381 protein-coding genes, 5 tRNA genes, 2 pseudogenes and 2 riboswitches (1 of these 390 only partly in view) are annotated in these 415,431 nt (G+C 42.0%); of the genes and pseudogenes, 185 read left to right on the top strand and 203 right to left on the bottom strand.

Going from position 1 to position 415,431, the window contains the following annotated elements:
• The first annotated feature begins 223 nt into the window (after nt 1–223).
• The 6 genes from CQ839_RS02470 (at nt 224) to CQ839_RS02445 (ending at nt 4,883) form a co-directional block, all read left to right on the top strand.
• Nucleotides 224–520, top strand: coding sequence for a DUF433 domain-containing protein (locus tag CQ839_RS02470; RefSeq protein WP_103666672.1), 297 nt, complete (start codon nt 224–226; stop codon nt 518–520).
• Nucleotides 521–522: 2 nt separating this feature from the next.
• The gene (locus CQ839_RS02465; RefSeq protein WP_103666671.1) at nt 523–864 is read left to right on the top strand and encodes a DUF5615 family PIN-like protein; all 342 of its coding nucleotides are present in this window, start codon (nt 523–525) and stop codon (nt 862–864) included.
• A 72-nt stretch (nt 865–936) separates the two neighbouring features.
• Nucleotides 937–1,347, top strand: coding sequence for a leucine-rich repeat domain-containing protein (locus CQ839_RS25430; protein WP_103666670.1), 411 nt, complete (start codon nt 937–939; stop codon nt 1,345–1,347).
• A complete protein-coding gene (locus CQ839_RS25425) occupies nt 1,257–1,844 on the top strand; it encodes a DUF4926 domain-containing protein (RefSeq protein WP_219817711.1) in 588 nt (195 codons plus the stop codon). The genes CQ839_RS25430 and CQ839_RS25425 overlap by 91 nt, the downstream gene beginning before the upstream one ends.
• Nucleotides 1,845–1,976: 132 nt before the next feature.
• Nucleotides 1,977–3,602: a hypothetical protein gene (locus tag CQ839_RS02450; RefSeq protein WP_146048679.1), complete on the top strand. Its 1,626-nt coding sequence runs from the start codon at nt 1,977–1,979 to the stop codon at nt 3,600–3,602.
• 345 nt (nt 3,603–3,947) lie between these two features.
• Nucleotides 3,948–4,883: an NAD(P)-dependent oxidoreductase gene (locus CQ839_RS02445; protein WP_103666668.1), complete on the top strand. Its 936-nt coding sequence runs from the start codon at nt 3,948–3,950 to the stop codon at nt 4,881–4,883.
• Between the two features lie 257 nt (nt 4,884–5,140).
• Here CQ839_RS02445 and CQ839_RS02440 read toward each other — a convergent pair whose 3' ends face one another.
• The gene (locus tag CQ839_RS02440; protein ID WP_181016057.1) at nt 5,141–7,264 is read right to left on the bottom strand and encodes an NB-ARC domain-containing protein; all 2,124 of its coding nucleotides are present in this window, start codon (nt 7,262–7,264) and stop codon (nt 5,141–5,143) included.
• A 904-nt stretch (nt 7,265–8,168) separates the two neighbouring features.
• Between CQ839_RS02440 and CQ839_RS02435 the strand changes: the two genes are divergently transcribed.
• The 4 genes and pseudogenes from CQ839_RS02435 (at nt 8,169) to CQ839_RS02420 (ending at nt 10,661) form a co-directional block, all read left to right on the top strand.
• Nucleotides 8,169–8,564 carry a hypothetical protein gene (locus tag CQ839_RS02435; protein ID WP_103666666.1) on the top strand — a complete coding sequence of 132 codons (396 nt, stop codon included), beginning with the start codon at nt 8,169–8,171 and terminating at the stop codon, nt 8,562–8,564.
• Nucleotides 8,565–8,574: 10 nt separating this feature from the next.
• Complete coding sequence (locus tag CQ839_RS02430; RefSeq protein WP_103666665.1) at nt 8,575–8,958, top strand: hypothetical protein; 384 nt, start codon at nt 8,575–8,577, stop codon at nt 8,956–8,958.
• Between the two features lie 411 nt (nt 8,959–9,369).
• Nucleotides 9,370–9,870, top strand: a pseudogene (locus tag CQ839_RS02425) (glucosaminidase domain-containing protein); the annotation flags it as partial.
• Nucleotides 9,871–10,043: 173 nt separating this feature from the next.
• Nucleotides 10,044–10,661, top strand: coding sequence for a bifunctional 2-polyprenyl-6-hydroxyphenol methylase/3-demethylubiquinol 3-O-methyltransferase UbiG (locus tag CQ839_RS02420; protein ID WP_103666710.1), 618 nt, complete (start codon nt 10,044–10,046; stop codon nt 10,659–10,661).
• Nucleotides 10,662–10,700: 39 nt separating this feature from the next.
• On the opposite strand, the gene CQ839_RS02415 is transcribed toward CQ839_RS02420, so the two are convergent.
• Genes CQ839_RS02415 through CQ839_RS02405 form a run of 3 tightly spaced genes read right to left on the bottom strand, consistent with a single transcriptional unit; the run spans nt 10,701 to nt 14,256 of the window.
• Nucleotides 10,701–12,023: a pentapeptide repeat-containing protein gene (locus CQ839_RS02415; protein WP_103666663.1), complete on the bottom strand. Its 1,323-nt coding sequence runs from the start codon at nt 12,021–12,023 to the stop codon at nt 10,701–10,703.
• On the bottom strand, nt 12,014–14,029 hold the full coding sequence (locus CQ839_RS02410; protein WP_103666662.1) for an ATP-binding protein: 2,016 nt from the start codon (nt 14,027–14,029) through the stop codon (nt 12,014–12,016). The genes CQ839_RS02415 and CQ839_RS02410 overlap by 10 nt, the downstream gene beginning before the upstream one ends.
• Nucleotides 14,026–14,256, bottom strand: coding sequence for a hypothetical protein (locus CQ839_RS02405; protein ID WP_103666661.1), 231 nt, complete (start codon nt 14,254–14,256; stop codon nt 14,026–14,028). Before CQ839_RS02405 ends, CQ839_RS02410 begins: the two co-directional genes overlap by 4 nt.
• Nucleotides 14,257–14,486: 230 nt before the next feature.
• Here CQ839_RS02405 and CQ839_RS02400 point away from each other — a divergent pair, with 230 nt between their 5' ends.
• The 3 genes from CQ839_RS02400 (at nt 14,487) to CQ839_RS25870 (ending at nt 17,936) form a co-directional block, all read left to right on the top strand.
• Nucleotides 14,487–17,423 (top strand): hypothetical protein, encoded by a 2,937-nt coding sequence (locus tag CQ839_RS02400; RefSeq protein WP_103666660.1) that lies wholly within the window; start codon nt 14,487–14,489, stop codon nt 17,421–17,423.
• Nucleotides 17,424–17,493: 70 nt separating this feature from the next.
• A complete protein-coding gene (locus tag CQ839_RS02395; RefSeq protein ID WP_103666659.1) occupies nt 17,494–17,802 on the top strand; it encodes a hypothetical protein in 309 nt (102 codons plus the stop codon).
• Nucleotides 17,787–17,936 carry a DUF6760 family protein gene (locus CQ839_RS25870; protein WP_308455506.1) on the top strand — a complete coding sequence of 50 codons (150 nt, stop codon included), beginning with the start codon at nt 17,787–17,789 and terminating at the stop codon, nt 17,934–17,936. The genes CQ839_RS02395 and CQ839_RS25870 overlap by 16 nt, the downstream gene beginning before the upstream one ends.
• A gap of 40 nt (nt 17,937–17,976) precedes the next feature.
• On the opposite strand, the gene CQ839_RS02390 is transcribed toward CQ839_RS25870, so the two are convergent.
• Both CQ839_RS02390 and CQ839_RS02385 read right to left on the bottom strand, forming a co-directional pair.
• Nucleotides 17,977–18,435: a pentapeptide repeat-containing protein gene (locus CQ839_RS02390; protein WP_103666658.1), complete on the bottom strand. Its 459-nt coding sequence runs from the start codon at nt 18,433–18,435 to the stop codon at nt 17,977–17,979.
• Between the two features lie 192 nt (nt 18,436–18,627).
• Nucleotides 18,628–18,701: transfer RNA gene (locus tag CQ839_RS02385), tRNA-Val, on the bottom strand.
• 48 nt (nt 18,702–18,749) lie between these two features.
• On the opposite strand from CQ839_RS02385, the gene CQ839_RS02380 reads away from it, so the two are divergent.
• Nucleotides 18,750–19,007, top strand: a complete 258-nt coding sequence (locus CQ839_RS02380; protein WP_103666657.1) for a glutaredoxin family protein — start codon at nt 18,750–18,752, stop codon at nt 19,005–19,007.
• A gap of 204 nt (nt 19,008–19,211) precedes the next feature.
• On the top strand, nt 19,212–19,862 hold the full coding sequence (locus CQ839_RS02375; RefSeq protein WP_103666656.1) for a hypothetical protein: 651 nt from the start codon (nt 19,212–19,214) through the stop codon (nt 19,860–19,862).
• Between the two features lie 44 nt (nt 19,863–19,906).
• Here CQ839_RS02375 and CQ839_RS02370 read toward each other — a convergent pair whose 3' ends face one another.
• Both CQ839_RS02370 and CQ839_RS02365 read right to left on the bottom strand, forming a co-directional pair.
• Nucleotides 19,907–21,223 carry an aldehyde dehydrogenase family protein gene (locus CQ839_RS02370; RefSeq protein ID WP_103666655.1) on the bottom strand — a complete coding sequence of 439 codons (1,317 nt, stop codon included), beginning with the start codon at nt 21,221–21,223 and terminating at the stop codon, nt 19,907–19,909.
• Nucleotides 21,224–21,242: 19 nt separating this feature from the next.
• The gene (locus tag CQ839_RS02365; protein WP_103666654.1) at nt 21,243–21,659 is read right to left on the bottom strand and encodes a hypothetical protein; all 417 of its coding nucleotides are present in this window, start codon (nt 21,657–21,659) and stop codon (nt 21,243–21,245) included.
• Nucleotides 21,660–21,868: 209 nt separating this feature from the next.
• On the opposite strand from CQ839_RS02365, the gene CQ839_RS02360 reads away from it, so the two are divergent.
• Nucleotides 21,869–21,949: transfer RNA gene (locus tag CQ839_RS02360), tRNA-Leu, on the top strand.
• Between the two features lie 44 nt (nt 21,950–21,993).
• Here the strand turns inward: CQ839_RS02360 and CQ839_RS02355 are convergent.
• From CQ839_RS02355 to ndhO, 4 genes are all read right to left on the bottom strand, one after another.
• The gene (locus CQ839_RS02355) at nt 21,994–22,476 is read right to left on the bottom strand and encodes a 2TM domain-containing protein (RefSeq protein ID WP_258040602.1); all 483 of its coding nucleotides are present in this window, start codon (nt 22,474–22,476) and stop codon (nt 21,994–21,996) included.
• Between the two features lie 90 nt (nt 22,477–22,566).
• The gene (gene idi / locus CQ839_RS02350) at nt 22,567–23,109 is read right to left on the bottom strand and encodes an isopentenyl-diphosphate Delta-isomerase (protein WP_103666652.1); all 543 of its coding nucleotides are present in this window, start codon (nt 23,107–23,109) and stop codon (nt 22,567–22,569) included.
• A 262-nt stretch (nt 23,110–23,371) separates the two neighbouring features.
• A complete protein-coding gene (gene surE, locus CQ839_RS02345; protein WP_103666651.1) occupies nt 23,372–24,067 on the bottom strand; it encodes a 5'/3'-nucleotidase SurE in 696 nt (231 codons plus the stop codon).
• 161 nt (nt 24,068–24,228) lie between these two features.
• Complete coding sequence (gene ndhO, locus CQ839_RS02340) at nt 24,229–24,447, bottom strand: NAD(P)H-quinone oxidoreductase subunit O (RefSeq protein ID WP_103666650.1); 219 nt, start codon at nt 24,445–24,447, stop codon at nt 24,229–24,231.
• A gap of 153 nt (nt 24,448–24,600) precedes the next feature.
• Here ndhO and CQ839_RS02335 point away from each other — a divergent pair, with 153 nt between their 5' ends.
• Both CQ839_RS02335 and CQ839_RS02330 read left to right on the top strand, forming a co-directional pair.
• The gene (locus tag CQ839_RS02335) at nt 24,601–24,849 is read left to right on the top strand and encodes a Ycf34 family protein (protein ID WP_103666649.1); all 249 of its coding nucleotides are present in this window, start codon (nt 24,601–24,603) and stop codon (nt 24,847–24,849) included.
• 91 nt (nt 24,850–24,940) lie between these two features.
• Nucleotides 24,941–25,909 (top strand): N-acetylmuramoyl-L-alanine amidase-like domain-containing protein, encoded by a 969-nt coding sequence (locus tag CQ839_RS02330; protein ID WP_103666648.1) that lies wholly within the window; start codon nt 24,941–24,943, stop codon nt 25,907–25,909.
• Between the two features lie 105 nt (nt 25,910–26,014).
• On the opposite strand, the gene prmA is transcribed toward CQ839_RS02330, so the two are convergent.
• Both prmA and CQ839_RS02320 read right to left on the bottom strand, forming a co-directional pair.
• Nucleotides 26,015–26,938 carry a 50S ribosomal protein L11 methyltransferase gene (gene prmA / locus CQ839_RS02325; RefSeq protein ID WP_103666647.1) on the bottom strand — a complete coding sequence of 308 codons (924 nt, stop codon included), beginning with the start codon at nt 26,936–26,938 and terminating at the stop codon, nt 26,015–26,017.
• A gap of 88 nt (nt 26,939–27,026) precedes the next feature.
• Nucleotides 27,027–27,428 (bottom strand): DUF4346 domain-containing protein, encoded by a 402-nt coding sequence (locus tag CQ839_RS02320; protein ID WP_103666646.1) that lies wholly within the window; start codon nt 27,426–27,428, stop codon nt 27,027–27,029.
• A gap of 227 nt (nt 27,429–27,655) precedes the next feature.
• Here CQ839_RS02320 and CQ839_RS24950 point away from each other — a divergent pair, with 227 nt between their 5' ends.
• Together CQ839_RS24950 and CQ839_RS02305 are read left to right on the top strand one after the other, a co-directional pair.
• Nucleotides 27,656–29,380, top strand: coding sequence for a serine/threonine-protein kinase (locus CQ839_RS24950; RefSeq protein ID WP_181016056.1), 1,725 nt, complete (start codon nt 27,656–27,658; stop codon nt 29,378–29,380).
• A 438-nt stretch (nt 29,381–29,818) separates the two neighbouring features.
• On the top strand, nt 29,819–30,625 hold the full coding sequence (locus CQ839_RS02305; protein WP_103666644.1) for a DUF429 domain-containing protein: 807 nt from the start codon (nt 29,819–29,821) through the stop codon (nt 30,623–30,625).
• 172 nt (nt 30,626–30,797) lie between these two features.
• Here the strand turns inward: CQ839_RS02305 and CQ839_RS02300 are convergent, their stop codons facing one another.
• Both CQ839_RS02300 and CQ839_RS02295 read right to left on the bottom strand, forming a co-directional pair.
• Nucleotides 30,798–31,010, bottom strand: a complete 213-nt coding sequence (locus CQ839_RS02300) for a hypothetical protein (protein ID WP_103666643.1) — start codon at nt 31,008–31,010, stop codon at nt 30,798–30,800.
• 245 nt (nt 31,011–31,255) lie between these two features.
• Nucleotides 31,256–31,678: a hypothetical protein gene (locus CQ839_RS02295; protein WP_103666642.1), complete on the bottom strand. Its 423-nt coding sequence runs from the start codon at nt 31,676–31,678 to the stop codon at nt 31,256–31,258.
• A 145-nt stretch (nt 31,679–31,823) separates the two neighbouring features.
• Here CQ839_RS02295 and CQ839_RS02290 point away from each other — a divergent pair, with 145 nt between their 5' ends.
• From CQ839_RS02290 to CQ839_RS02280, 3 genes are all read left to right on the top strand, one after another.
• Nucleotides 31,824–32,624 carry a WecB/TagA/CpsF family glycosyltransferase gene (locus CQ839_RS02290; RefSeq protein WP_103666641.1) on the top strand — a complete coding sequence of 267 codons (801 nt, stop codon included), beginning with the start codon at nt 31,824–31,826 and terminating at the stop codon, nt 32,622–32,624.
• Between the two features lie 183 nt (nt 32,625–32,807).
• The gene (locus CQ839_RS02285; RefSeq protein WP_103666709.1) at nt 32,808–34,274 is read left to right on the top strand and encodes a sugar transferase; all 1,467 of its coding nucleotides are present in this window, start codon (nt 32,808–32,810) and stop codon (nt 34,272–34,274) included.
• Between the two features lie 236 nt (nt 34,275–34,510).
• On the top strand, nt 34,511–34,771 hold the full coding sequence (locus CQ839_RS02280; protein WP_103666640.1) for a hypothetical protein: 261 nt from the start codon (nt 34,511–34,513) through the stop codon (nt 34,769–34,771).
• Between the two features lie 114 nt (nt 34,772–34,885).
• Here the strand turns inward: CQ839_RS02280 and CQ839_RS02275 are convergent, their stop codons facing one another.
• Nucleotides 34,886–35,890, bottom strand: coding sequence for a pentapeptide repeat-containing protein (locus tag CQ839_RS02275; protein ID WP_103666639.1), 1,005 nt, complete (start codon nt 35,888–35,890; stop codon nt 34,886–34,888).
• Between the two features lie 395 nt (nt 35,891–36,285).
• Here CQ839_RS02275 and CQ839_RS02270 point away from each other — a divergent pair, with 395 nt between their 5' ends.
• Nucleotides 36,286–38,472, top strand: coding sequence for a sigma 54-interacting transcriptional regulator (locus tag CQ839_RS02270; RefSeq protein ID WP_103666638.1), 2,187 nt, complete (start codon nt 36,286–36,288; stop codon nt 38,470–38,472).
• 51 nt (nt 38,473–38,523) lie between these two features.
• Here CQ839_RS02270 and CQ839_RS02265 read toward each other — a convergent pair whose 3' ends face one another.
• Nucleotides 38,524–39,624: a glycosyltransferase family 4 protein gene (locus CQ839_RS02265; RefSeq protein WP_103666637.1), complete on the bottom strand. Its 1,101-nt coding sequence runs from the start codon at nt 39,622–39,624 to the stop codon at nt 38,524–38,526.
• A 101-nt stretch (nt 39,625–39,725) separates the two neighbouring features.
• On the opposite strand from CQ839_RS02265, the gene CQ839_RS02260 reads away from it, so the two are divergent.
• Nucleotides 39,726–40,355, top strand: coding sequence for a Uma2 family endonuclease (locus CQ839_RS02260; RefSeq protein WP_103666708.1), 630 nt, complete (start codon nt 39,726–39,728; stop codon nt 40,353–40,355).
• 21 nt (nt 40,356–40,376) lie between these two features.
• Here the strand turns inward: CQ839_RS02260 and CQ839_RS02255 are convergent, their stop codons facing one another.
• The 7 genes from CQ839_RS02255 to CQ839_RS02225 all read right to left on the bottom strand — a co-directional run bounded on the left by CQ839_RS02255 (nt 40,377) and on the right by CQ839_RS02225 (nt 45,835).
• Nucleotides 40,377–41,111: an energy-coupling factor ABC transporter ATP-binding protein gene (locus CQ839_RS02255; RefSeq protein WP_103666636.1), complete on the bottom strand. Its 735-nt coding sequence runs from the start codon at nt 41,109–41,111 to the stop codon at nt 40,377–40,379.
• 6 nt (nt 41,112–41,117) lie between these two features.
• Nucleotides 41,118–41,930 carry a cobalt ECF transporter T component CbiQ gene (cbiQ, locus tag CQ839_RS02250; RefSeq protein ID WP_103666635.1) on the bottom strand — a complete coding sequence of 271 codons (813 nt, stop codon included), beginning with the start codon at nt 41,928–41,930 and terminating at the stop codon, nt 41,118–41,120.
• An 84-nt stretch (nt 41,931–42,014) separates the two neighbouring features.
• Entirely contained in the window at nt 42,015–42,338 is a 324-nt protein-coding gene (locus CQ839_RS02245; protein WP_103666634.1) for a PDGLE domain-containing protein, read from the bottom strand.
• A gap of 23 nt (nt 42,339–42,361) precedes the next feature.
• Nucleotides 42,362–43,063 carry an energy-coupling factor ABC transporter permease gene (locus CQ839_RS02240; protein WP_103666707.1) on the bottom strand — a complete coding sequence of 234 codons (702 nt, stop codon included), beginning with the start codon at nt 43,061–43,063 and terminating at the stop codon, nt 42,362–42,364.
• Nucleotides 43,064–43,226: 163 nt separating this feature from the next.
• Complete coding sequence (locus CQ839_RS02235; RefSeq protein ID WP_103666633.1) at nt 43,227–44,918, bottom strand: TrkA family potassium uptake protein; 1,692 nt, start codon at nt 44,916–44,918, stop codon at nt 43,227–43,229.
• Nucleotides 44,919–45,068: 150 nt separating this feature from the next.
• A complete protein-coding gene (locus CQ839_RS02230) occupies nt 45,069–45,464 on the bottom strand; it encodes an ACP S-malonyltransferase (protein WP_103666632.1) in 396 nt (131 codons plus the stop codon).
• On the bottom strand, nt 45,461–45,835 hold the full coding sequence (locus CQ839_RS02225) for a DUF433 domain-containing protein (protein WP_103666631.1): 375 nt from the start codon (nt 45,833–45,835) through the stop codon (nt 45,461–45,463). Before CQ839_RS02225 ends, CQ839_RS02230 begins: the two co-directional genes overlap by 4 nt.
• Nucleotides 45,836–46,081: 246 nt before the next feature.
• Between CQ839_RS02225 and CQ839_RS02220 the strand changes: the two genes are divergently transcribed.
• Complete coding sequence (locus tag CQ839_RS02220; protein WP_103666630.1) at nt 46,082–47,065, top strand: saccharopine dehydrogenase-like oxidoreductase; 984 nt, start codon at nt 46,082–46,084, stop codon at nt 47,063–47,065.
• Between the two features lie 186 nt (nt 47,066–47,251).
• Here CQ839_RS02220 and CQ839_RS02215 read toward each other — a convergent pair whose 3' ends face one another.
• The gene (locus CQ839_RS02215; RefSeq protein WP_103666629.1) at nt 47,252–50,746 is read right to left on the bottom strand and encodes a COR domain-containing protein; all 3,495 of its coding nucleotides are present in this window, start codon (nt 50,744–50,746) and stop codon (nt 47,252–47,254) included.
• A gap of 490 nt (nt 50,747–51,236) precedes the next feature.
• Here CQ839_RS02215 and CQ839_RS24730 point away from each other — a divergent pair, with 490 nt between their 5' ends.
• Nucleotides 51,237–51,428 carry a hypothetical protein gene (locus tag CQ839_RS24730; protein ID WP_146048678.1) on the top strand — a complete coding sequence of 64 codons (192 nt, stop codon included), beginning with the start codon at nt 51,237–51,239 and terminating at the stop codon, nt 51,426–51,428.
• A 98-nt stretch (nt 51,429–51,526) separates the two neighbouring features.
• On the opposite strand, the gene CQ839_RS02210 is transcribed toward CQ839_RS24730, so the two are convergent.
• Nucleotides 51,527–53,851, bottom strand: a complete 2,325-nt coding sequence (locus tag CQ839_RS02210; protein WP_103666628.1) for an NACHT domain-containing NTPase — start codon at nt 53,849–53,851, stop codon at nt 51,527–51,529.
• 110 nt (nt 53,852–53,961) lie between these two features.
• Between CQ839_RS02210 and CQ839_RS02205 the strand changes: the two genes are divergently transcribed.
• From CQ839_RS02205 to CQ839_RS02180, 6 genes are all read left to right on the top strand, one after another.
• Nucleotides 53,962–54,207: a hypothetical protein gene (locus CQ839_RS02205; RefSeq protein WP_103666627.1), complete on the top strand. Its 246-nt coding sequence runs from the start codon at nt 53,962–53,964 to the stop codon at nt 54,205–54,207.
• 108 nt (nt 54,208–54,315) lie between these two features.
• Nucleotides 54,316–55,599: a sugar ABC transporter substrate-binding protein gene (locus tag CQ839_RS02200; RefSeq protein ID WP_103666626.1), complete on the top strand. Its 1,284-nt coding sequence runs from the start codon at nt 54,316–54,318 to the stop codon at nt 55,597–55,599.
• Nucleotides 55,600–55,834: 235 nt separating this feature from the next.
• A complete protein-coding gene (locus CQ839_RS02195) occupies nt 55,835–57,748 on the top strand; it encodes an SPFH domain-containing protein (protein ID WP_103666706.1) in 1,914 nt (637 codons plus the stop codon).
• A 136-nt stretch (nt 57,749–57,884) separates the two neighbouring features.
• Nucleotides 57,885–58,802: an NAD(+) kinase gene (locus tag CQ839_RS02190; protein ID WP_103666625.1), complete on the top strand. Its 918-nt coding sequence runs from the start codon at nt 57,885–57,887 to the stop codon at nt 58,800–58,802.
• Between the two features lie 170 nt (nt 58,803–58,972).
• Nucleotides 58,973–59,731, top strand: a complete 759-nt coding sequence (locus tag CQ839_RS02185) for a pentapeptide repeat-containing protein (protein WP_103666624.1) — start codon at nt 58,973–58,975, stop codon at nt 59,729–59,731.
• Nucleotides 59,732–59,819: 88 nt separating this feature from the next.
• Nucleotides 59,820–60,140, top strand: a complete 321-nt coding sequence (locus tag CQ839_RS02180; RefSeq protein ID WP_103666623.1) for a hypothetical protein — start codon at nt 59,820–59,822, stop codon at nt 60,138–60,140.
• A 130-nt stretch (nt 60,141–60,270) separates the two neighbouring features.
• On the opposite strand, the gene pdhA is transcribed toward CQ839_RS02180, so the two are convergent.
• Nucleotides 60,271–61,299: a pyruvate dehydrogenase (acetyl-transferring) E1 component subunit alpha gene (gene pdhA, locus CQ839_RS02175; protein ID WP_103666622.1), complete on the bottom strand. Its 1,029-nt coding sequence runs from the start codon at nt 61,297–61,299 to the stop codon at nt 60,271–60,273.
• Between the two features lie 364 nt (nt 61,300–61,663).
• Here pdhA and CQ839_RS02170 point away from each other — a divergent pair, with 364 nt between their 5' ends.
• Complete coding sequence (locus CQ839_RS02170) at nt 61,664–61,861, top strand: hypothetical protein (protein ID WP_103666621.1); 198 nt, start codon at nt 61,664–61,666, stop codon at nt 61,859–61,861.
• Between the two features lie 38 nt (nt 61,862–61,899).
• On the opposite strand, the gene CQ839_RS02165 is transcribed toward CQ839_RS02170, so the two are convergent.
• Entirely contained in the window at nt 61,900–63,075 is a 1,176-nt protein-coding gene (locus tag CQ839_RS02165; RefSeq protein ID WP_103666620.1) for a GAF domain-containing protein, read from the bottom strand.
• 274 nt (nt 63,076–63,349) lie between these two features.
• Between CQ839_RS02165 and CQ839_RS02160 the strand changes: the two genes are divergently transcribed.
• Complete coding sequence (locus CQ839_RS02160) at nt 63,350–65,899, top strand: O-antigen ligase family protein (RefSeq protein WP_103666619.1); 2,550 nt, start codon at nt 63,350–63,352, stop codon at nt 65,897–65,899.
• A 51-nt stretch (nt 65,900–65,950) separates the two neighbouring features.
• Here CQ839_RS02160 and CQ839_RS02155 read toward each other — a convergent pair whose 3' ends face one another.
• Entirely contained in the window at nt 65,951–67,162 is a 1,212-nt protein-coding gene (locus tag CQ839_RS02155; RefSeq protein ID WP_103666618.1) for a lipid-A-disaccharide synthase-related protein, read from the bottom strand.
• 223 nt (nt 67,163–67,385) lie between these two features.
• Complete coding sequence (gene speA / locus CQ839_RS02150; RefSeq protein WP_103666617.1) at nt 67,386–69,311, bottom strand: biosynthetic arginine decarboxylase; 1,926 nt, start codon at nt 69,309–69,311, stop codon at nt 67,386–67,388.
• A 237-nt stretch (nt 69,312–69,548) separates the two neighbouring features.
• On the opposite strand from speA, the gene CQ839_RS02145 reads away from it, so the two are divergent.
• The gene (locus tag CQ839_RS02145; RefSeq protein WP_103666616.1) at nt 69,549–71,054 is read left to right on the top strand and encodes an AAA family ATPase; all 1,506 of its coding nucleotides are present in this window, start codon (nt 69,549–69,551) and stop codon (nt 71,052–71,054) included.
• Nucleotides 71,055–71,101: 47 nt separating this feature from the next.
• Here CQ839_RS02145 and CQ839_RS02140 read toward each other — a convergent pair whose 3' ends face one another.
• The 4 genes from CQ839_RS02140 to CQ839_RS02125 all read right to left on the bottom strand — a co-directional run bounded on the left by CQ839_RS02140 (nt 71,102) and on the right by CQ839_RS02125 (nt 74,332).
• The gene (locus tag CQ839_RS02140; RefSeq protein WP_103666705.1) at nt 71,102–71,881 is read right to left on the bottom strand and encodes an MOSC domain-containing protein; all 780 of its coding nucleotides are present in this window, start codon (nt 71,879–71,881) and stop codon (nt 71,102–71,104) included.
• Nucleotides 71,882–71,913: 32 nt separating this feature from the next.
• Complete coding sequence (locus tag CQ839_RS02135; RefSeq protein ID WP_103666615.1) at nt 71,914–72,225, bottom strand: element excision factor XisI family protein; 312 nt, start codon at nt 72,223–72,225, stop codon at nt 71,914–71,916.
• Nucleotides 72,210–72,629: a XisH family protein gene (locus CQ839_RS02130; protein WP_103666614.1), complete on the bottom strand. Its 420-nt coding sequence runs from the start codon at nt 72,627–72,629 to the stop codon at nt 72,210–72,212. The genes CQ839_RS02135 and CQ839_RS02130 overlap by 16 nt, the downstream gene beginning before the upstream one ends.
• Before the next feature lie 281 nt (nt 72,630–72,910).
• A complete protein-coding gene (locus CQ839_RS02125; protein WP_103666613.1) occupies nt 72,911–74,332 on the bottom strand; it encodes a GTP-binding protein in 1,422 nt (473 codons plus the stop codon).
• A 413-nt stretch (nt 74,333–74,745) separates the two neighbouring features.
• Between CQ839_RS02125 and CQ839_RS02120 the strand changes: the two genes are divergently transcribed.
• Nucleotides 74,746–75,558 carry a Tic22 family protein gene (locus tag CQ839_RS02120; RefSeq protein WP_103666612.1) on the top strand — a complete coding sequence of 271 codons (813 nt, stop codon included), beginning with the start codon at nt 74,746–74,748 and terminating at the stop codon, nt 75,556–75,558.
• A gap of 61 nt (nt 75,559–75,619) precedes the next feature.
• Here the strand turns inward: CQ839_RS02120 and CQ839_RS02115 are convergent, their stop codons facing one another.
• Entirely contained in the window at nt 75,620–77,143 is a 1,524-nt protein-coding gene (locus CQ839_RS02115; RefSeq protein WP_103666611.1) for a DUF3086 domain-containing protein, read from the bottom strand.
• A 325-nt stretch (nt 77,144–77,468) separates the two neighbouring features.
• Between CQ839_RS02115 and CQ839_RS02110 the strand changes: the two genes are divergently transcribed.
• Nucleotides 77,469–78,737 (top strand): EAL domain-containing protein, encoded by a 1,269-nt coding sequence (locus tag CQ839_RS02110; RefSeq protein ID WP_103666610.1) that lies wholly within the window; start codon nt 77,469–77,471, stop codon nt 78,735–78,737.
• 138 nt (nt 78,738–78,875) lie between these two features.
• Here CQ839_RS02110 and CQ839_RS02105 read toward each other — a convergent pair whose 3' ends face one another.
• Nucleotides 78,876–80,132, bottom strand: a complete 1,257-nt coding sequence (locus CQ839_RS02105; RefSeq protein WP_219817705.1) for an aminotransferase class I/II-fold pyridoxal phosphate-dependent enzyme — start codon at nt 80,130–80,132, stop codon at nt 78,876–78,878.
• Nucleotides 80,133–80,459: 327 nt separating this feature from the next.
• Between CQ839_RS02105 and CQ839_RS02100 the strand changes: the two genes are divergently transcribed.
• A complete protein-coding gene (locus tag CQ839_RS02100; protein WP_103666609.1) occupies nt 80,460–81,176 on the top strand; it encodes a pyridoxine 5'-phosphate synthase in 717 nt (238 codons plus the stop codon).
• 27 nt (nt 81,177–81,203) lie between these two features.
• Here the strand turns inward: CQ839_RS02100 and CQ839_RS02095 are convergent, their stop codons facing one another.
• The 4 genes from CQ839_RS02095 to CQ839_RS02080 all read right to left on the bottom strand — a co-directional run bounded on the left by CQ839_RS02095 (nt 81,204) and on the right by CQ839_RS02080 (nt 86,117).
• Entirely contained in the window at nt 81,204–84,389 is a 3,186-nt protein-coding gene (locus tag CQ839_RS02095; protein ID WP_103666608.1) for an efflux RND transporter permease subunit, read from the bottom strand.
• A gap of 77 nt (nt 84,390–84,466) precedes the next feature.
• Nucleotides 84,467–84,958, bottom strand: a complete 492-nt coding sequence (locus CQ839_RS02090) for a diacylglycerol kinase family protein (RefSeq protein ID WP_103666607.1) — start codon at nt 84,956–84,958, stop codon at nt 84,467–84,469.
• Between the two features lie 169 nt (nt 84,959–85,127).
• A complete protein-coding gene (ybeY, locus tag CQ839_RS02085) occupies nt 85,128–85,619 on the bottom strand; it encodes an rRNA maturation RNase YbeY (protein WP_103666606.1) in 492 nt (163 codons plus the stop codon).
• A 270-nt stretch (nt 85,620–85,889) separates the two neighbouring features.
• A complete protein-coding gene (locus tag CQ839_RS02080) occupies nt 85,890–86,117 on the bottom strand; it encodes a DUF3285 domain-containing protein (protein WP_146048677.1) in 228 nt (75 codons plus the stop codon).
• A 378-nt stretch (nt 86,118–86,495) separates the two neighbouring features.
• On the opposite strand from CQ839_RS02080, the gene gvpA reads away from it, so the two are divergent.
• From gvpA to CQ839_RS02060, 4 genes are all read left to right on the top strand, one after another.
• Nucleotides 86,496–86,714: a gas vesicle structural protein GvpA gene (gvpA, locus tag CQ839_RS02075; RefSeq protein ID WP_009626980.1), complete on the top strand. Its 219-nt coding sequence runs from the start codon at nt 86,496–86,498 to the stop codon at nt 86,712–86,714.
• 239 nt (nt 86,715–86,953) lie between these two features.
• A complete protein-coding gene (locus CQ839_RS02070; RefSeq protein ID WP_103666605.1) occupies nt 86,954–87,997 on the top strand; it encodes a hypothetical protein in 1,044 nt (347 codons plus the stop codon).
• Complete coding sequence (gene gvpN / locus CQ839_RS02065; protein ID WP_103666604.1) at nt 87,994–88,875, top strand: gas vesicle protein GvpN; 882 nt, start codon at nt 87,994–87,996, stop codon at nt 88,873–88,875. The genes CQ839_RS02070 and gvpN overlap by 4 nt, the downstream gene beginning before the upstream one ends.
• Nucleotides 88,875–89,204 carry a gas vesicle protein gene (locus CQ839_RS02060; RefSeq protein ID WP_103666603.1) on the top strand — a complete coding sequence of 110 codons (330 nt, stop codon included), beginning with the start codon at nt 88,875–88,877 and terminating at the stop codon, nt 89,202–89,204. The genes gvpN and CQ839_RS02060 overlap by 1 nt, the downstream gene beginning before the upstream one ends.
• 88 nt (nt 89,205–89,292) lie before the next feature.
• On the opposite strand, the gene CQ839_RS02055 is transcribed toward CQ839_RS02060, so the two are convergent.
• Both CQ839_RS02055 and CQ839_RS02050 read right to left on the bottom strand, forming a co-directional pair.
• Nucleotides 89,293–90,513, bottom strand: a complete 1,221-nt coding sequence (locus CQ839_RS02055; RefSeq protein WP_181016055.1) for an MFS transporter — start codon at nt 90,511–90,513, stop codon at nt 89,293–89,295.
• A 78-nt stretch (nt 90,514–90,591) separates the two neighbouring features.
• Nucleotides 90,592–91,239, bottom strand: a complete 648-nt coding sequence (locus tag CQ839_RS02050) for a ferritin-like domain-containing protein (protein WP_103666601.1) — start codon at nt 91,237–91,239, stop codon at nt 90,592–90,594.
• Between the two features lie 122 nt (nt 91,240–91,361).
• Here CQ839_RS02050 and CQ839_RS02045 point away from each other — a divergent pair, with 122 nt between their 5' ends.
• Entirely contained in the window at nt 91,362–91,964 is a 603-nt protein-coding gene (locus CQ839_RS02045) for a sigma-70 family RNA polymerase sigma factor (RefSeq protein WP_103666600.1), read from the top strand.
• A gap of 101 nt (nt 91,965–92,065) precedes the next feature.
• Nucleotides 92,066–92,620: a cupin domain-containing protein gene (locus CQ839_RS02040; RefSeq protein WP_103666599.1), complete on the top strand. Its 555-nt coding sequence runs from the start codon at nt 92,066–92,068 to the stop codon at nt 92,618–92,620.
• Nucleotides 92,621–92,759: 139 nt separating this feature from the next.
• Here CQ839_RS02040 and nusB read toward each other — a convergent pair whose 3' ends face one another.
• A complete protein-coding gene (nusB, locus tag CQ839_RS02035) occupies nt 92,760–93,401 on the bottom strand; it encodes a transcription antitermination factor NusB (protein WP_103666702.1) in 642 nt (213 codons plus the stop codon).
• 126 nt (nt 93,402–93,527) lie between these two features.
• Between nusB and CQ839_RS02030 the strand changes: the two genes are divergently transcribed.
• From CQ839_RS02030 to CQ839_RS25600, 3 genes are all read left to right on the top strand, one after another.
• Nucleotides 93,528–93,857 carry a 2Fe-2S iron-sulfur cluster-binding protein gene (locus CQ839_RS02030; RefSeq protein ID WP_103666598.1) on the top strand — a complete coding sequence of 110 codons (330 nt, stop codon included), beginning with the start codon at nt 93,528–93,530 and terminating at the stop codon, nt 93,855–93,857.
• Between the two features lie 102 nt (nt 93,858–93,959).
• Nucleotides 93,960–94,190, top strand: coding sequence for a hypothetical protein (locus CQ839_RS02025; protein WP_103666597.1), 231 nt, complete (start codon nt 93,960–93,962; stop codon nt 94,188–94,190).
• A complete protein-coding gene (locus CQ839_RS25600) occupies nt 94,187–94,321 on the top strand; it encodes a hypothetical protein (RefSeq protein WP_258040598.1) in 135 nt (44 codons plus the stop codon). The genes CQ839_RS02025 and CQ839_RS25600 overlap by 4 nt, the downstream gene beginning before the upstream one ends.
• Nucleotides 94,322–94,379: 58 nt before the next feature.
• Here the strand turns inward: CQ839_RS25600 and CQ839_RS02020 are convergent, their stop codons facing one another.
• Nucleotides 94,380–94,784 carry an MAPEG family protein gene (locus CQ839_RS02020; protein ID WP_103666596.1) on the bottom strand — a complete coding sequence of 135 codons (405 nt, stop codon included), beginning with the start codon at nt 94,782–94,784 and terminating at the stop codon, nt 94,380–94,382.
• Nucleotides 94,785–94,953: 169 nt separating this feature from the next.
• On the opposite strand from CQ839_RS02020, the gene CQ839_RS02015 reads away from it, so the two are divergent.
• Together CQ839_RS02015 and CQ839_RS02010 are read left to right on the top strand one after the other, a co-directional pair.
• A complete protein-coding gene (locus tag CQ839_RS02015; protein WP_103666595.1) occupies nt 94,954–95,778 on the top strand; it encodes a hypothetical protein in 825 nt (274 codons plus the stop codon).
• A gap of 67 nt (nt 95,779–95,845) precedes the next feature.
• Nucleotides 95,846–96,340 (top strand): GNAT family N-acetyltransferase, encoded by a 495-nt coding sequence (locus CQ839_RS02010; RefSeq protein ID WP_103666594.1) that lies wholly within the window; start codon nt 95,846–95,848, stop codon nt 96,338–96,340.
• A gap of 25 nt (nt 96,341–96,365) precedes the next feature.
• On the opposite strand, the gene CQ839_RS02005 is transcribed toward CQ839_RS02010, so the two are convergent.
• Together CQ839_RS02005 and xth are read right to left on the bottom strand one after the other, a co-directional pair.
• Nucleotides 96,366–96,812 (bottom strand): pentapeptide repeat-containing protein, encoded by a 447-nt coding sequence (locus CQ839_RS02005; RefSeq protein ID WP_103666593.1) that lies wholly within the window; start codon nt 96,810–96,812, stop codon nt 96,366–96,368.
• 63 nt (nt 96,813–96,875) lie between these two features.
• Nucleotides 96,876–97,667 carry an exodeoxyribonuclease III gene (gene xth / locus CQ839_RS02000; protein ID WP_103666592.1) on the bottom strand — a complete coding sequence of 264 codons (792 nt, stop codon included), beginning with the start codon at nt 97,665–97,667 and terminating at the stop codon, nt 96,876–96,878.
• A 225-nt stretch (nt 97,668–97,892) separates the two neighbouring features.
• Between xth and CQ839_RS01995 the strand changes: the two genes are divergently transcribed.
• Nucleotides 97,893–98,156 (top strand): BolA family protein, encoded by a 264-nt coding sequence (locus CQ839_RS01995; RefSeq protein ID WP_103666591.1) that lies wholly within the window; start codon nt 97,893–97,895, stop codon nt 98,154–98,156.
• A gap of 175 nt (nt 98,157–98,331) precedes the next feature.
• Here the strand turns inward: CQ839_RS01995 and CQ839_RS01990 are convergent, their stop codons facing one another.
• Nucleotides 98,332–98,856, bottom strand: a complete 525-nt coding sequence (locus CQ839_RS01990; RefSeq protein WP_103666590.1) for a Ycf51 family protein — start codon at nt 98,854–98,856, stop codon at nt 98,332–98,334.
• 204 nt (nt 98,857–99,060) lie between these two features.
• Between CQ839_RS01990 and CQ839_RS01985 the strand changes: the two genes are divergently transcribed.
• The gene (locus tag CQ839_RS01985) at nt 99,061–99,840 is read left to right on the top strand and encodes a carbonic anhydrase (RefSeq protein WP_258040597.1); all 780 of its coding nucleotides are present in this window, start codon (nt 99,061–99,063) and stop codon (nt 99,838–99,840) included.
• Nucleotides 99,841–99,944: 104 nt separating this feature from the next.
• Nucleotides 99,945–100,691, top strand: a complete 747-nt coding sequence (gene pgeF / locus CQ839_RS01980) for a peptidoglycan editing factor PgeF (RefSeq protein ID WP_103666588.1) — start codon at nt 99,945–99,947, stop codon at nt 100,689–100,691.
• Here pgeF and CQ839_RS01975 read toward each other — a convergent pair.
• From CQ839_RS01975 to CQ839_RS01955, 5 genes are all read right to left on the bottom strand, one after another.
• Nucleotides 100,671–103,415 carry a low-complexity tail membrane protein gene (locus CQ839_RS01975; RefSeq protein WP_103666587.1) on the bottom strand — a complete coding sequence of 915 codons (2,745 nt, stop codon included), beginning with the start codon at nt 103,413–103,415 and terminating at the stop codon, nt 100,671–100,673. The two genes, pgeF and CQ839_RS01975, sit on opposite strands and share 21 nt — an antisense overlap.
• A gap of 4 nt (nt 103,416–103,419) precedes the next feature.
• Nucleotides 103,420–104,568, bottom strand: coding sequence for a PotD/PotF family extracellular solute-binding protein (locus CQ839_RS01970; protein WP_103666586.1), 1,149 nt, complete (start codon nt 104,566–104,568; stop codon nt 103,420–103,422).
• Nucleotides 104,569–104,587: 19 nt separating this feature from the next.
• Nucleotides 104,588–105,739: an ABC transporter ATP-binding protein gene (locus CQ839_RS01965; protein WP_103666585.1), complete on the bottom strand. Its 1,152-nt coding sequence runs from the start codon at nt 105,737–105,739 to the stop codon at nt 104,588–104,590.
• A 90-nt stretch (nt 105,740–105,829) separates the two neighbouring features.
• Nucleotides 105,830–107,434, bottom strand: coding sequence for a hypothetical protein (locus CQ839_RS01960; RefSeq protein WP_103666584.1), 1,605 nt, complete (start codon nt 107,432–107,434; stop codon nt 105,830–105,832).
• Nucleotides 107,435–107,505: 71 nt separating this feature from the next.
• Nucleotides 107,506–108,711: an NAD(P)/FAD-dependent oxidoreductase gene (locus CQ839_RS01955; RefSeq protein WP_103666583.1), complete on the bottom strand. Its 1,206-nt coding sequence runs from the start codon at nt 108,709–108,711 to the stop codon at nt 107,506–107,508.
• A 384-nt stretch (nt 108,712–109,095) separates the two neighbouring features.
• Between CQ839_RS01955 and CQ839_RS01950 the strand changes: the two genes are divergently transcribed.
• The 3 genes from CQ839_RS01950 (at nt 109,096) to CQ839_RS01940 (ending at nt 113,305) form a co-directional block, all read left to right on the top strand.
• Nucleotides 109,096–111,081: a sensor histidine kinase gene (locus tag CQ839_RS01950; RefSeq protein WP_146048676.1), complete on the top strand. Its 1,986-nt coding sequence runs from the start codon at nt 109,096–109,098 to the stop codon at nt 111,079–111,081.
• A gap of 306 nt (nt 111,082–111,387) precedes the next feature.
• Entirely contained in the window at nt 111,388–112,659 is a 1,272-nt protein-coding gene (locus CQ839_RS01945; RefSeq protein ID WP_103666581.1) for an AAA family ATPase, read from the top strand.
• Between the two features lies 1 nt (nt 112,660).
• Nucleotides 112,661–113,305, top strand: a complete 645-nt coding sequence (locus CQ839_RS01940) for a phage tail protein (protein ID WP_103666580.1) — start codon at nt 112,661–112,663, stop codon at nt 113,303–113,305.
• Nucleotides 113,306–113,316: 11 nt separating this feature from the next.
• On the opposite strand, the gene CQ839_RS01935 is transcribed toward CQ839_RS01940, so the two are convergent.
• Entirely contained in the window at nt 113,317–113,610 is a 294-nt protein-coding gene (locus CQ839_RS01935; protein ID WP_103666579.1) for a hypothetical protein, read from the bottom strand.
• Between the two features lie 64 nt (nt 113,611–113,674).
• A pseudogene (locus CQ839_RS01930) lies at nt 113,675–115,093 on the bottom strand (IS66 family transposase).
• A gap of 240 nt (nt 115,094–115,333) precedes the next feature.
• Here CQ839_RS01930 and CQ839_RS01925 point away from each other — a divergent pair.
• On the top strand, nt 115,334–115,684 hold the full coding sequence (locus CQ839_RS01925; RefSeq protein WP_103666578.1) for a hypothetical protein: 351 nt from the start codon (nt 115,334–115,336) through the stop codon (nt 115,682–115,684).
• 116 nt (nt 115,685–115,800) lie between these two features.
• Here the strand turns inward: CQ839_RS01925 and CQ839_RS01920 are convergent, their stop codons facing one another.
• Nucleotides 115,801–117,513, bottom strand: a complete 1,713-nt coding sequence (locus CQ839_RS01920) for a diflavin flavoprotein (RefSeq protein WP_103666577.1) — start codon at nt 117,511–117,513, stop codon at nt 115,801–115,803.
• Between the two features lie 363 nt (nt 117,514–117,876).
• Here CQ839_RS01920 and ppsA point away from each other — a divergent pair, with 363 nt between their 5' ends.
• Nucleotides 117,877–120,309: a phosphoenolpyruvate synthase gene (ppsA, locus tag CQ839_RS01915; protein ID WP_103666576.1), complete on the top strand. Its 2,433-nt coding sequence runs from the start codon at nt 117,877–117,879 to the stop codon at nt 120,307–120,309.
• Nucleotides 120,310–120,458: 149 nt separating this feature from the next.
• On the opposite strand, the gene rpsN is transcribed toward ppsA, so the two are convergent.
• Together rpsN and CQ839_RS01905 are read right to left on the bottom strand one after the other, a co-directional pair.
• The gene (gene rpsN, locus CQ839_RS01910) at nt 120,459–120,764 is read right to left on the bottom strand and encodes a 30S ribosomal protein S14 (RefSeq protein WP_103666575.1); all 306 of its coding nucleotides are present in this window, start codon (nt 120,762–120,764) and stop codon (nt 120,459–120,461) included.
• A 175-nt stretch (nt 120,765–120,939) separates the two neighbouring features.
• Nucleotides 120,940–121,170 (bottom strand): type II toxin-antitoxin system HicB family antitoxin, encoded by a 231-nt coding sequence (locus CQ839_RS01905; protein WP_103666701.1) that lies wholly within the window; start codon nt 121,168–121,170, stop codon nt 120,940–120,942.
• Nucleotides 121,171–121,396: 226 nt separating this feature from the next.
• Here CQ839_RS01905 and CQ839_RS01900 point away from each other — a divergent pair, with 226 nt between their 5' ends.
• From CQ839_RS01900 to CQ839_RS01865, 8 genes are all read left to right on the top strand, one after another.
• The gene (locus CQ839_RS01900; protein WP_103666574.1) at nt 121,397–122,689 is read left to right on the top strand and encodes an McrC family protein; all 1,293 of its coding nucleotides are present in this window, start codon (nt 121,397–121,399) and stop codon (nt 122,687–122,689) included.
• Nucleotide 122,690: 1 nt separating this feature from the next.
• Complete coding sequence (locus tag CQ839_RS01895) at nt 122,691–123,095, top strand: hypothetical protein (RefSeq protein ID WP_103666573.1); 405 nt, start codon at nt 122,691–122,693, stop codon at nt 123,093–123,095.
• Nucleotides 123,085–123,510 carry an HNH endonuclease gene (locus tag CQ839_RS01890; protein WP_103666572.1) on the top strand — a complete coding sequence of 142 codons (426 nt, stop codon included), beginning with the start codon at nt 123,085–123,087 and terminating at the stop codon, nt 123,508–123,510. Before CQ839_RS01895 ends, CQ839_RS01890 begins: the two co-directional genes overlap by 11 nt.
• A 35-nt stretch (nt 123,511–123,545) precedes the next feature.
• Complete coding sequence (locus CQ839_RS01885) at nt 123,546–125,036, top strand: AAA family ATPase (RefSeq protein WP_103666571.1); 1,491 nt, start codon at nt 123,546–123,548, stop codon at nt 125,034–125,036.
• 141 nt (nt 125,037–125,177) lie between these two features.
• Nucleotides 125,178–125,459 (top strand): hypothetical protein, encoded by a 282-nt coding sequence (locus tag CQ839_RS01880; RefSeq protein WP_219817704.1) that lies wholly within the window; start codon nt 125,178–125,180, stop codon nt 125,457–125,459.
• Nucleotides 125,450–125,872, top strand: a complete 423-nt coding sequence (locus CQ839_RS01875) for a putative toxin-antitoxin system toxin component, PIN family (protein WP_103666570.1) — start codon at nt 125,450–125,452, stop codon at nt 125,870–125,872. Before CQ839_RS01880 ends, CQ839_RS01875 begins: the two co-directional genes overlap by 10 nt.
• Before the next feature lie 70 nt (nt 125,873–125,942).
• On the top strand, nt 125,943–128,396 hold the full coding sequence (gene recG, locus CQ839_RS01870) for an ATP-dependent DNA helicase RecG (RefSeq protein ID WP_103666569.1): 2,454 nt from the start codon (nt 125,943–125,945) through the stop codon (nt 128,394–128,396).
• 129 nt (nt 128,397–128,525) lie between these two features.
• Nucleotides 128,526–129,590 carry an aromatic ring-hydroxylating dioxygenase subunit alpha gene (locus CQ839_RS01865; RefSeq protein WP_103666568.1) on the top strand — a complete coding sequence of 355 codons (1,065 nt, stop codon included), beginning with the start codon at nt 128,526–128,528 and terminating at the stop codon, nt 129,588–129,590.
• A gap of 156 nt (nt 129,591–129,746) precedes the next feature.
• Here CQ839_RS01865 and CQ839_RS01860 read toward each other — a convergent pair whose 3' ends face one another.
• Nucleotides 129,747–130,667 (bottom strand): branched-chain amino acid transaminase, encoded by a 921-nt coding sequence (locus tag CQ839_RS01860; protein ID WP_103666567.1) that lies wholly within the window; start codon nt 130,665–130,667, stop codon nt 129,747–129,749.
• A gap of 167 nt (nt 130,668–130,834) precedes the next feature.
• Between CQ839_RS01860 and moaA the strand changes: the two genes are divergently transcribed.
• A complete protein-coding gene (gene moaA / locus CQ839_RS01855; protein ID WP_103666566.1) occupies nt 130,835–131,818 on the top strand; it encodes a GTP 3',8-cyclase MoaA in 984 nt (327 codons plus the stop codon).
• A 97-nt stretch (nt 131,819–131,915) separates the two neighbouring features.
• A riboswitch (cyclic di-GMP riboswitch) is annotated at nt 131,916–132,012 on the bottom strand.
• A 396-nt stretch (nt 132,013–132,408) separates the two neighbouring features.
• Nucleotides 132,409–134,517, top strand: coding sequence for a TIGR00300 family protein (locus CQ839_RS01845; protein ID WP_103666564.1), 2,109 nt, complete (start codon nt 132,409–132,411; stop codon nt 134,515–134,517).
• Nucleotides 134,518–134,579: 62 nt separating this feature from the next.
• Here CQ839_RS01845 and CQ839_RS01840 read toward each other — a convergent pair whose 3' ends face one another.
• Nucleotides 134,580–135,104 carry a hypothetical protein gene (locus tag CQ839_RS01840; RefSeq protein WP_103666563.1) on the bottom strand — a complete coding sequence of 175 codons (525 nt, stop codon included), beginning with the start codon at nt 135,102–135,104 and terminating at the stop codon, nt 134,580–134,582.
• Here CQ839_RS01840 and CQ839_RS01835 point away from each other — a divergent pair.
• Complete coding sequence (locus CQ839_RS01835; protein ID WP_103666562.1) at nt 135,099–135,929, top strand: peroxiredoxin-like family protein; 831 nt, start codon at nt 135,099–135,101, stop codon at nt 135,927–135,929. The genes CQ839_RS01840 and CQ839_RS01835 overlap by 6 nt on opposite strands.
• On the opposite strand, the gene CQ839_RS01830 is transcribed toward CQ839_RS01835, so the two are convergent.
• Together CQ839_RS01830 and CQ839_RS01825 are read right to left on the bottom strand one after the other, a co-directional pair.
• The gene (locus tag CQ839_RS01830; protein ID WP_103666561.1) at nt 135,926–136,483 is read right to left on the bottom strand and encodes a late competence development ComFB family protein; all 558 of its coding nucleotides are present in this window, start codon (nt 136,481–136,483) and stop codon (nt 135,926–135,928) included. The genes CQ839_RS01835 and CQ839_RS01830 overlap by 4 nt on opposite strands.
• Before the next feature lie 24 nt (nt 136,484–136,507).
• A complete protein-coding gene (locus CQ839_RS01825; RefSeq protein ID WP_103666560.1) occupies nt 136,508–138,727 on the bottom strand; it encodes a glycoside hydrolase in 2,220 nt (739 codons plus the stop codon).
• A gap of 3 nt (nt 138,728–138,730) precedes the next feature.
• On the opposite strand from CQ839_RS01825, the gene CQ839_RS01820 reads away from it, so the two are divergent.
• From CQ839_RS01820 to CQ839_RS01795, 6 genes are all read left to right on the top strand, one after another.
• Entirely contained in the window at nt 138,731–139,360 is a 630-nt protein-coding gene (locus tag CQ839_RS01820; protein WP_258040595.1) for a DUF192 domain-containing protein, read from the top strand.
• 173 nt (nt 139,361–139,533) lie between these two features.
• Nucleotides 139,534–140,034, top strand: a complete 501-nt coding sequence (locus tag CQ839_RS01815) for a hypothetical protein (protein ID WP_103666559.1) — start codon at nt 139,534–139,536, stop codon at nt 140,032–140,034.
• A gap of 171 nt (nt 140,035–140,205) precedes the next feature.
• The gene (gene glmS, locus CQ839_RS01810; protein ID WP_103666558.1) at nt 140,206–142,101 is read left to right on the top strand and encodes a glutamine--fructose-6-phosphate transaminase (isomerizing); all 1,896 of its coding nucleotides are present in this window, start codon (nt 140,206–140,208) and stop codon (nt 142,099–142,101) included.
• 129 nt (nt 142,102–142,230) lie between these two features.
• Nucleotides 142,231–143,691 carry an NAD(P)/FAD-dependent oxidoreductase gene (locus CQ839_RS01805; RefSeq protein ID WP_103666557.1) on the top strand — a complete coding sequence of 487 codons (1,461 nt, stop codon included), beginning with the start codon at nt 142,231–142,233 and terminating at the stop codon, nt 143,689–143,691.
• Nucleotides 143,692–143,762: 71 nt separating this feature from the next.
• Nucleotides 143,763–144,083 (top strand): DUF433 domain-containing protein, encoded by a 321-nt coding sequence (locus CQ839_RS01800; RefSeq protein WP_103666556.1) that lies wholly within the window; start codon nt 143,763–143,765, stop codon nt 144,081–144,083.
• Nucleotides 144,073–144,408 (top strand): DUF5615 family PIN-like protein, encoded by a 336-nt coding sequence (locus tag CQ839_RS01795; RefSeq protein WP_103666555.1) that lies wholly within the window; start codon nt 144,073–144,075, stop codon nt 144,406–144,408. The genes CQ839_RS01800 and CQ839_RS01795 overlap by 11 nt, the downstream gene beginning before the upstream one ends.
• 167 nt (nt 144,409–144,575) lie before the next feature.
• Here CQ839_RS01795 and CQ839_RS01790 read toward each other — a convergent pair whose 3' ends face one another.
• The 4 genes from CQ839_RS01790 to CQ839_RS01770 form a co-directional block, all read right to left on the bottom strand.
• Nucleotides 144,576–145,016, bottom strand: coding sequence for a hypothetical protein (locus tag CQ839_RS01790; protein WP_103666554.1), 441 nt, complete (start codon nt 145,014–145,016; stop codon nt 144,576–144,578).
• A gap of 1 nt (nt 145,017) precedes the next feature.
• Nucleotides 145,018–145,242 (bottom strand): hypothetical protein, encoded by a 225-nt coding sequence (locus CQ839_RS01785; RefSeq protein WP_103666553.1) that lies wholly within the window; start codon nt 145,240–145,242, stop codon nt 145,018–145,020.
• Nucleotides 145,243–145,685: 443 nt separating this feature from the next.
• On the bottom strand, nt 145,686–147,866 hold the full coding sequence (locus CQ839_RS01775; RefSeq protein ID WP_103666551.1) for an SUMF1/EgtB/PvdO family nonheme iron enzyme: 2,181 nt from the start codon (nt 147,864–147,866) through the stop codon (nt 145,686–145,688).
• Between the two features lie 5 nt (nt 147,867–147,871).
• The gene (locus CQ839_RS01770) at nt 147,872–148,267 is read right to left on the bottom strand and encodes a hypothetical protein (protein WP_103666550.1); all 396 of its coding nucleotides are present in this window, start codon (nt 148,265–148,267) and stop codon (nt 147,872–147,874) included.
• Between the two features lie 65 nt (nt 148,268–148,332).
• On the opposite strand from CQ839_RS01770, the gene CQ839_RS01765 reads away from it, so the two are divergent.
• The gene (locus tag CQ839_RS01765) at nt 148,333–149,025 is read left to right on the top strand and encodes a ComF family protein (RefSeq protein ID WP_103666549.1); all 693 of its coding nucleotides are present in this window, start codon (nt 148,333–148,335) and stop codon (nt 149,023–149,025) included.
• 32 nt (nt 149,026–149,057) lie between these two features.
• Here CQ839_RS01765 and CQ839_RS01760 read toward each other — a convergent pair whose 3' ends face one another.
• Both CQ839_RS01760 and CQ839_RS01755 read right to left on the bottom strand, forming a co-directional pair.
• Nucleotides 149,058–149,381, bottom strand: a complete 324-nt coding sequence (locus CQ839_RS01760; RefSeq protein WP_103666548.1) for a DUF1825 family protein — start codon at nt 149,379–149,381, stop codon at nt 149,058–149,060.
• A 127-nt stretch (nt 149,382–149,508) separates the two neighbouring features.
• The gene (locus CQ839_RS01755; protein WP_181016054.1) at nt 149,509–149,763 is read right to left on the bottom strand and encodes a hypothetical protein; all 255 of its coding nucleotides are present in this window, start codon (nt 149,761–149,763) and stop codon (nt 149,509–149,511) included.
• A gap of 323 nt (nt 149,764–150,086) precedes the next feature.
• Between CQ839_RS01755 and moeB the strand changes: the two genes are divergently transcribed.
• Entirely contained in the window at nt 150,087–151,259 is a 1,173-nt protein-coding gene (moeB, locus tag CQ839_RS01750) for a molybdopterin-synthase adenylyltransferase MoeB (protein ID WP_103666698.1), read from the top strand.
• Between the two features lie 155 nt (nt 151,260–151,414).
• Here moeB and CQ839_RS01745 read toward each other — a convergent pair whose 3' ends face one another.
• A complete protein-coding gene (locus CQ839_RS01745; RefSeq protein ID WP_103666546.1) occupies nt 151,415–152,311 on the bottom strand; it encodes a branched-chain amino acid ABC transporter permease in 897 nt (298 codons plus the stop codon).
• A gap of 120 nt (nt 152,312–152,431) precedes the next feature.
• Here CQ839_RS01745 and CQ839_RS01740 point away from each other — a divergent pair, with 120 nt between their 5' ends.
• The 4 genes from CQ839_RS01740 to CQ839_RS01725 all read left to right on the top strand — a co-directional run bounded on the left by CQ839_RS01740 (nt 152,432) and on the right by CQ839_RS01725 (nt 159,509).
• Entirely contained in the window at nt 152,432–154,447 is a 2,016-nt protein-coding gene (locus tag CQ839_RS01740) for a serine/threonine-protein kinase (RefSeq protein WP_181016053.1), read from the top strand.
• 761 nt (nt 154,448–155,208) lie between these two features.
• Nucleotides 155,209–156,093, top strand: a complete 885-nt coding sequence (locus CQ839_RS01735; protein ID WP_103666544.1) for a FecR domain-containing protein — start codon at nt 155,209–155,211, stop codon at nt 156,091–156,093.
• A 64-nt stretch (nt 156,094–156,157) separates the two neighbouring features.
• Nucleotides 156,158–156,994 (top strand): FecR domain-containing protein, encoded by an 837-nt coding sequence (locus CQ839_RS01730; RefSeq protein WP_181016052.1) that lies wholly within the window; start codon nt 156,158–156,160, stop codon nt 156,992–156,994.
• Nucleotides 156,975–159,509 (top strand): EAL domain-containing protein, encoded by a 2,535-nt coding sequence (locus CQ839_RS01725; RefSeq protein ID WP_103666542.1) that lies wholly within the window; start codon nt 156,975–156,977, stop codon nt 159,507–159,509. The genes CQ839_RS01730 and CQ839_RS01725 overlap by 20 nt, the downstream gene beginning before the upstream one ends.
• Before the next feature lie 35 nt (nt 159,510–159,544).
• On the opposite strand, the gene CQ839_RS01720 is transcribed toward CQ839_RS01725, so the two are convergent.
• The 6 genes from CQ839_RS01720 to CQ839_RS01695 all read right to left on the bottom strand — a co-directional run bounded on the left by CQ839_RS01720 (nt 159,545) and on the right by CQ839_RS01695 (nt 165,053).
• Nucleotides 159,545–161,299, bottom strand: coding sequence for an ABC transporter ATP-binding protein (locus CQ839_RS01720; protein ID WP_103666541.1), 1,755 nt, complete (start codon nt 161,297–161,299; stop codon nt 159,545–159,547).
• A gap of 268 nt (nt 161,300–161,567) precedes the next feature.
• The gene (locus tag CQ839_RS01715) at nt 161,568–162,290 is read right to left on the bottom strand and encodes a rhomboid family intramembrane serine protease (RefSeq protein WP_103666540.1); all 723 of its coding nucleotides are present in this window, start codon (nt 162,288–162,290) and stop codon (nt 161,568–161,570) included.
• A gap of 20 nt (nt 162,291–162,310) precedes the next feature.
• On the bottom strand, nt 162,311–163,198 hold the full coding sequence (locus CQ839_RS01710; protein WP_103666539.1) for a hypothetical protein: 888 nt from the start codon (nt 163,196–163,198) through the stop codon (nt 162,311–162,313).
• Nucleotides 163,199–163,507: 309 nt separating this feature from the next.
• Complete coding sequence (locus CQ839_RS01705) at nt 163,508–163,825, bottom strand: RNA-binding protein (protein WP_103666538.1); 318 nt, start codon at nt 163,823–163,825, stop codon at nt 163,508–163,510.
• A gap of 5 nt (nt 163,826–163,830) precedes the next feature.
• Nucleotides 163,831–164,196 carry a hypothetical protein gene (locus tag CQ839_RS01700; protein ID WP_103666537.1) on the bottom strand — a complete coding sequence of 122 codons (366 nt, stop codon included), beginning with the start codon at nt 164,194–164,196 and terminating at the stop codon, nt 163,831–163,833.
• Between the two features lie 185 nt (nt 164,197–164,381).
• The gene (locus tag CQ839_RS01695; RefSeq protein WP_103666536.1) at nt 164,382–165,053 is read right to left on the bottom strand and encodes a GIY-YIG nuclease family protein; all 672 of its coding nucleotides are present in this window, start codon (nt 165,051–165,053) and stop codon (nt 164,382–164,384) included.
• Nucleotides 165,054–165,437: 384 nt separating this feature from the next.
• On the opposite strand from CQ839_RS01695, the gene CQ839_RS24725 reads away from it, so the two are divergent.
• The 4 genes from CQ839_RS24725 to CQ839_RS01675 all read left to right on the top strand — a co-directional run bounded on the left by CQ839_RS24725 (nt 165,438) and on the right by CQ839_RS01675 (nt 168,748).
• Nucleotides 165,438–165,653, top strand: coding sequence for a hypothetical protein (locus CQ839_RS24725; RefSeq protein ID WP_146048674.1), 216 nt, complete (start codon nt 165,438–165,440; stop codon nt 165,651–165,653).
• 166 nt (nt 165,654–165,819) lie between these two features.
• Nucleotides 165,820–167,172, top strand: a complete 1,353-nt coding sequence (gene miaB, locus CQ839_RS01690) for a tRNA (N6-isopentenyl adenosine(37)-C2)-methylthiotransferase MiaB (protein WP_103666535.1) — start codon at nt 165,820–165,822, stop codon at nt 167,170–167,172.
• A gap of 77 nt (nt 167,173–167,249) precedes the next feature.
• Nucleotides 167,250–167,321: transfer RNA gene (locus CQ839_RS01685), tRNA-Lys, on the top strand.
• A 266-nt stretch (nt 167,322–167,587) separates the two neighbouring features.
• The gene (locus tag CQ839_RS01675) at nt 167,588–168,748 is read left to right on the top strand and encodes a glycosyltransferase family 4 protein (protein WP_103666533.1); all 1,161 of its coding nucleotides are present in this window, start codon (nt 167,588–167,590) and stop codon (nt 168,746–168,748) included.
• A 74-nt stretch (nt 168,749–168,822) separates the two neighbouring features.
• On the opposite strand, the gene CQ839_RS01670 is transcribed toward CQ839_RS01675, so the two are convergent.
• Nucleotides 168,823–171,834 (bottom strand): AAA family ATPase, encoded by a 3,012-nt coding sequence (locus CQ839_RS01670; RefSeq protein WP_103666532.1) that lies wholly within the window; start codon nt 171,832–171,834, stop codon nt 168,823–168,825.
• 145 nt (nt 171,835–171,979) lie between these two features.
• Here CQ839_RS01670 and CQ839_RS01665 point away from each other — a divergent pair, with 145 nt between their 5' ends.
• The 3 genes from CQ839_RS01665 (at nt 171,980) to CQ839_RS24720 (ending at nt 173,205) form a co-directional block, all read left to right on the top strand.
• Nucleotides 171,980–172,342, top strand: coding sequence for a hypothetical protein (locus CQ839_RS01665; RefSeq protein WP_103666531.1), 363 nt, complete (start codon nt 171,980–171,982; stop codon nt 172,340–172,342).
• 90 nt (nt 172,343–172,432) lie between these two features.
• Nucleotides 172,433–172,783 carry a HicB family protein gene (locus tag CQ839_RS01660; RefSeq protein ID WP_103666530.1) on the top strand — a complete coding sequence of 117 codons (351 nt, stop codon included), beginning with the start codon at nt 172,433–172,435 and terminating at the stop codon, nt 172,781–172,783.
• The gene (locus CQ839_RS24720; protein ID WP_146048673.1) at nt 172,780–173,205 is read left to right on the top strand and encodes a type II toxin-antitoxin system VapC family toxin; all 426 of its coding nucleotides are present in this window, start codon (nt 172,780–172,782) and stop codon (nt 173,203–173,205) included. The genes CQ839_RS01660 and CQ839_RS24720 overlap by 4 nt, the downstream gene beginning before the upstream one ends.
• Here the strand turns inward: CQ839_RS24720 and CQ839_RS01655 are convergent.
• From CQ839_RS01655 to CQ839_RS01615, 9 genes are all read right to left on the bottom strand, one after another.
• On the bottom strand, nt 173,202–173,378 hold the full coding sequence (locus CQ839_RS01655) for a hypothetical protein (RefSeq protein ID WP_219817703.1): 177 nt from the start codon (nt 173,376–173,378) through the stop codon (nt 173,202–173,204). The two genes, CQ839_RS24720 and CQ839_RS01655, sit on opposite strands and share 4 nt — an antisense overlap.
• A gap of 154 nt (nt 173,379–173,532) precedes the next feature.
• The gene (locus tag CQ839_RS01650; RefSeq protein WP_103666529.1) at nt 173,533–173,874 is read right to left on the bottom strand and encodes a DUF5615 family PIN-like protein; all 342 of its coding nucleotides are present in this window, start codon (nt 173,872–173,874) and stop codon (nt 173,533–173,535) included.
• Nucleotide 173,875: 1 nt separating this feature from the next.
• Entirely contained in the window at nt 173,876–174,202 is a 327-nt protein-coding gene (locus CQ839_RS01645; RefSeq protein ID WP_103666528.1) for a DUF433 domain-containing protein, read from the bottom strand.
• A gap of 116 nt (nt 174,203–174,318) precedes the next feature.
• The gene (locus tag CQ839_RS01640; protein WP_103666527.1) at nt 174,319–174,540 is read right to left on the bottom strand and encodes a YgiT-type zinc finger protein; all 222 of its coding nucleotides are present in this window, start codon (nt 174,538–174,540) and stop codon (nt 174,319–174,321) included.
• 154 nt (nt 174,541–174,694) lie between these two features.
• Nucleotides 174,695–175,132: a DUF6036 family nucleotidyltransferase gene (locus CQ839_RS01635; RefSeq protein ID WP_103666526.1), complete on the bottom strand. Its 438-nt coding sequence runs from the start codon at nt 175,130–175,132 to the stop codon at nt 174,695–174,697.
• The gene (locus CQ839_RS01630) at nt 175,077–175,265 is read right to left on the bottom strand and encodes a hypothetical protein (RefSeq protein ID WP_103666525.1); all 189 of its coding nucleotides are present in this window, start codon (nt 175,263–175,265) and stop codon (nt 175,077–175,079) included. The genes CQ839_RS01635 and CQ839_RS01630 overlap by 56 nt, the downstream gene beginning before the upstream one ends.
• Nucleotides 175,266–175,290: 25 nt before the next feature.
• Complete coding sequence (locus CQ839_RS01625) at nt 175,291–176,697, bottom strand: DUF1802 family protein (RefSeq protein ID WP_103666524.1); 1,407 nt, start codon at nt 176,695–176,697, stop codon at nt 175,291–175,293.
• A gap of 28 nt (nt 176,698–176,725) precedes the next feature.
• Nucleotides 176,726–178,639 (bottom strand): AAA family ATPase, encoded by a 1,914-nt coding sequence (locus CQ839_RS01620; RefSeq protein ID WP_103666523.1) that lies wholly within the window; start codon nt 178,637–178,639, stop codon nt 176,726–176,728.
• Nucleotides 178,640–178,693: 54 nt separating this feature from the next.
• A complete protein-coding gene (locus tag CQ839_RS01615) occupies nt 178,694–179,332 on the bottom strand; it encodes a hypothetical protein (protein WP_103666522.1) in 639 nt (212 codons plus the stop codon).
• A gap of 210 nt (nt 179,333–179,542) precedes the next feature.
• On the opposite strand from CQ839_RS01615, the gene CQ839_RS01610 reads away from it, so the two are divergent.
• From CQ839_RS01610 to CQ839_RS01595, 4 genes are all read left to right on the top strand, one after another.
• Nucleotides 179,543–180,556, top strand: coding sequence for an agmatine deiminase family protein (locus CQ839_RS01610; protein ID WP_103666521.1), 1,014 nt, complete (start codon nt 179,543–179,545; stop codon nt 180,554–180,556).
• 53 nt (nt 180,557–180,609) lie between these two features.
• The gene (locus tag CQ839_RS01605) at nt 180,610–181,557 is read left to right on the top strand and encodes a 50S ribosomal protein L11 methyltransferase (protein ID WP_103666520.1); all 948 of its coding nucleotides are present in this window, start codon (nt 180,610–180,612) and stop codon (nt 181,555–181,557) included.
• A gap of 99 nt (nt 181,558–181,656) precedes the next feature.
• On the top strand, nt 181,657–181,980 hold the full coding sequence (locus tag CQ839_RS01600; RefSeq protein ID WP_103666519.1) for a hypothetical protein: 324 nt from the start codon (nt 181,657–181,659) through the stop codon (nt 181,978–181,980).
• Between the two features lie 441 nt (nt 181,981–182,421).
• A complete protein-coding gene (locus CQ839_RS01595) occupies nt 182,422–182,649 on the top strand; it encodes a hypothetical protein (RefSeq protein WP_103666518.1) in 228 nt (75 codons plus the stop codon).
• 144 nt (nt 182,650–182,793) lie between these two features.
• On the opposite strand, the gene CQ839_RS01590 is transcribed toward CQ839_RS01595, so the two are convergent.
• From CQ839_RS01590 to CQ839_RS01580, 3 genes are all read right to left on the bottom strand, one after another.
• Complete coding sequence (locus CQ839_RS01590; protein ID WP_103666517.1) at nt 182,794–183,144, bottom strand: hypothetical protein; 351 nt, start codon at nt 183,142–183,144, stop codon at nt 182,794–182,796.
• 76 nt (nt 183,145–183,220) lie between these two features.
• A complete protein-coding gene (locus CQ839_RS01585; RefSeq protein WP_103666516.1) occupies nt 183,221–184,789 on the bottom strand; it encodes an SPOR domain-containing protein in 1,569 nt (522 codons plus the stop codon).
• Nucleotides 184,790–184,799: 10 nt separating this feature from the next.
• A complete protein-coding gene (locus tag CQ839_RS01580; protein WP_103666697.1) occupies nt 184,800–185,420 on the bottom strand; it encodes an RNA polymerase subunit sigma-70 in 621 nt (206 codons plus the stop codon).
• Nucleotides 185,421–185,632: 212 nt separating this feature from the next.
• Between CQ839_RS01580 and CQ839_RS01575 the strand changes: the two genes are divergently transcribed.
• From CQ839_RS01575 to CQ839_RS01560, 4 genes are all read left to right on the top strand, one after another.
• Nucleotides 185,633–185,881: a hypothetical protein gene (locus tag CQ839_RS01575; protein WP_103666515.1), complete on the top strand. Its 249-nt coding sequence runs from the start codon at nt 185,633–185,635 to the stop codon at nt 185,879–185,881.
• Nucleotides 185,862–186,215 (top strand): type II toxin-antitoxin system PemK/MazF family toxin, encoded by a 354-nt coding sequence (locus CQ839_RS01570; protein WP_103666514.1) that lies wholly within the window; start codon nt 185,862–185,864, stop codon nt 186,213–186,215. The genes CQ839_RS01575 and CQ839_RS01570 overlap by 20 nt, the downstream gene beginning before the upstream one ends.
• A 152-nt stretch (nt 186,216–186,367) precedes the next feature.
• Nucleotides 186,368–187,018 (top strand): C40 family peptidase, encoded by a 651-nt coding sequence (locus CQ839_RS01565; protein ID WP_103666513.1) that lies wholly within the window; start codon nt 186,368–186,370, stop codon nt 187,016–187,018.
• Between the two features lie 16 nt (nt 187,019–187,034).
• On the top strand, nt 187,035–188,234 hold the full coding sequence (locus CQ839_RS01560) for a DUF1176 domain-containing protein (RefSeq protein WP_146048672.1): 1,200 nt from the start codon (nt 187,035–187,037) through the stop codon (nt 188,232–188,234).
• A 67-nt stretch (nt 188,235–188,301) separates the two neighbouring features.
• Here CQ839_RS01560 and CQ839_RS01555 read toward each other — a convergent pair whose 3' ends face one another.
• The 4 genes from CQ839_RS01555 to hpf form a co-directional block, all read right to left on the bottom strand.
• Nucleotides 188,302–189,414 (bottom strand): TonB family protein, encoded by a 1,113-nt coding sequence (locus tag CQ839_RS01555; RefSeq protein ID WP_103666511.1) that lies wholly within the window; start codon nt 189,412–189,414, stop codon nt 188,302–188,304.
• Between the two features lie 66 nt (nt 189,415–189,480).
• Nucleotides 189,481–189,915, bottom strand: a complete 435-nt coding sequence (locus CQ839_RS01550) for a biopolymer transporter ExbD (RefSeq protein WP_103666510.1) — start codon at nt 189,913–189,915, stop codon at nt 189,481–189,483.
• 38 nt (nt 189,916–189,953) lie between these two features.
• Nucleotides 189,954–190,340 carry a preQ(1) synthase gene (gene queF, locus CQ839_RS01545; RefSeq protein ID WP_103666509.1) on the bottom strand — a complete coding sequence of 129 codons (387 nt, stop codon included), beginning with the start codon at nt 190,338–190,340 and terminating at the stop codon, nt 189,954–189,956.
• 157 nt (nt 190,341–190,497) lie between these two features.
• Nucleotides 190,498–191,073, bottom strand: coding sequence for a ribosome hibernation-promoting factor, HPF/YfiA family (gene hpf / locus CQ839_RS01540; protein WP_103666508.1), 576 nt, complete (start codon nt 191,071–191,073; stop codon nt 190,498–190,500).
• Nucleotides 191,074–191,405: 332 nt separating this feature from the next.
• On the opposite strand from hpf, the gene CQ839_RS01535 reads away from it, so the two are divergent.
• Complete coding sequence (locus CQ839_RS01535; RefSeq protein ID WP_103666507.1) at nt 191,406–192,995, top strand: glucose-6-phosphate isomerase; 1,590 nt, start codon at nt 191,406–191,408, stop codon at nt 192,993–192,995.
• Nucleotides 192,996–193,268: 273 nt separating this feature from the next.
• Nucleotides 193,269–193,805: a cyclic nucleotide-binding domain-containing protein gene (locus tag CQ839_RS01530; RefSeq protein ID WP_103666506.1), complete on the top strand. Its 537-nt coding sequence runs from the start codon at nt 193,269–193,271 to the stop codon at nt 193,803–193,805.
• 70 nt (nt 193,806–193,875) lie between these two features.
• Here CQ839_RS01530 and CQ839_RS01525 read toward each other — a convergent pair whose 3' ends face one another.
• The 3 genes from CQ839_RS01525 to efp form a co-directional block, all read right to left on the bottom strand.
• Nucleotides 193,876–194,112 (bottom strand): hypothetical protein, encoded by a 237-nt coding sequence (locus tag CQ839_RS01525; protein ID WP_103666505.1) that lies wholly within the window; start codon nt 194,110–194,112, stop codon nt 193,876–193,878.
• Between the two features lie 158 nt (nt 194,113–194,270).
• Nucleotides 194,271–194,759, bottom strand: a complete 489-nt coding sequence (gene accB / locus CQ839_RS01520; protein WP_103666504.1) for an acetyl-CoA carboxylase biotin carboxyl carrier protein — start codon at nt 194,757–194,759, stop codon at nt 194,271–194,273.
• Nucleotides 194,760–195,320 (bottom strand): elongation factor P, encoded by a 561-nt coding sequence (gene efp, locus CQ839_RS01515; RefSeq protein ID WP_103666696.1) that lies wholly within the window; start codon nt 195,318–195,320, stop codon nt 194,760–194,762. It abuts the gene before it with no gap.
• 303 nt (nt 195,321–195,623) lie between these two features.
• On the opposite strand from efp, the gene trxA reads away from it, so the two are divergent.
• Nucleotides 195,624–195,941 carry a thioredoxin gene (gene trxA / locus CQ839_RS01510; RefSeq protein ID WP_103666503.1) on the top strand — a complete coding sequence of 106 codons (318 nt, stop codon included), beginning with the start codon at nt 195,624–195,626 and terminating at the stop codon, nt 195,939–195,941.
• Nucleotides 195,942–196,015: 74 nt separating this feature from the next.
• Here trxA and CQ839_RS01505 read toward each other — a convergent pair whose 3' ends face one another.
• Nucleotides 196,016–197,131 (bottom strand): GTP-binding protein, encoded by a 1,116-nt coding sequence (locus tag CQ839_RS01505; RefSeq protein WP_103666502.1) that lies wholly within the window; start codon nt 197,129–197,131, stop codon nt 196,016–196,018.
• A gap of 318 nt (nt 197,132–197,449) precedes the next feature.
• On the opposite strand from CQ839_RS01505, the gene CQ839_RS01500 reads away from it, so the two are divergent.
• Nucleotides 197,450–197,938 carry a hypothetical protein gene (locus tag CQ839_RS01500; RefSeq protein WP_146048671.1) on the top strand — a complete coding sequence of 163 codons (489 nt, stop codon included), beginning with the start codon at nt 197,450–197,452 and terminating at the stop codon, nt 197,936–197,938.
• Between the two features lie 2 nt (nt 197,939–197,940).
• On the opposite strand, the gene CQ839_RS01495 is transcribed toward CQ839_RS01500, so the two are convergent.
• Entirely contained in the window at nt 197,941–198,285 is a 345-nt protein-coding gene (locus CQ839_RS01495; protein ID WP_103666500.1) for a hypothetical protein, read from the bottom strand.
• A gap of 86 nt (nt 198,286–198,371) precedes the next feature.
• On the bottom strand, nt 198,372–198,944 hold the full coding sequence (locus tag CQ839_RS01490; RefSeq protein WP_103666499.1) for a DUF6272 family protein: 573 nt from the start codon (nt 198,942–198,944) through the stop codon (nt 198,372–198,374).
• A gap of 197 nt (nt 198,945–199,141) precedes the next feature.
• On the opposite strand from CQ839_RS01490, the gene CQ839_RS01485 reads away from it, so the two are divergent.
• The 3 genes from CQ839_RS01485 to CQ839_RS01475 all read left to right on the top strand — a co-directional run bounded on the left by CQ839_RS01485 (nt 199,142) and on the right by CQ839_RS01475 (nt 201,626).
• Nucleotides 199,142–199,363: a DDE transposase family protein gene (locus CQ839_RS01485; RefSeq protein WP_181016051.1), complete on the top strand. Its 222-nt coding sequence runs from the start codon at nt 199,142–199,144 to the stop codon at nt 199,361–199,363.
• A 235-nt stretch (nt 199,364–199,598) separates the two neighbouring features.
• Nucleotides 199,599–200,393: a tryptophan synthase subunit alpha gene (gene trpA, locus CQ839_RS01480; protein ID WP_103666497.1), complete on the top strand. Its 795-nt coding sequence runs from the start codon at nt 199,599–199,601 to the stop codon at nt 200,391–200,393.
• 48 nt (nt 200,394–200,441) lie between these two features.
• Entirely contained in the window at nt 200,442–201,626 is a 1,185-nt protein-coding gene (locus CQ839_RS01475; protein ID WP_103666496.1) for a coenzyme F420-0:L-glutamate ligase, read from the top strand.
• A 118-nt stretch (nt 201,627–201,744) separates the two neighbouring features.
• Here the strand turns inward: CQ839_RS01475 and CQ839_RS01470 are convergent, their stop codons facing one another.
• Nucleotides 201,745–203,388, bottom strand: coding sequence for a ShlB/FhaC/HecB family hemolysin secretion/activation protein (locus tag CQ839_RS01470; protein ID WP_258040592.1), 1,644 nt, complete (start codon nt 203,386–203,388; stop codon nt 201,745–201,747).
• 404 nt (nt 203,389–203,792) lie between these two features.
• Between CQ839_RS01470 and CQ839_RS01465 the strand changes: the two genes are divergently transcribed.
• On the top strand, nt 203,793–206,333 hold the full coding sequence (locus CQ839_RS01465; RefSeq protein WP_103666495.1) for a filamentous hemagglutinin N-terminal domain-containing protein: 2,541 nt from the start codon (nt 203,793–203,795) through the stop codon (nt 206,331–206,333).
• 65 nt (nt 206,334–206,398) lie between these two features.
• Nucleotides 206,399–208,819 (top strand): CHAT domain-containing tetratricopeptide repeat protein, encoded by a 2,421-nt coding sequence (locus CQ839_RS01460; RefSeq protein ID WP_103666494.1) that lies wholly within the window; start codon nt 206,399–206,401, stop codon nt 208,817–208,819.
• Nucleotides 208,820–208,855: 36 nt separating this feature from the next.
• Here CQ839_RS01460 and CQ839_RS01455 read toward each other — a convergent pair whose 3' ends face one another.
• The gene (locus tag CQ839_RS01455; RefSeq protein ID WP_094535177.1) at nt 208,856–208,945 is read right to left on the bottom strand and encodes a cytochrome b6-f complex subunit PetN; all 90 of its coding nucleotides are present in this window, start codon (nt 208,943–208,945) and stop codon (nt 208,856–208,858) included.
• A gap of 260 nt (nt 208,946–209,205) precedes the next feature.
• Between CQ839_RS01455 and CQ839_RS01450 the strand changes: the two genes are divergently transcribed.
• The 3 genes from CQ839_RS01450 (at nt 209,206) to CQ839_RS01440 (ending at nt 214,719) form a co-directional block, all read left to right on the top strand.
• Entirely contained in the window at nt 209,206–210,015 is an 810-nt protein-coding gene (locus CQ839_RS01450; RefSeq protein WP_103666493.1) for a DUF928 domain-containing protein, read from the top strand.
• Between the two features lie 63 nt (nt 210,016–210,078).
• Nucleotides 210,079–212,352, top strand: coding sequence for a CHASE2 domain-containing protein (locus CQ839_RS01445; protein ID WP_103666492.1), 2,274 nt, complete (start codon nt 210,079–210,081; stop codon nt 212,350–212,352).
• Nucleotides 212,353–212,670: 318 nt separating this feature from the next.
• On the top strand, nt 212,671–214,719 hold the full coding sequence (locus tag CQ839_RS01440) for a thioredoxin domain-containing protein (RefSeq protein WP_103666491.1): 2,049 nt from the start codon (nt 212,671–212,673) through the stop codon (nt 214,717–214,719).
• A gap of 31 nt (nt 214,720–214,750) precedes the next feature.
• Here CQ839_RS01440 and CQ839_RS01435 read toward each other — a convergent pair whose 3' ends face one another.
• A complete protein-coding gene (locus CQ839_RS01435) occupies nt 214,751–216,136 on the bottom strand; it encodes a cation:proton antiporter (RefSeq protein WP_103666490.1) in 1,386 nt (461 codons plus the stop codon).
• A gap of 544 nt (nt 216,137–216,680) precedes the next feature.
• Here CQ839_RS01435 and CQ839_RS01430 point away from each other — a divergent pair.
• The 3 genes from CQ839_RS01430 (at nt 216,681) to CQ839_RS01420 (ending at nt 220,975) form a co-directional block, all read left to right on the top strand.
• Nucleotides 216,681–217,793 (top strand): sodium-dependent bicarbonate transport family permease, encoded by a 1,113-nt coding sequence (locus CQ839_RS01430; RefSeq protein WP_103666489.1) that lies wholly within the window; start codon nt 216,681–216,683, stop codon nt 217,791–217,793.
• Nucleotides 217,794–217,874: 81 nt separating this feature from the next.
• Nucleotides 217,875–218,207 (top strand): P-II family nitrogen regulator, encoded by a 333-nt coding sequence (locus CQ839_RS01425; protein WP_094536034.1) that lies wholly within the window; start codon nt 217,875–217,877, stop codon nt 218,205–218,207.
• A 287-nt stretch (nt 218,208–218,494) separates the two neighbouring features.
• Nucleotides 218,495–220,975, top strand: coding sequence for an ATP-binding protein (locus CQ839_RS01420; RefSeq protein WP_103666488.1), 2,481 nt, complete (start codon nt 218,495–218,497; stop codon nt 220,973–220,975).
• Here the strand turns inward: CQ839_RS01420 and CQ839_RS01415 are convergent.
• From CQ839_RS01415 to CQ839_RS01370, 10 genes are all read right to left on the bottom strand, one after another.
• A complete protein-coding gene (locus CQ839_RS01415; protein ID WP_258040591.1) occupies nt 220,972–221,895 on the bottom strand; it encodes an ABC transporter substrate-binding protein in 924 nt (307 codons plus the stop codon). The genes CQ839_RS01420 and CQ839_RS01415 overlap by 4 nt on opposite strands.
• Nucleotides 221,896–222,006: 111 nt before the next feature.
• The gene (locus CQ839_RS01410) at nt 222,007–222,501 is read right to left on the bottom strand and encodes a hypothetical protein (protein WP_103666487.1); all 495 of its coding nucleotides are present in this window, start codon (nt 222,499–222,501) and stop codon (nt 222,007–222,009) included.
• A 372-nt stretch (nt 222,502–222,873) separates the two neighbouring features.
• Nucleotides 222,874–223,227 carry a VOC family protein gene (locus tag CQ839_RS01405; RefSeq protein WP_103666486.1) on the bottom strand — a complete coding sequence of 118 codons (354 nt, stop codon included), beginning with the start codon at nt 223,225–223,227 and terminating at the stop codon, nt 222,874–222,876.
• A 93-nt stretch (nt 223,228–223,320) separates the two neighbouring features.
• Nucleotides 223,321–225,987 carry a TonB-dependent hemoglobin/transferrin/lactoferrin family receptor gene (locus CQ839_RS01400; protein ID WP_103666693.1) on the bottom strand — a complete coding sequence of 889 codons (2,667 nt, stop codon included), beginning with the start codon at nt 225,985–225,987 and terminating at the stop codon, nt 223,321–223,323.
• Between the two features lie 77 nt (nt 225,988–226,064).
• Nucleotides 226,065–226,898 (bottom strand): ABC transporter ATP-binding protein, encoded by an 834-nt coding sequence (locus CQ839_RS01395; protein WP_103666485.1) that lies wholly within the window; start codon nt 226,896–226,898, stop codon nt 226,065–226,067.
• 2 nt (nt 226,899–226,900) lie between these two features.
• On the bottom strand, nt 226,901–227,842 hold the full coding sequence (locus tag CQ839_RS01390) for an iron ABC transporter permease (protein WP_103666692.1): 942 nt from the start codon (nt 227,840–227,842) through the stop codon (nt 226,901–226,903).
• A gap of 260 nt (nt 227,843–228,102) precedes the next feature.
• Nucleotides 228,103–228,477 carry a VOC family protein gene (locus CQ839_RS01385; RefSeq protein WP_103666484.1) on the bottom strand — a complete coding sequence of 125 codons (375 nt, stop codon included), beginning with the start codon at nt 228,475–228,477 and terminating at the stop codon, nt 228,103–228,105.
• Nucleotides 228,470–228,979 carry a flavodoxin FldA gene (gene fldA, locus CQ839_RS01380; RefSeq protein ID WP_103666483.1) on the bottom strand — a complete coding sequence of 170 codons (510 nt, stop codon included), beginning with the start codon at nt 228,977–228,979 and terminating at the stop codon, nt 228,470–228,472. The genes CQ839_RS01385 and fldA overlap by 8 nt, the downstream gene beginning before the upstream one ends.
• Before the next feature lie 45 nt (nt 228,980–229,024).
• Complete coding sequence (locus CQ839_RS01375) at nt 229,025–229,678, bottom strand: Crp/Fnr family transcriptional regulator (RefSeq protein WP_103666482.1); 654 nt, start codon at nt 229,676–229,678, stop codon at nt 229,025–229,027.
• Between the two features lie 331 nt (nt 229,679–230,009).
• The gene (locus tag CQ839_RS01370) at nt 230,010–231,041 is read right to left on the bottom strand and encodes a chlorophyll a/b binding light-harvesting protein (RefSeq protein WP_103666481.1); all 1,032 of its coding nucleotides are present in this window, start codon (nt 231,039–231,041) and stop codon (nt 230,010–230,012) included.
• A gap of 256 nt (nt 231,042–231,297) precedes the next feature.
• On the opposite strand from CQ839_RS01370, the gene CQ839_RS01365 reads away from it, so the two are divergent.
• On the top strand, nt 231,298–231,951 hold the full coding sequence (locus CQ839_RS01365) for a class I SAM-dependent methyltransferase (protein WP_103666480.1): 654 nt from the start codon (nt 231,298–231,300) through the stop codon (nt 231,949–231,951).
• A 139-nt stretch (nt 231,952–232,090) separates the two neighbouring features.
• Nucleotides 232,091–233,140 (top strand): glycine oxidase ThiO, encoded by a 1,050-nt coding sequence (thiO, locus tag CQ839_RS01360; RefSeq protein ID WP_103666479.1) that lies wholly within the window; start codon nt 232,091–232,093, stop codon nt 233,138–233,140.
• Between the two features lie 133 nt (nt 233,141–233,273).
• Here the strand turns inward: thiO and CQ839_RS01355 are convergent, their stop codons facing one another.
• Both CQ839_RS01355 and CQ839_RS01350 read right to left on the bottom strand, forming a co-directional pair.
• The gene (locus CQ839_RS01355) at nt 233,274–233,780 is read right to left on the bottom strand and encodes a hypothetical protein (RefSeq protein WP_103666478.1); all 507 of its coding nucleotides are present in this window, start codon (nt 233,778–233,780) and stop codon (nt 233,274–233,276) included.
• A gap of 28 nt (nt 233,781–233,808) precedes the next feature.
• Nucleotides 233,809–234,306 (bottom strand): hypothetical protein, encoded by a 498-nt coding sequence (locus CQ839_RS01350; protein WP_103666477.1) that lies wholly within the window; start codon nt 234,304–234,306, stop codon nt 233,809–233,811.
• A 134-nt stretch (nt 234,307–234,440) separates the two neighbouring features.
• On the opposite strand from CQ839_RS01350, the gene CQ839_RS01345 reads away from it, so the two are divergent.
• The 5 genes from CQ839_RS01345 to CQ839_RS01325 all read left to right on the top strand — a co-directional run bounded on the left by CQ839_RS01345 (nt 234,441) and on the right by CQ839_RS01325 (nt 236,165).
• Nucleotides 234,441–234,650, top strand: coding sequence for an AbrB/MazE/SpoVT family DNA-binding domain-containing protein (locus CQ839_RS01345; protein ID WP_103666476.1), 210 nt, complete (start codon nt 234,441–234,443; stop codon nt 234,648–234,650).
• 64 nt (nt 234,651–234,714) lie between these two features.
• The gene (locus tag CQ839_RS01340; protein ID WP_103666475.1) at nt 234,715–234,918 is read left to right on the top strand and encodes a hypothetical protein; all 204 of its coding nucleotides are present in this window, start codon (nt 234,715–234,717) and stop codon (nt 234,916–234,918) included.
• 8 nt (nt 234,919–234,926) lie between these two features.
• The gene (locus tag CQ839_RS01335) at nt 234,927–235,322 is read left to right on the top strand and encodes a type II toxin-antitoxin system VapC family toxin (RefSeq protein WP_103666474.1); all 396 of its coding nucleotides are present in this window, start codon (nt 234,927–234,929) and stop codon (nt 235,320–235,322) included.
• 212 nt (nt 235,323–235,534) lie between these two features.
• Complete coding sequence (locus tag CQ839_RS01330; RefSeq protein ID WP_103666473.1) at nt 235,535–235,822, top strand: hypothetical protein; 288 nt, start codon at nt 235,535–235,537, stop codon at nt 235,820–235,822.
• Nucleotides 235,815–236,165 carry a type II toxin-antitoxin system RelE/ParE family toxin gene (locus CQ839_RS01325; protein WP_103666691.1) on the top strand — a complete coding sequence of 117 codons (351 nt, stop codon included), beginning with the start codon at nt 235,815–235,817 and terminating at the stop codon, nt 236,163–236,165. Before CQ839_RS01330 ends, CQ839_RS01325 begins: the two co-directional genes overlap by 8 nt.
• A gap of 261 nt (nt 236,166–236,426) precedes the next feature.
• On the opposite strand, the gene CQ839_RS01320 is transcribed toward CQ839_RS01325, so the two are convergent.
• From CQ839_RS01320 to CQ839_RS01310, 3 genes are all read right to left on the bottom strand, one after another.
• Nucleotides 236,427–237,425 (bottom strand): hypothetical protein, encoded by a 999-nt coding sequence (locus CQ839_RS01320; RefSeq protein ID WP_103666472.1) that lies wholly within the window; start codon nt 237,423–237,425, stop codon nt 236,427–236,429.
• 114 nt (nt 237,426–237,539) lie between these two features.
• Nucleotides 237,540–237,797, bottom strand: a complete 258-nt coding sequence (locus tag CQ839_RS01315; RefSeq protein WP_103666471.1) for a type II toxin-antitoxin system RelE/ParE family toxin — start codon at nt 237,795–237,797, stop codon at nt 237,540–237,542.
• On the bottom strand, nt 237,794–238,066 hold the full coding sequence (locus CQ839_RS01310; RefSeq protein ID WP_103666470.1) for a hypothetical protein: 273 nt from the start codon (nt 238,064–238,066) through the stop codon (nt 237,794–237,796). Before CQ839_RS01310 ends, CQ839_RS01315 begins: the two co-directional genes overlap by 4 nt.
• A gap of 172 nt (nt 238,067–238,238) precedes the next feature.
• Here CQ839_RS01310 and carB point away from each other — a divergent pair, with 172 nt between their 5' ends.
• Nucleotides 238,239–241,490, top strand: a complete 3,252-nt coding sequence (gene carB / locus CQ839_RS01305; RefSeq protein ID WP_103666469.1) for a carbamoyl-phosphate synthase large subunit — start codon at nt 238,239–238,241, stop codon at nt 241,488–241,490.
• 311 nt (nt 241,491–241,801) lie between these two features.
• Here the strand turns inward: carB and CQ839_RS01300 are convergent, their stop codons facing one another.
• Together CQ839_RS01300 and CQ839_RS01295 are read right to left on the bottom strand one after the other, a co-directional pair.
• The gene (locus CQ839_RS01300) at nt 241,802–242,665 is read right to left on the bottom strand and encodes an alpha/beta fold hydrolase (RefSeq protein WP_103666468.1); all 864 of its coding nucleotides are present in this window, start codon (nt 242,663–242,665) and stop codon (nt 241,802–241,804) included.
• 141 nt (nt 242,666–242,806) lie between these two features.
• Nucleotides 242,807–243,574, bottom strand: a complete 768-nt coding sequence (locus CQ839_RS01295) for a sulfite exporter TauE/SafE family protein (protein ID WP_103666467.1) — start codon at nt 243,572–243,574, stop codon at nt 242,807–242,809.
• A 214-nt stretch (nt 243,575–243,788) separates the two neighbouring features.
• Here CQ839_RS01295 and CQ839_RS01290 point away from each other — a divergent pair, with 214 nt between their 5' ends.
• The 3 genes from CQ839_RS01290 to CQ839_RS01280 all read left to right on the top strand — a co-directional run bounded on the left by CQ839_RS01290 (nt 243,789) and on the right by CQ839_RS01280 (nt 249,412).
• Nucleotides 243,789–244,433 (top strand): CHRD domain-containing protein, encoded by a 645-nt coding sequence (locus CQ839_RS01290; protein WP_103666466.1) that lies wholly within the window; start codon nt 243,789–243,791, stop codon nt 244,431–244,433.
• Between the two features lie 383 nt (nt 244,434–244,816).
• On the top strand, nt 244,817–247,504 hold the full coding sequence (locus tag CQ839_RS01285) for a GUN4 domain-containing protein (protein WP_103666465.1): 2,688 nt from the start codon (nt 244,817–244,819) through the stop codon (nt 247,502–247,504).
• Nucleotides 247,505–247,549: 45 nt separating this feature from the next.
• A complete protein-coding gene (locus CQ839_RS01280) occupies nt 247,550–249,412 on the top strand; it encodes a dynamin family protein (RefSeq protein ID WP_103666464.1) in 1,863 nt (620 codons plus the stop codon).
• Nucleotides 249,413–249,420: 8 nt separating this feature from the next.
• On the opposite strand, the gene CQ839_RS01275 is transcribed toward CQ839_RS01280, so the two are convergent.
• Nucleotides 249,421–249,957, bottom strand: coding sequence for a zinc ribbon domain-containing protein (locus tag CQ839_RS01275; protein ID WP_103666463.1), 537 nt, complete (start codon nt 249,955–249,957; stop codon nt 249,421–249,423).
• A gap of 209 nt (nt 249,958–250,166) precedes the next feature.
• Between CQ839_RS01275 and CQ839_RS01270 the strand changes: the two genes are divergently transcribed.
• The 4 genes from CQ839_RS01270 (at nt 250,167) to prmC (ending at nt 255,351) form a co-directional block, all read left to right on the top strand.
• Complete coding sequence (locus CQ839_RS01270; protein WP_103666462.1) at nt 250,167–252,230, top strand: dynamin family protein; 2,064 nt, start codon at nt 250,167–250,169, stop codon at nt 252,228–252,230.
• 398 nt (nt 252,231–252,628) lie between these two features.
• Nucleotides 252,629–254,212 carry a phosphoglycerate dehydrogenase gene (gene serA / locus CQ839_RS01265; RefSeq protein ID WP_103666461.1) on the top strand — a complete coding sequence of 528 codons (1,584 nt, stop codon included), beginning with the start codon at nt 252,629–252,631 and terminating at the stop codon, nt 254,210–254,212.
• Between the two features lie 55 nt (nt 254,213–254,267).
• Nucleotides 254,268–254,417, top strand: coding sequence for a hypothetical protein (locus tag CQ839_RS24945; RefSeq protein WP_181016050.1), 150 nt, complete (start codon nt 254,268–254,270; stop codon nt 254,415–254,417).
• Nucleotides 254,418–254,460: 43 nt separating this feature from the next.
• Complete coding sequence (gene prmC, locus CQ839_RS01260) at nt 254,461–255,351, top strand: peptide chain release factor N(5)-glutamine methyltransferase (protein ID WP_181016049.1); 891 nt, start codon at nt 254,461–254,463, stop codon at nt 255,349–255,351.
• A 132-nt stretch (nt 255,352–255,483) separates the two neighbouring features.
• On the opposite strand, the gene CQ839_RS01255 is transcribed toward prmC, so the two are convergent.
• Together CQ839_RS01255 and CQ839_RS01250 are read right to left on the bottom strand one after the other, a co-directional pair.
• Nucleotides 255,484–255,987, bottom strand: a complete 504-nt coding sequence (locus tag CQ839_RS01255; RefSeq protein ID WP_103666459.1) for a Tic20 family protein — start codon at nt 255,985–255,987, stop codon at nt 255,484–255,486.
• A 75-nt stretch (nt 255,988–256,062) separates the two neighbouring features.
• Nucleotides 256,063–256,572: a Tic20 family protein gene (locus CQ839_RS01250; protein WP_103666458.1), complete on the bottom strand. Its 510-nt coding sequence runs from the start codon at nt 256,570–256,572 to the stop codon at nt 256,063–256,065.
• A gap of 323 nt (nt 256,573–256,895) precedes the next feature.
• On the opposite strand from CQ839_RS01250, the gene CQ839_RS01245 reads away from it, so the two are divergent.
• From CQ839_RS01245 to CQ839_RS01220, 6 genes are all read left to right on the top strand, one after another.
• The gene (locus CQ839_RS01245; RefSeq protein ID WP_103666457.1) at nt 256,896–260,900 is read left to right on the top strand and encodes a magnesium chelatase subunit H; all 4,005 of its coding nucleotides are present in this window, start codon (nt 256,896–256,898) and stop codon (nt 260,898–260,900) included.
• Nucleotides 260,901–260,948: 48 nt separating this feature from the next.
• On the top strand, nt 260,949–261,179 hold the full coding sequence (locus CQ839_RS01240; RefSeq protein WP_103666456.1) for a DUF433 domain-containing protein: 231 nt from the start codon (nt 260,949–260,951) through the stop codon (nt 261,177–261,179).
• Nucleotides 261,176–261,508 carry a DUF5615 family PIN-like protein gene (locus CQ839_RS01235; RefSeq protein ID WP_103666455.1) on the top strand — a complete coding sequence of 111 codons (333 nt, stop codon included), beginning with the start codon at nt 261,176–261,178 and terminating at the stop codon, nt 261,506–261,508. The genes CQ839_RS01240 and CQ839_RS01235 overlap by 4 nt, the downstream gene beginning before the upstream one ends.
• 53 nt (nt 261,509–261,561) lie before the next feature.
• Nucleotides 261,562–262,380 (top strand): hypothetical protein, encoded by an 819-nt coding sequence (locus CQ839_RS01230; protein WP_103666454.1) that lies wholly within the window; start codon nt 261,562–261,564, stop codon nt 262,378–262,380.
• A gap of 354 nt (nt 262,381–262,734) precedes the next feature.
• Entirely contained in the window at nt 262,735–262,941 is a 207-nt protein-coding gene (locus tag CQ839_RS01225) for a prevent-host-death protein (RefSeq protein ID WP_103666453.1), read from the top strand.
• Entirely contained in the window at nt 262,898–263,179 is a 282-nt protein-coding gene (locus tag CQ839_RS01220) for a Txe/YoeB family addiction module toxin (protein WP_181016048.1), read from the top strand. Before CQ839_RS01225 ends, CQ839_RS01220 begins: the two co-directional genes overlap by 44 nt.
• Before the next feature lie 38 nt (nt 263,180–263,217).
• Here the strand turns inward: CQ839_RS01220 and CQ839_RS24940 are convergent, their stop codons facing one another.
• From CQ839_RS24940 to CQ839_RS01205, 4 genes are all read right to left on the bottom strand, one after another.
• On the bottom strand, nt 263,218–263,367 hold the full coding sequence (locus CQ839_RS24940; RefSeq protein ID WP_181016047.1) for a hypothetical protein: 150 nt from the start codon (nt 263,365–263,367) through the stop codon (nt 263,218–263,220).
• Entirely contained in the window at nt 263,360–263,638 is a 279-nt protein-coding gene (locus tag CQ839_RS01215) for a hypothetical protein (RefSeq protein ID WP_103666451.1), read from the bottom strand. Before CQ839_RS01215 ends, CQ839_RS24940 begins: the two co-directional genes overlap by 8 nt.
• Nucleotides 263,628–263,924: a BrnT family toxin gene (locus tag CQ839_RS01210; protein WP_103666450.1), complete on the bottom strand. Its 297-nt coding sequence runs from the start codon at nt 263,922–263,924 to the stop codon at nt 263,628–263,630. The genes CQ839_RS01215 and CQ839_RS01210 overlap by 11 nt, the downstream gene beginning before the upstream one ends.
• Before the next feature lie 155 nt (nt 263,925–264,079).
• Nucleotides 264,080–265,966 (bottom strand): DUF4157 domain-containing protein, encoded by a 1,887-nt coding sequence (locus tag CQ839_RS01205; RefSeq protein WP_258040588.1) that lies wholly within the window; start codon nt 265,964–265,966, stop codon nt 264,080–264,082.
• Nucleotides 265,967–266,365: 399 nt separating this feature from the next.
• On the opposite strand from CQ839_RS01205, the gene CQ839_RS24935 reads away from it, so the two are divergent.
• Nucleotides 266,366–266,515 carry a hypothetical protein gene (locus tag CQ839_RS24935; RefSeq protein WP_181016046.1) on the top strand — a complete coding sequence of 50 codons (150 nt, stop codon included), beginning with the start codon at nt 266,366–266,368 and terminating at the stop codon, nt 266,513–266,515.
• Between the two features lie 58 nt (nt 266,516–266,573).
• Here the strand turns inward: CQ839_RS24935 and CQ839_RS01200 are convergent, their stop codons facing one another.
• From CQ839_RS01200 to CQ839_RS01190, 3 genes are all read right to left on the bottom strand, one after another.
• Entirely contained in the window at nt 266,574–267,383 is an 810-nt protein-coding gene (locus CQ839_RS01200; RefSeq protein ID WP_103666449.1) for an ABC transporter permease, read from the bottom strand.
• Nucleotides 267,384–267,451: 68 nt separating this feature from the next.
• The gene (locus CQ839_RS01195; RefSeq protein WP_103666448.1) at nt 267,452–268,276 is read right to left on the bottom strand and encodes an ABC transporter ATP-binding protein; all 825 of its coding nucleotides are present in this window, start codon (nt 268,274–268,276) and stop codon (nt 267,452–267,454) included.
• Between the two features lie 101 nt (nt 268,277–268,377).
• Nucleotides 268,378–269,529, bottom strand: coding sequence for an ABC transporter substrate-binding protein (locus CQ839_RS01190; protein WP_103666447.1), 1,152 nt, complete (start codon nt 269,527–269,529; stop codon nt 268,378–268,380).
• A 310-nt stretch (nt 269,530–269,839) separates the two neighbouring features.
• Here CQ839_RS01190 and CQ839_RS01185 point away from each other — a divergent pair, with 310 nt between their 5' ends.
• Both CQ839_RS01185 and CQ839_RS01180 read left to right on the top strand, forming a co-directional pair.
• Entirely contained in the window at nt 269,840–270,907 is a 1,068-nt protein-coding gene (locus tag CQ839_RS01185; protein WP_103666446.1) for a D-alanine--D-alanine ligase family protein, read from the top strand.
• Nucleotides 270,900–271,286 (top strand): type II toxin-antitoxin system HigA family antitoxin, encoded by a 387-nt coding sequence (locus CQ839_RS01180; RefSeq protein WP_103666445.1) that lies wholly within the window; start codon nt 270,900–270,902, stop codon nt 271,284–271,286. The genes CQ839_RS01185 and CQ839_RS01180 overlap by 8 nt, the downstream gene beginning before the upstream one ends.
• A gap of 56 nt (nt 271,287–271,342) precedes the next feature.
• Here the strand turns inward: CQ839_RS01180 and CQ839_RS01175 are convergent, their stop codons facing one another.
• Both CQ839_RS01175 and CQ839_RS01170 read right to left on the bottom strand, forming a co-directional pair.
• Nucleotides 271,343–272,467 carry a class I SAM-dependent RNA methyltransferase gene (locus CQ839_RS01175; protein ID WP_103666444.1) on the bottom strand — a complete coding sequence of 375 codons (1,125 nt, stop codon included), beginning with the start codon at nt 272,465–272,467 and terminating at the stop codon, nt 271,343–271,345.
• Between the two features lie 58 nt (nt 272,468–272,525).
• A tRNA-Arg gene (locus tag CQ839_RS01170) sits at nt 272,526–272,599 on the bottom strand.
• A gap of 204 nt (nt 272,600–272,803) precedes the next feature.
• On the opposite strand from CQ839_RS01170, the gene CQ839_RS01165 reads away from it, so the two are divergent.
• The gene (locus CQ839_RS01165; RefSeq protein ID WP_103666443.1) at nt 272,804–273,322 is read left to right on the top strand and encodes a tetratricopeptide repeat protein; all 519 of its coding nucleotides are present in this window, start codon (nt 272,804–272,806) and stop codon (nt 273,320–273,322) included.
• A 94-nt stretch (nt 273,323–273,416) separates the two neighbouring features.
• Here CQ839_RS01165 and mnmA read toward each other — a convergent pair whose 3' ends face one another.
• The 6 genes from mnmA to CQ839_RS24930 form a co-directional block, all read right to left on the bottom strand.
• The gene (mnmA, locus tag CQ839_RS01160) at nt 273,417–274,523 is read right to left on the bottom strand and encodes a tRNA 2-thiouridine(34) synthase MnmA (RefSeq protein WP_103666442.1); all 1,107 of its coding nucleotides are present in this window, start codon (nt 274,521–274,523) and stop codon (nt 273,417–273,419) included.
• 172 nt (nt 274,524–274,695) lie between these two features.
• Nucleotides 274,696–276,078, bottom strand: coding sequence for a cobyrinate a,c-diamide synthase (locus tag CQ839_RS01155; protein WP_103666441.1), 1,383 nt, complete (start codon nt 276,076–276,078; stop codon nt 274,696–274,698).
• Nucleotides 276,079–276,130: 52 nt separating this feature from the next.
• A complete protein-coding gene (locus CQ839_RS01150) occupies nt 276,131–276,508 on the bottom strand; it encodes a hypothetical protein (RefSeq protein ID WP_103666440.1) in 378 nt (125 codons plus the stop codon).
• A gap of 129 nt (nt 276,509–276,637) precedes the next feature.
• Entirely contained in the window at nt 276,638–277,033 is a 396-nt protein-coding gene (locus CQ839_RS01145) for a hypothetical protein (RefSeq protein WP_258040587.1), read from the bottom strand.
• A complete protein-coding gene (locus tag CQ839_RS01140; RefSeq protein ID WP_103666688.1) occupies nt 277,008–278,030 on the bottom strand; it encodes a pentapeptide repeat-containing protein in 1,023 nt (340 codons plus the stop codon). The genes CQ839_RS01145 and CQ839_RS01140 overlap by 26 nt, the downstream gene beginning before the upstream one ends.
• A 247-nt stretch (nt 278,031–278,277) precedes the next feature.
• Nucleotides 278,278–278,436: a hypothetical protein gene (locus CQ839_RS24930; protein ID WP_181016045.1), complete on the bottom strand. Its 159-nt coding sequence runs from the start codon at nt 278,434–278,436 to the stop codon at nt 278,278–278,280.
• A gap of 32 nt (nt 278,437–278,468) precedes the next feature.
• Between CQ839_RS24930 and CQ839_RS01135 the strand changes: the two genes are divergently transcribed.
• Nucleotides 278,469–279,656, top strand: coding sequence for a DNA double-strand break repair nuclease NurA (locus CQ839_RS01135; protein WP_103666439.1), 1,188 nt, complete (start codon nt 278,469–278,471; stop codon nt 279,654–279,656).
• A gap of 271 nt (nt 279,657–279,927) precedes the next feature.
• Here the strand turns inward: CQ839_RS01135 and CQ839_RS01130 are convergent, their stop codons facing one another.
• The 12 genes from CQ839_RS01130 to CQ839_RS01080 form a co-directional block, all read right to left on the bottom strand.
• The gene (locus CQ839_RS01130) at nt 279,928–280,113 is read right to left on the bottom strand and encodes a hypothetical protein (protein ID WP_103666438.1); all 186 of its coding nucleotides are present in this window, start codon (nt 280,111–280,113) and stop codon (nt 279,928–279,930) included.
• Nucleotides 280,110–282,821 (bottom strand): DUF3854 domain-containing protein, encoded by a 2,712-nt coding sequence (locus CQ839_RS01125; protein WP_103666437.1) that lies wholly within the window; start codon nt 282,819–282,821, stop codon nt 280,110–280,112. The genes CQ839_RS01130 and CQ839_RS01125 overlap by 4 nt, the downstream gene beginning before the upstream one ends.
• A 4-nt stretch (nt 282,822–282,825) precedes the next feature.
• Nucleotides 282,826–283,227: an HNH endonuclease gene (locus tag CQ839_RS01120; RefSeq protein WP_103666436.1), complete on the bottom strand. Its 402-nt coding sequence runs from the start codon at nt 283,225–283,227 to the stop codon at nt 282,826–282,828.
• Nucleotides 283,218–283,457, bottom strand: coding sequence for a hypothetical protein (locus tag CQ839_RS01115; protein ID WP_103666435.1), 240 nt, complete (start codon nt 283,455–283,457; stop codon nt 283,218–283,220). Before CQ839_RS01115 ends, CQ839_RS01120 begins: the two co-directional genes overlap by 10 nt.
• A gap of 33 nt (nt 283,458–283,490) precedes the next feature.
• Entirely contained in the window at nt 283,491–283,868 is a 378-nt protein-coding gene (locus tag CQ839_RS01110; RefSeq protein WP_146048670.1) for a hypothetical protein, read from the bottom strand.
• A gap of 6 nt (nt 283,869–283,874) precedes the next feature.
• Nucleotides 283,875–284,069 carry a hypothetical protein gene (locus tag CQ839_RS01105; RefSeq protein WP_103666433.1) on the bottom strand — a complete coding sequence of 65 codons (195 nt, stop codon included), beginning with the start codon at nt 284,067–284,069 and terminating at the stop codon, nt 283,875–283,877.
• Nucleotides 284,059–284,259 carry a hypothetical protein gene (locus CQ839_RS01100; RefSeq protein WP_103666432.1) on the bottom strand — a complete coding sequence of 67 codons (201 nt, stop codon included), beginning with the start codon at nt 284,257–284,259 and terminating at the stop codon, nt 284,059–284,061. Before CQ839_RS01100 ends, CQ839_RS01105 begins: the two co-directional genes overlap by 11 nt.
• Complete coding sequence (locus CQ839_RS01095; RefSeq protein WP_103666431.1) at nt 284,259–285,095, bottom strand: hypothetical protein; 837 nt, start codon at nt 285,093–285,095, stop codon at nt 284,259–284,261. Before CQ839_RS01095 ends, CQ839_RS01100 begins: the two co-directional genes overlap by 1 nt.
• A gap of 115 nt (nt 285,096–285,210) precedes the next feature.
• The gene (locus tag CQ839_RS01090; protein WP_103666430.1) at nt 285,211–285,459 is read right to left on the bottom strand and encodes a hypothetical protein; all 249 of its coding nucleotides are present in this window, start codon (nt 285,457–285,459) and stop codon (nt 285,211–285,213) included.
• Complete coding sequence (locus tag CQ839_RS01085; protein ID WP_146048669.1) at nt 285,456–285,725, bottom strand: hypothetical protein; 270 nt, start codon at nt 285,723–285,725, stop codon at nt 285,456–285,458. The genes CQ839_RS01090 and CQ839_RS01085 overlap by 4 nt, the downstream gene beginning before the upstream one ends.
• Nucleotides 285,726–285,729: 4 nt before the next feature.
• On the bottom strand, nt 285,730–285,927 hold the full coding sequence (locus CQ839_RS24715; protein ID WP_146048668.1) for a hypothetical protein: 198 nt from the start codon (nt 285,925–285,927) through the stop codon (nt 285,730–285,732).
• Nucleotides 285,928–285,995: 68 nt separating this feature from the next.
• Nucleotides 285,996–286,190, bottom strand: a complete 195-nt coding sequence (locus CQ839_RS01080) for a hypothetical protein (RefSeq protein WP_103666428.1) — start codon at nt 286,188–286,190, stop codon at nt 285,996–285,998.
• Between the two features lie 117 nt (nt 286,191–286,307).
• On the opposite strand from CQ839_RS01080, the gene CQ839_RS01075 reads away from it, so the two are divergent.
• Nucleotides 286,308–286,658, top strand: coding sequence for a helix-turn-helix domain-containing protein (locus CQ839_RS01075; protein WP_103666427.1), 351 nt, complete (start codon nt 286,308–286,310; stop codon nt 286,656–286,658).
• 3 nt (nt 286,659–286,661) lie between these two features.
• Nucleotides 286,662–286,958, top strand: a complete 297-nt coding sequence (locus tag CQ839_RS01070) for a KGK domain-containing protein (protein WP_103666426.1) — start codon at nt 286,662–286,664, stop codon at nt 286,956–286,958.
• 101 nt (nt 286,959–287,059) lie between these two features.
• On the opposite strand, the gene CQ839_RS01065 is transcribed toward CQ839_RS01070, so the two are convergent.
• Nucleotides 287,060–288,256, bottom strand: a complete 1,197-nt coding sequence (locus CQ839_RS01065) for a hypothetical protein (RefSeq protein ID WP_103666425.1) — start codon at nt 288,254–288,256, stop codon at nt 287,060–287,062.
• An 89-nt stretch (nt 288,257–288,345) separates the two neighbouring features.
• On the opposite strand from CQ839_RS01065, the gene CQ839_RS01060 reads away from it, so the two are divergent.
• The 3 genes from CQ839_RS01060 to CQ839_RS01050 all read left to right on the top strand — a co-directional run bounded on the left by CQ839_RS01060 (nt 288,346) and on the right by CQ839_RS01050 (nt 289,320).
• The gene (locus CQ839_RS01060; protein WP_103666424.1) at nt 288,346–288,531 is read left to right on the top strand and encodes a hypothetical protein; all 186 of its coding nucleotides are present in this window, start codon (nt 288,346–288,348) and stop codon (nt 288,529–288,531) included.
• Between the two features lie 8 nt (nt 288,532–288,539).
• Nucleotides 288,540–288,755, top strand: a complete 216-nt coding sequence (locus CQ839_RS01055) for a hypothetical protein (protein WP_146048667.1) — start codon at nt 288,540–288,542, stop codon at nt 288,753–288,755.
• 274 nt (nt 288,756–289,029) lie between these two features.
• Entirely contained in the window at nt 289,030–289,320 is a 291-nt protein-coding gene (locus CQ839_RS01050) for a hypothetical protein (protein WP_103666422.1), read from the top strand.
• Between the two features lie 129 nt (nt 289,321–289,449).
• Here the strand turns inward: CQ839_RS01050 and CQ839_RS01045 are convergent, their stop codons facing one another.
• From CQ839_RS01045 to CQ839_RS24925, 4 genes are all read right to left on the bottom strand, one after another.
• Nucleotides 289,450–291,090: an IS1634 family transposase gene (locus CQ839_RS01045; protein WP_103666421.1), complete on the bottom strand. Its 1,641-nt coding sequence runs from the start codon at nt 291,088–291,090 to the stop codon at nt 289,450–289,452.
• A gap of 280 nt (nt 291,091–291,370) precedes the next feature.
• Nucleotides 291,371–291,973, bottom strand: coding sequence for a hypothetical protein (locus tag CQ839_RS01040; protein ID WP_103666420.1), 603 nt, complete (start codon nt 291,971–291,973; stop codon nt 291,371–291,373).
• On the bottom strand, nt 291,957–294,626 hold the full coding sequence (locus CQ839_RS01035) for an Eco57I restriction-modification methylase domain-containing protein (protein ID WP_103666419.1): 2,670 nt from the start codon (nt 294,624–294,626) through the stop codon (nt 291,957–291,959). Before CQ839_RS01035 ends, CQ839_RS01040 begins: the two co-directional genes overlap by 17 nt.
• Nucleotides 294,627–294,876: 250 nt before the next feature.
• Entirely contained in the window at nt 294,877–295,026 is a 150-nt protein-coding gene (locus CQ839_RS24925; RefSeq protein ID WP_181016044.1) for a hypothetical protein, read from the bottom strand.
• 144 nt (nt 295,027–295,170) lie between these two features.
• On the opposite strand from CQ839_RS24925, the gene CQ839_RS01030 reads away from it, so the two are divergent.
• Nucleotides 295,171–295,593 carry a hypothetical protein gene (locus CQ839_RS01030; RefSeq protein ID WP_103666418.1) on the top strand — a complete coding sequence of 141 codons (423 nt, stop codon included), beginning with the start codon at nt 295,171–295,173 and terminating at the stop codon, nt 295,591–295,593.
• A gap of 234 nt (nt 295,594–295,827) precedes the next feature.
• Here the strand turns inward: CQ839_RS01030 and CQ839_RS01025 are convergent, their stop codons facing one another.
• The 6 genes from CQ839_RS01025 to CQ839_RS01000 are packed head-to-tail and all read right to left on the bottom strand — an operon-like array spanning nt 295,828 to nt 301,481.
• The gene (locus tag CQ839_RS01025) at nt 295,828–296,784 is read right to left on the bottom strand and encodes a hypothetical protein (RefSeq protein ID WP_103666417.1); all 957 of its coding nucleotides are present in this window, start codon (nt 296,782–296,784) and stop codon (nt 295,828–295,830) included.
• 6 nt (nt 296,785–296,790) lie between these two features.
• Nucleotides 296,791–297,057 (bottom strand): hypothetical protein, encoded by a 267-nt coding sequence (locus CQ839_RS01020; RefSeq protein ID WP_103666416.1) that lies wholly within the window; start codon nt 297,055–297,057, stop codon nt 296,791–296,793.
• Nucleotides 297,058–297,059: 2 nt separating this feature from the next.
• Nucleotides 297,060–298,601 (bottom strand): hypothetical protein, encoded by a 1,542-nt coding sequence (locus CQ839_RS01015; RefSeq protein WP_103666415.1) that lies wholly within the window; start codon nt 298,599–298,601, stop codon nt 297,060–297,062.
• A complete protein-coding gene (locus CQ839_RS01010; protein WP_103666414.1) occupies nt 298,598–300,493 on the bottom strand; it encodes a hypothetical protein in 1,896 nt (631 codons plus the stop codon). The genes CQ839_RS01015 and CQ839_RS01010 overlap by 4 nt, the downstream gene beginning before the upstream one ends.
• Nucleotides 300,490–300,675 carry a hypothetical protein gene (locus CQ839_RS01005; RefSeq protein WP_103666413.1) on the bottom strand — a complete coding sequence of 62 codons (186 nt, stop codon included), beginning with the start codon at nt 300,673–300,675 and terminating at the stop codon, nt 300,490–300,492. Before CQ839_RS01005 ends, CQ839_RS01010 begins: the two co-directional genes overlap by 4 nt.
• Nucleotides 300,675–301,481 (bottom strand): hypothetical protein, encoded by an 807-nt coding sequence (locus CQ839_RS01000; RefSeq protein WP_103666412.1) that lies wholly within the window; start codon nt 301,479–301,481, stop codon nt 300,675–300,677. Before CQ839_RS01000 ends, CQ839_RS01005 begins: the two co-directional genes overlap by 1 nt.
• Nucleotides 301,482–301,882: 401 nt before the next feature.
• Between CQ839_RS01000 and CQ839_RS00990 the strand changes: the two genes are divergently transcribed.
• Genes CQ839_RS00990 through CQ839_RS00970 form a run of 5 tightly spaced genes read left to right on the top strand, consistent with a single transcriptional unit; the run spans nt 301,883 to nt 303,896 of the window.
• Nucleotides 301,883–302,233, top strand: coding sequence for a hypothetical protein (locus CQ839_RS00990; RefSeq protein WP_103666410.1), 351 nt, complete (start codon nt 301,883–301,885; stop codon nt 302,231–302,233).
• A 58-nt stretch (nt 302,234–302,291) separates the two neighbouring features.
• Nucleotides 302,292–302,903 (top strand): hypothetical protein, encoded by a 612-nt coding sequence (locus CQ839_RS00985; RefSeq protein ID WP_103666409.1) that lies wholly within the window; start codon nt 302,292–302,294, stop codon nt 302,901–302,903.
• Nucleotides 302,900–303,115 carry a hypothetical protein gene (locus CQ839_RS00980; protein ID WP_103666408.1) on the top strand — a complete coding sequence of 72 codons (216 nt, stop codon included), beginning with the start codon at nt 302,900–302,902 and terminating at the stop codon, nt 303,113–303,115. Before CQ839_RS00985 ends, CQ839_RS00980 begins: the two co-directional genes overlap by 4 nt.
• Entirely contained in the window at nt 303,112–303,483 is a 372-nt protein-coding gene (locus tag CQ839_RS00975) for a hypothetical protein (RefSeq protein ID WP_103666407.1), read from the top strand. Before CQ839_RS00980 ends, CQ839_RS00975 begins: the two co-directional genes overlap by 4 nt.
• Nucleotides 303,484–303,521: 38 nt before the next feature.
• Nucleotides 303,522–303,896, top strand: coding sequence for a hypothetical protein (locus tag CQ839_RS00970; RefSeq protein ID WP_103666406.1), 375 nt, complete (start codon nt 303,522–303,524; stop codon nt 303,894–303,896).
• 83 nt (nt 303,897–303,979) lie between these two features.
• Here the strand turns inward: CQ839_RS00970 and CQ839_RS00965 are convergent, their stop codons facing one another.
• Both CQ839_RS00965 and CQ839_RS00960 read right to left on the bottom strand, forming a co-directional pair.
• Nucleotides 303,980–305,080 (bottom strand): integrase, encoded by a 1,101-nt coding sequence (locus CQ839_RS00965; protein ID WP_103666405.1) that lies wholly within the window; start codon nt 305,078–305,080, stop codon nt 303,980–303,982.
• Nucleotides 305,081–305,212: 132 nt separating this feature from the next.
• Nucleotides 305,213–305,285, bottom strand: a tRNA-Thr gene (locus CQ839_RS00960).
• Between the two features lie 472 nt (nt 305,286–305,757).
• On the opposite strand from CQ839_RS00960, the gene CQ839_RS00955 reads away from it, so the two are divergent.
• Nucleotides 305,758–306,471, top strand: a complete 714-nt coding sequence (locus CQ839_RS00955; RefSeq protein ID WP_103666404.1) for a J domain-containing protein — start codon at nt 305,758–305,760, stop codon at nt 306,469–306,471.
• Nucleotides 306,472–306,576: 105 nt separating this feature from the next.
• Here the strand turns inward: CQ839_RS00955 and arsS are convergent, their stop codons facing one another.
• The 3 genes from arsS to CQ839_RS00940 all read right to left on the bottom strand — a co-directional run bounded on the left by arsS (nt 306,577) and on the right by CQ839_RS00940 (nt 309,342).
• Complete coding sequence (arsS, locus tag CQ839_RS00950; protein WP_103666403.1) at nt 306,577–307,569, bottom strand: arsenosugar biosynthesis radical SAM (seleno)protein ArsS; 993 nt, start codon at nt 307,567–307,569, stop codon at nt 306,577–306,579.
• Nucleotides 307,570–307,595: 26 nt separating this feature from the next.
• The gene (locus tag CQ839_RS00945; RefSeq protein ID WP_103666402.1) at nt 307,596–308,027 is read right to left on the bottom strand and encodes an Hpt domain-containing protein; all 432 of its coding nucleotides are present in this window, start codon (nt 308,025–308,027) and stop codon (nt 307,596–307,598) included.
• Between the two features lie 157 nt (nt 308,028–308,184).
• The gene (locus CQ839_RS00940) at nt 308,185–309,342 is read right to left on the bottom strand and encodes a pyridoxal phosphate-dependent aminotransferase (protein WP_103666687.1); all 1,158 of its coding nucleotides are present in this window, start codon (nt 309,340–309,342) and stop codon (nt 308,185–308,187) included.
• Nucleotides 309,343–309,562: 220 nt separating this feature from the next.
• Between CQ839_RS00940 and CQ839_RS00935 the strand changes: the two genes are divergently transcribed.
• The 6 genes from CQ839_RS00935 (at nt 309,563) to CQ839_RS00910 (ending at nt 330,284) form a co-directional block, all read left to right on the top strand.
• Nucleotides 309,563–311,575 (top strand): NAD(P)H-quinone oxidoreductase subunit 5, encoded by a 2,013-nt coding sequence (locus CQ839_RS00935; RefSeq protein WP_103666401.1) that lies wholly within the window; start codon nt 309,563–309,565, stop codon nt 311,573–311,575.
• A 563-nt stretch (nt 311,576–312,138) separates the two neighbouring features.
• Nucleotides 312,139–319,788 carry a non-ribosomal peptide synthetase/type I polyketide synthase gene (locus CQ839_RS00930; protein ID WP_181016043.1) on the top strand — a complete coding sequence of 2,550 codons (7,650 nt, stop codon included), beginning with the start codon at nt 312,139–312,141 and terminating at the stop codon, nt 319,786–319,788.
• Between the two features lie 157 nt (nt 319,789–319,945).
• Nucleotides 319,946–320,725, top strand: coding sequence for a class I SAM-dependent methyltransferase (locus tag CQ839_RS00925; RefSeq protein ID WP_103666400.1), 780 nt, complete (start codon nt 319,946–319,948; stop codon nt 320,723–320,725).
• Between the two features lie 74 nt (nt 320,726–320,799).
• Nucleotides 320,800–322,323 carry a hypothetical protein gene (locus tag CQ839_RS00920; protein ID WP_103666399.1) on the top strand — a complete coding sequence of 508 codons (1,524 nt, stop codon included), beginning with the start codon at nt 320,800–320,802 and terminating at the stop codon, nt 322,321–322,323.
• 348 nt (nt 322,324–322,671) lie between these two features.
• Nucleotides 322,672–325,941 (top strand): non-ribosomal peptide synthetase, encoded by a 3,270-nt coding sequence (locus CQ839_RS00915; protein ID WP_103666398.1) that lies wholly within the window; start codon nt 322,672–322,674, stop codon nt 325,939–325,941.
• Nucleotides 325,938–330,284, top strand: a complete 4,347-nt coding sequence (locus CQ839_RS00910; RefSeq protein ID WP_103666397.1) for a non-ribosomal peptide synthetase — start codon at nt 325,938–325,940, stop codon at nt 330,282–330,284. Before CQ839_RS00915 ends, CQ839_RS00910 begins: the two co-directional genes overlap by 4 nt.
• 157 nt (nt 330,285–330,441) lie before the next feature.
• Here CQ839_RS00910 and CQ839_RS00905 read toward each other — a convergent pair whose 3' ends face one another.
• Nucleotides 330,442–330,759: a hypothetical protein gene (locus CQ839_RS00905; RefSeq protein ID WP_219817702.1), complete on the bottom strand. Its 318-nt coding sequence runs from the start codon at nt 330,757–330,759 to the stop codon at nt 330,442–330,444.
• A 220-nt stretch (nt 330,760–330,979) separates the two neighbouring features.
• Between CQ839_RS00905 and CQ839_RS00900 the strand changes: the two genes are divergently transcribed.
• From CQ839_RS00900 to CQ839_RS00825, 16 genes are all read left to right on the top strand, one after another.
• On the top strand, nt 330,980–331,468 hold the full coding sequence (locus CQ839_RS00900; protein ID WP_258040586.1) for a YggT family protein: 489 nt from the start codon (nt 330,980–330,982) through the stop codon (nt 331,466–331,468).
• A gap of 235 nt (nt 331,469–331,703) precedes the next feature.
• Complete coding sequence (locus CQ839_RS00895) at nt 331,704–332,465, top strand: sterol desaturase family protein (RefSeq protein WP_103666684.1); 762 nt, start codon at nt 331,704–331,706, stop codon at nt 332,463–332,465.
• A 341-nt stretch (nt 332,466–332,806) separates the two neighbouring features.
• Complete coding sequence (locus CQ839_RS00890) at nt 332,807–332,989, top strand: CsbD family protein (RefSeq protein WP_103666396.1); 183 nt, start codon at nt 332,807–332,809, stop codon at nt 332,987–332,989.
• A gap of 237 nt (nt 332,990–333,226) precedes the next feature.
• Nucleotides 333,227–333,952, top strand: coding sequence for a ferritin-like domain-containing protein (locus CQ839_RS00885; RefSeq protein ID WP_103666395.1), 726 nt, complete (start codon nt 333,227–333,229; stop codon nt 333,950–333,952).
• Nucleotides 333,953–334,064: 112 nt separating this feature from the next.
• The gene (locus tag CQ839_RS00880) at nt 334,065–334,883 is read left to right on the top strand and encodes a ferritin-like domain-containing protein (protein ID WP_258040584.1); all 819 of its coding nucleotides are present in this window, start codon (nt 334,065–334,067) and stop codon (nt 334,881–334,883) included.
• Nucleotides 334,884–334,955: 72 nt separating this feature from the next.
• Nucleotides 334,956–335,723 carry a histidine kinase gene (locus CQ839_RS00875; RefSeq protein ID WP_103666393.1) on the top strand — a complete coding sequence of 256 codons (768 nt, stop codon included), beginning with the start codon at nt 334,956–334,958 and terminating at the stop codon, nt 335,721–335,723.
• 177 nt (nt 335,724–335,900) lie between these two features.
• Nucleotides 335,901–336,068, top strand: a complete 168-nt coding sequence (locus CQ839_RS00870) for a YqaE/Pmp3 family membrane protein (protein WP_103666683.1) — start codon at nt 335,901–335,903, stop codon at nt 336,066–336,068.
• Between the two features lie 70 nt (nt 336,069–336,138).
• The gene (locus CQ839_RS00865) at nt 336,139–336,492 is read left to right on the top strand and encodes a phage holin family protein (protein WP_103666392.1); all 354 of its coding nucleotides are present in this window, start codon (nt 336,139–336,141) and stop codon (nt 336,490–336,492) included.
• A 1-nt stretch (nt 336,493) separates the two neighbouring features.
• The gene (locus CQ839_RS00860) at nt 336,494–336,931 is read left to right on the top strand and encodes a hypothetical protein (RefSeq protein WP_103666391.1); all 438 of its coding nucleotides are present in this window, start codon (nt 336,494–336,496) and stop codon (nt 336,929–336,931) included.
• 70 nt (nt 336,932–337,001) lie between these two features.
• Entirely contained in the window at nt 337,002–337,301 is a 300-nt protein-coding gene (locus tag CQ839_RS00855; RefSeq protein ID WP_103666682.1) for a hypothetical protein, read from the top strand.
• A gap of 220 nt (nt 337,302–337,521) precedes the next feature.
• Nucleotides 337,522–338,031, top strand: a complete 510-nt coding sequence (locus CQ839_RS00850; protein WP_103666390.1) for a hypothetical protein — start codon at nt 337,522–337,524, stop codon at nt 338,029–338,031.
• A 120-nt stretch (nt 338,032–338,151) separates the two neighbouring features.
• Nucleotides 338,152–338,856: a TMEM175 family protein gene (locus CQ839_RS00845; RefSeq protein ID WP_103666389.1), complete on the top strand. Its 705-nt coding sequence runs from the start codon at nt 338,152–338,154 to the stop codon at nt 338,854–338,856.
• A 348-nt stretch (nt 338,857–339,204) separates the two neighbouring features.
• Nucleotides 339,205–341,103, top strand: coding sequence for a molecular chaperone DnaK (dnaK, locus tag CQ839_RS00840; RefSeq protein WP_103666388.1), 1,899 nt, complete (start codon nt 339,205–339,207; stop codon nt 341,101–341,103).
• A gap of 253 nt (nt 341,104–341,356) precedes the next feature.
• Nucleotides 341,357–341,977 (top strand): phospholipid scramblase-related protein, encoded by a 621-nt coding sequence (locus tag CQ839_RS00835; RefSeq protein ID WP_181016042.1) that lies wholly within the window; start codon nt 341,357–341,359, stop codon nt 341,975–341,977.
• Between the two features lie 15 nt (nt 341,978–341,992).
• Nucleotides 341,993–342,709, top strand: a complete 717-nt coding sequence (locus CQ839_RS00830; protein WP_181016041.1) for a biotin--[acetyl-CoA-carboxylase] ligase — start codon at nt 341,993–341,995, stop codon at nt 342,707–342,709.
• A gap of 9 nt (nt 342,710–342,718) precedes the next feature.
• A complete protein-coding gene (locus CQ839_RS00825) occupies nt 342,719–343,765 on the top strand; it encodes a M23 family metallopeptidase (RefSeq protein ID WP_103666385.1) in 1,047 nt (348 codons plus the stop codon).
• Nucleotides 343,766–344,028: 263 nt separating this feature from the next.
• On the opposite strand, the gene CQ839_RS00820 is transcribed toward CQ839_RS00825, so the two are convergent.
• The 11 genes from CQ839_RS00820 to CQ839_RS00775 all read right to left on the bottom strand — a co-directional run bounded on the left by CQ839_RS00820 (nt 344,029) and on the right by CQ839_RS00775 (nt 360,383).
• The gene (locus CQ839_RS00820) at nt 344,029–346,971 is read right to left on the bottom strand and encodes an ATP-binding protein (protein WP_103666384.1); all 2,943 of its coding nucleotides are present in this window, start codon (nt 346,969–346,971) and stop codon (nt 344,029–344,031) included.
• A gap of 489 nt (nt 346,972–347,460) precedes the next feature.
• The gene (locus tag CQ839_RS00815) at nt 347,461–348,519 is read right to left on the bottom strand and encodes a pentapeptide repeat-containing protein (protein ID WP_103666383.1); all 1,059 of its coding nucleotides are present in this window, start codon (nt 348,517–348,519) and stop codon (nt 347,461–347,463) included.
• Between the two features lie 84 nt (nt 348,520–348,603).
• The gene (locus CQ839_RS00810) at nt 348,604–350,298 is read right to left on the bottom strand and encodes a CTP synthase (RefSeq protein ID WP_103666382.1); all 1,695 of its coding nucleotides are present in this window, start codon (nt 350,296–350,298) and stop codon (nt 348,604–348,606) included.
• A gap of 245 nt (nt 350,299–350,543) precedes the next feature.
• A complete protein-coding gene (locus tag CQ839_RS00805) occupies nt 350,544–351,521 on the bottom strand; it encodes a methyltransferase domain-containing protein (RefSeq protein ID WP_103666381.1) in 978 nt (325 codons plus the stop codon).
• Between the two features lie 5 nt (nt 351,522–351,526).
• Nucleotides 351,527–352,693 (bottom strand): fatty acid desaturase, encoded by a 1,167-nt coding sequence (locus tag CQ839_RS00800; RefSeq protein ID WP_103666380.1) that lies wholly within the window; start codon nt 352,691–352,693, stop codon nt 351,527–351,529.
• Between the two features lie 69 nt (nt 352,694–352,762).
• The gene (locus CQ839_RS00795) at nt 352,763–353,230 is read right to left on the bottom strand and encodes a hypothetical protein (RefSeq protein WP_103666379.1); all 468 of its coding nucleotides are present in this window, start codon (nt 353,228–353,230) and stop codon (nt 352,763–352,765) included.
• A gap of 11 nt (nt 353,231–353,241) precedes the next feature.
• On the bottom strand, nt 353,242–353,400 hold the full coding sequence (locus tag CQ839_RS24920; protein WP_181016040.1) for a hypothetical protein: 159 nt from the start codon (nt 353,398–353,400) through the stop codon (nt 353,242–353,244).
• Nucleotides 353,374–353,519: riboswitch (cobalamin riboswitch) on the bottom strand. It overlaps the preceding gene by 27 nt.
• Before the next feature lie 75 nt (nt 353,520–353,594).
• Nucleotides 353,595–355,016, bottom strand: coding sequence for an aminotransferase class I/II-fold pyridoxal phosphate-dependent enzyme (locus tag CQ839_RS00790; RefSeq protein ID WP_103666378.1), 1,422 nt, complete (start codon nt 355,014–355,016; stop codon nt 353,595–353,597).
• Nucleotides 355,017–355,147: 131 nt separating this feature from the next.
• On the bottom strand, nt 355,148–357,073 hold the full coding sequence (gene sir, locus CQ839_RS00785; RefSeq protein ID WP_103666377.1) for a sulfite reductase, ferredoxin dependent: 1,926 nt from the start codon (nt 357,071–357,073) through the stop codon (nt 355,148–355,150).
• Between the two features lie 195 nt (nt 357,074–357,268).
• Nucleotides 357,269–358,771, bottom strand: a complete 1,503-nt coding sequence (locus tag CQ839_RS00780; RefSeq protein WP_103666376.1) for an ammonium transporter — start codon at nt 358,769–358,771, stop codon at nt 357,269–357,271.
• Between the two features lie 313 nt (nt 358,772–359,084).
• Nucleotides 359,085–360,383 carry an ammonium transporter gene (locus tag CQ839_RS00775; protein ID WP_219817708.1) on the bottom strand — a complete coding sequence of 433 codons (1,299 nt, stop codon included), beginning with the start codon at nt 360,381–360,383 and terminating at the stop codon, nt 359,085–359,087.
• 722 nt (nt 360,384–361,105) lie between these two features.
• On the opposite strand from CQ839_RS00775, the gene ctpC reads away from it, so the two are divergent.
• Nucleotides 361,106–362,371 (top strand): carboxyl-terminal processing protease CtpC, encoded by a 1,266-nt coding sequence (gene ctpC, locus CQ839_RS00770; RefSeq protein ID WP_103666375.1) that lies wholly within the window; start codon nt 361,106–361,108, stop codon nt 362,369–362,371.
• A 68-nt stretch (nt 362,372–362,439) separates the two neighbouring features.
• Here ctpC and CQ839_RS00765 read toward each other — a convergent pair whose 3' ends face one another.
• Both CQ839_RS00765 and CQ839_RS00760 read right to left on the bottom strand, forming a co-directional pair.
• Entirely contained in the window at nt 362,440–362,892 is a 453-nt protein-coding gene (locus tag CQ839_RS00765) for a hypothetical protein (protein ID WP_103666374.1), read from the bottom strand.
• Nucleotides 362,893–363,005: 113 nt separating this feature from the next.
• On the bottom strand, nt 363,006–363,662 hold the full coding sequence (locus CQ839_RS00760) for a response regulator transcription factor (RefSeq protein WP_103666373.1): 657 nt from the start codon (nt 363,660–363,662) through the stop codon (nt 363,006–363,008).
• A gap of 248 nt (nt 363,663–363,910) precedes the next feature.
• Between CQ839_RS00760 and CQ839_RS00755 the strand changes: the two genes are divergently transcribed.
• Nucleotides 363,911–364,963, top strand: a complete 1,053-nt coding sequence (locus tag CQ839_RS00755) for an RNA ligase (protein WP_103666372.1) — start codon at nt 363,911–363,913, stop codon at nt 364,961–364,963.
• Between the two features lie 37 nt (nt 364,964–365,000).
• Here the strand turns inward: CQ839_RS00755 and CQ839_RS00750 are convergent, their stop codons facing one another.
• The 4 genes from CQ839_RS00750 to CQ839_RS00735 form a co-directional block, all read right to left on the bottom strand.
• The gene (locus CQ839_RS00750; protein ID WP_258040581.1) at nt 365,001–365,570 is read right to left on the bottom strand and encodes a PPC domain-containing protein; all 570 of its coding nucleotides are present in this window, start codon (nt 365,568–365,570) and stop codon (nt 365,001–365,003) included.
• Nucleotides 365,567–366,388: a segregation/condensation protein A gene (locus CQ839_RS00745; protein WP_103666371.1), complete on the bottom strand. Its 822-nt coding sequence runs from the start codon at nt 366,386–366,388 to the stop codon at nt 365,567–365,569. Before CQ839_RS00745 ends, CQ839_RS00750 begins: the two co-directional genes overlap by 4 nt.
• A 102-nt stretch (nt 366,389–366,490) precedes the next feature.
• Nucleotides 366,491–366,838 (bottom strand): LapA family protein, encoded by a 348-nt coding sequence (locus tag CQ839_RS00740; RefSeq protein ID WP_103666370.1) that lies wholly within the window; start codon nt 366,836–366,838, stop codon nt 366,491–366,493.
• 235 nt (nt 366,839–367,073) lie between these two features.
• Entirely contained in the window at nt 367,074–367,376 is a 303-nt protein-coding gene (locus tag CQ839_RS00735) for a hypothetical protein (RefSeq protein WP_181016061.1), read from the bottom strand.
• A gap of 282 nt (nt 367,377–367,658) precedes the next feature.
• On the opposite strand from CQ839_RS00735, the gene CQ839_RS00730 reads away from it, so the two are divergent.
• Nucleotides 367,659–368,516: a fructosamine kinase family protein gene (locus CQ839_RS00730; RefSeq protein ID WP_103666368.1), complete on the top strand. Its 858-nt coding sequence runs from the start codon at nt 367,659–367,661 to the stop codon at nt 368,514–368,516.
• Between the two features lie 129 nt (nt 368,517–368,645).
• Here CQ839_RS00730 and CQ839_RS00725 read toward each other — a convergent pair whose 3' ends face one another.
• Nucleotides 368,646–369,302: a DUF2834 domain-containing protein gene (locus tag CQ839_RS00725; RefSeq protein ID WP_103666367.1), complete on the bottom strand. Its 657-nt coding sequence runs from the start codon at nt 369,300–369,302 to the stop codon at nt 368,646–368,648.
• Nucleotides 369,303–369,408: 106 nt separating this feature from the next.
• Here CQ839_RS00725 and grpE point away from each other — a divergent pair, with 106 nt between their 5' ends.
• From grpE to CQ839_RS00710, 3 genes are all read left to right on the top strand, one after another.
• Entirely contained in the window at nt 369,409–370,044 is a 636-nt protein-coding gene (gene grpE, locus CQ839_RS00720; protein ID WP_103666366.1) for a helix-turn-helix transcriptional regulator, read from the top strand.
• A gap of 89 nt (nt 370,045–370,133) precedes the next feature.
• Complete coding sequence (locus CQ839_RS00715) at nt 370,134–371,486, top strand: methylglyoxal synthase (protein ID WP_103666365.1); 1,353 nt, start codon at nt 370,134–370,136, stop codon at nt 371,484–371,486.
• A 249-nt stretch (nt 371,487–371,735) separates the two neighbouring features.
• Nucleotides 371,736–374,063: a serine/threonine-protein kinase gene (locus tag CQ839_RS00710; protein ID WP_219817701.1), complete on the top strand. Its 2,328-nt coding sequence runs from the start codon at nt 371,736–371,738 to the stop codon at nt 374,061–374,063.
• A gap of 315 nt (nt 374,064–374,378) precedes the next feature.
• On the opposite strand, the gene CQ839_RS00705 is transcribed toward CQ839_RS00710, so the two are convergent.
• The 4 genes from CQ839_RS00705 to CQ839_RS00695 form a co-directional block, all read right to left on the bottom strand.
• Nucleotides 374,379–375,560: an amino acid ABC transporter permease gene (locus CQ839_RS00705; protein ID WP_103666364.1), complete on the bottom strand. Its 1,182-nt coding sequence runs from the start codon at nt 375,558–375,560 to the stop codon at nt 374,379–374,381.
• Nucleotides 375,561–375,680: 120 nt separating this feature from the next.
• Complete coding sequence (locus tag CQ839_RS24915) at nt 375,681–375,827, bottom strand: hypothetical protein (RefSeq protein WP_181016039.1); 147 nt, start codon at nt 375,825–375,827, stop codon at nt 375,681–375,683.
• A gap of 299 nt (nt 375,828–376,126) precedes the next feature.
• Entirely contained in the window at nt 376,127–377,197 is a 1,071-nt protein-coding gene (locus tag CQ839_RS00700) for a hypothetical protein (protein ID WP_103666363.1), read from the bottom strand.
• Between the two features lie 50 nt (nt 377,198–377,247).
• On the bottom strand, nt 377,248–378,369 hold the full coding sequence (locus CQ839_RS00695) for a hypothetical protein (RefSeq protein ID WP_146048665.1): 1,122 nt from the start codon (nt 378,367–378,369) through the stop codon (nt 377,248–377,250).
• A 324-nt stretch (nt 378,370–378,693) separates the two neighbouring features.
• Between CQ839_RS00695 and tkt the strand changes: the two genes are divergently transcribed.
• Complete coding sequence (gene tkt, locus CQ839_RS00690) at nt 378,694–380,697, top strand: transketolase (protein ID WP_103666361.1); 2,004 nt, start codon at nt 378,694–378,696, stop codon at nt 380,695–380,697.
• A gap of 269 nt (nt 380,698–380,966) precedes the next feature.
• Here the strand turns inward: tkt and CQ839_RS00685 are convergent, their stop codons facing one another.
• The 5 genes from CQ839_RS00685 to rodA form a co-directional block, all read right to left on the bottom strand.
• Nucleotides 380,967–384,422, bottom strand: a complete 3,456-nt coding sequence (locus CQ839_RS00685; protein WP_103666360.1) for an AAA-like domain-containing protein — start codon at nt 384,420–384,422, stop codon at nt 380,967–380,969.
• A 50-nt stretch (nt 384,423–384,472) separates the two neighbouring features.
• A complete protein-coding gene (locus CQ839_RS00680) occupies nt 384,473–386,410 on the bottom strand; it encodes an AAA-like domain-containing protein (RefSeq protein ID WP_103666359.1) in 1,938 nt (645 codons plus the stop codon).
• A 445-nt stretch (nt 386,411–386,855) separates the two neighbouring features.
• Nucleotides 386,856–387,800: a malate dehydrogenase gene (gene mdh, locus CQ839_RS00675; protein ID WP_103666358.1), complete on the bottom strand. Its 945-nt coding sequence runs from the start codon at nt 387,798–387,800 to the stop codon at nt 386,856–386,858.
• Between the two features lie 8 nt (nt 387,801–387,808).
• Entirely contained in the window at nt 387,809–388,342 is a 534-nt protein-coding gene (locus CQ839_RS00670) for a hypothetical protein (protein ID WP_103666357.1), read from the bottom strand.
• 223 nt (nt 388,343–388,565) lie between these two features.
• Nucleotides 388,566–389,822 (bottom strand): rod shape-determining protein RodA, encoded by a 1,257-nt coding sequence (gene rodA, locus CQ839_RS00665; protein ID WP_103666356.1) that lies wholly within the window; start codon nt 389,820–389,822, stop codon nt 388,566–388,568.
• A 390-nt stretch (nt 389,823–390,212) separates the two neighbouring features.
• Between rodA and CQ839_RS00660 the strand changes: the two genes are divergently transcribed.
• The 4 genes from CQ839_RS00660 (at nt 390,213) to CQ839_RS00645 (ending at nt 392,623) form a co-directional block, all read left to right on the top strand.
• The gene (locus tag CQ839_RS00660; RefSeq protein WP_103666355.1) at nt 390,213–390,470 is read left to right on the top strand and encodes a hypothetical protein; all 258 of its coding nucleotides are present in this window, start codon (nt 390,213–390,215) and stop codon (nt 390,468–390,470) included.
• Between the two features lie 75 nt (nt 390,471–390,545).
• Nucleotides 390,546–391,226 (top strand): ABC transporter ATP-binding protein, encoded by a 681-nt coding sequence (locus CQ839_RS00655; protein WP_103666354.1) that lies wholly within the window; start codon nt 390,546–390,548, stop codon nt 391,224–391,226.
• Between the two features lie 72 nt (nt 391,227–391,298).
• Complete coding sequence (locus tag CQ839_RS00650) at nt 391,299–391,793, top strand: hypothetical protein (RefSeq protein WP_103666353.1); 495 nt, start codon at nt 391,299–391,301, stop codon at nt 391,791–391,793.
• 263 nt (nt 391,794–392,056) lie between these two features.
• Entirely contained in the window at nt 392,057–392,623 is a 567-nt protein-coding gene (locus CQ839_RS00645) for a pentapeptide repeat-containing protein (protein ID WP_258040579.1), read from the top strand.
• On the opposite strand, the gene CQ839_RS00640 is transcribed toward CQ839_RS00645, so the two are convergent.
• The 9 genes from CQ839_RS00640 to CQ839_RS00600 form a co-directional block, all read right to left on the bottom strand.
• On the bottom strand, nt 392,620–393,474 hold the full coding sequence (locus tag CQ839_RS00640) for a metal ABC transporter permease (protein WP_103666352.1): 855 nt from the start codon (nt 393,472–393,474) through the stop codon (nt 392,620–392,622). The genes CQ839_RS00645 and CQ839_RS00640 overlap by 4 nt on opposite strands.
• A gap of 53 nt (nt 393,475–393,527) precedes the next feature.
• The gene (locus tag CQ839_RS00635; RefSeq protein ID WP_103666351.1) at nt 393,528–394,292 is read right to left on the bottom strand and encodes a metal ABC transporter ATP-binding protein; all 765 of its coding nucleotides are present in this window, start codon (nt 394,290–394,292) and stop codon (nt 393,528–393,530) included.
• Nucleotides 394,293–394,414: 122 nt separating this feature from the next.
• Entirely contained in the window at nt 394,415–395,395 is a 981-nt protein-coding gene (locus CQ839_RS00630; protein WP_103666350.1) for a metal ABC transporter substrate-binding protein, read from the bottom strand.
• A gap of 260 nt (nt 395,396–395,655) precedes the next feature.
• Nucleotides 395,656–397,245, bottom strand: a complete 1,590-nt coding sequence (locus CQ839_RS00625) for an FAD-dependent oxidoreductase (RefSeq protein ID WP_103666349.1) — start codon at nt 397,243–397,245, stop codon at nt 395,656–395,658.
• A gap of 45 nt (nt 397,246–397,290) precedes the next feature.
• A complete protein-coding gene (locus tag CQ839_RS00620; protein ID WP_258040578.1) occupies nt 397,291–397,806 on the bottom strand; it encodes a hypothetical protein in 516 nt (171 codons plus the stop codon).
• Nucleotides 397,807–397,901: 95 nt separating this feature from the next.
• The gene (locus CQ839_RS00615) at nt 397,902–402,104 is read right to left on the bottom strand and encodes a chemotaxis protein CheB (protein ID WP_103666348.1); all 4,203 of its coding nucleotides are present in this window, start codon (nt 402,102–402,104) and stop codon (nt 397,902–397,904) included.
• Nucleotides 402,105–402,502: 398 nt separating this feature from the next.
• The gene (hemH, locus tag CQ839_RS00610; protein WP_103666347.1) at nt 402,503–403,516 is read right to left on the bottom strand and encodes a ferrochelatase; all 1,014 of its coding nucleotides are present in this window, start codon (nt 403,514–403,516) and stop codon (nt 402,503–402,505) included.
• Between the two features lie 405 nt (nt 403,517–403,921).
• The gene (locus tag CQ839_RS00605) at nt 403,922–404,314 is read right to left on the bottom strand and encodes a response regulator (protein ID WP_103666346.1); all 393 of its coding nucleotides are present in this window, start codon (nt 404,312–404,314) and stop codon (nt 403,922–403,924) included.
• The gene (locus CQ839_RS00600; RefSeq protein WP_103666345.1) at nt 404,301–405,266 is read right to left on the bottom strand and encodes a DUF362 domain-containing protein; all 966 of its coding nucleotides are present in this window, start codon (nt 405,264–405,266) and stop codon (nt 404,301–404,303) included. Before CQ839_RS00600 ends, CQ839_RS00605 begins: the two co-directional genes overlap by 14 nt.
• Before the next feature lie 384 nt (nt 405,267–405,650).
• Here CQ839_RS00600 and ychF point away from each other — a divergent pair, with 384 nt between their 5' ends.
• Entirely contained in the window at nt 405,651–406,742 is a 1,092-nt protein-coding gene (gene ychF, locus CQ839_RS00595; RefSeq protein WP_103666344.1) for a redox-regulated ATPase YchF, read from the top strand.
• A 581-nt stretch (nt 406,743–407,323) separates the two neighbouring features.
• Here the strand turns inward: ychF and CQ839_RS00590 are convergent.
• Nucleotides 407,324–409,927, bottom strand: a complete 2,604-nt coding sequence (locus CQ839_RS00590) for a chloride channel protein (RefSeq protein WP_103666343.1) — start codon at nt 409,925–409,927, stop codon at nt 407,324–407,326.
• Between the two features lie 131 nt (nt 409,928–410,058).
• A complete protein-coding gene (locus CQ839_RS00585; RefSeq protein ID WP_103666342.1) occupies nt 410,059–410,421 on the bottom strand; it encodes a VOC family protein in 363 nt (120 codons plus the stop codon).
• A gap of 285 nt (nt 410,422–410,706) precedes the next feature.
• Here CQ839_RS00585 and CQ839_RS00580 point away from each other — a divergent pair, with 285 nt between their 5' ends.
• Both CQ839_RS00580 and cobN read left to right on the top strand, forming a co-directional pair.
• A complete protein-coding gene (locus CQ839_RS00580) occupies nt 410,707–412,314 on the top strand; it encodes an NAD(P)/FAD-dependent oxidoreductase (protein WP_103666341.1) in 1,608 nt (535 codons plus the stop codon).
• 96 nt (nt 412,315–412,410) lie between these two features.
• Nucleotides 412,411–415,431 carry the 5' portion of a cobaltochelatase subunit CobN gene (gene cobN, locus CQ839_RS00575; protein ID WP_103666340.1) on the top strand. 798 nt of this gene lie beyond the right edge of the window, so only the first 3,021 of its 3,819 coding nucleotides appear in the window; it begins with the start codon at nt 412,411–412,413; the stop codon falls past the right edge of the window.

Raw genomic sequence — 415,431 nt, 5'->3', positions numbered from 1 at the left:
TAAACCTGTCTCCTGTTCTGTTGTTCGTTAATTGTCTATCCTAAGATCCTCCATCTTTTGGCTTCTTTTTATTCATGCAACAACGCCCATTTACATCGCCATCCTCAGTCTTGGCAAAAGAACTTGAAAGAGTAGTGCGATCTGTCGAGGAACGATCTGGAAAATTACAATCGCCTGCCTAAAAATCTTGTAAAATACAATTAGTTCGCTATTATCTGAAAGTATGAGTATTACCGCAACAATTTATCCTTATATTGCCGCTAGTTCTGAGATTGCGGGTGGTGCGCCAATTATTGAGGGTACGAGAGTAACGGTGCGGCGGATTGCTGGATATTATCAGATGGGGATGAATGTGGATGAAATTTTAAGTGTGCTTTCCCATTTACGACCTTCTCAGGTACATTCGGCACTTGCCTATTATTTCGATCATCAGGAGGAAGTTGAGAAGGATTTGGAAGAGTCTTCTAATATTGAGTATTGGAAGAGTCAAGCGTTAGTTCATCCTAAAGCGGGTCGTTAAAGATGGCTAAGGTAAAGTTGTTGCTAGATGAAGATGTGCAGCTTGACTTGGCTTCGGCTTTACGCAAGAGGGGATATGAAGCTATTCATGTGCAGGAGTTGGGACGAAAAGGGAGAAACGATCGCGAACAGATTGAGTATGCGATCGAGCAGGGTGTTTGTATGTTTACTTTCAATGTGAAGGATTTTGTGTTGATACACAATGACTATGTGATTTCAGAAAAGGAACATTTTGGAATTATTGTATCGCCTCAGTTGCCAATTGGGGAAGCTTTACGAAGGTTGTTAGCTTTGCTGCAAAGAAGTTCCCATGAATCGATAAAAAACGTGTTGGAATTTCTATGAATAATATTTAGAGTAAATTGCAATCTAAAAAATAATTTTTTCCTTTTTCCTTTCTACTTTTTCCTTGAATTTATGACAGATGCAGAGTTATTGGCAATAATCGCACAAGCAGAACGTGAGGGCTGGACAGAACTCGATCTGTGGGGGAATGATCTGGAAGGATTATCCAGCGAAATTGGACGGTTGCAAAGTCTGGAAAAGTTTATTTTAGGTAAGTTTGACTATAAGGAAGGAAAGAGTAAAGGAAATCGTTTAACTTCTATTCCCCAAGAGATTTTTCAATTAATCAATCTCAAAGAACTTTCCATTGCATTCAACAAAATCACGGTGATACCAGACGCGATCTCCAACTTAGCAAATCTGACTACGCTTGACCTCAATAGCAACCAAAAATCCTTGCACCTGAAATCTACGAAGTCGAATTCAGCGATGATGACGGACAAACCTACGCTACACAAGCCTTACCAGCAAATCAACTCCTAAAACTCCATTACAAACCTATGCCAAACTCCATATCAAACAACATTCATCAATACGGCTCAGGAGATAACATTGCAGGGGATAAAGTCCTTGGTGACAAAGTAATGCGCGATAAAATTGGCACACAAATTAACGGCAACGCCAACATCGGAAACCTTGCTAACGAAGTCAAAGACAACGCCCGTCAACAAGCGTCAAACTTCACCCAAACCAGCGGCGCAAGCGTAGCAGAACTCCTGCAAATCATCAGCAACCTGCGCCAAACCGCCGCCCAATTTCCACAGGAAATCCGCGAAGATGTCACCATCGACATCGATGACGTAGAAATCGAAATACAAAAACCAGAACCAGAACGCAACTTACCCAAACTCAAAAAACGCCTACTAGCCCTACTAGCCGCTGTTACCTTTGTCGCCTCCCCGATCGCAGGCATGACCGACTTCGCCAACAACGTCATGGACATAGGCAATAAATTAGGCATAGGACTTGTATTGAAATAAAAGATGAGAGGCGGCGTGAGAAGCCTTGACTCTAATCTTTTGGGCTAGCCGAACAACAAAAAACTCAAGGTTTTCCAGCTTTACCAAAAAAAGAAAAGCGCGATCGCACCTTTCTTTTTTATGATGGTAGTCATGCCAAGATTTCAAAGCCGACTTTTTAATTGGATTGATACCTCCTTACCCGCCCAAATCGGACGCAGCGTAAGGCGATCGCTCGATCAAAAAATTCGCCAACTCTCAGGACTACCCCTCCAAGAATTGCCGCGCTTGCTAGCCTATCAAGTAGCCAAAGCTGCGCTATATCCCGTATATCTGCTCACCTCGACCACCAAACGTATTTTCCCCAGCCTCGATCGCAGCAAAATTGATCCCAAAGAAAAACTGCGATCGCAACCAGAAACAACAGGGCTATTACCAAAATCTACAAACCAAGAACTAGATCAAACAACAGCTCAAAAAGTAGAGCCAACTAATGACCTACCTAAGTCAGAAATCCCATTATTTTTTCGTCCATTAGCCAAATTTTTAGACTGGATCGATCGCACCAAAACACAACTAGATCGCAAAATATCTGCGATCGTCAAGCGTCCGTCCGAGAACCTCTCAACCACCGAAACCTCAGAACTAGAACCCAAACTAATCGCCAATCGCCTCTTTGCCGAAATCTGGCGGCAACAGATAGACCAAGCCCAAGCAGAACAAAACTCATTAAAAGAAAACAACGGACTATCTGAAAATGTCGCTCTAGGCAAAAACAAAAGACTAGAGCAATTACGCCGCTTAATCGAAGCTGCGATCGCCTACTTCTTTGGCAATCAAACTCAGCCTCAAGATCAGAGCTTAGAAAGCAACGAAGAAGTTGCAGAAATATTCGGGACAGAATCTCCTGATGCAGAAGCATTACCAGATAGTCCTAAGCTAAGGCGGCGGCGAGTCACTGCGGCAAAATCTGGAAGACTCAAAGAAAATGCACCTCTAGCCGAAACTAACAATCTAGATCGACTGCGAGATCTCATCGCCGCCGCAATTGATTATTTCATTGGCAAGCGATCGCTAGATGGCAATCCAGATGGCAATCCAAATGGTATCAGCGGGACACAGCCCGACCTGCTGACAGAAAAAATAATTGATAAGCTTCAGTCCAGATTCGGCAGTTATCCCAATCGAGATCCAAATCCTGAGTCAGAATTTGATGATGCTCTCAAACTCGACAATCAACTCGAACGCCTCCAAAAGTTAATCGAAGATGCGATCGCCTATTTCTTTAATAAACAGCGATCGCAACCAACTCTAGATGAGACCTCGGATATTACGCCTAGCGCTGAAGCTTGGTTAACGATGGAGGATCTATTTGGCGATGATAACGGGCCTTGGCCACTTCCATTGGAATATGAATCCATTTCGTTTAGTAAATCACCCGATCGGACAGCAATCCATTCATCCAGTGAGTTACAGAATTTTGAAACCACAACCACCCAAATCTCCCAAGATCAGCTTGAAAGTAGCCTAGTTTTTGAAGAAGAATTGCAGATGTATCAATCGCAAAGTTCCGACAGAGACAGCGATCGACCTTTACGGGCATGGATTGAAACAAAAGCAAATCTTTGGGGCTACTCCAACAATCCTGTGATGATATTTCTCCTTTGGATTGATGCGATCGTTGTGAAGATCGAGAATTCGATTATTAAACTATGGAAAGGATTGATCAGTTTTCCAAAACGCTTAATTTATTTCATCCGTTATGGAAAATCTAGATAGAAGATGCAACGCTTTGTGTTTTGATATAACTCCTATGGTTTTCACGTTTGTTGTTTATATCTGAAAGCGTAAAATTATTTGGCAAGTACAGGTCTTTATATATACTTAGTACTTATGCAATATACTCCCCCTAAAAACACATCACATCGCTCGCTTAGCAAGTTAACCATCACCCTCGCGATCGCGATCGGAAGAAAAATTTGGGGTAGGGGAAATCCCCCCGTGCTTGCCCTGCTACGCTAGCAGTAAGAGATTCATTATCTGCTTTCCACGTAATATCAGTTACTTGTTTGTAACTGATATTACGTGGAAGGAATTATTAAAATCTAAGAGCTATTTAAGAGAATGCCGAAAAAAGTCTTTATTACAGGTGCGAGTGGTTGTGTTGGTCATTATTTGACCGAGATGCTTCTAGCCAAAACTGATTACGACCTATATCTGTTGGTGCGCGATCGCAATAAATTACAAATTGATATTAGCGATCGCCCTAACGTGCATATTATCGAAGATCCGATGCAGAATATCGGAAATCACAAGGACTTGCTTCGCACGATGGAATTCGTCGTCAGTACAGCCGCCGCTTGGGGGGGAGAAGAGGCATTTGTGGTTAACCGCGATAAAACCATTGAGCTATTTTCGATGCTCGACCCTCAGGTGTGCGAACGCGCCATCTATTTCTCTACAGCCAGTATTCTTGATTCCCATAATCAGATTATTCCTGAAGCAGGACAAATTGGCACACCATACATTGCCTCAAAACATGCCTGTCTTGAAGCTGTAGAAAATTCGATCATTCGCGATCGCCTAATTACTGTTTTCCCCACCCTCGTATTTGGTGGTGCTTCTGACAAGCCTTATTCACATCTTTCTAAGGGACTCAAGGATATTCTCAAATATGTCCCTTATGCGAGGTTCTTAAAAGCTGAAGGTAGCTTCCATTTTGTCCATGCGATCGATATTGCTCAAGTTGTTACGCATCTTCTTACTTCGCCTTCAGTTCCACAGTCTCCTGCTCGTCTAGTCTTAGGAATGCAGAAATTAACTGCTGAGGATTTAATCGCTCAATTCTGTGAATATTTGAACTTAAAAGTTGGCTGGCAATTTGCACTAAATCCATTCCTGATCGATGCCGTAATCAAATTATTCCGCATCGAAGTCGCTGCATGGGATCGCTTTTGCATTACCCAGCGCCATTTCACCTATGATATCGTCTCTCCAGAAACCTTCGATTTGGTATCCAAATATCCGCGTCTAGCAAATTTGCTTGCAGAGGTTAAATAACCGAACATCAGTTACGGTTAATGTCATGAATTATTCGCGTCCTTAGGCAATTTCCAAGAGAAAATATACCTATGCGTAGGGGCAGGTTTTGGAATAAACCTATTGGTAAATCATTGACTTGTAGCTAAACCTGCCCCTACAAGGATGCTGTAAACAAATAAAAAAGCTTCCCAAAGGGAAGCTTTCTTTCTTTATTAGGAATTACGCAAAAGAAGTAGGGGCAATTCATGAATTGCCCCTACTTCTTTTGCGTACATTTAACCAAGCTTTTTAGAACGATTGGCTCGCATCTCTTGCTTTCTCTTTCTAGCTTGGGCGCGACGATCGCTTGGTGTTGGCAAATTTGCGGGTGGCTCGACAATCTTCACCTCATTGATAAAGACTAATCTTGCATCAACGGGTTGATTGAGAGTATCTGTGATTTTTACAGCTTCAAAATCAGCATCGATCGCTGCAAATTCAGTCTCGTTCAGCCAAGCATGATACTTCTTACGGAATTTAGGTTGTTGCTTCAGTTCCTGTTGCAACTGTTCGAGGGAGCCTTCTGTCCATTGATAGTAAAGATTTTTACTGCGGATTTGGGTTTTTGATTCAGAAGTTTGTTGAGCAAGAGGATTATTTGCCCAAGGAATGCGATGATCCCATGTGGCAAGCCCACCAGCGCGATCGCTCTCAAGCAGTCTCTCTAAAATTTGGAGATCAGAATGCTCAGTTACCCGTTCTGGGAATCGGCAAAAGCTTTTGGTTAGGTCAGTCTGAGATGCGCGTAGGAGATTCATGATATTGCCTTGGGCATAGCCGATCGCTGTTTGCCGATCGCGTAAAGTCTCAAGCAAGCTATGCAATTCGCGCTGCAAAGAATCGACAGTACCATAGTACGCCAAGAGGCGATTGGTAAGTGGTTGTAAAATATGACGAATCTGGGTTTCGCGAATGTAGTCTTCGGCGCGGTGTTGGACAAGAGCATAACTCATCAAGAATTCGGGACTACGCTCAATCGCCGCATTGTAAGCCATATCGACCAATCGATCGGTCATATATTCCATAACTACGGGCTGTTGCGTGAAGCTGTTGGCATTCTTCTCAATCAGCGATCGCCAGCGTAGAGAAATCACCGATTCCAGAATTTGCGACTTGGAAATCATTGGCACGATATCTTGACGCAGATTGTCAGTGGTAATTGCTTCACGTTCGATCGCTAGCCAATACATCACCTGTTGCTCACGTTCAGAAAGACGACCATATTGCTGATCAAGGAGATAACGGATATCGCCGAACACATTGGCATCCTGATCGAGAAATTCTTGAATGTCCCCATCGAACATGCTGTTGATCGAACGCGACACAACTGTTAGCGCGAGTGGATTGCCACAATAGAAGTCGATCAATTTCCGAGTTGCCGAAGCGATCGCCAATTCAGGTTGAAACATTTGCCGCGCTTCTTCTTTTAAGCCAGACAATTGTAAAGAACGTACCATGCGATCGCTGCTGTCGGGTGGTAACACATCATGGGGTTTTTCGCGGCTGGTTAGAATTAAACAGCTTTGATGGCGCACTTCCCCAATTTGACGGAATAACTCACCATAGCCTTCATAACCTTCATTATACTGCCCCGCGATTTCGCCACTACGGAGAATTGATTCCACATTATCTAACACAATCAAACAACGCGATTGCTTTAGAGCAGGAATGAACATCCCCAAGAGACTGTTTAAATCATGAGGCAAAGTTGCGATCGCTTGATTTGTTAAAAAGCTGACCAATTCCGCAAGCATCATTTCTACGGTTGGCGCATTGCGAAGGGATTTCCAAGCGATCAGCGTAAATTCTGACTGTACTTGTTCAGCAAGCTTGGTTGCAAAGGCTGTTTTACCAATACCTCCCATCCCAAATACTCCCAAAAGGCGGCAGCGATCGCTAATTACCCAATCTTTGACCGTGGCAAGTTCTTCGGTACGACCATAAAAAATTGATGTATCGATCGCATTGCCCCAATCACAGCGCTTAGCATTTACATCAATCGCGATCGGTTCAGCCGCGATCGGTTCAGCATTGTGAGGATTGACGAGACTCAAAGGATTGTGAGGATTGTGAGCGATCGGTTGCTGTTGAGTAGATTGAGACTGAAAATTTTTAGATTGAGTCCGCACTACTACTTGCAGATTGTGCTTCGTTACCCGCTCATCAAAAGCATCTGACAAGATTTTCCATAGACGATAACCAACATCACGAATATATGAAGAATCATATCCGCAAGCCTCAGCAATCTCAGAGTAAGTCCTGCCATCCCATGTTTGGCGAAATACTTGCTCCTGAATGTTGCTTAGGCGCTTGTTTTGTAAAGCCATATCAACAATTGCGATCGCGTCTTCAATAGTCATCGTCATCATGCTCATAACTCCTCTCAATTAATGTCTCAGTGAATGTCTCGGTATCGGATTAGTAATGGCGAAAGCAGGGCTGAACTTTAGAGTTTAAATTTCAGAACTCAAACAAATAATCTAAATAATGATCACTTGTTTGAAATTGTCTTAATGCCTAACGTTATCTAGTAATTAAATTAATTATCTATATGTGATGACTAATTACAGCAATTTCATATGAATTGATAAACATATTCTTGTTTTTTCACGCTAGATAAATAACATATTTTTTTGTGTTTACAATAGATTTATCTAACTTTTTACCAGATCCTGATTTAGTCTGACATTGGTCTAGAGCTGTACCAATTTTTTCTTGTCTTTTCTGATATATCTACATAAATAAGGCTTTACAGATGTCAGACAGGCAACAAGTGCAGCTAATCTAATCATAAATTATTGTTTTTGCAAACAAAATATTTAATTATCTTGTTTTGACTTCCTGCAAAATACTAGCGACTTGAATAAAAGTTTTCTAAATGAGAAGTATTTTTGAATTAATGCAATTGCAATTTATAAATTAGTCAATAAATAGTGAACTATTTCTACTTTTTATAAATGCAAAAGTTTAATCATGCTCTTAATCAGTATTTTTGATTTTATTCATGTATTTACTGACAAAAAATACTATTTTTTCTGGTGTGCAAATTGAGATTTGGATCATATGCTGTTTGCCAACAAAGGTTATGTAGTTGATTTATTCAGCTTCAAGTCCTTTGCGAGACTCGTTAAACTCACTTACCCTCACATAAAGAAATATTTAACTCTTGTATCACTGGTAAGTGCATATAGCAATAGGAAATTCTTGTTTTCCGACAAAAAACGACTTTTCCTCATATAACCTCACAAGTAGAGGCATTGAAACATGAGCGCCCCCCATCATTTGCCCCAACGTCATCTAAATTTAATATCAAGTCATCCACGCCAAACTGTGATGTTTGGCGTTCGACCTAGTATTGCCGATCGCTTTTCGCATTTACTATCCGAGATCGAGTCATTTTTATTGGCTTGCACCCATGAGGAGATGTGTAGCTTTTGGAATGCGATCGCCAATCTGCGCCAATACTTACAAAAAGACGTTAATTCTTCAGAAGTGCCGCAATTTCTCAATGGAAGACGTAAACAGCGAGACTTTTGCCGCATTTTAGAGGTGTTAGCAGACTTGCCTTATCCCCATTTGCACCTATCTACGCAATTATCTAAAAGCGCAAGCGATCGCTATCAGCATTGTGCCTATCCTCACTTAGTAACACAGCGATAAGGGAGGATATATGCAAAGTGATGCTTTCCCCACGCCGCCAATCTATGTGCATCAGTTTCAGCCTCGGTTGGTACAAATTGATTCCGAGCCGCAGCAAGATAGCGATAGCGCTTTGAGCTATTTACTAGATGAGATTGAGCTACTGATTACAGACTGCTCGCTAGAGGAATCTCGATCTTTCTGGTCAGCAACTGATCGGATCAAGATCAAACATCGCGTCATTGAATCAATGCAAATGATTGAAAGCCTGTTTCTTGACTTAGCCAAAGCCTCAACTCAAGATCCAGATTTGATTTCTGCTGTTTCCGAAAGTCTTCGCTACACAAGCAATTCACAAGTCATTCATCCAGCGCAGCATGACATGCCAAATTTCCTCAAGCAACAGGCTTGTTGATCTCCTCAAATATTTAGGCGCTATCCAAATTAAATCACTTACAACAAAGGTTAAAGTTATGAAGTTTTTACTATCTGTTCTTTCTGCTGCCGCTTTGCTAACTCCATTTGCTGGTAGTGCATCTGCATACTCTCAAGACCCCCGCAGCTGTAGTGACCCTCGCACCCAATATCCGTCAAATCCCCCTTGTCAAAAACAGCAAAATTTACTTAACGTTTATTACAACAGGGTCAACTATTAGTCAGACAGAGCAAAACAGTTATGAGAAGGAAGCAGTTTCTTCAATTTGGAGCTGGGGCGATCGCGTTGTTCACATTGGATCGTCTCGGTAATAATGCTGTTCAAGCTCAAGATTTTGCTGATTTTGCCAAAACATCTAATCGCGAAAAATTATGTGCTCACGCCCTCTCTGGAAGGCTTGATCGAATCATGGGTGATGGTGCTACCTCTGAAGTCCAACTCTTACGACTCTTACGACTAAATAAAGCACCTTTAAATCTCTATGGCGACTTGCCAGCTATCTATCGTGAAGAAGCGGTGATTGAGGGCGTTAACTATGACATCGCTTTTTGTCAGATGTGCTTAGAAACAGGGTTTTTACAATTTGATGGGGATGTTCAACCTGAACAAAATAATTTTGGTGGTATTGGTGCGATCGGCAATGGGGTGAGGGGCGATAGCTTTAGCGATCGGCGCATTGGCATAAGAGCACAGATCCAACATCTCAAGGCATACGCCACTACCAAGCCTTTAGTACAGCCATTAGTTGACCCAAGGTTTAGTTTAGTGAAGCGGGGGACTGCGCCATTGGTAGGGCAGCTTGCAGGGCGATGGGCTGAAGATAGCAACTATGACAAAAAAATTATGGCAATTCTCCGTCGGCTCTACGAGTTGGCTGGTTTTTTTGCCTAAAACCACAAAAGGATGAGGCGGCGCAAAGCGCCGCCTCATCCTTTTGTGGTTTTAGGACAGATCGCTAACAATAGAATCGAGATATCAAATTTGAAATGCTGAACATTAAGCATTTATTGATTCCTCCGCTAAAATCTGTTCGCCACCTTCACTATAAAACTTTTATTTTTAGCATGGAAAAACACGAACAAATCACGATCGCAGAATATCAACTTACCGCCGAGTCATATCGCGTTGGCACATGGGATCATGATGTATCGCAAAATCGTGAAGCTCTCATCGCAGCAATGCCCAGAGTCCCAGGTAAGATTTTGGATCTGGGTTGTGGTCCTGGACGAGATCTAGTTGCATTTCAGGCTATGGGGCACGAAGTAACGGGACTAGATGCCACTCCCTCATTTGTGGAAATGGCAAAACAGGCGGCTGGTTGTCCTGTATGGGAGCAGAGTTTTTTAAGCCTCGATCTACCCAGTAATAGCTTTGATGGGATCTTTGCCAACGCTTCATTAATCCATGTACCCAGAGCAGATATGCTGCGGGTGCTAAAGAATTTACATGAGGCTTTGTGCGATCGCGGAGCCTTAGTGATGTCGATGGTGCGCGGAAATCAGGAAGGTTTTTCCGAAAGACCTACTGGTTATCGCTATGTGAGTGGCTGGGAATATGAAACCCTAGCTCCAAAACTTTTAGAAGCCCAATTTCAGATTCTGAGACATTATTACCGACCAACTGGAGTTGCGATCGAAAATCAATCATGGTTAGTCCTCGTTGCCCAAAAAGTTCTCAATTAGAGAATGTCGGCGCGAAGCGCCGACATTCTCTAATTGGGTTTATTTGCATTTGCCAATGGTTCCATCGGTCAAGGTTGCACCGCAAAAATTTGCACCTTGTAAAACTGCACCCCGTAGATTTGCACCCGTAAGATTTGCGCCTGATAGATTAGCGCGTTGTAAATTTGCACCAACAAAATCTGCACCACGTAGGTCAGACTGACTCAGATCTGCGTCAACTAGTCTCGCACCGCGTAAGCGTGCTAAGCGTAGATTTGCACCTGATAAATCGAATTTAGTAAAATTCCGCTCTTCCCCGCCACGATTGACGATTTCCCAGACTGTACGCCACTTGCGATCGAGAATAGTTTCTTCATTGATGATGCTTTCTCGTAGATTAGCAAGGCGAAGATTCGCTCCTTCGAGATTTGCGTCTGACAATTGTGCTCCTGTAAAATCTGCTTCCGTGAGATTTGCTTTTGTTAAGTCTGCATAGCGTAAATTAGCAGCATTAAACTTGACACGGACAAGATTGCTCCGCCGTAAATTCGTGATGAATAGATAAGCCTCCGTGAAGTTCGCATCCTCTAAATTCACGCCAGCAAGATTGGCTTTCTCAAAATTCCCACCTGACAAATCCGCCGCCACCAGAGTTTGTCCTTCCACGCGCTGATTGACGATTTTCCAGACTAGAAACCACTTAGGATCAAAGAATGTGTCGCTATCAATTTTGCTCGATCGCAGATCGGTATGAAATAAATTCGCTCCCGCAAAGGTAGTTCCCTCTAAACTTGCTCCTTCTAGATTTGCCCTTGTCAGATTCGCCTCGCTAAAATTAGCTCTACGAAGATTGGCGCGTTTAAGTCGTGAATTGGAGAGATCGGCTTTTTCGAGATCGGCTAAGGATAAATTGGCGCTTTCGAGATTAGCACCATCGATTTTTGAGCCGATTAGTTTCGCGAACTGTAAATCAGCATTTTTTAAGGAAGCTTGATTGAGAATTGCCCGTTCAAGGATAGCGTATTTGAAATTAGCTCGAAATAGATTTGCCCCTTCGAGTTTCGCTTCCAGCAAATTTGCTTTCAAAAAATCAGCGCCAGACAACAAGGCAAAGCGCAGATCTGCCCCCAACATATTCGATCGCATAAACTTTGCGCCATCTAGCTTAGCCCCGCGCATATCGGCTTTGCGAAGATCGGCATCCCGAATATTAGCATTGATCAAGTCGGCTCCCGCTAGTCTTGCATCGGGCAGGTCACACTCTGAACATTCTTTAGTTTTGATCAGTTGATCGACATGGCTTTGATTGGCGGCAATTACTGATGTCGCGGTAGTGATGGCGATGAGCGTAGAAATAGCGATCGCAGTTTTGCCTATACCCATCCTTTTGTCTCCGCATCCATCATTGGTTTTTCGAGTTTAATATACTCAATTTTTGCAGCTTGCAAGATATGTTTCATCTGCACAGGTTCATTGTGATCCGCCGCAATAAAAGCTGAATTAAGGGCAATATTACGAATGTTACCACCCGCAACACTGAGCTTACCAAGTTTTAGGTAGTCTAGTTCAAGAATGGGAGTTTGCTTTGGGAAAGCTCGCCGCCAGATTTCAGCGCGTTGCTCTGCATCAGGGAAAGGAAACTGAATCACAAAACGTAACCTTCTTAAAAATGCTTGATCGAGAGAATTTTTAAGATTAGTAGTTAGTACAGCTAATCCGCGATAAGCCTCCATTCTTTGTAGCAAATAGCTAACTCCAACATTGGCATGGCGATCGTGACTGTCTTTAACTTCGGTGCGCTTACCAAAGAGGGCATCAGCTTCATCAAAGAGTAGAATCACACCACCACCTTCCGCAGCATCAAAAATGCGTTTGAGGTTTTTTTCGGTTTCGCCAATATATTTGTCAATTACAGAGCTAAGATCAATGCGATAGACATCAAGCTGTAACTCATTCCCCAATACTTCCGCTGCCATCGTCTTGCCAGTGCCGCTTGAGCCCGCAAACAGAGCACTAATACCTAAGCCCCGCCGACTTCTACCTGCAAATCCCCATTTTTCATAAACAGTTAAGCGTTGGCGTACATGGGCGGCAATATCATGCAGCACAAATTTTTCTTTAGATGGCAAAATCAGATCTTCCCAAGTTGCCGTTGTTTCTACACTTTGAGCAAGTTCGTCAAGGCGCGGACGAGATTGAGCGCGACAGGCATTCCAAAGTGATTGATGGAAGGTGTGATTTAATTCGGGGTTGTGTGTGCTTTTGGCTTTAAGAGAAGCATTGTAGATATGCGTAGGGGAGAGGTTGAAATAAGAGACAAGTTCATGAATGGAGCCATTAAGAGAATCTTTGCTCTCACTATCAAGATCGCTAAGAGATTCTTCCCATAATGTCTTTTGCTCATCGATAGAAGGCGATCGCACCTCAAAAGTGATGATTGTCCGCTGATGTTGGCGACGGCGAGTTTGACTACTAATGATCATTGGACATTCGAGAATCTCGATCAGATAGCCAATCGCCATATCTTGATTTTGATTGGGAACTTCATCGCGATCGCAGTCTATCAATAGAGCAATATCGCTTAATGAATATTCGCGATCGCATAGTTGCGCAATTAACTGGAGATTGATTAAATCATGGGGTAAAAGGTTAGCTGGTATTTTATAAAGCTTTAATTCCAGATCATTGCAGATATCAGATGCGATCGCCATTTTGCTAGCTACATCTTCGCCGCATAGTTGCAAAACAGGTAAATGCTTTAATTGATTTTCATTGGAAGCACTTGCCCAAGTAGCGATCGCTTGATTGACAACTTGTTTATGGGAATCAATCTGGACAGAATTGGCAATTATCGGTTCTAAAAGTTGGAGTAAGCGTTGATCAAGATGCTGATCTCCCATTAGATAATGCAAAATCCGTTCGTCAACTCGCAGTGGGCTAGCCGTAAGCGCATTCCCTGCTCCCAGCTCTACTAAATGCCATCGCCGTAAATTTGAAGCTGGTGAGAAGGCTGACCAATTGGCATGATCTAGTATTGACATCGCTAGACTAAATGTGGCATAGGTTTGCTTGGGATCGTTTGTAATTTCTGCACAAAGATCTCCCCAGCTTGGATTCAATTCTAAACCTACACATAACAGCAAAATATCTCTTTCAAATTCAGAAAGACTTAAGCTTTTGCATAGTTTGGTAAGATAGCTATTGACCTGCTGTTTTTGTGGAGAAGATTCAACTTGCGCTTCAAAAGGGGAGCCTTTTTTTAATGCAATTTTTTTCTCTAGAACAAGGCCAATCCTAGCAAGTGCTGCAAATAGATCATCTTGGCTGCGCTTTAACCAAGTTTCAGTAGTGATCAAAGTATCTGTCAAAGTGTTTAGCGATGCAGTCATGCTTCTTCGGTTACTGCTTTGATTAAATTTTCCAGATAGGGGCCTGCTTCGTTAACTGATAGCAAGATCACTTCGCCTTGTTGCAAGATCTCATATTTCCCTCCGTGAAATCCATGCCCAGCGATTAACCCCATTGATACAGCGAGGTTACCTGTTTCTGTGAGTTTGTTGACGCTCATTGTCTCCATTTCCAGATTCAGGCGTTTACTAAGTTCATCTTCATTCATAGTTATCCCTGTTCCTTGACATCACATCTTAAGACAAATTATGGCTTTGTTGAATTGTAAATTGCGGTATCATTTTATGAAACCAATTTTGAGGTTTTGATGCAAGCTTGCCGTTGGCGAGCTTTAATCAATAGAGGTTTCATTATTATAACTACTTATACTTTTCAGAATCCATTGGGTTGTATCCTTAAGTATAACCTTTGTCCTATTCATTAAAAAAACTGCAAAATATGAGGAGTGAACCAACCATATTTGCCTCAAATGCCGCTAAAAGCAATACCGAGCAAGATGTAGGAATGAATATGGTGGATATCTTGACCCTATCCACGCGGCAGCAGCAAATTATCAATTGGATTATGCGCCAACAGCAGTCTACCTTGGAGGTAATCGCTGTATATATTGAGGCTGAGCTAGAAGAGACAAGTGCCGAGATTGCAGATTTAATCAGTCAAGGATTTATTGAAGAGCGACAAGAGCAGGGGGTGACATATTACGAGATTGACTTTCGTCGTCAGCAAAGTGCTGAAACTTTAGACTCGATGTCTTCGGCATCAGTGTCCCTGCGACCGTTATCGATCATTCTCAATCCTTCGGGGACAGTCTCAACATCAACGGGCGAGAGTTTTGAGTTATGCGTCACAGTCACCAACCAGGGCGATCGCAGTGCATTGATCAGTGTAGCACTCGACAAAGACTCTAGCTCGATTTATCCTTGGTGCGCTTTTCCGTCAGAGAGCTTGGCTTTGAGTGTTGGGCAAAGCTGCGAAGTTGTGTTCCTAATCCAAGTCCCACCAACTACTCCCCCTGATGAATACAACTACACCTTAATCATTGATGCGCCCAAGCATTATCCAGAACATACGCCGATTCAATATAAAGGTCGCGTAATTGTTCTTCCTTCGATTCAAGAGGTGGTCAGAGTCAATGACCCCACCTTTGTCACATTACCGCGCACCTCGTCTGACAATCCGCATCCGATGCGATTGGGTGAAATTTGGCAAGTTCTCGTATCTGTTTCCAATCGCTCCGATCGAGTCGATCGCTTTCGGGTCACTGTGCCCGACCTAGATCCTAAATGGGTTTCGATTTACTATCCAGAGGGCTTGGCACTAGCTGGTATTGTCGAAGCCGTCGATGGGTTGCCGCTTAATCCTGATACCCAAGGCCATGTTACCGTAATTTTTAAGCCGCCCATAGATGTATGGGCAGGGATTTATGCGCCGACTATTCGCATCCATTCCGAGAATAACTCAGAGCTTTCATTATTAGATATTGCCTATTTTGAGATTCTTCCCACCTATCAACTTGATATTCAATTAGTGACATTGCGGACAAGAGTTGTCCGTGAGCCATCCCTGTATGAAATGCGCTTTAAAAGTAATGGCAATATTGCCCGTGAGCTAATCCTCAGAACTAATAGCCCTGAACAAGATGGATTGTTAATCTATACCTTGTCCATGGAAGAACTTAAAATAGCTCCCTTTGGAATGGCAAGGGTCAATATTGAAATTGAGCCGACGAAAAAATGTAAGCCAAGGTTTTTAAGCGATCGCTACTTAAATTTCATTATCGAAGTTGAAGATAAACAGGGAGCTCTACTGCCTAATGATCGCTACACAGGTAGTTTATTATTGCCTGCTCGTCCTTGGTGGCAGTTTGTTTTGTTGATTATTGGTATTTTGGGGTTAGTTGGGACAATTATCTTTTTAATTTGGTGGTTCTTTTTTAGACCACCTGATGTGCCGCAGGTAGTTGAGTTTTCTTCTGAATCACCTACCTATCAAGAAGCTGCCAATGAAGCGATTCGCTTACGCTGGCGGGTTACCTATCCAGAGATATTAAGTGAAATGAGGATTGAGGGGCTCTCAAACGATGAGAAGGCGATCAGTCAACCTGTAGTCTATAACTTTAGTAAGGGAATTCCGCCCGAACTAAAGGAATATTGTGTAATTGATCGCGACTTGTTTTGCCAAAACGTGCCAACCGATGCGCGTAAGCCAAGTCAGTATATTTTCCAGATGAATCTATCATCGAAGAATCCTAAAATCAAAACGATTCCATTAGCAAAAACCGCGAAGATTTTAGTGGAGCCGATTCCCCAAGCTGAGATTTTGGAGTTAGCATCGACTAAGCCTCTTTATACCGAGTCTAAGCCAGTTTTGCCAACGGTTGTATCTGCGCCCATTGCTCAAGCTAGACCTTCAGAAAATGCTCCTGCTCTTGAGACAAGTAATTCCAGCAATTCTTCTGCTCCTCAGTCTTCAAGCCCTGCGAATATTGCTTCAATAACCAACTTTACTGAGCCAAACTCGATCGCAATCATCTTGGAAAAGCAGGTATTTTTCACAGCAATTGGGATTTCCAAAGGCGGGATCAAACCAAGAATCATCAAGCCTAAGCCTGATCTGGATAACGAAGTAAGACTGAACTGGACTATATCTAATGCTAGTCAGGTTAAGGAATTAACCATCGTAGGTCGTTCACCTGAAGGAGAAATCAAGAGTCCGCCGTTACGATTCTTAGTCACTGAAGGTTTACCGCGATCGCTGCGCCCATACTGTACAATTTCTAACGATCAGATGATTTGCAAAAATGTCCCTACCGAGGTTACGGCTTCAAGTAGCTATATTTTTGAGTTAGCGATCGTACCTAGAAAGCCCCCAGTCGATCCCAAAGCCGTTCCTGTTACGAAAAAAACTGAAGTCACTAAAATTGCGCCTTTTCCTGCCAAAATTCTTGAGCTAAAGGTAAATGGACAGGATGCACTACCACAATATTCTTTCAATCTTAATCCCGATATTCCCGCAATTCTCACCCTATCTTGGAAAGTCGAAGCTTCGGCATCTGCCAAAATCGAACTACTCCCCGCCCCTGGAAATATCGCTGCTGTTGGGCAATTAGCTTTGCCATTAAGTCCGAAGTCCGCAGAAGTAACCTATGTCTTAAAAGTAACGAATCCCGATGGACAAATAATCATGCGCTCTTTCATTGTCCAAACGATCGCACCACCGCCTGCGCCCAAATCGGAGCAGACTCCACCGATCGCGTTACCACCTGAGCTGCAAGTTCCTGAGATTGACTCGCCACTAATTTCTCCTAACACGGGGATAAATCAGCGATCGGGTGGCACACTTACACCCTCAGAAGTTCCACCCAGTCAAAAATAAAGAACCTCATCCCTTCTCTCTCCTTTGCAAGGAGAGGGAGAAAAGAAAAAATTAGAAAAGCTAATTGATTATGATGACAGAAGAATTTGATTTTGAATTGCCCAAAGGATTAATCGATGCTAATGGGGAATTGCACGCTCAGGGCAAGATGAGACTATTGACCGCCAAAGATGAACTGATTGTGCAGGACTTGTCCAGCCGCGATCGCAATATAGATATCGTATTTTTATTACTAGCTCAGGCGATCGCCAAATTAGGAAGTCTACATCAAGTCACCGCGCAACAACTTGAGCAACTCTTTTTACCAGACTTTGTCTATTTCCAAGATCTATTTAGTCAACTACAACCGCAAAACGTAACTACATCGGGGGAATCATAGGCTACCCCTCGGAGAGGTTGTATGAAGAGGTAGCCTTCATTGCTTTTTACTTCCATTGGTCAAGAGAAGATATTCTAAACCTCACCCATGCCGAACGCTTACGTTGGGTCAATGAAATCATGCGATTACGTTAGAGCAAATCGTGGTGCGGCGGCGAAGCCGCCGCACCACGATTTAATCGCCAGATAATCCACAATCGCGGTTATTTAGCTTGCCGTCGGACATGATCGTGCGACAAAAAATACTTTTTTGCGAATTACTATCCTTTAATAAAGCCGCGTTAAACTTTGCCCCTCTCAAGTCCGCACCTCGAAAATCAACATTTTCTAAGTCGGCATTTGTAAAGTTTGCCCAGCGTAAATTTGCATCCTGAAAATTTGCATCTTTTAAGTATGCACCGATCAGATTTGCACCGATCAAGTTAGCCTTACGCAAATCTGCCGCCCGCATTTTTGCCAAGCTCAGATTTGCGCCATTGAGTTTTGCCTCAGTGAGATTGGCGTTGCTTAATTCGCATTCTAGGCAAGCTCTAGTTTCCAGCAATTGCCCAACAGGATCAGCGATCGCAGTTTGGACAAACGAAAAATATATAGGTAATGCGATCGCGCCAGATAAAAAGTAATTATGCAACATTGGCAATCCTAAAAGAATTGTTAGTGATAAGACTGAAGGTTCAGCGTAAAATTCGGGGTAAATTTACTACCTAAAACCCCCCTTAAATGCCAACATAGATTTTCTTATTGATATTAGAATACATTTTCAGGAGTTGATTGGCACTCCCCAAATATTATCCCAAAAGACTAATGTTATTAGCTTTACAACTTATGAACGCAAATGGACTCGAACCATCGACCCCCACGATGTCAACGTGGTGCTCTAACCAACTGAGCTATGCGTTCTGACGGATTAATAATATAACATAGTAGAAGTATATTTAACAAAAATCTATGAAATTAATTTTGTATAGCAAGCAAGATTGCTGTCTATGTGAAGGGTTGCTAACAAAATTACAGCAGGTTAAAAATGTGGATTTTGAGTTAGAGGTTAGAGAAATCACGACTAACTCTGACTGGTTTGATCGCTATCAATATGAAATACCTGTGCTCTGCCTATTTAACGATCGCCAACAGGAGCAAGAACTGCCCAGATTTCCGCCGCGATCGCCAGTTACAAAACTTGAAGATTTATTGCAACGCTATGTATAAAAAGTTAATGCGCTTTGTGTCCAAACCCGATCCAATCAATATTTTAAAAGTTTTGCAAGTTTTTTAAATTCTCAAAATGGCATTGTCATTGTGAGAATATGCATAAAAGCCTAAAAGAGAGCTGTTGCACTTTGTGCAACAGCTCTCTTTTAGGCTTTTATGTCCTGATACACTTGGCGGCAGCTATATTCAGTTGAGAGCAAAATGCGTAATAAAATTTGTCGGTTAATTCGGGAAAGCCCATTAGTATTGAAATTTACAGTTGTCAGCAATTTCTTGTTTCTGCTGATATATTTACGCGATATAGGTTTTTATTTCTTTCCCAATGCGGCATTTGCATTGTTGCTATTGAGCGCTTATCCAATTGGAATCCTCTATCTGATTACTCTGATTTGGTCAATCTTTTATGCTCTTTTCCAATTTAAAAAGTTTAAATACAAAGCTCTCATATCGTTCTTAATTCATACCGCAATGATTTTGCTAGTAGTCAATGTAAACTTTACTAAGGTTTGGATTAAGTTCAATTTTGAGATATTTTTGCGCGATCGCGAAGAAGTCGTTACTCTAGCCAAGTCAGATCAGCTCCAAACAAACTCCCGTAATAGAACCGTATTACCATCAAAATATGTAATGACATCTTGCGATGGCACAGTTGATATCGTTCATAATCCAAACATTACCATTCTCTTTTGTACTTTTAAGGGAATTGATAGTGTTGCTGGCTTTATTTATAGCGATATTAATATTGATGGTAAGCAAGGCTCTCAGTCACCAAATTTAGATCAGTTTTCGCAAGGCAAAATTGTAGATGTTGAGAAGTTACGCGATCGCTGGTTCTGGTTTTCCTCAACTTAATGGATTCAAGTCAGTAATTTGGAACCTGCAAGGTGTATCTAAAATTATGGCGATTGAAAAGAACTTGTCAGCACTTGTTTCGTAGTGGTAAGAGCATAGATATCAATTACTCCTGGATATCTGGATGCACCTCGTGTTTTTAAACTGGACATACCCAATGCAATTTTTGCATTGCCACTATCACCAATTTTAGAACAGCGACTAAAGCGGCTATGGGCATTGACAAAAATCGTGCTGCTATTAATACGGCTAACAAAGCGATCGCGCTCGGACAAGGAGTCCGTCAGTAATACATCGGCGTGACCACTGCTGTATTGATTAATCCATGCGATCGCCTCTTCCGTATCATTGACGATTTTGATCGCGATCGTCTCGTCTAAATAAGCCTGTCCCCAGATATCCTCGGACTCGATCGATTGGTCAATGAGGACTTGACTTGGTTTGTCGGTTTCGTCGCTATGGGATTCTTCTAGAAATTGCCGAAAATAAGCAGTTGTCTCCGCACATCCACGCACTGCCAAACCTTGCTTTTTGAGACTGCTGATCCACTCACCTAACTTATGATCGATTAAAGAGCGATCGAGCCATGACCGATGTACAACGACTTTTTCGATCGCATTAACCGCATCAGGATCGCCTTTCCGACTATTGAGGATAATTTCTTTGGCGAAGTCCAACTGACCTGAAGCTGATAAATAGAGGTAGCAATTACCCATTGAAATTGGTAAAGCGGAAACCGTCGCTTGTTTGCTCACCTGCTGTACAAAGCTAGGACGACCATAAGGAATAACCAAACGTAAATATTTTTCTTGGACAATTAATTCTTTGAGTGCCACACCTTTGGGGACACAGGTCATACATGCCTCAGGAAAATCTCTAGCAATAAGGATATCTTTGGCGATCGCAGCGATCACTTCTTGTGTATTTGTACCTTCATTTCCCCCTTTGAGAATAATCGTATTGCCAACCTTTAGGCACATCCCTGCCGCGATTAAGCCTAGTTGAGGAAAACCCTCATATATAAAGGCTACTACTCCTAACGGTACGCGCTGATAGCCATTGATGCCCACATGTAGGGTTAGGGGATCGGGTAGATTCGCAAGTTGGATCAGACAGTCGATCGTATTGTTGAGCCGTTCGGGAGTCAGTTTTAGCCACTCTAGTACCAAATCTGGTACAGCCATATCTCGACTTGCTTCTAAATCCAACGTATTAGCTTCTAAAATCGCATTTTTATGCTTTTTAACGCCATTAGCAATTTCTAGCAGCAAACTATCCCGTTCTCTGGTAGAAACTTGCATGAGTTGCAGCGCTGCCGCATGGGATTTATAAATGAAGCCTGTAAGGTCTTCTGGTGACATATTCTGTAATAAATAATTGTTAAATATCGCGCTGACGAATCACAAGCAATCGCCATATTAGCAAACCCAAAAGGGCAAACAACAAAATGGCTAAAGGAATACCTAAAGTTGATTTTAGATTTAGCGCCCAGACAATGATTAACGCAAAAAATAATCCCGAAGCCATGTACATCAGAGCTGTTTCTACCCGAGCCTGTTGACTATTTCCTAGAATAGGCTGCCATTTGCCAATCCATTGCCATGTATGTTGTTGAGATTCAATGCCACCTAATTGCAAAAGACTATAGCCGTCATTCTCTAGCTGAAATAGCAAAGAGCAGCGATCGCAACCAAAAGCGTCAGTCAGTGCGATCGGCTTTAGCTTTCCACGTTTGCGGGGGCAAGGACAGGGATAAATTTGTTCTAGATCAATTTTTTGAGGCTTATGGATATGCACTAGATAGACATACTCAACAAGGTTGCTAAAGGTAGGCTAATGGCAGAAATATAGATCGAGCACTAAATCAGAATGATTGTATATTACTAAAACCGAGAAGGTAAAGGCAGCGTTTTAGATCTTTCTTATCACTTACTTAAAAAATTTGTGTCGCAATTCACCCATATTGATGTATTATTTGATTCGGTGTAAAAAAACACCTTAAACAAGCGGATGTGGCGGAATTGGTAGACGCGCTAGATTTAGGTTCTAGTATCTTTGATGTGAGAGTTCGAGTCTCTCCATCCGCATTCTCAAATAAAACAAGATGCTGTGCAAAGCACAGCATCTTGTTTTATTTGAGCCATTCTTCAAGACTAGTGGTTAATTTATAAGTGATTTGGGCAGTCAGTTGATCTCGCTTTTGTTTGCGAAGCCATTTTTGAAATTGTTTTTCGTATTCTTCGCTTTCTGGCTGGTAAGCAACCCATGTATCCAGCGCTACACCGAGTCCCCAAAACAATAGAGGATAGATAGCCCAGCCAATATTGCCAGAGGTAAACAAGTTGAGTGTGACTAAAAAAGAATTAACGATCGCATATTTCAACACATTTGCTTGCAAAGATTTCTTTTTGTATTTATCAAACTCTACTTGCTCTTTGCGAACAGCTCGCGTAGATTGCCACTCTTGCACAGACGCTAAGAAATCAGCTTCACTGACTCCCATATCTGAGGCGATCTCATATATCTGCTGTTTGGTCAGGTTTTGACCGTTAGTTCTCTTTGCAAGTGCATAGCGGAGAATCTGATCGACTTGTTCTTCTGAATAAGTTTCCATATTTTCCTTCATGAAGATCAATTCAAGTATAGCTATAGCCATCAATTTTAGAGAGTGGCGGCGCTTCGCGCCGCCACTCTCTATTTGGTTTTATCCTAGCTCAGTAATGAAGCGATCGCAGCAATCGCGTAGCCAATAGGTATAAGATTCTGGATTTTTTTGAATATCTGCTTGTAAAATTTTTAAATCTATCCATTTCCAATCTTCTGCTTCTTCAGGATTGAGAACTGGACTGCGACCGCTATATCCTACAAATACATGATCAAATTCATATTCTGTTAGTTCATTATCTAGTTTTGCCTGATATATAAAACTAAAAACTTCGCGCAATTCACAATCAAAACCCATTTCTTCTTGAAGTCGGCGATGGGCGGCTAGTAAGGTTTGCTCTTCATGGCGTGGATGACTACAACAGGTATTTGTCCAGAGTCCACCCGAATGATATTTATGTTTGGCTCGTTTTTGAAGTAATAGTTGATTATGTGAGTTGAGCACAAAAATTGAAAAAGCTCGATGTAGTAGACCTTCACGATGTGCTTGTAATTTTTCAGCAACACCTATTTGGCGATCGCTTGTATCTACTAAAATAACTTTTTCTTCTAAATGCTGAGTTAGTTGCAATGTTGCATTCATGATATTTACAAAAATAATATTTTAAAAGCCTTGTAAAGCAAGGCTTTTAAAATATTATCTGGTTTTGCTCAGAGGAAAACCATGTATAGCAATGAAAGTTTTGCTTAGGACATAAAACCCAAATAAATGAAGGCGGCGCGAAGCGCCGCCTTCATTTATTTGGGTTTTGATTTGTCCTAGCTATCTCTTTAAACCCGAAGAATTGAAGAATGGCGCTTTGCGCCGTTCTTCAATTCTTCGGGTTTATAATGATGTTTTAGAATCAAATGCTCATTTGTGTGACAGCTATTTTGCCAGAGAAGCAAACATCAACATCAGTATTTGGAGTGCGATCGCGAAGATTATAACGACCTGTATAGATGACGCGATCGCCATCGGATTTAAACTCTAGGGGCAATGGTTGGCTCGACTTTTCACAAAATATTATTTCAGGAGTTTCCTTACTCTCTTTTGGATCAATATGTGGCAAATTGACATTCCAATAGGACTGTGGTGGGAGTTTAATTTCTAAAAGTTGCTTAATGACTACAGCCGTTGTATGTGCTGCCCAATCCCAATCAAAAGCTTTGCGACGATCTTGATAATGGGAAATAGCGATCGCAGGAATATTATGAAAAGCTGCTTCGCGCACTGCTGCTACTGTCCCCGACATATAGACATCCACGCCCATGTTGCCACCATGATTAATGCCTGACAGCACCAATTTCACATCACTATACAAATGCGCGATCGCCACCCTTACACAGTCAGCAGGTGAACCAGCGATCGCATAGATATGCTCGTTACGTTTAGCAATTGCGATCGGTTCATTGGTAGTTACTTGATGTCCACAACCCGAATATTGGCGGGATGGTGCTGCGATCGCGCCTTTAGTCCCAAATACTAGTTCAGTAGCTTTTTGCAAAGACCAAATCCCCTCAGCATCAATGCCATCGTCATTGGTCAAAATAATTGTCATATAGCAATCCTAAATGGTTTGTGAGAGAGTGCTCCAAAGGGGTACTCTCTCACAAACCATTTAATCTCACAAATGAATTAGGGTTTCCATAGATTTGCCTTTAAAAGGAAAAATAAATTTTAAAAGCATTGCTTTGCAATGCTTTTAAAATTTATTGGTGTTTAAGCTGCCTGTTCTTCTAATTGATCTTTATGCAGCCAAATTACAGGGGTTGATACTTTTCCAAATTTAATCTGGACATAATCACCACGAAACTCTAACACTTCGCCCCAAGTCTCAAATAGATACGATGACCAGCGTGTATCATTTGCCGTTGCTTCAGGGCTATTTTCTAATTTTTCGCGAATAGCGCGAACAAGTGTGCCTTTTTTCAGTGCCATAGTGTTTAATGCAACAAATTATTAAGGATTTAAAACTACTAGTAGGTATTGTATAGCAAACCGATATTTTGTTCTCAGCGCCTACAGCAGTAAAAATAAATCGACTTAAGGATTTTTTTGTTAGCATAGCCCTATGAATTAGGTATAACTGCCATGTGCATCTGCATCAACTGCACCTATGTCGATCGCTGCATCACCTATCACGCTATTGAAGCACAACATTTGCAGCCGCATCTAACTGATTCCCCAGATTTTGAGGCAAACTCACCAACGGTTAATGTCAATATTAAAACGACATCTGGCGATATTCAAATGGAATGGGATGTTGTTGGTTGCGAAAGTTTCTCGGCAGAGATGGGGAAATGGATAAAATTACGCCCTGGGGATCTTGTTCCCACTTGACTCCAGAGATGTGAAATCGGAGATGTAGTATTTTGTCCTACATCTCTATTTCTCGTCAAAGAGTTTTGAAGAAGTCATAAATTAGGAATTCATGTCACAAATCATCAAACCATTATTACTATGTACCTTGCTAGGACTATCCTTTAGCGATTACTTCCTTCCTAATATTAAAGATATTGACCACAAAGATTCAGTTCTTGTAACTGCTAAAAGTAACCCATCAACCCATCAAAATTCACCTCAAAATAATTCTGAGAATATATCGAGTATAGATATTTCTGAAACTAAAGCCGAATATCAACGATTTATGCAGACGTTAAGCGATCGCAAAATCACCATCCTTCCCATAGACGAAGTTCTGCAAACTGTTTCTACTAAATTTCTTGGTGCAGCCTATCGCGAAGGTTTATTAGATCAAGATACAACTGAAAAGCTATTCGTATCACTTACAGATTTTGACTGTGTGCTATTTGTGGAGACAGTTTTAGCATTCTCTCGCAACTTGCGATCGCCAAGTCCCAGCTACGAGAACTTTGTAGAAAAGATCCAAGAAGTTCGTTATGCAGATGGCAAGCTAGATGGCTATTGCAGTCGTTTACATTATTTTTCAGAATGGATACGCGACAATCAGAAACGCAATATTGTGCGTGACCTCACATCTGAATTGGGAGGTGTTCCTCTCAATAAGAAATTAGACTTTATGAGTAGTAATTGGCAGAAATATCCACGCCTGAAAAATAATGAAGCTAATCATCAGTGTATTTTAGCAATGGAGCAGAAGATGGAGCAAGAGATGCGATCGCAACCATTACGATATATTCCATCTCGTAAGATTCGCTCTATCTATTCATTACTCAAAGCTGGCGACATTATTGCTGTGACTACGGATCTGAAAGGGCTAGATGCTACACATACAGGTTTTGTCTATCCTACTGCCAATGGAATAGGGTTCATCCATGCGTCACCATCAGGCAAGGTCAAAGTCTCTCCCGATTTACAACGTTACGTTGAAGGCGTTGATCATGCGATCGGAATTATGGTAGCGCGTCCCGTTAATTAACCAAAAATTGCAAAGCAAAACCCAAAAGATGAGTGTTGGCGCGAAGCACCACCACTCATCTTTTGGGTTTTATGTCTTAAGCAAAACTTACATTGATATATTTTGTTAATATTCTGACCGTCTAATCGTTAAACATGCCCATTCTTGACGCTTCCAGAATGTGGCGATCACCCATTTATGAGCATCAAGAGCTTCGGCAACTTTCTGTACTTGCTCAACCAAAATTCCACTTAAAATTCCCCAGCCATTCTCGTCAACAAGCTGATCGAAATAGGGAACCATATCAACGATGATGTCCGCAAGAATATTGCAAGTAAAGCCATTCGCTGGTGTAGGCATATTCGCAATCAAATCCTGAATACTACCCACTTGTACCCAGATTTTATCTTCAGGGATATCATTAAGTTGGCGATTGTGGTTAGTTGCCTTGATCGCCAGAATATCATTATCGATCGCATAGGTTTGACTTGCACCAATCAGCAAAGCCCCGATACTGAGAATACCCGAGCCACAACCAACATCGGCAACCACGATATTATCTTCGGGCTTTACACCCCATAAGCGCATTTCTAAGGCTTCTAAACAAAGTTGAGTGGTGGCATGAGCGCCCGTACCAAAGGCGCTACCAGGATCGAGACGCAAGATTTTGCGATCGCCATCAGTCGGCGGTTCAATCCAAGCAGGATAAACCACCAACATATCGCCAATTTCCTGTGGACTCCAATGTTGTTTCCAGCTAGATGACCAATCCTCATCGTTAATTACTGTCCATTGAGTAGCTGGGGCTTCGTAAGCAACTGCGATCGCATCTTGCTTTAGCCATAGAGCAAGCGCCGCTAGATCCAAAACACTACCCTTCTCAACTGGCAAATAGCTACTAACGCGAATCTGCCCATCTTTTTTTTGGCTTGCCATTCCTTGACAGCCAAAATTTTGTAACCGCCAAAAAATCTGCTCTTCTAGAGATTGCTCGGCTATAACTTGGATTTCCCACCAACTGTTGTTTGGTGCGATTAGCGAAGGTGACATCTGGCGCTTATGACTATGGTATGAATAATTATATTTTGAGGTATATGAGCGCGCAAAGCGCTGAATATCGTAACAATCTCTAACCTCTCTAATCTTGGATATATTCCTGTTGCTGTAACAGCGCTAATTCTGCTCGCTGTGCTTCGCGTCCTAGATATGCAGCATGGTCAAACAGTGTAACAGGACAAGGTTGAGTTTGTTCAAAGATTTCTACGCAGAGTTCCTTAGCAGTTCGCCCCGTAAATAACTGCATTGCTTGACGATCAACTTTGCCTCTAGCAGGAATTGGTTTACCTGTTTCAGGATCAACTGCTAAGCCTTGCTCATTAATGATGTTGCTGTAGTATTTAGCGCAAATCAAATTTTGTTGGCGATCGACATAAATAATAAAGTAACCGCTGGGATCAAGAGCTAGCGATCGCTTTGATAATTGATCATCAATGGCATGGAGTTGTTGTGCAAGTGAGTTCGTTTCAGCAGTCAAATTCATTAACTTTGAGGCAAGAGAATATTATTTATTAATCTTATGATACGACTTACAGCGCTGAAGTTTTGCAGAACCAACTAATCCTATACAATGAGACATAAGTACCTCAGCATAATTAAAAATCCAGAAATAAAATGCGTACCGCCTGCTACACGGACAGCACGCATTTTTTGGGTTTTAGATTTAGTTGTGCCTAGCTACATAGACTATGAAATAAAGGGGTGATCGCCATGCCAGCCAAAGTACTAGATGGACGCTACAAACTGATTAAACAAATTGGTGCAGGTGGATTTGGGCATACATTTATTGCTAGGGATATGCGTCGTCCTGGTTCGCCACCCTGCGTAGTTAAGCAACTAAAACCCGCTAGTGATGATCCCAATTTTATTCGTGAGGCGAGACGGCTATTTAACACTGAAGCTGAAACCCTAGAGAAACTTGGTAGCCACGATCAAATCCCACAATTGCTTGCCTATTTTGAGGAAGATAAGCAGTTCTTTTTAGTGCAAGAATTTGTGGAAGGGCGATCGCTCCATGATGAACTAAAAGCCTCACTACCTGATGTATCAGATTTAGATAATGCAGCTCAAGATCGTCTTTTTGCTGAGTTGGAAAATATTGATGCGCCAACCAGAGACAAACAACTAGGCGAAGTTGAAGTACTCAAGATTTTAAAAGATGTTCTTGATGTCTTGGACTTTGTTCATTCTGAAGGAGTGATTCATCGCGATATTAAGCCAGATAACTTAATTCGCCGTAAGAAAGATCAAAAGATAGTGCTGATCGATTTTGGTGCTGTCAAGGCAGTGCAAGATGCTAACACGCAACTTGTGGCTAACGAAAAAGGGGAATCGCGGTTTACAGTTACCATCGGTACACCTGGCTATATGCCCAGTGAGCAATGTGCAGGCAGACCGACTTATAACAGTGATATTTACGCTTTGGGCATGGTGGCAATTAAAGCTCTCACAGGGTATAGTCCTACCGATTTGCCAACCGATCCCGCTACAGGTGAGCTAGTCTGGCGGGATAAAGCACAGGTTAGCAACGGATTAGCAATGGTATTAACTCGTATGGTTCGCTATCACTATACGCAGCGCTACCAGTCAGTACGCGAGGTCAATCAAGGTATAACCACTTTTGCAACGATGACAGAAGTGGAACGTAAAGCAACTACAAGCAAGATCGTTAGGTCAACAATTCTAACTGGGACGGAGAATTCAAGTCTCTCCAATGTTCCTACTTCTTACAAATCTAGTTCTCAAACTCGTCGCTCAGTTCCAGCACCATCAGCTAGCTCTAATTCAGGGGTTCTCTTTCTATTTGGTGGGCTTTTGGCAGTAGTAGCAGTAATCGCGGCTTTTACTTTACCAGCGATGATGCGAAGTAATCAGCCACCAATTATTGTCAATAATCCATCAATTCCTGCCACTAAACCGCTCTCTACTGACCCTAGTCCTATAACAACGCCTACGAATACAGCAGTAAATCAAGCCCTAAATTTGGAAGCCAATAAAGAGTCTTTGGTTGTCCCTAACAAAATAGTAGGAGATGCTACTCACACTTATACAATTCAGGCTAAATCTGGGCAATTGCTGAGTACTTCGATTACTGGTACTGGACTATTACTTACTGTCCTGAATGCTCAGGGCATACCTCTCTCCAATGCTGTTAATGTTGTAAATGCTGATGTGCCAATTCCATCTGATGGAGCCTATGTAGTTCAATTAAAGGGAATTGGAGGCACTACTGAAATACCCTATCAATTAAAATTTAGTCTTAAGGATGCTGCGATCGCACAACCAACTGCTATTCCAACAACTCCTCCCTTAACTTCTCCATTAGTAACACCAACTCCAACATTGGGGACACCTGTTCCGAATCCTCCTACACCTGTGGCAACGCCAACACAAGCCCCACCACCACAGATAGAAATCAAAATTAGAAATAGATAAATTAAAGATGGTGCTTTGCACTATCTTGATAGCTGTTGCTAGTCTAGGGCAAAAGCAAACTCTAAGAAACCATTTAAGAATTATAGGACTTACGCAAATCAACCAAGAACTAAAGTTCTTGGCTCAAAGCTCAAGTCAGTTAAAACTGACTAAAGAAAGCCTCAAACCAACCTATTTCAACAGGTTTAAGCTTTTAGCCCGCAATTAATTGCAGGGTAGATGCGTAAGTCCTAAATTACTTTCTGCGGTCAAAAGCCCTAAGAGATCCCCCTCAATCCCCCTTAAAAAGGGGGAAGAATTTAATTCTCCCCCCTTTTTAAGGGGGGCTGGGGGGGATCTAGACAATTCTTAAATGGTTTCTAAAAGAGAGTTGCGGCGCTATGAGTCGCAACTCTCTTTTGGAGTTTGCTTAGCGGAAGCTATAAATTTGAGAACATTATGAAAATATATGGAATTGACTTTACTAGCGCACCTAGCAAAAACAAAGTAATCGCTTGTGCAGAAGCTTGGCTAGAATCAGATATTTTACATATTCAGAAGTTCCATCGTTTTATAGATTTTCCTTCTTTTATGGAATTTCTAATGCGATCGCCTGTCTGGATTGCAGGAGTAGATTTCCCATTGGGGCAACCTCGGAAATTAATCCAAAACTTACAATGGGGGAAAACTTGGGCGGAATATGTCGATCGCATAGGACAGATGAGTAAACAGGAGTTTGTGGAAACCTTAAATCAATATCGTCAAGATCGACCTGCGGGCGATCGCGAACATTTACGCCAAACTGATCGGGACGCAGGGGCAATTAGTCCGATGAAAGTCTATGGTGTGCCTGTAGGTAAAATGTTTTTTGAAGGTGCGCCAAGAATGTTGGCAGCAGGATTTAGTGTTTTGCCTTGTCATCCCACTAACGATCCACGAATTGTGATTGAGATTTATCCTGCGCTAATGTCAAGGAGCATAATCGGTAAACAGAGCTATAAATCTGATGATAAGCGCAAACAAACTACAGAAATGCAGTTTTTGCGTCAAGAAATAATTAATCAGGTGCGATCGCCTATATACAATACAAAGTATGGCTTTGTTGTCGAAATTGATAAACAGGTTACTTGTGAATGTGTGAGTGATGCTTCGGGCGATACGCTTGATGCTGTACTTTCCACAATCCAAGCAGCATTGGCTTTCCGACTACCCAATTATGGAATTCCTAAAAATTGCGATCACCTTGAAGGATGGATTTGTTCATAAAGCCCAAAATAGAGTTGCAGCGCGAAGCGGTGCAACTCTATTTTAAATAAAAAAGATAAATAAAAAAGAGCAAACTTGAGTTTGCTCTTTTTTATTTGAAATTTGATTTATCTAATTTAAGAGTTGATGGACTTTTAGTTCCAATCATAGAAGAAACTCCAAAAGCCAATCTCTAAGCGTGCACAACTTCGTTACTAGTTGTTTTTTTCCAGCCTCTAGGCAACTTCAAATCATCAGGATCGACGTAATGACAAGCATAGTCATCTAAACAGATTAAAGCCCAACCATTGCCATCAATATTGACGAGTTTATAAGAAGCTTCCAACACAAAAAAACCTTTGTGGTTGCGGGTGTCGGGCTTTACTCTGACATTTTCTAAAATCATTTTATTAACTTCCTTCTAAATAAAAAATTGTCACTTAGCTGTAATTAAAAAGTTATCAGCTTCAGTTATTTATATTTATGTAGCCTAGCACTCTTGACAAAAATCCTGTGTTAAGATTTTCTGACAAAAGAGCTACTCTTATGAAGTTCTATGACGTTAGATAAAGTTATTTATTGAATTTCAACAATTACAATTCATAAATGTTGACAGCAACCCGAAATTATTAAGAATACAAAGGCTGGATTTTAGCTCAGCACCCAGTCTCTAACCTTTTCAAGGGCTTTCCAATCTGGACGACGGCGCAATCCTTCTTCAAAATTCTCAACAATTTCTGGCTTAATATCTTTCAAAATCATTAGCCAATTTTGAGCAGCCTCAACTTGCTCGCGAACCCCTTTTTGAGATAGCTCTAACATGGCGATCGCTAGATTAATGTGTCCTTGGGGATCTTCAGGAGAAATTTTGACTGCTTTCTGTCCTGCCTTGATCGCGAGCTTGGCATTGTTATCTAGTAAGTACAACCAAGATAGACAAATCCAGCCGCTAGCAACTTTAGGCTGGCGTTCGCATACTTTTTCAAACACAGGAATTAATTCCGCCGCAGATTCACCTTGTTTGTAGCGTTCTAAACCTTGAGTGAATAAATCTTCTGCAATTTCTGTATTCATTGAGCGAATCAAAACTCCAAAGCCGTATTTTTTGCCTTAATGATATTAGCATCAAATTAGAGCACAACTTATCAACTAAAAAGTCTCACTGATTTTTAGTGGCGCGGCGAAGCCGCGCCACTAAAAATTTAAATCCCAGAACATTATGAGTCAGCGTATATCCATTATTAATGTTGGCATTGACACAACTAGTTATGTAGATACTTGCGATCGCATTGCCACTCTCGTCCAGCAAGCGACATTTTGCTACATTATTGCCGCGAATGTGCATGTGGTAATGACAGCCTATTGGGATCGTAACTATCGCCAAGTATTAGAAAATGCCGAAATTGTTACCCCTGATGGGATGCCGCTTGTATGGGGGCTACGATCGCTAGGGGTAAAAAACCAGCAGAGAGTTTATGGGCCAGATCTAATGCTTGCTTGGTGTGATCGCGCAGCTCAAGAAAATCTACCTATTTATCTTTTTGGCTCAACGGACGAAACGCTTAATAAATTAGAGCAGAAATTAAAATTGCGCTTTCCAGATTTAGCGATCGCAGGCAAACATGCCCCACCTTATTTCGAGCTTGAAAATCCCAACTTTGAGATGCTGTTAGCTGAAGATATTGAACTTATTTCTAAATCAGGTGCAAAAGTTGTATTTGTTGCCCTTGGTTGTCCTAAGCAAGAATTTTGGATGAGCCACGCCCAACATCGATTGGCGGCAGTGATGATCGGGGTGGGTGCTGCCTTTGATTTTCATAGTGGACAGGTTTCACAAGCTCCACAATGGATGATGGCGATTGGGCTTGAATGGTTATATCGCTTTAGTCAAGAGCCAATTCGTCTGTGGCAGCGCTATTTGATAAATAATCCCTGTTTTGTAATTTTATTTGGGATGCAACATTTGCGGCGAATTTTTCAAAGCCCAAAAGCTAGAGGCGACGCTTCGCGTCGCCTCTAGCTTTTGAGAGTTGCGGTGCGAAGCGTCGCCTCTAACTCAAAACCCAAATGAGAGTTGCGGCGCGAAGCGCCGCAACTCTCATTTGGGTTTTGATTGGAGACAGCATTTGGGCAAGATAATGAACAGGGACTTAAACAAAGCAAATTTTGTGATGCACAATCAGATCAAGAGCAAAAGAGGAATATGAGAGTGAGTAGCGATCGCAAACCAACCAAGAAGCACACCGAGCAATGTGCAAAAAAATACGACATTCGAGCTGGTAACCAGATCAAACAATGGTCAATGGTCGAGTGCAACTGGTTGCGATCGCTATTCCTAATTGCTAGCGACACCTTGGGATTGGGCATAGCATGGCAAGTTTCTCGGAGACTCAATCAAGACTTTTCACCCCTACCGCCAGAACTTAATTGGGGCGAATTTGCAGGATTTACGGGTTTGTTTTGGGCTTTTGCAGCTGCGATCGTCACAGGATTTGCTTATCACAACTTTTATCGAGGAGAGTCACAATGGCGTAACTATGTAAAGCAAGCTCAAGTCATTAGCAGCGTTTACATGGCATCTTTGGTGGTCAGCTATTTTTATAGCCCTACAGTTGATGCCCCGCGATCGCTGTTTTTTCCAGCATGGATTGGCAGCATAGTCATGATTATCGGATTACGCTTGCTATTAACTTTGCTCTTTGATCAGTTTCCGATCGCCAGAATCCATACGCCAGTTTTTATCATTGCGCCTAGCGATCGCTTATCATACTTAGCCAAAATTGTCGAAAAAAGAACTGGCTATAAAGTTGTCGGGGTACTTACTTCTTCTCTCGCTAATACTTCACACGCAATACAATCTATTATTAGTTCTGGGGCAAAAGAGGTGATTGCGGAAGGCTTGCCAGAAACACAACTTGCTTCTCAATTATATTGGCAGCTTCGCAATGCGGGAATTGGACTAAGGCTAGTTCCATCTAGCTTAATGCTACTTCATCGGCGCGGTACTCCAGAGATTTTTGCATCAATGCCCATGATTCGGATTGAGTCATCGCTGTTAGCGAATTGGGAATATATTTTTAAGCGCTGTTTGGATTTGGTCGCTGCCTTTCTTGGGTTAATAGTTTTATCGCCAGTATTTATTGGAGTTGCGATCGCGATTAAAACTAGCTCTAAAGGGAGTGTGTTTTATACTCAAGATCGCATTGGCTTACAGGGGCAATCTTTCCGTATGTGGAAGTTTCGCAGCATGTTTATGGATGCCGATCGCCGCCAATCAGAACTAGAACACCTAAACAAAAGTTCCGATGGTGTCATGTTCAAAATCGAACAAGATCCACGCATAATTCCGATTGGACATTTTTTGCGTTCTACAAGTCTGGATGAACTTCCACAACTATTCAATGTGCTAATTGGACAGATGAGTCTGGTTGGCCCACGTCCTTTGCCCGTCAGGGATGTGGCAAGATTTACCAGTTGGCATCATACAAGGCATTTAGTTATGCCAGGGATTACAGGTTTATGGCAAATTTCAGGGCGATCGGATTTAGATACAATTGATGATGTGGCAAAATTAGATCTTTTCTATATAGATCGCTGGTCACTAAATTTTGATTTGGAAATTCTCATTGAGACTCTAAGGCTAGTTTTATTTGGTAAGGGTGCATATTAAGGCAAATTTCCACATAAAAACTAAAGCCAGAAAAGATAAATCGCCCGCTGCGCGGGCGATTTATCTTTTCTGGCTTTAAGGTTTCTTTTGCTTAGCAACTTAATGCCAAGTGTCATTTTTTATCTTTTTTTCATCAAAACCCTTTGCCGAGTATTGCAAAAGACAAAATTTTTTGAACCTATCCGACTATAATTCAATAGCATTCATCCTTAAAACTCTTTACGAAGGTAATTAAAATGAGCGAAGAACAAAAGTCAGGGATTGGTGGATTTGTAAGTGGCTTACAGCAGAAAGCTGGGGAAGTGGCTGAAGGACTCAAAGACAAGGCTGAAGGAGTTATCGGCGAAGAAAACGTCAAGAAAGTTTCTGATGTTCTAAACACAGATGTTGGTGTCATGGCTAAAGATTCTGCTGGTAAAGCAGTTGATGCGCTAGAGAATCTTACTGGTCGTGACATTGATGGTGATGGCGATATTGGTGGTAAGCCACAAGCTTAGTAAAACCCAAAAAGATAAATAGCCCGCTGCGCGGGCTATTTATCTTTTCGGGTTTTAAGGTTTCTTTTATTTAACGACAAATCATTAATAAAGACGGCATTTATGCCGTCTTTATTAATGATTATGGATCGAACCATCGGGCATAATCGTTCCAAATAGATTTGCTTCAGATAAACTAACTCCATTCAGATTGGCAAGTCGTAAATTAGCTTTAACTAAATTAGTACCAATCAAAAATGCAGCATCTAGTTTTGCTGAAACCAGTTGTGCTCCTGTCAAAATTGCCCCGTTTAAATTTGCATTACTTAAAATTGCATCACTTAAGATTGTATCTTCCAAATTACTATCACTCAGATCAGCATTGCTCAGAATTGCATTGCTCAGAACCGCATTTTTTAAATTTGCGTGCCTTAAATTAGCATTACTTAAATTGGCATTACTGAGAATTGCATCAGCTAAGTTAGCATGACAAAGATTAGCCTGATTAATAGCAGCATTACTCAAATCACATTCTTGCAAATTGGCATTGCTCAGATTTGCGTTGTAAAGCTTTGAGTCTGACAGATTGCTATTACTAAGATCAGCAAATTCTAGATTTGCGTTAGTTAAATCACTGCGGTGGAGATCAGCATTTGTGAGATTAACATTGCTCAAAATGGCATTGCTTAAGTTTGTCTCACTTAAATTGGCATTGCTCAAATCACTTTCGTCTAAGTCTGCACCACTCAAATTAGCACCATTAAAATGAGCTTTAGTAAGATCGGCTCCTTGTAAGTTTGCCATACTCAGATCGCATCTTTCTAAACAAGCTTCTCTTAGATGAGCTTTGCTCAAATAGGCTCCACTCACCTCAGCATCTTTAAGATTTACTTTATACAAATCTGCTTCTCGCAAATTTGCTTTTACGAGATCAGAACCACTGAGATTCGCACCTAATAAATTAGCATTACTCAAATTTGTCCAGCGCAAGTTTACTCCACTCAAATCTGCTTCGCGGAGATTGGCACGTCTTAAGTTAGTACCACTCAAATTAGGGATAATCTCAGGATTTTCTAGTCGCCATCTATTCCAACTGGCTGCTCCTTGTTTCAGTATCGCAAGATGTTCTGAGTTTCCCATATGTCTCTTCCTTTTACACCATGATCTCGTTTAGATGTAGTGTTTATTTAGAGGGTTATACTCGCATTGATTATCACTTGGCGAAACAAGAAAAAGTCAGTAATTAAGGTGTTGCTGTCGCCAGTTTTATTACAATGCTTTTCGCTCAATCTAGAACAAAAAGAAGTTTAGGACTTACGCATCTGCCCTGCAATAAATTGCGGGCTAAAAGCTTAAACCTGTTGAAACAGGTTGGTTTGAGGCTTTCTTTAGTCAGTTTTAACTGACTTGAGCTTTGAGCCAAGAACTTTAGTTCTTGGTTGATTTGCGTAAGTCCTAAAGTTATTTGTTTACATGTATAGCAATGCAAACGGAGTATACTCTAACTAGCAATAGCTATAAACCTGTGAAGAATTATGTCTTCCAATTATTCTGAAATTTCTTTAGAGTGGATACAAGATCGATCGCAGGTTTTGCAGCCCTATCTAATTACCAAGGCTGAGCGAGGAATTATTGGAAAGAGTCGCTATGCGATGAGGCTTCGTCAAGAGATTAAAAGTGCCAGTGAAGATCGGCAGCCAGTATTGATTCTTGGCGAACCTGGACTGGATAAAGATAATATTGCGGCTTTGATTCATTTTAATTCGGCATATAGACGGGAAGCGATCGCAAAAGTAAATTGCAGCCTTGTCCAAACCAGTGGTGCAGATTTATTTGGACGTGCAGATGGCAATCATGGACTATTAACATATTTGGGAAAAGGAACTCTAGTTTTAAATAACATCCAAGAGCTACCCAATGAATTGCGCCCCCAGATTGTGCAGCTTCTAAAAAACGGAACTTTTAGACGAGTCGGAAGTAATGCAACCGATGCGCCTTTAACCTGTGAATCGCGGATCATTATGGTCTCTGAAAAACGTCAATCTACCTGTGAGTCATATGTTAAACATTCGATCAAGGTTCCATCGCTGAGAGTGCGAAAAGCCGATATTAAACCACATGTGGAATATTACATAAGTTTGTTCTGTCGCGATCGCGGTATTCCTAAACCAACTATTACTGCTGAAGCTCTACGTGGCCTCCAAAGCTATGATTTCACAGGAAATTTAAAAGAACTACAATTATTGGTAGAACGAGCAATATTACAGTCACAGGGTGCGCCATCGCTAAACGAATCAGTGTTTTGGTCAACCCAACCTAAGGGTAAAAAGTTTCGCTTTAATCTACTCAATGTCTATCCTAATCTGCGTCGGTTTCTACGTAGTGACTGGTTTCCTGATCGCCTTAACTATGGATTTACGTTCGCTTTTTTTGCGATCGTAGTTGCCATGCTGTTTTTAGCTCCTCAAACTCGCGAGCAAAATATTGCGCTTAACTTTTTTTGGGCATGGTGGTGGCCATTAATTTTAATTAGCTTTCCCTTTGTGGGAAGACTATGGTGTTCTATCTGTCCGTTTATGATTTATGGAGAGGTAGTGCAGAGGCTCTCTCTATGGCTATTTCCACGCCAGCTTAAACATTGGAATCGAGATGTTTCTGAACGTTGGGGTGGATGGTTTTTATTCGGTCTATTTGTGCTGATCTACTTATGGGAAGAGCTTTGGGATTTACAAAATACTGCCTATCTTTCTGCATATTTATTGCTATTGATTACGGCAGGAGCGATGATCTGTTCGCTGATTTTTGAACGCAGGTACTGGTGTCGCTATCTCTGTCCCATTGGAGGGATGAATGGACTATTTGCAAAACTCTCAATGACGGAATTACGCGCTCAACAAGGAACTTGTTCGGCTGAATGTACGACCTATCAATGCTATAAAGGCGGCGTAAAAAAAGGCGAAGGTCTAGAGACAAATGGATGTCCGCTTTATTCTCATCCTGCTCAACTACAAGACAATCGAGACTGTGTGCTATGTATGACTTGCCTCAAGGCTTGCCCCCATAGGTCTGTGGAGTTTAATCTTCGTCCTCCCGCAATTGAATTATGGACAACCCATGTACCACGCACCTATGAAGTTGCTTTGCTCTTGTTACTGCTTGGTGGTGCATTTTTGCATCGCTTACCAGAAATCACCTCGTTTTTTGGTCTGCCGACTATTACAGCAGCATTCTTTCCCCATTTGGCAGTATCTCTACTCATTCTGATTGTCGCTGCGGCAATTCCCTTAATTACTTATGGGATCATGCGATCGCTCTACTTTCTCACAATTATCTGGAGAAAGAATTGCGAAGACAATCAGCTTCCTTTTAGTATTACAGCCTGTAAACCCAGATCGTTTATCCAGCTCGCCTATGGATATTTACCTTTAGTTCTAGGTGCAAATCTAGCGCATTATTTACGTCTATTTCTCCAAGAGGCGGGTCGGGTGTTACCAGTTACTTGGGCGACTTTTGGGCTGGATGGTTCGACATTGCCGATTTTTATTGCTCATCCTGCGGTAATTTCCTTTTTGCAAGGAACCACATTAATTTTCTCTGTGCTTTTGACATGGGTGCTAACGCAAAAGATTGCCAAGCAGCCTTGGCGATCGCTGATACCTCAACATTTGAGTGCGGTCATTTTAGCGATCGCTTTGTGGATAGTTATTGTTGCCCCTACGTAAAACACAACATAAAAAGATGAGAGATGGTGCAAAGCACCATCTCTCATCTTTTTATGTTGCAATCATCTGATCGTATAGTTGAGCCGTTTTTTCAAGCATGATTTCGCTTGAAAAAAGTTGACGATAGCGACTATAACCATCTTTTGCAAAGCGATCGCGTAGATCTTGATCAGCAATTAGTTCGGCAAGCTTAGCCGCCAAACTGTCAGGATCGCGAGGCATGACGATAAAACCTGTTTGGCAATCGCTTACTTGTTCAGCAATACCACCCACACGAGTTCCGACTACTGGCTTTCCTTGAGACATTGCTTCTGCACAAGCAAGACTGCAAGCTTCTTGGAGCGAAGGCAATACAAAAATGTCAAACAGTTGCATCAAGTTCGGTAAACCATCAAGATAGCCCGTGAAAATCACGCGATCGCCTATATCTAAATCTTGAGCTTCTTGTTTAAGAGAAGCTTCTAAATCACCGTTTCCTGCAATTACTAAACGCAGGTTTTCTCCTTGCAATTTTGCAAAAGCCTGAAGTAAATAGGTTAGCCCTTTTGCCTCATCTAGTCGAGCTGCTGTCCCAAGGATGATTTGATTTGCTGGGTCTAGTTGAAATTTCTTGGTGAGTTCTAATGATTTATCAGAATCGAGAATTGGCTCTTTGACTCCGTTGTAAATCAAATGGAGCTTTTTTTCACTTAATCCCAATTCCCGTAAAAGATTATATTCAGCTTCACAAACACAAATTACGCGATCGGCAAACCAATTGCTAAACCAGCATGACATTTGATAACTAAATCTTGCTCCTAGTCCATGAAAGCCATGTACAGTATAGAGAATAGGAACTTTTTTTAATACTAAATATACAGCTAGCATTAATTCGTGAGCGCCGTGAACATGCACAAGATCGATCGCCTGTTCTCTTTGGATTTCCTTGATTCTTGCGATCAGTTCTGGAAAGCCTTTAAATACATTAATCTCCCACTTTGTATATTCACGCTGCGAAATTGGTAAAGCTCGAAATTTGGGTGCACCTTTGCCATCTGGGGCTAATAGCGATATTTTGTAGCGATCTCGTAGTCCTTCAATGAGGCTAAGGGCTTGCTTTTCTGTGCCACCTTGATTGAGGTAGGGAAGAATGAATAAAATGTGTTTTTTCACTGTATATGACAATTACTTTTTGCTATGCTGTCAGCAAATTGAACATAGTTATAGCAGTTATAATTGAGGCAAGTCAAAACCCCAAAGATAGAGGTGTGGCAATGGTGCAAGCATTAGTTAACTGCGATCGCATGACTTTTGAAGAGTTTATCGATTGGTATCCCGAAGATGGTAGACGCTATGAGCTATATAGAGGAGCAGTTAGAGAAATTATGACCACGGGTACACATGAAGATACTAGCGGTTTTTTTGTTGCCGAATTAAATTTTGAAATTCGGAGATGTAGCTTGCCATTCTCAATTCCTAGAGCCTGTCTATTAAAACCAGAAATGGCTGAGACAGGTTTTATTCCTGATGTGGTGGTCCTCGATCGGCGGGAATTGGTAAATGAACCTCTTTGGCAGAAGTCTTCAGTAATTCAAAGTGGAAAGACTGTGCCTCTGGTTATTGAGGTGGTGAGTACAAATTGGCGCAATGACTATGCGGTGAAGTTGACAGAATATGAGGCAATGGGAATTGCCGAATATTGGATTGTGGACTATTTAGCTTTAGGAGCAGTGCGTCATATTGGTAAACCGAAGCAGCCAACGGTGACAGTTTGCAAATTAATCGAAGGAGAGTATCAGCTATTTCTATTTACTGCTGGTCAAAGGATTGAATCGGATATTTTCCCCGAACTAAATTTGATGACTGATGCAATTTTTCAAGCTGCTATTGAGGTTGCAGGATAAGCCTTGCCGAAGGTTTTCACACTATCCTAGACTTAATGGCATTTCGAGAGAATGCTCCAACAAAAATTCCCGATCGCATAACACCTTCTTTGTCGCACCATCATAGACAATTTTACCCTCACTCAAGACGACAGTGCGATCGCATAGCTCTAGAACTAAGTCCAAATCGTGAGTAGCAATTAATTGAGTTTCGGGCAAAGTATGCAAAAGCTGGATTAACTGACGGCGCGATCGCGGATCGAGCTGGGCAGATGGCTCATCAAATACTAAGACCTGCGGCTGCATCGCTAAAACCCCTGCGATCGCAACTCTCTTCTTTTCACCACCAGAAAGATTATGAGATAGCCTCTCTCGATATTTTGCAACATCTAGCCCGACTGCCACCAAAGCCTCTGCTACCCTTGTTTTTAGCTCATCTCCTCGGAGTCCTTGATTCATTAAACCAAAGGCAACATCTTCCCAAACCGTTGGCATAAATAATTGATCATCTGGATTTTGAAACACTAGCCCAACAAAATTCCGAATTGCGGCGAAATTGCTGGGCTTGACGACCATCTCACCGACCACGATTTCGCCCTGTTGTGGCATGAGAATACCGTTCAGATGCAAAAGTAATGTTGACTTTCCAGAACCATTGGCTCCAATGAGTCCCACCCTCTCGGTTGCAGCGATCTGGAGATTAATCCCTTTTAGCGCCTGAATACCATCAGGATAGCAATAACTGAGGTTTTCAATAGAAATAGGATTGTGATGCAAAGCGCTTTAACTAATAAAAACTTGACCGACTATAATCAAAATCATAACGCAACCAATTGCCATGCGATCGCTCCATGTGCTCGTAACTGATTCGAGCATGATTGGAGTACCTTGATAGCCGCGTGCTAACATCGCCTGATAAATGCGATCGCCGCGATCGTAAGTGCGGATAAACAGAACTCCTAACATATTGCCTAGTACCTGTCGTTGCCACGGTCGATCATGTCGTTGGGGATTATAGAGGTTTTGTGGCGCAAAATTGCGGGCAGTTGCCGCACGATGCATAGCATTAAATTCGTTAGTTAAGACTCCAATGTAGCGATACATTGAGGCGAGAATGCTAACTAACAGTGGAGGCATTTTGAGAGTAACTAGAGCTTGGAGTAATAATGGAATGGAAGTACTGAGGGTGAGAATATTTAATAGTAGTAAAGATAAAAATGCTTTGATACTTACACTTCCTAAAATTATTAATCCATTGGTAGTTATTTGTAACCATCCCCATTGCCAAAGTATCTGTCCACCACCACGGAAGAGCGTTCCTAATAGAATCACGCTAATAAAGGCTAATTCGATCGCCATACGTTTGGCGAGAATTCCTAAACTAACTTTACTCCAGTAGAGAATTGGCAAAACAGTAACTCCATATACTGCCCAAGTCCACCATCGACCCATTGGAGTTAGGGCGATCGCAAACACCAATAGAAATATGCAGATCAAGCGTGTATGTACAGCTAAGCGATTCCATAAATTTAAGCGATCGCTCTTTGGTTGAGATAGATGATTACTTGACTCGATGAGGTGAATATGTAATAGCATAGATTTAGTTTCATAACAGTAAGTAGCTAGGTTGGGGATACGCGCAGCGTGCCCCCAACCTAGCTACTTACTGTGTTTCGTCCTCTATTTCTGTTTTGGTTCAGATTTTCGTACTGCGAGTTTGCCAACTCCCCAAGCCAAGCCAAATACAACTAATGTCCCTGTAATACCTGCGATCGCTGTGGATACTTTCTGATCGGGAACTGTCTTGACAGAATATTCATCAAAAATATTAGCAAAGGGAAGTTGTTTTGTTGGTGGGTTCTCAATAGCTTTTTCTTCAAATTTTAGATCTTGAGAAACTCGATCTAATCCATCTGGATCTTTGCTAGCAAAAGGTGAGATGAATGCAGCAATACTTAGAGCTAGAGCTAATCCTGAGAATAGAAAAATACGATTTTTATGCATTTGTTTATGGCTTTTATGGCAACCTAAAAATGATCTGATTCGGTTTGTTTAATTGCGGATAGAGGTGCATCATAAATTAGTTCAGGACGAGTCTTCCAGATAAAACTAGTTACAGAGAGAGTGATAAATGCTTCGCCAATGCCGATCATGAAATGCCAAGAGAGCATAGCTGTCATTCCTAGAGCCAAGGGAACGGTATCTGAAAGAGCCAACAGCAACGCACAAACTGCCGCCGCCACAACTACACTTGTCCATGAAGCGATCGCAGTGCCAACACTCATGCCTAACCAAGTATTGCGTCCAATCAAAAATCTAATCACTCGATATAAATAATAACCGCCAAAGGTTCCAATTAATCCCATGATCGTGATGTTTGCGCCTAGAGCCGTCAGTCCCCCATCCTGAAACATTACGGACTGCACGATGAAGACCACTGACATTACTAACGAACCTGCCCAAGGGCCAAGCAAGATCCCAGCTAGAGTTCCACCCATCAAATGTCCAGATGTACCACCCACAATTGGGAAATTAATCATCTGCGCAGCAAATATAAAAGCAGCACTCACGCCCATAAGTGGAACGGTGCGTTCCTTATATTCTGACTGAACTCGATTAAGAGAGAGGGCAATTAGGGCGATCGCAATGCCCCCTGTGACTAAACTTACAGGTAAACTCAGATACCCATCGGGAATATGCATCGCCAAATAAACTGGGAAAGAAAGCATCAATGCCTCGTAAGTATTTGGATAGTAATCTAGAGGATATGAGGGGCGGCGCAAAGCGCCGCCCCTCATATCCTCTAGATTATGATAAAGATATTTCGCCAGTTTGGCATCCAAAATAACAGAAGATTAATAAGGTTAATGAGGCGATGACAATATGGGTTGTCTAGCTAACCGCTACTTGAAAAGGAGCAACACGCCAGAGTTGTTCTAACTTTGCCGCAGGCATCGTCAAATAAAGAATATCACCTGCGCTTAGTGAAGCCTCTAATAAATTCCATCCATGAATTGTTTGGCAAGAAGTCTCGATATAAAGCGGGACAAAATCTGCTGTCATTGAAGCTTCACACACGGGTTTTCCGCAGAATGGATGATTGGGGGTAATCATCGTTGCGATCGCGACCCAGAGACTATCAGCGACAATACCATTGCCGAGAATACGTCCACCTAATGCCGAGGATGCAAAGGCAGGAGCCGCAATTTCGGGAGGACTGAGAACTGACTCGAAATCAAATACTTCTTGCGCCATGCTGGCATAGTAAGGATCGTCATAGCGCACCACCACCCGACATCGGGGCGCAATGCCCTTAGCATTGAGAGCGATTTCCAGATTGGATGTGTCATTACTAGTAACGGCAAGGATACTTTCAGCTTTTTCGAGATTAGCGGCTTTGAGCGTAGTTGGTAGGCTCGCATCACCATGAATAACAGGAATACCATTTGATCGCACGGTATCTAAAAAGCGATTATTGAGGTCGCGTTCTATCACCAAAACTTCGTAGCCATAGCTGACTAGTTGCAATGCTGTTTGCACGCCGACACTTCCTAAACCGCAAACCACAATATGATTTCGCTGTGGGACTCGCGCCGCATCCCAAAAGTTTCTCAGTCTGGAGCCGAGAATAAAATCATTTAAGATTGCGTAAAAAATCCCAACTACCGCCGTACCAACCAGCATCATTACAATCGTAAAAACTTTGATGCTATCAGCAGAATGTTCCACAACCTGCTCGTTGCCACCTGCTCCTGTAATCATCCCTACCGAGAAATACAGCGCATCTACTAACGAAACTTTCATCTGGAAACTGGTATATACCACCGTTGCCGAAAAAATTGTTAGTAATAGAGCGATCGCTGTAAATAACACGGCTCTTCCATGCACATGAAAGTGTCGAATGCTCATGAAGAGCTTCGATATTTTCTGTAAAATCGGGCGTGATGCAGTGCGCACACTGGGCTGTGTACCAAGTAATAGGCGATCGCCTCTTTGTAATGTTCGACCATTGAGAACAGCACTTACCAGATCGACTTTGCTCTCGTCATAGGGCAAGTAATAGATCAACATGCGAGTGCGATCTTCCCAAAATTCTGATAGTGGCTTACCTAACCAAGGATGGCGATCGTCGATATATTCTTCATGGATCGGCCAAGTCTGATTAAATAGGCGCAATTGCCCGATCGCTTCACTACCCATCGCACTAAAGGCAAATACTGGTGCAGCTAGGGCTGCCACACTCATGGTCAAGTGGTTGGGCAGAGTTAAGTCGAGACGCACGCCCAAGCTGGAGTTAAACAAGCGATTAATAATCCTGACATGGGGATTAAGTACTCGCGCTTGCATCAAAATTGTGAGGTTGCGGGTTTCATCGGCTCCCGCCAAAATCAAGGTTTGCGCGTCTCTAATTCCTGCGGCAATCAAAGTATCCGCCGCCGCCAGATCGCCAATCACAATTTCGGCATCGGGATGGTGTATTGGGCGATCGTGAATACCGACCACAAGACAGCCTTGCTGCTTCAGCAGGCTCAAAATCTTATAACCTGTTCGGTCTAAACCACAGATGATAATGCGGGGTTTCATTGCTTATGCGCGATCGCGATCGCTACCCATAGAACTATCGTAATTATTGTGAGCTATAGATGACATTGTGACTGTAGCTGATAGCACGAATCAATCCCAAATTTGTAAGGTTGCGTCCCTGCGAGCCGCAACCTTACAAATTTGGGTAATTTATGGTAAAAAGATTCGCTTTGCGCCTCGATAATTATCAACATCAAGCGCAATTTCAATCAGCTTTTCAACACAGCGATTTCGATATTCAGACTCATTTAGTAGCCGATCAGCATTGCTAATTGTGATTACAGGCAATGATTCTGAAGTGTTTTCATCACGCATGACTTGCTCTAAAGAATCCTTACCTTTCATACTGCGATTTGCAGTAAGTAGAATCATCTGATTCTTTTGAGCTAATCGCCACACAACCCTATCATCGCTATCAATTGGTAAATTGATTTCTGTAAATGTGAAAAATTGGATCGGAATAATATCAAGCCAACCTTGACTAGCGATCGCGCCAAAGAACACTAGAGCATGACCTTTGAGGTTGTGATCAATCAAGAAAATCATACTTTGGCTTCACGACTTGCTTTTAAAGCATGTAGTTTTGCCCAAGCTGCTTCAGTTCCAGTCTTGGGTGGTAATTTTGCAATTCGATTAATTAGTTCGCGATTTTGCTCTTCGTAATATTGTCGCAGTTCTTCTGTTTCTCTAAGAACTCTTTGATACTCTAATTCAACTTCTGCGCGATTTTTGTCAATATAATCTAAGGCAATTTTAATTTGCTCTTCTGTTAGATCGAATAATCCTTGAATAAATTTACGCGGGTATTGAGCCGTTACATAGTCCATCACATCGTAAAGAGTGATGCGCGTACCAGAGATCGTCAGTCCACGCTCTGTGCGGATGATTTCTGGCTGTTGAATGGGTGATGCAACCATATTGAAACCTCATGGCTTTTATCTTTACTTGATACCTATCCTGAATTATAACTTAAGTCCCAAACCCAAACCCGTAAGGTTGTGACGCTGCGGGGCTCAACCTTGCGGGTTTAGGTAATTATTATAAAAAGTCAAGTTTTCGCCCAATCATCACTTTAATCCTATGTAGCAATGAGTCCAAAAATATGTCAAATTAGAGGATCGCAGCATAGTTAAAAATTACCTCGATAAACGAAGTTTAAATTAATGACATTAAAAGTTGGAATTTTAGGATTTGGCGGATTAGGTCAGGCGGCGGCAAAGTTGCTCAGCGCCAAGCAAGAAATGCAGTTGGTCGTAGCCGCTGATAAGGAAGGCTTTGCTTACGATCGCAATGGACTCAACGCCGCAGATGCGATCGCTGCCTATCAAAGTAAAGGTTCGCTCGGTTATCTCGAACCATCGGGCATTTTGACCCAAGATAGTATTGCTGAGGCGATCGCTACAGCCAAAGATGTTGATGGCTATTTCTTGGCATTACCAAATCTACCCAATACTTTCATGGCAAGTGTTGCCAAGCAATTTATTGCTTCAGGTTGGAAGGGTGTGCTAGTTGATGCGATCAAGCGCACTAGTGCCGTTGAGCAGATGATTGCTCTTGCTCCTGAACTTTCGGCAGCAGGAATTACTTATATGTCTGGTTGTGGCGCAACCCCAGGGTTGTTGACTGCGGCGGCGGCGATCGCAGCTCAGAGCTTTGCGGAAGTTCACAAGGTCGAGATTACTTTTGGGGTAGGCATTGCGAACTGGAATGCCTATCGCGCTACGATTCGTGAAGATATTGCGCATATGTCGGGCTATACGGTGGATATGGCTCAGGCGATGACTGATGCGGAAGTGGAAGCTCTGCTTGAAAAGACCAATGGTTTAATCGCGTTGGAAAATATGGAACATGCTGATGACATCATGCTAGAGCGTGTGGGTATTTGCGATCGCGATCGGGTGACTGTGGGTGGTGTAGTCGATACGCGCAATCCGAAGAAGCCTCTGAGCACGAATATGAAGCTGACAGGTCGTACTTTTGAGGGCAAGATCTCGACGCATACTTTCACGCTTGGCGATGAGACGAGTATGGCGGCGAATGTGTGTGGGCCAGCGTTTGGCTATCTTAAGGCTGGGAAGCAGTTCCATCAACGCGGTATTTATGGGTTGATGACTGCGGCTGAGGTGATGCCTGCGTTTGTCCGCTAAGTTTCTATTTGGAACTTAGAATCTGTAGGGTGTGTTAGCGAAAGCGTAACGCACCCTATGCAAGGATTTTTGACTTCTTTAAAATGCCCAGATCCGCGATTTTTTTTGTGATTATGTAGAAGTGATCTGCGATCGCAAAGAAAAAATCGGGGATCTTAATCTCTGCGTTTTCAAGGTTTTTAAGCCCTACTTGTCATCATTGTTCTTCATAAATGGCTTAAAGATATTGCCAATTAATGGGAGTTGCGCAATTACAAGCTTGATTAATTCCATAAAGTTTTTCTCGGAGAGACGATCGTCTTGCCTTAGTTGAAGTGCTCCCACGAGGGGGATAAAGACTATGCCAGCAACAATTACAGCAATTAGGTTAAGAAGTTTAAGTGTGCCTGCTAAATATCCTATGCCACCGACGACAACGACAAAGAGAAAGAGATAAAAAGATCCGTTTGCCCATGCGCTTTTGATGTATTTTGGTTGACTGAATTGTTGCTGTTGTTGGGCGTTGTCTGAATTGATTTGCCGTTGCTGTTGGTTATCCATTGTGCTGCCTTGCTGCTGTTGTTGGTTTTTTATGTAAATCTTGTTAACGAAGTTAGGCTTATTAGTTGGATCGTTATCTATTGAGTATTCTAAATCGAGATTTCTTCTTGAATCTTGAAGTTGCGATCTTTCACCTACATCATCGATTAAGCCTAATACATCGACATTTTCATAGCTAATTTCACATTGAACTGTAGGCACACGCTTTTCGTAGCGGCGTTTTAGATCGGAGAATTTGTAAAAATGTGGGGATTGACTACCTTTGCATGTCGAGCAGTTGCATGGAATGAGCTTTTGATATTTTTCTTTAAGTCGGGGATAAAGATCGTGGATTTTGTCGAGTTCGTGGAGGACTATGGCTAAGAGTTCCTTTTTGTTTTTACCTGAGATTCGTATTTTGATTTCGCGCTTATCGTAATTTTCGATGACTTCTGCTCTGGTGTTATTAATGGCTTGAGATCGGATAGTTACCCCACTACGCCAGACGTGCCAGACATTTTCTTTAAATTCGATATCTTGATGCATAGCGACGATAAATTGTCTAACTATGCCTTTAGGCATGAAGTCGTAATTGTATCGGAGAATAAGGTTTTCAGATTCATTCCAATCATATGTTGGTTGGTTTTCGGTGAGGAGTTGAGGAGCGATATAGCTGCCTTTATTCCGTGGGATTTCGTAGCATAGCTGGAATTTCATCATGAGTTGCAGTAGTTCATCGTGCATTCCTGCGTATTCTTTGTCACTCCAGATATTGGTTAGGTCTTGATGACTGAAGCACCCATGGTTGTCAATAACTCTCTTATTATCCAAAACAGCGTAGGCAGCATCTGTGCCCCATTTTGGGTTTAGGATTACAGTTTTGGAGAGGAGAGGATCATCTTGAAAGTGTAGACATATGCCTAAATCGTGGAGGTATCCACTGAGTTGAAGTGCGTCTTTGCGTTGTTTGAAACCATTTTTTGCACAGAGATTTATGTATGTGTCAAGGCTTATATAATTTATTGGACTATTTTCGAGGGTTTGGCGAACCTTTATCCATGTTTTAGGAAGAACCGTACCAATGTGAGGAAGTTCCGTGAGGTAGTATTGGAAAGCTCTAATGAGTTTCCTGAAACCTCGACCAGTTTTAAGATTAACTGCAATGATTCCTTCAAGATTGTCAAATTCTACTTTTAGTTGGTTAATGTTGATTTCGCGCTTGCGGTCTTGCTTCTCATTATTGACAATTAAGATAGGGCTTTTGTCACTAAGTAGTTCAACAACATTCAGCCAATAGTAAAAGGGGGTATCTTCGTTGCGAGTGTCAGCAACGAGAGCATAAACGGAGCGCTTGGTCAGAAAATATTGATGAGTGGCATGATATATTTCCTGTCCACCAAAGTCCCAAATATTTACTGAAAAGCTCTTTTTCCCATCTTCAAAGCTAAATGAACAGCGTATTACATCAATGCCTTTGGTTGTTTCTTCTTCTTCACGAAGTTTGTAGTTTGGATCAATCATCTTATTCGCAAGGGTAGTTTTCCCTGCGCCCCCTTCCCCTACAATCAATAGTTTTGCCTCATAGAGATAGTCTTTCCCTTCAACCTCTAGTTGTTGAAAATACTCTCTAATAGCTACAATGCCTTTTTCAGCAACTTCTAATGGTGGGCTAGAGAGAGGATTATTCCTTAAATCTAGATCGGAAAGATTGGGTATTTTTACGATTGCATCTGATATTTTCGTTATATCATTTCTTTCTAAGCCAAGGAATTGGAGATTTGTTAACTGGGTAATTGATTCTGGTATCTCGCTTATGTTGTTCTTGCTTAAGTCTAGAGTTTGGAGATTTGTTAACTGGGTAATCGCTTCTGGTATCTCGCTTATGTTGTTCCTACTTAAGTCTAGAGTTTGGAGATTTGTTAATTGGGTAATCGCTTCCGGTATCTCGCTCAAATCAATTTTACTTATTGCAAGACACTTAAGACTGATCAATCGGGTTATTACTTCTGTTATCTCATATAGACTATTTCTACTTAAGTCAAGAGATATAAGATTGGTTAACTGTATAATCGATTTGGGTATCTTCGTTAAGTTGTTCCCGCTAAGGTCAAGAACCTTAAGATTTGTCAAACGCATGATCCCTTCTGGTATATCACTTAGTTTGTTTTCGCTGAGTTTAAGAGCTTGAAGAGCTGTCAAACGCACGATATTTTCAGGTATCTTCGTTATATTATTTCCACTCAGATCAAGAGATTGAAGATTTATTAATCGAGTTATTGCTACTGCTATCTCATATATATTATTTGCACTTAGATAAAAATACTCAAGCTTGGTTAATCTCCCAATACCTTCTGGTATCTTTGATATATTATTTCCGCTTAGATTAAGGTACTCAAGCTTAGTCAAATAATTGATGCTTTCTGGTATCTTTGATATATTATTTGCACTTAGATTAAGGTATTCAAGCTTGGTCAACTGATTGATCTCTTCTAGTATCTTTGATATGTTGTTCCCACTTAGATCAAGAGATTGAAGATTCGCCAAACATCCTATCGATTGTGGGATCTCTTTTATCTGATTATCTCTTAGACTAATCGACATAATTCGCCGCGAAATTGCATCAGGAATATCTTGTATTTGGTTGTTGCTTAAATCAAGGGTTTCAAGATTTGTCAATCTAGCAATTGCTGAATTTATCTGACTGATCAGGTTGTCACTTAAGTCAAGCGACTGGAGTCTAGTTAATCGCCAGATATCATTTGGTATCTCAGTTATTTGATTGTTCCGTAAATGAAGAAACTGAAGACTACTCAGACGCAAAATCGAATTTTGAATTAGGCTTATTTGATTGTTGCTCATGTCAAGAAACTGAAGTCTAGTCAATCGCTCGAATGCGTTTGGAAAAGACTTTATTTTATTGCCAGCAAATCCCAGACTTTTTAGATTAGTCAATTCCGATATCTCTAAAGGAAGTGTAGTTAGATTATTACCAATATATTTACGTTGTGCAGAGTCCCATTTACCCAAAATTAATCTTTTAAGGTTTTTTAGTTTTCCAATCGAAGACGGTAAATCTGTTAGGTCCCTCCCAGAAAGATCGAGCTCTTCCCATTGCTCTCTTGTAGCCCGCGAAATAATTTCTTCAATTTCCGAAGGGGTCATGATTTTCAAAGAAATGATAAAAAGTGGGTTGGGGATTGGACGATTAACAGTTTTTACTCAGAGCTAGACCTAATCAATTTCAGATTGTGAATTTGGCACTTTAGCCTCTAAGGTAGGCATCTTGTGAGAAACTACAATCCAAATAATATCTAAAATCAATCTTAAAACAAATATGCGCCAAAATATTCTGTATCCCGATAATTTCTTTTTGGGTTGCATTTGGGGGATCTTTTCAATCATCATTGCTTAGTGTTAAGCACTTCGTCATAGTGTTTTGATCGTATAGAGATCGCACTTTTGCCATTTATTCCAGAAAACGCAAAATTATTGGGCAAGCACTGTTCTCATATATTCTTAGTAGTTATGAAAAATACTCCAAAAAAACACCTCACATCGCTGGCTCCGTAAATTAACCATCGCCCTCGCGATCTCTTATTATTATCAATATCTTCAAGATCAAAGGCGCGACCTGATTTCCTGTTAAAGCAAAGTGGTTTTATCGTTTGTGGTGATGGCGATCGCAATTTATCTACAGAGAAGTATCGTCAAAATTCCAAAATTTCGTAGGGGCATAGCATTCCCGCAGAAATTAATGATTTCACCGATTCCCTTCATTTGGGAATGCTATGCCCTAAACCTCGCAACGCAGGGACAAGCGATCGGTGAAAGCAAAGATGGTTAAGCATTTGCGGAAGGATGTCTCTGCGATCGCTTTAAAAATTGTGGCGCAAATGCTTAACCCCTACGGGAAAATATGGCGATAATTTTCCTTTTTCCTTTCTACTTTTTCCTTGGCAACAGCATCGTTGCTTCGATTTCTTCGCGGACTTGTTTGCTGACGTAGCTGCGGTTCATGATCTCGACAAGGAAGAGATTGGCTGTGTAATATTGATTGAGAAGTTCTACTTGATCATCAGTAAATTTCCAATTGTAACCAATATTGCGATGATTAATACATATCTGACGCAATTCATTACTTAATTTCTCTCCATGATTTCTCCACCATTGATCGATATCTATATCTGCTTGTTTACTGGGTATCTGAGCTTGCAGTGATTGCAATGCTTGACGTAATACATCAGCTCCAAGCTCAGATGAGCGAGCTAGCCTTCGGGCTCGGGCGAGGGAGAGAACGAGATCGAGGGCGATTTCGATGAAGCGGTCTCGTTCTCTCCCTCGGTTGAGAGCGAGACTACGGGCATGGGCGAGTTCTCTGTCGAGGGCAAGTTCTCGGGCGAGTTCTCGGTCTCGGAATTGAGTATGTGGATGATCTCGTATAAGTGTGCGGTCTCGGTCGAGGGCAAAAGAGCGGTCAATATCGATGCTGATGTCGATGTCGAGGGATTGGGCGAGCGAGAGGGCTCGGGCAGAGGCTTCAACATATGAGTAAAATGCTCTAACAGAAACACTTTTATAGCTGAATTCCACAGAATTTGTTTTTTGATTTACCCATTCCAGAAATGCTTGTAACTTCTCATCATTTGCCAACATTTCATCAATGCTATCTTTCATCATTTTTAAAAAGTCGTCCGATCGCCTCAATATTTCCGCTGTTAGATAAAAAACTTCCTTCCATCTTGGATTAGAAATATTTTCGATCAATCTTTCAAAATATCTTTCTCTCTCAATTTCCCGCGCTGTAAAATATTCTTGAAAAGTCAAATGGGAAAAAGAATAAATATTTCTTGCTCTTTCCACTAATAATCCATGATGATGCTCGATCGCCTTTAGTACAACCTCACTATCGAGACGCAATACATCAGGATCGGCGGAAGCTTCAGGGAGATTGCAGATATAGTCCTTAATTTGTCTTTGCAAATCCTCTTTTCTAAAGAAATATTCACCATTTACAAAGGTATTAAAGGCAATTAGCCCTAGCATGTCTTCCTTATTTTGTGGTGAAAGCAGTTTATAAATTTGTTCTCGTTCGATGTTTCGCTTCGCATCCCACTTTTTCATTAATACTTCCAAACCTTCCTTATACAGTTCTGAGCGCTTTGGTGGTAAATCGTTGCGCTCTCCAAACACCAAGCACAACAACGTCAGTAACAAAGGGCTTTTTGCTAATTCCTTAACAGGTTTCTTACCTTTCAACCTTTCTAACAAACGGTTCGCTTTTGACGAATCTTTCTCCCGAAACCAATTGTTGACAAAGGTTTCAATCTGTTGCTGATCAAAATCCGCAACCTCCACTTCGGTAAACCTCTCAAACTGATATTCTCTCGCCGCAATTCGACAGGTGATCGCAAAGCGATTCTGAAGCCAATATCTCGAGAATTTATCAATGTCTCTCTTGATACGTTGATCATCTTCTTTCTTTACCTCATCCAACCCATCTAGCAAGATTAATGCTTTACCTTCTTCTAACAATCTTACTAGAGTCATTGGACTAGTCTTGCGTTTTCGGAATTCCCCAAAAATATAATCTTGTAAAGATGGTTGCCCATCTTCTTCTGCATAAGCTTTTAGGGTCACAAATATCGGAACAAGTTCGCCATAAAACTTACCACTAAGACAAGACATTGCCAAATATTTCATAAATGTCGTTTTCCCTGCCCCCGGTTTGCCTAACACCACCAGTTTTTGATGCTTCTCGATCGCCTTTAAGCCAGTAATACGATGCTGAATCTTGCCCATCATCCAATGTTCAAAGTTTTCCCTACTTCCAATTTGTAAAACATCGTCACAATCTATACGATCCTCGCCAGAAATTTTTTCAAGAATATTCACATCGGTATAAATCCGATCCAGATCCACAGGTTGCGTCATATCCAACACCCGCATCGTTCCACAGCGCTCGGTCACATCCGCCGCTATTTTTTGCTTCACCTCTTGGACTAAAAGCTCTAGCTTTTTTCGATTGCTATCGTCTGTAACCTCAACTTCATCTAATTCAGCAATTTCCTGCCATCTCAGTTCTAGAGCTTCACAGATAGCAATGAATTTGGGCTGCTCAACACTAAGCCCCTTTAAAAAATTGCCAACTAATTGTCGCGTTGTACCAGAAGTACCAGCAATAAATTCTTGTGTTTTGCCTGAGCGTTTAAAAGCTGCATTTGCTTTTTCTTTGCCCTCAATCGAAGCAGTATATGTTGGCTTTGCCATGTAATCGCATTCCTAACATGAAGCTAACATGAGTTTAACATCATACTCTGACTTGCTTTTAAAAATTTCGAGGGACGATAGCTTTATTCAAATCACAGAGGTTTTTAATTATGTCAGCCCCAAATCAAGCCCAAGTTCAAAAGCAAGTTGCAACTCAAGCGATCGCACAAGTCCCCCAAGCAAATAACTCACCAGCAAACAACAAACAAACTGCGATCGCATCCACACCATCAACAACACCCATTGACGCATCCAACACCATTCCTGCGATCGTCAGCAACCCAACAGTCAGCATAATTCTCGCCTTTGCAGTTTTGGTGCGCGTCATCATCAGCCCCTCATCAGGGAAAAAGTAGCAACTCAACCTGCGATCGCCCTTTTTGCGAATATCAATTACAGGCGATCGCAAATCAGACAGCCATTCTACTTTGATATATAATCAAGCTCAAGTTAGAAACCTTGATATGACACCTAATCTCTTCTCAAACCTCAATCGCCGCAAATTTATCGGACTCTCCACTCTGTTTCTGCTCGGAGCCTGTGGAGCGCAAACCACACAAACCACAGCTTCAGGCAAAACCAAAATTGTCTTCTGGACAATGCAATTAAAACCGCAGTTTGACAAATACATGACGGATTTGATTGCGGGATTTGTGAAAGAGAATCCGACTGCGGAAGTAGAATGGGTAGATATTCCTTGGGGAGAGATGGAAACCAAGATTTTGAGTTCAGTAGCAGCAAAAACTGCCCCTGATGTCGTGAATCTAAATCCCCAATTCGCATCAAAACTAGCCGAGAAAAAAGCACTAGTAGATATGGGCAAAGCCATATCTGATGCTGACAAGGCAAGCTATTTCCCGAACATTTGGAAAGCCAACCAACTTGATAACGTTACATTCGGGCTGCCTTGGTATGTGGCAACTGATATTACAATTTACAACCGATCGCTATTTGAAAAAGCTGGATTAGATCCCGCCAAACCACCGAAAACATTTGAAGAACTCACCAAGGTTTCGGAACAGATTAAAGCAAAGACTGGTAAATATGCTTTTATGCTGACGATGGATGGTGGACAAGTCCTAGAGGCGATGGTACAGATGGGCATGAAGCTGCTGGATGCTAATGGCAAAGCGGCTTTTAATGATGCGGCTGGCAAAGCAGCCTTTGACTATTGGGTAAATCTATTTGAGAAACAATTGATTCCTCGCGAAATCTTAACAGAAGGACATCGCAAGGCAGTAGAACTTTATCAAGCAGGTGAATTGGCGATTTTATTGACTGGCCCACAATTTCTACAAACGGTGGCTCAGAATGCACCCGAAACCGCCAAAGTAACCGATATTGGCTCACAAATCACTGGTTCAACTGGTAAAAAGAGCGCCGCCGTGATGAATGTCGCCGTACCGACCACATCCACAAATCAAGCTCTCGCCGTAAAATTCGCATTGTATTTAACCAATGCTGAAAATCAATTAGTCTTTACGAAAGTAGAGAATCTTCTGCCTTCCACCGTCAAGAGTTCTAGCGATCGCTATTTCACTGAAGCCGCCAAAGATGCCTCAATCCTTGATCGCGCTAGATTAATCAGTGCTTCGCAATTGCCTCAATCCGAAGTCTTGATTCCTCCTGCTAAAGATATCGAGAAACTGCGCAAGATTATTTACGAAGAATTACAACTTGCAATGCTCAAAGAGAAACCCAGCGACAAAGCGATCGCTTCAGCTGCTGAACGGTGGAACTCGCTTTAGAACAAAGGTAAAGAACCAAATTTTTATGGCACAGCTTAGCTGTGCCATAAAAATTTGGTTCGCGTGTTAATTTTCTTGGTGGATTTAGAGGATTTCCTGAGAACTGCGCTAGATTAGCAGCAGTTCTGAAAGAGGGGTTTTACCTGTGAAGAAATTAATTAATATTCAGGATATTAGTCAAAACTTTAGCAAGAAATTTTGGCAGCGATCGCTTGTCTCAGGCGCAGCGATCGCGATGCTTGGTGCTGTCACATTGCCTGCTGTCACGGGTAATGGATCGGCGATCGCTCAGCAAATTTCGCAGAAAGTAGCTCAGCAAGATCAAACTCAAACGCGATCGCAACCTGTACAAATGATGCAAGCTGGCGATTTCAACTTTCCATTGTGGGTATGGGTGATTGGCGGCGTAGTGGTTGTATTTATCTTTTTGCCACAGATGGGTTGGATTTTAGGACTGATCGTTGTCGGAGAGAGGGAAGTTGGCATTGTCGTCAAGAAATTCTCACTGAAAGGCGACTTACCTCCTGGGCAATTAGTAGCTCTCAATGGTGAAGCTGGCTATCAAGCGGATACTCTCGCTCCAGGGTGGCACTTTGGCTTTTATCCTTGGCAATATGGGATTCGTAAGGAATCGGTAATCGTGGTTCCTCAAGGTGAAATCGGGTTGATTATTGCTAACGATGGTAAGTCAATTCCACCAGATCGCATTCTGGGTAAAACTGTACCCTGTGATAACTTCCAGAACTCTAGAGAGTTCCTTTTAGCTGGAGGCGAAAAAGGGAGGCAGCTTGGTATCCTTACTGCTGGAACCTATCGAATTAATACGGCGCTATTTACGATCATCACTTCTGCTACTGCCGCCGCAAATGGCATGTCTCCTTCAGAATTAAGACTCTATTCCGTAGCGACTGAAAAAGTTGGTATCGTTACAGCTCTGGATGGAATTCCCATTGAGGCTGGTGCGATCGCAGGTGCGATTATTCCTGAGCATGATAATTTCCAAAATGCACAGCTATTCATCAACGGTGGCGGTCGTCGTGGCTTGCAAGAGCAGGTAATTCTATCAGGATCATGGAATATCAATCCTTGGTTTGCCCAAATTGAACAGGTAAAAATGACTGAGATTCCCATCGGCTATGTCGGTGTGGTTATCTCCTTTGTGGGTGGCGCTCAAGATGATGTCAGTGGTGCTTTGTTCACGCACGGACACTTGGTGAACGTCGGCGATAAAGGTGTCTGGATCGAGCCACTTTATCCTGGAAAGCATCCATTAAATACACATATTATGAAAGTAGAACTAGTTCCCACTACTAATATTGTATTGAACTTTAGCGATCGCACTGAAGAACATGGCTATGATTCCAAACTCAGGGCTTTAAATGTGCGTTCTATCGACGGATTTGCCTTTAATCTAGAAGTAGCCCAAATCATCCATGTTGGTTCTCTGGATGCACCAAGAGTGATTTCGCGAGTCGGCTCAATGCAAAATCTGGTCGATCATGTGTTGCGTCCTACCGTCGGTAATTACTTCCGTAACTCAGCGCAGGCTTATACAGTTCTAGATTTCTTGATTGCTCGTAGCGATCGCCAAGCTGAAGCGGCTGATTTTATTCGTAACGCGATGCACTCCTATGATGTTCAAGCTGTCGATACATTACTTGGTCAGATTGAACCACCTGAAACCCTGATGCAAACCCTCACCGATCGCAAGATTGCTGAAGAACAACGCAAAACCTACGAAGTGCAGCGTATTTCCCAAACACAACGGCAAGAACTCGTCCGCGAGACATCTCTTGCCGATATCCAAAGAGATGTGGTCACGGCTGAACAAGGTGTGCGAATTGCTGAATTGCAAGCCAATGCCAAAGTTAAAGAAGCAAGTGGTGAAGCCGAAGCGATCAGAGTTACTGGTGAAGCCAAGGCTGATGCTTATCGGGCTGGGGTCGATGCCCTTGGTGGTAACTCCTATGTGGCGTTGCAATTGATGCAAACCATCGGCGATCGCAATGTACGGGTTGTGCCAGATGTGGCGGTCAATGGTGGCGATCGTGGTGGCGGTTTGCTCGATGGTGTATTAGGAATGTTGCTTTGGAATCAAAATAAAGAAGCCAAAGAAGCTAAAGCTGATAGTCTGCCAAAGCTTCCGTAAAAAACCAAATAACAGAAAGGCGGCGCGAAGCGCCGCCTTTCTGTTATTTAGGTTTTATGTACCAAGCAAAACTTGGATTGCTATATAATTACAAAACTGACAAATTTTTTTTGAATAGTCTAGGTAGTCATTGAGCGTGCCAAAGGTCGGGATTATATATAACGACGCAAAACCTGTCGCTGAGCGCGTAGCGTTGGATATGAAGTTATGGCTAGAAAAACGTGGCATCCAGACTGTTATGGCGACGGGAAATGGCGGAATTTTGGGCTACGGCAAGCCAGACGCTCCTGTATGTCACACCTTGATCGAAAGCTTAGTACCCTTAGGGTTTGATCACGATGTCATGTTTGCAGTAGCTTTGGGCGGCGATGGCACTGTACTATCCGCTTGTCGTCAAATCGCCCCTCTCAGTTTGCCAGTGCTAAATGTGAATACAGGGCATATGGGCTTTTTAACTGAAACTTACCTGACTGATTGGGAAGAAGCGATCGCCCAAGTCGTCGAAGGCAACTATGTAGTTGAGCAGCGATCGATGATGACGGTGCGTGTCTACGATAACCAAGGCTTGCTCTGGGAAGCCTTATCACTCAACGAAATGGTACTTCATCGTGAACCATTGACCAGTATGTGTCATTTTGAAGTCCAGATTGGTCGTCATATGCCCGTAGATATTGCGGCGGATGGTGTGATTATTTCCACACCCACAGGCTCAACGGCTTATGCCCTCTCCGCAGGCGGCCCTGTGATCGAGCCAGGAATTCCTGTATTTCAGCTGATTCCTATTTGCGCTCACTCGATGGCATCACGAGCTTTAGTATTTGCCAATACTGAGAAAACTGTCGTCACCCCCGCTAATAGTCATCGTTTGGTGTTAGTTGTCGATGGCAATGCTGGATGTTATGTCTATCCTGACTATCGCGTTGAAGTTGAGCGATCGCAATACCCTGCAAGGTTTATCCGCTTACAGAAAGGCGAGTTCTTTAAGGTCTTGCGTGAAAAGTTAGGTTGGGGACTGCCACATATTTCTAAGCCAACCTCGGGCGAATTGACTTAAAATTCATAAAGGTTTAGATGAATGCATGGTATTTAAGTACCTACGAACAATTAAATATAAAGCCCCAAAATCTGTACCGTTTGCTAAGCGGGCGGTACAGATTTTAGACATGGGATTTTAATTATGTTGATGTACTTATCTAGACTTTATATAAGTTTATCAATGGCGCTATGAGTCAAAGCCTCAACTTTGCAAATCAAGATTTGCGCGATCGCTCATTTAAAGGTAAAAATTTGGTCGGTGCTGACTTTAGCGGCGCAGATATTCGTGGATGCAATTTTTGTCGTTCTCAACTTAAAGCTGCTAATTTTGCGAACGTACGAGCGGGGGCAAGCCAACGTCAAAATGTAATCGCCAGTATGGCATCGTTTGTAATGGCGCTAATGTTTGCTGGTACGGCTATGATTGCCACAATCTTGCTGATTACCTTTGTGATTACTTTCATTTTTGGGGCAGCAAAAATTGATCGGACAACAGTATATTGGGTCGCGATCATCGCGATCGTTGTATTTTCTGTTTGTTTTGCGATCGCTTTCACAGCTAGCTTTACCTTCACTGGCAGAAGAGGAACTTTGATTGCGACTGGCATCTCCTTGCTTATTGCCTTTGGATTTGGTTTTTTTGGCTCATCATTCACAAAAATATTAGTTGCTGGTGCATTTAATGCGATTATTGGCTTATTAAGGTTTAATAGCTTTACAGCACTGCTGACATTTTTAGCGATCGAGCCATTACAAATTTTTGGCAGTCTTTATTTATTTCGCCTCACAATTAATGCATCGCGAACAATGATCGGTACTAGATTTCAGTATGCAAACCTAACTAAAGCCTCTTTTCACAAAGCAAACTTAGTTAATTGCGATTTTTCCCATGCAATTACTAATGAGGTTGATTGGGAACAAGCTCAAATATCGCGCTGCAAGTTATAACAAAGGAGATAGGGCGCAAAGTGCCCCATCTCCTTTTGAAGTTTTATGTTTTAATGAAAAATGAAAGTGAATAAAAAGAGAGAAATAAATGCCAGAAACATGGACTGATGAAAGATTAGATCGCTTAGCTACTACAGTTGAAAGCACTAGCGCTAAGTTAGATAGCTTCATCTTTGAATCATCACGCCTATTCGCTAAACTTGGTGAAAGCCAATCTCGTAATGATGCAGCTACAGAAACTTTGCTTCAAGCAGTTACAAGGCTAACTCAAAGTCAAGAAACTCAATGGCAAGCAATTAGAGAGATGCAATCAGATGTTAGAGAGATGCAAACTGAAGTGAGGGGGCTACAAGTTGAAAATCGCCGTATCTTGCAAAGGGTATTTGGACTAGCCGACGATGAATTTTAAAATGAATCACCCCGCCGCAAGCGGACGGGGTATCAAATTCTTTTTTATTAGAATATACTCACACCGCAGAGCGGTGGGGTATTTACCCTCTTAGTTCAAATAAAAAAAGGAGCGCTCAGCGCTCCTTTTTTTATTCGTCTTCGGCAAACTGATAGCGGAATAGATCCTTAGGATCGGGCTCAGGGGAAGTTTCTGCAAAGCGAACACATTCTTCGACCACATCACGGATCTTCTTGTCGATCGCTTTTAATTGACTCTCTTCCACCAAGCCATGCTCCAGAAGACGGCTCGCAAAGATTTTGATCGGATCGCGTCCAAACCATTTGTCCTTGTCTTCCTTGCTGCGCAGCTCATCGGGGTCAGCCAGAGAGTGACCTCTAAAGCGATAGGTCATACATTCTAAAACTGTAGGGCCCTCACCAGCACGACCACGACGGATTGCCTCTTGAGCATGTTCACGGACTGCCATGACATCCATCCCATCCACTTCAAACCCAGGGATTCCAAATGCTTCAGCTTTCTTGTGAATCCTGACATCAGAGGTAGCACGATGATGTTTCATGCCGATCGCCCAATCATTATTTTCAATTACAAAAATAATTGGCAACTTCCACAAAGCCGCCATGTTCAAGGTCTCAAAAAATTGACCATTGTTGCTTGCACCATCACCAAAGAAGCAAGCCGTTACTTGGTCAGCGTTAGGATCGCCCATCACTTCGCGACGATATTTTGACTGAAATGCTGCACCAGATGCGACGGGAATTCCTTCAGCAACAAAGGCATATCCACCCAAAAAGTTATTCTTGGCCGAGAAAATATGCATCGAGCCGCCACGACCCTTACTACATCCTGTTTCTTTACCAAATAGCTCTGCCATGACTTCGTTTGCTGTGACACCTGCACTCAAAGCATGAACATGGTCGCGGTAAGTGCTGCATACATAGTCATCGGGGCGCATCGCCTTAATTATGCCGCTAGCAACGGCTTCTTGACCGTTATACAAATGCACAAACCCAAACATTTTTCCGCGATAATACATTTCAGCGCACTTATCTTCAAAAGTACGCCCCAGTACCATGTCTTCGTAGACAATTAGGGCTTCGTCTGTGGTGATATTGGGTGCAGAAGTCGAAACAGTCGCAACAGTGTCTTGAGGCATCGATTCAATAGGTGTACTAATCGTTAAATTTTTCTTTTATTTAGTCTAGCAGTGAATGTCGATAGCTTGGTTTCATAAGTAGACAAGCAAAATTAAATATAAAGCCCCAAAATCTGTACCTCCCGCGTAGCGGACAGTACAGATTTTGGCTCTAGGTTTTTAATTTGGGTTGCAGCAATTCTCATTATGAAACCAATTTTGGTGTTTCCAGCGCCTTCGGCGCTGGAAACACCAAAATTGGTTGTTTGAAAGCCCGCCAACGGCGGGCTTTCAAACAACCAATTTTTATAATGAGAACTGCTGTTTGGGTTGCCTTTACTTGTAAAATTCTATCCATCAAATTAAATTAAAAAAAGTAAACAGAATGACTACCCATTTTATTACTGCGGAAATTGAGATTAATGAAAATCAAGATCAGATCGTCAAAAATGTCGAGCAAGAGCTAGCTAAACATGGCGAACCATTGCGTTGGGCGATCGCATCTGTTGAAAGCAAAGTTGATGCAGCGACAAACATCAAAACTCAGACTGCCAATATTGAGGCAGTTGTAACTCACAATTAACCAGAAGAGACGGCGCTTTGAGCCGTCTCTTCTGGTTTTTATGAAAGCGATCGATACATTTCGATAACCGTATCTCTTATACTTTGAGTTAAATTTTCTGATTGTAAATCCAGTAGTATCTGTCGAAATTCTTGTTGGGATGCAGTTAACTCTTGAACTTGCTGCTGAAGTACTGCAATTTCATCTAGTTTTTCTTGCATATTTTCTATTAGTTCACCAACTCTTTGTTGTAAATAATCTGCTTTTGACCATGATTGATCTGGGCTTGCATCTTGTGCACAACTTTCTAGTACATCTTCTAGGGTAATGGATTCTAAATCAACGCCATAGATATCTTGTGGTACATCTATTTGCAAGAAATCACGAGGATAAGAATCAGTGCTATTTTGGATTCTTTGATCTAGTCTTTGCATGGCAATATTAATGGCTCGATTGATCGAGGTTTCACCATTTTTGATAAGACTTCTATCCAGAACTTCATTTTCTTCAATATCGGACAAAATGAAGTCTTTGAATACTGCAATCCCATCTGTAATTGGATTCTGTAGATCTGGTTTAACTTTTAGGTCTTTAGATAGTTTCACTCTTCTAACGACAAATTCTTCTTTATCATGTGATTTATCCCAAGGCTGTACATCTGCAAGTACTGGTTGAGGGAATATAGCCGATCGCAACCTTAATTCCCAAGACTGTAAACACTGACCTAAAAATTGAGATAGCTCATACAAGAAATAAGCTTCTTGAGGTTGCCATTGTCTTGGGCAATCGCATTGTTGAACAAATGCTAATCCCCAGATTGTGTCAAATGATGTAATGGAATTGAACAAAATCGGGACAGACATCATTGCCGTAACCTGAGTCTTTTGCCAACATTGATGTAAGTTTATGGCTCCAGATATTTGAACGATATCTGACAATGCTAAAGCGTGACTTCGACGGTAGTTTTGGAGAGAATCCACTCCAAAACAAGAAATTGGATATATTTGCTTTTTAATGCTCTGGATATTAGGTGAAATTGCTTCTACTAATACAATTCCTTCATCCTGATTGATGAATTGATAAATTGCGACTCTGCTAACAGCTAGGCGATTGCCTAAGTTAGTTAAAAAAATTTTTAATAATTCTTCAGGACTATTGCTGGAAAACATTTCTGTAGCAATTGATCCACTCTCTATCTTGTCACTAGGATCAAAAAATGTGGAAGCCCCGTTCATAAGTTGTAAAGTAACAGCAATCTACATAATGCCACCATTTTAGGATTTTCTGTACCTGTAAAATCTTAAATTCGATTTCATAATAAGAATTGCTGACATAGCTGACATAATTTAAGTCTATCTTGCTGACTTACAGAACTTTGCGCTTAACCCAGAACCAATAAATGTTTTAAAAGTGTTGCTTAGTAACACTTTTAAAACATTTATTGAGGTGCTTTATGCCATTTACTCGGTCAAATACTAATTATTTTACGAAATTGTTCTACCAAATTTTATGAGTACAGGTCGGTTAATCGTCCAGTTAGGCATCGCCGCCTATATTTTATTCACCTTACTGCCTGATAGTAGTACGCAGATGGTGGCTTTTCCTTGGGTGTTGTTATGGCAAGTGGGATTGTTATGCTTTGCGATCGCGGGCTTGCTAAATTTATGGCGGCGTGAGAACCCATTTTATTTATTAGGTAGTGGCTTTGACTGGGCGATCGGTTCTGGTTTGGTAACACTGTGCTTATCGACAATGTTTTCACGGTTCCCCAATCAAGGTATGTGGTATAGCCTGACTGCTTTTGGCTATTTCATTGCGTTGTATGTAACTAACAACTTCTTGCATAGAGATCCCCCTGATCTCCATCAAGGCAAATATCAAGAGAAAAAAAGTCTTGATTCAAAAATTTTACCCATTTTGCGCTTTCAAGGCTTATTAGGATTGGTGGTGATTCTTGAAAGTTTATTTTTGTGGATCACTCAGACATGGTTGCCACAATTAAATAATTTTGCCAAGCTGAATCAATGGGGTCTAAATCTTAATTACGATTTTTCGGATTTGCAATCTCGCAATTGGGCTCCAATGGGACATCAAAATTATGTGGCGGGATTTCTGATGTTGGTTGTACCGATTTTTGCAAGTTTGGCGATCGCCCAAAAGGGAATGTGGCGATCCCTATGGCTAATGGCGATCGGTTTAGGCTTAATTGATTTGTACACTACCAGTTCACGGGGCGGTTTTTTGGGGCTGGGGGCAATTGTTGCGTATGGAATTATTGTGGCTTTATTCTATAGCAGGGGAAATCGTTGGTTAGTTACTTTTGCTGGTGGTGGCGCGATCGCTTTGTTAGCATTTTTAATTTCTACAAACAATCGCTTGCGATCGCTAATTTCAGGATTAATTACTAGTTCTGCAAATCCTACTCAAGGATCAGGTGAATTGCTATTTAGAGTGATCGCGGCGGATGTGGGCTGGAGGATTGGCCTAGATCATTGGCTGTTTGGGGCAGGAGCAGGCTCAGCGATTATGCTCTATCAGCAATATCGTCCGCAATGGGCAGGGCGGGAAGCTGAGCTTTTATTTCAGTTACATAGTACACCCATACATCTTTGGGCAGAACTGGGGATCGGCGCAGTAATTACCTTTGTATTTTTATTAGTGGCGCTCATTACCCTATTTATCAAATTACACAAATCCTCAACTTGGCAAGCTAATTCACAGGATCAGGTGATCACCTATGGATTGTTTGGCAGTTTGATTGGTTATGGGATGTTAGCGATTACTGACTATCAGCTTGATGTTCCTGCGATAAGTGGCAGCTTAGTAATTGTATTTGCATGTTTAGCCTATTTAGGGCAAAGGCATACGGGGGAATTGATTAGCCTCGGTCATCAAAAACAGCCGCGCCTCTGGTTAGCATCTATTGCCACGGTCTATTTAGTAGCCGCGATCGCATGGCTCGTTCCTGTAAATATGGCTTGGCAGGCTTCAAGTGTAGGCTTTATCTATTTATCAAGAGCAAGAGAAGATTTGGCGACTGCAAAACAGGAAGTTTTACCTGAAGCGATCGCCGCGATCGAAAAATTTCAAGATAGACTCAAATTCGCCCATCAATTTGCACCTTGGGAACCATACTATCCCTATCAATTGGGTTGGAATTTAGCCGATCTCGCGCTTAACTATCCTAATTTTCCGCAGTCACAAGCTTGGCAAAAAGATGGTTTGGCATGGATTAAAACGGCGATCGCAGTCAATCCTAATAATGAAGCAGGATACAACGCTGCCGCATGGCTGAGTATCCGAGAATCCTCGCCCAGTTCTGCTCAAGAAGCTGAGATTTATTTCCGTCGGGGTTTAGAACTAGTTCCCAATAAGCGATCGCTTTTCTTTGGCTTGGGATTGAGTTTATTGCGTCAAGGTAAGACCAATGAAGCCATCAATTCGATGACTACGGAAGTAATTAACGATCCTATTTTCATTACGAGTCCAATTTGGAAAGATGCTCCTTTTCAGAGTCTTTACCCACAAGTATTAGCTAATCTGGAAAGTAGCTATCGCAATAATCCTAGTAAAGCGATAAGTCTTGCTGCCTTAAGATGGTGGAATGGCAATCCTAATGCAGTTGCTGAACTCAAGCAAACAGGCAATTCCACGGCAGTTTTACTAGCCAATGCGATCGCTAATGATGCTAGCGCCTTGCAATCAGTCAAGCAAAATCCCCAAACCCCTCTAGAGATGGTGATTTCCGCATGGCTAAATCCTAATTTGCGTGATAAGTTACTGGAACGCGCCTATGTATTTGCTACGAGTAGTTTGCCCGATGAACGCTCGGCAGCAACTGTAAAAGCAATGAGCGATCTCATGGCGCAAGCCCCTAATTTTGATGCTTGGTTTCGTTTACCTTTACCAGCAAATAGTCCTTTAGTGGTTAACTATCGCAGGGCTAGATTGGGCTTTAGTGTAGTCAGTCGGCACTTAGATGGAGTGGTTCCTCTTGATTTCTTTAATGTCAGCGATCGGTTAGAGATATCTCTCTTTCTCAAAGATTTGTTTTCATAACATTTTTGCGATCAATCTAACAAAAAAGGTTCGCTAAGCGAACCTTTTTTGTTAGATTTTCTCAGCGATATATTTAGCAATTCGGGCAGATGCTCCTGCTTTTCCCATGCGCTCCTCACCATTGCGGCTTACTTCTTGAAAGTAATCAGGATCTTGCAAAATCTCATTTAGCACATCCGCAACTTGAGCAGGTTTTTCGATTAAATTAATTGAACATCCTAATAAATCTGCCTGTTCTTCAGCAAACTTGCGCGTAAATTGTGGGCCATTTCCTGCGATCGTAATTACAGGTTTGCCTAAACCTACCATCTGTTCCGTCGCCGTGCCTGCCATCGCCAATCCTAAATGACATTGATGCAGACAATCACCAAAGCCATCTTGCAACAAAATTAGCCGCGCATTCTGCACCTTAAAAGTAGTTTCATCAATACGTTGCCAACCTTTTTGAATAATGCTCTGTCCAATAATTTCTAGATCTAGATCGGGAGCGATCGCTACTAAAAAATGGACATTATGGGGAATCGCACGGGAAACAACTTGGGCGCAAAGCATTAATGTCATCCAGTTTTCATAGGCTTCAGGCGATCTCGAACCAGGCAGAATTGCCACTGCCCATTCATCTTCGCCAATACCAAAATTCATGCCCTTTGTTTCTAGCCCATCCATCATCGAGTTGCCCAGATAGATCGCAGGCAGTTTAAAATCTCGATTCAAGATCTCTGCGGTCAAAAGATCGCGGACAAATATCGCCTTGCAGCGATCGCTATTCATCAAAGCGCGTTCCCAAGGAAAAAAAATGGAGCCGCCAAAAGGTTTTTTGACATGGGGCAAACTACTTTTGCGATCGCGCCAATAATATTCTGATTTAGCCGTGGCAACAAATGCAAAATTACAACCGCCAAACTGAGACGGTAGCCATGCAAACAGTAATGGCACAATATCACCTACCGCTAAAATCAGCCTTTTAGTCCTGCGGTTTTCGCGTGACCAATTCCATGCAAAGCCCAATTGTTTACGAGTTAGCCCCACCAATCCACCTTTGACATCACGCGCTAATTGGCGGCTATCCATGCGGACAAATCCTCCCGATGGCATCGACTGAGCAAACTTTTCGACAATCGGTATATTTGCTTTAGTATAGGCATGTCCCACCCCCACAAGTGGCAAGGCGATCGCAGAAAATCCTAATTTTTCTAGTTCAATGCAGATACGGGCAGCGATGATATCTTCACCATGTCCGTTACTGATACATAAAATTTCCACGTTTTACCAAAAAATCAAATGTGCAATTCTAAATTAATGATTTGCTCTACTCTTGGCACAGCAAATCATTATTGTGAGCTAATGTAACTTTAGTAGAAACTGCGACATTATGCTTACAGCAATTTTCGATCGAACGAAACACAATAAATTTTTTAAAATTGTTGCAAAGCAACAATTTTAAAAAATTTATTGGTTCTGGTTTGGGCACAAAGCACTGTAAAACTCAGCTTAAGTAGGTATAACCATTCAAGCAATGTTCATATTTTTGTAAAAACAACCTTGCTTCATCCAGAGTAATTTGCTTCTCTTGGAGAGAGCGTTCTGTCTCTTGACGAATATTTTCCAGCATCGCATCACGATTGTACTGCACATATTCGAGAACTTCGGTCATCGAATCACCCTTGATTACATGCTCAACCTTATAACCATTAGGAGTTGCATGAATATGAACTGCATCAGTGTCACCAAAGAGATTATGCAAATCGCCAAGAATCTCTTGATAGGCTCCACCTAGAAACAAAGCTAGAAAGTAAGGCTCTTCAGAAATAAAAGGATGTAACTCAAGTACAGACTTGACATCGCGTAAATCGATGAAACGATCAATTTTGCCATCGCTGTCACAGGTAAGATCAGCGATCGTGCCGCGACAGTTTGGTTCTTCATTCAGGCGATGGATTGGCATAATTGGGAACAATTGGTCGATCGCCCAACTATCGGGAGCAGACTGAAATACTGAGAAATTACAGTAATAAGTTAGCGCCATAGCCCGTTCCAGATCTTCAAGATCGTCAGGTACATAATTCAGTTTGCGGGTTACCTTGAGAATGCGATCGCAACATTCCCAAAATAGACGTTCAACTCTGGCGCGTTGCTTGAGGCTGAGATATCCAAAGGTAAAGAGGCTAACTGCTTCTTGATTGAACTGGACGGCATCGTGATAAATCTCTTGGTAATTATTCTCGTTGATGTTTTCCAATGCTTCAAAAAGATTACGGACGATTAGATGCTCATCCTCTTTTAGCGGCTCGATCGCCTGATTAGGAATACCGCTAATGCCAACTACATCGAAGACTAGAACCGATTGATGGGATGCGATCGCGCGACCGCTTTCACTGGTCAAAGTTGGCACAGGTACGCCTTTTTCCGCGCAGGCATCCTTAATTGCCGCTACGATATCGTAGGCATAGTTCTGCATACTATAGTTTTTAGAGGCATAGAAATTGGTTTTGGAACCATCGTAGTCAACGCCTAAACCACCACCAACATCGAGATGTCCCATCGGTGCACCCATTTCCGCAAGCTGCACGTAGATTTGTCCTGCTTCGCGTAAGGCATCTTTGATCGTGCTGATATTGCTAATTTGGGAACCGATATGGAAATGCAACAATTTCAGGGAATCCAGCATATTTGCCGCTTCCAATTGTTCAAAGGTTTCTAGGATTTCCCACATACTCAACCCAAACTTTGCGCGATCGCCTGTCGAGTCTTCCCAATGACCTAGACCTTTGGCACTCAGTTTTGCTCTTACGCCAACCACGGGGGCAATTCCCAACTTAGTCGCAGCGCGGATGATCATTTCCACTTCTTCCAGTTGCTCGATCACAATGATCGTATTTTGCCCCAGCTTTCGCGCTAGTAAAGCCGTTTCAATATATTCAGCATCCTTGTAGCCATTGCAGATTAGTAACGAGCCAGGGGTGCGTAAAGTAGCAAGAGCAATCAATAATTCGGGCTTAGAACCTGCTTCTAGACCAAACTGAAACGGTTTACCATATTTGGCAATTTCTTCAACCAATTGACGTTGTTGATTGACTTTGACAGGGAAAACGCCACGATAAACGCCATTGTAGTTATAGCGTGCGATCGCCTTGGCAAAGGTAGAATTAATCCGCTCAATGCGATCGGCCAAGATATCCGAAAATCTCACTAATATGGGCAGACGTAACCCTCTCTGCTTCAGATCGTTCACCAAATCAAAGAGGTCAATGCAACCACCGCGATCGCCTTTGGGGGATACGGTCACATGTCCTGCTTCGTTAATACTGAAATAAGGTTCTCCCCAGCCATTGATACGATAAAGTGATTCGCTGTCTTGAATAGTCCACTTTTTTGCATCTGCAACAACAGGTAATTGAATCTCTTGCAACATTGTTAATAAACCTTTGATAAACCTTACAAACCTTGATCTACATAGTGGAGAATGGTTAGCACTTTACGATGCTCGTATCAACTGTAACACTACCAAATCACTACCAAATAAATCTAGACGCTTAGCCAGAAAACAGTCTAGATCTTTTTGAACCATCACTGTTGCAATTATTGCTATAGTTTGCTGTAGATTATAGTTTCTAGACATTTTAGCGTTTTATTCACGGCTTGCTGATCAATGAATTTTGAAGCTGACTTAAATCTGACACTCCGTGCCCGATATCCTTTGATTTATATACCTTCAGCGGAGGAAGAGCGAGTTGAAGCTGTAATTACCAACGTGGCAAAATCTCTTGGTCGCAGCATATTTGTCTGGGATTTTGTCGATGGTTATCAGTCCAATCCCACTGATGCAGGGATGGGTAAGCGTAATCCTTTGCAGGCTCTAGAATTTGTAGATAAAATCCCCAAAGGTGCAGTGTTTGTATTGCGAGATTTCGATCGCTTTCTTGACGATGTTGCGATCGCACGCAAGCTCAAAAATCTTGCCCGTAGGCTCAAAAGTGAAGCTCAAAATATTATTGTGCTTGCCTCACAGATTAATATTCCCGATAGCCTCAGTGAATTTTTCTCGATTTTAGAATTTCCACTTCCGAATCCTCGTGAATTAAGAACAGAAATCGAACAAATTGCCTGTTCTGTTAGTTATTCTAATCCGACTTGCGATATTCAACTAGATAAACAAGCGATCGATGATTTAGTTCGGGCTGGACAAGGCTTATCTTTGGAGAAAATGCGGCGTGTGCTAGCAAAGGCGATCGCTGAAAATGGTCGCTTACGTCCTGATGATGTGGATCTAATTCTCGAAGAAAAACGCCAAAGTATTCGTCAAACTCAGATTTTAGAATTCTATCCATCGACAACAGAAATCAACGATATCGGTGGTTTAGATAATCTTAAAGAATGGTTGCTGCGTCGAGGTAGTGCCTTTAGCGATCGCGCCAGAAAGTATGGACTTCCCCATCCACGCGGATTACTTCTTGCAGGAATTCAAGGTACTGGCAAATCCCTCACGGCTAAGGCGATTTCCCATCATTGGCATTTACCATTATTGCGCCTAGATGTTGGTCGTCTCTTCGCTGGTCTAGTCGGTGAGAGCGAATCCCGCACCCGTCAAATGATTCAGTTGGCTGAAGCTCTTTCTCCTTGCGTATTATGGATTGATGAAATCGATAAGGCGTTTGCGGGAACTGATGGCAGAGGTGATTCAGGGACAACTAATCGTGTATTCGGCACGTTCCTCACATGGATGGCAGAAAAGACTTCACCTGTATTCGTGGTAGCGACTGCAAATAATATTCGCACCTTGCCGCCCGAATTATTGCGAAAGGGCAGATTTGATGAGGTGTTTTTTGTGGGTTTACCCAATCAAGAAGAGCGATCGCAGATTTTCTCGGTGCATGTAAGCAAATATCGCCCTCACAATACTCGCGCCTACGATATCGATCGCCTCGCCTACGAAACGCCAGATTTCTCAGGTGCAGAAATCGAGCAGGGCATTATCGAAGCAATGCATATCGGCTTCAGTCAAAATCGCGACTTTACCACCGATGACATTCTCGAAGCTGCTAGTCAAATTGTGCCCTTAGCGCAAACTGCCCAGCAGGAAATTCAAGTTCTCCAAGAATGGGCTGCGTCAGGTAAAGCAAGGCTTGCTTCTCGACAGAATGTATTCAATAAGTGAAACTTAAAAGTGAGTGGCGGCGTTTCGCGCCACCACTCACTTTTAAGTTAGAGAGCTATATCACCTATTTTAAGAACTTTGCCAGCCTCTATTATGGGAATGCGTGTATTTAGAGCAAGACGATAAAAATGATTGAAACGCGATCGCACTATGTTTGCTGGTAAAGATGCTTCTCTTTGGCGAGTGAAAATTTTTTGAAATTCGGGATAAACTTCGCCAGTTAATGTATCACGGGTGGGCACAGGACAACGTTGACAGGGATTTGTGCCGAAAAACTGAACATCGCCAATTTTAAAGGGAACTGTTTCACCAGCTTTAGCAAATAAATGATCTTCCCAAAACGGTTCGGTATCAGCAATTTCTAAGTTAGTGCGGAAGCGATCGCGAATTTGCTCAAGACTGATTTGGGGGCTTGCATACCAACTCTGTACACTGCTAAGAGTTGCCTCTGAGATTACAGTTGCACCCCATGCTTCAGGATCATCAGGGAATCCATTACTAACATTTTGACGAAGTTCTACAGGTTGCTCAAAAAATTTGCTTAGCCAGTTAGTAAGCGCAATGCGATCGCGATCTAAATGAAAAGTGGATACTTCTTGCTGCTCTTGGATTTGCAAATGCACTAGTCGATTGCTTAATTCGTACTTTGCTCTAATTAAATGAATCTTAGAATAGCGCTTGGCATTGATGTATTTTCCGTTTTTATCAAACATGGCAAATTCGCGATCGCCTTTTAATGCCCCACCGTCAGATATCTCGACTGCATCTAAAGCGATTGGATCGAGGGATTTAATTGGGAAAATAAGGATTTTACTGAGCTTTGCCATAAAAATGATGAAGTGATTTTTTGATCTTAAAATCAAACGGCGATCGCTGCTTCCAGACTGTTAATAATATCTTCTTTTCTAATCCCTGCGGCAATCAGAGCAGTGGTTAAGCCTTCTTCAAAGTTATCTTCTTCGATGATGATTTTATCTTCGACTAAACGGGCGTGAAATAAAATTGTGTCCATCCAGCGCTGTTTGTCCCAGCCAGTAGCGAGAACGAGAAAATGACCAGATTCGATATCGCAGACAGGATAAAGTTTAATTGCTTGTAAGCGGGGTTGAGCGATCGTTGCTTCTTGTAGAGTCTTTTTAAGAATATCTACATGGCTTAATAGGTTATCCATTGCAGAATTGCCTCCTGATCGGGTTCGTAAACTAGTAAATTGATTTTATTGCGTTGGATGGCTAGCTGAAAAATGGGCTTTTGAAAGTGCTTAATATAAACGGATTGGCTCACGGCTAGGAATAATTCCCGTTCTGGCTCTTGTACATCTAAAGCCCATTGATAAAGTTGAATCTGTCCCATCGTTTTTTCGAGCTCGCTAATCACCGAAACAGCATCAAAGTCTTTGACCTCTACCGCAATTTTACGATTTTCTTTTTCCGCAGTTAAAAACTTTTCGGCTCCTAGATCGGCCTTCAAAAGTGTTTGTTCCAAAACTAAAATCAAGGGATCATCCGTAATTGTCCACCCGTCTTTTTCGAGTGTGTGACGTAATGCAAAATGCAAACTATCTCTTCTAGACATTTGGAATTTCAATATAGTATTAGTCACACAAGTCGGCACTGGTTCCGCCATATGAGGAAGTAAAAGCCAAGCATAGTAAGGGTTATGGTTTTAATTAAAAGAATCTTGTATGGCAGTAACCTAACACAAAAACAGGGTGTACACGCACTTTTGCTCAAAAACCACGTTAACCAGCTTTGACAACAGATTCCTACATTCCTTGCTTAATAAGACTTTCTGCTCCTCACTGGGCGGAACCAGCGCCTTAGAGGGGCAGAGATTGAGAATAATTTATTACAAATCTAAGTTTTTCTCAGTCTACGTAGATCGATTTTGGCGCGGAGTTCATCTTTGATTCTGGCTAGGATTGAGTCTTCATCGATGGTGTCCAATATCCTTTTAACAACTGCTTTTGGCCCATCTGCTCCCCATGATGCACCGTTAGCGAGATATTCCTTGGTGACTAGTCCAAGGGCGTAGGTGGAGAATCCTGCCACACCTGCTTGGGCGATCGCAACTGACACATACCCACCCAAAGTTAAACCACCAGTCACAGGCGCAGCAATGCCCAGTAAGCCTTTGAGAGAACTCAATCCGAATGTGGCAAGAAATTCACTGGCACTAATGCCGCCCATGCCGATCGCAATTTTTTGCATCAGTGAAATTGCGCCACGATTGCTCATGTTGATGCCATAAAGCTTAGATAGCGCCACGATCATTGAAATATCGATAATTGCGGCACTGATGACATCAATTACAGTGAATGGGTTAACGGCGATCGCCACAGCTTGGGTAATTACACAATTCCAGATGATGCGATTGGCTTGGCGATCGCGCACAAACATTTTGCGCTGTACCACTCGCTCCTGCACCATATCCGCAAACATCATTGTGTTTAAAGCGATCAGAGATTTGCCTTCGCGATCGAGCACCTCCAAAATTTTTAGCTTTAAATCTTCGATTTGGGGCTTCCCATTGACCAGTTCGGCTTCAAAGGAGCCATCGGGCTGACGGATCGCTTTGGCGACCAATGGTGAAGCAGCAGTCATCACAATTTCATCTTCAGTTAATAACTCACGCACCCGCTCATCGCGAATTTTCGCGTATATAGCGATGCGGTCTTCAGGCGGATATTGGTCGATTTTGTTGAAGACTAGCAAAATCGGTTTACTCGCCCCTCTCAGTTCCGACAGCGCATCATATTCAACTTTAGTGATATCGCCCGCGACGATAAATAAAATTAAATCTGCTTGTTGAGCAATCCGTTTCGCTAGTTCTGCCCTGCCTTCGCCATCCACCTCATCGATCCCAGGGGTATCAATCAACTCGATTCTTGCCTCACCTCGTCCCTGAAATGATGCTTTGAGAATCGTGCGATCGCCATTAGTTTGCATCGCCTCTCGTGATATTTGCCACTCTGCGGCTTGCCGACTTGTAGTCACACCATGCAAGGGGCCAGTCTCAAAAACTTGACCACCCATTAGCGCATTAAGTACCGACGATTTGCCACGCCCCACCATGCCAAATACTGCTATTTGCAAAACTTGGCGCTCTAGCTTATCTAGCATTTGTTGCAGCTCTTCTAGCGGTTCCTCTAGTCCACGTCGCTCTCGTTCTGACAAGTCTAGATTTGCGACAATATCTCGTAATGTGCGCTGTGCTTGGCGATAATTTAGCTCCTCAAAAATCTCATCAAAGCTAAGAAAGTTTTCGTCTTGTGGCATAACATCGCTAGTTAAGTAAGAAGGCTTAATTATTTGTAGGATGCGTTAGTGCAACGTAACGCATCTATTAATCAAAAATGATGGGTTACGCGATCGCTAACTCATCCTACGTTAATTGCACTAACGCAAAACCGAAAGATGAAGTTGCGGCGCGAAGCGCCGCAACTTCATCTCTGGGGTTTAGGAACTATACTTATGATATTCGAGTCTTAGAAGGTAACAATATACGCACAAACTAGTTTGAAGCTGGTATAAAAAGGTTGTCTTTTTGCGTGAAATATTGTTAAAGTTGCCAGAAAGTTACTTTCGGACAATGATTATCTTTGACTTTTAACTTTTCAAGGCTCATTCACACTGTTGTGTATCCCAAATTCCCAATAAACCTCATAAATAGTATTGTAGCTAGGAGAAATATGTCCGTATTCAAGTCGTTGGTTAGTCTAGCAGCCACCGCAGGTGTCGCAGGGGCGATCGCTGTTAGTCCCATATTTACTCTCAAAGCTGAAGCCCTCACCGAAGCTCAAGTTTTGGAGAGATTGGGCAGTATTCCCATTTTCACGATTACTGATGATAAAGGCTCGCCTCTTCTAGGTGCAGTTCCTCAGCAACCAAATGCTAAGCCTGATGATAGCCAGCTTTTGTTTTTCTTCCTTGGTCCCGACGAAGCCCAAATGATGCTCAGTCAAGTCCAAAAGTCGAATCCTGAAGTTGGTAAAAAGGCGCAGATCATTGTGCGATCGATGAATGATGCCTATAAAGTAATTCGTGAAAACAAAGACAAAAAAGTCGTATTCCAGTTTATCCCTGCTAAGGCAAGTATTGACTCAGCAAGGACAATCTTGACTTCGCAAGGAGTTGCGGCTGACAAAATCCCTAATGTGCCTGTTTTCTTTGCGATCGGTGGTCAAGCCAATAACCAAGGCTTACTAACTATGAGCATTGATCAAAATGGCAAGAAGGAACAAGTTGTGCCTTTCTTCCTTGATAAAACTGATCTACAAAATTTGCTCGATCGCGCTAGCAAAGATCAACCCGATGTGACTAAGGCAACTAAGATTCAAGTTGCTTCACTCTTCCAAGTTCTAGACTCGATGGTGTCCAAGGATAATAAGCCTAACCCTGAAGTCGAACGCTTCCAGTTTGTACCCTCGCGTTCTTCGTTTGAGTACATTCTCAAGAACACAAAGCAATCCGCTACACCTCAGGTAGCACCTGCTAAGAAATAAAAAAGGGCGCGATGCGCCCTTTTATTTAAAAAAATAGGAGCGCATTGCGCTCCTATTTTTTTTACCAGTCCCAATCAGAATCTTGATTATTCCGTCCGCGATTATTTCCGTAGCTAGTATCACGAGAGTCGCGATCGCCATAATTACGACTCGGATATTCCCTTGCACCATAATCACGATTATCACGTTCTTTGGGCGGTGTATAATCGCGACTCGTGTCTCTTGGATTATCGCGGGGAGCCTCACGAATGTAGTCACGAGTGTTGGAGCTTTCGCGGCTGTTATCCCGATTTATGTCGCGATTCATATAAGCCGATGGAGCCGCAGGTTTAACGTCAGGTGCACCGCCAAAAGCAATTAAAAGTGGAAATCGCAGCAAATCTACAGCGATTAGTTCTTCAGACTCGTCGATAACTACTAAAGGGCTGAGACCTTCCTTGACAAGGCGATCGCCTTTAGTGGCGAGAGGCTCAGGATCTTCAAATAGGGCAATACCTTTATCAGAGCCAAAATGCTCTCTGGTCAAGCCCAGACAATCTTGAAAACCTCGCCGCCATTCGCCAAGACGTTCGGGCGAGGTCGCGAGGACTAGTACCCGCAATTTTTCACCATAAACTGCTTTTAAAACTGAGATTGCTGCCGAAGTGACCAGAATATTTTGCAAGCGCGTTCCCATAGTGCGGATAGCGCCACGTCCAGACTGCTCAAAAAACCACTTAGATACGCGATCGGCATGGACTTGCTCAAAGGTTCGTCTGAGCTTCCATGCTGGGCCATAGTAATCAGGCAAGGTGCGGTAACGCTCTAAAAGCTGATCAACTCTTTGTTTATACTCAGAAAAGGTCTGCTCTGATATGCGTAATGGCTCAGCTTCTTTCGTTGGTGGCTTTTCTGTAGGTGCTACAGTTTCGGCTACAGACTGAGTAGAGGGCGCTACAAGGTTTAGTTTTTCAGCGCTAGCCACTAAGTCTTGTAAGCTGCCAACCAGATAGTCTTTAAAACCTTGAACACGGATCGCAATGTCTTGAGATGTACCTGCGTAGGTGCTAGTCATTTCTTTGTCAAGACGCTCTTTTCGCTTTTCAAGAACTGCGATCGCTGCCTGTAGTTCTTGCTTTTGATATTCGAGACGAGCCACATCAGCTTGAGCTAACCGAATAATGCCTGCCTGTAAGTCGTCTAACTGGTCTTGTAGGATTTTAGACTTAATGTTTCTAAGTGTCTCTAGCTCTCCCCTGAGATCGGATTCTTCTTGCTTAAGTTGATTAATGCTTGTTAATATTGCTGAGGTGTTGAGACTATCTTGTAGCTGCGGCTCTAGTTCAGGTTCTGCGATAGTTTCTGGGATAAATGACTCAGTTTCTAAGTTTTTAGATTCAATGTCATCATCATTATGATCCGTCGATAGTTCGACACGATTGTCAAATAGAGGTCGATCTATCTGGATATTTTCATTTATTGACTCATCAGAAGCTTCGACGTTCTCCTTGTCTAATTCATTTTCTAATGTTACGATCACCTCGGGGGCAGCGTCTTGGTAGGATTTCTCTAAATTTTCTTCTACAGGCAATTGATCGGACTCCATAAAGCTCTCATCGCATCGGTCTTTCCTATTTTATACCAATTTCAAATTAAGAATTTTACTAAGTAGGTAGGCTCTGCTAAACATAAAACCAAGAATTATAATCCATGATCCCCGCTGCATGGTGACGATCTATGGATTATGACTCTGGGTTTTAGTTTCGCGGAGATCACTATCTAAATTTTTAATGACCTATTCTTGGATAAGCTTAGTACATCGAGCTTATTTAAATTAATAACTTAACCCTCTAAATCTGTATATAACAGATCAGAGAGATGCTATAAACGCTATATAATCGCTAATTGACTCGCTAAATTTCCTGCTCCTAATGAGTAAAAGTAAGATCACCATTCTTGTTGTTGATGACACTCGATATAACCTGCAAATTCTATCAATTATGCTAGCCAACCAAGGCTATGCTGTTTTAGAAGCTGCAAATGGAATCGATGCTATTGATCTTGCCAAAGCCCATATGCCAAGCTTGATTTTACTAGATATTAAAATGCCTGAGATGGATGGATACCAAGTTTGTGGTAATCTCAAAAATAATCCAGCAACTCAGCAGATCCCCATAATCTTTATTAGCGCAATTGAAAATGTAGAAGAGAAGGTTGAAGCGTTTGCAGTTGGTGGCATAGATTTTATTAATAAGCCTTTTCATTTAATCGAAGTACTAGCAAGAGTAGAGACTCACTTACGGGTAAACTCATTGCAAGCACAACTTTTAGAACAAACTAAACTTTTAGAAATTCAAAATATTAGCTTACAAAAAGAAATTTCTTCGCTAACAGGATTTAATTGGGATCTATACGCGGAGGTAAAAGAGGCTATAGAGATTCAATCGTTGAGATTGTTCTATCAACCAATTGTCAATTTACAGACCGATGTAATCACTGGCTTTGAAGCGCTAATTCGCTGGCAACATCCAATGCAAGGCTTACTTGCTCCTATTGATTTTATTGATATTATCGAAAAAACAGATTTGATTTATTCAGTTGGGCGGTGGGTGTTGAGAACTGCTTGTCAACAGTTAAAAATTTGGCAAGAAACTTTCCCTGATTATACTGATTTGACGATGAGTGTAAATGTATCTACAAAGCAACTCTCAGAGTTTAACTTGGTAGAATATATTCGCGGAATTTTAAGCGAATATCAAATCAATCCACATTGTCTTAAGCTAGAAATAACTGAAAGTACAGTCATGGGCGATCGCGATCGCACTTTACAGATTCTCGATCATTTAAAAGATTTAGGAATTCAGTTTTGTATTGATGACTTCGGTACAGGCTATTCATCACTAAGAAGACTAACTGACTTTCCCATAGACATTCTAAAAATAGACCGATCTTTTATTAATAATGAAGAATGGATAATTGTAAAAGCTATTGGTACATTAGCTTTTACATTAGGAAAGAGTGTTGTAGTTGAAGGGATAGAGACACCTCGGCAACTAGAAATGCTCAAATCCCTATTTTGCTCTTATCTAGGAAGATGCTACGGTCAAGGATATTTATTTGCAAAGCCACTTGATACTGAACCTGCTTCCCAATTTCTTGCAGATAATACAACTTTTATAATTGAAGCATTTGACAAGTAATTTGTTAATTTAAAATCAAACCCATCAAGGGTTTTAAAAGCACAAAATGGCTACGCCATTTTGTGCTTTGTATAAAAGTGTTGTAAAGCAACACTTTTAATGATTTTTTTGGTTCGAGTTTGAGCGCAAAGCGTTGTATTACGATAAATCTTCAATCTGGAAATTTTCGAGAGCGATCGCTAGATGCGTCCAATGAGTTCCACCTTGTAAAAATACCGTGTAAGGTTCACGCAATGGCCCATCGGCTGAGAGTTCTAAGGTGCTGCCATCGATAAAAGTTCCGCCTGCCATAACTAACTGACTGACATATCCTGGCATTTCTCCTGGGATAGGATCGACATAGGAATCTATGGGAGAGAAACGTTGGAGATTACGGCAGAATTCAATCAACTTTTTGGAATCACCAAGTTGAATCGCTTGAATAATATCGCGACGTGTCTCAAAGGGAAGTGGTTTGACTTTGTAGCCTAGTTGATCAAACACATAGGCAGCAAGGTGGCTACTTTTCATCGCTTCGCCAACCATTTGTGGCGCAAGAAATAGACCTTGAAAGAGTAAACGATTGAGATCAAAAGTTGCACCGCCTTCACGCCCAATCCCAGGTGCGGTAAGTCGTTGGGCTGCTAGCTCTACATATTCAGCTTTACCAGCTATATATCCGCCAGCAGTAGCGATCGTGCCACCAGGATTTTTAATTAGAGAACCTGCGATAATATCCGCTCCGATCGCAGTTGGTTCGCGATCGCTAATAAATTCACCATAACAGTTATCCACAAAGCAGACCGTATTTGGATTTTGCTGTTTTACCAATTTAATGATGCGTTCAATATCGGCAATGGATAAACTCTCTCTCCATGCATAGCCACATGATCGCTGAATCAAGACCATGCGAGTCTGTGGTTTGACGGCTGTTGCCAAGGCTTCCCAATTCATACCTCCTGCGGGAGTTAGTTCCACCTGTCGATAGGTGATTCCAAAATCCTTGAGTGAGCCTGCATAAGCTGTTCCTTGACTATCAGATGTGAGAGGATAGCCGATTACTTCTTCGAGAGTGTCGTAGGGTGCACCCGCAACTGATAAAAGTTCGTCAAGGGGTCGTAAAATCCCAAATAAACAACAGGCGATCGCGTGGGTTCCTGAGACAAATTGTACGCGCACGGCAGCAGATTCTGCGCCCATTATTTGCGCGAAGACCTGATCTAAAACATCGCGTCCCATATCACCATGCCCGTATCCTGACACGCTGGCGAAATGATGCGCCCCCACACGGCGATCGCGAAAAGCCTGCAAAACCCGTTCGAGGTTTTTCTTTACATGGAGATCGATTTGGGTAAATGTTGGTGCAAGGGCGGTAACGGCTTCTGCAACCAGCAACTTCATTTTGTCAGAGGTCATTTATGCTTAGGATTTTTTTGGCGGTTCATGATCGTATGCGAATATGAGTGATTTTGTCTAGCAAAGTTAAATAGTAAAAAGAGACAAAAACCGCCATTTTTGCTTTCTAGGCTTGAATTTATTCTAGTATCATATAAGTAGAAATACATAGCAGTCCTATTTGATTTCAGTAGAAAAAAGCTTCTCACAGATAGCAATCCTAATTTCTGAGATTAAATGTTTGGTAAGAAATTGCACCGAAGGGTACTCACTTATAAAACATATGGGATTGCTATAGATGATTTAGGATTGCTATAGATAATTTTTAAATATTGTGAGGAAAAAGTTTTGCCTACACTCGGAGTAAATATCGATCATATTGCCACCATTCGCCAAGCTCGTCGAGGGACTGAACCAGATCCCGTGGCAGCTGCCGTGATTGCCGAGTTAGCTGGCGCTGATGGGATCACAGTACATTTACGCGAAGATCGTCGTCATATCCAAGAGCGTGATGTACGTCTGTTGAGGCAAACTGTTCGGACTCGTCTAAATCTAGAAATGGCAGCAACTCCTGAAATGGTGGCGATCGCTCTTGATGTTAAACCCGACTATATTACGCTCGTACCTGAACGCCGCGAAGAAGTTACGACTGAAGGCGGCTTGAATGTTAAGGCTCAATGCGATCGCTTAGGTAAATTTGTGCATCAATTACAGGGCGCAGGTATTCCTGTAAGTTTATTTGTCGATGCAGAAACGGAGCAAATTCAGGCTTCAGCGCGAACGGGTGCAAAATTTGTGGAGTTACATACAGGAACTTATGCCAATGCCAAAAATGACGAAGAGCTTAAACGTGAGTTGGCAGCCTTAACTAAAAACGGAGCTTTAGCGATCGAGTTAGGATTAAGGCTTAATTCAGGACATGGCTTAACCTATTGGAATACCCGTGCAGTTTCTCAAATTGCAGGAATGGAGGAGCTAAATATTGGACATAGCATTATCAGCCGTGCGGTATTAGTTGGCTTAGAAAGAGCGATTCGTGAAATGAAAGAATTGATAAATCCATAAAAGAAGGGGCGCTTTGCGCCCCTTCTTTTATTTTTGTAAACTAATCTTCATCCGCTCTTCGATATTCTTGATAACGATGTAAAGAATAGGAACGATGAACAGACTCAGAAATGTAGCTACACACATACCACCCATTACCGCAGTACCAATCGACTGACGCGCTGACGCTCCTGCTCCTGTGGCAATCACAAGCGGGAAGATCCCGATAATTGTCGAGAAGGCAGTCATCAGAATTGGACGCAACCTTTGCTGTGAAGCCTCGATTACGGCTTTAGTAATGCTTAAGCCCTGTTCTCTCAATTGATTGGCAAATTCCACAATCAAAATAGCATTTTTACTTGCCATCCCAATTAACATCACTAAACCAATTTGAGTATAGACATCATTGGCAAAACTAGGATTTAATAGCCCTCGAAACATTACTGCCAAAAGAGCGCCCAATACTGCTAACGGTACGGTCAGCATAATGATAATCGGATCGATATAATTCTCGTACTGAGCCGCGAGAACTAGGAATACAAATACTACTCCTAGTCCGAAGATAAAGAAGGCACTATTACCAGAGCCAATTTCTTCGAGGGATAATCCCGCCCACTCATAACCAAAGCTCTTAGGCAGAACTTCGCTGGCAATCTTACTAATCGCATCGATCGCTTGTCCAGAACTGACCCCAGGGGCAGTGTTACCTGTGATTTGGACAGAGCGGAAAAGATTATAATGATTGATGATCGAGGGCCCAACGGTTTGGGTAACTTTTACCAAATTACTGAGTGGAATGCTCTGTCCTGTTTGCGATCGCACATAGAGTTTATTGATATCGTCAGGATTGGAACGGAACTGAGCATCGGCTTGGACATAAACTCGATAAGTTCGCCCAAAGGTATTGAAATCATTGACATACTGCGAACCGAGAAGGGTCTGCAAAGTACTATAAATATCTTGTAAAGAGACTTGCAAAGCATTGGCTCTGACGCGATCGACTTCCACGGTCAACTGTGGAGTATTGCCATTGAAGTTAGGGCGCAATCCTGACAAAATCGGACGACTGGGATCAGGATAGGTACTTGCTTTACCTAGTAAGGCTCCCATTGTCTGTTCGATCACGGGGAAACCTTGATTTGCTTTGTCCTGCAATTGGAACTCAAAACCACCATAGTTGCTTAATCCTTGAATCGCTGGTGGTGGAAACGGAATCACAAACGCATCCTTAATGGAGAGCAATTCAGGCATCAACCCAAAAGGTTTAGGAGCCATCCCACCGATAATCCCGTCAGCCGATCGCGATCTTTCTTTCCAAGGCTTTAACGTCGCAAAGACAATCCCGTTGTTGGGAGTGTTGCCACTAAAGCTAAATCCACCAATTGCAAAAATATTGGCAATTTCAGGATAAACGGGTTCACCTTTTTCATCCTTACGTCGCATAATTCCTTCAATATTCTCTAGCACCTTTTCTGTGTAATTAAGAGAAACACCTTCAGGAGCCTGAACAATAGTAATAAAATAGCCTTGATCTTCCTGCGGTAGGAAGCCTCTAGGTACGATTGTATACACCCAATAAGTCATGAAGAGTGAAATTGCAAATAGGATGATCAAAAATCCTTTGAAGTTAGTTGACTTAGCAACTAACCGCTGATAGTTGTTCCTTGTCCCATCAATTACCCAATTCACCCGATTAAAAAACCAATTGTTACTTGGCTGTTCTTGCTTGAGCAACAATGCGGCTAGGGTTGGCGAAAGTGTTAACGCATTAAAAGTGGAAACTACAATCGAAAAGGCGATCGTCAACGCAAATTGTTTATACAATTGCCCAGTCGTCCCAGGGAAAAAAGCAACAGGGACAAATACAGCAATCAGTACCAAAGAGCTAGCGATTACTGCACCCTGCAATTCATTCATGGCTGCGATCGCAGCTTCCAAAGGATTCTCACCGTTTTCTTGAATACGGCGGCTAATATCTTCAACCACAACGATCGCATCATCAACCACTAGTCCTGTAGCCAGCGTCAAACCGAACAGAGTCAGAGTATTGATATTAAAATTGAGCAGCTTGATAAAAATGAATGTACCAACTAGGGCAACTGGAATTGCGATCGCAGGAATTAAGGTCGAACGCCAATTTTGCAGAAACAAAAAGATAATTACGATGACTAAGACGATCGCAATCAAAAGTGAAATAATTACCTCTTCAGTGCCAGATTCAATGAAAGTAGTGGTATCAAAGGCAACCTCATAATTTAACCCAGGAGGAAAGCTAGGCTTCAATTCTTGCAATACCTTTTTAACCGCATGAGCCACATCCAAGGCATTAGCATCAGGCAACTGGGAAATCCCTAAGCCAATGCCTCTAGTTCCGTTAAATCTTAGCGATGAGCCATAATTCTCAGCACCTAATTCCACACGTCCGACATCACGCAGCTTTATCGGCGATCCGTCACTTGCCGTTCTAATTACTATTTCAGCAAACTCTTCTGTACTTTTTAATCTTCCACTTGCCGAAATCGAAAGTTGATATTGTTGATTAGGTAGGTTGGGCTGTTGCCCAATTTGCCCCACCCCAACCTGCAAGTTTTGCTGCTGAATTGCAGATACAACATCTTGAGCCGTTAATCCTCTAGATGACAAGCGATTAGGATCTAGCCAAACACGCATAGCATATTTGCGTTCGCCAAAAATAACAACGTTGCCAACACCCTTGACCTTCTTAATCGAGTCAACAATATACAAATCGGCATAGTTACTCAAATACAGATCGTCATATTCTCCCTTTTCAGAATATACACCGATCGCAAAAAGAAATCCTGAAGATTCTTTACTAACACGTACGCCCGTTTGCTGCACTGGTCCCGGCAACTGTGACTCTACCGAAGAGACTCGATTTTGGACATCAACGGCGGCAATATCTTTGTCTTTGCCTAAATCAAAAACTAAATCAACTGTACTATTTCCATTATTAGAACTAGTTGAAGTAATATATCGAACCCCTTCAATTCCATTGAGTTCTCTTTCAAGAATATTTGTAACTGTGGACTCTACAACTTCTGCATTCGCACCAACATAGTTAGCGGTAACAGTGACTTTAGGTGGAGTAATTTCAGGATATTGGGCAACGGGCAACAGGAAGATACAAGCCGTTCCCAATAGGGTGATCACAACAGAACAAACTGTGGCAAATACAGGTCGTCTGATGAAAAAGTCAGAGATTGATAGCAGCATGGGCAGAGATATAAGAATTAAGAGTTTCGGAAGTAAGCCTAGCTACTGACTGCTGTAATCATCTTACAAAAATAATTTCAAAATAACGCTTTCAAGATATTGGGCAATAATAGCACGCTAGCAATTAGCAAAGCGGCAATCGCTGCAATTAGTACTGCTCCAGCAGCGCAATCCTTGGCAATTTTAGCTAACTGATGAAACTCTCGCCCCACAGTCAAATCAACCACTGCTTCCAGAGCTGTATTCAATAATTCCAACACTAGTACTAGGGCGATCGTCAAGCTAATAATCGAGCAGGCGACGGCTGATAGGTGGAAATAAAGACTTAGAGACAATGCAGTCACGCCAATGATCAGATGAATCCGAAAATTGCGCTGTGTCCGAAAAGCATAGCCAACACCCTGACCAGCATATTTGAAACTAAGCAGCAAATTTGTGGCAATTTGAAAAGAATCGTTGCGTTGGGCTGCATCCTGTTCAGATGTTTCTAAGTTATCAGTCTTTGTCATTGGCTGGGATAAAGTCGATTTAAACAAAAATAGTCTTGATAGCGATAAATCATTGTTCATGGTTATTATTTCCCAAGAGACTTTGCTACGCAATTGCCAAAAACTTTAAAGATTTTAACGCTAGGAAATCAGTTTACTCAAATTACGCACACAAATACTTAAGGATCGCAAATTAAATAAACCCCAAGAATATTGCGGCGGGCTACGCCCGTCGCAATATTCTTGGGGTTTATAGTGAAACTAGCTGCAACATTAGGTCTTGCTGTTTTAGCATCGCCTCTAGGCTTTCATCGTCAGGGTGATCCCATCCTAATAAATGCAACAAACCGTGAGCCGCTAGCCAAGCTAATTCATAGGTTAGTGAATGACTACGTTCCTCCGCTTGCCTAATTGCCGTAGTCTGAGAAATGATGATATCTCCCAAATAAATGGGTTCAATATAGTCAGAGTCATCACTGGGAATCTCTGGCACATCTGACTCTAAAGCAGCAAAAGACAAAACATCAGTGGGGCGATCCAGTTGCCGATATTGCAAATTTAATTTTTGAATTGTTAAATCATCGGTAATTGCTAGTGATAGCTCGTATTCTCCATCTGCGATCGCCTGCTCAGATTGGAGATATACCTCCCACTTTTCAAACCATTCTTGCCATTGCTTCAGTGAGATCGGATGGCGATCGGCAACTTCAGGATAGATTTCACAGTACAAATCAATACTCAATGCTTTGTAACCCCATAGGCTAAAGAGACAAATTTTTTTTGTAGCAGTGTTCGTTCTAACCCACCAAAAGAAGGTTCGCAAGGCGAAGCCCCGCAATTGGTTTTATATCTTTGTTTGTGGCGAGTTTGAAAGCAAATTGCTGGATCTGCTGTATGGACATAAGAACAATTAAAAATAGGCGATGCTTTGCGCAGCTTATCCTTAACATATAAATCCTTTCAATTTTAGGACTACCAATTAATTAGCATTGCTATAGTAGTTGTAAATAATCTAATGAAAGATGATCGCTAATCCTATCAATGATCCAATCACTCCACAAATTGTAAGCGCAAAATGGAATAGAGATGTGCTTCCTTTTTTTACCATATTTCGCATTGCAAGTTTTACAAAACCATCTTGCTCTTTTAGATTTTTGGCGGTTGTGTTTTGGTTGTTGTCATCAATACTATTACTGCTATTTAAATCGGAATTGGATGGGATATTAGGATCGCTATTCATGGGTTTCTAGGTGATCGACGTATATTCAACAGTAATTTCAAAACAGACCAAAAAATCTTGAATTCTAGCAAGATGTAGTCTTCATATACATAAATCAATCAATTGATTGATTTATGTTGGTCAACTAATTTCAACCGTCAACCATCATCTTAGGTAATTAATAGAAAAACAGTCTTAGTATTTTAATTTCTTAAAGAAAGTTTATCATCAATATCCCTGACACCTTATAGAATTAAAAAGGTAGTTTTTAAACTAAAAGATTATCAAATGCAAAATAACTAATGTAGAATAATTATAAGTAATTTTGCTGTTGTATAGTACAGTTTGAAAAGGCAGAATTTACATGCCTAACATAGTTAACTCAAGGAGAATATTACTATGGCAGTCGAAAAAGTCAACTCTTCCTCTAGTCTAGCGGAAGTCATTGATCGCATTTTGGATAAGGGCATTGTCATTGATGCATGGGTAAGAGTCTCTCTTGTGGGAATCGAACTATTGTCAATCGAAGCTCGTGTTGTTATCGCCTCGGTAGAAACATATCTTAAGTATGCTGAAGCAGTTGGTCTAACAGCATCGGCGGCAGTACCTGCTGCTTAGTCATTTATTTCTAGCATATCGCTAGCAGTGAGTCACTAAACAATAGATTATTGTCCTACCGATTTCTTTTCTACCCCCTTTCTCACTAAAAACTATCTTGTCGGTATCTTGCTGACAAGGCGATAGATTTTCGGCAGGGTAGTAATACGGTGGGAAGGGGGGATTACTTTATGAAACTTGCGGCGTTTTGAAAAGTTTTATTGATTTTGATTTGAATGAGTTAATTTGAGGTTAACGTTATGGCTTCTTTGATGCAAGAGTTTGCAGAAGCAAGACAGAGACGATTACAAGACAGGGCAGATTTTTTGGCTGAACAACAGCTAGCACGGGAACAAAGGGAAAGAGATTTACAAGCCCAATCAGAGGAAACTGCCAAGTATTTGGCTCATTCTGAGCAAACTCGTCTTGCATGGGAACAAGGGAGACAGGCGATCGCTGAAAATGCTTTGGAAGCTCGTAAGGAAGAAATTCAAAATCGTGCTGAGCAGGTAGCCGAGTACTTACAAGATTTAAATACTACGCGCACTGAGCAAGCCATTGAAGCCAGTGATCAACGCGCTCAAGAAGTAAGAACCCGTACTTTTAAAACGCGATCGCAGCTTAAACATATTCATAAAGCACGTATTCGAGCAGGTCAAGCTGATCAAGTGCAACGCCAACAACTTGTGCAGGAGAGAGCTGCTTTGACGCAAATGCAGCTCGAAGAGATCAATACAGCTCGTCTTGCCAATGCTACTGTTGATGCTCAGCAAAGAGCGCAAGAATTTAGCGATCGCGCTGCTAATGTCAAAACATCGTTAGAGCAAATTGAGGCCATTCGGATTGCTGAAGCTGAAGCCCAAGCTCTGAAATTAAAAGCTTTTCGTGCTGAGTTAAGTGACTCAGTTTGGTCAGGTTCTCGGTCTGTCGCTGCTGGTACTCCACCCGCTCCACAACCAGATCTTGCTACAAAGTCCACCGAAGTCTCTAGCAGTTTTAGCTCTAAGCAAAAAAAGAAAACCACTAAAGTAGAAAGTGTAGCTGCTCCAGCACCCGAACCTGCGATCGCTAAGTCCGTTGAAGTAAAAGAGGCTCCGAAAGAAACTCCCAAACCTTCAGGCAAAATCGAGCAATTTGTGATTGACTATGTTTCCCAATTGTCTACAAACTCTAGTTTGTTAGCAGTAGTCAATGATCGCGATACGGTTAGAGATTTACTAGCTCAAGGGGCAAACACTTTAAAAGTTGATCCCTCGGATATTCTTAATACCCTGCTGCAAATGGCAGAAGGCTCCTCAACATGACCACTGTTCTCCATGCCAATGCACGTCAGTTTGTTAGTACTGACTTCACGAAGCAAATAGTCCGTAGGGCACTTCGCTATTTACAATCAGGCTTTGCGATCCATTTGCGTGGGCCTGCGGGTACTGGCAAAACCACTTTAGCGATGCATCTTGCTGGGTTAGTCGGGCGACCAATGGTGTTGATTTATGGTGACGAAGATCTGCGATCGTCACAATTGATTGGTTCTAACTCTGGTTATACGCGCAAAAAAGTTGTTGATAACTATATACATTCAGTTTTAAAGGTTGAAGATGACCTTCGCCAAAGCTGGACTGATTCACGCCTTACATTGGCTGCGAAAGAAGGGTTTACGCTGATTTATGATGAGTTCAACCGATCGCGTCCTGAAGTAAATAATGTTTTGCTTAGTGCTCTCGAAGAAAAGCTGATTGTGCTACCGCCAGATAGCTCACAAACAGAATATGTGCGCGTACATCCTATGTTTCGGGCGATCTTTACATCTAATCCTGATGAATATGCAGGAGTACATGCTACTCAAGATGCACTACTTGATCGGATGATCACAATTAACATTGGCGAAGCCGATGTAGAAACCGAAAAGCAAATTTTGGTAAATCGAGTTGGGCTAGAGCGTACTGAGGCTCTAAAACTCATCAATTTGATCCGTGGATTCCGCCGTCAAGTGCAATCTAGTAAAGCTTCTAGCTTAAGAGCTTGTCTTCTGATTGGTAAAATTTGTCATGAGCATGAGATTCCCGTCTCTGGCAAAGATGATGATTTTCGGGATCTTTGCTTTGATGTGCTTATTTCTCGCTATGGTGATGGAAAGCCTGAGTCAGAACTTGGACTCGCTAAATTATTGGATCAGATACCTTAATGTCTCAAGCGCTTAGACCTCAAGCAATAAAAACCAGCACAACTGGCTCTTCCCTTGCAGATATTCTCGAAAGAGTTTTGGACAAGGGAATTGTCATTGCAGGTGATATCACGGTTTCCGTAGGTAGTGTGGAGTTACTGAGCATCAGAATTCGCTTGCTAGTTGCGTCTGTGGATAAAGCCAAGGAAATTGGAATTAACTGGTGGGAGTCCGATCCCTATTTGTCATCGAGGACTCAAGAGTTACTTGCTTCTAATCAGCAGTTACTGGAGCGTGTAAATCTTTTAGAAAGAGAACTAGCTGCGACAAAGCAACTAACCGAGAATTAACTAGTGAGAGCGCTACGCGCTTCCACTAGCTCTTAAAAGCCGCAAAAAATGTATCGCCACGAAGCTGGCGATACATTTTTTTGCGGCTTTAATTATGCTGAGTTACATATGCAAATTTTTTGAGACTGATAATGGCGATCGCTAAAGCTAATAAGCTTAATAGTGCTCCATTCATTGCTGAGATTTCGCCTTGAGTTACGACTAATGCGGCAAACATGGCAGTCGCCATGCCATTACCACCAAAATATAAGCCTGTCCCAAATCCTGCTTGATTAGGTGGAACCATTGCTAAAGCTAGGGGAATAGTATTTGTCAAAACTAAGCCTAGAGCCATAGCCGCGATCGCACTAATTAATATCAAATAAACGCCATTTTGGCTTAACACTGTCAATGTGAGACAAACTGCGATCGACGCTAAACCTAATCCCATGCCAAAGGTTACTTTTTGTCTGGGAAATAGCGATCGCAAAGGTAATGTCGTGACCCCTGCAATTAATAGGATTCCTGACTGGATATATTCAACTGAGAGACTGCCTAATTCTTGGGAAAGATGCCGAGGGAGAATATGAAGCAGCAAATTAATTTCTAAGCCAGATCCTAAGCCTACGAAAAATGGCAAAGCGTACTTGACTACTGATTTTGCGGTTAATTTTGTGGCTGAGACTTCGGGGCTCGTTGCTGTGACTAGATGGCGTGGCATCGAGACCCATAATAGTACTGAACCAATTAATAAGGCGATCGCTCCCAAGATAAAAGTCATGGATGCGCCAATCTGTTTAAGTATTAAGCCTAATATTGGGCTAGTAGCGCTAGTGATTGCTAAGACCAGAGCCAAAATTGCATTTGCTTGAGGTAACTGATTAGTTGGCGCAAAGCCTTGGAGTAAAGCGATCGCTGGCCCTCGAAAAATAATCATCGCAATTACCCACATTGTCATCATCACTGGGACAATCCAGCGCATTCCCTCTGATAGCTGCGTTTCGACCAGCCACGAAGCAATCACAAAAATTAGTCCTGCAAGAGTCACGCCCACGACTACCTGTGGCAAGCGGCTACCGAATCGACCAAGAATGCGATCAGAAAACCAACCGACAATCGGCTCCACGATCGCGCCGAGTAGCCCCTGAAAAATCCCTAGCCATATTGCTAAATCAACAAACCCAATCCGCGCCAAAATTCTTGGCTGGTAAAATCCATAAGCGATCCAACTAAAGGTAATCGCAGCTAATAATGCTGCCAATCCCCAAACCTGTTGCCACATAATTTTCGTAGGGGCATTTGGGAAAGAATTAGTTTGAACATTAGTCACGACATTCATTGCTTTATAAAGAGCGAAGAAAAAACAATATGCAAAAAGCCTTGCAAAGCAAGGCTTTTTGCATATTAATTAGACCTTGAGAATCCAAGCATCGCGGGTGTCTTTGCTGACAAAAGCAGCAGGAACCACATTCAGAGCAACGCCCAAGGATTGGAATGCAGCCCGAATTACGGTGGCATGGGAAGCCTCAGTGGAACCAATACTTGCCCCTGCGGTAATCAGCTCAGGGCTTTTGAGAGTGGCGACCTCACGTCCATAGGCGATCGCAGCATCTACCTCTAACGCAAGGGCAAGCTTCGCAATATTCACATCTGATTCGAGATTGCCTTCTCCCTTTTCGATATAAGGTGTGACCGTCTTTAGATACTCAGCCTTCGCCATTACAGGGCTACCACCGAGTTTCTTTACTACCGCAGTCAGCAAGTCACGATGCGCTTTGTGATCAGCTTGGTTGGCTAAGGCGATCGCTAATACGGCTTTACCAACATTGCTTCCAGTGAGTTTACCTGCCGCAAACCCATAAGCCCAGATTGCTTGATGCTCATAGAACAAAGCGTTATTAAGAACCTTGATGTCATTCATAACATCGTTTTTCTTGGGCATTGCCATGACTTCAGGGACAACTGCGACACTTGCAATTCCCATAGCCCCAAATAAGCCTGCTTTGATTAATTCGCGGCGCGAAGCGGAACGAGAAAATCTTTCTGTTCTAGACATGGTTTTTACCAGATGATATATAGTTAAAAATCAGTTGTGGCTAGTCAGCGATCGCAAATACAAATGATCTTAGAGATTATTGAAATCGCTGATTCAAATAGAAATACGAAGAGGATCTGATTTTGGATTCATGCGATCGCAAATTTCTTAAAATTGACAGTGACAGCAAGGTTGACGAAATTTCACTAATTAGCCGAATTGCTGAAATGGATCAAACTGCCCTGTCGTTGCTGTACGATCGCTACTCCAGAGTGATTTATACAATCGCCTATAAAATTCTTAATTCGTCAGAAGAATCCGAAGAGATCGTTTTAGACGTATTTACTCAAGTATGGAGAATTGCTAAAAATTACAATTTCCAAAAAGGTAGAGTAGATACATGGCTGTTTATGCTCACCCGCAGTCGCGCCTTAGATCGCTTACGCAGTCATACAAGGTTTGGCAAAGCTGTTGCTGCTTCAGAAGATCTGTTAAAGATGCATTCGTATGTTGATAGTCCAGAAGCAGATGTCCTAATGCAAGAGCGAAGTTCTTATATTAAGGCTTGTCTTGCTGAACTTCCTAACGAGCAACGTTTAGCTTTAGAACTTGCCTATTTCGGTGGACTTAGCCATAGTGAAATTGCTGCCAAAACAGGGCTTTCCCTTGGCACTGTCAAAACTCGCATTCGGCTTGGATTAAAAAAATTACGGGAAGCGATCGGCGATGAGTGGTTTAGTTTTTAGGGAATGCTAGTAACATCCATCAAAAAAATAAAAAGCCAAAGTTAAATTAATAGAAGCGACGGGCTAAAAGCCAAAAGCTAAAAAATCAGGATCTAAACTGCATGAACCAAGAAGAAATTAATAATCTATTAGCATTAACAGCCATCACAGCGATCGCTCCTGAAGAGAGCCAATCCGTAGAAGAAATGGCAGGTTCCTCTCCAGAAATAGAGAAAGAATTACGATCGCTACGCGAGACTGCTGCCACTCTTGCCTATACTGAAACACCTTTAGATGTTCCTGCTCGTCTCAAACAGAGACTCTTTAACCGCATTCAACAGGAAACAGAAGTTGTGGATTTTGTCGCTTTGCGATCGGGCGAGCTAAAGTGGAAGCCTCATCCTGTGAAAGGACTGATGATGGCAGTGTTGCAAATTAATCAAGAACGAAGAGAGATATCAGCATTAATTCGCGCTGAGGTGACTGTTGATTATCCATCTCATCAACATGCTACGGGGGAAGAAATTTTTATGCTTGAAGGTGAGTTAATCGATCGCGGGGTTACTTATAAAGCAGGGGACTATCTCTACTCCAAGGCTGGATCTGTTCATACACCCATTGCGATCGCAGGCTGTATGTTTTTTGTAAAAACATCTCTAGATGACAAGTTTCTATAAAAGCCAATAAACCAAGAACTCAAGTTCTTGGCTAAAAGCTCAAGTCCACTGAAGTGGACTACAGAATACTCTTAGCCCGCTTTTTGGGGGTGAGCTTTTAGTCCGCGCTTGAGTGTAGGGCTGTTTGATTGCAAGAGCCTCATTGTGATTTGCGTAATTCTTTAAGTTGATCGTCAATGCGTCGCAAAACACCATTGATAAATCTATATCCGTCTTCACTGCTGTAACGTTTGGCTAATTCAACCGCCTCATCGATCGCAACTTTGCTAGCCACACTCATAAACATCATCTCCGCCGTGGCAATCCGCAAAATATCTTTATCTACTTGAGCAAGGCGATCGATTTGCCAATTAACTAAAGCGCTGCTAATCATCTCATCGATTTCAGTGCGCTTACCGTTGACAGTTTTAAGGATATCGATCGCATAGTTACGCACCTCAGCACGTTGAGCCAACACCAACGTAACAGGATATTCTAAAGCTGCACCAATATTGTTAATCGCGTTTTTTGTTAATTCGATCGCTTCGCGCACCATGCCCTCGACAGCTTGGATATCTTGCCGAATGTCACCAGTGCGAGTTTCGCTAGAAGATACACGCTCTTGACCGCGTTGCAACTCAGCGCTAGCAGTTTGCAATAATTCTTTGGTCTCATCGTGCAGCGATCGCACAACTGCCGTCACAATGTCATCTAGGGTTTTCGTTTCTAGCTTTTGAGGTTGACTGGGTAATTGGTTGATACTAAAGAGTGCGAGTTCGCGGGCGATGTGACGAGGTTGCATAGGAGGAGATAAAATTAAGCCAATTGAACATCGTATCATTCTCTTTGCACAATCATTAAATAAGTAAAGTGTGGCGCAAAGCTCAACACCTTACCCATCAACAACAACCAACTAATTTTTAGAAAAATGACTCAGACTTTTACAGCCACACTTCATCATCAAGGACAAACATTTACGGTGTCTGTCCCTGAAAATCAATCGATCCTTGATGCTGCGATCGAGCAAGGGCTAGATTTGCCATGTTCTTGCTATGCAGGTGTATGTACGACTTGTGCAGCTCAAATTGTCAAAGGTGAAGTAGATCAAAGCCAAGGTATGGGCATTGGCGGCATGGGTGAAGAGCTAGATGCTAAAGGCTATATTCTCCTATGTGTATCGCATCCTAAGTCCGATGTCGAAATCTACACCGACAAAGAACAGGACGTATACTCGATTCGATTTGGATCTAGCGCCTAAAATTTTTCAAGCAAGAGTGCGCATAGCGCACTCTTGCTTCAGCGAATCGATTAGCAATATCTTGTTTTGCTTGTTCTCGAAAATCGATGAGGTAATTGCCACATGTCAGTAAACACTCGCACACAACTCCATCAACAAATTGACAGTTTGCCAGATCACATCATCGAACAAATCGCTAAATTTACTCAAAGATTGACGAGTAAGCAAGAAATTTCAGAATATAGTGATTGGGAAAGTGGTCAATGGCAGGAGTTTTCACTTGCCCAATTTTTTAGTGAAGATGACGAAATCGAGTACTTCTTAGAAGATGCTAAGGAAGTCTATAAATCATGAAATCGGGAGATATTGTTCTAGTTCGGTTTCCTCAAGCTGAATCATCGGTTATTAGCGCTCGTCTTGGGAATATTTCACTGGATAGATTGAAACGTATCACAGTTAGGTTGATTGATTGGCTAAACACATAGCAATAGCACAATGGTAAATTCACCTAAGAAAAAAGCGGCGCTTTGCGCCGCTTTTTTCTTAGGTGAGGCTGGCAATAAAGAGGCTGCCTATACATGCCATACTGACCCCCCACATTGGCGATCGCAACCAAGGTAAATCGAGAATATAAAACAAGCTAAATAAAAATCTTGCTGCTAAAAAGACTAGTACATAAAGAGAAGTTTTATCGGAAGCAACATTGCTAACATAGGCTGTAAGTGCCGCTGCTGCAAAGAGTGCAAATACTTCAAAAGAATTTTGATGCGCCCATGTTGCCCGTTTTGCATAGTCAGGCAAGCGATCGAACATCGCTCTTGGCGAATTCATGTCGTAGCCAATACTCACCCGCCCAAATGCGACAAATATATATGGAAAATATATAAGCCCTGCTGCGATCGCAATACCATAAAGCAATATCTGTGAAGGAGAAAAAGTCAAATTCATTGTGCGTTTGATCAACCAATCTAAAACCTTTTCTATTTTAGAGCTATAGCAATGCAAGATCCCAAAAGATAAGTGATAGCGCTTTGCGCTATCACTTATCTTTTGGGATATAAGCTAAAGCTTATGATATAAAACAGCTAGGAAATAAAGGCTTTGCAAGGAGTATTCCATGATTGTTACAGAGCGATCGCTGTTGGCTAGTCTTCAAGCTTATGTAAATCGCTTTGAAACACCTAATTCTCGCGAAGATCTCCTTGCGATCGCGAGTTCGATTTTGACATTTCAGCAAAAACAAGCAAGCATTGCGATCGCGCCCAATCAAGCTGAAGCTTTAATCCAGCAGGTTGTCGATCAGTTCAAAGCAGAAACTGGATCTTCTGTTATTGCAGCAAATACTGATACATTGGTTCAAGAAGTAAATCAATGGCGGCAGTCATTAGAAAATCAGGTTCTCAATACGCTCAATGGCTACGCTCAGAAGGTACAGCCAGAGAAATTGTTGAATTTATTGCCAGATACGATTTTATCTATTCTCCCTTTAGTGGAGAGCGCTCAACTGCGCAAAGCAGAAGCTGAGTCTTTAATTCAGCAGGTAAAATCAAAATTTAATTTGACTAATGCGTTAGCGCAGGTCATTGATCCCAAATCTCTGGCGAATGCAGAAAAATTAGTGCAATTATTAAAGTTTGAGAACCTAGAGAAGTTATTACAAGATTCGCTTTTGGGAAATCAGGACTTAATCAATCACACCCTTGAGAATGTAACCGAATCTCTGGTAGAAAATGAACTCGCTAAAATCCTCGGCAGTGATGCAGTAAATCTAGATATCGACGTTGATGCTCAACAGTTAATGATCAAACAGGTAACGCTCAAGCTCAATATGATGCAGTCTTCTGCTCCACCTTCAAAAAGCAATGAGGAAATCTCTGCGCAAATAGATGATGAAATCGAGCGTTTTAAATCCTCTCGACCACTTCCAGTCCGTCTGTTTTAGCTGAATAATTATATGTGCGCGGCAAAGCCGCGCACATATAATTATTCAAAGAGAGTATTTACAATCTATGACTCAAGTTCAATTTACGATTCGCCATGCGACAATTGCTGATACTGATGCCGTTTTTTCGTTGATTTTGGCACTTGCCGACTATGAAAATCTCACAAATAAAGTTACAGGCAATATTGAATCCCTACAAGAAGATTTGTTTGGCGCAAAGCCTTGTATCGAAGCGATCGTCGCAGAGATAGAACCGAATCAACAAATTGTTGGATTTGCGCTATTTTTTACGAGCTATTCCACCTTCTTAACTCGGCGTGGCATCTATTTAGAAGATCTGTTTGTACTATCGGAATATCGCGGTATGGGTATTGGCAAAGCCCTAATCACCAATCTTGCTCAAATTGCTGTATCGCGAGAATATGGACGTTTTGAATGGTCGGTTTTAGATTGGAATGAACCTGCGATCGCATTTTATACTCGTATTGGTGCAGAAATCCTTCCAGATTGGCGAATCTGTCGAGTTAATGGTGACGCATTAGAAAGACTGGCTAACCAGTAAAGGCGGCGCGAAGCGCCGCCTTTATTTAACAATCACGATTTGAGGTTAATCCGTTTGATAAAACTGTCTTACAGAGCTTTGCATTAACTAACTGTGCATCTGAAATATTTGCACTAGTGAGATCCGCTTCAGTAAGGTCTGCTTTATCTAAGATAGCGTTGGTAAAGTTGGCTAGCAACATCTTGGTGCGTTTAAAGTTGACATGGCTGAGATTTGCGCCAGTAAGATTGGCTCGGCTCAGATTTGAGAAACTAATACTCGCACCAACTAAGTTAGCCCGACTCAGGTCTGAGGCTAGTAAATAGGTATAGTCTAAGTTGCTAACTGGAAGGTAGGCTCCTGTCAAATCACAGACTTGACAGCTTTTTGTGGTTTGCAATTGGACAATTTGGCTAGGATTTGCTGCCCAAACTGGTAAAGGAAACAAAAATAATATAAGTAGCACGATCGCTAAAAAAATACGGTATTTCATAGTTCAGGATTTTTTACCTATTGAAAAATGATCTGAGTTTGATTAAAGCGTCAAGCACTAAAACTAATCAATGGTCACAATCACAGGTGTGTGATCGCTAGGTTGAGTGAGCTTCCGAGGTTCGGGATCAATCACACAGGCTGTAGCTCTCTCGTAGAGTGCATCTGTGAGAAAATGATAATCAATCCGCCAACCACGATTGCGTTGAAAACCTCCAGAACGATAGTCCCACCAACTATAGTACCCGCCGTCAGATTCAAACTTCCGAAATATATCTTTAAACCCAAGATTTAAGACTTCGGCGAGAGCTTCGCGCTCGATATCGGTTGACATTACTTTGTTTTCGCGACCCTTGGGATCGTAAATATCCAAGTCTGCGATCGCGACATTAAAGTCCCCACAAATCAACACATTGGCATTTTTAGCTAATAATGCTTGCAAATATGCTTTTAATAATTTCAGCCAGCGCAACTTGTATTCATATTTCTCGCTGCCTACTTCTGAGCCATTTGGCACATACATATTCACGATTTGGGTATCGCCAAATCTACAGGTAATCAAGCGTTTTTGGTCATCTAAGCTAGGTTCTGAGATTTCGCCTAATACTGAGGCAAACCCTGTTTGAATATCCTCAACAGGCGATCGCGCAATAATTGCTACGCCGTTATAGGATTTCTGACCATAGATGTGAGTCTGATAGCCTAAATCTGTAAATGGTGTATGGGGAAAGTCAGCATCTACTACTTTTGTTTCTTGTAAACACAACAGATCGACTTCAGGATTTGCTTGTAGCCAATCACAAACATGGGTAATCCTTGTACGAACTGAGTTTACATTCCAAGTTGCGATTTTCATTAAATCAGTATTTCAAAAATGAGTAAGATAGTCGGCGCTTTGCGCCATCCATACTATCATTTTCGGCATATTTTGCTGTGAAAAGCTTAAGGTCTAAAACGCTCCCAGTGAGTGTTTTTTAATTCACAGAAGTGTGCCGACACTTTTGTGAATTGGTATAACCTCTTGCATATGGCACAATGTGAAAAGCCGAATTAGATTTAGTACACTTTGAGTTTGTCCAGCATGATTTCCCACAATAATATTGCTCAATTAATTAGCGCTGCTTTGCCTAACGCCAAAGTTCAAGTTGAAGATCCTAATCAGGATGGACAACACTTTTCTGCGATCGTTGTTGCGGAGCAGTTTGAAGGCTTATCGATGATTAAGCAACACAAATTGGTGTATGGTGCAATTCAGGAGCATCTCGATACTGGGGCAATCCATGCATTGCAACTAAAAACTTACAGCCTTTCTCAATGGCAAAGTATGCAGGTTCAAGTTCTCTAGAAAAAAGCAGTTTGTATTTTGCCGTATGTAGCAATTTAAGAAATAAAGCCTAAAAGAGTAATGGCGGCGCTCTGCACCGCCATTACTCTTTTAGGCTGGCAAAATATCTGGTTTGAGTTTGCAATTTTTATCAAACTCCATAATTCAACAAGTCTGTGACATTTCCTGATTTAGGCTATAAAGTTGTATCTTTTGGTAATTCAGCAAATTTATCTGTAAAAATATCTACTTCTATATTGGGATCATTGCGCAGGTTTAACGATCGCTTTACGCGCCCTAGATACAGCGGCTTAGATACGCCTTCCCGAATATGAACAACTGTGCGGGCATAAATAGTCAACTGCGATTCGCCTTGAGCATTACGACCAGACGAAAATAGGTTGCTACTAGCTTGTTTTAAAGTTGCCTCAAGTTGTTCAGGAGTAATTGTCGGAGCGACAGCGATCGTGGCATTTGGACCAAAGCGATCGTAAACAAGCTTAAATGGGACAGAGCCTTCAATGGATGAGCGCGTAATTGGCTCAAAGCTAAGAGAGAAAAGCCCGACAACCAAAACAACCGAAAACAGGGTTGCGCCCACCATCCGATAGCGCCAACTCCACTTAAATGTTATGGCTAGCCCTGTAATTAAGGCACAGACCAATACAAATATGCCCATTGCTTGTGCGAGTTGACCAAATAAAGCAGGCGTTAGCGACATAAATTAATTTATTGTGAATTTTTAAATAACTACTGAGATCATTTTATAGTGACTTGCACTACAAACCAAATAAAGCCTACAAAGTAAAGGTCACCTTTACTTTGTAGGCTTTATTTGATTTGTAAAAAAATTGTAGAAAGTTAGGAGGCTTCAATCTGCATCAGCTATATTTACCTTATCTTTCAGAAAAGAGCTGGCATTTTCATGAACTCACGAAACAAGAATTATGGTAAGAAGATAATGTTGCTATTAGCAATTATCTTAGTGACATTATCGCTATTATCAATACCTGTTTTGGCGGGAGAAGACGCTCCTCATTGGCGTTACGGGGGAGTAGAAAATCCAACTCAATGGGGTAACCTCAGTAAAGATTTTGTACTGTGTGAGTCAGGTCGCGATCAATCTCCCATCAAAATCAAAAATGCTGTAGAAAGCACTCCTTCAAAAATCAGCTTTGACTATAAAGCTTCTCCCTTAGTGGTTATCAATAATGGTCACACGATTCAGGTGAACTATGCTGAAGGTAGCACTGTTACTATTGATGGAGAGAAGTATGCACTTGTTCAGTTCCATTTTCATACACCAAGTGAACATGAAATCAATGACAAGGCTGCTGCAATGGAATTACATTTAGTGCATCGCAATGAAGCTGGGAAACATGCCGTAGTAGGAGTTATGCTCACTAAAGGTAAGGAAAATTCTTTGATTGAAGAAGTCTGGAAGAATATTCCTGCTACTGGCGAAACCAATACAGTTAGTAATAGCACGATCAATGCTGCGAAGCTCTTGCCAAGTAGTAAAGCTTACTATAGTTATTCTGGTTCTCTAACCACTCCACCATGTAGCGAAGGAGTTAAATGGAATGTTTTTGTGGAGCCTGTGACTATCTCTGAAGAGCAAATCGAAGCTTTTGAAAAGCTTTATCAAGTTGATGCCCGTCCAATCCAACCTATCAATGGTAGATCTGTGCAATTACACCGTTAACATCGTTAGTTCAAAAAGCAGAAGAAGTTGCCCATCGGGCAACTTCTTCTGCTTTTTGGGCTAGGATCGTACTGACATTTGATTATTTTTAAGGCTCTAAATCAATGAACGCAAATCAATGGCAATGGCGAGACGGCGTACTAACTTGCGACTTACTGGCTGACTGGCAACATGGATTTTTTACGCGATCGCACGCTCCTAAATCACCGACTGAATTGCATAATCATCTCCTAGCATCGGGTAAAGCCTATCGCGCCAAGCAAGTACATGGAAATCGCTTAATTCATGCCGATGAAATCGAAGTTAATCCAAATGCGAACTTACCTGAAGCGGATGGAGTTTGGGCAACGCGCAACGGGAATAATCGGTCAGTATGGGTTTGTACTGCTGACTGTGTGCCTGTGTTAATTGGCGATCGCAAGTTAGGTTCAGTGGCGGCTGTCCATGCTGGTTGGCGAGGGACGGCTGCGGGGATTGTGACAAAAGCGATCGCGACATTATGCGATCAGGGCAGTGAGTTAAAAGATTTACGAGTGGCGCTTGGACCTGCGATTTCGGGCAGTGTTTATCAAGTATCGCAAGATGTGGCACAACAGGTGACAGCAACGATTAATCAATCGGTTGGGTTGCAGCCTGATGAGCATCCTGAACGAGTTAAACTTGATTTGCGTCAAGTGCAATTACAACAGCTTCAAGAGTTAGGGATGCCATTAGTAAATGTAGCGATCGCACCCTACTGCACGCTACAACATGAGGAAATATTCTTTTCCTATCGACGTTATTTTCTGAACAATCCTAATCCACATCCCAGAGCGCCACAAGTGCAATGGTCAGGAATTGCGATCGCTTAAATCATCAGTATCATGATTTTCAGGTTTTCCATCTAATAGCGCCTCAAGGTCAGCAAACTCATCAATCTCAGGGTTTGGCTTTGAGATGTTTTCTGGAGTTTGCTCAATAGCAGCTTTGTTAGACTTGCCTGCAATATTCAGCTCTTCTATTCTTGCTAAAAACTTATCAACCAGAAGTTCTTGAACCAAATATTCAGGATCTTGAGGTGAGTTCTCATTAATAGAAATTTCCTCAGTAATGTTGGCAGGATCTTGAGTTTCTAGATCTGGGAGGTTTTCATTAAAAGCTTCCACACTTTCTTTGGAAATCGCGAGAGCTTCTATAGCGGGATCAAAAACTATTGATGGATCAATTACTTCAGGGGCTTCTTCATTTAAAGCTTCTTCATTTAAAGCTTCTTCGTCATTGTCTTCTAGATATTCTTTCAGAATATTCTCGACATAAGCATTAAAAGCAATAAGCTCATCTAGTTCATCGTCAAAATCTTGAGTTCTGATTTCTGTTTCTTCTAAATCTTGCTCAATGGGTGTAGCGATCGCCTCAAGTTTAGGCTCTTCATCAAGTTCTTGATTTATCTCTGGCTCTGAGGTGGGATCAGTAAATGCCAAATCCGACTCAATTTCGATTATGGGATCAGCGATCTCAACTTGCATCACATCTGGCTCTGTTGCTTTTAGAGACTCAGTATCTATAGGATCTGAGCTTGAGAAAACATTGTGATCACGTTTTATAGATTTACCAAACCCTTGTCTCTTTTGTGCTCCTCCTGTCTTACGAGACTTTTTCAAAAAGTCAAAATTCCTCTTGTCATTACTTTTTATCGCTGTATTTAAAGACTCATCAATGTCAGAATCTTCAGTAGTCTCAGGAGATTCTAATTCTTCAGAATCTTCAGTCAATTGATCTTCTACAACATCGGCAGAAAGTTCTAAGTTCCCTTCAGCTAGTTCATTCTCTTCAATTTGTGACTCTAGACTATCATCTGGAATTTCTAAAAATGTCAACTCAGGATCTTTAGGTGTTTCAAAAGCCTCTGGTTCATCAGCTTCCTTCGCAATCTCTTCATCCAGATCTAGATTAGACACATCTTCAGTAGAGCCTAAATTTTCTTCAATATCAGACTGCTCATCTTCGACAAGTTCAAACGGATTTAATTCTTCATTTTCTTGAAAAATTTCTTGATTTAAAATTACCTCGATCTTAGATTCTTCAAAAAATTGCTCAATTTCAGGCTCAGAAGTTGCCTCTATTACTGATTCCTCAGAAACAATCTTACTGATCTGTAGTTCTTCATGTTCATCAACAAACTGTTCATCAAGGATAACATCAGCTAATTCTAAGACCGTCGCGTTATAAGATGTTGCAGATTCATCAATCTCACGTTCTGAGGTGAGATCTATAATATTCCCAAAAAAATCAACATTTGTTTCCTCAACAATCTCAATAGGTTCTAATTCCTCAGTCTGAGAAGCTTCGATATCTATACTTGGTTCGGTCTGAATTTCTTCGATAAACTGTTCAGAATCAGTTTCAGAAATCGTTTCATTTATAGATTCTTCAGCAACGATCTCACTAACCTCTAATTCTTCAACTTCTTCAACAAAATCATTGCCTAGACTAATATCAGTAACCTCTGTATTAGTCTCAGGTTCAAGCTCTGGCTCTAAAGAAGTATCTGTAATATCTAAAGCATCAATTTCTGGAGCAGCAAGAAATTCAATCGGCTCTAATTCTTCGGGCTCTTGAATGATCTCTTCCTGTGGAATAGTTTCAATCTTGGGTTCTGAAATAATTTCTATAGATTTCAAAGAGTCCAAGGATTCTTCAGCTTCAGAATCTTCAACAAACTCGATCGGATCTGTAATCAGATTTTCTGGGGTATCTGCGATCGCTTCAGGCTCAGACACCATATCTTCAACAAGTGTAATGATTTCTGGGAAAGCCTCAGGCTCTGCCTCAGCAATAAAATTGCTAGGCTCAATTGCTTCAGCATCTGGAGCTTCTTGCGATTCACTTACCTCTGGAGACTGCTCAGCAGATTCGACTTTGATTACATCATCTGATACTTGAGCGATCGCAGCAGTTTCTTCAAAAAACTTTAATATCTGAGGCGATTGCCAACCGATACTTGTAAAGCTATTTTTGATTTTTTCAGGAGCAAAGGGCTTCAATCCGTTTAACTCTGACTCCGCTGTTAACTTAATCCGCAAAGCTGAAACCCCAGCTTGCAACAAAATATTACTTAAAAAAAAGAAAATCTCCGCCCATAAGATGCCGAACAAACGCAACCCAGCAGGAAATGGCGCGATCGCCTGAGCTAATGGTGCAGATATATAAATCTTGCAAAAGATCGCGCTCATGGCTATGGCAACAGCGGTAGCAATCCAGCCAGTCACATACCAACCATTACTATGTTGTTTAACGAGAGTCAAAATCTGACGTTCGCGATCGCTTAGGCTCTCACTTGGCTTCGAGACAATCCATAAACTAAATGGCGAGATTGGCTGTTGCCACTGTACCCAAGCCACCAATGCGATCGCAGGAAATCCCAATAGGAAAATCTCAAACCACTCAGGAAAGACAGGATCACCCACCGCTAAGCCAGACATACTCAGCACCAATAACCAAGGCAAGCTTGCTATTAGGGCAATATTTCCCCATACAAATGGATTATTGCTTAAAGATAAATTGCCCTTTGGGGCATTAGGGTTTTGTGATGTCATAGAATTACCCGAAACCAGTGATTAAGCGTGTCCAGAAACCCTCATATATTTGGAGAACTTCAGCATCGAGTTTGGCAATGCGACCGCTTTTAGAAATCATATCCTCCGATGGCTCTAAAGATTTAATTGCCTTAAGGTCATCAGGAATCATTGATATAGCTAATTTATTTGTCGTGCCAAAACTATTTGCATCACTAATTTTGGCAGCAATGTCTGGTCTCATTACATAATTGATCCATGCATGAGCACCTTTTACATTTGAGGCTCCCCTAGGTATGGCAATGGTATCCGTCCAGATCGAGGTCCCACTACTCGGCAAAATATATTTAATGTTTGGATCTTGTCTTGCCAGACTGATGGCATCACCAGAAAATGCCATACATATCATCAAGTCACCTGAAGATAATGAGTCTTTCCATGCGTCAGTGGTAAAATTAGTGATAGCGGGCATTAGTTCCCGTAATTTTTGAAATGCGCTTTCAATTTTTACTGGCTCTTTTGTATTGTAGGAGTTACCAAGAGTATGTAACCCCATCCCCATTACTTCACGCACATCATCGAGAAGGGTAATCAACAATTTACTCTTATGTTCCCATAGGTAATTCCAATCAGTTGGTTCTTCTCCAATAACCGATTTGATCGCCTTGACATTATAGGCAAGTCCAGTTGTCCCCAGACTCACGGGAATGCTAAATACCGCACCACGATCATGGGGCAATTCTAAATATTTGCCAGCAATATTATTAAGATTTGGCAATAATTTTTTATCAAGAGGGGCAAGCAGCTTTTGCTCTCGCATCTGCGCCACCATGTAATCGCTTGGATAAATTATGCTATAGCCTGATCTTCCCCCCGAAGACTCCAATTTTGACAACATTACTTCATTAGAAGCATAAGCATCACCCTCAACTTTAATCCCAGTCTCTTTAGTGAATCCCTCTAAAATTTCTTTATTGTTAACGTAAGTAGCCCAACCATAGATATATAAAGTGCTTTTGTCTTGAGTAACTGGTCGATCTACTTCATCTCCGCCAACCTTTGCTTCTTTGGGACTCTTCTCGAAAATACCACAGGCAGCAAGAGTTGATGCACTAGCCATCGCCGATGTGACATAGGCAGTTTGTCTAAGAAATTTGCGCCGAGAGATATCCATAATAGAAGTTTAGGAGGATTTAGGTTGCAACTGTAGTTTTGGGGAGAGCCACACAATCTTCAGGCATCCATGAAACATAGACCTGACTATCAAAGGGAGGAGTCTTTTCGCCTTGGTGGTTGGAACGTACTAGCATGACTCTTACAGGTGGGACATTCTCGCTAGCATGGATATCCACCACAAACTGCGAGTGATCGCCTAGATATAGGACATTATTAAGAATACCGCGATAGGTATTGTAGGGCTGGTTTGGATATTCGGTGGAGAGCTTGATCTTTTCTGGACGCACACTGACTACAGCCTCAGGAATCGGGAGCCAATGTCTAGGCTTTGCTGCGACGATCGCTAAACCAGTGGACGATCGCAACTCCACAAAAGCCCCATCTTGCTCAATCACCCGACATTCAAACAAGTTTGTTTCGCCCACAAAATCGGCAACAAAGGCTGAAGATGGACGATCGTAAACTTCTGATGGTGTGCCGATCTGCTCGATGCGTCCTTGATTCATCACCGCAATTCTTGAAGAAATCGCCAGAGCCTCACTTTGATCGTGGGTAACCATAATGAAGGAAATACCCAGCTCGTACTGTAAGTTGGACAATTCTACTTGCAGTTCTTTGCGGAGTTTGAAATCAAGTGCTGCTAATGGCTCATCTAGCAAAATCACTTTAGGGCGATTAACAAGGGCACGAGCGAGGGCAACCCGTTGCTGCTGACCACCAGATATTTGACTAGGATAGCGATTGCTCATGTGGTCAAGCCTTACTAGCTTGAGAGCATCCTTCGCCCGTTGCTGAATTTCAGGCTTGGCAACTCCTTTCACTGATAAGCCAAAGGCAACATTATCAAAAATGGTCATATGACCAAAAAGAGCATAGCTTTGAAAAACTGTATTTACAGGTCTCTGATAGGCGGGGATATAGGTCATCGGGTTGCCTTGGATCAGTACTTCGCCTGCTGATGGCTCCTCGAAACCTGCAACCAGTCTTAGTAAGGTCGTTTTGCCACAACCCGATGGGCCCAAGATACTAAAAAGCTCACCTCTCTGCACTTGCAGATCCACACCTTGGACAACGGTATTTGCCCCGAACATTTTAAATACTCGCTGTAGTTCTACATCGGGAACTGTTCCCGTTGTGGTTGTCTGTTTAGCAGTGGTTGACTGTGCCATGTTGTGATGCTCAAACGTCTACTAATCTTTTGAAACCAGAAATTTTAGCTTTTATATAACTGCGCCGCAGTAAAACCAAAATTAGAGTCATTAAGTCTCTCGCATTTTAGCGCGTTGCAGCTGATAAATTAGTTGCAATGTCAGCGCAATTATTACAGAAATTTGCCCAGTGAATGCCAAGATAATATCGGAAAGTTGGATATTTGACACAACTAACCAAGGATATCCAAAAAACAGCCACAAACCAGCATAGCGATCAGGGCTAATCGAGAGGCTCAGCATAATCAAAACTGGTAAAAATATTAACGCAGAAATTATTCCTGTCACCCATGCTGATGGGTTTCTTGTCTTCAGAAATAAAACTAGTTGGGCAATTAGGGCAACTAAAAGTATCGAAATTGTAAAGGAAGCTAACACAATCATTGCTTTGCCGCGCATACTCGAATCAACCCACGAGTTTACCCAAATCAAGATTGGTAGTTGCGTAAAGACAAGATTAAGGACGATCGCGATCGGGGCAGGGCTTTTGTCTGACCAAATTAGATCACGCAGAATATACCTAAAACTCGATGGATGCTCTTCTGTGGTCGATAATGCGCCAAATCTTACCCAGTCCAATAGTGCTTGTCTTTGCGGGGTTAAAGCCGCGATCGCAGTTAAAAACAAGAACAAATTAGCAATGTAAATCATTAGCAACAAAATTAATTGTATTTCTAAAGAGTTTGTAGATTTTGCAGCCGTGAAACTAGACTGCATACAAAATCCCAACATCACGATCTGCAAATATGTAGTTACGACATAGCTTTGACCTTTGCTTACTAAAGTGGCATTGGGATTATGAAAGCGCCTTTCTAAAATGCGCCAGATCGCCAAGCTCAAAATCACTAAGTTCACAATTGTAAAAACATGTGAAGTCCAAACATTGGATGTGATTGATAAATACCACCATTCCGCTTGAATAGGATTGATCCGTCCACCGACCAAGAATTTACTGAACGGACTCCATGTGGTGAAAATATTCCACCACATGAAAGCAGGGGCGAACCAGATAAAGGTAACGAATGAAAATAACAAAGCGCCAGCGGATACCTGTCCACCAAATTTAGCTTGCCAGCCACTCAGTAAAGCTAGTAATAGGGCGGCGCTAAATAATAGAAAGGCAGTCCCAATCATCAATACATAAAAACTGCATAGAAAGGCGATCGGTACACCTGCACCGATCGCCGCCGTCAAGTGATAAGGAATCGATAGTCCCATACAGATGTAAGCCAGCAAAGGCACACCCATAATCTTCCCCATCAGAATATTGATGCTCGATCGCGGACTAATGCGAATAAAGTTGAGAGTGCCTTTATAGTCTTCTAGTGAAAGATCGGCAACTAGACTATAGACACCCGATAAGAATAAAATAAATGGCTCAGTCCAAGTAATAATCCGAAACTGCTCTAACCACCAAACTTGCCAAGAGGCGGCGCAGCCAAACCCACGTAGTTGGGCATAGCAATCTTCATTGGGTATGCGTTGACTGTAAAACAAAAGTAGCAAAATCTGGAATAGCAAAGATAATCCGATCGCTACGATAAGATTACGCAATTTCAGCTTGCCTCGAATCTCCCGCAGTAGTTGTGGATTCCAGTTTCCTATATGATCAAGCCAAGATATTGCTTGTGGGGAATTCGATGGAGAATTATTCATAAGTTATTTTATTGCGATCGCCAGTGGATACACCCAAACCCGTAAAGTTGCGCCCCCGCAGGGGCGCAACTTTACGGGTTTGGATGATTTACAGATTCTCTGAACATCTCAATCAAAGGTTTAGTCAACCAATGTGTACCAATCTTCCATTGCTGCTGGGAAGTTGGCATCCTTAATAAATAGGCCAATCGCCTTATCACATGGGCTGGGAATCCATCAATACTGAACTTACCAAAAATCGAAGCAGTTGCGCCATCAATGCCTAAGCTAATAAACTCGCCGAGGGGAATATAGCTAAAGGGAACCAGTGCTTTTTGATTAAGGCTTGCCCAAATATTCCAAGCACAATACTGGGACTGCTGGAAGGCAACCTGTGCAGTGGCGGGGACAAGACTAGAATTTGAGTCAAAACAACGTGCTAAGTCACCGATCGCAAATAAATCGGCATATCCCTTAACTTGTAAGGTTGGCTCCGTGGCAATCGATCCTTGCCGACCATGCTCAACTGGTAGATTTTGGAGCATTTTGGAGAAGGTGCTACCTACTGTCCATAGTATGATGTCAACGGGTAAGGTGTCACTTCCATCGGTATAGTCAAGAGTAACTTCACCATCATTTACTTGCGAGACTCTGGTATTTAAGTCAGTCCAGACACCACGTTTTGAAAGGGCAAGTTCAGCGATTTTGCGATTTGCATCTGTGGAATTGCTTAAAATCTTGTCATTGCGATCGACTAGGCGGACTCGGCCGCGATCCTTGAGGCGATCGGCGGTTTTGCAAGCAAGTTCTACGCCGCTGCTGCCACCACCTGCGATACAGACTCGAATCTTGTCACGATTGGATGCTTCTAATAGTTCTAATTTGCTATTAAGGCGATAGAAGTCATGCAGATTCCGAAATGGAATTGCATATTCCAAGGCTCCATCGACAAGATTCATCGGCGTTTCACCACCGATCGCTAACACAAGGCGATCGTATGGCAATATAGTCCTTTGTCCAATATTTACTTCTACTTCTTTTGACTCAAGATCGATGTTGGTGATTAGACCTTGGATAAACTGAATGCCAGTACCATCAAGTAATTCAGTAAATGTTGGCGCAATTTCCCATTCTTGCATTTCTCCCGTGACTAGTTCGTAGAGAAATGGCGTAAATAAGAAGCGATCGCTTTTATCAATCAGGATAATTTCAGGCATGACCGCCCAAGGTAGACGCGAGAGATTAAGGGCAGTATACAAACCGCCAAAACCACCGCCAAGGATACAAATTCGTGTCATGTGAAACCCCAATTCATTTTTTCCATCTTATACTAATTCTCAAAATGGCGTTGCTATTTAGGGATTTAAAACCCTTACTGGGTTTGGTTTTTAATTTACAGAAGTGTTGTCACACTTTTGTGAATTGGTATTACAAATCCAAACCCGTACAGTTTCGCCCCGCAGGGGCACAACGCTATTACAGCGCTTTGCGCTCAAACCCGAACCACAAAAAATTTGGCTGTAATCAGTACAAGCGGCAGTGCTTTGCGTTGGCTCTTGATTTTTTGGGCTTTTGTATTAACTTTTGGTTAAAGCTAGGTTATCTATTGTCTGTTGCATACACTTATCGCCATCCGATAAGGTTTAATTGTTACTATTTCTATTTCTATTTCTGGGGGTTGTGTGGTCAAATCTGTGTTGCTGGCTCAGCTATCAGCAGAGCAATCCCTGATGTGGCATAACGCCTTGTCATCACATCATTTAGAAGTGTGGGCTGCTTCTGAATCTGAAGATTTACTTAAAATGCTTGATCAAAAGCTTCAGTCAAAGCAAAGCTTACCGCAACTGATTATTTCTGATATAGGCATCCGATATGGTGGCGGCACTTCACTACTTGCCACTGAACTTTGTAAATGGTGCGCCGATCATGCATCTGAGTTGAAAGTTTTATTGGTTAATCCTCGCCAAACGCAAATCAAAGAAGTAGAGAAACGCTGGGCAATCCGTCGTGGTGCGATCGATTTATTACCAAAGATATCGCTAGAAAATTTAAATTCTGCATTTAGTGTTGCGGCTCAAGCATTAGCGATAGAGGTTAAGCCAGAGGCATTAAACGCTGCGATTAGCAATCTCAAGTTACAACAGTATCAACCAGACAAAGGCGCAGTTAAGGGGAAGAACATCAGACAAACAGCTACTCAAGAATTAGCTCGCAAGATGGCAATGATTCCTTTAATGGTGATGGCAAGTGAGCCTGTAAATGATACTAGCAATGATCTATCACCAAAAAGTACAAAGCGTCAATTAGCTCTAGACTCTACGATTTCTGAATTGAATTTGTCCAATACCAAAGTTGATTTATCCCAAACAGGTGAATTTACTCGTCAGATTTTTAAAGATGATCCCTTGCTGCCTGCAATCATTGTTTTTGAGCAAGACAAATATGTGGGTATGTTGTCTCGTCGCAGGTTCTTAGAATGCCTGAGTCGCCCCTATGCTCTTGAGTTGTTTACCAAAAGACCATTGAGAGTTCTCTATGAGCAAGTTCCTGTAGAAACCTTAGAATTACATGGCAATACCTCGATTGTGATGGCATCTCAGTTAGCTCTGGGACGACCTAACGATGAAATTTATGAGCCTGTGATTGTTCGTCTAGATGCTGATACTTACTCTGTGCTTGATGTTCACGATTTACTACTAGAGCAGTCTCACATTCATGAACTAGCCACCAAGCTACTGCGTGAGCAGACGCAAACGACTATGTTCCAAACTGAGAAAATGGCAAGTCTGGGGCAAATCGTGGCTGAGGTGTCTCACGATATTCGGAATCCTGTATCAGCGATTTATGGCAATACAGAATGTCTCTTAACTTACATTGAAGGGGTGATGAAGATTTTGAGAGCATATGAGAAAGAATATGGAACCTCATCAACAATAATTAGTGAAATCCTTGAAGAAGTTAACTGGGATTTTGTGCGCTCTGATTTGCCGCAAGTTGTGAAGAGCATCCAATCAGGTTCAAGGTATCTGCGCCGACTAGTTGATACTTTGCAATCTCTATCCCATATGGAAGATCATGCGAATCCAGAGGCGATTAGTTTGATTGAGTGTGTGGATAGTAGTTTAACGATTCTCAGTGGCAGGATTAGAAATGTCCAAATTGTCAAAAATTATATCGAATTGCCCAAAATCAATGGCTATAGCGATCGCATAATTCAAGTATTTATGAATCTGATCAGCAATGCTCTTGATGCTCTGGTGGATTTAAAGGCTCATCCAGATTTAATCGAGCAACGTAATCATCTTATTCCTAAAGATGCTCCTCGCACTGAGCATAGTAATGTCCAGACTGATATGGAAATTACATGGCAGCCATTGATAATGATCACATCAGCGATCACAGAAATTGATAATCGCAATTGGGTATCGGTGAAGATTGCGGATAACGGAATGGGAATTCCCAAAGAAATCCAAGACCGTATTTTTGATAATTTCTTTACTACCAAAGGGCAAGGATACGGAACTGGTTTGGGTTTAGCGATTTGCCATCAGATCATCACTCAGCAGCATCAAGGCAAAATTGTATTGCGATCGCCTTATCTAAATAACAATGGCGATGTCACGATTGGAACTGAGTTTGAAGTGTTGTTACCAATAAATTACTTTTAAATGTATTTGGACTTACGCATCTGCCCTGCAATAAATTGCGGGCTAAAAGCTTAAACCTGTTGAAACAGGTTATTTTGAGGTTTTCTTTAGTCAGTTTTAACTGACTTGAGCAAATCAACCAAGAACTTTAGTTCTTGGTTGATTTGCGTAAGTCCTATGTATTTTGAATTTTCGCTGGGTGCATAACTAACCCATTAAGATTTTCTGATTCTCAAAATGGCTTTGCCATTTTGAGAATTGGTGTTAGCCTGTTGAGCAAGCAGAGTGCTAAGCTATAGCTAAAGTCGCGCCTGCTGCCATAAACCTATGTTTACTGAAGTTCAAATCGAGAACTATAAGTCCATCCAAAGTCTCAAGATCGGTTTGGGTCGGGTTAATGTGTTTATTGGTGAAAATGGCTGTGGGAAAAGCAATATTTTAGAAGCGATCGCTTTAGCTGGTGCGGCGGCAGGTAACAAATTAGACAACGAGTTTTTGGCTCCTAGAGGAATTAGGGTTACTGAACCCGAATTTATGCGATCGGCTTTTGAAAAAGAAAATGTGACAAAAGAGGTCAAAATAAATTTAAAAGTGAACCCAGAAATCTCTTTTAACTTTATATTACAACACGATAATCAAGCTTATTCTAGCTGGATCAATACTAGTATACTTAATCCACTCGAAAAATTTGCTGGTTTTTTAAAAGATACAGAATTAAATGATCCTGAAAACAAAATCTTTGCGCGTAAAATCGGCGAAAAAAAAATATTGAATATTTTAGATTCCATAACAAAAATCACAAAAGAATCGATTCAAAATGCAATCAATGAAGAAGCTTGGCAAATTGACAACAATTCGTATGAGTTTGATGAATTATTACATAAGGCTAGGGATCATGTTTTTAATCTAATTATTAATGATGAAAAAAAAGAAATCTCATTAGTCAAAGAGTTTCTAATATACTCGCCAGAGAACTCCTCGTTGCGAACTTTTGAGGAAGAAGGGCAAGTTCAACCTCTAGGAATTAAGGGACAAGGTTTACTTAAACTTTTAAGGATTTTAAGTAGTAGTTCAGATAAAATTAATGAGATCAAAGAAAGACTTGAATTAATTGATTGGTTTGATGATTTTAAAATACATCAAGATTCTGATATAGAGAGAACTATTCAAATTAAAGATCGTTACTTAACTAAAGAATTACCTTACTTTAATCAAAGAAGCTCTAATGAAGGCTTTTTGTTTTTGATGTTTTACTTTGCTTTGTTTATTAGTGATGATACACCAAAGTTTTTTGCGATTGATAACATCGAAAATGCACTTAATCCCAAGTTATGTACAAGGCTAATTCAAGAATTAGTAAAACTAGCAAAAAAGGATAATAAGAAACAAGTTATATTTACAACTCACAATCCTGCTGTCTTAGACGGATTAGATTTAAGTGACGACGACCAAAGGCTTTTTGTTATTTATCGCAACATAGATGGACATACTAAAGCTAAACGAGTTTTTCAACCTGAGCCATTAGATGATGACGATCCTGTACCATTATCTGAAGCATTTATGAATGGTTACATTGGAGGACTGCCTAATAACTTTTAATATGAATAATCCAAAGAATCCATTTGCAGGAATTGCAGAAGGCATAACCGATCAGAAAGTAATTGATAATATCCTAGTGGGATATTTCAATGATCGTGATATTAGTATTAACTGGCTTCAGCCAGCTAGAGTTGGTAAGAATGGAGGACATGGAGAAGTAACTAACTATTGTCGCTCAAGAAAATTTAAAGCTGTATTTGATAGCAATGAATATGTGATTATTCATATAGATACTGATATTTCTCTAGAATTAGGTGTACCTCACAATGATGAAAATGGTCAACCATTTTCACCTGAGCATCTAATTGAAGGGGTTATAGCTAAGTTTAGAGAAAAAATCGGTGAAGATATCTATAACCAGTTTGCTAACAATATTATTTTTGCGATCGCAGTTCACTCGATAGAATGCTGGCTACTTCCTTTACATTCTAAAGAAGCAAAATCAGAAACTACTGGCTGTTTAAGCACTTTAAGTAAAGTCTTTCCTGAAATGAAGAAAGAAAAAGACTATAAGCATTATCAGAAAATCTCAATGGAATATTCTAAAAATGAATCTTTATTAAAACTTTATGCAGAAAATCCTAGCTTGAAAATCTTTATTGAAGAACTTGCAAAGCGAAATATTGAAATTACTGAAGAATCATGATTTAAAGATTGTTATTCAGTCAGTTCATTAACAACAGATCCTGCTTGTGAAAACAGCGAAGAAACTGCATCTACTAACTGTCCAATTGTGGCAATAACAATTTGCCCAAAATCTACAAGGCTTTGCCAAATATCCACCCCAACATAAACCTTTAAGTAAATCGCTACTAATACAAGTGATATAGTTGCGATCGCAAATTTACCGACCAACTTAGCCAAAAGTTCTAAAATTGCCGAAGTTGCCCAGATAGCTGCACCAAGTGCGATCGCCCCAAGGATTAAGCTAAGAGTTTGGTTTGTTTCCATGTAAAAAAATGATCTCCAGTTTAGACAAGTATAGCGTTCTTGAATTTATCTTAAACGTAAGAATTCAGGCAAGAATAGGGATGAGAGAGATGGAAGAAGGATCAATTAAAGCTTGACGGAAAAAATCAATGACAGATTTACCTTGAACTTTACAAGTTTGAATAACCGTCAATAAAGCGGCGGTATTGCGTAAACCATCCATAGAACGGGAGCCACCACAAACTTTGCGTTTGGTAACAGCAAGTCTGAGATTACGCTCGGCACGATTATTGTCAGGAGGGACATGAGGGTTTTCAAGGAAATACCACCATTGAGCCGATTTCTTCTTGAGGGACTTTAATAAATTACCTGCGGCATAGCCAACTTTGGGCATCCAATCCGAGATAGCTTGGCTGACTCGTTTTTTAAAATCAATCGCCCAATTAAAATATGGTCGAGTATCACGATTTTTTTGCCAAGTCGCATGATGTTCAAAGGCTTCATCAATCAACCTAATGAATATATGCCCAATTTCTTGTTGAGATTTAAGGGTTAATTTAAGTAGTGCTTTAAAGTGTCGTCTTAGGTGAGCCAGACATTTCTGTTGTCGCTCAACGGCGTAACCGTTGTACACACTATAGTCGTCACTACACAATACGCCATCATAGCTTTCTCCCAACACTGACTCTAGTTCGGCACGACTACGAGTATCTGCACCACGATATAGCGCATAACCTTCACCACTGAATGACCATAGCCATTCTTTTACGCCTTTGACGAGCCACGGTGTTTCATCGACTTGAACTTGGGGTTGGTCTTTAATCCAATCTGCTAGTTCTTCCACTTTTGCTTCAATACTGTCTGCTACTCGCTCATTGGTGGCGGCGATGGTTCCTAGTCCGATTTCGCCTAGTCCCATCTCTTTTAGCCATTCTTGCTGTTTTTTATAACTCATATGTCCATAATTCCCTAACCATACCAACATCCCTTGTAGGCTTGCTTCTAGGTCTTGTTCGCCAATCACATCTTTAGGTGATTCTCCCCACACCACTGCGCCACAGTGCTTACATTGACATTCCTGTTGCTGATATTCAACGATTTCAATTGGTTGTTCTACCAATCTTGCTGTTTGTCTGATGCTGACTCCTATCTCTGTCCATGCTTGTCCTCCGCAATTTGGACAGCCTTCGGGCGAGAGCGTCTCAAAGCGATCTACTCGATTAAATCCTTTTCTCGTTTTTCCTTTATGTCCGAATTGTCCTCCTACTTTTTTCTTACCCTCCTCTTCTGCTATTTCTTCGACTTTTTTCTCTGACCGTTTTAATAGGTCACTTGATGGCGGTTTTGATGAGTCTTTGCTACTCCTGTTGTTGACTGCTTTTAGGTTCTCTATTTCTTCATATATTTGCTATGCCCATTCTTGTTGGCGCACGATTACTTCTACCAGTTCTCCTACTGGCATATTTTCTAGTGCTTCTCGTTCATATTGCGGTGGTTCTTTCATCCCTTTACTTTAACCACTTTGACTCTTTTGTCAATTTCTTACCTGATTCTTTACTCTTAAACATAGGCAAAAAAGCCGTATCTAAAGAAACATAGAAAATAAATAAACTGTTCTGTTCCCATGTAAAAATTTGTATAGATATTGAATCTTTGTTCAGTATAAATAGAATTGCATTCCAGCTATGTCGATATAATTATGTCGCTGAAATTGGCGAGACATAACAAGTGTGAGGTAAAAATTATGCAAATTTTCTGGACAATCAATCAAATCCCAGAGTTACAAGGTCTATCACCAGAACAGACAAAAGAGGCATGGCAATTTTGCTACAAAAAATATGCTTTCAAACATTGGCAAAGTTGGGTAAGTCTATTTGCGTTAGGAATTCTGGCTGCTGCGGGTTCAAAATTTGGAATAATTGGTGCAGCAATTGGTGGTGGTCTAGGAGGTGGGATTTTTGGTCTCACCGCCACAAATGTACTTCGCCCACATTTACAAGATTATGTAAGTGCTCACTTCAAAAGTACTAGCTCTTCAACAGACTCATCTTCTGATAATCCATCAAATCCCGATCAATCAAGCAATGATTTCTAGTTCGCTTTTCAGGCAGAAGTTTGTTTCCTCGCCTTCGGCGAGGAAACAAACCCACTAGTAACATCGCAAAGTTTCACCCAGAGAAAGAGAAGAAACCGCAATGCGCTTTCTTCTCTTTAATAATTACTAGCCGTTTTGCGGTGGTGAATTGCCGTTAAGCCATTAGATTGCAATAGCTTGCCATTCTCCACGATCGCATAGACAATCCAGTGATCGCCACATTCCATCCGTTGTGCAACACAACATTGCAAATATGCCAATCCATCTGGCAAAATTAGACCACCTTCTGTTTCTTCAATTTGTACATCTGTAAAACGATCTTCCCCAGGTGCAAATTTTTTCATAAAGTGTTTGCGAAGTTGTTTGCCTTGTTCAAGAATATTCAAAACAAAGCGATCGCCTTCAAATAAATAAGTCTCGATCGCACGATCCTTGGCAACTGCGATCGTTAAGCCTGGAGGATTAAACGAAGCTTGCGATACCCAAGATGCAAGCATCGCCGTTGAGATTTCACCATGTTTGACTGTTAGTACACATAGAGAACCAACAATTCGCCCTACAGCTTGCTCCACAGTACTTCCGGGATTGAGAGTTGTCCGAACTTTTTTGGCTTTCTTCAGCGCTTGAGCAAAATCAGTTCCTGTCTCTTCACAAACTTGTAAAGTTGCTTCGGTAGGCGTGAACTTAATCCGAATCGGCTCAAAGGCAAGAGTATAGCCAGCATCCTTTAGCTTTCCAGAAATAATATCTACAGCTTCGCCACTCCATCCATAGGAGCCAAATACACCTGCTTGATAGCTCTTAGTCGCTGTAGACAAAACTATGCCCAAAGCCGTTTGCACCTGTGTTGGTAAATGTCCACCCAAGGTTGGCGAACCAATTAAGAAACCAGACGATTTTTCGATCGCAATTTTGATCTCTTCAGGTTCGGCAGTTTCACAATTAATTAACTCGACAGCAACTCCTGCCTTGGTGATGCCTCGTGCCAAAGCATTAGCGATCGTCGTCGTATTGCCATAGGCCGAAGCAAACAGCAATGCTACAGAAATATTTTGCTGTTTCTGCGCTTCACTCCATTGACGATAGAGATTGACCAACTCATGCAACCCATAGCGCAACATTGGCCCATGTCCAGGAGCATAAAACACCGCAGGCAGATCGGTTAGCTTATCGAGGGCTGCCTCAACTTGGCGGACTTGGTTTGCCATCGTGCTATCGAAATAATAACGGCGATCGCCTAATAGATGACTCCAACCCTCGTCAAAGACCTGATCTCCACAGATATGTGCCCCAAAAAATTTATCTGTATATAAAATCTGTGTTTTCGAGTCGTATGTGCAAAGCTCGTCAGGATGACGCGGTGTAGAAGTGGGAATAAATTTGAGAATGTGACCTTTACCAAGATCGAGGGTTTCCTCACCCCGTACAACTTGAATTTTGAGATTTTTCCCGAAGGTTTCCTCTAGGCTTTGACGTAAAGCGATCGCCCCCGGATTAGTACAAATAAAGGTGATGCGACTATTAATTGCGAGCAAAGCCTTTAATGTCTCAATGCGGTTCTGGTTAACATGACCAAGAATCACATAGCTGATATCGCCAATGTTAATGCGCTTGCGCAGTTCGTTTAGATAAATCTCTGTAAACGTCTCTCCAGGAGGATCAATCAGCGCTAGCAAGTTGCCTTGAATTAAGAAGGAGTTGGCAGTTGTCCCTTTTTCGAGAGCATATTCAATTTCAAATCGCAAGCGATTCCAACTACGCGATCGCAGAGCAAAGGTTTCGTCAGCAATATAAATTGCTTGTACATCACGGGGCTTAGTGTTAGTCACAATCGCATTCTCTCAACTGTTACAAAAGGCTCATTTTTAATCATAGCGACCAAGCGATCACTGCTACTACATAATTTGATTCACAGTTCTTATCAGGCAAATGAGAAATATTGAACAATGTCAATCTTTGCGAAGCTTGATGAACAAATGTATTACCGATCAAGTTTGGTGCTTTCATAATAGATATAATTAGGACATGTCAGGGGTCTCAAGGTATTTATACCAATGCATAAAGCCTTGATCTTAGGCGTTAACCCATGAGTCAGTTGTTAGTTTCTTAATTGGTATTTCAGGCTTCACCCTTGACCCATCTTGATTCTTGAATTGATCTAATCACTAATGTGGTTAGGGAGTTAAATCATTATGACTAGCTCAACTTTTGCCTCAGAACTATCGAGAACTGTTTCTAAAGAACAAGCATTAATACTTTGGTTTGAAGAAGTGGGAATTGCTGACATTCCCTTTGTGGGTGGGAAAAATGCTTCGCTGGGGGAAATGATTCGCCAGCTTCAACCCAAGGGAGTGAATGTTCCTAATGGATTTGCCACCACTGCCTATGCTTTCCGTTATTTCATTGAGAAGGCTGGCTTGGAAACAAAATTGCGCGAACTCTTTGCCGATCTTGATATTGAGGATATGAATAACCTGCGCGATCGCGGTCGTATGGCTCGTGCTTTGGTTCTCAGTACGCCATTTCCTGAGGATTTGCAAATAGCGATCGCTATGTCCTACCAAAAACTATGCGACTGCGAATTGTCCTGTGGTAAAGAAGCCGATGTTGCCGTGCGTTCTAGCGCCACAGCCGAAGATTTGCCCGATGCCAGTTTCGCTGGACAACAGGAAACCTATCTCAATGTCTATGGCGCTAACGAAGTCGTGGATGCTTGCCATCGCTGCTTTGCCTCACTATTCACCGATCGCGCGATTTCCTATCGCACCATCAATGGCTTTGACCATTTCGATATCGCTCTCTCCGTCGGTGTGCAAAAAATGGTGCGTTCTGATCTCGCCTCCTCTGGCGTAATGTTCTCCATTGACACCGAAACAGGCTTTAAAAATGCAGCACTGATTACTGCCGCCTATGGTTTAGGTGAAAACGTGGTGCAGGGTGCTGTCAATCCCGATGAGTATTTTGTATTCAAACCCACACTCAAACAAGGCTTCCGTCCGATTCTCGAAAAACGCCTTGGCACAAAGGAAATCAAGATGGTCTATGACATTGGCGGCGGTAAGCTGACCAAAAATATTCCTGTTCCAGTTTCCGAGCGCGTCAAGTTTGCAATTACCGACGATGAGATTCTCAAACTCGCAGAATGGGCTTGTATCATCGAAGATCACTATTCGGAAGTACGTGGCAAGCTTTCACCAATGGATATTGAATGGGCAAAAGATGGCAGAACTGGCGAATTATTCATCGTCCAAGCTCGTCCTGAAACAGTGCAATCACAGAAGGTTGGCAACATTCTCAAGAATTACAAACTGAATGGTTCCAGTGATGTCCTGATTACAGGTCGTGCTGTCGGTGAGATGATTGGTCAAGGCAAGGCGAATGTGATTCTAGAAGTGCATCACATTGAAGATTTCCAAGCGGGGCAAGTGCTAGTCACTAACAAGACCGACCCTGACTGGGAACCAATCATGAAAAAGGCTAGTGCGATCGTCACCAACCAAGGTGGACGTACCTGCCATGCGGCGATTATTGCGCGAGAAATGGGTATTCCTGCGATCGTTGGTTGTGGCAATGCTACAGGCGTGATCAAGACAGGGCAAGAAGTGACGATTTCCTGCGCTGGAGGCGAAGAAGGCAAGGTTTACGAAGGTCTAGTTCCCTTTGAAGTTGTCGAGACTTCTCTTGATAATTTGCCCAAGCTTTCCACCAAGATTTTGATGAATGTTGGCAATCCTGAAGAAGCTTTTGGCTTGTCTTCGATTCCCTGCGATGGCGTGGGCTTGGCGAGAATGGAATTTATCATCGCCAATCACATCAAGGCGCATCCCCTTGCATTGATGAACTTTGACACCCTTGAAGACAAGGCTGCGAAATGGGAAATTTCGCAATTGACAGCAAGGTATGAAAACAAGTCAGATTTCTTTGTCGATAAACTTGCCCACGGTGTTGGCACGATCGCAGCCGCATTTTATCCCAAACCTGTCGTAGTGAGGATGTCTGACTTCAAGAGCAATGAATATGCCAATCTGCTCGGCGGTCGAGCCTTTGAACCTGTAGAAGAAAATCCGATGATCGGCTGGCGTGGTGCATCGCGCTACTACGATCCGAAATATCGCGAAGCCTATGGCTTGGAATGCCAAGCCCTGAAGCGTGTCCGTGATGATATGGGCTTGACCAATGTGATTCCGATGATTCCTTTCTGTCGCACGCCTGAGGAAGGTCGCAAGGTGCTTGCCGAGATGGCAAAGCATGGCTTGAAGCGTGGCGAGAATGGGCTCGAAGTCTATGTGATGTGCGAAATCCCCAGTAATGTCATCTTGGCGGATGAGTTCTCGCAGGTATTCGATGGCTTCTCGATTGGCTCTAATGATCTCACGCAGTTGACGCTCGGCTTAGATCGTGACTCGTCTCTAGTCGCGCATATCTTCGACGAGCGCAACGAAGCTGTGAAATCAATGATTCGCACGATCATTCAACGAGCCAAGGCAAACGGTCGCAAGATCGGCATCTGTGGTCAAGCGCCCAGTGATTATCCTGAATTTGCGAAGTTCCTTGTCGAGCAAGGCATTGACTCAATCAGTCTTAATCCTGATTCTGTACTGAAAACGATGCTAGCGATCGCATAATTACAGCGCTTTGCGCTCAAACCCGAACCAATAAATTTGTTAAAAGTGTTGCAAAGCAACACTTTTAACAAATTTATTGTGGTTCGTTTGAGCGCAAAGCGCAATAAAAAAGCCGTCACCAGTTGGTGACGGCTTTTTTGTTGGCAAAATTACCAGCTAGATTTAACTACGCCTGGCAATAAGCCTTGGTGAGCCATCTCACGCAAAACGTTACGGCATAAGCCGAAATCTTTGTAATAGCCACGGGGTCTACCAGTTGCCCAGCAGCGATTGCGGTGGCGAGTAGGGTTGGCATTACGAGGAATTTGTTGGATTTCACGGTGGACAGCAACTTTTTGTTGTTGTGTCAGTTCAGGACTGGCAAACTTTTCTTTAAGTGCTTCGAGTTTAGCTGCATACTTTTCAGCTAATTTGGTGCGCTTTTTCTCGCGCTCGATCATGCTTTTCTTAGCCATTGCTGTTCTATCAGGTGATGTAGAGGTAAAAGTCTAAAAATTTAATACAATTCGCGACAGTTACCGATCATAACCTAAATAGCCAATTAATTGAGCATAATTTTTAATTTTGTAAATTTCTTTTAGCCGATCGCCCTGACATGAGCCAGATCGCGATCACGCGATCGTTCTAAATTTATGCAGCTTGTAAAACTGGAATTGCTTGAAACTTTTGGCGTTTGGGCAATGATTCGCCTTTTTCTATGGCAGTTTCTACTAGCAGTTCAATCACTTCTTGAGCATTTTGAACTGCTTCTAGGTAAGTATTCCCATGGGTACAAGGTTGCATCACATTCGTAAATTCGGGTAAAAAGACAACAAAGCAATTATCTTCATCAGACCATTGAATGAGAATTGTGTATTGTATAGTTTTTATTCCTCTTGCCGATTCGCTGGTAAATCCTGCCTTCAGCAACATACTTTTTAGTTCTCGAATCTTTTTTGGCATAAATGCTTATTTTTTAGTCTAGGAATATTTTAGGCGATCGCCCTGACATGAGCCAGATCGCGATCGCGAAGTTTTTAGATCAGTTACAGATATTTCAACTATTTACTACTAGGCTGTATTACAGAAACACTCAGTCTGAAAATTTGTGAAATTAGCATTGTTTGAGTATGAGTTAAGCTGTGGCTTTGATTGGACTGATCAAGAGCAAGAGGCGATCGCCTATTTGGGGACAGTGATCGGAGATTGCCCACTGGAAACTGTGATCAACAATGGCAAACGGGAGCTAAAGGCGAGGCAATATGTGGGAGTATTTCGTTTAGGCGATCGCACAGTACAAGTTCTGCCAAAAATGTATCGATCAACCGATCCTGAAGTCCAGAATCAGGAAGCGGTGCAAAATTTGCTGTATATGCTGGAATATACCAACCAGTTAAATGTCAAGCAATATTCATTGGCTTCTTTATTACAGCAGGATCTAGATTGGTTTGAGATTTTGACTAGATTATTCGCGATTAGTCTCTTGGAGGAGTGGCAAAGAGGCGCATTTCGGAATTATCAATCAGTGAGCGATACTTTGCCTGTGTTAAAGGGAAAATGGAACTTAACCGAACAGTTTCGTCGTCCTGAACGCAAGCATTTATTCTCGGTCACATTTGATGAATTTACGGCAGACAATCAACTCAATCGGGCTTTGCGCTATGTGGTAGAGCGGCTGTATCAGTTAACTCGCAATTTCCATAATCGGCAAATGTTGCATGAGTTGCAGCAATGGATGGAAGAGGTGACTTTGTTGCCAAAGGTGAATGTTGAAGATTTGCAATTAATTCCAATTACGCGCTTAAATCAACGCTTTGAGCCGCTTTTAAATCTGGCGCGTTTATTTCTAGAAAATGAGAGCTTGCAATTATCCAGTGGCAATTTCCAGACTTTTGCCTTTGCTTTGGATATGAATAAGCTGTTTGAGGAGTTTGTGATCAGCTTTATCGATCGCCATCGCCATGAAATTTTGCCCACAGAGTTACAGGATTGTGAATTGCTGTCACAGTCAATGGGCGCAGTGCGCTATTTGGCTAAGACAAGTAATCAACATCCAGTATTTCAACTGAAGCCCGATTTGGTGATTCGTCAAAAGGTCAAATTCCCTTTGATTATCGATACGAAATATAAGCGGCTGAAGGAAGGCGATCGCAAGTTGGGTGTTTCACAGGCAGATTTTTATCAAATGTATGCATATGCTCAACGCTACGATTGTTCGCATGTGTTGCTGATTTATCCGCAAGTTGTGGGGATGTCGGAACTGGAAGCTGAGTTTGCGATCGATGGTGGAAAGATTACGGCAGCAACGATTGATCTTTGTGGTGATTTGAGCAAGCAGGAGGAGCGTGATAAGCTAGTAGAAAGATTGAAACGGCTTTTTGCTGATAGTCAAGGAGTATGAAATGCCAATATCAAAAGGCGATCGCCAAAGAGTTATGCAGTTAGTTGAGCAACTTCCCGAAGAGTCGCTTCGTGAAGTGATTGATTTGTTGAATTCTTTGCTTAGGGAAACTAGCCAAGCTCAAACGCTACCAGCATCTAAGTCTGAAGAGGCGTTATTGCGAGTTATTGATCGGCGACTTTTGCCAAATGAGCAAACTAGGCTTGATTATTTACGCGAACAAAATGAGAGTGGTGATATCACTGAGTCAGAGCACCAAGAGTTGTTGGATTTTGTCTCGCGTGTAGAAAATGAAGATGCTGAAAGGGCATCGGCGATTTTGCAATTAGCGCAAATCCGAAAAGTTGAGCCATTGAGCCTAATCAAAGAATTTTCTTCTCCAATGAGAATCAGTCATGCCGTCTGAAAGAATTCCAACGGCGATACGGCGATTTGTCGCAATCCGAGCAAATAACTATTGTGAATATTGTCGATGCCCTGAAAATATTGGCACACAGAGTTTTACGGTTGAACATATTAAGCCACGACAGGCTGGTGGCGAAACTATTTTAGAAAATCTTGCTTGGAGTTGTTTTGGTTGTAATAGTCACAAGCATACGAAAACTATGGCAATCGATCCTCAGTCTGGAATGCAAGTCAGTTTATTTCATCCTCGTCAGCAAGTTTGGGCAGAGCATTTTGGCTGGAATGAGGACTTAACGTTGATGATTGGCAAGACTTCTGTCGGACGTGCAACGATAGAGGCTTTAATTCTAAACAGACAAAGCGTTGTCAATCTGAGACGTGTTTTAGTTTTTGCGAATCTACATCCTCCCAATTAAAAAACGACAAAAAGATATTTAGGAAGTTAGTAATTATGCAAAATTTAGATTTTGATAGTATGGCTACAGAAAAAAGTAATACCGTCATGAATTTAGATAAAGATGAGCAGGAATTGTTAGACAGTATCGAAAATGATGATTGGATGAGTATTCCTGATTCTAAATTGGAAACCAAACGTTTTCAAGATATAGCTAAACGTCAGGCTTCAATACAAAAAACTTTAACTATCAAAAAATTATTAGATCTCACTAATAGAACTAACAACACTATAATTTATGGATCACCAGGCACGGGCAAAACCTATACAGTTAGTCGATTCGCAAAATTGTTTTTATCCAAACAATTACAATCTCCCATAACTCCAGAGCAACGAAGACAAGATTCAGTAAAAGGTTTAACATGGCATGAAGCGATCGCATTTGCAATGTATGTCAATTATAAAAAAGGTAAATTATTCAAAGTTACTGAACTCGTTAAAGATGATCTGATCGATACTTTTTGGAAGACAACTAAGACTCAGAAATTGAGTAATATGATCCATGCAATGCTGCAAATACATACAGATATTTCTGTTGAAACAGTAAAGTATGGAATCTCAAAAAGGCAGCTTCCATATTTATTTGAGAAGACAAAAGATGGAGATTGGTTCTTAACTGATTTGGGTAGAGAGTATATTGAAGAAAATTTATCTGAACAACTCCAAAACCTCAAGGAATCTACAGGAATTGTTGCAGATATATTAAAATATATAAGGTTTGTTACATTTCACCAATCATTTGCTTATGAAGAATTTGTGGAGGGAATTAAACCTATAACTGATGAGTTAGGAGAAGTTAGTTATAGGGTTGTTGATGGAGTATTTAAACGAATTTGTAGACAAGCAGAATTAGATCCAGATAATAAGTATCTGATTATTATTGACGAAATCAACAGAGCAAATATTTCTAAAGTTTTTGGTGAATTAATTACGCTGATTGAAGATGATAAAAGGATAGGAGCGCGTAACGAATTAAAAGTTACCTTGCCTTACTCACAAGAAGAATTTGGTGTACCGAAAAATCTATATATATTAGGAACAATGAACACAAGCGATCGCTCGATCGCACTGCTAGACATCGCCCTCCGCCGTAGGTTTACATTTATTGAACTCAAACCCGATCCCGAACTGCTCAAAGAGATAGTTATTGATGGCATACATTGCGATCGCCTACTCACCCAACTCAACAAACGCATTACCCTCCTCATCGGACGCGATTACCAAATTGGGCATAGTTACTTCATGAATATCGAAACCCTTGAAGACCTCCGATTCACTTGGTATCACCGCATCATTCCCCTACTGCAAGAATACTTCTATCACGACAGTAAAAGACTAAGCGCTGTAATTGGTAGCGAATTTATGCAGCCGATAGATATTAGCGATGTTCCCGATACTCTAAGAGACTTTCGGGGAATAGAAACTCAATATGAAATCGCAGACTTGCAAGGTGATGATTTTAAAAATGCACTGTTGAAAATTGCTTGACTATGGAGTGTACTCAACTTAGACGAAATGGACGCAAATAATTGGAGAAGTCGAACAAGTAAAGCAGCCAGAAGCACTAGGTCTTTTACGATGATTTAAGATTATATATGTATATAGGTCAAAACAACAGTTGTAAAAGCTATGACTCCTCAAACAGGTATCTTGGTTAGTGTGTCAGCAGATGGCAAATTGGAGATCCCGCCAGAGTTACAGTCTCAAATGGAGCCATTATCTAGATATGAAGTCCTTGTGACCAATAACGAGATAATTTTCAAAAGAATACCGCAGTCTTTGACATGGGATGATTTATCACAACGTATTGAAGCAGCAGGAATTGATCCAGAAGAGCCATCACTTCAAGAAATCAGTGACATCGTAAAAGATGTAAGAAAATCTCGTAGAGCTAGAAGTGAATGCGCCTAGTTTTAGATGTCAACGTTTGGATTTCTGGATTGCTATGGGGTGGAAGTCCCAGACAAATCGTAAATCTGGCAAAAGCAGGACAAATAACAATCTTTATCTCAGAGCCAATTTTGAGTGAGTTGGCAGAAGTTTTAGTTCGGGCAAAATTTCAGGCAAGAATGAGATCGCTAGACATCACCGCTGATGATTTGCTGAATATAGCTCAACAACTTTCAGAAAACTGTGTCCCCGTTTCAGTCAATGTTCCTCAATTACGCGATCCTGAGGATGCCGTAATTTTAGGCACAGCGATCGCAGCAAAAGCCATGTTGATTGTTTCTGGGGATCTCGATCTATTGGTACTTAAAGAATTTGCAAATATTCCGATTCTGACTCCAATTGATTTTTTGAATCAGCATCAGATGAATATATAGCGCGATCGCCTATAGGACTGAAAAGGACGATATATGGCAATATAGGGATTAACGACAATCAGCCTAACTTGTGCCGCTTGATATAAACCGTTTACAACAAGCCTTGAGCATCGAGGCAGAGAAAGGCTTTTCCAACTTACAGGGAAAGCAATTTTTGTTTGCAGATTTTTTAAATGTGAGCTTAAAAGAGATCCCAGAAGACTGGGAAATGAGCGATCGCCTTCAAGCCAACACCCTCGCCAATCAATATGCCCAATACAGCGATTTAACCCTATCCCGCAGACAACATTTAGTTGCAGAAACCCGTCGCCTGCTCTACGAAGTACGTCGTCGTGAAATCGCACAAACTAGCGCCGCCCCAAAAACAAAGAAACCTAAGACCGAAGCGATCGCAGCGACTGAACCCAAAGCCACCAAGAAAATAACACCCGATACGGAATTAAAAAGCGTAGAAGGCGTTGGTTCATTTATGGCTACCAAATTTAAGCTGCTCGATTTGCATACAGTGCGCGACGTGCTTAATTACTATCCTCGCGATCATATTGACTATGCGAGGCAAATCCCCATCCGTGACCTTAAAGATGGCGATACGGTTACAGTCATCGGCACGATTAAAAGATTTGGATGTTTTACTAGCCCAAAAAATACTAACCTCACGATTGTCGAAATTATTCTGCGCGACTATACAGGGCAGATTAAACTTAGTCGCTTCTGGACAGGCAAACGCTACGCCAATCGAGGCTGGCAAGAATCGCAAAAAAAGCTCTATCCACAAGGCTGTACAGTTGCGGCTTCGGGAGTAGTCAAACAGAGCAAATATGGTTTGACCTTAGAGAATTATGAAGTGGAAGTTCTTGAACATACGCAAGACACAATTCAGTCCAAAACCGTCGGACGGGTCGTACCAGTTTATCCACTTACAGAAGGAATTTCCCCAGAAGCAATTCGTCGCCTTGTTGCTCAATGTTTGCCCGCAGCTTCTCAAATCCACGATCCGATGCCCGATCGCTTTTTGAATGATTATAAAATGATGCGATTGCCCGATGCGATCGCGCAAGTACATTATCCCGACACTAGCGAAACCCTAGAGCAAGCCGTAATTCGCCTCACCTTCGATAAATATTTCTATCGTCGCCTTGTTTCCCTCTACCGCCGTCATCAGCAAAAAGCAATTCAGTTTGTCCCCCAAAGCCAAGCGATCGCCCAATTAGAAAAACTACTTCCCTTTGAATTAACTAATGCTCAAAAGCGAGTTGTTGCCGAAATTCGTGCTGACCTTCAAGGTCAAACGCCGATGAATCGCCTCGTCCAAGGCGATGTCGGCTCAGGTAAAACCATTGTGGCAGTGTATGCACTGTTAACTGCGATCGAGGCAGGTTATCAAACCGCGCTAATGGCTCCGACCGAAGTTCTTACGGAGCAGCATTATCGAAAGATTGTTGAGTGGTTTATGCAGCTAAATTTGCCCGTAGAAATTTTAACTGGCTCCACAAAAACAGCAAAACGGCGCGAAACTTTGCGGCAATTGGAAACAGGCGAATTGCCCTTGGTAATTGGTACTCACGCCTTAATTCAAGATGGTGTCAACTTTGCGCGGCTAGGACTAGCGGTAATCGATGAGCAACATCGTTTTGGCAGAGATCAGCGATCGCGACTTTTGCAAAAAGGGAATGATCCGCATGTATTAATCATGACCGCCACACCAATTCCACGCACTCTCTATCTAACTAATTCCGAAATCGAAGTTAGCATTATCGATGAACTTCCTCCAGGACGCAAACCAATTCAAACCGTTCTGCTAAAACCTTCTCAGCGCAAAGATGCTTTCGATTTAATTCGTCGTGAAATTGCTCAAGATCGCCAAGCATATATTGTCTTTCCTCTAGTAGAAGAGTCCGAGAAAATGGAAGATATTAAGGCTGCAACCCAAGAACGCGAACATTTGCAAAATGTAGTTTTCCCTAACTTCCAAATTGGCTTACTTCACGGTCAAATGTCTTCCGCCGAAAAAGATGAAGCGATTAATACTTTCCGCAGAGGCGAAACCCAAATCCTAGTGGCGACAACGGTGATCGAAGTGGGTGTAGATATTCCTAATGCATCGGTGATGCTGATCGAACATGCCGATCGCTTTGGGCTTGCTCAGCTTCACCAATTACGAGGCAGAGTTGGACGTGGTGCAGCGCAGTCCTATTGCCTATTATTAAGCGGTTCTAAATCACAAACTTCTCAAGAGCGTTTACAAGTTCTCGAACAATCGCAGGATGGTTTTTTTATCGCTGAACGAGATTTTCAGATGCGCGGTAAAGGTAAAGACGAAGGAACAGAGCAATCAGGACATGCGGGTTTCTCGATTGAGGATCGTTTGCCAGATGAAGCAGCGCGTCAGGAGATTTTCCAAATTGCCCGTGAAGCTGCCGAACGGATTATCAAAAAAGATGCCACCTTGGAACATTTCCCTGAGTTAAAAGCTGAATTTGAGATGCATTATCAACGTTTGCAAGGCGGCGCAATTTTCACGTAATGAACATCTTGTAGCGCGGCGAAGCCGCGCTACAAGATGTTCATTATTAAAGCGCTGCGATTTAAGCTTTATAGTGGCTAAAATCGTTGTAAGTTTAATTATGCCCACCTACTTATAGCAATCTTTTAGATGAGTATCGAGAATGTATTTCTAAATAATATTTGGTACTACGCACTCGTAGGAGAGCAAATCAAGCGCGGAAAAGTGCTTGCAAAAACAATACTCAATGAGCCAATCTTGTTTGGGCGCACTCTTGATGGCGAAGTCTTTGCACTACGTGACATTTGTCCTCATAGAGCCATTCCCCTAAGCTGTGGACGCTTTGATGGCCACGAAGTTGAATGTAGTTATCATGGCTGGCATTTTGACAGGGTTGGACAATGCACCAAAATCCCCTCGCTCACCGATGACCAAACTCTCAACTTAGATCTTTTTCGGGTGAAGTCATATCCAGTTCGAGAAATCCAAGGCAATATTTGGATCTACATGCCAGTAAATAGCTCAACTTACAGCGAAACCGAAACTAGAGCCGCTGAACTAGATATTCCAGAAATTATTGGGTTTGACAAATTCGCTACGCCGCAAGCGGTCGAAATCATGAATTTCCCATGTCATATCGATCATGCCGTCGTCGGTTTAATGGATCCCGCCCATGTTCCCTTTGTGCACAGAGCATGGTGGTGGCGGGCTGATCCTAACTTGTCGGAAGAAGTCAAAGCCTTCGATCCTTCTCCCTACGGCTTTACAATGCGGCGACATCAACTTTTGCGATCGACTTTTTTCTATGATCTAATCGGTGGTAAGCCCGAAGTCGAGATCTCTTTCCGTTTACCAGGAGTCAGAATTGAAACAATTACAACTAAACAGCATACCGTTTGCAATATGACTGTAATCACACCAATATCCGAAAACCAAACCGAGGTAACGACTCTTTTTTACACTACTCTCCCTTGGGTAAAGGCGCTCAGACCAATACTTTTACCCTTTGTTCGCACCTTTCTCAATCAAGATCGCGATATGGTAGTTAAGCAGCAAATTGGATTAAAATCCGATCCATCTTTGATGCTGATCAAGGATGCCGACACCCAAGCTCGTTGGTACTATCAACTTAAAGCCGAATTTACCCGCGCCAACAATGAAAACCGCCCTTTTGAGAATCCTGTCAAAGAGCGCATCTTACGCTGGCGCAGTTGAATGATGTGGCGGCGAAGGGAATTACCCCACCCTAACCCTCCCCTTGCAAAGGGGAGGGAACAAGATTTCTGGTCTTCCCCCTTTGCAAGGGGGAATTAAAGGGGTAAATCCGATTTTGCAAGGTGGCGGGGGATCTAGACCATTCTTAAAGGTCGCTTAGACTTTGGTCAACCAGTGATGATAATCGGGTAGAAGCCCTTGGACAGCCTTGCTGTATAGGTCGCGGAGCTTCTTTGTGATCTCACCGATAGTTCCATCACCAACAGGGCGATGATCGAAGCTGGTGATTGGCGCGAGTTCGGTTGCCGTACCGACAAAAAACGCTTCATCGGCAATATATAACTCGGTGCGGTCAATCGTACGCGATACAGTCTCTATTCCTAGTTCTTTTGCCGCTAACTCCATTACCGAGCTGCGAGTGATACCTTCGAGAATATTGTCAGTAATAGAACTAGTGATTAGTTTCCCCTCTCTTACCAAAAAGAGATTCATCGCACTTCCTTCGGCAACATGACCTTCATTAGTTAAAACCACAACATCATCAAAGCCAGAAGCATAACCATCAGTTTTAGCGAGAGCTGTATTTACATAAGCACCATTCACTTTTGCCCTAGCAGGGATAGCATTGTCATCTAAACGTCGCCATGAAGACACACCTACTTTGATGCCATTGCTAGTATCAAGATAGCCATCCATCGGCACAGAGAAAAGGCAAAAATCATCATGGGTATGAGGAACTTTAAGAATTGGTCCAATCCGAAGGTCAGCTTTGTAGATAATTGGACGAATATATGTAGCTGAGTTGCATTGATTGCGCTGGATTAACTCAGAGGTGAGATGAATCATCGTCTCAACATCGAGAGGATGTTGTAAGCCAATAATGCGGCAACTTTGGATCAGTCGTTGGTAATGCTCTTTAAGGCGAAAAGCCGCCATACGGTTTTCTTCTGGTAGCCAATACGCCTTGATACCTTCAAAAACAGCCGTGCCGTATAGAAATGCGTGGGTGCGGATATTAATAGTGGCATCTTCGAGAGGGACGAATGTTCCGCGTATATAGGCGTACTGTAAGGTCATGGTTTAACACATCTTGATCAATTATTTTTCTATCATATAACTAGGATTAATTAAAACTCAGAAAATTATCGGCAGCAATTCGCGCCGTGCCTGAAAAAATAGAGATTAATCGTGGTTTAAAGCGCCACAATTAATTGCCGCAATGCACACCACAAGGACATAAATCTGTGAATACTGTTGACTACCTTCGCATCAGTTTGATCGATCGCTGCAATTTTCGTTGCACCTACTGTATGCCTGAAGGCGCAGAAGTTGATTATATTCAAGCGCAGGAAAGCCTCACCAATGATGAATTAATCGCGTTATTAAAAGAGGTATTTATTCCCCTTGGCTTTAAGAAATTTCGGCTAACTGGGGGTGAACCTTTACTGCGGCGCGATTTGGTGAGCTTGATAGAGGCGATCGCAAGTTTACAGGGTGTCGAAGATTTGTCGATGACCACTAATGGTTTTATGCTAGGCGAATTAGCGAAACCTTTGTATGAAGCAGGTTTACGGCGAATTAATATTAGTCTTGATTCCCTCGATCGCGATGTGTTTCGGCAGATTACAGGGCGCAATCTCTGGGAGAAAGTATGGGCGGGAATTTTAGCAGCTCACGAAGTGGGTTTTGATCCACTTAAGTTAAATGTGGTGGTCGTGCCAGATGTGAATGATCGCGAAATACTAGATTTAGCCGCCCTAAGCATTGATCGCAATTGGCATATTCGGTTTATTGAGTTTATGCCGATTGGTAATGACAGCCTATTTACCCATAAAGGTTGGGTAGACTCAGCAACCTTACGCCAACAAATAGGTGATCTCTATGGCTTAAATGCTGGTAATTGCAAAGGCAATGGGCCCGCTGATGTATTTCAAATTCCTAATGCGAAAGGGACTTTGGGCTTTATTAGTCAAATGTCTGAATGTTTTTGCGATCGCTGCAATCGGATGCGTCTCTCTGCGGATGGCTTATTGCGCCCATGTTTATTAAATGAAACTGGACAAATTGATCTCAAAACGGCATTACGTCAGGGTCAAGATTTTACTGAGCTAAGAATCGCGGTACGTGATTTGCTGAATCTCAAGGATGAAATTAACTTTAAAGAACGCGATCGGGGGACTGGCGAACAAAAAAGTTATTTTCGCACCATGTCCCAAATTGGCGGATGAGCCAAAAATCTCGCATCGCGAGATTTTTCTCCAAACAAAAAAGACTCGCATCGCGAGTCTTTTTTATTTATTTTGTTTTAGAAATACAAAATATCCCTTCGGCATCAGTAGCCACCATACCGTATGTGTAGCGGATAGCTTTAGGTCTACTAATTTGCGCTTACCCCTTTCGGAAGTAATTGCCATTTCGGGGATACCAGACCCACACGGGGGGGAATAGGATGGGTCTATTAGTAATGTATACCATCCTCTGATTATTTGCAACACTATATGGCAAATTTTTTGGAAGTCATAGCACTTTACACTGAAATAAAACCAAATATTTTTGTAAGAATGCTGCTTTGCAGCATTCTTACAAAAATATTTGGTTTTCCAAAAGATAAGGGGCGGCACTTCGCGCCGCCCCTTATCTTTTGGATTTTAGCTACCGCGTCAATTATCAAGATACGATAACTTTTGTAAGGGTTTACCGCATAAACCATTAGGTATGATTAGAGATTGGCAGCTTTGCAATTGTTTGGCAATTTTTGGTAGCTGCCAGTATGGATGTGACCAAAAATTGCATTCTCCTCTAATTATTTACTTTATTTATGACTGCCCAACTGAATTATCTGATGTGTGCCCCCGATCACTACGACGTAGACTATGTGATCAATCCTTGGATGGAGGGCAATGTTCACAAATCTAGCCGCGATCGCGCTGTAGTGCAATGGCAAAAACTGCATGAAGTCCTCAAAGGCTTAGTAAATGTCGAGCTAGTGACACCTGCTAAGGGCTGGCCAGACATGGTATTTACCGCCAACGCTGGATTGGTATTAGGTGACAAAGCGGTATTGAGTCGTTTTTTACACAAAGAGCGTCAAGGCGAAGAACCTTATTTCAAAGCATGGTTTGAATCTAAGGGCTTTACAGTGTTTGAACTGCCCAAGGATTTACCCTTTGAAGGTGCAGGTGATGCTCTATTCGATCGCAATGGTGGTTGGCTCTGGGCTGGCTACGGCTTCCGTTCAGAACTAGATGCTCATCCTTATTTGGCGAAATGGCTTGATGTCGAAGTTCTTTCGCTACGTTTAATCGACAATCGCTTTTATCATCTCGATACTTGCTTCTGTCCTCTTACAGGTGGTTACTTACTTTACTATCCACCCGCTTTTGATTCCTATTCCAATCGTTTGATTGAGATGCGTGTTCCAGCTGATAAGCGCATCGTCATCGAGGAAGCGGATGCCGTTAACTTTGCTTGTAATGCAGTTAACGTCGATCGCAATGTGGTCATGAACAAAATCAGCGATCGCTTAAAACAACGCATTACCAATGCTGGGTTTACAGTGATCGAAACGCCTCTTACCGAGTTTCTAAAAGCAGGTGGAGCCGCTAAGTGCTTGACTTTACGAACTATTGAAGTTCCGATCAGTAGCGAACAGGAGGCAATTGAGCCAAGTGGTGTAGAAGCTCGTATTGTCGAGTTAACAGGACATTTACTCGACTCAGGCATTATCAATCGCGCTCTTGATTTAGTAACTGATAATGGTGGCAGTTTCCAAGTACTAGAGTTCAACCTTGGTGAACAGAGACAAAGTACGTCCCTAGCTCGAATTCGCATCTCTGCGCCATCCCATGACCTCATGGAAACGATCATGGGCGAACTGATTGAAATCGGTGCAGTATTGCAAGATCGAGATACATGCGCTGCCAATCTTGAGCCTGTATTACAAGATGGCGTGGCTCCTGACGACTTCTATGTCAGCACAATTTATCCTACGGAAGCCTGTGTTGATGGCGAATGGATTCGTTGCACCAATCAGCGGATGGATGCCGCGATCGCAATTAGTGCTGATGGCTCTGCAAATTGTAAGCTTTTGCGAGATCTCATAGTCGGTGATCGCGTCGTGGTTGGTTATGATGGCGTGCGGACAGTCCGTAAACCTGAGGCACGAGATACCGCGAAAAAAGAAGAATTCTCGTTCATGGGTGCTGGTGTATCGAGCGAACGTCGAGTCGAACTGGTTGTTGAACAGATTGCATGGGAACTTCGTCAAATTCGCGATCGCGGTGGCAAATTAGTCATCTCCTGTGGTCCCGTAGTTGTGCATACTGGCGGCGCGCCTCATCTTGCTTACTTGATTCGTGAGGGCTATGTCCAATCGATGCTCGGTGGCAATGCGATCGCGGTTCACGACATGGAACAATCCTCTATGGGTACTTCCCTCGGAGTCGATCTCAAGCGTGGTGTCAGCGTCAAAGGCGGGCATCGTCATCACCTCAAAGTGATCAACTCAGTCCGTCGCTATGGCAGTATTCAGAAAGCAGTTGAGGCTGGCTTTGTCAAAACTGGCGTGATGTACGAATGCGTTACAAATAACGTTCCCTTTGTACTAGCTGGCTCGATCCGTGATGATGGCCCCTTGCCTGACACAGTTATGGACTTGCTAGAAGCTCAACGTTTATATAGCGAACAAATTCGCGGTGCGGATATGATTTTGATGTTGTCATCAATGCTGCATTCCATCGGTGTGGGCAATATGACTCCTGCTGGTGTAAAGATGGTTTGTGTGGATATCAACCCTGCGGTTGTTACCAAACTTGCAGATCGCGGTTCGGTTGAGTCTGTTGGTGTGGTAACTGATGTTGGTCTATTCCTAAGCTTGCTGGTTCAGCAGTTGAAGAAGATGGATAGTCCTGTGGCGGTTGCCGTTTAGAAAAAAAACAAAAAAAATGAGTAGAGGGGCTTTGCCACTCTACTCATTTTTTTGGAATTGGTTTAGTCGCCAGAATATACTTCGACCTTGACTTCGGGTTTGTCGATCTCAGTCATTACGAAAAGCAGATCTTTGTAAAGGAAGATAAATGATGTTGGGCTTAACCAACGAATAAACCTAAACCCTGAGATTTCGCCTATGAGACCAAATTTTGCCGAGAAAGTTTTTATATCAAACCGTCTTACGCTTGAAACTTTTTTGCAGCAACCTTCTGTACCAAAGGTGACCTGCTCAATAAATACACTGTTATATATATCTTCAAGAAGAATCACTACACGGTAGGCTCGACCCTGAACCTTTGCATTGACATCACTCTCAAACCAATCAATTGGACTTTGGGAGAGCTGTACGATCCAAGGATAGTAATTTGTATTTGCAGGTGTTGTTTTGATAACGACAGGATCTGCAAATGCAGCGCTGGGTATTAATGTCAAAAACAGAAGTGCTATAAGGTGAAAGGTAGATTTCATTAATTTTGCCATCACATCAAGAGCTTTTACTTTCGCAATAAATATAACTCCATGCATCAAAACACCTACGAAATTCTAAGTCAAACCCAACGGCAGCGTGTTAGCGATGGCGCGATCGCCTCAATTTTTGAAGGCTGCGAATCAGATCAACGCAAACTAATTTTAGTACTGCCCCAGTTAGGCGATTTTGATAGCCTTGAATATATTTGGTGGATACAGAGAGAAATTGATCGCATTAAATCAGCAGGAATAGCTATTCGCGCTATTGGCATCGGCGATCGTCAGTCGGGAGAATATTTTTGTAAATTTACAGGCTTCGATAAAAATTGTTTGTTTGTCGATCCTACAGGTGAATTACATCGTCAATTGAATCTCTATTCAGGGTTAACCACTAAATTCCCTCTCCTTTCATCAGGACAAAGTGCTTGGGTGAATCTGATGCTGATGTGTGCAGGGCTTGGCAGCCAAGGCACTCTCAAAGAAGTATTTCGCGGCTATCGAGGCGATCGCAATGCGCCACAACTAATCGATGATGAAGAAATTATCAAAGCCTCACCATTACCCCCATTAAAGGGCTCTTTCTTTAAATGGGCTGGTGGCAGTGGATTTCAACGTCCTTTTGAACTCGCAACATTGCGACTGCGAAATATGGCGGAGGTTTTGGGCAATTGGACAGCCTATGTTCCTGATGCATCATATATGACGCAGCGCGGCGGCACTTTTTTGTTTGATGCTGAAAACAAACTAACCTACGAACATCGCGATCGCGGAATTTTAGGATTTTCTGCTAGCCCCAGTTATCCATTGTCGTTTCTATTTGCTGATCGATTGGCTGATCAATTTAAAGATCAATCATCTACGCAAAAAGTAACCAGTCCTTAAACTTTTTCCTCAAAGTCAGGGGCATAAGCTTGGAGTAGGTTGCTAAGCTGCGAAAGTACAGAATCTTTGTTTACAGAGCCAAAACTAGAGCGATCTGGGAAGAATTCAGGACGATCTAGGTTGCGATCGATTGCTTCCTTGACTTGCTGTGCAATCAAATGCTGTAAATCGGCAAGTGCTCTGTCTCGCTGATAATTTGCCCCTTGCTCAGTGGTGGCATACAACGGCGGCAAACGGTTAAGTGCATAGGCCGCAATATCCCCCAAATCCAAAACTTTATTACTACTTGCCTCGATCTCTGCCACCCTTGCCACAGCTTCACTCAGCACCAATTCTTCCATGACATTGATAAATTGCTTGCGGGGGACAGCAACCACTTCTCCTGTGAGCAAAGCACCCATCAGTCGATCAAGAGCCATGTACTCTTCAACTGATAGCTCAAAGGCGCTATCACAAATCCGACCCACTTCGGCTTCCATAGCAGGAGTTAGGTAGCCATCCTGTAAAGCCTGTTCGACAATAGACTCAATGCTGGTTTTTACTATCTTTTCCACTGTTATCTCTTTAATAACGCAACACTAAGGTACTTCAATAGGAATAATCGTATACTCAGGTAGAGACATCTGGAAATGCTCTTTTTGGCTGAGCAAGATCACCAGTCGTGCTACAGACTGGGGCTTAACCGCCAAATCGCTCCAAGGAATAGCAATTTCTAGGCATTGCTCAAAGCCTATTTTCGTATGAGTTGCGATAGTTTCCCACTGAAATTGTTCTGTAGATTCTTGAAGTTGGACTGACTTATCAGCAAAATTGATCGTTAGGTGATGGCGAAACAAGTAATTTAGCGGTGACACATCAGGCATGTCAAGAAGTTTCACAGGGCTGTTGGGATGAATCCGACTAGGATAAAACCACAACAAATGTAGTTTACTTTGAGCGACGCTCTCTAGATTACTAAATTCTAGGCGCAAGTAGCAATAAAAATGATCGTAACCGTACCACAGACGCTTGGCGGGAGTATTTTGATGCATCGCCCCCCTTGCGCCACTAATTTCAATTTTGCCAGCACCTTGCCAGTCATCATTTTCAAATCTGCCATTAATTATTGGCTCAATTAGGCTAGTGGGGCGATCGCTACTGGAGACATCGTGGGGTTCGAGAGGATACAACAATGCGTGGGGAACTGGCTCGTTGAGCGCACGATAAATCACCTGCAAATGCTCACGAAATAGGCGATCAAACATCGCGTCATCATTTGAGCTATGTCCTTCGCCAAACCACCAAAACCAATCCGAGCCTTCGGCTGCCATTAGGCTTTCCCATGCTTCAGGATTATTTTCTGGCGTAGCTTCTGCGTGCATAGCCAATACTTGCCGCGCTTCAGCAAGTAGCTCCCAAGCACGGTTTTTAACTGGATCGCCGATCCATGTGGTAAAGCTAGAGTCAATCCATGAGCCACTATGCAACTGGTGAGGTGGAATTTTTTCAGTGGGTGGGAATTTTTCTAGATATTCAGAGGGCGTAACCAGTTTGAGATTCTCATTGTTGGAGAGATTTTCGTAAAGCGTTTGTAAGAATGGGTTGCCATCTTGAGGATAAAATTCCCAGCAATTTTCACCGTCAAGGGCGATTGTTACTAGCCAAGGCTTTCCTTCAGGATGCTCTGCTAGATATTCATTTTGTTGTTTTTGAATAGTCATCAAACGATCGCATAAATCGTCGCTAGCAGCTTGAGGCAAAAGTGCACCATAGCTAAAGCCGATCAGATCCGAAAGTAGGCGATCGCGGAAAATAATTGCTAAGTCCCCATGAATAGTTTCGAGACGATAGGGTTGATAGAGCAAATGTGGTGCGTCGATCGCCCCGCGCTCATCACGACGGAAATAATGTCCAAGACTCCAGCCTAATACTCCTTCATCAGAACATAACCAAGAAAATCCCTGCTTAGAAACATGCGGCAAGATGGCAGGGCTAACAGACTGCTCTGAGGGCCATAAACCTCTGGGATCGCAGCTAAAGTGTTGGCGGTAAACTTCTTTTGCTTTTTCTAGATGTAGAGTAATGTCTGGCTCATGGCGGAAGCGATGATTAGGCAGATACATCTGTGGCACAGCGATCCTACCAGCTTGAGTATCGGCTAAAAGCGGCATGATCGGATGCGTGTAGGGCGTGGTGGTAATTTCTAGTTGCCCATTTTTTTGCATTTTTCGATGCTGCGGCAAAATTCGGGAAATAATATCTCGCTGCTTGCTATAGATTCTTTGCCGATCAGCGAGGGTAAAATCCTTGCCGCGATCGTACCATTCAGCAATTTCGGGATCGGCATCTCGGAATAGAGGATCAATCCATGCCAAGTTATGCCATGCAAGTAAATCGCTAAAATCTGGTGCTAGCCAATTATTGACACACCACTCAATCCCACAGGCTTGTCTCTGAGCTAATAGATCGGCATAGCGATGATATGGCTCGATCATCGTCTGATGATTAGCATCAAAGAAATGCTCGACAATGAAATGTTTTTGTGATCGCGTTAAGGTATCGACAGGTGTTAAAGTCAAAGCCAAGTAAGGATCAAATGCATTTCCTTCAACATAATCCTGCAATTGCAGGATCAGCGATGGCACAAGATTGATCGTTTGATGTAGCTTAGGATATCTTGACAACATCAACGCTAAATCCAAATAATCTTTTACGCCATGCAACCTCACCCAAGGCAAATGATACTTGCCTGCGATCGCGCTTTTGTAGAGAGGTTGATGTTGGTGCCAGATAAATGCGATATGAAGAGGATATGACATAGGATGACTGGCAATATGACTGGCGATACTTCTAGAAATTGTGACACACCTAATCATAGTTCGATCCAAACACTTTGTATAAAGCTATGTACGGTTAGCCTCAGTCTTTGTTTGATGGGCTGCGCACCTGCCTCTAGCGATACAGCTAAGCCCCCCACTGCACCAACGATCCCCGCGACATCGTCACCACAAACTATCGCACCTCAAGCTAAACCCAAACCAGTCTCAGAACTGGCTCAATATTTGCCAATTACTGCCACAGCGAAAATTTCAGGACGCGAAATTCAGCTTGAGGTAGCCAATACTTTCAAGGAACAAGAAAAAGGTCTAATGTTTCGTCCCCCATTGGCTGACGATCGCGGGATGTTGTTTGTTTTTACGCCTGCGCGTCCCGTAGCCTTTTGGATGAAAAATACCCCCTCACCGCTTGATATTATTTTCTTGCTGGATGGTGAAGTTAAGGCGATCGCCCGCAATGCCACTACTTGCAAGACTGATCCCTGTCCTGTTTATCCTGAGGGAGGTGTAGTCGCTGATAATGTGCTTGAAGTGAGAGCGGGACTCACCCAAGAAATTGGCTTGAAGGAAGGCGATCGGATTTCTGTTAAATTCTTGTTGCCAAAAAATCAATGACCACTATAATTCTAGAGTCAGAAATTATTTACTGATCCTTTAAAGATATTGCTAAGCAATATTTAAAACAAAAAGTAAATAAATTTCAAAATGTTCAAAACTACTTAGTAATTTCTCCCTGAAAGTGCTAAAAGTAGCAGTGGTGAATCTTGAGTGAAAGAAGAGTAAAAAAAATGACAGCTAGCAGAGCAAGAAGCCCTGAACCACAGAGATCCCGTCAACCTCTTGATCGCAAGAATAAATTTCGGCAAGCCAGTCCTCAACCTATCAAAAATCGCAATGTAAAGCGGTTGCCTCGCACTAACTCATTTCCTCTGCCTCTGTGGTTGCGGGTCTTGATGACCACTCAAAAGCTGTCTATCGCTGCGACTGTAATCCTCACTATTTCAGTATTTGCGATCTACGGTTGGACTGTATATGCTCAAGAGCAGTGGAATCAGCAATACAAAAAGCTCGAGCAACTCAAGCGCCAAGAACGGCAATTAACTAATGCAGCAGGTTCATTTGATAATGAGATGCTGCAATCAATTCAAAAAAAACCTGGGGATTTGGTGCGTGAGAGTCCTGAGAAATCAATTTTTTTGCAAGCTGCTCCTCTCCGTCCAAAGCGTGAAGTGCCATCTACGGTGTCTGAACTTCCTAAAAACAAGCACAATGAAAGCCTAGGCTATTAACCAAGAAGGGACGCAAATCGTCCCTTCTTGATACAAAAGCAAAAACCTCGCTACGCGAGGTTTTTGCTTTTGTGGCGTAATGGGCAGGAACTTGACGTGGTTAAATACGATCATAGTTTTGTGCGCGTTACGCGCACAAAACTATGATCGTATTTATTGCAACTTGACATTATGTGTGGAATTGTTGGCTACATCGGACATCGCTCGGCAAATGAAGTTTTAATCTCAGGGTTACGCAAACTCGAATATCGCGGGTATGACTCCGCAGGCGTTGCCACAATTCCCTTTTTCGATGATCCAGCCGATCGCCCAATTGATCGCAGTTTGCATCGGGTCAGAGCAAAGGGCAAGCTAATCCAACTAGAGGAAAAGTTAAAGGCTGATACCGCCCCTCAAGCGTCGATTGGTATTGGTCACACACGCTGGGCAACTCACGGCAAGCCTGAAGAGCATAATGCTCATCCCCATACAAATACGATGGGAAATCTTGCGGTTGTGCAGAATGGGATTGTTGAGAACTACCATATTCTTCGCACTGAGTTAAAACAGCTTGGTCATATTTTTGTCAGCGAAACAGATACTGAAGTCATTCCCCATATGATTGCCGAATTTCTAACTCAGTTGGAAAAGCAAGGCAATATGATTCCTGACAAGTCTCCCTCAGTGCTGTTTGAAGCAGTACGACTGACGATCGCAAAATTGCAAGGAGCCTATGCGATCGCAGTTATTCATGCTGATTATCCCGATGAAATAGTTGTTGTACGTCAGCAAGCGCCGCTAGTCATTGGTATTGGCAAAGATGAGAATTTTTGTGCTTCGGATACGCCTGCGTTAGTCGCCTATACGCGCACCGTAATTTCTTTAGAGAATGGTGAAATTGCACGACTGACTAGAGAATCTGTACAGGTGTATAACGCCAAAGGCGATCGCCTTCGCCGCACGCCCCAGACGCTCAACTGGAATCCTACCATGGTGGAGAAGCAAGGCTTTAAGCACTATATGCTCAAGGAAATCTATGAGCAACCTGGGGTATTTCGGACGGGATTGGCAAGTTATGTGAGTGAGGCTAATAAAGTTGATTTAGGGCTACCCACAGGTTTTATCGAGCCGATTGAAAGGGTGGAGATTATTGCCTGTGGAACCAGTTGGCACGCCTCTCTCGTTGGCAAGTATTTGCTAGAGCAGCTAGCAGGTGTACCAACTAGTGTGCAATATGCTTCTGAGTATCGCTATTCGCCGCCGCCTTCTTTAAAGAATACTCTTGTGATCGGTGTAACTCAGTCGGGCGAAACGGCGGATACTCTAGCTGCATTGGAACTTGCCAAATCAAGAGGCGATCGCTGTCTGGGTATTACCAATCGAGTTGAAAGCTCGATTGGAAGAATTTCGGATGCAGTGATTGATACTCAGGCAGGAATCGAGATCGGTGTTGCGGCTACAAAAACTTTTGTGGCTCAATTGCTGATGTTCTATTTATTAGCATTAGAGTTTGGTGCAGCTAAAGGCACATTAACCGAAGCGAGAAGTCAAGAATTAATTGAAGGATTACGACAACTTCCTGCCTATATGGAACGGATTCTCGAAGGTCAAGAACGCTATATTGAAGATCTTTCGCGTCAATTTACCCATACCAAAGATTTTATCTTCTTAGGGCGCGGCATTAACTTCCCGATCGCCCTCGAAGGTGCACTCAAGCTCAAAGAGATCAGCTACATTCATGCTGAAGGCTATCCTGCTGGCGAAATGAAGCATGGACCGATCGCATTGCTTGATCAAGATGTCCCTGTAGTTGCGATCGCTACTCCTGGGGTAGTATACGAGAAAGTTCTTTCTAATTCTCAAGAAGCCAAAGCGAGAGATGCGAAATTGATTGGTGTTGCGCCTCTTGATGACCCTGCGGCGCATGAGGTATTTGATTACATTTTGCCGATTCCTGTGGTTGATGAGATTTTTTCGCCAATTCTCACCGTGATTCCGTTACAACTGCTGTCCTATCATGTGGCAGCACATCGCGGTTTAGATGTCGATCAACCCCGAAATCTCGCCAAATCTGTCACGGTTGAATAGATTAAAAAGGCGGCGCAATGCGCCGCATTAAAACCCAGAGAAACTTGTAAAAGCTCCGCTTCGCGGAGCTTTTACAAGTTTCTCTAGACAATTTAAAGCCTCAACAGGCTAGGACAATGAAAAAAATTTATGGACAAATATAATCGTCGAAAATTTTTACTTCAGGCTCGCAACTTGACTTATGCTGGAGCAACAAGTTGGCTTTGTAGCTGTGGAGGTGCATTGAGCAACTCTGATGATCGCTCAGCCAATCCATTGCCAAAAGATAGCGAACCAAAAGATAGTGAAGATAAAGATCGGATCATTGTCATTGGTGCGGGTATTGCAGGCATCACAGCTGCCAAAAAATTGCAGGCTCAAGGTTACCGAGTAATTATATTAGAAGGGCGCGATCGCATTGGGGGGAGAATTTGGACAGATAATTCTTTAGGCTTTCCTTTAGATCTCGGTGCTGCGTGGATTCATACCGTTGACGGTAATCCTATCTCGCCATTAGTCAAGCAATTTGACATTCAGACTGTCATCTCAGATCTTAAATCGCAATGGAATTATAAGGGTATCAAGCAACTGCTAAGTGAATCTGATGAACTGCTTATAGACAAAGCTTTTCAATCATTTATGAATAGAGTTAACCAGCTAAAAAAAGACCCAATATCATCGCAGCAGATTACTCTAGCAGATATCGCTCAACAAATAATTGAATCAGAAGAACTCACAGGAGTCACTCTTAAAGGATTTCGGGCAACCCTATTTTCGACAATTGAGAGTGAAGTTGGCGATGATATTGCGAATTTAGGAGTTAAAGGTTTCGATGAAGATTCCGAGTTTTCTGGCGCAGATGTAGTTTTTCCGCAAGGTTATACGCAGATTGTTCAGGCTCTATCCAAAGATTTAGATGTTCGGACTAAGCATCTTGTGAAGCAGGTTGCCTATGATGATAACGGCGTACAAGTGACTACCGATCGTGGAGTTTTTAATGGTTCAAGGGTGATTGTCACGGTTCCATTGGGTGTATTGAAACGTGGTTCTATTAAGTTCTCGCCAGAATTGCCAGATGCGAAGTTAGCAGCAATTGAAGAATTGGGGATGGGAGCTTTAAATAAACTAGTATTAAAATTCCCTAAACAGTTTTGGCCATCACAGCCTCACACCATGGCATATATCAATGGCAATATTGCCGATCGCTATGTTGAATTTTACAACTGGCAGAAATATATTCAGCAGCCGATTTTAGTCGCCTTGTTTAGCAGTGATTTTTCGCGATCGCTCTCACAGATACCTGAATCTGAAGTCAAGCAAAACATTATGTCTGATTTACAAGCGATGTTTGGCAATGATATTCCGTTGCCAACTGCTGCAATATTGACCAAATGGCATGATGACCCTTTTGCCTATGGTTCCTATTCCACTTTTTCGCTCAATGGTTCTATTCAAGACTGCGATCGCTTGGCGGAACCTATAGGCGATCGGGTGTTTTTTGCGGGTGAGGCAACCTATGGAAAACATATAGGAACTGTTCATGGAGCGTTATTGAGTGGCGAGAGAGAAGCTAATAGAATCGCTACCAAAAAATCTTCCCTCAAGTTTTAAGCTCAAATAGCGATCGCCTATGAGAGAAAATGGTTATAATTTAGAGATTAAGTTGTGTAAGAGAAATTACAATGTCAACTGTTGCTGTGATTAAAGAACATATTGAGATGACTCTAGGAGTGTGCGGTGGGAAACCTCGTATTGCTGGACATCGGATCACGGTGCAAAATATAGCAGTGTGGCATGAGCAAATGGGAATGTCTCCTGATGAAATTTTGCTGCACTATCCCAGCATCAATTTGTCAGATATTTACGCGGCTTTGGCATATTACTATGATCATAGAGAAGAAATTAGAAAGCAAATTGAGGATGATGAATCTTTTGCTCTAGAAATGAAGAAGACGACTATTTCTCTTGTACAACAAAAGTTGAGAAATCAGCGTGAAAGATAGAATTAGGTTTCATTTGGATGAAAATATCAGTCAGGCGATCGCTAATGGTTTGAGAAGAAGAGGGATTGATGTAACAACGACTCCAGAAGAGAATCTAATTGGCAAGTTGGATGAGGAACAGTTGGCTTTTGCTATATCTCAGGAACGAGTAATTTTTACTCAAGACACTGATTTTCTGAGGCTTCAGCAGCAGGGTGTTTCTCATTATGGTATTGCTTACTGTCAACAAAAAAGTAAGTCTATTGGGGAGATTGTGCAGGGTTTAGTTTTGATGTGGCAAGTGCTTGAAGTGGATGAAATGATGGATCATCTTGAATATTTGTAAGAGAATTAAGATTGCTGTTCAAAAAATTACCCCTCAAGCTTTAAACTCCAAGAGCGATCGCATCCTAATCTCAAATCAACCGCGATCGCATTCAGTTGTAGCTTTTGTTAGCGAAGCGTAACACACAAATAGTTAGCATAAAAAAGACTTGAGTGCATTACATTCTATTAATTTACCATATTGGATAGATCTTTAGATTTAGGAGCTAGTTCAAAAACTAATTGCGAACCGTAAAAACATACATCAAATTCTTGGAAAAAGTTAATTCTTCCTAACAGTAAAGGTATATTTTCAGCTTTTGTCCAAGCAAAAACTAAAGTGGCAGGTGCAAATTGATCGATTGTCGCTGATAAGATAATTCCTTTGGCAGCGAATTTGGCTAGATTTCCTGCCAATGTAACTGACGTGTTATGGTCATTCCAATTTAGTCCTAATTGAACTCCTATTTCATAGGGGAGAACATTGACACTTGCTCCAGTATCTAATAAGCCTGATGTTGAAATAGAAGCGTCTTGGGATGATAAGGTCAAGGTGAGATAGGGGACAAGGCTAGTTTCTCCCGCAGAGTTAGATTTTTCGACAAAGTTAAACCGTTTTCTCAATGTCATTCTATTTTGCTTCTTTCTCTAATAAATGTTGTTGCAGCATATCCGTCAAAACTCTTTCTGCGGAGAAAGCGTTGTATGGCGACCAAATTTCATAGGTTTTTCCATTTTCGAGAATATCTGAGGTTTGTTCGTCTTTAGTTAGTTCTGTTGCTAAAAACTGTATGGCTTTAACCTTTTCAAAGTGGGATAGCTTTTGTAGTGATGGCAAGATCTCTGTTAATGTCATAGAAATACAGGAGAAATATTAGCTAGATTATAGTGCGATATTTTATAAACTCAAAAAAACATCCCTCAAGTTTTAATTCCGAGGGGCGCGGATCGCAATCTAATCTCAAATCATTCAGTTGTAGCGTATGTTAGCGAAGCTTAACGTACAAATTAATGTGACAATCGACAAATCGCGTAGGGGCATAGCATTACCACAGCCATCTATCAATTTTAAGATTCCCTTGATTTGGGAATGCTTTGCCCACAACCTCACAACGCAGGGACAATTTATCGGTGAAAGCGAAGAGGGTTCTGCATTTGCGAATAAATATGGTCATGGTGTGTTGAGAAATTGTGGCGCAAATGCAAAACCCCTACATCCGTGAAATCCATTAATCCGTTTAATCTGTGTTCTAGCGGCGAGAGGGAAAAAGAGAAAGAAGGGTAGAGTGAAAGTTGTCCTCACGACAAGATAGAGGCAACCACCCGAAAACCGAAGCTGTAGAACCCTTTACTTTCGCTCTCCCCGTAACGAACCGCAGAACGACAACCGATCGCACCGTCATTCCAAGAACCACCACGGAGAAGTCTTTTCGCTTGTTCTCCATCGCTTAGCCACGCAGAGCCATCTTGCGGTATTCCATTGTAGTTATCATGCCAGATATCTTCGCACCATTCCCTCACATTACCATGCATTTGATATAACCCCCATGCATTCGGTGTGAAGCTGTCAACATTATCTCTTCTCTCGCGGTATTCTCCTTTTGGTGCATCATCATAGGGATAATTACCATTATAGTTAACCAGATAAGGTGTAATCGTTGCGCCAAAATGGAAAGGAGTAGTTGTGCCACAGCGACAGGCGTATTCCCATTCAGTTTCACTAGGCAATCGAATCAGCTTTCCAGTTTTCTGCGAAGCTTTCTCACAAAACTCCCTAGCATCTTCCCACGAAACGCCGACTACTGGCTGATCTTCGCCTTGAAACCAACCATAATACTGTTCTGATGGTTTCGTTCCCATTATAGCTTGCCATTGAGTATCAGTAACAACATATTTTCCCATCCAAAATTCTTTCAGGGTTGCTTCATGAATAGGCTGCTCATCTCCATGTTCCTTACTTCCCATCATAAATTTCCCCGCAGGAATCCGCACCAGATCGAGGGTTACGCCATTGCCCAGATTTTCGCGAATATATTGCGCCTTTCCTTTTTTACGATCTAGCTCGACTTTTGTCTTCGTACCAAATCCCAGAAAGCCACTACTTTCTTTAACCAACCGAGCTTTAAAATACTCAAATTCAAACTCGCCTTGAGCAGGTTTATTCTGTTGCTGCCACTTGATCCGTTCTGCTTCAGCTTCTTGTTGACGCTTTAGCCGTTCTTGATCTTCAGCCTGTTTGCTCAACTGCTCCAAGAGCCAAAGCGTTTCCTGTTCTTGCTTCTGTCTTTCTGCTTCCGATGCTTGTTGCAATCTCAACAGTTCAGCCTCCACTTGCCGACTCTTCAAATGTGCTGCTTCGGCAACCTTTTTTTGTCGATCCTCAAGTTGGCGATCATACTCAGCCTGCTTCGGCGCAATAACCCGCGCCTTAACTTCTTCGATATCATTTTCACGCAAGCCAAGCTTTATCTCGCAAGCTTCAATCTCTAGTTGTGTAGGTTGATTAAAAGGGAATAATCCATGATTTATCGTATCTATCAGTGCTTTTTCGTATTCTTCTAGATTTTTTGCATACTCTAGCCAAGGAAGTAAAACTTCCCGTTCGATCCTTTTCGCATCCTCATTTGCAACTCCATATTGTTGTTGAGCTTTAGATATTAACAGACGGGTAAAAGGAAGGATTTTTCCATTTTGCGAAGTAATTAATTCGTCGATCTCCTTACGAAATTTTAGCTTTGGATCCTCTTGTGGCGATCTTGCTAAAACAATACGATGACCAGTTTCATCAAGCGACATCTTTGGAGTCATCCGATCATTCGCTAATTGTACCTTTTCTGTCACATATGAATGCAGATCGTCAACTGTAATTCCTATATGCTTATTCCGTGCTGCCGCACCAGTCCTCAACCCTTCTACCAAAAAATGAGTATACAGTGACAGGTCAAACCCTTCTTGTTCAAACGCATATTGGGTTGAATCAGACGCAGTTAAAATTGCCCAGCCAGTACCCTCTAATTCAGAGATAACATCGATACCAGAGCCTTTTGCCTTCATACTCTTAGGAAAAGCGCCACTGTAGCAACAGTCTAAAATTACTACGATCTGACTAGCCCTACTTTGCCTCATAGCATCTCGTAAAACATCTGAAGAAAGTGCTGTTCCTATCAAATCATTCCCTTCAGTCGATATTCCTGTGAGATAGAACTTTCTAAATTTGTCTAGAGTTCCATGTCCAGAAAAATAAAACAGCAATTTATCTTCGGGCTGACGATTTAAAAAGAGACGAGAAATTGCCCTTCTAATCTGAGTCTCATCAGCGTCTGGTAAAACCGTTACATCCGAATTAGTAAAGTCGCCCATATTAGGATCAACTAAAATTTGTCGCAATGCCTCTATGTCCCGCACTGCACTAGGCAAAACTGGAAAGTCAGATATATTTATGTACTGGCTATTACCAACTAAGAGTGCGTACTTCCCCATAGCCACTACGAATTTTTAATTAATTTCTCAATACTCAGCATAACCCTTTCTACCTCTTCAGGATTATTTGCAGTCAGCTTCACCTTTTTTTTGTCACCATCAACCTCTAGCTCAATGGCAATAGGCGATCTCAAGTAGTCACCTAAAAATCCAAACACTTTTTTGATATTCTCCGTTCTGACTAATGCCTTTAGCATTCCTACGATAGGTCTGCCCAACCCACTCATATTGCCATCTGGTGGATTAGAATCGCGCACAAGATCAACTGAATCAATATCACTGCGATCGCTTAATTCTTCCAGCAACCTTACTACCTCATCATCTCGCTCTTCACTCTTCAAATCTGGATCGATAAAAGTAATCGTCAAAGCAATCGTGCCAGTATTGTTCTCAGAGTTCATAACTTCAGTAGATTTTTATTGATTAGCGATTATTCTATAATATTTCATAAAATCCACAAAGAAACATGAAATGGTTTGACAGCCTAGCTAACACAATCACCAACTCGCTCTGGCAAGCAAACTGTCCATTGTGCAAACGTCCCAGCGATCGCATTTTATGCAAAGACTGCGATCGCCAAATAGCCGCTTATCAATCACCAGATTTTTTGCAAAAAGATTACCCAATTACACCAGAGATTCCGCTTTATAGTTGGGGCATTTATGACGGCGCATTGAAACGTGCGATCGCGGCTTGCAAATATGACAATCATCCTGAAATTATGGAAGCGATCGCTGAAAAGATTGCCGACACATGGAAGCGATCGGCAAATACTAAAACCCTAAGTTTAAAAAAGATTTCCGTAATTCCCATTCCCCTTCATGCAAACAAATTAAAATCGCGAGGATTTAACCAAGCAGAACTACTTGCCCGTCGTTTTTGTGATTTGAACGCAATCCCATGCAAACCGCAATTATTGCGACGAGAAAAGGATACTAAGGCGCAGATGCAAACCAAGAGCAAACAAGAGCGTGAAGAAAATTTATCTAAAGCTTTTACAGTTCCGTTAAACCAACAGTCCAAGCCCCAAGATGTAATTCTATTTGATGACATTTATACGACTGGCGCAACTATCCGCGAAGCGATCGCCACTCTTGTTGCCAATAACATCAAAGTAAAAGGAGTTATTGTCTTAGCTCGCCCCCAATTTAAAACCTAAAACCTAGAAAGCAAACAGCTAAAAGTTTTCAGCTAATTGTGGGTTTCAAGTTCAGATTTCATTTTTTCGAGCGTCATATTCATCTGATCGAACATTTGCTGTGGCGTGATCCCAAAATTACCTAACTGATTTTCCAATTGCTTTAGGGTCATCTGCGCCATAAAATCATCGGACAACTCAAATCGTTTCATAAAAATCTTATAACGATCCATCATCTCTTCCATTTTTTCGATAAAGAGAATTTTGCCCTCACGATCAAACTTGCCATAGCTACCGCCAAGCTGAGTTAGAGCTTGATAATCTTGAAATAGATTACGAGCTTCATGTTGAACAATTTCAGAATCAAAAAATGCCATTTTATTGCTCTGGTTTACTTAATACCTATTCTAATTTTACAAGTATGGTCAACTTTACAGAAATTAACCGAAGTGGAGATATCCACCCTTAAACAAAAAAAGTCGCGCTGTGCGCGACTTTTTTTGTTTAAGTCATAATTGGCACTGCGCGATCGCGTTTTCGAGGTAAAAACCTCACTGAAACACGCTTTAGATGACATTTATCTTCAAGCTCGCGGACATAGTCAACAGCTTCGCCCTCATGTTCACGATTGTCAAGTATTTCAAGTAAGCTCAAAATTTCTGTATCTAAACCTGGCTGACCTATAAATAAATGCATTAGGGTTTCGCAATTATCATCGTCAGGATAGATCGGAATGTAGTAGATGTAAGGGGTTTCCATAAGCTCCATAGTACTGCGTGGATTTAGTCACACTTTGAAATAATCTAAATTTTTGTAAATCTTAGATCGAAGTTATGGCAGTTAAGCCAACTGCAACAAACATACAACATTGCATTAAAGCGTAAACTAGGAATCTACAATAGAAACACAAACACACGCCAAATCAGCAAAGGCGATCGCAATACAGCAATTTACGATCACCCTAACCACAATAAATTCTTTAAAAGTGTTTCTCAGCAACAAGTTTAAAGAATTTATTGGTTAGGTCTTGAAAGTAAAGCGCTGTGGATAGCCTACGCAAACAAAGTGCGATTTATTTAATCATGCTCAACCCAGACCCAAATTCAATTCAGCTCACCCAAGATGACTACGAGCGCTACTCGCGTCACTTGATCTTGCCTGAGGTTGGCGTAGAAGGACAAAAGCGTCTCAAGGCTGCCAGCGTACTGTGTATCGGTACGGGTGGCTTGGGTTCCCCTTTGTTGTTATATCTCGCCGCCGCAGGTGTCGGACGCATTGGCATCGTGGACTTTGATGTGGTGGACACATCTAACCTCCAGCGTCAAGTCATTCATAGCACTAGCTCGGTCGGCAAACCGAAGATCGAATCTGCCAAGGCGCGAATTCTAGAAATCAACCCCTATTGCCAAATCGATCTATACAACACACATTTATCTTCAGCCAATGCGCTAGAGATTGTTGCTCCCTACGACATCGTTGTCGATGGTACGGATAACTTCCCCACGCGCTACCTTGTAAATGATGCCTGTGTATTGCTAAATAAGCCTAACGTCTATGGCTCAATTTTCCGCTTTGAAGGACAGGCGACCGTCTTCAATTATGAAGGTGGCCCCAACTATCGCGATCTTTATCCAGAGCCACCACCTCCAGGATTAGTCCCCTCCTGCGCAGAAGGCGGCGTTTTAGGTATTCTGCCTGGAATTATTGGTGTAATCCAAGCTACAGAGACTGTCAAAATCATTCTAGGGCAGGGAAATACTCTGAGTGGACGCTTGTTACTTTATGATGCCCTCAAGATGACCTTCCGTGAGCTAAAGCTCCGTCCAAACCCAGTCCGTCCTGTAATCGAAGAATTGATCGATTATCAGATGTTCTGCGGTATTCCCCAACAAAAAGCAAACGAAATGGAAGCACAACAGGCGATCGCCGAAATTACTGTTACCGAACTTAAAGCAATCATTGACGCTGGCGCTGAAGACTATGTGATCATTGATGTCCGTAATCCCAATGAGTGGGAAATTGGCAAAATCCCTAACACAGTTCTAGTGCCATTGCCAGAAATTGAAAATGGCAATGGTGTAGAGAAAGTCAAGGCTTTGCTAAATGGGCATAAGTTAATCGCACATTGCAAAATGGGTGGGCGATCGATGAAGGCTTTAGGCATTCTCAAGCAAGCTGGCATTGACGGGATCAATGTACAGGGCGGCATTAATGCATGGAGCGAGCAAATCGATCCTTCAATTCCCAAATACTAATACCAATTCACAAAAGTGTGCACACACTTTTGTGGATGGAAAATCAAACCCAGTAAGGGATTTAACAGCACAAAATGACTACGCCATTTTGTGCTTTGGTATAAATAATTGGTATAAATAAAAAGAGAGAGGGTGCAAAGCACCCTCTCTCTTTTTTATCGGTTTAAGGTTAATTCTTTTTTGTTACCTAAAATTCCCTGTGGTCGCCAGACCATTAGCAAAATTAAAGTAACACCAATCAGCATTAACTGAATTGCCTCGAACCTGCCACCATCAGCGCGAATTTGTTCGGGCAGAAATCTGGGTAGAGCATTGTAAATCTGAAAAATCACCGCACCGAGAATTACGCCAAGATTATTACCCGCGCCGCCAATGGTGACAATTGTCCATGCTTGGAACGTGATCAAGGGAACAAAGTTATCGGGATAAACTGTGGTTAATTGCCAAGCGTAAAATGATCCCGCTAAACCACCGATCGCACCACCGATCGCAAAGGCTTGGAGTTTATACCAAAATACATTTTTGCCCAGCGCCTTGGCAACTTCCTCATCTTCACGGATCGCCTTGAGCACTCGTCCCCAAGGCGATCGCACTAGCCACTCTAAACGCCAGTACACTACAACTACGACCACCAATAACAGAGCTGCTAACACAAAAGAATAATATTGACGTGAGACGAGATTAACCAATGGCAGTGGGAAATCCTGAACGCCTCTTGTGCCCTTGGTCAGCCATTCTTCATTGTTCACAAATAGACGCACCATTTCAGACACGCCGATAGTAACGATCCCCAGATAGTCTTCGCGCAATTTCAATGCGGTGCTGCCGATAATTATTCCAAGCAATCCTGCGATCGCAGCGGCGATCAGAAATGCCAAAAACCAAGGCACACCATTGAGACTGAGCAACACCGTGGTATATGCCCCAACCGTCATAAACGCTACATGACCAAAGTTAACTAATCCTGCAAATCCCCATTGCAGATTTAGCCCTAGACTAAACAGCGCAAAGATTGCTGCGTTAATGAAAAGCGTTGAGATGTATTCGATCATAAATAAATTTACCCAACCATAAAAGTAGAGGGTTCAAGGCTCGCCTAACTTTTATGGGTTTGCTATAAATTGACTGCGCTAGCGATATAGTAAGTCTAGACTGGTATGCTTGAAAACACCATGAGTCTATGCATTAATCCCACTTGCCCCAGCCCTAATCAACCCGATAATGACAATTCCCCAACTTGTCAAGGATGCGGCTCCGAATTATTGATCGATGGTTGTTATACAGTCACTAAATTATTAAGTGATTCTGGGGGCTTTGGGATGATCTATGAAGCTGCCGATCGCGCAGGTAAGCCCAAAATCCTCAAGATCCTTAAACAAGAATTGAATGCAGACAGTAAGGCTGTGTCGCTGTTTCAGCAAGAAGCTCTTGTCCTTGGGCAGATAGAACATGCAGGGATACCAAAGATTGAGACCTATGTGCACCACAATCTCGAAAATGGGACAATGCTGCATGGAATTATCATGCAAAAGATCGAGGGACTAAATCTCGAACAATGGATCAATCAACGCGATCGAAAACCGATCGCGCAAAAACGGGCAATCACTTGGCTGCGGCAATTGGTAGATATTCTTGCAGTAGTACATCGCAGCAAATATTTTCATCGCGATATTAAACCCGCAAATATTATGTTGTCCCCTTCAGGGCAGCTAGTTTTAATTGATTTCGGCACAGCTCGTGAAGCCACACATACGTATCTGGCTAAGATTGGTGGCTTGCAGGGGATTACAAGCATTTGCTCAGTGGGCTATACTTCGCCCGAACAGGAAAAAGGCTTTGCTGTTCCACAGTCAGATTTTTATGCCCTTGGCTGCACGATGCTCCATTTGGTGACAGGAAAATATCCCCTTGACACTTATAATCCTGATCGCGATTCTTTTGAGTGGCGATCATCCGCGCCTGAAATTTCGGAAGAATTTGCCGATTTAATTGATGCAATGATTGCGCGTAAGCCTAGCGATCGCCCAATTAATTGTGAATCGATTTTAAAAATCCTCAAGGAAATTGAACTGATCGATAAACTTGCGCCTAACGACAAGACTAAAGCTAAGCGTAAATCAATTAAAAAGTCGATTAAAGACTCAACCCGCAAACCGACTTCACCGATTTTGCTGACTGTATCAGTGATGCTAGCAGCCTTGGCGGGACTGAGTATTGGGACGGTAATTAAGATTTCTACGATCGGCAATTTTGATGATTTTAGTATTCAACTGCCAGTTTTCCAAAAAAAGCGTCTGACTCCGACAAAATTTTTGCAAAAACATACTGATGCGATTCAAAGTGTAGCGCTTAGTCCAGACGGCAAGATAATTGCTAGCGCTAGTGATGATGGAACCGTTAAGCTATGGGAACTAGAGGGAGATAACACTACTCCAATTAAAGAAATAAAAGATCAAGGCGGATGGGTGCGCGCAGTGGTTTTTCTATCCGATCGCCAAATCATCACTGCTGGTCAAGATAAAAATATCAAAATCATTGATATCGCTTCAGGTAAAGTGGTCAAAACTCTGAGTGGTCATACAAACCTGATTAATAATTTGGCGATCGCCCCTGCAAGCGATCTACTAGTTAGCGGCAGCTATGACAATACGGTAAATCTCTGGCAAATCTCTACGGGTAAACTACTGCGATCGCTAACGGGACATACTGATAAAATTTGGGGTTTAGCCATTTCGCCAGATGGTAAGCAAGTTGTCAGTGCCAGTCGCGACAAGACAGTAAAAATTTGGGATGTGAAGACAGGCGAAAACTTAAAAACTCTTGAACATCCATCAGGAGTTACCTGTGTATTAATAACTCCTGATGGTAAGCGCGTGATCAGTGGTAGTAATGACAACTTAATTCGAGCATGGGATATAGCTTCAGGGAAAAAGCTATATGAATTAAGAGAGCATAAAGATGCGATCGGTGCGATCGCAATTACTAACGACGGTAAATATCTCTTTAGTGGCGGCAAAGATAGCCAGAATTCTATCCATTTATGGAATCTACAAACGAAATCTTCCATCTGGAATTTGATCGGTCACACAGATTTGGTAACTTCTTTAGTGATTACTCCAGATCAGCTCAAACTAATTAGCAGTAGCCAAGATAAAAATATTAATATTTGGGAAATACCTAAACCTTAAGGACTTGAAGTCAATTATTTGGTCTGATTTTTATAGTTGTAGGCACTTGCATTAAGACAGATCGTACTTCAAGAGATAAGGGCGCAAAGCATCTTATCTCTTGAAGTACGATCTATTAACTCCTACTAATACCAAAGCACAAAGTGGCACAGCCATTTTGTGCTTTTAAAACCCTTACAGGGTTTGGTTTTTAATTCACAGAAGTGTTATCACACTTTTGTGAATTGGTATAAAATGCAATAGATATTAAACTATTGAGAATAGATGTTCTGAAATACTTATCTTTCGCGGCAAAAAATTCCCAGATCACTTGCTGAATGTAGGCTACGATATTAAGTAAGCAAGAATTAAGGCTTTAATTTTCGTGCTTTGCATAGTTACATAAGCTTTTGATCAAATGAACCACAATGAATTTTTGAAACTGCGGCAAAGCCACACTTTCAAAAATTCATTGTGGTTTGGGGTTGCTCGAAAAGCACTGTAAGGTAACATTACGTAGAAGGAAATTCTGTAATTGCCTAATTCCAAGGCTGATACGTGGGGCATTACCTATAAATCCAAATTTTTAGATAGGGCAAGCTCTGTCTGAGTTGATCTTCTTAGTTAGCAGGAGAAGAATTAACATCTTCTTTCTGCGTAATGTAAGTAATTAAATATGCAATGACAAAACTTATCAATATAAGCTGGGTAAACTTTATCTGTGTTTTTTATTGTTCCGAGACACTAAGTAAACTTTTAGTAAATTGCAAAATGCATCTGAAATGCTACAAAAAAGAAAAAGCCTCAATCTGATTTTTACTACTTGTTTAGGGCTTCTAATTAATGTCTCAGGAACTATTTTCCTACCCCCAGATCAGCAAAAAATGGAAGCTCAAAGGGCGCTTCAGGTTCGGACTGACCAATGGCTAAAAGTTGAACAAGTGTCGGGCAATGTCACATATCGAAATTTATACAATTATGCGAATCGACCAGCGAGGGTTGGCGATCGCTTACAAGCCGCCAGTGATGAAATTTCTACAGGCGCGAATAGCTCGGCAGTTTTGAGCGTTGATACTGGAGTTGGGTCAATCTATGTGACAGAAAATACAACTATCCAAATCCGTTCTTTTCGGGTTGCCTCAGATAATGGACGGATCACTAATTTGTTTGTGCCTCGTGGTAAGGCAAGACTACAGATTCGTAAATTTACGAATCGTGGATCTCAACTCAATATTCAGACTCCTGCGGGCATAAGTGGGGTACGGGGGACAAAGTATGTTGTGCGCGTCAAACCAAACGGCAATATGCTTCTGACAACATTTCAGGGAAGCGTGGCAACATCAGCTCAAAATCAGACAAAAATAGTTAATGGCGGGTTTCAGAATTTGACGGTTGTTGGTAAACCTCCATCAAATGCAGTACCAATTCGCAACGATGCAAGTTTGAACTATGTAATTAATAAAAAAACATCAGGTTCAGGACGTTCTATTGTTTTATCTGGTTACACTGATCCTTTTAATACTGTTAAGGTAGATGGGTTGGAACAGTCTTTAGATAGTAGCGGAAGGTTTTCCCTACAATTACCTGCTACTTCAAATTTAAAAGTAAAAATAACAGTGGAAACTTCTTTGGGGAAAGTGCAAATCTATGAGATTCCGATTCTCTGAATTTATTTCTCAACTTTTTCCTAAAAAGCATGTAAATCCAAACATAATTTTTTTTGCTTTTCTAATGCTTATGATCGATGTATCGGGGATTTCTTTATTATCTCAAGAACATCAAAAAGTTGCAGCTCAAAAAGATATTCAGATTCGGACTGATCAATGGTTAAAGGTTGAAGAAGTGACAGGAAATGTCACATATCGTAATTTCTACAACTATGATAATCGTCCTGCAAGAGTAGGTGATCTTTTACAAATTGCTAGTGATGAGATTTCGACAGGAGCAAACGGCTCGGCAGTTTTGACCGTAGATACAGCCGTAGGCTCGATCTATATTGCCGAAAATACAACTATCCAAATTCGTTCTTTTCGGATTGCCGCTGATAATGGGCGGATTACCAATTTATTTGTACCGCGCGGTAAAGTAAGACTACAGATCCGAAAATTTACCCATCGGGGATCTCAGATTAATATCCAAACTCCTGCTGGCATCAGTGGGGTACGCGGTACGCAGTATATTGCATTCGTTAAACCAAATGGAGATATGTTGATTACCACAATTGAGGGGAGTGTGGCGACTACAGCTCAAAACCAGACCGAAATAGTCAATGGTGGATTTCAAAACATCACAGTTGTCGGTGAACCACCTTCGACACCCATTCGTTTTACAGATGACGCAAGTTTGAGATATATAATTAATAGACAAGTATCAGGTTTAAGCCGTTCTATAAGTATGTCGGGTTACACTAGTCCTTTTAATACCGTTAAGGTAGATGAATTGGAACAATCTTTGGATGGCAATGGAGAGTTTTCCCTAAAATTTCCTGCAACTTCAAGCCTAAAAGTTAAAGTAACAGTGGAAACTCCTACGGGAAAGATACAAGTTTATGAGATCCCCATTCTCTGAGTTTATTTCTCGATTATTTCCTAAATTGTTAACAAATTACCCAACTAAACGCTGGCGATCGCGTTTAGTTGGTTTGATATTTCGGGCATTACCTACAGTATTTGCCATAATTATCATAATTCCCCTGCTTTCCCTTGGTTTTTTACAAACGATCGAATTTTGGGCATACAACAGTTTTACGAACTGGCGGGGTGATAGACCTTGGGATGAGCGCGTCATAATTATTGCCATTGACGATAAGAGCCTCAGTGAAATTGGCAGATTCCCGTGGACTCGTAATCTATATGTCCAGCTTATCCAAAAACTTGAACAAACTGAAGCCAGTATTGTCGGTTTTGATATTTTATGGCCTGAAGCGAGCCTCGCTGATCAGCAATTAGCTGCGGCAATTTCTCGATATCAGAAAGTAGTTCTAGCAATGGCTTGGGATAAGTCTGGACAACCACTACTGCCGATCGCACCTATCAATAATGTAAGTTTGGCAGTTGGGCATATTCTTAAGCGTGAAGATACAGATGGAGTTGTGCGTCAAGTTGATTTGCAAATCAAAAATATTCCGACTTTTGCTGTGTCGGTATTACAAGCCTATGACTTTATAAGCGCCTCTAATACTCTATTGCCAGAGCTAGATCAAACCTTAACTATTAATTGGACAAAGAGAGTTAAGGATATGCCACAAATCTCATTTAGTGATGTCATTGATGGCAAAATTCCTGCTTCAACATTCCGCAATAAAATTGTCTTGGTTGGCGTAACAGCTTCAGGCGTAGATGATTTAGTAACTCCGCTTGATCGGAACCCTCCAGCAAGTGGAGTGCATTTACATGCAATGGTTTTGCAAAATCTACTGCAAAAAAATTCTTTTGGGGTTGCTAAACCTGTCAATGTTTGGAGCATTGCTCTATTGGGGAGTCTGATTATTGGCTTGATTTTCCCAAGACAAAATTTATGGACTGGAACTATAAGTGCTTTTGTTCTATCTGGACTATGGCTGATCATTTCTTTCGTCGCTTTTAAAGCTAACTACTTAATTGAGATAGCTGTACCAATTTTAATGTTTCTGTTAACAGGTTTTGCGATCGCTTTACAAGAACGTTGGCAAATCCAGCGATCGCTGAAGATAGCCGATTCTCAACTTCAATACGAATCTACCCATGATCATTTAACAGGATTATACAATCGGACTCTAATCGAAACCCGTTTGCAAAACCTGCTTCATCCCCAAGATGTAACCTCTCAAAGAGGCTACAGCCGAAATCTTATAGCTATTTTTTGGATTAATTTAGATCGCTTTAAAACTATTAATGACACCTTTGGGCATCCAGTTGCCAATCTGATCCTAGTTGCAGTCGGCCAATGTTTGAGTAATTCTATTCCTTCTAACGCATCAGTTGCTCGTTTTGGCGGTGCAGAGTTTGTCATCCTCCTAGAAAAATTAGGCGATCAACAAGAGGCGATCGCTATAGCCGATCAGATTCAAGCAATATTGCAAGATCCTTTTACAATCAATGATCATGAGATTAAGGTCGAGGCTAATATTGGCATAAAGTTTCATCAAATTAATAACATTGACAATCCTGATTCTCCTGAGATAATTTCTCCTGAGATTCTCCTCAGAGATGCTGATACAGCCATGTTTTATGCGAAAAAGCTGGGTAATTCATGCAATAAGGTCTTCGATACTTCTATGAGAGAACGTGTGCTCAAACGACTAAAGCTCGAAAAAGATCTCCGCAAAGCTGTTGCTCTCTGTCAATCTGCTCCTAGTAATCAAGAAGACCAAGAATTTCTGATCTACTATCAACCAATTCTATCTCTCAGTGATATGGAAATAGTAGGATTAGAAGCTTTAATTCGATGGAAACATCCTGAACGTGGCTTAATATCTCCAATTCAATTTATCCCCCTAGCCGAAGAGACAGGGCTTATTATTCCAATTGGTGATTGGATTATGCGAAATGCTTGCTTACAGGTGAAATCTTGGCAACAACGTTTTCCTAAGGCTAAAGATATTACAATTAGCGTCAATCTATCCCCCAAACAATTGACACAAAATGATGTGCTAGAAAAATGTCTTAGCATTCTCCAAGAGACACAGCTATCTTCTGAATATCTCAAAATCGAATTAACTGAAAGCTCTATTATGGAAAATCCTGATTTTGCAATAAGCATCCTCAATCAGATGCGGCAAGCAGGGATTAAGATTTATATTGATGACTTCGGCACAGGCTATTCATCGCTTGCCTATTTACATGAGTTTCCTTTCGATGGTTTAAAAATAGATCGATCGTTTGTCAACAATATTCATAAAAATTCAAATGGAATGGAAATCCTTCAGGCTATTATATCCTTGGCGCATAGTGTCAAGGCTCATATTGTCGCAGAAGGGATTGAAAACTTAGCCCAGTTGAATTATTTGCAAGATTTACTTAGTGAAGAAGGCGATGGTCAGGGGTTCTTTCTATTCCGTCCTCTTGATGTTGCTGCGATCGAAGCAATTTTCCAAACAACATAAGGTTTTGTAGTGCGGCGAAGCCGCACTACAAAACCTTATTTGATCGCAACTTCAAGTTTGTGCTGATTCCAGAGCTTTTGATAAAGCTGAGACTCAGCGAGTAACTCAGCATGAGTACCAACTTGGACGATTTTACCTGCATCCATAAGAATAATGCGATCGCAAGTTGATGCAGCAGATAGATTATGGGTAATAAATAACACGGTCTTATTCCGAGGAAGATTCCCCAAAATTCCTGTAGCAGTTTGATTGTCCACACTTGAGAGCGCATCATCTAACACCAAAATCGGTGTGTCAACGAGTAAGGCTCTAGCTAGGGCTGTACGCTGTCTTTGTCCACCTGACAGAGTAATTCCCCGCTCACCGACTAGCGTGTCATATTGCTTTGGAAACTTAAGAATCTCTTGTTCAATACGAGCTTGATTGGCAAAGTTTTCCACTTCATGATCGTAAGCTTGGGGCTTACCGTAGCGAATGTTGTCACGCATCGTCGCACTGAATAAGAAACTATCCTGCGGGACGAAAGAGATAATCTCGCGCAAGTCTGCGATCCGCATTTTAGTAATATCTACACCATCAATAAAAATTTGATCTGATGGAACATCAACTAAACGCATTAAGGCACTAGCAAAAGTAGATTTGCCAGAACCAACTGTTCCTAAAATCGCAACTGTTTCTGATGGATAAATTGTAAAACTAACGTGATTGAGGGCAGGTTGACTAGAGCCGTCATAGGTGAATGTGAGATCGCGTGCTTCGATTTTGCCTGTAACTTGATCTTTGGAGAGTGCGATCGCATCGACGCTGTCAACAATCGCTGGGGGCATATCGAGAATGCCTTGAATCCGCCCAATACTGACTAGCCCGCGTTGATAAGTGACCATCACAAATCCTAAAATCGCAGTTGGGAAAATTAATCGTTCCACATAAATAATCAGTGTCAGCAAATCGCCAATTTTAAAGGTCGTATTCGCTGGATTGGCTAACTTTTCACCACCAAACCAAATTAATACTAAAAAGCTAATACTGGCAATTCCGCCCAATAGTGGAAATAAAATATTACGGCTACGCGCCATTCTTAGATTGGCATCAAGTAAGCGATCGTTTAATTTCCCAAAAGCTCCCCGCTCATTGTCCTCCTGAGCATAGGTTTTGATCAGTGCCATGCCATTGAGGTCTTCTTGCAAGAGCGAACTTACATTTGATAGTTCTTCTTGAACTTCTAACTGTTCATCACGCAATTGGCCGCTAAATCTCTGCACAATCAACAACATGATCGGATAAACAGAGACCGATAGCAAAGTCAGTATCGGATCGATCGCTACCATTGCGGGCAGTGTCAGGCTATATACAAATACTGAATTGATAATGCTGAGCAGTGCAAATCCCATCAAGCGGCGGATATTTTCCACATCGCTAGTAACGATGCTAATCGTTTCGCCTGCGGAATTGTTGGCAAAATAGCTTGGTGGCAATTTGAGTAAATGCTCAAAAATTTGTTGCTTGAGGCTATACTCAATTTTGCGCCCGATCCCAAAAATCCAGACACGGGATGCCATACGGATGATCCACATCAGCGACGACAAGCCGATAATCATCCACACATATTGCATTAATGTATGGAGATCGCCAGATGTAATCTTGTTAAGATCGTCAACTGCGGATCTAATCAGCCAAGGGATATATGTACCAAGACAGTTTGCCGCTAGTAGGGCAATTGTGCCCACGGCTAAGTCACTCCAGTAAGGACGGAGATAGTTTTTGAGGTTTTGAAATTGCGATCGCGCCATAATATATCCATACTACTTTATTTTGTTAAAAGCTTGCTTAGTAAGCCTTTGATTCAAAATAAGTGATGTTGATTAAACTGGTTGACGCGATTCAAGAATAATTTTTAGCTGAATTTCTGATGCTTTGCGATCGCGCTATTCGCATCCAGTCCTACAACAAATAGATCTCCTAGTGATTCATTGATGCATGACAATCGTGCGATCATTCACTTAGATAGCATTTTTTGTTTTCCTGATTTTTAGCCGAAAACAAGTATATCAAATTTTTTTAAGGGCGATGTACTTTACTTAACAGAAAAGGTTTTTGAAATAGAATCGCAATCGCCCCACCGATTGCTCCACCAATGTGAGCAAAATTATCAATATATGGAGTGAGAAATCCAAAGACAATTGTAAAAAGTCCCCAAGCTGCTATAACAAAACCAATTCGACGATCTCTAATAAAAAAAGATTTTTGATACTTATACAAAAATACAACGATGAATGCCATTAGTCCAAAGATCGCTCCAGATGCACCCACAGATGGTCCTGGCTGAACCATCACACTAAGTAAAGAACCACAAAAGCCACTGAAAAAGTAGACAATTCCAAACTGTCTGAATCTAAGCGCATGTTCACAGGCAATTCCCAATACATACAGAGCAAAACAGTTACCAATCAAATGGTCTAAACTTCCATGTAGAAACATTGGACTGAATAGCCGCCACAATTCACCTCGAAATAAATGCGATCTTTCTAATGCTCCAGATGCAATGATTGCATCCTTGCTCAACAGTGAACCAGTATTAATTTGCCACACAAATACTGCAATATTTAAGGCGATTAATATTAGAGTTAATGGTGGGAAGCTAGACATTCCACTTTCAAAGTCAGCTCTGCCTCTTTCGGGATGATCGGTTAACATTTCATCGGTAATTAAAAGAGGTTCTTCTTCAGAAGGAAACTCCTCATTAAAGTTGGGATCTGGAGATGGATTTGGTTCCGTTGTCATGGGGTTTCATTTGCAAATTATTATCGCCGTTCGCCAGTATCGAGAATAATGCCTATCGCGATCGCAATTCTTCGATCTAGAATGTGTTGCTGGTCAGCACTCATATCTAGCACATAACGATCTAGGATCGTAAAATTACGATTGAATTCACCAATAACCCGATCGCTATTGCCTTGAACGATGATGAAGTTAGTTCGGAGTAGACCAAAAAATGTACCTAAAAACCGTCGAAGCAGTGACAAAATAAGTGAGTCTTCCTTTGCAACGCAGATTAGAGAACCATCGGGGGCATAACAGTTCCAGCGTTTACGAAAGATGTCATATAAATAGTTCTTGCGAAATCTTGCTAAGTCACCGTTAGTATCTCTCAATGTAAAAGTTGCTGTGAGGATTTCCACCTTCTTATCTTGTAAAATTTTCAAAATTGGATCTTGCTTACTTTTATCGCGATAAATAGTGACATTTCGCTTTTTATAAAGCAAGATGCTAACGACAAATGTCACTGCTAGCCATCCAAATATTGCAAACACTATGAGAAAACCCTTTAGCTGTTCAGGTACAGCACGAAAAATCATGGCAATAAAGATGACAAAAGCAATTCCAGCAATTATCCCTGCTAGGGATGCCCCCAAGTTTCTCAGTAGATGGGCAGGGCGCTCGACATAGAGAATAGGCTTTGCTTGCTCGTCGCAAACATCATACTTTTCAGAAATAGCCAAGAGTTTTTGGCGAAGAAGAAACTTGTCTCGGTTAAAAGCCAAATCAGATGAATACTTGTTTTCGCGAATACCTTGCTCACTGCCAACCTGAAGACTTGCGCCACATTTGGAACATTTAAGTGTTCTTCCTGCATATTCATCTTTTAAGTCGTAAGATTCTCCACACTGACAGCTTATATGTATTGACATTAGATGGAACTCCTTCAATAACCTCTAAATAGTTCTCTTATAGGTAACTTCACCAAAGGTGAAATCATTTCTGGCTTGTCACGATTAAATAATATTTATCCATGCTAGTGGATCGAAAGTCACTTTACAACACTTATCTCTAAAGTCAACTTTTTTTTGTCAAATTACTTCTAAATAATTTTTTGTCTAATGCAATCCGAATAATCATTGATGATTTGCGATCGCATCATTCGCATTCAGTCTCACAAAATATCAGGTCGATGTAATGCGATCGCTTCACACCCCTCATCAAAAAACAACAATATAGATCTAACTCGTTAAAGCAGGAATTCTCAAGGGTACGAGTGCTTTGTGTAGAACACTAGGTTTAGCATTTAAATATATCTCGCGACAATTACTTTCGTTATATCCAACAACTATTGCTCCTATTGTCGTACCAATTTCAGGGTACATTTCTGGACTCATCGCACCTTCATCCAAAAAGTCTGGAATTTTAATTAAGCCTTTAACTGAAGATTCATCAATTTTTACAAAAATTCCAAATGGCGCATGAAACTCCACTTTTCCTTGCACAAACTCACCTAACTTGTACTTAGATTTGATTTGTTCCCAACTTATGCACTCCATACTTTTTACCTCGGTTTTAAAACTCTTGGAAATTGATTAAGGATAGGAAATAAATTCTGAGGAATGACTACTTCAATTCTTTCACCGTTGCTTTTTTCATCGTACCGATTTTCAAGTGGCTTGAAATATTGATCGTAGATTTCACAATCAATAGTGACTTCAAGGATACCATCTTTATAGCTCTGGTTGAACTCTTCAGCAATGCTTCTATCATTTCTTCCTGCAAAGTAGCAGCTTCCATCAAGGTAAGGCGGATCGTATGGAAAATCAAGAGGTTGGAAACCTTCTTCTAGCAATTTTTGCCCTTTACCTTTTTGTGGAGCTTTATAAATTGTGATAGTTTGAGTGGATTCTGATTGCCCCGACTGCATGGGTTAATATCATGAATAAGAGAAGCAATAACATTGTAAACTATCGCAATAACTATATGATTGAATTATCGATGCATAGTGCGCGATCGCTTCACATCCCTCATCAACAAAAACAACTATTTTTCTTGCCTAATCCTTAGATAAAAATATTCAACCTTAACCTACTGTTTTACTAGATGCCCGTATTACAGTTGGCTAATATATTCAAGAAGATGAACTTCAGCTTTAAACCACTCGCCAGCCAGTCTGATCCCCCAAAATTGTTTATGTAGTGACTGTTCTAATTCCTGAGCTTCTTTGGCTCCTTCAACTTGCAGAAACTTAATTAGTTTCAATTGGGATGGACTTGACGTTTGAAGAGATTGCATTCTTTTTTGTATATTTTTTGCTCTACCAATTTTAATTGCATTACTATCTTGATTAAAGATAAAGTAAACAAAATGAGCTTGATGAGCTAACTTATCACCATCCAAAGAATGCGCTCTACTTCCCGAAGTAACAATCTTAGTTTTTGGGTCAGCCCAAGTTTTTACCCAAGCACATATAGCTTCGATTGTAAGAAACTTTTGAGCGTTTATTGTAAGAAGCTCACCATTTATATTAAGTGTGAATTTCTTTCCACCTGCTTTGCCTCTAGATGGGGGGCTTACAACATAAGGCTCATCATATTCCTGAATAGAATTCGTCTCAAAGTCATACCTTAATTTGCGTTTTGTTATATACCGAGACGAAGGTCTTTTTGTATCAATCTTAAATCGCCTTATATCTCCAAGTTCAACTTCAACCCATCCCCAGCCTTTATCAGGATCACTTGGGCTTCTTTCAATAAAAACAACTGATTTAGAACCCCTGACCATGATTTTACTGGAAATTTTACTTTTATATTTCTATTAAGTCTATCAGAACAAAGCTTGCTCTAACTTTCCCATTTTGACTTTGATGACGAGAGGATCTTTTGTAGAGGAAAGCTCTAGCTCATCACAAACCAAAATATTTGCCTCAGCTAAAACTTCTTTACTGAGTTTAATTCCCTAACTATTCCCCCATTTCTGTACCTTAACCAGCATAGCTTTTGGTGATTATTCTTGCAGTAATCGTATAGCTTAAGTATAGTCTAGAACCTTAGAATTTTGAATAGCGATCGCAATCCGTCTCAAAATTTAGCGAATATTTAGCACAATGTTAAACTTATCAATATGTATAAAAGTTAATAAGCCTTAGTAAAATGAAAACCTATAGCTTTGATACGATCCTTTAGCTTTGATACGATCCTTGAATTTATCGAAGAAATGTCTGATGATGAGCAGATTACTCTAATCGACTTGATTGGTCATCGGCTTAAAGAAAAACGCAGAGATGCGATCGCTTTTAACATTAAGAGAGCGGATGAAGAATATTCTGAGGGCAAAATGTTCCGAGGCACAGTAGTTGATGTCATGGCAGAATTAAAAAGATGAGAACGCTTGGTTTTAGTTCTTCTTTCAAACGAGCCTTTAAAGCCCTATCCGTCGCGAACCTGAGATGGAAGGTAAAATCACAGATCGATTAGAAATGTTCCTTACAATCCATGCTGAAAGATATTAGAATAGGAAAGCAATAATTTCGGCTTGGTTAAACACTTTCATGACTGCTCAGAAATATCACATCATCACCTTCGGCTGCCAAATGAACAAAGCGGATTCTGAGCGCATGGCAGGCGTATTAGAAAACATGGGCTACCAGTCAACCGAAGAGACCGAAGAAGCCGACTTGATTTTGTATAACACTTGCAGCATTCGTGACAATGCCGAGCAAAAAGTTTATTCGTACTTAGGCAGACAAGCCAAGCGCAAACGTGAAAATCCGAAATTAACCCTCGTCGTTGCGGGTTGTGTCGCCCAGCAAGAAGGCGAAGCCCTAATGCGGCGCGTTCCTGAACTCGATCTAGTCATGGGACCACAGCATGTTAATCGTCTTGGCGATCTGTTGGGGCAAGTATTTAATGGCAACCAAGTTGTCGCCACCGATGAAGCCTCTATCGAAGAAGACATCACCACACCACGCCGTAATAGTGCTGTTTCCGCTTGGGTGAATATTATTTATGGATGCAACGAAAACTGTACTTATTGCATCGTGCCTGCGGTAAGAGGTAGAGAACAATCGCGATCGCCTGAATCCATCCGTAAAGAAATTGAAAATCTTGCGGCGCAGGGCTACAAAGAAATTACCCTACTCGGTCAAAACATCGATGCCTATGGGCGCGACCTCCCCGCAGGTGGCATTGGTGCAGGTATCGGCGGCAAAATCACATTTACTGATTTGCTTTATTACGTCCATGACATCGAAGGGATCGATCGCATTCGTTATGCCACCAGTCACCCTCGCTACTTTAGTTCACGATTGATCAAAGCTTGCTATGAACTACCAAAGGTTTGCGAACATTTCCATATTCCTTTTCAGTCGGGCGATAACGACATTCTCAAGGCGATGGCACGGGGCTACACCCATGAGCGCTACCGTCGCATTATTGATGACATTCGCGAGATTATGCCCGATGCGGCGATTACTGCCGATGCGATCGTTGCTTTCCCTGGGGAAACCGAGGAGCAATTTGAGCGCACAGTGCAGCTAGTCAATGACATTGGCTTTGATTTGGTTAATACAGCGGCTTATTCTCCCCGCCCAGGTACACCTGCGGCGGTTTGGGAAAATCAGCTAAGTGAAGAGATCAAAAGCGATCGCCTTCAGCGTCTTAACCATGCTGTAAATCAAAATGCTGCTGAGCGTTCTAACCGTTATGCAGGACGCACTGAAGAGATCATGATCGAAGGTACAAATCACAAAAATCCTTTACAGATCATGGGACGTACCCGCACAAATCGGATTGCTTTCACCGAGAACAACACGGGCAAACCATTAGCTGAGCTAATTGGTCAAACTCTTTCTATAAGAATTACTGAGGTAAGACCATTTAGTTTGACTGGTGTAATTTGCTAAAAGCATGTTAGACTAGTCAAGCGCGTAAACGAAAGGTTTGCATTTTGCAAACAAAAGTTTACACTCTGCAACAAAAAGGGTTGCTAACTCAATGGTAGAGTACTCGGCTTTTAACCGATTTGTTCCGGGTTCAAATCCCGGGCAACCCATAAAATAAAAAAGAATAGCTAGCACGTAGTGCTAGCTATTCTTTTTAGCTCCAAAAGCACGTATTAATTCTCATTATCAAGATCGGTTTTTTGAAAGCCAGCCGACAGCTGGCTTTCAAAAAACCGATCTTGATGATTCTCGATACTTTGGCGCTGGAATCACCACAATCGGTTTCATAATGAGAATTGCTGATAAAGATGGCCTTGACACTTCTTGCTGCCTCTAGTTTTGGTATTATACCTTTGGTAATAATGTGGTGTAGTTCATGCATATTGCATGGTTAGGTAAAAAATCGCCTGCTTGTGGCAACGTGACCTATAGTCGCGAAATTACAAATGCGTTACTCGATCGCGGACATCGTGTCAGCTTTATGCATTTTGCCCCAGAGAGTGATTCAGAGCACGAAGAGCTAGAAGAACATGCTCAAGAGACTCAAGATGTCGCTTTACCATTTTTTTACAAGTCCACCATTTACACAGTTCCTTCTCTAAGGGCGAATAAGATTCTCGTTGATTCTTTGCGATCGCTAAAGCCCGATATTATTCATGCATCCCTTGCCATATCTCCTCTCGATTTTCGATTGCCAGAAATTTGTGCCGAACTCGATTTGCCTCTCGTAGCTACATTTCATCAACCTTTTGATCTTAAACGGCGTAATCTTGCCTCTAGTACACAGCAACTCACCTATCAAATTTACGCACCATCGTTAGCTGACTACAATCAAGTTATTATCTTTTCTAATATTCAAAAAGAACTTCTGAATAAATTAGGAGTTCCTAATACTAGAATTGCCGTTATTCCGAATGGAGTCGATAGCGATCGCTATTCCCCGGGAGCTTCAAATATTAAGGCTGAACTCAATGCTGATGTGCTTTTTCTCTATCAAGGTCGTCTAGCTGCCGAGAAAAATGTTGAAGCTTTGCTTAGGGCATGGCGCAAATGTCGAATGCCTAAAGGATGCAAACTTGCGATCGTCGGGACTGGCCCATTATTGGCAGGTTTAAAGACTTTTTATGGTAACGATCCCAGCATTATCTGGATGGGATATATAGCTGATGAGCAAAGGCGTATTGAGATTTTGCGCGGTACTGATGTGTTTATTTTACCTTCGCTAGTGGAAGGTTTGTCTCTATCGTTATTAGAGGCGATGTCCTGTGGTGTTGCTTGTATCGCGACGGATGTGGGTGCTGATGGGGAAGTAATTGAGAATGGAGCAGGGATTATTCTTGATTCTCATAAGGTTACTTCTCAACTTTGTACGCTTTTACCACTATTTGTCGATCATCCTGAGATGGCAAAGATTATTGGAATTAAGGCAAGGCAAAGGGTTTTAGATCGCTATACGCTGGTAAAAAATATTGATTGCTTAGAAGCTCTTTATGAGCAAACCATGAGCCAGCAATGGGTTCGGGTTAGTGCATTCTAAAAACCCAAAATTCAAAAAAAGTGTTGCAAAGCAACACTTTTTTGAATTTTGGGTTTGAGAGCAAAGCGCTCTAACTAACCCACTAATTGCACGGTTGATCCTTCTTCATCCTTCGACACTTCGATCAATGTGTTAAAGGCTTCCTTCATTTGTGGCATATGCGTAATTACCAAGATGCACTCAAAATCTGGCGCGATCGCATTAATCGCACTGACAAGGCGATCGCAACCTAACTGATCTTGACTACCGAAGCCTTCATCAATAATGAGGGTTTGCAAAGTGCTACCTTTGCGCTGGGCAAGCACGCGAGATAAAGCTAGACGCACGGCAAAATTAATCCGAAAAGCCTCACCGCCAGAATATGTCTCATAGGGTCTAGTGCCTTTGGTATCAGCAATTTCAATGTCAAGGGTTTCGATAATGCGATCGCTTTTTTTACCAGATTTTTGGGTGATAAATCTCACATTTAATTGGCGATCGCTAAGTTGAGCGAGGATTTGATTAGCTTCTACTTCGATTTGCGGAAGTACATTTTCTAGCATTAAAGCTTGAATACCATTTTTACCAAAGGCTTGATAGAGTTCCGTGTGGATGCGTTGGCGTTGACGGGCTACTTCGATTTGAGAGAGCGTTTCTTGTTCGCGTTGGCGACTTTGCTCTAGTTGTTGTTGTTGTTGCTGAAGGCTGCCAATTTGAGCGAGGAGAGCATCCATTTGCGATCGCCAGTTTTGCAGATTTTGTCGCAAAGATTGAATTTCCATTGCATGATCGCCATGTAAGGTTTTGACCTGTGACTGTAATTGAGAAATTTGAGCAGTGATATTTTGTAATTCTTGTTGATTAACGTTTTGAGTTTGTTGTAAATGGTTTACCTGTTGCTGAAGTTCAGGATATTCCTGCTCGGCGCGGGTGAGTTCTTGATAACGCAAGAGCGCCGATGTGAGTTCTTGTTTTTGAGCGCGGAGTTGTTGATGCCGATCAGGTTCATAGGCTAACTGCGTCAGAGTGCGATCGCATTGTTCAAGTTCATGCTGTACTTCTAAATCAATGAGATTTTTTGTAAGGCGATCTTGTAATTGGTTGATTTTGGTTTGTAGATCAGGAATTTTTTGAGATAAATTATCGGCTTGACGCTGAGCATTTTTTAATTCTGTTTGCTTGATTTCTGCCCAACGCCAACGTTCAACATCGCCACGGGCAAGCGCATGATTTTTTTCGTCGTAAGCAAATTTATAAATATTTTTATCGATGAGTTCCATCTCCTCCCATGCTTCTCGACTATAGTTTTGCGTCTGGAGGCGATCGCCTAAATCCACAATTTCCGCATCAATTAGCGCTAGCCTTTGTTTAGCCTCAGCGATCGCCTTTAGTCTTTCCTGCAAAGTTCCTTTGCGCTGAATCAAATCATTAAGTGGCGCTAGTTCCTTTTTTAAATTACGATATTCTTCTCTCAAAACTTCAATTTCACAATTAGAAGCCGCTTGCTGTTCCTTCACCACCCAAATGTCAGCTTGCAAATCGCGAGATTCCTGTTTATGCTTTTTCTGCACCAGTTGCCAGTGCGCTTCATCTAGAGGGCGATCGCATAGAGGACAAGGTGCATTCGGCACAGTTAACTGACGCATTTTTGATTCTAATTTATGAAACGCAGCTTCACTATCTGCCAATCTTGTTTTTAAACGTTCCAAAAAATCACGACGCTCTAAGCCCTTTTCATGAACTCGTTGTTGGTAAACTTGTTTATTTTGTAATAAAACAATTTGCCGATCTAGCTCTTTAGCATTAATCAACAATTGATCGTGATTCTTGACTTGTAAATATAACTGTTCACGTTTAGCAACTAATTCCTCTAGTTTTGCAGCAAGTTTGGTCTGCTCTCTTTCCAGTTGATGCTTGAGAACTTGATGACGATGAATTAGCGGTGTGGATTGAGCGTGGAGGCGATCAAATTCTTGTAAGACTGCCCTTGCTTTGTGTAATTCAGCGATCGCAGCTTCGATTTCTCCAGTACGGCTCAGAATCCCTTTTAAGTCACTTTCCTGCTGTACTAGAGACTCTAATTGCGCTTGATAATGTCTTAATTGCCCCCTGAGTTCACTTTGCAGACTCGCAAGCTTATGACTAAATTCTCCCCGTCGCTCACTAAGTTGTTGATACTTTTGAAACTTACGCTCTAGCTCTGATTCTTGAGTTGATAGTAATTGATAGCGCCCATAATCTTGCAAAATCTGCGATCGCTTTGTCAAACATGATTCTAATTGCTGTAATTGCTTTTGCTGAATGGCTAATTGTCGTGATGATTGCGACAAATTAGCGGTGAGTGAAGCTTGCTGTTGTTGTTGCCAAGTTAGCTGCTGGGTCACATTTTGATATTTTTTTTGCAATTCTTCTACAATTTGCAATTGGTGACGATCGCGAGATTCCCATGCTTGCAAGTCCGTTAGCTGCGATCGCAAAATTTCTAACTGCGGTGCGATCGCCTCTCCTGCTTGAATTTGCTCTCGCAGATGTACCAACATATTCTCTAAAACTACTGACTCACCTTTGCTAGTTCGCGCAATGTCTTTGGCGCGTTCGGCAAGCTCGTCATACTGCGACAAAGCTAGCATATCCGCTAAAATCTGTTTGCGATCGCTAGGACGCTTCAGCATAAATTCATCAGCACGACCTTGACGCAAATATGCGGAATTAACGAAGGTCTCGTAATCCATTTTTAGATGCGAAATGATTGTCTGCTGCGTCGATTGCACCTTACGCTCGGTGAGGGATTTAAATTTGCCTTCACTCTGTACCTGAAATTCTAAAGAGGTTGAACTATTACGAGATCTTGTTCTGATTACCCGATAGACTTCACCACCAGCGATAAATGTAAAGTCCACTTGAGCTTCTTTAGAACCAACATGAATCACATCATCTTGGCTTACCACGCGGCTTACACCCCAAATCGCCCAAGAAATCGCTTCTAATAATGATGATTTCCCCGCCCCATTCGCGCCACAAATGCAAGCAACATGCAGCCCACTAAAATCTAAGGCTAATTGTTGATAGCTCAAGAAATTGATTAATCGTAATTTCCGAGGGATCATTGCAGGGTGTGAGAATCTCTATTCTGTGTTTATGTTAACTATTATTTAATTATCATAATAATGTATTATTTAACAAAGGTTCTTATGCCAGAGTTTTTACTTTTGCCTTTCACCTTTTTACTTTCGCCTAAAAGCCGAGGGAGTTATGGAAGTATGGGAAGAGATTAGTCGCCAAAGAGTAAAGTACATCGTCGATAGCTATCAGTTAGATGGCAATGACGATGAAGATTTTGATGAATATTTGGAAGATTTATTACAAGCCTACACACCTCCACAAATCGAACTAGCGCTTGTTGAAGTTTTAATCGAAAGTTGGCGAGTTACACCTCTGATTCGTGGTGTTGTTTTTCTAGAGCGATCGCATGAGCTTTTAAAAGATTGGGAAAATAAGCCAATCGCCCCACATATTTCTCCAACGCATTTCCGTTTGATTACAGGCTTAGATCCTACGCCTGTATTTGGTAATTGCATCGCGCAACCAAGCAAAATAAGAATCCCTTCCACGTAGGGGCTAGGAGTAAAATAAGGAAACAGTTTTTTATTAACTGATGTTACGTAGAATAAAGATCGTCATATGCGATCGCCAAAGGTAAATTTTATGAACGCCAAACTGATTAATGGACAAACTAAGCTCTCTATTAACGTCTTAGTCAAAAATGAAAAAGATGGCAGAGTCAGCGCTAGAGTATTAGGGCTACCTGAATATAGCGTTACTTGCAGCGATCGCAAATCAGCTATTTCTGAATTAGATCGATTAATTACTGCAAACTTATCAGAGAATGAAGTCGTATCTCTAGAACTAGAAATTCCTAAACGAGAACATCCTTGGCAAAAATTTGCAGGAATTTATAAGAATAGTCAGCTATTTGACTCTGTACTAACCAATATTGAATCTCATCGCCGTGAACTGGATTCTCAGGCAGCAATTCAAGAGGAAAAAATCGCTTGAGTCTATTGATACTCGATACCGATCATGCTTCTTTATTTCTCAAAGGAAATACTCTAGTTTGCGATCGCATATTTCAAACTGAACCAGATGACCTTGCTATCTCAGTCATAACGGCTGAAGAGATTTGTCAAGGATGGCTTAGTGAAATTAATAAATATAGCCAAGCTAACCAGTCATCAAGACTACTTTTAGCCTATTCAGAATTCGAGAAATCTTTGGACTTCTTCCAAACTATACAGCGACTTAGTTTTGATACTAACGCTTATAATCAGTTTGAGATTTTACGCCACCAATTTAGGCGTTTAGGTACGAGAGATTTAAGGATTGCCGCGATCGCGTTATCTCTCAACGCCACTGTAATAACACGCAATGCAAAAGATTTTGGACAAATTCCAAACTTATCAATTGAAGATTGGTCTTAGGTATAGAGCAATCTTTTACGATTTTTCTCATTCGATAGTAAGTACTCAGTTTCATCCTGATTATTAACTAATAGAATTACCTCAACCTGCTTACCCTCAATCAACTCTGGCGTATAAAGTTCAATCTTGCCTTCTTTACCGACAGTTCCAATTTGCTTAATTGCCGTAATCATTGGCTGAACCTAATCTATGCTCTCTGTATTATAACTAACTCGACATCGGGGGATGTTCAAATTTTTATGGTAAGTCTCGCAGGTAGTAAAAGCGATCGCCTGTTCCTGCATTATCCTTATCTCTTGCCAAATATCTTAACTGGTGAAGAAAGCTTTATTTGCTAGGGCGATTTATGCGAATTAGTTGGTTGGTTAGATCTACTGTATTGATAATTGCCTCATGAATTTGGGTGGCTTGTCTTTGTCTGTTGATGTCTTCTGTACAAACGATTATCCCTGCATGGATAGGTTGTAGTTTATGCAGTCGAATGAAGTCACTGCGATTAATCGTTAATACGGTGCGGTTGTTACTTATCGCAAAGGCTAATACTTCTTCATCAGGGATTCTTTGGTTAGCTTTTCCTGCTTCTTGGACGGTCAAAATATCATGCCCTAGCTCACGTAGTAGTTTGACGACAATTCGGGGGAATTGCTCATCGGTGTAGAGACGTGCCATTTTAAGCTGCCTCTTGCCTATGAATGGCTGCTTCTATCTCATCAGGATGGGTTTCGGCGTAGCGCCATGCGTTTACTAGGTCTGTTGCGGAGAGGGTGGGATAGTCTTCGAGAATGTAGGCTTCGCTTGCGCCTTGGTGTTGGAGGCTTACTAGCAGCCATACGGGTATGCGGGTTTGACGAATGCAAGCGTCACCACCCATGACTCTGGGATTTTTTTCGATGCCTTGCCATGTGTTACTGAGGCTTTGGACTAAGATTTGGATTGCTTGAGATTTTTCGTCGGGGGTTAGGGATAGTAGTTGTGGTTGTAGTTCTTTGAGTGTCATGTTATATCTCCTTTTCTATCGGTAAGTCTCGCATTTAGTAAAAGCGATCGCCTTTTATCCCATCACCCTTAACTCTTCCTAAATATCTCACCAATGGTGAAAAATCAAACTCTAGATTAGGCAGCATAGCTATAAACGGGTGTCTGAATTATACGCTTTGGTTCTTGACCGTCCAAAATAATTTGTTGTAGCAACATCACAGTTGATGGCGCAAAAAATTGTTCTCCTGTTTCTTCGTTGACACGCGCAGGAACGTTCTCGATCAGGATGAATTTGCCCTTTAGTTCTAATGAGTAGGTTACGCGCTTTTCGATAAGTTGCTCTTGATTATTATTCATTGTTTGTTCTCCTTACTGTGAAGTTGGCTTAGATCGGTAAGTCTCGCAAGTAGTAAAAGCGATCTCCTTTTTCTCCATCACCCTTCTCTTCTCTCTTCCCAAATATCTTAGGCTAATGAGAAAACGTCAATGGCGAGCGCCTATTCATTGCTAATTAGCAGAGATTTTCTAAATCTGCCAAGTCTTGCAGTCTGCCAGATGCTAGTTTGTTCCTTTTAAGATTATCAAGATCGATGAATTTAACGGCTATATCGTCAAGCATTACTTCTATTTTCGATTCATAACAGGTCTGGAAGTCAATGCCATCTGGACTGGTGATTAAGTCAATGCGATTTGGTGGATAACCAAGTTGAATGATTTGATGCGGTTCTTGAAAGTCTTGGGCAGTTAGTCCTAAGCTACCGAAGCCAAATTCTGTTAATGCTGTAATTACTCTTTGTGAGTTTTCTTCGCTGATTTCTATCCAAATATCGATGTCTTTGGTGTATCGTGGATGTCCATGTATGGCGACTGCATAGCCGCCAATGACTAAGTAGTTAACTTGGTTGTCGTTTAATAATTGTATAAATTCTTTGAAGTCTTGGTTGAGCATTGTATTTGTATTGATGATATTCTTGGCGAATTTGTTCGAGAGTTTCTAGGCGTTTTTGGGGTGTTTGTTGTTGCCAGTATTGAAAATCACTGACTTGTTGTTTGATGTTAGTTTTGATGATTACTTTTTCCATGTTGTTTCTCTTCGTTTTAGTCTTCTTATTCTATCGGTAAGTCTCGTAAGTAGTAAAAGCGATCGCACTTTTTACCATCTTCTTCAACTCTTCCCAAATATCCCACCAACGGCGAAGAAAGCTCAATCAGCATTTCTTTTAATTCTTCTTTAGACAAGTTTTGAGGGGGATTAGAAAAATGATAGGCTCCCTCAAGTGCATTTAAATCGACATTGGAAGAGTTAAATGTCTCCAAGCACCTTTTAACTAAATTAACGATATGCGATCGCAATTTCATTTCGTTGGTTACTTTTTCAATATATTTGTCAATTTCTTGGTTACTCTGACCGCCAACAAAATATTTTCTAAGCTCGATTAAATCAATTGAACCTGAATGGTTAGATTTTAGCTCGACTAATTTTTGTAATGTCACAGCATTAATAATAGCCATTCCATGAGCTTTTGCTGCATCTTCAAGTTGAGTAGTTGGGTTGCCAGCACCGATTATTAATTTGACAGCTTTTGGGAATAGATCTCTTCTTCTTAAAGTTCCTAAGTTAAGAAGTTGTACAGCTGTATCATTGGGGATTTTCTTTCCTGCTTTGCATTCTCCAAATAGAGCATATGGTTCTAGACATAACAAGTCTAGTCCGCCTGCCCCACCTTTATGAGTATAATCCGCTTTAAAACCCAAAAACTCTAATGCTTTTCGTACTATATTTTCAAAATCTGTACCTGCTTGATAATTGCTTTTGCCTTCATCTTCTTTAATACTCCGATCGCCTAGAGTTGAAATTGTTTTTATCCAATCTGATTCAGACTCATTTGGCTGTTCAATATATGCTATTTGAGTACTTGAATTTTCATCAACTAAATCTACAGTAACTGTAGTATTTGGATCTGCTTCAATAAATCCGTCTAGAAAGCTAGGATTTATTTCTAGAAATTCTTCAGCCATGATTGAAGCAGTCGAAATTTCGTTGGGAATAACTGATAAATCTATACTTTGAAATTGTTTTTGAGCCTCTTGAAACTGCTCATCATTAAGAATAGGTATCCAATTAATAATTGTAACTGCTTCCGATAAAGGAACAAAATTACCTGTTGCTTGCGGTTGAACTTGAATGGGATTAGGTAGTTGATAGACGCGCAAAGATAATAGAAATATATTTGCGCGTTGTTGAAAGATTCTTTCTAATTCCTCTAAAGACAATGCTGTGAACTTTGAAAGATTTGATAAAGGGAAAGTATTATTAATCGATTCACAGTTTTTACATTCTGCCCAAAATTCGACATTTATTGTCTCTGAGTCTGGGACTTGTATGTCGGGATAGAGCGCAAAGCATTTGTCGAGAGCAAGAAAAGTTTTAGAAAAAGCGCCAACGATTTTCCCGCTTTTTAAAGCATCTAAATTTGTTGCCGAAATGCGTAAACCGTTGGCGATGGAAATCATAAAAACTTATCTAACAAAGTTGTAGTGTTTATTCAAGAAAGCTATCGATATCAATATTAACTTCATCAGTAATATCAATAAAGGTTGGTTTTACTTCATCACTTTCATTCTCAATTACTGGTTCAGCCTCACTGTCATCATCAGGAATTACATTTGCAGGATTGCTTAAGATGTCTCTAATCAGGAGATTATTGAAAGCAATTTGTGAATCAGCAATAAAGGTTGAGATAGCATCTTCGCTGACACCGTAACCTTCGCGCTTGTCATACACAGCAAGAATCGCAATAAGCGGCTTTACTTGTTCAGCTTCTAGATGGATAAATTCACCACCCATCTGATCAAGTTTAATTCGCAAATTGTGTGCTTCCCAATATTTTTTGATCTTACGATCTTGTGAGCGAATCATGCAGCCACGAGTAAGCTTAAATGTGTCATACATTGTCAGCTTATTCATCCTTGAGCCGACAGTCAGCCCATGAGTATGCTGAATTACAGCAACACCGATCACCTCTTCTTTACCATTCTCCGTTGCAATAATCTTAAATTGAATCGATCTATTATTTTCTTTGACAGGCTTAATTTGATTTGTGACATCTTGAATCAGAACATTCTCAATTGTTTGTCCTCTGAGGGTCGTCAATCCAAGATAGATCGCTCTGGCGATAAGTTCACTGTCATCCAAGAAATCTTCACCATCTTGAGATAATTCTCTTTCATAGGCTTTTTGAATCAAGTCTTTCTGGTTAACAGGTTGTGGGGAGACTCTAAAGTTATCACGACACCATTTCAACAATGCTCTGATAGTCGGCTTTTCGCTTCCCAAAGACCTCAGTTTCTCTTCCTCAAAAGGAAACACAGGGTTTGGTGGTACAAGGTTGTGAGATTGATAAAAATCTTGAAGCCAAAGATCCACAATGCTGACAACAGCTTCCCCGTCTGCATACTTTAGGTCAAGAGGTTCGGGATGTTTTGAAGAAAGTCTATCTGCTATTCCTAAACCTATCCCCTTTAGAAGTTGCTCCCAAATAGCAGGAGGGATAACAGATAAGATAGCAACGCCTTTGGTGACATCAGACTGCTCAATTGCATCAAATAAATCTTTGACAAGTCCAGCAACAACTTGAGACTTGAAGTAACCAGCCTCGTTAACTTCTAGTCCTTCTAGCTCATCGAAACATATTAAGATAGGGTTGTAATCAGAGGCTATACTGATAATCTCCAGCGACGCACTGAGTGCATCTGCCTCTAATAATTTTATCTCCCTAGTCGAATTTGGAAGCCCTAGCTCCTTTGCTTTAGCATCCGCTAACTCTTTGCCAGCAAGCCATCTAATTGCAAAAGGCGCATGAGCAGAATCGCCTAATGTCCATAGAATAGCTCTAACAATGTCAGGATCTCCAACTTTAGGTTTGGCTTTAAGAATGGCATTTGTCAGTCTGTCAATCAGATCGTGGTTTTTTGCCAAGGCTAGGGGGAATTTTTCAACTAGCTCTAATGCAGGTTTTTTACTGGAAACGACTTGGTTAACCATTGCCGCAGCTAGCTCTTGCCACTGGGTTATTCCCTGTCCATTTGACTGTTTTAAGCTGTCTGCTAAAATCTGTCGAAATTGATAGTGAATCAAGTTCAAATCACCATACTTGTTTGCGTAAACAAAAAAAGCGCTTTTATCTGCTTGCAAACGTTGACGAATTCGCCTAACCAAATGGCTTTTTCCCACACCGATTTCTGCACTGAATGCAAGAGAAGTGACTTTGGGTTTACCTGATCGGACTTGCTCAATCACTTCAAAAACGGCATCTGAGGCATGAGCATTTAAAGTCGTTAAATCAGGAAAACTCCCATTCCAAATATCTTGCCCAGTGACAATTGGCGGCACATCAAAGGGATTATTCTTATTGATTACTTCGTAAAGTTCATCAAATGATGACGGTGTAGACATTACAAACCTCTTTTTATTATTTTTTAATTTAATTACCTCAGATCTAATGTTTCTCTATAGAAGCTTGGCATAGTAGCGCAATCCGCCCAATTCGGTTGTAATTGAGTCACGTTCTTTGTCTGGAGTAAGATCTGTAACCAAACCTGTAATAAGCTGCAAAATATCTTTTGACTGCATTTCTAGCATCCAGTCATTGAATTGCGTGCGAGTTACGCGATCGCCGATCGCTCTTCTGATTTGATAAATTGGCACAAGATTACTGAGGTTATAATCTCGGTTGAGTTGTTTATAGGTTTCGATCGCCACAACCTTAAACTCATCGTAGGTCGAGATCTTAGGCGCGATCGCTTCAGCATTTACAGCAACACCTTGATATTGCCTAAACCATCTCAAAGCCGCATTCGCCAACCGACTACCCACCAACTGTCCCTCAAACCCAAAATCTGGCGACAGCAAACCATTTGCCAACTGTTGCGAACCCGCATCCGTCAACGACAGCTTCGGCACTTTTTTATCCATCGTCAATGCGATCGCACCACGATCAGCAAGATCATTCAAACTAACTTCATAAACAGCTTTCTTTTCCTTACCTTTATAGGGGCGCAAAAGCTCACTTTTCTTGACTAGCCCTTGCCCATTTCCTAAGCCCCACAAATTTAGAAGCAAACGAATCTCTGTATTAACTTTACTCATTGTTATTTCTTAGGTTACGAACCCGAACTATGTAGATATCTGCAAGGCTAAAAACAAAAACGAAAACAACCAATCACACCCACTATTTTTAGAATAATGCTTTTATGTCCTGTTTTCTAAGTTTTCTAGGACAAGTAGCATTGTCGATAGCGCGATCGCCCAAAATAAAGGTAGGATTTTCGATGGATTATTAACAACACCACAATCGTCATGGATCACCCAAAAAACTTGGGCTATACACAGCCAGCCGAATGGCAACCCCACCAAGCCTGTTGGCTAGCCTTCCCCAGCCATCGTGACCTGTGGTTAGAATATCTCGATATCGTCCAAGCGGAATTTGTCGCCCTTGCCAAAGCGATCGCCACATCCGAAAAGCTAGAAATACTAGTGTTAGCAGAAACTGCCACTTTAGCAAAGGAACTTCTCGGCGATTTACCTGTGCGATTCCATCAGATTCCCTTTGGAGACATCTGGATGCGCGATATCACCCCCATCTATATCAAAAATGCAGATGGGAAATTAGGAGCTTTGTGTTTTCAATGGAACGGTTGGGGTGGCAAATATCTGCTCGAACATGACGATCGCGTAGCCGAGAATATTCTCCAAACGCTAGATATTCCTGCGTTTGAATTTGAATGGGTACTCGAAGGTGGTGCGATCGAAGTTGATGGCGAAGGAACCTGCCTCACCACTAAGCAATGTTTACTCAATCCCAATCGCAATCCACATATGAATCAAGATGCGATCGAGTCTGGATTAAAAAATGCCTTAGGAGTCGAAAAGATTCTTTGGATCGATGAAGGACTACTCAATGACCATACCGACGGACATATAGACACGATCGCACGTTTCATCGCACCGCATACGGTCATGTGTATGCAACCAACCTCAGAGGACGATCCCAATTATCAAGTACTCAATCATATCGCTGCACAATTAGAAGCCATGACTGATGCCAAGGGACGGAAATTGGATGTAGTGAAAATCCCTTCTCCCAATCTTGTTCTTGATGAAGAAGGCGAAATCATGCCCGCAAGTTATCTCAATTTCTATATCTCCAATGACAGCGTAATTATTCCTGTCTATGGTTCTGCTAATGATGAGCTAGCAGTTCAGGAAATCGCCAAGTATTTCCCCGATCGCAAAGCAATCGGTCTGTCAGCCAAACATATTCTCCTTGGCGGCGGTGCATTCCATTGCATTACCTGTCACCAGCCTAAATAGGAAATTCAGCGCTTAGCGCTGAATTTCCTATATTTTTTGAGAGCACATTAATTATGTCATGGATAGAATTGAGCCTCGATACCACCAATGAAGCCGTGGATTGGGTTTGTACATTACTTGCCAATGAGATCGCCGCCGAAGATATCCATATTAGCGAATATAGAGATTCTCCAGCTAAATGGACATTCACGATCCAAATGTATCTGCCTGAAGACACCCAAATCTATCAGCGCATAGATGCGATCGCAGCTATCCTCAAGCCACTCCATCGCACAGGCATGACTAGCGAATTACAAACCTTTGTACTTGATCAGAAGCCAACTAAAATAGAACAGAATCTCGAAAATGCTTTGATTCGACATATAGGCGATCGCTTTGTAATTCTATCTGCTAACTCTGATTATCAACCTAGCAATTCCCAAGAGATTGTTCTCCGTCTCCAAAATAGTCTTGCCTTTGGCAGTGGTCTCCATCCCGCTACCATCCTTAGTTTACAACTAATAGAACGGTACACTCAGCCATCATTTTATGCCCTCGATCTTGGCTCAGGCTCAGGGATCTTAAGCGTGGCTCTAGCAAAACTTGGTGCAAATGTCTTAGCGATCGATAACGATCACATTGCCGTATCCGCCACTCAAGACGCAGTGGAACGGAACCAAGTCTCATCACAGGTCACTGTCACAAAAGCAAGTCTTGGTAGTGCTAGCCAATTAGGGCATTGGATGGGTGGTGATAGCATTGAGTCAGTCACTGAAATCAAGGCTAATGGACAGTTCGATCTCATCGCGGCAAATATTTTTGCGCGAGTGCATATTTCTCTCGCCGCTGAATTTTACAAAGCTTTACGCAATACTTCTACACATTCAGGAATCTTAATCACCGCAGGTTATACCAGCGATCGCGAAGAAGATGTAACTTCGGCAATGATTGAGGCAGGTTTTACAGTATGCGATCGCGCTCAAATTGACGAATGGATCGCGATCTCATATCACACTTTTTAGAAATATTATTGCTGGTTAATAAAATTTGAATGTAAAATCAGTTTTTTGCAATACAGGTTTTAATGAGATCTGAAGTAAACATCAACTTTAAAAGGCATCATGAACTATCTAAAAGTGTTACCAATCCTGAGTATTTTTGCCTTTCCTGCAATGGCAATGGCACAATATCCGATCATTTTTAATCACGTAAAATATGTTTCTATTAGCCAAGATGCTTGTATCAGAAGAGCAGAAATAGCTGCCAAAGACTCTGGCTTTGATCGCAACTTTGAGCCCCTTGCTAATGGAGCATTCGGAGTCAATGGCAACTACAGTGTATCAATACGCTGTGAAGCGAAACGAGGAGTTGTTTTCTTTGCTGTAGCTGGACCAGATAATCAAACCTCAAGTAACCTCGTTAAAAGGGTACAAAAGGCTTTTTAAATTCGCTACTTCTATAATGATCACAATATATTGCTTGGACAAATCAAAACCCAGAGAAAGAAAGGCGGCGCGAAGCGCCGCCTTTCTTTCTCTGGGTTTTGATTTGTCCTAAGTAATACCAATTCACAAAAGTGTGACAACACTTCTGTGAATTAAAAACCAAACCCTATAAGGGTTTTAAAAACACAAAATGGCTGCGCCACTTTGTGTTTTGGGATAAAACTTGCATTGCTATATTTGATCGAGCTGAATTGTAATTGAACGTAACAATTATCCAAACATGGCTCAATACAAAAGATAGACTAAAGGTTGATAATAGTAAGCAATTGAGCTAGTAGCGATCGCTACCAACTCAACTTAAGTCTTGACTAGACTAATACCAGTTTAAAAATAGCTTGCCTATTTCTAAACTTTAAATCACAGAGAGGAGTTGGAAAGTATATGGTATATACCCCTTTGATTGGTTTCACTCTATTTGTCATCCTGTTTTTAGGAGCAGCATTTACCCTAAGTTATTTTTGGTGGGCTGATCGCTACAAAACTCCAGAAGTCATTGCCGCAGAAGTCATGCAGTTCTCAGAACAATTTACCAGCGCTTTGTCAGTTTTTGCCGTTGGGATGCTAGCCTTTGGCATTATGCTAATATTCCTAAATTTTTCCATCAAATAAAAAACGAAGCACTATGCAATCCCCTTTAAACCGCAAATAGTGCGAGGTAGAGCGAAGAGCCACCTCACACTATTTGCGGTTTAAATCAATTTCCAGCAAACGAACAAAAAAATACGCTTCGGATTTGAGCGCAGCACGCTGTAATTATAAAAATCCTACGGCTCCGCCTAGTAAAATACTCATTAAAGAGATCGCCACAGGATGAATCACTAAAGCCCAAATGTTGGGAATTTTAATCCCTTCGCAGAGCGGAAATATTAAACGCGCGATCGCAGCATTAATCATCAAAAAGCAAATTACCCATAGAGGAATCAATCGTAGATTCAAACCTACCAATGCAATCCAAACAAAAATATTTGCGATCGCAACTAACCCCACCCCCTGTACCCATGCTTTCCCAGATTCAATTGGGCGATTAGGCGACATCCATACCAGTCCCATCCATGTCAAGGCTGCCAACAAACCGCAGGCGATCGCATCGAAAAAAAAGTTCATATATTTTTGCGTCTCGCGAATAACATCTCATTGATAGCATTGTGTAAAGCTTCACAATACACAATGCTATCAATTTTTATTCAATTCTGGCAGGAATGCCCTGACTGCGCAATTGCTCAATACGTTGTTGAGCCGCATTAGCATCTCGATAAGAGCCAACTTGTACTTGTCCGTCACTAGGGCGCACATAAGCATCTCGGTCAACTTGCTGAGCGCTTGCTGCATAGCTATTCTCAACAACTACCCGATAGCTGCTACTTGGTGCGGGAGCCGCAGCAGGAGCCGATGACAAAGGTGCAGCATACTTCACAGCCGTATTGCTACGCGGAGTAACATAAACAGTCGTTGGCGCAGGGTTGGTGTCATTACGACTTGTGGTTGTGGAAGTCGATCTAGCTGTACTTGGAGAACTATTGGCTTTGCTAGTTTTAGGGCGGGGAGCAGGTGGATTATACGATGGCACAGGAGCCGAATCGTAATTTCTGCTAGGTGAACTATAGCTACGCTCCACAGGTGCTGGTGCTAAAGCGGGAGGTAGAGGCGACGCTGAAATTGGCGTTAATGTAGTTGATGGCACAGTTCTCAAAGGAGGACTAGGAACAAAAGCGCTATTTGGAGCGAATAAGCCTGATGGCTTTGTTGATGGTTTAGTTAATGGATTTTTGGTCGATACTGTAGGATCAGTTAACGATTTATTATTTGATAAGGTAGATTTATCACTAGCAAATGGCACAAAAGATAGTCCTGAATCATTGGCTTTTTGCTGCTGGTTTTGTAAATTAATGTCACTACCTAAGTCTGAGCTTTTAACATCAGTTTGGGTAGTTTTTGTGCGTGACTCAGGTTTGAACATTTTCATCACCCCAGATGGATCGACCATCAGATAGCCGATCGCGGCACTAGAGCAAAGCAACAGTAATAGTGAAATAATCCCCACTGGATTCATTAAGCTGCGTAAGGCACCTTTTTCGTTTGGTGCACTAGGAATCGGGTATGTTTCCTCTTGCTCAATAGATTCCTGTGAGACATCTGCATAATCATTGGCAAAGCTTTGCAAAATATCATCATCATCGGGTTCAGATACTCTTGCCATTGTGGGTGAAGTCATGCCGCTTGGCTCACCGTAGCCATTCATGTCTTGAGCATAGGGTAAATCTTGCTCGAAGCCATTACCATTCATGCTTTCAAGGCTATAGAGAGTTTCTAGCCCTTTAAAGTTATTTAACTCGGCAGTAGAAATATTAATCGATGGATTTGCTGGTAACCCTGTCCCTATTGGTGGCATTACAGGCATTTGAATTGTCCGCCGATCGCTTGTAGTTGGATCGGTTATTGGTGCGATCGGCGAGAGCGCGTCGGATAAACTTGGTGATGTCCAGATCGACTGAGTTGAGACAGCACGAGGTCGAAAAGGATTTAGGTATGAGATGGTTTGACCATTTGCCTGCCAATGGCGATAACGATCTAGCTCGTCATTGAGGCTCGCATCCAAACCAGCCAACGCTGTTTGCAAGACTGAAGAGTGAGCGATCGCAGGCAAAAAATCAGTCTCTGCGTCAGTACCCCTTGGGTTGTATGTTCTGGAAATAGTTGGAGAGATGGTTGGAGAGATGGTTGGAGAGATGGTTGGACTCAATGTTTGCATAATCTTTACCTCAGGCAGTAACGGCGGTTTGAGCTAGGTAAATGTCTCGGATATCTTTGGGAAGGGCATCTTCTAGGGCTTGATATGCCTTGACTAGAAGCTGTTTAACATCACTAGCAGAGATGTTTTCGCCTTCAGCATGTAAGTAAGCAGCGATGCGCGTATGGCTCCACTGAAAAGTTTGAGACAACAATAGTACCAGACGTAGGTTGCCAGCCATTTGATTTAGCGCTTGATTAAGGTAGCACCAAAATACTGGCGGTGTATCTTTAAGCGAATATTGGATCTCTTCAACAGGTGGTACTTCAGCACGATTAATCATCATTGCCGCAATATTAATCAGCCAACTTTGCAAGGATAATCTCGGCGTATTCGCTCGCAAGTCTAGTACTCGCATCTCATGGTAGATATATTCCCAAGTTTTCACAAATAAGTAGTCTGATTGCACTGGCGATCTTGTTGCTGTAACAATTAAGGTGTATAGCACTTGTCCATAGCGACAAAAAATCGCCGCAAAGAATTGACCCTCTTCAGGATGTCTTTGAAATAGCGTCACGAGTTCGCGATCGCTCTTCTGGAAAAGCGCCTGAATCTTTGGGTGATGAATTTCGGGAAGGGGGGGAAGCTGCACTGTCACGGCTATTGCTAGCTCACTTTTTTAGTTTTCAAATTTGATGCACACATACTAGCAGCAAAGTATGATAATGCAACCCGTAGTTCGTACTAATTGTTTTTAGCGCCGTAATTAAATGAGAGACGGCACTAAGCAGCACCCCTGTTTTTGGGCTTGGATTTTGGTATTCTAAAAGGTAACGTCGCTCCAAATCTATGGAATAGCTTGCTATGCTCACAAGTTTTGAAGGTTTATACCGTAATGGACAAATCAAGATCGGAGATCTACCCACAGGCATCCCCGATGGTACAAGAGTCATCGTCACATTCCTAAATTCAGGTGGGATTGATTTAGAATCCCTTGCTATTAATAAGGCAGATGCTCAGATATTACGATCCAGTCTATTTACCTTTGCTGAAGAGTGGGATAGCCCCGAAATGAGTATCTACGATAATTATGATGCTGCAAAAAAACGTTAAACGAGGAGACGTTGCTCTTGTAGTGTTTCCCAACTCAGATCTTATTACTGCAAAAACAAGACCTGCGCTAATTGTCCAAGCTGATAATTTGCAAACAGGACTTCCACAAGTGATAGTTGCGATGATCACTAGCCACTTGATTAGGAATATTCATCCCAGCCGAGTCTTAGTGATGTTGAATACGATCGCTGGCAAACAATCAGGGTTACTTACGGACTCGGTGGTAATGACCGATAACCTCACAACTATCACTATTTCATCTATTTACAATGTGATTGGTTCGCTACCAACCACTGAAATTGATAAAGCGTTGAAACACACTTTGGGAATATAAAGAAGAAAGGAGTCACTTTGCGACTCCTTTCTTCTTTATATTCCCAAATATGATGGCGGCGCAAAGCGCCATCATATTTGGGTTTTGTGTCCCAAGCAAAATTTGTATTGCTATAGTGGCTAGAGCAAAAAAATTAAGGGCAAAAAATTATCATGATTTATCGCAGTTTGGCTGACATTAATATTTACGATTCACCAAAACTCGATCGCCTAGCAACGCAGATGGCAAAGGGTCGATATTTGCAAGTACTAGAATCCGATCCAAATTTCCTCGAAATTAAATTACTTGAAGATGACTATACGGGGTTATTTGATCGTCAAGATTTTGAGAAATTAGAACTAAGCGATCGCCAAAGTTTTATCGATAATTTACCGCCAGCTTTAAGTACTCAAGAAATAAGCGATCGCCTTACTCAGGTAATTGCGTTTATTCAAAAAGCTATGGCAATACCCAATGAGTATTTGTGGGGCGGAACAGTTGCGCCAAATTATGATTGTTCAGGATTAATGCAAGCGGCTTTTGCCTCGGTTGGTATTTGGATACCTCGCGATGCCTATCAACAAGAAGTATTCGCCAAACCCGTAAATATAGAAGAAATCCAAATCGGTGATTTAATATTTTTCGGCAGTCCCACAAAAGCAACCCATGTTGGCATCTACATCGGCAATGGTGAATATATTCACAGCTCAGGGAAAGAGCATGGACATAACGGAATTGCTGTAAGTGAACTAGCAGGATTAGATCGAGTTTCCCAATGGTACGCTAATCAATTACGAGGTGCAGCTAGAATTTCAACATGTTAATAAGAACCAATTTTTTGTGGCGCGGCGAAGCCGCGCCACAAAAAATTGGTTCTTATCAGCAAGGTCGGAACTCTCATTTTGGTTTTATGTCTTAACTAAAGTGGCGATCGCTATACTTAGAAAGCAGATATCAGGAGCAGGAATCATGTTGCAAATTCGACTTGGCTTAATGACTGTGATGGCAAGCCTTGCATTTATTGGGTGTACTAATCAAGATGCGCCAAAATCATTACTGTCACCTAATAATTCGACGACCACGACAACCACGACAACCACTTCCAAAACGGTTTCTCCATCTCCTGATGCAACTCCAGCAACGACAAAGCCCACCTCAACATCCCCAAACACTTCTGCAAAAGCGATCGCAGTTGGCGATATTAAGGAAATTGAAGGTGATATTATCTGTGGCAAAACTAGAGTGATTTACGCCTATGGGGAAACCTCTAATTATCGAGTTTATATTTGTGCCGATGAAAAGGAACCTGCTCGCCCTCGCTATTACATTAGTCGTAACAAAGATGGTAGTGGTGGTTTGAACTTAGAAGCGATGAATTATAACCCTCAGAAAAATGGAGTGATCGAGTTTAGTAATGATGGATATATATATACGCTCGAATCACCTACCACTCAAAATCCTGAGCCTGTATTAAGGGTGACTTTTCCCGATCAAAAATTAACTGAAGAGAAATTAATGCGCTATCTTACGCGCTCAAATACATCTAAGCCAGTAACTTCTGCTGATGATCCATTGCAGTATGTGCTACAAAATCGCGAAAGTTTAGGGATTTGTAAGGATAACTTCCGTTCAGAAGATGGACAAAGAGGAATGGGTTCTAAAGCTTTCCAACTCACTGACAAAAAGTATTTGTTACAAATTCAATGTTTCCTAGCTGCTTATCAAGGAAACTTTGAATATGTCCTATGGATTGACGAAGCAGAGAAACCTCGTATCGTTCCTCTCCAGTTTGATAGTTTCCAAGAGATGAAGGAAGGTGAAAAGCCAAAACGGATCACGGAGAGGTCGATCGCAGGTTTGCCTAGAGTTAATGTGCGATCGCAGACTATGACTAACTTCACTAAGTTTCGAGGTGTTGGAGATTGTGGCTCATCAGCTCTTTATAAACTAGAAGGCGATCGCATGGTTTTACAAGAATATCGCGCTAAATATGCCTGTGATGGCAATTATGTCCAAGACTTTCCAATTATTTATCCATAAAATTAAAGATGGCGCGTTGCACCATCTTTAATGATTAGCAAAGGCTGTGCGTTGTGCAGCCTTTGGCCTAGCGGAATTTATATTTAGCGGTCACTTGACGATGTACGCCACTAGCAGGATCTTCAATTGGGTTGAATTTATAGCCCTTTGCAGCTTCTTTAGCTATATCATCTAACTCAGGAATTCCGCTTGAAACAATCTCTACGGTATTGTCAACGATTTTACCATTAGGGTCAACGAGCCAGATAAATGTGACTACGCCACTTTTCCCAGTGGTATTTGCTCGCTTGGGTGGAATCCACTCCACTCCTTTTTCTCGCTTATTGTTATCAAGATCAGATAGCAGTGCATCAGGATGCGCAATTTCTGTATCCCTAAGTAATTTTCTATTACGTAAACCTTGGATTTTTGGGTTTAAATAAGCCTCTATAGCATTACTGAGACCTTTAACTTTGCGATCGCCATCGACTCCTGTTTGGGTTGTGGCAATTTTATCAGGTGCTTTGTTATTGCCATTAGTTTTATTTGGTGCTATCACGTCCTTCTTGAGATTGCCATTTTTAAACTCAGGCTTCAGATTATCTGTTGGCTTCACAGGAGCAGTATTATCGATCTGTCCAGATTGAGTAAAGCGCTGGGGTGTTTGCTCCTTCGGTGTTGTAGGCTTAGGAGTTTGGGGCTTCACAAACTTTGGTATATCAGTGTCATTGGTTAATGGAGGAATCGAGTAAGGATCTGCAACTGGTTCTAAACCTTCAAATCTGCCAAGGTTATCTAAATCTAAGGTGGTTAGCGAACTACTAGAGGGATCAGGGAATATACTCTGGGGTGAACCAGATTTGGGCATGGTTTTAACGAAGAAATTATCTAAGGGCGATTTATTCGATTTTGAGTTAGTTGGTAATGGCTTGGGAGGTAGCTTGACAACTGGAACAGTTGAGACTACGACTTCACGAAGCTCTTCTTTTTTGATTGGATTTGGCGCGACTAAAGCAAAGACAGTATGGATTCCGAAAGAACCAACCACAAGCAACCAAAAAGGATGCTGCATGATTAGTCCACCTGCTTTATTTGCAAATTGAAGCATAGGATTATTAGCCACAACTGTATGTGCAGATTTAAACACAGTTGTACCCGTTTGACTTTCGGTCAGCTCACTTTTTGGTTCAGTAGGCAACATGGTTTTTTGCTTTTTTATAAGTATTTTGGTTTTGTAAGTATAAATTTACTAAGCAAAGCACTTGAATCAAGATCGAGACGTGGCGATCGCCACCCGATTACCAGCAATTGCCCTTAATTCTGACAGACGACTAATCACGATTTGATAAGAGACAGTAGAATCATCAGCACTAAGTACAACCACACCTCTCGTCGAGGCTGCTAAGAAGCTAGTGATCTCCTGAGTCAACTGCTGGAAAGGTATAGATTTTCCATCCTTTAACATTTGCCCCGCAGGATCAAGGGTGATGACGAAAACATCTTCTGGCTGAAGATCCCCTGAGTTTGAGTCGCCATTACTATTGCGATCGCTAATTGGTAAATCAATTCCAATCCGATTTGGCAAAGTCAGGGCTGCTGATAACAGGATAAAAAAAGCCAAAATAGAAAATACCACATCCAAAAAAGCTGTTAGATTGATTTCAGCATTAGCCGATGTTTGTTTCTTTTTGTGAATTTTCATAAATCAACTGCACTCATATCAATGTGACGAATCTAACGCTAGATTGTTTCTTGGGGCTTAGTGTAATTTACTTCCACAACAGTATGCACATTACCGCGAGGTGTAAAATCACCTTTGACATTAATTCTCAAGGGATCGCCCACCTTCACAAAATCATCAAGAATCTGATTAACAGCTTCTTCATGGGAAATAAAGCGATCGCGATAGCTGTTGATATACAACTTAATTGCCTTGAGCTCTACCAATAATAAGTTGGGTGTATAGGTAATATAAATTGTGGCAAAGTCTGGATAGCCTGAAAATGGACATTTACTAGTAAATTCAGGGAGAGTTATTTGGATTTTGTAATCTCTACCAATTCTGGGATTGGGGAAGGTGGTTAGAGTTGATTCTGCGATCGCTTGTTCGCCGTACTTAACAGTCATGTCTGCTCTGAGATAAAAAATAAAAAATAAAAAATGAACTTGTGCAAGATTTGCTTTAGTCTTCTAGCGTAGCAAATTTAAACTCAAAAAAAGGAAGGACGCTTTGCGTCCTTCCTTTTTTTTGAGTAGTGCTTAACGCACTCTTCTGAAGTTTGGCTTAATTTTTTTTAACATCATGGGGTTGGATTACACCATAGCCTCCATGATTTCGCTCGTAAACAACGTTGATTTCCCCTGTATCGGCGTTGCGAAAAACATAGAAGTCATGATCGATTAACTCCAACCGTTCAAGAGCCTCATCGACTGATAGTGCAGGCATAGCAAAGTATTTATTCCGCACAACTTGATTTGGCAATTCAACCACACGATTGCCATTTGGCATTGGTATGGGCGCTTGCTCAACTACGGCAATACTGGTTTTTGCAGCAGCACGATCGCTCTTGCGCTCCTTGAATTTCCGCAACTTGCGGGAAATCTTGTCAGCAACTAGATCGATACTTGCATACAAATTCTCGCTTTTCTCCTCGGCGCGGATCACAGATCCATTGGCATATACTGTTACCTCAGCCGATTGGCTAGAAGCAATGCGAGGGTTACGAGCAACAGATAGATGGACATCTACCTCTGTAGTTAATGCTTGGAAATGGCTCACCGCCTTGTCGATCTTTTGCTCGACATACTCGCGGATGGCTTCCGTGACTTCAATATTCTTGCCTTGAATTACAAGTTTCATCTCTATGACCTCGCTTCTGAGTCCCAAATCAGCTAAAAAATTGGAAACGCGCAATCTTGTTTTTAATTACCCCACTGCGCCGAATAGCTGATTTGGCTATGCAATCACCATAACACTTTGCAGGTATCAGCAACCCAAATTCGATGCACTTCTTAACGTAGATTTAACAACCGATTTTGGCGTTTTTAGCGTCTATAGCGCTAAAAATTCTAAATACAAAAAAGAGAGATGATCTCAATCTGTAGAAATAACAGCAAATAAGGTTGCTAGTTATCACTTACGATTGGGGTTATGCATCTTAAGCTATCCAGAAAAAGCAAAGTGAGGTTCGTATGAGTTCGGCTGTGGAACTGTGGCAACGTTATCAAGACTGGCTGTACTACCATTCAGAGTTGGGGCTGTACGTGGATATCAGTCGGATCAGGTTTACGCCAGACTTTGTGACACAGATACAACCTAAGTTTGTCAAGGCTTTCACCGATATGAAAGCTCTAGAGTTAGGCGCGATCGCCAATCCTGATGAACAGCGGATGGTTGGGCATTATTGGTTGCGATCGCCTGAAATCGCTCCTACTGAAGAATTGCGAAAAGATATTACAGAGACTCTTGATCGCATCGAAGATTTTACAAAGAAGGTGCATACGGGGATCATCCATCCACCAAGTGCGCCAAAGTTTACAGATATTCTTTCGATTGGCATTGGCGGATCAGCTTTAGGTCCACAATTTATAGCCCAATGTTTTGCTAAGGCCGATGTACCCCTCAAAATCAGTTTTATCGATAACTCCGATCCCGATGGGATCGACTTAGCGCTCGATCTATTAGGCGATCGCCTTAATACCACATTAGTCTTGGTGATTTCCAAGTCTGGTGGTACTCCTGAAGCTGCTAATGGCATGAAAGAAGCCGAGTTTGCCTTTAAAAAAGCAGGCTTAGACTTTGCAAAACAGGCGATCGCAATTACAGGTGTTGGCAGTGCATTGGAGAAATATGCGATCGCTGGTGGTTGGCTCGATCAATTCCCCATGTATGACTGGATTGGGGGCAGAACCTCAGAACTTTCGGCTGTGGGCTTATTACCTGCGGCATTGCAAGGCATTGACATTCGCGCAATGCTCCGTGGCGCAAGTTTGATGGATGCCGCTACCCGCATTGAGGATATTCGCCAAAACCCTGCGGCGCTTCTAGCGATGTCATGGTACTTTACAGGTAACGGTAAGGGCGAAAAAGATATGGTGGTTTTGCCATACAAGGATCGACTTTTGTTGTTTAGTCGCTATCTACAACAACTGGTAATGGAATCTCTCGGTAAAGAGAAAGATCTCGATGGTAATACTGTCTATCAAGGGATCGCAGTCTACGGGAACAAAGGCTCCACCGATCAACATGCTTACGTGCAGCAACTGCGTGAAGGTGTCCCTAACTTCTTTGCAACTTTTATCGAAGTTTTACAGGACTCGGCTAGGCCACATCCCGAAGTCGAAGCAGGTGTCGTCACAGGCGATTATTTACTAGGGTTTCTCCAAGGTACACGCAGCGCTCTATACGAAAATGGTAGAGATTCGATAACGGTCACCATCCCGTTTGTGTCTGAGCTTACCGTTGGCGCGTTAATTGCTTTGTATGAGCGAGCCGTAAGCTTTTATGCTTCGTTGGTAAATATCAATGCTTACAATCAACCTGGGGTTGAGGCTGGCAAAAAAGCTGGTGCAAAAGTACTTGCTTTGCAAATGAAGCTTGTTGAGACATTGAAAACGTCAAATGTTTCTCTCTCGCTCGAAGAAATTGCTGTCAGAATTAATGCTCTAGATGAAATTGAGTCTTTGTATCACATTGCTCGTCATCTTCATGCCAATTGCAAAATTCTATTTGAAGGAGATTTATCTAAGCCTAAAACACTGAAAATGATGTTGATTCCGTGATTTTAAGGCATAAGATAAAGGCGGCGCTATGCGCCGCCTTTATCTTATGCCTTAATTATTATTGAGATATCTATAGAAATATTAAATTACTTATGAGAGACTGCACCGAGAGGTAGTCACTCATCAATAATTTGGACTCACAAACGAAATAGTAATGCTAATTAAAAAATTTAAAATGTTATTTCTTAAATTTTTTAATTAGCATTACTATTTTCAAGAAAGAATCTGCAAGAATATGACTTCTTAAGTCTTATCCCGTAAACGAGGTTAAATGTGAAGAAAATTTTGCTTTTCTTTAGCGAACTCAATAATAGTGACCTTGACTGGCTTGTGCAGAAAGGAAAAAGCGAGACAATTGCCCCTGAACGCTTACTGATTCGAGAAGGTCAAATCAGTGAAGCTCTATATATTGTTGTGAGCGGATCGTTCAGTGTAGCTATCGAATCCCAAGATCACAAAGAACTTGCCAAAATTTCTGAAGGAGAAATCGTTGGCGAAGTATCTTTTATTGACACTAGACCCCCTCTTGCTAGTGTGCGATCGCTAGAAGAATGCGTCGTATTATCAATACCAAGAGTTCAACTCTTGTCAAAACTTCAACAGGATATAAATTTTGCATCGCGATTTTATCGCGCCATTTGTCTTTGTCTTTCTGATCGCCTACGTGGGACAGTTAGCCGACTTGGCTATGGCTATGATCTAGATGAGCTAGAATCGCAACTTAGTGGATTTGGTCAGTCTATGATTGGCAACTTAGAACTAGCCGAAGCAAAATTTAATTGGTTGATCAAAAATGTTCGTAAAGCTTAATAGATCAAGGAAGCAAATCTTGATTGCCTCACAGGTTGACGGTATCAAGATTTGAGCAGCAACAGTCATTTTAAGAAACATGAAAAATAGTAGCGCCAAGAATTGCTTCGACAACTGTGGCAATAACTAGCCCTGTCCAAAATTTTCCTGTGCTTTTACTAAATCCCAACGCATTGTCTTCGCGACTTGCTGTAAAGAACATTGACCAAGCTTGAGTTTCACTTAAGCGAGCAAACTGATTGAAGTCTTCGCGAAAGGCGATTGGGGTAAAAAGATTTTTGCCATTAAAGTCAAATTTGGTTTCCATTGTTTCCTCTGAAGAAGTTACTTGATGTTTGATGTAGATATCTTAACAATTGTTTACAATTAAAGGCAATATCTCTTAGGTGTGCTTTCCATTTACTCTTTAGACATAGAAAAGGCGGCACTTTGTGCCGCCTTTTCTATGTCTAAAGAGTCTATTGTTTAATTTGCTTCGATTCGCATTAAAACTTGACCATACTCAACTGGTTGAGTATTTTCCACTAGAATTTCTACGATTTTGCCAGAAGCTTCAGATTCGATCTCATTCATTAGCTTCATTGCTTCGATGATGCAAACTGTGTGACCTTTTTTGACTGTATCGCCAATCTCGATAAATGGAGATTCGTCAGGGCCTGGAGAGCGATAGAAAGTACCAACCATAGGCGACGTAATTTCGATCAGCTTTTTGGAAGGAAGAGAATCGGCGATCGTGGTGGTATGTGCCACAGTGTTTGTGGCAGTGTTCTCGATCGCAGTTGATGACATTGCGGAGACAACGGCAGGAGTTGGCATTGCCGCAGTTGCAGAATATCTATTTTCGCTTTTACGGATACTCAGACGGACATCGCCTGATTCTAGAGTCAGTTCGGTAATATCAGTCTTATTTAGAATCGTGACTAGTTCACGCACTTGCTCTAAGCTAAATTCCACCTAATTTTCACGCCCCAAATACGTGTCTTCACGAGTATCAATTTTGATGCGATCGCCAATATTCACAAATAGAGGAACATTGATTGATGCGCCAGTTTCCACCTTTGCAGATTTGCTGCCGCCCGTGGCAGTGTCACCCTTTAAGCCTGGATCGGTTTCGATCACTTCGAGGACGACCGTGTTGGGCAATTCTACTTCAATGATTCGTTCACCCCAGCGTACGACATTGACTTCCATGCCTTCTTTGATGTACTTGACACGAGTACCAATCTGGGAAGTAGTCAACGTGGCTTCGTCAAAGCTCTGCATATCCATAAAGACATAATCATCGCCTTCTTTATAGGTATGCTGCATTGAGCTTTTTTCTAGAACCGCTTGAGGGAGTGTCTCGCCAGCTCTAAAGGTCTTTTCTAATGTTTTACCCGTCATGGCGCTTTTTAGTGTGGTGCGAACAAATGCGGAACCTTTGCCTGGCTTTACGTGTAAAAATTCAACTACACGCCACACTTCGCCATCAAGTTCAATTGTTACACCGGGTCGAAAATCGTTACTAGAGATCATTGCAGGTTGAGTAATAGCCAGTGACAATTTTAGCTTAGCGATGTAACCTTTGCGACAAAAAATATTAAAACCAATATAAAAGCAGGTGGGACGCATCTGCAATTCGCATTATCAAAATAGGTCTTAATTGAAAGTCTGCCGAAGGCAGACTTTCAATTAAGACCTATTTTTGGGTTTGCTGCACCAAAAGTGAAGTAACCCCAAAAATAGGATTCATGATGAGGATATCTGGGGACGCATTGTAGCTCTACTACTTTTATGGCAATTGTTATAGAATTGAGTTTTTATAGGAGAGATCGGCACATGTCAGTAAAAAAGCAGTTTGGTAGTTTTGACGAATTGTTGGAAAGTTCAGAATTGCCTGTACTTGTTGACTTTTATGCACCTTGGTGTGGTCCCTGCCAGCTTATGACAGGAATTTTGGACAAGGTTAGTGAAAAGATGAAAGACAAAGTTCAGATTGTGAAGATCAATACTGATAATTATCCCGATCTCGCTTCTCAGTATAAGGTTTACGCTTTGCCAACATTGGTTCTGTTTAAGGATGGAGCACCTGTTGATCGAGTTGAGGGGGTAATTCAAGCCGATCAATTATGCGATCGCATAGCTGTTCACGCCTAATCAAAAAAAGCACCAGTAAAGGTGCTTTTTTTAGTCCTTAAGAGGCAATAATGAGCCGCTCATTATTGCCTGATTTAGGCAAGACAATCTGTAAGCTTTGCTAGTAGCTCTTCACGATGTAAATTGCGCCCAATGATCACCAGTTGATTATTTAAAGATTTGCCGCGATCGTCAGTTTTGAGTTCATAGCGTTTGCCACTGAGTTGAAAGACATAGCGGCTGTCGATATTAGCGAACCATAAAATACCCTTGGCACGGAAAACATCGATTGGTAATTGCTTGTCCAGAAAGTTTTGAAATTTATCAAGATCAAAAGCGCGATCGCTTTGAAATGAAATTGAGATAAATCCGTCGTTTTCGAGGTGATTAGAATGGTGATGATGATCATGGTCGTGATGATCATGTTGGCAATTGGCATCGTGGCTGTGTTCATGGGCATGAGCGTGGTCGTGGTCGTGGTGGGCGTGCTCGTCATGCTCGTGATGATCAGCCTGTTGGCTAGACTCTTTGGTAGCAGCGATCGCTGATTGGTCGATCTGAATATCCAGAATTAGCGGTAATGGGACAACTCCTAAATGCGATCGCAAAATTCTGGCTTTAGTCTTGGTTTTGTGAATGTAAGTTTCCAGCTCTTGTAGCTTTTCTTCGGGAACTAGATCGGTTTTATTAAGAATAATAATATCGCCATACATGATTTGAGCATAGGCAGCATCACTATTGAAATGGTCAGATGTAAAAGCTTCAGAGTCAACAACTGTCAAAATCGAATCAAGACGAGTTAAATGCTGTAGCTCAGTGCCTAAGAATGTTAAGGCGATCGGTAAAGGATCGGCTACGCCAGTAGTTTCGACAATCATGTAATCAATGCGATCGCCTTTTTCAAGGATACTATAAACCGCATTAACTAGACCATCATTGATGGTGCAGCAAATACAGCCATTGCTTAGTTCCATCATGTTTTCATCGACTGAAACTAACAATTGACTATCGATGTTGATATCGCCAAACTCATTTACTAAAACCGCGACCTTCAAATCCTGTTGGTTTTGTAAAATGTGATTGAGCAAGGTGGTCTTACCACTGCCTAAAAAACCTGTAATGATCGTAACTGGCATCCCGCGTTTGGGGACATCTACATCAATAAAATCTGGTGTAATTTCTTGTTTAACAATGCGATCGGAAGTGAGCATGGACTTTAGGCAAGAATAACTTTGATTATCATTTTAGCTGATCGTCACATAGCTCATCAAAACCGATTTTGGTGTTTCCAGCGCCTTCGGCGCTGGAAACACCAAAATCGGTTTCATAATTTGAATTAGTTATGAAGATTTTTAGCATCGCAATCGCTGGAAACCTCAAAAAGGATTTTGATGAAATCTCGTTGTCGGCAAACTTTCATCAAAATCCTTTTTGAAAATTATAATTGTTGTAATGTCCAGCATTTGACTTTACTTTCTGAGTTTTATGTCCTAATTTTACTAAAGATAGCTTTATCATTGCGAATCATCATGTCAGTTCTCGAAGCTCAAATTCCCTTTAGCCTAGACAATATCCTAGCCGCATTAGAAGAGCGTCTAGAATTGGAAGAAGCGATCGATGGGTTGCCACTAACACAAGCATTAGAGAAATGTTTGACCTTTGCAGATGCTAATAGCTTAGTAAAGCTTTCTGAGTTTATCAAACAAGAAATTTATGGTTATGGTAGTTCTCCCCCAAGCTATCGATATGTTCAATTAAGCTATTTCGATGCTGGCGGACAGTTGATCAATGGATTAAATCAATACAGTATTTACCCTATAGTTACAGGGGTTTGTAAATTAGAACTACATCTAAAGAATGGATTAACATTGATTCTGCCAAAACAGATTTTGACATTTTTGTCGCAAGTCTCAGGTCAAGAAGTAGATACTGGTCATGTTTCACCAAACCTAATCAAAAACCTTTTAGAGACTATTCGCAAAGAAACTATTGTGAAATTTATGGAGATCGCCACTTAGTCTCAAAACCATTCCAACTTAAGCGCAGGCATCAGTCTTTGTAAGTTTTTTAAGGATTTCCCTTGCCAAGGAACACTTTCAGAACCTTGCACAGTAATCTTAATTGTTTCTTTTTGGCGAACTTTGATCACGAATTTGGATAGGACATTAATACCTGAGCTATTTAAAAATTCTAACTGACAAAGATTTAAGGTGATCTTTTTTGGGCTTTGTGCAATGACATTCTCTAAAACTTGCACAATTGGAGCATATTCTTCTGTCCCTGCTAAACGTAAAGATCCTTGGCAATAGATAACTGTATCTGATTGTTCATACCAGACTCTATAGTCATCTCCTTTAACTTCCATTATTTAAATTCTCCTGATAAAAATTTGATTCATATTTCCCAAAAAAGTCACTAGGGATCAACCTAATAATTTTGTTGAATATTTTGCTATAGGGGTAACTGCACCATTGTTGTCACAATTGTGGCTGGCTTATCAGAAATCTGTTCAAACTTCCATCCCAGAACTGCATCATAATCCATGATCATGGTCAAATAGCCAAGTCCAGAACTTTCGGATTCGTCATTGTCAGAGCTTTTTTCGACTTGGTTTATATACATTTCACCAATATCGCTAGTGGTAATTTTCTGCAAGTAAGCCTGAAAATCAGTGATCGCATCTTGGCAAACACTATTTTTTGATACAAATATTAGGCGATCGCTAAATAGATGCACTTCTAGATTGACTGGTTGTCCTACACTTTTATCACTATATTTCATTGCATTTTCCAGCAATTCATTAGCGACAAAGCTAACTGCATGACGTACTTCAGTTTGTTTGTTTAAAGCAGCACTAGTATCACCAGGGAAAAAGTTCTTGACATAATCTCCTAGGAAATCAGCCGAAAGCCCATTGGTCTTCCAACGTAGCTGGATTGGTAAAGATGATGGAGAAAATCCTAGAACCAAAAATTCGCTTCTTTCGGGAAAATTTTCTGTGAATTCTCCAAAGACTTGCGCCATAGTTAACGCCATTTTTTAATGTTTGTAGTTATTTAGGATTTCTTAAGTGGTCTGCTATATCTTACAAAAGCTTAACAAATCTATGATTTCTTTTACTACGTTTAGGGACTTGATGCAACCTGTTAAATTACATAAATACTAGAGTTTGTCTTTGGAAAACTCTAGTATTTATGTAATTTAGTACCACGATAAATTCTATGTCTGCTCAAATTGACAACTCACAAGATCCTAGCGATCGCAATGCTTCAGAGCAATGGTTTATTTGTAAACTTGATACGGGCGTTTGCGAGATCGTCAAAAGCGATCGTAGTGAAGAAATCGCAAATTCATTAGAAACTTGGGGTGCTTTTGCCTCTCAGGGCGAAGCGATCGCTAAACGAGTCGGACTAATCCGCGCTGGAAAATGCAAACCGCAATAAGTTTTTGATTTCCTGCCTTTGGCGGCAGCAGTTCTCATTATCAAAATCGGTTATTTGAAAGCCCGCCAAAGGCGGGCTTTCAAATAACCGATTTTGGTGTTTCCAGTGCCGAAGGCGCTGGAAACACCAAAATCGGTTTCATAATGAGAATTGCTGCTTTGGCGGGGGATCAGCAACAAGTAGCCATGAGGCGCTACTATAATACGGGACTACACTTTGTGGGAATTTTTACGTCATGATATCCGTTTCCGCTCGATTTGAAGAACTGCGAGCTAAAGGGCAAGCCGCGCTCATTCCATTTATTACGGCTGGCGATCCTAACTTAGAGACAACAGCAAAAGCTTTGCGGGTCTTAGATCAAAACGGTGCGGATATAATCGAGCTTGGTGTACCTTACTCAGATCCATTAGCTGATGGTCCCGTAATTCAAGCCGCAGCAACAAGAGCTTTGCAAAATGGGACAACACTGGAAAAAGTTTTAGATGTTGTGCGAACTGTTGCGCCAAATCTGCGATCGCCAATTATTTTGTTTACTTATTACAACCCAATTTTGAATATGGGTGCAGAAAAGTTTTTGCAAACAATTTATGAAGCAGGGATTAGAGGTTTAGTTGTTCCCGATTTACCTCTGGAAGAATCTCATGTTTTGTTAGAGCCTGCGCAAAAAGTTGGGATTGAAGTGATTTTGTTAATCGCTCCTACTAGCCCACCTGAGCGCGTAGCAGCGATTGCGGAGAAGTCACAAGGCTTTATCTATGTAGTTAGTGCTACGGGTGTTACAGGCGTGCGTACCGAAGTTGCAAAGGGAGTAAAAACGATGATCGAGCAACTGCGGGTGATCACAGACAAACCGATCGCTGTTGGTTTTGGTATTTCGCAGCCTGAACATGCTAAGCAGGTAATCGACTGGAACGCGGATGGAGCGATCGTTGGGAGTGCGATGGTAAGAAAGCTTGCAGAACCTGATGGTGGCTTACATGCGATCGCTGAACTTTGCAAAACTCTCAAGCAATCAATTAGTAGAGACTAGATCTTAGGGATTGGAGCTTAGAGATTAGGAAGTAGAGATTTAAGGCTTATGAATATTTTGATTGTTGCGGGTATTGCGTTCGCGGTTTTTGCTGTTCTAGTTTTGCTGTTGTGGTTATTGTTTGAGTGGCAATACATGACTCGCCAAGGAAACTTACTAGAATTTGATAGTGGTCTTTGGCAATTTTTGGCCTACGAGCCAGAACACTATCGTATTGAGTTATTGCTCACAGGAACCAACAAAACTCGTAATCTGGATGTGTTTCTAGTAGAAGTAGAGCCAGAGATCTCGATGCTTTCTAGCGATAATCTTGATGGCATTAATAGCAAAGTCGAGTTGCGATCGCGCCATCCAAATTCTGCTAGTCGTAACGATAACTATTGGGAGTCATATATTGTTACTCCTAATCACAGTACAGGTGTCGAGATTCAAATTGACCTCAGTGGCAAAAACTTAGAAGAACTGAAGACTGTATGGGTACGTGTCCATTACACAATTTATGGGCCAGCAGGACGCGAAGAAAAAGTCAAACATTGCATTATTCCCTTACAGTTTCCTGATGCAAATCAAAGGGAACGTTGGCGACCCACACCTGATGCGGATGTGTTGCCTATCCGCACGCACATTTTATCGGCGGGAGATAATCCAGTTGAAGTGATGCAGCGCTATGTGATGAGTCATGCTCAAGCAGGTGATATTGTCACGATCGCGGAAACGCCGATCGCAATTATGCAAGGAAATTTCTATCATCCCAGTGACATTAAGCCTAAGTGGTTAGCTAAACGTCTTTGCTATTACTTTAAAAGCACTTCTAGTCTCGCCACTGCTTGCGGTTTACAATCCCTGATTAATGAGTCGGGCGCATGGCGAGTAGCTTTTGCTTTTATTGTCGGAGCTTTAGCTAAGGCATTTTTGCGAGTGCCTGGGGTGTTTTATATGCTGGCTGGCGATCAAGCAAGATTGATTGATGATGTGACAGGAACTTTGCCTCCGTATGATCAGTTTATTGTCTTAGGCCCGAAAAATCCTCAAGCTGTAGTTGATGAAATCAAGGCAGGGACGGGTCTAGAAGCTGCGATCGTGGATGTAAACGATTTACGCCGTGTGAAGGTCTTAGCATCGACTTCTGGGGTGTCTGAGAAATTGCTCAATCAAGCTCTATTAATGAATCCTGCGGGTAATGCTTCCGAGCAGACTCCAATCGTTTTGATTCGCCCTAATAGTGGCGTATAAATTTAGATGTGCGTGGCTCTGCCCCGCATAAAAAACCAAAAAAATTTTAAAAGGCTTGCTTTGCAAGCCTTTTAAAATTTTTTTGGTTTTGATAAAAGCGCTTAGCGCTGTAGCATTTTTAGAACTGGTAACCTAAGCTGAAATAAAAGGCGGATTCTTGTAAGTTAGAGCTGCGATCGCTGAGATTAACAAAGGGAATTGCGTAATCTAAGCGCATATTTAATCTTTCTAATGGCGTAAATAGCAATCCCAGTCCACCACCAGCTAAAAAGTTCTGATTAGGTAAAGTGTTGGGATTATTGGGATGATTCCAGATTACCCCAGCATCTAAGAATGGAATGATTTGCAGTAAGGCAGCATTTTGCTCATTGCGGAGTGCCACCAACCGATTTTCTATGGAGAAGCGAATTCCATTATCACCAGTGCGGGCATTTTGGCGAAATCCTCGCAAAGACTGACCACCACCAATCGTAAATTGCTGTGAAGAGAGCAGCGGATTGGCAGATAGTTGCAAATCTAAAGCGCCAATCAGTAATGAATCCGCTCCTAAGGACTGTACACGCTGAATCTGTCCAAGCCAGCTTAGGAAGGAACCACTCGGGGTCGTGACGTTGGTAGAGCCAAATAAACCTGTGCCTAAACTAAACTGCGATCGCAATGACCAAGCGCCAGCGAGATCGCGTAAGGTGTAGTCCTGACCAAACTTGATGACACTAGTACGGGTTGTCCCATCTGGCTCTGGCCCAATGCCAAAGGGGGTGGCAAGGTTATTAAAAGCAAATGTTTGTCCATTTTGATAGCTATAGCCAATGGATAAAGCAAATTCTTCTACACTTGACCTAACTAACGGCTGACGAAAAGTCAAGTCAAAGAGATTACTATTTCCGCGAATATTTAGTACGTCAAATGGAGCTTGAGTGATTCGATAGTTACTGGGAGAATATCGCAATGACAAGGTTCCATTCATGGGATTGAGTGGAATATTATAAGAAAGATCGTATTGATTAGAGCCTCCTGTAGTTGTTCCGTAATAGGAAGCAGCCAATGTGTCGCCATTGCCAGAGAGGTTCCGAAAGAATAACCCGCCGCCGTAACGTTCTGAACCGACTGCGGGAGGAGAGAAGTTATCGATACTAGCAAATCCACCAAACTGATTTGCTTCTTTAACTGTAACGACGAGAATACTACTATCGGGCTGACTTCCTGATTTTAAACTTGCTTCAATATCGCTAAATATGGGATCTGCGCGTAACAATCGCAACTGATCTTCGAGTTTGGCCGTGTTGAGAGGTGTGCCAGTCGCTAATTCCACTCGCGATCGCACATAATCGGGATTAGTATTTTTTAAGCCGATAATTTCAATTTTCTCGACTCTACCTTCAATAACTTTAATCGTGACTATACCATTAGCAGTTTGCTGTGCATCGACTACTGCTTGAGAAGTGATGTAGCCGCGATCGGCATAGATTTGTGTAACTAATTGAGCTGCTTTTTCGATCTGTTCAGGAGTTACTTGTTGTCCTTCTATGGTTTTAGAAATTGCTGCTATCTCAGCACTAGTTAAGATGGTGCTACCAATAATTTCAACTTTTTTGACTGCGATCGCTTGAGCTATTGGGGATAGAACTACAGGCGATGGGTTTGGAAGAGAAACACCAGAATTAATCGTTTCTCCTGCTGCCATTTCCACGGAGCCAAGGAGAATAACGATCACAGCTAAGAAATGTGAGTGATGATGACTAATTAGTTTGAATAAGCTCATGCTAATATCAATTTTGGATAGCTACAGTTCACCAAAGAATAACTTGAGATTGGAGATTTAGGGCACAATTTTTTACTTCTTGGTGTTCAATACACAAAAGTTAATATGATTTACAACATTTCTCAGATGTTTCAATGTTATAAAAGTTTTTGTCATGTGCCAACGGTTCTATGATTTGAAAGAATAAGGAACCATTTAAGAATTACTTTCTGCAATCAAAAACTCTAAGAGATCTCCCCATTCCCCTTTCTTATAAAGAGAAGCTGGGTGGCTAGACAATTCTTAAATGGTTTCTAAGATCTGTCGCAAGCATACTCTTAATTAAAATAATTAAAAGTAGTTAAAATAGTTAATAGCAGTTAAAAATAATATTTATTTCAACTTATAACAAAAGGAGAAACTCAATGTCAGTAGTTGTCAAGAGTAATTTTATGCAAATTAGACGAGCAGCGATCGCATTGCTATTGATGCAACCTTTTGTTATAGGAAGTGCTGCTTTTGCTCAGTCAATTGTGCCAACTCAAGGCTCAGGTAATTTAGGAACACAAGTAGCCCCTGATATTACTAACGCTCAACAATTAAATATCACAGGTGGCACACAAGCCGCCGCAAATCTCTATCACAGTTTCCAGCAATTTGGCTTAACTCAGGGAGAGATTGCCAACTTTATGTCTAACCCTAGCGTTCAGAATATTCTGGCGCGGGTGTCTGGTGGTAATGCTTCTGTGATTAATGGACTCATTCAGGTTACGGGTGGTAATTCTAATCTCTATTTATTAAATCCTGCGGGAATTATTTTTGGAGCTAATTCTAGTTTGAATGTTCCTGCTGCGTTTACGGCGACTACGGCAAGTGGAATTCAGGTGGGTAATAGTTGGTTTGGAGTAAATACAGGGATTGATGATGTCAAAAAGTTAACTGGAACTCCCCAAGCTTTTGGCTTTGCTAGTTCTAATTCAATGCCAACGAGTGAACAACCTGCTGCGATCGTTAATGCTGGCAACCTTACTGTTAAAGAAGGACAGAGCATTACTCTTGTGGGTGGTTTGGTAATTAATACAGGCACAATTACTTCACCATCAGGCAAAATCACGATCGCTGCATCAGCAGATGGAAAATACGTCAAAATTACACCTGAAGGAAGCTTGCTGAGTTTGCAACTACCGATCGCTGATCAGAATCAATTAGCGCAGTCAAATGTTCAGGCCAAGGATCTACCAAATCTACTGACTGGTTCTGCAAACCTTCGCAATATGACGGGTTTAAATACTGATGCTTCAGGCAATGTGCTTGTGGCGAATACAGCGATTCCCAATACTGCGGGAACTGCGATCGCGTCAGGCAATCTCAATGTGTCGAGCACTACGGCTAAAGGTGGCGAGATTAATGTCTTAGGCGATCGCGTTGGTCTAGTTTCTGCAAATATCAATGCTTCGGGTGCGATCGGTGGCGGAACAGTTTTGATTGGTGGTGATTATTTAGGTAAAGGTATTGTTCCCAATTCCCAAATTACTGTTATTGATCAATCATCAACGATTAATGCAGATGCGCTACTCTCAGGGACTGGCGGAAAAGTAATTGCTTGGGCAAATGATAAAACTAGTTTTAGTGGCAAAATTTCAGTGCGCGGTGGCATTAATGGAGGTAATGGAGGCTTTGTCGAAACTTCTGGCAAAAACTATCTAAATATTCAGAATGCATCTGTAGATGCTGCTGCTCCCCAAGGCAGCATCGGCAGCTGGCTCCTCGATCCATTAAACATTATTGTTCAGATTGGGGGAACTGCGACGTTAGCAGATATAGCTAATGCCGCAGATACCGTCACTACCTTCACAATTTCCCCTGCAATAATTTCGGCGGCGGTGGCAAATGTGACATTTGTCGCATCTAACGATATTACCTTTAGCGATAGTGTAGTCATGAATAATGCAGGAGTGGGGTTGACAGCTACGGCTGGAAGAACCTTGACCTTAGCGGCTGGAGCCGACATTACTACGCAGGACGGTGCGATTAATTTTACGGCTGCCAATATGAATATTAATGCCAGACTCAACACTGGTGGTAGTGGTTCTCCAATTAGCTTGAATGCCACGGGTGATATTACGATCGCCTCTCAGGGAAGTACTTTTTTTGACCCCGCTATTGTCGCTGGCAATGTATCCATCGTCACTACAAATGGCAATATTTCCACAGGAAGTATTCAAGCAATTACAACTTCAGGCAGTAATGTTTCTTTAATTGCTAACAATGGAAATATTACTCTTGATGGTTATATTCAATCTGGTTTTGTGAATAATGCTGCAAGCGACAGTACGATTACGATTAGAGGTAATAGCTTTCGAGCTATCAATCCTATCCAAGGGCCTGCAAATATCGGTAATCAACAGATTCCACTTAGTCTAGTAGTTTTTAACGCTAACCAACAGAATAATAATCCCGTTACGCCGTTACCACGACGAATTGAACTAACCCTACCCAATGACACCCAGCCTAGAATTGTTGCAGGTAGTGCTGCTGATCCCTTAAGTATTTCAATTGTGATTCTGCAAGATACTTCGTTTAAGTTCTCTAAAATTACGCCAACCACTTTCGGTGTAAATTCCCCTGTTGATTCACTTTTACCTACAGGTAGCGGCATTGAGGGAGCAATTAGTATTGGTAGTACCAACATTCCCCCCAATGTTTTGGTTCTAGTCTCTGACCAGTCATTTAGTTCTAATAGTGGGCTTGCGAATACCTTGACTGCGACTAACACTTTGAGTAGCGATGCGATCGCATCTGCTCGTACTGCTGACTTGCAAGCAAATGCTAGTGAAGTAAAGGAATGCGAACCTACTGGGACAAAGAAACCAATTTTGAACATCACTGCATCCGTGCCCTCGGCAACGGTAACTCGTACTGCCCAAAATCAAAATCGTTCAAATTTGCCACCATGCAAAGAATAGTTTAAAGAATTTGTGAGATTGTGCCCCTTTGGGGCACAATCTCACAAATTCTTTAGGATTGCTATATGAAAAATAAAATCTATCTAACTGCGATCGCTAGTGCGATTTTACTCATAACACCGAGCGCAGTATTTGCTACAGGGCTTGGTAATCCTGCTATTCCATCTCAAGATGTGCGATCAGCAGCAGACGAGCTTGTCCAGACAGGCTTACAACAATTTCGAGCGCAAAAGTTTGATCTCGCGATCGCGAGTTGGCAGCAAGCGCTAAACCTCTATCAGCAGCAAAAGAATAGTAAGGGTGCAATAAATGTCCTTGAGACTTTAGCAGAAGCATCAAAAATGCTTGGCAAATATGAAAAAGCGATCGCTTACTCACAGCAATTACTTACATTAGCCCAAGGTCTAGGCGATCGGAAGATTGAAGCCATTGCGTTGGGTAATCTTGGCAATAATTATCGCATTGTTGGTAACTATGTTAAGGCTTTAGAATTGCAGAAACAAGGTTTAGCAATTTGGCAGGAATTAAGCGATCAGCAAAGAGAAGGACAGGTTCTGGCTAGTCTTGGTAATATTCACTATGACCTTGGCAACTACAACATAGCCACAAATTTTTATCAGCGAAGCCTCAAAATTGCGAGGGCGGTCGGGAATGGGCAAGGAATTGTTTCTTTACTTAATAGCTTAGGTGCGATCGCAGGTACACAAGAAGAATATTCCGAAGCAATCAAGTATTATCAACAAAGCCTTGATAATGCTAGAAAAATTGGTTTTCGAGAAGCGGAAGGAAACGCACTGAATAATATTGGCTCTAACTATCATGTTCAGCGTAAATACAAAGAAGCGATCGCCTATTATGTGCAAGCATTAACCGTTGCTAAGGAACTTAAAAATCCTCGTCTTGAAGGAGCCGCAGTCGGCGGTATGGGGTTAGCCTATGTGTTTTTGGAAGAATACGACAAAGCTTTATCTTTGCAAGAGCAAAGTTGGCAACTAGCCAAGCAAATCGGCGATCGTCGTCTCGAAGCTATGACTTTAGCCAATTGGGGCTATACACTTTGGCGATCGCAAAAGTATGCAGAAGCAGAGCAGAAATTTCTCACGAGTCTGAACTTATTGGAGTCTCTGCGTTCTAACTTAAGTGATGGTGATAAGGTTTCGATTTTTGATACGCAGCTTCATGCTTTTAATTTGTTGCAACTGATCATGGTCGCTCAGGGGAAGCCTGAAGAAGCGCTGGAAATTTCTGAACGTGGTCGAGCCCGCGCCTTTGCTGAGCTTCTCTCCCGTCGCATTAGTTCAAGTTCTGCACCAAAAGCAGAACAAAAAAATGATTCTACTATTCCATCTTTATCATCTGTTAGTATTGCCGATATTCGCCGTATTGCAAAACAACAGAATGCGGTAATGGTGGAATATTCACTGATTGCTAATCCTAGCTTTATTGGACAGGGAAAGCTTAAGGGGGAATTTATCAAGCTCTATATTTGGGTGGTGCAGCCTTCGGGTGCGATCGCATTTCGCGAGGTAGATCTCAAGAAAATCAATATTTCCGTAATGGATTTAGTTGCCGATATTCGTAGCTTATTTAATGATGCAAACGGAATTGTTCAAGATCCTAAGGAAGTATTAGAGAAGTATGGGGATCTTAAGCAATTATATGCAGTTCTGATTCAGCCAATCCAAGACTTACTGCCTAAAGATGCAAATACCAGAGTAATTTTCTTGCCTCAAGGATTGCTTTTCCTAGTTCCATTTGCAGCTCTAATTAATTCTAAGGATCAATTCTTAATTGAGAAGCATACAGTTCAAATTGCGCCTGCTATTCAAGTTCTCGATTTCACTCACCAACTTAGCCAACAATTGCAAAAAGTTAATTTGCAGGAAGTTCTCATTGTTGGCAATCCCACTATGCCTAGTTTAGGAAATCCGCCGTTCCAGTTACCAACTTTGTTAGGAGCCGAAAAAGAAGCAAAGGCGATCGCCTCTTTGATGAATACTACTTTTTTGACAGGTGACAGCGCGACTAAAGTGGAAGTTGTCAGTAAGATGAAATCTGCTCGTTTTGTCCATCTCGCTACCCACGGACTATTAGAGGAATATCGTAAAGGTGAGATCCCAGGTGCGATCGCCCTTGCACCTAGCTCAGGAGATGATGGATTTTTGACGGCTAGCGAAATTGTGACGATGCGGTTGAATGCGGAGATGGTGGTACTAAGTGCTTGCAAAACTGGACAAGGCTTATTAACTGGCGATGGTGTGATAGGGCTATCGCGATCGCTAATTAGCGCGGGTGTTCCCAGTGTTGTCGTGTCGCTATGGGCTGTACCTGATGAGCCAACAGCATTGCTAATGACCGAGTTTTATAAAAAGTTTCAGACTGAACCGAACAAAGCACAAGCCATTCGTCACGCTATGCTTGCCACCAAAGCTAAGTATCCTGACCCACTGAATTGGGCGGCATTTACATTAATCGGTGAGAATTAAAAAAGGGGGGCGCTTTGCGCCCCCCTTTTTTAATTCTTATAGACCGTTGCGTCCCCAGACGACAAAAGCGATCGAAAGTGTAAACATACCAAGCACGCCAAACCAACCCAATGACAAGATATCCATAGTTTCGTAACAATTTTAATAAATTTTTCTAATTATCATAATATGCTTTACCGCCAAAAACAATTTTATTGAAAGTCCGCCGACAGCGGACTTTCAATAAAATTGTTTTTGATAAAAAAGTTAAGTCGAATGTCTATAGCAACTTTTTGATAAGAGATGCATTCTTTACTAGTATCTAACTATCTCATGGGTATTATTAGGTGATGAGCTAAACTGCACACCATACCCATACAGATCACTTTTCTAGAGGCGATCGCATCATGTTTTTACCCAAATTTGCATCAAAAAAGATTTTAATTGCATCGGCTTTCTCTTGTTTAGCTTTAAGTACAGTGGCTTTGCCCTTGTCTTTGAGTCTTTTTACCCCTTCAGCTCAAGCCCAGTCACGTAGAGTCCGCTATACCCCACCTAGTAATCTTGGTACTCCCATAGTTTCAACCCCAGGTGCTACTCGGAGTGCTGGTTGTGTTGGTTCAACTATAGATTGCCTAATTGGACTAGTACCAGATTTAGTAGCAGAAACTGCTCCAGTCCCCCAGACGATTTCGGCACGTCCAACAATTTATTTCTTGATCCCAAAGGTTGACGGCAAAGTAATCTTTACTCTGCATGAAGCAGATAGTATGTTGGAAAAGGGTAAACGAATCTATTTGACGAATTTTGAACTTAAAAGCAAAGCAGGTATCCTTGCTTTCAAGATTCCTGATCATGTGCAAAGCCTAAAGATTGATCAAAACTATGTATGGGAATTTATGGATACCGACAATGATGTCAAGGTAATTGGTTCCATTCGGAGGGTTTTACCGAATCAGAATTTAGTTAGGCAACTTAAAGAAGTTTCACTACCTTTAGATCGCGCAGCCTTGTTTGCTCAAGAGGGCATCTGGTATGAAACCGTACAAACTTTGGCTGAAGCGCTGCAAGGTACGCCTAAAAAGGCTGAGATTGTCAGTGAATGGAACGAATTGCTTAAGTCAGCTAAGCTAAATCGGGTTCTGCCACATTCGTTTTTGAAGAGTGCCGAGACAAGTTCTGAAAACATTTCACCACTTAAACAGAATAGCTATTAGCGACTTTGGAGATAGGATGAGCGACGCGCGTCCTATTGTTTTGGAGCAAATATTTACTTGATAATGGCGATTAGATCTCGATTAAAAAACAGTTTGTGGAAATGGCGCGGGATTGCGATCGCTGCGCCGACAATTTCCCTATTGGTGATCGGGTTACGGCTAATTGGGGCACTTGAATCGCTTGAATTAGCCATGCTCGATCAGTTTTTTCGATGGCGATCTCCTGAACCCACAGATCGTCGGATCGTGATTATTGGTATTGATGAAGCTGATATACGCCAATACCAATGGCCAATTGATGACGCTTTATTGACTAAGTTGTTAGATAAAGTCCGACAACAAAAACCGCGTGCGATCGGCTTAGATCTGGTTCGAGACAAGACAGATAATGCTGGCTATCCACAATTAGAAAAACTATTTAAGACCACTCCTAATTTGATAGGAGCTTACAAAACATCTGATTTAGTTACATCAAATTTTTCGGTTTCAGATATTAAACCTCCGCCTGCGCTTGCCCAACTCGATCAAATTGGTGCAATCAATCTTGTTCATGATGGAGATGGTCGTCTTCGTCGCGGTTTACTATCGTTAAGTTTACCCGATGGCAAAGCAGGGCTTAGTTTTGGGTTGCAACTAGCCTTACTCTATCTGGATGAGGAAAAAACTATTCCCCTTGAACAAATTGAGCAAGCTCTAAAGCCTCCAAAGTTAAGAGCTAATGATGGTGGTTATAATCGAATTGACGTGGGAGGACATCAATTTATAATTAATTACCGTCGATCGCTTCAAGGTTTTCAGACTGTAAGAATGGCGGATGTATTGGAGGGGAAAATAGCACCAGATTTATTCCGCGATCGCATCGTGATGATTGGGGTAACTGCTGTAAGTATTAGGGATTGGTTTTTCACTCCTCTCGATGGTGGACTTGGCAGTACAAGAATTTTGACCGCAGGAATAGAAGTTCATGCTCAGATAGTGAGTCACATCCTGAGTAGCACTCTTGACGGTCGAGCTGCGATCCAATCATGGGAAGAGTATTGGGAATGGCTATGGATTTTTGGTTGGTCGCTATCTGGTTCGGCCTTGATTTGGCAATGGCGTAATGTAAAGGTAAAGGAGCAAAAAATTCAGTTGCTAATAATGCGATCGCTGAGCATATTAGTCTTAGCGGGGAGTCTATTTGCATCTTGCTTTATCGCTTTAACCTATGGCTGGTGGATACCCTTTGTCCCTGCGGCGATCGCGTTTATTGGTGGTGGGGTAATCGTTACTAGCTATCTAGCAATTACAGCGGCGCAAATTCGCACTTACTTTAGCCGCTATTTAACCGATGCCGTAGTTAAAAGTTTATTAGAAACGCCTGAGGGTCTAAAGCTAGGGGGAGATCGCCGCAAAGTCACTATTCTCATGTGTGACCTGCGCGGCTTTTCCACAATTTCCGAAAAGATGCCGCCCGAAAAAGTTGTGGAAATTCTCAATATTTTTCTTGGCACAATGACCGAGGCGATCGCAACTTATCAAGGCACGATTGATGAATTTATTGGCGATGCGATTTTGGTGCTATTTGGTGCGCCGATCTATCGTGAAGATGATGCGGCGAGGGCAGTGGCTAGTGCGATCGCTATGCAATTAGCCATGCGATCGGTGAACGAGAAACTCGCTCAACAGCAACTTCCTGAAATCGCGATGGGAATCGGCATTAATACAGGTGAAGTCGTAGCTGGTAATATCGGTTCTCAATCTCGCGCTAAATATGCTGTGGTTGGCAATCATGTGAATCTCACAGCGCGGATTGAATCATATACTGTGGGTGGACAAATTTTAATATCGGAAGCCACTTACAAGGAAATTGAAGACATCGCTAAGACCAATGGCTCTATGGAAGTAGAGCCTAAAGGCGTATCACATCCAATTTCTATCTACGATATTTGTGGTCTTGGTGGCATATACAATCTAGAACTTCCTTCTCTCAGTGATTCTTTGCAATTGTTGCCAACTCCGATTCCAATCACCTATCGCATTTTAGAGGAGAAGCATCTAGGCACAGAAATGTTTGAGGGCGAGCTACGGCAGTTATCTCCTGATGGGGCGGAGATTTTCTCTGATCAGGACGTTCCTGTGTTAACTAATCTCAAACTCCATCTCCAAATTTATGACCAAGACCAACAGCTAGAGATTGAAGGTGAAATCTATGCCAAGGTTCTTAAGCATCAGAAACCTAGTCAAACGGTTTTAGAACATGTATCGCCATCACGACAGACTAAACCGATTTATGTGCATTTCACCACTGTACCAAATAATCTCAAAGATTGGATTAGTCAGCAAACAACTGTGTAGCATAAGACATACAATGCTTTGTGCTCAAGCCCAAATCAATAAATTTTTAATTTTTTAAAAGTGTTGAAAAGCAACACTTTTAAAAAATTTATTGTGGTTCGTTTGATCGAAAATTTCTGTAAACGGTAATCGCGACAATTGTGATGTCCATACAAACTATAGAAACTATAGTTTATTCGTTCAAAAGCGAGTGGCGGTGCTTCGCACCGCCACTCGCTTTTTGGGGTTTACGTTGTTTTGCGTGGAAATAATTGTGAAACAAAGAGTTAGACTATTTACATTACCTTTACCCATTTTCGCAAAGTCAAATTTTGCCCTATGCCCAATCGTCTCGCACAATCGCAAAGTCTCTATCTCCGTAAACATGCTGATAACCCGATTGATTGGTATCCTTGGGGCGATGAAGCTTTAGAAAAAGCGAGAACTGAAAACAAGCCAATCTTTTTGTCAATTGGTTACTCTAGCTGCCATTGGTGCACGGTGATGGAGCATGAGGCTTTTTCGGACACAGTAATTGCGGACTACATGAACGATCGCCTTGTGGCAATTAAGGTTGATCGGGAGGAGCGTCCTGACCTTGACAGCATCTATATGCAAGCTGTACAGATCATGGGCGAAAGTGGTGGCTGGCCCCTGAACTTGTTTCTAGCACCTGATGATTTGGTTCCATTTTATGGCGGGACATACTTCCCCATCGAGCCACGCTATGGACGGCCAGGATTTTTACGAGTGTTGCAATCGATTCTAGAAATCTATCACGATCGCAATCAAGATATTCAAGATTATAAAGAGCAAATAGTTCGTAATCTGCATCAAGTTAATAAACATACACCCGTACCGATTATTAATGATGAAGTATTGACAAATGGAATTGCTAAATGTGCAGAAGTTGTCACCAATCGCGATTATGGAACTTGTTTCCCGATGATACCATATGCCAATTTTTTGTTGAGAGCGAGTCGTTTTGAATCTCTAAATCCTGAATCTAGTGACAATATTCTCAAAGATAAAGTACAACAACGCGGTTTATCCTTGGCTCTTGGCGGCATCTTTGACCATGTGGCGGGGGGATGGCATCGCTATACAGTCGATCATACTTGGACAGTACCCCACTTTGAGAAGATGCTCTATGACAACGGCTTGATCATGGAATATCTAGCTAATCTCTGGATGTCGGGGCTGCAAGAACCTGCGATCGCCCGTAGCTGTGAACTCACTGCCACATGGCTCCAGCGTGAAATGCTTACAGAAGAAGGGTGCTTCTATGCTTCGCAAGATGCGGATAGTGAAGGAAGAGAAGGTAAGTTTTGGGTCTGGAGCTATACGGAACTCAAAAAGAATTTTAGTGCGACGGAAATTGCCTTGCTAGTTCAAGAATTTACGATTTCCGAAACTGGTAACTTTGAAGGAACCAATGTTTTGCAACGTAAAAAGCAGGGTGAACTATCACCAGAAGTTGAAGCTTGTTTAACGAAATTATTTCGCCTCCGTTATGGTGAATATTCACGTCCGACTGATGCGTTTCCTGTTGCTCGTAGCCAAGCTGATATTCGCGAAATTGATTGGGAAGGGCGCGTACCGCCTGTGACCGATACCAAGGCAATAACGTCGTGGAATGCTCTGATGATATCAGGTTTGGCGAATGCCTATTGTGCTTTCCAAAAGCCCATCTATAAACAACTCGCAGTTAATGCCGCTAAGTTCATTCTCGAAAACCAATGGATCGAAGGGCGGTTACAACGGATTAATTATGAAGGTCAAGCGGAGGTGGCGGCGCAATCAGAAGACTATGCTTTCTTAATCAAAGCGCTTCTAGATTTGCATCAAGCCATTCCTGAGGAAGCAAATTTTTATTTGCAACAGGCGATCGCAATTCAAGCTGAATTTGATCGTGACTTCTGGGATGCTCTATCGGGTGGCTATTTCAACACTACTAGCGAATCCAGCCAGCATTTGCTGTTGCGTGAGCGTAACTATCAAGATAATGCTACGCCTTCACCCAATGGAATCGCGATCGCGAATCTAGTTCGCATTGCAAGCCTGACGGAAAAATTAGAGTATCTTGATCGCGCAGAATTAGCTCTCAAACGCTTTGGTCATGTGATTACGAATAGTCCCGTGGCTTGTCCTAGTCTATTAGTTGCCTTTGACTGGTTCCGCAATCACACCCTTGTGCGTACTCTTCCTACTCAATATGAATGTCTCAACCGCCAATATCTGCCTGCGGTGATGTTACGCCTTGATAAACATTTACCGAATCCTGATGCGATCGCGATTGTTTGTCAGGGGTTTGCTTGTCTGGAGCCTGCCATGAGTATAGAAATATGCGATCGGCAGCTATTGCGAAGTACAACAAGGGTTAGATAAAAGAAAGGCGGCTCGTTGAGCCGCCTTTCTTTTATGCTAATTCTGCACTTGCTGGTGGTTCTTCAGTCTTGCCAAAGGCAATTCTCAAAAATGGAGGAGCGAGGAAAGTAGTCATGATCACCATAATGATAATGGCAACTTCTAAAGGTTTGTCGATCGCACCGCTAGCCGTGCCAATTCCAGCAAATACAAGTCCAACTTCACCACGGGGAACCATGCCCACGCCGATCGCTAAGCGATTGATATTGGGGATGCCAAATACCACCCAACCTGTGATGACTTTGCCGATGATTGCTACGGCGAGCATAAATACCGCGATTAATAAGCCACTGCGATTTTCGGGAATCATTGGATTGAGAACACTAAGATCGGCTCTCGCACCGACAGTTACAAAGAACACTGGTACAAGTAAATCGGCAACAGGTTTAATCAGTTCATCTAACTCCTTACGAGCATCGGTTTCATCAAGTACTAATCCTGCGGCGAATGCTCCTAAGATTGCTTCTAAATGGATCGCATTGCCGATAAATGCCATCACATAGGCAAAGATAAAAGCTGGAATGACGATATTGCCGCGAGTTTGGAGCTTATCAACTATCGCAACAAAACTTTTGTTAAAGAAACCACCTAACAAGATTGCTCCGAACAAGAAGGCGATCGCGCTAACTAAGAGAATAGCGACGTTGGTAATATCGACTTCACCTGTTTTCGCCAAACTCGCTACCACAGCCAAAACGATTATCCCTAATACATCATCGATGACGGCTGCTCCAACTATGATTTGTCCTTCTTTGGATTTTAGCTGACCGATTTCTGCCAAAACCTTAGAGGTAATGCCGATACTGGTTGCAGTGAGTGCGGCTCCTGCAAAAATGGCAGGAATCGCGGCAACATGGAAGAAATACATTAGTCCAAGAGTTCCAGCCGCAAATGGAGCAGTTACACCGATAAATGCGACTACAAAAGCTTGAATACCGACTTCCTTGAGTTGGCGTAAATCAGACTCTAAACCAATCTCAAAGAGAAGTACAATTACGCCCAATTCAGCGATTACGGAAATAACTTCACTTTGTTCCGCAAATATGCTGTTAACGGCTTCAGGTGATAGATTGTTGAGCAACTGCAAGCCCGACATGATCAAAGAGTCAGAAGCAACAACCCCCCCTTCAGGAAAGATGACTAAGCGCAATGCAGATACACCAATAATTACACCAGCGACTAATTCTCCCAAAACAGGAGGTAAATCTAACCGCTTAGCAATTTCACTACCAACTTTACTGGCGATGTAAATGAAAATGAGGGTGAGTAATACACCTGACAAAATAACTGGAGCATTTTCTGACTCGGCGGTGGCAAGTAGAGGCTGCGGTATGTGCAATCCAGATATATGATTGGCGATCGCTGCGATCGAGAACATAGGCTATTTTCCTTTGTATTATGGTTAGGGGTGATCCAAGAAACCTAGACTTCACATTATTACGGTTTCGGTTATCTGTCTCTAGTAAGACTAGTTACATTTTTAAGAAAGTAAAAATTTATTTATTGGATGCGTTATGCAACGTAACGCATCCAATAGCGCATTGATTAGGGAGAGAGATTATCAAATTTGATTTTGTTAGCTATCCAATCTCCCCCTTGACTTACGTCTCAAGTGACCTAAAAACGTTGCTCAAGTAACCCAAAAAGCATAGAGAAAATCATATGTAAACAATAAGTATTCTATTCAGTATTCAATATGTACTGGCACTCACAGTAGCGTACAGTTAGAAAAAATAAAAGTAAAAAAATAAAAGTAGTTTATATTTCCAAAGTTTGAAATAAGAATGTTCTTAAGTCATTTCTAAAGGTTCTAATGCAATACCTTTGCTCGAAGTGACAAGCTTTTCACTATTAATTTTTTTAACTCTTTAAAGTTCATTTAGTTCAATATTCCTCGTAAGAGGAAACACAAGGAGGCATTCGTGGATTTTTGGTCCTTATTTTTAATGGACTTCGTTAAGCAGTTGCAATCCCCAACACTCGGTTTTTTGATTGGTGGCATGATTATTGCCGCTCTCGGTAGCGAGTTGGTAATTCCTGAGTCGATTGTTACCATTATTGTCTTCATGCTGCTCATCAAAATCGGTCTGACTGGTGGTATTGCGATCCGCAATTCTAACCTGACGGAGATGATTTTGCCAGTGGTGTTTGCTGTAATAGTGGGTATTCTTGTTGTATTCATCGCACGCTATACATTGGCTAAGCTGCCGAAGGTCAAAACCGTAGATGCGATCGCGACAGGTGGATTGTTTGGTGCAGTGAGTGGCTCTACCATGGCAGCCGCCCTGACACTACTTGAAGAACAAAAAGTCTCATACGAGGCATGGGCAGGGGCACTTTATCCCTTCATGGATATCCCCGCGCTCGTAACTGCAATCGTTGTAGCCAATATTTATCTCAACAATAAGAAACTTAAAGCAGCAGCTCTTTCTACTGCTCAGACTTCATTAAGTGAGCAGCCTGAACAAAAAGAGTTACCCAACACTCGTCAGGAGTATCTCAACCAACAGAGCAATACGGTTAATCGCGTCAAGATTTGGCCGATCATCAAGGAAAGCCTCCAAGGATCTGCTCTATCAGCAATGTTGCTGGGCTTGGCTCTTGGCATATTCACCCAGCCAGAAAGCGTTTATAAAAGCTTCTACGACCCAGCATTCCGTGGCTTGCTTTCGATATTGATGCTGGTCATGGGTATGGAGGCTTGGTCAAGAATTGGCGAACTGCGTAAGGTGGCTCAATGGTACGTCGTTTATAGTGTGATTGCCCCGTTTGTGCATGGGCTGCTCGCTTTCGGTTTAGGTGCGATCGCCCACTATACCACTGGTTTCAGCTGGGGTGGTGTTGTGGTCTTGGCAGTCATCGCCTCCTCTAGCTCAGATATTTCAGGTCCTCCCACATTGCGAGCTGGTATCCCGTCGGCTAATCCTTCCGCCTATATTGGCGCTTCCACAGCCATCGGTACACCAGTTGCGATCGGCTTGTGTATTCCGCTCTTCATTGGGATGGCTCAGGCACTATCGCTTGCTGGTAAGTAATTCAAGATAGGGGTCGAATTTTATCATCGATGCCCCACCCTAACATACTCATTAGATTAATAAACAAAATAGGTAAACAACATGGCTAAACCAGCAAAAAAGCTTGTCATCATCACAGAAAAGATTCTCCTGAAAAAGATTGCCCATATCATCGAAGATTCGGAAGCGACTGGTTACACGGTGATAGAAACTGGCGGTAAAGGCAGCCGCAACGTGCGCTCTTCACAAGAGCCTGGTCATCATGACATGAGTACAAATATAAAGTTTGAGGTACTCACAGCTGATCGTCTTATAGCTCAGAAGATTGCGGATAAGGTTGCCGTGACCTATTTCCTTGATTTTGCGGGTATTGCTTATATCAGTGATGCAGAGGTGCTATATGGAAGTAGTTTCTGTGGACCAGAAGGCTGTTGATTCGAGACGACACAGAACTTAACGTGATTTAAACCGTTGCTATGTCCAATATTTAACATCAGACTCAAACAGCATTGGCGGGAACTTCGGTTTCCGCTTTTTTGTCCCCAAAATAGGGTAGTCCTGAAAAGGAAAGGATTTATATAGGTGGGATATGCTTCGCGCCGCACATCCTTACCTTTCTAGGATTACCCAAAATTAATTCTAATGGATTATTATTTACTTCTTGCCTTAATCTGATTACCACTGCATGTAATCTGAAAATATTTCTCTGCGCCAAATAAGTTATGAGTCAACAACCATTCGCAATTTCCCCATTGCCCAAAACTCTAACTTCACCAGAAACATGTGGATTTGGATTTAGTGGGTTATTGTTATGGCTAGGGACGGCTCCAGCCATGCATGCGGCTCTGGGACCACAGGCGATCTGGGTGTGGTTGCCGGGAACCATCGTTGGTATGATGCTCAATCTCCAAGTTAAGCGTTTAGGGAGCTATTTCCCTGATGTTGCTGGTGGCACTCCCAACTATATGACTCGCTTGCTTCACAAATTCCCACACTTGGCTCGCTATGGGGCAATCGGCTATCTGCTGGGTTGGGTATCGGTTCCGCCTATGAATGCGATTATTCTGACCGATTTAATCAAGGCAAATCTGACTCCACTGGGCATTACCTGTCCAGCAACTCTTCTCAGGATCGGGTTTACAGTCCTGCCCTTCATCGTCGCCTTTAGTGGAACTCGTACCTTAGGTATTCTGCACTATTTCTTTGTGTTTCCCGCGATCGGGTTTATTCTCACATTTTGTCTACAAGGTATTGGTTGGTTGAGTTTTGCTCCCACTAGCCCTGGGATACTGCCTGATTTCGGAGTAGGTATTTCTTTGATCGATTGGATGAAATGGTTTTTCATCGCTGTCTATGCGGTTTATGGCTGCGAAACAGCCTCTTCATTTGTAGCTGATAGCCGCCAACCCAATTTTACTCTAAGGTGCTTGCAGGTGACGGCTGGCATGATTCCGATCGTCTATCTCGGTGGCTCATGGGTTTTAATGCGGTTAGCTACAAGTCCAGATTTAGGGGATAGCGCCTATCTCAATCTAGCCGCCGCAACCACACCATTTTGGGGTGCATTCGCCCCCCTCCTTGTCACCTTTCTGATTACGTCAGGATGTCTACTTAGCTCTTCAACGGCTGTATCCAACTGTCCTCGAATTTTGTATCAGTTAGCCAAAGATGGTTACTTACCGCCCGTTTTTGCGGTTCTATCTCGTCGGGGCGTTATTGAGCCCAGTTTGATTTTTACTCTCGTACTGAGTCTAATTTGTTTGGTGTGGGGCGATGTCGCACGGGTTGTGATGGTAACTGGTACTGGCTATCTGACCTCGATGATGGCAATTCATTTGGGTGAGTGGATCAGTCGGAGGCGAGAAGAAACTCGATGGCAATTGTGGTCATTAGGCTTTTTGGGTCTTGAAGCGGTTGTTTTGGTCGTAGGTGGTTTAGCTTGGGGTTGGCAAGACTTGGGGATTGGCTTACTGCTCCCTTGGTTAATTGGAATGGTTGCTACTCAATTACCGCGCCTGAAATTGCCTCTGTTCCATCCCGATGGCTGGATGCAACGTTATCGCCAACGCCCCCAGAACGTCAAGGCAGATTGGTTGGTTTTTCAGGTGATGATCTTAATTGGATTGGTGTGCAGTGCGTTGAGTATTGGTTGGTGGATGCGGGCAGGTTTAGCTCAGGGGACTGAGGGGCAACATGTGGCGTTGTTTAGCATTTTATTAGTGACGGTGGCGTTTGTAGCAGTGGCGATCGCCTGTTGGACGAGCTTGCCTCAAATAGCGGCTATCACTGAGTCTAGAGAACAGGTTGAACTGACATTGATGGATTTGCAACAGGCTCAAACGAAACTTGTGCAGGCTGAAAAAATGTCAAGTTTGGGAGAGATGGTAGCTGGGGTTGCCCATGAGATCAATAATCCTGTCAATTTTATCCACGGCAATCTGAGTCATGTAGTCGATTACATTCAGGATTTAATGAATCTGATTCAACTTTATCAGCAGCAAAACCCGAATACATCGCCTGAGATTCAAGCCATGGTGGAGGATATTGATTTAGAATTTTTGCAGGAAGATCTTCCCAAAACTCTGAATTCGATGAAAATCGGCACCGATCGCATTCGCAAGATCGTGTTGTCATTACGCAACTTCTCTCGCCTTGATGAAGCTGATTTTAAAGCCGTTGATATTCACGAAGGGATTGATAGTACTCTCTTGATTTTGGGGCATCGGCTCAAAGCAAAAGCCGATGTCCTAGAGATTAAGATCATTAAAGACTACAGTGTTCTACCCGAAATTGAATGTTACCCAGGGCAACTAAATCAAGTGGTGATGAATATTTTGTCAAATGCTCTCGATGCGCTTGAAGAAAATGCACTCAAAAAGACTGGGGATGAAAAAAACTATGCCCAAAAACAATCTAAATCAGGGCAAATTACGATTCGTACATCACTGTTAGATAATGAGTTTGTAGAAATTGCGATCGCTGATAATGGAATCGGAATTCCTGAACAAATTCAACAACGGATTTTTGATCCGTTCTTTACTACTAAGGCTGTCGGAAAGGGAACTGGGATGGGGATGTCCATTAGTTATCAAATCATCACAGAAAAGCATCGGGGACATCTCAAGTGTGTTTCTGTGCTCGGGCAAGGAGCTGAATTCTTGATTCAGATTCCCATTCGACAACAAGTTAGTGAGACTGTCTAAGTGCTGATGATTGCTTGCAGTTGTTTACATGCCTTAGCGATCGCATCAAGACTGCCAGGGTTTACTAAACCGTAGTAACCAAGTGTATAGACGCGATCGCCCTTGACAGCATCGAGCTTATTCCAGAAGGGGGCTTCCTTGAGCTTATTGATTGCACCATCCCCAAAATCGACCAAAATCAACACTTTGGGATTTGTCTCCAAGATTTTCTCAGCAGAGAGAGTGATATAGCCTCTTTGAGGGCTTTGACCTTGCAGTTCAGCCGCCGCATTTTCAATTTGGAACTTAGTCAGTAAATCTCCTGCCCAACTATTTTTATTCGGCGCAAGAATTGGTTGAGCACTTACTAAGACGAGCGTTGATTCTGGTTTAGTGGCTTTAGTCGAGATGAGAGTTTGATAGGACTTAATTAGGGCTGTGGGATCGGCTTGGATTTCGGTAGCGATCGCAACGGTTAATTCCTCTAATGATTGCCAACTGGTAATGCTAGAGGTCATCGTCTTAATGCCTAGCTCCTTCAACTTAGCAAGAACTTGATCATGAAAACCCGTTGCGCCGATTACTAAATCAGGCTTGAGGGCAATGATTTTCTCTAAATTCGGAGGCGTTTGTCCTTCGCTAACTTGAGGTAGCTTAGACATCTCGGCATTCTCTCTGAGTAAGCGACTCCCAGGGATGCCCACTAATTTAGTCTTATCTAATCGATAGATAATATCTGCTGAAAGCGAAGTCAATGCTACGACCTTAGAAGCTTTAGCTGGATTAACTTCGGGAGATTTTGCTTGGGAACTATTAACAGCAGGTGGAGATGGAGATTGAAAAGGAACTGTAGGAGTACAGGAAACAGTAAATATAGCGACTATAAGGATAATCACCCAATTTCTTAGTGATCGCATGAATTGAAATACTTGATAAATCATCTTTGCTTAATATAAGGGTTATTACAGCGCTTTGCGCTTAAGTGCGAACCAATAATTTTTTAAAAGTGTTACTTTGCAACACTTTTAAAAAATTTATTGTGGTTCTTTTAATCAGCAATTGCTATAACTTAGGACATTTGCGATCGCTTGCTTTTGTTCTAAATCGTAGCCCCACTTTTGAAAGAAATCGGCGTATTCGCCTTTGTTGGAGATGGCTGAGTTCAACATTTGGGCGGAAATTGTGCGAACTTCAGGCAGATCGACTTTTTTAATTAACATCGCAGTGCGTTTAGCCACGAGTTCGGAATCATGGGCTTCTTCGGTTTTGCCATTGCGTTGATGAGTGAGTGCCATGGCAGTTGACATGGCAAGATTTTTTACCAGTAATTCCGCGATCGCGTTGGGTTCAGCTTGCAAGGCCTGAATAATTGCAGGACTAGGGTTATCGGCTAATTCCCATGTGCCTGTCAAAAAGCTTACAAAAAATCCTCTCGCTCCATTTGAGGTTTTAACAAGTGCCTCAACTTCTGATTTTAGTTGTGAGGCTTCTAAATCTTTTCGTACTCGTAAAGTCTCGGTGTAGGCGATCGCGGCTTCAAAGGTCATGTTTTTCATAGGTTTATCACTTTCAATTTCCTCTATAAATTATCTAACTCACCTTACGCTGATAGAAAATCTGTCCTCATCCCCCAACCCCTTCTACCAAGGAGGGAGAAGGGGAGCAAGAGGCGGTTTTCAGTTTTTCTTCCCCCCCTCTCCCTTTTTGGGCTACGGTGTACACACAAGTCAGTTTGTGCGTGAAATCAAAGAAATTACCCCACCCTAACCCTCCCCTTGCAAAGGGGAGGGAACAAGATTTCTAGTCTTCCCCCTTTACAAGGGGGAATTAAAGGGGGTAAGTCCGACTTGTGTGTACACGGTAGCTTTTTGGGAGAGGGGCTAGGGGTTAGGGTCTCTGTAAATTCTGCGTAACATGAGTTACTTAATTATCGTTGGTTGCAATAAGCTGAGCAAATGTCCTTCGGGGCTGCGAACCGCGGCAACCTTCCCAAAAAAAGGTTCGCGAATGCGCCCTTCTAGCTTGCCACCGAGAGCTTCTAAAGTTGCGATCGCCTCAAGCAAATCATCGACATGAAAGCTGAGAATTGGTGAACCTCCAGTTGTTGGTTCCTCTTCTACTCCATGCATAATGATTTTTGTTCCATTAGCATCAAGTTCTGCCATGTTGGGACTCAGTTTAGTGATTTCTAAACCTAACCCTGAACTGTAGAACTGTGCGGCGGCAGGAACGTCTTTTACCATCAGCATGATATGTCGAAATTGTACGGTCATTTTGCGATTCTCCTAATTGATATAAAAAGTGGTGTTTGCGTCGTTTATTCCAATCCTCAAAATGGCAATGCCATTTTGAGGATTGAAATACTTTTAAAAAACAAAGGTCAATCCAGCCCTAAGACTAATTCCTGTTTGAGCAAATCTAGCAAGATCTGTTGGGGCAGGAGCAGTAATCAGAGGGCGCACATCGGAATAAAGGAAATATTGGCTATTAAATAGATTGAAAATTCCCATATTCAGAGTTAGCTGCGGAGTGATTTTGTAGAACCCAGTCAAGTCAACGACTGTATAGCCTTGTGGTGTGTAGGAATTAGCTGGTCGATTACTCGCAAGTCTAGGTTGACCTGCAAAGGTAGCGATCAGGTCGGCTCCCCAAATACTCTCAGGGGCACGATAGCGCAAGCCCGTTACCAACTTAATCGGATCGACAGTTTCCAAAGGTTGATTGGTAGTTTGATTCTCACCAACCGTTAGCCCCAGAGCAGCAATCAGGCTGAATCCATCATTAGTAGGACTAAAGCGATACTCACTACCCAATTCAATTCCATAGGTACTTGCCTTCGCCACATTCTGAGTTTGGAATAGACTCACATTTGGAATCCCGTTAACTGATGCAACTCCCGCACTCGCAAAGGATTCAATGAAGTTACTATAACTGTTGTAAAAACCTGTGAGATTGAAGTTGAACTGAGGATAGTTAGCTCTAACTCCAATCTCAAAAGTATCACTGGTCTCAGGTTTTAGGTTTGGATTTGATAGAGTTTGATAACGGAAAGTGGGGCTGGTGAGATTAGTAAATCCAGAATTAATTTCACTATACAAAGGTGTGCGAAATCCTTTCGCATAGCGACCAGTCAATGTCCATTCGGGCGAGGTTTGCCAGACAAAGCCAAGGCTGGGTGAAATTGCCGAGTCATTAAAGTCCGCTGCCGTAGCGCTAGGGGAATTTCGCAGATAGAGTTCATCGATTTTAGTCTTGAGTTGATAGGAATCGAATCTTAGCCCTGCAATCAATGTGAAGGTGTCACTAAAATCAATTGCATTTTGGACATAAACACCTAAACGGAAGGTGTCAGAATCAGGAAAGTCCTTGACAGGGAAATTATCCGAGCCAACCACATTAGTAGTGAGAATATTTGCTCCTGCGGCATTAAACCGATTTTCAGTACCGTTACGAATGCGCTCGTTGCGAGTAGTAGAAATATCAATTCCATAGGTCAGAGTATTAGGAATCTCATTGATTTTAAAACGACTTTGGAATTCTACTTCACCTCCAAGAAGGCGATCGCTAAAAGTATTAGTGAGATTACGCAAACGACGACGATCTACGCCTGCACCAGTTCTGACAAAATCCTGAGTACGAATTTCTTCAACATTGGAGTTTTGATAGTAGATCTGGGCTTTGGCTGCGGTCAAAAAGCTGGTGCTATTGGGATCGTTGAAATCATAGGAGATACTAAAGCGATCGCGGGAGACATTATTATCTAAAGTCTCATCCTGACCTCGAAATCCAGTTGGTGATTGCAATCCCGCCACAGTAATTGGCGCAACTTTAAAGTTATCGCGATTACGGAAGATTTCCGCAGCGAAACCAATTTTGCTAGTTGCATCTATGCGATAGACTAATTTACCGAGCCAGTTGTTACGAGCATTACTGCGGCTATCAACAAACTCGTTGCCTGTAGGAACCCTTGCTTCGGCTCCATCGCGGCGAGTGTAACCGAGTAAGCCTTCAAAATTACCGTCACGGAATGCGATCGCGGCGGTATTTGTAAAACTGCGATCGGTGGTTTCCACATTGGTCGAGAGGCTAGTCACCACTGATTGATCGGGGCGCTTTTTAAGTAAATCTTCGGGATCTATAGTACGGAAGCTAACCACGCCGCCCAAAGCGTCACTTCCATAAAGAGCTGAAGCTGGTCCCCGCACTACTTCAACCCGTTGTAAGCTTTCAATATCGACGTAATCGCGCCCAAGGGAAGATGTTCCAAAAGAAAACTGAGCAGGAAGTCGAATACCGTCATTGAGAATCAAAACACGGTTGCCGCCCAAGCCCCGAATATTGATATCTTGCAATCCATAGCGGCGATTATTCCCAACCGAGACGTTTGGTTCGTAACGGAAGACATCGCGCAAATCCTGAGATAGATTTTGATCGATTTTGTCAGCATCAATAACTGCGATTGACCCAGGGGTTAGCCTTGTTGGTCTAGCAGTTCTTGTACCTGTGACCGTAATTTCTTCTTCAGGTTCACCATCACGATTGAGGCTAAAAAGCTGTCCTTGAGTTATCAACGAAACTTCTTGGGTGGGTGGCTTGCCATTACCAAACACATTGACCCGCAAGGTATTTGCATCAAGTTGAGTAATGTTGATTTTGCTGATTTCAGCAGTAGGATCAGCGGCGCTAAATTCCTGCATATCAGGAATCGCCAGCACAGCATTGGGAATATCTGCAACCAGATTATTTCCTTCAATCCTGAAGTTATTGGTGTCAATCTGAAGCGATCGCCCTTCTGCGGTTTCCAAAATAATCTCTAGTCTTGCATCACTAAGATTGATTTGAACATTGGTAACTTGGACGGGAGAAGCTTGGGCGATTTTTAGGTCAAGGGGCTTCAGCCCCTTGTCTTCACTAGGATTTTCTTTCTCATGAGAAATATTTTCAGCGATCGCTAATTCTGAGAACAAAAATAATATCGGAATACTAAGCAATAAGAATACGGCATTCTTAAGCAGAATGTGATGAAATTTCATATGATGTTTGATGTCGATTTGATGTCGATAAATTGAGGGCAAGTTGGCGCTTGCCCTTTTTTGATAGCTTTGAAAGCTTATTTGGTAGGATCGCGACTCCTGACTAAAGTATGTGATGGCGACAGCAAGCAAATCTGTAAACCTACAGGAGTAATGATTGTCATTGCTTCCACATCAAAAACTTGACGTAGATTTTCAGGCGTGATTGATTGATCGGGAGTACCGATCGCGACAACTTCTCCTTTCTTCAGCATGGCAATGCGATCGCTATAACGCACCGCCAGATTAATATCATGCAGCACCGTAACAATCGACAATTGACGCTCGTGATTGAGCATTTTCAATAGTTCCAATAGCTCTAACTGATGATGCAAATCCAAAAATGTAGTCGGTTCATCGAGCAATAGAACTTGTGGATCTTGAGCTAAGGTCAAAGCTAAAAAAGCCCTTTGCCTCTCACCACCCGAAAGCTGCTCTACAGGGCGATCGCTAAATTCGGTTAACTGGGTTTGCGCGATCGCAGTCTCGACCATTTCGCGATCCTCTAAACTGAGATCCCATTGCCACCAAGGTTGATGAGGTGTACGTCCGAGGCTAACCAGTTGTCGCACCGTTAACCCTGATGGAACAACTTGTTGCTGTGGCAAAATCGCCAACTGCCGCGCTACCGATTGTGCAGATTGTTGATGAATCGCTTTGCCATCAAGTAAAACTGCGCCAGTTTGAGGCGTGAGGATACGGCTAAATAATCGTAATAATGTTGATTTACCTGAACCATTTGCTCCGACTAGGCTTAGCCATTCTCCTTTATGCAAAGATAGCGACACATCCTTTACAATCGACTGTTTGCTATAGCCACCAAAGAGATGTTTTGATTCTAACAATGCATCAGAAAGATCATAATTATCCATCTCTAACCTCTCTTACCGCGACGATAGAGTAACCAAATAAATAGCGGCGAACCCAGCAACGCTGTAACTGCGCCCACAGGCAATTCCACCGTTCCTAATCGCGATAGCAAATCTGCAAGTGTTAGCACCCATGCACCACCGATCGCCGAACATGGCAAAATCCATCGGTAATCAGAACCTACTAGCAAGCGCACACCATGCGGCACAACCAAGCCGACAAAGCCAATTAGTCCCGCCATACTGACAGCGCTTGCTGCTAGTAAACTCGCCACTGCCCCGATCGCTAAACGCGATCGCACAAGGGAAGTTCCTAAACCTGAAGCCATATCGTCGCCGAGATTGAGCAAATTGAGTGGACGCGCTAATAAGCAACCAGCAATTAGTGCCATGCCCACATATGGCCCAACATTATTCACTTCAGCCCATCCGCGACCATTGAGACTGCCGATCAACCAATTTAGCGCCGACTGAATCCTGCCATCATCAGCGAGTAATAGCAATGTTGTCTGAATTGCCCCAAACATGGAACTAATCGCCACACCCGCCAAAATCAAGCGCTCGACCGATAGTCCACCACCTAAGTAGCCAAGGGTATAAACGAGTATTGCGGTAGCGATCGCACCTAGCCATGCACCCACAGGAACCAAAGTCTGCACTACACCTAGAGTAATCATTGCGATCGCCACTAGTCCAGCACCTGCGGAAATGCCCAATACAAAGGGATCGGCAAGTCCATTGCGCAGCATTCCTTGCAACAATGCGCCCGACATTCCTAGCGCCGCACCGACTACCATCGCCGCAATAATGCGCGGTAATCGCAGTTCCCAAATAATCGTTTGATTAATTGATTCGCCTTGATGCCAGAGCGCTTGCCAGAGATCATTCCAGCTAAGCGGGACGGCTCCTTGGCATAGCGAAATTGCCATCGTTAGCAGTAGTCCCATCGTTAGCAAAACTAAAGTTGGCAGGAAGCGATCGCGCAAAAGCAAATGATTAAATTTAAATTTCTGAACTGTCATCAATCAAATCAACCTGAATAAATCTAATCCTAACTTTTGCTAAGTAAGTTGCTGAAATTAAGCGTAGGATAAGTTAGCGATAGCTTAACCCATATCATTTCCACCTAATTGATGCGTTACGTTGCACTAACGCCATCCTACATTTAGCTGTGTATAGCTACTTATATGCGCTAGGTGAAAAAATATTATTGAGAATTCTCGGCAATCCTCCATAAAACACCTGAGGGATCAAAAACAACAAAGTCGCGCATTTTCCATTCCTGCTGTTTTGGTGGAATAACTCTCACCTTATACTTTTCAGCAATGTTGCGGCTTTGGAATTCAGCCCACCAACTATCAACATCTTCGACCAACAAATGCATCATTAGGTTTTCGGCAAGTTCCTTTACATAAAAATTCTGTAAGAAAAAGCCTACACCTGTATTACCAACATTAAAGACAGCTAGTTCCGCATCTTCATAAAATATTTCAAATCCAAGGTCTAGATAAAATGACTTGGAGAGATTGAAATCTTTGGCAGGAACAAAGGCTCTCAAGTTTATAGCATTCAAGTTAGACACCAAACTCAGACCTCAACAGCGCTACCCACTTTTTCAATCTTTGTTCAGTCAACTCCGATTGATTAGTATCATCTAGAGCCAACCCAACAAATTTACCATTGCGTACTGCTTTGGATTCATCAAATTCATAACCTTCCGTTGACCAATAACCAATGGTCTTGCCTCCACGTTCTGTGATCTTTTCTTCGAGAATACCGATCGCATCTAAGAAGTTATCCGAATAGCCAATCTGATCACCACACCCGAAATAAGCAACTTTCTTCCCAGAAAAATCAACATCATCAAGTTCAGCGTACAAACCTTCCCAGTCTGATTGCAATTCACCGATATTCCAAGTCGGACAACCAACGATTAGGCAATCATAGCCTTCAAAATCACTAGTATCGGCTTTGGCGACATCATGTAAATCCACAAGCCCAGCACCAAATGCTTTCTGAATTTCTTCAGCCGCACTCTCAGTATTTCCAGTCTGAGTACCAAAAAACAGTCCAATCTTAGCCATAGTTGTATTTTTCCTTGTTTAGAATAATGAGCAAATGTTGAGAACTTAAATAGGGGATTCCTGCAAAGACGAAAATGACCTTTCAGGGAAATTTTGATGCAACGTTAAATAATGATTTTTCCAACTGAGTAAACCTTGTAGTCGCAGTTGATTGAGCGATCGCGTCATGGTTACTCTGGTCGAACCAATTGTATCGGCAATATCTTGATGGGTGAGCTTAAGGCAAATAGTCATACCGCGATCGCAAGGTTTCCCAAACTTTCTAGACAACCAAATGAGAAACTTCTTGAGTTTGACATCAGTAGTGCGGCAATGAGCAATATTCAATAACTGTTGCGTTTGCTGACAATGGTCAATAATTGCGCTAGAAGCCTGTTCCCATAAAATCGATGGCAAGATTTCCATCTCAACATCATTTAAACATTGAATCTGGTAAGGATCGAGAGTTGACATGAGGCTGCCAACAATATCGCCTTCATTCCATAGTCCCAAGATAATCTGGTTGCCGTCTTCATCCCAAGTCATCGTCCGCACAATCCCAGTTTTAATGCGCCACAACACATCACTGCGAAGCGGAATATACTCGTAACGCTTGAAGTAATAGCTTTTGAGTCCATGATTGAGCAGATGTAAAACTCTTGGTGGTGCAAGTGGAATTGACAAATGGTTATCAGCTAATTTGACTAATGTGGAATTCATTAATTAAACCTCTTTTATTTATGTATCAGTGCCATCAGCAGCCAAAAGTTTGCCAAATAAGTTATTGATGCGATCGTCAATAAACTGCCAAGAAACATCGCCATAATTTTGTTCTCTAATATTTTTTGAGAAAGCCATATTTCTGTTAAAGGTTTGGCTTTGCTAAATCTTTAGAAACTATTTAAGAATTGTCTAGATCCCCCCAGCTCCCCTTAAAAAGGGGGGAGAATTAAATTCTTCCCCCTTTTTAAGGGGGATTGAGGGGGATCTCTGAGGGCTTTTAGCCACAGAAAGTAATTCCTAAATGGTTTTTCAACAGAAATATAGGGCTTTATTCCGCATTCGCCATATTTAGAGCGCGACTAACACTACTAAAATCAAAGCCGATCGCTTTCAGTGCGTGATACAAATGTCCTTGCAAGAACAAGAATGCCAAGATGAAATGAGCATTAGCAAGCCAGCAGCGGGGAGTATGCGCTCCGAAGGGTAATGTTACTGTGTCAGCATAGAAAGGCATGACACTGAGCTTTACTTGCAGGATTTCACCATAAAATTCCACTGGATAGGCAAGAGTATTAACAGCACAGAAATAGGAAGCGACAAAACCAGCTAGTGCGATGCCACCTAATGAATAAGAGAGAATTGCTTCACTAGAGAAAATCAAGACTTTCTTTGCCCAAGCCAAAGGAGGCACTACGATATGCCAAATGCCACCAGCTAAAAGCATAATTCCTACATAGATATGACCACCAACTAGATCTTCTAAGCTATTCACGCTTGCAAAATGGGTTTGATAGCCATAGATCACCAATGGATCGAGAGTTGGTGCTGTCACAACTCGGACAGCATGAATAGTCGAGTCATAAAGCCCACCAAAGTACATCGCTTTTGCGGCAAGCAATAGTGCTCCTGCTCCTAAGAACAGCAAATGATGGCCCAAGATGATTCCTAATTTGCGCGAGTCAGTCCATTCAAAGTGGAAATTTTTGGCAAAGCCTTTTAGCTCTTTGAGACTAGCTGGAGTTTTAGTGAGGTGAAACAATGCTCCCGCCGCCAAAACTGCGGATGAGATCAGGTGGAGTGAACCAATTACAAAATAGGAATAACTATCAATAATAGCTCCACCTTCGCCAACACCAATACCTAAAGAAGCAAGATGTGGCAGTAAAATTAAGCCTTGGCTACCCATAGGCAAATCTGCTCTATACCATGAGATTTCATACAGGGTAAAAGCACCAGCCCAAAAAGCAATTAATGCTGCTTGAGCAACATGAGCCACGATAAAAAGACCTGAGAGATCTGCAAAACGGGCATTCCCAGCCCACCAATCAGATTTAACGTTCGGATTTTCAGAGATTTGCATAGCTAATTAGATCAACAGTAAGTTACCAAAAAATTTGCGGTTTGAGTTGCAACTAATAGGAATTACTTGCAATAAATTTTCTTTGCTTATGCTACTAGAAAATTCTTTGTTGAGAATTACTATCATTAAAAACTTAATAAAGCTTAATATTTATAAAGAAGTGGGATAGGCAGTGCGAAGCACTGCCTATCCCACTTCTTTAGCGTCACCAAAAATTTGAGTATGATTGGATTGGTATCTCTTGCTATAACTACCTATGCTACTTGCTTCAGAACAACGTACAAAACTTGATAACTCAGATGATGCGCTGTTCTATGACTATCCGCGCTTTGTCACCCATGTAGATGATCGCTTTATTCAGCAACTTACAGAGCTTTATCGTCAGCGCTTACAACCAAATACACGCATTCTCGATTTGATGAGTAGCTGGGTGTCACATCTGCCCGAAGAAATGGAATTTGCTCATATAGAGGGACATGGACTGAATGCTGAAGAGTTGGCTCGAAACCCTCGTCTAGATCATTACTTTGTCCAAAACCTCAATAAACAGCAATTATTACCCTTTGCCGATCGCTCTTTTGACGCAGTGTTAAATACAGTCTCAGTGCAGTATTTGCAATATCCAGAAGCTGTATTTGCGGAAATTCATCGCGTTCTAAAAGTTGGTGGCATTGCGATTATTAGCTTCTCAAATCGGATGTTTTATCAGAAGGCAATTCAAGCATGGCGAGATGGGGAAGAAGGCGATCGCACCAAATTGGTGTTTAAGTATTTTGGAGCGGTTCCAAAAGGCTTCACCCGTCCTGAACTAGTAGCAAATGTAACTCCTAGTTCTCCTTTTTTAGCGATGTTAGGCATGGCTAGCAACGATCCGTTTTATGCTGTAGTGGCAACTCGTTGTGAAATATAGCGCTCTGCGCTGTAGTAAACCCCAAATTTTTGATAAAAGTAATGCTTCGCAATACTTTTATCAAAATCTAAAAATGTTGCGGTGGGCTACTCCCACCGCAACATTTTTAGATCAATTATTCTGAATTGAGCGAAATAGAATGACTGATGTTTTAGTAATTGGTGGTGGCATTATCGGCTTATCAACAGCGATCGCCCTTTCTCAAAAAGGGGCAAATGTCACTATAGTTGAGCGAGATCTGTGTGGACATGCTGCAACATGGGCGGCGGCGGGAATGCTAGCACCCGAAGCAGAGCGACTAGAAGGTGAACTATTAGATTTTGGCATCCGTAGCCGTGAAATGTATCCGCAATGGATAGCAAATTTGATGCGGTTGTCTGGGCAAGACTGCGGCTATTGGTGTTGTGGGATGTTAGCGCCAGTTTTAGAAGAAAGCGATCGCCAAGTTATATCTGGACATCCCAAATATATTAGTCGCGAAGAATCTCATCAGAGGCTATCGGGTTTAGGGCAATCTATTTTAGGCTCTCTCTGGTTGCCTGAAGATGGACAAGTAAATAACCGCAAACTCACGCAAGCCTTACTAACAGCAGCGCGATCGCTTTCGATCAAGATTTTAGAAGGAACAACAGTCTACCAGATTGGACGCGATCGCTCTCGGGTGACGCATCTCGATACTAGTGCTGGTAAATTGCAAAGCGATCGCTATGTTCTAGCAACAGGTGCATGGACTCGCTCTCTGATGCCTTTGCCGATTAAGCCGATCAAAGGACAAATGCTTTCGGTATTCGATGATGATCGCAAATTACAAAAGGTAATTTATGCTCCAAGTTGCTATATCGTGCCGCGCCAAGATGGAACGATTGTGATTGGTGCAACAGTTGAGGATAATGGCTTCGCGCAGGGCAATACTGCCGCAGGGATTGCGCAGTTATTAAACAGAGCTATTTCTATATATCCTGCGATCGCGAATATGCCTATCACCGAAACATGGTGGGGATTTCGTCCCCATGCTCCCAATGAAGTTCCACTTTTAGGAGCAAGTGATTATGAAAATCTAGTTTTGGCGACTGGTCACTATCGCAATGGGATTCTCTTTGCACCGATTACGGCTAAGCTAATCACTGATTTTATTGTTGATGGCATAGTTGATGAAAGTATAGGTTTCGTCTCTCAAATTAAGACATAAACCCAAAGAGAGAATTGCGCCGCAACTCTCTCTTTGGGTTTGCACATAAATGTTTGCAAAATAATAGAGCTAGTCTTTATACCAAAGCACGTAATTGCGTAGACATTTTGTGCTTTTCAAACCCTTACTGGGTTTATTGTTTTTCTCTATTCTTCAATAGTTTATCGCGGATAATTTTGAGAAGGATGCCGATCGCCATAGCGATCGCGCCGACTAGCAGTAGCTCTTTGAGCATCAATGGATTCTCAAAGGAAAACCAGCCATAACAGTCCCCGTCACAATTGTTGCGGGGCGGTGCAAACCAAGGTCGGTCACGATAGCTCCAATATCCTTGAGCTCCCAACAAAATCAGTCCGATCGCTAACCACGAAAATCCAATGTCTTGCCAAAGCTTTCCATTTGATAGTAAAAAAAGTGCGATCGGGGCAATAATTAGTCCTAATCCAAAGTAGTTATGATATTCGCTACTGATGGATGCTCCCTGATGTTTCCATATGCCAATGATTGTTGCAAATGTTGCCATGATCATGGCGAGGATGAATGCCCAGTATGGTTTGAACATGATAATTAGGATGAGCCAAAGAGATAAATAGGCTGACTGAATTTCGACAGCAAAGTTTCTGTTTTGACGAGTGGTCATAGTAATATCGATTCAAATTGAAATTAATTTAGTCATTGCATAGAACACAGCCACCATCATGCTCATATACATTATGTTTGGGGCATAGAATAAACATCTTAGGCTCGCTTACATAACCCCATACTTCAGAGATTTGCTTACATCGATCCTGAATTTCAAATGCTTCTATGAGAATGCGAAACTTTTCTAGAGATGTGAAAACCCATTCTTTATGTGGCTCATAATCAAGGATATCCCAACCCATCTGACATGTTGTCGAATCAATGACTTGCAGAATAAAATACTTCTGCTCATCAAAGTTATCTTGAACCCAAGGTAGTTCACTTACGTCAAATCCAACTAAACCTAGACCAAAAACACCTTGATCATGAGATGCAAACCATACGGCTATTTTTCGTTGTAGATCGTTTTTAGCAAGAGTTGAAGCTGCGATCGCGATGACAGAGATGAAGACTGAAGTCAAGCCATTATTCATTTGTACCGAATGAAGATCAGGTCTTTTTTCGTAACTAATTGAATTTGACATCAGTTTTTACTTGCCTTTATTCCCTAGACACAGTTATAGTTCCGTGTGATCGGCGATCGCACTATATTCCTATGTATGTTAGCTTTATGTTATGTAATTTTATGATTAGAACTACTCAGAGCTAAGGATAAACAATGCGAGAAGTTACTTTATCACAACATTATCAGATTTCTATTCCACAGGAAATTAGAGATTTGTTGAATTTGCAAGTGGGACAAAAGTTTTCAGTTGTTCTAAAAAACGATTCAATCACCCTTGTCCCTCAATCTTCTATACAATCATTTCGAGGTGTCTTAAAGGGAGCTAATACCCATAATGTACGCGATCGCAGTGAAAGAGTATGAAGTTTCTTGTTGATACTTGTGGGTGGTTAGAGTGTAAAATCAGGTTATTAAAGAGGTAATTGCTATGAGTCAATATGTTTTACTTCGCATTCAGTCTCTTCAAGAAGAGCTTGAAAGTTTAAAAAAGATTGTCAGTCATCAATTGTTGCAGGGTCAGCGTAAAACTACTTATATCAAGGTTCTGTGGAAAGACTTTGAGATAAATGATGATGATTTTGCTGATGCAAGAAGTGCTGTTTTTAAAGATGCAAATAATTGGCAAGAGTAGAAAATCAAATGGATACTTATTTGGTATATACTCATGCTCTAGCTTGGTTTATTGCTGAAGACAAACGTTTATCATCTTTGGTGGAGAATCTTCTTAATCAAGCTCAAGAGGGAGAGATTCAAATTCTCATTCCGACTCTTGTTTTGGCTGAACTTATGCATATTGCTGAAAAAGGTAAGGTAAAAGTAACAGTTGAGCAGATTTTGCAACAAATTAATCAGGGAGACGGATTTACAGTGGTGGCTTTCGATTTCCCTATTTTTCAAGCGATGCTTACATTACCGAAAGAATGGGATATTCACGATCGCGTGATTGCGGCAACGGCTAGTTATTATCAAACAACGTTGATTACAAGAGATGAGATGTTGAGGGCTTCATCTAGAATAAAAACTCTCTGGGATTGAAAAAACAGGTGAAGTGATCGCTCCTCATACATTTAAGCTAAATGGCGATCTCCCCATCACCAATAAATTCCCTTTTCGCTAAAGCAACTAATTTCGTTCAAAAAATTAGGTGCATGTCATTAATAAAACCTACAGGATAGGAGATCGCACTATATTCCTATGTATGTTAGCTTTATGTTATGTAATTTTATGACTAGAACTGAGGTTAAGCCATGTTAACTACAGAAGCTTCTACACAGATAAATGTTAGGCAGGCTTTAATCCAAGAAATTGATCAGACTTCAGAATCTCTTTTAAGCGAAGTCCTAGACTTTCTTTTGTTTATTAGAGCAAAACATTCACCAATACAGACAGAAATACAAACAGATGTTGGTGAATTAGTAGAAGATTATGATGATCCCAAAGAAAAAATCTTAGAAGATCTTCGCCAGTCTTTAGAAGATGTTAAAGCAGGTAGAGTTCACGATATTTCTCAACTTTGGGATGGAATTGATGTCTAGCGATAATCCTAAATTGAAGATTCAGTTTACAGATGTTTTTAAGCGTCAAGTTCGAGATTTAGCAAAGCGCTATAGACGGATTAAATTAGATATTCAGCCAGTTTTAGATCGAATTCAGAGTGGCGATCTAGTTGGCGATCAGATTCAAAATACTGGGTATACAGTATTTAAGGTTCGCATCAAAAATAGTGATATTCAGAAAGGTAAAAGTGGCGGCTATAGGTTAATTTACTATATTAAAACCTCTGAGAATATTTTATGTGTTTTGATTTACTCGAAATCTGATGAGGACAATGTAACATCATTAGAAATCAAGAAAATTATTCAAGAATTTTATAATTAATATCTTGAATTTCTTGTCCTTTGCGATCGCCTATCCCAAAAATTAGCCCCAATATCTTATCTTTGCAATCACCGATGATTTCTCGAGAATTAAAAACAAAGTTAATCTTTTCTAATGACATAACCTCGGATAAAAACAGCTAACTTTAACTGGTGTATAGCTTCGGTATAACGATGGCCATTACCCACCGTAAATAACTGTTGCTTTACAGCCAATCACTTTTTCTGAGATCGGTGTATATGGGTTTTATTAGGATGGGTTTCATATGACTTCAAATCCAACAAACTTTTGTAAGTCGAGAACTATTTCGCTCACTTTATTTTGCTTGATATCCCAATTGCTTACCCTAAAAATATTCCACCCCTCTACTTGTAGTTTTCGATCTTCCGCTAGGCGTTTTGAGTAAGTTTCTTCATCAGCTATCCATTGATTACCACGTTTTATTGCATAGTGGCTAATATCATCAATCAATATTGCATATCTATGATTATTCCAAAATGCAACAAAATCTATACGATACAGATCTTTTGCCAGTGTCCGTCCCGAAGCTTGCAAAACCTTTTTCGATGATGAATGCCATTGTACCCATGCTTGTGGAATTAACATTGGTATATGCCTATAAGCCATGCCCAAATTTTTGGCATATGCTTGAAAGAATATTTTTTCATAATCAGTTTGATTCATAGCGAAAAGGGCTTTTTTTAATGCTGAGTTTGTTTCCGAGCTAATTCCACAAGCGGCCTGAAAAATTGAAAAGTCAAAATTTGGATATACATTCTGCCAAATAACACCTATCCCAGACTTCAATTCAAATTTTAGTGATTGCTTACCTTCTCTAGCAATTACAGCAAAATCAGGCTTTACCAAGCCAAAAGGAAGTCCACCAGGAAATTGATGCAGAAATAAATCATTAGGTTCATTAGAAGAGATGATTTTCGGAAGTTTGACTTGATGCCCCTCAACAACTAAGCCTTCTTGTAGACATACATTTCGCATTACTTCTTTTGACTCATTAGAAATATATGATTGCGACAACACCAATCCTACGACTTTTAAGAATTTCTGAGCGTCTGTTAAATCGCTCCAATCTATGGATGCATAATAGTCCTCAACACGTGAACGTCTCGCGCCAGTGACATCACGCTCGGATCGACCTAGTTGTATGTCAGCCATTTGGAAAATGTCATCAATCTGACGAAGAACTAACCCGACACAGAATTCACGAAATTCCAAACGCAATGCTGATGAAATGTATTCCATAAAATATTTTTTATCCGTGGTTAGTTTTAGTTGGGGGTGATTTTCTAACCAACAGTAGGTATAGAGGAGATTTTTAGAGTCACGCGCTGCATACTAAGCGATCGCCTCTGTTAATTACTGGTAAACATCTCTACGATGACCAATTTTAAGTACCAAAACTAGTAGTTGATTATCCTGAATAGAGTAGATGATTCGATAGTTTCCCACCCTAATGCGATAAAGATTATCTTCACCTGCCAGCTTGACCACACCATCAGGACGAGGAACATTGGCTAAAGCATCAATCTTTATCCTTATCCTTTGTTGTTCTTCCGTGGATAGAGATTTTAGCTGTTTGGCAGATTGCTTTACAAACTCAATGCGATACGTCATAGCCCAATCTCAGCCTTTAGACTTTCCCAAGAGATAGTACCTTCAGAATCAATAGATGCTAGAGCAGCTTTAGCATCTGCAAGATCCTCATAATCTTCATCAGCCTCATAGTTACCAGCATTTACATTCAAACCATCTTGTGAATGTTTTGCCCTCACAAACAAAAGAAAATCTAAAACCTCACTTAGTACATGATCTGAAGTTTGTTCGATTTCTTGGATTAGCGATCGCTTTACATCACTTTGAGTAGAAGTTTCTGTCGTTAACATGGCTGCACATCTCTGATATATCTAACCATCTGCATCTTAACACCCCTCAAAGGTATAGAGAAATAGTGTTACTTCTTAGTCAGTAAACCAATTAGCATCATGCGCTACATACTAAAGGATCGCCATGAGGCTATAAAATGTATTGCGAGTTACCTAAGAAATACAAGATAATATGCCCCGCCGTACTGACATCCAAAAGATTTTATTGATTGGCGCTGGCCCAATCGTGATCGGGCAAGCCTGCGAATTTGACTACTCAGGAACCCAAGCCTGTAAGGTTTTACGGGACGAGGGCTACTATGTGATCCTAGTTAACTCCAATCCTGCGACGATCATGACCGATCCCGCCACTGCCGATCGCACATACATTGAGCCAATTACCCCCGAAGTTGTTGCCCAGATTATCGAGAAAGAGCGTCCTGACGCGATCTTGCCCACGATGGGCGGACAAACAGCGCTAAATACAGCCGTATCCCTTGCAAAAATGGGCGTTTTAGAAAAATATGGTGTTGAATTAATTGGCGCGAAACTTGAAGCGATCGAGATGGCGGAGGATCGCAAGCTATTTAAAGAGGCGATGGAGCGCATTGGCGTTGCTATGTGTCCATCTGGCTTAGGGACAACTATGGAAGAATCCCGTGCGATCGCCCAAGAAATTGGCTCCTATCCCCTAATTATCCGCCCTGCCTTCACTATGGGCGGAACTGGCGGCGGGATTGCTTACAACCAAGAGGAGTTTGAAGAAATTTGTGCCTCTGGTTTAGAAGCGAGTCCCGTATCGCAAATCTTGATTGAGCGATCGCTGATTGGTTGGAAAGAGTATGAGCTAGAGGTGATGCGCGATCTCGCCGATAACGTGGTGATTATTTGCAGCATCGAAAATATTGATCCGATGGGTATCCATACTGGCGACTCGATTACGGTTGCACCTGCTCAGACCTTGACTGACAAGGAATATCAGCGCTTGCGTGACTATTCGATCAAAATTATTCGTGAAATCGGCGTAGAAACAGGTGGCTCGAATATTCAGTTCTCGATCAATCCTGAAAATGGCGATGTGGTCGTAATCGAGATGAATCCTCGTGTGTCTCGCAGTTCGGCGCTTGCATCGAAAGCAACAGGATTCCCGATCGCTAAATTTGCGGCGAAACTTGCTGTTGGCTATACGCTAGATGAAATTTCTAACGACATCACCAAGAAAACCCCTGCTAGTTTCGAGCCAACTATTGATTATGTAGTTACCAAGATTCCTCGCTTTGCCTTTGAGAAATTCCCAGGGTCTGAGGCGGTTCTCACTACCCAGATGAAGTCAGTCGGTGAAGCGATGGCGATCGGGCGTACTTTCCAAGAGTCTTTTCAAAAAGCATTGCGATCGCTTGAAGTTGGTCGTTTTGGCTTTGGTGGCGATCGCGAAGAAACCTTACCCGATCTCGAAAAAATTAAGTACAGTCTGCGAGTTCCTAATCCCGATCGCATTTTCTCAATTCGCGATGGATTTTTGTCAGGTTTATCGGTACAAGCCATTTTTGAACTAACCAATATCGATCCTTGGTTCTTGCAAAAAATGCGCGAGATCACCGATGTGGAACTTTCGATCAAAGGTCGGAAGCTCGATAGCGTCAAAAAAGAAGAGATGCTGGAAACAAAGCGGATGGGCTTTAGCGATCGCCAGATTGCCTATCTCACGGGTACAAATGAAGATACAGTTCGCGCCTATCGCAAAGATTTGGGCGTGATTCCTTCCTACAAAACCGTTGATACCTGCGCGGCTGAATTTGAAGCGCTCACTCCCTATCACTATTCGACTTACGAAGAAGAATCAGAAATTTTGCCTTCCACTAAACGTAAAGTCATGATTCTCGGTGGTGGACCAAATCGAATTGGACAGGGAATTGAGTTTGACTATTGCTGCTGTCATGCCAGCTATGCTTTACGCGCCGCAGGTTTTGAAACAATCATGGTTAACTCGAACCCTGAAACTGTTTCTACGGACTATGACACAAGCGATCGCCTCTATTTCGAGCCATTGACTCGCGAAGATGTACTAAACATCATCGAAGCGGAAAAACCTGAAGGCGTAATCATTCAATTTGGTGGACAAACTCCGCTCAAACTTTCGGTTCCCTTGTTGAAATATCTCCAAGATACAAATTCCACAACTAAGATTTGGGGAACTTCGCCTGACTCCATTGATATTGCTGAAGATCGCGAACGTTTTGAGGCAATCTGCCAAGAAATCGGTATTACCCAACCGCAAAATGGTTTAGCTCGTTCAGAAGATGAAGCCGTCGCGATCGCGCAACGTGTCGGTTATCCTGTGGTTGTTCGTCCTAGCTACGTTCTTGGTGGTCGTGGCATGGAGGTTGTCTACTCTGATGCTGAACTCGAAGACTATATGCGCCGCGCCATTATCATCGAGCCAGAACATCCTGTACTAATCGATCATTTCCTTGAGGGTGCGATCGAGGTGGATGTCGATGCGATCGCTGATCAACTTGGCAATGTCACCATCGGCGGCATTATGGAACATATCGAAGAAGCAGGGATTCACTCTGGTGACTCCGCTTGTTCGATTCCCACTTTCTCCTTGCCTCCTGAAGTTCTTGCCACCATTCGCAAATGGACAATTAGCCTTGCTAAATCGCTAAAAGTAATTGGCTTGATGAATATCCAGTACGCGGTGCAGTTGAATAACAATAACCTCAAGGAGAGCAAAGTCTTTATCCTTGAAGCCAATCCACGCGCCTCGCGTACCGTTCCCTATGTCAGTAAAGCAATTAACGTTCCCCTCGTTAACTATGCTTCACGAATTATGGCTGGTGCGACCCTTGCGGAACTCGGTTTAACTGAAGAAGTAATTCCCAAGCACATCTCGATCAAAGAAGCCGTACTTCCCTTTGCTAAGTTCGCGGGAACCGATACAATTTTGGGTCCAGAGATGCGATCGACTGGTGAAGTTATGGGCATTGACACTGAGTTCGGACGCGCCTTTGCCAAAGCTCAACTTGGTGCAGGCACACATCTTCCCCTTGAAGGAACGGTCTTTATCTCGGTCAACGATCGCGATAAAAGCGGTATTTCTACGATTGCTGAAGCTTTTGTTGAACTTGGATTTAAAGTCGTGGCGACAGAAGGGACTCACAAAGTTCTGCGCCGCAACAGCATTGAATCAAAGCAGGTTCTCAAGGTTCACGAAGGTCGTCCAAACATTAGTGACGTGATGAAAAATGGTCAAATTCAATTGATCGTTAATTCACCCAGTGGCGAAGAGGCGAAAACCGATGGCAAGATGATCCGCCGCACCGCGATGGCTTATAAGATCCCTGTGATTACAACATTAGCTGGTGCAAAAGCCGCGATCGCAGCCATAAGAGCCTTACAGACTGGCGGTATTTCCGTAACCGCACTTCAGGATTATGCTTAGAAACCATTTAAGAATTGTCTAGATCCCCCCCAGCCCCCCTTAAAAAGGGGGGAGAATTAAATTCTTCCCCCTTTTTAAGGGGGATTGAGGGGGATCTCTTAGAGCTTTTGACCGCAGAAAGTAATTCTTAAATGGTTTCTTAAGCTGTAGGGTGTGTTAGCGTCAGCGTAACGCACCCTACTTTTGGTCTTGCCGAAATTTTCGCTCAAATGAGTTAGAAGAACTTTTTGAAAGTGTTGCTAAGCAACACTTTCAAAAAGTTCTTGGTTTGGGTTTCAGCACAAAGCGCTGTATCAATGGCGGCAGCCAGATTACAGACAAGGCGAGGTAACGGGTTTTGCTAATAAATCTACTAGAAGCCTATGCAGTAGATTTGTCTGCTCTAGCATTGCCATATGTCCACAATCTGGAAATTCAAAAACATTCTCCCCATAACCATTAAAAGAATAATGGAAACTAGCAAGATGATTTACATATTTTGGTTCCATTATGGTGTCATTTGCACCAGCTACAAAATAAATCGGTTGTTGCAACTTTGAGACGATTTGCGGTAGCTTGTGAACTTCCTGTTCACTAGTAGAATCTAGCAAAGTTCCTTTTGCAGCTTGATATTTAGCAGATACAAAATCTATCGCTCTTTGTTTACCCCAAGTCTGATCCAAAGGATACTTGACACTATCTTTGGCAAATTGAACATGAACTAGAGGTATATCTTGTAGCCACTTGGGGCGTAATTTTAAAATGATTTTGCCTGCTGTCCGAAACTTCTCAAACTCTTCTTTGATGTAAATACCTCCGCCTGCATTTAGACAAACAACACCTAAAATCCGATCGCTAAATAAATGTGCTGCCCATAAAGCGATCGCACCGCCAAGGGAATGCCCCACCAACCAAACCTGCGAAAGCTCTAAATGATCAAGTAACTCTTCTAAATCCCTTGCATAACTAATTAACGAATAGTCATCGCGATCGCTAATTTGAGAAAGTCCAAACCCCCGTAAATCGTAGGATAAGCATTGAAAATCAGTTTGTAACTGACTAATCAATGGCTGCCAATAAGCCTGACTAAGCATCCAACCATGCAAAAAAGCGATCGTTGGAACTTGCTTTTTTGCTTGTGTAGGAGTTGTTAGGCTATAGCTATGTTTTGCTCCTTGAATGATGACACTGGACATATAGAGGACAGCCTATAGTTGCAGATAAAATGCGATCACTGATCCGATCATATAACAAGACAATGAGCTTAATTGCGTTGTTTCGCAAAGCTATCCAAATAAAGGCGGCGCGAAGCGCCGCCTTTATTTGGATAGCTTTGATTAAGCCAGCCAACTCTTAATAAAAAAGTACAACGTCATCGCTGAACCAACACCAATTACAAATCGCTTTACTATAATCGGGGGGATTTTTTGAACATAGTAAGCACTGATATATCCACCAATAGCCGCACCGATCGCAGCAATAGTACCCTCTTGCCACAGAATCACCCCCGCATTAACAAAGGGAATCACGATTACCGCATTAATACAACTTGTAAGCATAGTCTTATAGGCGTTCATCCGATGGATATTAGTCATCCCCATCAGCGCAAAAGTAGCCAGAAACAAAATCCCCATGCCACCGCCAAAAAAACCTCCATAGATAGCTACAACTAATTGCAAGATGATAATTAAAACTGTTCGCAATTTTCTAAGCTTAGCGAATCGGGATTGCTGTAGCTCAAGCCACATCGTCATTTTATTACTAAAAGCAAAAGCCAATGTTGCTGTCAGTAGTAGATATGGCAAAACTTGCAAAAAAGTTGCAGATGGAGTTCTGAGGAGCAAAATTGCCCCTAAAAGCCCTCCAATCACTCCCAATATGCATACTTGAATTAGCGATCGCTTATCCTTATCAAACTCATGACGATAGGCTCCGGCACTGGCTAATGTTCCAGGTAATAAGGCGATCGCATTAGTGGCGTTAGCAGTTATAGGCGGAATACCGACAAACATGAGAACAGGAAACAAAATAAAACTGCCACCCCCTGCGATGCCATTTATCCCACCCGCTAATAACGCCGCCCCAAAAATTAGTAAATATTGCATATTTAACGATATATATACTGCCTTCCCAGTGAATAATTAGTGGTGCGCGGCTTAGCCGCGCACCACTAATTATTCACTGTATAACGCCTTTTCTTAAGGTGGGAAGGGAGTATATCATGGTAACGATATAATACGATTGAATCCAAACCCAACTTTTAGACGTAAACATATCTGAGAGAAAACAAACCAATCCACTAAATTGGAAAACAATAATATGGTTCAGGTTTTTAGGAAATATCAGAAGTTTTTATTCAGCATTGTTCTTGGGATCACTATCTGTTTACTTGCAATAAATACTAGTGCACCAGCTCAATCTCATAACCTCGCGCCCAAAGTCAATAGTTCGCAGCTAGTTAATACCTCAATCAGTTTAGCAACCTATCAACAGCAAGCTGAGGCTGAACTTATTTCTCAAGGGAATTTGATTAGCCAAGGTGCTAGTTTCACTCGATTTGCTGCAATATTGTCAGGAACTGAGATTTACCCGAACCCAGCGACAACGAATGCCTCAGGCGTGCTTGGAGCAGCCTTGATCGGCGATCGATTAATTGTGCGTGGCAGTTTTTATGGTTTAAATAGCCCCCTACGTGACTATGCTACCGATCCTGCAGCCCCTCCCAATCCAAATATTACTTCAGGTGTACATATTCATAAAGGAGCTGCTAATGCTAATGGACCTTTCCAGTTCGCCTTGCAAGTGCAAGTTAACTCAGATGGTGTAAGCGGCAATGTCAAGGGCGAATATAAGCTAACAGATGAGCAACTCCAAGCTCTTAATAGTGGTGGCTTATACGTTGATATTCACACCAAATCTAATCGAGCAGGCGAGTTACGCGGTATTTTAAATGCACAGTCGTAAAACTAAAAAGCTGGTGGGTTGCTTAGGGATGAAAATTAAATAACTTATGCAATTCAAAACCCAATATGATTAAGGTGGACGAAGCCTGCCGCAATCATATTGGGTTTTATTTAATTTGCGATCCTAAGTAGCTTTTTTAAAGCTGAAACAGCCGATCTAAGTTCGCTATTTTTGCACCTTAACAGGGGTAATGTGTGGGGTATGATTTCAATCGCGCATTCCGTTATTTAAGCGATCGCTGAATCTTTGGGGCAACATGATAGAATTTTGAAAAGTTACTGAAATTATCCATAACTTCAAGTGATTTAGATTGTTAAGTATTTTTTAAGCCAATTACCTAATTTTGAAAATTAGTCCAAATTTATGGTGTGAGACTGGTTTGTATGCCTGAACAAATGCTGATAGATCGCTTTCGGATTGTTAAACAGATTAGTTTTGGCGCTTTTGGTGAGACGTTTTTGGCTGAAGATACTCACAAACGCCTGAAAAATCAAGCTAGTTCTCAATGCGTGGTCAAGCGGCTAATTACCAAAACTGACCCAGACCAAATTGCGATTACAAGGCAGATGTTTGAGCGTGAAGCTTCTAAGTTAGATGATCTCAATCATTCAGGTATTCCTAAACTGATTGCCTATTTTGAAGACAATGATCAGTTTTACTTAGTTCAAGAATTTATCGATGGTCGTCCGCTCTCCGATGAGATTAACCATACTGTCAAATGGTCAGAATCAAGGACTAGAGGTTTACTGCGAGAAGTATTGGAGATTTTGGCGTATGTCCATAGTCAAGGCTCTATCCATCGAGATTTAAAACCAAGTAACATCATGCGCCGCCGCGCTAATGACAAGATCGTGCTGATTGACTTTGGGGCGGTGCGTGAGGTGCAGCCAAACCAAACGAATATGGCATTTGGTTTGGCGAGTGGCACGATCGCGATCGGAACGCTTGGATATATGCCTGCGGAGCAAACTCAAGGTAGACCATGCTTTGCTAGTGATATTCATGCAGTTGGTTGCATGGCAATCGAGGCTCTCACTGCTGAGCCACCCTATGGTCATGGGTTTGAGCAAGATGCGGAAACGGGTGAGTTTAGGTGGCGGCATAAGGCGCAAGTGAGTGATGATTTTGTGGAATTTATCGACAAAATGGTGCGCTATGATTTCCGTCAGCGATATCGCAATGCTGAACAAGCTCTAACAGATTTACAAAGTCTCAAACCAATAGCTCTGCCGCTAGAGACGATCATAATCCCACCATTAGAGATAGCTCGTACATCACCTGAAGAAGCCGAAAATACTCGATTGTCAAAACAATTAATTCAACCCCTTCAGGAAACTGTCCCTAGTTCACCAGATTCACTACCAACGATCATAGTCTCTGCGCCAGAGGTGACTCGTACATCACCTCAAGAAGTCCAAAATGCTAGACCTCCAGAACAATCGATTCAACCCCTCCAAGAAGTCATCATTAGTTCGCCTGATTTACTGCCAAATACATTTGTAGGTTACAGAAAGCTTTTAACAATGCTAGTTAGCGATTTAGAGAAGCTAAGAGGCTATGCACAAACTTTATGGCTAAGTAGCTCAACTCAATTTCAAAACATTAATAGTGTTATAGAGAGAGTGCAATCTAAGTCATTTTCTATAGCTGTCGTAGGAATATTTAAACGTGGCAAAAGCACCTTTATAAACGCTCTATTGGGTGAGGATATTCTTCCTTCTGATGTCAACCCCTGCACTGCAACACTTAATCGAATAACCTATGGAGTTAATCCAAGGGTACAAATTATATATAAAAATGGGCGGGAAGAAGAGATACGCATAGATCAACTCTATGATTATGTTACCAATTTGACTCCAGAATCAGAAGATAAGGCAGCCCACATCAGGGAAGCAATCGTTCAGTATCCAGTCCAATACTGTCAGAACAATGTTGATATTATTGACACACCTGGATTGAATAATGATGACAGTATGACTGAAGTTACGCTTTCAATGCTCCCCCTTGTAGATGTAGCCATAATGGTGATCTGGGGTAACGCTCCATTTGGTGAATCAGAGCAAAAGTTTTTAGAAAATGACTTACTTACTAATGATTTAGGACGCATTATCTTTGTAGTAACTGCAATTGATCGCTACGGCAGTCTTGAAGATGCTAATAAAGGAGTCAAATATGTTAGAGATCGGATTAAAAGGCTTGTACTTCAACGAGCTAAAGATCAGTATGGGGAAGATTCACCAGAGTACGAAGTCTATAAAAATAAAATTGGCGAAATTAAGATCTTTGGACTGTCAGCCTACCAAGCGCTAAAAGCTAAGCAGACTGACGATACTGAGTTACTCGCCAAGAGTTGCTTTCCTGAGTTTGAGGCTGCTTTTGAAAAGTTCTTAACCCAAGAGCGTGATGTAGTCTTTTTGCAAGTAACTATTAATCGATTGATTACTTTTGCAACTGAAATTTTGACAGCCTTGAACTTGCGGCAAAGCACTTCGCCAACGCTCAATGAACAACAGCAAAGAAACATCATTCAAATGATGACGGAAACTCAGAAAATCTTGGGTAATGCTCATCGATTTTCAAAGAAACTTAATGATAATGACTCTAGCCAAGCTTCAAATACAAATACTTCAACAGAAGGCCTAGATGATGATTTAAGATCTGAATGTAACGCTGACTACACTAGATTGCGAGAACTCCTCAAGTCACAAAAATGGGAAGAAGCCAATCAAGAAACTGCGTTGATGATGCTTAAAGTCGCTGGATGTGAAAAGGAAGGTTGGATTGACAGTAACGCTATTGACTGTTTCCCAATTAAAGACTTAAAAACTATCGATCAACTATGGTTGAAATATACTAATGGTCATTTCGGATTTAGTGTCCAAAAGAAAATTTTTAAGCAAGTCAATCAGAAAGAGCGGGATTTTTTGCAACAGGTTAACTGGACTAATGCATCTCTGCATGGTGGCATCTTTTTGGGAGAAAACAATCTAAAATTTACTCTAGATGCTCCAGAGGGACATCTGCCGATGGTTTTTGGAGGAGAGCATAACTGGATCTTTACGGCATTGTAAATTATTAATCTACCTAGTACCTACCTATTAAAAGTAAAAAAAGATATGTCTAAAAATTTATCCCTGATAGACCATAAACAAACTTTATTCAAATTAACTAGTCAACTAAGACAGTTAAGGGGTTTTGCGGAACGCTTGAGCCTTCAAAGCTTGATCACCTCAATTGATGATAATTTACATCGAGTTGAGACTAATGGTTTCTCCATTGCTGTTGTCGGTGAGTTTAAAAGAGGCAAAAGTACATTTATCAACGCTCTCTTAGGAAGAGATATTTTGCCTTCAGATATTTTGCCCACAACTGCTACGCTTAACCGTGTTACCTATGGGTTAAAGCCTCTGGTAAAGATCCAATTTAAAGATGGTTTAGAGGAGTTGATAGCTCTTGAGGATCTGTCTAATTACGTCACTAAACTTACGCCAGAAGCTGAAGCAATTTCTTCAACTATTCAAGAAGCGATCGTTTACTACCCAGTATCTTACTGCCAGAATAACGTTGATATTATTGATACGCCAGGTTTAAGTGATGATGAGACTATGACAGCTATTACGCTGTCAGTGCTCCCTCATGTTGATGTAGCAATTCTGGTGATTATGGCGCAATCCCCTTTGTCTGAATCAGAGCGAGATTTTCTAGAAAACCATCTTTTGAATGAGTCTTTGGGACGGATTTTATTTGTTGTTACTGGCATTGATCGTTGCAATAGCCCAGAGGATGTTGAAAAAATTGTTGCAAATGTTGAATCTCGGATCAGAAATTACATCATAAGTGGTATAGAAAACCGCTACGGAAAAGATTCTGAAGAATATAAAGCTTGTATAAGTAGAATTGTACAACCTAAAGTCTTTCCAATATCAGCATATCAAGCTCTGCAAGCAAAACAGAACCATGATAACGATCTCCTAGTCAAAAGCCGCTTTACCGAATTTGAGAGAGCCTTAGAAACTTTCTTAACAGAGCAAAGAGGAATTGTCTTTTTTCAAGTACCCATAAATCGGATTATTTCTGCATCCAAGGCAATTCTGACAAATGCATCTCAAGCAACTAATGTTCTACAGCAGAAGCAGGTAGAAGTGCAAATCAAATATGAACAAGAAGTTGAGCGATCGAATACACAGTATAAACTTACAGTCGAAACTCAGCAGCAGTGCAACGAAAAAGTTGTTCAAATATTGAAGGCAAATCAGCTTTTTTTTAGACAAGTTGAATTTGAAATCAATCAAGCCGCTAATCATGTGATCGACACAACATTGATTACAAACTATGACTTCAATCAGTCAGTTCTCTCTGATCGCATGTTCAAATTTGATAGCAAAGTTGCTGAAGCACTTGTGATTTGTTGCCGTCGATTGGCTGGCAAAATACAGATGGAGCTTCAGCGTGAGCTATCGACCTTGCCATCAGATTTAAAGCCTTCAGAAGAAAATATTCGTGACTTTATTAAAAGTATTGGCATTCAGTTTGTTAACCTCGCTGAATCTTTTAACAAAGTGATCAAAGAAAAGAGGCTTGCCATGCAAACTTCAAATAGTAGTAAAGGTTTAGGAGCTTGGCTGGGCAATAAACTTGGCAATAATGATGCTATTAAGGTATTCAAAGATAACTACAAGAACATCGTTAGCAATGAAATTGCTCAACAATTAAAATTCACTGCAATTGTTGAGCATGTAGAGATGGATATTAGAAATTGGTTGGAAAATATAAAATATAAAGTTAATGATCTGAAAACAGAGGATCTCCAATCACAAAATTCTCTAACAGAGTTTCAAGTTCAGGCTGTCAGGGATAAAACTCAAATAGAGCTAGAAATCCAAGAGATTGAACGCATAATCAATCAAACACAGATCATCCTGAATGATGCCCAAGAGCTTTCAATAGAGTTGGCAAATTTAATCAGTAAAAATTTATAGAGCAAACTTCATGTAAGAGTATGTCCGCATTTAGAGCAGAAGCGATCGTTCTCACCCACCGAGTTTCCACAAGCTGGGCAAAACTTGAAAGAATTAGTTGAATCATTAAGTGCACCAAGTTGGGGTAGTAATGATTGCGTAGATGGAGTATATTGAGCAGCCACTTTCATATCAATAGCTTTTTGAATAAAGTCGTAGGTTTGTTTCGGTAATTGACTCTGTTTCCATACGCCCCAAGCATTAGTGACAGCCAAAGGCCATAGAAAAAACACTCCAACTGCGCCCACTGCTGCCTTGTCCAACCATTTACCAGCGCCAATCTCTACCAATAAAGTTGATTCATTCTGGCGCAGTACAACATTAAGCGAAGAGGAAATGCCGACGACATCTCGCCAGCCACCTTGGCTAGCTTGGACTAAAACCCCTCCTCCATCAACAGTTAACTTTTGGACAGTAAAATTCTTAGATTTATACCAATCCTGCAAATTATCTGCAAGTTCATTCAAATCAATTTCTGGAATTTGATAGGTTCTTGTTTCGGTCATAAACTCAAGTTTTCTCTTAAATAAAGTTGGCTGAGACGAAGATTCCAAATTGACACATCAAAAATATAAGTTGACGATTATTTAGAGCTTTTTTACTTTATTAAAGATTAAGATATATCATTTTTGCTAGCTTTTCAAGTCAAACCTCCCTTAAAATAAATTATTAGTATTATTGAACAAGCTGTGTAACTGCAATCAGAGAAAAATCAATGACACAAGATAGCCGTCAAGCTGAAACCAAAGCTACTCCCAAAACCTTTACAGACTATCAGAGAACTAAGGTAACGCTAATCCAAGATTTAGAGCGTCTAAGGAAATATTCTCAGGATCTATCGCTAAATGCCTCTATTGAAATCATTGATGATGTTTTAGAAAGGGTTCAATCTAGTTCATTTTCGGTAGCAGTTGTTGGAGAGTTCAAGCGTGGCAAAAGTACTTTTATAAATGCCTTATTAGGACAGGATATTTTGCCATCTGATGTCAACCCATGCTCAGCAACCCTCAACCGAGTCACCTATGGACTTACAAAACGGGTGCAAATTGTATACAAGGATGGGCGGGAAGAAGAGATAGGCATCGATCAACTCTCTGAATATGTTACCAAGTTGACTCCAGAATCAGAAGATAAAGCAATCCACATTAAGGAAGCAGTCGTTCATTATCCAGTCCAATACTGCCAAAACAATGTTGATATTATTGACACACCTGGCTTGAATGATGATGCCAGTATGACTGAAGTTACGCGTTCGGTGCTACCATCTGTTGACGCAGCCATTATGTTGATCCAAGCTAACTCTCCATTTGGTGAATCGGAGCAAAAGTTTTTAGAAACCGACTTACTTACTAATGATCTGGGGCGCATTATCTTTGTCGTAACCGCAATTGATCGCTACAACAGTCCTGAAGATGCTGATAAAGGAGTCAAATATATCAGAGATCGTATCAAAAGGCTTGTACTCCAACGAGCTAAAGATCAGTATGGTGAAGATTCCCCAGAGTACGAAGTCTATAAAAAGAAAATTGGTGACCCCAGGATCATCGGCCTTTCTGCTTACCAAGCCTTGAAAGCTAAACAGTCAGGAGATGGAGAACTACTGGAGAAGAGTCGTTTCCCTGAATTTGAGACTATGCTGGAGAATTTTTTAGCCGATGAGCGAGGCTCCGTTGTTCTACAAGTACCTGTCAACCGATTAATTGCTTCAGCAACTGAGATTTTAAGTAAATTGAACATGAAGCTAAATTCCTTGTCGATGGAGAAAGAAGATTTTCAGGCTAGCTATGAGAACTCTGTCGCTGAGATCATAGCTTTGCGAACTCGTAATGACGAAGAGATGAAACTCATTGATGCGGCGGCTGAAAACGTCAAGCGCCATGTCGAGCCATTGATTTTGCAGTTGGAAGATGAACTTAAGCAAGCTGCCCAAGAAGCTATTAACTTGGCAGAGATTGACCCTCGCCGCGAGTTGAAAAATAAGCAAGCTTTAATAGAAAAGTTAGGCAAGCAGGTCTCTGACGCTGTAGAAAAGGCTGCTAAGAAGCAGGCAGAAAAAATACAGTATGAAATTGATCAAGGTTTGTTCAAAGCAATTAGCCGCTTACAGGAATTTGCTATGTCCATCGATTTTGCGATTCAGCGAATAGAAATGCAGTTTGTTTCTATTAGCACAGAAGAAACTACTAGACGTAATGCGTCTGGTGAGGGGATGGCTGAAATTGTTGCTTTTGCAACTGGTTTAGGAGGAGCTTGGATGGGATTCAAAGAGGCTGGAGTGAAAGGTGCTGCTGTTGGTGCTGCTGGGAATGTTGGAGGATTATTCGCAGGGTTTATGGCTGTCATGATGATCGGTATTCCAATTACATGGCCTGTAACAATGGTTGTAGGTGTTTTATCTATGCTTGGTGGACGTGAACTAACGAAAGCGATCTTTGCTGGTGAACGTGCAGAGAATTTTAAGGCTGATTACCAAAAAGCTGTCTTGGTAGAGATTGAAAAACAATTACGAAAAAACCCCATTGATCGTAAGATTAATGACCAAATCTCTGAAATCTTTGATACTTTACAGATGAAAGTCCGTCAACAGGTTGATGCATCAATTGACAATACTCAAGATACTCTCACTGAACTATATACGCAACGGGAGAGAAATGAAGTTTTGAGCGAGCAAGAACAAAGGGATTTAAATCAGAAGAGTGATGAAACACAACAGATTTTGGGCAATGCTCAACGATTGTCAAAACAACTTCTTCAGGAGATAAACATTGCTTCTGCATAATTAAAACTGATCCACCCCTGATTTTTTCAAAGATGTCATGGACTATTAGCGTTTGCCAAAATCCAAAAAATTGATCACCTATGTATATAAAGGTTACAGAAAGTCAGCTTTTTGCTTTCTGTAACCTTCCCATTTATTTACCATGATAATTTATGACTGATACAGTCACAAAAGCTTTATCCACTCGTCTCGTAGAATCAGCTATCAACGAATTATTTACAACCAGAAATAGTTGCACATCGCGGTTTAATATTGTTAATGTAAGCAATTATTGTCGTCTTAGTGTGTCTAAGCTGCGTGATATCTAGCGTTTATCTTGCGTTGATTCAAGGGCGTTTAGGATTTAGAGCGTAGCCGCAAACCTTCCGCTATAGGCACTGGTACATTTTTTAATCGTTATGCCCAAAGTTCTCGTTTCTGACCCCATCGATCAAGTTGGTATCGATATTCTCTCTCAAGTCGCCACTGTTGACGTAAAAACAACTCTCAGTCCAGAAGAATTAATTCAAATTCTTCCTGAATATGATGCGATCATGATTCGCTCTGGCACAAAACTCACCAAAGAAGCTGTTGAAGCTGGTAAAAACCTCAAAATCATCGGTCGTGCTGGTGTTGGGGTCGATAACGTAGACGTTCCTACAGCCACAAGGATGGGAATTGTCGTTGTTAATTCACCCGAAGGTAACACGATCGCAGCGGCTGAGCATACCCTCGCTATGATGATGTCGCTATCTCGCTTCATTCCTGCGGCCAACCAATCCCTCAAGGATGGCAAGTGGGATCGCAAGAGCTTTACTGGTGTTGAGGTTTATAAGAAAACCCTTGGCATTCTTGGTTTAGGCAAAATCGGTTCTCATGTAGCCACGGTTGCAAAATCTTTAGGAATGCGGATTCTTGCCTACGATCCATTTTTGACAGCTGAACGTGCTGAAAAACTTGGTGTACATCTGGTTGAACTAGAAATTTTGTTGCGTGAGGCTGATTACATCACGTTGCATTTACCTAAAACCAAGGATACGCAGCATCTAATTAACGCCGATCGCATCGCAATCATGAAAGATGGAGTGAGAATCATCAACTGCGCTAGAGGCGGGATCATTGATGAAGTCGCGATCGCTGAAGCAATCAAGAGCGGTAAAGTCGGTGGTATTGCCCTTGATGTATTTGAAAATGAACCACTTGAAGCTGAGTCTGGTTTACGCGCACTCGGCGCCAACGTCATCTTGACCCCGCATCTTGGCGCATCTACCGAAGAAGCCCAAACCAATGTAGCTGTCGATGTCGCTGAACAAATTCGCGATGTTTTGTTGGGGTTACCTGCGAGATCTGCCGTAAATATCCCTGGTTTACGTCCCGATGTATGGCAAAAACTCAAGCCTTACCTCCAACTTGCCGAAATGTTGGGAAATCTGGTTGGACAATTGGCTGGCGGTCGCGTTGATAGTCTCAATGTTAAGCTCCAAGGTGAAATCGCCAATAGCGAAAGTCAACCAATCGTTGTAGCTGCTCTCAAAGGTTTGCTTTCTCCTGCTTTGCGTGAACGAGTTAACTTTGTCAATGCCAGCATCGAAGCTAAAGAGCGTGGTATCCACGTCACTGAAACCCGCGATCCTTCGGTTGAAGATTACAGTGGCTCAATTTACCTAACAGCTCATGGCAGCCAAGGCGAACAGTCAGTAACGGGCGCATTACTTGGCAAATCAGAAATTCGTATTACCAGTATCAACGGCTTCCCAATTAACGTCGCACCTACCCATTACATGTTGTTAACACTTCATCGCGACATGCCAGGTATCATCGGCAGAATCGGTTCGTTGCTTGGCAGTTTCAATGTGAATATTGCCAGTATGCAAGTCGGTCGTCGTATGGTTCGTGGCGAAGCGGTAATGGTCTTGAATATTGATGATCCATTGCCTAGTGGGTTAGTTGATGAAATCGTGCATATTCAAGGTGTAACCGATGCTTTTGTGGTAAAGCTATAGTTTAGATGGTGGCGCAATGCGTTACCCTATGAACTAAATTTAGCGGGTATGGATTATGTCAACTGCAAAACCATATATTTCTTCGGAAAAGTATCGTCAAATGTTGGTGCGTGATGGCGATCGCCGTTTTCAAGAGTGGCATAATAGCTTCCTCAGTTACCAACGGGCTTATCTGGAAGACTTGAACAAACGTAGACCAAAATAAAGAAAAGGCTCGCTATGCGAGCCTTTTCTTTAAGGGGAAAATTATGGATTTTTGGGAATGGTACGATCGCAATTTTCTAGCCGCTAAACAACATGATGTACCAATATACGAACTTGATTGGTTAGTTTTACGGTTAACTGACCTAGATAAATTGGATTTAAGATTGAGATCGCCAAGCATATCTCAAAAAATTACATCTGAAACATTAGCTAATCTCGATCAACTTTGGCAAAAGCGCTTAATTGATCGCATTCCTGTACAGTATCTTTCTGGCTCCGTCACATGGCGCGATTTAGAATTACGAGTTTCGACTGCTGTATTAATTCCTAGACCTGAAACCGAATTAATTATTGATATTATTGTTGATTTTGTTAACAACAATAGCCAAGACGAGATTTATAAAAATGGGATTTGGGCGGATTTGGGGTCTGGTAGTGGCGCGATTGCGATCGCATTAGCACAGCATTTCTTAAATATAAAATCACAAGCGCAAATTCATGCAGTTGATTACAGCGAAGCCGCTTTAGAACTTGCCAAAATTAATGCTAACAAGAACCATCAGCAAGTTTACTTTCATCAAGGAAGTTGGTTTGAGCCATTAGCTAAATTAAATTTACAAAACCAAATTGCGGGCATAGTTTCCAATCCGCCTTATATTCCCAGTATTGAAGTTCTAAATTTGCAACCAGAAGTCACAAATCACGAGCCACATTTAGCGCTAGATGGGGGTGATGATGGACTTGATGCAATTCGAGAGTTAGTTAATACTGCGCCTCAATATTTACTTTCAGGTGGCTTTTGGATCGTGGAACTAATGGCAGGTCAAGCCGAAATAGTGCGATCGCTTTTACAAGCAAATGGTAACTATACAAATATTAAAATACATCAGGACTACGCAGAAATTGACCGCTTTGTATCTGCTAATAGAAAATAAGTTCTGAATCACGGATTAAATGGATTATTGGATTTCACGGATTTAATTAATCTAACCTAGTCAAAACTTTGCTCTTTAGACATCTAAAAATCTGTGTCATCTTTTAATCCGTCTAATCCGTGATGTCGCTTTTTAACGTACTTGCATATATGCGACATCAGAAATCAAAGGGATTTTATCAGCATATTTTCCAAGCACACATTGAAATACTGAATATATAAAGGCAGCCGTTATCCCTAAGAATGTAACACTTGCAATAATTTGTAAAATGAAAGTGAAGAATTCAAATCGTCCTAAAGCTACTTCTAAAATCTGAGTTAATGCTCCTACGAGTGCAACAATAACATCTAATAGTAAAGCTTGCATAGCATTGAATCGTATAAAGTGGTTTACTTTATAGCTTCTAACTACAAAAATAAATACACAGATCCAAACAACAAAACGAATAGATATAAAGTCAATAATTGAAATATTTAAAATTTGATTCAGTTTAAAAACTGGGAAAAAAGCAAAAAACAAAGGAGGGAATTGCACAAATAAAAACGCCCCAAACATAACTACTGCGGCGATTGGTAATAGATAAGGCAAGCTGGCATATAACCTATCTAAATTATTGACTGAACTACGTCTTGCCATAAATCATTGTTTGTTTTTAAGTTGGTGGAGCATAATTGATTCAGTATGAATAAATAAAACCTTGAACGTTTTTTGTTATATTTCACATTGGAATGAAGCAGCTTGGGAAAGGGTAGGAATATCAGAATATTCACCTTTAATGCTTTGATAAATGGCATAACCAGCTATTAGCGTCGTACCAATAAATATTGTGTTGCCAATGGTTGCACTGATTACTGATGGTAAGCCATTGCTAGATAACTGTTGGACGATTTGAAAGAAAAGCTGAGCAATAAATAATACAATTTGCATTAACAAAGCTTGCATTGTATTGAAGCGAATAAAATGGGGAACACGAACATCTCTTACTATCAAAAAGAACAACCCCATAAACAGAAAAAATTCGCCTGTCAAACCAAGTACAGGAACTAGTGGAAATGCTAAAACATTTCCATACAACCAAATAAATGGAAAAAATGGAATCACTAAGAGTGGGAACTGTTGAAATAAGACAGCCCCATAGATTACGCCAGCCGATATGGGTAATAAGTAAGGCAAGCAACTATAAAAGCGATGCAGAGGTACTACAGATTGCTGCAATGTCATAACGATATTCCCCTAAATTCTGGGCTTTTACTGGATCTATATGGATTCGATTTTAGCTTAAGACTCTTCAAGAGGTTTAAAAAATATTTACATTTTGCTGTCATAAACCTCAAGAAATGTAACGAAATGTAAACAAATCAATTTCAAATTATTGCATTTATTGCCCAAAATCAACCACTGCAATGGTTGTCTGGTATTAAATAGTGAGTAGGTATAAATCTTTAATTGCTATTTGTTACGTTATGTAACAGTTTGAGCAACAAATAACGAATCAGCCAAATTTAAAATCCCAAAAAATCAGGACTGTAATTTAAGGAGACTGCATGTTCACTTCTGTGCCACCGATCGCATCACTATCTAGTAGACGTATCATTCCCGAAAATCTACAGGGTCGGGTCTTAATGAAGTTGGTCTATGTAGTGCTTGAACCTCAATACCAGAGCGCTATGTCGGCGGCTGTAAAGTCAATTAATAAAAATAATCCCAACCTTGCGATCGAGGTGAGTGGCTATCTAATTGAGGATATTCGGAGTCCCGAAAATTACGAGGAATTCAAAGAGGATATTGCTGGCGCTGATATTTTCATCGCATCGCTAATTTTTATTGATGATCTTGCCACGAAGATTGCTCTCGCCGTTGCCCCACATCGCGATCGCTTATCCGCCTGCGTGGTTTTCCCATCGATGCCTGAGGTAATGCGCCTCAACAAGATGGGTAGCTTCAGCATGGAAAATCTGGGACAGTCCAAGAGTGCGATCGCGCAGTTTATGCGGAAGCGCAAAGAAAAATCGGGCAGTTCTTTTCAGGACAGTATGCTCAAGGTTGTCCAAACCTTGCCGAAGATTCTCAAATATATGCCGATGGACAAGGCGCAGGATGCTCGCAACTTTATGTTGAGCTTCCAATATTGGCTGGGTGGCTCGACGGAAAATCTCGAAAATTTCTTGTTGATGCTTGCCCAAAATTATTTGCCCAGTGTCAAGGCAAGAGCGAAAGAAACTGGTTCAGCAAATCTGATCATTAAAGATCCTGTCACATACTTGGAAAAGGGGCTTTGGCATCCACTTGCGCCAAAGATGTTCGAGACTACGGCTGACTATTTAAAATGGTTTAATGCCCGCGAAGATATTTCTGATGACATGAAAGATCCCCTCGCGCCATGCGTGGGCTTGCTGATGGCAAGAACTCACCTTGTTACAGGCGATGACGCGCATTATGTGGCGATGGTGCAAGAATTGGAGTCTCTTGGGGCGCGAGTAATTTCTGTATTTAACGGGGGCTTGGACTTCTCCAATGCTGTTGAAGAATATTTTTACGATCCTAAACAAAAGGATCGGGCGATCGTTGATAGTGTGGTTTCGCTCACAGGTTTTGCGCTAGTTGGGGGACCCGCCAAGCAAGATCACCCCAAGGCAATCAAAGCTCTCGAAAAGCTGAATCGTCCCTACATGGTGGCTTTACCTCTCGTATTCCAAACCACGGAAGAATGGCAAGATAGCGATCTTGGTTTGCATCCTGTTCAAGTTGCTTTGCAAGTTGCCCTCCCTGAACTTGATGGGGGACTCGATCCGATTGTGCTGTCGGGTCGCGATAGCATGACGGGAAGATCCCATGCGATCGGCGATCGCCTCGAAACCATCGCAAACCGTGCAATCAAATGGGCTAACCTTCGCCGTAAGCCCCGTCATGAGAAGAAGCTAGCAATCACGATCTTCAGTTTCCCACCCGATAAGGGCAATATTGGCACGGCTGCTTATTTGGATGTATTCTCTTCCATTCACAAAGTCGCGGAAGCCCTTGGTAACAATGGCTATGATGTCCAAGGCTTGCCCAAGACATCCCACGACATGATGCAAGATATCTTGCATGACGCTGAAGCGATGGTCGGCAGCCCCGAATTGAACGTTGCTTATAAGATGTCTGTGCCTGAATATGAAGCGAATACTCCCTACGTTGATCGCATTATCGAGCAATGGGGAGCCGCTCCTGGACATCTGAATTCCGATGGACAGAATTTGCTGATTTACGGTAAGCAATATGGCAATCTATTTGTCGGTGTGCAGCCAACCTTTGGTTATGAAGGCGATCCGATGCGTTTACTCTTCAGTAAATCTGCATCTCCGCACCACGGATTTGTCGCTTATTACACCTATCTGAACCATATCTGGGGAGCCGATGCTGTCCTCCACTTCGGTACTCACGGCTCAATGGAATTCATGCCAGGCAAGCAAGTCGGTATGTCGGGCGAATGTTTCCCTGATAGCCTGATTGGTGCGCTACCAAACATCTATTACTACGCCGTAAATAATCCATCGGAAGCAACGATCGCTAAACGTCGCGGTTATGCCACAATCATCAGCTATATCACTCCTGCGCCTGAAAATGCGGGTTTGAGCCGCAATTTGCAAGAACTCAGCGAACTGATTGCTTCTTACAAAGATTTGCGGACAGGTAGTCGCGGCATCCAAATCACCAACACGATTATGGATAAAGTGCGCTTGGTGAATCTGGATAAGGATGTGCAACTTCCCGATCAAGATGCCAAAGAGATGGATTTAGAAGGACGCGATAACGTCATCGGTCAGGTTTATAACAAACTGATGGAAATCGAATCGCGAGTTCTGCCTTGCGGATTACACATTGTCGGCGAACCTCCTAAAGCTGAAGATGTCACCGATGTATTAACCAGCATCGCCAGCTTTGATCGCCCCGAAGACAAGATGAAGTCTTTGCTGCGGATCATGGGTGAATGTATCGATCGCGATATCGAACTGCTGTACAAGTCCAGCGACAAAGGCATTTACGCTGATGTGGAACTGTTGGCAAATATTCGGGCGATCGCTAACAAAGCCGTTGGCGCATTGGTGAAAGCGAAAGCCGATGATGATGGCAAAGTTTCCAAAATCTCGGTTCTCAACTTCTTTAAAATGGGTAAAACCGAACCTTGGATTGAAGTTTTCCAAGAGAATGGTTATGCCAACATCAATAAAGACGACATCAAGCCTCTATTTGAGTTCCTAGAGTTCTGTCTCAAACAAATTGTTGCCGACAATGAACTCGGCGGTCTCATTCGCGCCCTCGAAGGTGACTACATTTTGCCTAGTCCAGGCGGCGATCCAATTCGCAATCCGATGGTATTACCAACGGGCAAGAATATGCACGCCCTCGACCCCAACTCGATCCCCACTAGCGCGGCCGTCCAAGCTGCGGAAGTCGTAGTCGATCGCCTCTTAGAGCGTCAGCGTCAAGACAACAATGGAGTCTATCCCGAAACGATCGCTGTCGTCCTCTGGGGAACCGACAACATCAAGACCTACGGCGAATCTCTCGCTCAAGTTCTCTGCATGATCGGCGTGAAGCCTATGCCCGATGCCCTCGGTCGCATCAACCGTTTAGAGTTAACACCTCTCGAAGAACTAGGCAGACCTCGCGTTGATGTGGTCGTCAACTGCTCAGGCGTATTCCGCGATTTGTTCGTAAATCAAATGGACTTAATCGATCGCGCCGTGCGTATGGCGGCTGAAGCCGATGAGCCTTTGGAACTGAACTTTGTCCGCAAACACGCGATCGCCCAAGCGGAAGAATTTGGCTTAACCATCAACCAAGCCGCAACCCGCGTATTCAGCAACTCTTCGGGTTCCTATTCCTCCAACGTCAACCTCGCTGTAGAAAACAGCACATGGGAAAACGAAGAAGAATTGCAACAGATGTATCTGTCCCGTAAGTCCTTCGCCTTTGGTGGTAGCGTCAGCAACACTCAACAGCGTCAGCTTTATGAAGCTTCTTTGAAGACCGTTGACATGACTTTCCAAAATCTTGATTCCTCAGAAATCAGTCTCACCGATGTTTCGCACTACTTCGACTCTGACCCCACCAAGCTTGTTGGCAGTCTCCGTAAAGATGGCAAGAAACCTGCATCTTTCATCGCTGACACCACCACAGCTAATGCTCAAGTTCGCACCCTGACTGAGACAGTTCGCCTCGATACCCGCACGAAGATTCTCAATCCTAAATGGTATGAGGGAATGCTGAAGAGTGGTTACGAAGGTGTACGTGAAATCTCCAAGCGCCTTGTTAACACAATGGGCTGGTCAGCAACGGCTGGAGCAGTGGATAACTGGGTTTACGAAGATGTCAATGATGTGTATGTGAACGATAAAGAGATGTGCGATCGCCTCAAAAATCTCAACCCCAATTCGTTCCGTAAGATTGTTGGCACTCTGCTAGAAGTCAATGGTCGCGGCTATTGGGAAACCAGTGAAGAGAATCTGGATAGACTGCGTGAGCTATATCAAGAACTCGAAGACCGTATTGAAGGTGTAGAGTAAAAATAAGAATAGGGCGGCTTATGCCGCCCTATTCTTTAGGCTACAAATATGAACTATCGAAATTACATCACGATTGAGCCAAATAAGCGAGGTGGCAAGCCTTGTGTGCGTGGTTTGCGAATTACGGTTTATGAAGTGCTTGAGTACCTAGCTTCTGATATGACCGAAGCAGAAATACTTGAGGATTTTCCCGATCTGACGCGGGAAGATCTTAAAGCCTGTATTGCATATGCGGCTGACCGTGAGCGTCGGTTTATGACAGTACCGATATCAGCATGAAGTTACTTTTTGATGAAAATTTGTCTCCCAAGTTGCCGAACCGTTTGGCTGACATTTTTCCAAATTCGCTACACGTTCGAGATGTTGATATGAAATCAACTGTCGATCCTATAGTTTGGGATTATGCCAAGTCTAATGATTTGATAGTTGTCTCGAAAGATTCCGATATGCACGACCTCAGCTTAGTATTTGGGAATCCACCGAAAGTTATTTGGATTAGGCTTGGAAACTGTTCAACTTCACAGGTAGAAAGCTTACTAAGAAATAATTTTGAGGCGATCGCTTTATTTTACCAAGACAAGTATTTATCACTGCTTGCTTTAGCATAAAACTACGGCGTAAGTAACTTATCATTTTTTATACTTGGATATATTCTTTAGTTATGCAAGAAGATTTAATTGGAATTGCTAAGCACATTAAACGACTTGGCTTAGCTTCATTAGCTCACGCTCAACAACATACGTTCTTTTATAGTTCATATAATACTTATTGGAAAGATTTGGCTGTACTTCAAGCTGCACATGCGGCTGAAATTCTCATAAAGGCTAGAATAGCTGAACACCATCCATTATTAATTTTTAGTGAAATCCCAAAATCAACAAAGGTTAATGAGGAAAAGTTAAGTTTACGTGCATTACTTGAATCGGGTAAAACAATTCAATACAACGAATTACCAGAAAGACTATGGGCTACAACTGGCTATAAAATTAAAAATGATAATATCTATCAGCGTTTTGGAAAATTAAGAAATACAATTCAGCACTTTACTACTCCACATGATAAAGATTTAACTCAAGAAACTTTAGAATTTATATTTGGAATTATTGATCCAATGATTCATGATTTCTGGGAATTATATGCAGTTGATTATATTGAAGATCCAGATGCTCATGAGTATATATTTAAGACTTTACTTAAATCAAATATTGATTTTCTTATACCAGATCACTATAAAGAAAAAGTTGAAAAAGATAGATTAGAGTTAGAGACTAATGTTAAGGTAATCACATTTATAAAAAATTCTGTTGATAATTTTTCTTCAGCCGCAGAAACAGATAAACTTGAAATAATTAAGTATATTCAAAATAACTTTAATCTTTCAGAATGGCAGGCACAAAGATTATATTACGATGCACGAGATAAAATAAGCTCAAATGATAATAGCTACCTAGAATGGAGAATAACTCCTTTTATGTCTTAGTAATTCTGGCACTTGATTTAAGTATCTTATTATCTCAGAACATTTAACAACGTCAGTAGCTTTACCATTATTAATCTTTATCAAAATTTTGACTTAACCCTCAACTTACGAAGATATTAATGATGTCTATATTAGCGATAAAGGATGTGTGATCGCTGTTTGATGTGAGTAATAGGTGATCAGGTTTTGGGTTATAAGTGGCGATCGTTGTTTGATGTAGAGATTTAGGCGATCGGGTTTTGAGTGGTGAGGGGCGATCGCTGTTTTATTTGATGGAAATAGGCGATCGGGTTTGGGGTGATGAGAGGCGATCAGTTATAATTATGATTAATCAAGTAAGTTATATTGACTGCTATGACTAACACATTACAATACATCTGTGATTCAGAAGGGCAAACAGTTTCTGTAGTTGTCCCCGTTGCCTTTTGGAAAGAACTAATGGCAGAAAGAGAAACCACCTATTTACTCAGCAGTCCAACCATGAAAGAAAGACTGCTTGCAGCCAGAAAACGTCAAGATGGAATCTCTTTGGAATCAGCCTGTGAAAAACTTGGAATTTGATGCAGATGCTTTTGAGGACTTAGCTTGGTGGATTGAAAATGATCGTAAAAAAGCTTTAAAAATCATCAAACTGATTCGTGAAGTCCAACGTAATCCATTTGAAGGCACAGGACAACCTGAAGCACTAAAACACGATCTATCTGGCTGTTGGTCGCGCCGTATCGATCAAGAACATCGTCTAGTTTATGAAGTTTTAGACGATAAAATCAGAATTCTCGCCTGCCGCTTTCACTATTAAATAATTGTTAGTTGATGTGGGAAATAGGCGATCAGGTTTTATGGGTGGTGAGGGGGCGATCGCTGTTTGATGTTGAGAAATAGGCGATCGGGTTTTGTGGGTGATGAAGGGGCGATCGCTGTTTGATTTGAGGAAATAGGCGATCGGGTTTTGGTGGTGAGTGGCGATCGCTGTTTGATTTTAAACAACCTCACTCAAAGCGTCACGAATCACCTCATCACTCACACCGTGACGCTTTAAGCTCTCAATAAATATAGAAACAGAATCTCCATCCAGTCTCTCAAGATCAGCACGAAGCCCCTGCCCAATATAAGCACGAATTAAAGGCTGATATCCAGAAAATCCTAACAATGGTGCAACTTTTTTCAAATCATCGATAACATCTTCAGGAATACGGATTGTCACTGTTGCCATCGGACGATTTCGATCCAATCGTTTTTTTAAAGCTTCAGTTTTCATAATATTCATGCTCCTTGCGAGTTGCTTTTCTTGCTGAAATAATCCGAACTAAATCGTTCTCCCGTTCAACATAAACAACGTAAAGAAGATTCCATCGTTTATCTAAACCAATCACAGCGTCTCTCTCTTCATCATTACGACTTGCATCAACTACTACTAAAAATGGATCAAAAAAGGCTTCAGTAGCTTGCTGAAATGTCACACCATCATGATTAATAGGATTAATTCGAGCCTTCTCCTCATTCCAAACAAATTTAATCCCGTTCAGAACAAAATACACATCCATACCGTATATTTTAGCCAAAGCGTATTTACGTTGTCAATACAAATTCATCCAAAGATTTTGTGCTGAGGGCGATCGCTGTTTGATTTGAGGAATAGGCGATCGGGTGTTATGAGTGATGAGAGGCGATCGCAGTCTAAACTATGAGATAGGTTATCCTATTTAATGTCTTTTACTGCTTCCTCAATAGCGATTTTTGCCTTTTGGTCTCCCATTGTCTGAACCCTTGCTCCTAATCCGAGAGATTCTAGAATGACCATCCCATTGGGTTGATTCCTTTCGTTCAAGACGAAATTTGTTAGACCATCCCTGAAAGCTTGCAAGTCTGCCTTATCTGTGGCTGCAAGATATCCTGCTATGTTGGTGCTTGCATAATTCTTGATAACACTTCTCCATCCTTGTCGAACATAATCGTACCCTGTGGTTAAGACTTTATGTCCTAATGGAACTGCTTTTGATGCTGCTCCCAAACTGGCTACGATTGCCACATTGATTCCCAAGCTAGGGAAATACTTCGCAGTCTCTGAAGCAAAATCTACGCCATTTGAGGCGATAGGAACTGCACCATTCTTAAGCCTGCTCCATTGCTCATCCACCAAATAGCTGACTTGCTTTTGCTTGGCCGGGTCTGCCATATTGCCCTGAATTAATTTCAATTGTTTATAGCTTGTGAGAGAAAATATCCACTTTTTGACTGCTGTCATAAACTTGACGCACTTCATGATTAATTCGCTTAGAGGAAGCCACTTTACAAAAGATGCTAACCGCCCAGTACTCCATTCCATAGCACTAACAAAAGCGTTAGCTATTTTAGTAGAACTAACGATAAAGTCTCCCAACTTACTAATAACTAGTGCGACATTTTCAAAAGTTTGCATTGTTGTGTCGTTCCAAAAATCGACCTTACGTACCGATTCCCAGATTTCCTTACCCGCATCAAATATCTTCAATCCCTCAGACATAGCTTCCAAGCAACTTGTCATTGTTTCGATTTCATTTGCCTTGAGTCCTGCTACGACTGTCCCTGTCAAGCTGCCAAGCGCTTTGCTGCCAGCAATCCCCTTTTCCACAGTGCCACTACTTGGATCGATTACTGTTTTGATCGCGCTTGCCGCATCATCAAGAAATTCTAAGAAATTGCCACCTCCTTCAATCGCACCACCACCGAAACCTCCTACTGTTGGGGACACCTCATCATCTCGTTGTAAGACATCTTTCAATGGCGATCGCTGAACCGCCCCATCATTTTGTTGCACTACATGGGTCAACTCATGGGCTATTAGCTCTTGTCCTAGTCTACTACTTGGCTCATAAGCCCCCTGCCGAAAAAATACATCTTGCCCAGTTGTAAAAGCTTTTGCCTGAATCGATCTGTTTAACTGATCTGACTGCGAATCTGTATGTACCTTTACATCGCTAAAGTCTGCGCCCATCGCTTGACCCATCTTTTCTTGCAGTCCAGAATCTAGCGACTGACCGCTACCTCGCGCACGCTGAATCGATGACTCTAAATCAGTTGGTGCTTCTCCCTCAAAAGGATTTTCACTTCTCTGAAGCAAAGACTTCATTTGCAATTCTTTATCATTATCTTCTATCAACTGTTCTCTTTGGATGGAAGAGATTGGTTTCATTTGCAGTTCATCCTCTTCTTCCATCAATTCTTTCTTTTGGACAGAATGATCATTTGATGTCGAATTTATCTGTTTAACGACTTTAGATGCTGTATCGTCAGCTTCCTGCTCATACTTATCATTTGGCTGACCAATATTCAGCTTGGCTTGGATCGCCATACGCTTAGCTGCGATCGCCTTCAAGCGATTATGCGGGTTTTCTTGGATTGGCGTATCAGACGATTCTGAGCTGCGCTGATTAATTATTTTTTCTAGAAAATTCTCAGAATGCCCAACTCCAGATCGAACTGGGGCATCTTCATCCAGATCCGTCTGAGGTGGCGCAAACGCTCTAGTTTGCAAATTTAGAGTTGTGGGGTTAACTGAAGATGGTAATTGGGAATGCTTTTTTGAGTAATCGTACGTACGATTCATATCGTTAACCCCCAAATCTACTTACTAATACACTGCATTAATTTAATATTATCTTTTTTTTGCATAATCAAAAATTTTTAACGACTATAAGAAATTCCTGCAATTGCCAATCGTTGAAGCCCTGAAGCCTCGATCGCTAAAATCAGCTAAATTTAAGATTTCAAGAAGTGCCTGTGGTTGCCCTATATGTGCGGCGACATAACATACACAAAATGGCTACGTCATTTTGTGTATGCAAAACCCTTACTGAGGTTGCTTTTTAATCCACAAAAGTGTAACGAAACTTTATAGCTTTGTATTAAGACGCAACAATAGTCATTATTTGATGACTATTGTTGCGTCTTAACTGTATTTGTAGTTTATAATACAAATATAAGTTATTATTTATGGATCGAAATCATGAAGATTACCCGTGAAAATCAACAACAGCAAAAATATAGCGATTACCGCGATCGCCAAATATCTGAAGATGTACTAGAAAGCCATGAGCCAAAAGACCATTTACATCCAAACTATTGCCATTGGGCATGGCTACCAAAACCTAAATAATTTGCAAACAATAAAAAAGGCTCGCTTACGCGAGCCTTTTTTATTGTTTGCAAATTATTTATCTAGCCCAGTAAATCACTTTTTTCTCAATGGCAACAAATAAGGTGTAGAGCATTACACCTAAGATGGCTAGAGTAATCAGTGCTGAAAAAGCAAGAGGCACATTAAAGTCTGAGGCAGCCTGAACGATTAGATAACCTAAACCCGCATTAGACGCGATCGACTCAGCGATGACGGCTCCAATGAAGGAAAAAGAAACGGCGATCTTGAGAGAGGCAAACACATAGGGCAAAGTATGCGGCCAGCCAACCTTCTGGAATATCTCAAAATCTGAAGCACCCAAAGCTCGCATGACATCTTTCATTTCAGGTTCGATGGTTTCTAATCCTAACGCTACGTTAACAGCGATCGGGAAGAAGGCAAGTGCAAAGGCGGTTACGATCGCAGGAATAGCATTTGCACCAAACCATACAGCCAGTAGTGGTACTAATGCTGACTTAGGAATAGTATTAAATGCAACTAGTAATGGATAGAAAGTTAAATAAATAAGTTTGGAATAACCAATCAGGAATCCCAACACGATGCCAACTACGCTGGCTAGCACAAAACCTGCAAAGGTTGTCCAGATGGTTCTCCAAGAGTTTTCTGCAAGTTGTGGTGCAAATTTGATGGTCGCTTCGAGGATTTTTGTAGGGGCAGGTAAGTTAAAAGGTTGAATTTTAAAGATGATTACTGCCAATTCCCAGACAATAAATAATACAACTGTAGCGATCGTAGGCAAGATAATCGTCGCGGTTTTTGTATTTAGAAAAGCTTCAAAATCAAACTTTTTATTTACCCGCCTTGAATGGTCAACAGCTCCCTGCATATATTTTCCTCATTACTGATTGCAAAAAATTGTGAAGACAAAAAATCTGGCTAAAATAGATTCCTTTTCTAACTCTTATGGATATGACGACGTAACTCGGCGGCAAGATGAGCAAATTCATCGCTGAGACACATTTCTAAGGTTCTCGGACGAGGTAGATCGATCTTCAGTTTGAAAGCAATCTCGCTAGGTCTAGGACTCATTACATATACTGTGTCCGACAGAAATACAGCCTCGCGTAAATCATGGGTGATTAGCATTCCTACGCATTTTGCCTCCATCCATAGGGTTTGGAGCATCACCCACATTTCTTCACGGGTAAAGGCATCAAGTGCGCCAAAAGGCTCGTCTAACAGCAAAATCTCTGGTTGGTGAATTAGCGCACGGCAAAGTGAAGCTCTCTGACGCATCCCACCTGATAACTGCCAAGGGAACTGCTGCTGAAAATCTTTTAATCCTACTGCTTTCAATAGCTTTTGTGCCATCTCTAGATATTTGGCACGATTAACTTTAAAGTCTCGCTTGTAGGGGGATACTATTTCTAGTGGTAGTAAAACATTATCAATAGTGCGTCGCCAAGGCAGCAATACAGGATTTTGGAAGGCGATGCCGACATTCTTGAGCGGTTTTTTTACGGCTTGTCCATGACAGCGCAGCTCTCCAATTTTGGTAGGGCTTAATCCTGAGACCATTCTCAAAATTGAGGTTTTCCCGCATCCACTAGGACCAACAAATGTAACAAACTCTCCAGGTTCTACTGTGAGGGAGATTTCCTGAATAATCGTCCGCACTGATTCTTCAAACGGGTATTCTAATCCGATGCGATCAAATTCTAGTAAAGGTTTAGGAGAAACGGAGGTTTCAGTAGATGAAGACGTTACAGGCTGAACCATTTTTCTGTACCAATTTATTGAGTGTGGACTTTTTTAAGCCAATTATCAAATACATGAAAACGATTGACTAAGCCAATCGTTTTCATGTATTTGGGTTCTATTTACTGCAAAGGCTTGCGATCGCTAGTTGGAGGAACCATGCGTTGTTCTTTAGCAGGCAAAAACTTATCTGTGAAGACATCAGCGACAGTTACTGGCTTCAATTTGAAGCCTTCAGTTGTCTGATTAATACTCTTTTCTAGACGTTTCATGTCCGCACCACCGAAGCCAGCTGCCTCGACTTCTGGAGTCACATACATCCGTTCGATCGCCAATTTCAGGCGCAGCTTTTCAGCATCGCGATCCATTAACTTACTTTGATCGGTGGAAACAACTAGGTCAAGTGCAGCAGTAGGGTCTTTCACAACCTCCTGCATCCCACGGAAATATGCTTTAAGGAATGCTTTAATCGCATCAGGATTCTTGGTCATAAAATCTTGCTTAACCAAAATTCCATTTCCATAGAAATCTAAACCAAACTCGTCATAGAAGAAGATTTGGATATCATCCATAGTCTTACCACCTTTGATCAAAGATGGAATGACCGAAGTGTAGAAACCACTGACAGCATCAACTTTTCCTTGCAATAAAAACGTCTCACGCAGCTTAGGTTCCATCGTGTCCCAAGTCACCGAATCAGGCGCAATCTTTATCTCTTTCGCAAAAAGTGGGAAAAGTTTCCGAGGTCCATCACCTGCTGGTGCACCGAGTTTTTTGCCAACCAAATCGGCGGGGGTCTTAATTCCATTTGCTTTAAAAGTAACAATGGAGAAAGGTGCTTTATTTTGGTAAAAAGCTACGGCAAGAATCTTGTCATTAGGATTCTTGTCATTGAATTCCATCGCATTATAGACATCGCTAAATGCCATGTCATACTTGCCAGTACCCAGCTTACTGATTGTGTCAGCATTACCGAAACCGCGCTCATAACTGACATCCAATCCTTCTTCAGCAAAGTAACCCTTTTCGATCGCCCAAATCAATGGCGCATCAAGACTTTGTTTCAAAAAAGGTAGTTGTACACGAATCTTTTGTTTTTCCTTTTTGTCCGTACTACCAGTTTGGGGCGATGATGCAGTAGTAGGAGCAGTAGTCTTGTCTCCAGAAGTAGTGCTTGTAGTACTTGGAGGCGCAGAATTACAAGCAGCTAGCAATGCTGTTGAGACGGCAATAAGGAGAATTCTATTTAACTGTTTCTGGAAAGTATGAAGCATTATTGCCCTGTTAAATTTGAAAATGTATACTGTATACAAAGTTGTCTTTTATTTAAGGGGAGTAGAAAAGAAGTTTCTGTATATCTCAATACAAAGAAATATGCCTCTCAGAGCAATCTTGATCTCGATTTATCATTAATTTAAGTAGGATCAGCAATTACTATTTTTCTACTTTCAGCACTTACGCTGCTGAAAGTAGAAAAATAGTAATTGCTGTAATTAAGCCCAACTGTTTGTTAAGACTTCAAAACTTTGATGTAAAGTATTCAGTACTAAAAGTTTGATTTCAATTTGATGAGGGTGTTTACTAATGACTGGTATATCGATAGATTTGGCGGCAAAGTCTCCTCTTTATGTCGGCTTGTTATTTGGTGGACAGTCAGGCGAACATGATGTGTCAATTACATCGGCAAAAGCGATCGCCTCAGCCCTCAGCCAAAATCCTCGTTATCATGTTCAGCCTTTTTATATTCAACGTGATGGCACTTGGCGCAGTCCTGATGTGTCAAAAAAAGTTTTGGATGCTGGTAAAGGTTTACAGGATTCAGAATTATTAACTAATGCCGCTTTTTTCTTGCCAACAGAAGTTCAGCAAGTTGATCTTTGGTTTCCTGTCCTCCATGGGCCAAATGGTGAAGATGGGACAGTGCAGGGTCTATTGCAATTGATGCATAAGCCCTATGTTGGCAACGGGGTGCTTGCCTCTTCGGTGGGAATGGATAAGATTGCGATGAAGGCGATTTTTGCTAATGCTGGCTTACCTCAGGTCAAGTATGTAGCTCTAAATCGTTGGCAATGGCAACAGGATGAGCCAGCATGGAGTGAGCATATCGAAGCAACCCTCGGCTATCCCTGTTTTGTGAAGCCTTCTAACCTTGGCTCCTCAGTTGGTATTTCCAAAGTACGCGATCGCACTCAGTTAAAAGAAGCGATCGCTAGTGCTACTAGCTACGATCCGCGCATTATCATCGAGCAAGGCGTTGTTGCCCGTGAAATCGAATGTGCGGTTCTCGGCAATGAACAACCCCAAGCTTCTGCGATCGGTGAAATTACTTTCACTAGCGATTTCTACGATTATGAAACCAAATACACTGCTGGTATGGCAGATCTGATTATTCCTAGTAAGTTGCCCGACAACGTGACTCAAGCAGTGCAGTCAATGGCAGTGAAAGCATTCCAAACTGTGGCAGGTTCAGGTTTAGCCAGAGTTGACTTTTTCTATGTGGAAGCAACGGGAACGGTTTTAATCAATGAAATTAATACTTTCCCAGGATTTACTTCGCTAAGCATGTATCCCAAATTATGGGAATACTCTGGTATTCCTTTTACAGAACTATGCGATCGGCTTGTTGAATTAGCACTTGAAAAACATGTTTAAAGATGGATTGCTATTAGCAAACATTCAGGCACAAGTTATTTCTACTGAAGAAGAAAACGATCGCGCTTTAGGTATTGTTGAAAGTCTGCTAGCTGAGAAGAATCTGTCTCTAGAAAAAGAACAGATTCTTCGACTTTTAGTTTCGCTGATCGAGAAATTTGAAGATGAACATTATCAGTTAGCCGCTTCAACTCCTCATTCCATCTTGTTGCATCTAATGGAAGAGAGAGGACCAAGACAAACTGACCTCGTAGGTTTAATTGGCTCTCGTGGAGTAGTTTCTGAAGTTATCAATGGCAAAAGAACTATTAGCAAAAGTCAAGCTAAATCACTTGGCGAGTTTTTCCATGTTGATCCAAGTTTGTTTATTGATTTTTAGATATTGATTCTAAGAATCTTTAAGAAATGCAGCGCTTTGTGCTGCATTTCTTAATCCTAATAGAGTTCGTACTTCATTAACTGACAGGGCAATGCACCATTTAATACGGCTGTTCGCTCTGCACACTTTAATCCAATTGTTTGCGATAGCTGCTTATTACCACTCAAGACAAAAGCAGTCCATCCCTTAAATTGCTGTTTAAGAACATTCCCTAATTGCTTATAAAAAGCTCCCAAATCGCTATCTCTTCCTAATCTTTCGCCATAAGGAGGATTGCAAAAAACAACTCCACTATCAGCAGGTGCAACTACTTCTGCTAAATCTAACGCTGAGAAATAGACATGATTGGCTAAGCCGCAGTTTTTGGCATTAATAACTGCTTGATCCACCACTTCAGGATTGCGATCGCTACCCCAGATTGGTGCAGGCAAAGCATCTAAACGATTATCATCCGCTTCTTGAATTAGTCGAGCTAAAAGTTCTTGGTCGAAATCTAGCCAAGTCTCAAAGCCAAAACTATCGCGAAACATACCAGGGGCTATATTTAGAGCTTTTAAACTCGCTTCTAGGGGTAAAGTTCCAGAACCGCAAAGTGGATCGTAAAACATCTGGTCTGGTTGCCAACCTGATATCTGGATTAAGGCGGCGGCAAGAGATTCTTTTAGTGGTGCTGCGCCTACGGCAGGGCGATAGCCGCGACGGTGCAAACTATTGCCAGAGCTATCGAGGCTGACGGTACAGCCATTGTCATCAATATGGACACCGATCCGCACATCTGCTTCCTGTACATCGACATCCGATCGCTCACCGAATTTCTCTTTCTGCTGATCGACGATCGCATTTTTAACTTGTAAGGCGGTGAAATGCGTGTGATTGAGATAATCGTTTTTGCCAGTGGCATTAACAGCTAAGGTCATTTCAGGCGTGAGAAATTCTGACCAGTCGATCGCTTTGATCCCTTTATAAAGATCATCAGCATCGAGGCAATCAAACTGATCGAGGTGCATCAAGATCCGAAATGGTAGCCGCGCCCATAGATTTACCCGATAGAGCAAAGTGCGATCGCCTTCAAAGCTAACACCACAAAATCCTGCTTCAACGGAATGTGCGCCGAGCTGTTCTAATTCTTGTGCAGCCAGTGCTTCTAAGCCTCTCGCCACAGTTGCAAAATATTGATTCATCTTTAAAAACCAAAAGTAGAGTTGCGGCGCAAAGCGCCGCAACTCTATATCTTTAAAACAGGCTAGGATGGACTCTAACCATCGACCGATCGCTTAGAAGGCGATTGCTCTATACAACTGAGCTACTAGCCCAAACAATTTCACGGTTTATTATACTACAACAAAAGTTATCATTTTGGCAAATTTTGGATAATCCCAAAAGGAGAGCCTCGCTTAGTAAGTCACTCCTTTTGGATTTTTGTTAAAAATTACTTTTTAAAACACCTAAACCAATTACTAGAGTGCAATGATGGAAAAGCTCTATTAATAAAATTAATTTGAAGTTAGTAAACACCTATGGATAGTACATTAGCGATCGCATACCTTGGGGCATTAGTTGTGCTGCTAGCTGGGGTTAGCTGGTTAGTTATCCGCCAGATTTTGAAAGCACGTAGTTTAGAAAATGTAATTTCTGACCTACAGCCTAAGCTCCAAAAGGAAAAAGGCACACCTGAGGACTATTACCAACTTGGTAGTGTGTATTTGCGAAAAAAGCTCTACGCTCAAGCAATTACCCTGTTTAATAAGGCGCTGAAAGAAGGAGGAGAAAATATTGCCGAAGTTTATAATGCCTTAGGATTTTCCTATTTCTCCCAAGAGCAGTATGATTTGGCGATCAAAAATTATAAGGAGGCGATCGCCTTACAAGATGGCTATGTGACTGCCATTAATAATCTTGGTCATGCCTATGAGAAGAAAAAACTGCTACCTCAAGCGATCGAGATGTATGAGAAAGTGCAAAAGCTGGATGAAAAAAATGAAACCGCCAAGCGTCGCTTAATATCTTTAAGAAAACAAGTAGTACCAACTGCATAAAAAAATGGTATTCAGCTAAAGATGATAGGCGGCGCTTCGCGCCGCCTATCATCTTTAGCTCTAATAAAAAAAGGGACGCTTAGCGTCCCTTTTTCTATTGCTTGGATTCGATCAGTCCGCCGCCGAGTAACAAGTCATCACGATAAAAAACTGCCGCTTGACCAGGAGCAATACTAAATTGTGGCTCATCAAAAACAATCCTTGCGCGATCGCCTTCGAGGGGAATTATAGTCGCAGGGGCTGGAGCCGTCCGATAGCGCACTTGCACTTCGGCGTGAAATGGCTGATCAGTAGGAGCGAGTGATACCCAGTTCACTTGATTGATCGAGCATTCTTTGTCGTGGGCTTCTGAGCGATCGCCTAGTACAACTTCATTTTTAATAGGATCGAGGGCAACCACATACAGAGGATTTGCCGCCGCTACACCCAACCCTTTGCGCTGACCGATGGTGTAGTGATAAGTGCCATCATGCTCACCCAAGACATTGCCATGTGTATCAACAATTTTGCCTTGGACGGGAGTGAGATATTTATCAAGAAATGCTTTCATCGAGCCATTTGCTTCGACTAAGCATAGATCCATGCTTTCGGGCTTTTCGGCAGTGGCTAAGCCGAACTCGGCGGCGATTTTGCGAGTTTCGACTTTGGTTGTATCTCCTAACGGAAAAATACAGCAGCTTAATTCTTCTTGTCCAACTTCGTAGAGAAAATAGGACTGATCTTTAGTATCGTCAACAGCGCGGCGCAATTCATAGCGTCCTGATTCAGGATTGAAGTTGAGCTTGGCATAATGCCCCGTTGCAATTTTATTGATCCCCAACTTTTCGCGAGCATAGGTCATCATCGGTGCAAACTTTACAGCTTTATTGCAGCGCGAACAGGGCAGAGGTGTGTAGCCTGCTGCATAGCCAGTGACCAGATAGTTGATAATGCTTTGTTCAAAGACATCCCGACTATCGACAATTTCATGGTGAATGCCTAATTCTTCGCATAGTCGTGCTGCATCGACCATTCCCTCGGAGCAGCATTGTCCCTTGCCACGCATTAACCACAACGTCAGCCCTGTGACATCGTATCCTGCGCGATGCAATAGAGCCGCCGCCACAGAGCTATCTACTCCGCCCGACAAGCCGACAACTACCTTCTCTGCTGTCTCAGGCTTAGTATCTAGTTTTCTTTCGATGATTTCTACGTTTGACATTTGCTGCGATCGAACCACTCAAACTAAATTGTATCGTAAAGCGCTGTGAGGTTAGTGAGCCAGTGCCAGATTAAGCGATCGCCATGATTACAAACTTTGTTCTATTTGTAGATTTTATTAAGTACCCCAAAAGATTAAGGCAGCGCTTTGTGCTGCTTTAATCTTTCTTAACCTAGCAAGAATGACGGCATCTGGACAAAAAACTATCTAGCAAATGAGTTTGTGCACCAAAGTGCAGATGGGTATAGGCAGCGTGAACTTGATATTTTTGCCAGCCTTCGGATGCATACTGTAAGTGTGAGTCGTAGCCTTGTAGAGAATACAAGGGCTGATTGCAGATTTCGGTTAAAGATGAGCGATGAAATTCATGTCCCCAAATCCGATCGCCTTTTTTCATGAGCGGACTATCCTGCAAAGCGATCGCTTGACGATATCCGAGAGTTAGGCGCTTTCCCATTTTTGCTGCCGTCGGGAAAATATTCACCATTGGGAATGATTGATCCTGAAAATCAACAATGCGATCGCATAGATACATCAAGCCACCACATTCAGCATAGGTGGGAATGCCTGATTTGATGGCATTGTGAACGGATTCTCTAGCGGTTTTATTTTCGGCTAATTCACTTGCAAATACTTCAGGAAAGCCGCCGCCAAAATATAAGCCTTGGATATTTTCAGGTAAAGTGCGATCTCTAATTGGACTCCAATGAATTAATTCAGCACCCATTTCTCGAAATAGATCAAGATTATCGGCATAGTAAAAACTGAAGGCTTTATCTTGTGCGATCGCGATGCGAAGCCCCTCCCCCCTAGACCGCAATATTTCTTCTTCCTCTCTCCCAATCGAAAAAAGTGCTGGTGGGGGAGGACTTCCAAGCAATGGCAATAACTTTTCCCAATCAAAACAAGTCTCGCCTAAATATGCCAAGCGCTCAATAATTCCATCGAGATCGGACATTTCCGCAGTGGGAACTAGCCCTAAATGGCGATCGGGAATTGAGATATCATCTTGGCGGCGGAGAACTCCTAGAATTGGTAAATTCAATGGCTCTAGAGCTTGAGTCAATAATTCTAAATGGCGATCGCTACCAACGCGATTAAGCACAACTCCTGCAATGTGAATACGAGGATCAAAGGTGCGATATCCATGTGCGATCGCGGCAATAGATCTAGAAGTACTAGCACAGTTGAGAATCAAGACCACGGGAACATTTAGCAATCGCGCAACGTGAGCAGTGCTAGCAGTATCATCTTTGCCAGTCGCACCATCGAATAGCCCCATTACTCCTTCAATGAGCGCATATTCAGCATTCTGACTATGTTTCGCAAAACAGGACTTTACATAGGATTCGGAAGTTAAAACAGGATCGAGATTGCGACAAGGTAGCCCTGTGATGTAGGAATGGAACATGGGATCGATGTAATCAGGGCCCACTTTAAAAGATTGCACTGGAGATTCAGCGGATCGCGATCGCGCTTTCATTGCGGCTAATAGTGCCAAAGTTACTGTGGTTTTGCCTACACCGCTACGTTCACCCGCGATAATAATTGCCATTTTGTAGATAGTGCTTTTTGATTCTGGTTATGAAATAAACTGTCGCTAGAATTTATCTTCTCCACCAAATGTAAATTGTGCCATTTTCCATTTGATAAGCCCGATCACTTACAGTATCAAATTTTTCACTCGGATCATAAAGCCCAAGCTTTTTATAAACTTTGCCACCGCGATCGTCTCTATAAGTAAATGGCACTCCATCGTAGTTTTTGAAGGATTGACGCACTCCATCTTTCCATACTATCTCAGCATCGAAAACTTCAACATCAGAAGAGACAGTGCAGGGCATCGCTGCTTGAGGAGTGACAGAGCCAGTTACGAAGTACATACAAAATGCATTGCGGGTCTGAATACTAGCATGGCTTGGTGATATAACCGCTAATGATGCGATCGCGGAAATCATCCCAATTATAGTAGCTTGAATTTTCATGTTCTAATTTCTTGATTTATTTATGAATAACACACAGCAAAAAGACAAAGCCAATTCACAAAATGTTCCCATTAGACAGGTAAGGCGGCGCTTTGCGTCGCCTTACCTGTCTAGGGTTAGCCATTTTTGTTAAGGGATAAATGGGATAAATTGCCGCAAAAATTTACGCAACTTCAATAGACCAATAACTTCGCGTACTTTTGGAGAGACAAAATCTTCAGGCGGAATACTGTCTAGCGATCGCAGCTTTTCCATGAGTTCCGTATATTCAGCAGCAGTGAGTTGTTTGCCATCAATGGGCGATCGCGCATCAGTATAGATTTCTGCGCGTAAAATTTCTTCAGGTATATCTTCCTGAGAAGATTGGATTGTCAGAGTTTCCGCAAAACTAATCATCGGCATTGCCAATGTGGAGATCTGCAAACTGAAGAAAGAAGCGATCGCCAAATTTCGATTTTTCGCCTTTGGTAAAGCTTTGCGCTGCTGAGCCTTGTAACTTTTAGCGCCCCAATCTATTTGGTACATCTTCACAGCCTCCAGGAATAGTTTTACGAGATTTTTTGCCACACCATGCACAGAGATATTGGCGCGTTTCTTCGGATAGATCGATCGCTTTACTAAAGTCCGCCTCTTCGACTACCGCGCCCGTATATTCACCTGTCTCGAAATTGGGGAGATTTTGGCGATCGCGGGGAGAAGCAGTTTCTAGCTTGCCATAAAACAGCTTCACCCGACTAAGATCCGTGCCGCGCAAATTTGCCTTAGCCAAGATTGCGCCGACAAGATTTGCTCCTGTGAGATCGCAATTAACAAAATTTGTCTTAATCAAATTCGCGCCGCTCAAATCAGCATTTCGCAAATCCGTATTGCAAACATCACGATTTGCTAACATCATTCCCAAATTAACCACCCGCACTCCATTAGCCAGATCGACCACATAGCCACCCGTTCCATCAAGAATCGGGCGGCCAAGTAATCCATCACGTTTCAGTGGCGTTAAAAGATTAGCACTAGATAGAAATCGAATAATCTTGGCGCGTCCATCGCCATCACAACCACCTAGCAATGCTGCGGTTCTGGCTTGGGCGATCGCTCTTTCTAACGGCCAGTCTTCCAGTTGTCCTTGTGGATCAAGTACTAAGTCAGAAATCCCTTGAAAATATGAATCAATAGTTTGCTGTTGGGTAATGACATTTTGCTGTCCCGTTAAACTTTCCGAGATTTGGTTTTGTCGCCATGCCACCCACACCGCCAAAATCGCAATTAAAATCTGTCCTACCGCCCCTAAAGCCTCCCACTTCAGGCTATCAAACCATCGTGCAAAGGCAAGATCAAGCTCAGTGACATGAGCCGCCATGAACAACGCTACTCCAGCTAAAATGCTAGACAGCGTAATATCCCAATGTTTACCGAGAGGAGAATTGGCGATCGCAATTAGAAATGGCGGTACGAGTATTGGCAAGATGATTGTAAAGATCACGCCAAGACAGATATAAACCAGTTCATCGTAATCTAGATACATCGCCGTGAGTGCCACAACGGATGAGATCGTGGCTACGACTAAAAAAAATACTTTAATTCGAGAATTTGGTAGAGCCAATCTAGTAAATTCTGTTGGATTTGCTAAAAATTAGGATAAAAGCTGTATTAACCTTGATAATTTTACAATAAATCTATTGATATCAATGGACTATAGCTATAGTAATTATTGAGTTAAGACATAAAACCCTAAAAGCATCGCGTGCCTTTTGAATATTCCCAAAATTTGGCTATACGGGAATAGCGATCGCTTCTCCTAAACACCAATAATTGAAAAAGCTTTCGGCTCTTATGAAAGTGATTAAGTAGCTAAGCAAAATTAAATATAAAATTCCAAAATCTGTACCGCCTACTACTTGGACAGTAAAGATTTTGGCTCTACGGAACATCAGTTATTTAGTTCAAACATCGAAAGAAGATTATGCTCGATTTACAGAAATTGATGGGACAGATGCAAGGAATGTCTGAACAACTGCACAGAGAAGCACAGCAATTGACAGGCAAACTCGATCGCGCAGAAATCATATTTCACGAAGCAGTTGTTAATCAAGCATCGCTCAATCAACAAAGTGAGCAATATCGCGATCGCTATATTTTTAATTGTGCTGAGCCAGTTGAAGCTTTATCAGAAATTCAAGCAATATCACCTGTCTCCACATCACACATGGTATTAGCCACTGATGGCTCACAAATAGCACCAAGTCGCCATGAAATTGCTTATTGCTATTTGATTAATATTGGTCGAGTCGCGATTTATTATAACTCTGGCATCTATCCATTACTGGATAATGTACCTGAAGTATTTTATAAAACGGAAGACCTCTATAAAGCTCGTCAATGGGGAATTCAGACTGAACAATGGATGACTTTTAAGCGTACGGTTGCCGAAAATGTTGCCCTAGCAAATTTAGCCGTAGAAACGCTTGCTAGTAGTCCTAAACTACCGATGTTAGCTTTCACCGATGGAGCTTTAGTTCATTGGGAATTTGATGAGATTCCTGCTGATGCGCGATCGCAACTTTTGCCAGATATACTGGCTGCATGGGATGATCTGAAAGCTCGACGAATTCCTTTGGCAGGATATATCAGTGCTCCTCGCGCTGCGGAAACCACCAATTTTTTGCGTTTACAAATCTGTCCTTTTGAGCAACCTGATTGCAAGACCCATTGTGATGCTAAGCCTCTGGATTCCGCTCCTTGTAGTCAAATTCAACCATTGCGAGATGGCACTTTATGGGGGCGGCTATTAAAAGTGGGAGAATGCAGTCCTTTTTGGAAAAGCCACGCAAGAATTTTGCAGGAATATGGAGAACATCAAATTTATTTTTGTTATCTTCATGTCGGGACAGAAATCGCCCGAATTGAGATGCCAGCTTGGACTACATTGGATCTAGAACTGCGATCGCAAGCTTTGCAAATCATTCTCGCCCAAGTACAAAAAGGCTATGGCTATCCTGTGGCACTTGCTGAGGCTCATAATCAGGCGGTTGTCACTGGTAGCGATCGCCGCAGATTTTTTGCAATTTTAGAGCAGCAAATGGTGAAGTCTGGTTTACGCAATGTGACCACTTCCTACAAAGAGTCTCGTAAGCGCAGCAGTATTGCATAATTACCGCGCTTTGCTCTCAAACCCAACCCAATAAAACTCGCATTAGCTAGTATTGGGTATGATTATTTTAATTTTCATAACCCTAAAAAGCCTTGCATTGCAAGGCTTTTTAGGGTTATGAAAATTAAGCTGGGGACGAGACTCGAACTCGTGACCTGCTGATTACAAATCAGGCTATCTATTTTATGGATTGTATTCTACAAGCCAGTTTTAGGCTAGGTTGAAAAAGACTAGACTAAAATTAGGACTAAATTTGCGGGGGGATTAATTATCATTCGAGAACTTTTGCACACCGATCGCAATGCCAAACATAAGTTGGTCTGGCAGCGATTGGATTTTTTTTACGGTAATGCTTACCAGCTTTAAAAACACCTTGTAAGCGAAGCTTTCTCAATTGTCTGGGAGTAATACCAAGCTCGACGGCGGCTTGCTCTGTGGGTATCCAATCCTTTTTCATACTGTCACCTCTTCAGGTTTCACAATCTGGGTAGTGCCTTCAATCCAGTTCTTATTCCTTACCTCTAACTGACCATCCTCCTTGATAGCAAGGATTTCAACTCTTTGCCCTGAGAAAAAGCCACTTTTTAGAGAAACAGTTTTTCCCACTTCAAGTTTTTTTGATTTTTTCTGTGAGTAATTATTAGTTACTTGTAGATTTGGTTCAGGAGGTTCATTTGCTTCAGGAATGGCGTGGTTGTCAGCTTTTTTTGGTTCAGGGTGAAAATTATTTGGTTCAGGATGCAAATTTGGTTCAGCCTTAATTTGGTTCAGGAAAAATGAACCATTATTATTTGGTTCAGGATTTGGTTCAGCCATTGAAACCCTTTCTATATCTATGTTTTCTTTTTCTCCTGAACCAAATGAACCAAAATTAGGAGAAATTGCAAAATTTGTAGATTGAATACCAATAGCAAAGAATCCATACTCGGTTTTTTCGCTGAAACGCACTTTAGGAAAGATTTTGGTTAAGCTTTGCCTCATTAACCTTGAGGCTCTAACCCAAGGATCGAAGCGGCTACCTTCATCTAACCATTGATACTTTTTGTTTCCTTTATCGGTAATTTCGATCTCTAAAATGCCCTGCTCTTCATACCAAGCAGTAAGGCTGTCAAACAGGTCGCCTAATTTAACCCGTCCATTGCCTTGCTCTAACTTGATATCTGCTGCCCATCGGATGAGGTGGCAGCTTGCCTCTTTAGCTTCTTGGATTGCTCCAGATAAAGGCTTGTAATCAATACCCTCTGTCATGAGCCTGACAAGGGCATCTAGCAAGCGATTGAGCAAAGCAGGGCAAACATGATCTTGTAGGAAATCTGGATCGTTCTTAAAACGTGGATCGACGGGTAAATGGTCTGGATGGTTGGGATTCTCTTCAAAACTTTTTGTAAATTTGACGATCGCATATCGGGATTCAATAGCCTTTTGTGCGCCGACAATTGATGGGGCTTCGTTGCAATTCAAAAGCACGATGCAAGCGGGTTCCACGCTGTAATCATCTACAGTTTTGCGCTCGATATCGATCGGATCGCCTGTAAGCACGTTTTTGAGTGATTGCAGACTATCAAGGCTTAAACGTGAGTGATTTTCTGATGCCCAATTTATACGGCTAAATTCTAGTTTTGCAAGCGCGAATTTTTTAGCGTTGTCGTATTCTTGGAAGTCTCGCAAGGAGCAACCAGTAATACCAAGGGCAAATATTTTAGAAATTGCCGATCGCAGTGAGTCTTTACCATTTGAGCCGTCACCTTGCAGTAATAATCCACGCAAGCGAGAGGGGTTGAACTTACGAACAGTCCTTAAATCAAATGATGCGGCTATGGTTTTGAGAAATACATCTCTTTGAGCATCATCAAGGGCAATTAATAGGCGATCGCATGGTTCAGGATCGGCTTTTGGGTTGTATTTGACCTTGGAGCAGTAGGTATAAACTAGCTCAGGGTGATGTTTTCTAAGTGTCCAGCTTGGTATTTTGTCTTTCCATTCAATAGTCAAAATACCATTGGCAAGATTTAAGCCTGTGGAGTTGACAGTCTGCGGATCGATACCGAATTGGACTTTAGCCCATTTAAGTACAGCGTTAACGCTTTTCTCATCGGCATATTTATAAGTCCGCCTGTTGGTGCGCTCATCGTAAACCAGAAATTTATTACAAAATTCACTTATGCGGCGCTTTTCTACTGGGTCGGGACTTGCTTCGTAATGAGTGCCCGTCCAATAGTGCAAAGTATCGTGGATACAAACCCAACGGCGATCGCTAAATAGTTTTTTCTGGGCGATCTGGTTGAAATGTTCGGAGATGGGCGGCGCGTCAGGGTCTTCGCGTTCAAGTTGTAGTATTTCTTGCTTGCGATATTCTTCAAAGGTGACAGCTTTCTCGACTAAAAGATCTAATATCTGTCCACCTTTGGCGGCGATGAGGTCATCTAAGCCTTTGGTTTCATCGTTGTGTTCCCAGATTAATAGCTCTGGTACGGCTCCATGTTTGGCAATGAGTCGAGATAGGCGATCTAACTCATGTTTTACGGCTGGTTTGATGTGCAGATCACTATCAAAAGCGAGGTAAACAGATCTCCCAGTCCCAACAAAATCTTTAATCATGGGAGAGATTCGCCCATGAAATTGACCATTACTCACACCCGCGATTGAGATGCAGACGAAACCATTAGTAATAGTTGCGCCTGCTTTTTTAGCTCCTTCAGTCAGGATTATTGGTACACGGGTATTGTTTTTTACCCAGGACCAAAACCCCTGCGGATAATCGTCGGGTAAGATTGGCACTTCCCACCGTTTGGCTATGCTCTCCCAAATGCGATCGGGCACTTTTAAGAATAAAGGCTCAGGAGGGGCTTCTTTGCTAGATTTGAGGGGAGATTCGTATTTAAGGGCTTTTTCTTTGTCGCCATTGACAACAATTCGGGGACTATCGGGCTTAAATTGAAATCCTGAATATGCGGTGTCACGTCCGAGGCTATCACCCCAGACAGCCCACCCGCCCCCGTTTTGCCATCCGCTTTTCCAGCGTCCTGTTTTCCAGCCTAGTAGATAGCTGATTGTTCGCTCATCAGATATAGTGCGGACATTCATCCGCACTATATCTGGGTCTGTTTGCTCCCATTCTTTGAGGTGAGCTTGTGAAAGTTCATCAATTATTTGTGTTGAGGGCATGGTTTTAAAGCAGTGACATTTGACCTAGACGCTCGGCTTTGAGCCGTTTTTTGAGTTGCATTTGTGAGGTGTCGTATCTGGCATGACACGGGAAACAGAGAGCTTTTAAGTTTTCGGGACTGCAATCTTCAGGCTGATGGTTAAGATGTGCGACGGTGAGAGTAAATCTGTGTGGGCGTTCTTTGTATCCCCATTCCCCAGATTCATCACACGCAATATAGTCACAAGTCTCGTTATACCAATTGAGATTCCCTTCTTTTACTAGCCATTCCACAAAGTCAATCCAATCAACTTTTGGCTTTCGGCAAGGCTTTCCACATTCTTGACATTGCCAGTTAGCTGCCTCTTTGATTTGAAGTGCGATCGCATCCCAGTCAGGTGGATAAAGTTTGCGGTTCATTGGCATGGCAAATCACAAAGTTTTTCTATGTGGTTATCAATCGCGTTCATCACCTTTCGGCGGGTGTCGATGTTGCGCCTCATGTTGGCTGTGTAGCCAGCAACAAAAGCGGTTACAATTTCAAATTTCATGTCTTCTGAATAGGATTTACGTGCATCTTTTTCAAGTAAAAATGCTTCAAAATCTGTTTTTAGCTCTGGGGGAAACCTCGTTTCATAAAATTCCTTGAAATCCATAGTTTTGATTTGGTAATTAGGCGATCGCGTTGGTTATCTGAGTCCTTTGCCAAGATTTTTAGAGGGGTCGGTGGGGATATCTGCTTTTTGGAAGTACCGAATAAGCTCGGAATGAAGATCGCTTTCATAGCCTTGGTCTACAGTGCCATCACTGCGGATATTGATGTAGACATTTCCTCTAGCGTGTGTGGGTTTGTTGCGATGACAGTAAAACTCAGCTCTAACCTCGCCAACAAATAAATGGCTCCCTTCTTTTTGTCGTGAGCTGATGACCTTCTTAAGCTCCCAGCCGTGAGTACTGCAAAGCTTCAGCATGGTTTTGAGTTGATTCGCGTTTCCTTTGATGTTTTTCATGGATTTCAAAAAATAGTTAGGCGATCGCAATTTCACTGGGTAAATTTGCGATCGCATGATTGGTTAGTTAGTCTTTTGTCTGTCTTGTTCAGCCCAAGAAGTGGTTTCTTCTTCCCAACCAGCACCGCATACATTGCAGGTCAGATATGCGATGGGCAAAACAGGATCGTGAAAAGTATGTAGATCCTCGGATTTACAAGAAGGACAAGATTTATCTTCAATTCCTTCATCTGCTCTAATCTCAGTGTCAGTTGTCATAGGGGCTTGTGATATTTGGGCTGTAACGTTTGAGATATTTGAGAAGTTTGATTAGGCTGATTTGTACATAATTTTCTGTGTAATAAATCTCGCCATCGGGTTGGATTTTGATTTCTTCTAGCCAAATTGGCATATTGCGAGTGAGCTTGCCACGAAGAAAGCGATACTCGTCTAGCCTGTATTTGGGCATTAGTAGTCATCCTCATAGGTGATTAGTTTGCGATCGCTCAAGCTTGCTACCTCGTTCAAGATGATTTGGTGAATGTGCTTCATTCTGAAGTTACGAGCGCGGTGTGTAAGGGATTGGTTTTCTGTTGGGAGTGTTGCCAAGATGCAAAGGTCAATGGCTTTTAAGCTGGTGACAGCATCGGCTTTGAAGCAGGTAAATTTATCTTGAAGTTCTTTGATGTCGCGAGTGAGTGAGTCAACTCGTGACTGTGCGGCTCTGTGATTGTTAGCCGCTTCAATCATTAATTCTCGTTGCTGTTCCCTAGTTGCTTCGTACTCCAAAATCTGCTCTTTGAGACTTTGAACCTCCGCGTACAATCTCTCAGATGATTCCTGCGCTCGGAAACAGTGTTCGGCATAGTGAGCCGCTAAATTTCTTTGCACATCTGCATCTGTTTCCCACGTTTTTCCTTCCGATACATACGGAATTCCAACACCAACCTTGAGCGAGGCAACATAAAGAGCAATTTCCTTTATGTCATAGGCGTTCAGGGGCTTTTCTGTTGTGGAGGTTTTGCTCAACTCCTTAGCCCATTCGGCGGGGTCGTACTCGGATAAATCGCAAGAGTAACCGCTAGCTGATTCGCGCAATGTCCAGAGATCGGATAGGCGTTTAAATCTTTCTGGTGAGAAATTTTTTGAAAAACATTGAGGGATCTCATCGCGCCCTGCATGATGCTCCCAATCTGCATCTTCGCCAAGGGCGGCGACTATCTCTGTGTTGATTAGGGTTGCAACTTTGTCGGCAAAGCTGTAAAAGCCTTCAATTAATTCAAGTTCGCGGGGTTTTTCTGACATGGGGGATTACTTGGGTATTGTGTACGTGGATCGGCACAGCTTCGAGGATCTTGGCTGTAGCTTTGGGCGGGTTGATAGTGAGCTGCTAGGAGTAGTAGTGAGAGAAGGATTGCTCTCATTTAGTCACCTCTGAGAGCAGTTGCTCGGATAGTTCTTTGATGATTGCGAGTGTTTCCCTTGTGTTGAGAGATTTGAGCCATTGAGTAGAAGTTGCACTGAGGTTGGGAACTTCAAACCCTTCTATTCTTTCGGCTACTTCATCGGTTAACTCGTTCATGAGTAAGGCTTTCGCGCTTGAGGATAGAGATAGAATTTCTTCTAAAACTGGTAAAGGAAGGTCGCTCAAAATCGTGGCTATGTTCATGGTGTTTCTCGCAATTGGTTGATGAGGTCTATGCATTGATTCCAGATTTCTGTTGGGAGAAATATTTGGATGGGCGATCGCTCTATAAATCCTGCGGTGATGGCTACATGAATGAGGGCGGCTTCGCGAACTACATCCAGTTCGATGAATCTTTGGATTGAGATGTGTGGTTTGCGCTGGGTTTTGGTTGCTTCTAGATAGGTATCTATATGGAAGGTCAGCGCAGGGTTTTCGGTGCGAGTTTTGAGACTAACCATGTTTGTCATGGGTTTAACCTTCAATTGGTGAATTGATGATTTCGGGTGAGTAGCCTTGCTCGATCAGTAGTGCGTACTGTGCATCAAGGGCGCGGCGAAACCGAGCAGGGTTTGGTGCATGGCAATGCCCTGTAAGCACACCGTCGTTTGTTCTGAATGTGTATCTGTTGTTAGATACATAGAAAGTTGCTTTAAGATGATTTGATTGCATGATTACCTCGGCGTTGAATTGTGGTACTGAATGCAAAAAAAAGAAGAGGTCGATTGCCTAGCTCGTAACTAGCGATCGATCTCTTCTTTTTTGTTGGTGAGTTGTTCTTCGAGTTTTGTCAAGAAATGGTGACTTGAGAAGCAATGGCGAAGCGCTGCGTCAACAATCACGTTAGGACGTTTGCGATGCTTTGCTGCTATTTCTCGTAGCTTGATGTCGATGTCTTGATCAATCCGTGCTTGTAAAGGTACTTTGGCTGACATGTCTACTTGCAAAATTGAATTTACACATTCAATAATTGCATGAGTATATTCAATAATGCAAGCATGAATTCAATGAATTAATGTAATCTTGAATGTACGCATTTATCTATCAACGCTATGACACTTGAAGAGCGTGAAAAACTAGCAGAGTTAATAAAGCAAAAACGAGGCTCAATGAGTAAATCTGCTTTTGCTAGGATGCTTGGTGTAAGTCATACTGCGGTAACTGGTTGGGAAAATTGCCTCTCAGAGCCTGATCATCAAAACTTAGTAGCAATTGCCAAAGTTTTGGGCATGAGTCTAGATAATTTGCACGACTGCCTTAAGGGTGATAAAGCTTCAGCTTCAGAGTTTGACAGTCTTGTAGGGAAAATTAAATCAATGCGTATGAGCTTGAATCAAATTGCCGTCATAGATCATGTTGTGTCTGAAAAGTTGTTAGCTATCGCGGAGAGTACAGGGAGATAGCTAATGTCTGAATTTCGCACGCTGCTCCCTGATAGTGTTATTGCTAGAGATCCTCTGATGCCTTTAACTTATGGCAGTTTATATAAGGTTAAAGACTATATTGATCTAGCTTACCAACAGCTAATGTTGAGCGAAGAAATAACAAAGCAAACTTGGGTAATTGATGGGGCTGACTGTGAAGTACTGATGGTTGGCTCGACTTGGAAGAAAGGCAAAGTTAGAATTAAGATTGCAGTTGAATTTTGCGAGGACGTAGATCCTGCAACTGATGAGCTAAATATTCTGAGAAGCCAGATATAAGATCTCGGTTTATAACATCAGAACCTAAAAATAAATTTTACTAACCTCACTAATGAGGAAACCAGCATAGGAAGGCGATCGCAAAATCTGCGATCGCCTTCCTATGCTGCCAAATCTCGCAAAGTCACGCTAGTGAGATATTCACAAATAGCTGTATAGCAATCATCCTTGCAATTTTCGCCATTGCCTAACCTATCAGCAAACTCATTAAGCAATAGCGTAACGCTATTTTTATAAGCCTTTAACTCATCAAATAACCTCAAAACATAATCGCTCTCATCAGCAATTTGTGCAGATTTATCACGGTCAATGTGGTTATTAGCACGGCTCAAACTTTCCGCATTGCGAGACTTTGCGACGGTGCGAAATAGGCGGCGATCGCGTGACAATCGCTGTTTGATATAAGCCTGTAATTCTGCAAGTTGTAAGGCATTGCTAGCCATAAAACAACCTAAATCAAATAGCGTTACGCTATTCTGTCTAGAGGCATTTAGCACGATATCAGCTAGCTCTCGAATTACATCAGCGCTGATATTGCGTCTCTCTTTTTTAAGTAGTTCATACAAATCAACTTGCAGATCTCGATCTGGCAATGTCTCACCAATGGCAACAGCGATCGCTAAACTCATCTCACCTTGTACTAGATAGTCAAATAAATCATCATGTAGATTGGCGATCGCTAAACCTTGCGAGCAGATCGTTTTTTTCATGTCGATATTTTTAGGCAAGTTCCCAGCGCTTAACTTTCTGTCTCGAAAGAACTTACCAGCGTCTATCGCAGTGCCATTGTCATCAGCAATATTTGCAAGCGCACCGATCGCCCTTGCTTCTATATCTGTATCAGCATTGATATATCTAACCCATAAATCACTAACACCTAAATTCATCGCTAGGGTTACGCGATTGTGACCATTAACCACATAGGTTTTACGGTCAAAAGGATCGCGCCATACCAAAATTAAACCCGCTAGATTGCTATCCCATTGCTTAATCTCTCTCAAACTCCCTGTAGAGCCTGTAGAGCCATGAACGAGCTTATATTGAAACCTCTTAGGATCGAGTTTTAATAGCGTAACGCTAATCTTGCATACTTCATTTTCTGGAATAAAGCTTTGCTGATTTCCTATCTCAAGACTCTCTAGATAATTTTGGACTTGGTTAACTAAAGCGATCGGTATCCTTACAGGTTTAGTCTTGCCCGCAAAATATTTGTTTTTAAAATTTGGGTTTCCACGTTTAGGCAACTCTAGATCGAGTTCCGTTTGTGATGGATTGAAAAAATGTAATTGCTGACTCACGGCTTAATTTAATAGCGTTACACTATTGACAATATTAGATTACTGCTCTAAAGTCAATAGCATTACGCTATTAAAACATAGGTATAGCAATGAAAAAAGACGATCGCATTATGGGAACTGGTAAGCGTGAAAACCAGATCGGGACAGTACTAGAAGTTAAGGGCAAAATGGCTCTTATTCAATGGGATGGCTCTCAAGAACAGACTTGGAAACCTATCAAGAAACTAGCTCTTCTTGGTTCCGCTCTTTTCGATCTTTCAAGCTTTAGCAAGTAAGGGCATAAATGATGAGTCTCACTGAACATTACCAAAAACAAGGCTTTCGCCTTGCAACCGTTACGACGGAAAACGGCTATACATGGTCAACCGCTATTAATGGCACTGATGAAAGTATCTGTGAATATTTTCTAGGCAAGCATTTCAATACAAAGCCGTTCCCTTTTGAAGAGATGTCTATAGTGACATCAGTTTCTATTGATGGCAAAACTTATCAAGGATAGACTATGAATCATTCTGCAAAGGTACATTTTTTGGCTTGGTCTATTGGGGTTAGATGGATTATCTCAAGCTCTAAGCATTGGCTGTTTTCAGAACGCTACGATCTGCCCTACATCGATACAGAGCTTTACTTATGGGCACTTGAGAGGTCTATTTTACCTTGCCAAGTAAAATACGATCCCTCCAAGGTTTCTTGGTATTAAAAACAAATAGCGATCGCCTATCTCATAACTAGGCGATCGCACTCAAAATTATTACAATCAGAATTAATCTATTATGCAACTATCACTCATTCCCGATCTAGTACCAGCGCAAACTACAGCACCAAAACAGACAGCTAGCAGACAGTTAACTCTAAACATTCTAGGTAGTATCGCAACCGTACCCGCAGACACAAAACCTAAACAGGCTCTAACCACTTCTCAAGCTTGGTATAACGGTAAACTTTGCACGGTTATTAAACGCTCTAAAGAAGAATTTGACGGTTTAATTATCAAAATTTGCACTATAAAAACTCAATCTGGTGAAGTGCTAGAAGTTCCAGAAAACCACATTACAGTTTTGTAAATTCATCCTTGAATTGTTACAGATGGACACAACAAAGCGCTGACTTGGTGATCGCTTTGTTGTGTCCATCTGTGCGATCACCTAATAAATAAGGCTCTATAGGTATTTCGCCTACATTCAGCAGGTTATTTAAGACAAAAAATAATATTTACGAGAAGAGGCTCCGAGAAACTGCAAAATTAGATTTTGTCTATCATTAAGCTTAATCTGATATTTAAGATGGTCAAGAAAGACCAAATGGACAGAGAGAAAGCACTGAAGTATCCAACGTAAAGTAGGGCGAGGGGAGGGCTTACCTTTTTGATCAGGAAGAGTCGCATTGGCGTTCTCTAAAGCCCGTCTGAGTTGTCTTTGCCCCAAACTATAGACCATGAGAGCAAGAGTCATGATCATCGCCAAAGCCATGATCCGTTTCGTATTTTTGAGAAAAACGCTGGAAGCAAAGAATAGAGGGTCTTTGAGAAAGCGAAATCCCCGTTCCGTAGGTTGCTGTCCCTTATATTCCCGTAAGATTTCGCATTCAGTCCATTTTTCAGAATCCAGCGAATTGGTGGCAAGAATAAAGCGCCCAACCTGTTGACGATGAACAGCAATGATTACAGGGTTCTCGACTAAAGTTGACTGAATGTGAAAGGAATGATGAGTTGCTTCAGTATTGGGACGACCTCTTTGCGAATAATGCGGTTGAGCAAGGATTTTAGGTTCATCAAGACTGTGGTAATTCAGCGTTTTCTCAAAGTCCGTGATCGCACTGAGGGCATCAGCTTCACAGGCAAAACTTTTATTCATTAAGCTCTTTAGACCTTTATCTTTCTCTTTTAAGGCTTTCTCTATCTGCTTCGATAAAGTTTTGAGGTCGGATTCCATGCGTTGTTGGCTTTCGACAACAATCCATTGCTGTTTGATACCCGCATAAGTACTACAGACTACGCAAAAACGATAACCTTTGTGGTCTTTCTGCTCACTGAATTGTTCAGGCAATATAGTTTGGATTAATTCCTGTGCGGCTTTTATCGTTGCTGGTACTCGGCTAATCCAATTGATGCTATGACCAAATTCCCTCAGATTTGCTTCACTATAGAAGGCTGCATCCATTACGTACAAGTCTGGTTGTTCTCCTTCCCATTCTGCCTGAAATGCTTTGATTACCTCTGGAAAAGCGCTCTGGTCTGTTTTGTTCCCATCTGCAATATTCATGAATATGGGGATTCCTTCTTCTTCACTAGTCAGTAAATGCCATGTAAATTGTTTCAAGTCTGGGCGATGGTCTCGTGAGTATCCTTGCGTAATTGCGATCGCTACTGGCTCGGCTGAGTCATCTTCGACTAAATTTTCTTCTCCTGTTTCCGTTGTTTGATACTTCCCATGCACTGACATACTTGTGCCATCAAGATGCGTATTCTTGACGCTTACTCCAAATCGTTTACACATCTCTGTCGCTATCTTCACAAATATTAGCGTGATGCCATATGCGTATAGTTGATCCATCACTCTCCCCAAGCGACTATCGTTCAAATATTCTGCTTTTACTCCTGCTCCGATTAGATGTTCTGTCGCTTTTCCTAAAAAAAAGTCACTGAATAAATACAAAGGGGCCGTCAAGAAACCCATGCAGTTCAATATCATCGCTTTCACCACTTGCCCCGCACTTACTTTCTCTTGCGGATGGCTTCCTAGCTCCCGATCTATGATTTCTACTATCCCGATTTCATCTACTATCCCAGCAATTATACCTAGATGGTCTATGTCTTGTACGTCTATCTGAGGCATTTGGCTATTTTGATTGCTCTTAATTAAAAATACCTTATTTTAAATTTAACCTGCTGAATGTAGGATTTCGGGGAGGTCAAACAAGATAAACGGCTCAGTACTTTTAATGACAGGTGTTTCAAACATCGAATCCCTCCGAGGCTAAAACTATTGCACATCAAGCATTTCAGCTATTTAAGCTAAAGTACCTCCCTGAAACACCTATTGAGCCTTTTGTAATTGGGACGATAGCGGATGCCATAGAGCATCAGTTTTTCGTGCATAGCAAGGGCATTGGCGATTATGTATGTTTACTGAGTGGGTCTAATACCTCTTCCTTGAGCATATATATCGCTTCTTTTACAGCTTGTGTTAGAGAATCTATATCTTTAAGCACATGGTTAAGATAGCCTGTATTTAAAGCAATGTGTGCATGTGGCCAAATATGACAATGTGGATAGCAAGACGAATCTGAACATTCTATATGTAGATGCAAACTTTGCTTGTATTTTGCATGAGCAGCGTTATCTGGTTCATTTGGATCACAATGGAGAAGCGCAAACTCTTTCTCTTCAGATTTAGATGTTTCAATCGTATAAAAATGAAGATATGCTCTATCTAGATAGAATAATTCTTCTCTATTCTGAGGAATTTTGAACCATCTTTCGTAATACATAGCACGTAATTCACCAATAGTCCTAAATCTCATCTCATCGTAACGAGCATCAGACTTTGATATATTATCTTTTGCCACGACTATATATTCCGTTGTACTACGACCATAAGGTGATACAACTAATTTTTGGAAGTTTAAGGCAAGAGGTCTAAGTAACGACTTTACGACTTTATGTCTATTTCGCAGTGTTTTATTATTAATTAAAATTCGCTTATCTTGATGTGCCATATATAGCCAGTTCTTCCTCACTAAATCCGTATAAATCGGCTACAATATGGTCAATTTCGGTCTCGATATCTATAATTTCAGAGCCTGAAGCAAGGAGACGTTTATCAACGAGAAGTAGCAAGTTGTGCATGGTAGAGGAATGTACTTTTGTTGGATCTGGAACAGGAGTCTTAAGCAAGCTTTTAGGTTCTAACATAGAATACCCACTGCCATATTTATGAGAATGTTCGGATATGTAACGATAGCAAACACTCGAATTTAAGACAGCAGCAAAGTAGCGCAGTAGCTCACTTTCAACATTGCGCTCCTTAGGAAAAATCACTGGAGAACGAACAACAGCAAATTTACCCTCACTATCAATTGAGAATCTAGGCATAATCGCTAAGTGTGGACTAACAATTTTTGCTTGCTGTAAATATTCAAATCGAGATCTTTCTAATTCCCACCAAAGAATTTGATTGTTTCGCACTGCGGTACGAGTCTCTAACTTTACTTTATGTTGTAATAAGTACTCCCATGTTTTTGGATATCTTAGTTTAAGATCATCTTCATTAAGCTTTTCACCTTCAGCATATGGATAAAACAAATAACTTTCTGTCTGTTTAGGAGTAGTATAAGATTCCATTTCACGATCTGAAAGGAATGGAATAAAAATACTATCTTCTCCTTTTGGTACTTGCCTTCTTGGAACTATAAATACCTTGTTACTACCAGTTTGAACGCCTACTCGAATATTCATAAACTTACCAATAGTTGGGAGTAATTTTAATTTGCGTTCGATACTAGCAGTTTTAGGAGTCTGTATTATCCATTCATCAGATTCAAAAACATCTTGAGTCACATTAAAAATATTGTAAAATTTGGTTTCTGACTGACGACCTTCGACTATATCTTGTAACGCTTTCCCCAATAATTCTTGACATTGAGCAATAGTAGCAATAGGTGCTTGAGCTTGATCAAAACTATAGCGTTTCTGGAAAATCAGAAGAATAACATAAGTATTGACATCCCCGAAAACTTGAACAGCGGAAAGATCTACTAAACAACGAATCCAAGCTGTTTGAGAAATAAGGTTGCGAATTCCAGAATCACTTTTTGACAAAAGGAATTTATGGGGTAAAACAAATAGACCATATCCACCAGGTTTCAAGGATTCTATCGCTATCTTTAAGAAAGCTAAAGATAAATCTACTTTTCCCTGAGAAGCAGTTCCCATAAAATCAGCAACTCTCGCTCTTGTTGCTTCATTTTGATCTCCCAATGATACAAATGGTGGATTAGCAATAACAGCACCAAAACTATTTTTTAATTCTGGATGGTCTTGAGTATACTTAATAGCTTCCTCCACTTTTATTTCAAGATTAGATGGTAATTTATCTGTAAGAACTAAATGGAGCAAAGAAAGTGATAAGAGAGCTGAATGACATGCATTAGGATCAATATCTAGACCAGTTACATTGCTAAATGCTGTTTCGATAAATTCAGTTGTTATGCCACCTTGGGTAGGATCACATTGAATCTCCAAAAGTGTTCTCAAAAAAATACCAGAACCGATAGCAGGTTCCAATGTACGCAACCTCTTAAACTCCATCGGTGGCATTTGCTCACGTAGATATCTTGCAAAAAAACCTGCTATAAATTGAGGCGTATAAACACTACCATGAGCTTTGTTTGGTATTTCTTCTGGTAAAGGTGGAAAGAAACTAAGCTGATCGACATCATTTTCTGTAAATCTTAAAAGACTAGTATATCTTTCATAAATACGACTCAGAGCATGTTTGGATATGAGAGAGAAGTCATATTTATATGGCTTTGCGTATTTGATTCTATAAAAATCTCTTACAAGGACTTCTAGGGTTTGTCCATCTAAACTATCAAAAGCACTAAGTAAAGATTCATCTATTAGATATGCTGGTATTTCTTTTTGATAAAAATATTTGAGAGTTCTAAAAATTGCTTTGCGAATTGTTAATTGTTCACCTCTAGATTGAATAACGTTCTCAAACAAAGCTTGCGAATTTGAAAACTCCTCAGCCCTAAATGGGTGAAGACGACGAAAATTATCTTCAACCGCTCTAGTAAATATAATTGCATTAAACAGAGCAGACAACTCTCTATTAGAGATTGAGTTTCCCATCTCAGAATATAAATTGCGCTTCCAAAATGAAATTGTATCGATTAGGGCATCATCTAGAGCAGGAAGATTCGGGTTTTGTCTCTTTCCTGAAATTTGCTCAAATGCTTTACTTCTCAAATTATCTAAATCATCATGAGAAATACGACGAGTTTCTACAATTTTCTCTGGATCGCAACGGTTAAAAATATACGAAATTTGGTCAGACTCGATCTGAATATGCCAATCAACTAAATTGTTATAGGATATGTTGAGTAAACGTTTTCTCTCTTCATAACTAAGCTCCGAATATCTTCTTTGAAGAAAAGTTATAACAGCTTGATTTTCCAGACCATGTTCGATTATTAAATGAGCATTTGCAAATTCATTCGTTGAGGGGATTTCTAAAATATCACTTGGAGTCCACCCAAAATTGTGAGCAAAATCGTTCAAAATTCTTGCACGATCAGTAGTCGGCAGTATTGATGCCGATGATGTAAGTTGCAAAACCGTGCTGTACAACCCAGAAATCATTCCCATCCTCAATTTTTTTCAAGATTTCTCATAGTAACACCTTAACAACAAGCATATACCACAAAAAATAGTGTTGCTATTAAAATAATGATGATCTAGAACAATTGCAATATTTATCATTAAAAACTTAGGATGAATTCACGATAGTCCCAAAGAGCATAGTATGCTGCTATTCCCTGATCTCTGTTTGATTTGAAGGAATAGGCGATCGGGTTTATGAGTAGTGAGGGTGCGATCTCTGTTTGATGTTGGGGGATTAGGCGATCGTGATTTTGGGTGGTGAGAGGCGATCGCTGTTTGATTTTAGGGAATAGGCGATCGGGTTTGTGGGTGGTGAGAGGCGATCGCTGTTTGATTTGAGGGAAAAGGCGATCGGGTTTTGTGGGTGGTGTGGGGCGATCACCACTTAATTTCCTTTGTAATTCATCCTTGATTTGACAATACTTAGGCTGTCTCTTTGTTCTGTGAGTATTTAATCAATAGCGTAATGCTATTGACTTTCTAGCGATATGGATTTAAAGTCAATAGCATTACATTATTAAAACCCTCTATGGAACTAAAGCGCAAAACGCCGCCTAACCCTAACGGCAATCCCAACTTCAAAAAACTTTGGGACAATTTAGGAGAGGCAAAAGCTATTAGATTACCTGAGTCTTTACACTCACTTTTTAGAAGTCTATCGACTGCCATTAATTCGGGTAAAGTCAAAACCACAGACTTAGAAAATATGTGTATTGATTGGGGAAATGTAGAGAGAGAGTTAACCGCAATTACTGGTAAGCCATCTCTAAGCATTGTCCAAAATCCTGAAAAGTCTAGCGATGAACTGCTCGAAAAATTAGAACAGTTTGAGGCGGCGCAACGCGCCACATGGGGAACATTGCCGCAGCATCGAGGCGAATTTTCTACGACTTCGGCAAGGTGGGGGAAATACAATGAGTTTAAGGCGTGGTTGGCTAACCAAGGAGAATAAGCAAATGAGTATGACATTTGAGCAGATGCAAGAAATACTTTCAAGAACTGCCGTACTAACTGAGAGAAATAGTGAGCCAATATAAAAGATTATGGCGATCGCCAAATTAGCGATCGCCATAATCTTGAGAATTTACATCAATCTGAAAAGTGGCAAGCCATTACAGCCCATATTGAGCCAAATGAATAAGCGATCGCATAAAAAAGGAGCCAGTCAATTTGACTGGCTCCTTTTTTATGGTGCATCACTAATATTTATTCGCATATCAAATTTAATTTCGCCTGTGAAGCCGCCCGTAGTATCCCACCAGTAGCTTGACAACCATAGATATTTTTTGCCGATCGCGAAATCTCCATCACCATCATTAGCAAAAAGGCTGAAAGGTGTTTCTCGGATCACAAATAGAGACCCGTAATTGCTACCTGTATAAAATTCTTCAGCGTCTAGCTGAATTAAATTAGGATATATAGCTTCAATCTGTGGAACCAGTGCGATCGCGCCTCTGCCTTTCGGAAAAACCAGATCGCTTATTTCTGTTTGCCCAGAGATGAAAACCTCTCCCAGCTTCTCTGTAAAGGTAAAATCCCCCGCCTCGATATCAGCAGGATCGGTTATATCTGCATAGAAAACCCTGAAATATTGGCTAATAGTTTGACTGGAACTATTGCTAGATGAGGCAAATAATTTTTGAGGAATTGGGCTGAACTCTACCCAGCCATTGAGCGCGCCCTCACGAACAGATACCCACTGAATCCGTGAAATAAAATCAAAATATAGCTGTCCAATTTTTACAGGGACAATATTTGGAGCGCCTCCACCCATTGAGATTGCTGGAGGCTGTCCATCACTACCCCCAATCAATTCCAGCCAGTCACCAACATCTAGCCCAATCGCACGGTAAACACGGTTAGTAGTTGTATCGATAAGCAATTGCTCAAGGTTATCAGGGGCGATCGCAATTCCATTAAAGAATCTCACTTTGGAGCTGCCGCCGTCGCCATCAACAGAGGGCAAAAGCTCAACCAAGTTACCAGCGGCTAGCCCAGTAGCTCGATAGACTCTATTCGTGTCAGTTGCTGCTATCAATTGATCGATAAAATCGGGCACAAAATCAGCAACATTCCCAGAAAACGTTCTAATTTTTGCATAGTGCAAATCATCAGGATTTGTCAATTTCGAGTGTCTGGCCATATCAATTCAATCCTCAAAAATTACATGATCTTCTGTGGTCAGTACCTGTCCGTCCTGAACCAAAATCTTATTCAGGATGGTAGCTGCATCAATTACGGGCATATCAGCGCCGATCGCAACCCAATCCGCAGGCGAATTAGTTGCGATCGCAATCCAAAGCTTTTTAGTTAGAGCATTTAGCCAAAAAGTGCGATCTCGATCGGGCGTTGCGATCGGATCGGTTGACTCTATCAGTAGATTTGGAGGAGAGTGGAGAGGGTTGCTAATTGGCATAATTATTTGAGTGGTGGTAATCCTTGCGGTGCTTCATTTGTCCATAAATCGATTCTTATCCGATCCTCACTGGCTTTCGTGCCATCGGTAAAGCTGCGTCCTTCACCTGTAGTAGTTCTACGAATTAGCAAGTTTGCATAGGCTGGATAAGCAACTGTGGGATCTTTCTTTAAATCTATATTTTTCTTCTCTACCTCTTCAGTTACGTTGAGATTCAAAAGTTTCGCCGTGGATAAAGTCAGCATCCTGCGTAAAGTTTTTTCAGCCTCACTCTTAGAGGAGCCATAAACAGCCATCTGTCTACCATTGTCTAGATGTGCAGTAGCTCTGAATTTTCCCCATGTATAGGGTTTAGCAGCAAGTTTTATTTTGCTCCAAGTCAAGCCAATAATCGGATCGGGTATGGTCACCTCGAATTTTTTAGCCTGTTTCCCATTGGGCATTCTCCAAGGCGGCTCTTTTTTCGCCTTGAAAATAATTTGTAATTGGCGGCGTAATGGTTTCGCACTGACAAAATCATCAGCGGGCATCCCAACGATCTGACCTACATCACGATTAGAAATTAATCTGTAATTGTTCAGGGTTTCGAGTGTGCTTGCTTCCAAATCATTAGTAGTAGCACTCAAAATCAATTGCTCTTCTTGGCGGCGCTTATCAGGTGTGAGCCTTACTGTGCGCTTTTTGCCCTGCGTAGACTCATTAGCTCGTTTAGCCTGTGAGTAAGCTGCATCTATCTCCATCGCGACGATCATTCCCGCCTCAGTGAATGAGTCCCAAGATTCTTCTAAGAATGCCTCAGTAAAGGCTCTCAGCTTATTGTTTTGGATGTTTTCTACAAATTCATCCATTTTAGAATTGAAAGATATGACGGGCTGCCCTTCCGAACCCCAGTTTTTTTGAATAAAAGCAGCCGTGCTTTGCCCATAAATGCTTGTCAGGACATTGTTTGGGATTGATTTGAGTAGCTTCCTGTAATTGATGTAGCCAGAAATCAAGGCGTTATTAGCTAAAGCTCCAACCGTCTGAGTTATCGCGCCGCTAATGCCTCTGGTGATTTCTCCGATCGCCTCTTTGCCAACATTACCCGCGACAGTTTTCGCAAGGGCAGCCCCGCCGATGACGGGACATAGGAAGGAAACACCGTAACCAATCCCAATTCCAGCCAGCCAGCCAAAAGAGCTACCCAAAGCCGAACCCCAAGCCGATGCTATGCGAACGTTTTGGCTCTCCATTAGCGATTCTAATTCTTTGTCTGAAGCATTCCAGTTAAAGGACTTTATTTGTTCTGTTCGGTCACGTAGCCATCCGAAAATACCCGTAACTAATCCACCGCCAGCCCATCCCAAGATATTTAAAGCACTTGAGAGGAAACCATTTAAGCCAGATTTATTAAAGAAATCTCCAATCTTATCTAGGATGTTTTTCTCATCAGGGCGTGTGATTGCATGTGAGAGATCTAGAGTTCTTATTCCTTTGTTTGGGGTCAGCTTCTTCCGAATTTCACGGCTGTATAGTGTTTGCTTGACGATCTTAAGTGCGCTCATTTTGCCCCTCCCTTCTTGGTGTCTGGTGGGGTTTCGTCCTTTATTTCGGGCTTATCTTGAGCGTTTTTATTAAAGCGAGAATTTGGATCATTTATCTCTTTGATAAATGCCTCAAATTTCTCTTCTTGTGCCGTCTCATCGGCTGTCATTGCCGATATTTCGCGATTCAATTCTTTTTGCTGTCCTTTACCTCGGAAAAATACAGCCTTGATAATTCCAGCCGAAAACATCAATTTTTGTAGGAAACCCACAACGGTTTCTTTGTCGGCAATCTCCCAGCCCTGAACATATCCAGTCACGGTTTTCAAGAGCTTTTCTAATACGATTGGCTCTTTCGATCTAGGGTCTAAACTTGCACCAGTAAAATCGAAATTGTATTGTAATTCCCTTGGTTTGTAATTAGCTTTGTATCCCAAAAACGTCGCGTTAGCACGGGCGTAATCCTGCGCTACAACAGAAGCATTTTTTGTCGCAATTATTTCAGCGGCAAGACGTAGCAACATGTTTAACTCAACCTCTTGATTAACAGAACTCTTGAGCGTTAGCGCGTACATTTCTGCGATCGCCTCAGCAATATTGGGTATTTGAATCGTTTTCTTTTGCTCTCCCTCTTTCAATGGATCAATATCTTTTACATCTATATCAACGGGAAATTGACCCACTAAGCTATCAATTTGATAGGTTAGCCAGTGCAAAAACTCAGCATTAGATTCCATTTTCTGTGTCCCATCCCCCAAGCCCTGCAAAAGGCTCTGTGGTACTTCTATGGGATAAGCGCTAGTCCCTAATCTCTTTGCAATTAGATTCACGATTGCAGTAATGCTGTCATCACCTATACCTACAGCAGCATTTAGAGCTTTCTCAAGCTTCCCAGTGCCAAGAACTTTCTTAATCTCTTTGAGTTCTCTTAATAGCTTCTCAGTATTTTCTTTAGAATCAGCGCAATCATTACAGCACATATCTTTCCCTCTTTTTTTGTCCTTGTCTTTTCTACCTCCAAAGCCACCTCCACCGCCCCCAAATGGCGGCGGGGGGAGAATCTTAGGGGGGCGAGGTCTATCAGGACATGGGATCGGCTTCCAGTTCCTGAGATCTACACTATTACCAAATACTGTCCATTCATCATTGCTCCCTTTTCGCCTCCTTTCGCCAGATCTTACAAAGTCTATCCTTTGTTGTAGATCCCCAATATAGTGATAAATATATGCACCTGTATCATATACAGAGATGGGATAAGCGAGATGCAGCTCTAAGGAAACACTATCAACTATTTCCCCAGTCCCAACTGTTAAGTTTCTAGTCCCCATATACTCTACTTTTTGGTTTCTGAACTCATAGGAATCCCCTCCGATGTTTTCACCAGTTAGCGCCGCGATCGCCAGCTCGTTCTGGCGATTGTAAAAATAATTCGTTATGCTCTCCCTTGCGGCACATTCTGGCGATTTGTATGCGCTTGCCCTAACATTCTCATCAAAAGGCTTTGGGGCGTGTTTTGATAGCTCATCTTTATTAAGTGTTGGCTTTGGTACATCGCAATTTGGATCGCGACGGCAAATTACTTGGGGTGTGACTTTTAGCCACAAAATCACGGGGTAAACATAAAGGCAAGTCTCACACCCATTGGTTTTTATCTCAGGCTCGTAGCCAAAAGGAATTGTAGAGGCTGGAATCTCGCCACAATAGGGCGAAGCTGGATAGCGAGAGCAATCACGCGGATCGGCTGGTTCAGCGCCTAACGACCATGACCATTCATCATTAATTGGCTCCAAAGTTGGAGCTACTGGCAAATCTCCAACCAGATCGAGCGCCTCAAGCGGATTAAATTCATCTCTGGGAGCACTTGAGGGAGCTGGGCGAAAGGCTCTTCCCCCAATTCTTGCAGCGCCTCTCATAGCAGCCTCATGGGATTAGGTTGAATGATGATTGTGTTTGCGATTGTTTGATGATTAAAAAATCTCATGGCGATTAATTCGGCTTCGATTTTGCCGCATTTGTAAGGCAAGTAGATCGCCTCAATCTCCTTTTGGCGATCGCCTCGATTTTCTGGCATAACCCATGAATCTAAATCAAACATTAGACCGCCTCTATTCCCGTCAGTGTAAGTGGATTCGCAGAAATGGCAGAGATAGCCCCACGATACAAATTGCTCATATTTATCTCGTAGCTGCCACCGCCTCTCATAAGGGTTATGCCTTGACCAAGGCTAGCCATTCCCCCGTAATTGATAAAGGCTTCATCCGTCAAGCTGGTATTAACTAGGGTCACTTGTTGGCGGTTTGGATTAGCAGGAAGAATAAGGCTTGAGGTATCATCTATCGTCCAACTGTGAGGCGTTGCAAAGCTAATTTCTTTTGCATCAGTTGGCAAAGTGGTTATTTCTTCACGAACCGAACCATAAAGAGTTACTCGATCAGCGCCCTCTAAAAGTCCATAACCCGCATTGGTAATTTGCGCACCAATCAGACAATCATTTGATGTATCAAAACTAATGTTGTCTGTCAGGTATGGCAGCAGGTTCACGGCATAGTATGGCAAGCGATTGATTAAGCTGATATCAAATATGGGTTGCCAAGAGACATTTGCCGTTCTCAGAAAGAAAGTGATCTGTTTCCGTGGCGATCGCCATTCCATATTTCGCAATGCAGTCAATCGCTCTAGCCTTGTCGCATCCGCCTCCAAATCTGGTAAATCCGCCTCATTGAGACTTTGGATGTCTACCTTCATTCGTAGAGAAGTAATAAACCCATAAAAGCGCAGAGTTTGCACCCTGTCATAGGGCGAAATTGCCGATGGTTGGTAAATGATTCTCATGGATGAATCATTAGCGGCAAAGGCTGAAAGTATTTGCTGTGTCCGAGAATAAGTCTGTTGTAATTCCATTATTTTTGTTGCTTTAGCAAATATTCTCTTTCTGTCATCAACAAGTTATAAGCGTCGCTTTTGCTCAATCCCAGTACTCTACTTAGCCTCATTAAAAGATTGCTTCTTGGGATGTATTGGTACGCTCTGCCATATCGCCAAACTGTGCGGAGCATGGCGCGTTTACTTCGTGTGCTAAGCAGTGGATATGCACGTAATATCATCTTTACAATAATTTACATAAGGTTTCTAAAGGTCTAGAAAATTTTGCGTGCTAAGAAAGAACCCATTGGGTTCTCTACAAACTGATAGGTACGATCGTAGCATTTTCTAAAGTTACTCGCAACTGTATATAGTGTTGACTTTTCCTGCAAATGCGCTAAATTCGTCATGTCAACACTATATACAGTGCAGCAATTCTCATGGATCTCAAATTTTCTGATTTAAATACCGCGATTGGATCGACTGCTTTTAGTGCGACAGGGGCAGTCCTTTCTATCGATCTATCTATCTTGATGGGTGAATCTGCGATCTCACTCACTGACGAAAAAGTTGCAGAGTTCTTGACAGCTTTGCTTGATGTTGCGAGCGATGCTCAAGATACTTTTAACGCGAATTCTGCTAATACAACTAAGCTTGCTAGCTATCCTCAACCAGTTTCTGGGGTTCCCTCTTTTGATACGGATGCTAATAGCTTCTATGTCACCTCGACCTATAGCTTTAATAGCCGTGCACCTCTGAACAAGGCTCAAACAACGGCTGTCCCTGCTTAGTTCTAATTTCGCAGGTATTCCAGTTCCTTAATCCTTTTATTCACGGGAAATAATTAATATGTCTCGATTAGTTTTTGTGCCGCTCGAAGCGCCATACGCAGACCATAAATATGGTTTTCGTACCACGCTAGAGGAATCTAAAGGCACTATATTAGGGCATCAAACCCTTGATGCTTCAACTCCAGTCACTGGGCTGATTTTCAAAGCCAATCATCCAAAGCCCAAACGTGCTTCTAAAACTTTTGCCACTGGTACTAATTCCAGCTTTATCGCACCAGCGGCTATTGCTGCGGCGATCGCGGCTGGTTGGGATATTGTCAAAGCAAAATCCAATGGCAGAAAATCAAGATCTACATTTCAAATCCCTGTTTACGTCACAGTCAACGGGGTCAAATATGCTTGGGGTATGAAGAAAAGCCAAAAAGCAAAGCTTGGGGCTAATTTCGCAACACTGGGTATTAAGGAAGTTACTGGAACAGAACAGGATCTAGTATTTGGGGCAAGCTTTCCAAAACCTCCACGGGTACAATCGTTGACTCTAAGTGGTAAAGGTGCTAGCGCTACATCTGTTAGCTCTAATACTTTTTACGATCCTTCAAATACTATCCCTGACACATTCCGAACATATGCAGGGCTTATTACTGCTGCTGATTGGGCAACCGTCGTATGATCGAGCGCCGCCTTATTATGCTCCCTTGGGATGAGGGCTTTCATGAGATTCTTAATGGCTCCTTGCCTGTAGACTTTGACGGCTCTCAATGTGTGGTTCAGCGTGCAGGATCGGGTTTACTCGAAACTGTTTCTTTTGAGGCGGCGATCGAGTATGCCCTTGGTGGCGAGTATGACGAGTTTGATGATGAAGAAGAAGGAGCATGGGAATGAGTTGGGTCAGCGTGACCAGTTTCAATATTGGAGTGGGTCGCGTTGATGCCATTCTTATTCCTTCCCTTCTTTCATCTGCTCACATAGCTATTAAGGTCACCGATATAAAGCGTCGCAAATGGCGAAAAGCTGGGGACTTGTGGCAACAGTTCACGGGTGGAGTTAGGGGCGTTAAGCTCTTTGTTGGCTTTGATGAGCAGTTGAATTTTGATATGCAAACCGATTTGGGTAGCTACTATCTCAGATTTCAGCCTGTTGTGTATCACAAAGGGCTATTCGTGGAGGTCTGGCAATGGGTTCCCCCTACTACTTCTAAAAAATTAGATCTGATAGGGTTTAACGCGATTCTAAATCCCTATGGGATATAAGGAAGCGCCATGATATTTAAAGTTTTTGGGATGGCATTATGCTAGACAAATTTGTAAATCTCCTTAGACGCTGGGCAGCTAGCTCAGAACGCGATCGGCTAGAAACTAAATTTGAAAGGATTAACACTCGCTTTTCAGACTTAGAGAATGAACTGGACAATAAGTTTACTGGTGTTGATAATCGTTTAGATAATGTGGAGAAGCATCAAACGGCTCAAAACGAGAAACTTAGCGCAATTCATCAGGTCACCTTAGCCAATAATGAGGCGTTAGGAGAAAGGGTTAATTCTTCATCTGTAACCACTGAAATGGTTCGGCAAATTGTTGAGGCTAGGATTGATAGCTTTCAAGAATCAATGAAATATATGCAAGGTCTGCTTGAACGGATAATTAAGCGTGATTGCAATATATAAATGTTTGGTGGTTTTGGGCGATCGCAAAATTCAAAATGTACAGATAGATATCTATACATTTTTGATTTAAGTATGAACCTTTCCTATCTATTTGGTGGCTTGGGGCGATCTGCTCTCTGCATGAGCAAATCGTATGCTTTTTGATGATGGCGATCGCTAATCCAATGGTGATACAAATCGCTATGCACCTTTGTACTATGTCCCATTTGTTGCGCGGCTAATGAAATATCAAGCCCGAACTCAAGCGATCTCACAGCCCAGCAATGGCGTAAATCATAAGGAGCAAATGGTACTCCATATCGTTTAAAAGCCTTGCTCACACGCTCTCCTAAATTAACGTTTGCTTTACCTGTGACTGATGGTAAGCAAACGTTTTTTATTTGGAAGGTTTCAACCCATTCAGGGTAACAAGCCCACACACGTCTCGCGCCAGTTTTGCCATCGGTCACGGTTGCGATCGGTAAATCTTCAAAATCTAGATAAAAAACTTCGTGAGGTCTTATTCCGTAAGTGGCAATTACTCCATAAACCCATTGCCAGTCAGGGTTAGATATTTTGTAATAAACCTCTTGAATTGCCTCATCAGTTGGTAAATCTCTGGGTGTTGCTTTGCGTGGCGAATAATTGCCACTGTAAAGAGAGAAATCTGCATCTAAATTGGCGAATTTGGCTAGAGAATTGCAAACCATTGCATAATTTTGGCGACTGCGAGAATCGGGCTTTGTTCTCAGAATCAAATCTTTTAGAATTTCTGAGGATAATGCCTCATCAGAAGGCAATCGCTTTAAAACTTCCCAGTAGCTTCGAGTCCATGTGGTTTGCGTTTTGGGATTGCGATCGCGCTTTGCAAAGTAATCTTTTTCAAACTTTTCTACCCAGTCGCCGCAGGTCACAGAGTTAACTGCATCTTTTAAGTATGGTGACCATGAAAATTCTTTGCAATCTATCAAGGCTCCAACTTTTCGGGCTTCGGCTTCAGCTAATTTCACCCCAAGAGGATTCGCATGGACACCCAACGCGAATTTTTGCTGTCGGGCTGTTTTAAATTGCGAATTTGGCTTTGGTGGAAAAGTACCCCGTAAATATAAACAGTTTCCCTGTCTTTCAATGCTTACCCCAACACTTGCCGCTTTTAATCTCCCGTTTGCTTGGGAGATCCGCCCGTCGATCTCATTTTGGCTCATGACTAAATCTAGACTAAAAAATGGGGGTCAATAAGGTCTAATTAGGTGTAATTAGGTACAATCAGAAATTTCATCATACTAAAAAAGCCTTGCATAGCAAGGCTTTTTAGGCGTTTCTAGATATGAAAATTAAGCTGGGGACGAGACTCGAACTCGTGACCTGCTGATTACAAATCAGCTGCTCTACCAACTGAGCTACACCAGCAAATTTAATGCTTTGGTATGGTAGCAGAAACGCGAGCACTTTAGCAATATTTATCTTAAATATCCAACAATTCTAGCTATGAAACCAATTGTGGGATTTTCAACGTCTGCGGTGTTGAAAATCCCACAATTGGTTTTGAGGCAACTCTACCGTCGGCGGACTTGCCTCAAAACCAATTTTTATAATGGGAATTGCAGTTATAGCTGTAGTCTTGACACAAATAAAGCCCAAAAGAGATTCGCATAGCTTCGTATCGCAAATCTCTTTTGGGTTTTGTTTATAGAGTTGACAATAATCGTTGGCTCTATTTTTTATTTGTCAAGTAGTTGACGCTGGCTGAATATCCCTACAGAATGCTTAATAGAAAAGTTTTGCGCTGCTTAAAAATAATGTTTCGAGAATATCGTAAGCTTGAAAACTTCAGCATGAAAAACATAAAAAAATACTGCAAACGTAGATTAATCACAAGGACATGGCTAGGACAAGCGATCGCATTCAACAAGCAAATCACTACAAGACTCTGAGAATTAGCTACAACGCTGCTCCTGCCGAAGTCAAAACTGCCTATCGTGGGCTGGTCAAAGAATTTCATCCCGACTGCAATCATCATCTCGATAATCACGATGATATTGCCTCCATCAACCTCGCTTACGAGGTTCTTAGTAATCCCCAATCTCGCGCCCATTACGATCGCAGTCTTGGCATTAAACATACCCCTAATGGCTCTTCATCTCATGAGGGATTCAAGCGATCATCTTCTAGTCGGGAAACCCATCTTAATGAAGATCAGAAGCTTGATCGCTGGTTTAAGCAAGTTTACGAACCAATCTCGGAAATGCTCGAAGTAATTCTCGATAGTCTAGACGAGAAAATTGACGATCTCGCTGCTGATCCCTACGATGATGGGCTGATGGAAGACTTCGAGGACTATATTGATGAATGTCGTGGTTCCTATGCCAAGGCGCAGATTTTCTTCCGTGCGTTTCCCAATCCAGCTTCCGCAGCAGGGATTGCTAGCTACCTTTATCACTGTCTCAATGCAATCAGTGATGGGATTGAAGAATTAAACTACTTCACTTTAAATTTTGATGATCGCCATTTGCACACTGGACAAGAACTCTGGCGCAGAGCAGACGAAATGCGTTATTGCGCTCAAATGGCAATGGAAAATTTACAAACCATTTAATATAGGCAGTGCAAAGCACCGTCTATATTAAATGGTCTATGAAAGTGTTCATCTTCGGGAAAAACTTTCATAGACCTTTTAATACCAATTCACAACTGTGGTCAGTTATAGTAATGCCCCACCACAACTAGAGCCACTTCCTGCTGTACAACCGTAGCAATAGTCATCGGTTTGAATTTTTTGGATGATATCTAAGGAGTCTAGTTCGAGAACTTTTGCTACGTTCAAATATTCGCCATTAGGCGATCGCGCAGGCAAATTCTCCATTTGATTAAAATCACAATCATAGATATTCCCTTGATAATCTACCGAAATTTGATTGCGGCACATTAAGCGATCAAGAGTATCAGCATTAAAATGAGATTCTAAAAATTGTGAATATTCTTCTTCTAATTTGCGATGACGCAGATGAAATTTACTTCTGCCAATGGGAAGATTAGTGATTGTAAATAAGTTGTGGAACACAATCCCAAAATGCTTTTGCAGATGGGTCTTATAAGCTGTTTCTAAACCTTGTTGATTGGGAGCAAGGGCAAATTTATTAGAATTGGGAAGCGGTGGGTTGTATACCAAATCTAAAATTAAATCGGGATTAGAACCATAGCCAAGGCGATTTAGCCATTGCAACGCCTGAATTGATTGATCAAATACACCTTTGCCACGCATCTTGTCCACATTGTCTTCAAGATAGCAAGGCATAGAAGCGACAACACGCACTTGATTTTGAACAAAGAAGTCAGGGATATCGCCGTATCCTTTTTCAAAATAAATTGTCAAATTAGAACGGACGATCACTTCTTTGCCCATTTTTCTCGCCGCCTTAACCAATGAACGAAATCCATACAGCATCTCTGGAGCGCCTCCTGTTAGATCTACTGTCTGAATTTGTGGAAACCTATGAATGATTTCTATTAACTGTTGGCAAACTTCTGGCGTTAACTCTTCCGTTCGTGTTGGACTGGCTTCGACATGACAGTGAGTGCAAGTTAGATTACAAATTTTACCTAAATTGATCTGCAATATGGAGATCTGATGTTTAAGAAACGGAGCTTTAAGTTTTTGAGAAAATGGCGTGATCGCGATCGCAGGAACTTGCATAGATTAGCAATCTAGTTAATTTGTGATCATTGTGCCATAAACTCAAGGATAAGGGTTTTTATCACTTTAATTACCTCATTATATTCATTATTGAGAAGAATTAAAATATCAGCTGAAACTGTAATTTCTTTGGTTTTGCTACCTTTTTCTAAATAATTACAGATTAGAGATAGTCTAGCTGCTCCAATGCTAGCACTAGTCGATTTTAAAGTATGTGAAGCAATTGCAAATTTACAAGCATCTTGGTCAGTAAAAGCAGCCTGAATTTCATCTATCATATTTTCGGCTGAATTAAGATAAGTTGTCACTAAGTCAGAAAAGAATAAATCGTCGCCAATTGATGCTCGTAAGCCTTGAAACAATAAAATATCAAGAGTTTGTAAATTCATAAACTCTGGATAATCATGCATCAGATTAATTGCTTTAGCTGTCGCATTATCTTCCCCATTTTCAATCATAGCCTTACTCCCTGATGTCACAATTAAATGGAATTTAGCAAGACTTACATCACTTTGCCCTCAAACCTGAAACAATAAATCTTTTAAGAAATTCATTGTAATTCTTTTGATCGCAAACTGCCGTAAGTTTTGCTAAATTCATCAATTCATATTCAGGCTATAGCTCGAATTTGCGCAGGTTTTCGACCGCAGATTCAATCGTGCTATCTTTTTTAGCAAAACAGAATCTTAAACCATTTACCTTGTCGCGATCAGGTTGAATAAAGCAACTGCCTGGGACAGCCGCAACTAAGGCTTCCTTGGCGAGGCGAAAGGCTGCACTTTCTGCATCTAACGCGATCGCGGAGCTATCAGTCCAGATGTAATACGCGCCTCTAGGCATTACAGGAGATAGACCTAGCTCTACCAAGGCTGGGTAAAGCATATCTCGTTTACGTTTGTAATCTAGTGCCAATTGTGTGAAATATTCGCGCCCAAACTCCATAGCTGTCAAGGCTGCATGTTGCAAAGGTGCAGGGGCGCAAATCGTAATAAAGTCATGAATCCGTCGCATCGCTGCGGTCAGCTCAGAATTTGCAACTGTATAGCCTAACCGCCAGCCTGTAATACAAAAGGTTTTCGAGAATCCATTCACTACAATCGTGCGATCGCGCATTCCTTCAATACTCATCAAGCTAATATGTTCGCCTTCATAGATGATGTATTCGTAAATCTCATCGGTAATTGCATAGACATCATACTGCTGGCAGAGCTTAGCGATGAGTTCTAGTTCTGTCCGAGTCCAGACTTTGCCCGTGGGATTGGCTGGACTATTAATGATTACAGCTTTAATTCCCTTCTTAAATGCAGGCTCAAGGATTTCTTGGGTGATTTCCCATTGAGGTGGTTGCAGCGTAATAAATTCAGGAATACCGCCAACAGTCGCCAGATTAGGGATGTAATTTTCGTAAAATGGCTCAAAAATTAAAACGCGATCGCCTTGATTGATCAGCGTCATCAGGGCAATATTTAGTCCTTCTGTCGCACCACAACAAACGGTGACTTCCTTATCAGGATCGATGGTGATTTGGTTGTCTCGTTGCATTTTTTCAGCGATCGCCTCGCGCAACTTGTCCCAGCCCCAACTATCAGCATATTGATTGAAATCTAGGGAGATAGCCGCTCTTGCGGATTCTTTGATCGCTTCTGGCGCAGGGAAATCGGGCAACCCTTGAGCAAGGTTAATTGCCCCAAACTTTTCACAATAGCGGGAAGCTTCGCGAATTTGTGACTCTTTAATTTGAATAGCGCGTTGTGATAGCGAAACAGTAGTCAAGGTAATATCTCTAAACTTCAAAAAGTAAAAGCGGCGCGATGCGCCGCCTTTACTCAATCCTAAGCGGAATTGCAATGACTGGTCAAGGATTAAATTTTTCTAAAGTCTTGGCTTAATTAAGTAACAATGCTCATGGTTAACACATCGTACCTGATCGCCCTGTAGTAAACTGACTTATTAAAAGGATCTCTACAATAAACTTTGCGTTCAAACGCGACCTATGGACTTTGCATATCAATACGCATGGCTGATTCCCCTGCTGCCACTCGCCGCAGCACTGATTATCGGCACAGGACTGATTACCTTTAACAAATCCACCAACAAACTGCGATCGCTTTGGTCTGTCCTCAGCGTCTCCGCCACAGGCGGCGCAATGGTGATGGCTATCAATCTACTCTGGAGTCAGATTCAAGGACATGATCCTTATCTCTACACCTTTGAGTGGGCACAAGCAGGTAGCTTTCATCTGAACATGGGATTTGTGATCGATCACCTCACTGCTCTTATGCTAGTGATCGTCACCACCGTTGCCTTTTTGGTGCAAATTTACACCGATGGCTACATGGCGCATGATCCCAGCTATGTAAGATTTTATGCTTACCTGAGTTTATTCACATCCTCCATGTTGGGCTTAGTCGTTAGCCCAAACTTGGTACAGATTTATATTTTCTGGGAACTAGTGGGGATGTGTTCCTACTTGCTGATTGGCTTTTGGTTTGATCGCAAAGGGGCTGCCGATGCTTGCCAAAAAGCCTTCGTAACTAACCGTGTCGGCGACTTTGGGTTACTACTGGGTCTGCTTGGTCTTTATTGGGCTACGGGTACATTTGAATTCACCGAAATGGGAGAACGGCTCAGCGAATTAGTTGAGTCAGGAGCATTGAGTGTTGGTCTCGCTACCCTATTTGCAATTCTTGTATTTATGGGGCCAGCCGCCAAATCTGCCCAATTCCCTCTGCATGTATGGCTTCCTGACGCAATGGAAGGTCCTACACCGATTTCAGCTTTGATCCATGCAGCAACGATGGTTGCTGCTGGCGTATTTCTAATTGCGCGGATGTTCCCTGTATTTGAAGAAATTCCAGCGGTGATGAATATGATCGCTTGGACAGGAGCATTTACGGCATTTTTGGGCGCAAGCATCGCGATCACCCAGAATGACATCAAAAAAGGTTTGGCCTATTCCACTGTATCCCAGTTGGGCTACATGGTTATGGGTATGGGAGTAGGTGCTTATAGTGCAGGCTTATTTCACCTAATGACTCACGCTTATTTCAAAGCGATGATGTTCCTCGGTTCTGGTTCAGTCATTCACGGCATGGAAGAAGTCGTAGGACATGATCCCGATGTTGCTCAAGATATGCGCGTAATGGGTGGATTACGCAAGTACATGCCAATTACCGCAATCACTTTTTTCATTGGGACTCTGGCAATTAGTGGTATTCCTCCATTCGCTGGTTTCTGGTCAAAGGATGAGATTCTCGCTTCAACTTTCAGAGCCAATCCTGCACTCTGGGCGATTGGTTTTGCGACGGCGGGGATCACTGCTTTCTATATGTTCCGTATGTACTTCACTACTTTTGAAGGTGATTTTCGCGGTACTGATAAGAAACTACTAGCAATGGTCAAAGCCGAAAATTCTGCTGGCAAAGAATCTAAAGCGGATGAAGGACATGATCATCATCATGCCAGCAAGCCTCATGAATCGCCAATTACGATGACGTTCCCTCTGATGGCTTTGGCAATTCCTTCGATGCTGATTGGTCTAGTTGGTACTCCTCTAGGCAATTACTTCGAGTACTTTATCCATGCCCCATCGGAAAAAATCACCGAAGTTCCCGTTGAAGGTTTTACTCCTGAATTCCTGATAATGGGTGGTAGTTCAATTGGTATTGGTTTGATTGGAATTTCTTTGGCAATCTTGATGTATATGCAAAAGAAGATCGATCCTAGTGCGATCGCAAAATCTATCGAACCTCTTTACAAGCTCTCGAAAAACAAATGGTACATTGACGAAATTTACGAAGCTGTATTTGTAATCGGCTCCCGCCGTCTAGCACGTCAAGTGTTAGAGGTAGATGCCAAAATCGTTGATGGTGTGGTTAACCTTGCAGGTTTTGTGACTGTAGTTACTGGCGAAGGCTTGAAATACTTTGAAAATGGCAAAGCGCAATTTTATGCCCTTGTCATTTTTATCGGAGTTCTTGGTTTCGTAATTGTTACTTCGATTTAATTTCTGATTTAACTTAACTAACAATAAAAAAGCGATCGCCTATTAATTTTATTTATAGGCGATCGCTTTTTTTCTATGCAGTTTTATCCTTTCTATTTGCAGGTCTTTGACAAATTCTATATTCAGGCTGTCACCTGATTCATCGATTATAGGGACTTTTATTGCTTTTCAGTAATCGTTTTTGGAGAAAGCTTGAAATGTAATTATGTATTAGCTTTTGATTTAATGATGATTGCAATGCAGTTTGTGATCTCTGTCAAGTAAAAGTTCAAAAAAGTATATCAATTCACTTGTCTACAATTTAAATAAAGCCCCAAAAGCTTTTCTTCTAATAAATCTGAAGCCAATAAAAAAATAACTAAGGTATATCAATATATAACTTTTCTATATAACTTTCCTATAACTTAAATATACCATCTTTTTCTTAGTTTCTTAACAACTATGGGTTTACAAATGCGGTATAAAATGCTAAATTCTAATTTTAAATCGAGAGTATTACGAAATTATTAGTCATACTCATTTTTACATACTCATTTTCAAATAACCCTATATGCAGACTTCTGATGAAAACAAGCTCTGGAATTGGTGTTGAACATACAGAATCTATAACAAAAACTGCTTTTACTAGTCAAGAGCCTTTCTGGGCAGAGTTTTTAAATGGAATCAGTGCAAGCACATTTTTAGGTGGTGATTCTGTACTGTCTAAAAGCAATTCATCATTGGTTGAATATCAGACTCATTTTGTTTGCCTTAATGAATCTTTGACTTCTGCTTTTAATGATTTTATTTGCGAACACAATCTAGAAATTTCAGCCGTATTGCAAGGAATTTGGACTCTGCTCCTCAATCGGTATAGCGGTGATGAAGACGTAGTTTTTGGATTTCAGTTTGGGACTAAGGCGACAGAAAAAATCGATCATAATAATAGTTGTCTCATTCCTTTACGCATCAAGACTAGTTCTGAGACATTGCTTTTACCTTGGCTGCATCGTATTCAAGAGCAGTGGAAGGTTCTACAAACATACGGTCAAGTATCAATAAGTCAAATCCAAGAATGGAGTAATATCCCCTCGGTAATGTTGATGTTTGAGACTTTGCTGGTACTTGATGAACTAGAGCAAGGAGCTGCTCCATTAGCTAATTATCCAATAACTATTGTCGTTAAGGTAGAACCAGAGTTCACTTTTCAAGTTAGATACGATCGCAACCGTTTTCAAGAAGCTACGATCGTTCGCCTTTTGGGGCATTTACAAACTTTACTAGAAGGACTAATCACGAATCCCAATCAGAACCTTGCAAATTTGCCAATCCTAGCGACCGCCGAACGCCATCAGATCCTAGTTGAGTGGAATAATACACAAGTAGACTATCCTTCGGATCGAACAATTCATGAGATATTTGTAGAACAGGTAGCGAAAACGCCCGACAAGATTGCAGTCATCCTTCCATCCTTAGGCTCAGGATCTGAAACAAGTTTGACATATAGGGAGTTGGATGATCGAGCTAACAAGCTTGCTTGTGATCTGCAACAGTTTGGAGTAGTCGCTGAGACTTTTGTGGCAATGTGTTTAGAAAGGTCTATCGAGACAATTGTTGCCATCCTAGGGATTCTCAAAGCAGGTGGAGTCTATGTTCCGCTCGATCCAGCATATCCGCAAGAGCGCCTTGCATTTATGTTAGAGGATACTCAAGCTCCCGTATTGATTACGCAGGCACGTCTGCGCGATCGTTTACCGCCTACTCAATCACATATTATTTGTCTAGAAGCGAACTGGGGTGATGGGAGCACAGCAGGCATTCCAATTGGAACAACGGTCAATGCTGATAGCTTAGCGTATATCAACTATACCTCTGGTTCAACAGGTCGCCCGAAAGGAGTTGCTATTCCTCACAGAGCTGTTGCTAGACTAGTCTGTGGCACAAACTTTACAGATTTAGATGGCAATCAAACCTTGCTGCAACTAGCGCCTATTTCTTTTGATGCCGCTACTTTAGAGATTTGGGGTGCGTTGCTCCATGGTGGATGCTGTGTTTTGTTCCCAAACGATGGCATTCCCGATCCCCAAGATTTGAGAAAGGTTATTCAAAATTATGGTGTTACAACCATGTGGCTAACCGCAGCTCTGTTTAATGCGATCATTGCTGAAGCCCCAGAAGCTCTCTCTGGGGTGAAAGAATTACTCACAGGTGGCGAAGCACTCTCTCCAAGTTTTATTCGTCTGGCACAAAAGCATCTCCCTAAGACACAGTTAATTAATGGATATGGGCCAACTGAAAATACAACCTTTACATGCTGCTATCGTATCCCTCGACCATTAGCAGATCGAGTGACATCCGTTCCTATTGGCAGACCGATCTCTAATACTCAGGTTTACATTCTCGATACTAATGGTCAACCAGTTCCCATTGGTATATTGGGAGAGCTGCATGTTGGCGGAGATGGTCTGGCTCGCGAGTATATCAATCGCCCCGATTTGACGGCAGAGAAGTTTATTCCCAATCCATTTAGCTCTGATTCTTCAAAACGACTTTATAAAACTGGCGATCGGGTGCGTTGGTTGCCAGATGGCACGATTGAGTTTGTAGAGCGACTAGATAATCAGGTAAAAATTCGCGGCTTCCGCATTGAACTAGGTGAGATTGAAGCAGCTTTGAGTCAGCATGAAAGTGTTCGTGATGCTGTAGTGATAGTACGTGAAGATATTCCTGGCAGCAAGAAACTGGTTGCTTATATAACACCGAGAGCGGAGCATTCGCCTAATGTCAATCTAATTAAGTCTTATTTGCAAGATCAGTTAGCTGATTACATGATTCCTGCGGCGATTATTGTTTTAGATAAAATCCCCTTAACGCCCAATGGCAAGGCCGATCGCCGTGCTTTACCAGCCCCTGTAGTTATGGGAGGTGGCGCAAACTTTATTGCTCCCAATACACCTAAAGAACGCATACTTGCTGAAATCTGGTGTAGCGTTTTGGGCTTGGAGCAGGTTGGCATCGAAGATAACTTTTTTGATATTGGCGGGACTTCTCTGCTGGGCTTACAGATGGTTACAAGAGTTCAAAAACAATTAGGTTCTGAATTTCGTGCTGTCAAGCTTTACCAGTATCCAACCATCCGCACGTTAGCCCAATATCTCGATCGCGAAGATCTCAAACAGTCAGAGCCCCATCTGCCGAAAATTAACCAACGCGATCGCCTTCTTCAGAAATCGCCAAAGCTTTACTCAGATGGCATCGCAATTGTTGGTATGGTTGGGCGCTTTCCTGGTGCGGATAGTGTTGAAGCTCTTTGGCAGAATCTCTGTAATGGGATAGAATCCTGTACTACTTTCACTGATGCAGAAATCGATCCTAGTGTTGATATTGAATTACGTTCTGACCCTAACTATGTCCGTGTCAGAGGCATCGTTGAAGGAGCCGAAACATTTGATGCAGCGTTCTTTGGCATTAGTCCCAGAGAAGCTGAAGTCATGGATCCGCAAGCAAGGGTATTCCTAGAGTTAGCATACACAGCCTTAGAGAATTCGGGCTATATGCCTGAATCTTACGATGGTGCGATCGGATTATATGCTGGCTCTGGGCAAAACACATACTTTGAGCATCACATCTGCGGTCGTTCCGAAATCATCAATCGACTGGGTGAATTTCAGACGATGCTAGCGAATGAGAAGGAATTTGTGACCACGCGCACCTCCTATAAACTAGGTCTAACGGGACCAAGTCTCAGCATTAACACAGCTTGCTCAACATCTCTGGTTGCTGTAATTCAAGCGTTTCAGGGGTTGATGAGTAATCAATGTGATATTGCCTTAGCTGGTGGTATTTCTATTACCACTCCCCAAAATCGCGGCTATCTCCATCAAGAAGGTAGTATGCTCTCTCCTGATGGGCGTTGTCGCCCCTTTGATGCTAATGCGCAAGGAACAATGTTTAATAGTGGCGCAGGTATTGTTGTACTTAAACGTTTAGAGGAAGCATTAGATGATGGCGATCGCATCTATGCCGTGATTAAAGGCGTAGGCATGAATAATGATGGTACGGACAAGGTCAGTTTCACTGCACCCAGCGTCAATGGGCAGGCTGGTGCGATCGCTATGGCACAAGCTTCAGCTGGTATCCATCCCGAAACCATCACTTATATCGAAACCCACGGAACCGCGACTCCCTTAGGCGACCCGATCGAAATTGAAGCCCTGACTCAAGCTTTTCGCGCTCAGACCGATGCGACTCAGTTCTGTGCGATCGGCTCCATTAAGAGTAACGTCGGTCATTTAGTTGCTGCTGCTGGTGTGACGGGACTGATCAAAACCTCACTAGCGCTTTATTATAAAAAGATTCCACCTAGTCTTAACTTTGAAGCACCTAATCCAGAAATTGACTTTGCGAATAGTCCTTTTTATGTCAACAATAAACTCGTAGATTGGAGCGCTCGTGAAACTCCAAGACGCGCTGGAGTTAGTTCCTTTGGCGTGGGCGGCACAAATGCTCATGTGGTCTTAGAAGAAGCCCCATCAGTGCAGGAATCAAGCCCTTCTCGCCCCTATCAATTGTTGCGATTGTCAGCAAAAACTAGTACGGCTCTAGAGCAGACCACGACGAGCCTCAAGGACTACTTCACTCAAAATGTTGAGTCGAACTTGGCAGATGTTGCTTATACCCTTGACCATGGTAGGAAAGCATACAATCATCGCCGTTTTGTTGTTTGTCGCGATCTCATAGAAGCGATCACAACGCTAGAATCTCTGGATGTAAAACGTAGTGCCACTCGACTAAGTGAAATTCGCAATCCAGATGTAGTGTTCATGTTTCCCGGTCAGGGTTCGCAATACCTCCACATGGGCAAGTATTTCTACGAACATGAAATAGTATTTCGAGATGCAGTTGATCGCTGTGCAGAGATTCTCAAACCGTTACTGGATCGAGAGCTACTTCAAGTCATTTATCCGCCCCAAAGCAACGATGGTGACGAGGCTGCTACGGCTTTGCTCCGCCAGACCCAATACACTCAACCTGCTTTGTTCACGATTGAATATGCGCTTGCCCTGCTCTGGCAGAGTTGGGGTGTTCGCCCCGCAGCGATGATTGGGCATAGTATTGGCGAATTTGTTGCAGCATGTTTATCGGGTGTATTTTCGTTAGAAGATGGGTTGAGACTAGTAGCGACTCGTGCTCGGATGATGGGCGCATTACCCAGTGGCTCCATGCTCTCAGTGCGCTTACCCACAGATGTCTTGCAAAAGCGACTGAGTGCCGACCTAGCGATCGCAGCAGTGAATGGTTCCTCGCTCTGTGTCGTAGCTGGCCCAACTCAGCAGGTTGATAATTTGCAGCAACAACTAGAATCCGAAGAGATCGTTTGTCGGACACTGCATACTTCTCACGCTTTCCATTCGCCAATGATGGACCCGATTATCGAACCATTCGCTGAAATAGTCAAAACCATTCAGTTATCACCACCCCAGATTCCATTTGTATCAACTGTAACGACCGAATGGATCACTGATGCTCAAGCAACTGACCCGATGTATTGGGCTAGTCATTTACGAGCTACCGTTCGTTTTGCTGAGGGAGCCAAGAAACTATGGGAACGGCCTGAACGGGTTCTGCTCGAAGTTGGTCCTCGTACCACAACCGCAACATTAGCGCGACAACAGGCAAAAGACATCAAACGTCAAATTGCGATTTCCTCCTTGAGCAGCACTGCCGATGACGATGCCGAATGGGCAGCAATATTGCAAGCTGTTGGGCAACTTTGGCTGGCAGGAGTTGATCTCGATAGGCAACAGTTTTATGCTGATGAATATCGACATCGCATCCCATTACCCACCTATCCGTTTGAACGAAAGCGCTACTGGATCGATCCGAAGCCTGCTATTGAACAAACACTTGCTCTACAACAAAATACTGAATCAATCCCAATTCAGACTACCGAAACACAATCACTCCCAATCTCTCAAACTAATCTCAACTCTCAGCCCAAACTAGAAGTAAAAGCGCATACCATGACTGAAGCTCGCAAACAACAACTAATCCCCCAACTTCAAGAAGTTCTAGAAACCACCTCAGGACTAGAAATTGATGGTAGTGATGGAACAATCACATTCTTGGAAATGGGCTTAGATTCGTTATCGCTAACTCAAGTTGCTATGGCTCTGAAAAAGAAGTTCAAGGTCAAAATCACTTTTCGTCATTTGTTAGAAGATTATCCAAATCTCGATACTTTGTCTGACTTTGTGCTGCGATCGCTACCGGCCGATGCATTCCCCGCACCATTAGCAACTCCAGTAGCGGCTATCCCAACTACAGTATCTCCCACTTTGCCTGCTGCGACCTTAGTTGCTACTCCAACACCTCCCTCTACCTATACTCCAGCCATGTCTAATCCCATCGGACAAACAAATACTGTATATAACAATGGATCTGTATTGCCTTCAATCAGCCCCGAATTGGCTGGTACGATGCAAGCTGTGGTTGCTCAGCAACTACAAATTATGGCGCAACAATTGCAACTGCTCGGTCAGGCTGGAGGATCTGCTCCAGTCTTCCCTTTAGCGACAGCAACACCTGTATTATCAGAGCCTCAACCCATTATCCAGACCGAAATATCTGTACCGATCGCAGCCGCAACCACTCCTGAGATCGAAGAACCCAAACCCAAGAAATCCTTTGGTCCTGGAGCTAAGATCGAGAAGTCTGTCAGTGCGACCTTAACAGCGGAACAGCAAAAATCTCTAGATCGCATCATGGCTAGGTATATCGCTCGGACTCAAGAGTCAAAACGGCAGACGCAGGAGCATCGCAAGTATCTTGCCGATCCGCGCACAGTTTCTGGCTTTACGCCATTGCTAAAGGAAATGGTTTATCCGATCGTTACTGATCGCGCTTCTGGCTCCAAACTATGGGATGTCGATGGCAATGAATATGTTGATATAACCAATGGCTTTGGGCTCAACTTTTTTGGTTGGTCACCAGATTTTGTTACAGAAGCTGTAAAAGCACAGCTAGATAAAGGCATTGAGATTGGGCCACAAACTCCTCTAGCAGGTAAAGTTGCCAAGCTTATTGCCGAGTTTACGGGAATGGAAAGAGTAGCATTTTGTAACACAGGTTCTGAAGCGGTAATGGCAACATTACGTCTAGCTCGCACAGTCACAGGAAGGGATCTAGTGGCTACCTTTGCGGGAGATTACCACGGTACGTTTGACGAGGTGCTTTACCGTCAAGGACCAAAGCTGAAAACTTTGCCAGCAGCTCCTGGTATTCTGCCTTCAATGTTTGAGAATCTACTAGTACTCGATTACAATACGCCTGAATCCTTGCAGATTCTGCGCGATCGCGCAGATGATTTGGCTGCGATTTTAGTAGAGCCAGTTCGTAGCCGAGATCCAAACTTACAGCCCAAAGAGTTTCTACAGGATTTGCGTAGTTTAACTGAACAGTCTGGAACCGCATATATCTTTGATGAAGTTGTGACAGGTTTCCGTGTTCACCCTGGTGGCGCTCAAGCTTATTTTAATATTCAAGCTGACATGGCAACTTACGGTAAAGTTGTTGGCGGCGGCTTGCCAATTGGGATTGTGGCAGGTAAAGCTGAATATATGGATGCTCTCGACGGCGGATTTTGGCAATATGGTGACAGCTCTATCCCCGAAGTCGGAGTTACCTTCTTTGCAGGAACCTTTGTGCGTCATCCCATGGCGTTAGCCGCAGCCGAAGCTGTTCTCAATAAGCTCAAGGCTGGTGGGCCAGAATTGCAGCGATCGCTTGCAGATAAAGTTAGCAAATTCGCAACTCATTTGAACCAGTACTTCAAGCAAATCGAAGCACCAATTGAGATTGCCCACTTCAGTTCCTATTTCTATATTAACTACCCTCATGAGAGTCCTTATGCCAGCTTGATATTTTATTTGCTGCGCGAAAAAGGTGTCCATGTTTGGGATCATCGTCCTTGCTTCTTTACCCTGTCTCACTCTGATGCCGATATCGAATTTGTAATCAGAGCTTTTAAAGACAGTGTTGCTGAAATGCAAATGATTGGATTTTTACCCCAACCTACAAATAGCTCTAACGGAAGCGCTGCTGGAGGATTTGATCGCAATCGTCCTCCACAACCTGGTGCTCGATTAGGCCGCGATCCAGAAGGCAATCCTGCGTGGTATATTCCCGATCTAGACAATCCTGGTAAATATTTACAACTTGGAAATGTTGCTTAAATACTCCATTTATTACTTCAGAGGTTCTTGTTCCTAAAGGAAATCTACATTGAGGTTTTCAGTCTGTCTAACTTGAAAATCTCAATCATAGATTTCTGAAGTTCTTTTGCCTGACATCCAATATTTCTTCTATTGCAATATTAAATACAACTTATTAATGGATATTTCAACTACCGATCAACAGGTTTCCAAGCACTTCGATTCTGTGGCAGGAGGTTATGCTAATGCTTATAAAGATGGTTCTTTTTTTTCCTACTTTTTTAATCGACGGTTAGAAATCATTCTTGAATCATTAGATAAATATGATCATGCCACAATTTTAGATGTTGGTTGTGGACCAGGAATGATGGCGGAGTATGCTATAGAGAAAGGATTTGAATTTTTTGGGATTGACATTTCCGAAAAGATGATTGAAGAGTGTATCAATAATTTTGGTCATGCAAGATCTACCCATTTTTCTGTTGGTAAGCTTCAAAAGCTTGAATTCTCAGACTCATCATTTGATGTAGTGCTTTGCATGGGAGCGTTAGAATATATTGAACGTGACGAACTTGAAAATGCTCTTGCAGAAATGCTTAGAGTCCTGAAGCCAGAAGGTCAAATCATCATGTCATTGATGAACAAAAACAGTTTTTTTACATGGCATAGAAGATTAAGAGGAGAAATTTTACGGAAAATTAAAGGTCGCGACGTTCAATCTGAGAGCTATGATGATTTGAGCAGACCATTTGATGAGAAATCTATCTGTGCTTTATTGAAATCAAAACAATTAAACAATATCAACACTATACGTTTTGGATTGAATATATTTCCATATTTTTTGGAATCGAGAATTCCTGATCAACTGCGAGTAAAGATAAGCAAGGCTTTGGATAAGTTGTTCAGAGGAAAGCTCAAATGGCCATATATGGCATTTATTGTGAAGGCAAGAAAATAATAGTTTAAGAGAGAGCGCTTCAGAGCGGCGTACTCTCTCAAACTATTTAGGATTCTATAGGTTTTATGATAATTATGAGACTACCATTTAGAGTTAATATCAAGTGGAGATTTATATTTATCTTCTTATTGACCGTTTTAATCTTGCTTTTGCTGCATTTAGGATGGTCAAAGTGGTTGTTGTCTATTCCTCAGCCACTACCACAAAAGTCAGCGATTTCTACTGGACAAAAAAGCAGTCTTGAACTTGGTGACTATTACGAAATGTCTGTCCCGCCGACTGGTTCAGCCAAGTATATCTCAGCAAATTATCGAATATGGATTCCCAATGGAGTGGCAACGCTTCGTGGCGTGATTGTGAAGCAGCATGGATGTGGTGGCGATGAAGCTACAGATATGGGGCTTGCATATGCTAACGATTTGCAATGGCAAGCTCTAGCAATTAAGCATCAATTAGCTATTCTTGGCTCTAAATATCCAACCGACTATCAGACAGTTGGAAGGTATCCTGATGATCCATGCAATAGCTGGGCTGTTATCGACCGTGGTTCTGAAAATGCTTTGCTAAAAGCTCTTTATGAATTTGGGCAAAAGAGCCATCATCCAGAATTAGATAATCTTCCGTGGGTGTTATGGGGATACTCTGGCGGAGCGGATTGGGCAGTACAAATGTCGCAAAAGTATCCCGATCGCACGATTGCATTAATTGCGCAGCGAGGCGGCGGCGTTGTTATCTCTCCCTCAGAGCCCATTAAACTCCTGACATCAGATATAAATCCAGCCGTTCTTGGAATGCCAGTTCTGTATGCATTGGGAGGAGCCGAAGCTGTTGGGACAGTCTATTTTGATGAAGGTTTTGACATACCCCAAAAAGTTTTCTCTCGGTTTAGAAAAGCTGGTGCGCTTTGGGCGATCGCAGTAGAAGCAGATATGGGGCATGGATCTACTGATACAAGACTACTCGCTATTCCTTACTTGGACTCGATCTTGACCGCTCGGCTGGCAACGGATAGCACAAAGCTCCGTCAACTTGATAAAGCTTCAGGCTGGTTGGCTAATCCCGTCACCCATGAAATAGCCCCAATAAAAGAGTACAAAGGAGATACTCTACAAGCAGCGTGGCTACCTGATAGAGAAACTGCATATAAATGGCAAGCATATGTTACTACTCAAAATTTATGGGATAAAGCTAGGTATAGTTTTTGTTCAAATAAAAGGCTTCTCACTCTCTTAGGCGCAACGCATTTACCTGAAAGCTGTTATCCAGACAGAGTTTCTCCAACTCGGAAACCTGATGCACCAACTGATGTGCGTCCTATCAGAATCGGTGCTAATGAGGTTGTCTTAACATGGAATTTCACTCCAGATCTTGAAAATGGATTGCCAAAATTCCGAATTTATCGTAACAACTCTCTGATTGCTACCCTACAAGGACAAGAACGCGATGGCGGTGATGCTCCAATCTATCCACATGTTGTACTTGAGTTTCGAGATAAATCGACTGGAGAAAACGATATCTATGCAGTTTCGGCATTCAATAGTCTAGGTGAAAATATTTCTCAATCCTCACACATAGTGAGAGAAACCAAAATCGACTAAATCAACCTCTAACAAGTATGACATTTATATAGTATTACTTATTTAATTTCAATCTCACAAATTATTTGAGATTCCTTTATGCTATCAATTCCAACTATGAAATCAAATTTTATGATAAAGATTTTATAACTTTAGTTATACAAATTTCCATTTACACTCTACAATATTAAATATGAAAAACTGTGAATCGTATCTTTATCAATAAAGTAATTACCTCTAATAAACAGAGACAATAAACTTGTTTTCAGAACAACTTAGTCGAACATTAATAGAAGATTTACAGTAAGAAAATATAGCCTTAAACTCTAATTCTAGCTACATTAAATTATTGATAGGACATATTAAATCATGAGTTATCTGTCAGGCACACAATCCGAATTCACTGCTGTTGACTTTAATCCTTTTGCCGATGGAGAACTGCTTTTAACAGCGCCTGCAACTGAATCTCAAAAAGAAATTTGGGCTTCTGTACAAATGGGTAGCGATGCTAACTGTGCCTACAATGAATCCCAAAAATTGTGGTTGAGAGGAATACTTAATGTTGACGCTTTGCGGTTAGCTTTGCAAGAGCTTGTTCTTCGTCATGAAGCTTTGAGGACCACCTTTAGTCCAGATGGGATTAACCTTTGTATTGTGGCTTCACTCAATCTTGAAATTCCAGAAATCGATCTTTCAGGATTGGATTTTCAGGAACGAGAGACTAAATTAGCGAATTTGCTAAAAGAGGCTGTAGAGAATCCGTTCGACCTTGAGCATGGACCATTGATTCGGGTACAGCTTATTAAAACTCAAGATCAGGAAAATCTTTTGCTTTTAACAGCCCATCATATTATCTGTGATGGCTGGTCTTGGGCAGTGCTAATGACGGATCTCGGTAAATTATATACCGCCTTAAAAAATGGAGAAACTCCTGATTTAGAGGAGCCAGAATATTTTAGTGAATATGCGATCGCGCAGCAAGAGGCTAAAGGTGATGAAGAAGAGATCGCTACTGAAGCATATTGGTTAAATCAGTTTTCCGATTCCATTCCCGTTTTAGACTTCCCCACTGATCGCCCTCGTCCATCAGTACGAACTTTTGAGGCTGCTCGCGAAGATTGGGATCTAAGCCCTGTCCTAGTTAGTAACTTAAAGCAATTGGGAACTAAGCTAGGATGCAGTTTTACAACTACGCTACTTACAAGTTTTGAAGTATTCCTACATCGTTTAACTGGAAGTAACGAGATTATTGTTGGAACCCCTGCTGCTGGTCAAGCGGCTACGGGCAACTATCAGTTAGTCAGTCATTGTGTAAATTTGCTCCCTTTACGCAGTTGGGTTGACGGAAATCAAGCATTCAGCGATTATTTGCAACTGCGACGACCAATTATTTTGGATGCCTACGATCATCAATTATTTACCTTTGGTAGTTTAATAGAAAAATTAGCAATCCCTCGCGATACCAGTCGCATTCCACTTGTACCGATTACATTCAACCTCGATCAAGGGCTAGATAACGATCGCCTATTGTTTGAAGATCTAAAAGTAGAATTTTCGACAAATCCCCGCAGCTATGAAAATTTTGAAATGTTTATTAATGCCACAGAGTTGCGTGGCAAAGTTACTCTAGAGTGCCAATACAACACGAACTTATTTGATGCAGCGACGATTCGCCGTCGCTTGGCAGAGTTTGAGACTTTGCTGCTAGGTATTGTCGAGTCTCCTGATACCACTATCGATCAATTACCGCTTTTACCAGAAGTCGAGCAGCAGTTACTGGTGGCATGGAACCAAACACAAGTAGATTATCCTCGTAATTCTTCAATCCAAGAGGTGTTTGAAGCACAGGTAGTTGCTACTCCAGATGCGATCGCGCTAATTTTTGAGAATGAGCAAATTAGCTATCAGGAGTTAAATAGTCGGGCTAACCAGCTCGCGCACTACTTGAGAGGCTTAGGAATTGTTGCTGATAGTTTAGTTGGCATTTACATTGAGCGATCGCTAGAGACCGTTGTTGGTATTCTCGGTATTTTGAAGGCTGGAGGTGCATATGTTCCACTCGATCCATCTTATCCTTCAGAACGTTTAGCGTTTATGGTGACAGACACTCAGGTATCTGTGCTTCTTACACAACAAAGATTAGTCGAACAACTGCCACCTAGCAATGCTCGCGTTGTTTGCTTGGACACTGATTGGGAAGCGATTGCCTTAGAAAGCCAAGCAAATCCAGTCTGTAATGTTACCCCAGACAATCTAGCCTATGTGATCTATACCTCTGGCTCCACAGGGATTCCCAAGGGTGTAAGTGTCGTCCATCGAGGAGTCGTGCGACTTGTAAAAAGCTCTAACTATGCTGATTTTAGCGCCAGTCAGGTTTTTCTCCAACTTGCGCCACTTGCCTTTGACGCTTCAACATTTGAGGTCTGGGGAGCATTGCTGAATGGAGCGAGGCTAGTCCTGTTCCCATCCGACAAACCTTCCCTTGACGAATTAGGACAGATCATTGACCGTTATAACGTCTCCATTATCTGGCTCACCGCAGGACTGTTTCATCTAATGGTGGATGAACAACTTGAATCGTTACGTCCATTACAACAATTGTTAGCAGGAGGCGATGTCCTTTCAATAAACCATGTCCAAAGGTTTCGTGAAGCGTTGCCCAACTGTCGGTTGATTAATGGATATGGCCCAACCGAAAGTACAACCTTTACTTGCTGTTACCCCATTGAAGATGCCAAGAATTTAGGTAGTTCCGTACCGATAGGTCGCCCCATCGCCAATACAGAGGTTTATATATTGAATCCCCAGTTGCAACCGATGCCAATTGGTGCGATCGGCGAAATATACATTGGCGGAGATGGATTAGCATCGGGTTACTTTAATCGACCTGAATTGACAACTGAGAGATTTGTTCCTAATCCATATAGTAGTCAACCAGGTGCAAAACTCTATAAAACTGGCGACTTAGCTCGCTATTTCCCAGATGGTAATATTGAGTTCCTTGGTCGCATTGATAATCAGGTAAAAATTCGAGGATTTCGGATCGAGTTAGGCGAAGTTGAGGCAGTTCTCAGCCAATATCCGTCTATCCAAAAGTCAGTTGTCATCGTTCGCGAAGACAAACCTGCCGATAAGCGTATAGTGGCTTATTTTGTGCCAATACCAGGACAAGAACCTACAGGTACTGAGTTGCGTAGCTTCTTTAAGCAAAAGTTGCCTGACTATATGATTCCCAACGCTTTTGTTAGTTTAGAATCATTGCCCTTATCCCCTAATGGCAAGATTGCTCGCAAAGAACTACCAGCTCCTGATGGAACACTTAGTCTTCAAGAGAGTTATGTTGCTCCGCGAAACACTACCGAGCAGCAGATCGCGGATGTTTGGGCTCAGGTACTTAATTTAGACCGAGTAGGTATCCACGATAATTTCTTTGAGTTAGGAGGACATTCCTTATTGGCAACTCAAATAATTGCACGACTGCGGAAAGCTTTTACTGTTGAGCTATCGCTGCGTACTTTCTTTGAAGCCCCTACTATAGGAGATTTAGGAGAGAGAATTGTGACATTAAATTGGGCGAAACAAAGCGCACAAGCTGCCCAAGACAATCTATCGGATCTGTATGAAGAGGGAGAGCTATGAAGGCACTTGATGCATTACTGTTTGAATTGAGTCAAAAAGATGTTCATCTTTGGTTAGATGGCGATCGCTTACGCTATCGTGCGGCTAAAGACGCAATTACGCCTGAGCTGTTAACTGAGATTAAAAACCGCAAAGCCGAAATCGTTAAGTTTTTGCGTCAAGCCACGGGAACTAACAGTTCCCAACTCCCCCCAATTGTCAAGATTGATCGCAGCGGATCTTTGCCTTTATCTTTTGGGCAGCAGCGTCTTTGGTATTTACACCAGTTTGAACCTGACAGCTCTTCTAACAACGTCCCTGTTGTGGTTAGGTTTAATGGAATTCTCAATATTCCAATACTGGAGAAAAGTCTGCAAGCAGTGGCTCGTCGCCATGAGGTACTGAGAACTCGATTTCCATCAGTTGACGATCAGCCTACGCAAGTAATTGAACCTGATGTCGATCTCACCTTGCCAGTAATCGATTTGCGAAATCTTCAACCTGAACAGCGTGATGCAGAAGCACTAAGACTAGCAACTGAAGAAGCTCGCCGTCCATTTAATCTAGCGAAAGGGCCGATATTGAGGGTGCTGCTCATCCAGTTGAGTGATGATGAATATCTTCTGGTTTGGAATATGCACTGTATTATTTGTGATGGCGCTTCTTCCGATGTGTTCTATCAGGATCTCACTACAATTTATACTGCTTTTATTGATGGCAAGCCTTCTCCTTTAAAAGAGCTGTCAATTCAATATGTTGATTTTGCTCATTGGCAACGCCAGTGGCTTCAAGGCGAAGTTTTAGAAGCACAGATTAATTATTGGAAGCAGAAATTAGAAGGATCTTTATCGGTCATTCCATTACCAACCGATCATCCTCGTCCCCCGATAGTTCAGACCTATCGAGGCGATCGCAGAGCGAGAATGTTGCCAAAATCTTTAAATGAAAGCCTTAGCAACTTGAGTCAGAAGCTGGGTGGAACCCTATTCATGACTCTAATTGCTGCTTTTGAAACTCTGCTACATCGGTATTCACAAAAAAACGATATCCTGATCAGCTTTGCTAGTGCAGGTCGAGGAGAGGTGGAAACTGAGGGCGTAGTCGGTTTTTTCTCTAACACTTTAATGCAACGCATTAATTTTGATGGCAATCCCACCTTTAGAGAACTCTTTGATCGAGTTCGTGAAGCCTCTCTAGAAGCTAATACGTATCAGGACTTGCCTTTTGAGAAACTAGTAGAAGAATTACCTCCAGAACTTAGCAATAGCCGATCGCCTTTATTTCAAGTGAAATTTGCGCTCAATCCACCTTGGTCAAATGGACGAGGTATGGCATCAGTCAAGCTGCCCGATTTGACTATTACGTCTCTATTTGGTTACATCTATCACGGCAAGACAAAGTACGACTTGATTTTAGTCATGCGCGAGCAGGACGAAGGACTAGGCATGGTGTTTGATTACAATGCTGATTTATTTGAATCTAGTACAATTGCGCGAATGTTAGTACATCTTGAGAATCTTCTTGAAGGGATAGTTGCTAATCCCGACCAGAGAATTTCTGAGCTTCCACTTTTAACCATTCCAGAGCGAGAAAGGATTTTGTATGAGTGGAATAAAAATCAAACCCCAATCCCAGAAGTTTGTATTCATCAATTGTTTGAATCTCAGGTAGGGCTAACGCCAGATGCGATCGCAGTTGTCAGCAAAGATGAGAAATTAACTTACCAAGAACTAAATAGCCGAGCCAATCAACTGTCTCACTATCTACAAGCTCTGGGAGTTGGGACGGAAACCCTAGTAGCCATCTGTGTAGAAAGATCAGTACATATGTTGGTTGGCATACTTGGCATCCTAAAAGCGGGGGGGACCTATATACCTCTCGATCCTAGCTATCCGCATGACCGTCGCAAAGATAAATTAAGCAATGCTCAAGTTGCCCTAATTTTGTCCCTATCTGATATGAATTCTTCTCTTTCGGATTGTGGAGCTAAAGTGTTGTCTCTAGACCTAGAAGTGGAGGCGATTTCCCAGCATAGTATTGATAATCCATCAAGCTCGGTGTCCTCTGATAATTTGGCGTATGTCATTTACACATCAGGTTCGACAGGACAACCTAAAGGTGTTACTATTTCCCATCGCAGTATGGTCAACCATAGCGTGGCAGTTAGCAAGGAATATGAACTAAACAGTCAAGATCGAGTTTTGCATTTCTCTAATATCAGCTTTGATGTCGCTATTGAAGAAATATTTCCCACTTTGCTGAGCGGCGGTACATTGGTCTTGGCTCCGACTGAGGTCTACACCTCGGTCACTTCTTTTCTTGATGTTCTACAGCAACAAGCGATCACAGTAATCAATTTGCCAACTGCTTTTTGGAGCGAACTGGTTTATGGCTTATCCATTTTAAAACAGCCACTTTCTGGAAGTGTTCGTCTCGTGATTGTGGGCGGAGAGAAGGTTTCCAGATCAACATACCAAAAATGGCGATCGCTAGTGGGTACTTTCCCAAGATGGCTCAATGCCTATGGCCCCACTGAGGCGACTGTGACAGCTACGATCTACGATCCTCTCCAGTCTGCTGAAGCTCTCCATCCTGACGCTGAAGTTCCTATTGGTCGTGCGATCGCCAATCTTCAGACTTACGTTCTAGATCGCAACTTACAGCCATCTCCTATTGGGGCTGTTGGTGAATTATATATTGGTGGAGTGGGTCTCAGTCGTGGTTATTTAAATCGTCCAGATATTACTGCAAAACGATTTGGCCCTAATCCTTTTTCAAGGAATTCAGAAGATCGTCTCTACAAGACAGGTGATGTCGCTCGTTATTTACCCGATGGCAATATAGAATTTATTGGTCGATCAGACTTCCAAATCAAAATTCGGGGCTTTCGGGTTGAGCCAATTGAAATTGAAACCCAATTAGAAAATTATCCTGCTGTTAATCAAGCTATTGTCCTATGTCATGATGCACCTAATGGAGAAAGGGTTCTTGTTTCCTACCTAAGTGTAGAACAGGATCAGACGCTTGATATTGATGCACTAGAGAAGTTTTTACGTCAAAAACTTCCAGTCCATATGCTGCCTTCTAGTTTTATCGTTTTAGATGAATGGCCACTAACTCCCAATGGGAAGGTAGATCGTAAAGCCTTGCTCGATCTAGATGCAGCAAAACAGCTAGACGAAGCAGTGATTGCTCCTCGTGATGAACTGGAGCACCAACTAGCAGATATTTGGATGAAGCTTTTGGGGCGACAATCTATCGGTATTCATGACAACTTCTTTGAATTAGGAGGTAATTCTCTTCTATCTATACGCCTTGTTGCGGAAATTGAGAAAACGTTTAATTGGCATCTTCCTTTGTCGTCATTTTTTCAGATCAACAGTATTGACGAAATTGCCCAAAAGATTCGTGAAACCTCATCTGAAAACTTACCTACTGAGGATCTTACTCTAGGTCTCAGTATAGAAGACTATCGAGCCTTATTAGCCCAAAGTATGGGTAAAGTTGGTTTGCGTGCTGGTAAACGAGGTTTGATCATTAATGTCTTGCCAGAGTCTCAAGTTTCATCTAACCCTTTTGTATGGATTGGAGAGGTCAAAACAGGACAGAGGCTTAAATTAAAACAGCCTGTTTACGTTATGCCTGGTGCAAGCTTATCACCATCCATGAACTGTCACAAGGATTACATTTCAGTGATTGCTTCTTTATTAGTTGATGAATTAATTAGTGCGCAACCTTCTGGTCCTTATTCATTAGGCGGATGGTGTTATAACGGTTTAGTTGCAATGGAAATGGCTCAGCAGTTAAAAAAACTTGGGAAAGAAGTGGAGCTTCTTACATTAATTGATGTTTCAGGAGGATCTAGGATTTATGTGTTTATTATGGAGGCAGAAATTTACCTCGGGGCTCTTAGATTGCATTTATTCAATTTAACAAAGCTATCTCTTAAGGAGAAGATGCAATACTTTGCCAACAGAATTGCCAGAGTCATTAAGATTGTTAAAGACAAGATGTCCATTCCTAATGCTGTTAATAATGAGGCAAGTAATCTTAATGATTCTCAAGGAACTAATTATAAAACGGAGGTTAATATAGCCGTTGATTTTCTTAAAAAACCTTCCAGTGAATATTCTCGTAAACCATATAATGGGAAAGTTTTATTAATTGATGGCTCTGAACAAATTGTTTTTGGACAAAAAGAGCTGAAGAGATTTAATCTTTTTTGGTTATTTCCTCGTAATGGTTTTGGTAATTTATTGCGGGGCAAAGTATATGTTTCCAAGATTAAGTGCGATCATCTTGAGTTAATGGAAGAGCCTTATTGTTCGGAGATTGGTGAAATGATTCATCAAATTTTATTATAATCTTCCACCCTGTCTATAGCGAGTTTCGAGCAAGCGAGTTACAGTAGAGATAGCGAAGACAAATCAAAACCCTAAAGATGAATGGCGGCGCTTCGCGCCGCCATTCATCTTTAGGGTTTTATGTCCTAAGGAATGAAAAATAAAGAACTTATGCATGTCAGTTATTTTGAGGAATGGCTCTATAATTCCATTTAGGAAGAACTTCATCAAAAATGATGGGTAGATTTTCCTTGAAACCATCAGCGACTACTCTACCTTTGGCATAGACCTTATCCATAAGATTGAAAACTACACTCAAGCCAGTTTTGGTAGAAGTTTGTTCAATGAGGGATTTTACTAACTCAATACTGGTGAAAACAGCTCCCTGACAAGCTCTGGTCACATGAGGAAATAAACGATGCTCAATGAAGTTGAATTTCGATGTATAGGGAGGATAATGGGCTACTCTAATTTCAATACCGATTTCAGTTGCCAATTTCTTTTATGGGGCATGGTGACTAAATTGCTCTAAAGAAAAAATTAGCAAGATATTGATGAAGTTGGATTAGATAAAGATTTGTGTCGAACTCAATCAATTCACACGTAGCATCACACATCTGTCTGTCACCGTAGGACAAATACCAAACTCTTAGATGGTTTTCTGTTTTTCGAGAATTAAAATCCCTTACTGGATTTAATTTTTGATTCTCCAAATTATGGTCAAGATTTTAAGAGTTAGGATAAAAGCTATTAGCTTTAGTACTAATAAAAAATTTAATGGTAAAAAAATGAACGATAACCAGCGGGATGAAAATAATCTTGAAAGACGGCAAGATTTAAGACAAGACGAAGAAACTTTTCGTCTTCGACAAGAGGAAGATCGTTTAGGTAAGGCGCAGCGCAGTGGTATTTATTATTGGATAGTTAATACTATTTATTGGCTTGTCGGAATAATAGAAATATTACTGATGTTAAGGTTTGTATTACGTTTGTCTGGGGCAAATACTCAAAATGAATTTGCTAGATTCATTAATAACTTATCCGCACCATTTATTGCGCCATTTTCTACTTTATTTATTAGCCCTACTTCTAATAGTGGTGGGAACATATTTGATTTGAATATCATAATTGCAATTATCGCCTATGCGATTTTGAGCTATCTGCTGATTTCCTTAGTCAGATTTATTTTTTATAATAGAGTATAGGCAAAACGTTTCGCGATTTAGAAGAAATCAATACCTTTATTGATGTTGCGTGGAAGCTTCTAACAGCCTTATCTCTCTCCAGTAGAGAAATAACTTGGGTTTGAATATACACTTGCAGGACGAAGAGTTGAGCGATAATGATTCCATGTAGCATCAATAAAGTTATTAGGATTTTTTTAACAGAAAACTTCTGTTGAGGAGTGTGAATGCAAGATATAAAGATAGGGAGGCTAAATTGCTAGATCACTCATTTTGGTTTTATGGTATTGCTTTTTTTGGAATTATTCTCGGCAGATATTTTCTGGTGGCTGGAGGGACGTATTTATGCTTTTATTTGCCAATGCGTCAGTCTTCAGAGGAACAAAAGCTACAGCCAAATCCTTCTTGGCAATCGATTAAACGGGATATTGAGCTTTCTATACTTTCCGCAGCTGTGTTTGCGATCGCATCAGCATTGATTGTATCGGGATATGGTTGGAATCTCACCCGCATTTACAGCGATCCTCAGCAGTATGGACTTTGGTATCTAGGTATAAGTTATGGAATTGTGTTGATTCTGCAAGATGCCTATTTTTATTTCACTCATCGCTTGTTTCATCACCCATCTCTTTTTCATTGGTTACATCAAGGACATCACCGATCTCGTTATCCCACTCCTTGGACATCCTTTGCATTTGATCCCTTAGAAGCGATCATTAGTTCTCTTTTTTTAGTCGGTATTGTCTTGATCATTCCATTACATTTCATCACTCTAATTGCCATACTGACGACAATGACGATCTGGGCAGTGCTAAATCATCTAGGGGTTGATCGATTTCCTTTATCATTTCCTCATCATTGGCTGGGTAAGTGGTTTATTGGACCAGCTCATCATTCGATTCATCATCTCAAGTACACTTTCCATTATGGTCTTTACTTTACCTTCTGGGATCGGTTGTTAAATACTCAAGACATCAGTTATGAGAAGAGATTTAATGAACAATTTCCTAAGAAATAATAAAGAGTGATGTGCTATGCATATCACTCTTTATTATTAGTGACTGATGTGATGCAGAGCGAAGATGATGAAGCTCTCGTAGCTTGCATGGTAGGGCAACCACGGAGAGATTGCCCTATCTGAAAAATTCTCTCGTTTTGTCTGGGCTGTGCCCCCTTGCCAGCCCCAAACTTCAGCTATTGTAGGAATTCTATCTTCGGAAGGTGAGTTATTGATTACAATTTGTATCATATTCACTCAATTCACTCAGAAATTCAAACGCTCGCCTGTCACAGTGGTTTTAGAACGCCAGAGTTATCAATTTGACTCTGGCGTTCTAAAACCAATTTATGGAGTTCATAATGAGTTTAGAAAATAGAGCTAAAGCAACTGCTAAAAATGTTGAAGGCAAAGTGCAGGAAGCAGTCGGAGATCTGACTGGAGACACTAAAAATCAGGTAGAAGGCAAGGCAAAGCAAGCTGAAGCAAAAGTTCGTCATGCTGCTGAAGATGTCAAAGACGAAGTCAAGAAAGTTATTGACTAATAGTTCTTTGCCATAGCATTTTGCAGTTTAAGATTGTGTCTGCCAAGGTCGGTGGGCACAATCTCATATATCTTGATCGCAATATCAATTATTGATAAAGATTTACGACATTCTCATACAAATCAAGCAGTTCGATCATTCTTAAACATCTAGATATACATTATGTCAAACATCTATCTGTAACGATACGTTTGAGTACGTAAATTGTATGTGTCATTATTTAGGAGATCTTAATATATGAACAGTAGGAAACTACCTTCTACATCACGGCGTTCCCTCATCAAATGGGGGATTTATGGGCTTGGTGCTCTAACGATTGCAGTTATGCCTAGAGCAATTAATGCCCAAACAAACAGTCGTGGTCAGACTCTCACATTTAATGCTAATGACATCGGCATTCTCAACTTTGCCTTACTATTGGAAGAACTAGAAGCTGCTTTTTATGCAGCTGTCGTCAGCTCTGGCAAAATTACCAACAGCAAAGAAATGGAATATATGCGATATTTGGGTGGTCAAGAAGCTGCCCATGTCACATTTTTACGTAGCGTTTTAGCTGACCAAGTTCTATTTGCTACTCAAGATTTAAGTTTTAACCAATCCACCCTCAATAACGTTCTGGCTAGCCGCGATAGTATTTTAAATACTGCCGTTACATTAGAAGATGTTGGTGTTCATGCTTATAACGGTGCAGGCCCAAGCCTAACCAACCCCGTATTTCTTCTCGCTGCTGGTTCAATCGTCTCTGTAGAAGCCCGACATGCGGCTGGTGTGCGCGCTTTACTCGGCAAACCAACCACAGAACCTGACAGCGATCGCCTTGTTAATGATGCCAATCTAAATTCTACGCTCAATCCATTTAAAGGACGAGCTTATGACGAACTATATACTCCTAAACAGATTGTTGCCATTGTTGGTTCGCTAAATATACTTAATAACCCTATTGGCGGTTCTCTAGTTGCTTAACTAAAGAGCTACTCATGCGTTAACTCTCAAATCATTCACTTCCAAATACAGTTGCAATATATTCATACAGAAGGTCGCAGACGATATGACATCTTACTACGCCACTTTTAGAATGAGCCTTAAGAACCTAGCTTGTGGAGCCATGCGTCCTATCAAGCTCAGCTTGGTGCTTATTCCTTTACTGTTTTTATTCATGTTCTTCAGTCCACCAGCGCCAGCTTATGCTCAGGACGCAGTGCTAAGCCCTAGAGAAGTAGCAGAATATGCACTCACCTTAGAAAAGATCGAAGCAGACTTTTACCGCCGTGCTGCCGATGCAGCTATAAATGGAGGTTTAGTCTCTGCACCTCAAATGGCGAAGGATGCGATCGCTTCTTATGGCGAAGATGAAGCTAAACATGTAACTGATCTTTCGGCTGCATTACTTTCTATTGGTGGTCAACCTGATGCAATTAAAATTCCTGCAAATCCCAACTATAGTGCGATCTTAGGACGCGATCCTTTTGCCAATCCTACTGATTTTCTATTGGCAGGTCAATATGTGGAAGATCTAGGTGTGGCGGCTTATAAAGGACAGGTTCAGAATTTGCTTGCCGCAGGTGATGCAGGTAAACCGATTTTAGCAGCAGCATTGGAAATCCATAGCGTAGAAGCTCGTCATGCTGCTGGCATCAGATTTTTACGCCAGATGCTGTTAGGCGCAGATGTACGTCCTTGGATTGCGACTAATGCAAGTCCTAGTGAAGTGATCTATAACGAGAATCGTATAGACTCTCCTATCCCATTTAATCTTGATGCTTTTGATGGTTACGCAACCAAAGATGAAGTACTTGCTTTAGTTTCTCCAATCTTAAATGTAACCCAACCCCCTATTCAAACACCAACTCCTACGCCAAGCAAACCTTCAGAACCTGTCAGAGGTTTATGGTAAGCAATAGCTGTAGGTGCTATTCATACATAGCACCTACGGCAAAACTCTTATATAACATGGGAAACATTAACTATGACTAATCCAGTTAAAGAAAAGATTACAACCAATCTCACCAAGGCAAAGGGAGAAGGTAAGATTCGGGCTGAACACATTCGCAAAATTGTCAAAGATGCGGTCGGACAGACAGTATCTGAGCTAAGAGAAGGTAGTGATGAGATCGGTTTGATTGTCAAAGATGCTGTTTCTACAATAATTGCTGACTTGAGAGGAGGTGGAAAGGACAACGCTGAAAAAATCACGGCTTCTATTGAAGGAGCTATCGAAGGAAGCACTTATCATCGACAACAAGCACTCAATCAACGCCGAGAGAAATTGTTAGAGATTCAATCTCAATTGGATTGGCAGCAGGAACAATTGGATCGCGAAAGTAGCGAAATCCTGATTGATATTAAAGCCTCAGAATCGACTAATCTGATTGATGACGAATCGGCGGCAATTAATCTAGCAGTCGATACTGTCCAAGAACATCACGAGTCGGGAATTCTGCAAGAACAATACCTCAAGCTCAAAGCTCAACTTGCCACTTTAGATAAAAAACTTGCCATTCGTTATGGCGATCGCTACAACGAGATTAAGCAACAATGGGAAAACGCTAAAACTTGGTATGGCAAGCAAAAGATCGAAGCAGAAGCAAGTGATACCATGCCTTTGCAACAAAAAATTACTGATATTGAAACCAATATCGGTGGGCTTGGTTCAGCCGCTGCTCGTAAAGAGCAAGAAGTTAAACAGCAGCTACAAGACCTTTGGGAAGGTAAGGGTGTTGGCATTAAGCATTGATTTAGTAGGGGTAATTCATGAATTACCCCTACTAAATCAATTAGCCAGCAACTAATATTTTTGTTAAAAGTACTGCTTCGCAGTACTTTTAACAAAAATATTAGTTCTGATTTTAGCGCAAAGCATTGTAATCGATTAATCAGATTATTTGCATTTCATTGCAAAGAGTACTCAACTATGAAACTAATCCAAATTGTTTTCGCAATTCTACTTCCACCGCTTGGGGTTTTCCTAACTTACGGCTTCAGTTCTACTTTTTTAATCAATATTGGGCTAACTCTACTGGGTTGGGTTCCAGGCATTATTCATGCTATTTGGGCAATCTCTAAAAAGCAAGAAACATAAATAAATAATTAATTGACCAAGCAACTAAACAGGGCGACATAACGCTCTGTCTATACTCAGGAGAAAAAATATGGTTGGATACTTTGTAACGATACTGGCAACGGCTCTAGGACTTCTAGTTGTCGATATGGTTGTGCCAGGTGTAGATATTGCGAATTTCCCAGCGGCTTTAATCGCAGCAGTCGTGATTGGATTTGTCAATGCTTTTATTGGACCAGTTGTTAAACTTCTGTCTCTACCACTCACTTTTATTACTTTAGGATTATTTTCGTTTGTGGTAAATGGAATATTACTCTGGTTGGCTTCGATTATCGTTCCTGGATTTACGATGAACGGACTCTTAGCCTTGATTTTGGCTCCGATTGTTCTATCTTTTGTGAGTACATTCTTGAACAAATACTTTGCTGAGAAAGGAGTCGGCTAGTATGAACATTTTTTATAATGTTCGGAGAACAGGATTAGTCTTAGCTCTAATGCTGATTTTGACCTTCACAACTGCTTGTGGGGCTTCTCAAACTAAAACTTCTAACCCAATAGTAACGAATCAGAATTCGGAGTATGGTCAATTAGAGCGCGGCAATTCTGCCGCAGGTCAGGATTTTGGCGATTGGGTGATCAAGACTGGTAAAGGCTTGATTAAGGATGCTTATGTTCGCGATCGCAATAAGCTAGGAGTCGTGATTTCGCCTAAAGTTTTACCAACTGAAGTAAAAGCTTTGACCAAATCATTAGTCCAAGGTTTCCGACACAATTTTCCTAATCAAGACCTAACTATTTTGATCTATGCTCCTGATAAGAAGCTGATTTTAACCGCTCGATATGATACTCAGTCCCAGCAAATTGATTATCAGCAAGCAAGTTAAGAGTAAGAAATATGAGGCGCTTTGCGCCTCATATTTCTTGATTTTGATTGATATTTTACTTGAGATAACTATGAATAATCAAAACACAACTTCCATTAATCCTAATGATTCCTATGATGCTTATTGGCAAGAGAATCATGGTACTCGTTCATACATTGACAAAAAAATTCCCTATGCAGACTATCAACCCGCTTATCAAACGGGACATGAAGGCTACGATCGCTATCTTGGCAAGAGCTTTGATGAAGCAGAAGCAGAACTCAAACTAGACTATGAAGCAATTTTAGCCCAAAAAGCTGGGACAGGATTAGCTTGGATCAAGGTTATAGATGCAGTACGGGATGCTTGGGACAAAGCAGGTACTACTTAAAATAAGAAACCATTTAAGAATTGTCTAGATCCCCCCCAGCCCCCCTTAAAAAGGGGGGAGAATTAAATTCCTCCCCCTTTTTAAGGGGGATTGAGGGGGATCTCTTAGAGTTTTTGACCGCAGAAAGTAATTCTTAAATAGTTTCTAAGACTTAGCGAGGTTTTTAAATCCTCAAAAATTGGTATTAGCCCTTTTGAATCCTTTATCAACATAACTAACTATGCCAAACACTAGCGATGAATATAAAAAACAAGTCATGAAAGATTTGGCAGAGGGAGACAAAGAAATTCTCTCTGAAGAATCAGAAAATCATCAAAATTTTGATGATTTTGCCCAAAGATCTTCCCGCGAAGAACGCCATAATCTATTTAGCGATCTCTTTCAGAAAGATCGTATTACTCCAGCAGAAATGGAGCCAGAATTACAAAAAGCGGTCGCAGGGATTCAACCCAACCAGCGAGATGATGTAGCTAGAGAATTCTTCAAACATCTGAAAAAGCGTGGACTGAGTGAGCGTGCACTTGAACAGCAATTAGGATTGTCTAGCCATAATCCTAGCCGCATGACATCAGATGATGTCGCTAAATTGGCTAGTTTTACTTATCACTCACATCCTGATATTTTCCAAGAAGTTTTGGCAATTCAACCTGCACTCGTAAAATTCCTGAGTAATCCTCTCGTGGGAGCTGCGTTGGGTGCGATCGCTGCTAAATGGTTTGGTAGAAAATAATCCCAAGCCTCAAAATGACGTTGCCATTTTGAGGCTACCAAAACCTTGCTGGGTTTGATTTTTAATCCTCGAAAGTGTAGTCATACTTTCGAGGATTGGTATAACCACTGGTGACAGAAAATGCGCTTTCCCTCATTCCATTTTGTCAATCTATTCAGAGGCTCAAAGAATACTATCCCTTCGGAAAATGGAAGTGCTGACATCAGCAATCACCGTATTGATGCTTTAGTCGATGCCTTTTTCGCGATCGCATTAACTCTGCTAGTACTAGATATCAAAACATTTCATGTAAATTCAGATATTGAATTGACTCAGGAGCTAATTGCACTTATCCCGAAGTTTTTCACTTACTTTCTTAGTTTTATGATTTTGGGGCTACTGTGGTTTGAGCATCAAATAGTGTCGCATTATATTTCAGGCTCAGATCGTGCTCATATTTGGCTTAACCTATTATTTTTGATGTCAATTTCATTAATTCCTTTTTCAGCATCATTGTTAGGCGAAAACCTTTCTCATCGTTCAGCAACTACTTTTTATGGCATTAATCTCTTCGTTACTGGAGTAATTCAATATTTAGATTGGGAATATGTAACTCGAAAAAATCGTTTGATTGATGAAAGTCTGAATCGAAGACTAGTCCGCTCTGTCCAAAAAACATTTTTATTAGTTCCACTCAGCTATGCGATCGGAATTGAAGCTTCATTCTATAATGTTTCTGTGAGTCTAGCCCTTTACGGTTTAGCTACACTTGCAGGAGCATTAAGAATGAATGCAATTTTCAATCAATCCCACGAATTTAATCAGCCAGACAACAAAATCAATTAAGGGACTTACACAAAATAATTGATCCCAAAAATGTTGCGACGGGCTACGCCCGCCGCAACATTTTTGGGTTTTACAGGGATCATTCTTCCTTGGAGTTCTCTAAGATGCCAATAAATTAAAATTATTTGGATTGAATATTCAGATCAATGTGTGGGGCTTATAGCGTTTCCCAGCCTAGTAAAGTACGGCGTTGTTTCCCCACCGAAGGCGAGCAAACAACGCATAGATCTGCTGATTGTACGGGAAACCCTACCAGATTAGGTAGAGTCCCCCTGATGTGCTAATCGGGAAAAGTGGTTAATCTTGTATGAGACTAAAGATTAATAAAACTTAGGAGTTAGAAGCCTTATGGCTAAAGTAGTTGGAATCGACTTAGGTACGACAAACTCAGTCGTCGCCGTCATGGAAGGGGGCAAGCCAACGGTGATTGCAAACGCCGAAGGCTTCCGTACCACACCCTCAGTTGTAGCTTATGCCAAAAATGGCGATCGCTTAGTTGGGCAAATTGCTAAGCGTCAAGCTGTCATGAACACCGACAACACCTTTTACTCAGTAAAGCGCTTTATCGGCAGACGTTATGACGAAGTTAGTGGGGAATCCAAGCAAGTTGCATACAAGGTTTTGAAAGTAGGTGAAAATGTCAAGATCGACGCACCTGCGGTTAGCAAACAGTTTGCACCCGAAGAAATTTCTGCTCAAGTATTACGTAAGTTAGTTGATGACGCTAGCAAATATTTAGGCGAAACCGTCACACAAGCGGTTATCACTGTTCCTGCTTATTTCAATGACTCGCAACGTCAAGCCACCAAAGATGCTGGCAAAATTGCAGGTGTTGAAGTTCTCCGTATCATCAACGAGCCAACCGCAGCAGCTCTTGCTTATGGTCTAGATAGCAAGACCAATGAAACCATCCTCGTATTTGACCTTGGCGGCGGTACATTTGACGTATCGATCCTTGAAGTTGGCGATGGTGTGTTTGAAGTAATGTCTACCAGTGGTGACACTCACCTCGGTGGTGATGACTTTGATAAGAAGATCGTAGACTTCCTTGCTAATCAGTTCCAAGCGGCTGAGGGCATTGATCTTCGCAAAGATAAGCAAGCATTGCAACGTTTGACTGAAGCTGCTGAAAAAGCGAAGATTGAACTTTCGAGTGTTACTCAAACCGAAATCAATCTTCCCTTTATCACCGCAACTCAGGATGGACCTAAGCACCTTGACACCACACTGACCCGCGCTAAGTTTGAAGAGCTCTGCTCCGATCTCATCGATCGCTGCCGTATTCCTGTCGAGCAAGCCGTCCGTGATGCCAAAATCGACAAATCGAAAATCGATGAAGTTGTCCTTGTTGGTGGTTCGACCCGTATTCCTGCGGTACAAGAAGTTGTTAAGAAAATTCTTGGCAAAGATCCTAACCAAAGTGTTAACCCTGATGAAGTTGTTGCGATCGGCGCAGCAGTCCAAGCTGGCGTATTGGCTGGTGAAGTCAAAGACATTCTCTTGCTTGACGTAACTCCTCTATCTCTCGGTGTTGAAACCTTGGGTGGCGTAATGACTAAGATCATTCCACGTAACACCACTGTTCCTACCAAGAAGTCCGAAGTCTTCTCGACTGCGGTTGATGGACAAAGCAATGTTGAGATTCATGTTCTTCAAGGCGAACGTGAAATGTCTAACGACAACAAGAGTTTGGGAACCTTCCGTCTAGACGGAATTCCTCCTGCTCCTCGTGGCGTACCTCAAATCGAAGTTGTATTTGACATCGATGCCAACGGGCTATTGTCAGTAACTGCTAAGGACAAGGGTACTGGTAAGATTCAAACTCTTTCAATCTCTGGTGCTTCCACACTGCCTAAGGATGAAGTGGAACGCATGGTTAACGAAGCTGAGCGTAACGCATCTACTGACAAAGAGAAGCGCGATCGCATTGAAGCGAAGAATCAAGCTGACTCTCTTGCTTACCAAGCTGAGAAGCAAATCAAGGATCTTGGTGACAAGGTTCCTGAAGCAGACAAGACGAAGATCGAAGATCTTGTCAAGAGCTTGCGTGAAGTTATCGCTAAAGACGATCATGAAGCGATCGCTGCTCAAACTGAAGAGTTGAAGCAAGCTTTATATGCTCTTAGCTCTTCTGTCTATCAGCAAGGCGGCGAAGCCCCTTCTGGCGCTGCTCCTGAAGACGGAACTAAGGATGCTGCAAGTGGCGATGACGATGTCATCGATGCTGATTTCACAGAGTCGAAATAGTTAACAACAAAAAGAGGGTGGGCGCATAGCGCCCACCCTCTTTTTGTTTTAGGCAATAGCAGTTTAGAAAATTTGTCTTATACCATCTCCCGAAAGTGTGACAACACACTCAACAAGATGACACAGACACCATAGTCACAGTTTATATTTCGTTATATAAATACTTGCGATCGCACTACTTTTTAAAGATCGAATGCGATCGCCTAGAAAACGCCATAGTGTATGCTGGGGAGTGTTTTTCTCCAAAAAAATTATGAGTATATTTCTGCAAACCCTAGCCCAAGCTAATGCAATTTATGTCAAACAAAAATTTGAACTAGCAGAAATATTTGGCTTTGAAACTCGCAACCGTTATCAAATCCAAACCGATGATGGTCATCAATTTGGTTACTGTGCTGAGCCAAAGCTAGGTTTCTTAGATGCGATCATGCGACAGTTTCTAGGGCATTGGCGAGTTTTTAATATCGTGGGAACTGATATGGCTAATCAGCAGGTTTTTCGCGCCCATCATCCTTTTCGCTGGTTTTTTCAGCGCCTTGATATTTTTGGGGCAGGCGATCGCCCTGTAGGAAGTTTGCAACAGAGATTTGCATGGTTTAACAAAAAATTTGAATTTTTGGATACTAGGGGCAGGGTAATCATGAGCATGACTTCGCCATTATGGAAAATTTGGACATTCCCCATCAAAAAATCTGAAAGGGAAGTATCGGTAATTGAAAAGAAATGGACAGGGCTATCTAAAGAACTATTCACTGATGCTGATAACTTTAGAGTCCGCTTCACCGATGCGAAATTAACAGCAGATGAAAAGTTGCTGTTACTCGTTGGTGCAGTGTTTGTTGATCTTTTATACTTTGAGACTAAAGCTTCTTAATAGTCAGGAATTACCTTGAGTTTTCAGATTGTTCGTTACGACGAAATTGATTCAACTAATAGTGAAGCTTGGCGACTAATTGATCGTCTCGAAGCGCTATCAAACACGGTGCTAATTGCCAAGCGCCAAACTAAAGGCAGAGGTCAACGCGGTAATAGTTGGCAGTCAGACTTGGGCGGATTATTTATGTCAGTGATTTTACAGCCAAATTTGACAGCAGCAAATGCTCATCAAATTACGCTCTGGTCAGCTTGGGGCATAGCCAAGGCACTCAAAGAAACGGGGGCAAATGTAAAGCTGAAATGGTTAAATGATCTATTAATCGATCGCCGTAAATTGGGAGGAATTCTCACTGAAACGAGGATCGAGGCTGGTAAAGTTCTCTATGCCGTGGTGGGGATCGGGATTAATTGGACAAACGAGGTTCCTGAAGGCGCGATCGCACTGGGGGAATTACCAACGACTTTATCAAACATGGATGAACTGATCGAAGTGGTGCTAAAAGGCATCCAGCTAGGTCAAACTCGCAGCGAAAATGAGGGAATGATGAGCATTTTGGCGGAATATTTGGAGCTACTTAGCGACAAAAATGTACGTCAAACAATTAATGGGCGGGAACTTCAAGGCAAAATAATCGACATTAGACCAATGGGCGAACTGGTAGTAAGATGGGAGGGCAATTCCCAAGAAGCGATCTATCAGCCTCAAAACTTCTCTGTCGGCTATCAGTAGAATCAAATTATGCGAAAATCAACACTTTCAACGATTACGTTAGCAACCCTGCTTTGCCTCTCCACAAATAACTACTTTTTAGTTGGCTCAGCATATGCCGCGACCAAATCTGCCGTTTCTCCTGATGTAGCAGTATCAAAACCTTCGACACCAGCCCCTCAGGTGCAACCTCAACCTGCGATCGCTCCTGCACCAGCCAACGTAGAGATTAAAAGCGAAAGCAACTTGAATTCTGCTCCAGCAGATAAGCCTATAAATAATGCTGGGAATCGCGAAACTGTCCTAGTCAATATTGAAACTGGATCGAGTCCATCACCAAAACCATCAGCTAAGCGATCGCAGCCTGTTGGGCAACCTGTCGAAATCGTCCTAGAGAACCGATCTACTGGTTGTAAATTCAAGGCTAGCAACCTTCTCGAACGCAATGCCGATCTTTGTAATCCTGAAGTAGCGATCGCCGCTAAAAATAGATCGCAAAACTATTACCAAAACGGCAATGTTCTCTACACCGCCGCATCGGGTGAAACCGCTGTGCAAGTGCGTCGCCTCACTTCTGAAGAAATTGCCGCAATGAGCTTGCCTAGCAATGGCGACAAGCAAATGCTGTTCCCATTAATTTCTCCATCAGTAATTAGTTCTCTATTTGGCGCTCGCGTTCATCCAGTTACGGGGCAGGTGCGCTTTCATCAAGGTACTGACTTAGCTGCTCCCGAAGGTACACCCGTCGTCGCTGCCTTTAGTGGTCGTGTAGAAATTGCAGGTTGGCTAGGTGGCTATGGGTTGATCGTGGTCATTTCTCACGGAGACACCCATGAGACTCGTTATGCACACTTGTCTGAGGTATTAGTCAAGCCTGGTCAGGTGGTCAAACAGGGTAATGTGATCGGTTTAGTTGGCAGTACTGGCATGGCGACTGGGCCACATCTGCATTTCGAGATCTGGCAAAAAATGCAAGAGGGACTGGTTGCGATCGATCCAACACCGCAGTTAATACTTGCCATGGAGCAATTACAAAAATATCTCGCGCAATCACCTAGATCAGCAAATAAAGCTTAAGTAAAAATCGATATAGCCATTAGCACTGTGATTCTTACATTGCTATAGCAATGTAAGTTTTGTTTAGGATATAAAAAATGCAAAAGAGTCATGGCGGCGCTTAGTCGCCATGACTCTTTTGCATTTTTTAAAACCCAGTAAGGGTTTTAAAAACACAAAATGGCGTAGCCATTTTGTGTTTTGGTATAAGGCAAAATCAAGTGGCTATTATTGAGCCAAAAAACTATCATTGTCGGCAAAACTAGGCACAAAGTGCAGCTTCTTTATATGTTGACATTTGATTGCTCAATGGGAATCTCGATAATAAAATTAGTCCCCTCACCGATCTCAGATTGACAACTTAACTTGCCATGATGAATTTCGGTAATTACCTGAAAGCTTATTGATAGACCCATGCCAGTTCCTTTGCCCACTGGCTTAGTCGTAAAGAATGGATCAAATAATCTTTTTTGTACCTCTGGAGGAATGCCTTTAGCATTATCAGTAATGGTAACTTTGATATAATCAGATTCTCTTACTTCCGTTTTAATTTTGATTTCACCAATATTCTTTTTGATATCTATGGATGAGAGAGAGTCATAATTATCCTCAATAGCATCTATGGCATTAGCGAGAATATTCATAAATACTTGATTGAGTTGCCCTGCATAGCATTCCACATTAGGAAGATCCCCATAATCTTTAACGATTTGAATCTCTGGGTAATCTTGTTTTGACTTGAGACGAGATTGCAGGATCATTAAGGTACTATCAATGCCATCATGAATATCTACGGGTTTTAAATTCGCTTCATCCATGCGTGAAAAATTCCGCAACGATAAAACAATCTTCTGGATTCTCTCTGCGCCAACTTTCATGGATGTCAGCAAGTTGGGTAAATCTTCCACTAGAAACTCTAGATCGATTGCCTCTGATTCCTCTTGGATGGACGAGTCAGGATGGGGATAGTATTTTCGATAGAGTCCAATGAGGTTTAATAAATCCTTGATGTAGTTAGCAGCATGGGAAAGGTTGCCATAAATAAAGTTAACAGGATTATTAATTTCATGAGCAACTCCTGCTACCAGTTGTCCCAAACTAGACATCTTTTCAGTTTGAATAAGCTGAACCTGAGTGAGTTTGAGACTATCGATCGCTGTCGATAACTCCTTAGTACGATCTTCAACTCGGTGTTCTAGTTCTAAGGTAAGTTTTTGCATCGCATCTTCTATTCTTTGGCGCTCATCAATTTCTTGCTGAAGTTGCAAATTTTGGCGATCTAACTCTGCTTCAGCCAGTTCGCGACTTTCTTCACTTAATACCAACCACCAAGTACCTACACCAATGAGTACTGAAAGCGGTGCATAGAGTTCTAGCAATACTCCTAAAAATTCTGATTCCGAAGCTGAAACCGTAGATAAAGTCGGTGACTTTAAGATGCCCTGATAGTAAACCAAGCCAAAAACTGTTGCTGTCAGTCCAGAGAGCAGTAGAAAGATTCCCAAAAACCTAATTAATCTTACTCCTAGTTGCGGTGCAATTTTTTCTGAGAAAATAGTGCTAGCTATGTTTTGAGTTAGACTGCCAATATCGTCATCGGATGGCTTGCAAGAGTCGTGACAGCGAGCATCAAGGCTACAACAGAGCGAGCAGATCGGCCCATCATAGACAGGGCAATAGGCTGTGTCAGGCGGTTCGTATTCCTGTTCGCAAATACTACAGGCGATCAGTGAATGCATATCTACTTTTTGAGAACTATAGATATTTTCACGGGCGATGTAATATTTGCCTTTGGTAGCGAACGCAATGATTGGAGAGAGGGCAAAGGCAATTCCTAGTGCTAGAAAGGGTGCGTATGCTTGGGCGAAGACTCCAAACAATCCCACGAAAGCCATAATCGAGATGATCGAAGCGATCGCCATCGAGCCAAAGCCCACGGGATTAAAGCTGTAGAGATAAGCACGTTTGAACTCTATATAGGAAGGGCTAATGCCTAAAGGTTTATTAATGACCAAGTCAGCAACAATTGCCCCAATCCAAGCGATCGCTACATTGGAATATAGCCCTAAGACCAGTTCTAAGGTTTGAAATACTCCAAGCTCCATCAGCAGTAGAGCAATTATCACATTAAAGATTAGCCAAACAACTCGCCCAGGGTGACTGTGGGTCAGTCTTGAAAAGAAATTTGACCATGCGAGAGAGCCTGCATAGGCGTTCGTGATATTAATTTTAATTTGCGAGACAATCACAAATACAGTGGCAACTGATAACACAATCCAAGGATCGGCAAAAATATACTCAAATCCCACCATATACATTTGAATTGGCTCTTTAGCATGAGCAACTTCTACTCCATGATCAATTGCTAAAGAGGCAAGAAATGCTCCTCCTAACTGTTTAGCAACACCAAACAAGATCCAGCCAGGCCCCGCAATAATTACTGCTAGCCACCATTGAACACGATTATTTTCTTGCTTATCGGGCAGAAAGCGCAGATAGTCCACCTGTTCGCCAAGCTGAGCAATTAAGGAAAAAGATACTGTGGCAGCGGAACCAAATAGAATTGGACTAAATCCTGCTCCACTGGGAGAATTCCCAGCAAAATTCATCCAATTAGCGATCGCATCAGGTTCTTTATTCAACACAAAAATAAAAGGCAGAATCATCAAACCTAGCCATATTGGTTGTGTCCAAAGCTGCAACTGGCTTATTAGTGTGACTCCGTAAAATACGATCGGAATGATAATCAAAGAACAGAGAATATAGCCAAGGGATAACGGCAAATGAAAATATAGCTCGAGAGCTTGCGCCATAATTGCGGCTTCAAGCGCAAAGAAGATAAATGTAAAGGAAGCATAAATTAGCGATGTAATCGTCGAACCGATGTAACCAAAACCTGCTCCCCTAGTTAATAAATCAATGTCAATATTATATTTAGCGGCATAGTAAGAGATCGGTAAACCTGCTAAAAAGATAATCCCCCCCACAACGACGATTGCCCAGAAAGAATTAGCAAATCCATAGCTAATCAGTAGAGATCCACCGATTGCCTCTAGAGCTAAAAACGAGACTCCCCCTAATGCTGTATTCGCAACTAGAAATTCTGACCATTTTCTAAATGATTTTGGCGCATAACGGAGCGAATAATCTTCTAAGGTCTCATTTGCAACCCATGTGTTATATGCTCTTCGTTCTTTTACAACTTTGATAGTTGATTTAGTATTCATGAATCCCCTAAAAGATGAAATTATATCTAAATTATCCCTAAATTATTCCTAAATATTTATCCTAGACTGAAGAGATACATGGCAAATGTATAAACGGGTACATATTAATAGTTAATCTCAATAGTTGTTAGCCGTTTTGCTAAAATACTTTAACTAAAAAGCATGAAATAATTTGCCAGCAAAATTTTTAGTCTTCGAGTTATTAGCCATCTATAATATTTGCCCCTAAAAGTCTTAATTAAATCCTGAAAATATTTGTAACAAGAAAATTAGGGCTTCAGTAATTTCAAGAATTATTAATAGGAATATATACTAATTGATAGCCTTAAAATAGTGATTTTTTTGCAGTATTAATACTAAGAAAATTTACTAGACTAGTTTTTTTTGATAGCTTTTTTTCAGTAAGATAAGAGCGGCAATTAGTATAAAAAAATCCCAGAAAGCTAGTGCTGACAAGAAGCGTGGTCACTAGCTTTCTGGGATTTTTTTCTATTTATGGACTTTTCCATCGGGTAGCGTTGCCCCTTTGAGAATTGCACCGACAAGATTGGCACTGCTTAACTCAGCACGGTTGAGTATTGCATCAGTCAAATCAGCATTGGCAAGGTTTGTTCTGGCAAGATAGGCTTCGATGAGGTTAGCTCGGATCATAATTGCACCACTGAGATTAGCTCGGCTCAGATCGGCACGAGTCAACTTGACATCTGTGAGATCTGTACATTGCATTTGCACGCGACTCGCCTTAACATCTGCCATAATCGCGCTTCGTAGTGAGACCCCATTAAAATCTGCATCAATTAAAATTGCTCTTTCCAGTTTGGCATTATTTAAAATTGAGCCTGAGAGCGTTGCACAACTAAGATTAGCTTCAGAGAGAAATACACCTTGCATATTGGCATTATTTAACTTTGCTTCACTAAGGTTTGCCCCACTGAGAGTTGCTTCTTGTAAATTTGCACCGCGCAGGTCGGCTTTATGTAGATCTGCACCAGATAAATTTGCACCACGCAGGTCAGCACCAGATAAATTTGCGCCAGTTAGACTAGCTACGCTGCGCTTCTTTTTGCCAGCGTCAATTTCATGTTGATCGCCGATCGCTCTTTCTTGTCTGAGATTTGCGCCTTTCAAGCATGCTCCGACAAGGTTCGCACCACTCAAGTTAACCGTTCGCATATCTGCGTCAATTAAGTTAGCATCCATCAAATTAGCAAGACTGAGATTTGCTCCAAAGAGCGTGGCTCCTTGCAGACTTGCTCCATGCAATTCAGCATTGGATAGATTTACATTACTCATGCTGGCTTGGTTGAGATTTGCGCCACAAAGATTAGCGCCAACCATTAAGGCTCCGCGCATATTTGCCCTTGTCAAACAAGCAAAAGTCAAGACTGTACTATTTAGGTAAGCTTTGGAGAGGTTAACATCTAGCCAATCAGTGCGACTGAGGTTTGCGCCACTGAGTTTGATGCCATTGAGATTAAGCCCACTAAAGTCGCGATCGCCTTTTGCATAGCGGCGCAAAATATCTTGAGAAGTAAGAGCTGCATCCATATTCAAAATCCTCAAAATAGGAACGAAGAAATAGAAATCAGTAGGTAGGGTGGGCATTGCCCACCCTACCTACTGATTTCTATATTAAATAGATGTTGCCGAAGCGAACTCTTGTTGTTGCTCATTAAGTTGCTCAAGGATTGCTGAACTCTCTGGCTCAGAGTCATTAGCAAGACGCTGTTTTTGTAAATCTAAGGCTGCCTTAATTAAACCTTGGAAAAGCGGATGAGGACTACTAGGGCGAGATTGGAACTCAGGATGGAATTGAGAGGCGATAAAATAAGGATGGCTTGGAAGTTCGATCACTTCAACTAGTCGCCCATCGGGAGAAGTACCGCTAATCACATAGCCAGCGTCAATAAATTGCGATCGGTAGGCATTATTAAACTCATAGCGATGGCGATGGCGCTCGTAAATCACTGACTCATTATAAAGCTTATGAACTAAGCTATTTGGAGCAAGACGGCAAGCATATAGCCCTAAACGCATCGTGCCACCAAGATTAACCACATCTTGCTGTTCAGGTAATAGGTGAATCACAGGATTTGTGGAATCTGGAGCAAACTCGGCGCTATTTGCATCGCTGAGTTTGCCAACATTTCTAGCCCAGTCTATGACTGCGCATTGCATTCCTAAACATAAACCTAAAAATGGGATTTGGCGATCGCGGGCATATTGTACAGCAGCAACTTTACCATCGACACCACGATGACCAAATCCACCAGGGACAACGATCGCATGGACATCCTTTAGGAATTTTTCTGCGCCATATGCTTCAATGTCTTCAGAGTTAATCCAGCGCAAATTTACATTGCTATTAACGGCGATCGCGCCATGTTTTAGGGCTTCGATCACCGAGAGATAGGCATCGGTCAGTCTTACATATTTACCAACGATCGCAACTTCTACTTGATGCTCTGAGCGATAGAGACGCTCGACAAGGGTTTGCCAACTACGAAGATCGGGCTGACGTTGTTGCATACCTAGCAGGCGCAGTACTTGCTCAGCAAGTCCTTCACGCTCCATCGCTAATGGCACTTCATAGATGCTTTTTACATCCTGTCCTGTCATTACGCATTCGGGCAGCACGTTGCAAAATTCTGAGACTTTGTCCTTAATATTTTGGGGTAAAGGGCGATCGCTACGACAAACTAGAATGTCAGGCTGAATCCCCACGGATTGTAATTCCTTAACTGAGTGCTGTGTAGGCTTGGTTTTCATCTCCCCTGCGGAGGCAATCCAAGGCATGAGGGTGACATGCATATAGACAACATTTTGCCGTCCCACATCCTTCCGAAACTGACGAATTGCTTCGATGAATGGCAGTGATTCGATATCGCCTACCGTGCCGCCAATTTCAACAATGACAACATCAGGATTGCCATTTTTAGCAACGCGATGAATACGTTCTTTAATTTCATTAGTAATATGTGGGATCACCTGCACAGTGCCACCCTGATAGTCGCCGCGCCGTTCTTTATTGATCACACCTTGATAAATTGCGCCTGTGGTGACATTACTTAGCTTTGACATCGAGGTATCAGTAAAGCGCTCATAATGACCCAAGTCTAGATCCGTCTCTGCGCCATCTTCGGTAACAAAAACTTCTCCATGCTGAAACGGACTCATCGTTCCTGGGTCAACATTGATATAGGGATCGAGTTTTAGAATTGCGATCGAATAATCCCTAGATTTAAGTAATCGTCCCAAACTTGCGGCAACGATGCCCTTCCCGATACTAGAGACAACACCGCCAGTCACAAAGATATACTTAGCCATAAAAATTTCGTTATAGGGTGCATTGTTTTATTGTTTCGTAAACAATGCTTAACAAAGTGATTATATAGCAGGTGATTGCGCTGCAAGATCTGAGCATAGATATTCAGCAATTCTCATTATGAAACCGATTTTGGTATTTACAGCGCCAGAGGCGCTGTAAATACCAAAATCGGTTTTTTGAAAGTCAGCCGTAGGCTGACTTTCAAAAAACCGATTTTTATAATTTTCAATCTAAATGAACTCTTTTAATGAGTAAGTGGCTCAACAAGGTTTTTTGTGCTAACAGGCGATCGCACAGCTTTAAACATGCCAAAACGACAAAGTCCTGCCCCAAAAGCTAGACGCATTAATAAAATCGTGGGTATTTCCCTCACAGATTTAATAAATCCTGATACGCCAAAACTTATCAATCCTTTAGGACGCGCTACACCTTGCCAGATTGAATCTAGCCATGAAGGAAGAGTTTCTGCTGTCCAATCAGAAGTTGTTACCTTGCCATCGACAAGTCCTGTCGCCTCCAAAAGCTCAGAGAAGCCTTCAATGCTTGAGAACTCAGGATGTGACCATTGATCGAGGAGTTGCTTCATTACAGGCTTCTCCCAAATATTGAGAGGTACTTGACGATCGTCTCGCTGATTCCAATCCGCAAGTACTAGCAACCCATTGGGCTTGAGTACGCGCATCAACTCTTTTGCAAAAATAGCTTTGTCAGGCATATGTGGCCCCGCTTCAACTGACCAAGCCACATCAAAGCTTGCATCAGGAAATGACATCGCCATCGCATCATCAACCTGAAATTGTAGATCAAGCTCTTTTGGGGTTAACTCCTGAGCACGTTTGACCTGCTCAGGACTAATCGTAATTGCCGTTACCGAGAAGCCATATTCTTTTGCCAAAATGCGGCTGCTGCCACCAATACCACAGCCAACATCAAGGACAGTCGTTCCAGCAGGTAGCTTATCTAAGCCACCCCAACGTACCATCTCATGAACAAAATCAGATTTAGCGGTCAAGAAATCCTTTGAACGGGGCGGCGAGCCATAATGACCTAAATGAATATGTTCGCCCCAGTAGAACTCTAAAATGCCATCTTCTGTCCATTGATCATAGGAGTTAGCAACAGAATCAGCAGATTGATAGCGACGCGCTGTAGCTAGATAAATGCCAATTCCTGCGATCGCAACTGTCGAGAACGCTTCCAGCGTGGCAACAAATAAATTCATTAAGATTAAGCCTTACCATTTTTGACAAGTAGTTCTTCCAGCTTATTTTGATTTAGAAGACTTTGCTCTATATCCAGAGCTGTAGATTTTGACTTGTGAAATTCAGCGATCGAAATTAGTTTACCTGCTTCAGAATCCCACAACACAAACTTGGCGCAACCAAGCATATCACCGAGCCTTAGAGTTTTGACCTTTGAGAGAAGTTGAATATTTTCCTTATGACAAGCTTCGAGATTATAGTTCGGAATTCTCTCAGAAAGATGATGGATATTATGAAAACCGATATCTGCGGAAAACCACTTCAAAATTGTTGGCAACTCTAAATAACTACTACCGTCAAGTGCTCCAAGCAGATAGTCCCAACCTTCAGTCTTATGAGCATAGGAGTCTTCAAAGTTATGCTGAACAAAGAATACACAGATAAAAATCGCTGCTGAAAAAGTTAAACTGATTGAGTAAACACCTAAAAAGAAGCCTGCTCCAAGCAAATGGCTAAGGAAAATCCAACTGCCGATTACACAAATATTATTGAGCATCAAATCTATAAATTCCGCTCCCGTATACCAATTTCTAGATTTGTGAGAAGAGATAATTGCCGCTAAACCCATGCGAGGGTCTTTCTTTAAACTGGAAAATATATGACCAATAAAATCATAGCTTCCTGCAATTAGTGCATATCTTGGTCTGATTGCAAGGTAGAAAAAACCTCCCAAAAAAGACATTAATGGATGTCTCATTACGGCATAAAGCTTTTGATCGGTGTCATTGAGCTTAGAGAATTCTTCAGTAGAGAGAAATGCTGCAACCCCACGATATCGTTCCCAATCACCATTGGTTTTGTGATGATAAGCATGACCTCTTGACCATGGATATTGAGGTATAGCATTAATCACGCCCAAAAAGAAGCCTACAACTCTATTCACTTTTTTGGAAGTAAAAAGTGAATAATGTCCGCAATCATGCATTAAAGAGAAGCATCGCAATGAAAATAGAGTCATCAAAATGATGATCGGTGGCAGGAACCAAAAAGATACTGCTGCGGCTTTAACTGCTAAAAACCATAAAACTATATAGGGAATAACGGTATTCAGGATTTGATAAGTTGCCCAGAGATCATTGCTCTTCATATAAGGAGTAAGAACAAAATCTGATTTTTTAATTATATTTTCCACTCAATAAAATACTCTTGTAAATAACTCTAGCCGCATGGCTAGGATGGGCGGCGCAAAGCGCTGCCCATCCTAGATTCTAATAAAACGATGTGATGATTCGGGCGGTAACTCATGTGGCATAAATTCATCCCAGCGATCGCATACTTGTTTGTAGCATTCTGAGGGAGAAATCTTTAGGTTTTGGAGACAGTAAACTTCGAGCTGTTGATCGATATTCATTGCCAGAATGATCTCTTGCTGAGGATCATACGCGGCGATCGCCTGTATTAATGACGGAATCTGTCGTGAACTGATACCCATTTCCAGTAAATAGGGCTTGGCAAATTCTGCTGCTATAAACTGAGTTCTAAATTTCCAAATGTGAAAACTCGGCTTAAAATCAGCAGCAGGTGGTACAACAGTACAAACTGTAATCCCTTTCCCTGAGGTTGTAAAACCTCTCAGGGCATGATATCCAATTAGTAAAAAATTATCTCGAATAAACTGAGGTTCCCAAGAACGACAGATGCCCCAACGTTCTTTATAGTCTTGCAGCATCGGACTCCCTGTTAGTCTTCCTGATGCGATCGCCTTGGCACAGTTTTTGTAAAAGCTGAAACAATTGTAAAGCTTCTAAAAATTTTGAACAAACCATCATCTATACCTCGCAGATGAAAAGGAACATGTTTACGAATCTCGAAAAGAGATTCTTTGCGATCGGCGGGCATCCTGACTTAGAGATTAAAGCATCTCATCACAGTTGCGGGACAGCGCTGGGTTTACACCAAACTTTCCCCGTTTCCTCCAACGACTGTTACCCGTTGGAACCGAACGATAGTCTTATCATTGTAAGACATAAGCCCAAAAAAGAGAAAGGCGGCGCAAAGCGCCGCCTTTCTCTTTTTTGGGTTAACTTACATTGCTATATAACTAAAATTGTTTTGAGACTGTCGTCACTTGCCCCATTAATAACGCCGCCCGATCGCAAAATAGCTTGTAACATTTCCACGACCTCTAATGTGATTTCTTCCCCAATACAAACTAGCGGAATCCCTGGAGGATAAGGACAAAGAGATTCAGCACTAATTCTCCCGATCGAATTATCAATAGAAACGCGATCGCATTTCCCAAAATACACTTCACGTGGAGTCAACCTAGATTGATAATTCGTAATTCGTAATTCGTAATTCGTAATTAATTTTTCCTTTTTCCTTTTTCCTTTTTCCTTAACAAGCCGTTGGAATCCATTCACTAGCCGATCAATATCATCTTGAGTATTACCAAAGCTCAAACTAAATACTAATTGCGATCTGGTGGGCATTTCCGCCATCACATCTAATTGGGAATGTAAATATTCATCAGCTTCAAACCCTGAAATACCTAAGCAATCAGTCATTACCGTGAGGCGAGTATCGTCAAGCGTAGGAACTTCTGTTTGACTAAAGGTTCGCAAATCAGGAATTTGATTTAACTGCGATCGCGCTGTTTTGGCTAGTCCCAATGTGTAAGTTAACAGCTTTTTGCCATTAACTGCCATTTGTCGCCGCGCCACATCCAGAGAAATCATTAGTAATAAATTGGGACTACTTGATCGCAATATTTGCAAAGCACGATCAACTTGTTCAACAGCAATGCGATCGCCTTGCAAATGCAAAATCGAAGATTGGGTAAGGCTACCTGCGACTTTGTGTGTGGACTGCACAACTAGGTCGGCTCCTGCTTGCAATGCTGAATTTGGTAGATCAGGATGAAAACCTAAATGCGCTCCGTGAGCAGCATCAACTAATAAGGGGATATTAAAGGAATGGGCGATCACTGCCATTTTTGCCAACTCGCCGCAAACTCCAAAATAATTTGGACTAACAAGCATCACCGCTTTTGCGTCAGGATGAAGATTCAGAAATAATTCTAGAGTCTTAGGACTTACGCCCAAGTCCAAATCAAATTCTGGCAAATAGTCAGTTGGCAAATAAACAGGCATAGCGCCATTGAGCACTAGTCCTGCGATCGCAGCTTTGTGACAGTTTCGCCCAATTAAAATCTTGTCTCCTTGCTTACAAGTTGCCAATAGCATCGCTTGTACACCGCAAGTAGAACCATTAGTCAGAAACCATGCGCGATCGCTACCGTAAGCATCGGCAGCTAAGGCTTCGGCTTCTGCGATCGGTTCTTCGAGATCAGGCAATTCTGGTAAATCGAGGCGAAACATATTCTCACCCATAATTGCCATCAACTCGCGATCAATACCCTGACCACGTTTGTGCCCTGGCATATAAAACGGCGCATGATCGATATCTAGATATCGCCGCGCCGCTTCTAATAATGGAGAAAAATCTTGATTCAAAGCCTACTTGGGTGATTTCAATAAAACAAAATCCCTGTAGGGGCAGGTTTGGAAATAAGTCAATGGTTTACCCATAGATTTATTCCAAAACCTGCCCCTACGCATGGATATATTTTCTTTTGGAAACCTTCTTATTCCAAATACTTCTCCAAAGCAGTTTCGACAAGATCCTTCATCGAAGCACCCTTTTCTTCGACAGCTTTTTTGAGAAGATCAAAGGACTTTGCTGAAAGGGTGACTCGATGGCGGACATCTTTACGTTTGCCTTTGGGTTCGTTCTCATTTATCTCTGGGACATAGGCTTCCGCGAACTTTCGTAAATCTTCATTGCCCTTGCGATCGCAAAAATCACCAAAACCTTCGCCTTCTGTGCGTTCATTTTTGAAATAAACAAATAGCGGCTCTAAACCTTTTTCAAGATTATTAATATGCAACCGCTGCACATAAGGTTGAGCCAACCTAGTTGAGTCAAAGCTGCCACCCAACCAAATCTGATATTCGTCGGCAGCGCTACCGACGAAGGCAAGTTCAGCCATATAAGGACGGGCGCAACCATTGGGGCAACCTGTCATACGGGTGACGAAGGTTTCCTGATCTAAGCCCAAACGGACTAATAGCTTACGAATTCTCGCTAATACACTTGGCAAGGCACGTTCTGACTCAGCGATCGCTAGTCCGCAAGTAGGGAAGGCGGGACAAGCCATGGAGTAACGCACTAGGGAATCGATTTTGTCAGGAGCTAGAACGCCACAGCGATCGAGAATCTTTTGAATCTCCTCTTTTTCATCAGCGGCGATTTCTGTAATCAGCAAATTGTGGTTAGGAGTCAACACAAAATCATGATGAAACTTTTCGCTGATTTCGCGTAAAGCCGTTTTTAGTTGTAAATCTTCGCGATCGCTAACTCGACCATTTTCAATCGAAACTCCCACAAAATATTTACCGTCGCCCTGTTCATGCCAGCCTAAATAATCCTGATATTTAAAATCAGGCAATTCACGAGCCGCATCAAGTGCTGTTGGATAGTAATCCAATAACACTTGCTTAAATTTCTCTACACCCCACTCGTGCAAAATATGCTTGAAGCGAGAATGACGACGATTGTGGCGATCGCCATAGTCTCGTTGTAAGGAAACGATCGCCTTAATCACATCATAGATTTTAGCAACAGGGACAAAGCCAATGCTGTCAGCCATTCTGACAATGGTTGCATCATTATTATGGGCGCGTCCTAAACCACCCCCGACATAGACATTAAAGCCTTCTAGCTCTTTCTGAGCATTAGTAATCACCACCAACGCCAAATCGTTGGTATAAAGATCAACCGAGTTATCACCAGCAACGGCGATCGCAATCTTAAACTTGCGGGGCAAATACTGGACTCCATAGATCGGCTCGACTTCGCTGATATTGGTTTTCGCTGTCCCCGTCCCCTGACGATTTCTCGCTTCGGTTACTTCTGGAGCTTCGGAAGAAGTAACCGCCACTTCACCATCAAGCCAAATATCGTAATAAGCCCCAGCTTGTGGAGCAAGTAAATCCGCAATCTTAAAAGCGTATTCGCGAGCATACGTATACTCAGGCTTATTTTTAAAGGGAGCAGATGGAGCCATCACGTTACGATTTATGTCGCCACAAGCGCCTACCGTTGATCCCATGTTTCTAGTGATATCAGCAATGACCGTCTTCAGATTTTCCTTGAGAATCCCATGAATCTGAAAACCTTGCCTCGTTGTAGCTCTCAAAGTATGGTTGCCATACTTATTACATAGTTTATCCAAAGCCAAATACAACTGCCAAGGAATCACCCCACCTGGGCTACGGGTACGCAACATCATGCTGTATTGAGCTTCTTCGCCTTTAATCTTGTTCTTTTCAAAATCGCGTTCTTTTTGTTGATAGGAACCATGAAACTTCAGGATTTGAATGCCATCCTGACTGAAAAAAGGATTGCCATCATTTAGCTCGGTGTTGATAGGACCTCGCAAAAAGTTACTTTTTTGCTTAAGGACTTCAACCTTTGATACTTTTACAGGATTTGTCAAAGTGTTTGTCATGGTTCAACTATCGAAACTTCGTATATTTTTAGTTTTTTTGCCCCACTATTATACCCCGATAACCCCATCGGAATTAGGATGAACTTTACAAAAATAAAAAGGCGGCACATCGTGCCGCCTTTTTATTTGTTTTTCGTAATTAGGATAATAAAAGGCAGCGCAAAGGTTTACCTTTTATTTTGATCTTGAAAAAACTTATTCGCTTTCTTTACTAAAACCAGAATATGCTTCCATACCATGCTCAGAGATATCGAGACCCTTGAATTCTTCTTCAGCCTCGACACGAATACCACCAGTAATTAGGGAAATTGCGTACCAAGCGATAAAGCTAAAAGCAACAGTAAAACCACCAACGGAGGCAACACCAATCAATTGAGCTAAAAGTTGATCAAAGCCACCGCCGAAGAACAAACCAGCCTTAGGACCAGCATTAGCTTGTAAAATGTAGCCGCCGCCGATATCTGCTGTCTGACCAACTGCAAATAAACCAACAGCTAGAGAGCCCCAAATGCCACAAACAAGGTGAACTGAAGTAGCACCTACAGGGTCATCAATCTTCAGCTTGTCGAAGAAGCCAACTGCAAATACAACAATTGTGCCGCCGATCGCACCAATGATAATGGCACTAGGCAAGGTAATCCAAGCACAAGAAGCAGTTACAGAGACTAATCCAGCCAAGATACCGTTAACAATCATCGATAGGTCAGGCTTACCAAGATACAGCCAAGCCACAATAGTTGCAGCAATGCCACCTGCGGAAGCACCCATGTTAGTGGTCAAGGCAATATGAGAAATCAAACGACCGTCAGCTGCCATGGTAGAACCTGGGTTAAATCCGAACCAGCCTAACCATAGAATCAAACAACCTAAAGTTGCCAAACTCATACTATGTCCAGGAATAGCACGATTTTTGCCATCTTCGCTGTATCGACCAGCTCTAGCTCCTAATACTGCTGCACCAATCAGCGCAGCCCACCCACCACAAGAGTGAACAACGGTGGAGCCAGCAAAGTCATAGAAGCCAACTTTTGATAGCCAACCGCCACCCCAGATCCAATGTCCAGTAATTGGATAGGCAACAGCAACCAACACGAAGCTAAACAGCAAGAAGGCAAGAAACTTAATGCGCTCAGCTACTGCACCTGAGACGATCGTTGCGGCGGTTGCGGCAAACACCAATTGGAAGAAGAACTTAGCTTCTAGAGGAACGCCTGTCCAACTTAGTCCAGGAAAATCGCCTTTATAATCAGCAAGAGTTGCAGGGCTATTATCAGCACCACTCAAGAAAAATCCTTTCAAGCCAATAAAATTATTGCCGCCATTATCGCCATACATAAAACCAAAACCGATCGCCCAGTAAGCAATGGTCGCGATCGCAAATACGATTAAGTTTTTGGTGAGAATGTTAACCGCATTTTTGCGGCGACAAAATCCAGACTCCACCAGAGCGAAGCCTGCATTCATGAAAAATACTAGAAATGCAGCTATTACTACCCAAAGAGTATCTAATCCAACTTTGAGAGCAGCAACGTTTGCCTGAACCTTGTCAGCAGTTAGAGGCTCAGGAGTAGGGGTAGCAGTTTGAGCAGTGGCTGCATACACCCAAAAAACACCGATAATTGCCGCAAGGGGAATACAAGCAGTCCAGTTTACTGAACTCTTGAGTCTCCTCTTTTGATTTGACTTATAGACCAACACCTTTAAATTCTCCTCAGCGAAGTAACATACCAATGCAAATACTAAGAATGCAAGGATTAATTATGTTCATAACAACAGATTCAAGCACCTAGGTTTTGTGTAACTTTATACAGTTTTTATAAGCTGCTCTTATTTTTCATAAGGAATATCAGTTAAAAATTTCAGAGGCATAACTAAGCGATTGATTAGAGCGCAGTCTTATTGGGGTTTTAAGGTTTTCTAAGCCCATGTCAAAACCTTGATATTACATCTATAAAAAAAAGACGACGCAAAGCGCCGTCCATGATATTGAGTCTGAGATTATTTTGAGATTTTAACCATCAGTTGAACTTTGACTGATAAATACACCAGAGCCAAACTCGCTACCATAACCCTCTTCACCATGAACAGGTAAGTCAATACCTTGCTCTTCGATGGAAGTGGCAACTCTCAAGTCCATAAATAGTTTTAGGACTTGCAGAATAATAAATGTGGCGATCCCAGCAAATACATAGGTAAAAGCAACACCTTCAAACTGTTTCCAAATCAGGATAGGATTGCCATCCACAAGCCCAAGGCTAGCTTCTCCTCCAAAGGCAACTTTGGTTGCAAATACGCCCGTTAGCATTGCGCCAACAGTTCCACCAACACCATGAACTGAGAAGGTATCGAGGGAGTCATCAAATTTGAATTTCGCACGCAGGCTAACAGCGATAAAACAACAGACTGCGGTGATTGAGCCAATCAAAATCGCCCCAATTGGTGTAACAAAACCTGCGGCAGGAGTGATCCCAACAAGTCCCGCTAAGAATCCGCTAGCAATACCAACCGCAGTTGGCTTACCACGCAACACCCATTCAACCAATAGCCAAGTTAAACCACCAGACGAAGTTGAAACTGTAGTTGCTACAAATGCAACCGCAGCGAGCGGGCCCGCAGCGAGGGCGCTACCAGCATTAAATCCAAACCAGCCAAACCATAACAATCCGATGCCCAATAGCACATAAGGAACGTTATGAGGAGTGTGAGGTCTAGTTGCAAAATCTTTGCGAGATCCAACCACCAAAACAGCTACTACAGCGGCAACACCAGAACTGATATGCACAACCGTACCACCAGCAAAGTCTAAAGCTCCAAGCTCTTGTAAGAAACCACGTCCCCATACCATGTGAGCAAGAGGAGAGTAAACAAAGCTAGACCAAAGTAGGATAAACCAGAAATAAGCTTTGAAGCTCATGCGCTCAACGATCGCACCAGAAATCAGAGCTGGTGTGATGATCGCAAACATCATCTGGTAAACCATGAATACCGCGTGAGGGATCGTACCCGCGTAGCCAACAGGATCGGGCGCATCAAATTTGACCCCATTGAGGAATACCCAATCAAGCCCGCCAATAAATTTTTCAATCCCTTGACCAAACTCAGGAGCCTTTATTGCTACATCAAAAGCTAGGCTATAGCCCCACAAAACCCAAGTAACACCAACAACAGCCATGAGCAATAAGCTCATCATCATTGTGTTCAGAACGTTGCGGGTTCTGACTAAACCGCCGTAAAAAAAGGCAAGCCCAGGAGTCATCAGCAATACAAGAGCAGCCGCTACCAACATAAATGCAGTATCACCTGAGTTAATTGGCGAAGCCGCTGGTGCTGGTGCAAGAAGCTTGTCGAGTGCTTCCTTTTGCTCTTTGCTTAGAGTTACAACGTCTCCACTTGCTGGAGCGGATGTCGGGGACGGAGCAACACTGGGAGAAGGACTCGCTGTAGCCGCAGGAGAAGTTGTTTCAGTCGGGCTTGCAGTTGGAGAAGGAGAAGTAGTTGCTTGCGCCCAAGTCTGACCCGTGAAAGGAAAACTCACCAACCACAAGACTAGCAACGAACTCAGTAGAAATTTTTTGATCACAGACGCTATCCTTTCACAATTTTTTCTTGTCATCAGAATAAGGCGAAATGAGTTGAGATAAGTGCTGCTTTAAATAGCGACTCAATAACTGAAAGGCTAAAAAATTGCAACACTTATAACCTCATTTTGATGGTTACCATAGAGAAATTATTCAAAGATGATTTCATCAATTTATAAGACATCAATTTGTATTAGAAATCACATTTGTGACTGTTGAGGCTTTAATGTCTAATAATTTTCCTTGAAAATCATCAATGCAAAGGTAAAATACGAAATTTAATGGTGGTGGTTTAGAGTTAGATCAGGATTTAGATTTAAGCATTAATGCTCAACCCGAAAGGGTTAATTCACTAACATTTCGCTAACTTGATCACATGCTTAAAAGCTCATGTGCTAGAGTTGGGATAATTTTAGATGTATTCCTCACACACCTCACTTTTCAGGAAGTTGACATGGCAAAAGGCGGATTTGTACTTGGTACAACAGCAGCATTAGCTGCGGCTGTGGCAGTTGTTGGTTTTCAGCTAGCAAACCCTAGCATCGCCGCATTTCGAGATAGCCCCAAAGAAATAGTTGATGAAGCTTGGCAGCTTATCAATCGCGAATATGTTGATGGGGCATTCAATAAAGTTGACTGGCGGCAAGTCAGACGACAATATGTTGAAAATCGCGATTATTCTTCTAAAGCTGAGGCTTATCGCTCAGTTAGGGAAATGCTTAAGCTACTGGACGATCCATATACTCGCTTTATGGATCCTGAGCAGTTTAAGAGTATGCAAATTGATACTTCGGGGGAACTCACAGGGGTTGGTATTCAGCTTGGGATGGATGATGCAACCAAACAACTAACTGTTGTTGCCCCAATTGAAGATTCACCAGCATCTCGTGCTGGCGTTTTGACCAAAGACATCATTACTTCGATCGCGAATAAATCAACCGATGGCATGGATATCAACCAAGCCGTTGCCCTAATCCGTGGACCTGCTGGTACAAAGGTTAAATTGGGAATCAAGCGTGGCGATAAGCAGTTTGACATTGAGTTAGAACGTGCCAAGATTGAGATCCATCCAGTCAAAGCTGAGCTTCGTGATACCAATATCGGCAAGGTTGGCTACATCAGCTTGCGTCAGTTCAATGCCAACGCAGCAAGCGACATGCGTAAAGCGATCCAAGACCATGTCAGTAAAGGCGCGGTTGGATTTGTATTAGATTTGCGATCAAACCCTGGTGGATTGCTATATTCCAGCGCTGAAATTGCTCGGATGTGGCTCGACAATGCCACCATTGTTTCCACAATTGATCGTAAGGGCGAAAGTGAGCGCCTAACTGCTAACCGTCAAGCTATCACCAATAAACCTCTCGTAGTTTTAGTTGATGGTGGTTCGGCAAGTGCTAGTGAGATCCTGTCTGGGGCTTTGCAAGATAACAAACGGGCGGTTATTGTCGGAACTAAAACTTTTGGTAAGGGACTAGTCCAGTCAGTGCACTCCCTGAGTGATGGTTCGGGCATGGCAGTAACGATCGCTAAGTACTACACCCCCAGCGGACGCGATATCAATCATTTGGGTATCATTCCTGACCGTGTAGTTGAGCTAACCAAAGAAGATCTTGAAAAGCTGAATAAAAATCGCGATCTAGTTGGTACAACCTCTGACCCACAGTTTGCCAAAGCGATCGATATTTTATCGACTGAGCTTAAAAGTGTAAGCTCTCGCTAGAGCTGGGAAAGAGACGCTTAGCTTCTCTTTTTTACATAAAAAAGGCGGACTTTGTCCGCCTTTTTTTACTAGGAATCCATATGGCGTGTTAGTACTGCTTCCATTGTGCTTTCAATATTTTGCCCTGCAATAATGCCACTAGCCAAAGAGTAAATATTACTATCCCGACGATAAAGAGTCTGAAAACCTGTCCGCATTTTTCTGTCCCCCATTACCCAATAACGTTGGACAATGGAATCTGGCCCAATTATGCCTTCCCCTTCAACTTTACCCAGAGAGCTGTCATCAACAACAAACGTAAAACGTCGCTCGTCTGAATCAATCCTGCCTTTGTAAGCCATCGTTAATTCTTCGCGATCTGTGTTGGGAAAAGTCAGCTTCGTAACCATTGTGAACCAAAAGTTATCCCTTGACCAGCCTACCAAAGTTCTACCCTTGACTTGAATTGGCATCGAATCTCTATCTATCCAATTGCCTTCGATAGTCCATTTACCAGGTTGCACTAAAAAGGTATGCGCCACAATTTTTGTCGCTCTGTTTTGTTGCTCAGCAGATTCAGTCTTAATTATATAGCGTTATTACCAATCGACATATGATCCCAAAAGCTAGGTTAGCGCTTTGCTACTGATCTTGCTCAATTTACTAAACCCGATCGCAAAGCTACAACTGCTGCTTGTACGCGATCGTCAACAGATAATTTGTTCATGATGCCCCGCACATGAGTTTTAATCGTATTGGGGCTGAGGTAGAGTACTTTGGCAATTTCGGGATTACTTTTGCCTTCAACAATTAATTTCAACACCTCTAATTCTCGTTGCGATAGATGTGAAGTATTTTCAGGTTGTGTTGGTGGCTTGAGATGATCCATTACTTTGCGAGCAACTTGAGGATCAAGATAAGTAGCGCCATCCATAGCGGCGGCAAAAGCTGCTAAAAGACTTTCGGTAGAAGTACCTTTAACACAGTAGGCATCGGCTCCACTCGATAGAGCCGCAATAATTTCTGTATCATCTGTATGGGAGCTAAGCATCACAATATGAACATTAGGTGATGCTGCCTTAATTTTTTGGGTTGCCGAAATTCCATCAAGTCTTGGCATCCCAATGTCCATCACGATAATATCAGGACGTAGTTCCTGAGCCATTTTTACACCGATATAACCATCTTCTGCGATGCCTATTACAATGACATTTGGCTGTTGAGAGAGGGATTGCTCTAATCCGAGTTGGATAAGTGGATCGTCTTCAACAATTAGGACTTTTAAAGGTTTCGATGTTGTGGCAACAGTCATAATTCTAAATTTCTCTAAATTTAGTTTGATTGACTTGATTATATACTGATGTTACGTGGGACGTAGATGATTAATCTCTTGCTGCTAGCGTGGCAGGGCAACCACGGGGGGATTGCCCCTACCTTAACAATATAGGTGCTGTAGGGGCTACGTCCCCGTGCCAGCCCTAAACTTCTACTATCGCAGGAATTTCTTCCTCGTAACATCGAAAATGATTGCGATAATTTAAAATTACTAGGGAATATAGAATGAGTGCTATCAATTTGGAGAAAATCGATCAACTAATTAGTGAAGGATATATCACCAAACGCCCTCATTCTAGCGGTGATCTATTTATCTATAACTACACTGCCAAAGCTCAGTACGATCTCCTATGGACTCCTGAAACCATTCAATGTCGGGGTTTAATTCTTGATCGTGATGGTGCGATCGCGGCTCGCCCTTTATCAAAATTTTTTAATCTCCAAGAACATAAAGAAGCTATTCCCTCAGAACCTTTTGATGTTTATGAAAAGCTGGATGGTTCTCTAGGGATCTTGTATTGGTATCAAGATCAGCCTTATATAGCTTCTAGAGGCAGTTTTAACTCTGATCAAGCCATTAAAGCTAATCAAATCTTGACATCAATTTATTCCGAAGCAATTCCATTACTAGATCGATCGCTAACCTATTTATTTGAGATTGTCTATCCCACAAATCGGATTGTTGTCGATTATGGAGAGTTTGAAGGTTTAGTATTATTGGCAGTAATTGAAACAGAATCGGGAATAGAACATGCAATTGAATCCTTCACACATTTGGGGTTCCCGATCGCTAAAAAATATGATGGATTAAAAGATTTAGAAGCGATTACTAATCTCAATGAGCAGAATCAAGAGGGCTTTGTAATTCGCTTTGCAAGTGGATTGAGGCTTAAATTTAAGTTTGCTGATTATGTGAAATTGCATCGTGTACTTACTCAAGTTACTAGCAAAGTGATTTGGGAAATGTTGCGTGATCAAACTCCCTTTGAGGATATCTTAGAGCGGGTTCCCGATGAGTTTTACAGTTGGGTAAAAGAAACTAAGTCTAATCTGATTGCGCAATATCAACAAATTGAAGATACTGCCAAGATTGACTTTGAGCGGATTATCGCTGTTGTCGATCGCAGCGATCGCAAAGAAATGGCAAAACATATCTTAACTTGCCAAAATCACACGATCTTATTCTCTCTTCTAGATGGAAAAGATTACAGTGACTATATTTGGCGAAGTATTAAACCCGCCCATGAAAAGCCTTTTATGGATAATGATGAGAGTTAAAATCATTGCGGCGGGCTTCGCCCGCCGCAATGATTTTTTATTTTACAACTTGAAGTTTGTTGACTCTCAATGTAAATTTACCGCCACTACTTCCGCCAAATGAGGAAACTCTCACAATGTAATTTCCTGATTGACGCACTTTAAAAAAGATGAGGGAATTGGTATTGTCACCAACAGAATCATCATTTTCGGCAACAACTTCGCCAGCACTATCTAACAGACTCAAGACTGTATCAAAGCCTCCAGAATTTACCGAAATTTCCAAGCGTTCATCTTTTTGGACAGTGATTGCATAGTCACGAGCAAATCCTTTCTGCCCTGTGGGAATATCTTTGTCGGTGAGAATATCGCTAACATCTACACCACTAGTGATCGCGGTTGGCTTGTAGAGGGAGGTACGCACCTGAGCTAACGAAACAGGCGCAAAACTAGCTAAACCGATCGCGATCGCACCTACACCTACAACAAATTTCGATAAAATCAAAGCTAAACTTTTTATAAGAAACTCGCCTTGCGAGGTTCCAACAGAAAGTTTAGTGCTTCGATTGTTCATGGCTTGCTGTAGGTGTTCAGGAGGATGGTAGTCAAACAAAATTAGATGCTTCACGAAACTTCTTTTAATTCAGCGAATTTCAATTGTAACTGAGTAGATTCTATTGTGGGATTAGCTGAACTATTAGGAAATGGGATCTCTTTGATTGATGGAGTTTTGATAGTTGGCACAATTTGGATTTTGCCATAAAACTCAGCTTGAAACAATTCCACTTTTGATTGTGAAGACATTAGTAATAAGCCCCAAAATACGCCTACACGATCGTTAAATACTGCTGCCAAGTCAGATATCTCTATCTCTTCGTCGGGATGGAGTAAAAAATAGCGCTCAATTTCTTCTACCATTTCCGATAAATTTTCTTTATGAGCTAGCTGGGCGATCGCTTTCATGGCTGCTTTGCGGGCAACTTTGCCTTGACTAGGACGCTTGGCGGGCTTACTGGTCTTACGATCAACTACTTCTGCGATCGCCTCGATCTGGGCAATTAACTCTTCTAGAGTGATCCGTCTTGCTTTTGGAGGCAAAGCCACAGGCAATCGTCGCAACCGTTTATCAAAGTCCGTTGGTAACCGCAATGCATCAGCGACCATCTCAGATTCTTCCCCAATTTCATCATCGGCGGCTTCTTGTTCATAGACAGCTTGACTGTCCGATAATGAGTTGGCTTTGAGCAATACCAGCATTGATGCGTAGAGCATCGCCTGACCCGAATCATATAAATCGCGACGATCGCTAACAATTAACCGCGACAAAAAGCGATCGACGACATCGATCACCTGCACATCCCAAGGATCAATCTCGCCTCGTTCTGCAAGATCGATCAGGAGGGCTATGGCATCTTTGGTAACTGATTCTGCGATCGATAAGGTCATGGAGCTTACGAGAAGCGGATGTTTAAAAATATCATCGATTGCGGTGAAATAGTCATAAAATCTGATTTGAATGAAATAAAAGGCGCAAATGCGCCCTTTATTTTAGTTTTTAGACTTGTCTTCGTCGATCTCAACATCGATTGCTGAGGCAGAAACCAAGCGCTTGCGCTCCTCAATCTCAACGCTTAAATTCTGGACAGTTTCTTGCAAATTCTGGATCTGAACATTTTTATTCCGCATGTCAATAGATTTTTGTAATCCAGACCAGACGCTAAATATCCAAGCTAAAACTGCGCCTAAGCCCATCGCCAAGATCAGTTCGACCGAGATTGGGGCAGCAACTTTAATCTGAGGGATGATTTGAATGGAGGCTGGGGAAGTATTTTGCAAGGAAAACAATACTAATGCAAGAGCAACGGTAAAAAAGACAACAAAATTAAGCTGGCGCACAGTAGTTAGACCTCGTTTCTAAATTCTTAGCTAATGGTTTATCAAACATTGCTCATAATGTCTACAGTAAAAAGGAGAGTGGCGCAAAGCATCCACTCTCCTTTTTACTTGTAAGACCAAAACACAAAGTGGCGCAGCCATTTTGTGTTTTTAAAACCCTTACAGGGTTTGGTTTTTAATTCACAGAAGTGTTGTCACACTTTTGTGAATTGGTATAAAAATGAGCTTCACTAATTTAAGCTTTGATCGCAGTTTTACGAACACCTGATATTTTGGAATTATTGTGCTTAATCTCTTCTTCGGTCAGAGGCACAATATCAATGTGATTAAATAAGGTTGTGACGAAGGTGAATAGTAAAAAAGGTAGAGAGGTTACAACGATCAAACCTACTGCGCCAAAGGAATAAATTGGCTTACTCATTAGCGAAAGTGCTGATGCTAGAGCCAGAAAAATTACACCTAACCAGACAATTACCTGCCCCAAAATATCGCTGAGGGTAAGGGTACAAACAAAGCGGTATTTACCAATGTTATTCATCATAATTAGACCTATCAGGATATTTTTTTAAAGTTTTTTAATTAATTTATTTTGTTAGGGTTCTGCAATTTAATAAAGAACCATTTTTTTTATGGCGCGTCTTGCCGCGCCATAAAAAAAATGGTTCTTTATTTGAATGTTAGATCCTTAGCTCTCAGTATACGAACCGTACTTAAATTTTAGGGTTACGTTTTATTGAGAAAGCTAACCTAATCCCCTATTAATTCACCAAAATTGAGAAGGTTTGCTTAGCAAACCTTCTCAATTTTGGTGAATTAATTTATGTGGGATGAAATTGCGATCGCTATTTCACAAGCAACGGGAGAGAGTTTTACCTGCGATCGCCGCCAAGCGCAGTCTGGCGGCTGCATCAATCAAACAACTCGAATATCCGATGGTCAGCGCCAATTTTTTGTAAAGTCTAATACCGCTAACTGTTTCGATATGTTTGTTGCTGAAGCGATCGCTCTAAAGCAAATGTATGCAACCAATACAATCCGCGTACCACAGCCGATCTGCTGGGGGTTAACCAGTGATGCGGCTTATTTGGTGATGGAAAATCTCGAATTAGGCGGTAGACAAGACTGGGAAGCAATGGGTCGCAATCTGGCTGCAATGCATCGCGTCAAGAGCGATCGCGGATTTGGTTGGGATCAAAATAATGTGATCGGCTCAACGCCACAGATTAATAATTGGACAAATAGTTGGCTAGATTTTTGGATCGAATATCGGCTTGCATTTCAGTTCAGTTTGGCAAGACGAAAAGGTTGGCAATCCAATATTCCTGAAGAAAAAATTTATAAGTCCTTGTCAAGATTTTTTGATGATTACCAACCACAGCCTTCAATGGTACATGGGGATCTTTGGGGCGGAAATGCTGCATTTGTGGATGGCGAACCCGTAATTTTTGATCCTGCTCTATATTTTGGCGATCGCGAAGTTGATCTGGCGATGACCGAATTGTTTAGTGGATTCCCATCGCAGTTTTATCGAGCTTATCAAGCTGCATATCCACTAGATTTAGGCTATCAACAACGTAAAACTCTTTACAATCTCTATCACATTCTCAATCATTTCAATCTCTTCGGTGGCGGCTATGGCTCTCAAGCTAATCGCATGATTGAGACTATTTGCAAATAAAAAGGGCGCTTTAAGGGGATGTGCAATAATAAAGTCCCTGTAAGGGCAGGTTTAGCCACAAGTCAAGGGTTTAACAATAGATTTATTGCAAAACCTGCCCCTACGCATAGGTTTTCTCTTGAAAATCGCCTAAGTTGTTGTTGCTTGCTCGCTTTCGATTAAAGGTGATCGCAAGCATAGATAAATTAAGGCTCCAACTAGTGGGATGAGGGCAATAAATGAAAAAAAGCGATCATCAGTCATGCCGCGCCTATCCATATCGTCACTAAGCAACCAAGGGAACATCAGCGACAACATACAAAAATCTAAACTCATCACATGGATAAATCGGCTAGTTTGCCATTGCTGGATAAAATCAGCCCAATTACCATTAGCGAATCCGTACAGCACAAAATAAATAGCGATCGCGCTAATCCCAATCCCAGCAAAGCGTGAATCTAAAATCTTCACATTCCAGCTTTTTTTACCGACAAATGTAGGATTTGGCTCTCGCAAAGCAAAATAAGGCAACAGTGCGAATGCACCTAAAAAGAATGAAAGTCCTGCAAACGGCCAAGCTGGTATTTTCTGTCCTTGTCCATCGCTAGCCAGCATACAAGCATAAATGCAAGGAAAAACACCCATCAAATTAAAAAGTGCCACAATATAAGCATTAGTACCTTGCCAATCACCTGCAATCAGTTTCTGGATCAGGGTTATGGTGTCAGGGCGATCGGGTGGAGCAAAAATGAATGCATAAACCACAAATAAAATCCAAATTAACCAGAATCCAAGATTATTAGGCATAGATAATTATTCAAAAAGCTAAGAAAACGATGATAGTACAATAGTCAGCATAGATCTGCGATGCTGAGAACAAGCATCCTCTTTACTAACTTTATCAAATCAGGCTATGGACGATCGCACAGAAATATTACGTCAGCTAATGAAGCAAGTTGGTATATCTAGCTTTCAAATACTAGGCGAGCGCACGAACCTATCAAGGCGAGCAATTGATACGCTGCGTAAGAGGGATGCGGCAAATTTAAAATATGCCGATTTAGCGAAGTTAGCGGAAGTACTCCAAATTGAAGTAACAGAGGTAATTGCTAAATTTATCAGTAATACAAGCAATCCAGAATCTCCAAGTTTAGCGATCGCAGCCTTGCGCGAAGAATATCAACGATTGCAGCAAAAACTTGAGCAGCAAAAATTTGAATTGCGATCGCAGTTTGAGCGAGAAACTATTCAACAATTGGAATCTCTAATTTTGCAATTACCATCAGCGGCTCATGCTGCTCAGCAAAACCCAAATATGCTAGCAAAAAATATTTTGCCTCTATTACGTCCTTTGGATGCGCTTTTGCAAAAATGGGGAATTAGTGCGATCGGTTCTGTTGGAAACGAAGTTACTTACGATTCACAGAAACATCAATTAATGGAAGGAAGTCATGAGATCAAAGAAGGAGATACTGCGATCGTGCGATATGTTGGTTATATGCAAGGCGAAAAGTTGTTGTATCGGGCTAGGGTTTCTATCGCAATTTAAAGCATTTTGTGCTTAAACCCAAACCAAGAAATTTTTTAAAAAATTTCTTGTGGTTACCTTGATCGAAAATTGCTGTAAAGAATAATAATATGCCAATCTCTATTGCTTTCATTGCCCATGACACCCAAAAAGCAGACATAGTTGCTTTAGCGCAAAAGCACCAAGCCACACTGTCTCGCTATAATTCTATTGCAACAGCCAATACGGGGAAACAGATTCAAGCCGCGACTGGTCTTCCGATTGAGCTAATGCGATCGCAGCACGACGGTGGGGATATTGAAATTGCTGCTCGTGTCATTGCGGGAGAAGTTGCTGGTGTCATTTGGCTCTTCGATCCCGATCATACTCAACTGCTTGGCTCTAATTTTCTACCTTTGTTGCGGATATGCAAAATCTATAACGTTCCTCTAGCTACTAACATAGCAACAGCAGATGCTGTACTGCAATCGCTAGGTAAGCGCCTTGTCGCCCATCTGATCTTTAATCCAGTGGCAGGACAAGGAAATCCCGATTGGGATCTTGCCATGATTCGTCAAACTTTGGAGCCTCAGATTCAACTGAAGGTGATTTTCACAAAGCCCGATGTTAATCCTGCTGACCAAGCAAAAGCTGCGATCGCGGCAATTCAGGAACGTAAATCGACATCCCCTGACACAGATTTCATCATTGCATCTGGTGGCGATGGCACAATTTCCGCTGTTGCAAATGCTTTGATTGGTACAGGTATTCCCCTTGGTATTATCCCCAGAGGCACTGCCAATGCATTCTCTGTCGCATTAGGAATTCCGACAGAACTAAAGCCAGCTTGTGAGAACATTCTCACGGGCAATACTTGCATTGTCGATGCGGCTCGCTGTAATGATTTTCCGATGATTTTACTTGCTGGTATTGGATTTGAAGCAGAAACTGTCGAACGGGCTGATCGAGACATGAAGAATCTTTTGGGAGCTTTTGCTTATCTGATCGCGGGGGCACAGCAACTTTTAGAACAGAAGCTCTTTGCCGTCGAAGTTGAGATTGATGACTCAATCACTCAATTTCACTGTGGGGCGATGACTATTGCTAATGCAGCACCTCCGACTTCAGTTTTAGCTCAAGGATTTGGAGAAGTAATTCCCAACGATGGGTTACTTGACGTGACAATCGCCATTTCCAAGAATGAAAGTCTCAACCTTTCTGATCGCCTATTAGCGATCGATGTAATCGGCAAGCTATTTACTTCTGCATTAGCCAAAACTCCCATTGAGAACGAAGTCTTGGTCTGCTTCAGAACGAATAAAATTAAGGTTACGGCAACTCCACCCCAAAAAGTGGTAGTGGATGGCGAGATCATTGGGACAACTCCAGTGGAAATAGTATGCATCCCAGACGGATTGACACTTTTTGCTCCATTGGTTAACAACCTGATTCCAGTGAGAAAAGCATCTAAATTAAGTAGCTAGGCAAAATAGAAACACTAATGCTCCCAGAAGGCAAATCGCCCGCTTAGCGGGCGATTTGCCTTCTGGGAGCTTATATAACTGTATTAACTCTAACCCCAAAGAGAGTTGTGGCACGAAGTGCCGCAACTCTCTTTGGGGTTTTGGCTTTGTCCTAATGTCGCTGACTATAGCTATAGATCCACAATTCTAAATATTTTGTAGGTACTTGCGAAAATTAACTTGCTAGGACGTTAAGGAAATGCCAAAATATTGAAGTTAGTACTGGCTGAAATGACTATGCTCGGTAAAACCCTGACTGGGCGCTATAAAATCGTCAAACAACTTGGGGGCGGCGGCTTTAGCCAAACCTTTATTGCCGAAGATGGATATCTGCCCGATCGCCCTACCTGTGTGATCAAGCAACTTAAGCCTGCCTCATCGCAAGCAGATATTTTAAAAATCTCCCGTGAACTATTCGATAACGAGGCAAAGATACTTTATCGATTAGGCAGACATGAATGCATTCCCAGTTTGTTAGCGCACTTTGAAGAAGACGAAGAATTTTTTCTGGCACAGGAATTGATTGAAGGTGATGTATTAACTCAAGAAATTAAGCGTGGTGAATGTTTGGGAGAGCAGTACACGATTGATTTTCTCACAGATATTTTGCACACCCTCGATTTTGTACATCGCCAGCAAGTAATTCATCGCGATATTAAGCCTAGCAATTTGATTCGTCGCACTAGTGACAAAAAAATTGTCTTGATTGATTTTGGTGCAGTCAAAGAAGTTAGCACTCAGCCAATTAGTCAGTTAGGTCATACTTCAAGCTTGGTGATTGGCTCACCTGGATACATGCCGAATGAGCAATATAGCGGCAAGACCATGTTTGCAAGTGACATCTATGCGATCGGGGTGATTGCTATCCAAGCCCTAACGGGAATATTGCCAAACCAAATTCCTGAAGATCCCATTACCAGTGAGTTTTGCTGGCGCGATCACACTAAAGTTACTGCAACATTGGCAGATGTGATTGATAAAATGGTGCGTTTTGATTTTCGTCAACGCTATCAATCAGCCAAAGAAGTCTTGGACGCACTGCAAATTTTATTAATGCAATCTCAAGCTCAGACTATTTTGAGCGAGCTTAAACCGCTAGGAATTGGCAATTTGACCCCGATTGCTAATCCTCCTGAGTTGGCTACTAAGAGCCATAAGGAAATGCTTATCGATGAAGTCTCAGATGACCTTGAGATGAGTGAAGACCCAGTACGAGCAAAGAAACTGGTATGCCTTGTATGTACTGGTATTTTAGAAAACGATCTCAATCGTTTAAACAACTTCAGTTTTGTGGAATTGCTTGAAGATTTATATCAACAATATCCAACTATTGAAGCCTTGAAAGAGAACTTGGTTAAGTCCGTAAAAACTATCTCTGTTCAAAAACAGCGCCAATATTTGATTGTTGCCAAAATAGTTTTTAATGCGGCTTCAAAATTTTATCAGCAATCACCAGTATCTGTTATCGCTGAACCGATAAGTTACTCTCAATTCAATTCAAATCCTCAAATATTTAGTCAGCCACCTGCCTATTTAGCAAATCATCTAGTAATTAATGCAGGTTCAGCGCAACTAATTGCTCCTTTCGATACTTCTCAAAATGGATTAGTAAAAGACCTCCTAAACGAATCTTTGGTTGCAGAATTGCCGTCGGAGCAGCAGTCTGGTTTAACTGAAGATAAATTATTACTGTTCGACGACCCTTATCTAGACGATAACTCTGATATTTATGCATGGGTAGCTCATAACATTGATACAGATGCTCAACAAATGCGTCTAAAAAAGCTTTTGTTTTATACCTATCAAGATGTTTGGGAAAGCGATCTGCGTCAACTAAACAGTATTGACTGGGCAAGTCTATTAAGAGAACTAGTCTCATTTATGCCCACTTTTCTGCAATTGCAAGCTTTACTGCAAGAAGCAGTTCAAAGAGTTTCAAAACCTGCTGAATATGTTGCGATCGGCAATTTGCTACTCACTAAGTTAGAACCCCTTTATCCCGATCGCAATGATGCAAATAATCTAGAAGCGATCGCGCCACCGATCGCTCCAATTATCAATCAATATAGCCTTCCCTTAAACAATCAAGGTCGCAGCAAAATTCCTTTTGATCCACGCATTGCCATCGATTTATTTGATTTGCGATTAGAACTAATGCGATTTACAAGTTCTATGCGTGCAAAAATTTTACTGTTTTCGGTACTTTACTATCCCTTTGATCCCGATCTCGATAATTGGCATGACTTGGGATCGCATCGTCTAGATGGATTGCTACGGCAATTATTTTATGCCTATCCTTCCTTTGAAAAAGCCGAAAAATCTATCTGGCAAATAGCGCGATCGCTAAGTGAACCCAGTGCCTACGATCAAGCTGCTAGTTACATTCTCCAGGTGGTCAAGACTCTATACGATCAGCTTGATGCTAAATCAATGATGCATCCTGTCGAAGGAAATCAAGACCCATCCGAAAATACTGACTTTACACAACCAAGTTCTCTCTCTCGCAGCAATGATGATGACACCTGTCAGTTTGCTTGACATTTTTTATCTACCGCTAAGCCCCTAAGAGAATGGCATAGCTATACAGATTTGCAAAAATCTATAGCTGTCGCCAAGTTTACTAGGAAATAAAACCCAAGAATTGATTAGCGGCGCAAAGCGCCGCAAATCAATAATTAATAAAGGCGGAGCGAAGCTCCGCCTTTATTAATTATTGATTTGTCCTAGCTATCTCTTATACCAATTCACAAAAGTGTGACAACACTTCTGTGAGTTAAAAACCAAACCCTGTAAGGGTTATAAAAACACAAAGTGGCTACGCCACTTTGTGTTTTGGTATTACATTGCTATATATCAGTTTTGCAGCTTTTTCTCTAATTTTTGACTAGCTTGAGATAGGGAGAAACAGAACATCCAATAGATTAAGGCGACAAATAGATAAACTTCAGCGTAGCGACCGATAAACTCTGGCTGCGATAAGACAGTGCGGGAAACTCCCATCAAATCTACTAGACCGACGATCGCAACCAGTGAAGTATCTTTAAATAAACCAATGAATTGACCAACGATCGCAGGGATCGAAGCTTTGAGAGCTTGAGGTAGAACAATTAAAGTGATCGTTAAGGGGATATTCAATCCCAATGCTCTAGCAGCTTCCGCTTGCCCCTTAGGAAGTGACTGCAAGCCACCACGCACATTTTCGGCAAGATAAGCCGCGCTGAAAAACACAAAAGCCGCGATCGCCCTCAAAACGCGATCGATTTCTAAACCTGCGGGTAAAAACAGAGGCAGCATAACTTGCGCCATAAACAGAATGCCAATTAGTGGCAGTCCTCGTACAACTTCAATATAGAAGACACAAAACCATTTGATTAAAGGCAATGTACTCTGTCTTCCTAATGCAAGTAAAACTCCTAATGGGAAAGAAAAAACAATCCCTGAGATTGCCACAATCAGAGTCAAAACTAGTCCATTCCAAGCATTGACATCAACAGCAGTTAGTCCCAGATTGCCCCCAATCAGCCATATAGAAATTGGCAAAGATAAAAGCCATGCGATCGCCAAAACCAAGGAACTTGATTCAAATCGTTTGGATTGTTGACCGATCACAAAACCAAGGGCGATCGCACCGCTAATTGCTAGAGTCAAAATTTTCGATATGCCATCTACAGGCAGTAAGATTGCAAGGGCAACTGATAACGAACTAATGCCGATCGCTACTGTGCGACTAAATCTGCCCCATAGTCCCCAAGAGATTCCTGCGAGACTTCCTGCGATCGCTAAAACACCCCATAATCGCCAAAACTCTTCTACAGGATAAAGTCCTACTAAAAACAGTCGCAAATTACTGCTCACCACCGACCATTGAGCTTGAGTCGTTGCCCAAAGCCAGACATTGCTTACAAACAGATAAAGCAAATAAAGGCAAGCAACTGTTAGTAAGCTATTAAACCAACTACTAAATAGATTTATTTTTGCCCATTGCCAAGGGCTTTGAGATCTTAGTGGTGGTATTGCAACTGGATTTTGCGTCATAGGGCGGCATCTATAAAAGAGCTTAAATGAACTTAAGGACGACATGATTTACATATCGTCCTTAAGATTATGCACTTTTATCACAAAAAAGAAGAGAGGCGATTTGCGCCTCTCTTCTTTTTATTTAGAATTCTCAGAAGCAGGATCGCCCTTGTAAGGCTGCTCACCTGTGGCAGGGAAATCGTCTTTACTTGGGGTGAAAATTTTGGCGATCGCATCGCTCACATATTCCACCATATTCGTTAGTTTCTTTACAAGACCGTTCATACTGATCACCCTCAAAGGAATCTCTAGAGAACTTGACTTAGGATTTAATTCAGGTTTTTCCTGACTTGTGTATATTTTAATACCAAATATTGTTAGCGATCGCTGATTTTAATCTGGCTTAACAATTGTTTGAGTTTCGACACAGGTTTTTAAAAACACAAAATGGCTACGCCACTTTGTGTTTTGGTATTAGAGCGTGTTTGAGAAGTCTCCTTGCTTGCATAAATTTCTGCTTTTACCCCCATTAATCCTTGTAAAGAGGGAGTTAGAGGAGGTAAAAAAACTTCTCAAACACGCTCTTAATCTAATGGCAAAGAAGGGGTGCTATTGCTAGCTTCTTCGATGTCAATTGATTCAATGCTTTGTAGTTGTTTAGAAATTTGCATTTCCAGACTGCGTAGGGGGGCTTGGCTATTGCTCCGCTTCCCTCTCGACTCTAATATGATCCGCTTCCCAGTTAAGAAGTTCCGACTATCAGTAATTTTATTGCCATTAACTCGATCATAAGAATTGATGTCTTCGCCAATACAAACTAACTCTTGAGAATTCCGATCAATCCAAAAACGATGAATGGTCTGCATGGCTTCCCGACTACCGCGCAATTGATATAGAACTAAAATTCCATCATTAATTTCAACTCTGATATGTGAGCCATTTTCTGTCCCCATTACTCCGCCACAGCTCGCACAAAGCAATATTTTAGATGCATAAGCAAGCTTTTGCCAACCTGATAGAGTTGAGAGTAAAACCTGTAGCGATCGCTTTCTATTTGTATCAGTCCCCGATTGAATGAGTTTTAAGACCATATCGGACTGCCCATCGCCATTCAAATCACCTAGAGTCTGCTGCTCTACGATCCAGCCGTCAGGAATTAATCCCTGATAGCTTGCGATCGCAGCTTCTGTTTGCTCTGGCGACTTTTGCTCAATCCACCAATTTCTCAGCAACCTGTTTCGCCCTGCTGTAACGACATATAGCAGATCTCCATTTTGATTGACAAACACATATCGGCAAGGCGCTTCACCCGTACCAGAGCAATCCTCAATTTCTATATATCCGCGATCGAATATTGCTTTAACTACAGTACTTCTCAAGTTGCTCTTAACATTTGGATTAGGGTTCCAACCTTGTTCAATGATGACTTGACGCGCTTCGCCATAGATCATTCCTTTTCGGAGTGGTAAATCTTGAGATTTATTGGTCGAGCTTGCAAGGATAACTTGAGGCTTTTCTGTACTTTTACTATTGATGCGATCGCCTTCAGTTGAAATCGCAGGACTCGAATAGCCAATTACGGCTAATCCAATGAAACCAGTAAGAATACTTGTTGCGATCGCAGAGGGATCGTAATCAAATCTCCAATTTTTCATGCTGCTAAACATCCTAACTAAAATTTAAAGAGAAAAAACAACGGACGAATCTAGTTGTCAAGAATCGAACAAGCATCATTTGTATTGATCGATATCTGTTTGCGAATCTCTAACCATCGCTTTTTTTCAGCTTCTGGACTCAGATGCAGATCGGCTTGCAAAGCATGATATTCAGCAATTGCAGTGGCGATGCGATCGAGCGATTGGCTGGTATATGTACCTGAAGAATCGTCATAGTCATCAAATCTTGGCACACCGACTAGCTCCTTGCTTGAGCATTGCAAACGCGAATAAAACCTTGTCAGCTCTTTTGCCACAACTTCATGAATTACTTTCCATTCGCGCCAACGATCTCGTATGCCTGACTCTGCATATCCAAACTGAGCATCAAGCTTTTTATAGTAAAACAAATCTGTATAAGCAGTTACGATGCGATTCTGATAATGAGTCTGACCGTCACCTGCCATGTAAATTGTAGAATTAGGAACTTGAAAAATCCTAGGCGTATATGTGAACGGTTCTCTCGTCTTTGATGCTTTCCAATATTTGTACTGCCACAACTGTTGGGTCAGATGCCAACATCCATCACGATGCTCAAAGACATAAGCTTCTGGGTTTCCATACGTTCTGACAAGTGTTCCATCTCCATCTTTCTTGTCGTTCAGAAATTCGGCTCTGACATAATTCACGCGAAATGTTTTAGCATTGATCCTTTGAAAGTCCAGTTTTAATCGATTCTTTAATAGCTCAGCATCGCCAAGAAATGGTATTAAAGAACCCATGACATATTTATTGCCGATCGCCCCTATTTTAAAAATCACGTAATTTTTGTTAGAGATCGTCATCAAAAGCCTACTAGGATTTTGATAGTCGCGAATTTCGACTTCTGGCGAAATATATTTCTCTGTTTCTAAAGAGCCGTGCACAAACTGCTCAAAAAAGCTTTTGAAATCGTCAGGCGAGCATTGCGCGATCGCTGTTTTTTTAGAAGAACCTACTTTTGAGACTTGACCCCTTGCAATCGGAATGCGATCGGGCGCAATCACATTTTGACTTTCAGACAAACTTTTTGGTTGCTTCTGTTGTTTTGGAGGAGCGACTATTGGGGCATAAAGTATAGATGCTTCAGGCAGCAAGAACAGCACCAGCATGATTATTTGCACAAAATTCATACAGAGTTAGCCTTAAAGCAATAGCGGTCAAGTTGAGAAATAAAGACTTACATTTTTACATTTTTGTTGCGCTCACTTTTTCTAGATCTCTCAACAGAATAATTAATCCCAACGTATTGAGGCGGGCTGCGCCCGCCTCAATACGTTGGGATTTAGTTGCTTGAATGTCTCTAAGGATTTAGAATTTCGAGCTGTGTCTAGCTAATTTTTAAGGGATAAATTGAGTCAGACGATACCAAATCTTAAAATTTATTATTATATTGGGACAGTTTTGGGGGAAAATGTACCTGATTGAGTACAAAAATTTTCTAAGCAATTGTAACTATGGTCGCTGCACCCTCGAAACCTCAAACCCTTGAGACACTCTGCATTAACTCCATCCGCTTTTTATCGATCGATGCGGTCGAAAAGGCAAAATCTGGTCACCCCGGTCTGCCGATGGGCGCAGCACCAATGGCTTTTGTGCTGTTTGATCAGTTTTTAAAATTTAATCCAAAAAGTCCTAAATGGGTTGATCGCGATCGTTTTGTCTTGTCCGCAGGCCATGGCTGCATGTTGCAATACTCATTGCTGCATCTAACTGGTTATGACAGTGTACCTCTAGACCAAATCAAGCAATTCCGTCAGTTCGGCAGTGCTACCCCCGGACATCCTGAAAACTTTGAAACCGCAGGTGTTGAAGTTACCACAGGCCCTCTCGGTCAAGGTGTTGGTAATGCCGTAGGTTTAGCGATCGCTGAAGCACATTTGGCTGCGCGTTTCAACAAACCTGGTCACAATATCGTTGACCACTATACATATGTCATTCTTGGTGATGGCTGCAACATGGAAGGGATTGCTTCTGAAGCAGCTTCCTTGGGCGGACACCTCAAGCTCGGCAAGCTGATCATGATGTATGACAGCAACAGCATCTCCATCGATGGCAGCACCGATCTCGCATTTACTGAAAATGTCGGTATGCGTTACGAAGCTTATGGCTGGCATGTCACCTATGTTGCCGATGGTAACGAAGACTTAGATGCGATCGCTAAAGCACTCGCAGAAGCTAAATCCGTCAAAGACAAGCCTAGCTTGATTGTTGTTACCACCACCATCGGTTACGGTTCTCCCAAAAAAGCTGGTACAGCTGGCGTTCACGGTGCTGCACTTGGTACTGATGAAGTTGCCGCAACCCGCGCTAACCTTGGTTGGGAATATGAGCCTTTTGAAGTTCCTGCCGATGCACTTGCACGCTTCCGTCAAGCGATCGACAAGGGTGCTAAAGCTGAAGCTGAATGGAATGAGCGCTTTGCTGCTTACGAAAAAGCCTATCCTACTGAAGCTGCTGAATACAAGCGGATCATGGCTGGCGAACTTCCCGAAGGATGGGAAAAAGCTCTTGAGCCTGTTGCCCAAAAGGAAACCTCAACCCGTTTGCTCTCCGAAGCTTGCTTGAATGCATTGTCTCCTGTTCTTCCCGAATTCCTCGGCGGTTCATCGGACTTGGCTCACTCCAACATGACCTATGTGAAGGGTTTGCCTGACTTCCAATACGGTTCTTATGAAGGTCGTAACTTCCGCTTTGGTGTTCGTGAACATGCGATGGGCGCAATCATGAACGGCATGATTTTACATGGCGGCACAATTCCTTACGGTGCAACCTTCCTCGTATTTGCTGACTATATGCGCGGCGCAATCCGCTTGTCGGCATTGTCGGAAGTTGGTGTGCTATACATCATGACCCACGACTCTGTAATGCTCGGTGAAGATGGGCCTACTCACCAACCAGTCGAAACCCTCGCTTCTATGCGCGTAATTCCTAATCTTTTGGTATTGCGTCCTGCTGATGCTAAGGAAACTGTTGGTACTTATCAAGTTGCGATCGCTAACCGCAAGCGTCCATCTTTGATGGCTTTCACTCGCCAAAACGTTAAGAATTTGGCTGGTACTTCCATCGAAGGAACCAAGAAGGGCGGTTACATCGTTGTTGATGCTCCAAACCCTGAGTTGATCTTCATCGCGACTGGTTCAGAAGTTGCGCTTGCTGTGGGTGCTGCTGAAGTCTTGGCTGCTGAAGGTAAGGCTGTACGTGTAGTTTCCATGCCTTCGATGGAACTCTACAACGAACAATCCGATGAGTACAAAGAATCCGTACTTCCTGCTGCTGTTAAGAAGCGCGTCAGTGTTGAAGCTGGCAGCACTTTTGGTTGGCACAAGTATGTCGGTTCTGAAGGCGCAGTAGTTGGTATGGATACCTTTGGTATTTCCGCACCAGGTCCTATTGCCTATGAGAAGTTTGGCTTCACAGTTGATAATGTGGTTGCAACTGCTCGTAAGGTTCTTGGTTAATTAACCTCTCGCAAAAAAGCCTGCACTTGGTGCAGGCTTTTTTGCATATATAGCTCACACCAAGTTAAAACCCAAGAAATTGATTGGCGGCGCGAAGCGCCGCCAATCAATTTCTTGGGTTTTAACTTGTCCTACAGCAGTTGTTGATCAAATCCTCCATAAAAAGGGTCGCAGGGCGAAGCCCCGCAATGGGTTTTATATTTTTAGCTGTGGGGGGGTGAAAGCAAATTGCTGTAAGTAAAGCTTACATTGCTATAAAACGTGAAATTTTAAAGCTCATGGGTTTCTAAATAGTCTTGAATCCACTTGTTGCCCAACTCCATCAGATGTGCTAGATCGAAATCCCATAAAATGATCTTTCCATTAACACTAGCTGAGACAATTGTCTCACCATCAGCGCTAAAGCAAACACTCTTCACCGCCGATTGATGACCTTGGAGAGTTAAGAGTTCTTTCCCATCAAGGCTCCAGATTTTGACAGTGCGATCGCTACTGCCTGATGCTAAGGCATTACCATCAGGACTAAAACAAACACTTCTAACTTCAGCAGTATGTTCATTTAAGGTTTGCAGCAATTTGCCATCAAGGTTCCATAATTTAACACTGCCGTCTTTACTGCTACTGGCAACAGTCAGACTGTCAGGACTAAAGCAAACACTATAAACATCTCCAGTATGACCATTCAAAGTATTCAACAATGTTCCATCCCAATGCCATAGTTTCACAGTTTTATCTTGGCTTGCTGTCGCTAACATGTTGCCGTCAGGACTAAAACAGACTTGATAAACAGCATTAGCATGACCGAATAATGTATGTATCCATTCTCCTTCTTTATTCCATAACTTGACTGTGCAATCAGCACTAGCAGAGGCAAATAGCTCACCATCACTACGGTAGGCTACACTATAAATCGCTGATTCATGTTCGTTATATATACTTTTAAGCAAGATACCTTTATTATTCCAAATCTTGATAGCGCGATCGCTACCAACAGATAGTAAAAATCGATTGTCTGGACTGAAGCAGACACTATGTACACTCTCTTTGTGTCCTTCGAGAGAGGCAATCAATTTAGCATTAGCTAGCCAAATTTTAATTGTGAAATCGCTACTAGCAGAAGCAATAAATCGACTGTCAGAGCTGACAGCGATGCAGTTTACCTCATCTGTATGCCCAATTAGACAGGGTAAGGAGTTACCCTTGGTGCGCCAAAATTTGATGGTTGTATCTTGGCTCCCCGTAATCATCTTACTGCCATTGGCATTAAAGTTAATGCTATGGACACCACCTTTATGTCCATATATGGTTTGCTTTAAATTACCTTTGACATCCCAAATTTTAATCGTGCGATCATTGCTAACTGAAGCTAGAGATTTGCCATTAGGGAGGAATTTTACTCCTAAAACCTTATCAGTGTGACCTTCAAGAGAAGTAATTAGATTCCCTTCCATATTCCAAAGTTTAGCATCGTGACCACGGCTTACAGATGCAATAATCCGCCCAGACGGAGAAATATCAATATCTTCTATAAATCGATCATGGGCTTTAATAGTTCTTATAAGAGTTCCATTGACATTCCAAATAATCAGTAATTGATCTGCACTACCTGTAACTATACGCTCTCCATCAGGACTAAAGCAGAGACAAGTTATCCATTTACTATGTCCGCCAGTGAAGGTATTAAATGCAGTACCATCGTCGCGCCATAGTCTAATTTTGGCATCTTCGCCACAGGAGGCAAATATGGCATCGGTGGGGCTAAACTTTACTGCCAAGACTGGTGCTTGATGATCCTTTAGGATTTGGATCGGCTGATCGACGAACAATTTTGTATATCGATCCATTTTCCAAAGCCTAATCGTACCATCACGACTAGCTGAGACAAGATGTTGTTCAGTACGACTAAAACTTAGGCTAGTAATCCAGTTTGTATGTCCACTTAGGGTTTGTTTGAGGTTGCCCTTAATATCCCAAATTTTAATTGTGCGATCGCTACTTCCAGATGCAATGAGATGATCATTTGGCGCGATCGCAATGCAGGTAACGGTATTTAGATGTCCTGCAAGATGATTATATTCGCGCACATTGTAAACAGCTTGGTGCAGAGCGCTAATCCCATGCATTCTGAGGCTCGCTCTTTCGCCAGTGGAATTTTCTAAGTCCTGTAACTGCTGACCTGCTTCCATGGACTCTAAGAGCGCTTCAAATTGTTGATTGAGGATAAATGTCGCCTTAGCAGAGGCACTTTTGAGAACAACTTCAGCTTGCGTTAAGCTAGCTTGTAGTCTTTGCTGCATCTCCACCAACCTAACCTTAGCTTCTTGCTCCGCCTCCAAAGTTTTTTCTAGTCGTCGTTTTGCTGCCATAAGAATTTGATTTGCTTCAGCTTGGGCAAAGAGAGCTACTTCCACTTCTCTTTTCTCAAGGTCTTGACTAGCCGAAAAAAATTGGTAGTCATGATTACTCAAATTCTTATCTGCCGACCATAACAAAGCATCTTGTAATGCTTGTCCTCGCAACAATCGTGACTCATCTTGATAGTCAGAATCCATCCAAGCTTTGAATGATTCACCATATGGACGTAAATTGGCTAAAGCTTGGTTTACCCAATTTTGATTAAAAATTGCCGCATAAACTGGGTTATAAACTCTTAGTTTTCCTTCGCGTTTGACGACTAGTCCTGTAATCCGCAACTCAGTTTGTTCAGGCGTATCATCGGCAATAATTCCGCATTCGAGCTTGTTCAAAGATGGCTCGGAAGCCAAAATTTGTTGGTACAATCCGAGAAGTCTTCCTTGACGGTTTTCACTGCTCCAGAGAATGCGATCGCGAATTGTTTTGAAATGCTCAGGTTGATCTTGGATTTCCCAGTTCTCAACTAGGCGCGATCGCACTAAATTATTCACCCAGACAAGTTCATGGTTTGGCGGGATCGATTCGGGTGAATTTAGGATGATTTGACAGAGTTTTTGGGTGAGAAATGGTTGCCCACCTGTATAGGCTAGGATTGCTTTGATGACAGCGACGGGATTTTGAGACTTTGTCAATATGCCTCGCATTAGAGGTTTTGCTTCCTTTAGCTGAAAGCCCCTTAGCTCAATCGCTCGACCGATGTTAAACGGAGTGCGTTGCTTATCGCGGATCAGGTCAGCAGGGGTCGCGACCCCAAAGAGGGCAAAGGTTAAGCGATTATAGGCAATGCGATCGGCACGACGATTAAATAATTCTCGAATCAATGCAAAAAAATCATCAACGGCAAAATTCAAGCTGAGGATACTATCAATTTCATCAACAAACAGAATTACTGGCGAAGAGATTTTTTTGAGTAACCCTTCATCTAAGAACTTCCCAAAGCGTTGTACTGGAGATAGTAAGTGATTCCGTTCCCACCATTCCTCCAAATCAAAGGAATCATACAAGCTAAGGCTACTGATAATGCTATCAATTAGCCCCGCATACCACTGCTCTGGTGTAATGTCAGATGTACCGATCGCCGTAATATCGATCGCCGCGCAGGCAAAATCCTCCTCTTGCAGTCGTTTCATCGTGCGGACTCGAAGACTAGACTTCCCCATCTGCCGCGAATTGAGAACATAACAAAATTCTCCAGATTTCAAGCTTTCATAAAGATCATTATCAGCTTGCCTCGCTACATAGGTAGGTGCGTCAACAGATAGACTTCCGCCAACTTGATATAGATAATTTGTAGTTCTTTCCGCAAGCATCGTTTACCTAACAAATTGTATAGAGAATGCGGCGCGAAGCGCCGCATTCTCTATGGATTTATTTTAGATTGTTGAAATATTTGTTGAAAATATTGATAATATAGTGCACACATCGGAACCACCTGATTACCGACTAGCTTCACTAAACCAATACTTCGTAATTTAAAAGTTATTTGACTATCTAACTGTAAAGGACGAGAGCCTGTAACCAATTCTTTATATGCTTCAAACAGCTCAGAATCTTCTTTTAAGTTGCCAAGTTGGCGACGAAGATGGTTACCATAAATCCCCTCTTCGGTAGGAGATGATTGTAGTAAACTTTCCCAGTCTATTCGCCCTCTCGCAATTTGATAAAGTGCTTGTCTAACCAAATATGGATGTCCACCAGTAAGCATTAGCAATTGTTTTATCTGAGTTGGCTGCCAATCTAGTTGGTGTCGCTGAACTAAATCTGCAATTTGCTCCAAAGTCAATTCAGGTAATTCAATCGGTACGCCTACATTAAAAGGTGACTGATTGATATTTAAGGGGATATAGACTTCTTTTGAATGAACAATTACTAATCTCAGCTTTTTCCAAACATCCTCATTTTTTGCCTTTTCATGCCAAGCTCTTAGTAAACCAAAAAAATCAGAAGCGATTTTAGGATATTGGAAGATTAAATCTACTTCATCCAGTCCTAAAACTAAGGGAGTTTCCTTTGCGGCAAGTAAGTAACGCTGAAAATATTTTGTACACTTGTTTTTACTGCCTAGAACTCCTTGCCAGTATTGCTCCAAATTGTCATCTAGATCTAATTCCAAGGCAATACTCGCACAAAACCATTTTAGAAATAAATCTAGATCATCAAATATATCGCTATCCGCTTGCTGAAAATATAAATGCGCGACTTGATATTCTTTATGTTTGGCATAAGCTAGAGTACGCGATAACAAAGATGATTTACCCATTTGTCGAGGCGCTTTAATCCGAATTAGTGAACCTGCTCTCAGCATGGTTTCTAGGCAGTCTTTTTCAATGGGAGGTCGCTGAATGTAAAAACGAGAACCTATTTCTATTTGACCATCAGGCTCTTCCAATTGGAATTTCTTTTGCTGTTTTGGTGGAGGGCTAGAAATAGTTGTCGCTGCCTTGGCATTGCGGAGAAGGTTCTCTATTGCTAGCAGAGCCTCTGTCGCATCATAATATCTTTGGCGGTAGTCATATCGCACCATTTTGTCAATGATTGCTGCCAACCCTGAATTAATTTTAATGTTGACCTTAGCACCAGCCAAGGAGCAGCTATACTCGTTTTGAAGATCCTTCGGCAATTCTTTAAATGAAAGCCCCGTGAAAGCTTGCAAGCATACTAGCCCCAAGGCATAGACATCGCTGCAAAATTTGGGTTGACCCGCTAATTGCTCATTGGGCATGTACATCAAGGAGCCAACAACAACACTACGAGTCTGATTCTCTTCTTCGATAAATCTCTCTAATGAGTCTGGGCTTATAGCTTTGACTGCTCCAAAGTCAATTAGTACTATTTTGCGATCGCTACGACGGCGGATCAAGTTAGCAGGTTTGATATCTCGATGAATTACTTGACAGCTATGCACAAAAGCTAATATTTGCAAAATATCTCTTAAGCCAGAAATCAGCTTTAATTGATCCCATTGCTTACCAGCACCAATCTCAGATTCTAAGGTCTCACCTTCAATAAACTCTTGGACTAGATAGAATTCGCCATCTTGCTCAAAGTGGGCAAATAGTCTGGGAATCTGATCATGAATTCCTAAATCATTTAATGTTGCAGCCTCACTATCAAATAAACGTTTGGCGATCGCTAGTTCTTGAGGTTTAAGTAATTGGAGCTTTAGTTGCTTAACCACACAAGCAGGCTGATTTGGCATTTGCAAATCCTGAGCTAAAAATGTCTGCCCAAAACCACCACCACCAAGAGGTTTTACAATTTTATATCTGCCTGCAAGAATTGCTTCAGAATAGGTCATGGTGGTTGCAGTCAATCTAAAGTTTTAAATGCCATTTATTTTCATAATACAACGAACCTCAATTTAATGAGAATTTCTTCAGGCATACACTTAAAAAGGCGGAGTCTTTTTGATAGCTTAAGATCCTTTCAGGGATTAATTTTTCTTGTTCTAAAGTGTAGTCATACTTTAGAGCAAAAGTATTATACCAAACCGCAAAATGGCTACGCCATTTTGCGGTTTTAAAACTCTTTCAGGGTTTGTTTTTTAATTCACAAAAGTATCGTCACACTTTTGTGAATTGGTATTATTTGTATAGATTTTTATAAATCATCACCATATAAATTTGCCTTGATGAAAGTATGTCAGCGGTGGAGTTTCATCAAAACAAATTTTGTTATTTTCAGTGCCTGCGGCACTGAAAATAACAAAATTTGTTTCACAATGAGAATTGCTCTGATAGCTTCTAGAGGAGATTGATATTCTCTTGGATAGATGATGCGGAAGCATGGAGTGAGGCAATTTCCTCATCTGTAAGCTCCAGTTCGATCACCTTTTCAACACCTTGTCGCCCTAACTGTACGGGGACTCCCATAAATATATCTTTTAAGCCATATTCACCTGTGAGATGAGCAGCAGCAGGAAAAATTCGATGCCGATCGCTAATGATTGCTTCGACCATAACGTAGGCGGCAGCCGATGGCGCAAAATAAGCACTACCATTTTGCAACAACTTGACTATTTCTGCACCTCCATTGCGAGTTCGCTCTACTAATCGGACGATCGCCTCCTGTGACAATAGCTCAGTAATCGGAACACCGTTCACTGTTGATAGGCGTGGCAAAGGAAGCATCAAATCACCATGTCCACCCAAAACGGTTGTATAGATATCCGCAGTGGATATGCCTAATTCCATCGCAATAAAAGTTTGAAATCTAGCAGCATCTAAAACTCCAGCCATCCCAACTACTCTTTGAGGAGGTAAACCACTGACTTGCCATGCTAGGTAAGTCATTACATCTAAAGGATTAGAGACAATGAGCAAAATTGCAGAAGGAGATAGAGCGATCGCCTTCTGCACAACATCCTTAACTATGCCTGCATTAATCCTGAGCAGATCATTACGACTCATTCCCTCTTTGCGTGGTATGCCTGCGGTGATGACAATCACATCCGAATCTTTGGTGTCGCTGTAGTCATTAGTGCCGATAATTTGGCGATCGAGATTGGAAATTGTATGTGCCTGTGCCAGATCAAGGGCAATTCCTTGCGGTTTCCCTTGGACAATATCGCATAATACAACGTCAGCTAAATTTTGCTTGGCGATGCGTTGCGCTAACATGCCGCCGACATTACCAGCACCGATGACAGTGACTTTAGGTGATCGATAATCTTGTATTTGCATTGGCATAATTCCTTCTATTGGGAAACATGAAATTTACTGTAGTAATAAAGCAGTGCTTCTGCTCTTCCCTTCTTGGTTGTCACGTTGTATGACTCCAGATAAGCATTAATTAGCTCTGGGTTTCGTCCATCATGATAGAGATATACTTGATAATTACCACTCTTCCAAACTGAAGGCTGACTACGAGGCAGATCTTGTGCCGTTAACCGTAAAACTGAACCTGTTTTCTTGTTTTTCTGAATCCAATATTTTTGTAATACATTTTTCTGATCTCGACAAATCATGACAAAAAAACTGGTGCTTTCAGCAAAGTCTTGGAGATCAGATTTGGCAGGACATGATGCGAAAAGACTCTTAGCAGGTAAATCTTGAATCGGCTTACGGATTGTGACTTTTCCAGTTTTTGGTATAGGAGTTGAGAACTCATAGTCACGGGTAAAAGCGTCATCAGCGATCGCGAATGGTTGATAGCTTGCAATTAGCAAAGTGCCAAACAAACTGCTAAACAAACTGCCAAAAATTAAATCTAAGCAGTTTTTTGTTTTCATGTTTTTTCTCCTAATTTAGGGGCTTATACCAAAACACAAAATGGCGTAGCCATTTTGTGTTTTGAAAACCCTTACTGGGTTTGTTTTTTAATTCACGAAAGTTTTGCCACACTTTTATGAATTGGTATTACACAAAATAACCGATCCCAAAAATATGGCGGCGGGCAAAGCCCGCCGCCATATTTTTGGGTTTTATAAGTCAGCGCCAAGCACAGCCTTTAAATTAAAACTTAATCGTGCGTCGATGGGCGGCAACAGACTCCGCCAAGCCGATCGCCATGAAATTAGCAAGTAATGCTGATCGTCCATAACTGAGCCAAGGCAAAGGAATCCCCGTCACAGGCGCAACATTGATATTCATGCCGATATTGACAAAGGTTTGAAATAGGACGAAGGAAAACACGCCGATCGCTAGTAGTGATCCGAAATTATCCCGCGCATTTACTGCAATTACCAGTAAGCGCCAGCAAATTCCTACAAACAATAACAAAACGCATACACAACCAAAAAAGCCAAACTCTTCGCCGATCGCTGAAAAGATGAAATCAGTATGCTGCTCAGGAATAAAATTTAACTGTGTTTGTGTACCCTTGAGCCAACCCTGACCAAATAGTTGCCCAGCTCCGATCGCAATTTTGGACTGAATGACGTGATATCCAGCTCCGAGAGGATCTTGATTAGGATCGATAAATAGTAATAGGCGCTTCTTTTGATAATCATGGAGAATATTCCATAATAAAATTCCTGCTTGTCCAGACACCAAATTGACTACCACAGCAATTACAGTACTGACAATCCGAAACCAAGGTAATGAGACCCAAGCCGCCACACCCATCAAAATCACCCATACAATCCATGCGGGTAAATAAATCGAAAACAGGACTGCCGAGACAATGGGTGAAAATATTAGTAATAGCCAACCCAAGCTGGCTCCAGCCCAATAGAGCATTCCAATCGTGATCGCTGCAAATATCAGAGATGTGCCAAGGTTGGGTTGCAAAAAGATCAAAATCCAAGGCGGTACGGTTACCCAAGCGACTTTAAATGCATCAATCGGACTCTGAATCGGGCGATCGTGCATCACGGCTGCTAAAGAAATAATTATGCCTACCTTGGCAAATTCCGAAGGCTGAATATTAAAGCCACCGATCGTAATCCAGCGCTCAGCCCCAAGAGCCGTTGTACCAATAAGCAGCACCAAAACCAAAGATATATTGGTGATCGCGTAGGTAAACCAATGTAATCGCAATAATTGATCGTAATGAAAACGGGCGATCGCAAACATAGCTACCAAGCCTACGCCACCTGTCACCCAATGTTGCCACCACACAGCATTCTGAGAGCGAAAGTCAGAGCTGTAGATGGCAATGCCACCTAAAATCATCAATAGAATCGGGAAAATTAGCAACAACGGATCGGCATCGCGCCACTCACGTTTGATATTTTCCCAACTGGGTAGTTCTAAGCCTTTTACGATCATAAACGCAGATAATTTTGCATCAGTTCTTATTATGTATCTTAAATTCCCAGATTTGTAGCTCTTGATCTTTTGTCTTGATATCAGTTCCCAAAAGTGCACTAGTACATAAAACCCAAGAATTGATTGGCGGTGCAAAGCACCGCCAATCAATTCTTGGGTTTTGATTTTGTCCTAACACAAACGGCGAAAGCTACAAAAGCACAAAATGGCAATGCCATTTTGTGCTTTTGTATTACGGGATGCTCTACTGAATAAACCTCCCCTTGATCGTCTATGCAATGGCATACTGAAGGTAACAAACAGGTATGCAAATCACTAATGCATCTGCGCTAAACCTTGTAATAACCCTATCTACCTTTATTTCTAGGCAGGACAACCTAATCAATGCTGATGTATACAGTTGAAATCACCCTCAAAAATAACCCGATCGCCTTGTCTGTACAGCGCAAGGAGCAAGAAAATGCTGAGGCGCTATATCGTGAAATTGCTAGCGCGATCGCTGATGGTAATACCAAAATCTTGGAATTAACCTGCGAAAAACAAGAAGGCAAAAAAGTTTCAGTACTTGTTGGCGAGATCTCCGCCGTACAGGTTTCTGAGAAATCAGGGGCTTCTGCGAATATGGGCGCAGGCTTTATCCGTGGCTAATCATTAAATATTTATGTCGCACGCTGCGCGTGCGACATAAATGTTCGTATCTTCTGTAATTACCTGCAATTAATAATGCCCACTGATCAATCTGTAACCACCGCCATAAGTGTTCGCGATCTTAATTTTGCGTGGGCATCGGGCGAAACCGTCCTCGATCACTGCAATTTATCTGTCCCAAAAGGGGAATTTTGGATGCTGTTGGGTACTAACGGCAGTGGTAAATCAACTTTACTCAGGCTCCTAGCAGGCTTGCTCAAACCTAAGTCTGGCGATATTGAGATCGGTGCTCGCATTGGATTTGTATTCCAAAACCCCGATCATCAATTGGTCATGCCTACCGTTGGCGCAGATATTGCTTTTGGCTTAGCGTCAGAAAATCTTTCCTACATAGAAACTTTGCATCGAGTTAAAGAATCACTTAGCGCTGTTAACCTAGAGCAAATGATTCGCCGCCCCATCTACGCTCTTAGTGGTGGTCAAAAGCAGAGGGTTGCGATCGCAGGTGCGATCGCGCGTCATGCCGAGATTTTATTGCTAGATGAACCCACGGCTTTATTAGATGGCGAAAATCAGCTTGATCTTGTCGCTTCAGTCCGCGATTTGGTCAAACAAAAAAATCTCACAGCTCTATGGGTAACTCATCGTTTGAATGAGCTTGACTATGCTGATGGCGCATTTTTATTAGAGCGTGGTCAGGTCATCGACAAAGGCGATCCGATGCGTCTAAAGCAAGTACTACTAGAAAAAAGTTAGATTTAATAATGCGTGCGAAGAAAGCATCATTGAATTTTGGCTTAATTTAATTTGCATTTTACAGAAAATAAAATGGAAGAACAGCAAAATTTTCTTTACGAATACACTAAGTTTTGCCTAGAGCAAGCTCAGCATGGAGTCGATACTCTGGGAACCAAGCTTTCAGGTGTCATGGAAATTAGTGCTTTGTTATTGCTGGGTCTGTGTGTTACCTCCACTTTTCAAATCTATGTTAAGCCAGAACAGGAAAATCTTTACTTTGTCTATTTGAGTCTCAAGCTTTCAGCATGTGTGGCTCTAGCGATCGCGATCGCCTTTGCGGTACTTGGGCTATATCCACGCAAAGTCTCGACAACGGGGCTTTCTCCTGAAGTATTGATGCAAAAAAATGAAAGCTTGCAAACTGCGATTACGAATACATGGATGCAGCAAATTGAGGATTTACAAACTTATAAAACTGAGCGTACAGTTTTTTTGCGCAAGGCAATGATCTCACAAGGCATTGGAATTGCGATCGCCTCTCTTGCGACTACCGATGCTTTTATGATGGCGATTAGTTCTAGGTAATAATACAAATTTCTGAAAGAGTGATTAATCCCAATTTCCAAAAGTGCGCCGACACTTTTGGAAATTAAAAAACAAACCTAGTAAGGGTTTTAAAAGCACAAAATGGCGTAGCCATTTTGTGCTTTGGTATTAAGTACAAACAAACTTCTAGCGGAAGAGTTTGGTGTCGAGAATTTCGCTTTAATGATGCATTCTCCACTCTTGAGTTCTGGGGAATAAAGCTGAACCTTTACGCTATCCTAGACAATGCAGATCTCGCTGGAGTGACCGCAGTACAAAACTGGATTAAGAAAGAAAACAACTGGTATAGACGCATGGCAAAAGTAAGTAGTGCTGAGCAATTATTAGAGCAGTACAACCAAGGCGATCGCAACTTTGAAGGCTCTGACTTAGATGGAGCTAACTTAAGTGGATTAGTGTTAAAAGAGATTAATTTGAGTAGAGCTAGTCTCAGAAAAGCCGATCTCACAGGTGCGGATCTTAGCTCTGCACTTTTGTTTCAAGCAGATCTCTCAACCGCAATTCTCAATAGAGTTGAGTTAAGTCGGGCAAATCTTACGGGGGCAAATCTTAGCCGTTCACTTTTGACAGGTGCAAATCTTCATAAAACCATATTGCTTAAAGCTTCTTTAAATGGGGCAATTCTGTTAAATGCTAAGTTAACCCAAGCTAGACTTCGGGAAGCAGACTTAAGTGAAGCGAATCTCAACAGTGCAGATTTATCCGAAGCCGTAGCAACTGAAGCAAAGTTTGTCGGTGCAAAATATAGCCTTAACACCAAATTCCCAGTGGGTTTCGATCCTATAGTTGAAGGTATGCAAACCGATTAGGACTCAGCAATTTGTTGACGCGATCGCACTAACATTCCATGCTTCGGCGCAAAAATCATCGCCGTTAGAAATAATAAGGTTTGCAAAACGACGATACAGCCGCCCGTAGAGCCATCAATGTGATAACTGATGTAAGTTCCCATCACACTGGAAAACATTCCTGATGCCATCGCAATCAACATCATATGGTCAAAGCGATCGCTTAATAAATAGGCAGTTGCGCCAGGAGTGACTAACATGGCTACTACGAGAATAATCCCCACTGTCTGAAGTCCAGCAACAGCCGTGAGGGATAACAAAGACAGGAGAACGTAATAGAGAAACGTTGTATTTAAACCGATTGAACGAGCATGGGTGACATCAAAGCAAAACAGGACTAAATCTTTGCGTAAAAGTGCGAGTGTTACTAAGGTAATGACGCTAATGATTACGGTCTGGAGGATATCGCTATCACCGATTCCGAGAACATTGCCAAAGAGAATATGACCTAAATCAACTGTACTTTTAACTTTGGAAACTAACACAATCCCGAAGGCAAATAGTCCTGTAAATACCAATCCAATTACTGTATCTTCTTTAATGCGAGTGTTGGATTTGATAAATCCGATCGCCATGACCGAACCCACACCAAACACAAATGCACCGATCGCAAAGGGAATATTCATCACATAGGCAAGTACCACACCTGGGAGTACAGCATGGGAAACTGCATCTCCCATGAGCGCCCATCCCTTCAAGATCATGAAGCAAGATAGCGCCGAACAGACAACACCGACTAAGGCACTCACCCAGATTGCCTTGACCATAAACCCATAATGCAAGGGTGCTGTAAACCAATTCACTAATTCCATTTGGATTATTCCTGCTAAACTACCTAATTTCGTGTGGTTGCGGAGGCTTAATCTCACAAAGTTGGAGGTGTAATTATTTTTGAACGCGATAAATCGATAACTGAACCGCCAAAGGTGCGAGAAAGATTTTCTTCAGTAAATACTTCTGAAGTCTCACCATAGGCGAGAATTGTGCGATTGATCAGGACTACTTGATCGCAAAAAGTGGTGATCGAATCTAAATCATGGGTGGAAATTAAAATCGTATAACCTGCGTCGCGGAGTTCCATAAGCAGATTTATCATCATCTTCTCGGTCTTGACATCCACTCCTGCAAAGGGCTCATCTAGCAATAGAACCTTAGCCTGTTGTGCCAAAGCTCTAGCAAAAAATGTGCGTTTCTTTTGACCGCCCGATAACTCACCGATTTGGCGATCGCGCATTTCCCACATTTCGACTCTCTCCAAGCTATCACGCACAGCATGTTGATCTTGCGATCGGGAAATTCGCAGAAAATTCATGTAGCCATAGCGTCCCATCATCACTACATCATGGACACTCACAGGAAAGTTCCAATCTACTTCTTCTGTCTGTGGTACATAGGCAACTAGATTATTTTTTTGGACAAGGCGAATTGGTAACCCGTTAATTAATACTCTTCCGCTTACAGGTTTGACAAAGCCCATCACCGCTTTAAATAGCGTGGACTTACCTGCGCCATTCATACCGACTAAGCCGCAGATTGTACCTGCTTTGAGTTGGAGTGATGCACTATGTAAAGCTATCTTGCCATGATAGGCAACTGTTACATTCTCAATATCGATGCTAAATGTATTCATAATTTTTCTCCATTTATCTTGATTTAGCCCGTAGCTCGTAGGGTGCGTTAGCGAGCGTAACGCACATTTGCGGTTATTAGGTGCGTTACGCTATTGCTAACGTACTCTACAGAACAAGAAATCTATTGCAAGCCTTTGATTAATGTATTGACGTTGTATTCCAGTAATTTGAGATAGGTCGGGGTAAGTCCATCGGGAGGAGATAGGGAATCCACATAAAAGACACCTCCATACTTTGCTCCAGTTTCTTTTACTACTTGTTGCATCGCTTTATCACTGACTGTACTTTCGCAAAACACGGTTGGGATCTTTTTTGCTTTTACTGTTTCTATTACTTTCTCTACTTGCTTAGGAGTGGCTTGCTGCTCGGCATTTACTGGCCAAATATAAACTTCCTTCAATCCATAATCACGGGCAAGATATGAGAATGCACCTTCACAACTGACGATATATCGCTTGTCTAGAGGAATTGTCGAAATAGTTTGTTTTAGCTTGGCATCGATCGCTAAAATTTGCTGACTATAGGCTTTGGCATTAGCCTCATAGGTTGCTGCATTAACAGGATCGGCTTTGCTCAGAGCTTTGCGAATATTTTCGACATAGACCAAGGCGTTTTGAGGCGACATCCAAGCGTGAGGATTGGGTTTACCTTGATAGGAGTCTTCGGCAATGTTGATGGGTTGAATGCCTTCGCTCAAGGTCAGGCGATCGACTTTAGGAAAACTATTATAAAAGCGATCGGCCCAGCGTTCCAAGTTCATGCCATTATCAAAAATTAGATCGGCTGATTGACCGCGACGGAGGTCACTGGGTGTAGGTTCATAGCCATGAATCTCAGCGCCCACCTTCGTAATCGACTCCACGATCGCTTTATCACCTGCGACGTTTTGCACCATGTCTGCAAGCACTGTAAACGTGGTCAGAATAACTTTTTTGTCTTTGTGCTCTGATGTGCTTGGGGAATTGGGGATGTTACTAGTTTGTGGGGAGGTCGTCGGGAAGTTGCACCCACTCAGGCTAACTGCAAACACAAGGCTAGTAAGGATAGCCCGATAGCTTTTCAAGGACATCAAGTTTTTGGTAAGACTGAGTTTAGGCTCCATGATTACTTTTCATAATCGTTTCATTTTTTAAAATATAGCATATTCAAAGCAAAAAATGAAACGATTATGAAAAGATAGCAATTCTTATTATAAAAATCAGTTTTTTGAAGGTTTGCCTATTGCAAACTCCAAAATTGCTGGAAAAGCAAAGAATTTCTCCGACCTGCAACGCTTTGTGATGTGTAATGCCAATTCACAAACTTAGCAAGGGTTTTAAAACACAAAATGGCTAAACCATTTTGTGTTTTGGTTAATTAATATTACTCTTCTTGGGACTGATAGTCGCCACCTGAACCGTAGTGCCATGCGTCAATCTGGCGTTGCCATTGATATTTTTGCTCAGGCAAGAGATTAGCGATCGCAGGTTCTACCCTTTTACCAATTTGATTCAAAAAGCTATATGCACCTAAACCCAGATAATGCTTTAGCCAATCTAGTAAAGTTGGAATTCCAACCTGTTGCATAATCTTCAGAACTAAAACAGGATCAGCAATAGACATTGCTAGCATCGTCCTCGCTAGTGGAATGAACTGCACCACATCTTGCAAAAATGGATAGAGAACCCGATCGCCTAATTTCTCCATTGAGTTAAAAGTTACACCTAACAGATAATTAATGCGATCGCTTTCGATTTGTTGATTGACAGCGACGCTCATCGATTTTTGAAATAGCCAAGTTACTGAGAGATTTGGTTGATAGGGCTGTAGCGATCGCAGATTTTCTTTGGCTAACAAGTCACTACGCAAAGCCGTATCAATCCCATCGGTCAAACGGGGTAAATGTCTCACCATTGCGCCAAATCCACCAAAGCTAAGCGGCGATTGCATTCCTGAGCTATCACCAACCTGCAAAATCCGATCCCAAGGCGTTTGTAAAGGATTTTGCTTGTAAGAAGGGAAAAAGCCAAAGAGAACTCGTTGAAATTCTAGTTGAGCCAGTTCTATCTCTTGATATTTGGGCAGCCAAAACAAATAATCTTCCATTAGTTCTGCAAAGCTGGGACGCTGTGGATCGGCATCCACATAGGTGAACATATAGGTGGTTCTGCCATCTTTAGCAGGAAAGGCTTCCCAAAAATATTGGCATTGTTTTTGTATGGGCGTGAAACTATAAATCAAGTCACCATAGGATTTTTCGGGTATTCCCTTCGCACAGCTTCCCACCACCATACAAACACCATCGGGCTTGATATTTCCCTGTACTTGCGATCGCGCTTGTTTTGCGATCGGAGAGAAATGTCCCATCACATCTAACAATAATCGTCCTGTAATCCTCTTGTTTTCCGCTCCCTTGGCAGATGCAACTTCCACAGCAACACCATCAGCATAGGCGATCGCCTGTTTAAAAGCAGTTTGTTCTAATAATATTCCACCAGCATCCAAAAACTTTTGTTTCAGAATTTCTAATAAATAAACAGGATCAACGCCAATATTGAGAATGTCACGCACCCAAAGATCTTTACCTCCCTGAAAGCCAACTCTCGCAGGATTGTAGATTGTCGCGATCGCAGTTTCTAGTTCTGCTTCAGTTAATAAATCTAATTCTAAAAATGCATTTAACTCCTTACGGGAAATATTCCATTCCTGCGCTCTGCCCCGCAATATGCCCTGTTCAATAATCGCCACGCGCCAGCCTCGACGCTGCAATGCAGAGGCGATAAATATGCCCAATGTGCCACCACAAACGATCGCATCAAAATCTTTGTCGCCTAGCTTCGCTGAAGTTGTCTGAACGACCTTCGTGACTTCCTGATTGCTTTGGCGATAGCTCGTCCAGAAAGCATCCATGCGTTCTAATTGCGCTGGAATTTCCGCAGGCATTTGCGATCGCACAGACTCAAATAAAGACATAATTTTTCATATAAGTAGATGTCGGCTGCGCCGACATCTACTATCCTAACGCTGATAACGAGGATCACAATAATCTCGCAACCACTTATTTGTCGCATCTGCGATCGCCGCATCACTTACATCCACAGGTGGAGTTTGTCCAATCCGCATAAATGCCATCGACAGCCGCCAACCATTTGACGTGGGAACCAAAAATAACCAGTAAGCCCGTTGCGATGTTTCGGCTTTACCCGTTTGCCGCTCTAATATTGACAAGAAAACCTGTTGGGGGAGGCGATCGCGAGCTTGGTCAGGAGCCAAAGGCAAAGGCTCTAGTTCTGGCTGGCTGATGGTCATCACCTCTCGTTTAATCCGCAAACGACTATAGGCACGGTTGAGATAGTCTGGTAAGTCCTTAGCAAGGGCATAGCTTAAGCTCGTAAAGTCCGCAGGGCAAGTACGATTATTAATATAGGTCTCGGCTTTTACAGGATTAGGGATATAAATACAGGTAGTTAGGGCGATCGCCGCCACAAGCTTCGACAATTCTCCAATTGAATGCATTGATGGTTTGTGAGTCATAAATATCGTCCACAGAAATGGTCGCCAAAGAAAAAAATTCGTTCAATGATGCATAAGTACTTATAGTTTAAAGCAGCGATCGCGCAAAAATGTCCTTAGCCACGCGATAAAAGTTCCTTTAAAATATCAAAGTCGATGGGTTTACTGATGTATGCATCCATCCCAGCGGCAGCATATTCTTGCTGATCCTCTGGAGAAGCATTTGCAGATACTGCAATGATGTAAGGACGAGAGTGTTGATCCCAATCAGCAATAATTCTTTTTGTGGCTTCCACTCCATCTAATACAGGCATTTGAACATCCATCAAAATTATATCGTAGGGTTTCTCCCGCAGCTTTATTATCACTTCTAATCCATTGTTAGCGATGTCAGTCTCATATCCTAATCTCTCCAAGTATATCTGTAAGAGCATTTGATTATAGTCCACATCCTCGGCAATTAGAATGCTTAATGGCTTGGTTTCTGTTGCTTTTTCCTGACCATCGATCGCTACTTCTTCGATCAAATCCTCAGTTTTTGCTGATAATAGGGCGATCGCTTCAGTTCCTGACATAAGCAGGGTTTGTGGTTGATTCCCGATTAAGTCCAACTCAAAGCTAAAGGTACTGCCCACGTTTATTTCGCTGACGACCTTGATTTCACCACCCATTTTTTTGACTATATTTTGGCTAATCGCTAGTCCCAAACCTACGCCTTGACTTCTCATTTTAGATTTGCCAGCCTGCTCAAATGGCAAAAATATTTTCCCCATCTCGGCGGCGGATATCCCTATACCTGTATCTGAGATCGCGAACTGAATTAGTTGATTAGAGCTGCTTGATTGACTGATCGTAACGGAAAAGGTGATCGCTCCATTAGTTGTGAACTTAATCGCATTGCTAAGCAGATTGAGCAAGACTTGTCTTAATCGCTTTTCGTCTGCATAGATGGTGTCAGGAAGATCGGGGGCAAACTGCTTTGTCAAGACAAGATTTTTCTCCATAGCCTTGAAATAAACCATCCCCACTGTGACTTCCAAGAAACTAGATAGAGTCAAAAGATTTGACTCTATCTCTATTCTGTTAGCTTCGATTCTAGAAATATCGAGCAGATCTTCAATTAGTGAAAGCAAATGTTCACTAGACTGCAAAACAATTCCCACATATTCCTGATCTTCAGTATTTAGGTTCGGACTATCTAGAAGAATTTGTGAAAAGCCGATGATTGCATTGAGAGGAGTGCGTAATTCATGACTAATATTGCCCAAAAACATACTCTTAGCCATATTCGCATGTTCAAAAGCAACCATTGCTTCTGACAATTCTTGATTTTTAGCAACCAGTTGACGTTTTTGGAGATTACGTTCAGTGATATCTTCGATCGCAATCAAAATCATCTCAACTATATTACTTTGCTCAATTCGACAAGCATTTATGGACATCGTGCGTGTGCCAAGACGAGCAAATTCTTGAGTAACTTCATAGTCTTGGACAGAAATATTCAACTGAAGAATTTCATTTAGTAGCGATCGCATCTTGGGACTATCCCAATCTCCATTTCCTAATACAAAGATTGATTGATTTTCGATCTGCTGCGGATATATTTTGAAAGTTTGATAAAAGGCGCTATTTGCAGTAATCACTTGTAGCTCGGCATTTAGCACCATCAAGGGTTGATGTAAAGTCTCAATGATTGCGGTCGCATAATTGCGTGCTGCTTCTAACTCGATCACACTGCGCTTCAGAATATCGATGTCAAATAAACTGATTACCACACCATCGATGTGATTATCAGTGGTGCGATAGGGGCGGATTCTCATACTAAACCAATTCCCTGATTGATCCCTTACATCCTGTTCATGGGGAATCAGCGTATCAATTACCGATGTTACCAAGTCTCTGATATGTTGAATCTCAAGGTTAATCTGAATGTCACTAAAAGGTCGTCCCACATCACTAGGGATTAGGTTAAATGCTTGCTCAGCCATTGGCGTAAAGCGTCTGATTCGCAAATCGCCTGACAACATCAAAATTGGGATATTCACACTGCTTAGCAGATTTTGCATATCATTATTGACTTGATGTAGCTGCATATTACGACCACGTAATTCATCATTAATCGTGCTTAACTCTTCATTAGTGGCTTGGATTTCTTCCTTCGCAGTTTCTAATTCTTCATTGGTGCTTTGTAATTCCTCATTGCTTGACAAGATCTCTTCACCTGCCACCTTGAGGTCTTGATGGTTAACTTCTTGAGACTCAATGATCGATCGCAAATATTCCTTGGTTTTAGCTAGCTCATGGGTGAGTCGCACTACTTCTATGTTTGCAATTGAGCGTTCTTTGCGGGGCTTGATCTGTGGACTTGTGAGGGAAGGTGCAAGCATTATTGGTGCTGTTCGACTCTCAAATAACACTAAAAAATATTGATCGCTATTTGCCTTGATAGGAATCACATCCAACTTCACTAGAATACCTTTCGACAGCTCAATGCCATCTTTAGTGATCGGCAAATCTTGATCTCTGGCATTATAAATTGCCGATCGCAAATCTAGACGCAATTCTAAACGAGCCATCTTCAGCAAATTTAGGCTAGCCTTTCCAGGAGATGGCTCTAAATAGGGGCTTGTCTGTCCTCGAAACTGCAAAATTTCTAGCTCTGTGTTAATTATCACGCCTGCGGGCGCATATCGACTTAATATCACCTGATCGGCTAGTTGTTCTAAACTGACTTCCACAACTTCTTCCTTGTATTTACCTAGATTTGCAGTTACGCTTCTATATTGACTTTTGACAAAATTGAAATTTAGACGTGATGACGTAATTTTACTTTTATAGATACGATTCTTTTTGTCAGCGATCGCAAATAAATCTTCTGCATTCCCAATCCCTTCAGCGCTTCCCAACATCAAAAAGCCATTAGAATTAAGTGCATAATGAAAAATCGGCATCACCTTTTTTTGAAGTACTGGTTCTAGATATATCAACATATTGCGGCAACTAATGAGGTCTATTCGCGAAAAAGGTGGGTCACTGGTCAAATTTTGCCTTGCAAATATACATATTTCCCTGACTGTCTTGCCAATCTGATAGCCGCCTTCCACGGGTACAAAAAAGCGCCGCAACCTTTCTGGGGAGATATTCGTTAACAAATCATGATGATAAATTCCTTGCCTTGCCTTGTCGATAACGACTTCACTGATATCAGTAGCAAAAATCTGAATGGCAGGTTTGATAGGACGATCATCAAGAAATTCCAACAAACTAATTGCGATTGAATAAACTTCTTCACCCGTAGCGCAACCTGCTACCCAGATCCGCATGGGTAACTCCAGCGATTTATACTGGCAAATCACAGGGAATACTAACTTTTGTAAGGCGTTAAAAGAATCAGGATCTCGAAAGAAACTAGTTACATTAATCAGAATGTCATTGTATAGATTCTCAACTTCAATAGGATGCTCTAGCAAATAGGCGGCATAAGCTTCTAACTTTTGCAGATTAAGTAATCCCATCCGCCGCAAAATTCTCCGCCTAATTGTACCTTTCTTGTAATTGCGAAAATCTGCCCCCATCGCATCCTTTAATAGCTGAAAAATAATTTCTAAAGCTTTAGTACTTTCGGCAGTTTCTGTAAAAACTAATGTAGATTTATCATCAGCTTCATAGAGAGTAATTGCGCTACTTAAAGCTTCATCATGCTCAAGTCCATTGCTGATGTTTACCAGTTCTGCGGCAATCTGCACAGGTGGCAACACAAAATCCACGTAGCCCGATGCGATCGCAATCATCGGCATAGTGGGAAATTCGGCTGATTCAAGGTCTTGAGCGAAGGTAATTCCCCCTGCTGCCTTAATTGCACCTAGGCCTGCTGTCCCATCTTCATTGCTCCCCGATAAAATCACGGCGATTGCTTTTACTCCAAAATCGGCAGCAAGCGAACTAAAGAATTCATCAATTACCATATATTTGCCTTTGACTCTCTGCCGCTCACCCAGTCTTAACAGACCTTGCTCTAGAGTCATCGAAGTATTCGGCGGAATCACATACACCGAATTTGGCATAATTCTCACGCCTTCTTTTGCTTCATTTACGGGCATCTTTGTAGAACGCCGTAAGATCTCACTTAGCTGACTATGATGTTGCGGAGCTAAATGCTGAAGCAGCACAAAGCCCATGCCAGTATCTGCTGGTAAAGCTTCGAGAATTTGCGTAAATACTTCCAATCCGCCAGCCGATGCCCCGATTGCGACGATTGCAGAGCATTCTTGTAGTGCTTGTTCAGATTCTGATAAATCCTTCGATTCTGAATCAGGCATGACGAGCTTCCTATGGATTTATGACATATTCTCAATATTACCAACGTTGTGATGAAGTTAGGAGTGAAACCTTAATTCATTACAGAATCTCAGTAATATAGTGGTTTTCAGATTACCACTGTACAGAAACCACAAAAAATGTAGGGGCAATTCATGAATTGCCCCTACATTTTTTGCACCACACTCAACTGAAAACCGCTATACCAATTAGCAGCCTGTTGGAGAAACCAAAAATCCTTCTTGTGGGATGTGTTAGCGTAACGCACCATCAACAGCCCTGCACTCAAGTGCGGGCTAAGAGCTAAAACCCGTTGAAACGGGTTAATTTAGACTTATTCTTCAGTCGGTTTCAACCGACTTGAGCTTTCAGCCCGCACTTGAGTGCAGGGCTGCGGAACCTACACCGCGATCGCGGCAGATTTAGTTGTACCGAGCGATTCCATTACCAATTCTGCAAGGTCATTGATAAAAACTGGATGACTATTTAATGCAGGAACACGAGCAAAATTGTGAATACCAGCTTCTTCGGCAACTTCCCGATATTCAATATCGATCTCTTGCAAAGTCTCAATATGCTCAGACACAAAACTAATTGGCACAACCAAAAGATCGTTAACGCCGCGCTTAGCCAAGTTCTTAATTGCTTCCTCGGTATATGGTTGTAACCACTCAACGGGGCCAACGCGACTCTGGTAAGCAAGGGTATGAGCGTTGTAGCATTGATAATCGCGGCGAAGAGCCTTCATAATCCCATCAACACAGTTTTCCATTTCTGACTGATACGGATCGCCATATTTGGTCACATATTTTACAGGCACACCATGAGCGCTAAAGAATATATGCACATTCTCAGGTTCGGCAAAAGCTTGTAATTTAGTATTGATCAGATCATTCATAGCCCGAATATAGCCAGTGCGATCATACCAAGACTGGATTGTGATTTTTTCGATCGCTTGAAGTTCAGGATCATTTTCCCAAAGCGTATCCAGTTGCTTGATGCTTGAACCACTAGTACTGATCGAATATTGAGGATATAAAGGCAAAACCACAAGACGAGTAATGCCGTCCTGTTTGATTTGGGCGATCGTCTCTTCGGTATAAGGATGCCAGTAGCGCATTGCTACATAAACCTTGGCATCGACTCCATGACGCTGCAACACGTTTTCAATATTTTCGCCTTGCTCTTTGGTAATCTGGAGCAGTGGTGAACCACCGCCAATCATGCGGTAATTTTCTTGACTGATGGGAGCGCGACTAGCCGCAATCAGCGAGGCGATTGGCTTTTGTAAAAAGGGAAATGGGAGGCGAATGATTTCTGGATCAGCGAATAGATTGTACAAGAAAAGATAGACATCTTCTAACTTCTCAGGGCCTCCTAAATTTAATAGTACTACTCCAACACGACCAGACATAAAACAATTTCCTAAATTTGGTAAGTTAATAACTTGATGAATTTGAGTGACGCAAAGCAACGCTCATAGACGATGAATAATAAAAATTTTCAAAATGGGGTAGTCCTAAAAAGAAGAGGATTTATATGGTAAGAACAGGCGTTGCTTCGCGCTGCCTTTCCTTACCTATCCTTGCCTCTCCAAAATGGAGTTGCCATTTTGAAAATTTTTAAACCCAGATTGGGCTTGTTTTTTTTATTACTGAAAGTGTTACTACATTTCCAGTAATTGTTATAAATGGAATTTTTTATTAAGTTAAATTTTAAATTTTAAAACTCTTCCTAGATCTTAGTCTAAGTTATAGGTAAGTATAAGCTTTTGTTTTGGGCTAAATACTCACAAGTTAGGGTGTCGCAGAGCAACACCCTACTGCGATCGCTTATCTAACCATTGCTTGACACAGGCTTCCAATAGATCAATGTCTAATGGCTTTGTCAGATAATCATCACAACCTGATGCGATCGCTGATTCTTTATCGCCTTTCATTGCATGAGCAGTTACCGCAATAATTGGGATTAGGGACGTGCGATCGTTAGCTTTGAGTTGTCTAGCAACTTCCCAGCCATCTACCTCTGGCAAAGATAAATCCAGCAAAATCAGATCGGGATGATTAGTTTCCAGCCAATCTAGAGCGGCTCGACCATCTTGGATGCAAGTGACGCAGTAGCCTGAATCTTGAAACACCTGCTCCACCAAAACTTGGTTGTCAGGTGCATCTTCGACCACTAAGATTAGCGGAGGGCTTTTAAGTGCGGGCATAGGTACTGAGCGGTTCTTTAATAAACTTGATATAGAGATGTTTAAAGGTCGATCTCAAAACTCTGGGCATTCCAAAGTCAATTGCCATCATCGTTTCAGGCAGTTTCCAATCTTTGCTTTGCAAATTAGCGATCGGCTCGCCAATGATGTCAATCGCATTAAGATCACTACAAAGCCCAGTGCGTATGGCGGCGGCAACCGTCGGTACATCTAGAGGCTGAACTCCGAGAATCTCCACCATAACGCGATCTAGCGCAAATACGTCACAGGAAGCCGCTAAAATCCCTAAATCTTTGGGTTCACCAGCACTTGGCCCATTGCCTTCATGTCCAACAATACCATCAAGGATTGTTAGTTCAGGATTAATCGCTCTTGCCGTTTCAATTAGCATTTGCGCAAATCTTTCGACATCTTTTCCAGCTTCCATATGCCACCAAGCTTTCATTTTACCTGGTACACAGCCAAAGAGATTTTTGACACCTAGAGTCAGGGTCAGTTGCATATGTGACTTCACCTTGGGCAAGTTAATCACTACATCGGCATCCATCGCCTCTTTACTCAGCCGCAAATGTTGTAGCTCACCTTCGCCTTCAGTTGCGTAACGCTTACCATGAAATTCGATGATCGGGATTCCCAATTCTTCGGCAAGGGGTAATAAGCCATTTGCCTTGGCAATGCCTTTGGCGCTCCCAAAAGCAGGACTATCACCTAAAAAGGGTTTGCCTCCAGCATCTTGTACCATTTTGGCGACGCAATACACCAATTCAGGGCGAGTGGTGCATTCTTTGGTAGGACGCGATCCTGTAAGTAGGTTGGGCTTGAGGAGAACGCGATCGCCTGCTTTGACGATGCTGGACATACCTCCTAGGGGTGCAAGTACTGCCTCTAGAGCTTGCATTAGTGATGCTGTTTCGTAGCTAGAGGTATGTAGGAGACTGACGATTGGTTTCATGAATGTTTCTAGAAGGTGGTGGGTCAGCGAACTACTTAAAATATAGCCTAGTAATATGGCTTATACCAAAACACAAAGTGGCGTAGCCACTTTGTGTTTTGGTATTACATTGCTATCGCGATGTGCAACTAAAAGTCTGAAGCCCTCTAAAATCAATAGCTCAAAAATATAGCAGTAGCCACTTTTATCAAGATAAATCAAAACCCAAATAATGAGAGGCGGCGCTTCGCGCCGCCTCTCATTATTTGGGTTTTATGTCCTAACTAGAATGGCGACAGCTATAGTTGCCCATCGCGTATATTTTAGTAAAAGTCTCACCAAGTGAGACTTTTATGACAGAATTTATAAGCACAATGTCAAAAAGTTTTCGTTTAGATAGCCATCATGCTCAAAGCTGGGATTGTCGGACTACCCAATGTGGGGAAGTCTACGTTATTTAATGCCCTAGTTGCCAACGCCAAGGCGGAAGCAGCCAACTTTCCCTTTTGTACGATTGAACCCAACGTTGGCTCGGTGTCCGTCCCTGACGATCGCCTAAATACCCTCGCCGCAGTCGGTAAATCCGCACAAATTATCCCTACCAGAGTCGAATTTGTCGATATTGCGGGACTGGTCAGAGGCGCAAGCAAAGGCGAAGGACTAGGAAATCAATTTTTAGGAAATATTCGAGTCTGCGATGCGATCGTCCATGTCGTGCGTTGTTTTGAAAATGACGACATTATCCATGTTGAGGCCTCGATCGATCCTGCTCGTGATATCGAAATCATTACCCTCGAACTTGCCCTATCCGATTTATCTCAAGTCGATCGCCGCATCGATCGCACCCGCAAAGCTGCCCGAGCCGATGCCGATGCCAAAATCGAATTAGCAGCCCTTGAAAAAGTCCGCGAGACGCTCGATGCTGGTAAACCTGCACGTCTAGCTAATCTCACCGATGAAGAGAAAGAAGCAATTTCTGTATTGCAGTTGCTCACTCTCAAACCGACGATTTATGCCGCCAATGTCTCGGAAGATGATCTTGCCACAGGCAATGCTTTTGTCGAGAAGGTAAAGGCGATCGCTGCTGCCGAAAATGCTGAAGTAACTATTGTTTCCGCTCAAGTCGAGTCGGAGCTTTTGGAGCTACCAGACGACGAGCGTCAAGACTTTTTGGAATCTCTCGGAGTCAAAGAGGGTGGCTTAAGATCCTTAATTCGCTCTACCTATCACCTCTTAGGACTACGCACCTATTTCACTGTTGGGCCTAAAGAGGCGCGTGCATGGACAATTCATGCGGGAATGAAAGCACCTCAAGCCGCAGGGGTAATTCACTCTGATTTTGAGAAAGCCTTTATTCGAGCGGAAACTGTAGCGTTTAAAGACCTTGTGGATTGTGGCTCGATGACTGCGGCTCGTTCTAAGGGATTGCTACGCAGTGAAGGCAAAGAATATGTCGTACAAGAAGGTGATGTGATTTTATTCCTCACCAGCGCGTAAATATTAATCCAAGAACTCAAGTTCTTGGCTAAAAGCTCAAGTCCACTGAAGTGGACTAAAGGATGATTTCAACCTAACCCGTTGAAACGGGTTTGAGCTTTTAGCCCGCACTTGAGTGCAGGGCGACTGCTATATACAAAGCAAAAAGACCTAGCCATTGGCTAGGTCTTTTTGTTTCGGAATACTTTAGGATCTTTAGGTCACAGTCAACTGCTGGAAGGATCTCAGGTCTACTAGTAAATTAGGCTAGCGAACTAGAGATAATTAACTAAATACCTTACAGAACAGCCCCAGCACACAGCTCGGAAACCTGAAGACCCACACGTTTACCGTTACTACTATCTGATTGCATGGGCATCACCTCCTGTTATCTAAATGTTTATTATCAAGTGTGGTTCGGCTTGACACCGAAGGTTTATTCAACCTGAAATGTAATATAGCCGACAAATCAGGATTTGACAATAGAGATCATATAGCAATGCTAGTTTTGCAAACCTAAATAGGCGGCGCGAAGCGCCGCCTATTTAGGTTTGCAAAGCCTTATAAATCAAATTTCAGCACCGAAGGTGCTGAAATTTGATTTATAAAGCTTTGCGAAAAATGATGATGGTTCTGTTGCTGTTTCTGGCGATCGCATCGGGAATATTCCCATGCATAATCTGCTGCACAATGCCCTCACGACTTGCACCTAACATAATTACATCACTTCTTTCCTGATTAGCCAAATCGAGAATTGCATCGGCAATTGATTTAGAACAAATGGGAATCTTGCCAACAGAAAAGCGAAGCGATTTATATAAATAATCCGCATATTTCTCCAACTGACTTGCCTGATAATTTCCATCCACAGGAGAAAAAATTTGACAGAGGCAGACTTCTGGATAAGGAGAAAGAGTCATCAGTGCAGGTAGTAGCAGCAAGGCATTCTCAGTATTTGGTCCTCCAGCAATCGGGATTAACCAACGATTAAAGGAAATACTTGGCTTCTTGAATTCTTGATTAAATGGATTAACTTTCTGCAAGCGATCGCTAAATTTGACAAGCATTACATCACAATTTGCTTGCCTCACCACCGTATCCACCGTATCTCCAAATATACGTTCAGAAGATTTCGATTTACCATACCAGCCAAGTAATAACAAATCAATCTGGCGATCGCTAGCTACTTCTAAAATTGCCTGCCCCTCATCATGGGCGACACGTACTTGCAAATGGAGAGAAACTTTTCTAGTCTTGGCAGCATTAGCCACCTGCTGAAATAGTTCTAAACTAGGATTTAAATCGACAGCTGTTGCTGATGGTGTGAGATGGGGAGAGATGGAGATAATATGCAGACATTCTAATTCGTAGTTTTGCTTGTCTGCGATCGCAAGGGCGATTTCAATCAAATACATTGCAGTTTGAGGATTATTCAAGGGCATTAATAAACGCCCCTTGCCCGTCGCAGTTCCGCGCTGTTGGTAAACAAGATAGGAGGATTTGGATGTTTGGGAACTGACTCCTCGCAATCGCTTTGCTTGAGCACGTAAAATATCACTGCGAGTGATAATACCGACCAGCTTGTTGCGATCGATCACTGGTAAACGCGAAAGCTTGTAATAGGAAAGTAGATAGAGAACTTGAGAAAGGCTCTCTTCAGGACTAACTGTAATCGGCTTTTTCGTCATGATTTGGCGGATCGCAACAGAGTCCGATATCTTGCTCTCTTGAGCCTTGACTAAATCCATTTGCGTGACAATACCGACTAGATGCCCATCAGTAACAACAGGAAAGCCACGATGTCGCGATCGCGCAAATGTCTGTATCGCCTCATTGATGATCATGTCACTGCTTAGCGTTTCTACCTGCTGCTGCATCACATCCATAGCTCTCAGTCCATCCCACAATCCATCGGTGACAGTTTCAGCCTCAAGATGAATACCTTTCTGTTCCAATAAATGTGAGTACAATGAGCCAGGAGCATATTTTTCTGTACAGAGATAGGCAACTACGCTAGTAATCATCAATGGCAGAATGATATTAAAATCTCGCGTGATTTCAAACACAATCACAAAGGCAGTAATTGGTACTTTAGCGACTGCCCCAAAAAATGCTCCCATTCCCGAAAGCGCATAGGTTGCGAGAGTTCCCACACCCAGTAGCGAATGTTCTAAATTCCCCACCAGTGAGCCAAGAGCCGATCCTAAGATCAAGCTAGGTACAAATAATCCTCCAGAAGTCTCGGCACTACAGGCAATTAGGGTGAGGATAAATCGCACTGCAAAGGTTCCTGCGGTAACTTTCCAGTCTGATTGTCCCATTGCCAAAAATAGCTGCAAGCCTGTACTGTCGCGAAAGTCATTGGGTAATATGGCGATCGTAATTCCCGACAAACAACCTGCGATCGCAATCCGCCATGCTAATCCAATTTTAAAAAAATTGCGATTCCATTTGATTACGGCGAGTACACTGTGATTAAAGAATGCTGCAAACCAGCCAACTAGCAAACCTAACAATAGAAGAAAAGGAATTTCTTGGGCAGAGAATTGAATGACAGGAATAGCTGAGGTAAGGCTGTGACCTGACAACATCAAAGAAACGACACCGCCAATAAACGAAGCGAGAATCGCAGTTCCTAAAGTCAAGCTTGAGACATCATGCAGCAGTTCTTCAATCACAAATAATACACCTGCGATCGGTGCGTTAAATCCTGCGGCAAGTCCTGCGGCGGCTCCTGCGGCGATCAGTTGACGCTGGTATTCAGGCGAGGTGGGAATCCATTGACTTACCTGTCCTGCGATCGCAGCTCCAATTTGCACTGTTGGCCCCTGACGACCGAGTGCTAATCCTGAACCGAGCGCCAAAATCGTACTGGCAATCTTGACCACAGCAACGCGCAGATTTAGTGCGATCGGAACGTAACCAAGGGCGGCTTTGACTTGAGGAATGCCACTACCTGAAGCCTCAGGTGCAAATTGTTCGATTAAAAATCCTGAAAGATATCCGCCAGTCAATCCAATTATGGGTAATGCAAACCACGCTGGTAAGTCGTTAGCAATTTGTAGCCGCCAACCACCGATCCAGCCAATTCCCTGTTTCAACATGACGGCAGCTAATCCTGCCACTACCCCTATCAAACAAGCTTCAAAAATGGCTAGACGTTTTGGTTTTAACCATTTATGCAATGATGATATGCCTGAAGCCATAAAAAGTTACTGAGTCTTACGATAAAACTCATTACATCGAATATTTAAGTAGTTTAACCGACAACGAGTAGGCGATCACCAGATATCTAAACATCTAATTCGTAGCACTTTTCATTCGTCAAGATTTCAGATCAAATAACTTTGGTCTGAGTCAACTCTACTCTATTTCCATCTGGATCTGAAACTACCGCACGCCATCCCCAAGGAGAATTTGCAGGTGCTGAAATAATTGAAGCCCCATGCTTTTTAAGTTCGCTGACAATGGATTCTAAAGAAGTTACTTGAAATCCCAGTCGAATTGTGGATGTTGATTCTGAGCCAGTTACTAATGGATATATTTCAAAGGTGATACAACCTATCTCACTAGCAAAATGTTCTAAACCTTTGCCATGCTGATGCTTGACGAACGACAGCCCTATTAATCGATAGAATGCAGCTGATTTGTCAATGTTGCTGGAACGGATTACCACAAGATTTAGAAGAATTTCACTCATTTGAATTTGTAAACCATATTAAAAACCATTTAAGAATTGTCTAGATCCCCCCCAGCCCCCCTTAAAAAGGGGGGAGAATTAAATTCTTCCCCCTTTTTAAGGGGGATTGAGGGGGATCTCTTAGGACTTTTGACCGCAGAAAGTAATTCTTAAATGGCTTCTTAAAAGAATTGCCACCACTGAAGAACTATTGAAGATTCCAACTCTGCCCTAAAAACAGTAGATGAAGATCGGCTATAATTGATTGCTGCCTTGGCGATTAATCAAACTTGAGCTTCACTGACTATGTTACGGCTAACTGAAATAAAACTTCCTCTCGATCATCCTGAAGATGCGATTAAATCTGCAATTCTCAAAAAGTTGCAAATCAAATCAGAAGAATTAACAAGTTATTCTATTTTTAAGCGTAGTTATGATGCAAGAAGAAAGACAGATATCTATTTAGTTTACATCGTCGATATCGAAACACCTTTAGCGAAGCAATTAAGCGATCGCTTCGCTAAAGATCCCCATGTCATACCTACGCCTGACACCAGTTATCACTATGTAGCCAAGGCTCCCAGCACACTAACTACTCGCCCGATCGTGATCGGTATGGGACCAGCAGGTATGTTTGCGGGGTTGATGTTGGCACAAATGGGATTTCGTCCAATTATTTTGGAACGAGGTAAGGCAGTACGCGATCGCACGGCTGACACATTTAATTTCTGGAAAGGAAGAGCCGAATTTAATCCCGAATCTAATGCTCAATTTGGTGAAGGTGGCGCGGGTACTTTCTCCGATGGCAAACTCTATAGTCAAGTCAAAGATCCGCATCATTATGGGCGCAAAGTCCTGCATGAATTTGTGAATGCTGGTGCTTCTCCTGAAATTCTTTACATTAATAAACCGCATATTGGCACACTTAAGCTCGTCGGTATAGTTCAAAGTTTTCGTTCCCAGATCCAAGCTCTCGGCGGAGAAATTCGCTTTCAAAGTCGGGTGGAAGATATTGACATTCAAGATGGTAAAGCGAAGGGAGTTATCCTAGCGAATGGAGAATATATCGCCAGCAATCAGATCGTTCTAGCGATCGGACATAGTGCCCGTGACACCTTCCAAATGCTTTATGATCGCGGCGTATATATTGAAGCCAAACCTTTCTCGATTGGATTTAGAATTGAACATCCTCAAGATTTGATCGATCGCGCAAGATTTGGTGATTATGCAGGTCATAAGATTTTAGGTGCTGCTGATTATAAATTGGTGCATCATTGTAAAAATGGACGTTCTGTTTATAGCTTCTGCATGTGTCCAGGGGGGCTAGTTGTAGCAGCAACTTCAGAAGTCGGAAGGGTGGTGACTAATGGCATGAGTCAATATTCACGAAATGAACGCAATGCCAATAGTGGCATTGTCGTTGGGATTACTCCCGAAGATTATCCAGAACATCCTCTAGCAGGAATTGATCTACAGCGCCGTTTAGAATCTCGCGCTTTTGAGCTTGGTGGTGGAACCTATGCGGCTCCAGCTCAACTCGTTGGTGATTTTCTTGCCGATCGCCCTTCTCAAGAGCTAGGCAAAGTACATCCTTCCTATGCTCCCAATGTCCATTTGGGGGATTTGAGTGAGAGTTTGCCAGAATATGCGATCGCTGCCATTCGAGAGGCTTTACCTGCCTTTAACAAACAAATCAAAGGATTTGCGATGGATGATGCGATGCTCACGGGTGTAGAAACGCGCACATCTTCGCCAATCAGGATTAAACGCAATGAGAAATATCAAAGTTTAAATGTGGAAGGACTTTTTCCTACGGGTGAAGGCGCTGGCTATGCAGGAGGTATCCTCTCGGCGGGAATTGATGGCATTAAAGTCGCTGAGGCTGTGGCTTTGAGCATAGCTGCTAAGACATAAAACCCAAAAGGGATTTGCGGCGCGAAGCGCCGCAAATCCCTTTTGGGTTTTAGAGCGATATAATGTCATAGCTGCTCATTGCTATTTGGATAACTAATGCATCGTATCGCTACTATTTCAGGCGGCTGGAACCAGTCCACCGACAGCGTTGTTTTTGTCGATCAGCAACCTGCGCCGATTGTCATTATCACGGCTGCCGATACGGATATCCAGACCCTTGCGGCGGCTACTGCTCAATTACCTGAAGATTTTCCGCAGATTCGGGTGGTGAATGTATTGCAATTGCAGCAACAAATAGCGATCGATACCTATGCAGAAGAGATTTTAGGAAGTGCCAAAGTAATTATTGTTAGATTGATTGGAGGACAATCTTACTGGAGCTATGGATTAGAGGTGGTTAAGGAAACTGTGGCAAATACTGGTGCAGTCTTGATAGTGTTGCCAGGAGATGAGCATCCTGACCCGAATTTAACTAGCCATTCCACAACAACTCTAACTTTGGTGAATCAGGCTTGGCAATATTTCATCGAAGCAGGAGTTAGTAATTATCAGAATTTATTGAAGTTTATTGCCAAGGAATTTTTAGCAATTGCGATAGAATACCAAATACCGCAGCCAGTGCCGCGCATTGGCATATATGAATTTACAGCTCCTCAATCTTCTGTCTCCGTTTTAGAAGTTGATCCCCCCCAGCCCCCCTTGAGAAAGGGGGGAGAAGAAAATGCTTCCTCCTTTTTAAGGGGGATTGAGGGGGATCTCGGACTAGTGGCGATTCTTTTTTATCGTGCTCATTATTTATCGGGAAATACATCAGCGATCGCCGCTTTATGTGAAGCTTTACATGCAAGGAATCTCACGCCTTTACCAATTTATGTTTCATCCTTAAAGGAACCCGATGTGCAAGCGGAATTAATTCGCTATTGCTTGCCTGAATCTGGTCAAAAAGTTGATGTAATTATGAATACGACTAGCTTCTCTTTAGCGAGTTTAAAAACGGATACGCCGCAAGTCGATCTATGGGAAGCTTTGAATGTGCCTGTGTTTCAGGTGATTTTTAGTGGTGGGCTGAAGAAAACTTGGGCGAATGGTACGCAGGGATTAAATCCTCGCGATATGGCGATGAATGTGGTTTTGCCTGAAGTCGATGGCAGGATTATCACTAGGGCAGTTTCTTTTAAAGCGATGCAGGGGCAAAATCTTGCCTTACAAACGGAAGTGCTGACCTATGAACCCGTGCGATCGCGAATTAATTTTGTGGCTGATCTGGCGGCGAAATGGTTACAGCTAAAGCATACCAATGTGGGCGATCGCAAGATTGCGTTGATTCTCGCTAACTATCCCAATCGTGATGGCAGATTAGCGAATGGTGTGGGTTTAGATACGCCAGCGAGTTGTTTGGAGATTCTCAAAGCTTTGCGAAGTTCGGGCTATAGCGTTGGGGAAATCCCTGAAACTAGCGATGAACTGATGAAGTTATTAACGACAGGTGTAACCAACGATCGTGAATCCTTTGGGGTGCGTCAGGTCTATCAATCGCTATCCTTAGAAGATTATCAAAACTATTTCCAGAATTTGCCAGAGCTTGTCCAAAATGGAATTAAGTCAAGATGGAGTGAGCCGAGACAAGCAAAAGAATTTGAGATCGCTGGTATCCAATTTGGCAATATTTTTGTCGGGATTCAACCATCTCGTGGCTATGACCTCGATCCTACACTCAATTACCATGCGCCAGATTTAGAGCCGACCCATGACTATATGGCTTTCTATCATTGGGTGCGCAACAAGTTTAACGCCCATGCGATCGCCCATATCGGCAAGCATGGCAACCTTGAATGGCTCCCAGGAAAGAGCGTAGCTCTGTCGGAAAATTGCTATCCTGAAGCCGCCTTTGGTGCGATGCCGCATTTTTATCCCTTTATCGTTAACGACCCTGGGGAAGGCTCTCAAGCCAAAAGGCGATCGCAAGCGGTAATTCTCGATCATCTTACGCCGCCGATGACTCGCGCTGAGCTATATGGTGGTTTGCAGCAATTAGAAGGCTTAATTGATGAATATTACGAAGCGGAAACTCTCGATCCTTCGCGTTTGGGGATGATTCGCGATCGCCTTATAGAAACCATCAAGCAGGAACATCTCCATCAAGATTTGGGGATTTCCCTAGACCGTTTAGAGGATTCGCTGAATACAATTCTCACCACTGCCGATGGTTATCTCTGCGAAATTAAGGAAGCTCAAATTCGAGATGGGTTGCATATCTTCGGGCAATGTCCAGAAGGTCGGCAGTTAAGGGATTTAGTCGTTGCGATCGCCCGCAATCCTACAGCTAATCGGATGGGTTTGACTAGAGCGATCGCGCAAGATTGGGGTTTAGATTTCGATCCATTGACTGCGGATTTAGGTGATTTACTTCCAGCAAGTTCTCATCCACGCTTAGCGAATTGTAGAATTATTGGTGATGCGGTTGAAGTTATAGAGGAATATGCGGCGGATTTGGTGGCACAGATTATTGAAGAGATCCCCCCTACCCCCCTTGCAAAGGGGGGCGAAATTGCGACAGAACTAATATGGATTCGCGATCGCCTTTTGCCATCTCTCTACAAAACCAATCAAGAAATCACGAATCTCCTGCGTGGACTCAATGGTGAATATATTCCAAGTGGCGCATCAGGAGCACCAACTAGAGGCAGACCCGAGGTACTGCCCACTGGACGCAATTTCTATTCGGTGGATATTCGTGCAGTGCCGACAGAAACGGCTTGGGATATTGGGCGCAAGGCTGCGGATGTGCTGATCGAAACCTATACTCAAGAACATGGCGAATATCCGCAAACCTTGGGGCTATCGATTTGGGGAACTTCGACAATGCGAACGGGTGGCGATGATCTTGCTGAAGCTCTGGCTTTGCTTGGCGTGCAACCTGTTTGGGATGGCGTATCGCGGCGCGTGATTGATTTTGAGATCTTGCCATTGTCGATTCTGGGTCGTCCCCGTGTGGATGTGACCTTGCGAATTTCGGGATTCTTTCGAGATGCATTTCCCAATCTCATCGATTTATTTGATAGTGCGGTGAATGCAGTGGCGAATCTTGACGAACCTGCCGATCAAAATCCGCTTGCG

Source organism: Pseudanabaena sp. BC1403, assembly GCF_002914585.1.
Classification (GTDB): Bacteria; Cyanobacteriota; Cyanobacteriia; order Pseudanabaenales; family Pseudanabaenaceae; genus Pseudanabaena.
The sequence above is the reverse complement of the archived record's forward strand: the minus strand, read 5'-3'. Positions and strand labels throughout refer to the sequence as shown.

Bases quoted from the DNA above. Each gene is read 5' to 3' on its own strand.
- CQ839_RS01760 (WP_103666548.1), bottom strand. From the start codon at position 149,381: ATGGCATTTTTTGATTCTGAAATTGTTCAACATGAAGCTCGTAATCTA.
- CQ839_RS00810 (WP_103666382.1), bottom strand. From the start codon at position 350,298: ATGGCTAAGTATATCTTTGTGACTGGCGGTGTTGTCTCTAGTATCGGG.
- CQ839_RS00650 (WP_103666353.1), top strand. From the start codon at position 391,299: ATGGAAGAACAGCAAAATTTTCTTTACGAATACACTAAGTTTTGCCTA.
- CQ839_RS00590 (WP_103666343.1), bottom strand. From the start codon at position 409,927: ATGGCTTCAGGCATATCATCATTGCATAAATGGTTAAAACCAAAACGT.
- CQ839_RS01705 (WP_103666538.1), bottom strand. From the start codon at position 163,825: ATGGAGTGCATAAGTTGGGAACAAATCAAATCTAAGTACAAGTTAGGT.
- CQ839_RS00945 (WP_103666402.1), bottom strand. From the start codon at position 308,027: ATGATTGAAAATGGGGAAGATAATGCGACAGCTAAAGCAATTAATCTG.
- CQ839_RS01635 (WP_103666526.1), bottom strand. From the start codon at position 175,132: ATGCTCAACCAAGACTTCAAAGAATTTATACAATTATTAAACGACAAC.
- CQ839_RS01800 (WP_103666556.1), top strand. From the start codon at position 143,763: ATGTCAACTGTTGCTGTGATTAAAGAACATATTGAGATGACTCTAGGA.
- ndhO (WP_103666650.1), bottom strand. From the start codon at position 24,447: ATGGCACTGAAAAAAGGCACACTTGTTCGCGCTATTCGCGAAAAATTA.
- CQ839_RS01440 (WP_103666491.1), top strand. From the start codon at position 212,671: ATGCCCAATCGTCTCGCACAATCGCAAAGTCTCTATCTCCGTAAACAT.
- CQ839_RS01115 (WP_103666435.1), bottom strand. From the start codon at position 283,457: ATGGATTTCAAGGAATTTTATGAAACGAGGTTTCCCCCAGAGCTAAAA.
- CQ839_RS02090 (WP_103666607.1), bottom strand. From the start codon at position 84,958: ATGAACAATGATTTATCGCTATCAAGACTATTTTTGTTTAAATCGACT.
- CQ839_RS02050 (WP_103666601.1), bottom strand. From the start codon at position 91,239: ATGTCTAGAACAGAAAGATTTTCTCGTTCCGCTTCGCGCCGCGAATTA.
- CQ839_RS02105 (WP_219817705.1), bottom strand. From the start codon at position 80,132: ATGACCTCTGACAAAATGAAGTTGCTGGTTGCAGAAGCCGTTACCGCC.
- CQ839_RS01825 (WP_103666560.1), bottom strand. From the start codon at position 138,727: ATGTCATATCCTCTTCATATCGCATTTATCTGGCACCAACATCAACCT.
- queF (WP_103666509.1), bottom strand. From the start codon at position 190,340: ATGACTGTTAAGTACGGCGAACAAGCGATCGCAGAATCAACTCTAACC.
- CQ839_RS01340 (WP_103666475.1), top strand. From the start codon at position 234,715: ATGAGTCAATATGTTTTACTTCGCATTCAGTCTCTTCAAGAAGAGCTT.
- CQ839_RS02470 (WP_103666672.1), top strand. From the start codon at position 224: ATGAGTATTACCGCAACAATTTATCCTTATATTGCCGCTAGTTCTGAG.
- xth (WP_103666592.1), bottom strand. From the start codon at position 97,667: ATGAAAATCGCAACTTGGAATGTAAACTCAGTTCGTACAAGGATTACC.
- CQ839_RS00975 (WP_103666407.1), top strand. From the start codon at position 303,112: ATGAGTTGGGTCAGCGTGACCAGTTTCAATATTGGAGTGGGTCGCGTT.
- moeB (WP_103666698.1), top strand. From the start codon at position 150,087: ATGCTCAACCCAGACCCAAATTCAATTCAGCTCACCCAAGATGACTAC.
- CQ839_RS01730 (WP_181016052.1), top strand. From the start codon at position 156,158: ATGCTTATGATCGATGTATCGGGGATTTCTTTATTATCTCAAGAACAT.
- CQ839_RS01655 (WP_219817703.1), bottom strand. From the start codon at position 173,378: ATGATTACGGCAATTAAGCAAATTGGAACTGTCGGTAAAGAAGGCAAG.
- CQ839_RS00955 (WP_103666404.1), top strand. From the start codon at position 305,758: ATGGCTAGGACAAGCGATCGCATTCAACAAGCAAATCACTACAAGACT.
- CQ839_RS01075 (WP_103666427.1), top strand. From the start codon at position 286,308: ATGACACTTGAAGAGCGTGAAAAACTAGCAGAGTTAATAAAGCAAAAA.
- CQ839_RS02465 (WP_103666671.1), top strand. From the start codon at position 523: ATGGCTAAGGTAAAGTTGTTGCTAGATGAAGATGTGCAGCTTGACTTG.
- CQ839_RS00855 (WP_103666682.1), top strand. From the start codon at position 337,002: ATGAATAATCAAAACACAACTTCCATTAATCCTAATGATTCCTATGAT.
- CQ839_RS00620 (WP_258040578.1), bottom strand. From the start codon at position 397,806: ATGACTCACAAACCATCAATGCATTCAATTGGAGAATTGTCGAAGCTT.
- CQ839_RS00660 (WP_103666355.1), top strand. From the start codon at position 390,213: ATGTATACAGTTGAAATCACCCTCAAAAATAACCCGATCGCCTTGTCT.
- CQ839_RS00695 (WP_146048665.1), bottom strand. From the start codon at position 378,369: ATGAATTTTGTGCAAATAATCATGCTGGTGCTGTTCTTGCTGCCTGAA.
- ppsA (WP_103666576.1), top strand. From the start codon at position 117,877: ATGACTAGCTCAACTTTTGCCTCAGAACTATCGAGAACTGTTTCTAAA.
- CQ839_RS02010 (WP_103666594.1), top strand. From the start codon at position 95,846: ATGACTCAAGTTCAATTTACGATTCGCCATGCGACAATTGCTGATACT.
- CQ839_RS01765 (WP_103666549.1), top strand. From the start codon at position 148,333: ATGAAATGGTTTGACAGCCTAGCTAACACAATCACCAACTCGCTCTGG.
- CQ839_RS01090 (WP_103666430.1), bottom strand. From the start codon at position 285,459: ATGAACATAGCCACGATTTTGAGCGACCTTCCTTTACCAGTTTTAGAA.
- CQ839_RS01495 (WP_103666500.1), bottom strand. From the start codon at position 198,285: ATGGAAGTTAAAGGAGATGACTATAGAGTCTGGTATGAACAATCAGAT.
- CQ839_RS02040 (WP_103666599.1), top strand. From the start codon at position 92,066: ATGAACCAAGAAGAAATTAATAATCTATTAGCATTAACAGCCATCACA.
- CQ839_RS01180 (WP_103666445.1), top strand. From the start codon at position 270,900: ATGTTTAAAGATGGATTGCTATTAGCAAACATTCAGGCACAAGTTATT.
- CQ839_RS01175 (WP_103666444.1), bottom strand. From the start codon at position 272,467: ATGAATCAATATTTTGCAACTGTGGCGAGAGGCTTAGAAGCACTGGCT.
- CQ839_RS02260 (WP_103666708.1), top strand. From the start codon at position 39,726: ATGGTGCAAGCATTAGTTAACTGCGATCGCATGACTTTTGAAGAGTTT.
- CQ839_RS01240 (WP_103666456.1), top strand. From the start codon at position 260,949: ATGAACTATCGAAATTACATCACGATTGAGCCAAATAAGCGAGGTGGC.
- CQ839_RS00980 (WP_103666408.1), top strand. From the start codon at position 302,900: ATGATCGAGCGCCGCCTTATTATGCTCCCTTGGGATGAGGGCTTTCAT.
- CQ839_RS02235 (WP_103666633.1), bottom strand. From the start codon at position 44,918: ATGAAACCCCGCATTATCATCTGTGGTTTAGACCGAACAGGTTATAAG.
- CQ839_RS24915 (WP_181016039.1), bottom strand. From the start codon at position 375,827: ATGAACGGTCTTGTAAAGAAACTAACGAATATGGTGGAATATGTGAGC.
- CQ839_RS02370 (WP_103666655.1), bottom strand. From the start codon at position 21,223: ATGTCACCAGAAGACCTTACAGGCTTCATTTATAAATCCCATGCGGCA.
- CQ839_RS01575 (WP_103666515.1), top strand. From the start codon at position 185,633: ATGCTCACAAGTTTTGAAGGTTTATACCGTAATGGACAAATCAAGATC.
- glmS (WP_103666558.1), top strand. From the start codon at position 140,206: ATGTGTGGAATTGTTGGCTACATCGGACATCGCTCGGCAAATGAAGTT.
- CQ839_RS01275 (WP_103666463.1), bottom strand. From the start codon at position 249,957: ATGACCGAAACAAGAACCTATCAAATTCCAGAAATTGATTTGAATGAA.
- CQ839_RS01345 (WP_103666476.1), top strand. From the start codon at position 234,441: ATGCGAGAAGTTACTTTATCACAACATTATCAGATTTCTATTCCACAG.
- CQ839_RS01025 (WP_103666417.1), bottom strand. From the start codon at position 296,784: ATGGCCAGACACTCGAAATTGACAAATCCTGATGATTTGCACTATGCA.
- CQ839_RS00825 (WP_103666385.1), top strand. From the start codon at position 342,719: ATGCGAAAATCAACACTTTCAACGATTACGTTAGCAACCCTGCTTTGC.
- CQ839_RS02070 (WP_103666605.1), top strand. From the start codon at position 86,954: ATGGCTTCTTTGATGCAAGAGTTTGCAGAAGCAAGACAGAGACGATTA.
- CQ839_RS01630 (WP_103666525.1), bottom strand. From the start codon at position 175,265: ATGGAAAAAGTAATCATCAAAACTAACATCAAACAACAAGTCAGTGAT.
- prmC (WP_181016049.1), top strand. From the start codon at position 254,461: ATGGATTTTTGGGAATGGTACGATCGCAATTTTCTAGCCGCTAAACAA.
- CQ839_RS01100 (WP_103666432.1), bottom strand. From the start codon at position 284,259: ATGCCCAAATACAGGCTAGACGAGTATCGCTTTCTTCGTGGCAAGCTC.
- rodA (WP_103666356.1), bottom strand. From the start codon at position 389,822: ATGATCGTAAAAGGCTTAGAACTACCCAGTTGGGAAAATATCAAACGT.
- CQ839_RS00880 (WP_258040584.1), top strand. From the start codon at position 334,065: ATGAGCCTTAAGAACCTAGCTTGTGGAGCCATGCGTCCTATCAAGCTC.
- CQ839_RS01985 (WP_258040597.1), top strand. From the start codon at position 99,061: ATGAACTCACGAAACAAGAATTATGGTAAGAAGATAATGTTGCTATTA.
- CQ839_RS01320 (WP_103666472.1), bottom strand. From the start codon at position 237,425: ATGGAATACATTTCATCAGCATTGCGTTTGGAATTTCGTGAATTCTGT.
- CQ839_RS00805 (WP_103666381.1), bottom strand. From the start codon at position 351,521: ATGAATTTATTTGTTGCCACGCTGGAAGCGTTCTCGACAGTTGCGATC.
- CQ839_RS00900 (WP_258040586.1), top strand. From the start codon at position 330,980: ATGGTCAAGATTTTAAGAGTTAGGATAAAAGCTATTAGCTTTAGTACT.
- CQ839_RS00970 (WP_103666406.1), top strand. From the start codon at position 303,522: ATGCTAGACAAATTTGTAAATCTCCTTAGACGCTGGGCAGCTAGCTCA.
- CQ839_RS01270 (WP_103666462.1), top strand. From the start codon at position 250,167: ATGACACAAGATAGCCGTCAAGCTGAAACCAAAGCTACTCCCAAAACC.
- CQ839_RS02355 (WP_258040602.1), bottom strand. From the start codon at position 22,476: ATGGAAACTTATTCAGAAGAACAAGTCGATCAGATTCTCCGCTATGCA.
- CQ839_RS00670 (WP_103666357.1), bottom strand. From the start codon at position 388,342: ATGAAAACAAAAAACTGCTTAGATTTAATTTTTGGCAGTTTGTTTAGC.
- CQ839_RS01110 (WP_146048670.1), bottom strand. From the start codon at position 283,868: ATGCGATCGCAAATTTACCCAGTGAAATTGCGATCGCCTAACTATTTT.
- CQ839_RS01085 (WP_146048669.1), bottom strand. From the start codon at position 285,725: ATGACAAACATGGTTAGTCTCAAAACTCGCACCGAAAACCCTGCGCTG.
- CQ839_RS01770 (WP_103666550.1), bottom strand. From the start codon at position 148,267: ATGAACTCTGAGAACAATACTGGCACGATTGCTTTGACGATTACTTTT.
- CQ839_RS02430 (WP_103666665.1), top strand. From the start codon at position 8,575: ATGCAAAGTGATGCTTTCCCCACGCCGCCAATCTATGTGCATCAGTTT.
- CQ839_RS02400 (WP_103666660.1), top strand. From the start codon at position 14,487: ATGAGGAGTGAACCAACCATATTTGCCTCAAATGCCGCTAAAAGCAAT.
- CQ839_RS02295 (WP_103666642.1), bottom strand. From the start codon at position 31,678: ATGAATACAGAAATTGCAGAAGATTTATTCACTCAAGGTTTAGAACGC.
- CQ839_RS01555 (WP_103666511.1), bottom strand. From the start codon at position 189,414: ATGTTGCCTACTGAACCAAAAAGTGAGCTGACCGAAAGTCAAACGGGT.
- CQ839_RS01790 (WP_103666554.1), bottom strand. From the start codon at position 145,016: ATGACATTGAGAAAACGGTTTAACTTTGTCGAAAAATCTAACTCTGCG.
- CQ839_RS01475 (WP_103666496.1), top strand. From the start codon at position 200,442: ATGAATATTTTGATTGTTGCGGGTATTGCGTTCGCGGTTTTTGCTGTT.
- CQ839_RS00735 (WP_181016061.1), bottom strand. From the start codon at position 367,376: ATGAATAACATTGGTAAATACCGCTTTGTTTGTACCCTTACCCTCAGC.
- CQ839_RS02180 (WP_103666623.1), top strand. From the start codon at position 59,820: ATGCCAGAAACATGGACTGATGAAAGATTAGATCGCTTAGCTACTACA.
- CQ839_RS01865 (WP_103666568.1), top strand. From the start codon at position 128,526: ATGAGTATCGAGAATGTATTTCTAAATAATATTTGGTACTACGCACTC.
- CQ839_RS01995 (WP_103666591.1), top strand. From the start codon at position 97,893: ATGATTTCCCACAATAATATTGCTCAATTAATTAGCGCTGCTTTGCCT.
- CQ839_RS02205 (WP_103666627.1), top strand. From the start codon at position 53,962: ATGTCAGCCCCAAATCAAGCCCAAGTTCAAAAGCAAGTTGCAACTCAA.
- CQ839_RS24945 (WP_181016050.1), top strand. From the start codon at position 254,268: ATGTCAACTGCAAAACCATATATTTCTTCGGAAAAGTATCGTCAAATG.
- CQ839_RS02060 (WP_103666603.1), top strand. From the start codon at position 88,875: ATGTCTCAAGCGCTTAGACCTCAAGCAATAAAAACCAGCACAACTGGC.
- CQ839_RS00700 (WP_103666363.1), bottom strand. From the start codon at position 377,197: ATGAAAAATTGGAGATTTGATTACGATCCCTCTGCGATCGCAACAAGT.
- ychF (WP_103666344.1), top strand. From the start codon at position 405,651: ATGCTCAAAGCTGGGATTGTCGGACTACCCAATGTGGGGAAGTCTACG.
- CQ839_RS02170 (WP_103666621.1), top strand. From the start codon at position 61,664: ATGACTACCCATTTTATTACTGCGGAAATTGAGATTAATGAAAATCAA.
- tkt (WP_103666361.1), top strand. From the start codon at position 378,694: ATGGTCGCTGCACCCTCGAAACCTCAAACCCTTGAGACACTCTGCATT.
- CQ839_RS01125 (WP_103666437.1), bottom strand. From the start codon at position 282,821: ATGCCCTCAACACAAATAATTGATGAACTTTCACAAGCTCACCTCAAA.
- CQ839_RS02405 (WP_103666661.1), bottom strand. From the start codon at position 14,256: ATGAATGAAGATGAACTTAGTAAACGCCTGAATCTGGAAATGGAGACA.
- CQ839_RS01390 (WP_103666692.1), bottom strand. From the start codon at position 227,842: ATGGGACTACTGCTAACGATGGCAATTTCGCTATGCCAAGGAGCCGTC.
- CQ839_RS01425 (WP_094536034.1), top strand. From the start codon at position 217,875: ATGGCTAAACCAGCAAAAAAGCTTGTCATCATCACAGAAAAGATTCTC.
- CQ839_RS01030 (WP_103666418.1), top strand. From the start codon at position 295,171: ATGGAACTAAAGCGCAAAACGCCGCCTAACCCTAACGGCAATCCCAAC.
- CQ839_RS02005 (WP_103666593.1), bottom strand. From the start codon at position 96,812: ATGAAATACCGTATTTTTTTAGCGATCGTGCTACTTATATTATTTTTG.
- CQ839_RS00760 (WP_103666373.1), bottom strand. From the start codon at position 363,662: ATGACTGTTGCCACAACATCGAAACCTTTAAAAGTCCTAATTGTTGAA.
- CQ839_RS01220 (WP_181016048.1), top strand. From the start codon at position 262,898: ATGGAATCTCTTTGGAATCAGCCTGTGAAAAACTTGGAATTTGATGCA.
- CQ839_RS01880 (WP_219817704.1), top strand. From the start codon at position 125,178: ATGACTCCTCAAACAGGTATCTTGGTTAGTGTGTCAGCAGATGGCAAA.
- CQ839_RS01610 (WP_103666521.1), top strand. From the start codon at position 179,543: ATGGATCACCCAAAAAACTTGGGCTATACACAGCCAGCCGAATGGCAA.
- thiO (WP_103666479.1), top strand. From the start codon at position 232,091: ATGACTGATGTTTTAGTAATTGGTGGTGGCATTATCGGCTTATCAACA.
- CQ839_RS00985 (WP_103666409.1), top strand. From the start codon at position 302,292: ATGTCTCGATTAGTTTTTGTGCCGCTCGAAGCGCCATACGCAGACCAT.
- CQ839_RS01925 (WP_103666578.1), top strand. From the start codon at position 115,334: ATGCAAATTTTCTGGACAATCAATCAAATCCCAGAGTTACAAGGTCTA.
- CQ839_RS01895 (WP_103666573.1), top strand. From the start codon at position 122,691: ATGCCAATATCAAAAGGCGATCGCCAAAGAGTTATGCAGTTAGTTGAG.
- CQ839_RS01280 (WP_103666464.1), top strand. From the start codon at position 247,550: ATGTCTAAAAATTTATCCCTGATAGACCATAAACAAACTTTATTCAAA.
- prmA (WP_103666647.1), bottom strand. From the start codon at position 26,938: ATGTCACCTTCGCTAATCGCACCAAACAACAGTTGGTGGGAAATCCAA.
- CQ839_RS01130 (WP_103666438.1), bottom strand. From the start codon at position 280,113: ATGAAAAAGGATTGGATACCCACAGAGCAAGCCGCCGTCGAGCTTGGT.
- CQ839_RS01605 (WP_103666520.1), top strand. From the start codon at position 180,610: ATGTCATGGATAGAATTGAGCCTCGATACCACCAATGAAGCCGTGGAT.
- CQ839_RS02330 (WP_103666648.1), top strand. From the start codon at position 24,941: ATGTCACAAATCATCAAACCATTATTACTATGTACCTTGCTAGGACTA.
- CQ839_RS00990 (WP_103666410.1), top strand. From the start codon at position 301,883: ATGGATCTCAAATTTTCTGATTTAAATACCGCGATTGGATCGACTGCT.
- CQ839_RS00925 (WP_103666400.1), top strand. From the start codon at position 319,946: ATGGATATTTCAACTACCGATCAACAGGTTTCCAAGCACTTCGATTCT.
- CQ839_RS00585 (WP_103666342.1), bottom strand. From the start codon at position 410,421: ATGAGTGAAATTCTTCTAAATCTTGTGGTAATCCGTTCCAGCAACATT.
- hpf (WP_103666508.1), bottom strand. From the start codon at position 191,073: ATGAAACTTGTAATTCAAGGCAAGAATATTGAAGTCACGGAAGCCATC.
- CQ839_RS01200 (WP_103666449.1), bottom strand. From the start codon at position 267,383: ATGCAGGGAGCTGTTGACCATTCAAGGCGGGTAAATAAAAAGTTTGAT.
- CQ839_RS01330 (WP_103666473.1), top strand. From the start codon at position 235,535: ATGTTAACTACAGAAGCTTCTACACAGATAAATGTTAGGCAGGCTTTA.
- CQ839_RS01365 (WP_103666480.1), top strand. From the start codon at position 231,298: ATGCTACTTGCTTCAGAACAACGTACAAAACTTGATAACTCAGATGAT.
- CQ839_RS01740 (WP_181016053.1), top strand. From the start codon at position 152,432: ATGAGTCTATGCATTAATCCCACTTGCCCCAGCCCTAATCAACCCGAT.
- CQ839_RS01370 (WP_103666481.1), bottom strand. From the start codon at position 231,041: ATGCAAATCTCTGAAAATCCGAACGTTAAATCTGATTGGTGGGCTGGG.
- rpsN (WP_103666575.1), bottom strand. From the start codon at position 120,764: ATGGCTAAGAAAAGCATGATCGAGCGCGAGAAAAAGCGCACCAAATTA.
- CQ839_RS01205 (WP_258040588.1), bottom strand. From the start codon at position 265,966: ATGAATCGTACGTACGATTACTCAAAAAAGCATTCCCAATTACCATCT.
- arsS (WP_103666403.1), bottom strand. From the start codon at position 307,569: ATGCAAGTTCCTGCGATCGCGATCACGCCATTTTCTCAAAAACTTAAA.
- CQ839_RS01600 (WP_103666519.1), top strand. From the start codon at position 181,657: ATGAACTATCTAAAAGTGTTACCAATCCTGAGTATTTTTGCCTTTCCT.
- CQ839_RS01965 (WP_103666585.1), bottom strand. From the start codon at position 105,739: ATGGCACAGTCAACCACTGCTAAACAGACAACCACAACGGGAACAGTT.
- CQ839_RS01590 (WP_103666517.1), bottom strand. From the start codon at position 183,144: ATGAACTTTTTTTTCGATGCGATCGCCTGCGGTTTGTTGGCAGCCTTG.
- CQ839_RS02375 (WP_103666656.1), top strand. From the start codon at position 19,212: ATGCGTAATAAAATTTGTCGGTTAATTCGGGAAAGCCCATTAGTATTG.
- pgeF (WP_103666588.1), top strand. From the start codon at position 99,945: ATGAACGCAAATCAATGGCAATGGCGAGACGGCGTACTAACTTGCGAC.
- CQ839_RS01735 (WP_103666544.1), top strand. From the start codon at position 155,209: ATGCTACAAAAAAGAAAAAGCCTCAATCTGATTTTTACTACTTGTTTA.
- CQ839_RS02230 (WP_103666632.1), bottom strand. From the start codon at position 45,464: ATGATTTTCTTGATTGATCACAACCTCAAAGGTCATGCTCTAGTGTTC.
- CQ839_RS02080 (WP_146048677.1), bottom strand. From the start codon at position 86,117: ATGAATAGCGATCCTAATATCCCATCCAATTCCGATTTAAATAGCAGT.
- CQ839_RS01620 (WP_103666523.1), bottom strand. From the start codon at position 178,639: ATGTCTACACCGTCATCATTTGATGAACTTTACGAAGTAATCAATAAG.
- CQ839_RS00850 (WP_103666390.1), top strand. From the start codon at position 337,522: ATGCCAAACACTAGCGATGAATATAAAAAACAAGTCATGAAAGATTTG.
- CQ839_RS00845 (WP_103666389.1), top strand. From the start codon at position 338,152: ATGCGCTTTCCCTCATTCCATTTTGTCAATCTATTCAGAGGCTCAAAG.
- CQ839_RS01805 (WP_103666557.1), top strand. From the start codon at position 142,231: ATGGACAAATATAATCGTCGAAAATTTTTACTTCAGGCTCGCAACTTG.
- CQ839_RS01645 (WP_103666528.1), bottom strand. From the start codon at position 174,202: ATGACACTCAAAGAACTACAACCACAACTACTATCCCTAACCCCCGAC.
- CQ839_RS01815 (WP_103666559.1), top strand. From the start codon at position 139,534: ATGACAGCTAGCAGAGCAAGAAGCCCTGAACCACAGAGATCCCGTCAA.
- CQ839_RS00600 (WP_103666345.1), bottom strand. From the start codon at position 405,266: ATGAAACCAATCGTCAGTCTCCTACATACCTCTAGCTACGAAACAGCA.
- CQ839_RS02245 (WP_103666634.1), bottom strand. From the start codon at position 42,338: ATGCATAAAAATCGTATTTTTCTATTCTCAGGATTAGCTCTAGCTCTA.
- CQ839_RS01045 (WP_103666421.1), bottom strand. From the start codon at position 291,090: ATGCCTCAGATAGACGTACAAGACATAGACCATCTAGGTATAATTGCT.
- CQ839_RS01375 (WP_103666482.1), bottom strand. From the start codon at position 229,678: ATGAATTCCACATTAGTCAAATTAGCTGATAACCATTTGTCAATTCCA.
- CQ839_RS02120 (WP_103666612.1), top strand. From the start codon at position 74,746: ATGTCCGTATTCAAGTCGTTGGTTAGTCTAGCAGCCACCGCAGGTGTC.
- CQ839_RS01435 (WP_103666490.1), bottom strand. From the start codon at position 216,136: ATGTTCTCGATCGCAGCGATCGCCAATCATATATCTGGATTGCACATA.
- CQ839_RS01080 (WP_103666428.1), bottom strand. From the start codon at position 286,190: ATGTCAGCCAAAGTACCTTTACAAGCACGGATTGATCAAGACATCGAC.
- CQ839_RS01505 (WP_103666502.1), bottom strand. From the start codon at position 197,131: ATGCTCACTTCCGATCGCATTGTTAAACAAGAAATTACACCAGATTTT.
- CQ839_RS01165 (WP_103666443.1), top strand. From the start codon at position 272,804: ATGGATAGTACATTAGCGATCGCATACCTTGGGGCATTAGTTGTGCTG.
- CQ839_RS01990 (WP_103666590.1), bottom strand. From the start codon at position 98,856: ATGTCGCTAACGCCTGCTTTATTTGGTCAACTCGCACAAGCAATGGGC.
- CQ839_RS01225 (WP_103666453.1), top strand. From the start codon at position 262,735: ATGACTAACACATTACAATACATCTGTGATTCAGAAGGGCAAACAGTT.
- mnmA (WP_103666442.1), bottom strand. From the start codon at position 274,523: ATGTCAAACGTAGAAATCATCGAAAGAAAACTAGATACTAAGCCTGAG.
- CQ839_RS02435 (WP_103666666.1), top strand. From the start codon at position 8,169: ATGAGCGCCCCCCATCATTTGCCCCAACGTCATCTAAATTTAATATCA.
- CQ839_RS02290 (WP_103666641.1), top strand. From the start codon at position 31,824: ATGAGTCAGCGTATATCCATTATTAATGTTGGCATTGACACAACTAGT.
- CQ839_RS02305 (WP_103666644.1), top strand. From the start codon at position 29,819: ATGAAAATATATGGAATTGACTTTACTAGCGCACCTAGCAAAAACAAA.
- speA (WP_103666617.1), bottom strand. From the start codon at position 69,311: ATGTTGCAAGAGATTCAATTACCTGTTGTTGCAGATGCAAAAAAGTGG.
- CQ839_RS01350 (WP_103666477.1), bottom strand. From the start codon at position 234,306: ATGTCAAATTCAATTAGTTACGAAAAAAGACCTGATCTTCATTCGGTA.
- CQ839_RS01015 (WP_103666415.1), bottom strand. From the start codon at position 298,601: ATGAGCGCACTTAAGATCGTCAAGCAAACACTATACAGCCGTGAAATT.
- CQ839_RS02125 (WP_103666613.1), bottom strand. From the start codon at position 74,332: ATGCCACAAGACGAAAACTTTCTTAGCTTTGATGAGATTTTTGAGGAG.
- CQ839_RS00630 (WP_103666350.1), bottom strand. From the start codon at position 395,395: ATGGAGCCTAAACTCAGTCTTACCAAAAACTTGATGTCCTTGAAAAGC.
- CQ839_RS00795 (WP_103666379.1), bottom strand. From the start codon at position 353,230: ATGCTGCAAGACTATAAAGAACGTTGGGGCATCTGTCGTTCTTGGGAA.
- CQ839_RS00625 (WP_103666349.1), bottom strand. From the start codon at position 397,245: ATGTCTTTATTTGAGTCTGTGCGATCGCAAATGCCTGCGGAAATTCCA.
- CQ839_RS02140 (WP_103666705.1), bottom strand. From the start codon at position 71,881: ATGGCAAAGCTCAGTAAAATCCTTATTTTCCCAATTAAATCCCTCGAT.
- CQ839_RS01585 (WP_103666516.1), bottom strand. From the start codon at position 184,789: ATGCAAACATTGAGTCCAACCATCTCTCCAACCATCTCTCCAACCATC.
- CQ839_RS01890 (WP_103666572.1), top strand. From the start codon at position 123,085: ATGCCGTCTGAAAGAATTCCAACGGCGATACGGCGATTTGTCGCAATC.
- CQ839_RS00605 (WP_103666346.1), bottom strand. From the start codon at position 404,314: ATGCCCGCACTTAAAAGCCCTCCGCTAATCTTAGTGGTCGAAGATGCA.
- CQ839_RS01060 (WP_103666424.1), top strand. From the start codon at position 288,346: ATGAAAAAAGACGATCGCATTATGGGAACTGGTAAGCGTGAAAACCAG.
- CQ839_RS01845 (WP_103666564.1), top strand. From the start codon at position 132,409: ATGACTGCCCAACTGAATTATCTGATGTGTGCCCCCGATCACTACGAC.
- CQ839_RS01190 (WP_103666447.1), bottom strand. From the start codon at position 269,529: ATGCTTCATACTTTCCAGAAACAGTTAAATAGAATTCTCCTTATTGCC.
- CQ839_RS01490 (WP_103666499.1), bottom strand. From the start codon at position 198,944: ATGGCGCAAGTCTTTGGAGAATTCACAGAAAATTTTCCCGAAAGAAGC.
- CQ839_RS01155 (WP_103666441.1), bottom strand. From the start codon at position 276,078: ATGGCAATTATTATCGCGGGTGAACGTAGCGGTGTAGGCAAAACCACA.
- CQ839_RS02030 (WP_103666598.1), top strand. From the start codon at position 93,528: ATGACTCAGACTTTTACAGCCACACTTCATCATCAAGGACAAACATTT.
- CQ839_RS01785 (WP_103666553.1), bottom strand. From the start codon at position 145,242: ATGACATTAACAGAGATCTTGCCATCACTACAAAAGCTATCCCACTTT.
- CQ839_RS01695 (WP_103666536.1), bottom strand. From the start codon at position 165,053: ATGGTCAGGGGTTCTAAATCAGTTGTTTTTATTGAAAGAAGCCCAAGT.
- CQ839_RS02130 (WP_103666614.1), bottom strand. From the start codon at position 72,629: ATGTCTAGAAGAGATAGTTTGCATTTTGCATTACGTCACACACTCGAA.
- CQ839_RS01050 (WP_103666422.1), top strand. From the start codon at position 289,030: ATGCAACTATCACTCATTCCCGATCTAGTACCAGCGCAAACTACAGCA.
- CQ839_RS01455 (WP_094535177.1), bottom strand. From the start codon at position 208,945: ATGGATATCTTGTCATTGGGTTGGTTTGGCGTGCTTGGTATGTTTACA.
- CQ839_RS01405 (WP_103666486.1), bottom strand. From the start codon at position 223,227: ATGACCGTACAATTTCGACATATCATGCTGATGGTAAAAGACGTTCCT.
- CQ839_RS01935 (WP_103666579.1), bottom strand. From the start codon at position 113,610: ATGGAAACAAACCAAACTCTTAGCTTAATCCTTGGGGCGATCGCACTT.
- CQ839_RS02225 (WP_103666631.1), bottom strand. From the start codon at position 45,835: ATGGTTGCATCACCCATTCAACAGCCAGAAATCATCCGCACAGAGCGT.
- CQ839_RS01485 (WP_181016051.1), top strand. From the start codon at position 199,142: ATGTCTGCTCAAATTGACAACTCACAAGATCCTAGCGATCGCAATGCT.
- grpE (WP_103666366.1), top strand. From the start codon at position 369,409: ATGGACGATCGCACAGAAATATTACGTCAGCTAATGAAGCAAGTTGGT.
- CQ839_RS01670 (WP_103666532.1), bottom strand. From the start codon at position 171,834: ATGATCCCTCGGAAATTACGATTAATCAATTTCTTGAGCTATCAACAA.
- CQ839_RS01285 (WP_103666465.1), top strand. From the start codon at position 244,817: ATGCCTGAACAAATGCTGATAGATCGCTTTCGGATTGTTAAACAGATT.
- CQ839_RS00580 (WP_103666341.1), top strand. From the start codon at position 410,707: ATGTTACGGCTAACTGAAATAAAACTTCCTCTCGATCATCCTGAAGAT.
- CQ839_RS02285 (WP_103666709.1), top strand. From the start codon at position 32,808: ATGAGAGTGAGTAGCGATCGCAAACCAACCAAGAAGCACACCGAGCAA.
- CQ839_RS00870 (WP_103666683.1), top strand. From the start codon at position 335,901: ATGAAACTAATCCAAATTGTTTTCGCAATTCTACTTCCACCGCTTGGG.
- nusB (WP_103666702.1), bottom strand. From the start codon at position 93,401: ATGCAACCTCGTCACATCGCCCGCGAACTCGCACTCTTTAGTATCAAC.
- CQ839_RS02415 (WP_103666663.1), bottom strand. From the start codon at position 12,023: ATGGGTATAGGCAAAACTGCGATCGCTATTTCTACGCTCATCGCCATC.
- CQ839_RS01040 (WP_103666420.1), bottom strand. From the start codon at position 291,973: ATGGCACATCAAGATAAGCGAATTTTAATTAATAATAAAACACTGCGA.
- pdhA (WP_103666622.1), bottom strand. From the start codon at position 61,299: ATGCCTCAAGACACTGTTGCGACTGTTTCGACTTCTGCACCCAATATC.
- CQ839_RS01230 (WP_103666454.1), top strand. From the start codon at position 261,562: ATGCAAGAAGATTTAATTGGAATTGCTAAGCACATTAAACGACTTGGC.
- CQ839_RS01745 (WP_103666546.1), bottom strand. From the start codon at position 152,311: ATGATCGAATACATCTCAACGCTTTTCATTAACGCAGCAATCTTTGCG.
- CQ839_RS01525 (WP_103666505.1), bottom strand. From the start codon at position 194,112: ATGGAAACCAAATTTGACTTTAATGGCAAAAATCTTTTTACCCCAATC.
- CQ839_RS02390 (WP_103666658.1), bottom strand. From the start codon at position 18,435: ATGTTGCATAATTACTTTTTATCTGGCGCGATCGCATTACCTATATAT.
- CQ839_RS02095 (WP_103666608.1), bottom strand. From the start codon at position 84,389: ATGCTGCTATCAATCTCTGACTTTTTCATCAGACGACCTGTATTTGCC.
- CQ839_RS01860 (WP_103666567.1), bottom strand. From the start codon at position 130,667: ATGACCTTACAGTACGCCTATATACGCGGAACATTCGTCCCTCTCGAA.
- CQ839_RS01660 (WP_103666530.1), top strand. From the start codon at position 172,433: ATGAACGCCAAACTGATTAATGGACAAACTAAGCTCTCTATTAACGTC.
- CQ839_RS02395 (WP_103666659.1), top strand. From the start codon at position 17,494: ATGATGACAGAAGAATTTGATTTTGAATTGCCCAAAGGATTAATCGAT.
- CQ839_RS01290 (WP_103666466.1), top strand. From the start codon at position 243,789: ATGGTTCAGGTTTTTAGGAAATATCAGAAGTTTTTATTCAGCATTGTT.
- CQ839_RS01945 (WP_103666581.1), top strand. From the start codon at position 111,388: ATGTTTACTGAAGTTCAAATCGAGAACTATAAGTCCATCCAAAGTCTC.
- CQ839_RS00890 (WP_103666396.1), top strand. From the start codon at position 332,807: ATGAGTTTAGAAAATAGAGCTAAAGCAACTGCTAAAAATGTTGAAGGC.
- CQ839_RS02020 (WP_103666596.1), bottom strand. From the start codon at position 94,784: ATGAATTTGACTTTTTCTCCTTCACAGATATTGCTTTATGGTATTGCG.
- CQ839_RS25600 (WP_258040598.1), top strand. From the start codon at position 94,187: ATGAAATCGGGAGATATTGTTCTAGTTCGGTTTCCTCAAGCTGAATCA.
- CQ839_RS00885 (WP_103666395.1), top strand. From the start codon at position 333,227: ATGAACAGTAGGAAACTACCTTCTACATCACGGCGTTCCCTCATCAAA.
- CQ839_RS01005 (WP_103666413.1), bottom strand. From the start codon at position 300,675: ATGTTTGATTTAGATTCATGGGTTATGCCAGAAAATCGAGGCGATCGC.
- CQ839_RS01570 (WP_103666514.1), top strand. From the start codon at position 185,862: ATGCTGCAAAAAAACGTTAAACGAGGAGACGTTGCTCTTGTAGTGTTT.
- efp (WP_103666696.1), bottom strand. From the start codon at position 195,320: ATGATCTCTAGTAACGATTTTCGACCCGGTGTAACAATTGAACTTGAT.
- CQ839_RS25430 (WP_103666670.1), top strand. From the start codon at position 937: ATGACAGATGCAGAGTTATTGGCAATAATCGCACAAGCAGAACGTGAG.
- CQ839_RS01250 (WP_103666458.1), bottom strand. From the start codon at position 256,572: ATGACATTGCAGCAATCTGTAGTACCTCTGCATCGCTTTTATAGTTGC.
- CQ839_RS24950 (WP_181016056.1), top strand. From the start codon at position 27,656: ATGCCAGCCAAAGTACTAGATGGACGCTACAAACTGATTAAACAAATT.
- CQ839_RS01940 (WP_103666580.1), top strand. From the start codon at position 112,661: ATGAATAATCCAAAGAATCCATTTGCAGGAATTGCAGAAGGCATAACC.
- CQ839_RS00640 (WP_103666352.1), bottom strand. From the start codon at position 393,474: ATGGAATTAGTGAATTGGTTTACAGCACCCTTGCATTATGGGTTTATG.
- idi (WP_103666652.1), bottom strand. From the start codon at position 23,109: ATGAATGCAACATTGCAACTAACTCAGCATTTAGAAGAAAAAGTTATT.
- CQ839_RS00920 (WP_103666399.1), top strand. From the start codon at position 320,800: ATGAGACTACCATTTAGAGTTAATATCAAGTGGAGATTTATATTTATC.
- CQ839_RS02380 (WP_103666657.1), top strand. From the start codon at position 18,750: ATGAAATTAATTTTGTATAGCAAGCAAGATTGCTGTCTATGTGAAGGG.
- CQ839_RS01650 (WP_103666529.1), bottom strand. From the start codon at position 173,874: ATGGCACGTCTCTACACCGATGAGCAATTCCCCCGAATTGTCGTCAAA.
- hemH (WP_103666347.1), bottom strand. From the start codon at position 403,516: ATGTCTGGTCGTGTTGGAGTAGTACTATTAAATTTAGGAGGCCCTGAG.
- CQ839_RS01840 (WP_103666563.1), bottom strand. From the start codon at position 135,104: ATGCATGGAGTTATATTTATTGCGAAAGTAAAAGCTCTTGATGTGATG.
- CQ839_RS01325 (WP_103666691.1), top strand. From the start codon at position 235,815: ATGTCTAGCGATAATCCTAAATTGAAGATTCAGTTTACAGATGTTTTT.
- CQ839_RS00730 (WP_103666368.1), top strand. From the start codon at position 367,659: ATGTGGGATGAAATTGCGATCGCTATTTCACAAGCAACGGGAGAGAGT.
- CQ839_RS01195 (WP_103666448.1), bottom strand. From the start codon at position 268,276: ATGGTTCAGCCTGTAACGTCTTCATCTACTGAAACCTCCGTTTCTCCT.
- CQ839_RS01235 (WP_103666455.1), top strand. From the start codon at position 261,176: ATGAAGTTACTTTTTGATGAAAATTTGTCTCCCAAGTTGCCGAACCGT.
- CQ839_RS02275 (WP_103666639.1), bottom strand. From the start codon at position 35,890: ATGGGAAACTCAGAACATCTTGCGATACTGAAACAAGGAGCAGCCAGT.
- CQ839_RS00820 (WP_103666384.1), bottom strand. From the start codon at position 346,971: ATGAATACTAAATCAACTATCAAAGTTGTAAAAGAACGAAGAGCATAT.
- fldA (WP_103666483.1), bottom strand. From the start codon at position 228,979: ATGGCTAAGATTGGACTGTTTTTTGGTACTCAGACTGGAAATACTGAG.
- CQ839_RS02440 (WP_181016057.1), bottom strand. From the start codon at position 7,264: ATGACTATTGAAGACGCGATCGCAATTGTTGATATGGCTTTACAAAAC.
- CQ839_RS01245 (WP_103666457.1), top strand. From the start codon at position 256,896: ATGTTCACTTCTGTGCCACCGATCGCATCACTATCTAGTAGACGTATC.
- CQ839_RS00745 (WP_103666371.1), bottom strand. From the start codon at position 366,388: ATGACCTTATCGATCGCAGAATCAGTTACCAAAGATGCCATAGCCCTC.
- gvpA (WP_009626980.1), top strand. From the start codon at position 86,496: ATGGCAGTCGAAAAAGTCAACTCTTCCTCTAGTCTAGCGGAAGTCATT.
- CQ839_RS01885 (WP_103666571.1), top strand. From the start codon at position 123,546: ATGCAAAATTTAGATTTTGATAGTATGGCTACAGAAAAAAGTAATACC.
- CQ839_RS02210 (WP_103666628.1), bottom strand. From the start codon at position 53,851: ATGGCAAAGCCAACATATACTGCTTCGATTGAGGGCAAAGAAAAAGCA.
- CQ839_RS02195 (WP_103666706.1), top strand. From the start codon at position 55,835: ATGCTTGGTGCTGTCACATTGCCTGCTGTCACGGGTAATGGATCGGCG.
- CQ839_RS00860 (WP_103666391.1), top strand. From the start codon at position 336,494: ATGAACATTTTTTATAATGTTCGGAGAACAGGATTAGTCTTAGCTCTA.
- cbiQ (WP_103666635.1), bottom strand. From the start codon at position 41,930: ATGCTATTACATATTCACCTCATCGAGTCAAGTAATCATCTATCTCAA.
- CQ839_RS01315 (WP_103666471.1), bottom strand. From the start codon at position 237,797: ATGACGTATCGCATTGAGTTTGTAAAGCAATCTGCCAAACAGCTAAAA.
- CQ839_RS02420 (WP_103666710.1), top strand. From the start codon at position 10,044: ATGGAAAAACACGAACAAATCACGATCGCAGAATATCAACTTACCGCC.
- CQ839_RS01710 (WP_103666539.1), bottom strand. From the start codon at position 163,198: ATGTCAATACATATAAGCTGTCAGTGTGGAGAATCTTACGACTTAAAA.
- CQ839_RS02270 (WP_103666638.1), top strand. From the start codon at position 36,286: ATGTCTTCCAATTATTCTGAAATTTCTTTAGAGTGGATACAAGATCGA.
- CQ839_RS01955 (WP_103666583.1), bottom strand. From the start codon at position 108,711: ATGACACGAATTTGTATCCTTGGCGGTGGTTTTGGCGGTTTGTATACT.
- CQ839_RS01470 (WP_258040592.1), bottom strand. From the start codon at position 203,388: ATGAGCTTATTCAAACTAATTAGTCATCATCACTCACATTTCTTAGCT.
- CQ839_RS01700 (WP_103666537.1), bottom strand. From the start codon at position 164,196: ATGCAGTCGGGGCAATCAGAATCCACTCAAACTATCACAATTTATAAA.
- miaB (WP_103666535.1), top strand. From the start codon at position 165,820: ATGACTGCTCAGAAATATCACATCATCACCTTCGGCTGCCAAATGAAC.
- CQ839_RS01465 (WP_103666495.1), top strand. From the start codon at position 203,793: ATGTCAGTAGTTGTCAAGAGTAATTTTATGCAAATTAGACGAGCAGCG.
- CQ839_RS01420 (WP_103666488.1), top strand. From the start codon at position 218,495: ATGAGTCAACAACCATTCGCAATTTCCCCATTGCCCAAAACTCTAACT.
- CQ839_RS01000 (WP_103666412.1), bottom strand. From the start codon at position 301,481: ATGGAATTACAACAGACTTATTCTCGGACACAGCAAATACTTTCAGCC.
- CQ839_RS01255 (WP_103666459.1), bottom strand. From the start codon at position 255,987: ATGGCAAGACGTAGTTCAGTCAATAATTTAGATAGGTTATATGCCAGC.
- CQ839_RS01715 (WP_103666540.1), bottom strand. From the start codon at position 162,290: ATGACAACGGAACCAAATCCATCTCCAGATCCCAACTTTAATGAGGAG.
- ctpC (WP_103666375.1), top strand. From the start codon at position 361,106: ATGGCAAAAGGCGGATTTGTACTTGGTACAACAGCAGCATTAGCTGCG.
- CQ839_RS02200 (WP_103666626.1), top strand. From the start codon at position 54,316: ATGACACCTAATCTCTTCTCAAACCTCAATCGCCGCAAATTTATCGGA.
- CQ839_RS01675 (WP_103666533.1), top strand. From the start codon at position 167,588: ATGCATATTGCATGGTTAGGTAAAAAATCGCCTGCTTGTGGCAACGTG.
- CQ839_RS02135 (WP_103666615.1), bottom strand. From the start codon at position 72,225: ATGGATAACCTATTAAGCCATGTAGATATTCTTAAAAAGACTCTACAA.
- CQ839_RS01975 (WP_103666587.1), bottom strand. From the start codon at position 103,415: ATGACATCACAAAACCCTAATGCCCCAAAGGGCAATTTATCTTTAAGC.
- CQ839_RS00655 (WP_103666354.1), top strand. From the start codon at position 390,546: ATGCCCACTGATCAATCTGTAACCACCGCCATAAGTGTTCGCGATCTT.
- CQ839_RS01820 (WP_258040595.1), top strand. From the start codon at position 138,731: ATGACTGGCAATATGACTGGCGATACTTCTAGAAATTGTGACACACCT.
- CQ839_RS02160 (WP_103666619.1), top strand. From the start codon at position 63,350: ATGAGTACAGGTCGGTTAATCGTCCAGTTAGGCATCGCCGCCTATATT.
- CQ839_RS01550 (WP_103666510.1), bottom strand. From the start codon at position 189,915: ATGAAAATTCACAAAAAGAAACAAACATCGGCTAATGCTGAAATCAAT.
- CQ839_RS02165 (WP_103666620.1), bottom strand. From the start codon at position 63,075: ATGAACGGGGCTTCCACATTTTTTGATCCTAGTGACAAGATAGAGAGT.
- CQ839_RS01665 (WP_103666531.1), top strand. From the start codon at position 171,980: ATGGAAGTATGGGAAGAGATTAGTCGCCAAAGAGTAAAGTACATCGTC.
- carB (WP_103666469.1), top strand. From the start codon at position 238,239: ATGCCCCGCCGTACTGACATCCAAAAGATTTTATTGATTGGCGCTGGC.
- CQ839_RS01445 (WP_103666492.1), top strand. From the start codon at position 210,079: ATGGCGATTAGATCTCGATTAAAAAACAGTTTGTGGAAATGGCGCGGG.
- CQ839_RS01095 (WP_103666431.1), bottom strand. From the start codon at position 285,095: ATGTCAGAAAAACCCCGCGAACTTGAATTAATTGAAGGCTTTTACAGC.
- CQ839_RS01020 (WP_103666416.1), bottom strand. From the start codon at position 297,057: ATGCCAATTAGCAACCCTCTCCACTCTCCTCCAAATCTACTGATAGAG.
- CQ839_RS01565 (WP_103666513.1), top strand. From the start codon at position 186,368: ATGATTTATCGCAGTTTGGCTGACATTAATATTTACGATTCACCAAAA.
- CQ839_RS02215 (WP_103666629.1), bottom strand. From the start codon at position 50,746: ATGACCCCTTCGGAAATTGAAGAAATTATTTCGCGGGCTACAAGAGAG.
- CQ839_RS00835 (WP_181016042.1), top strand. From the start codon at position 341,357: ATGAGTATATTTCTGCAAACCCTAGCCCAAGCTAATGCAATTTATGTC.
- CQ839_RS24920 (WP_181016040.1), bottom strand. From the start codon at position 353,400: ATGCCCGCCGATCGCAAAGAATCTCTTTTCGAGATTCGTAAACATGTT.
- CQ839_RS01755 (WP_181016054.1), bottom strand. From the start codon at position 149,763: ATGGAAACCCCTTACATCTACTACATTCCGATCTATCCTGACGATGAT.
- CQ839_RS02300 (WP_103666643.1), bottom strand. From the start codon at position 31,010: ATGATTTTAGAAAATGTCAGAGTAAAGCCCGACACCCGCAACCACAAA.
- CQ839_RS01055 (WP_146048667.1), top strand. From the start codon at position 288,540: ATGATGAGTCTCACTGAACATTACCAAAAACAAGGCTTTCGCCTTGCA.
- CQ839_RS00635 (WP_103666351.1), bottom strand. From the start codon at position 394,292: ATGAATACATTTAGCATCGATATTGAGAATGTAACAGTTGCCTATCAT.
- CQ839_RS02445 (WP_103666668.1), top strand. From the start codon at position 3,948: ATGCCGAAAAAAGTCTTTATTACAGGTGCGAGTGGTTGTGTTGGTCAT.
- CQ839_RS01875 (WP_103666570.1), top strand. From the start codon at position 125,450: ATGCGCCTAGTTTTAGATGTCAACGTTTGGATTTCTGGATTGCTATGG.
- CQ839_RS01415 (WP_258040591.1), bottom strand. From the start codon at position 221,895: ATGATTTATCAAGTATTTCAATTCATGCGATCACTAAGAAATTGGGTG.
- CQ839_RS00615 (WP_103666348.1), bottom strand. From the start codon at position 402,104: ATGCCTGATTCAGAATCGAAGGATTTATCAGAATCTGAACAAGCACTA.
- trxA (WP_103666503.1), top strand. From the start codon at position 195,624: ATGTCAGTAAAAAAGCAGTTTGGTAGTTTTGACGAATTGTTGGAAAGT.
- CQ839_RS01300 (WP_103666468.1), bottom strand. From the start codon at position 242,665: ATGTCCAGTGTCATCATTCAAGGAGCAAAACATAGCTATAGCCTAACA.
- CQ839_RS01035 (WP_103666419.1), bottom strand. From the start codon at position 294,626: ATGGGAATGATTTCTGGGTTGTACAGCACGGTTTTGCAACTTACATCA.
- CQ839_RS00685 (WP_103666360.1), bottom strand. From the start codon at position 384,422: ATGCTTGCGGAAAGAACTACAAATTATCTATATCAAGTTGGCGGAAGT.
- CQ839_RS01775 (WP_103666551.1), bottom strand. From the start codon at position 147,866: ATGGGGAAGTACGCACTCTTAGTTGGTAATAGCCAGTACATAAATATA.
- CQ839_RS02115 (WP_103666611.1), bottom strand. From the start codon at position 77,143: ATGGAGTCCGATCAATTGCCTGTAGAAGAAAATTTAGAGAAATCCTAC.
- CQ839_RS01105 (WP_103666433.1), bottom strand. From the start codon at position 284,069: ATGACAACTGACACTGAGATTAGAGCAGATGAAGGAATTGAAGATAAA.
- CQ839_RS01500 (WP_146048671.1), top strand. From the start codon at position 197,450: ATGTCAGTTCTCGAAGCTCAAATTCCCTTTAGCCTAGACAATATCCTA.
- CQ839_RS02110 (WP_103666610.1), top strand. From the start codon at position 77,469: ATGAGTAAAAGTAAGATCACCATTCTTGTTGTTGATGACACTCGATAT.
- CQ839_RS01625 (WP_103666524.1), bottom strand. From the start codon at position 176,697: ATGATTTCCATCGCCAACGGTTTACGCATTTCGGCAACAAATTTAGAT.
- CQ839_RS01135 (WP_103666439.1), top strand. From the start codon at position 278,469: ATGCTCGATTTACAGAAATTGATGGGACAGATGCAAGGAATGTCTGAA.
- CQ839_RS01140 (WP_103666688.1), bottom strand. From the start codon at position 278,030: ATGTATCTAGATTACGATGAACTGGTTTATATCTGTCTTGGCGTGATC.
- CQ839_RS01970 (WP_103666586.1), bottom strand. From the start codon at position 104,568: ATGGATATCTCTCGGCGCAAATTTCTTAGACAAACTGCCTATGTCACA.
- CQ839_RS00930 (WP_181016043.1), top strand. From the start codon at position 312,139: ATGAAAACAAGCTCTGGAATTGGTGTTGAACATACAGAATCTATAACA.
- CQ839_RS02025 (WP_103666597.1), top strand. From the start codon at position 93,960: ATGTCAGTAAACACTCGCACACAACTCCATCAACAAATTGACAGTTTG.
- CQ839_RS02335 (WP_103666649.1), top strand. From the start codon at position 24,601: ATGTGCATCTGCATCAACTGCACCTATGTCGATCGCTGCATCACCTAT.
- CQ839_RS01355 (WP_103666478.1), bottom strand. From the start codon at position 233,780: ATGACCACTCGTCAAAACAGAAACTTTGCTGTCGAAATTCAGTCAGCC.
- mdh (WP_103666358.1), bottom strand. From the start codon at position 387,800: ATGCCAATGCAAATACAAGATTATCGATCACCTAAAGTCACTGTCATC.
- CQ839_RS00875 (WP_103666393.1), top strand. From the start codon at position 334,956: ATGACTAATCCAGTTAAAGAAAAGATTACAACCAATCTCACCAAGGCA.
- CQ839_RS00865 (WP_103666392.1), top strand. From the start codon at position 336,139: ATGGTTGGATACTTTGTAACGATACTGGCAACGGCTCTAGGACTTCTA.
- CQ839_RS02220 (WP_103666630.1), top strand. From the start codon at position 46,082: ATGACATTAAAAGTTGGAATTTTAGGATTTGGCGGATTAGGTCAGGCG.
- CQ839_RS00915 (WP_103666398.1), top strand. From the start codon at position 322,672: ATGAGTTATCTGTCAGGCACACAATCCGAATTCACTGCTGTTGACTTT.
- CQ839_RS02280 (WP_103666640.1), top strand. From the start codon at position 34,511: ATGAGCGAAGAACAAAAGTCAGGGATTGGTGGATTTGTAAGTGGCTTA.
- CQ839_RS01535 (WP_103666507.1), top strand. From the start codon at position 191,406: ATGAGTTCGGCTGTGGAACTGTGGCAACGTTATCAAGACTGGCTGTAC.
- surE (WP_103666651.1), bottom strand. From the start codon at position 24,067: ATGACAATTATTTTGACCAATGACGATGGCATTGATGCTGAGGGGATT.
- CQ839_RS01725 (WP_103666542.1), top strand. From the start codon at position 156,975: ATGAGATCCCCATTCTCTGAGTTTATTTCTCGATTATTTCCTAAATTG.
- CQ839_RS01720 (WP_103666541.1), bottom strand. From the start codon at position 161,299: ATGGCGCGATCGCAATTTCAAAACCTCAAAAACTATCTCCGTCCTTAC.
- CQ839_RS24935 (WP_181016046.1), top strand. From the start codon at position 266,366: ATGAAGATTACCCGTGAAAATCAACAACAGCAAAAATATAGCGATTAC.
- dnaK (WP_103666388.1), top strand. From the start codon at position 339,205: ATGGCTAAAGTAGTTGGAATCGACTTAGGTACGACAAACTCAGTCGTC.
- CQ839_RS02015 (WP_103666595.1), top strand. From the start codon at position 94,954: ATGATTGTTACAGAGCGATCGCTGTTGGCTAGTCTTCAAGCTTATGTA.
- CQ839_RS00815 (WP_103666383.1), bottom strand. From the start codon at position 348,519: ATGGATGCAGCTCTTACTTCTCAAGATATTTTGCGCCGCTATGCAAAA.
- CQ839_RS01150 (WP_103666440.1), bottom strand. From the start codon at position 276,508: ATGAAAATTCAAGCTACTATAATTGGGATGATTTCCGCGATCGCATCA.
- CQ839_RS01310 (WP_103666470.1), bottom strand. From the start codon at position 238,066: ATGTTAACGACAGAAACTTCTACTCAAAGTGATGTAAAGCGATCGCTA.
- CQ839_RS01615 (WP_103666522.1), bottom strand. From the start codon at position 179,332: ATGAGTAAAGTTAATACAGAGATTCGTTTGCTTCTAAATTTGTGGGGC.
- CQ839_RS02410 (WP_103666662.1), bottom strand. From the start codon at position 14,029: ATGACTGCATCGCTAAACACTTTGACAGATACTTTGATCACTACTGAA.
- CQ839_RS02145 (WP_103666616.1), top strand. From the start codon at position 69,549: ATGAATTTTGAAGCTGACTTAAATCTGACACTCCGTGCCCGATATCCT.
- CQ839_RS00725 (WP_103666367.1), bottom strand. From the start codon at position 369,302: ATGCCTAATAATCTTGGATTCTGGTTAATTTGGATTTTATTTGTGGTT.
- CQ839_RS00910 (WP_103666397.1), top strand. From the start codon at position 325,938: ATGAAGGCACTTGATGCATTACTGTTTGAATTGAGTCAAAAAGATGTT.
- CQ839_RS01835 (WP_103666562.1), top strand. From the start codon at position 135,099: ATGCATCAAAACACCTACGAAATTCTAAGTCAAACCCAACGGCAGCGT.
- CQ839_RS01145 (WP_258040587.1), bottom strand. From the start codon at position 277,033: ATGTACCAAATAGATTGGGGCGCTAAAAGTTACAAGGCTCAGCAGCGC.
- CQ839_RS01460 (WP_103666494.1), top strand. From the start codon at position 206,399: ATGAAAAATAAAATCTATCTAACTGCGATCGCTAGTGCGATTTTACTC.
- CQ839_RS01640 (WP_103666527.1), bottom strand. From the start codon at position 174,540: ATGAATAATAATCAAGAGCAACTTATCGAAAAGCGCGTAACCTACTCA.
- serA (WP_103666461.1), top strand. From the start codon at position 252,629: ATGCCCAAAGTTCTCGTTTCTGACCCCATCGATCAAGTTGGTATCGAT.
- CQ839_RS00755 (WP_103666372.1), top strand. From the start codon at position 363,911: ATGAGTGCTATCAATTTGGAGAAAATCGATCAACTAATTAGTGAAGGA.
- CQ839_RS00935 (WP_103666401.1), top strand. From the start codon at position 309,563: ATGGACTTTGCATATCAATACGCATGGCTGATTCCCCTGCTGCCACTC.
- CQ839_RS02320 (WP_103666646.1), bottom strand. From the start codon at position 27,428: ATGAATTTGACTGCTGAAACGAACTCACTTGCACAACAACTCCATGCC.
- sir (WP_103666377.1), bottom strand. From the start codon at position 357,073: ATGACAAACACTTTGACAAATCCTGTAAAAGTATCAAAGGTTGAAGTC.
- CQ839_RS01070 (WP_103666426.1), top strand. From the start codon at position 286,662: ATGTCTGAATTTCGCACGCTGCTCCCTGATAGTGTTATTGCTAGAGAT.
- CQ839_RS01410 (WP_103666487.1), bottom strand. From the start codon at position 222,501: ATGACCTTTGAAGCCGCGATCGCCTACACCGAGACTTTACGAGTACGA.
- CQ839_RS02450 (WP_146048679.1), top strand. From the start codon at position 1,977: ATGCCAAGATTTCAAAGCCGACTTTTTAATTGGATTGATACCTCCTTA.
- CQ839_RS01295 (WP_103666467.1), bottom strand. From the start codon at position 243,574: ATGCAATATTTACTAATTTTTGGGGCGGCGTTATTAGCGGGTGGGATA.
- trpA (WP_103666497.1), top strand. From the start codon at position 199,599: ATGATATCCGTTTCCGCTCGATTTGAAGAACTGCGAGCTAAAGGGCAA.
- CQ839_RS02240 (WP_103666707.1), bottom strand. From the start codon at position 43,063: ATGCTTTCTTTCCCAGTTTATTTGGCGATGCATATTCCCGATGGGTAT.
- CQ839_RS01335 (WP_103666474.1), top strand. From the start codon at position 234,927: ATGGATACTTATTTGGTATATACTCATGCTCTAGCTTGGTTTATTGCT.
- CQ839_RS01450 (WP_103666493.1), top strand. From the start codon at position 209,206: ATGTTTTTACCCAAATTTGCATCAAAAAAGATTTTAATTGCATCGGCT.
- CQ839_RS01595 (WP_103666518.1), top strand. From the start codon at position 182,422: ATGGTATATACCCCTTTGATTGGTTTCACTCTATTTGTCATCCTGTTT.
- CQ839_RS00680 (WP_103666359.1), bottom strand. From the start codon at position 386,410: ATGACCTATTCTGAAGCAATTCTTGCAGGCAGATATAAAATTGTAAAA.
- CQ839_RS01210 (WP_103666450.1), bottom strand. From the start codon at position 263,924: ATGGATGTGTATTTTGTTCTGAACGGGATTAAATTTGTTTGGAATGAG.
- CQ839_RS02185 (WP_103666624.1), top strand. From the start codon at position 58,973: ATGAGTCAAAGCCTCAACTTTGCAAATCAAGATTTGCGCGATCGCTCA.
- CQ839_RS01215 (WP_103666451.1), bottom strand. From the start codon at position 263,638: ATGAAAACTGAAGCTTTAAAAAAACGATTGGATCGAAATCGTCCGATG.
- CQ839_RS00705 (WP_103666364.1), bottom strand. From the start codon at position 375,560: ATGACGCAAAATCCAGTTGCAATACCACCACTAAGATCTCAAAGCCCT.
- CQ839_RS01395 (WP_103666485.1), bottom strand. From the start codon at position 226,898: ATGGATAATTATGATCTTTCTGATGCATTGTTAGAATCAAAACATCTC.
- CQ839_RS01185 (WP_103666446.1), top strand. From the start codon at position 269,840: ATGACTGGTATATCGATAGATTTGGCGGCAAAGTCTCCTCTTTATGTC.
- CQ839_RS00965 (WP_103666405.1), bottom strand. From the start codon at position 305,080: ATGAGCCAAAATGAGATCGACGGGCGGATCTCCCAAGCAAACGGGAGA.
- CQ839_RS01400 (WP_103666693.1), bottom strand. From the start codon at position 225,987: ATGAAATTTCATCACATTCTGCTTAAGAATGCCGTATTCTTATTGCTT.
- CQ839_RS01960 (WP_103666584.1), bottom strand. From the start codon at position 107,434: ATGAATAATTCTCCATCGAATTCCCCACAAGCAATATCTTGGCTTGAT.
- CQ839_RS00715 (WP_103666365.1), top strand. From the start codon at position 370,134: ATGCCAATCTCTATTGCTTTCATTGCCCATGACACCCAAAAAGCAGAC.
- CQ839_RS24715 (WP_146048668.1), bottom strand. From the start codon at position 285,927: ATGCAATCAAATCATCTTAAAGCAACTTTCTATGTATCTAACAACAGA.
- CQ839_RS01120 (WP_103666436.1), bottom strand. From the start codon at position 283,227: ATGCCAATGAACCGCAAACTTTATCCACCTGACTGGGATGCGATCGCA.
- gvpN (WP_103666604.1), top strand. From the start codon at position 87,994: ATGACCACTGTTCTCCATGCCAATGCACGTCAGTTTGTTAGTACTGAC.
- CQ839_RS01010 (WP_103666414.1), bottom strand. From the start codon at position 300,493: ATGAGAGGCGCTGCAAGAATTGGGGGAAGAGCCTTTCGCCCAGCTCCC.
- CQ839_RS24930 (WP_181016045.1), bottom strand. From the start codon at position 278,436: ATGTTCCGTAGAGCCAAAATCTTTACTGTCCAAGTAGTAGGCGGTACA.